Here is a 453,559-nt window from a genome sequence, read left to right on the forward strand (position 1 = left end):
AGTGCCGGGCGAACGAGATGTGCCTGGCCTCCTCCGCGATGTGGATGCGCATGATCGTCTCTTCGAGCGGGTGGTGCGCCCGCCCGTCCTTCAGGACCTTGCGCTGCACGTGGTCGATCGGGTCCTCGCCGCCGAGCACGAACACGAAGAACAGCTCGGTCGAGATCAGCGGGATCCATGGCGCGACCTGGGCGACCGCCGACAGCGGCCCGGGCATGCCGCGGATCGGCAGACCGGTACGGTTCACGAACTCCTGGAACATCATCCCGTGATGTCCCTCTTCGATGGTCTCGTGGTAGACGTACCGGAACTCCGGCGACCCGTTCGGCAGCCGGTAGGCGTAGTTGAGCAGGCCGCGCTTGAGCAGGTTTTCGAACTGCAGCCCGACCTTCATGGCGGTGGCCACCCGCCACAGTCCGATCGTGGCACGCACCTCGGGGGGACGGCTGCGATACCAGGGATGGCCGCCCAGCTTGTCCACCTCGGGCAGCTCCCACCGCGGGTCGGCGGGGTCCACCAGGAACTCCGGGTCGTCCCACGGGATGTCCCGGTACGGCTCCCAGTGTTTGTCGACCGACGCCTTCGAGAGGCGTTCGATGACCGCTTCGTAGGCGCTGCGGCTCGCGACCCGCTCGTCGCGCTCCCGCGCGGTGGTAGAGCTCGGTGCAGGTGTCATCACGCGCACTCCTCTCCTCGCCAAGTAATTGTACGAAGCGTCCAATAACTCGGGAAGAGTGGTGTCACAGCTTTTCCGGCGACACCCCCAGCTCGTTCGCCGCGGCCTCGCGGATGAGCACGTTGACCCGGCGCCGCGACAGCGCCTTGGGGTGCACGTGGGTCTGAATCGCGAACCCGTCGATGAGCGCGCAGATCCGCCACGCCGTCCCGTCGGGGTCCGCGCAGTCGAACTCGCCGCGCTCGACCCCGGCCTCGATGATCGCGCGCAGCAGCAGGCGGCCCCGCGTGTCGATGCGCCGCGAGATCTCCTCCAGTTCCGGGCTGCGCATCGCCTCCGCCCACGCGTCGATCCACAGTCGCCAGCCCTCCGTGGGGATGGCGGGGGAGCAGAGCCTGAGCAGGGAGACCAGCCGTTCGAGCGGGGTGCCCGTGGAGTGTTCGACATCGTCGAGCGCGTTCATGTGAAGGCGGGCCGCGTACGTGAAGGCCTGCGCGAACAGCCGTTCCTTGTTCTCGAAATGGTAGAAAAGCAAGGCCTGGCTGACGCCGGCGGCCCTGGCGATGTCGATGGTCCTGGTATGGCCGAACCCTTGCTCCGCGATCACCTCGCAGGCCGTCTTGAGAAGATCCTCACGCCTTAATCGGCTGAAACCTGATGTCACTGCGAGTAACTCTTGCGTCTGATCATTGCTATTTGTGGGACAAACCGGGCGTCGAGCGCCTCTGTTGCGGCTGGTCCGCTCCTCCTTCTGGCTTTCACGGTGATCATGGTAGTGACACCATCGAAAACCTTTCATTACCCGTTCTGGGGCCCCGTCAGTCCTTTCTGGTCGGCATTCGCAGCACGAATCGGGCGTCGCGGTTGCGTGCGGCGTTCAGCCGGGTGAAGCGGACAGAACACTGCTCTATGCGTGTTGTGGTCGTCTGATTAGAGTAAGTGGACACTGATACCAAGGAGGCGACGTGGACCTTGCTGAGTATCGGCGCGCCGCCAGGGCCTGGCTCCAGGACAACACCCCGACGGACGAATCCGCTGAAGGGGACGGCATCGCGCGGGCCAAGCACTTCATGGCCAAGCTCTACGACGCCGGTTATTCGGGCATCACCTGGCCGAAACGCTGGGGCGGCCAGGGGCTGACGCAGGCGGAGGAGCGGGCGTTCGCCGTCGAGGCACGCGACTTCACCCTCCCCACGTACGTCTTCTCGATCGGCCTCGGCATGACCGGCCCGACGCTGGTGGACCGGGGCACCGACGCGCAACGCGAGCGTTTCCTCAGGCCACTGCTGCGCGGCGAGGAGATCTGGTGCCAGCTGTTCTCCGAACCGGGCGCGGGCAGCGACGTGGCCAGCCTGCAGACCAGGGCGGTCCGCGACGGAGACCAGTGGGTCGTCAACGGACAGAAGGTGTGGACCTCCGTCGCCCACCACGCCGATCGGGGCCTGCTGCTCGCCCGCACCGACGTGGACGTGCCCAAGCACAAGGGGCTCACCATGTTCGTGGTGGACATGCACCACCCGGGCGTGACGGTCCGGCCGCTCAAGGACATGTCGGGCAGAGCCAATTTCAATGAAGTCTTCTTCGACAACGTCACGATCCCGGATGAAAATCGCGTGGGCGAGGTTGATGACGGCTGGAGTGTGGCCGTCACGACCCTGTTGCACGAGCGGCTGTCGATCTCGGCCGGCGTCGGCATGGGCGGGCAGAAGGACAACCCGGCCTCGCTCGAAGCGCTGCGCCAGGCCGTGGACACCAGCGATCCGCTGGTCCGCGACCAGCTCGTCGAGCTGCACATCCGTAGCCGCGCGCTCGCGCTGTTCAACCAGCGCCTGGCCCAGGAGACCGAGGCCGGGCTCTTCCCCGGCGCCCGCGGCAGCGCGGCCAAGCTGCTGCTGGCCGAGCTGACGCTGTTCCAGGCCGACCTCGCCACGCAACTGGTCGGGCCCGAGTCGGTGCTGGCCGATCACCCGCTCGCCCAGGCGATCTCCCTCGCTCCGGGCATGGCCCTGGGCGGCGGCACCAACGAGATCATGCGCAACATCGTGGGCGACCGGGTGCTCGGCCTGCCGCCCGAGCCCCGCGTGGACAAGACCGTGCCGTTCAAGGACCTGAAGGTGGGGACGCAGGCGTGAAGCTCACACTCAGCCAGGAGCAGCAGCAGCTGCGCCAGTCCGTGCGGTCCTTCCTGCGCACGGCCTCGCCGCTGCCCAAGGTCCGCCAGGGCTACGATCCGCAGGTGTACTCCCGGCTCAACGGCGAGCTCGGCCTGTCGGGCCTGATCATTCCCGAGGAATACGGCGGCGCCGGCGCGGGCCTGATCGAGCTGGCCGTCGCGCTGGAGGAGACCGGCGCGGCCCTGCTGCCCGGACCGTTCCTCGCCACGACGTTCGCGGCGATCGCCCTGACCAGGGTGCCCGACAAAGAGCTGCTGACCGGCATCGCCGAGGGCCGGATCGCGGCCACGCTCTCCGGTGACGAGATCGCCTACGACGGCGTTGCCGTGCGCGGAAGGCTGACTCAGATCCTCAGCGGCATGGAGGCCGACGTGCTGGTGGCGCCCGCGCGAAGCGCCGACGGCGCCGTGATGGTCGCCGTGGACCTGGCCGGGCCCGGCGTCACCAGGACCGCTCTGGAGACGCTCGACATCACGCGCGGCCAGGCCGAGGTGGTCATGGACGGCGCGCCGTGCCGGGTGCTCGGGCCGCCGCCGGAGACCGGTATCGGCGACCGGCTGTGCGTGGCGCTGGCGGCCGAGCAGCTCGGTGTGATGCGGGCGGCGCTGGACGCCATCGTCGCGTACGCCAAGATCCGCGTCGCCTTCGGCCGCTATATCGGCTCTTATCAGGGCGTCAAGCACAAGCTCGCCGACATGCACTGCAAGCTCGAACAGGCCGAGTCCATCGTCAGGTACGCGGCCTGGGCAGCCGACGAGTCACCCGCCGAGCTGCCCGGCGCCGCCGCGCTCGCCCAGGCGTACGTCGGCCGCGCCTGCTTCGAGGTGGCCCGCGACCACCTGCTGCTGCACGGCGGCATCGGCTTCACCTGGGAGCACGACGCGCACCTGTTCTACAAACGGGCCAAGGCCGACGAAGTGCTGATGGGCCCGCCCCGTATGCACCGCGCCCGTCTGGCCGAGCTGTTGGAGGTGCTGTGATGGATCCGCAGCGGAGCGAGGACATCCATCACAGCCCTCCGAGCGGAGCTCGGCAATCAGACGCTGACGAGACTCCGGGCTTCTACGCCATCGCCGCCGGCGACCCCGACCGCCTCGCCGTGATCGACGCCGACGGCACGCACACCACGTACGGGCAGCTGCTCGCCCGGGTCAACCAGGTCTCGCACGGCCTCAGGGCACGCGGGCTCGGCACCGGCGACGTGGTGGCGGGGGTGCTGCCCAACGGGATCGACGCGGTGGTCATGCTGATGGCGACCGGACAGATCGGCCTCTACTACGTGCCGATCAACTGGCACCTGACACCGTCCGAGGTGACGTACATCCTTCAGGACTGCGACGCCAAGGTCGTCGTGACCGAGGAGACCGGCACGGCGGAGCTGGCCGAAGGGCAGCCCGAGGACGCCCCGGCGGACCGCACCTCCGGGGCGGTCATGTGGTACACCTCGGGCACCACCGGCTTCCCCAAGGGCGTGCAGCGGCCGCTGCCCGGCGCCCCGCCGGAGGCGATCGTGCCGCTGTACACGTGGTTCCTCGGCGAGGTCGTGGACCTCAAGCCGGGCCACGAGGTGCACCTGGTGACCTCGCCGATGTACCACTCCTCGCCGTGCGCGCACACCCAGTTCGCGCTGCACTTCGGGCACACCGTGGTGATCGCGCCGCGGTTCGACCCGGTGACCATTCTTGAGCTCATCGAGCGGCACCGGGTGTCCAACGCGATGATGGTGCCGACCATGTTCCACCGCATGCTGCAGCTGCCGGAGGACGTCCGGAGCAAGTACGACGTGTCCAGCCTGCGCCAGGTGATCCACACCGCCGCCGCCTGCCCGGTCGCGGTCAAGCAGCGGATCATGGACTGGTGGGGGCCGGTGCTCTACGAGTACTACGGCTCGACCGAGTCGACGATCGCGTTCGCCGTCAAGCCCCAGGAGTGGCTGGCCAAGCCGGGCACCGTGGGCCGTCCTGCGCCCACGTTCGAGGTCAGGATCCTCGACGAGTCGGGCGAGGAGCTCCCACCCGGTGAGCCCGGCATGATCTACGTCAAGTCCAGCCTGGGCACGTTCGAATACCGCAAGGACCCGGCGAAGACGGCCGCCAGCATGCGTGGGGAGTGGTACGCCCCAGGCGACATCGGCTACCTGGACGCGGACGGCTACCTGTTCCTGTGCGACCGGCGCACGGACCTGATCGTCTCCGGTGGGGTGAACATCTACCCCGCCGAGATCGAGGCGGCCCTGCTCGAGCACCCCGCGGTGGCCGACGTGGCCGTCATCGGGGTGCCCGACGAGGAGTGGGGCCACAACGTGGTCGCGCTCGTGCAGCCCGCCGAAGGCGTCGAGCCGGGGCCCGAGCTCACCGCCGAGCTGCTGGAGCACTGCGGGCCCCGCATCGCCAGGTTCAAGCACCCGAAGGTGGTCGAATACCGCCCGCGGCTGCCGCGCACTCCCACCGGCAAGCTGTCCCGCTCGAAGGTGCGTGCCGCCTACCTCGCGGAGAACAGCGGCCGCTGGCCGTCGCCCGGATAGGAGCAGGTCGACAGGCCTTACCGGCCGCTGACCGCCCGCCTGTAGCGCTCCGACAGCCGCAGCACGTGCTCGGCCAGCTCCGGCGGGTCGAGCACCTCGAAGTCCACGCCGATGAACCCGATCCACACGGCCATGCCGTTCAGGTCGTCACCGCCCAGCTTGAGCAGGCAGGACGAGTCGTCGACCGGCTCCACCTCCAGCCCGAGCGGCAGCGCGGTGAGCTGGTCGGCCGGGGCGTGCACCAGCACGGTGCCGCGGTAACGCCACATGGCCGTGTTGACGCCTTTCTCCACGTACGCCGCCACGTCGCCGTTCTCCGGCAGCTCGCGGGGGATGAACCGGGGCCCGCCCGGCGTGCGAAGGAACACCCGATCCACCCGGAACGTCCGCCAGTCCCGCCGCTCGACGTCGTATCCCACGAGATACCAGCGGCCGCGCCGGTGCACCAGGCGGTAGGGGTCGACGTTGCGCATGGCGGTCTCGCCGTCGTGGCCCGTGTAGTCGAAACGCAGCCGCTCGTGGTCGCGGGCCGCGTTCGCGATCGTGGTCAGCACCTCCGGGTTCACCGACGGGCCGCTGCGGGCGATCTGCACGGTGTAGGTGTTGAGCGCGTTCACCCGGCGGCGCAGCCGGTTCGGCAGCACCTGCTCCAGCTTGGCGAGGGCGCGGAGCGAGGTCTCCTCGATGCCCTCGACGCCGCCGCCCGCCGCCCTGCCGAGCCCGACCGCGACCGCCACGGCCTCCTCGTCGTCGAGCAGCAGTGGCGGCAGCGCGGCCCCTGCGCCCAGCCGGTAGCCGCCCGCGACGCCCGGCGTGGCGTGCACCGGGTATCCCAGCGAGCGCAGCCGCTCGATGTCGTTGCGGATCGTCCTGGTCGAGACCCCGAGCTTGGCCGACAACGCGGGGCCGGACCACTCGCGGTGCGCTTGGAGGAGGGAGAGCAGTTTGAGCAGGCGGGCCGAGGTTTCCAGCATGGCACCCAGTCTGCCTGCTCATGCGGAAAGATTCCTTCCGCATTCGTAGAGCTCGTCAGCTCAGGTCGTGGGCCGTCTGGTGGCGTGGCTCGTACAGCCCGAGCCGCCCGCCTCCGGGCAGCGTGATCGCCGTGAGCAGTCCCCACCCCTGGTCGCTGACCGGATCGGCGAACTCCACCCCCTTGGCCCGGAGCTCCTCCATCGTGCGCTCCAGGTCGTCGCACATCAGGTAGAGCTCATGGGTCTCGGCCGTGTCCGTGGGATGCACGGCGACCTCGGCGGGCGGCAGCTTGAAGATCAGCCAGCCGCCGCCCGCGTCGACGTTTGGATAGCCGAGCACGTCGCGGAGGAACGCGCGATCGGCATCCGCGTCCCGGCTGTACATGATCAGATGCGCTCCATTGATCATCTGACCACAATACGCCCGCGGGTCAGCGAACCGTCACGACCCGCCGAACAACCGCTGCGCCTGCTGGATGACGACGATCACGGTCAGCGTGCCGAAGAAGGCCACCGACCAGATCAGCGCCCCCAGCCGGAACGAGCGCACCTTGATGGCGTCGGGCAGCGCCCGCCGGTTGAGGATGATCAGCAGGATCGAGTACACGAACATCATCACGGCCGCGAAGGACGCCGAGAACACCAGCAGGATCAGCGGCTGGTCGAAGCCCAGCAGCAGGATCCCGATGCCGATCAGCACCATCGCCCAGACGGTGTAGAAGTAGATCGTGTTCACGGACGCCGGCTTGTCGCGCAGGTAGACCGTCTTGATCGTGTCGGAGGCCAGCCGCGAGGTGTAGTCGACGATGCCCATGGCCGAGGCGAACAGGGCCAGCGCCCCGATCAGCCAGAACAGCACCCCGAACCAGGGACCGACGAGGCTCTGCAGCGCCTCGCCCTCGACCTTCAGGAAGCCGATGCTGTTGGCCAGCCCTTCCTTGCCGAAGACGGTGGAGTAGGCCAGCATCGACATGAGCGCGATCGTCACGAACGACACCATCGCGAATGTCCAGGCCTGCTCGACGTTCGCGAAGCGCCACCACTGCCGCCACCGCGCCAGGTTCTCCTTGGTGGGCGCGAACTGGAACCCGGTCGACGCGGCCGCTTCCTCCTGCCCGGTCACGGGGCTGACCAGGCGCGGCACGTACGCGCCCATGCCGAAGCCCTTGTCACGGATCCAGTTGCTCTGGCACAGGTTCTGGCCGCCGCCCGCGCCGGCGTAGGCGATGGCGCCCATCAGCAGCGCGAAGTCCAGCGGCGGCACCGGGAACCTGGCCCCGACGGTGAGCCCCTTGCCGAGCTCGACCCAGCTGTCGGCGTTGATCGCGAAAATGATCGCGACCACGATCAGCGTCGCGACCAGTCCGATCTTCACGAAGATCACCCGTTCCAGCGCCGTGTAGATCACCGGCGCCAGTGTCAGCCCGAGCGCGATCACGATGAGCATGCCGATGGCGATCCACCGGACGCTGCTCGCGTTGGAGCCGGTCAGGTAGGTCACCATGGTCGCCGAGCTGGTCACCCATCCCGGCCACAGGTTGGAAGCGAGTGTCATCAGCACGAAGACGAGTCCCCAGTGCCGCCACATCCGGCTGAAACCGGTCAGCGCGGTCTCGCCGGTGGCCAGCGTGTAGCGCTCGATCTCCATGTTGAGGAACCACTGGGTGATGATGCCGATCGCGGCTCCCCAGACGAAGATGAGCCCGACCTGGGAGGCGATGTAAGGCCAGAGGATGAATTCGCCCGACGCCAGCCCCACCCCGGCGCCCACCAGACCGGGGCCGATGATGCGCCACTTCGAGGAGGGCGGGTCGGGCAGGTCGCGAAGGGTGACGGGGGGCAGGACACGCGCAGGAACAGTGGGGGTGAACTCCGCCATGCGGATCTCCTTGTTCGACTTACCTATCCGTCACATTACAGAGACCCGAAACACTGGTGGAATAGCTAGTTAACCACCACTATGTACTCTCCGCGGTCCGTGAATCCCACCACGCGTCCACCCCCGCCCATCAGGCCGCCGAGCACGGTTCGCACCGCCGTCCGCCACTCCCTCGCGGCCGCCGGATTCGCCCGCCGCAATGCCTCGATGTCGTGCGGCGTCCCCACCAGAACCACGTCTCCCTGCACCCCTCTCACGACGGGCCACTCACCCTCGCAGTCCAGCAGGACGGGCAAGGTCTCGGCCTGGAGGTCATCCGGGCCGTGATCGTCCTGGGCCACCTGCCACACCGCGAGCAGCCGGTCGGAGGCGTCACCCTCGTTGATCGCATCCGCCATCGCCCCGTAGAAGTCCTCCAGGTACGTCTTCGGCATGGCGCCCAGCTTGACGAGGTTGAACCGGGCGTTTCTCCGCACGAGCGGGTCGAACGTCCATGTGATCTTCTTCAGCCCGTGCTCCAGGCACCAGTCCCGCTGGTGCAGCTTCAACGCGTAGCCGATGCCCCGGCCCATGAGGGCGCCGGTCACGTGCGAGTGCAACGCCTGCCCGGCGGCCAGGAACCCGACGGACGCACCGACGAGCGTGCTCCCGTCGAAGGCGCCGGCCACGTAGTTGCCTGTGTGCGCGAACCCGATCATCAGGTCCACGGGGGCGGGCGCGTTGTGCGGATCCGGATGCCAGATCTGGTCGAAGAGCCGGTAGGCCTCGCGGAACTCGTCGATCTCCCGCAACTCCCTGACGACCACGCCGGCCTTGGCCGCCGCTTCCTCGCTGCTCTGCCTGCTCATGCCCCCCATTGTGACCGTGTCGCCGCGAGAAGATGGCCATCCACGCTCAGTCGTGGTCCAATTACCCTCTGTAGTATCCTGTTGACCAGGGAGGTCTCATGAACGTTGGGCTCACTGCCGCCCGCAGGGCGGCCGCGTTCGGGATCTGCGTCGCCGCGATCCTGACCACGCCGTTCGGCACGCTGCCCGCCGGCGGCGCCGTCGCGGGCGCGAAGCTGCGCATCACCGTCACTCCCGACGCCGGCGGCGGCGCGTACGCGGTGCGGCTGATGTGCGACCCCGACCGAGGGGCCCACCCGCGTCCGACGGAGGTGTGTGACGCGTTGCGCGCGGTCGACGGGCGCATCGAGGCCCTGGACCTCAATCCCGGCGCCTGCCCGATGGTCCACCTCCCGGTCGAGGTGGAGGTGGCCGGGGACTGGCGCGGCCGGCCGATCGCGTATCGCAAGGTGTTCTCCAACACCTGTGTGATGAACAGGTCGCTCAGCCCGCTCGTCTAGCCGCGTTCGCGTCCCGGCCTGGCCTGGCCTGGCCTGTTCGCAGGCTCCGCCGTCGATCAGGCCAGACGCTCACCGAAGAACCGGTGCACGTTCCCACCGATGATCTTCATGACGTCCTTCTCCGGCAGGCCGCGGGCGAGCAGGCCCTCGGTGACCATGGGCAGGCCGGAGGGCCCCTCCAGGCCGGGCACCGCGGACTTCGGGTTCACCCCTCTGGAGAAGACGCCCTCGCAGCACGGTGGCGTCAGGTCCTCCATGACCTCGCGGATGAAGTCCGGGCCGAGTCCCACGTGGTCGATGCCGGCCACGTCGGCGACGTGTTCGATGTGATCGAGCAGGCGGTCGAGCGTCATGTCCTCCTCCCGGTCGGCCAGAAAGGGGGCGAAGAAGTTGACGCAGACCACGCCTCCGGTGGCGGCCACCCCGCGCAGTTGCTCGTCGGTGAGGTTGCGGTGGTGGTCGCGCAGCGCGCGGGCGGCGGAATGGGTGGCCATCACCGGTTTGGCGGCCAGCTCCAGGACGTGGGCGACACCGGAAGCGCCCAGGTGGGAGACGTCGAAGACGATGCCGAGCCGCTCCATCTCGGCCAGGGCGGCGACGCCGTGCGAGGTCAGCCCGCTGCCCGTGGCGTCCTCGCCGCTGCCGTCGGCCAGCGGTGTGCGGCCGAAGTGCGCGATGGAGGCCACCCGCACGCCGAGGCGGTGCATGGTCGAGATCAGCTCGACGTTGGCGTCCAGGCCGGGCATGCTCTCCAGCGCCAGCAGCAGGGCGATCTTGCCGTCGGCGAGTGCTCTGTCGATGTCGCCGGCGTCGAGGCAGATGCGGACGTGGTCGGCGTTGGCCTCGGCGAGCACGTGCGCGCACTCGATCATCCGCAGCGTCTGCCGCAGCGCGCCCTCCGGCCGATATTGGTCGTCGATGAAGACGGGCAGGACCTGCAGATCGACCCCGCCCGCGAGGAGCTGGGGCAACCATTGCTCGCGGAAGAACGAAGCCCACTGCTGCGGCGGGCGGGCGGAGACGGCCATCAGCAGATCGTTGTGAGTGTCGGCCACGACGGCACGCTGGTGCAGGGCAAGCGTCATGATTGGACGTTACCCCGGGCGCTCGGCCCGGTCATAGCCCGCGGCCTGAGCGCCTGATCATCTAGCCCGCGGCGACCGGCTGATAGGCGGGCAGCGGCGGCTTGGCCGTCAGCCTGCGGTAGAGCGTCGTGGATCCGGGCCAGTTGTTCGTGACGCGGCCCTGCGGCGTCTTGTACCAGCTGTGACAGCCTCCGCCCCACACCATCCGGCTCATCGCCGCGTCGAGCTGCCTGCTCCACGCCGCCATCGCTGCCGGCCGCACCTCGATCGGGCCGTGCGCCGACACGTGCGGCAGGCACGACATGATGTGGCGCACCTGGCATTCGATCATGAAGATGATGGAGCTGTGCCCGAGGTTCGTGTTCGGGCCGTAGAGCAGGAACATGTTGGGGAAGTTCGGCACGGAGATGCCCAGGTACGCCTCCGCCCCGCCGGTCCACTGCTCCCGCAGCGACCGGCCGCCGCGCCCGGTGATCTCCATCGGGGCCAGGAACTCGGTGCTCTGGAAGCCGGTCGCGTACACGATCGTGTCGACTTCGCGCAGGCCCTCCGTGGTCTCGACGCCCTCCGGCGCGATCCGGACGATCTTGTCGGTGACCACGTCGACGTTGTCCCTCGTCAGCGCCGGATAGAAGGTGCTGTCGATGACGACCCGCTTGCAGCCGGGCGGGTAGTCGGGCGTGAGCTTGGCCCGCAGGTCCGGGTCGGGCACCTGGTCGCGCAGGTGCCGCAGCGCCCGCTTCTTCAGCAGTCCGGCGCTCCAGCCCTGGGCGAGCGCGGGGTAGAGGGTGGCCTCGGCGTACCGGTAGATCCACTCGCGGTAGGCCCGCTGGAGGCCGGGGACGAAGCGGAACGCACGTGTGGCCAGAGGTCCGAAGGTGGCGTCCGGCTTGGGGATCACCCAGTTGGGGGTGCGCTGGAAGACGTGCAGCCGCTCGACCTGCTCGGCGATCCGCGGGATGAACTGGGCCGCCGACGAGCCGTTCCCGATCACGGCGACGCGCCTGCCGGTGAGGTCGTGGTCGTGGTTCCAGCGGGCGGAGTGGAAGGAGACGCCCGCGAAGTCCGGCAATCCCGCAATGTCCGGCAGGCGGGGGCGGTTGAGCTGGCCGACGCCCATGACCATCACGTCGAACGCCTCCGTACGCTCCTCGCCGGCGCCATCGGCGGTGGTGAGCCACCACTGGGAGTCATGGAAGGCGGCCCGGCGGACCTCGGTCCCGAAGCGGATTTGTCGCCTGGTGTCGTACTTATCGGCGCAATGCTCTAGATATCCGAGAATTTCAGGCTGCGCCGGGTAGCGGCGGGTCCAGCTCGTGTACTTCTCGAACGAGTAGGAATACAAATGCGAGGGAATGTCGCAGCCTGCCCCCGGATAACTGTTGTCACGCCAGGTGCCGCCGAGGTCCCCTGCCTTCTCGAACACGGTGTAGGAGCGGATCCCGGCCCGTTCGAGCTGGATCGCCATGCACAGTCCGCCGAATCCCGCTCCGACGATCGCGACGTTTGGTGCCATGCCGTCCTCCGCGTGTCAGTATCCACTTACCGTATGCCGAACCCCGTACCGGCGACACCCCCTGCAGAGCCCCACGAACCCCTCCCGCGTGCCGATAGTCTGCGCAGGTGGCTGCTGTGACGTTGACGGATGTGATCGAGGTGCTCGAGGCGGCCTATCCGCCCGCCCGGGCCGAGTCGTGGGACGCGGTGGGGCCGGTCTGCGGGGATCCGGCCCAGCAGGTGCGGCGGGTGTTGTTCGCGGTCGATCCGGTCGCGGTCGTGGCCGAAGAGGCCCTGGAGTGGGGCGCCGACCTGATCGTCACCCACCATCCTCTCTACCTGCGCGGCACCACGAGCGTCGCCGCGACGACCCCCAAGGGCCGGCTCGTCCACACTCTGATCAAGAACGACGTCGCCCTCTACACCGCCCACACCAACGCCGACGTCGCCAACCCCGGCGTGTCGGACGCCTTGGCCAGGGCCGTCGGGCTGACCGGCGACCTGGTGCCGCTCCAGCCCTTTCCCGACGACCCGTGGCGCGGGCTGGGCCGCATAGGGGAGCTGCCGGAGCCGGCGACGCTGGGGGAGTTCGCGGCCCAGGCCGCCAAGGGGCTGCCGCACACCTCGTGGGGGGTTCGCGCGGCCGGCGATCTGTCCAGGACGGTGCGGCGGGTGGCGGTCAGCGGCGGCGCGGGCGACTCGCTCCTCGGCACGGCCGCGGCCGCCGGAGTCGACGTCTTCCTCACGGCCGACCTGCGCCACCACCCGTCGAGCGAGTTCATCGAGGCGGGCGGGCCCGCGCTGATCGACGCCGCGCACTGGGCGACCGAGTGGCCGTGGCTCGACAGCGCGGCGTCCATCCTGCACGCCAGTGGCGTTAACGTTGAAACACGTGTCTCCGCCACGGTCACCGATGCTTGGACAAGAGGATATTGATCATGAAAGCAGCCCCTGAAGCCCAGAAGAGACTGCTCGACCTGGCAGAGCTCGACTCCGTGATCGACCGGCTGGCCCACCGCCGCCGCACCCTTCCGGAGCTGGCCGAGATCGACGAGCGGTCGAAGCAATATGCCAGGCTCGCCACGCAGGTCATCGAGGCCCAGACCGAGGCCGGCGACCTGGCCCGCGAGCAGACCAAGGCGGAGAGTGACGTCGACGCCGTGCGCACGCGCGCCGACCGTGACCAGAAGCGCCTGGACTCCGGCGCCGTGACGTCCCCGCGTGACCTGGCGAGCCTCCAGTCCGAGATCGCCTCGCTGCAGAAGCGTCAGGGCGATCTGGAGGAGATCGTCTTGGAGATCATGGAGCGCCGCGAGGCCGCGGACACCAAGGCGACCGACCTGGTGGCGCAGCGCGACGAGGTGGCCGCCGCCGTGTCCGCCGCTGAGGGCCGGCGCGACGCCGCGCTCAAGGAGATCGACAAGGAGGCGGCCGAGGTCCAGGGCCGCCGCTCCGCCGTCGCCAGTGACATCCCCGCCGACCTGATGGCGCTCTACGTGAAGCTCAGGGACCAATACGGCGTGGGTGCCGCCATGCTGCGCGGCGGCCGGTGCCAGGGCTGCAAGGTGGCCCTGTCCATCGCCGAGATGAACCGCATCAAGGCCGCACCCCACGACGAGGTGCTGCGCTGCGACGAGTGCCGCCGCATTCTCGTACGGACGGCAGAGTCCGGGTTGTGACGCACTACGTCATCGAGGCCGACGGCGGCTCGCGCGGCAATCCCGGCCCCGCCGGCTACGGCGCGGTCGTCACGGACGCCGCGGACGGCCAGGTGCTGACGGAGTCGGCCGAGGCCATCGGCGTCACCACCAACAACGTCGCCGAATACCGCGGGCTGATCGCCGGCCTCGAGGCCGTGCTCCGCCTGGGCGGCGAGGGCGCGCAGGTGGCCGTGCGGATGGACTCGAAGCTGGTCATCGAGCAGATGGCGGGCCGCTGGAAGATCAAGAACGAAGGGCTGCGCCCGCTCGCCATGGAGGCGGCGGCGCTGGCCCGGCGGCTGCGGGTCACGGAGTGGACCTGGATCCCGCGCGAACGCAACAAGCACGCCGACCGCCTGGCCAACGAGGCGATGGACGCCGCCGCCAAGGGCCTGACCTGGAAGGCGGGCGGCACCACCGACCTCCACGCGCAGGAGGGGGTGCGCACCCTGGCCACCCGCCGGACGGACCTCCTCGACGCCGGCGACATTTCCGAAATATCCGCTCCAGCCGCCTCCGTCGCCGCGGCCCAGCAGCGCGTCAAACCCGCCGGCACCGGCACCGGCTGGGCTCCGCCCACCCGCGTGGCCACCTCGCTGCTCCTCCTCAGGCACGGCGAGACCGAGCTGTCCCTGGAACGCCGGTTCTCCGGCCTGGGCGACCCCGAGCTCACGCCCAACGGCCTCGCGCAGGCGTCGGCCGCCGCCGACCGGCTGTCGCGGGAGCCGTACCGGCCGGATGTGATCGTCACCTCCCCGCTCAAGCGCGCCCGCCAGACCGCGGCCGCCGTCGCCGGGCGGACCGGTGTCGACGTCGAGGTGGTCGAGGACCTCAGGGAGGCCGACTTCGGCGCCTGGGAGGGCCACACGTTCACCGAGGTCCAGCGGAAGTGGCCGGCCGAGCTCGCCGCCTGGCTCGCCGACCCGGCCACCGCCCCGCCCGGCGGGGAGAGCTTCGCCACGGCCGCACGCCGCGTCCAGGCGGCGGGGGAGCGGCTGGTGGAGCGATACGAGGGCAAGACCGTTCTGGCGGTCTCGCACGTGACCCCCATCAAGATGCTCCTGAGGCTCGCCCTCATGGCCCCGCTGGAGTCGATTTACCGGATGCACCTCGACCTGGCGTGCCTGTCGCTGATCGAGTACTACGCGGACGGCCCGGCCGTGGTGAAGTCGTTCAACGACACCTCGCACCTGCGCTGAGGTGTCGGGGCCGTGCCGGGTTCCGCCAGGATCACCCGGCACGGCCGCCGGCGCATCGCCCCCCTCAGGCGATGACATGCCCCATTCCAGCGCTGCGATCTTGCGGCTGAGTTGGGAACCGCTTGGGACTTGATAGTGTTCGATAGACGAGTCGGCCGGGCGACCGCGTCGAGCCCGCGAGGGCTCGCCGAGGAAGGTCCGGGCTCCACAGGGCAGGGTGGTCGGTAACGCCGACCCGGGGTGACCCGCGGGACAGTGCCACAGAAAGCAGACCGCCTTCCGGTCCACGGGAGGTAAGGGTGAAAGGGTGGTGTAAGAGACCACCAGCGCCCACGGTGACGTGGGCGGCTAGGTAAACCCCACCCGGAGCAAGGTCAAGAAGGGACGCTCTCCGGAGCGTTCTGCGCGCGACGTTCGAGGGCGGCCCGCCCGAGCCGCGCGGGTAGACCGCTTGAGGCCGCCGGCAACGGCGGTCCTAGATGGATGGTCGCCCCTTCGCACGAAGGACAAAACCCGGCCTACAGGCCGACTCGTCACTCTCCGCCTCTCTGACCTGGGGCGGAGCTGTGTCTTTTGATGGCCCTCCCGCACACTCCCACGCTCGCGGTTCGGCATTCGTTTCCACCATCAGGCCGAGTTCGCGCTATGGCGGGGTGGGACACGCAGCTCGCGGAGCGTTCCATGCCGTCTCGCGGATGCCATGGCAGAAGACTGAACCGCGCTGCTATTGCGGCGAAGGAGGGGCCTTCAGGCTGGCAGGTGCGAGGGGTATGGTGTGGGTTGTGACGACGTTTCGGATCAGCGAGGCCGCCGCGCTCCTGGGGGTGAGCTCCGACACCGTGCGCCGCTGGGTGGATGCCGGACGGCTGACGGCCGAGCGGGACGAGCACGGTCATCGGCAGGTGAACGGCGCGGACCTGGCCGCGTTCGCCCGCACCCAGGTCGAGGCTCCCGACGGCGGTCGTTCCTCGGCGCGCAACCGCTTTCGCGGGATCGTCACCGAGGTGATCCGCGATGCGGTGATGGCGCAGGTAGAGATCGCCGCGGGGCCGTTCCGGGTGGTGTCGCTGATGAGCCGCCAGGCTGCCGACGAGCTCGGCCTGGAGGCGGGGGTGGTGGCGGTCGCCGTGATCAAGTCCACCAACGTCGTCGTCGAGACTCCCGGTCAGGAACGCGTGGCCGGCAGCCCATGAAGGAGCTTTTGGTGTCCAGGCGTCTTTCCCGATGGGTTCTCGCCCTTCCCCTCGCGCTCGTGGTCGCGGGGCTGTCCGGCTGCGGCTCCGGCCGGCAGGCCGGCACGTCGGCGTCCTCTGCCGGGGGCGGGGCCAAGGAGGTGACGGTGTTCGCGGCGGCGTCGCTGACCGGCACCTTCACCGAGCTCGGCAAGGACTTCGAGGCCGCTCACCCGGGCACGACGGTGAGGTTCAACTTCGGCTCCAGCGCGACTCTGGCCCAGCAGATCACCCAGGGCGCGCCGGCCGACGTCTTCGCCGCCGCCAGCCCGGCCACCATGAAGACGGTGACCGACGCCGGGCTGGCGAGCTCGCCGACGACGTTCGTACGTAACAAGCTGCAGATCGCCGTGCCCGCGGACAACCCGGGCAAGGTGGACGAACTGAAGGATCTGGCCGATCCGAGGGTGAAGGTGGCGTTGTGCGCCGAGCAGGTGCCGTGCGGGGCCGCCGCGATCAAGGCGCTGGCCGCGGCCGGGCTCAAGGTCACCCCCGTCACCTTGGAGCAGGACGTCAAGGCCACGCTGACCAAGGTCGAGCTGGGCGAGGTGGACGCGGCGCTGGTCTACAAGACCGACGTGATCGCCTCGGCGGGCAAGGTGAAGGGCATCGACTTCCCCGAAGCCGACCAGGCGATCAACGACTACCCGATCGCCGCGCTGACCAAGGCGCCCGCCGGTGATCTGGCACGGCAGTTCGTGGACCTGGTGCTGTCACAGCGGGGCAAGGACGTGCTGGTCAAGAGCGGCTTCGAGGCACCCTGATCCGCATGGTCACTCCTGAGCACGCCGATCCGGACAGGGCCGCCGGACGTTCGGCGGCCCCCCGTCAGAGGTCCGGCCGCCTGCCCTGGATGCTGGTGCTGCCCGCGCTGCTCGGGCTGGCGTTCCTGGTGCTGCCGCTGGCCGGGCTGCTGATCCGCGCTCCCTGGTCCACGCTGCCGCAGCGGCTGGCCGAGCCGCACGTGCTGGAGGCGCTGCGGCTGTCACTGGTGTGCGCCACCATCGCCACCGCGCTGTGCCTGCTGCTCGGCGTGCCGCTGGCCTGGCTGCTGGCGCGGGTCGACTTCCCCGGCCGGAGGGTGGTGCGGGCTCTGGTGACCGTCCCGCTGGTGCTGCCCCCGGTCGTCGGCGGTGTGGCGCTGCTGCTGGTGCTGGGGCGGCGCGGCCTGCTCGGGCAGTGGCTGGAGTCCACGTTCGGGGTCACGTTGCCCTTCACCACGGCGGGGGTCGTCGTGGCCGAGGCGTTCGTGGCGATGCCGTTCCTCGTGATCAGCGTCGAGGGCGCGTTGCGCGGCGCCGACCAGCGCTTCGAGGAGGCCGCCGCGACGCTCGGAGCCTCGCGCTGGGTCGTCTTCCGCCGCGTCACCCTGCCGCTCATCATGCCCGGGGTGATGGCGGGGGCGGTGCTGTGCTGGGCTCGGGCGCTGGGCGAGTTCGGCGCCACGATCACATTCGCGGGCAACTTCCCCGGCACGACGCGGACGATGCCGCTGGCGGTCTATCTGGCGCTGGAGACCGCCCCTGAGGCGGCGATCGTGCTCAGCCTCGTCCTGCTGGCCGTTTCGGTGATCATCCTGGCCAGCCTGCGCGACCGGTGGGTGAACAGCCCATGACCCTCGACGCTCACCTGGTGGTCACCCGACCCGCCTTCGCCCTCGACCTCGCCCTGCAGGTCGCCGCCGGGGAGGTGGTGGCGCTGCTCGGCCCCAATGGCGCGGGCAAGACCACCGCACTGCGCGCTCTGGCCGGCCTGACCGCCATGACCGGCGGACACGTGGTCCTGGACGGCGACTCCGTGCACAGCCTGGCCGCCGAGCAACGCCCGATCGGCATGGTCTTCCAGGACTACCTGCTCTTCCCGCACCTGTCCGCCCTGGACAACGTCGCCTTCGGGCCGCGCTGCCATGGCGCCTCCAAGAGCGAGTCCCGCCGCACCGCCGCCGCCCTGCTGGAGCACGTTGGCCTGTCGGCCCACGCCGCCGCCAAACCCCGGCACCTGTCCGGCGGCCAGGCCCAGCGCGTCGCCCTGGCCCGCGCGCTGGCCGTACGCCCACGCCTGCTGCTGCTGGACGAGCCGCTGGCCGCGCTGGACGCCCACACCCGGCTGGAGGTGCGCTCCCAGCTACGCCGCCATCTGGCGGACTTCGACGGCGCCACGGTCCTGGTCACCCACGACCCTCTCGATGCCATGGTGCTGGCCGACCGGCTGATCGTCATCGAGAACGGCGCCGTGGTGCAGGAAGGCGCCCCGGGCGAGATCTCCCGCCGGCCGCGTACCGACTATGTCGCCCGCCTGGTGGGACTCAATCTGTACCGAGGGACGGCCGACGGGCCCCGGGTCAAGGTGGGCGACCTGTTGATCACCACGTCGGACCGCCTGAAGGGGCCGGTGTTCGTCGCGTTCCCTCCGGCGGCCGTGGCCCTTTACCGCACCCGGCCGGACGGCAGCCCCCGCAACGTCTGGCAGGCCCGCATCGACGGCATCGAACGCCACGGCGACAACGTCCGCGTGCACCTCGACGGCCCGATCACCGCCTTCGCCGACATCACCCCCGCCGCCCTGGCCGACCTCGACCTGACGCCCGGCCAGCAGGTGTGGGCCTCCGTCAAGGCCACCGAGACCCACACCTATCCCGCATGAGGGCGGCCTCACCGCCTACGAAGCCGTCCGGGACATGGCCTTGGTGACGAGCCGGCTCACCCGCTCCACCGTCTTGACGCCGGCCCCCATCGAACCGTGCCGCTCCGAGATCACCGCGAGCAGGTACGTGTGCCCGCGATCCCGTACCCGCCCGATGCTGTTGACCGTCCACAGCCCTCCGTGCCGTGGGCGCGGCAGCCAGCCGTTCTTGAGCGCGACATCGGTGCCCTCGCGCCCGGACGCGCTGACGCCCCACGCCTGCTCGGCCGCCACATCGGCCATCAGTCCGAGCACGTACCTGCGGTTCTTCGCCGACAGCGGGCTCTTGGGCGAGGTGAGCGCGGTCAGCAGGCGGACCTGGTCGGCGGCGCTGGTGGTGGTCGCTCCCCATGCCCCGCCCGGTCCGGGGCGCGTGTCGCGCAGGCCGAACTTCTTGTTCGCGGCGGCCAGCCCGGACGCGCCGCCGATGGCCGACCACAGCGCGGAGGCGGCGGTGTTGTCGCTGACCTTGATGGCCCGCGCGGCGGCACGCCGTTCCCAGGTGCTGAGGCCGCGGCGCTGGCGCTGGGCCCTGAGCAGCAGCGCCATCACGATGTCCACCTTGACGATGCTGGCCGTCGCCGTCCTGAGCCCGCGGTTGTAGGAGTAGGACCGCCCGGTGGACAGATCGTGAGCCGTCACCGCGAACCGGCCTGGGAGGTCCCTCAAGGACCGGGTCAGGGCCTTCTTGTACGAGGACGACGGCTTCGGCTTCTGCTCCGCAGCGGGCGCCGGAGCCGGGGTCGTGAGCATGGCGACGGGGACGGAGATGAGGGGGACGGGATCGGGTAGCGGGGCGCTCGACGTGAGGAGGATCAGCGGCGCGAGCGCCGCCACGACGGGCAAGGGGTGCATGGCAGGAGCATCCCGATGGAGCTGTTTCCGCCGCGTTAGCCATGCGTAACAGTGCTCAGCGAGCTTCCACCGAAGTGGGCGCCTCTAAGCGGGACAAACCTCCCGGTAAGCCAGATCGGCTCCCACGTGCTCGCGCCATTCCTCGCGAGTGAGCCGGCGGCCCGCCCGCTCGCACACGGCCCGGACGGCCCGCCCGGGGTCGACCGGCAGGTCCTGGAACGCGCCGTCGTGCCCCACCACGTGCAGACTCGAGCCGTCGCGCGTGAAGGCGAGCGCGGGCATGGGGTCGTCGTCCGTCGGGTCGTACGCCCCGGTGGTCACGGTCCAGGCGGCGCCGAGCTGACGCCCCGCGACCGCGTCGAACAGCGTCACCCTGGTGTCGTGGGCCACCGCCAGGAGCCGTCCGTCAGGGGAGAACCTCGCCCCCACCACGTCTCCCGCCACCCTGAACACCTGACCCGTCGTACGCCAGGTGCGGGTGTCCCACAGGACCACCGCCCTGCTCCCGTACGGTGAGACGGCCAGCGGGCCCTTCGGGGCGAGCGTCATCCACTTCTCCGCGAGCGTGCCGGGGCCTTGCGCATGGGGCAGCACCTTGCGGGAGACGAGGTCGATGACGTCGGCACCACCGAGGTCGGCGGTGACGAGGAACCTGCTGTCGGAGCTGAAGGACAGCGGGCCTCCCGCGACCGGGCTGAACCGCATCACCCGCTTGCGCTGCGCGAGATCGATGACGACGACGTCGCCCCCGCCGTAGTAGTCGCCGCCCAAGGCCTGGCTGATGGCGAGCAGCCGGCCATCGGGGCTGATCTGCATGTCCGCCCTGCTGTCCAACGAGCTCAAGGGCACGCTGCCCAGCTTGCGCCCGGACGCCGCGTCCCAGAACGCAGGGCCCGCGGTGAGGTCCTCCGTGGAGATGGTGACGACCGTACGCCCGTCGGGGCTGACCCGCGTGATCGCCCCACCCTCCGTGGGCGCGCGCAGTCGCCCGGTCTGCGTGAAGCGGGGCACCGACCAGCTGCGCACGGTCTGGCCCGTCCGGGCGAACAGCAGGTCGCCCGACGCGGTGAACCGCGGCTGCAGGGCATCGGCAGGCAGGACACGCCGGGGACCGGTCTGCCGGCTGATGTCGTAGGTGGTCACCTGCCCGGCGTCGTCCAGGATGCTCAGGGTGCGATTTCCGGGGCCGAACCGCGGTGATCCGACGATCCTGGAGGTGACGGTGAGCCGCAGGAGCGGGGCCGCGTCGTCCAGCCGCCACAGCGTGAGACGACCGCCCGCCCAGTTCCCGAAGGTGATCAGGTACCGGCCGTCGTCGCTGAAGACGGCGTCGGTGGCGTGCCCGGGGAAGACCCGCCGCTCCCGCCTGCCGGTGGACAGGCTCCACAGGGTCGTTCTCTTCTCGTCTCCCACGGTGGCCAGCGCGCCGTCGGGGCTCAAGGAGAGGACCTGCCCCGGCAGGGTGCTGGGGAGCCGCTTGCCCGTAGGCGTTCCCCAGCCGGGGAAGGTCCGCAGCGCGGACTCGGTGCGGTCCTCGGTGATCTCGACGGCGCCGAAGCGGTCGCCGGGTCCGAGCCGCGCGTTGCTCAGCCACCCCTTCGGCTTGTCCAGCGCCCGCCGTGCCACGTTCCACAGCCCGACGTACGGCCCGCCCAGATTGTCGCGCACGACGATGTAGCCCCCGGCGGGGCTGAACTCCATGCTGTCCGGGCGGCCGTCGTTGCTGGTCGACTCGTCAGGCGTCCACTGGCCCTCGCCCAGCCGCTTGCCGCCGCGCAGGCTCCACAGCTCCATCCTGCTGCCCCGCGCGAGCGCCAGCGTGTCACCGTCGGGGCCCACCGCCGCGGTGACGGGCGCCTCGCCGATACCGCCGAAGGTCCTCACCGGACGTCCCGTCGCCAGGTCGTAGGCGGTCACCCGGCCGGCCCCCGCGCTCACCAGCGTCCGCCCGTCGGGGCTCAGCGCCCGCCCCTCGTTGGCCGGGGCAGGGTCGGTGAAGACCGACTGCTCCTGCTGGGCGAGCGAGCCCAGCACCGCCGATCCCGCCTCGGGAACCGGTGCGATGCGGTAGGCCGCCACGCTGAGCAGCATCGCCTTCACCGGGTCGGTCCTGCGCAGCGCGTCCGCCTGCAGCGCCACCCGCCGGGCCGCGGCCTGTGCCCGCTCCTCGGCCAGGCGCCTGCCGGCCTCGTCACTCTTGAGCGACTGCTGCCAGGCGAGGGCGCCGGCGGTGAGCGAGGCGACGAGCAGCACCACCACGCCGGTGGTGACCAGGCGGCGCAGCCTGCCCTGACGGACCGATCCGGCCCGGCTCGCCTCGATGAACTCCCGCTCCGTGGTGTTCAGGGTCAGGGACGCGCCGTGAGTCCACTCCAGCGCCTGGCGCAGGGCGGCGCCGCGAAGGAGGTCCTCGGGGCGGCGGCCGTTCCGCGCCCACCGGCGGGCGGCCTCGCCCAGCTCACGGTGGCGGCCAAGCGCGTCGCGGTCGCCGGTCACCCACTCGTGCAGCCGAGGCCAGGCGTACAGCAGGGCGGCGCTGCCGATGGCGACCCCGTCTGCCTTGCGGCGGACCAGCGTGGCCTCCTCGAGCGCGGCGAGCACCCGCTCGGTGGCCTCGTGGCGTACGTCGAGGAGCTCGTCCACGCCGGCGGTGCGCGGCACCTCGTCGCCGTCGCGCACGTCCACCAGCCGCAGCAGCAGATCACGCGCTACCTGGCGCTCGGACGCCGGCAGCGCGGCGTAGAACCGCTCGGCCACCGTGCCGAGCGCAGGGTCGGCGGCCGGCTCACCGGGAGGCCGCACGCCGGCGGCGGCCTGGGCGCCCTCGGCCAGCATCGCGCGTCCCCCGCCGCCGAGCAGCGTCAGCAGCAGGCGCTGCGCGGAGGGACGCGCGGCCGGGACCTTCGACAGCGCGGCGCGGACCAGCTCGCGCAGCCCCTCGGGCAGGACGTCGAGGTCGGGGTCGTGATTGAGCAGGCGGTTGATGACCGCGATCGTCGTCGGGGCGGTGAAGGCGTCGCGTCCCGTCGCGGCGAACAAGACCACCGCACCCCAGGCGAACACGTCGGCCGCCGGCTCGGCGCGGCCCCCGGAGAACAACTCCGGCGCCATGTACATCGGGGTGCCGGCCAGCTCGCCCGTCGAGGTCATCGACAGCCCCGCGGCCCGGGCGATGCCGAAGTCGATCACTCGAGGCCCGTCCGGCCCCAGCAGGACGTTCTCCGGCTTCAGATCGCGGTGCACCACGCCCGCCTGGTGGATGGCGGCCAGCGCGGTGGCCACGCCCACGGCCAGCCGGTGCAGCGGGTCACCCGAGAGCGGAGCCCCCTCCGAGATCGCCGCACGCAGGCTCGGCCCGGGGACGAACTCGCTGACGATGTACGGGCGCTCGCCTTCGAGGTCGTGATCCAGGATGCGGGCCGTGCAGAACGAGGCCACCTGCTGCGCGGCGGTCACCTCGCTGGTGAAGCGGCGGCGCAGGGGAGAGTCGCCGGACAGGTAGGCGTGCAGGACCTTGACCGCCACGCGGTTGGCCGCCTCGTCGTAGCCCTCGTAGACGACGCCTTGGCCGCCGGAGCCGAGCCGGCTCGCCAACCGGTAGCGGCCCAGCCTCGACGGATCCCCCGGGCGCAGCCTGTCTGCTGTCATGGTTGCTTAGACAGTCGATCATCGGATCTGGTTCGGGCGGCGGGTCTAGCACTCGATGACGTTGACGGCGAGGCCGCCGCGCGAGGTCTCCTTGTACTTGTCCAGCATGTCCCGGCCGGTGTCGCGCATCGTCTTGATGGCCTTGTCCAGCGAGACGAAGTGGCGGCCGTCGCCGCGCAGGGCGATCCTGGCCGCGGTGATCGCCTTGATCGAGGCGACCGCGTTGCGTTCGATGCACGGGATCTGCACCAGGCCGCCGATCGGGTCGCAGGTCAGGCCCAGGTTGTGCTCGATGCCGATCTCGGCGGCGTTCTCCACCTGCTCGGGCGTGCCGCCGAGGACCTCGGTGAGCCCGGCGGCGGCCATGGCGCAGGCCGAGCCGACCTCGCCCTGGCAGCCGACCTCCGCGCCGGAGATCGAGGCGTTCTCCTTGATCAGCACGCCGATCGCCGCCGCCGTCAGCAGGAAGCGGACCACGCCCTCGTCGTCGGCGCGGGGGATGTATCTCGTGTAGTAGGTCAGGACGGCGGGGATGATGCCAGCCGCGCCGTTCGTCGGCGCGGTCACGATGCGGCCCCCGGCGGCGTTCTCCTCGTTGACCGCCAGCGCGAACAGCGACACCCAGTCCATGGCCTGCAACGGGTCCTTCTCCGGCGACTCGCTGCGCAGGCGCCGGTGCAGGCCGTGCGCGCGGCGCTTGACGCGCAGGCCGCCGGGGAGCACCCCCTCCCGTGAGATCCCGCGTTGGACGCACTCCGACATGACCCAGCACAGGTTGAGGATCCCCGCGCGGATCTCCGCCTCGGTGCGGCCGAAGGCCTTCTCGTTCTCCAGCATCAGCCCGGAGATCGACAAGCCCGTGTTCGAGCAGTGTTTGAGGAGCTCTTCCCCGGTGGTGAAGGGGTAGGGGAGCACGGTGTCGTCGGGCTTGATGCGGTCGGCGCCGGTGGCGTTCTCGTCCACGACGAAGCCGCCGCCGACCGAGAAGTAGACCTTTTCCCGCAGCGTGTCGCCTTCCGCGGTGCAGGCGGTGAAGCGCATGCCGTTCGGGTGCTCGGGGAGGGAGATCTTGCGTTCGAAGATCAGGTCCTCGCCGACGACGAAGGGGATTTCGTGGGTGCCGTAGAGGTTGACGGTGCCGGAGGCGCGCATCGCGGTCAGGCGGTCGTCGATGGTGTCCACGTCCACGAGTTCGGGCTTCTCGCCCGACAGGCCCAGTAGGACGGCCTTGTCGCTGCCGTGGCCCTTGCCGGTGAGGCCGAGTGAGCCGTACAGGATGGCCTGGACGCGCGCCACGCGCGGCAGCAGGCCGTCCTCGTGCAGGCCGCGGGCGAACTTGTGCGCGGCCGCCATCGGCCCGCCGGTGTGGGAGCTCGACGGGCCGATACCGATCTTGAACAGGTCGAAGACGCCGATGCTCATGTCACATATTCCGTCGCCGCGTCCAGCAGCCACTCGGCCAGATAGGCCGCGAACGACGAGCGTACGAGCACCAGGAACCCGTCCTGCTGGGGGAGCAGCACGACCTGGGCGCGCGCCAGCATGGTCTGCGCGCACGCGCCCGGGCCGAACACCGAAGGGTGCAGGTCGAGGGCGCAGCCATGGGCCAGCAGGTCGCGTGCCCGAGGGCCGCCGACCAGGAGGGTGGTGCGTTGCGCCGACACGTCCACCACGGATCCGTGCCGGTCGCCGAGGGCCGCGCGCAGCGGCTCGGCGTCATACCCGTCGGGCCCGATCACCAGCCACTCGTCGGGCCCGAGCCAGGCCACGGTCACCTCGCCGGAACGCACGGCGGTGCCCGGCGAGACCGGCAGCGCGACGCCGAGCGCCCGCCCGAGGCCGGCGGCCGCCGGGCTCTCCGGGTCCACCCGTACGTTGATCTGGCGGAGAAAGGGGATCTCCGCCAGCGTCAGCGCCTCGCTCTTGGACGCGGTCGCGAACCGGTCGGCGAAGGCCGCGGCCGGACTCCTGCGCTCAGCCATCGCGGCGTGCTCCTTCCGGGTCGTACAGGACGTGAGAGGTCACGGTGACGGGCACCAGGGTGTCGCCGACCGGTGCGTAGAGCCGTTCGCCGACCCGTCCCTGCCCGCCGCTGACCAGCGCCAACGCGAACGTACGGCCCAGCGCGGCGCTGCGGTAGCTCGAGGTCACGTGCCCGAGCATCGGCACGGGCGGCTCGGGCAGGCCGGCGAACTCCACCACGTGCGTCCCCTCGGGCAGCAGCAGAGCGGGGTCCTCGGGGAGCAGCCCGACGAGCTGTTTGCGGTCCGCGCGGACCGTGTCGGCCCGGGCGAACGAGCGCTTGCCGATGAAGTCGGCCTTCTTCTTCGACACCACCCACGACATGCCCAGGTCCTGCGGCGTGACCGTGCCGTCGGTGTCCTGCCCGACGATCGGGTAACCCTTCTCGGCCCGCAGCACGTGCATGGTCTCGGTCCCGTACGGCGTGACGACCCCGGTGTCCATGATGGCCTCCCACAGGGCCAGACCCTCCCACGAGGTCACGTTGATCTCGTAGGCCAGCTCGCCCGAGAAGCTGATCCGGCACACCCGCGCGGCCATCCCCGCGACCTCCGCCTCCCGCCAGGTCATGAACGGGAACTCGGCCGCGCCGACGGCCAGAGCGGGGGCGAGCCCGGCCAGCACCTCGCGCGAGCCGGGACCGACCAGCGCCACGGTGGCCCATTGCTCGGTGACCGAGGTGAGGTGCACCCGCAGCCACGGCCACTCGGTCTGCAGCCACTCCTCCATCCAGTCCAGGACGGCCGCGGCGTTGCCCGTGGTGGTGGTGACGAGGAAGTGGTCCTCGGCGAGCCTGATGACGGTGCCGTCGTCGAAGACCATGCCGTCGGCCCGGCACATCACGCCGTACCTGATGGCGCCGACGGCCAGCGTGCTCATCAGGTTCGTGTACAGCCGGTCGAGGAACTCCGCCGCGTCGGGCCCGATCACGTCGATCTTGCCGAGCGTGGAGGCGTCCATCGCCGCCACACCCTCCCGCGCCGCCCGGCACTCGCGCAGGACCGCGGCCTCCATGTCCTCGCCGGGACGGGGGTAGTACCACGGCCGCTTCCACTGGCCGACGTTCTCGAACAGCGCGCCGTGCGTGACGTGCCACTCGTGCAGCGCGGTGACCCGGACCGGATCGTGCAGCGCGCCGCGGTCGCGCCCGGCCAGCGCCGCGAAGCTCACCGGCGTGTACGGTGCCCGGAACGTCGTGCTGCCCAGCTCGCCCACCGGAACGCCCAGCGCGTGCGCCATGACGGCCGTCGTCAGCAGGCCGGAGGTCTTGCCCTGGTCATGAGCCGTGCCCGCGGTGGTGTACCGCTTGACGTGCTCGACCGAGCGCAGCCCCGCGCCGGTCGCCCGCAGCACGTCCGCCACGGTCACGTCCCGCTGCAGGTCGACGAAGTGGGTGCCGTAGTCGGTGGCGGGCACCAGCCAGTACGGCTCGCCCGCGGCGGAGGCCCGGCCGCCACCGCCGCCCGCGCCGTCCTCCAGGCATCCGGCCAGCGTGAACACGCCCCTGGCCGCGCCTGCCACCTCCACCGCCTGCCGGGACGCGCCAGGCACCAGCGTGCCCAGCGCCTCGTCGTAGCAGAGCGTCCCGCCCGACTGGCTGAACAGGTGCACCACCGGGTTCCAGCCCCCGGAGACCAGCAGCAGGTCGGCGTCGAACGACCGCTCGCCCGCGGCAGCCGCGCCGTTGCCCGGACGCCGCCCCACCAGGACCGAGGAGACCTGCCCGTCCCCGGCGGCGGCCGTCACCACGTGCCCGGTCAGCACCTCGATGCCGGCCTCGCGCGCCCGCTCGGCCCAGCCCGCGCCGGGCGCCGGCCGCACGTCCGCGATGGCCAGCACGTCCACGCCCGCGCCGGCGAGGTCCAACGCGGCCGCGTAGGCGCTGTCGCCGGTCGTGAACACCACCGCCCGGCTCCCCGGCAGCACGCCGTACCGGTTGACGTACGTCCGCGCCGCGCCCGCCAGCATCACGCCGGGCAGGTCGTTGCCCGCGAAGGCGATCGGCCGTTCGTGCGCGCCGGTGGCCAGCACGACCCGCCGCGCCCTGATGCGCCACACGCGCTCCCTGGCCACGTGCGCGGGAGCCGCCCCACCGAGGTGGTTGGTGCGCCGTTCGACGGCGATCAGGTAGTTGTCGTCGTAATAGCCGAAGACCGTAGTACGTGGCAGCACCGTGACCTCGGGCAGGCCCGCCAGCTCCGCCGCGACGGCCCCGGCCCATTCGGCGGCCGGCAGGCCCGCCAGCTGCTCGGCCGTGCCGAGCAGGCTGCCGCCGGGCTCGGGCTGCTCGTCGGCGAGGATCACACGGGCGCCGGTGCGCGCGGCCGCCCGGGCCGCGGACAGCCCGGCGGGGCCCGCGCCCACCACCAGCACGTCGCAGTGCGCGTGGATGGCGTCGTAGCGGGCCGGGTCGGGCTCGGCGGCCAGGCGGCCCTGGCCGGGCAGCCCGCTCGCGACCAGGCCGTCATACAGCTCGACGGTGGTCGCCGTCAGCATGGGCTCGGGGAACGGCTCCTCGATCTGCACCAGCGCGCTGGGCTCCTCGCTGCCCGCGGCGACGATCCCGCGCGGGCGGCCGAGCTTGACGCTCGTCCCGACCTGGCGCACACCATTGGCCAGCAGCGCCGAGGCGAGCGTGTCGCCGGGGTGTCCCGTGTAGTCGCGGCCGTCGAAGCGGAAGCGGAGCGTGCGGGTGCGGTCGACGCGCCCGCCGGTCGCGCGCCTCACGGCGTCACCGGTCGGCGCTCGCCCACGCGGTAGACGGCGTGGATCTCGTTCGTGGCGGTGTCGCGTACGGCGTTGAACCAGCGGCGGCAGCCCGCGGAATGGCTCCACCGCTCGGCGAACGACCCCTTGGGGTTGTCACGGAAGAACAGGTAGCGGGCCCACTCCTCGTCGGAGAGCGCACCCGGATTCTCCGGGTAGGCGACGTGGGCCTGGCCGCCGTAGTGGAACTCGGCCTCGTCTCGAGGGCCGCACCAGGGACAGGGGATCAGCAGCATCGTGGCGTTCCTCAGTGCGCGACCGCGGCGGCGCCGTGCTCGTCGACGAGCGCCCCGGTGACGAATCGGTCAAGGGAGAAGGGAGCGTTGAGGGGGTGCGGCTCGTCGTTGGCCACGGTGTGGGCGAAACACCAGCCCACGCCCGGTGTCGCCTTGAAGCCGCCGGTGCCCCAGCCACAGTTGAGGTAGAGGCCCTCGACCGGGGTCAGGCCCATGATCGGCGAGGCGTCCGGTGAGACGTCCACCACGCCGCCCCAGGTACGCAGCACGTGCGCCCGGGCGAAGACGGGGAACAGCTCCAGGGCCGCGGCCATCTGCTGTTCGATGATGTGGAAGGCGCCGCGCTGGCGGTAGGAGTTGGCCGCGTCGATGCCCGCCCCCATGACCAGCTCGCCCTTGTGCGCCTGGCTGACGTACACGTGCACGGCGTTGGACATGACGACGGTGGGGTGCACGGGCTCCAGCAGCTCGGAGACCAGCGCCTGGAGGGGGTGGCTCTGCAGCGGCAGGTCGATCCCCGCCGTGGCGGCCACGACCGAGGTGTGACCGGCGGCGCACAGCGCCACCCGGCCCGCCGCGATCGTGCCGCGGGTGGTCTCCACGCCGGTCACCCGGCCCTCGCGCACCTGCAGCCCGGTGACCTCGCAGTGCTCGATGAACTCGACGCCGAGCGCCGCGGCCGCCCTGGCCAGGCCCCAGGCGACGTGGTCGTGCTTGGCGATCCCGGCCCTGGGCTGGAAGGTGCCGCCGAGCACCGGGTAGCGGACGTCGGGGGAGACGTTGACGATCGGGCAGACCTCCTTGACCTGCTGGGGGTCCAGCCATTCCGCGTCCACGCCGTTGAGCCTGTTGGCCTCGACCCGCCGTACGCTGTCGCGCACATCCTGGAGGCTGTGCGCGAGGTTGAGCACGCCGCGCTGGCTGAACAGCAACGGGTAGTCCAGCTCCTCCTCCAGCCCCTCCCAGAGCTTCAGCGCGTGCTCGTAGATGCCGGCGCTCTCGTCCCACAGGTAGTTGGAGCGGATGATGGTGGTGTTGCGGGCCATGTTGCCGCCGGCGAGCCAGCCGCGCTCCAGCACGGCGACGTTCGTGATGCCGTGGTTCTTGGCCAGGTAGTAGGCGGTGGCCAGGCCGTGCCCGCCGGCTCCGACGATCACCACGTCGTAGGACGCCTTGGGCTCGGCCGCGCTCCACAGCCGGTCGGGGTGCTCGGGCAGATCGGCGCCCGGAGTGCGGGGGCTCATCGGACCTGCCCGTAGAGCGGGTGCTTGCCGGCCAGGGTCTCGACCCTGCCGCGCAGGAAGGCCAGGTCGGCGTCCGGCGTGAGTGCGGTCGCGATGATGTCGCTCACCTCGCTGAAGTCGTCGGGACCGAACCCGCGCGTGGCCAGCGCCGGCGTGCCGATCCGCAGGCCGGAGGTGACCATCGGCGGGCGCGGGTCGAACGGCACCGCGTTCCTGTTCACCGTGATCCCGGCGGTGTGCAGCCGGTCCTCGGCCTGCTTTCCGTCCAGCTCCGAGTCGCGCAGGTCGACCAGGACGAGGTGCACGTCGGTGCCGCCGGTCAGCACCTTCACCCCGGCCGCGGCGGCGTCGGGCCCGAGCAGCCGGTCGGCGAGGATCCCGGCGCCCTCCAGCGTGCGCCACTGGCGGTCCCGGAACCCGTCCCCGGCAGCGATCTTGAACGCGACCGCCTTGGCGGCGATGACGTGCTCCAGCGGTCCGCCCTGCTGGCCGGGGAAGACCGACGAGTTGATCTTCTTGATGAGGTCGTCCGTCGTCAGGATCACGCCGCCGCGCGGGCCGCCGAGGGTCTTGTGCGTGGTGGTGGTGACGATGTGGGCGTGCGGCACGGGGGAGGGGTGCAGGCCCGCGGCCACCAGGCCGGCGAAGTGCGCCATGTCCACCAGCAGGTACGCGCCCACCTCGTCGGCGATCCGCCGGAACGCCGCGAAGTCCAGCTGGCGGGGGTACGCCGACCAGCCGGCGATGATCAGCTTGGGCCGGTGCTCGCGGGCCAGCCGCTCGACCTCCTCCATGTCCACCAGGTGGTCGCTCTGGCGCACGTGGTAGGCGACCACGTTGTACAGGCGGCCGGAGAAGTTGATCCGCATGCCGTGCGTGAGATGGCCGCCGTGGGCCAGGTCGAGCCCGAGGATGGTGTCGCCGGGTTCGAGCAGCGCGGCCATGGCCGCGGCGTTGGCCTGGGCGCCGGAGTGGGGCTGCACGTTGGCCGCCTCGGCGCCGAAGAGCGCCTTCACCCGGTCGATGGCGATCTGCTCGATCACGTCCACGTGCTCGCACCCGCCGTAGTACCGCCGGCCCGGGTAGCCCTCGGCGTACTTGTTGGTGAGCACCGAGCCCTGCGCCGCCATGACGGCGACGGGCGCGAAGTTCTCCGAGGCGATCATCTCCAGCGTCGAGCGCTGGCGGGCCAGCTCGTCGCCGATGGCCGCGTGGACCTCGGGGTCCACGACGTCCAGCGGGGTGTCGATCATGTGCGTCCTTTCCTAACCGCGCAGCCGCTGCATCGTGGGGTCGAAAAGCGGTTCCTCGGCGACGACGGCGCGTACGTACCGGTCGAAGTAGCCGATGGTCACCTCCTGGCCGGGGGCGGCCAGGTCGGCGGGCAGCCAGGCGTAGGCGATGCCGCTGCCGATCGTGTATCCGTAGGCGGCGCTGGTGACGTAGCCGGCCGGGCCGCCGTCGCGGTCGTAGACGGGCTCCTTGCCCATGACGACCTCGTCGGTGAGCAGGCAGGTGAGCCGGCGGCGCACCGACTCCTTGCGCTCCAGCAGCGCCGCCCGGCCGACGAAGTCACCCTTGTCCAGCTTGACGGCGAAGCCGAGCCCGGCCTCGTACGGGTCGTGCTCGAAGGTCATGTCCGTGCCGAAGGAGCGGTAGCCCTTCTCCAGGCGCAGGCTCGTGAACGCGCCGCGGCCGCCGGCGATGACGCCGTGCCGCTGCCCGGCCTCCCAGAGCGTGTCCCAGAGCTTGAGTCCCATGTCGGCGGTGGTGTAGATCTCCCAGCCCAGCTCGCCGACGTACGACAGGCGCAGCATGGTGACCGGGACGTTGCCGATGTAGCCGCGGGCGCCGCGGAAGTAGCGCAGCGCGGTCAGGTCGATGCCGGTCAGCGGCTGGACGAGGTCGCGGGCACGCGGGCCCCACACGCCCACGCAGCAGGTGCCCGCGGTGATGTCCCGGATGTGGACCGCGCGCGGTCGCCGCCGGTCCAGCCAGTCGAGGTCGAGGTTGCCGTTGGCGCCCACCTGGAACAGCTCGGGCCCGAGGCGCGCGACCGTGACGTCGCTGCGGATGCCGCCGTCGGTGTCCAGGAGCAGGCAGTACGTCACGGAGCCGACGGACTTGTCGATGTCGCCGGTCACGAGGGACTGCAGGAAGCCGACCGCGCCGGGGCCGCTGATCTCCAGGCGCTTGAGCGCGGTCATGTCGTACATCGCGACGGACTCCCGGGTGGCCTGCGCCTCCGCGCCCACGATGGGCGACCAGTACTGCGCGGCCCAGTCGCCGGGCGCCGGGATGTCGCGGCCCTGCAGCAGCGGGGCGTTGGCGCCGTACCACTGCGGCCGCTCCCAGCCGGAGGCCTCCAGGAAGATCGCGCCGAGCTCCTGCTGGCGGGCGTGGAACGGACTGGTCCGCATCGGGCGCGGGCTTTCCATGGGCTGCAGCGGATGAATGATGTCGTAGACCTCGACGTAGTTCTGGCAGCCGCGCTCCCGCACGTAATCAGGGGCGATCTGGTGCTGCTCGAACCGGTTGACGTCGCATTCGTGCAGGTCGAAGGAGGAGCAGTGGCCGTCGACCAGCCACTCGGCCATGGCCTTGCCGACGCCGGCGGAGTGGGTGACCCAGACGGCCTCCGCCACCCAGAAGCCCTCCACGTCCCGCGACTGGCCCATCAGCGGCATGTGGTCGGTCGTGAACGAGAACAGGCCGTTGATGCCCTCCTCCACCTTGGCCGACCGCGTCCCGGGGAGCAGGCTCTGGGTCTCGGTCCAGGCGTCGGCGAAGTCGTCGGGCGTGAAGGTCAGCACGGAAGGCATGACCTCGGCCGCGTCCACCGAGAGGATGTCGTCGGGGCTGACCGGCATGGGCCGGTGGCCGTAGTAGCCGATGCCCAGCGTGTCGTACCGCTCCCGGTAGTACAGGTCGGCGTCCTGGTGGCGCAGGATGGGCCGGGTCGCCTCCTCGCTCTGCCCGGCCAGGTCGGGGACCTGTCCCGTCCAGGCCAGCTGGTGGGCCAGCGGCGTGAGCGGCAGCTCCATCCCGGCCATCCTGGCCACGCGCGGCCCCCAGATGCCGGCGCAGCAGACCACCACGTCGGCGGGGATCTCGCCGTGGTCGGTGACCACCGCGCTGACCCGGCCGCCCTCGGCCCTGATGTCCAGCACCTCGTGCCTGGCCAGGACCTGCACGCCGCGCTCCATCGCCCTGGTGAGCTGCGCCTGGACCGCCTTGACCGCCTTGGCCAGGCCGTCGGTGGGGATGAACAGGCCGCCGAGCACCTTGCCGGGGTCCAGGAGCGAGTGCTTGGCCACGCACTCGGCGGGGGAGAGCAGCTGGGCCTCCAGGCCCCACGCGGCCGCCCAGCCGTGGCGGCGGTGCAGCTCGGCGAGGCGCTCGGGGGTGGTGGCCACCTCGAGGCCGCCCACCTGGAGAAAGCTGTCCAGTTCGACGAACTTCTCCACGGTGTAGCGGGCCATCTCGGTCATGGTCTTGGACCCGTTGGTCTGGAACACCAGACCGGGCGCGTGCGAGGAGGAGCCGCCGGTGGCGGGCACGTCTCCCTGGTCGACCACCGTGACGTCGGTCCAGCCGCGGGCCGACAGCTCGTCGGCGAGTGCCGCGCCGACCACGCCGGCCCCGATGACAACGACTCTCGGGCCCGTCATAGCCACCTCCGTTGTTGCGGAATATGCAACCCAAAGCGCTTTCCGCAACAAGCGTCGCTCGCCGGATTGCGGGTGTCAAGGGGCGATCTGTCTAATTTCAGGCGGTGTCGCTGGACATGCGAACCCGGCCCGACCGCGAAGCGCGATCGGGCCGGGTCCGGCCGTGCCGTCAGCTCTTGGGGAGCCAGGCCTTGACCTTGTCCGCGTTGTCGGCCACCCACTTGGCGGCCGCCTCCTCGGCGGTCATCTTGTCCTCGGTGATGTACTTCGCCACGAGGTTCTGGTCGTCGTTGCCCCAGGTGAAGTTCTTGACCAGCTCGTAGGCAGGGCTGCCGGAGTCGGCGAACTTCTTGCTCACGATCTTGTCGAGCTCGTACGGCGGGTAGTCACAGGCCACCCTGGCGGCGTCGGCGTCGCAGCCGGCCGTGTAGGCGGGCAGGTTGACCTTGACCAGCTTGAGCTCCGACAGGAACCACTGCGGCTCATAGAAGTAACCGATGAGCGGCGTCTGCTGCTTCTGCGACTGGCGGAAGGCCGTGATCAACGCGGTCTCGCTGCCCGCGTAGACGACCTTGAAGTCCAGCTTGAGGTTCTTGACCAGGGCCTCGTCGTTGGTGACGAAGGAGGGGTCACCGTCGAGGAGCTGGCCCTTGCCGCCGGACTCGGAGGTCTTGAACAGGGAGGCGTACTTGTTGAGGTTCTTCCAGTCGGTGATGTCCGGGTACTTCTCGGCCATCCACGGCGCCACGTACCAGCCGATGACGCCCTTGTTGCCCGTCGGCCCCGCGGAGACGGCGGTCTTCTGCTCGTCGATGTACTTCTTCTTCAGGTCGTCGTGGCCCCAGTTCTCCACGACCGCGTCGACCTCGCCGGTGCCGAAGCCCTGCCAGGCCACCTCCTCCTTGAGGTCCTTCTTCACGACCTTGCAGCCGAGGTTCTTCTCGGCCACATAGCCGATCACGGCGGCGTTGGCCTCGTACCCCACCCATGGGTTGATCGCGAGGCTCAGGGTCCCGCACGCCTTGGCGCTGCCGCTGCCGGCGGCGGGCGCGGCCGTCTCGCCGACCTTCGCACCCGCGCAGGCGTTCACCAGGAGGCCCATGCCGGCTACGAGCACGAGTGCCCTGATTCTTCTGCTTCTCGAATTCGTCACCTAGGTCCTCCTAGTGGTTCCCGGGCCGAGAGGGCCCGTCATCTGGCTATTGGTGCGGTTGCCCCCCGTGAGCGGCCGCGTCGGCGCGCTGCGTGGCAGCGCGCATGACACGGTCGAGCACGATGCCGAGCACGACGATCGCGAGCCCGGCGGCCAGCCCCTTCCCCCGGAGCTGGTGCTGCGAGAACCCGGCCACGACGTCGTAGCCGAGCGCTCCCGCTCCCACGAGGCCGCCCACGACGACCATCGAGAGCACGTAGATGAGTCCCTGGCTCGCCGCGAGTGTCACGCCGCTGCGGGCCATCGGGAGCTGGACCTTGGAGATGAGCTGCCAGGCGTTCGCCCCCACCGAGGTGGCCGCCTCGACCGTGGTGGGGGAGACCCGCCTGATGCCCTCGGCGACCAGCTTGATCGCGACCGGCGCCGCGAAGACCACGGCGGCGATGATCGCGGTGAACCGCGTCGGGCCGAACAGGCCGAGGATCGGCACCAGATAGACGAAGGCGGGCATGGTCTGCCCGGCGTCGAGCACGGGGCGCAGCACGGTGTCGGCCCGGTCGCTGCGGCCCATCCACACGCCCACCACCACGCCGAGCATCATGACGAGGATCGTGGCGACCAGGGTGGAGGCCAGCGTGACCATGCTGTCCTGCCAGAGCCCGAGCAGGACCAGCAGCGCCAGGCCGACCGCGGTCGCCAGGGCCGCGCGCGCGTTGCCCACCAGCAGCGCCACGGCCACGGCCACGGCGAACACCAGCCACCACGGAGACCCTGTCAGCAGCGACTCGAACGGGTTGAGCAGCCCGTTGGTGAGCAGGTTCTTGATCGCGTTGGTGAAGCCGACCAGGCTGTCCTGCACCCAGACGCTCGCCGCGTCGGCGGCGCGGCGCACGATGGGGCCGAGGTTGGCCTGCGCGGGGAACTCCGCCGCCCACACGTAGGTGTACGACAGATAGCCGAGCACCGCCGTGACGCCGAGCACGCCCGCCACCTGCAGCCGCCGCCGTCCGGGAGTGAGCAGCCGGCCGGCCCTGCGCTCGGCCTCGACCCGGCGGCTGGCCGCCGAGGTCACCCGGTCCAGCACCACCGCCATGATGACGATGGCCAGGCCCGCGTTGAACGCGGTGCCCACGTCCAGGGTCTGCAGCGCCTTCAACACCGTCTTGCCCAGGCCCGGCGCGTCGATGAGGGCCGCGATGGTGGCCATGGACAGGGCGGCCATGATGGTCTGGTTCACCCCGACGATGATCGTCTGCTTGGCCATCGGCAGCCGCACGTGCCGCAGCGACTGAGCGGTGGTGGCGCCCAGCGAGGCGCCGGCTTCGAGGGTGTCCGGCGAGACCTGGCGGATGCCGTGCGCGGTGATGCGGATGGCCGGCGGGATCGCGTAGATCATCGTGGCGACCGTCGCGCTGGCCGGCCCGATGAGGAAGAAGAGCGTGAGCGGCGCCAGGTAGACGAACGTCGGCATCGTCTGCATGAAGTCCAGCACCGGGGTGACCAGCCGGTGGAAGCGGTCGCTCATCCCCGCCAGCACCCCGAGCGGGATGCCCACGGCCAGCGACAGCACCACCGCGGTGAGCGTGAGGGCGAGCGTGTCCATGCTCTCCTGCCACAGCCCGAGCAGCCCGAAGGAGATCAGGCCCGCCGCCGCGAGCAGCGCCGCCTTCCTGTTGGCATACAGGTACGTGACCGCGGTCGCCACGGCCGTCACGCCCAGCCAGCCCAGCACGGGGACCGGGCGGCCGAAGGACGGCTGGCTGATCAGCGCCTGGACGAACGTCACGGCCTCGTCGAGGAAGAGCCGGATGTAGTTGATGAAGTAGAGGAAGAACGGGTTGGTGTTCCTGCTGTCGTCGATGGCGTCCATGCCCTCGCTGAACGAGGTGTGCAGCGGCGTCAGCTCGGCCCCGCCGAGTGCCAGCGTGTCGCGCCCGTTCAGCAGCGCCCACCCCAGCACCCAGACCGCCAGCACCGCCACGATCAGGAGCCTGCGGCCGCGCAGCCGCGTGGCCACCGCCGTGACCGCGGCCGTCACCGGAGCCATCAGGACTGCCCTCCCGCGATGACCTCGAGGATCTCGGCGCTGGTGACCACGCCCAGCAGGGCGCCGTCCCTGGTCACGCGGACCGGCCGGTCGGCCGACATCACGCTGTGCACCGCGTCCCGGATGACCACGTCGGGGCCCAGCTCGGGGCCGTCCAGGGGCTCGCCGGGCAGCGGGTCGCGCATGATCCAGCGCAGCGTCAGCACGTGGGAGCGCGCCACGTCGCTGACGAAGTCCCGTACGTAGTCGTCGGCCGGCGCGCCCACGACCTCGTCGGGCGTGCCCATCTGGACCAGCTCGCCGTCGCGCATGATGAGGATGCGGTCGCCCAGCTTGAGCGCCTCGCTCAAGTCGTGGGTGATGAAGATCATGGTCTTGCCGACCTCGTGGTGCAGGCGGATGACCTCGTTCTGCATCTCGCGCCTGATCAGCGGGTCGAGCGCGGAGAACGGCTCGTCGAACAGCAGGACCTCGGGATCGGCGGCCAGCGCGCGGGCCAGGCCGACGCGCTGCTGCATGCCTCCGGAGAGCTGGTCGGGATAGGAGTTCTCGAAGCCGGTCAGGCCGACCAGCCCGACGACCTCGCGGGCCCTGACGTAGCGGTCCTGCTTGGGCACGCCGCGGATCTCCAGCCCGAAGACGACGTTGTCCAGCACGCACCGGTGCGGCAGCAGCCCGAAGTGCTGGAAGACCATGGCCATGCGGTGCCTGCGCAGCTCCCGCAGCCGTTTCTCGTCGGCCTTGCGGACGTCGTCGCCGTCGAGCAGGATCTCGCCGGCCGTGGGCTCGATCAGCCTGGTGAGGCAGCGGACCAAGGTGGACTTGCCCGAGCCGGACAGGCCCATGACCACGAACACCTCGCCCCGGCGTACCGAGAAGGACACGTCGCGGACGGCGGCGACGCAGCCGGTCTGTTCCTTCAGTTCCGTGCGGCTGAGCGTGCTGCCGACGACGCGGTCGGCCTTGGGCCCGAACACCTTCCAGAGCCCCCTCACCTCGAGGATGGGGGGTGTCTCGGTGCCGAGCGGCGTGCGTTCGGTCAGTGACGGTACGGTCATGACCACCTCTTGGTCGTCAGGCGTCAGTTCGCTGGGAACCACCGCTGGGGGCGTGGGCGGATGTTCTGCCAGACATGCTTGATCTCGCGGTACTCGTCGAGACCGGTGGGCCCGAGCTCACGGCCGATGCCTGACTGCTTGAAGCCACCCCACTCGGCCTGCGGCACGTAGGGGTGGTAGTCGTTGATCCACACCGTGCCGTGCCGCAGCCGGCCCGCGACCCGCTGCGCCTTGCCGGCGTCCTGGGTCCAGACGGCGCCGGCCAGGCCGTACTCGGTGTCGTTGGCGAGGCGCACGGCCTCGTCCTCGGTGGTGAAGCGCTCCACGGTCAGCACGGGGCCGAAGGACTCCTCGCGCACCACGCGCATGCCCTGCTTGCACTCGTCGAGCACGGTGGGGCGGTAGAAGAAGCCGAGGCCCTCCCCGCGGCGGCCGCCGCAGCGCAGGACCGCGCCTTCGGCCAGGCCCGCCGCCACGTACTCCTCGACCTTGGCGAGGTGCGCGGCGGAGATCAGCGGGCCGGTGTGCGCGTCCGGGTCGAAGGGGCCGCCCAGGCGGATCAGCTCCGCGCGCCGGACGACCTCGTCCACGAAGGCGTCGTGCAGGGAGTCCTCCACGAGGAGGCGGGCGCCGGCCGAGCAGACCTGGCCCGAGTGCAGGAACACCGCGGTGAGCGCGAAGTCGATCGCGGTCTCGACGTCGGCGTCGGCGAAGACGATGTTGGGGTTCTTGCCGCCCAGTTCGAGCGCCACGCGTTTGACGGTGGGTGCGGCGGCCGCCATGATCCGGCGTCCCGTGGCCACGCCGCCGGTGAACGACACCAGGTCCACGGCCGGGTGCTCGGCCAGCGGCGCGCCCGCCTCGGGGCCCGCGCCGAGCACCAGGTTGGCGACGCCCGCAGGCAGGCCCGCCTCCTCCAGCGCACGCATCAGCAGGATCGAGGTGCTGGGTGTGAGCTCGCTGGGCTTCAGCACGAAGGTGTTGCCGGCGGCGAGCGCGGGGGCGACCTTCCACGTCGCCTGCAGCAGCGGATAGTTCCACGGCGTGATCAGGGCGCAGACGCCGACGGGTTCGTGGACGATGCGGCTGATGGCGTCGTCCCGGCCGGTGTCGATCACCCGCCCGGCGTCGGTGCCCGCCACCCCGGCGAAGTACCGCAGGGAGGCGATGGAGTCGTCGACGTCGTACTCGCTCTCCACGAGCCGTTTGCCGGTGTCGCCTGACTCGGCCTTCGCGAAGCTGTCGCGGTCGCGTTCCAGCAGGTCAGCTACCCTGTTCAGGAGTGCGCCCCGCTCGCGGGCGGGAGTCTGCGGCCAGGGGCCCGCGTCGAAGGCGTGCCGGGCGGCCTCGATCGCCCGCCCGGTGTCGGCCGCCGTGGCCTCCGCCACCGTGGCCACCAGACCACCGTCGGCGGGCGAGTGGATGTGCCGCAGGCCACCGGCGATCGGCCTCGTCCACGTTCCACCGATGTAGAGGTCGGTCATCGGGCACATCCCTGATCGTTGCGCATGGCGCAAGCTTGTGCTTAATGGGGAACAGGATTGACCGGCTGCTGGGGGTTCGTCAAGGCCTTGAGGGAATCACTGACCGAAACTATGTGTTGTGATGGGTTTTGCCCGGCGTTGGATCACATTTCACCTCTTGACGGACGTGCTGCTCTGCGTTCACGCTGTTGCGTATAACTAACTCATTTGCGTAATACGCAACACAAGGAGGAGCGATGGCTCCTGGGCGCGAGTTCATCCTCACCGTCTCCTGCGCCGACAAGCCGGGCATCGTCTACGCCGTGAGCAGCTTCCTCATCCAGCACGGCGGGAACATGCTGCAGAGCAAGCAGTTCAACGACCGCAAGGGCGGCGGCTTCTTCATGCGCGTGCACTTCACCTCCCAGGACGCCCTGGAGGAGCTGCGCGAGGGGTTCGCCTACGTCGCGGCGTCCTGCCAGATGACCTGGCAGCTCAAGGACGCGGCCACCCCGACCCGTACGCTGATCATGGTGTCGAAGTTCGGTCACTGCATGAACGACCTGCTCTTCCGCCGCCAGGTCGGCGGCCTGAACATCGAGATCCCCGCGGTGGTCTCCAACCACCCGGACCTCGAGCCGCTGGCCGCCTCCTACGGCGTGCCCTTCCACCACGTCCCGGTGACGTCGGAGGGCAGGGCGGAGGCGGAGGCCAGGGTGCTGGAGCTGGTCGCCGAGTACGACGCGGACCTGGTGGTGCTCGCCCGCTACATGCAGATCCTGTCGGACGACCTGTGCAAGCGGCTGGAGGGGCGGGCGATCAACATCCACCACTCCTTCCTGCCGGGGTTCAAGGGCGCCAAGCCGTACCACCAGGCGCACGAGCGCGGCGTGAAGCTCATCGGGGCGACCGCGCACTACGTGACGGCGGACCTGGACGAGGGGCCGATCATCGAGCAGGACGTCGCCAGGGTGGACCACGAGCTGGACCCCGACGACCTGGTCGCCGTCGGCCGGGACGTCGAGGCCCAGGTGCTCGCCAGGGCGGTGAAGTGGCACAGCGAGCAGCGGGTGCTGCTCAACGGCGACCGCACGGTCGTCTTCCGCTGACATCGCCGGAGACGTGAGGCGGTGGGGATCCCCCACCGCCTCTGTCGTCGTCTAGGAGCGGTGCCGGTAGAACTCGGCCGGCTCCGGCGGCAGCGGGGTGTTGCCGAGGATCAGGTCGGCCGCCTTCTCCGCCAGCATCATGACCGGCGCGTAGATGTTGCCGTTCGTGACGTACGGCATGGCCGAGGCGTCCACCACCCGCAGCCCGTCCACGCCGTGCACGCGCATGCTCTCGGGGTCGAGCACGGACATCTCGTCCACGCCCATCCGGGCCGTGCAGGAGGGGTGCAGCGCCGTCTCGCCGTCCTTGGCCACCCAGTCCAGGATCTCCTCGTCGGTCTCGACAGAGGGCCCGGGGGACAGCTCGCCGGTGCTGTACGCGGCCAGCGCGGGCTGACCGAGGATGCTCCTGGCCACCCTGACGGCCTCCACCCACTCGCGCCGGTCCTGGTCGGTGGACAGGTAGTTGAACCGCAGGGCGGGATGCCGCCGCGGGTCGCCGCTCTTGATCTTCACGGAGCCGCGGGCGTCGGAGTACATGGGGCCGACGTGCACCTGGTAGCCGTGTCCGCCCGAGGGCGCGGAGCCGTCGTAGCGCACCGCGATCGGCAGGAAGTGGAACATGAGGTTCGGGTAGTCGACGTCGGCGTTGCTGCGCACGAAGCCGCCGGCCTCGAAGTGGTTGGTCGCGCCCGGCCCCTTGCGCAGGAACAGCCACTGGGCGCCGATCCAGGGGTGGCGCCACTTCTGCAGGTTCGGCTGCATCGAGACGGGCTCGCCGCACCCGTGCTGGATGTAGACCTCCAGATGGTCCTGCAGGTTCTCGCCCACTCCCGGCAGGTGGTGCACAACGTCGACGCCGAGGGCGCGCAGCTCGTCGGCGTTGCCGACCCCGGACAGCTGGAGGAGTTGCGGCGAGTTGATCGCGCCGCCGCACAGGATGACCTCTCCCGCGCGCACCGTCCCGCCGTCGTACTCGACGCCGACGGCCCGCTTGCCCTCGAAGAGGATGCGCGTCACGAACGCCCGCGTCTTCACGGTGAGGTTCGGCCTCTTCATGACCGGGTGCAGGTACGCCCTGGCCGCGCTGAGCCTGCGGCCCCGCCGGATGTTGCGGTCGAAGCGGGCGAAGCCCTCCTGACGGTAGCCGTTGACGTCGTCGGTGAGCGGGTAGCCGGCCTGCTGCACGGCCTCGAAGAAGGCCGGGTAGAGCGGCGTGCTCGCCGGCCCCCGCTCCAGCGCCAGCGGGCCCTCGTGACCGCGCCAGGGGGTGCCGGGGTCGGCCAGGCAGTTCTCCATGCGCTTGAAGTAGGGCAGGCAGTGCGCGTAGTCCCAGGTCTTCATCCCGGGATCGGCGCCCCAGCGCTCGTAGTCGAGCGGGTTGCCGCGCTGGAAGATCATGCCATTGATGCTGCTCGAACCGCCCAGCACCTTCCCGCGCGCGTGGTAGATCCGTCGGCCCCGCATGTGCGGCTCAGGCTCGGACTCGTACCGCCAGTCGTAGAAGCGGTTGCCGATCGGGAAGGGGAGCGCCGCCGGCATGTGAATGAAGACGTCCCAGGGGTAGTCCGGCCGGCCCGCCTCCAGCACCAGCACGCGGGTGGCAGGGTCCGCGGAGAGCCGGTTGGCCAGGGCGCAGCCGGCCGAGCCGCCTCCGACGATGACGAAGTCGTACTGCTGTGACGTCATGGTGCCTCGTCTCTCGCGCATTTCCGCGAATCGTAGCGTCATGTGCATTTCGTTGCACTACTCGCAACAGGAGATCTTTTCCGCACTTCAGCTCGCGTGAGTTCCTCACAGCACTTACAGTTTCGCTATGAGCAACGACTCGGGTAGTGGGGGCGTGCAGTCGGTCGATCGGGCGATCAGCGTGCTCGAGATCCTCTCCCGCCGGGGCGAGGCCGGCGTCAGTGAGGTCGCCGCCGAGATCGACGTGCACAAGTCGACCGCGTTCCGGCTGCTCGGCGCCCTGGAAGCGCGCGGACTGGTCGAGCAGGCCGAGGACCGGGGCAAATACCGTCTCGGTTTCGGCATCATCCGCCTGGCCGGCGGCGTCAACACGCAGATGGACCTCGGCCGGCGCAGCCATCCCGTCTGCCAGCGGCTGGCCGAGGAGATCGGTGAGACCGTGAACATCGCCGTCCTCCGCTCCTCCTACGCGGTCAACCTGGACCAGGTGCGCGGGCCGTCCGCCGTCACCGCCTACAACTGGGTCGGCCAGCTCACCCCCCTCCACGCGACCTCCAGCGGCAAGGTGCTCCTGGCTCACCTGGAGGACAGGCAGCGGGCGAAGCTGCTGTCCGAGGGGCCGCTGGAGGCCCTGACCGGCCGGACCATCACCGACGTGGCCGAGCTGGAGAAGCAGCTCGCCGAGATCAGGAAGACGGGCTACGCCTACTGTCTGGAGGAGCTGGAGGACGGGCTCAACACCATTGCCGCGCCCATCCGCTCCTACCACGGGGACGTCGTGGCCGCGGTCAGCGCCTCCGGCCCCGCTTACCGCTTCCCCGCCGAGCGCATGCACGAGCTCGCCTCCGTCCTCATCACAGGGGCCGATGAGATCAGCGGGCGGCTCGGCTACGCGGGCTAGACCGCGCCAGCCGCACCACCACGCTCTTCGACGTCGGGGTGTTGGACGTCTCGGCCACCGAGTCCAGCGGCACCAGCACGTTGGTCTCGGGGAAGTAGGCCGCGCAGCAGCCGCGCGCCGTCGGATAGGCGATCACCCTGAAGCCCTTCGCCTTGCGCTCGCCGTCCGGCCACTCGCTGATCAGGTCCACCACGTCGCCGTCGGCCAGGTCGCGCTCCGCCAGGTCGTCGGGGTGCACGAAGAGCACGCGGCGGCCCGCCTTGACCCCGCGGTAGCGGTCGTCCAGGCCGTAGATCGTGGTGTTGTACTGGTCGTGGCTGCGGACCGTCTGCAGCAGCAGCCGTCCCGGCGGCACCCGCAGCACCTCCAGCCGGTTGACGGTGAAGTTCGCCCTGCCGGTCGCGGTGGGGAAGCGGCGTTCGTCCCTGGGGGCGTTGGGCAGCGCGAAGCCGGCCTCGGCCCGCGCGTTGAAGTCCGCGAACCCGGGGATCACCCGGGCGATGCGGTCCCTGACCGCGCCGTAGTCGCGCTCGAACTCGGCCCACGGCACGTGCGGGTCGTCGCCGAACAGCTCGCGGGCCAGCCCGCACACGATGGCCGTCTCCGACAGCAGGCCGGGCGCGGCGGGCCCGAGCCTGCCCCTCGAGGCGTGGACCAGGCCCATCGAGTCCTCCACCGTCACGTATCCCGCGGCATCGCGCTCGGTGCGGCCCAGCGCGGGCAGGATGAGCGCCCGCTCGCCGCACACGGCGTGCGAGCGGTTGAGCTTGGTGGACACCTGCACGGTCAGCCGGGTACGGCGCAGCGCCGCCTCGGTGACCTCGCTGTCGGGCGTCGCCCTGACGAAGTTGCCGCCCATCCCGAAGAACACCTTGACCGCGCCGTCGCGCATCGCGCGGATGGCCTCCACGGTGTCCAGCCCGTGCCGGCGCGGCGGGGCGAAGCCGAACTCCGCCTCCAGCGCGTCCAGGAAGTCCGCAGGCGGCTTCTCGTAGATCCCCATGGTGCGGTCGCCCTGCACGTTGGAGTGGCCGCGCACCGGGCAGACGCCCGCCCCCGGCCGGCCGACGTTGCCGCGCAGCAGCAGGAAGTTGACCACCTCCCTGATCGTCGCCACGGAGTTGCGGTGCTGGGTCAGGCCCATGGCCCAGCACACGACGACCGAACGCGCGCCGCGGACCTCCCCGGCGGTCTCCTCCAGCTCGGCCCTGGACAGCCCGGTCGCCTCCAGCACCTCCGCCCAGTCGAGGGCGGCCAGGTGCCGCTCCCACTCCGCGAAGCCGTGCGTGTGCTCCTCGATGAACTCCCTGTCGGCCGAGTCGAGCAGGAGCAGCGACAGCGCCTGGAAGAGCGCCATGTCGCCGTTGAGGCGGATCTGCAGGAAGCGGTCGGCGAGCGCGGTGCCCGAGGCTAGCCCCGAGGGCCGTTGCGGGTTCTTGAACCGCAGCAGCCCGGCCTCCGGCAGCGGGTTGACCGCGATGATCCGCGCCCCGCCGCGCTTGGCCCGCTCCAGGGCGCTCAGCATGCGCGGGTGGTTGGTGCCGGGGTTCTGCCCCACGACGAAGATCAGCTCGGCGCGGTGCAGATCCTCCAGCGTGACGGTGCCCTTGCCGATGCCCAGCGTCTCGGTGAGCGCCGAGCCGCTGGACTCGTGGCACATGTTGGAGCAGTCGGGCAGGTTGTTGGTGCCGAAGCGGCGCACGAGAAGCTGGTAGGCGAAGGCCGCCTCGTTGGAGGTGCGGCCGGAGGTGTAGAACACGGCCTCGTCAGGGCCTTCGAGGGCACGTAGCTCCTCGGCGACGATCCGGAACGCCTCCGCCCAGCCGATGGGCCGGTAGCGGTCCGAGCCCGCGTCCTTGTACAGGGGCTCGGTGAGCCTGCCCTGCTGCCCCAGCCAGTAGTCGCTCATCGTCGCCAGCTCGCCGACCGGGTGGTCGGCGAAGAAGCCGGCGCTCAGCCGCCGCGTCGTGGCCTCCTCGGCGACCGCCTTGGCGCCGTTCTCACAGAACTCCGCCGGGCTGCGGTGCTCGCCTTCCGGCCAGGCGCAGCCCGGGCAGTCGAATCCGCTCTTCTGGTTGACCCGCAGCAGGGTGAGGACGGTGCGGCGGGCGCCCATCTGCTCGTACGCCATCCGCATGGCGTGTCCCACCGCGGGCAGCCCGCCCGCCCAGTCCTTGGGCGGGCCGACCCGGAGTCCCTCGTCCTCGTCCGCCATCGCTCAGCCGATCCGTTCCTGAACCCACTCATGGAAGGCGCCGATGTGGTGCTCACTCGGTACCAGCACGCCGCCCTTGGCGTAGGTGCGCGAGCTCATACGCGGCTGGGTGCGCTCGCACGCCTCGAAGTCCTGCTCGTTGACGCGGTGGAAGAGCTCGACCGACTTGTCCAGGTCCTTGCCGCTCGCCACCACGCCGGGCAGGTAGAGCCAGTCGCACTCGACCACCGTGCGGTCGACGGCCATAGGGAACATCCGGTGCACGATCACGTGGTCGGGCACCAGGTTCACGAAGACCTGCGGTTTGATGGTGATCGCGTAGTAGCGCCTGTCCTGGTCGTCGTTCACCCCGGGGATGCGGTCGAGCCCGGCGGACCCGTCGATGGTGAAGCCCTTGATCTCCTCGCCGAACTCTGCGCCGTGGCCGACGAAGTATTGCGCCGCGTAGCCGTCGGCGAACTCGGGCAGCACCTCGGTCAGCTCAGGGTGGATGGTCGCGCAGTGGTAGCACTCCATGAAGTTCTCGATGATGAGCTTCCAGTTGGCCTGGACGTCGTACACGATGCGCCGCCCGACCTCGAGGTTCGGCACGTCGTAGTTGTCGATCAGCTCCAGCGCTCCGAGTCGCTCGGTGACCGCGCCCAGCACGTCGGCCTCGAAGGAGGGCGGATCGTCGGCCAGGCAGACCCACACGTAGCCGAGCCACTCGCGCACGTGCACCTTGACCAGGCCATACTCGACCCGGTCCAGGTCGGCCATCTTGGTCAGGTTGGGTGCGGCGATGAGCTTGCCGTCCAGGTCGTACGTCCACGCGTGGTAGGGGCACTGGAACGCCCGCTTGACCTCGCCGGACTCCTCGGTGCGGATGGTGGCGCCGCGATGGCGGCAGACGTTGTAGAACGCGCGCACCGACCCGTTCCTCGCCCTGGTGACGAGGATGCTCTCGGTGCCGACCTGCACGGTCTTGAAGGCTCCCGGCTTGCCCAGATCGGACGAGCGCACCACGCAGAACCACATCGACTCGAAGATGTTCTTCTGCTCAAGGGCGAAGATCTCGGGGTCGACGTAGTAGCGGCCGGGGAGGGTGGGGATCACGCTTGACGTGGTCACGTGAGTACTCCTGTGGGGTGGGCCGGGTCAGTGTCCTCGGCGGATCCAGTCCTCGAGCTGCGGAGCCTCGGCTCCGATGGTGGTGTCGTCACCGTGCCCGGTGTGCACCACCGTCTCACCGGGCAGGGTGAGGAGCGTCGTGCTGATCGACTTGATGATCGTCGGAAAGTCGCTGTACGACCTGCCGGTGGCGCCGGGGCCGCCGTGGAAGAGGGTGTCCCCGGAGAACAGCACCCCCAGCTCGGGCACGTAGAGGCAGACCGCGCCGGGGGCGTGCCCCGGAGTGTGCAGCACGTGCACGGCCGAGCCGCCGACGCGCAGGATCTGCCCGCCCGCCAGCGCCCGGTCCGGCGTGGCCGCAGGGTGCGTCAGCTTCCACAGCACCTCGTCGTCGGGGTGCAGCAGGACGGGCGCGCCGGTACGGGCGGCCAGGTCGGGTGCGGCGTTCACGTGGTCGTCGTGCGCGTGCGTGCACACGATCCCCGCGACCCGGCGGTCGCCGATCGCCTCGGCGACGGCGGCGGCGTCGTGGGCGGGGTCGATCACCAGCACCTGGTCGCCGTCGCCCAGCAGCCAGACGTTGTTGTCGACCTCCCAGGTGCCCCCGTCCAGGCTGAACGTGCCCGAGGTGACCAGATGCTCGACGCGCATTAGAGCACCACCACCGAGCGCAGCACGTCGCCGTGGTGCATCTTGGCGAAGGCCTCCTCGACGCCGTCCAGGCCGATGGTCTCGGTGACGAAGGCGTCCAGGTCGAAGCGGCCCTGCAGGTAGAGGGAGATCAGCAGGGGGAAGTCGCGGCTGGGCAGGCAGTCGCCATACCAGCTGGACTTGAGCGCCCCGCCGCGGCCGAACACGTCCAGGAGCGGCAGCTCAAGGGTCATTTCCGGAGTGGGCACGCCCACGAGCACCGCGGTGCCCGCCAGGTCGCGCGCGTAGAACGCCTGCTTGAACGTCTCGGGCCGGCCCACGGCGTCGATCACCACGTCGGCGCCGTTCCCGCCGGTGAGCTCCCTGATCGCCTCGACCGGGTCGGCCTCCTTGGCGTTCACCGTGTGCGTGGCGCCGAAGCCGCGCGCCCACTCCAGCTTCCTGCCGTCCACGTCCACCGCGATGATCGTGGTGGCGCCGACCAGCCGCGCTCCGGCGATCGCCGCGTTGCCGACGCCGCCGCAGCCGATGACCGCGACCGAGTCGCCGCGGCTGACCGCGCCGGTGTTGACCGCCGCGCCGAGCCCCGCCATCACACCGCAGCCGAGCAGGCCGGCCGCCGCGGGGGAGGCGGCCGGATCGACCTTGGTGCACTGGCCCGCGGCCACCAGCGTCTTCTCGGCGAACGCGCCGATGCCGAGCGCCGGGCTCAGCGGGGTGCCGTCGGCCAGCGTCATCTTCTGCGTGGCGTTGTGCGTGTTGAAGCAGTATTGCGGCCGCCCGCGCAGGCACGACCGGCACGACCCGCACACCGCGCGCCAGTTGAGGATGACGAAGTCGCCGGGCGCGACGTCGGTGACGCCGTCGCCGACGGACTCCACCACGCCGGACGCCTCGTGGCCGAGCAGGAACGGGAAGTCGTCGCTGATGCCGCCCTCACGGTAGTGCAGGTCCGTGTGGCAGACGCCGCAGGCGAGCACCTTCACCAGCGCTTCGCCGGGGCCAGGGTCGGGGACGAGGATCGTCTCCAGGCCGACCGGCTTGCCCTTGCCCGTCGCGACCACGCCGCGTACTTCATGAGCCATTGATTCACTCCTGTTTCAGACCGCGGTCTCCAACTGGCGGCGCCAGCGGGAGAAGAGGCGGACCTGGTTGACACCCAGCACGGCCACCGGCCGCTCACCCTGCCGGTAGACGGCGAGGAAGCTGTGATCGGCCGGGTCGCCCTCCTCCACCACGACCGTGTCGGCGTGGCGGGCGTGCCCGACGAACTGGATCTTCACATCGAACTGGTCGGACCAGATGTAGGCCGGCCGTGGCCGCGCGGGCCGGGCGGCGCCGCCCGACAGCAGCGTCTCCGCCGCCACCGCGGCCCGCAGGCGCGCGCCGGTCCAGTGCTCGCACCGCTCGTGCCTGCCGAGCGCCGGATCGAACCAGGCCGCGCAGTCGCCGACCGCGACGATGCCCGGCATCAGGGTGCCGCCACCCGCGTCGCAGATCACTCCGTCGCCCAGTCGCAGGCCGCTGTTCTCGAGCCAGGCGATGTTGGGCACCGCGCCGATCCCGACGACGACCACGTCCGCGGGCAGCAGGGTGCCGTCGGCCAGTCGTACCCCGTCGACCCGGGTCACGCCCGTCAGCGCCGTCACCCTCGCGCCGCGCAGCAGCCGGACGCCGCGCCGCTCGTGGAGAGCGGCGATGGCCTCGGCCATCTGGACTCCGACCACGCCGGCCAGCGGGATCTTCCCCGCCTCCACGAGCGTGACCTCCAGGCCCAGGGCACAGGCCGTCGCGGCGACCTCGGTGCCGATGAAACCGCCGCCGATGACGACGACCCGCTTCGCGCTCGCCAGGTCGTGGCGCAGCGCGCGGGCGTCGTCCAACGTCCGCAGGGTGTGCACCCCCGCCAGGCTCTCCGTGCCGGGAAGCCGGCGGGCCGAGGCTCCGGTGGCGATGACGATGCCGTCCGCCTCGACGTGCGTGCCGTCGCTCAGCGTGACGCGACGGGCGGCGGCGTCCAGGCCGGTGGCGGCCACACCGAGCCGCCACTCGGCCGCCAGCTCCTCGCCGTCGGCTTCCAGGGCCAGGTCCGACTCGTCCAGGACGCCTTTGAGGAAGTCCTTGGACAGAGGGGGACGGTCGTAGGGGCGGTGGAGCTCCTCGCCGACGAGGACCAGGCGGCCGTCGTAGCCCTGGGCGCGCAGCGCGCGGGCGGTCAGCAGCCCGGCGAGCGAGGCGCCGACGACGCAGACGCTTCTCACGCCTGCCCCTTCAAGGCGACGCCGGGAGGCAGGTTGGGCGGCGCGTCGGACGGCACGACGTAGACGACGTCGTCCTCGACCACCACGCGGTGTGTGCGGACGGGGCGCTTGGCAGGCGGCGCGTCGACCTTGCCGGTCCTGAGGTCGAAGCGTGAGGCGTGCAGGGGGCACTCGATCTCGCAGCCCTCCAGCCAGCCGTCGGCCAGCGAGGCGTCCTGGTGGGTGCAGGTGTCGTCGATGGCGTAGATCTCGCCGTCCTCGGTGTGGAACACCGCGATGGGCGGATCGGCCTCGACCCGCAAGGCCTCACCTCGCGGCAGTGACGCCAGAGGGCACGCTGGAATCATCGAGTCACACCCCGGTTTCGCAAAGAGAAACGTCAAGCGCTATACGCAACAGCGTGAGGGTGCGGAATTCAGATGTCAAGCCTGATTTGTAGTGCTTCGTGGTGGTGCCGGTAGGTACGTCACGCCTCCCCATCGTCTACCCGACGAGGAGTGGTCTGCGCCAGAGGGCCGCTCGCGGCCTTTCGCCACCGGGACCGACCGGCAGACGTGGTGAGGGGCGGAAGTGCAACAAAGGCACCTCCGCCCCTCCGGCCCCTGGGAGTCAGGACCGGTGTGGCGAGGTGTGCCATCGGCACCTCGCCGGCACCGCCGACACTAACCCCGGCCACGCCCACCGGTCTGCGGAGAACTACTCAGAACGGGCCGCCCACGCGGTGAGAATCGCGGCCTCCTTCTCCGGCGCGATCCCATGCGTGCTGTTGTTGCCGAAATTGCGGCGCTTCTCGGGGATCTCCCGCAACCATTCCCACGTGTCGCGTACGGTCTCCGCGACGGGACGGATGCGCAGCCCGGCCGCCTGCGCCTTGGTCGTGGGGACGTTCCAGAACGTCTCGAGCTCCGCAGACGGCGGGCCGCCCCACAGCGGCAGCTCCACGAACGTCCCCGCGCCCTGCTCGGCCAGGAAGGCGCTGTCCACCCACACGAGCTCCGCGTCGGACCCGGTCGCCTCCTTGCACGACTCCAGCCACTCCCCGAACGTGGTCTGGCCGACCGGACCCGTCACCAGGAACCGGCCGGCCGTGCCGCGCTCGGCCTGGTCGAGCGTGAAGATCCCCAGGTCGCGCGCGTCGACGAACTGCATCGGCGCGTCCGGCTCGCCCGGCGCCAGCACCTGCCCGCCCTGCGCGATCCTGGTCAGCCACCACGGCAGCCTGGCCACGTCCTCGCGCGGACCCAGGATGATCCCGGGCTGGACGATCAGCACGGTGCCGTCGAACCCCTGCTCGACCGCTCGCTCACAGCCTGCCTTCAGCACGCCGTAGTTGCCGTCGTCGGGCCCCGCGTCGGGCTCGCACGGCCAGATCTCCGCGTCGTCCGCCGCCGGCTTGCCGGGGAAACCGGCGAGCGCGGAGATGGTGGAGACGAACGCGTACGCGCCCGCATGCCCGGACAGCGCCCGCGCCGACGCCCCCACCACCCGCGGCACGTAACCGGACGTGTCCACCACGAAGTCCCATGAACGCCCGTCGACCAGCCGCTCGAGGTCGCCCGGTGTCTCACGGTCGCCGCGCACCACTTCTGCCCCGGGCACGTCCACGCCGCTGCGCCCTCTGTTGAATGTCGTGACCTCGTGCCCCCGGGCCAGCGCCTCCTCCACGATGGCGCGGCCCAGGAACCCAGAACCACCGATGACAAGAACCCTCATAAGGGTTCATTCTTCGCCTGCGAGAACCCTTCGATCATGTGTCTTCACCGAGGGCGTAGCGCGCAGCGGCGGCACGAGGTGCACCCTGGCCGTCGCGATGTCGAAGAACAACCCCACGAGCTGCAGCTTCCCGGCTCTGACCTGCTCGTCCACCTTCCGGTACGTCCGCAGGTTCTCCAGCTGCTGCTGCACGTTGACCCGGCACAACACATCCAGGGCCCCGCTGTGCAGCCGATCGCCTTCGGTCTCGATGAACGTGGCCAGGCTGTGGTGGCCGTGCCGCAGCCACCGTCGCAGCCCCGGCAGGCTGCCCGCCTGCACGCCCGCGCTCAGCAGCCCCGCCATGGCTCCGCACCCGGAATGGCCGCACACCGTGATCGTGTGCACGCCCAGCACCTGCGTCGCGTACTCGATCGCCGCCACCACCGAGTCGTCGTGCGGCTCCGACCCCCTGCGCGGCACCAGATTGCCGATGTTGCGCACCGTGAACAGGTCGCCGGGCCCGCTGGCGGTGATCAGGCTCGGCACGATCCTGGAGTCCGCGCACGTGATGAACAGATGCGACGGCTGCTGCTTGCGGGCCAGCTCGGTGAAGATGGGCTTCACCAGCGGCGCCGTACGCCGGTGGTATTCGCGCGCACCGCGGGTCAGCTGGCACTCCACCTGCGTGACCCCGCCGTGGGACGACGGGGTGCGGCCGCCGAGGCGGCGGTGGCGGTGCGTCCACGGCAGCCACCACCGGTCCGGCGCCACCGGCGGCGACTTCACCGGGAACATGCGCACCCCACTGGCCGCCAGCGTGTACCACTCCTCGTGCAGCTCGTCGATGTCGACCGTGCCGCCCATCCGCTCGTGGTGCAGCCGCCAGGAGTGAATGGCCTCGAAGGCGGCGTTGTCCATGAAGTCGATGTTCAGGTCCAGGTCCACGGGCGTGCCCGCGGGCAGCGCCCGGAGCTCGTGCGTCAGCCGCGGCACGCCCAGAAACGTCAGCGACCCGGAGATCGTCACGCGCATCCGGCCGTCCCTGTCCTCGTGCTTCAGCACGGTGACCCAGGTCAGGCGGCGCAGCGCGAGCAGCGCGGCCAGCGCCAGCCCGGCCAGCACGCCCTCGGCCAGCCCGAGCAGGATCACGGCGACCAGCGTCACCACGTAGACCGGCACCTCGCCGTGGCCGTGCACCTTCTTGACGTGGCCCAGGTTCACCATCTGCACGCCGATGAACACCAGCAGCGCCGCCAGCGCCTCCATCGGGATCAGCGTGATCGTCCAGCCGAACCCGAGCGCGAACACCAGCACCCACACCCCGTGCAAGATCGTCGAGCCGCGTGTGCGCGCTCCGGCGTGCACGTTCGCGGTGCTCCGCACGATCACCCCGGCGACCGGCAGGCCGCCCAGCGCGCCGGTGACCATGTTGGCCACACCCTGGCCGGTCAGCTCCTGGTCGAGGTCCGCACGGCGACCGCCGTGCAGGCCGTCGACCGCCACGCAGCACAGCAGCGACTCGCACCCCGCCAGCAGCGCCACCAGCATCACCGCCGCCACGACCAGGTGCCAGTCGCCCTGCGGAAGCACCGGGAAGGCCCACTCGGTGAGACTGTCGGACAGGTCGACCCGGGTGACGTCCCAGCCGAAGGCCCATGCCGTGACCGCCGCCACCAGCAACGCGGCCAGCGGCGCGGGGATCACCTTGGCCTTCTGGGGCAGTCGCGTCCACGCCGCCAGCACCGTGATCGTGAGCAGGCCGACCGCGACCTTGTGCCCGTGCAGGTCGGCGATCTGCCCGGGCAGCTCCATCAGGTTCGCCACGGCCGAACGTTGCGAGCTGCCGCCCAGCACCACGTGGAGCTGGGACAGCGCGATGATCACACCGACCGCCGCCAGCATGCCGTGGATGACGGCCGGCGACACCGCGAGCGCCGCCCTGGCCGCCTTGAAGACCCCCAGCACGAGCTGCACGGCTCCTGCCAGCAAGGTGATCATGCAGGTGGCCCGCCACCCGTACGTGTGCACCAGATCCACGACCACCAGGGACAACCCGGCGGCGGGCCCGCTGACCTGCACGGCCGAGCCGCCGAGCGCGCCCGCCACGATCCCGCCGACCACGGCGGCGATCAGCCCGGCGGCGAGCGGCGCCCCCGAGGCCATCGCGATGCCCAGCGAAAGGGGCACCGCGACGAGGAAAACCACGAGCGAGGCTGGCACGTCATGCCGGAGGGTGCCCAGCCAGCTACTCTTCGTGTCGCGGAACATGGAGCAAACCCTAACGCTCCACCCTCCGCGCTTTAGCTGCGTCACATGGGTTTTACGTATTCATGGCGCCGATGATCAGCGGTAGTAGTCGTGCGGATAGTCCGGGTCCGAGGGGCGCCGGTGACCGCCGCCGTTGCCGTTGCCGGGGGAGGCCTGCGACTGGTTGCCGAACATGTCGCCGCCGTATCCCGGCCAGGTGGACTGGGCGCCGTTCTGCGCCGGCGGCTCGGGCCACGCGGCGCCGGGGGTGGTGGTGATGTCGCCCGTCTCGTACGCGGGGTACGAGGGCAGGGGCGTCGGCGCCGACAACATGTCGTCGTGGTTGGCCGAGACCGCCCTGCGGGGGGTGGTCGGGGCGCCGGTGTCGGGGGTCGGGCCGGTCAGCGGGTCGGAGTCGTCGGCCACCGCCCAGCCGGGGCGCACCTCGTAGGAGGTGGGGTAGGACGAGCGGCTAGCGGGCTGCTCGAACGCCGGCCAGGAGGTCCCCAAGTCGTAGGAGGGGGCCGCCGCCGGGGCGGGGTCGTCCAGGATGTCCGGCGAGGGGCTGGCGGGCCAGGAACCCGACGGGGTGGGCGTCGGCGGGGTGGTCCAGGTGGTCTCGAGCGGGTCGGCCGCACCGTTGTAGGCGGGGAACGGGTCGCTCGTCGGGGCGCCGTGGATGGGCGCGGGCTGCGCGATCGGGAACGAGCCGCTGGATGTCGGGCCCGCGGCGGGGAACGAGCCGCTGGATGTCCGGCTCGCGGCGGGGAACGAGCCGCTGGATGTCGGGCTCGCGGCAGGGAAGGACCCGCTGCCGTTCGCCGGGGAGGCGGGGCGGGAGGCCGGGACGACCGGCTGGGCGCCCAAGCCGAGGATGCTCATCACGTCGGCCGTCGGGGCCGCGAAGGTCACGGTGCGCTGATCGGCCAGGTCGGCCTGCGAGGGAGTGGCGCGCTTGGCGGGCTCGACCAGGTCGGCGAGGTTCGACGCCGCGGCGGCCGCGGGAACCTGGCGCTGCGGCAGCGGGGCTTGGACGGTGGTCGCGTCGGGGTCCACGGCGGCCACGGGCTGCGGCGCGGCCTTGCGCTCGCTGCGCCGCTCAGGGCGGCTCGGGGGTTCGGCGGCGCGCTGCGGCTCTCGCTGCCGGTCGTCGGGACGGGCCGCGGCCTTTCTGGCCGCCACGGTGCCGCCGGCGCCGAAGTTGCCCTGCTCCGCGTCGCTGCGGATGTTGGCCCAAAACTCCTCGTCCTCGTCGTCCGAGGTCGGGTTGCCCCACTCGTCGACGCCACGCCTGCCACGCTGGCCGGTCCGCACCGGTTTCGGCGCTTTGGGCGCGTCAATGGGGCTGAAGTCAGGACTGAAATTGTTCATCCGCGGCTCGTGCGCGGCGAACTCGTCCGTCGAGCGCGCGTGGGTCTGCTCCTCCTTCTCGGCCATCTCCTTCAGCCGTTCCGGAGGCAAGGAGCTCTCCCGCCTGTTCATCGAACGCATGCCCAGTGCCACGACGACGAGCACGAGGAGCACGACGGCGACCAAACTTACGATAACCGCAGTCATTGCACCACCCTCAAAGCCATGGCCTCCCTCTGGCATCGGTGAGATCGCGCGGCCATCGACGCGACCTGCCCCCTTTGATCACCAATGCCTAACAATTGGATCTGATTGTGTCGGACCACTATGAGCGTTGTCACACCCTACGTGAAGAATTGGTACACCGTATTACCTGCGGTGTTCGGTCTCTCACTCGATGTCAACGGCTGTGAGTCGGCCGCGGGCTATGGTCTGGTCCGCGATCTGCTTCAAGATCGTGGGGAGCGGGTCGCCCTCCTGGACGTCGACCTTGCCGTTCAACGTGTAGACCGTGAAGCGGTAGCTTCCCGGGTCGCATGGAGGGTCATAACCCACTTTTCCGTTGGTCGACCTCGCCTGCTTGATCCCGTCGTCCGGGGGGTCCTCGGAGGCACCGGGGCCCAGCTCGGTCGTGGTCGCCGGGATGTTGTAGACCACCCAGTTCACGGTCGCCTTCGACGACGCTCGCGAGTCGACCACGATGGCGATGGACTTGGCCTCGGACAGCGGCTGGCTCGACCAGCGCAGCGGCGGGCTGACCTGGCCGCCCTGGCAGGAGTATTGACGCGGCAGCGGCTTGCCGTCGCGCAACTCCGGGCTCGAGACGTTGATCTCTGCGATCTCCTGGGCCTGGGATCTGCCGATGAAACTGCCGCAACCTGACAGCGCGAACGCCGCGACCACCGTCGTCACACTGACGGCGATGCGTCGCACGAGTGATGCCGTGTTACACAGCCCCATGCCGGACGATGCTACGCGGATCTCGGCGGTGCACAGACCGTTTCTCGATGGTCCGTGCTCGGTAAAGGATCCGAAATCAGCCAGAATGGAGGCATCTGGAGAGTGAGCTTGACCACACCTGTGTCCTGCGCCCCACCCGTCGCGTCGAATCGGGGCGGGCCGGGGGACCCTCCCTGGCCTGCTGCGTCGCGGGGACGGAACGGCGGGCGAGATGTCGCACAGCGACCCGACAAAACGGACACTCGTTTCGGTCGTGATCCTCGGCAAAAACCAGGTGCGCCAGCTGTGCGGACGGCGGCTGCCACGTTACGTGAGGCGCTCGCGCTGCGGTGCGGTCCCGCGCTTGCCCCGGGCCTGGATGGCACGAACGTGGCGCCGCCGACGCGGCCTTGCTCGACAGCCTGCGGCCGGCCGCCACCGAGCATGGCACCAGGCCCTCGGCCCCGGCGGGCAGACACGCCGCCGCGCTCGCCGGATCTTTACCGCCCCCGCGGGCCGATCACTTCGCTGGAACGGCGGCCTAAGCTGGCCTTGTGACGTCAACAGGCCCGCTACGCGATCCGGCGAACCGCGTCTCGCCCAAGGCCGTGCGCCTGTGGCTGCTCGAGGCGCTGGTCGCCTTCGTGTTCTTCCTGGGCGGCTCGCTGCTGGTGTCGCGGTGGGTCGGCGGCAGCGGGTGGTCGTGGGTGCCGGACTGGTTCGCCGCGAACTCCTGGCTGCTGCCTTTGGCCGTAGTCGTGGTGACCCTGCCGTTCCTGGTGGCCGAGCCGTTCGTCCGCTACGCCGTGCATCGCTGGGAGCTCTCAGGCGACGTCGTCTACGCCAGGTCGGGGTTCCTGACCAGGGAGTGGGTCTTCGTGCCCGTGAGCCGCATCCAGACGGTCGACAAGGGGCAAGGGTGGTTCGAGCGGATGCTCGGGCTGGCCACGCTGGAGATCCGCACCGCGTCCCATGCCGGCTCATCGACGATCAAGGGCCTGGACTACCAGGTGGCGGCGGGCCTGGCCGAGCAGCTGGCGCACCGGGCCGAGGCGCTCAGGGATGACGCCACATGACCGACCCCGGACCGCCCCGCGGCGACTCCGCGCCCGGCGACGGGACGGGCGACACGTCGCGGGCGGCAGGCGACGGGCAGCCGGCGCCTCCTCCTCTCCCCGTCCGGGCGCCGTTGCGGCTGAGCCCGAAGGTGCTGCTCATCGATCCGGTCCGCATGTTGCCCTCGCTGCTCCTGCCCCTCCTCGGCGTGCTGTTCGTGGGCGGCTTCTCGGCCAGGTCGTACGGCTGGGCCATGCTCGGCATCGTCGGCACCGTGGTGTTCGCGATTGTCCGGTGGGTCACCTTCACCTACGAGATCGCCGGGGACCGCCTGGAGACGAAACGGTCGCTGATCAGCCGCTCGGTCCGTACCATCCCGCTGGAGCGCATCCGCGGCGTCGACGTGTCCACGCCTCCCATGCACCGCCTGCTCGGCCTGGCCGTACTCAAGATCGACACGGGTGCGAGCGGAGGTGACGAGGAGGCCGAGCTCGACGGGGTCACGCGGCAGGAGGCCGACCGGCTCAAGGCGCTGCTGCTGCGGCGCGCGGCCCGGCAGGAAGGTCCCGTGCCCGAGACCGCGGCGGCCGGGCCCGCGGAGCGGGCGATCGTCAGGGTGCCGCGCAGGTGGCTGCTGTACGGGCCGCTGTCCGGCGCATACCTGCTCACCCCGTTCGCGCTGGCCGGCGGCGCCGTGGGGCTGGCGTTCCAGTGGGGGGACGAGCTGGGGTTCGGCCGGGACGCCGCCTGGAACGTGGGCCAATGGCTCTGGGACCGCCCCTACCTGCTGCTGATCGCGGCGGTGCTGCTTGTCATGGCGATGCCCATCCTCGGCGGGCTCATGTACGCGGTCTTCAACTGGAACTTCGAGCTCAAACGCCGCGATGGCTACCTGGTGGCGGAACGCGGGCTGATCAACCGGCGCAGCGTGTCGCTGGAGTCGGCGCGGGTGCGCGGCTACGAGATCGTGGACGGCCTCGCCGAGCGGTGGGCCGGGGTCGTGCGTGTGTGGGCCATCGTGACGGGGCTCGGCGACTCGGAGACCCGAGGGCAATTGCTGCCCGACGTGCCGCGCCCGGTCGCGCACCAGGTGACCGGGGACGCGATCGGTCCCTACACGGCCGCGCTACGCCGTCATCCGCCGGTGGCGCGCAACCGCCGCCTGTTCAGGGCCGTCTTCCCGTGGGCGATGATCGCGCTGGTCAGCGGTGTGGCGGCGTGGGCGACCGGCATGATGGTGTGGTGGATCCTGCTGGTCCTGTCGCTGCTGCTGGCCGGGGTGGGGATCCCGCTGGGGCTCGACAGGTACGCGTCGCTGGGGCACGGCTACGACGGGGTGCGGGTGGCGGTGCGGTCGGGCTCGCTGCGGCGGTCCCAGGCCGTGGTCGAACGCCGGGCCGTGGTGGGGTGGCGGCTGCGGCAGACGTGGTTCCAGCGGCGGGCCGGGGTGCTCACGCTGATCGCCGGCGTCGGGGCCGGCAAGGGCGGGTACGAGGCGCTCGACGTCTCGGAGGCACAAGGGGCGGGCTTTCCCGCCGAGGTGACCCCGGAGTGGCTCGCCCCGTTCCTGAACCCGGCACCCCCAGAGCCCCCGTCTTCCGCCAAGCCTCGGACGCCGCCCACAGGGTTGGTCTGACCCGCCGCCGCGCGCATCACGCCCTGAACACGGCACCGCCAGGCCAATGGCCCGGCGGAAGGCCTCGATGGCGGGTCGGTGGAGAGGTCAGTCCTGGCGGCGGGCGCCGAACATGATCTCGTCCCAGGTCGGGACCGAGGCCCGGCGGCCACGGGAACCCTTGCGCGTCTGCCGGGCGGCCGGCGCAGGCGGCGGGGAGGGCACCGGCACGGCCTGCTCCTCCTTGGCCTCGTCCTTGCCTGCCCGGGCGGCCGGCACCTTGGGCGCGGCGGGGCCGGGCTTCGGCTTGGGCGCAGGCGGCTTGGTCTCCTTCGCCACCTGCTTCGACTCGCCCGGCTTACCCTCCGCGACCTTGGAACCGCCGGCCTCCGCGGCTGGGGAACCGCTGGCCTCCGTGGCTTGAGAAGCGCCGGCCTCCGTGGGCTGGGGAGCGCCTGGGTCCTCGGCCGTGACGTCCGCCGCCGGAGCAGTGGCACCCGCGGGCTCGGCAGCGTCCGCGCCGGGTGAGGCGGTGGCCGGTGGGGCGGTGGCGTCGGTTTCAGCGGGCGCGGACGCCTCGGAGACGGGCGCGACGTCGGAGGGCGTCATTGCAGCTGGTTGAGCGGCGGGAACGGCCTCGGCAGCGGGAACCGGTCGATCGTCGTCGGCGACCGGCGCCTCGGTGAGCGGCTGACTTTCGGTGGCCGGCTGACTTTCGGCGGCTGGCTGGCTCTCAGTCGTCGGCCGGCTCTGGGCGGCTGGCTGACTCTGGGTGGTCGGCTGACTTTCGGTGGCCGGCTGGCTTTCCGTGGCGGGCGGAGGGCCGTCGGCGGCTGGCCGAGCGTCGGCGGTCGACTTGCCGTCGCTGGTCGCTTGGCCGTCGCCGGTCGCTTGACGGTCGGCCGTCGGGCGCGGGTCGAGGGTCGGCTGGCTCTCGGTCGTCGGCCGGCCGGTCGTCTCGGGCTCGAGCGCCGTGTCGGCTGCGGGTGCCGTCTGCGAGACCGCCGCAGCCTGTGCGGCGGCTGCCGAGGCGGAGGCCGACTCGACGGCGGCGGTCTGCGCGGCAGGCTGAGACGCCGTGACCGGCTGCTCCTGGACGGTCACTGCTTGCTGTGCGGGAGGCGGCTCCTGTGACAGGCCGGTGGCGTCCGCAGGAGCCTGCGCCTGCGGCGGGGTGTGCTGGCCGGCGGCAGCATGCCCCTCCGCGACGGCGCGCGGCTCCTCGGCGGATGCCTGAGGAGCGGGGCGGACGTCCGCAGGGACGGCAGGAGCGTAGATGGAGTCGGTGTCGTGCTCGCCCGGGTCGCGCTCGGCTGAACGGCCGGAGCCGAAGTCGGGCAGCCACGACGAAGACCCGCCGCGACGCGAGGCCGTCTCGCCGGGGCGGGCATGACCGGTTTCGCGGGCAGGCGTCTCAGGCCGGATGGAGTCGTCGCGCGATGGCGAGTCCGGGCGGAAGGAGCCGTCGCGGGACGGCGGTTCCTCGCGGAGGGTGCTCTCGCGAGACGGCGGTTCGTGGCGGAGTGTGGTCTCGGGGGATGGAGGGGCCACGTCGCGGGGCGGAGCGGCGCGCTCGAAGGGAGCGGCCTCGCGGGATGGACCGTCCGAGGCCCGCGTGTAACCGGTCTCCGAAGACCTGGGCGGCGGGTTGTAGCCGACCGCCGGCTCTTCGGGCTCGCGCCGCGCCGATGGGAACGGCACGGCGTCGGAGGCGAGCGGCGGCACCGGCTGCAGCTTGGCCACGCGCGGCGCGAACGGTGTCACCGTCGTGTCCTCGACGACCGGCGGCTCCGGGTCGAAGTCGGCCGACGACAGCCGCATGGCCTCGTCGCCGTACGGCGTCACATGCCGCTTGCGCGGGTCGAAGAGCCATTCGGCGTGCCGCGTGTGACCGTTCCACACGTAGCCCAGCTTGACCCGCCACAGCCCGTCGTCGCGCTTGGCGGAGTCCCAGTCGATCTCGTCGGTGGGCACGCCGCGTCTGGTCAGCCGCTCGGCGACGAGATCGCCGAGGGTCGGCCCCGGCGCGGTTTCGCCGGGCATGCGCACAGCGACCCGCTGCGCCTGTTGAGCGACGTACTCCCGCTCCTGCAGCACCGGCCCCTCGAACCAGCGCACGCGCTCGACCGGGATGCCGGCGGTCGCCGCGATTTCCTCTGCGGTCTCACCGGCGCGAATGCGGGCCTGGATCTCCTTGGGGCGCAACGGACTCTCCACTTCGATCTCGTACTGGCCGAGACGGGAGAAGTTGCCGCGGACGGCAGCACGGAGCCGGTCGTCCACGGGAAGCGTGAAGCGCGTACCTCGCCCGGCAGTCGCCAGCACGAGGTAGGTGCCGTCCTCACTCACCGCGACGAGTCGGAGCTCCTGCATGCGAGTCCCTTCGTCAGCGTCGTCGCCATTCTTCCCCCGGACCCTTGAGTCTCTCGCGTGTGCCGGTTGCCTGCCAGCACCGTACCCGGCATGTCCGAACATCGCCTTCCTGGGATAGCCCCGGGGCGATGTGACGCCAGTCACATTTGACGAATCCATGCCTCTAGAGCCCGCCGTTGCGCATGAGGAGGTTAAATGCCCTGGCTGGGTTCTGGCGAATCGCGCCCGTGGCGTCGACCGGCCGGTCGGGCTCGGCGGCGACGGGGCGCAGGGCGAGTCCTGAAACAGGCGTCATGGCCAAGGGGACGGCGGTCGTGGCGGCCGTCGCCACGGCCGCGGCGAGGTATACGGAGGGCAGGCCGAGTCGTCGGGGCACGAGTGACGAGGGTGCAGGCCGCGCGTGTCATCCGGGAGGCCGGACACGCGTTCCCGGCCGTTCGCGAGGCAGTTCTTTACCGAAACAACGACGACCCTAGCCGAGCACCAGATTCAGGTAGTCGTTGGTGAACAGGCGGCGCGGGTCGAGCCGGTCGCGCAGCGCGGCGAAGTCGGCGAAGCGCGGATAGACCTTGGCCAGGTAAGCGGCGTCCCTGGTGTGCAGCTTGCCCCAGTGCGGCCGGCCGTCCAGCCGCACCATGATCTCCTCCACGCCCTCGAAGTACGCCGGATTCGGCGTCGGGCGGTAGATATGGCAGGCGATGTACGCCGAGGCCCGCCCGTACGCGGTGGACAGCCAGGCGTCGCTGGGCGGCGTGACCCGCACCTCCACAGGAAAGGTGATCATCCACCCCATGCGGTCGATGAGGTCCCGCGTCTCGCGCAACGCCTGCGCCAGGCGCTCGCGCGGCACGGCGTACTCCATCTCAAGGAAGCGCACGTCCCGCCGCGCCGTGAAGATCTTGTACGAGGTGTCGACCGACTCGGAATCCCCCAGCGCGGCCGCGCTCGCCACGTTGATCCGCGGGATCAGCCCGGGGAAGCGGGCCCCGGTCGCGCAGGCCGCGCCGAACACGGTGTTCTCCAGGAACACGTTCTCCAGCCAGCGCTTGACCGCGCTCGGCGGTGACGCGGGACCGGGATGCCGGTTGTTGGTCTTGACCAGGCAGGCGTCGGTGTGCGGCAACCAGAAGAAGTCCAGGTGCTCGTTCGCGGAGGTCAGCTCGTCGAGGGAGTCCAGGATCTCGCCGAGCGCCATCTTGCGCCGCCTGTTGTGCAGCAGGAACGCGGGCTCCACCCGGAACGTCACGGCCGTCACCACCCCGAGCGCGCCCAGCCCCACCCGGGCCGCGTCGAACAGGTCGTCACCGGGGGAGGCGGTGGCCACCGACCCGTCGGCCAGCACCAGCTCCAGCTCGGCGACCTGGTCGGCGAGCCCGCCGCTGTCGCGTCCGGTGCCGTGGGTGCCGGTCTGGATGGCGCCGGCGACGGTCTGCTCGGTGATGTCGCCCATGTTGGCCAGCGCCAGCCCATGCTCGCCGAGCAGTTCGTTCAGCGCCCGGAGCGGGGTGCCGGCCAGCACGGTGACGCGGTCGTCCGCCTGTGACCTGATGCCGGTCAGCGCGTCGGGGCGCAACATGATGCCGTCGGTGAGGGCCACCCCGGTGAAGGAGTGGCCCGTGCCGACCATGCGGACCCGCCGCCCGGAGGCGGCGGCGTCGTGCACAGCGCGTACGACGTCCGCGACGGACGCCGGAGCACGCACTTCGGCGGGGCTGCCCGACTGGTTCTTCGCCCAGTTCGTGAAGACCATGAGCGCCCCTTAAAGAAGAGTCTCGTTCCAGTGAACGTGAACGATACTCAGTTCTCCCAGCCCGCGGGAACCGGGAAAATGTCGCCGGGCTCGAGGTTCTCCTTCTTGACGATGTCGGACACCGTCACGAGGTGGTAGCCCTTGTTCTGCAGGGTCTTGATGATCGACGGCATGGCCTCGACGGACTGCTTCACCCAGTCGTGCATGAGGATGATGCCGTCCTGCTTGGCCACCTCGAGGGTCTTCTTCTTGATGGACTCGACGTTCTTGGTCTTCCAGTCCTCCGAGCCGCCGGTCCACAGGATGATCGGCATGCCGAACTCGGCGGCGATGTCGGAGACCGTCAGGTCGGCCATCCCGTACGGCGGCCGCAGCAGCTTGGGCTCGACGCCCGCCGCCTTCTTGACCTCGTCCTGAGTCTTCTTGATCTCGGCCCTGACGTCCCAGGGCTCGATCTTGGTGAAGTCAGGATGCTTGTAACTGTGGTTGCCCAGCTCGTGGCCCTCGGCGACCATGCGCTTGACGTAGGTGGGGCGGCTCTTCACGTATTGGCCCTCGAGGAAGAACGTCGCCTTGGCGTTGTGCTTCTTCAGCGTGTCGAGCAGGACGCCCGCGTACTTGCCAGGTCCGTCGTCGAAGGTCAGCGCGATGCACTTGACCTGCGTGCAGTCGACCGGAGCCTTCTTGGGCGCCTGGGCTAACGCGGGCGATGGGGTGAGGGTGACGCATACAGCCGCGATTGCGAGAAGTGAACTGATCTGTCGGGACATGAATAAAGCTTCCATAGTGATGGATGTTGCGAGGGATGTCCCGACGGTAGCGGATCAACTCTTCGCGGGTGAAGGTGCCTCGGGGACTCTCAGGAAACCCGAACCTCCAAGTCCCACGATCACGGCGAGGAACGCGGCGCCCAAACTGAAGATGTAAGCGTTGGACGCGCCGTACATCTCGGTGAGCCGGCCGCCCGCCCACGCACCGATCGCCACCCCGAAGCCCAGCGCGGTGGAGATCCACGCCATGCCCTCGGTGAGCAGCGACGGCGGCACCAGCCGCTCGGTGAGCGAGAACCCGGTGATGAGCGTCGGCGAGATCGCGAACCCGGCCAGGAAGAGCGCCCCCGCCATGACCCGCGCGTCACCGATGAACACGATCGGCACCAGCCCCAGCGCGAACACGCCCAGCGCCCGCACGAACCGGCCCTGCAGCGACATCCGCCAATGTCTGGACCCGAACCAGAGCCCCGACACCATCGACCCGCCGGCGAACGACGCCAGCAGGAACCCCGCGGCCGCCTTCACCCCCTCCTCCTCGGCGAACGCCACGGTGATCAGATCCACGGACCCGAACACCGCCCCCATCGCCAGGTAGACGCACGACAGCAGGGCGATCGCGGGGATCAGGATGGGCGTGCCGCCCCCGGACCTGGCCGGCTGCACGGGCGGCTGCGTACGCCGCTGCGTCGCCAGCGCCAGGCAGCCGACGAACATGAAGACCAGCGCCACGGCGAGGCCCATGTACGGGCTCACCCCGGTGGCCAGCACCGTGACCAGGGCGGGACCGGTGACGAAGATGACCTCGTCCACCACGGACTCGAAGGCGAAGGCGGTGTGCAGCTTGCTGGAGCCGCCGTGGATGACCGACCACCGGGCCCGCACGAGCGAGCCCACCGACAGCGACGTGGCCCCGACCACCAGGCCGGAGGCGTACAGCGTCCAGTCGGGCAGTCGCAGGCCGGCGCTGAACAGGAGCGCGGCCAGCCCGAGCGCGTTGATCACGGCGAACGGCGGGATCACCCGGCTCTGCCCGAACCGGTCCACGAGTCGCCCGGACAGCGGGGCGCCGATGGCGAAGGCCACGTTGGTGGTGGCGGCGACCGCGCCGGCGGTGGCGTAGTTGTCGGTGAGCGCGGAGATCAGTAAGACGATCCCGATCCCGATCATCGACATCGGCATGCGCCCGACAAATCCGGCGAGCACGAACGCCTTGATGCCAGGCCCATTGAACAGCCCCCGGTAAGGCCCGACCACCCTGTTTCCTCCTTACTTACGCCAGCTAACCATTGCGCAACCGATGTCCGGTAAGCAAGTGGATATTTGGCTGGCTGGACTAACGTGTCCCGAGTGTCCGGTCTTCCCACCTTCCGTGCGGTCATGCTCATGGTCATCGCGGTGCTGGCGGTCACCGCCGCAGCCGGTGGAATCGTCGTGTTCCTGGACGGTGACCTGCTCAAAACCGCTCAGGAGCCGGTACGCAGGCCGACCCGTCAGCCCACGGCCGCCCCCCGCCTCGACCAGCTCGTACCCCACGCGGAGCCGGTCAAGGATTTCGGCGCCGGTGGGCCCGGCGTCACCTCGACCCCGCCGCGGGTGCTGGCGATCGCCCCGTCCGCCGTGCCCAAGCAGACCAGGCTCAAGCTGGGCGAGCTGAAGCACGTGCAGAAGGTGACCGTCGTCGACGCGGGCGCGGTCAAGGTCTCGGGCACCGCGCTGAACCTGCTGGCCGTGGACCCGGCCCACTTCCGCTCGTGGACCCCGCAGCCGGTTGCCGACCAGCCGGCCGTGTGGAGCGCGCTGGCCAGGGGAGAGCTGGTGGCGGACACGAGCGCGATCAGCAGGTTCGGGATGATCCTGGGCGCCATGTACCAGGTGGACGGCGGTCCCACGCTCCGCGTCGCCGCCTCCGCCCCGCTGGGCCTGCGCGGCGTGGACGGGCTGGTGGGCGCCGACCTGGGCAGGTCGCTGGGGTTCGCGCCGGGGGTCGCGGTGCTGCTGCACGGCAAGCCAGGCACGATCAGCGAGTCGGGGGTGCGCAAGGTGCTCGGCAAGGACGCCCAGGTCGTCATGCTGGACTCGGCCGCCCGTGCCCCGAAGCGGGACCAGCCGAGCCCGCAGACGGTCAACGTGGGCCGCCCGGGCAGCTACCTCGAGCTCTACAAGGCCTCCGCCACCCGCTGCCCCGGACTGTCGTGGACGGTGCTCGCCGCGATCGGCCAGGTCGAGAGCAGCCACGGCCGCAACAACGGCCCGTCCAGCGCGGGCGCGCTCGGGCCCATGCAGTTCATGCCCGCCACCTGGAAGGCTTACGGCGTGGACGGCGACGGCGACGGCAAGGCCGACATCTGGAGCCCGTACGACGCGGTGCCGGGCGCGGCCAACTACCTGTGCGCCAACGGCGCGGGCAAGGGCGGCGAGAAGCTACGCAAGGCGATCTGGTTCTACAACCACTCCTGGGACTACGTGAACAAGGTCATGGGCATCGCCGAGGCCTACGCGCGCACCTACGCCTGAGGGCGACGGCGGGGCGGCGGGCAGCAGGTGAGGGCGCAGGGGACCGGCTCGGGCTCGTCCATCAGCTCGCGCACCATCCGCACGAACCGCGGGTGCGTGCCCGCCGTCGCCGCCCGCTCCAGCGGCAGGCCGATCTCCGCGGCCACGTCCCTCGCCTCGGTGTCGAGGTCGTAGACGACCTCCATGTGGTCGGAGACGAACCCGATCGGCACCAACACGACCGCGTGGGCCTCCGTCTTGCGCAGATGGTCGCAGACGTCCGGCTCCAGCCACGGCACCTGCGGCGGGCCGCTGCGCGACTGCCACACCAGGTCCCACGGCCCGGTGCGGCCGAGCTCCTGGTTGACCAGCTCGGCGCTCCTGCGCAGCTGCGCCTCGTAGAGGCCGCCGGACGGGCCCGCGGTCTCGGCCATCGACACCGGGATGCTGTGCGCGGTGAACACGAGCCTGGCGTCGTCACGGCCGAGCCGCTCCAGCGCCGCCCGCGTGTGGTCGGCCATGGCGGCCACGAACCCGGGGTGGTCCCCGAAATGCCGCATCTTGATCAGCTCAGGACCGTCCTCGACGGAGATCCTGGCGATGTCCTCGTAGTATTGCCGGCAGCTGGAGTAGCCCGCGAACGCCGAGGTCGGGAAGACGGCCGCCTTGCGGATCCCGTCGGCCTTCATCCGGCGCACGGTGTCCTCGCCGAACGGGTGCCAGTTGCGGTTGCCCCAGTAGACCGGCACGTCCACGACCGGGCGCAGCGCCTCGACCAGGTCGCGGTTCTGCTGGTTGATCGGGCTGACCCCGCCGAAGCTCTGGTAGTGCTCGGCCACCTCGAGCAGCCGCTCGCGCGGCACGCCGCGGCCGCGCACGACGTTTTCCAGGAACGGCATCACATCGTCGGGACCCTCGGGGCCGCCGAACGACAGGACCAGCAGAGCGTCGTAATCTCCCACGTGACCCACCTTATTCGGGAGTGCTCATAGTCCCGGGCGCGCGGTAGGTTCGGGTGAGTGAGCGCATTTACCGACATACGTGAATATGTGGCCATTCCCCGGGTTCTCTCGCTGCGGCTCTCCCCTGACGGCTCCAGGCTGATCTCGACAGTCCAGTCACTCAACCCCGACGGCAAGTCGTACGGCACCGCGCTCTGGGCGATCCCGCTGGACGGCGAGCCCTACCGCCTCACCCGCTCCGCCAAGGGCGAGTCGGCCGCCGTCTTCACGGCCACGGGCGATGTGCTGTTCACCTCCGCCCGCCCCGACCCCACCGTCAAGGACTCCACTGATGAGGTCCCCGCGCTCTGGCTGCTGCCCCGCGCCGGCGGCGAGTCCCGGCAGGTGGCCACCAGGCCCGGCGGGATCAGCGGGATCCGCACCGCGGGTGACGTGGTCGTCTTCGCCGCCGACGTGCTGGACGGCGAGGAGGCGGCCGAGGAGGACAAGCGCAAGGACCGCAAGGAGGCCGGGATCAGCGCGATCCTGCACGAGGGCAACCCGGTCCGCTACTGGGACCACGACCTCGGCCCCGGCCGCACCCGGCTGTTCGCCGCGCGGCTCGGCGGCGACCGGCTGGAGGACGTGCGCGACCTGACGCCCGACGCGGGCGACGCGCTGCGTGACGCCGCGTTCGAGCTGACGCCCGACGGCGCCGGTGTGATCACCACGTGGCGGGCCTACCTGCCGAAGGGCGAGACGCGTACCGACCTCGTCGTCATCGACGTGGCCACCGGTCAGCGGCGCACGCTGCTCAGCGACGACGCGCACGACTTCGAGGGCCCCATGGCGATCTCCCCGGACGGCACTCGCGTGGCCTGCGCCCGCGATCGGCACACCGGGTGGGACGTCTCGGCCAGGAACGAGCTGTGGATCGCCGACCTGGCCACCGGCGAGGGCCAGGCCTACGCGCCCGACCTGTTCCCCGGCGACCTCGAGTGGGCGCCGGACTCCTCGGCCATCTACGTGGCGGCCGACCACCAGGGGCGCCGCCCGATCTTCCGCGTCCCGCAGGACGGGGAAGTGACCAGGCTCACCCGGGACGACGCCGCCTACATCGGGCTCAACGCCTCCGCCGACGGCCGCTTCGTGTACGCGCTGCGCAGCGCGGTCAACCTCGCCCCCGCCCCCGCCAGGATCGACGTGACCACCGGCGAGATCACCGACCTGCCCTCGCCCGCGCCGCGCCCCGACGTACGCGGCACGCTCACCGAGATCTCGGCCACCGCCGACGACGGCGCGACGATCCGCGGCTGGCTCGCGCTGCCCGAAGGCGCCTCCGCCGCCGATCCGGCGCCGTTCCTGCTGTTCATCCACGGCGGCCCCGTCGCCTCCTGGAACGACTGGCAGTGGCGCTGGCAGGCCTGGATCATGGCCCAGCACGGTTACGCCGTGTTGATGCCGGACCCGTGCCTGTCCACCGGTTACGGTCAGGACATGATCGATCGCGGCTGGGGCAACTGGGGCCCGCGCACCCAGGCCGACCTCGACGCGATCGTGGACGTGGCCCTGGCCAGGGACGACATCGACAGCGAGCGCATCGCCGCGCTGGGCGGCTCGTTCGGCGGCTACATGGCCAACTGGCTCGCCGGCCACACCGACCGCTACAAGGCCATCGTCACCCACGCCTCACTGTGGAACCTCGACCAGTTCGCCGGCACCACCGACGCCCCGATGTACTGGCAGCGCGAGTTCGGCGCGCCCGGCTCCGAGCGATACGAGCTGCTGTCCCCGCATGTCGCCCTCGACAAGATCACCACGCCGATGCTCGTGATCCACGGCGACAAGGACTACCGCGTGCCGATCGGCGAGGCCCTGCGCCTGTGGTGGGACCTGCGGCGCACCGAGGTCGACGCGAAGTTCCTGTACTTCCCCGATGAGAACCACTGGATCCTGAAGCCGGGCAACATCGTCGCCTGGTACGAGACCGTGCTCGCCTTCTTGGGCCAGCACGTGCTCGGTCAGGAGTGGAAGCGCCCGGACTCGGTGGCATGATGGCTGATCTCATGGGCTCGGGAGTTCCGCTGCCTTCGTACTTCCTGAGACTGGCCGAGGACATCGCCCGCGAGGCGGGGGACATGCTGCTCGCCAAGCGGCCCACGATGTCGGAGGAGATCGAGACCAAGTCGAGCCCCACCGACGTGGTCACCGCCCTGGACAGGGCCTCTGAGGAGCTCATCCGCGCGCGCATCCAGGCCGCCAGGCCCGGCGACCGCATCCTCGGCGAGGAGGGCGGCGAGGCGCCGGGCGAGTCGGACGTCCGATGGATCGTCGACCCCGTCGACGGCACCGTCAACTTCCTGTACGGCCTGCCGGACTGGGCGGTGTCGATCGCCGTCGAGGTCGGCGGCCAGGTCGTGGCCGGCGTGGTGAACAACCCGATGCGCGGCGAGGTCTACACCGCCGCGCGCGGCGAGGGCGCCTGGCTCGGCGGCGAGCGGCTGCGCTGCAACACCGGGGTTCCGCTGGCGCAGGCGCTGGTCGCGACCGGGTTCGGCTACGGGGCGGCCAGGCGGGTGGTGCAGGGCCAGGTGGTGGCGGCGGTGCTGCCTCGGGTGCGTGACATCAGGCGCGGCGGCTCCTCCGCCATCGACATGTGCTCGGTGGCGGCCGGGCGGGTGGACGCGTACTACGAGCGCGGCATCAACCCGTGGGACTACGCCGCCGCCGGCCTGGTGGCGACCGAGTCCGGAGCCAGGCTCGGCGGGCTGCGCGGCAAGCCGGTGAGCCCCGAGTTCGCCGTCTGCGCCGCACCCGGGCTGTTCGAGGAGCTGCACGACCTGCTGGTGACGCTGGATCCCGAGCGCGACGCGTGAGCTGACAGGGGAAACGGCCGGAGCCAGGGGCTCCGGCCGTTTCGCGTGGCTAGCGGGGCAACGCGATGCCGTGATCGTCCGCCAGTCGGCGCAGGTCCTCGATCTCGGCGGTGAGCGTGTCGGCGAGGTATTCGTCGCCGACGCTCCGGGCCTCCCGAAGGCCTTCATAAGCCTGGTCGAGGCGGTGTTCGATCGTGGTCGTGAACTCGCCCATCTCACCTTCTCTCTAGGGGTTCGGTCCGTGTCCGGGCGATAGGCGCCCATTGCCGGTCGATGTCCTGGCAATGGGTGTCCCGCAGGCATACCCCGGCTCATCGCCCTCCGAAACATGAATTTCTCTGTGCCCCGCCTCCCCTGGCCGTCACCAACCCCTGAACATGCCTTACCGTGCGCTTATCGAGGCTGTGGGCAGAATGAGTGCCCAGAATCGGAGAGAGGTGTATCAGGCGTGCGCGTGCTGGTGGTAGAGGATGAGCGGGTGCTCGCCGACGCGATCGCGACTGGGCTGCGGCGCGAGGCCATGGCGGTGGACGTGGCCTACGACGGCGGTGGCGCGCTCGAGCGGACCTCCTACATCGACTACGACGTGATCGTGCTGGACCGTGACCTTCCGGTCGTGCACGGGGACGAGGTGTGCCGGCAGCTGGTCGAGCAGCGTTCCGCCTCGCGGATCCTCATGCTGACCGCGTCGGGCGACGTGGACGACAAGGTCGAGGGGCTCGGTCTGGGGGCCGACGACTATCTGGCCAAGCCGTTCGTGTTCATCGAGCTGGTGGCCAGGGTGCGGGCGCTCGGCCGCCGCTCGGCGCCCGCCCTGCCGCCCGTGCTGGAACGGGGCGGCATCCGGCTGGACCCGGGCAAGCGGCTGGTGGAGCGCGACGGCAGGGAGGTCGTGCTGACCAAGAAGGAGTTCGCGGTCCTGGAAGAGCTGATGCGCGCCGAGGGCGCCGTGGTCAGCCAGGAGGACCTGCTGGACAAGGCGTGGGACGAGAACATCGACCCGTTCACGAACGTGGTCCGGGTGACCATGATGACGCTGCGGAAGAAGCTGGGCGAGCCTCAGGTGATCGAGACTGTGCCCGGGGTTGGGTACAAGCTGTGACTGAAGGGCCAGAGCGCCAGACCGGGCCGACGCATCCGATGATCAGCCCGCATTCGGCGCGCAAAGCAGCACGTGTGGAGGAGGCGCCGCCGCCCAGCGGGCCGCCCGCCTGGGACGGACCGCCGCCGCCTGAGCACACGCCGGTCCAGCGCACCACGATGGAGCGGGTGAAGGCGCTCCCGGAGCGGGTCAGCATCCGCTGGCGGCTGACCATGGCCTACAGCCTGCTGTTCTTCGTGGCCGCGGCCGCCCTGCTCTACTCGATCTACGCCATCGTCGGCAGGGCGATCGCGGAGGCGTGGCTGCCGCTGGACACCTCCCAGCTCGACGCGATCTCGGCCGCGATCATGCAGAACCGGTGGAGCGCGGCCAGGGAGCGGGCCGTGGAGAACGCCCAGAGCACGTTGTTCAGCAGCTCGCTGATGGCGCTGCTGGGCGTCGGGATCCTGGCGATCATCCTCGGCTACTTCGTGGCCGACCGGGCCATGCGGCCGGTGGCGCAGATGACGACCACGGCGCGCAAGCTCTCGGAGAGCACGCTCGCCCACCAGCGCATCGACCTGCAGGGCCCCAACGACGAGCTGAAGGAGCTGGCCGACACCTTCGACGCCATGCTCACCAGGCTCAACATCGCCTTCGACACCCAGCGCAGATTCGTGGCCAACGCCTCCCACGAATTGCGCACCCCTCTCACCATTAACCGGACGGTCCTGGAGATCGCTCTGTCGGATCCGGAGGCGTCGGAGGATCTCAAAGCGCTCGGCCGTACCCTCTTGGAAGTCAACGCGCGTAACGAGAAGCTCATCGAGGGGCTGTTGCTGCTCGCCAGGAGCGAGCGCGAACTCGCCGTACGCAAACCGGTCGACGTCCGGGAAGTCGCTCAGACGGCCGTGGAACAGCTCACGCCCTTCGCCGAGGAGCACGGCGTCACCCTGACGACCGAACTGGTCAGCGCGCCTACCATAGGCGATCCCGTGCTCTTGGAGCGCTCCGTCAGCAACCTGCTCGAGAACGCGGTCAAGTACAACATTCCTGAAAATGGAAAAGTCTGGATCCGGACGGGAATGGTGGACGGTGTCTTGGTTGTTCAGGTGGCCAACATGGGGCAACATGTCCCGGCATACGAGGTGAACAGCCTGTTCGAGCCGTTCAGGAGGCTCAACGCCGATCGCGTGGATTCGGCCAAGGGAGCGGGTCTCGGGCTGTCCATCGTCCGTGCGGTCGTACAGGCGCACGGCGGAAACGTGGCCGCCGTGCCCAGAGATGGCGGAGGACTTGTGGTGACGATTCGGCTGCCGAGGCGCTGACCGCGGTTGGTCCTGGAACGTTCGTCAGCGTGTTGATGGACGGGGGGAGTCTCGTTCTCGCCGTACATGTGGTTGGATGTGCCGTCGAACACGGTGGTGCATGGCGCCAAGGCTGTGGGTTTCGCCATATTTGGCTAACCATTGCCGACGGCAGCAGGCCCTGACGTGTTGGGAGGTTCGTTGTCCGTTCCGGCGGGGTACCCATGGGAAATCTCCCCGGGCGGAACGGGCACAAGATGGGTCTCCTGGACGTTAGTAGAGCGCGCAACGAGCGCGAAGACTTATAGATGAGGGGGATGGAGTAAGCACAATGGCTACCGACTACGACAGCCCGCGCAAGACAGACGACGACCTGGGGGAGGACAGTCTCCAGGAACTGCAGGCGCGACGCACCGACAAGTCGTCTGGCAGCATCGACATCGACGAGACCGACCTGGCCGAGTCGCTTGAGCTGCCCGGTGCGGACCTGTCGAATGAAGAGCTCTCCCTGCGGGTGATTCCCCGCCAGGCCGACGAGTTCACCTGCTCGCGCTGCTTCCTGGTGCACCACCGCAGTCAGCTGGCTTCTGAGAAGAACGGCCAGCAGGTCTGCCGGGAGTGCGCCGCCTGATCGCCGTGGCTCAGGGTACGACAGCAGCGAGCCGGCGAACCCTGAGCGGTCGACAATGAGGACGGAGGCATCGCGTGGCCGTACCGGAGAACGACCGTCAACAACCGGGCAACGAGATCGCCGACCCCGACAAAGAGGTCGGCGAGCTCGTCGGTAAGCTCGCCGAGCCCGGTGAGCTCGAGCCGGCCGAGCGGCGCAGGCTGCTCGGCCGTCTAGCCCAGGCTCTGTCCGCGGGAGCGAAAAGGGCACGCGTGACCGGCGCGGGCCGGGGCCGCTGGCTGGCAGACGTCTTCCTCAACATCGCCCCGCGCATTCCGATCCGCGACCTGCACACCCTCTCCGAGCATCATCACGGCCTGACCGGCGAGCAACTCGCCGACGACCTGGTGCGCACGGCGCAGAAGGCCACGATGACGGTGGGCGCCATCGGCGGAGCGCTCGCGGCGGCCGAGTTCGCCGCACCACCTCTCCTGCTCTCCGCCCCCGCGCAGCTCGTCGCCGAGACCATCGTCGTCGCCGCCATCGAGGTGAAACTCCTGGCCGAGCTGCACGAGGTCTACGGCGTACGCGTCGAGGGCACCGGCACCCAGCGCGCCTTCGTCTTCACCTCCGCCTGGGCCCGACAACGCGGGATCGACCCCCTCGCTCCCGCGTCCGTCTCCCTCGCCTTCGGCGCGGCCGCCAAGACCGCCCTGCGTAACCGCCTCCTGCGGACCCTCGGCCGCCATCTGACCACGCTCGGCCCGTTCCTCACCGGGGCGGTCGCGGGCGGCGCGCTCAACAGGGCCGCCACCAAGAGGCTGGCCGAGGCCGTGCGCAATGACCTGCGCGGCAGGCTGCCCCCGCCGCCGCGCCGGGACGAGCTATCGCCGTAGGCCGCCGAAGGCCATCTTGACCAGCGCGTCGGCCAGGTCCTCTGCCGAGGCGCCCGGCACCGGCCGATACCACTCCGCGATCGAGTTGACCGTGCCGAACAGCAGCCGCGTCAGCAGCGCCGGGTCCACGTCAGGGCGGACGGTCCCCTCCTCCGCCGCGGCCCTGACCAGCCCGCCGACGAAAACGTCGAACTCCTGCCGCCGCTCCAGCGCCGCCACCTCGGTCGCGCTGTTGCCGCGCACCCTGAGCAGCAGCGTCACGTAGGGCAGCCGGTCGATGAGCAGCCGCACGCTCTGCCGCACCACCCACTCCAGACGGTCGATCGCCGGGCCCGTGGCCGCCCGCTCGTCGGCGGTCAGCTCGAACAGCCCGTCCAGCGCCCGCTCGAGCGCCCGCGCCAGCAACTGCTCCTTGCCCGGCACGTGGTAGTAGATCGCCGACTTGGTGACGCCGAGCGCCCTGGCCAGGTCCTCCATGCTCGTCCCGTCGTAGCCGCGCTCGTTGAAGACGCCCACGGCGATCGACAACACGGACTCGGGATCATGTCCGCGCCGGCGCGAAGGGGTGGAGATGGGGGTAACCATATGCCTAATTATCCTGATGCGAGTCAGTAACCCGTCTCAGCTCCCGGCTCCGGCCGCGGAACTCCGCGACCACCTGTCCGTCCGGCCCGCGTACCGAGATGTCGTAGATGCCGCTGCGGCCGTAGCGGGTCCGCTCGGCGGCCTCGGCCACCAGCACGTCGCCCTCGCGGGCGGGGGAGACGAACGTGATCTCCGCGCCCGCCGCCACCGTCACCGGGCCGCGCGTATTGCACGCGCAGGCGAAGGCCGTGTCGGCCAGCAGGAAGACGTAGCCGCCGTGGCACAGCCCGTGCCCGTTGATCATCTGGCCGGTCACCGTCATGCGGCACACCGCCCGGCCCTCCGCCAGCTCCGTCAGCTCGATGCCCAGGGCCGCGGAGGCGGTGTCGGCGTCCATCATGCGACGCGCGCTTTCCAACGCAGGTCTCCCTTGTCAACTGACCGAATGTTCGGTAAACACTTCACCGTCTGGTCGATCTCTGTCAAGACGGTGAGCAACCATGTTCGAACAGCACCGCGACACCCTGGAGAAAGCCCTTTCCGCGATCGCCGGACGGGGATACTGGAGCGCCTACCCCGAGTCGCCGAGCCCGCGCGTGTACGGCGAAGGGGCGGCCGAGCGGGGCAAGGAGGTGTTCGAGTCCTACCTCGGCAAGCCGTTCCCCCTCGACCAGCCCGGCACCGGGACCTGGATCGGCGCCGAGCGCTCGCCGTACGGGATCGACCTCGGCGTCACCTACCCCGAGCCCGTCGTCGACCAGCTCATCGGCGCCGCCAAGGCGGCGATGCCGGCCTGGCGCGACGCCGGCCCCGACACCCGCGCCCTGACCTGCGTCGAGATCGTCAACCGGATCAATCAGCACAGCTTCGAGCTCGCCAACGCGGTGCAGCACACGACCGGGCAGGCGTTCGTGATGGCGTTCCAGGCCGGCGGGCCGCACGCGCAGGACCGCGCGCTGGAGGCCGTCGCGTACGGCTACGCCGCCATGACCTCCTCCGCCTCGATCGCCCACTGGGAGAAGCCGGGCAAAGGCGAGCCGCTCGTCATGGACAAGCGCTTCACCGTCGTGCCCAGGGGCGTCGCGCTGGTGATCGGGTGCAACACGTTCCCCACGTGGAACGCCTACCCGGGGTTGTTCGCCTCGCTCGTCACCGGCAACCCGGTGATCGTCAAGCCGCATCCCCGGGCCGTCCTGCCGCTCGCGATCACGGTGCGGATCGCCCGCGAGGTGCTCGCCGAGGCGGGCTTCGACCCGGCGCTCGTGTCACTGGCCGCCGAGGAGGGCCGGGGGCTGGCCAAGACCCTGGCCACGCACCCGGACGTACGCATCGTCGATTTCACCGGCTCCACCGAGTTCGGCGAGTGGCTGGAGCAGAACGCCCGCCAGGCCCTCGTGCACACCGAGAAGGCCGGGGTCAACACCGTCGTCATCGACTCCACCGACTCCTGGCGGGGCATGCTGGGCAATCTGGCGTTCTCCCTGTCCCTCTACAGCGGGCAGATGTGCACCGCGCCACAGAACGTCCTCGTCCCCGCCGGCGGGATCGACACGGACGAGGGGCACAAGAGCTTCGACGAGGTCGCCGCGGGGCTGGCCGCGGCGGTCGGCAAGCTGCTCGGCGACGACGCTCGGGCGGTCGAGCTGACTGGCGCCATCGTCAACCCCGACGTGCTGGTGCGCGTGGAAAGCGCGCCCTCGCTGGGAGATGTGGTGCTGCCGTCGCGGGCCGTCCAGCACCCGTCGTTCCCTGACGCGGTGATCAGGACGCCTGTGATCGTCCGGGTGGATCCGTCCGCCTCCGACGTCTACGGACGTGAGCACTTCGGCCCCATCGCGTTCCTCGTGCCGACGGCCTCCACCGAGGAGAGCCTGGAGGTGCTGCGCCGCACGACCAAGGCGCGCGGGGCGCTCACCGCATCCGCCTATTCGACCTCTCCGGAGGTGCTCGACCAGGTCGAGAGCGCGGCACTGGACGCGGGCGTGAACCTGTCGTGCAACCTGACCGCCGGCGTCTTCGTCAACCAGTCGGCCGCCTTCAGCGACTACCACGGCACCGGCGCCAACCCGGCCGCCACGGCCTCTCTCACCGACCCCGGCTACGTGGCGGGCCGCTTCCACCTGGTGCAGTCCCGCCGCCCGGCATGACCCCTGGGAGGGGGACGCGGGAGCGGGAAGGGACTCTACGAGTGGTGACGGGAGGAGAGCCATGGCCAAGCCGTTCGCCTCATCGGCGGATCTCGGTGAGAAGAGGCAGACCCTGGAGGTGCTGGCGGACGGCGTGTACGCGCTCACCGCCGAAGGCGACCCCAACGTGGGCGCCATCGAGGGCGAGGACTTCCTCGTCTGCTTCGAGGCCCTGGCCACGCCGGTGGCCGCCGGCGAGTGGCTGACCAGGCTGCGTGCGCACACCGGCAAGCCGATCAGGTATCTGGTGTTGTCGCACTACCACGCCGTCAGGGTGCTGGGCGCGTCGGCGTTCGGCGCGGACGTGATCGTGACGCACGACAAGACCCGCGAGCTGATCGCCGAGCGCGGCGAGCAGGACTGGGCCAGTGAATACGCCAGGATGCCCCGCCTGTTCAAGGAGCCCGAGTCGATCCCCGGCCTGACGTGGCCGACGGCGACGTTCAGTGACACCTTCACCATCGACCTGGGCGGCGACAGGGGCGATCTGGTGCTGGCCTACTGCGGGCGGGGCCACACCGAAGGAGATCTGGTGGCGTGGCTGCCGCGCCACCGAATCATGTTCGCCGGCGACCTCGTGGAGTCGCAGGCCGCCCTCTACACCGGCGACGCCTTCCACCGCGAGTGGTCTGCGGGGACGCTCGACCGGGTGGCGTCCTTCGGGGCGGAGACGCTGGTCGGCGGCAGGGGAGCGGTGGCCAGGGGCAAGGCCGGGGTGGAGGCGGCCATCGCGCAGACCCGTGACTTCCTGCGCGTCATGATGCGCGAGGTGAGCGCGGCAGGGTCGGTGAAGGAGGCGTTCGACAACACCCACCGCGCTCTGGAGCCCCGCTACGGCGGCTGGCCGATCTTCGAGCACTGCCTGCCGTTCAACGTCTCCCGGCTCTGGGACGAGCTGCACGGCGTCGAGCGGCCGCGCATCTGGACCGCCGAGCGCGACCGCGAGGTCTGGAACGAGCTGCAGTCGTGAACACCGAGCCGCAGGTCATCGTGATCGGCGCGGGGCCGGTGGGGCAGAGCGCCGCGTTGTTGCTGGCCCGCTGGGGCATCCAGGTGCTGGTGCTGGACCGGCGGCCGGGTCGGGACGCGGGCGGGTCGCGCTCCATCTGCCAGCAGCGGGACGTGCTCGACGTCTGGGCCGCGGTGGGGGCGGGCAAGGTGGCCGAGGAGGGGCTGACCTGGACGACCGCCCGCACCTACTACCGCGACCGTGAGTTGTTCTCCTGGTCGTTCGAGCGGGAGGGCCCGATGCCCCCGTTCGTCAACATCTCGCAGGCGCGCACCGAGCAGATTCTCGACGAGGCCATCGCCGGGCAGCCGCTCATCGAGGTGCGCTGGAACCACGAGGCCACCCGGCTCACGCAGGACGCCTCCGGCGTCACGGTGCACTGCGGGCAGCGGTTGCTGCGGGCACCATACGTGCTGGTCTGCGCGGGAGCGCGGGCCCAGCAGGTACGCCAGTCGCTCGGCGTCACCTTCGACGGAGAGACGTTCGACGACCAGTTCCTGATCTGCGACATCAAGGCCGACCTGCCGGGCTGGGAGAGCGAGCGCCGTTTCTACTTCGATCCCATCTGGAATCCGGGACGGCAGGTGCTGATCCACCCGTGCCCAGGGGGCACGTTCAGGATCGACTGGCAGATCGCGCCCGACTTCATCCCAACGAAGACTGATATTTCGCGAAAAATCAGGCAAATCATTGGCGAGCGGCCCTACGAGCTGATCTGGCACAGCACCTACCGCTTTCACTCCCGCATCGCCTCCCGCATGCGCGTCGGCCGGGTCCTGTTGGCCGGCGACTGCGCTCACCTGGTGGCCCCGTTCGGCGCGCGCGGGCTCAACTCCGGAGTGCCCGACGCCGAGAACGCGGCGTGGAAGCTGGCCTTCGTGCTCAATGGCTGGGCCGGGGACGGCCTGCTGGAGTCCTACCACGCCGAGCGGCACGCGGCCGCGCGGGAGAACCTCGAGGTCACCGCCGCCACGATGCGTTTTATCGCGCCCCGCAGCGTGGAGGAGCGGATGCACCGGCGGGCGGTGCTGGAGGGCGGGCTGGTCGCGGAGATCGACTCCGGGCGCTTCGCCGAACCTTACTGGTATGTCGATTCGCCGTTGACCACGCCCGAGCCGACGCGGCCCTTTACGGGCAGGCCGCCCAAAGGCGCATTGTGCCCGCCCGCGCCCGGTGTGATCCTGCCCGACGCGAGCATTCCGGGCGGGCGGCTGCGGGAGTTCTGCCGGGATGGATTTCTAGTACTTCTGGGTGATATGTGCGATTCGAGTTTGTTTGTGCAGGTCCTGGGCAAGGTCACTACGGCGCCGCTCGCCGTACGCGGGCTCGCGGAGATGGATGGGACCGGCTCGCTCACTGAAAGGCTTGGCGCCGGGCCTGAGGAGGCATGGGTCATCAGGCCCGACTCCCACATCGCCGCGATCATCCCCCACGCGGGTCCGGAGTCGGTGGCGGCCGCCCTGAGTCGTGCCATGGGCGGCTCACCTGACATGACCCCATAAGAGGAGGGAACTGCGTGACTGGCCGGAGCTCGTTTCTGATCGTCGCGAACCGTTTGCCGGTGGACAGGTCGATCGAGCCTGACGGAACGGCCTCGTGGCGCAGGAGCCCTGGCGGGCTCGTCACCGCGATCGCGCCGGTGATGCAACGGCGCCACGGAGCGTGGGCCGGCTGGCACGGGGCGCCCGACGAGAAGCTGGAGCCGTTCGAGCAGGGCGGCATGAACTTGATCCCGGTCCCGCTGTCGGCCCGCGAGGTGGAGCTTTATTACGAGGGCTTCTCCAACGCCACGCTGTGGCCGCTCTACCACGACGTCGTGGCGCCGCCGGTGTTCGACAGGGAGATGTGGGAGACCTACCGGGAGGTCAACGAGCGCTTCGCCAACGCCGCCGCCGACGCGGCCGAGGAAGGCGCGGTCGTCTGGGTGCAGGACTATCAGCTCCAGCTGGTGCCTGCCATGCTGCGCAGGCTCAGGCCCGACCTGCGGATCGGGTTCTTCCTGCACATCCCCTTCCCGCCGGTCGAGTTGTTCTGGCGGCTGCCGTGGCGCAAGGAGCTGGTCGAAGGGCTGCTCGGGGCCGACCTGGTGGGCTTCCAGCTGCCCGGCGGGGCCTCCAACTTCCGCAGGCTGTGCCGGCGGCTGCTGGGGCTGCCGTACAAGGGCAACGAGATCTTCCTCGACGACCGTATCGTCCAGACACAGGCGTTCCCGATCTCCGTGGACTTCGGGCAGCTCGACTCGCTGGTACGCGAGTCCAGCGTCGTGGCGCGGGCCAAGGAGATCAGGGTGGAGCTCGGCGACCCCGAGCACGTGCTGCTCGGCGTGGACCGCCTGGACTACACCAAGGGGATCGGCCAGCGGCTCGAGGCGTTCGGTGAGCTGCTGAAGGACGGGCGGCTGCAGTCGGGCGAGGCGGTGTTCGTGCAGATCGCCACGCCGAGCAGGGAGCGGGTGGAGGAATACCGCCGGCTGCGCGACGACATCGAGCTGCAGGTGGGGCGGATCAACGGCGAGCACGCGCAGCTCGGCTACCAGCCGGTCGTCTACTTCCACCAGTCCTACGACCACGAGGAGCTGGCCGCGCTCTATCTCGCCGCCGACGTCATGGTCGTGACCCCGCTGCGCGACGGGATGAACCTGGTGGCCAAGGAGTACATCTCCTGCCATCACGACCTGCACGGCGCGCTGGTGCTCAGCGAGTTCGCCGGGGCCGCCGACGAGCTGCGCCAGGCCTATCTGGTCAATCCGTACGACGTCGAGGACGTCAAACGGCAGATGCTGGCCGCGATGCGGGCCACGCCGCACGAGCTGGCCCGGCGGATGCGTACGATGCGCCGCCGGGTCGCCACCTACGACGTGGACCGCTGGGCGAGCGAGTTTCTCACTGCCCTGGAGTCACCTGCTTCAGCGACTTCCACGCGTCGTAGCGCTTCCTGGCGGTCCGGTTGACCACGATCTGCGCCACGGACATGCCCACGCCCATGAGCACGGCGTAGCCGATGGCTTCGCCCATGCTGACCTCGGGTGACTCGCTGTCGACCGGCGGCTCCTTGCCGGTCGCCTTCACCCAGACGAACCCGAGAAGCTTTTTCATCGCCCACCCGGTCACCAGACCCACGAGGCCGCCGATGATCCGCCAGGCCACGTCGGGCTTGTCGTCCGCCATCCCGATCTCCTTCCCCATATGTAACGAACACTAGTCTCTACCGCTTGTGGCGCCCGCGAAGCCGTACCATAAGGAGGCATGACTCAGCAGCGACTACGCCATGCATCCATGCCCCAAAAGCCGACCCTTGACGGCTTGGAGCAGGTATGGGTAGCTCGCTGGGAGGCCGACGGCACCTATCGCTTCGACCGGTCCAAGCCGCGTGATCAGGTCTACTCGATCGACACGCCGCCGCCGACCGTGTCCGGGTCGCTGCACGTCGGTCATGTCTTCTCCTACACCCAAACCGACATCATGGCCCGCTATCAGCGGATGATCGGTAAGGCGGTCTTCTACCCCATCGGCTGGGACGACAACGGCCTGCCCACGGAGCGGCGGGTGCAGAACGTCTACGGCGTGCGGTGCGACCCGTCGCTCCCGTACGACCCGGACTTCCTTCCACCGGACAAGCCCGGCAAACGTGAGGTCTCGATCTCGCGGCGCAACTTCGTGGAGCTGTGCCACAAGCTGACCGCGATCGACGAGCAGGCGTTCGAGGAGATGTGGCGGCGGGTCGGCCTGTCGGTGGACTGGTCGCTGCTCTACACGACGATCAGCGACGAGGCGCAGGCGGTGTCGCAGCGGGCGTTCCTGCGTAACCTCGCGCGCGGCGAGGCCTACCTGGCCGAGGCGCCGACGTTGTGGGACGTCAGCTTCCGCACCGCCGTCGCACAGGCCGAGCTGGAGGACCGGGAGTGGCCCGGCGCCTTCCACCGGATCTCGTTCTACGGCGAGAAGGGCCCGGTCTGGATCGAGACGACCAGGCCCGAGCTGATCCCGGCGTGCGTGGCGCTGGTCGCGCACCCCGACGACGAGCGTTACCAGGAGTTGTTCGGCACGTCGGTGCTGACGCCGCTGTTCGGGGTCGAGGTGCCGGTGCTGGCGCACCACCTGGCCGAGCCGGACAAGGGCTCCGGCATCGCGATGATCTGTACGTTCGGCGACATCACCGACGTCACCTGGTGGCGGGAGCTGCGGCTGCCGATCCGGCCGGTCATCGGCTGGGACGGGCGGCTGCTGCCCGAGCCGCCCGAGGGCGTGGACGCGGAGCCTTACAAGGAGCTGGCCGGCAAGACGGTGCACAGCGCGCGCGAGCGGATCGTGGAGCTGCTGCGCGAGTCCGGCGACCTCGAGGGCGAGCCGCGGCCGGTCACGCGGACGGTGAAGTTCTACGAGAAGGGCGACAAGCCGCTCGAGATCGTCACCACCCGCCAGTGGTACATCCGCAACGGCGGCAGGGACGAGGAGCTGCGGCAGCAGCTGCTGGCGCGCGGGCGCGAGTTGCGATGGCACCCGCCGCACATGCGGGTGCGCTTCGACAACTGGGTCGAGGGACTCACCGGCGACTGGCTGATCTCCCGCCAGCGCTTCTTCGGCGTGCCGTTCCCGGTGTGGTATCCGGTCGACGAGTCCGGGCAGCCGGTCCACGACGAGCCGATCGTGCCGCCGGAGGACACGCTGCCGATCGACCCGTCCTCCGACGTGCCGCCCGGCTACACCGAGGACCAGCGCGGCGTGCCCGGCGGGTTCATGGCCGACCCTGACGTCATGGACACGTGGGCCACCTCGTCGCTGACGCCGCAGATCGCCGGCCGCTGGGAGAGCGACGACGACCTGTTCAAGCGGGTCTTCCCCGCGGACCTGCGGCCGCAGGCCCACGAGATCATCCGCACCTGGCTGTTCTCGACCGTGGTCAGGTCGCACGACGAGTTCGGCGGGCTGCCGTGGAGCGACGTCGCGATCTCCGGGTGGATCCTCGACCCTGACCGCAAGAAGATGTCCAAGTCCAAGGGCAACGTGGTCACGCCCATGGACCTGCTGGAGCAGCACGGCTCCGACGCCGTGCGCTACTGGGCGGCCAACGGCCGCTACGGCGTGGACACCGCGTTCGACGTCGGGCAGCTCAAGATCGGGCGGCGGCTCGCCATCAAGATCCTCAACGCGTCCAAATTCGTGCTCGGCCTGGCCGAGAGCGACGGTGAGGTCACCGAGCCGCTCGACCTGTCGATGCTGGCGGCGCTGTCGGAGGCCGTGCGCGAGGCCGGCGAGGCGTTCGAGGCCTACGACCACACCAGGGCCCTGGAGGCCGTGGAGCGCTTCTTCTGGGCGTTCTGCGATGACTATCTGGAGCTGGTCAAGGCGCGGGCCTACGACAGGTCCGCCTCCGCCCACGCGGCGCTGCGGCAGGCGCTCGACGTGCTGCTGCGGCTGTTCGCGCCGTTCCTGCCGTTCGTGACCGAAGAGGTGTGGTCCTGGTGGCGGGAGGGCTCGGTGCACCGTGCGCCGTGGCCCGCCGCCGAGCCCGGGACGGGGAACCCGGCGGTGCTCGCCGTGGCCTCGGACGTGCTCCGGCGGGTGCGCAAGGCCAAGTCGGAGGCCAAGCTGTCGATGCGTGCCGAGGTGTCCCGGCTGACGGTCACGGGCCCTGAGGCGGAGCTCGTGCGGCAGGCGCAGGACGATCTGTGCGCGGCGGGCAACGTCGAGGAGTTCGTGCTCGACCACGGTGACGAGCTGACGGTCGAGGTGCACCTGAGCTGACGCCCGGGGGACGCGCGGCGTCCCCCCGCTTCAGCTGTCGCGGCTCACGTCCCGGTGGAGAGCCACGAACAGCGAGTACGCCTCCCCGTCCGGCGGCGGTCGCCGGTCGCGGAAGTCGTCGAAAACCTCTTGCAGTCGCTCCAGCAGCTCGCCGAGGCCTTCGGCGGTGAGCCTGAGTCCCAGCCTGGTGAAATGGCCCTCCTCGACGTCGACGAGTTTGAGCTCCTCCAGGAAGGCGTCCAGCATCGCCCCCTTGGCGCCGGTGACGCCGCTCTCGCGGACGTCCATCTCCCAGGACTTGCCCGTGGCACGGTAGGGGATCTCGGTCGAGCCGCGCGGGCCGGGGCGGCTGGGCTCGGCGGCCAGGAACTCCGTCTCGACCAGCTTGCGCACGTGGTGAAGCGTGGTGGCGGGGTTGGCGCCGAGCCGCTGGGCGATCTCCTTGTTGGTCAACGCCTGGTCGAGGCAGAGCCGCAGGATGCGCAGGCGGATGGCCGAGGCCAGGGCGCGGGCCTCCGCCTCGGTGGCTGGGCGGCGTTTGTTGCCCATGGCACGCCAGCCTACAACTGATTGACTTTTATCAATCGGTCCTGGATCGTCTATCCCGTGAGCTTGTTGCGCGATCACGACTTCCGCGGGTTGTTCCTGGCCGACAGCGCCAGCCAGGCGGGCGCCCAAATCCTCCTGCTGGCCCTGCCGCTGGTCGCGGTGTCGGCGCTGCGGGTCTCGGAGTTCGAGGTGGGGCTGCTGGCGGCGTGCCAGACGCTGGCGTTCGTGCTGATCGGGCTGCCTGCGGGAGCGATCGTGGACCGGTTGCGCAAACGCGTGGTCATGGTCGTCGCCGACTGGGCGCGGGCCGCGGCGCTCGCGTCGGTGCCGCTGGCGTGGTGGCTGGACGCGCTGACGATCCACCAGCTGTACGCGGTGGCGCTCGTGCTCGGGGTGTTCACCGTGTTCTTCGACGTGGCCTACCAGAGCTACCTGCCGCACCTGGTCGGGCGGGAGCGGCTCGTGGCGGGCAACTCCTCGCTGGAGATCGTACGCACGGTGGCCCAGCTCGGCGGACCCAGCGCGGGCGGCTACCTGATCCAGTTCCTCACCGCGCCCTTCGCGCTGAGCGTCACTGTGGCCGGGTTCGCCTGGTCGGCGCTGTGCCTGGGGAGGATCCGCAAGCGCGAGGAGCGCCAGGGGGCGCGCCGTGGCCACCTGGGCCGGGAGATCGCCGAAGGCGTCCGATTCGTGCTCGGGCACCCGCTGCTGCGCCGCATCACGGCCTGCACCGCCACCTCGAACCTGTTCTCGGCGATGGCCTTCCCGATGGTCCTGCTGCTACTGGCCAGGGAGCTTGGGCTGGCCGCGGGCACGATCGGGCTGCTCATGGCCGCGGGCGGGGTCGGCGGGCTGGCCGGCGCGCTGGTCAACGCCAGGATCGCCCGGTGGCTCGGGCAGGGGCCGACGATGTGGGTGGCCATCGCGCTGCCCGCGCCGCTGACGTTCGTGTTGCCGTGGCTGGAGGCCGACTGGCGCCTCCTGCTGTTCGGGCTGTACGAATTCTGCGTCGGGGCCTCAGTGGTGGTCTACAACGTCACCCAGCTCAGCTTCCGCCAGGCCATCACGCCCGAGCCGCTGCTCGGCAGGATGAACGCCACCATCCGCTTCGTCGTCTGGGGGACGATGCCGCTGGGCGGAGTGATCGGTGGCGTGCTGGGCGAGGTGATCGGGGTGCGGAACACGCTCCTGGTGGCAGCGCTCGGGGCCTGCCTGGCGTTCCTGTGGCTGGTCACCTCGCCCCTGCGCTCGATGCGCGAGCTGCCCGTACCGGCGAGCGCCACGCAGTAGTCGCACACCCCGGATCCGCTTACGCCGGGCCCGATCGTACGCCGTCGGCCGGTTCTGAGCCGCACCGGCGATTATCCGCGCGCATCCGCGGCCCGGACGTGCCAGTCTTGAACACGTGCTGCCGGACCGCCCAACCAAACTCGTGCCGCCCGTGCTGGCCAGGATGGCCGCGTGGTGCGTGTGCCTGATCCTCGTCGGCGTGGTCGTCTATTTCTTCGCCCTGGTCATCGCCCGGCTCACGTTCGTGGCGCTGCCGGTGGCGATCGCGCTGCTGCTGACCGCGCTGCTGTTCCCGTTGACCAACCGCCTGCGGAAGGCGGGCATACGGCCGATCTACGCGACCTGGATCACCATGCTGGTGGCCCTGACCGTGCTCGTCGGCACCGGCTGGCTGGTCGGGGCGCGGGCCGGCGAGGAGTTCCCCAACCTGGTCAAGCAGGTGCAGTCGACCGCTCGCGACGTGCAGGACTGGCTGATCACCGGCCCGTTGCACCTCGAACAGACGCAGATCACCGCCTACGTCGACGAGATCGCCAACATCATCAACACGCAACGCCAGGCCATCACCGGCACCGTGCTGAGCGCCGGCGCGGCCGCCCTCGAGGTGCTCGCGTCCATCGTGCTCCTACTGTTCGTGACATTCTTCCTGCTCAAGGACGGCGAGCGGATCTGGGCGTGGTTCCTGCGGGGATTCGGCGGGATGGCGCCGCGCGTGGACCGGGCGGGGCGGGTCGCGTGGACCACGCTCTCCCACTACGTGCAGGGCACCGTGGCGGTGGCGGCGGTGCACGGGCTGGTCATGGGCATCGTGCTGGCCGGCATGGGCGTGCCCCTGTGGGCGCCGCTGGCGGTGCTGATCTTCTTCGCCAGCTTCATCCCCATCGTCGGCATCTTCTTCGCCGGCACGGTGGCCACGCTCGTCACGCTGGGTGCGAAGGGGCTCGTGCTCGCGCTGGTCTTCCTCGGGATCCTCATCGTGGAGCAGCAGCTGGAAAATCATGTGCTGCAGCCGCTCATCGTGGGGCGGGCGCTCAACTTCCATCCGCTGGCGATCATCCTGGTGCTGTCCATCGGGGGCATCCTGGCGGGCATCGCGGGGGCGGCCGTGGCCGTGCCGGTGGCGGCGGTGCTCTACCGGGCGCTGCCGGAGCTCAGGCACGAGCCGCCGGCCCTGCCGCCGCCCGAGGACCATGTCGAGCCACCGCCCGGCGGCGAGCCACCGCGGCCTGCACCCCGGCCTGTTCCCGCAGAGGGCACGCCGCCCGCGGCAGGGCCGCCTTCGGCCGGCGGGACTCCCCCCGCGGGCGGAACTCGGTCGGAGCACGAACGCGGCACGGGCACAGCGCGCACCGAAGACGCGTAAGGCATGGGCGTGGCGCGTGCCGTGGACGGCCGGTGTGAGGCGGAGCGCGGACCCGGGACGGGCAGGGCCGGGACACGGAGTAACCTCGTCACCCGTGACCCGTTCCTCCCTCACCACCCCGCCACACGGCGCCGGTGTGCCCGCGGCGCACCCCGACGCGCCGCCGGGCACCCACCTGGGCTCCCATTACAGCCGCTGCTTCGGGTGCGGCGATGACCACCCGACCGGCCTGCACCTCACGGCCAGGACCCCCGACGGCGCGACCGTCGAGGCCGAGTTCACGGTGGGGGAGGCGCACCAGGGCGCGCCCATGCTGGCGCACGGCGGCGTGCTGGCCGCCGCCATGGATGAGGTCATCGGTATGTCTGTTTACCTGTTCCGCAAGCCCTATGTGACGGGACGGCTGGAGACCGACTACCTTCTCCCCGTTCCCGTGGGCACGACACTCCACCTGCGCGCCTGGTGCAACGGCATCGCGGGCAGGAAGGCGTACCTTGAGGCAGAGGGGCGCATCGGCGCCCCCGACGGACCGGTCGCCGTCCGCGCGGCAGCGCTGTTCATCGAGGTGAATATGGAGCACTTCGCCAAGCACGGCGACCTGGCCGCCATCGCCGCAGAGCACCAGGACTACGAGGTGAACCCTTGAGCAACGTGGAGGTCCTCATCCACCGGCTCGACGCCGAGCTGCCGATGCCGTCCTATGCCCATCCGGGAGACGCGGGCGCCGATCTCTACGCGGCTGAGGACGTCGAGCTGCTGCCCGGCGAGCGGGCCGTGGTCGGGACGGGCGTGGCGATCGCCCTCCCCGACGGCTATGCGGCGTTCGTCCATCCGCGCTCGGGGCTGGCGGCCAGGCACGGGGTCACCATGGTCAACGCGCCCGGCACGGTCGACGCCGGCTACCGGGGCGAGATCAAGGTGACGTTGATCAACACGGACGCCAAGGAGCCGTTCCGGCTCCAGCGCGGTGACCGCGTGGCGCAACTCGTGATCCAGCGGGTCGAGCGTGCGGCGTTCTCCGAGGTCGAGCGCCTGCCGGGCTCAGTACGCGGCGCGAACGGCTTCGGATCGACGGGACGTTGACGGACGGGTCGTTCCGCGGCCCAAGCGAGCAGGGAGAGTGAGTAAAGTGTTCCGACGTCGTCGTCGGCATGAGCAGCCGGAGCAGGCGGTCGCGCACGAGCAGGAGCCTGCCGCCCCCACGCGGGAGTCCGGCCCCTGGGACGCCGACGAGCCTCACCCGGACACCGACAGGATCGACTACGGCGGCCTGCGGCTGCCGGACATCCCCGATTTCGACCTACGGCCGGCCACGGTCGGCGACCAGCACGTCAGCGTCGTCGTCCGCTACGACGACAGCATGCTGTCGCTGCAGGCGCTGGCCGCCCCGCGCAGTTCGGGCCTGTGGGACGATGTGAAGACCAAGATCCGGGCGCAGGCGAAGGACCTGGAGGAGCGGGAAGGCCCGTTCGGCACCGAACTGAGCGGCGAGGTCAAGGCCGCCGACGGCACTGTCATGCCGGTCCGTTACCTCGGCATCGACGGCCCACGATGGCTCCTGCTGGCGCTGATCTCCGGCAAGGGGGCGCGCGACGAGGCGGTCTTCGGGGCGTTCGCCGACTTCATCAAGGATGTCGTGGTGGTCCGCGGCGACGAGCCGATGGCCCGGGAGGAGCCGATCCCGCTGCGCCGGCCCAATGAGCAGACCGGCGAGAAGGCCGAGGAGCGGACCGGCTACGACCCCTTCCGACGAGGACCTGAAATCAGCGAGATTCGCTAAGGGCTGACATTCGCATAGGCTGATTCATCATGAGTACGGCAGAGCCCCCCAAACGCGGGGGATTGCGCGGCTTCTTCAGCCGGCTGGCATCCCCGCAGTCCGAGATCGAGGCCCAGGAGCTGCGGGAAGACGCCGATGAGGTCGGCGCGACGCCGATCGCGTCGTGTGGCGGCCGACGGCGCTTCTGCGTAGCAGGTACGCTACGTACGGTGACGCTACGTCCTAGGGGCGGTGCCCCCGCTCTCGAAGCCGAGCTCTACGACGGGTCGGATGTCATCGACCTGGTCTGGCTCGGCCGCCGCAAGATCGCGGGCATCGAGCCCGGCCGCACGGTCAAGGCCGAGGGCCTGGTCAGCATGCAGGACGGGCGCAAGGTGATGTTCAATCCACGCTACGAGCTGCGCCCAGGGAGTTGACCAGGTGAGTGCTGAGGCGGAAGAGGTCGCCCACGACACCGTGGAAGCGGCGGTGCGAGCGCAGCTCGCCAAGGCGTTGGGCGGGGTGCGCGGCATCCTCGAGGCGGCGATCCCGACGATCGCGTTCACGGTGTCCTGGATCTCCACCGAGGACCTCAAACTGTCGCTCATCATCAGCATCTCGCTGGCGGTCGTGCTGCTGGTGGCCAGGATCGTGCAGCGGTCCAGCCCGCAGTTCGTGATCAACAGCTTGATCGGCATCGCGATCGGCTGGTTCTTCGCCAGCCGATCAGGCGACGCGAAGGACTTCTTCCTGCCCGGCATCCTGTGGAACGCCGCCTACATGGTGGGGATGCTGCTGTCGATCGTCACCCGGTGGCCGGTCGTGGGCTTCCTGATCGGCTCGGTCACCAACGACCCGACCGGCTGGCACAAGGATCCGGGCATCGTGAAGCTCTGCACGCGGCTGACGTGGCTGCTCATGCTGCCGTGCGCGGTCAGGGTGGCGGTGCAGGGGCCGGTCTACCTGTTCGGCGGCGGGGACCAGGCGGTGGCGGCGCTCGGGGTCGCCAAGATCGCGATGGGCTGGCCGCTCCAGGTGGCCGCGCTCGCCGCGATGCTCTGGGTCCTGGGCCGCGGCCGCACCCCGATCAAACCTCCGGTCGCCCCGGCCTGACGATCCCTCAGCGCCGCTCGCTCATCAGCAGCAGGATCGAGGGCGTTCCGGTGCCGGCCTGCGTGCTTGCGGGGCGGTCGCGGGGCGTCAGGGGCACAGCGTGGCGGCGCGCTGCAGGAATAGCTGGCGCTCGCACGTGTTCCGGGTCAGCTCAGCGGCGCGGCGGAACTCGGCGGCCGCCTCTTCGGCTCGTCCGAGCTTGGCCAGCAGGTCGCCGCGGACGGCTGGCAGGTGGGCGTAATCCCGCAGGGCACGGTCGTGCCGGAGGGTGTCGGCGAGCTCCAGCCCGCGTGCGGGTCCGTAGGCCATGCCGAGCGCGACCGCGCGGTTCAGCTCAACGATCGGCGAGGGCGTGAGGTGAGCCAGCAGCCGATACAGCGCGGCGATGCGCTCCCAGTCGGTGGCATCCGGCTTCAGCGCGCGGGCGTGGCAGGCGGCGATGGCGGCCTGGAGCCCGTACGGTCCGAGCGTGCCCAGATCCTCGGCGCGGCGCAGCGCGTCCAGACCACGACGGACGAGCAGCCGGTCCCAGCGGCTGCGGTCCTGGTCGAGCAGGAGGATGGGGGAGCCGTCCCCGGCGGTTCTGGCCGGGATGCGCGAGGCCTGGAGCTCCATGAGCGCCAGCAGGCCGTGCACCTCGGGTTCGGCGGGCATGAGCCCGGCCAGGATGCGGCCGAGACGCATGGCCTCCTGGCACAACGACGGGCGGATCCAGTCCTCGCCGGAGGTCGCCGCGTACCCCTCATTGAAGATCAGATAGATGACCTCCAGGATGGAGGCCAGCCGTTCCGGCAGTTCGGCGGGCGGCGGCAGCTCGATGGGGATCTTCTTGTCGGCGAGGGTGCGTTTGGCGCGGGAGATGCGCTGGCCGACGGTGGGCTCGGGGACGAGGAAAGCACGGGCGATCTCGGCGGTGGACAGGCCGCCGAGCAGGCGCAGGGTGAGCGCGAGCCGGCCCTCGGCCGGCACGGCGGGGTGGCAGGCGGTGAAGATGAGGCGGAGCAGGTCGTCGCCGATGTGATCGTCGAGGGCGTCGTCGAGCTCGGCTTCGGCCGTTTCCTGACGGAGCTCCATGTCGCGGCCCATCTCTTGCAGCTTGCGCTGGTAGGTGTCGCGGCGGCGGAACTGGTCGATGGCGCGGTGCTTGGCAGTGAGCGTCAGCCAGGCGCCCGGATTGTCGGGCACGCCCTTGCGAGGCCACTCTTCGAGCGCCGCCACCAACGCGTCTTGGGCCAGCTCTTCGGCCAGGGCGAGGTCGCCCGTCATGCGGGCCAGGGCGGCGATGACGCGGGCGGACTCGATCCGCCAGACCGCCTCCACCGCCCGATGGGAATCGGCTACCGTCATGCGTCCTGAATACAGCATCCGGCCGCGGACCCGCGCCTTCGCGGTCCGCGGCCGGTGGGGTGTGGGGTGTCAGGCCGGTGGGGCGAAGTCCGCCGGCGAGAACAACCGCAGCACGTCCGCCTGGCCCTCCCATCCCGGCCACAGGTCACGGTGCAGCTTGATGAAGCGGGAGGTCCACTCCACGGCCTCTTCCTTGGTCTTGACCTCGTACAGTGCGTAGCTGATCATTTCCTTGGCCTCGGCGAACGGCCCGTCGCTCACGGCCAGGCGGCCGCCGCTCACCTCGACCCTCGCCCCCTCGGAGCTGGGGGCCAGACCGCTCTGGTCGAGCAGGGCGCCGGCCTCGGTGGCCTCCTGGCCGAGTTTGAAGATGGCCTCCATGAGGTCGGCCGGCGGTGGCCCGTCGGGCTGGGCGGCGATCTTGAGCGTGACCAAGTAGCGCATCGTGCGTTGCCTTTCTTCGTTGCGGTGGGGAACGTCAGGTCTTCGTAGGGGGAGTCAGGCGGTCTGGCGGGACAGGCTCAGAGACAGTAGCGACAGCCAGCCCCAGATCGCCACGATGCCGGCGATGAACGCCAGGTTGGCCCAGGCGACGCCGCCGCCGCTGGCGATGCCCGCGAACGAGCCGAGGAAGAGCGTGCCGGTGACCCGGGAGTACAGGGCCCAGCCCTTGCGGTCCTCGCGGGCCTGCCGGGAGGCGATGACGAAGCAGGCCGCGGCCATGCACAGGAATCCGACGCCGCCGACGGCCATGTGCAGCGTCCCTGACAGGGTGACCGTGCCCGGACCTTCGGGGGTTCCAGCGGGGAAGCCCATCGCGGGGTCGGCGGGGAAGATCGCGGCGCCGATCATGCTAGCCCCGAACGCGCCGACCAGGATCGGGGCCCAGCGCGCGCCGCGCCCGGGGGACAGGCTGCGACTCAGGCCGACGGCGGCGGCGATGGTGGCCAGGGCGGTGAGGACGAAGTTCGCGGTCTGGATCCAGCCGAGCTCGCCGTTGGCCAGGAAGCTCCAGGGGTGACGGGCCAGGTCGAAGCCGTCCCGGGTGAGCGCTTGCGCCAGGGCCACGGTCACGTACGTGGGGCCGGCCACGATGCCGCAGCCGAGCAGCAGACGCCGGGTGGAGAGAGGGCGGGCGGGGGAGTGGGCAAGCTGCTGGGTCATGGTCGTCAACCTCGCGTCGGCGGGGCCGGCTCGTCCAGCCCACTGGATACGCTGCGAACGAGGCGAGGCGGTTTCGACACGCGCCCACAGATTTTTTGCAAGATTTTTTGGTGGTCCGTAGTGCCGCTCGGGTGGGACGGCAAGAAGCGCCGCCAGGCGAGAACCTGGCGCGGGGTCGAGACGGCCACGTCGACGCCACCGGCGGAGAAGGGGCTCGGAGCTATTGCGGTCGGTGGCGTGAGCAGTTGAACAGGAACGTCGCAAGGAAATTGGGCCGGCTAGGAGGCTGACGTGGGCATCCAGGACATCATCGAGGGCAAGAAGCAGTGGCGGGCGCACATGGCGCGGGTCAACGCGCTCCCGCCGGACTATCGGATCGTCTATAAGGAGATTCAGAGGTACTTCTTCAAGGTCGGGCCGGTCGGACTGACTGACTGACGGGTCTCTGCTCTCAGGGATCGTCGATTTCTTCGAGGAGGGCGTCGCGGCCAACAGAGGAGTCCTGGAACTCATCGGCAACGACGTCGCTGCCTTCTGCGACGACCTGATCAAGGACTCGCGCATCAACGCGGACATCTATCAGGAGTCCACCAGCGGGGAACCCGGCATGGCCGGGAAGTAGCACCCGTCGTCGACCCAAGGCACCGGCGGGCGCTGGGCTGTGCAGTAGGCGCCGTTCCGTTGGACGGACCCCGAGGGGGTGCTTGAACACCCTCCCGAGGCCGCGCCTGCCGGAGCAGAGCGGGGCGAACGGACCCCGATCCACGAAGACGTCGGGGAGGATCCTTTGGACGCCGAACGCCCCTTGGGAGGCGCGCCAGGCCGGCGGATGTCGCGGCGGTGAGCAGGCCTGCCGCGGTGTCGTGTCGGCGGTCGTGTCAGCACGGCAACGGGATGACGAACTCGCTCACGGACAGCGATCAGGCCGCCCGCACCCACACGCTCAAGCTTCCGCTTTACACCTCAGCTATTCGGTATTGCTAAGTACTGGTAGTCAGTGTTACTTTGTACCGGTAGTCAGCAACACCAAGTAGCTGAAAGGGGGAGGCGTCCCATGGGCAAGCTCGTGACGGAGATGCTCAAAGGAACGCTGGAGGGCATCGTCCTCGCGATCCTGTCCGGCCGGCCCGCATACGGCTACGAGATCACGGCGTGGCTGCGGGCTCAGGGCTTCTCCGACATCGCCGAAGGCACCATCTACGCGCTGCTGGTCAGGGTCGAGCAGCGCGGCCTGGTCGATGTGCAGAGGGTCCCGTCGGAGAAGGGGCCGCCGCGCAAGGTGTACTCCCTCAACGACCAGGGACGGGAGTACCTCGAAGAGTTCTGGCGGACCTGGAGCTTCCTGGCCGACCGGCTCGAACAGCTCCGCAAGGGAGGCAAGTAGACATGACTACAGGATCAAACGAGCCGAAGAGCCGCTACCTGCAGTACCTGGAGATCGTCACCGGATCGCTGGAGGAGAAGAAGCGCTACCGGCAGTACAAGGCACGCATCAAGCAGCTTCCCGAGAACTACCGCATCGCGGTCGAAGCGCTGGAGCGGTACCTGATGCACTTCGGCCCGGCCGACGGCGCCGGTGCGATGGCGATGTACGACGACCTTGCCGAGCTGTTCGAACAGGGGGCGGCGGACGGCACCCCGATCCGCGACATCTTCGGGGAGGACCCGGTGGAGTTTGTCGAGGCGTTCGTGGCCAACTACCCCCTCGGCCAGTACAGAACCCGGGAGCGCAACCGCTTCACCACCGCCATCGAGCGCGCCGCCGGCGAGAACACCACGACAAAGAACAGGACAGACTGATGACGACACAGCAAGCTGCGGCGATCCATGTGCAGGGCCTGGAGAAGTCGTACAAGGAGCTGCGCGTGCTGCGCGGCGTGGACTTCACCGTGGCGCGGGGCAGCATCTTCGCCCTGCTCGGCTCCAACGGGGCGGGCAAGACCACGGCCGTGAAGATCCTGTCCACGCTGCTCAAGGCCGACGCGGGCACGGCCCGCGTGAACGGCTTCAACGTCGCCACCCAGGCCGCGGACGTACGCGAATCGATCAGCCTGACGGGGCAGTTCGCCGCCGTCGACGAGATCCTCACCGGGCGGGAGAACCTCGTGCTGGTCGCCCGGCTGCGGCACCTCAAGAACCCAGGCAAGATCGCCGATGAGCTGCTCGCGCGCTTCTCGCTCACCGACGCGGGCGGACGGAAGGTCGCGACGTACTCCGGCGGCATGCGCCGGCGCCTGGACATCGCGATGAGCCTCATCGGGAGCCCGCCGATCATCTTCCTCGACGAGCCGACCACCGGCCTGGACCCCCAGGCCCGCATCGAGGTCTGGCAGGCCGTAAAAGAACTCGCCGGCCGCGGCACAACGGTGCTGCTCACCACGCAGTACCTGGACGAGGCCGAACAACTCGCCGACCGGATCGCGATCCTCCACGAGGGCCGGATCATCGTCAACGGCACCCTGGACGAGCTCAAGCAACTGCTCCCACCCGCCAAGGTTGAATACGTCGAAAAGCAGCCGACCCTCGAGGACGTCTTCCTCACCCTCGTCGGCACGAAGGCATAAGGAACAATGATGAGCAAGCATTTCTTCGGCGACACCGCCGTCCTGCTGGGACGCTCCCTGCGCCACATCACGCGCAGCCCGGACACCATCATCACCACTGCGATCATGCCGATCGCCATGATGCTGATGTTCGTCTACGTGTTCGGCGGCGCGATCAGAACAGGGTCGGATTCGTATGTGAACTACATGCTGCCCGGCATCCTGCTCATCACGGTGGCCTCGGGCATCGCCTACACCGCGTTCCGGCTGTTCATGGATATGAAGGGCGGCATCTTCGAGCGCTTCCAATCGATGCCGATCGCGCGGTCGTCGGTGCTGTGGGCGCACGTGCTGACCTCGCTGGTCGCCAATGTGATCTCGCTCGTGGTCGTGACGCTCGTGGCCCTGCTCATGGGCTTCCGCTCCTCGGCGGGAGTGCCGGCGTGGCTGTCGGTGGCGGGCATCCTGATCCTGTTCACCCTGGCGTTGACCTGGATCGCCGTCATCCCCGGCCTGTCCGCCAAGACGATGGAAGGCGCGAGCGCGTTCTCCTACCCGCTCATCTTCCTGCCCTTCCTCAGCTCGGCCTTCGTGCCCACCGACACCATGCCCGGCCCGCTGCGCGTCTTCGCCGAGAACCAGCCGGTGACCTCCATCGTCAACGCCATCCGCGCCCTGTTCACCGATCAGCCGGTCGGCACCGACATCTGGATCGCCCTGGCCTGGTGCGTCGGCATCCTCATCGTCGCCTACGCCTTCGCCATGAACACCTACCGCCGCAAGATCTCCTAGGGCGTATCGATCGGGCATGTCTTGATCGCGATGAGCGTGGCGGACAGGCAGATCGCGGCGCGGTTGCCCTGAACAGAACAGCACTCCCTCGGCTCGTCTCGCGCCGCCGGGCGGAGGCGTCCCCTTCGAGCTCCACACAACACCTCCTGTCGCGAGACAAGGAAAGACCATGACTGAATCCCTCCACACCGTCACGACGATGCCGACCGAGCGTCAGCCCGGCTGCCCCTTCGACCCGCCAAAGGACCTCATCGAGGCCCGCGAGCACGGCCCGATCAGCCGCTTCCCCTTCCCCGACGGACACCAGGGCTGGCTGATCACCGGCTACGACCTGGTCCGGGCGGTCCTGGCCGACCCCCGGTTCAGCTCGCGCAAGGAACTCATGCGCCACCACCCGCTGATCGACTACGGCGACATCGAGGTCCCTCCGGCCCCGCCCGGCGAGTTCCTGCTCATGGACGAGCCTCAGCACAGCCGCTACCGGAAACCGCTGGTGGGCAAGTTCACCGTCCGGCGGATGCGGCTGCTCACCGAGCGCGTCGAGCAGATCACCGCCGAGCACCTGGACGCCATGGAGAAGGCCGGGCCGCCGGTGGACCTGGTGACCGCGTTCGCCAAGCCCATCCCCGCCATCATCATCTGTGAGCTGCTGGGGGTGCCGTACGAGGACCGGGGCCGCTTCCAGGAGAACATCGACAAGTTCCTCGGCGGAGAGGTCAGCGACGAGGAGCTGATGGCGGCCTACACCGCGACGCAGCAGTACCTCGCCGAGCTGGTGGTGGCCAAGCGTGCCAACCCCACCGACGACGTGCTCAGCGACCTGCTCGACAGCGACCTGACCGACGAGGAGCTGCAGGGGATGGCCCTGATCCTGCTGTCGGCCGGGTTCGACACCACCGCGAACATGCTGGCGCTGGGCACCTTCGCGCTGCTGCAGAACCCGGACCAGCTTGCCGCGTTGCGCGCCGAGCCTGCGCTCACCGACCAGGCCGTGGAAGAGCTGCTGCGGTATCTGAGCGTCGCCAAGCAGTTCCACAGGGTGGCGCTGGAGGACATCGAACTGGGCGGCCACACCATCACGGCCGGCACGACGGTCATCCTGTCCCTCAACACCGCCAACCGCGACCCCGAACGCTTCCCCAACCCCCACGTACTCGACCTCAACCGGCAGGACGGCGGCCACCTGGCCTTCAGCCACGGCATCCACCAGTGCCTGGGCCAGCAGCTCGCCCGCGTCGAAATGCGCGTCGCGCTCCCCGCGCTGATCGACCGCTTCCCCACGCTGCGGCTGGCCGTACCAGCAGGCGAGGTCGCCCTGCGCCCGGAGACCGCCGACATCTACGGAGTCAAGAGCCTCCCGGTCACCTGGGACGCGTAACCACGAACCGATGACAGGCGAGGGCGCGTACGGGCCCGCCCGCCACCGCTGTGACTGCTCGCCTGCGGCGATCGCGTCCGCGACTCCTTTGCGCCCATATGCCGGTGACCCCTGACGAGGGCGGCTCGCGTTCCACGACAAGACCACCTAGTGCGAGCCGGAGCGACACGACGGCACGGAACCGACGGCCGGCCATGTCCGCCTTCGACGAAACCTGCTCGTGCTCCTCGCACAACAGTCTTGCCACACCGATCCAGCAGCACGGGCCGTCCCAGTCGATCCGGGCGTACGCCGTCGCCAGAAGTCTCAAATCCCTGCTTTCAGATCCCTAGAAAGGAATACAGCACGGTGGACACGACAAGCGGGACACCCGAACAGGGACACGTCGGACGCCGGACCGTATTAAGGGGCGTGCTGGGCGCCGGCGCGCTCGCCGGCGCCCACGCTGCCCTGACCGGCCGTGCCAACGCCTCCGTGAGCGGTGGTGGTGACGGTGTCGAGCACGGTGTCGAGCACGGCTGGGGAAAGGTCGCCGACGTGTTCCGCGCGAACTTCAGGAACCCTGGCGAGGTCGGCGCGGCGTGCAGCGTCTACGTGGGCGGCCGCCCCGTCGTCAACCTGTGGGGCGGCCTGGCCGATCGCGAAGCGAAGCGACCGTGGCGCAGGAACACCATCGTCCAGGTCGCATCGACGACGAAAGGCGCCACCGCGATCTGTGCCCACATGCTGGTCCAGCGCGGTGAATTGGATCTGGACGCCCCGGTGGCCCAATACTGGCCGGAGTTCGCCGCGGCCGGCAAGGAGCAGATCCCGGTGCGCTGGCTGCTGTCGCACCAGGCCGGTCTGCCGATCGTCGACGGGCCGCTGACGTTCGAGCAGGCGTGCGCATGGCACCCGGTCATCCGCGCGCTCGAGGCGCAAAAGCCGCTGTGGCAGCCGGGCACCGAGCACGTCTACCACAGCGTCACGTTCGGGTTTCTGGTCGGGGAAGTCGTGCGCCGGATCACCGGCAAGTCACTCGGCACCTTCTTCGCCGAAGAGGTGGCCGCCCCTCTCGGGCTGAGCGCCTGGATCGGGCTGCCCGAGAAAGAGGAGACACGGGTGGCCCGGATCCACTATGCCGCTCCGTTCAGCCTGGAGGAGCTGAAGGCCGGGCTGATCGCGATTACCGGGCTCGATGCGGATACGGTCACCGCATGGGTGAACGCCGTGTGGGCTCCGGGCTCGGTTCAAGCCCGCGCCGGCGAGCTCGGCGGCGCCTTGGACAACACCTCCGACTATCCCTCGACGCGTGCCTGGCGCGCGGCTGAGTTCCCGGCCGCAAACATGCTCGCGGACGCGCGATCGGTGGCGCGGATGTATGCCGCCACGGTCAGCGACGTGGACGGGGTGCGGCTGCTCGATGCGCCAACAGTCGAGAAGATGACGGTTGTCCAGACCGACAAGACGCCGATGCACGGGCTGCCGCCGGGGCTGAACATCCCGGCTGACCGCTCCTTCTACATGTCGCTGGGGTTCTGGCGAGCCTGCCCGCCGATGCCGTTGGTGGGGCCGGGGTCGTTCGGCCACCCGGGCTCGGGCGGATCGGGGGGCTTCGCCGACCCCGATGCCGGTGTCGGCTTCGGCTACGTCACGAACCTGTGGAACTTCCGGCCCGACGACCCGCGCGCGGCGAACCTGGTCAAGGCCGTCCGGGCCTGCCTCGGATGATGACAGTCCTCGCGTGAGGAAAACTCCAGAAGGCGTGGGCAGAGCTGGAGAGGTCCTGATGATCCCGCGCCTGGTGACGGTACGCGATCGCCATCGGAACGGCCGCTGGCTGCGGCTGAAGGTCCTTGTCGTGCCGGCGCCGCTACTGCTGCTCGCCATGCCGACCGGATTGGTCGCATGCCCCGCCAGCCGGGTGAGCCCTGGAGGCGCGCTGTGTGGGGCACTGGGCAATTGCTGTGGGCGCTCCCCGGCCCGGGGTCGAGATCGAGTAGGGCCGAACGGCCGTGCCGGAAAGCGTCAGCGCAGCACATCGAGGAGCACATCGAGCAGCTTGGCGCGGCCGTCGTCGACGTGTCCGACAAAAGGTGCGGGTGTTCTGCGAGTGACACCGCCCGGGCTCTACGAAGAGAGACCACGATGACGACACAGGAGGTCCACGTGCAGGGTGTTGAGAAGTCCTGCTCACCCGCGCTGCGCGCGTCCGACGAGGACCGTGACCGGGTCACCGAAGTGCTGCGCACCGCCGTCGCCGACGGCCGGCTCGACCCGGTCGAGTTCGACGAGCGGCTGGACGCCAGCACGGTCAGGCCGTCGGGGATGTGGTCGAGCTCGTCACGGGCCTTGGCCAGATCGTTGGTTCTGATGGCATGCGTGTCGGCGGGGCCGGCTCGTCCGGCCCACTGGATACGCTGCGAACGAGGCGAGGCGGTTTTCGACACGCGCCCACAGATTTTTGGTGTCCGTAGTGCCGCTCGGGTGGGACGGCAGGAAGCGCCGCCAGGCGAGAACCTGGCGGCGCTCGGCAGACCCCGGCGGGCGTCCTGCCTTAGTGCAGGGACAGCAGGTGGGCGAGCTCCTGCTCCACTTCCTGGCTGGCGACGAACAGCAGCTCGTCCCCCGCCTCCAGCGGATCGTCCGCGGTCGGCACCAGGACCCGGCCCTCGCGCAGGATCGCCACCAGCGCCGCGTCCACCGGCCACGGCACCGAGCCGGCTCGCTGGCCGACCACCGGCGCGTCCTCGGCCAGCGTCAGCTCCACCAGGTTGGCCTGGCCCTGGCGGAAGGTCATCAGGCGGACCAGGTCGCCGACGCTCACCGCCTCCTCCACCAGCGCGCTCAGCAGGCGCGGGGTCGAGACGGCCACGTCGACGCCCCACGACTCGTTGAACAGCCACTCGTTGTTGGGGTGGTTGATCCTGGCCACCACGCGGGGCACGCCGTATTCGGTCTTGGCCAGCAGCGACACGACCAGGTTGACCTTGTCGTCGCCGGAGGAGGCGACGACGACGTGGCAGTTGTTGAGACCGGCCTCGTCCAGCGACGCGATCTCGCAGGCGTCGGCGAGCAGCCATTCGGCGCGTGGCACGCTGTCGATCTTGATGGCGGCGGGGTCGACGTCGATGAGCAGGACCTCGTGGCCGTTCTCCAGGAGCTCGGCCGCGATGGAACGGCCGACGGCCCCCGCTCCGGCGATGGCGACGCGCATCAGTGATCCTCTTCCGGTGCCGCGGCGAGCACCTTGTTGATCCGGTCCATGTCGTTCTCGGCGGCGATGACGTGCAGCACGTCGCCATCCTGGACCACGGTGTCCTCCGTGATGGTCACGGCCTCGCCCATGCGGTTGACGAAGGCGGCGCGCGTGCGGACGCGGCTCTCCAGGTCGGCGATGCGGGTGCCGATCCAGGCGGGATGGGCGGCGACCTCCGCCAGCACCACGGTGCCGGTGGGGTCGCGCCAGAGCGGCTCGGCGCCCTCGGGGAGGATGCGGCGCAGGATCTGGTCGGCGGTCCAGCGCACGGTCGCCACCGTGGGGATGCCCAGCCGCTGGTAGACCTCGGCTCGCCGAGGGTCGTAGATGCGGGCCACCACGTTGTCGACGCCGAACGTCTCGCGGGCCACGCGCGCGGAGATGATGTTGGAGTTGTCGCCGCTGGAGACCGCCACGAACGCCGCCGCGGACTCGACGCCGGCCTCGGTGAGCACGTCGCGATCGAAGCCGACGCCCGTCACCCGCCGCCCCCGGAACCCGGCGCGCAGCCGCCGGAACGCCTGGGGGTTGCGGTCGATGATGGCGACGGAATGACCGCTGTCTTCGAGGATGTGCGCGAGGGTCGAACCCACCCGGCCACATCCCATGATCACTATATGCATATCCCCCCGCATCTCGCGGTCGGCCGGTTGCTCGACACCAGTATGGCCCCAGTGGGGACTCGCCTCGTTTAGCGCCTGCGTATGGGGCTAGCATCTCGTTACGTGGCGAAGGTAACGGATCTTGTCAAACGCGTGCTCGTGGGGCGTGCCCTACGCAGCGGGCAGCTCCATGAGCAACTCCTCCCCAAACGGATCGCGCTACCTGTTTTCGCGAGCGACCCGCTCTCCTCGGTGGCGTACGCGCCGCTGGAGATCCTGGTCGCTCTTTCCGTTGCGGGAGTCGCCGCCTATCACTTCGCCCCGTGGATCGCCGTCGCCATCGTGGTGCTGATGTTCACCGTCGTGGCGTCGTATCGGCAGACCGTGCACGCCTATCCGAGCGGCGGCGGCGACTACGAGGTCGCCATGACCAACCTCGGGCAGAACGCCGGCCTGACCGTGGCGAGCGCGCTGATGGTCGACTACGTCCTGACGGTCGCCGTGTCCGTCTCGTCGGGGGTCGACAACATCGGCGCGGCCATCCCGTTCGTGGCCGAGCACAAGGTCGGCGTGGCCGTCTCCATGGTGGTCCTGCTCACCGTCATGAACCTGCGGGGCATCCGCGAGTCGGGCGGGATCTTCGCCATTCCCACCTACGCCTTCGTCGTCGGCGTCCTCGGCATGATCGCGTGGGGGTTCTTCCGGCTGGGCGTGTTCGGCGACGACCTGACGGCGCCGAGCGCGGACTTCGAGCTCCACGCCGAGCAGGACGGCTCCGCGCTGGCCGGCCTGGCCCTGGCCTTCATGCTCCTGCGCGCCTTCTCCAACGGCTGCGCCGCGCTGACCGGCGTCGAGGCGATCAGCAACGGCGTCCCGGCCTTCCGCAAGCCCAAGAGCAAGAACGCCGCCACGACGCTGGCGCTGATGGGCGTGATCGCGGTGTCGATGTTCGTGGGCGTCATCGCGCTCGCGCTCATCTCCGGCGTCAAGGCGGCGGAGAACCCGCAGGAGCAGCTCATCATCGACGGGCAGCCGGCGCCTCCCGGCTACACCAATGAGGCGATCCTGCCGCAGGTGGCCGCGGCGGTGTTCGGGCACGACTCGACCGGCTTCGTCTTCATCAGCGCCATCACCGCGCTCATCCTGTTCCTCGCCGCGAACACCGCCTTCAACGGCTTCCCCGTGCTCGGCTCGATCCTGGCCCAGGACCGCTACCTGCCGCGCCAACTGCACACCAGGGGCGACCGGCTGGCGTTCTCCAACGGCATCGTCCTGCTCTCCGGGTTCGCCTGCCTGCTGATCTTCGTGTTCAACGCCAACCCCAGCGCGCTCGTGCACCTGTACATCGTCGGCGTGTTCGTGTCGTTCACACTGAGCCAGATCGGCATGGTGATCCACTGGACTCGGCTGCTGAAGACCGAGACCGACCGGCAGGCGCGGCGGCACATGATCCGCTCGCGGGCCATCAACGGCTTCGGCGCGGTGTTCACGGGGCTTGTGCTGGTCGTGGTCCTGGTGACCAAGTTCCTGCTGGGCGCGTGGATCGTGGTGCTGGCCATGCCGGTGCTGTTCGTGTTGATGAAGGGCATCCGGGGGCACTATGACCACGTTGCGAGCGAGCTGGAGATCACCGAGGACTACGAGCCGACGATGCTGCCCGCGCGCAACCACGCCATCGTGCTCGTCTCCAAGATCCACAAGCCGACCCTGCGCGCGCTGGCGTACGCGCGTGCCACGAGGCCGTCCATGCTGGAGGCCGTCACCGTGGGCGTCGAGGGTGACGAGGCACGCAAGCTGCAGGACGAGTGGGAGCGGCGGGGCATCCCGGTGCCGCTCAAGATGCTCGACTCGCCGTACCGGGAGATCACGCAGCCCATCCTCGACTACGTCAAGCACCTGCGCAGGCGCTCGCCGCGCGACGTGGTGACCGTGTTCATCCCCGAGTACGTCGTCGGCCATTGGTGGGAGCACCTGCTGCACAACCAGAGCGCGCTCCGGCTGAAGGCGCGGCTGCTGTTCAAGCCGGGGGTCATGGTCACGAGCGTGCCCTGGCAGCTGCACTCCTCGGACCGGCTCAAGGGCCGGCCGGAGCCGTTCGCACCGGGTGCGGTGCGCCGGCCGTGGCATCAGACGGTCAAGGAAGAGGAGCAGCTCAAGGGCTGATCAGCGTGCGCAGCCGGTCGGTGTCGGACGCGTTCCAGCCCGGCGGCGCGGCGACCGCGGCCCAGCCGTCGACGATGTTGGGGCCGTAGCGGTGCCCGTGGCCCGGCGGCACGGACAGCCCGGCCGTCAGATCCACCAGCACCTGCCAGAAGGTCACGAGCGGGAACCAGTTCATCTCCGGATTCATCCCGGGACCTCGCGCGCCCTCCAGCCAGGCCGGCCGGCGGTAGATCAGCTCGGGAGACCACCACACGACCGGGTCGGAGGCGTTCTGCAGGTAGACCACGCGCGGGCGGACCCATGGCCCCGGCGGCCGGTCCAGGTCGTCGGGGTGCTGGGCGAACCTGACCGTCTTGCCCCCTTGGTAGACCGGCCGCCACACGGGGCTGCCGGGTTCGCGGCCGTTCGTGACGCTGCGCCAGATGTGATTGGCGTTCGGCGGGCCGACGAACACCGCGCCGTCCGCCTTGGCCGCCAGGTCCTCCAGGTCGCGGAAGGCCCCCTCCAGCTGGTAAGACCCCAGGCTCTCGCCCGACAGCACCAGCTTCGGCCGCTCGCCGGGCGGCAGCCTGGCCCACCTGGCGCGTACCGCCTCGAACAACGCCCGCCCCGCGGCCGCCGCCTTGTCCCGGTCGAGCAGGAACGACGCCCAGCTCGGCAGATACGAGTACTGCAGGGCGACCATGGCGGAGCGGCCGTTGTACATGTACTCCAGCGCATCGGCGATGTGCGGGTCGACCCAGCCGGTGCCCGTCGTGCCGAGCACGGCGAGCACAGGGCGGCTGAACGCGCCGGCGCGTTCGAGCTCGCGAACCGCCAGCGCCGCCTGGGCCTGAGGCGAGCGCGTGGAGTCGAGTCCGACGTAGACCCTGATCGGGTCGGCGGCAGGGCGGCCGGAGAAGGCGGCGAGCCTGGCGCGGGTGGTGGCGGTGCCGGTGAAGCGGCGGCCTTCCTTGCCGAGCGACTCCCAGGTCACCAGCGAACCCGGGCCGCCGGACACCAGGGTGGAGGTGGGCCTGTGCACCCCCGGGTGGGTGCCGGCGTTGGTGACCGAGGAGACTTCGCTCACCCGGGCGGAGAAGGCGGAGAAGACCACATCGTTGGCCAAGACGACGACCACGAGCCCGATGACGAGCACGCCGAGGACATGACCGACATAGATCGGGACGAACCGCTCGAGCCAGGCGATCAGCTTCCGGCAACCCAAGCGGACAAGCCGCGAAATAGCGAGAAATAGTGCGAAGAGGGCGACGGCTATCGCGACGATCACCGGAGGAAACCACGTGATCCTCGTGTCCATGCCCATGAGCGCCCGCAGGTCGCGTTGCCAGTCCACGCTGTACCAGAGCGCGACCGCCGCCAGTGCCCCGCCCACGCCGATCAGGAGCTGCCAGGCGACCCAGCGGCCCCGCTCCGGCAGCCGGTAGGAGATCACCGCCCGGCCCAGCGCGCCGAGCGTGGCTCCCACGGCATATCCCAGAATGCCGGTGACCGCGCACATCACCCCCTGGTACAACCACGTGCGGGGCAGCATCGACGGCGTCAGCGACGCGCAGGCGAACAGGACGGCCAGCAGCGTCCCCCCGAAGCCGGGCCGCCGCCGCACCACCCTCGCCGTTCCCACGACCACCTACAGTAATGGATCAATCTGGCCAGGTAGGGGGCATAGGGTGGCGGTGTGGAACAGGTATCTCTCGAGTTGACGGTGGGTCCGGTCGCGCATGGTGGCTGGTGTGTGGCACGCCACGAAGGACGCGTGGTGTTCGTCCGGCACGCGCTGCCCGGCGAACGGGTCATCGCCGACGTCACCGAGGAGACCACCCGGTTCCTGCGTGCCGACGCCGTGGAGATCCTCGAGCCGTCGCCAGACCGCGTGGTCCCGCCCTGCCCCTACGCGGGCCCGGGCCGCTGCGGCGGCTGCGACTGGCAGCACGCCACGCCGCAGGCACAGCGGCGACTCAAGGCCCAGGTCGTGGCCGAGCAGCTGCACCGGCTGGCGGGGATCGAGCGTGAGGTCGTGGTCGAAGAGGTGCCGGGGGCCAAGGACGGGCTCGGCTGGCGTACGCGCGTGCAGTTCGCCGCCCTGCCGACCGGCGAGCTGGGCTTCCGGCGGCACCGTTCGCACGAGATCGAGGTAGTGGACGCCTGCCTGATCGCCCACCCCGAGGTGGAGGCGGTCGGGGCGGAGGCGCATGACTGGCCCGGCGCCTCCGGGGTCGAGGTCATCGCCTCCTCCAGCGGCGACCGGGCCGTCGTGGTCTCACCCCGGCCGCGCCGCAGCGTCACCGTCCCCGAGCTCGACGCGCCCGCCTCGATCCTGCTCGACCAGGGCAAGGGCCACACGGTGCCGCGGCGCGGGTCGGGAGTGCTGCACGAGCAGGTGGCCGATCGCGAGTTCCGGGTGGCGGGCAGCGGTTTCTGGCAGGTCCACCCGGGGGCCGCGGAGACGCTGCTGGACGCTGTGCTGGCGTACGCGGCGCCGGAGCCGGGGGAGTGGGCGCTCGACCTCTACTGCGGCGTCGGCCTGTTCGCGGCCGGGCTCGCCGAGGCCGTCGGGCCCGAGGGAGCGGTGTTCGGCCTGGAGTCCGAGGCCTCGGCCGTCCGCGACGCCCGCGCCAACCTGCGCGACCTGCCGCAGGCGCGGGTGGAGCGGGGGCGGGTGGAGGAGGCGCTCGACCGGTTCCAGATCGAGCGCGCCGACCTCGTGGTGGTGGACCCGCCGCGGTCCGGGCTCGGGCGCGAGGTGGTCGAGCGGATCACGGGGCTGGAGGCGTTGCGGATCGTGTACGTGTCGTGCGATCCCGCCACGTTCGCCCGGGATCTGAAATGGCTGGCCGAACGCGGATATATGCTCGAGGACCTGCGTGCTTTCGACGCCTTCCCCATGACTCATCACGTGGAATGTGTGGGGCTGCTCGTCAGGAAATAACCCTGCGAACAGCGCCATTTCCATGCCAACCGTGAGCTGTCATCCGTCGTCCTTACATGCGTCACATTGCCCACATGTAGAGGACCTCGACGGTGAGAATCGTCTTATCGGCCGCGCTCGTCGCGGCGGCGACGCTCGGCACGGCACTCCAACAGCTCGCTGAACGCCGAGTACATCACCGTCCTCAACACGACGACGCGCACGGTCGATCTCGAAGGCTGGACGATCCGCGACAAGACCGGCTACACCTACGAGTTCGGCCCGGACGTCGTGCTCGGCGCCAAGAAGCGGATCACCCTGCGTTCCGGGCAGGGTGAGGAACCTACAGCGCCTCGCGGTACCGGGGGTCCTCGGCCTACGTGACCTGCTGACTCGTGCTCGCGGCCGCCGACGGGGTGGCCGGGGGCACGACGCCGATGTGAATCCTGGGCTCAGAGCCAGCCCATGCGCTGGGCGGTGCGGATCGCCTCCAGGCGGTTTTGAGCGTGGAGCTTGGTCATGGCGCTCGACAGGTAGTTGCGCACGGTGCCCTCGGTCAGATGCAGCTCGCCGGCGATCCGCGAGATCGTCGCCCCGTCGCCGGCCAGCCGCAGCGCGTCGCGTTCGCGCTCGGTCAGCGGGCTGTCCCCCGCCGCCATCGCCGCCGCGGCCAGCTCCGCGTCCAGGTAGCGGCCGCCGCTCTGGACCTTACGGATCGCCATAGCCAGCTCCTCGGCCGAGGCGTCCTTGCCGAGGAACCCGCTCACGCCCGCCGCCATGGCCCTGCGCAGGTAGCCCGGCCGGCCCAGGCTGGTCAGGATGACGATCTTGCACTGGGCACTGATGCGCTCGGCCGCGCTCAGGCCGTCCATGCCCGGCATCTCGATGTCGAGCACCGCCACGTCGGGCCGATGCTCTCTCACCGCGGCGAGGACCTCGTCGCCCCGGCCGACCTGGGCCACGACCTGGATGCCGTCCTCGAGGTCCAGCAGGGCCGCGATGGCGCCGCGGATGAGGTGCTCGTCGTCGGCGAGCAGCACGCGGATGGTCATGAAAGCTCCCGGAGAATCATGCGGGCACCCCTGCCCGCAGCAGGTAGCGGCCCTCGGGCGCCGGCTCCGCCTTCAGGGTGCCGCCAGCCGCGCGCACGCGATCGGCCAGGCCCGCCAGCCCGTTGGGCGCATGCTCGCCCACCGGGCCGTTCACCCCGTCGTTGGTCATTTCCAGCACGCCGTCCTCGATGGTGATCGTGCAGCGTTCGGCCCGGCTGTGCTTGAGCACGTTCGTCGCGCCCTCGCGGACGACCGTGGCCAGCAGTGTGCGGGCCTCGGGCGTCAGTGAGTCCGTCTCGGCGCGTACGGTGCACCGCACGTCCGCCGCCTCCAGCACCGCCCGCACGCTGGCGAGCACCTCGTCCAGGTCGACGGCCCGGTAGTTCTGCACGACGGTGCGCACTTCGCGTAACGACTGCCTGGCCAGGTCGCGTACCTCGAACATCTCCGCCGCCGCCGCGCCAGGATCGCTACGCAGCGTCTGCTCGGCGTGGGCGGCCCGGGCCGCGACGTCGGTGAGGCTCTGCCCGAGCAGGTCGTTGAGATCGCGGGCGAAGCGCAGCCGCTCTTCGGAGACCGCCAGCCTGGACAGTGCCTCCTGCCCCTCGTGCGCTTCCTTGGCCAGCTGCCAGAGCCGCAGGTTGGCCCACACCGCGCCGACGCAGATCACGGTGAACACCGTCTGCATCAGCAGCAGGGGGAGGACGGGGCCTTCGACCAGGGCGATGTAGACGTTGATGACCACGATCGAGGCGACGGAAAGGGCGATGACGGTGCGCTTGCGCACGAACGCCGCCATCAACGCGAGCCAGGCCGGGATGATCCAGATCAGCGGGAAGACCGAAAGGAGCACGACGATGGCCCCGGTGACCGCCAGGATCGCGGTCGGCCGCTTTCCGCCCCGGACGGCGATCGTGAACGGGCGCGTGCTCAGCACGTTGAAGACCAGCAGCAGGAGGACCGCGCCCACGCCCAGCGGCCACGGCAGGATCCCCGCCTGCCAGCGGATGAACAACTCCGCGTAGCCGAACAGCGGCAACAGGAGGATGACGTTGGTGGAGCCGATGCACAACCAGCGGACCTTGTCCAGCTTGGAGGCCCTCCGGACCTTGGCGACCATCCCGCGCATCAGGCCGGCACCGCCGCGCGCAGCAGGAACTCGCCCGCCGGGGTGGGCGCGGCGGAGAAGGACCCACCGGCCGTGGCCAGCCGCTCCGACAGGCCGCGCAGGCCGTTGCCGGGCGGCGCGGGCTCCCCGTGCACGCCGTCGTTGAGCATCTCGAGCACGCCTTCGTGGATGGTGATCGCGCAGCGGGTGGCCCTGCTGTGCTTGAGCACGTTGGTGCCGCCCTCGCGGACCGCCCACGCCAGCAGCGCCCTGGCGGCCGGCGACAGGCCGTCCGCCCTGGCCACGATGTCACAGCGGGCGCCGGCCGCCTCCAGCGCCGCGCGTACGCCGTCGAGCTCCTCGTCCAGGTCGAGCGCCTGGTAACCGTGCACCGCCTGCTGCACCTCGGCCAGCGACTCCGCGGCCAGCGCACGGACCTCGGCCATCTCGGCCGCCGCCCGCCCGGTGTCCTTGCTCGCCAGCTTGGCGGCCAGCTCGCTCTTCAGCGTGATGACAGAGAGGCTGTGCCCGAGCAGGTCATGCAGGTCGCGCGCGAAGCGCAGCCGCTCCTCGGCCACCGCCAGCCGCGCCTTGGCCTCCCTGCTGTTGTAGGCGTCTCTGATCACCCACCAGAGCCAGCGCCATAGCAGCATGGCCACGACCATCGAGACGGAGGAGACCGCGCTGCCGAGCAGCACGCCCTGCCATGCCTGCTCGGTCATCAGGACCGTGTATCCGGTGACGGCGGTCACGACGGCCACTGTGAGACCGGCCGTCGCCCACGGCCGGAGGTAGAGCGCGGCCGCCGCCAGCCACAGCCCTTCGGTCTGCATCCACACGCTCGCGGCGTCCGCGTCCAGCGGCAGGAGCGCCAGAGCGGCCACCGCGAACACCGCCGCGAGCAGCAGCTTCACCGTGGGACGCGGCCGGGTGTCGAAGGCGTCCCTGAGGAGGAAAGGGAAGAGCCCGTAGAAGCCGATGGCGCACACGATGGAGACGGCCGCGGCTAAGGGAGAGAGCGTGCCCTCCGCCGCCGCCGCGAGGGTGAACACGATGGAGAGGATGGCGACGAACACCACCAGCCCGTCCATCCAGTAGATCAGGATCTTCCGCGCCGTGTCCGGCCGGGCCGCCATCGCCCCTCCCCACTGACAGAAGCTTCCTGGTCCCCAAATCCTATAGTCAGGGGCCCCGCAGAATCCGCGTCACGTCCCGCGACGGTGGGACGCCACGCAGCGACAGCCAGGCCAACCCGTGGCGGGCGGCGTAGCCGGCAAGTGTGCGGGCGTCGAGCTCACTCAGGTCGCCCTCGCCCGCCAGCACCGGGGTCAGGGCGATGCGCCGCCATGCCTGGCCGGGATCCGGCAGGTCCTGTGCCCGGACGATCTGGTCCTTGGCCAGCTGGATGGCCGCCGCGAGCCGGCGCAGGCGGCCGTGGGGAGCCGAGCGCGGCTGCATGGCGGCCAGCAGGTTCACGGTGCCGACCTCGGCGCCCGCCTCCTGGGTGGTGCGCAGCATCGCCACGTCGGCGGCGTCCAGCCCATACGGCCTCAGCGGGAGCGTGAAGCTGACCCGCAGCGGCCGCTCACGCTGCATGGCCCGGATTGCGCGGGCCCTGCGCAGCGCCACGCCGCCGTTCTCACTGTCGCGGATCTCGAAGTCGACGGCCGCGGCGTCGAACGCGCCGACCACCCTGCGGTAGGCGGCGGCGAGCCCGCCCGGCCTGGTGCAGGTCACGGCCAGCTCCTCGACGCCGGGCCCGCCGAAGGTGGGAACGGCGTCACCACCCAGCGCCCTGAGCCGGCCGATCTTGTTCGCCACCGGGTTCTTACCGGGATCGAGCGGATCGCTCCGGCTGGTGTACTGATCGGGTGATTCGAGCGGATCGCCCTGGTCCGTGCCTGGCTCAGACGTTTCGGGTGGAACACTCCGGTCGACATCGGGCTGGGGTGTTTCGAGCGGCCCCGCCCACTTCGGGGAGCAGCCGTCGTCGCCGCCGGCGATGAGGTGGCCCAGCATGTAGTGGCGCACGCCGGTGCGGCGGGACTGGGCCGGCAGGTCGAAGCCGGGGTCGCGGGCCGTGTCGACGAAGCCCACGAACGGGGCGGGCCGCTCCGTGGCCGCCGCGGGGGAGGCGCTGGGGGACGGCTCCACCACCGTCGGCGGTGTCCGCGGCGGCGGGGCGGCGGCGCCCGCGGGCAGCAGCTGGATCGCGACGGCCGTGGCGGCGGCGAGCCCGAGGCCGCCGAGGATCGCGAGCGGGCGGGGGAGCGTGCCGGGTTCCCGTTTGTGCCGTGGCATCGAACACCCCGTGTAATCGGTCGGCTACGTACGGCGCTTGACGGGCACGTTAGCAAGCATTCCCGGCGCGGCGCGGGCCTTTTCTGGTTCGCGTCCGATGTGTGCCGATAATGTGGGCATGAAGCTACGGATCTTCACCGAGCCCCAGCAGGGCGCGACATATGACGACCTGCTTAGCGTCGCCCAGGCCGCCGAACGGTTGGGCTTTGACGCTTTCTTCCGCTCTGACCACTACCAGCGCATCGGCCCCGGCGACCCGGGCCCCGGCTCCACCGACGCGTGGATCACGCTGGCCGGCCTGGCCAGGGAGACCTCCCGGATCCGGCTGGGCACGCTCGTGACGCCGGCCACGTTCCGGCTTCCCGGGCCCCTGGCGATCAGCGTCGCGCAGGTCGACCAGATGAGCGGCGGCCGGGTCGAGCTGGGCTTCGGCGCCGGCTGGTTCGATACCGAGCACGCGGCGTACGGCATTCCGTTCCCGCCGCAGAACGAACGGTTCGGGCGGTTCGAGGAGCAGCTCGAGATCATCACCGGCCTGTGGACCGCGGAGAAGACCTTCTCGTTCGAGGGCAGGTACTACCGGGTCGCCGACTCGCCCGCGCTGCCGAAGCCGGTGCAGCAGCCCCGGCCGCCGATCATCATCGGGGGGTTCGGCGCCAAGCGCACGCCTCGGCTGGCGGCGACGTACGCGGATGAGTACAACGTGCCGTTCCGCACGCTGACCGACACGGCCGAGGCGTTCGGCCGGGTGCGCGAGGCCTGCGAGAGCACCGGGCGCAGCCTGGTCTGCTCGCTCGCGCAGACCGCCATCGTGGGCCGCGACCGGGCCGAGGTCGAGCGGCGCGCGGCCGCGGTCGGCGAGAACCCCGGCACGCTGCGGGAGAACGGCCTGGCCGGCACGCCCGCCGAGGTGCTCGAGAAGATCGGGAAGTTCGCCGAGCTGGGCGCCGAGCGGGTCTACCTGCAGATCCTGGATCTGGGCGACCTCGAGCACCTGGAGCTGATCGCGGCCGAGGTGCTCCCGCACGTGTAAGTAATCGTTGGCGGAGGTTCGCGGGGTTGCGGCAAACTGGGGGCGTGCTGCTGACGATCACGACTACCGCGAGCCCTGCCACCGACCTGGGTTTTCTCCTGCACAAGCATCCCGGGCGCGTGCAGGAGTTCAGCCAGTCGTTCGGCACGGCCAGGGTGTTCTACCCGGAGGCGGGCGAGGAGCGGTGCACGGCGGCGCTCCTGCTGGAGGTCGACCCGATCGCGCTGGTCAGGTCGCGCGGCAAGGGTTCGCCCGACTTCAGCCTGTCGCAATACGTCAACGACCGCCCCTACGCCGCGTCCTCGCTGCTGGCCGTGGCGCTGGGAGACGTGTTCCGCACCGCGCGGGCGGGCCGGTGCAAGGCCCGGCCCGAGCTTCCCGGCCAGGCACTGCCGCTGGAGCTGAGGTTGCCCGCGCTGCCCTGCCGGGGTGGGCCCGACCTGGCGCGGCGGTTGTTCGAGCCGCTCGGCTGGGAGGTCGAGGCGCAGCCGCTCCCGCTCGACGAGGGTTTCCCGGAGTGGGGCGAGTCGCGCTATGTCCGGCTCACCCTGCGCGGCGCGGCCCGCCTGTCCGACGCGCTCAACCACCTCTATGTGCTGCTGCCCGTGCTCGACGACGGCAAGCACTACTGGATCGCGCCCGACGAGGTGGACAAGCTGATCAGGGCCGGTGAGGGCTGGCTGCGCGGGCACCCGGAACGCGGGCTGATCACCCGGCGCTACCTGGGCCGGCGCTGGGCCCTGGCCCGCACCGCGCTGACCCGGCTGGCCGAGCTCGGCGACGAGACGGAGGAGCAACTGGAGCCCGCGGTCGCGGAGGACGCGCCGCCGGAGGAGACCGCCGCCGACGAGATGGCCGCCGCCGAGGCCGAGGCCCACGCCACAACCACGGCACCCGCCGCATCCTACGCGGACGCGCCCACCGCGCCCTACGCGCCCGCCGCGACCGGCGTGCTCGCGCAGGACGCGCTCATCGGTGGCGCGCGTGTGGAGGGCGTGAGCGCGCCAGATGCCGCGGCCGAGGTGGCGGGGACCGAGGGGAGCGAGTCCAAGGGCAAGTCGCTCAGCGTCCGGCGACGGGAAGCCGTGCTGGCCAAGCTCGAAGAGCTCGGCGCGGTCAGTGTGATCGACCTGGGCTGCGGCCAGGGCGAGCTGGTCGGTGCGTTGCTGGCCAGCTCCAGGTTCGCCAGGGTCGCCGGCATGGACGTCTCGTCGATGGCGCTCACCATCGCCGCACGCAAGCTCCGCCTGGACCGCATGCCCGACGCCAGGCGCGCCCGCCTCACCCTGTTCCAGGGCGCGCTCACCTACACCGACAAGCGGCTCAAGGGCTACGACGCCGCCGTGCTCATGGAGGTGATCGAGCACGTCGACCCACCCCGCCTGACCGCGCTCGAACGGGTCGTGTTCGGCCACGCCAAGCCCGCCCACGTGCTCGTCACCACGCCCAACATCGAGCACAACGTCCGCTATGAGTTCCTGACCGGCCTGCGCCACCCCGACCACCGCTTCGAGTGGACCCGCGCCGAGTTCGCCGCCTGGGCGACCCGGGTGGCCGCCGAGCACGACTACCAGGTCGCGTTCGAGCCGGTCGGCGACGACGACCCCGAGGTCGGCCCGCCGACCCAGATGGGAGTGTTCACCCGTGATCAGCGTTCCTGAGCTGTCCCTCGTGGTGCTGGTCGGCGTCTCCGGCAGTGGCAAGTCCACGTTCGCACGCAAGCACTTCAAGCCGACGCAGGTCATCTCCTCCGACTTCTGCCGCGGCCTGGTCTCCGACGACGAGAACGACCAGGCGGCCACCCCCGCCGCGTTCGACCTGCTGCACCACATCGTCGGCGTGCGCCTGTCCAGGGGCCTGTTCACCGTGGTCGACGCCACCAACGTCCAGTACACCGCCCGCAAGAGCCTCATCGACCTGGCGAGGAAACACGACGTGCTGGCCGACGCGATCGTCCTCGACGTGCCGGAGGAGGTGGCCATCGAGCGCAACGCCGTCCGGCCCGACCGCGACTTCGGCCCCGGCGTGGTGATCCGCCAGCGCAAGGACCTGCGCCGCTCGCTCGGCAAGATCTCCGGCGACGGCTTCAGGAAGGTCCACGTGCTGCGCGGCCTCGACGAGATCGACGACGCGATGATCACGTACGAGAAGGCGTGGTCGGACCTGACCGAGCTGACCGGCCCGTTCGACGTCATCGGCGACGTGCACGGTTGCCGCGCGGAGCTGGAGACCCTGCTGCGCGAGCTCGGCTGGGAGGGTGTCAGGCACCCGGATGGCCGGACCGCGGTGTTCGTCGGCGACCTGGTGGACCGCGGCCCCGACGCGCCAGGAGTGCTGCGCCTGGTGATGGACATGGTCGAGGCGGGCACCGCGATCTGCGTGGCGGGCAACCACGAGCAGAAGCTGGTGCGCGCGCTGAACGGCCGCAACGTCAAGGTCACCCATGGCCTGCAGGAGTCGCTCGACCAGCTCGGCGCCCAGCCGCCCGAGTTCGTCGAGCGGGCCAAGCGGTTCATGGACGGCCTGCTCAGCCACTACCGCCTGGACGGCGGCCGGCTCGTGGTGGCGCACGCCGGGCTCAAGGAGGCCTACCACGGGCGGGCCTCCAAGCGGGTGCGCTCGTTCGCCCTGTACGGCGACACCACCGGCGAGACCGACGAATACGGCCTGCCGGTCCGCCTGCCGTGGGCCGAGGAATACCGTGGCCGCGCCATGGTCGTCTACGGCCACACGCCCACGCTCCGGCCCGAGTGGATCAACAACACGATCTGCCTCGACACCGGCTGCGTCTTCGGCGGCCACCTGACCGCGCTGCGTTACCCCGAGCGCCAGATCGTCCAGATCCCGGCGGAGAAGGTCTGGTACGAGCCGACGAAGCCGCTCGGCGCGGGCGTCCGCGACCCGGGCATGCTGGACGTCAACGACGTGATCGGCACCCGCCACGTCGAGACCAGGTTCGGCGCCCGGGTGAAGGTCCTGGAGGAAAACGCGGCCGCGGCCCTGGAGGTCATGAGCCGCTTCGCGGTGGACCCGCGCTGGCTGGTCTACCTGCCGCCCACCATGGCCCCGCCGGAGACCTCCCGGCTCGACGGCTACCTGGAGCACCCGCACGAGGCGTTCGAGGAGTTCGCCGCCGCCGGGGTGCGCGAGGTCGTGTGCGAGGAGAAGCACATGGGCTCGCGGGCCGTCGCCGTGCTGGCCAGGACCCCGGAGGCGGCCGCGGCCCGGTTCGGGGTGAGCGACGGTAGCGCCGGCGCCGTCTACACGCGCACCGGGCGGCCGTTCTTCGCCGACACGGGGCCGCTCGTCGAACGGCTGCGGGCGGCCTGCGAGCCGCTGTGGGCCGAACTCGGCTCCGACTGGGTGGTGCTCGACTGCGAGCTGCTGCCCTGGTCCGCCAAGGCCGGCGACCTCATCAGGAGCCAGTACGCCTCCGTCGGCGCGGCCGCCCGCGCCGCGCTGCCCGAGGCGGTGCGGGCCCTGGAGGCGGCGGCCGAGCGCGGGCTGGATGTGGGCGATCTGCTGGACCGCACCCGCCGCCGCTCGCACAACGCTGCCCTGTTCCGCGAGGCCTATGCCCGTTACTGCTGGCCGGTCGACGGGCTGGAGGGTGTCAAGCTGGCGCCGTTCCAGATCCTCGCCTGCGAGGGCCGGGCCACGGCGCTGGAGCCGCACGCCTGGCACCTGAGCACGCTGGCGCTGCTCGACTCGCCGCTGATCGCCCCGACCCGCCACGTGTTCGTCGACCTCGGCTCTCCGGAGTCCAGGGCCGAGGCGACCGCCTGGTGGGAGTCGATGACGGCGGCGGGCGGCGAGGGCATGGTGGTCAAGCCGTCCGCGTACGCGCCCGGCCGGGTGCAGCCCGGGGTCAAGGTCCGCGGACGCGAGTATCTGCGGATCATCTACGGTCCCGACTACACCGAGTCGCTCGACGTGCTGCGCAGGCGTTTCCTCGGCAAGAAGCGCTCGCTGGCGCTGCGCGAGTACGCACTGGGCCTGGAGGCGCTGTCGCGGCTGGCGGACGGCGAGTCGGCCTGGCGGGTGCACGAGCCGGTCTTCGCCGTGCTGGCCCTGGAGTCGGAGCCGGTGGACCCGCGGCTGTAAAGCTTGGGTAAGCCGAGCGATATGTCGCTGACGTGCGGGTATGTCCCGACCCCCAGGGGAGGAACCCGCATGACGTCTCAGCGCACGCACCACGAGCACCTGGGCCACGTGCTCTTCATCACGGCCGCCGCGGCCATGGGCGGGTTCCTGTTCGGGTATGACAGCGCCGTCATCAACGGCGCGGTCGTCGGGATCCGCAGGCACTTCGGCGTCGGGCCGGTCGAGATCGGGTTCGTGGTGGCCATCGCGCTGCTCGGGTCCGCCGCGGGCGCGTGGACGGGTGGCCGGTTGGCCGATCGGCTGGGGCGCACCAGGTCCATGCAGGTGGCGGCGCTGCTGTTCGCGGTGAGCTCGATCGGGCAGATGTTGCCGTTCGCGATCTGGGATCTCGCGGTGTGGCGGGTGATGGCGGGCTTCGCGATCGGCATGGCCTCGGTCCTGGCGCCCGCGTACATCGCAGAGGTGGCCCCGGCGGCCTACCGGGGCCGGCTCGGCTCCCTCCAGCAGCTGGCCATCGTGCTCGGCATCGCGGTCTCGCAGCTGGTCAACTACCTGATCGCCTGGCGGGCCGGCGGCGACGTGAACAACCACCTGGGGCCGCTGCAGGCGTGGCAGTGGATGCTGGGCGCCTGTGCGGTGCCGGCCCTGCTGTATCTGCTGTTCGCCCTGAACATCCCCGAGTCGCCCCGCTACCTCGTCATGAGAGGGCGCACCAGGCGGGCACGCGAGGTGCTGGCCGAGGTCGAGGGCGACGGCGTGGACATCGACGAGCGGATCTCGGAGATCCAGCACGTGTTGCGGACCCAGCGCCTGCCGGGCGTGAAGGACCTGCGCGGGCCTGCGCTCGGGCTGCTGCCGATCGTCTGGATTGGCATCGCCCTGTCGGTCTTCCAACAGTTCGTCGGCATCAACGTGATCTTCTACTACTCGACCGTGTTGTGGCAGTCGGTAGGCATCAACCAGGCCGACTCCCTGCTGATCAGCTTCTCCAGCTCGATCATCAACATCATCGGAACGTTCATCGCGATCTCGCTCGTGGACAAGATCGGCCGCAGGCCGCTGCTCATGATCGGCTCGGCCGGGATGGCGGTCTCGCTGGCCACCGCGGCGTGGGCGTTCAGCGCGGCCAGGGTCGCCGATGGCGCGGTCTCCTTGCCGGACCCGCAGGGGCCGATCGCGCTGATCGCGGCCAACGTGTTCGTGTTGTTCTTCGCGCTGTCGTGGGGCGTGGTGGTGTGGGTGCTGCTCGGTGAGATGTTCCCCAACCGTATCCGCGCCGCAGCCCTGGGTCTCGCCGCCGCGGCCCAGTGGATCGCCAACTGGGCGATCACGGTGTCGTTCCCGGCCCTGTCGGCGTGGAACCTGCCACTCACGTACGCCGGGTACGCGCTGTTCGCGCTGCTGTCGTTCTTGTTCGTGGCCAAATACGTCAGGGAGACCAAGGGCCGCAAACTTGAAGAAATGGGTTGACGACGTGCTCGGCGTCTCGGCGTACCGCACCGCCTTCCCGCGGCCCGAGGCGCGGATCGGGCCGCAGGGAGAGGCGGTGGGTGGCCTAGCGCTTTACCGGGCCGCGAAGTCCTGGGTCCAGTAGATCCGGCCCTGGGAGTTCTTGGCCGCCCCGACGCCGATCAGGTTGAACCGGCAGTTCATGATATTGGCGCGGTGACCCGGGCTGTTCATCCAGCCCTGGACCACGGAGGCGGGCGAGGGCTGGCCGAAGGCGATGTTCTCGGCCCAGGCCGATCCTCCCGTGAACCCGGCCGCCTTGATCCGGTCGGTGAAGCTGCGGCCGTCCCTGGAGGTGTGGTCGAAGTAGTTGTTCTTCGCCATGTCCTCGGAGTGGCCAAAGGCGGCGGCACGCAGCTGCGGGTCGTGCTTGAGCGGTCCGCAGCCGCCCTTGGCCCGCTCGGCGTTGGTCAGCCGGACGACCTCGTTCTCCTCGGCCGTGCCCACCGCCCCCGTCGAAGGTGTCGCGGTGGGGGAGCTCGACGGCGTCGGGGTGGGAGTGCTCCTGCTGTCCGGGGAGCAGGACAACCTGGCCGCCCTGGACTTGGCGATGGTACGGCCGCGGAGGTCGGTGGCGAGGGCGTAGTAGACGCCGGGCTCGCAGGCCACCGCGACCTTGACGCGGCCGTTCCTGGTGGCCCCGCTCTTGACCACGGGGTCGCGGCCGGGGACGGCGCGCTTGATCCGGATGCGCAGCAGCGCGGATGAGAAACAGCCGCGGCGGGCGGCAAAGGATTCGATCTTCAATGCGCTGTTGAGCCGGGGCTTGGCCACGCTGACGCGGCACCTGGCTGCCTCCGACGCCGTTGCGGCCTCGGCCGCTGTGACCGGGACGCAGAGCGCGGCCAGGCTCACGAAGCCGGCGAGTACCCCAAGGGGTCTACGCATAGGGGGTTTCCTCCAGTTGCGGTAGACGCTGGATGGCTCCGCATTCTGTCGGGACCGCAACCCATTTGTCATCAAATTCGCAATATTCCGGTGATGTGGAGGTAAACCAAAGTGATCGTTGAAGCGTCTGTGCCGGACGATCGGCCGGTTCTGCCGGTCGGACCGAAACCCATCGGAGCCTTGTGACGTTCGACACGGCCGGCTGCCCCCGACAACGCGAAAGCCGCCCGGCGGGGGTTTCCCGCCGGGCGGCTCTCATGTGTCGGGTGGTTCCCCCGATACGGGCGCGTGAGGATCGCGCCCCACCCCCGGCTCGACGAAACTGCCAAGGGCTCCCGGCTCCCGCCCGGCTCATGACCGGACGGGCGCGGAAGATCTACTTGGCGAGCAGCGAACGCAGCACGTACTGCATGATGCCGCCGTGCCGGTAGTAGTCGGCCTCGCCGGGCGTGTCGATGCGGACCACCGCGTCGAACTCGACATCGCCCGCCTTGACGTGCACCGTCTGCGGGATGCCGCCCTTGTTGAGCTCCTCGACGCCCGTGATGTCGAACGTCTCCTCGCCGGTCAGCCCCAGGGATGCGGCCGAGGCGCCCTCGGGGAACTGCAGCGGCAGCACGCCCATGCCGATCAGGTTGGAGCGGTGGATGCGCTCGTAGGACTCCGCGATGACCGCCCGCACGCCCAGCAGCGCCGTGCCCTTGGCCGCCCAGTCGCGCGAGGAGCCCGAGCCGTATTCCTTGCCCGCCAGCACCACCAGCGGCGTCCCCGCGGCCGCGTAGTTGACCGAGGCGTCGTAGATGAACGACACCGGGCTCTCGGGCTGGGTGAAGTCGCGGGTGTAGCCGCCCTCGGTGCCGGGGGCGATCTGGTTGCGCAGGCGGATGTTGGCGAACGTGCCCCTGATCATCACCTCGTGGTTGCCGCGCCGCGAGCCGTAGGAGTTGAAGTCCTTGACCTCGACTCCGTTGGCCTGCAGGTATTGCGCGGCCGGGGTGCCGGCCTTGATGGAGCCGGCCGGCGAGATGTGGTCGGTGGTGACCGAGTCGCCGACCTTGACCAGCACGCGGGCGCCGGCGATGTCCGTGACCGGCTCCGGCTTCTCCGGCATGCCGTCGAAGTAGGGCGCCTTGCGGACGTAGGTCGAGTCCGGGTCCCACTCGAAGGTGTTGCCTGTCGGGATCGGCAGCGAGCGCCAGTGGTCGTCGCCCTTGAACACGTCGGCGTAGTCACGCTCGAACATGTCGCGGCCGATGGAGGAGTTGACCACGGCGGAGATCTCCTCCGGCGACGGCCAGATGTCCTTGAGGTAGACCGGCTCGCCGTCGGTGCCGAGGCCGAGCGGCTCGGTGTCGAGGTCGATGTCCATGGTCCCGGCCAGCGCGTACGCCACCACGAGCGGCGGCGAGGCCAGGTAGTTCATCTTGACGTCGGGGTTGATGCGGCCCTCGAAGTTGCGGTTGCCCGAAAGCACGGCCGTGACCGCGAGGTCGTTGGCCTGGATGGCCTCGGAGATCTCCGTCGGCAGCGGCCCCGAGTTGCCGATGCAGGTAGTGCACCCGTAGCCGACCAGGTTGAAGCCGATCTTGTCGAGGTAGGGCTGCAGCCCGGAACGCTCGAAGTAGCCGGTGACCACCTGCGACCCGGGAGCCAGCGAGGTCTTGACCCACGGCTTGCGGGTCAGGCCCTTGTCGACGGCGTTGCGGGCCAGCAGCGCCGCGCCGAGCATGACGAAGGGGTTGGAGGTGTTGGTGCACGAGGTGATCGCGGCGATCGAGACGATGCCGTGGTCGATCTCGAACGACGTGCCGTCGGCCATCGTGACCGGGACCGGCTTGTGCGGCCGGCCGCCGTTGGCCGCGGCGTTGGAGGCGGGCGCGTCGGAGGCGGGGAACGACTCCTCGCCCTCCTCATCCCCGTCGGCCACGTAGTTCTGCACGTCGTGGCGCCAGGTGCTCTTGGCGGCCGACAGCGCGATGCGGTCCTGCGGGCGCTTGGGCCCGGCGATGGACGGCACGACGGTGGCCAGGTCGAGCTCGATGTATTCGGAGAACTCCGGCTCGGGCGCGGAGTGGTCGAGCCAGAGACCCTGCGTCTTGGCGTACGCCTCGACGAGCGCGATCTGCTCCTCGCTGCGCCCGGTCAGCCGCAGGTAGTCGACGGTCTGGCCGTCGATCGGGAAGATGGCGCAGGTGGAGCCGAACTCGGGGCTCATGTTGCCGATCGTGGCCCGGTCGGCCAGCGGCACGGACGCCACGCCCTCGCCGTAGAACTCCACGAACTTGCCGACCACGCCGTGCTTGCGCAGGATCTCGGTGATCGTCAGGACCAGGTCGGTGGCGGTGGCGCCGGCCGGGAGCTGGCCGTTGAGCTTGAAGCCGACCACCCGCGGGATCAGCATGGAGATCGGCTGGCCGAGCATCGCGGCCTCGGCCTCGATGCCGCCGACGCCCCAGCCGAGGACGCCGATGCCGTTTTCCATGGTGGTGTGGGAGTCGGTGCCGACGCAGGTGTCGGGATAGGCCTTGCCGTCGCGGGTCATGACCACGCGGGCCAGGTGCTCGATGTTGACCTGGTGGACGATGCCGGTGCCGGGCGGCACGACCTTGAACTCGTCGAAGGCCGTCTGGCCCCAGCGCAGGAACTGGTAACGCTCGCGGTTGCGCTCGTACTCCCGCTCCACGTTGCGCTGGAAGGCGTCGGGGTGGCCGAAGAAGTCGACGATGACCGAGTGGTCGATGACCATCTCGGCAGGCGCGAGCGGGTTGATCCGGGCCGGGTCGCCGCCGAGGTCGCGGACGGCCTCACGCATGGTGGCCAGGTCGACCACACACGGCACGCCGGTGAAGTCCTGCATGATCACCCGCGCGGGCGTGAACTGGATCTCCACGCTCGGCGTCGCCTTGGGGTCCCACGATCCCAGCGCCCGGATGTGGTCGGCGGTGATGTTGGCGCCGTCCTCGGTGCGAAGGAGGTTTTCCAGCAGGATCTTCAGGCTGTACGGGAGGCGTGCGGCGCCCTCGACGGCATCCAGCCGGAAAATCTCGTAAGACGCGTCGCCGACGCGTAGCGTGTCACGGCTGCCGAAGCTGTTCGCGGACACGGTGATTCGCCTCCTCCATCAGACAGGGTTCCAGACCAAATCCTGCCGCACTCCCGGAGGAGCATGCATGTTAGGTAAACCTAACTCGCAGGCCCGGAGTACTGCGGCGCAGATGTCTCGACGTCAAGATATCTCTAGAGTATCTCGACATCAAGTTAAACGGGCGCCAGGCGCCAGAACAGCAGGCCGATGATCGCGACCGACAGGATCGGCGCCAGGATCTTCTGCTCGAACGTCTTGCCCGTCTTGATGCCGATCTTCCACGGCAGCAGGAACCTCGCGCCCAACGGCCATAACACCGGACAGCCCCGTTCGGTCATGCAGTCGCCCACCACATGCATCAGGCAGCCGATCGCCACGGCCAGCCCCAGCCACGCGTATCCGACGGACAGCGACAGGAAGACGGCGTAGAGCCCGGCGGTCAGCCCGACGTTGATCATGGCGGACCCCATCTTGTTCCCCGGGATGCCGATGCCCACCGCACGCAGCGCGAGACCGATGAGCAGCACGACCATGATGTCGCGGCCGATGGGATAGGTGTTGGCCAGCCAGTGCGCCCCGAACCCCATCGCCACGGCGAAGGCCAGCGAGTGCGTGGCGCCGCGGTGCCCGCCGCTGATCCACGACACGGCCTTGCTGAGCCCCCACGTGACCGGACCGAACGTCTGGGCGATGGTCGCGCTCGGGTGGTCGAGGTCGGGCAGCATCGCGGCGCCCGCACAGACCACGGCGCCCGCGATCAGCTCGGCTGGGCCTAACGCGCCCGCCATGATCCCTGTCTCGATGAACCGCGAGGACTCGGTCAGCAGCGGCAGCGCCGCCAGCGGCGGCGCCAGCCCCAACCAGGCGATGGCCCCGGTCAACGCATGCGTGTGCCCCATCATGATCGGGACTGTACGGCAAAGAAGCCCTTTACGCGCTGAAGCGGGGCCGGACACGGCGAAGCATGCCCCGGAAACGCAGACGAGGTCGTCTCCGCGGCGACAGCACCCCCCAGCCCTGCCGACGCGAAACGACCTCGTCTGCTCTGAACAACGACCCTCTCCCCAATCCTGTTCCCGGATTCCGCAACTTTTTCGTGATCTGGATCACTCTTGGTCTGCGCTTGCGAACGACACACTATCGATATATCTTTGACGCATCGAGAACAGATCACGATATAGGGGGAAACCTATGAGTTCCGCACAAGCAGCAGGAGGGCCCTGGCCCGGCGCACATGAGTACCGTCAGGCGGCCCGCGAGGCCAAGCAGGCAGCCCGTGAGGCGTTCAAGACCTTGTCTGAGGCCTTCGAGCAGATGGGTGGCCGGCACCACCACCACGAGCACCGGGAGCGCGGCCCGCGGCGCGGTCCCGGGCCGTTCCCGTTCGACTTCGGGCGGGGCGGTCCCTGGGGCGGCCCCGGCGGGCCGTGGGGCGGTCACCGCGGCTGGGGCGGCAGGGGCCGCAAGGCCAAGCGGGGCGACGTACGCGCCGCGATCCTGGCCCTGCTCGCCGAGGAGCCGCGCAACGGCTACCAGATCATCCAGGAGATCGCCGAGCGCAGCGAGGGCGGCTGGAAGCCCAGCCCTGGCGCCGTCTACCCGGCGCTGCAGCAGCTCACCGACGAGGGCCTGGTGGTCTCGGCGGAGAGCGAAGGCCGCAAGACCTTCCGCCTCACCGACGAAGGCCGCAATTACATCGAGGCGCACGCCGACGAGGTCCGCGCCCCGTGGGACGAGATGCGCCCGGACATCGACGACAACACCGCCGATCTCTGGCACATCGCCCGCCAGTCGGCCTTCGCGATGATGCAAATTCTCCAAACCGGAAACGACGCACAAATCCGGGAAGCGCGTAAGACTTTGGTAGAGACCCGGCGCAAGCTCTACCAGATCCTGGCAGACGACGAACCGGGCGAGGAGTGACCGGGCTACGGGGACCGAGGAGTCGGGTATGGAGCGTGACGACCTGCGCATCGGCGATGCCGAGCGTGAGCAGACGATGGCCGCCCTGCGTGAGCACTTCGCGCAGGGCCGCCTGACCCACGAGGAGCTCGACGAGCGGCTCGACCGGACGCTGACCGCCAAGACCGGCCGGGACCTGACGCAGATCACGGCCGACCTGCCCGGGCACCAGCCCACCCCGCAGCACGCCATGGACGACTGGCGCGCCTCGATGATGGCGAACCGCTACCAGGTCGAGGCCATGCGGCAGGCCCATGGCGACATGCGCCAGGCGCACAGGGAGATGCGGCGGCAGTGGCACCGCCACGGGCACCCGAGGCGGCAGCATCACCGGGGCCCGCACCCGTTCGTCGGCGTGCTGTTCGGGCTCATGGTGCTGAGCCTGATCTTCGGGCTCGGCATCTTCAAGGTGCTGTTCGCGCTGTTCGTGGGCGCGATGGTCTTCAGCCTGATCCACCGGCGTTTCCACTATCGCCGCTGAGACCCGTCCAGGTCGGTTTTGGGCCTTGACCCTGTCGAGGGCTGAACTGATGATCTGGGCGGGCCTTAAAACGCGAAAGGGACGCCGCATGACCGAGGGCACTCCGGCCAACCCGTTCGCCGCCGTCGCGCACGCCGACGGGCTCGACCTGGACGTGCCGGACTATCAGTCCCGATTCGACCGCGACCACGCCGCACGCACCGAGTCGATGTGGAAGCTGGAGCGCGCCCAGGTGTTCTACGAGCCGGACGTGGCGAGCTGGCGGGCCATGATGGACGGTGACTGGGCGGGCTCGCTGGCCCTGGCCGAGCGCATGGCCGGGCCGCTGGAGGATTACTTCCGCAGCCGCGTGCCGGTCTGGCGGGTGCGGGTGGTGGAGTTCCCGATCACCGCCTACCTGCAGTGGGAGCTGCACGTGCTGGCCGTGCGCGCCCGGGCCGGGTCACCCTGCCGGGTGGTGCCCGCCGAGCGGGTCGCCGCCCTCGACCCGCTGCCCGAGCTGGTGATCTTCTCGCCGTCCCTCATGTACGAGGTGCTCTACGACCGCTACGGCGGCTGCGGGGGAGGCCGGCGCATCACCGATCCCCATGTCGTGGGCCCCTGCCTGCGGGCGGTGCGCGAGTTGTACGCCGGCGGCGAGGACGTGCTGCGCTTCCACGAACGCGACATCGCGCCGCTGCCGCCGCCGGTCGTCACCGACGCGATGCGGGCCGCGGTGCCCGCGTACGCGCACCGCACCGAGGAGTTCAGGGTCTGACCTCGTTCACGCACCGCAGCACGGGAAAGCTCGTCAACGCCCCGGCGTCCAGATCCCTGGCCGTGGTGACCTGGAAGACCGCGCTCTCGCCCGGCAGCAGGGTGACGAGCTGGTCGTCCACGGTCGCGTCCGGGTCGAGCCGGTCGGGGAAGATCGCGAGCTCGCGCAGCAGGCTGATCGCGGTCACGATCACCCGGTAGCCGCCGGACGAGCGCTCGACGTAGGCGTCGTAGGCCGCGTCGGGCAACGCCACGGCGGTGTCCTCGGCGTAGAAGCGCACCGCGCGGACGTGGCCCAGCCGGGCGGCGAGCAGCTCCCGCGCCGGGTCGTCGGGCACGGCGACCGGCTCCGGCAGCGTCACCTTGGTCACCGACCGGGGGGCCACGTGCACGGCCACGACCTCCTTGGCCAGAGGCTCGCCCGACAGGCTCTGCCGGACCAGCTGCAGCTCACCCGACCAGGGCTCGGGCAGGTCGTTGACCAGGGCAAGCTCGCCGTCCTGCACGGTGAGCAGCCGGTGGGCGTAGGCGCGGCGCAGCGCGTACCAGAGCGGCTTGCGTCGGCCGTCGCCGTCGACGGCCGACCACGACGTCACCGGCCAGCAGTCGTTGAGCTGCCAGACGATCGTGCCCATCGTCCAGGGCATGAGCGAGCGGAACCGCTCGACGCCGAACGTCACCGCCCGCGCCTGGTTGAGCTGCGTCAGGTAGTGCCAGTCGTCGAACGTCTCGGGCCGCGGCAGGTGCTCGCCCAGCCCGCGCAGCAGCTTGGCGCGCCCGTCGATCGCCTTCTGGTGCGCGGAGTCCGGCGTCAGCGGCTCGTCGGAGGAGGCCCGGCGCAGGGTCGCGTACGCGGGCGGCCCCTGGAAGCCGAACTCGGCCACGAACCGGGGCCGATAGGCGGCGTACCGGGAGTAGTCCTCGCGGTTCCAGACGTCCCAGATGTGGATCGTGCCACGCGCGGGGTCGTTCGGCGGCAGGCCGGGCGCGCCCGAGTAAGGACTGCCCGGCCAGTACGGGCGCGTGGGGTCGAGCTCGGCGACGATCCCGGGGAGCAGGTCGTAGTAGAACCCCGCCCCCCAGCTGCGCCCCTCGAGCCGCTCCTGCCAGCCCCAGCCGGCGTGGCCCTCCAGGTTCTCGTTGTTGCCGCACCACACCACCAGACTGGGGTGCGGGGCGAGCCGGGACACGTTCTCCCTGGCCTCCGCGGCCACCTCGGAGCGGAACGGCTCTTCCTCCGGGTAGGCGGCGCAGGCGAACGGGAAGTCCTGCCAGACCATCAGGCCCAGCTCGTCGGCCAGGTCGTAGAAGTCGTCGCTCTCGTACAGGCCGCCGCCCCAGACCCGCAGCAGGTTGACCCCCGCGTCCACGGCCTGCCCGAGCCGCTCGGCCAGGCGTTCCCTGGTGACGCGGGAGGAGAAGCAGTCGTCGGGGATCCAGTTGACCCCCTTGACGAAGACCGGGACGCCGTTGACCTCGAGCCTGAACGCCTCACGCTCCAGCTCCACGGACCGGAACCCGACCCTGCCTCGCCATACGTCCTCGCCGAGGCGGACGGCCAGGTCGTAGAGGGGCTGGTCGCCGTACCCGCGTGGCCACCACGGCTGGGGGTCGGAGACCTGGAGCGAGAGCACGGCGGCCCGCCCGTCCACGCGTTGCTCCGCGGTGACCCCGGCGATCTCGGCGGACAGCGTGAGCGGCTCCTCGGTGGTCCGCTCGACGCGGACGTGCACGTGCACCGTGCCGTCCGCGTGCGCCAGCGGGCGCACCTCCGCCAGTCGGGCGCCGCTCCAGCTCTCCAGCCCGATCGGCCGCCAGATCCCGGCCGTGACCAGCGTGGGACCCCAGTCCCAGCCGAAGTTGCAGGCCATCTTGCGGATGAAGGGATAGGGCTCGTCGTAGGCGCCCGGCCGCGTCCCGAGCGCCGCCCGCCGCTCCTCGGCGTAGGCGTAGGCCGAAGCGAAGGTCACCGTCAGCTCGTTGTCACCGTCTCGCAGCAGGTGGCGGACGGGAAAGCGGTAGGAGCGATGCTGGTTGGCCGTGCTGCCGACGCGCACCCCGTTGAGCTTGATCGAGGCGACCGTGTCCAGGCCCTCGCACACCAGGTCCGTGCGCTCGTGCTCGTCCGGCGACCAGGCGAACGTGGTGCGGTAGGTCCATTCCGTCCGGCCGATCCAGGCCAGCCGGTGCTCGTGGTCGTCGAGATAGGGGTCGTCGATGATCCCGGCCGCGAGCAGATCGGTGTGCACGCAGCCGGGCACGGTCGCGGCCACGCCCGTGATGTCCTGCGACGACAGGGTCCAGCCGTCGTGCAGCGGACGGTAGGTCAAGTAGATCTCCTTAGCAGGTTTCGAGCTGGGCGCAGGCCACGAAATGCCCCGGTTCGGCCTCCAACAGGGCCCCGGTCGCGCCGCGCTCGTGGTAGAGGCAGCTGTCCACGGTCGCGGCGTCGGCCCACTCCTCGTGCAGGCGCGGCACCGCCGACAGCAGCTCGCGCGTGTACGGGTGCAGCGGGTCGCCGAAGACCTTGTCCGTCAGCCCCATCTCCACCACGCCGCCCTTGCGCAGCACCACCGTGCGCTCGGCGAGGTAGTTGCCGAGCGACAGGTCGTGCGTGATGTAGAGCACGCCGAGACCCCTCGTCTTCAGCTCGGCCAAGAGGTTGAGCACGTCGATACGGGTGGAGGCGTCCAGCATGCTGGTGATCTCATCGGCCACCAGCAGCTTGATGTCCAGCAGCAGCGCCCGGGCGATGAGCAGGCGCTGCAGCTGACCGCCGCTGAGCTGGTGCGGATACTTGCCGAGCACCTGATCGGGATTGAGCCGCACGTCCCGCAGCGCGGCGCGCACCCGCTCGTCCCACTCCTGCTCGGGCACCGCCGGGTAGTACGACTCCTTGATCATGGCGAACACGCGGTCGGCCTTGAATACCGGGTTGAACGAGCTGAACGGGTCCTGGAAGATCCCCTGGACTTGGCGGTAGTACTCCTTGGCACCGCGCACCGGCCGCCCGTCGAACGTGATCGAGCCGCTGGTCACCGGGTTCAGCCCGAGGATCATGCGGCCGATCGTGCTCTTGCCGCTGCCGCTCTCCCCGATCAGGGAGACGACCTCGCCGGGCACGACGTCGAAGCTGACGCTGCGCACGGCCGCGACGGTCTTGCCGCCGAAGGCGCCGATCCTGAATTCCTTGGTGACGTCGTCGAGTCTCAGCATCATGCCTTCCAGCAGGCGACGTGGTGGGCGGGCGCGATCTCGACCACCGGCGGCTCCTCGGCGCACTCCTCCCCGGCGATCGGGCAGCGATCGCGGAAGCGGCAACCGGCGGGCGGGTTCAGCAGCGACGGCGGGCTGCCGGCGATGCCCTCCAGCCGGCGCTCGGTGTACCGGACGCCGACCTCGGGCAGGGAGTCCAGGAGCAGCCTCGTGTACGGGTGCCGCGGCGCTTTGACGATCACGTCGGCGGGCGCCTTCTCGGCCAGCTTGCCCGCGTACATGACCATGATCGTGTCGGCGATGTGGTGGGTGAGCGCGAGGTCGTGGGTGACGAAGATCATGCTCTTGACGTAGCCGCTGTCGCGGAAGCCGAGCAGGGCGCGGGCGACGGCCTTCTGGGTGGAGACGTCCAGCGCGGAGGTGACCTCGTCGGCGATCAGCAGCGACGGGTCGAGCAGCGTGGAGATGACCATCACCATGCGCTGCTTCATGCCGCCCGACAGCTCGATCGGGTAGCGGTCGAGCACCTCGCGAGGCAGCCCGACCTGGTCCATCCGGCGCTCCAGCTCCGCGGTGTCCAAGGTCGCGCCCCGCGACTTGAGCAGCTCGGTCACCATCCTGCGGATCTTGCGGGTGGGGTTGAGCGCGCTCATGGCGTACTGCGGGATGAGGGAGACCTCCTTGAAGCGGAAGTCGTTCATCCTGCGGTCGTCGGCGATCGGCAGCTCCGTGCCGTCGAGCTCCACGCGGCCGCCCACGTGGTGCATGCGGCCGTCCATGCGGATGAGGCTCTTGCCCAGCGTGCTCTTGCCACAGCCGGACTCGCCGACCAGGCCGAGGATCTCGCCGTCGCCGAGGCCGAAGGACATGCCGTCGAGGGCGCGTACCTCGCCCTTCAGCGTCCTGTAGTGCACGCGCAGCTCGCTGACCCGCAGGCTCATGTCTCCCTCAGCTTCGGGTTGAAGACCTCGTCGAGGCCGACGTTGGCCACGTACAGGGCGCCCACGATGGCCGTGATGGCCGCGCCCGGCGGCACGAACCACCACCACATGCCTAACTGGAGTGCGCTCCACTGGGTGGCGTTCTGCAGCATCAACCCCAGCGAGACCCCCTCGGTGGGGCCGAGGCCGATGAAGTCCAGCGAGGAGGCGATGAGCACCGAGCCGCCGAACAGCAGGATGAACGTCATGAACAGGTAGGAGCTCATGTTCGGCGCGACCTCCCTGGCGATGATCCGCCCGGTGCCCGAGCCGCTCATCCTGGCCAGGTCCACGAACTCCCGCGTCCGCAGCGAGAACGTCTGCGCCCTGATCGCCCGCGCCGCCCACGGCCACTGCGTCAGCCCGATGAACAGCCCCTGCACGGCCACACTGCGGATGCCCAGGTACGCGTTGATGATCAGCAGCACGGCCAGGGTCGGGATGACCAGGATGATGTTGGTCAGCATGTTGAGCACCTCGTCGACGATGCCGCCGAGGTAGCCGGCAACGAAGCCGACGACCATGCCGATGACCGCGGCGATGCCGCCGCCGATCACGCCGACCGCGAAGGTGCTGCGCAGGCCGTGCACGAACTGGGCGAAGATGTCCTGGCCGAACGTGCTGGTGCCGAGCCAATAGTCGCCGGAGGGCGGGCTCATGGGCTTCGGGCCGTACTGGTTGGGCGCGGCGTCCACGAACAGCGGCCCGATCAGGCCCAGCACGAGCAGCGCGAGCACGATGCCGAGGCCGGTCATCAGCTTGCCGTTGCGCACCGCGAAGTACAGCGCCTCGCGCCGCACCCCGGCCCGCTCGCGCGGAGCGACTTCCTGGAGCGTCGTCATGCCTGCGCACCCGCCATTCCCGCCCTGGTCCGCGGATCGACCACGACGTAGACGATGTCGATGATGAAGTTGGCGATCAGCACGCCGAGCACGATGAACAGGAACGAGCCCTGCAGGAGGAAGAAGTCCTTGTTCTTGATGGCGTTGAGAATGAGGCTGCCGAGGCCTGGGTAGGCGAAGACGATCTCGGTGACCAGCGCTCCGGCCACCAATACGCCCAGCTGCAGCGCCAGGCCGGTGATCTGCGGCAGGACGGCGTTGCGGAAGGCGTACCTGCGGATCAGCCTGGACGGGGCGCCGAGGGCCGACAGGTAGTTGGAGTAGTCGGACTCCAGCTCATAGATGATCATGTTGCGCATGCCGATGGCCCAGCCGCCCAGCGCCACCAGGAACAACGACAGGAACGGCAGCGTCCAGTGGTGCACCAGGTCGAGCATGAAGGTCCACGACCAGTTGGGGCGCATCGAGAAGCTGTAGCCGCCGGCGACCGGGAAGAAGCCACCGATCACGCCGAGCGCCCACGCCAGGAGCACCGCCAGCCACATGTACGGCATGGCCGTCAACACGTACCCGACCGGGAGCACGGTGTTGTCGAGGAGCTTGCGGCGGGCGGCGTACGCGCCGAACTGGTTGCCCACCACCCAGCTGAGCAGCACCGACGGGACGATCAGCGCCAGCGTGTACGGCACCGCGTTGATGATCACGTCGCTGACCGGCGTCGGGAACAACCAGATGCTCAGCCCGAAGTCACCCCTGAACAGGGCGCCCCAGAAGTTCAGATACTGCTGCCACAGCGGCTGGTCGAAGCCGAAGAGGTTGTTGTAGTAGGCCCGCATGGCCTCCACGGCCTCGGGCCTGGTCACGTTGGCCCTGGCCACCATGCTGGCGACGGGGTCACCCGGCATGAAGCGCGGGATCATCCAGTTGACCGTGACCGCGACGAAGAAGGTCAATCCGTAGATGAGGAGTTTTCTGCCGAAATAACGACGCACGTGCGGCTCTCCGGGAAGGCCCCCCGCTCGGCGAGCGGGGGGCTAGGGGGTTGGCGGGGTCGAGGGGCCGATCAGGAGCCGGAGGGCTGGAGCTGGGTGAGGCTCTCGAAACCGCCGAGTTCGAGCCAGTTACGCCACATGACGGCGCCGGTCTTGGGAGCGCTGCCCGCGCCGGACGGCCAGTTCTTCCACACGGAGTTGCTGGACTGCGCCCACAGGCCGTTGTACCAGAGCGGGATCACCGGCATGTCGTCCAGGTGGATCTGCTGGAGCTGCGAGATGATCTTCTTCATGCCCTCGACGTCGTCGGTCTTGACCTGGTCGAGCTGCTGCACCAGGTCCCAGGCCTTCTTGTTCTCGTAACGGGCGAAGTTGACCGTGTTCTGCTGCTTCTGGATCGGCAGCTGGAACATGTACTCGTAGTAGGTGTACGGCGAGTTCGACAGCTGCCGCTCGTTGTTGATGAGCAGGTCGTAGTCGCCCTTGGCGCGCTTCTCGACCAGCGCGTTGAAGTCGGGGAAGTCCGGCGTGATCTGGATGCCGGCGCCCTTGGCGCTGGTCGCGATGGACCGGGCCGACTCCATCCAGTCGGTCCAGCCGGACGGCACGATGAGCGTCAGGTTCATCTTGGAGCCGTCCTTGTTCTCCACGAACCCGTCGCCGTCGGTGTCCTTGTAGCCGGCGTCCGACAGCAGCTTCTTGCCCTTGGCGGCGTCGAACGCGAACCCGGACGAGGAGACCACGTTCTGGTCCACGAACTGCTCCCACTGCGGCAGCAGGCCGGTCGGGCTGGAGGCCTTGACCAGATTGCCGTAGACGCCCTCGACGATCTGCTTGACGTCGATGGAGGAGGCCAGCGCCTTGCGGAAGGCCGGGTCGTTCATCGGCTTCTTGGTGTTGTTGGGCACCAGCCAGGCGGTGTTGGCGGACAGGTGGTACGGCGGCTCGGCGTAGTAGGTCGTCAGGCCGAAGTTGCCCTTGACCAGGTTCGCCACGCCGGGCAGGAAGTTGTTGGACAAGTCCAGGCCCTTCTGCATCAGCAGGCCCAGCGCGACCTCGTTGCTCGGGGTGGCGATGTCCACGATGTAGCGGGGCTTGGGCTCCATGTTCAGCGCCGTCTTGCCCCACCAGTCGTCGCGGCGCTGCAGCACCACGCGGTCCTGGTCCTTGCTCATGAACTTGTACGCGCCGGTGCCGACCGGGTTCTCGTTGACCCCGTCCAGGACCTCCTTCTCCGAGCGGCCCTTCCAGATGTGCTCGGGCACGATCGTGCGGCCGTAGAGGTTGAAGTCCCACTGCTGGTAGTTGGCCTTGGAGAAGGTGAACTTCACCGTCTGGTCGTCAACGGCCTCGACGGTCTTCAGCCAGGTCCACAGGTTGTGGTACGGGATCGTCTCCATCTTGCCGAGCTCGAACGAGAACACCACGTCCTTGGCGGTCAGCGGCTGCCCGTCGGACCACTTGATCCCCTGGCGCAGCTTGACCTGATAGGTGGAGTCGTCGGTCCACGAGCCGCTCTCGGCCAGCCACGGGGTGAGCTTGGCCGCGGTGGTGTCGTAGTGGAACAACGTCTCGTACACCAGGCCCTTGGTGCCCACGGCCGAGTCCCATTCCCTGACCGGGTTGAAGTTGGCCGGTGGACCCCATTGCGTGCCCGTGGTGTAGAGCGTCTCGCTACGCGGCAGCTGATCGGGGTTGGCAGGAGCCGCCGCGCCCTGGCTCCCCTGTGTCTGACCGGCCGGCGGGGTCGGCGTGGATCCGCCGCCGGTGCAGGCCGTGGCGAGCAGGCCCGCCGCCACGAGCGGAATCATGATCCGAGCCCGGTTACGCATCGCTTCTCTCCTTCCCTCCGCGCGTCTGGCACGAAGGTTCGCACGTGTGCTTCAACACCCCCGATGGGCCGGGCTCGGACGGGCCCCGCGCCTGCTGGTGCCGGGTTTGCTGGGAGCGCTCCCACACGTAACGCAAGCACGCTCCGCCTATGAGACCGGTGAGCGATCACTCTTCAGTAGTCACAGGTCACGCGACCTGCTGAACCGGATAAGTACCGCGAACGTAAATTCCGCATGTCCATGCCGTCAATAGCCGTGACGCTTTCGAGACGTGCGTTTGGAAGCGCTCCCATGTCGCCGCCGCGGCCCCATCCAGCACGAACACCCGCCCGGCGAGGCGACGACTAACCGGTTCAACGAGGCCACTGAACGGCACCCTCATGCACGGCGGCACGGCGACAGGGCGGCACGGCGGCACGGCGGCACGGCCGTGTGGCGGCGGCGTGGAAGTCGTCGGTCAGGAGACCTTCGCGGTGGGCGCTGACCAGGTGTCGCAGGCGGCCGGGGAGAGGGCCCGATACCCCCGCTTGAGCCAGTAGACGCGGGTGGCGCCCTTGCCATGGCTGCGGTAATCATCGCCGTCGTCCCCGCTGGCCCGGGTGGCATCGATGAGCGTCTCCCAGTCACGCCCCGTACGGTCCAGCGATCCCCACGCGCTGCCCAGGAACACACCGGCCAGGCAGTCGGCCTGCAACTCGTAGCGCCGTTTCAGTTCGTCCTGACGCACCGGCTCGGCCCGCACCCGCACTTCGTAGGCGCCCCGCACCCCGGTGAGGCTCTGCAGATGATGCCCGTACTCATGGGCGGCCACCTTGAACGGAAAGAGATCAGTCCTGTCCTCGATCCACCGCCCGGTGAGCGGGAACACCAACGTGCCGCGCTCAGTGCAGTAGAAGGCCGCCGCGTGCTCAGGCCACGCCACCCCGCACACGGTGCTCTGGGGCTCCTCGAAGTAGAGCACGACCGGCCTGTGGAACGTCCACCGCGTCCGCTTGAAGTACGCCGCCCACGACTTGTCCAGACATTTCACGACGCCCTGGAGATACTCCCGCGTCCGCGGAATCCCTCCCGAACTGATCGCCGTCTCCGGGCATGACGTGATCGCCAGCTTGCCGGCCTTCTTGGGGAAAGCGACTGGGGCCGCCTGGGCGCTCTGGGCGGGTACGCAGGCGATCGCCAGGCTCGCGACGAGCGTCAGGGCACGCTTGAGTGGGAGGGATTGCACGATGGGCAGCTTAACGATCAGTGGCGTGTGGCACGATGGGGGTGCCACCCGGCGAACTACTATTTCGCCGGGCGGCAACATTCCTACATCGTGTCCGTGATCCAGTCGGTGACCTCGCGGACAACCTCGTCGGGGGCGATCCCGATCCTCTTCATGAATCGCTGAGGCGACACGCTCCGCACGTGCTCCACCATGGCCCAGCTGGGCTTCTGCAGGCCCGTGCCCTCGCAGCCGATGGGGATGTGGTTGTCCCATCCCCTTTCGGTCGTAGTCAGCGGGACGATGATCTTGACGGGCGTGGCGGCGTTGAATCCGTCGTTGCTGACGACCAACACAGGACGGCGGAAACCCTGCTCGCGACCGACTGGATCGCCTAGCTCAGCGAGCCAGATCTCGCCCTGAATCACCCTCATCTCTCTCCTCGGGGAACGTGATGAGCCCTTCCCATTCGGGTGCCATGCGGGAAGAGCGTGGCGGCGGGCCTTGGACCAGCTCGCTTTCTGCGAGGTAGTCCGCCCAGGCTTGCGGGTCCTCTTGTCGTGTCTCCTCCATCTGCTCCGCGACCCGCTGCCAGCGGTGCCTCTTCTCCATCTCCCTGATGGCCTGGTCAATGATCGCGGTCATGGGCTCACCTGCCTTCTTCGCCAGTGCTGCGATCCTGTCTCTGGTCTTGACGCTGACGCGTATGGTCGTGGCTTTCGGCTTCGTGGCCATACACCAGAGGCTACGTCTGTATCGGTGGCTGACACTACACTCATCCGGTCACGTTCGCAGTATGAATGGCAACGGAGAGTAAAGATGGTTGACTCTCGTGCATGACTAATGCCGCATTGGTGCTGATTCTCGCCGGTCTGGCGGTTTTCGTCGGTGCGACCGTCCAGGGCGCCGTAGGTTTCGGCCTGGGCCTGGTCGCAGCGCCCGTGCTCACCTTGCTCAATCCCGAGCTGATGCCGGGCGCGATTCAGGTCGTCAATATGACGTTGCCGCTGTTCACACTGGCCGCCGAATGGCGGAAGGTGGACTGGCGCGGGCTGGGTTTCGCGGTGCTCGGCAGGATCCCTGGCAGCGTCCTCGGCGCACTCATAGTTGTCTACGTTTCTGTCTACACGCGCGGCATTTTCGTCGCCGTCATGGTGCTCGTCGCGGTGGCGCTGACGGCAAGGGCGCTGAGCGTGCCGCGTAACGGTGTGACGATCACGTCGGCGGGTTTCGTGTCGGGGATCACCGGCACCGCCACGGGCATCGGCGGGCCGCCTCTCGCGCTGGTCTATCAGAACGCCAAGGGCCCGCAGATCCGCGCGACGCTGGCGATGTTCTTCTTCCTCAGCGCGGCGCAGTCGCTGGCCATCCTGGCCCTGGTGGATGAGTTGCCGTCCCGGGCGCTGACGACGGGGGCGATCCTCATCGTGCCGATGGTGCTGGGCTTCTTGGTGTCGGGGCCGTTGCGGCGCTATCTCGACGGCGGGAAGGTGCGTGCGGGCGTCCTGGTCGTGGCGGCGGCCTCGGCGGCGGCGTTGATCGTGCAGAACGTGGTCAGCCAGGTCATGGCACCCTGAGGACGCCTCACGCGTCGCTGGGACCGGGTCGCCAGCCGATGCTCTGGGCCCACGTGTCGGCCTGCCGCACGACGTCCCAGACGTACGGCTCCTTGGCCGCGACGTATTTCTCCCGTTCGTCGCGAAAGCGCTCCGCGCAGCGCCGTTTCGCCTCGGCGAACTCGGCCGCGGCAGCGGGGTGGACGCGCAGGTAGTCGCGGAACAGTCCCGCCCGATGCACCAGCCCCAGGCGTTCCAGTGGAGCCTTGAACGCCTCCAGCGGCTCGAAGGACCGTACCGAGATCTGGATGTCGATCACCGGCTTGGCGGCCAGGCCGGGCACGGACGTCGACCCGATGTGATCGATGCGCACCGCGACGTCACCGAGCGCGGAACGCATCGCCGCGCCCAGTGCGGCGAACCGCGCCGGCCAGCCCCGGTCGTAGTCCACGACCTCGACGAGATCTGCCATGCCCGGATTGTCCCAGGAAGGTCCTGGTGGTGCACAGGTGGCGAGGAGGAGTCGGGGAGATTGAGGTGGCGTTTCTGGATTGTTACCGGATACAACAAACTCCCGGCCCCAAGCCTCTTCCAAAGCAGGCCGTCCCGGAATACGTTGCCGCAAACAACATTCATCCGGGCCCCTCCGGAAGAAAGGACCCTGCACCATGCGCAAGGGGATCCTCAGCTTGACCGCCGCGGCAGCCGCGCTCGCCCTCGGTCTCACCGCCTGCGGGGGCGATAGCGGTCAGACCACTTCGACGTCGACCGCATCGGCCCCCGCGGCCAAGGCGGGAAAGATCGGCGTCATCCTGCCGGACAGCAAGTCGTCCGCTCGGTGGGAGACGGCTGACCGCAAGTATCTGGAAGAGGCGTTCAAGGCCGCCGGCGTCCAGTACGACATTCAGAACGCCCAGAACGACAAGACGGCGTTCCAGACCATCGCCGACCAGATGATCACGAACGGCGCCACCGTTCTGATGATCGTCAACCTCGACAGCGGCACCGGCAAGACGGTCATCGAGAAGGCCAAGTCTCAAGGTGTGCCGACGATCGACTACGACCGGCTGACGCTCGGCGGCGGCGCCGCCTACTACGTCAGCTTCGACAACACCAAGGTCGGCACGCTTCAGGGCGAAGGCCTCACCAAGTGCCTGACCGACAAGAAGGCCGAAAAGCCGATCGTGGCTTACCTGAACGGCTCGCCGACCGACAACAACGCGACGCTGTTCAAGAGCGGCTACGACGGGGTGCTCAAGCCGAAGTTCGACTCCGGCGACTACGTCAAGGGCCCCGAGCAGTCGGTGCCCGACTGGGACAACACCCAGGCAGGAACGCTGTTCGAGCAGATGCTGACCGAGCAGCCGAAGATCGCCGGCGTGCTGGCCGCCAACGACGGCCTGGGCAACGCCGCCATCACCGTGCTGAAGAAGAACAACCTCAACGGCAAGGTGCCGGTCACCGGCCAGGACGCCACGGTCCAGGGCCTGCAGAACATCCTGGCGGGTGACCAGTGCATGACCGTCTACAAGGCGGTCAAGAAGGAGGCCGACGCTGCGGCCAAGCTCGCGGTGGCGCTGGCCAAGGGTGAGAAGCCCACGGCCGCCTCGAGTGTCAAGGACCCGGAGACCGGTCAGGACGTGCCTTCCGAGCTCATGGATCCCCAGGCCATCTACTTCGACAACGTCAAGGACGTGGTGGCCGACGGTTACGTGACCAAGGAGGAACTGTGCACCGGTGACTTCGCCGCGAAGTGCACCGAGGCCGGAATCCAGTGAGTCCATGGGGGCGCGGCCGCCGGTCGCGCCCCCTTGAGGGAGCCCCATGACCCCCCTGCTTGAAGTGCGCGGGATCGACAAGAGCTTCGGTCCGGTGAAAGTCCTGCACAACGTCGAGCTCTCGGCGTACGCCGGCGAGGTCACAGCGCTCGTCGGCGACAACGGCGCGGGCAAGTCGACGCTGGTCAAGTGCATCGGCGGCATCTATCCGATCGACGCGGGCGAGGTCCTCTTCGACGGCCGCCCGGTCGTGATCCACACTCCCCGCGACGCGGGCGAGCTCGGGATCGAGATCGTCTACCAGGACCTGGCGCTGTGCGACAACCTCGACATCGTCCAGAACATGTTCCTCGGCAGGGAGCGCAAGAGCGGGCTCCTGCTGGACGAGGACAGCATGGAGGAACTGGCCGAGAAGACGCTCAGCAGCCTGTCCGTGCGTACGGTCAAGTCCATCCGGCAGCAGGTCTCCAGCCTGTCCGGCGGGCAGCGGCAGACCGTCGCCATCGCCAAGGCCGTGCTGTGGAACAGCAAGGTCGTCATCCTCGACGAGCCGACCGCGGCGCTGGGCGTCGCCCAGACCGCGCAGGTGCTCGAACTCGTCCGCAGGCTGGCCGACACGGGCCTCGCCGTCGTCCTCATCTCCCACAACATGAACGACGTGTTCGCCGTCTCCGACCGGATCGCGGCGCTCTACCTCGGCAGGATGGCCGCCCAGGTCAAGACCTCCGACGTGACGCACGCCCAGGTCGTCGAACTGATCACCGCGGGCCGCAGCGGGGATCTCGGCCTCAAGAACGGGGTCACGCCATGATCAAGGTCAAAGAACTCCCCGGCGAGGCCATCGTCACCGCGACGCAGGCCCCGTCGATCAAGAACAGCTTCCGCGCGTACATCCAGCGGGTGCGCGGCGGCGACATGGGAGCGCTGCCCGCCGTGCTCGGCCTGGTCGTGCTGTGCGTGGTCTTCGCCGTGGCCCGCCCGTCCTTCGTGACCGCGGGCAACTTCGCCAACCTGTTCACCCAGGGCGCCGCCGTCACGCTCATCGCGATGGGCCTGGTGTTCGTCCTGCTGCTCGGCGAGATCGACCTGTCGGCCGGCTTCGCCAGCGGCGTGTGCGCGGCGGTGCTCGCCGTCACGCTCACCAGCATGGGCCTGCCCTGGTACGTGTGCGCGCTGGCCGCCATCATCACCGGCGTGATCATCGGGACCGTGCTCGGCACGCTGGTGGCCAAGGTTGGCATACCGTCGTTCGTCGTGACGCTGGCCGCGTTCCTCGCCTTCCAGGGCCTGGTCCTGGTGCTGGTCGACGAGGGCACGAACATCTCCATCCGGGACACCGTGATCGTCGCGATCGCGAACAGGAACCTGCCGCCGTGGCTCGGCTGGGCGCTGTACGCACTGTCCGTGGCGGTGTTCGCGGGCGTGCAACTGCTGCGGGCCAGGAAGCGGGCCAAGCGGGGGCTGGTGGCCGACCCGCTGTCGCTGATCGCCTTCCGGGTCGGGGCGCTGGCGGTGCTGGCCGGGGCCGCGGTGTTCGTGCTCAACCTGGAGCGCAGCCGCAACCCCCTGCTGGTCTCGCTGACCGGCGTGCCGATCGTGGTCCCCGTCATCCTGGTGCTGCTGGTCGTGTGGACCGTGATCCTGCGGCGCACCGCGTTCGGCCGCCACCTCTATGCGGTCGGCGGGAACACCGAGGCCGCCCGCAGGGCGGGCATCCCGGTCGACCGGCTCAGGATCAGCGCGTTCGTGATCTGCTCCTCGATGGCCGCCATCGGCGGCATCGTGGCCGCTTCCCGCGCCAGCTCCGTCGACCCGAACACGGGCGGCAGCTCCGTCCTGCTGTACGCGGTCGGCGCCGCGGTCATCGGCGGAACGAGCCTGTTCGGCGGGAAGGGCCGGGTGCTCGACGCCGTGCTCGGCGGCGCCGTGGTGGCCGTGATCGAGAACGGCATGGGTCTGATGGGATACGGGGCGAGCGTGAAGTATCTGGTCACGGGGTCCGTTCTGCTGCTTGCCGCAGGCGTGGACGCCTTGGCGCGCAAGCGGGCGGCTGCCGCTGGGTTAAGGTGATCGGCGACCAGCAGCCCCTGAAGGAACCCCAGCCCATGCGTGCCGGCCCGTCACAAGAGGACATCAGACGCCACAACCTCGGCGCGCTGCTGCGTCACGTCCACCTCGGCGGGCCGATCTCGCGTGCCGAGCTGACCTCGAAGATGGGGCTCAACCGCAGCACGATCATGGCGCTGACCTCCGATCTCACCGCCGCCGGGCTGGTGCGCGAGGAGCTGCCCCGGGAGACGGGCCGCGCGGGCCGGCCCTCGCTCGTGGTGCGGCCCGAGTCGGCGCGCGTCTACGTGTTCGCCTTCGACGTGGGTCCCGACCGGCTCGCCGTCGCCCGGGTCGGTCTCGGCGGGGTCATCCTCGACCAACTCGAGACCGTCCGGCGGCGGGGCGCGTTCGAGCTGGAGGAGCTGATCGGCGAGCTGGCCGGGTTCGCCCGCCAGATGCGGCGCAAGACCAGGGACGACACGGTCTGCGTCGGCGCGGCGGCGGCCGTGTCGGGCGGCGTGCGCAAGGCCGACGGCGTGGTCATGTTCGGGCCCAATCTGAAGGCCGAGAAGGTGCCGTTCGGCGAGGAGCTGGGCCGCAAGCTGGGTCTGGGGCTGCCGGTCAGCGTGGGCAACGACGCCAACCTGGCCGCGCTGGCCGAACACAGCCGCGGCGTCGGCGTCGCCGTCCGTGACCTCATCTACCTGCACGGCGACGTGGGGATCGGCGGCGGGATCATCGCGGGAGGGCATCTGCTCGGCGGCCACGACGGCTACGGCGGTGAGATCGGCCACATGGTGGTCAACCCGGGCGGCCGGGCGTGCGGCTGCGGCTCACACGGCTGCCTGGAGGCGGAGGTGGGGGAGCGGGCCCTGCTGGAGGCGGCCGGTCGGTTCGGGGCCGGGCCGCAGGGGCGGGACGCGGTGCGGGCCGTGGTCGAGGCCGCGGACCGGGGGGACATCGTCGCGCAGGAGGCGCTGAGCCGGATCGGCGAGTGGCTGGGGCTGGGCCTCGCGAACCTGGTGAACATCTTCAACCCGGAACTGCTGATCTTCGGGGGGATGTTGCGTGAGGTCTATCTCGGGTCGGCGGCGCAGGTGCGTACGCAGCTGGCCCTGCACGCCATGGCGCCGCAGCGGGAGCGGCTGCGGTTGCGCACCTCGGCGCTGGGGGACGCGGCCACGCTGGTGGGCGCCGCCGAGCTGGCCTTCGCCCACGTCCTCGCCGACCCCCTGGAAGTCCTGGCCCGCGCCAACACCTGATCCTCTCAGGTGACCTTGGCCTTGGTCGCCGTCCACGTGTTGCAGAAGCCCGTGGCCCCGCCCCGATAGCCGCGGTCCTGCCAGAACGCCAGGTTCTTCGGCTTGCCGTGGATCTCGCTCTCCTCGGCCCGCCGGACGGCGTCGATCCATTCCTCCCACTCGATCCCGGGCTTGATCGACTCGAGCGTCGCACCGTAGAAGACTCCGGCGAAGCACTCGGCCTGCATCTCAAGACGATGGCTGAGCAAGGTGCGCGCGCTGCCGGACGCCGGCCAGTACAGCGCGCTCTGCGCGTCCAGCACGCCGGTGAGCTGCTGCACGTGGTGCCCCCACTCGTGGGCGACGGAGTGCGCCATGTTCATCCTGAAGGGGTCCCGCAGGTCCTGTCTCGTGATGCGGATGACGATCGTGCGCTGGTGCGGGCAGTAGTGGGCGCCGCTGCTGGTGATCTTCCCGCAGACGGAGTCGGCGCCTGTCGTGACCGTCACCTCGGGAGCGCTGTACGCCAGCCCGGCGGCCGCGAAGCGATCGGCCCAGAACCGGTCGGCGCAGCGGGCCATCGCCCGGTGGAAGGACTTCAGCGAGGCGACGACCCCTGCCCGGATCGCGGGGATCGCGCATGTCAGGCGGAGCTGGTCACCGCCCATCACGTCGGACAAGCCGGCCTGGGGAGTGCCCGGCGCCGCCGCCCGGGCCGGCCCCGATAAGAGAAGACCCGCGACCGTGCACGTAGCTGCCGCTACGAGAAGAGTGCGCACGACCGCGGATAATAGATCAATATGTCGGGATTTGTCCTAGAGTACTTGCGACTTCGGCGCCTTGAAGGTGTTGCAGCCGCCCGCGGACTCGGTGTCGAAGCCGCGCTTCAGCCAGCGGCCCACCGTGGTGGGCTTGCCGTGCGTCTTCGAGCCCCAGTCCTCCGCATTCACCCCGATGAGACCCAGGCCGCCGCCGCTACCGCCGGCCTTGACGAGGAGGTCGAACTCGGTCTGCCGGCGGCCCAGCGTGTGCCACACGTCGCCGATGAACGCCCCGGACAGGCATTCGGCCTGCAACTCCAAGCGGCGCAGCTCGTCCAGCGCCCTGGCCAAGTTCTTGCCGTTGTAGCGCGTCAGGCCCTTGAACATGCCCGTGAGCTGCTGGATGTGGTGGCCGTACTCGTGGGCGACGGTCACCAGTAGGAGCATGTCCGACTGCTCCTCGACGAGGGCCGGTTGGACCAGGAGGCTGATCTTCTTGTTCGTCGGGCAGTACAGTGCCAGGGCGCCCGCGGGGTACTTGCCGCATCCGGTCGCCGCGCCGACCTTGGTGACCACCTGGAACGAGGGCTTGCTGAAGGCGAAGCCGGCCTTCTTGATCTTCGGTTCCCAGGCGGCGTTGAGGCAGTCGAGGACCACGTCCATATAGCCCTTGACCTCTTCCGCGCTCCCGGTCAAGACCTTCGGCTCCTCGCAGGTCTCGAGGCCCAGCTCGCCCGTCTTGTAAATCGCGTTCTTGGCCAGGACCGGCTTGTACACCGGAGCGGAGACGGCTGCCGCAGGGGCCGTGCCGGCGAACAGCACGCTCGCCAGGGCGCCCGCCATGAGCGCCAATCGGGGGATACGCATGGGAACGAACCCTAGTAAAGAGGGAGTTCCAGGTAAAGGAAGATTAAAGCGTGGCGTCAGTTGACATTGCGATGGTTCGCGGCCCACGTGTTGCATGAGCCAGGAGTGCCGCGGTTGAAGCCCCGTGACATCCAGGCGGCCTGCGTCGGGCCCTTGCCGTGGTCGTTCTGCGGCCACCCCTTGGCGCCGTTCTTCCTGAACCAGTCCACCGTGTACGCCCAGTCCGCGTCGGTGACCAGCGGCGTGCCCTGCATCGTGCTCATGAAGATCGACGAGAAGCACTCGGCCTGCAGCTCCGACTTGCGCGAGAGCATGAGCCGCTGGGCCTTGGTCGCTCCCATCCTTGCCGTCCAGTAGTAGTTCCAGATGCCGGAGATCTGCTGGACGTGGTGGCCGTACTCGTGGGCGATCAGCCGCGTGATGCCCAGCGGGAACGGGTTGCGCAGCTGGTCCCGGCTGATCATCAGGTACATGGTGCGGTCGGTGGAGCAGTAGACGCCGTCGGCGCCGGTGTTCCAGGACCCACAGGGCGTCTTGATCTTGCTGGTGATGATGCGCAGGCGCGGCTTGGCGAAGGGCAGCCCGGCCTTGCGGAACTGGGCGCCCCACGCCCTGTTCAGGCACCCGGTGACGCGGGTGAGGAAACGCCGGTACGCCGTCATGCTGCCGGCCGGCAGGTGACCGGGCGAGCAGTTCACGTCGGCCAGCCGCCCCGTCTTGTAGAGCGGGTTCGCCGTGGCCAGCGCCTTGCCCGGCGCCGCCTTCTTCCCGTCGGCCGCCTTCACCGGCGGTGAGACGATCTGCTGGGCCTCGTTGGCCGACTCCGTCGAGGTCGTGGCCACGTCGGCGAGCACGAGCACCAGACCGGCCGCCGCCAGAGCGAGCGCCAGAAGCGCGGCGACGAGTGCCACAAGTTTGCTTATGGGGACGGAGTTCATAGGTACCGAAAGACTAGGTCAAGATCGGACATATGTGGGTGCGTTTGACTCGATGGAGTCAGCGAGGCGTCCGCGAACTACACTCGGGGGGTCGGCGCACAAGAGCAGAGGGGAGTCGGATCCGTGAGCGGGTTGCTGGGCTCGATCAAGGGACCGGACGACGTCAAACGGCTGGCGGCAGAGGAGCTGCCGGGGCTCGCGGGGGAGATCCGTGACCTGCTCGTCGACTCGTGCGCGAGATTCGGCGGCCATCTGGGCCCCAACCTCGGTGTCGTGGAGCTCACCCTCGCCGTGCACCGCGTCTTCGACTCCCCGCGCGACCCGATCGTCTGGGACACCGGACACCAGGCCTACGTGCATAAGCTCCTCACCGGCCGGGCCGCCGGGTTCGCGGCGCTCAAGCAGGAGGGCGGCCTGTCCGGCTATCCGAGCCAGGCCGAGTCCGAGCACGACTTCGTGGAAAACTCCCACGCCTCGACCGCGCTGTCCTACGCCGACGGGCTGGCCAAGGCGTTCAAGGTGCGCGGCGAGCACGACCGCACGGTCGTCGCGGTGATCGGCGACGGCGCGCTGACCGGAGGCATGGCCTGGGAGGCGCTCAACAACATCGCCGCCGGCGCGGACCTGCCGGTCGTGATCGTGGTCAACGACAACGGCCGCTCCTACTCGCCCACGATCGGCGGGCTCGCCTCCCACCTGTCCTCACTGCGGGTCAACCGCCGCTATGAGGACTTCCTCGACTACGTCAAGGACAAGATCGGCAACGTTCCGCTGCTCTACGACGCGCTGCACGGCGTGAAGAAGGGCGTCAAGGACGTGCTGGCGCCGCAGGTCATGTTCGAGGACCTCGGGCTGAAATACCTCGGCCCCATCGACGGCCACGACGAGCAGGCCATGGAGGCCGCCCTGCGCAAGGCCCGCGACTTCCGCGGCCCCGTCATCGTGCACGCGGTCACCCAGAAGGGCCGCGGCTACACGCCGGCGGAAAACCACGACGAGGACCAGTTCCACGGCCCCGGACCTTTCGACAAGGTCACGGGCCAGGAGAAGCCCAAGGGCCGCATCTGGACCAACGTGTTCAGCGAGGAGCTCGTCCGGCTCGGCAAAGAGCGGGACGACATCGTCGCCATCACCGCGGCCATGCTCCACCCGACGGGGCTCAACGCGTTCGCCGAGGCCTACCCCGAGCGCATCTACGACGTGGGCATCGCCGAGCAGCACGCGCTGACCAGCGCCGCCGGGCTGGCACTCGGCGGCATGCACCCGGTCGTGGCCGTCTACGCCACGTTCCTCAACCGGGCCTTCGACCAGCTCCTCATGGACGTCGCCCTGCACCGGCTGCCGGTGACCGTCGTGCTCGACCGGGCGGGCGTCACGGGTGACGACGGCGCCAGCCACAACGGCATGTGGGACCTGTCCATCCTCCAAGTGGTGCCCGGGCTCAGGATCGCGGTGCCGCGCGACGGGGACCGGCTCACCGAGTTGCTGCGCGAGGCCGTGGAGGTCACCGACGGCCCGACCGTGCTGCGTTTCCCCAAAGGCCCGGTGGCCGAGGCGGTCGAGCCGGTCGGCAAGCTGGGCGAGATGGATCTGCTGCGCGCCCCCGTGGGAGAGCCTGACGTGCTGCTGGTCGGTGTGGGGCCGATGGCGCAGGTCTGCCTGGACGCGGCCGTCATGCTCGACGCCCAGGGCATCGCGGCCACCGTGGTCGACCCGCGCTGGGTCAAGCCGCTGGACGAGGCGCTCGTGCTGGCCGCGAGCGCGCACAAGCTGGTGGCCGTCGTGGAGGACAACGGCCGGGTCGGCGGAGTGGGCGACGCCGTGGCGCGGCTGCTGCGCGACGCCGACGTCGACGTGCCCGTGCGCACCTACGGCATCCCGCAGGAGTTCCTCGACCACGCCAAGCGGGCCGCGATCCTCGGCCAGATCGGCCTGACCGGCCAGGACCTCGCCCGCCAGATCACCGAGGCCGTCGCGAAGCGGACCTCCCACGTGGAGCCTGCCCGCCAGTGAGCGCCCTGCGGACCGCGGCGGAGATCCCCAGCACGACGATCACCGCCGCGGCCGCGATCGGCACCAGCCACTCCGCGTGTTGCCGCGCCACACCACCCGCCACGGCGCCGAGCGTGACGTACGCGCTCACCCAGGCCGTGCTGCCGGCCATCGCCCACGGCATGAACGTGCGATAGGGCATGCCGACCGTGCCCGCCACGGCCGGGGTCAGCGCGTGCAGCACCGGCAGGAAATACGCCAGCGCCAGCGCCCATCCCTTGCGCTCGAACAGCTGCTCCGCGCGCTGCCACCGGGCCTCGCCGACGCGCCGCCCAAGCCGCCCGTGCCGCAGCCGGGTCCCGTACCGGCGGCCCAGGAAATGGCCGCCCGAGGCGCCTGCGAAGCACGCCAGCATGCCCGCGCCGATCAGCGCCAGCGCCTCCGGCGCACTGTCCGCGCTGGCGCCCGCGACCAGCAGCAGGGTGTCGCCCGGCGTGATCAGGCCGACTCCGACCGAGGCGTCCAGCGTCAGGAAGACCAGCAGGAGCAGCATCACCACGCCGAGGTCTTGCCGGGCCAGAGTGTCGAGCAGACCATGGGACATAGTCCAGGACCGCTACCCCGATCCGGGAGGATCATCGGGAACGTCACGGAACCATCCCCGTCAAGGAATCAAGGAATGATCGCCTAGCGTATGGGAAGGATCACTGGCCGTGGAGATCTTTCGTACGAAGTCCGTCGAGCAGTCGATCCGTGACACCGAGGATCCCGAGCATCAGCTGCGTAAACGCCTGACCGCCACGGACCTCACGGTCTTCGGCATCGGCGTGATCATCGGCACCGGGATCTTCGTGCTCACAGGAACGGTCGCGAAAGGACTGGCGGGGCCTGCGGTGGCGCTGTCGTTCGTCGTGGCGGGCATCGTCTGCGGGCTGGCCGCCCTGTGCTACGCCGAGTTCGCCTCCACGATCCCGGTGGCCGGGTCGGCCTACACGTTCGCCTTCGCCACCCTGGGCGAGTTCCCCGCCTGGGTGATCGGCTGGGACCTGCTCCTGGAGCTGGCGCTGGCGGCGGCCGTGGTGGCGACCGGCTGGTCCGGCTATTTCGCCTCGATGCTGGCCTCCATCGGCATCCCCCTGCCGGAGTCCATCGCCGGGGCGAATCCCGTGGTCAACGTCCCCGCCGTGCTCATCATCGCCATCCTCACCGCGATCCTGGTCGCCGGCATCAAGCTCTCCTCCCGGGTCAACCTCGTCCTGGTGGTCACCAAAGTCGCGGTGGTGCTGCTCGTCATCATCGCCGGGCTGTTCTTCATCCGGGCCGCCAACTACACGCCGTTCATCCCCGAGGCGGTGTCCACACCGCGCGTCGGCGGACTGAACGCGCCGCTGATCCAGGTGCTGTTCGGGATCACGCCGGTGGCCTTCGGCGTGATCGGCATCTTCAGCGCCGCGGCGATCGTGTTCTTCGCCTTCATCGGCTTCGACATCGTCGCCACCGCCGCGGAGGAGACCCTCGAGCCGCAGCGGGACGTGCCCCGCGGCATTCTCGGCTCACTGGCGATCTGCACGTTCCTGTACGTCGCCGTCTCGCTGGTCGTCGTGGGCATGCAGAACTACAGCCAGCTGAGCACGTCCGCGCCGCTGTCGGACGCCTTCCGGGCCGTCGGGCACCCGTGGCTGGCCACGATCATCAGCGTGGGCGCGATCGCCGGCCTGACGACCGTGGTGCTGGTGCTGCTGCTGGGCCAGACCCGGGTGTTGTTCGCGATGTCCCGTGACGGGCTGATGCCGCGCGCGCTGGCGGCGGTCCACCCCCGGTTCGGCACGCCGACCAGGCTCACCGTCGTGATCGGCGTGGTGACGATGGCGCTGGCCGGTTTCGTGGACTTCGAGGAGCTGGCCGAGCTGGTCAACATCGGCACGCTGTTCGCGTTCGTGGTGGTCTCGATCGGCGTGGTCGTGCTCAGGCGCACCCGGCCGGACCTGCCCCGCGCCTTCCGCGCGCCGCTCGTGCCGCTGCTGCCGATCCTGTCCGTGCTGGCCTGCATTTACCTGATGCTGAACCTGCCGGTCGAGACCTGGCTGCGGTTCCTGATCTGGATGGCCGTCGGCGTGGTCATCTACTTCGGCTACAGCTACTGGCACAGCAGGACGGCCGCGCCCGTGAAGGGCGGGCGCTAGCCCGCCCCGCACCGGTCAGGAGAGCAGCTTCCCGCCCGCGGCCTGCATCACGCAGAAGTTGCGGTATCCCTTGCTCCACTCCACCTTCTTGCCGCGCCAGGTGCCCGTGATCGCCACCGCGTACGGCTCGAGCTTCTGATCGCAGGTCTCGTCCGCCGGGACGTGGATCTGGTTGAAGTCGCCCCCGATCTTGCGGATCACGTCGCAGGCTGCGCGTGGGTGGGGATGGGTGCCGCCGTCGGGACCGCAGCGGAGCGTGCCGCCCCGCGTCGGGCTGCCCTTCGTAGCGATCGCGATCTTCAGTTTGCCCTTGGGTGGGCGGGCCGCCTGCGCGGCGGGGGACGAGCACGCCAGGAACGCCGCGCAGAGCGCGATCGTACCGATCGTTCGCATCATGATTACCCTCCGTTCGTCGTGCGGCACCAAACGCTACGGAGGTGAAGGTCATGAAAAGCGGGAGCCCTGGTCGGGCCCCCGCAAAGAATCAGGCGGGGAGTGAGGCCACACCCGGAGGAAGGAACCGGGGCTGGGCGATGCCGGTCCTGTCCAGATAAGGCGTGATGCCCCCCAGGTGGAACGGCCAGCCCGCGCCGAGGATCACGCACAGGTCGATGTCCTGCGGCGCCGCGACCACGCCTTCGTCGAGCATGATGCGGATCTCCGTGGCCAGCGCCGTCAGGACGCGTTCGCGTACCTGCTCGGCGGTGGACGGTGCGGCGCCGCCCGCGAAGAGCGCCACCGCCTCCGGGTCGAGCGTGAAGTCGGGGCGGTAGACGCCCGGCTTGCCCGCGGCGACCAGCTTGGCCATGTTCTCCGAGACGCCGAAGCGGTCAGGGAACGCCTCGTGCAGGGTCTCGGCTACGTGCAGGCCGACCGCCGGGCCGACGAGCTGCAGCAACGCGAACGGCGTCATCGGCAGCCCCAGCCCGTCGAGCGCGTGCTCGGCCACCTCCAGTGGCGTGCCCTCGTCCACGGCCGCGACGACCTCGCCCATGAAGCAGGTCAGCAACCGGTTGACCACGAACGCCGGAGCGTCCTTGACCAGCACCGACGACTTCTTCAGCGACTTGCCGACGGCGAAGGCCGTGGCCAGCGTGGCGTCGTCGGTCGCCGCGCCCTTGATGATTTCCAGCAGCGGCATGACGGCGACCGGGTTGAAGAAATGGAACCCGACCAGCCGCTCCGGGTGCTTCAGCCCGGCGCCCATCTCGGTCAGCGACAACGAGGAGGTGTTCGTGGCCAGCACGCACGTCGGCTCCACGACCGCTTCGACCTCGCCGAACACCTGCTTCTTGACCGCCATGTCCTCGAACACGGCCTCGATCACGAAGTCGGCGTCGGCGAAGGCGTCCTTGGTCAGCGAGCCGGTCACCAGGGACGTGAGCCGGTTGGCTTGGTCCTCGCTGACGCGGCCCTTGGCGAGGAGCTTGCCGACCTCGGCGCGTACGTACTCCACACCCTTGTCGAGCCTGGCCTGGTCGAGGTCCGTCATGACGACGGGCACCTCAAGGCGGCGAGCGAACAGCAGCGCCATCTGCGAGGCCATCAACCCCGCACCGACGATGCCGACCTTGGTGACCTTGCGGGCCAGCGACTTGTCCGGCGCGCCCGCGGGCCGCTTGGCCCGGCGCTGCACCAGGTCGAAGGCGTAGAGCCCGGCCCGCAGTTCGTCGCCCATGAGCAGGTCGGCCAGTGCCTCGTCCTCGGCGGCGAAGCCCTCGTCTCGGGTGGCGGTCTCGGTGAGGGCGATCAGGTCGAGCGCCCGGTAGGGAGCGGGGGAGGCGCCACGCAGCTTCATGTCCACCAGGAAGCGGGCGTCGGCGACCGCCTTCTCCCAGCCGTCGTGGGAGCGGCGCTCGACGCTCACCTCGCCCTGGAGCACGCGGGCGGCCCAGCGCAGCGACTCCTCCAGGAAATCGGCCGGCTCGAACATGGCGTCCGCGACGCCGAGCTCGAACGCGTCCTTGCCCTTGATCATGCGGTTCTGCGCGAGCGGGTTCTCGACGATCAGCTTGATCGCCTTCGCCGGGCCGATCAGCCGCGGCAGCAGCTGCGTGCCGCCCCAGCCCGGCACCAGGCCGAGGAAACACTCCGGCAGTGCCACCGCGGGCACGCCGGAGGAGATCGTCCGGTACGTGCAGTGGAGTGCCACCTCCAGGCCGCCGCCCATGGCCGCGCCGTTGACAAACGCGAACGACGGGATCGGCAGCTCGCCCAGCCTGCGGAAGACGTGGTGGCCGAGCGCGCCGATGGCCAGAGCTTCCTCGCGGGAGGCCACCTGGGCCGCGCCCTTGAGGTCGGCGCCGACGGCGAAGATGAACGGCTTGCCCGTCACGCCGACCGCGGCCAGGTCGGTGCGCCCGGCGATCTGCGACAGCGCCTCGTTCAGCGCGAACAGGCCGTGCGGGCCGAACGTGTTGGGCTTGGTGTGGTCGAAGCCGTTGTCCAGCGTGATCAGCGCCATCGTGCCCGCGCCGTAGGGCAGCTGCACGTCCCGTACCAGCGCCTTGGTGACGACTTCGTCGGAGTTGCGGTCGCTGAGCAGCGCTCGCCAGGTCTCAAGGTTGCTCATGCCAGGTTCTCCCAGATCACAGTGCCGCCCATGCCCATGCCGACGCACATCGTGGTGATGCCGTAACGCACGTCGGGACGCTCGCCGAACTGCCGGGCGAGCTGTGTCATCAGCCGCACGCCCGAAGAGGCGAGCGGGTGGCCGTAGGCGATCGCGCCGCCGTAGGGGTTCACGCGGGGGTCGTCGCCGTCGATGCCGAAGTGGTCGAGGAACGCCAGGACCTGTACGGCGAACGCCTCGTTGATCTCGAACAGCCCAATATCCGAAATATCGAGATTCGCCAGCCGGAGCGCCCGTTCCGTGGACGGGATCGGGCCCACGCCCATGACCTCGGGGTCGACGCCCGCGAACGCGTACGACACCAGCCGCATCTTCGGCGCCAGCCCCAGCTCCTCGGCGACGTCCTTGGCGGCCACGACGCAGCCGGTGGCGCCGTCGTTGATGCCGGAGGAGTTGCCCGCCGTGACGTTGCCGTGCGGCCGGAACGGCGTCTTGAGGCCGCTCAGCCCCTCCATCGTGGTGCCCGGCCGCGGCGCCTCGTCCTCGACGGCCAGGCCCCAGCCCTTCTCGGCCGTCCTGATCGCGGTCGGGACCAGGTCGGGCTGGATCTTGCCGTCGGCGTACGCCTTGGCCGCCTTCTCCTGCGAGAGCACCGCGTACGCGTCCGCGCGCTCCTTGGAGATCGACGGGTAGCGGTCGTGCAGGTTCTCCGCCGTCATGCCCATGACCAGCGCGCTCGGATCGACCAGCTTCTCCGACAGGAAGCGGGGGTTGGGGTCGACGCCCTCGCCCATCGGGTGGCGGCCCATGTGCTCGACGCCGCCCGCGATCGCCACGTCGTACGCGCCGAACGCGATGCCGCCCGCGACCGTGGTGACCGCGGTCATCGCGCCCGCGCACATGCGGTCGATGGCGTAGCCGGGCACGCTCTTGGGCAGCCCGGCCAGCACGGCCGCCGACCGGCCGATGGTCAGGCCCTGGTCGCCGATCTGCGTGGTCGCGGCGATGGCGACCTCGTCCACGCGCTCGGGGGGCAGGTTGGGATTACGCCGGATGAGCTCGCGGATGACACGGACGACCAGGTCGTCGGCGCGGGTCTCGGCGTACAGTCCCTTCGGCCCTGACCTGCCGAAAGGCGTGCGCACGCCGTCGACGAACACGACGTCACGAGAGGAAGGCACGGATTCGCTCCTCGCTGCTGGAAGGGGTTCCACGCTTATGCTACTCGTGAGTAACTAGTCCGCGTCCCATGCCCTCCCCAGGGTCAGGTGATGGAGGAGTGGCGGAAAGGTCATAGTCTGCCGCGCCTCGGAGGGGCGAACTGAGCGTGGGGGCGGTGGAGTGGTGGTGATTCGCCGTCGGGGGCCCCTGTTGGTGACTATGCTTCGCGATCATGACGCAGGGGGTGGAGCGCGTGCGAGGGCGCCCTGGCGAGGTGGCCGGCGATACTCGCGTCGCCCCCGTGCCGCGCCGGTCCAGGAAGCTCGACCCGCGGCCCCGCAGGAATCCGCTGACGCCCCTGGGCTGGGTGAGCGTGGCACTGACGTTCGTGCTGGTGGCCACCACGCTGGGCGCGTACGCGTACTACCGGAGCATCGACGGCAGCATTCCCCGCAACCCCATCGTCGTCGGCCCGAGCCGGCCGCCGGAGACCGGGGCGCTCAACGTGCTGCTCGTCGGGTCCGACTCACGTGAGGGCGACAACAAGACGTACGGCCCCAAGTCGCAGGGGCTGGGGGAGCGCACCGACACGATCATGTTGCTGCACATCTCTCCGAACAGGGACAAGGCCACCATGATCAGCTTCCCCCGCGACTCCATGGTGGCGATCCCCGAGTGTCAGGGCAGGAACGGCGCCGTGCTGCCCGGCGGGATCCGGCAGATCAACTCCGCCTTCAACGACGGCGGCATCAACTGCACCATCAAGACACTCGAATCGCTCACCAACATCAAGATCAACCACTTTGTGAAGGTCGACTTCACCGGCTTCAAGGGCATCATCGACGCCGTCGGCGGCATCGAGATCTGCCTGCCCAAGCCGGTCAACGACCCCAAGGCGAAGCTGGTGCTCCCCGCGGGCAAGCACGTGGTCAACGGCGAGCAGGCGCTCGGCTACGTACGCACCCGCTACGCGCTGGGCGACGGCAGCGACCTGAGCAGGATCCAGCGTCAGCAGGTCTTCCTCACCCAGGTGCTGAAGAAGGTCACCGACGGCGGCCTGCTCACCAACCCCATCAGGCTGGACGGGTTCCTGCGCTCTGCTGCCGCCGCGGTCACCGTGGACAGCGAGCTGACGTTCGAGCGGATGCTGGAGATCGCCAACAGCGTCAGGGGGCTGACCGCCAAGGAGCTCAAGGGCATCACGGTGCCCGTCGAGGCGTATCCGGGGGACAAGAACCGGGTGCAGTTCAGCCAGCCGGCCGCGAAGAACTTCTTCGAGTCCGTACGCAGCGACGTCGAGGTCACCGCCACGCCGACCCCCGGCACGTCCGCCACGCCGAAGATCGAGCACGAGGAGGTGCGCGTCCAGGTGCTCAACGCCACCGGCGAGGCGGGCAAGGCCGTCCAGGTGGCCGACGAGCTGGCCGCCCAGGGCTTCGCCGTCATCGAGGTCGGCAACGCTCCCGCGACCGCGACCACCGCGATCCGCTACGCGAAGAAGGACGCCCAGGACGGATCGGCCTACGCCGACGCGGTTGCCGTCCGGCTGTCCCAGGACAAGCGGACCGCGGTGGCCGGCAAGGTCAAGCCGGTCAACACCCAGCCGTACAAGTCCAAGGTCGCCGAGCCGCCCGACGGCCCGATCGTCCAGCTCGTGATCGGGGCGGACTGGCCGGGCGTGCGCGTGCAATCGGCGATCCCGGACTCGCTCAAGGACAAGGTGGTCGACTCGAGCACCAACCCGTGCTTGTGAGCCTCAGGCCGTGACGCCTGCGTCGACGGGGATCGAAGCGCCCGTGATGTGGCGCCCGCCCTCCCCGGCGAGGTAGGCGACGGCAGCGGCGATGTCGTCGGGAGAGCAGTACGTGCCGAGCGCGGTGTAGCGCCGCTCTTCCTCTGCCTCCGGGGTGTCGGCCGGGTTCATATCAGTGTCCGTGGAGCCCGGGTTGACCAGGTTCGCGGTGATGCCGCGCGGTCCCAGATCTCGAGCCAGACCCTTGACGAGGCCGGCCAGCGCTGACTTGCTCATCGCGTACGCCGTCCATCCGGGATAAGGCACCCGCTCGGCCAGGCTGCTGCCGATGAGGACGATCCTGCCGCCCCGCCCCATGTGCCGGGCGGCCGCCTGTGCCAGCACGAACGCCGCCCTCGGGTGGACGGCGAGCAGCCGGTCCACCTCCTCGAGCGTCACCTCCTCCAGCGCCCCGTACGGCGCGATCCCGGCGTTGCTCACCAGCACGTCGAGCCGCCCCAGCTCGCGCACCGTGCGCTCCACCGCCTCGACCAGCGCGCCGGGGTCGGCGGCCTCAGCGCGCATGCCGAGGGCGCGCCGGCCGGCTGCCTCGACCTCCTTGGCCACGGTGGCCGCCCGGTCGCTCGCGTTCTGGTACGTGATCGCCACGTCGAATCCGTCGTCGGCCAGCCGCCGTGCGACGGCCGCGCCGATTCCCCTGCTCCCGCCCGTGACCAGGGCGACCTTTCGGATCATGCCATCCTCCAAGAACCGGAATGTGTTCCGTTTATGACTCTAACTGGAACGTATTCCGCATACAAGTGGTGCCAGGATGGAGGTCGATCGTGAGAGGGTCCGGGATGGCGTGAGGGCGGCGACCGTGACGCGAGAGGGCGGAGACTGTGACGCGGGAGGGCGGACCGTGACGCGGGAGGGCAGACCGTGAAACGCGAGCGCACCGACGCGGCCCGCAACCGCGCGAAGATCCTCGCCGCGGCCGAGGCCATCGTCGCCGACCGGGGAGTGGGCGGCTTGTCGATGGCGGAGGTGGCCGCGGCCGCCGGGGTCGGCGTCGGCACGCTCTATCGGCGCTTCGGGGATCGCTCCGGGCTGGCGTACGCGCTGATCGACCGGCGGGAGCGGGAGTTCCAGTCCGCCTTCATCGAGGGGCCGCCGCCGCTCGGGCCAGGTGCGGAGCCCGCCGCGCGGGCACGCGCGTTCCTCGACGGACTCGCGGACCGCACGGTCGAGCAGCTCGACCTGCTGGTCATGGCGGAGACGGCGGGGCCGTTCGCCCGGTTCGGCGGCGCGTACGACGCCTATCACGGGCACCTGACGATGCTGATCGCACGGGTGCGGCCGGATGCCGACGCCTCCTGTCTGTCCGACGCGTTGCTGGCGCCTCTGGCCGCGCCGCTGCTGGCGTATCGGATCCGGGAGTGCGGGGTGGGGATCGAGCGGGTGAAGTCGGCGCTCGGCGACCTGCTCAACGGACTCACCCCCTGACGGCCGTCCGGAATACCGCCTGAGGTGGCGTGAGAGCGGGGAGTGACGAATGTTACTCTACGTGATTTTAGGGAAACATGTGAAATATCCGGACAACTCGTGGTCGGGTCTGCTAGGAAAGGGCGCGGTCCGCATTCGTACTAGAGAGGTTCATCGTGGCGCGCGACGAGAACGACAGGCCATACGAGGATGGGCAGGGTAGGTCGTTGAACCCGGAGCTGACGGGTGACGTGCTGTCGCCGCGGTGGAGCACCGATGACACCGACGAACAGCCTGCCATCCAGGTCGTCGGCAACGAGACCTACATCATGCCGCCCAATTCGCTGACCGGTGAGCCGCAGTTGGTGGGCCGCGACGGCGTGCGTGACGTGCTCGACGACGGCCCGGCGGCCTCGCACGATCTGCTGAGCGGCGGGCCTCGCGACCTGGGCGGCGGCCCGCAGGACGTGCTGGGCGACCCCGGTGGCCCGTACGACGTGCTCGGCGGCCACAGCGGTCCCCATGACGTGCTTGGCGGCCACAGCAGTCCTCCCGACGCGCTTGGCGGTCCTTACGACGTGCTCGGTGGCCACAGCGGTCCCCATGACATGCTCGGCGATGCCAGTGGCCCGCAGGACGCCCTGCCGGAGCACAGTGGACCGCATCAGGTCGAGGACGGGGCCCCGTACCTGCCGCTCGACCGGAGCTACGAGGGGGGTTACACCGACGACCGCGAGGAGGAGCAGACCAAACGCGGCTTTCTCGGCTCGGGGTGGACCGACGACTCTCCTCGCGGGCGCTCGGGCGGCGACCGGGAGGTGCGGCGCCGCACCAGGAAGCTGCTGGTGGCGGCGGCCGCGGTGGTGCTGGTCGGGGTGGGAGCCGGCTTCATGCTCACCGGCACCTCGTCGGACGACCCGTGCCAGGGCGGCCAGTGTGCCAGCGCTGGGGAGGTGACCACGCCCTCCGACACCGCGGCTCCCGAGGACACGCCGGCCGAGGAGGCCACTCCCGAGCCCGACGATTCGGCCACCTCGGAGCCGACCGATACCGAGTCCGCAATGCCCACCCCGACGGCCCAGCGGGCGCGGCCGACTCGCGAGCCGGCCGCCCGTCCCACCTCCACCCGCGCCGGTGAGCCGACCAAGAAGGCCACCAGCAAGGCCACCCGGCCGCCGGTGAGCGAGATGCAGGACACGGACACGGACACGGACTCGGGTCCCAAGAGCGGGCAGTCGGACAGCAAGCAGCAGCAGCCCACGCAGCCGAGCAGCAGCCAGCCGGCGCAGCAGCCCACCACCCAGGCGCCCGCGCCGACGCCGACGCAGGAGGAACGGAAGGGACTGCTCGACATCCTCTTCCCCTGGTGACGCTCCCACGGGCCGGGGGCTGACCCGATCCGCACCCCGGCCCGCCGCTGCCGGCCGTCCCGCCCTGCCCGGGGGCGTTCTGTCGTCTGGGGCCCGGGCATGTAAGGATGCGGATCCAGGTGCTGTTCTGGCACACTGGAAACCGCTTTCCGGGAGGTCACGTGGTCACGCTTGAGGACGTCGCCAGGCAGGCGGGCGTCTCGCTGGCGACCGCCTCGCGGGTGCTCAACGGCAGCACCCGCCAGGTCGGCGCGGCCCTGCGAGCGCGCGTCGAGCAGGCCGCCGACGAGCTGGGCTACCGAGCCAACATCGCGGCCCAGACGCTGGCCCGCGGTGCCGGCAACGTCATCGGCATCGTCGTGCACGACCTGACCGACCCCTACTTCGCGGCCCTGGCCGACGGGGCGATGCGGGCCGCGGCCACCGAGGGCCTGCTGGTCATGGTGGGCACCACGCATCGCGACCCGGAGCAGGAGATCGCCTACGTGGCCACGCTCAACGCCCAGCGCGTGCGGGCCGTGCTGCTGGTCGGCTCCCGCGTGGCCGACCCGGCCGTCACCGGGCGGCTCCGCGACGAGCTGGCCCGATACCGCTCAGGCGGCGGCCGGGCGGCCTGTGTCGGTCAGGACCTGCTGGGAGTGGACACCGTCGCGCCCGCCAACCGGGAGGGAGCGGCGGAGCTGGCACGCGCGCTGGCCGGGCTCGGGCACACCCGCTTCGCGGTGCTCGCCGGGCCGCCGCACCTGGTGACCGCCGCCGACCGCTGCGCCGGGTTCGCCGGGGCGCTGGAGGAGTTGGGGCTGCCCGCACCGCACGTGATCCACGGGCCGTTCGACCGCGACGGCGGCTACGCGGCCGCCCAGCAGGTGGGCGAGGACACGACCTGCGTGTTCGCGGTCAACGACGTGATGGCGGTCGGGGCGCTGGCGGCCTACCGCGAACGCGGAATCCGGGTGCCGGAGGACGTGTCGGTGGCCGGTTTCGACGACATCGTGACCCTGCGGGATCACGTGCCGGCGCTGACCACGGTGCGGCTGCCGTTGAAGGCCATGGGTGCGCGGGCGCTGGAGCTGGCACTGGGTGAGGAAGAAGCGGTGGCCGTCGAGCAGGTCGCCGGCGAGGTCGTGTTGCGGGAAAGCGTACGGAGGCTGATGTGAGGCTGGCGGTCAGCACGCTGGGGATGCCCGGCGAGGATCTGGACCGGGCGATCGAGATCGCGAGCGGGTCCGGGTGTCAAGGGCTGGAGCTGCGCCTGCACCCGGACACCGGGGTGCACGCCGGGCTGGACTCGGCGGAGCGGCGTTCGGTGCGGGAGCGGGTGGAGCGCGCGGGTCTGGAGATCTCCGCCCTTGCCGGCTATGTCGGGATCTGCGAGCCGGGGCCGGACGAGCCGGTCCTGGAAGCGCTCCTCGCCGACCTGCGGCTCGCCGTCGACCTGGGCGCGCCCGGAGTCCGGGTGTTCCCTCGCGGCGACGATTCAGCCATCGGCGCCCGCAGGCTGAAGGCCGTCTCCGGCACGGCCGCCGCGCTGGGCCGCCGCGTGCTCGTCGAGACGCACGACAGCATGGCCACCTGCGCGGCCGTGGCGGGGCTGCTCGCCGAGGCGGCCTGCCCCGAGACCACGGGAGCGATCTGGGACCTGCTGCACCCGTGGCGGCACGGCGAGTCCCCGGCCGACTCGCTGGCCGCGCTCGGCCCCTACCTGTCCTACGTCCAGGTCAAGGACGCGGTCTCGGCGCAGGACACCACGCCGGTGCCGATGGGCGCCGGATCCGTGCCGCTGGAGGAGGCGGGCGCGTTGCTGCGCGGGGCCGGGTACGAGGGGTGGGTGTCGCTGGAGTGGGAGCGCACGTGGTATCCACAGGTCGCGCCGGTTGAGGAGATCCTGCCCGGAGCGGCTGACTGGGTGCGGAGGTTCGCCGCTTAGATAGGGGGATGCCCCTACCTAGGAACAAAGTCTTGGTCGTCGGGATGGACGGCCTGCGGTTCGACCTGCTCGCCGCGTCGGGCGCCCCCGTGCTGACCGCGTTGATGTCCACCGGCGCGTACGGCACCAGCCTGCTCCCGTACGGCGAGGCCGGCGCGCCCCGCACGGAGTCGCCCGGCGAGGTCGTGCCCAAGAGCCCGGAGCCGGGGGATGGCGGCCGGGTCATCAAGTCCCGCAGCGACTCGGGGCCGGGCTGGTCGTCCATCGCGACCGGAGCCTGGCCCGACAAACACGGCATCGTTGACAACGGTTTCGCCGACCCCCAGTTCCAGAAATTTCCGGACTTTCTGACTCGTGCGAAGAATGCTCGGCCGGACTTCGTGACCTCGGCGTTCTTCTCCTGGGCGGCGCTCGCCGACCACGGCGCGTTCGGTCCGGTCATCGACCACCGGTTCGTGCTGGACGGGTACACCTGCGGCTGGGCCGAGGCCGACAAGCAGGTCACCGAGGCCGCCGAGCGGCACTTGGCTCACGACCACCCCGACGCCGTGTTCGTGTACCTGGGCGACACCGACGAGGTGGCCCACGACCTCGGCCCGCACGGCCCTGAGTACGCCGCCGCCCTCCAAGCCCAGGACGCGTACCTGGGTCGCCTGCTCGACACGATCCGCGCGCGGCCGTCGTACCCGGGCGAGCGCTGGACCGTGTTCGTCACCACCGACCACGGACACGTGGACGAGGGCGGCCATGGGGGCACGTCGGACGAGGAGCGCACGGTCTTCGTGATCGCCGCCCGGCTCGGCGAGGACCTGGGCGGCCGCTCGCTCGGCACGCCGCGCCTGGTCGACGTGGCGCCGTCGGTGCTGGCGGCGCTGGGGGTGCCGATCGATCCGCAATGGGACCTGGACGGCAGGCCACTGGAGCCGTGAGCTCAGAGTTCATCACCTGTTGAATTTCTGCCGAAAAAGCGGGAAACTGAGTGACAGGACGCTGAACGGCTGGAGTGCACTCGATGAACACGGCACTGGACTTCTCCGAGATCGACGGCGGGATGCTGGCTGAGGTGGGCGGCAAGGCCGCCAACCTCGGCGAGCTGACCAGGGCCGGGCTGCCCGTGCCGCCCGGCTGGGTGCTCACCACGGAGGCCTACCGTCAGGTCGCGGACGGGCTGGAGACCGGCGGAGAAGGGCTGGCCGAGCGCGCCAGGCGGCACCTGCTCCAAGCCCCGGTGCCGGCCGCCGTGCACGAGACGATCGTGAAGCACTACGCCGCGCTCGGCCCCGACGCCCCGGTGGCGGTGCGCTCGTCGGCCACGGCCGAGGACCTGCCGTTCGCCAGCTTCGCCGGGCAGCAGGAGACCTACCTCAACGTTGTGGGTGCCGAGGCGGTGGCCGAGGCCGTACGCCGCTGCTGGGCCTCGCTCTGGACCGACCGCGCCGTGGCGTACCGCGAGTCCAACGGCATCGACCACGCCGCCGTGCGCCTCGCGGTGGTCGTCCAGGTCATGGTGGACTCCCAGGTCGCCGGCGTGATGTTCACGGCCAACCCGGTCACGGGCCGGCGGCGCGAGGCCGTCATCGACGCCAGCCCGGGGCTGGGCGAGGCGGTCGTTTCCGGCGCCGTCAACCCCGACCGCTTCGTCGTGTGCGGCGGAGAGATCCTCGAACGCCACGCCGGCGACAAGCGGCTGGCCATCCGCTCCCTGCCCGGCGGCGGCACCGAGCGCGTCGAGACCACCCACGACGGCCTCTGCCTGACCGACGCCCAGGTCCTCGCGCTGGCCGAGCTGGGCGCCCGAGTCGAGGACCACTACGGCGCGCCGCAGGACACCGAGTGGGCCATCGACGCGGACGGCACGCTCTGGCTCACCCAGGCCAGGCCGATCACCACTCTCTACCCGCTGCCGGAGACCACCAGGGAGGGCCTGCGGGTCTTCTTCTCGGTCAACGTGGCCCAAGGCGTGATGGGGCCGATCACGCCCCTGGGGCTGTCGGCGTTCAAACTGATCAGTGGCGGTGCCGCGAGCCTGCCCGGTTACGGCCCCGCCGACCCGCTCGACGGCCCGTCCTTCGTGTCCGTTGCAGGGCAGCGCCTGTGGCTCGACATCACCACCGCCGTACGCAGCCGCCCCGGCCGCACCATCCTCCCGCGCGCGCTGACGCTCGGCGAGGCCCGCACCGCCACCGTCATGGAGCGGCTGGTGGAGGACCCTCGCCTGTCGCTCGTCCCCGCCTCCCGCCGCCCGTTCCTGCGCGCCCTCGCGCGCTTCGCCCACCGCGTCCATGCCCCGTCGCGTGTCCTGATGGCCCTGACCAGGCCGGAGAGGGCTCTGGCCTATGCCGCCCGGCTCGGCGGAGAGCTCGACAAGAGGCTCCAGGTGCCCGATTCCGCGACCCCCGCACAGCGGCTGGACCACGCCGAGCGCATGCTGGCCGGCACGTTTCCCACCATCATCTCGATCATGCCCATCGTGATCACCGGGTATGGCCTGTTCGCGCTGGCGTCCAAGCTGTCCGGCGTGCCGCTGGCCGAGATGCAGGACGTGCTGCGCAGCGTCCCGCACAACCCGACCACGGAGATGGACCTGGAGTTGTGGGCCCTGGCCACCCGTATCGAGCCGGCGCCCTTCAAGGAACTGCCGGTCGCCGAGCTGGTCCGCCGCTACAAGGAAGGCGGCCTGCCGCCGGTCGCGCAGCGCGAGATCACCGCGTTCCTGGACAAATACGGCCACCGCGGCGTCGCGGAGATCGACCTGGGCGTGCCCCGATGGTCGGAGGAGCCCGCGCACATCCTCGGCGTGCTGGCCAATTACCTACGCATGGACCTGCAGCGGGATGGGGGCGCCGACCTGGCTCCCGCCGCGCTGTTCGGCAAGGGCGCCGAGCAGGCGCAGGCCGCCATCGCGCACGTGGTGACGCAGGCCCGGCGCAGGGCCCGCTGGCGGGGTGCCGTGGCGCGGTTCGGGCTCCGGCGCACCAGGAAGTTCGCCGGCCTGCGTGAGCTGCCCAAGTTCTACCTGGTCAAGACGCTCGCCGCGGTGCGGCACAGCCTCTTCGCGGTCGGCGAGCACCTGGTGGGGCTCGGCGTGCTCGACGCGGCCGAGGACGTGTTCTTCCTGGACCTGCGGGAGGTCAGGGCCGCGCTGGGCGGAGGCGACCTGCGGGCGGTCGTGGCCGAGCGGCGGGCGGCGTACGAGCAGGAGCGGCGCCGCAGGCACGTCCCCCGAGTCCTGCTGTCCGACGGCACCGAGCCGGAGGCGCTGGCGGTTGCCGCCGCGGACGGCGCGCTGATCGGCACGGCCGCCTCGGCGGGCACCGTCACCGGCGTGGCCAGGGTGGTGCTCGACCCGGTCGGCGCGCACCTGGAGCCGGGCGAGATCCTGGTCTGCCCGTCCACCGACCCCGGCTGGACGCCGCTGTTCCTCACGGCCGGCGGCCTCGTCATGGAGATGGGCGGCGCCATGTCGCACGGCGCGGTGGTGGCCCGCGAGTACGGCATCCCCGCCGTCGTCGGCGTCCCCGACGCCACCCACCGCATCACCACGGGCCAGGAGATCGAATTGAACGGTGCGGCGGGCACCGTGACGCTACTGTGATCAAATGCCCGAGGCGTACTGGAACCACAACGTCCACTACCAGCAGCTCGTGCTGAAGCTCCTGCCGGAAGGCTGCGAGCACGTGCTCGACGTCGGCTGCGGGGACGGGCTGCTGGTGAGCAAGCTGGCCGCCCGCGTGCCGGCCGTCACCGGTGTGGATCGTTCCGCCGACGCGATCGCGATGGCGCGTCGGCAGTATGGCGACCTGGACAACGTCACTTTTGTGGAGGCCGACTACCTCGATGACGCGAAAGGCCTGCTCTCCGAGGGCAAGTACGACTTCGTCACCGCCGTCGCCGTCGTCCACCACGCGGACTTCGGCGCGGCCATGAACGGCCTGATTCGGCTGCTGGCGCCGGGCGGCCGGCTCGTGATCATCGGCATCGCGCGGGACCGCACACTCCTGGACCACGTCGTGCGCCTTGCCGGACAGACGGTCTCGCACGTGCTCAAGCTGTTCCACGGCGGCAAGCGCGGGCCCGGCGTGCCGGGCATGGACCCCGTCATCACCAAGGGACAGGTCGCCAAGCAGGCCCGTGTGCTGGTGCCCGGCAGCCGCTTCCGCCGCCTGCTGCTCCGCCGCTACCTGCTGACCTGGGACAAACCCGAGCGCTGACCGGGCGGCGGCCCTCTTCGAGCCGCCGCCCCGAGCCTCACGGACGCGACAGCACCACGTCCTCGTAGCGGGCCTTCATCGTGGCCACCACCTCGTCCGGGTCGGCGGCCCAGATGTCGGCGTTGAAGATCTCCACCTCGACGTCGCCGGTGTAGCCGGCGTCCAGGACCGCACGCGTGATCGGCTTGAAGTCGATCACGCCGTCGCCCATCATGCCCCGGCCCAGCAGCACGTCCTCCGGCAGCGGGTGCAGGTAGTCGCACACCTGGTAAGACGCGATCCGGCGGCCGGCCCGCGCGATGTCGTCGAACACCCTCGGGTCCCACCACACGTGGAACGTGTCGACCACCACGCCGACCTGCTCCTCCGGGTGCGCCAGCGCCAGGTCGAGCGCCTGGCCCAGCGTGGACAGGACCGCACGGTCCGGGCAGTAGATCGGGTGCAGCGGCTCCAGGGCCAGCTTGACGCCCCGCTCACCGGCGTACGGCGCCAGCTCCGCCAGCGCCTCGGCCACCCGCTCCCGAGCGCCCGCCAGATCCCGTGACGCGCCCGCGGTCAGCGGCTCGCCCGGCTGCACACCTGGCAGGCCGCCCACCACCATCACCAGGCAGGCCGCCTCCAGCTCGGCCGCCTCGTCGATGGCGCGGCGGTTGTCGTCGAGCGCCTCGGCGAACGCCTTGCCGCTGGTGGTGAGGAAGCCGCCACGGCACAGCGAGGACACCCGCAGCCCCGCGTCCCGCACCAGCTTGACACTCTCCGCCAGGCCCTGCTCGGCCACGTTCTGCCGCCACAGCCCGATCGCCTCCAGGCCGTGCCGCACGCACCCGTCCACGGCCTCCGCCACGGACCAGCGCCTGGTCGTCCACTGGTTGAGTGAGAGTCTCACAGTCCGTTCACCGCCAGCAGCGCCTTCATGCGGTGCACGGCCAGCTCCTGGTCGGACAGCAGACCGGCCTGGTCGGCCAGGCGGAACACCTCCGACAGGTGCAGCAGCGAGCGGGCCGACTGGGCGCCGTTCACCATGGCGAACGCGTCCTGGTGGCCGTTCAGCCATGCCAGGAAGACGATGCCGGTCTTGTAGTTGTACGTCGGCGTCTCGAAGATCTTCCGCGACAGCGGGACCGTCGGGCCGAAGATCTCGTCGTACGCGGCCAGCAGCCGGTCACGGCCCGCCTCGTCGCAGGCCGCCTCGGCCGCGTCCAGCACCTGCAGTGCCGCCGCGGCCGCCGGGGCGATCGCGTCGAAGATGCCCAGCAGCGCGTGCGAGCCCGTCTTGATCAGCGACGGGTAGTTGAAGTCGTCGCCCGTGTAGAGCTTGACGCCCTCGGGGAGCGCGGCGCGCAGGCGCACCTCGTGCTCCTCGTCCAGCAGCGACACCTTCACGCCGTCCACCATCGAGGCGTGGGCGTGGATCAGCTCCAGGAACGACTCGGTCGCGGCGTCCACGTCCCGCGAGCCCCAGTAGCCGGCCAGCTGCGGGTCGAACATCTCGCCCAGCCAGTGCAGGATCACCGGACGGTCGGCCAGGCCGAAGAGCTTGCCGTACACCTGGTGGTAGTCCTGCGGCCCCGCGGCCACCTTGGCGAGCTGACGGGAGGCCATGATGATCACGCCGGCGCCGGCCGACTGGACGGTCTCCAGCTGCTCGGCGTACGCGGCTGTGATCGTGTGCAGGTCGGCGGCCTCAGGCGCGTGGTCGGTGCCGGCCCCGCAGGCCACCAGCGTCGCCGGGTCGCCGAACGAGCGGGCCTCGGCGGCGCTGCGCCGGATGAGCTCCTTGGTCGCCGCCCAGTCCAGGCCCATGTTGCGCTGCGCGGTGTCCATCGCGTCGGCGATCCGCAGGCCGTGCGACCACAGGTGGCGGCGGAAGCGGAGGGTGGCGTCCCAGTCCACGGCGGCGGGGGAGCCGGGCGTGTTGTCGCCGAGCGGGTCGGCCACCACGTGGGCGGCCGCGTACACGATGCGGCTGGTCGCCGGCGTCTCCGACACCGGCCAGACCGTCGGCTCGGCCAGCGTGTACGCGCCGGCGCCGGGCAGATCGATCATCACAGCCCCGGCACCTCGATCCTGCGGCCCTCTGCGGACGAGCGCAGGCCCAGCTCGGCGAGCTGCACGCCCCGAGCGCCCGACGCGAAGTCGTACGGGAAGGGCGCGTCCTCCAGCACGTGCTTGATGAACGACTCCCACTGGATCTTGAACCCGTTGTCGAACTCGGCGTTGTCCGGCACCTCCTGCCAGCCGTCGCGGAAGCGCGCCGTGACCGGCAGATCGGGGTTCCAGACCGGCTTGGGGGTGGCCGCGCGGTGCTGCACGCGGCAGTTGCGCAGGCCCGCCACGGCGCTGCCGTGCGTGCCGTCCACCTGGAACTCCACCAGTTCGTCCCGGTTCACGCGGACGGTCCAGGAGGAGTTGATCTGCGCGACGATGCCGCCTTCAAGCTCGAAGATGCCGTACGCGGCGTCATCCGCGGTGGCCTGGTACGTCTTGCCCTGCTCGTCCACACGTGACGGGACGTGCGTCACGGCGCGGGCGTAGACCGACTCGACCCGGCCGAACAGGTTCTCCATCACGTAGTGCCAGTGCGGGAACATGTCCAGCACGATGCCGCCGCCGTCCTCGGCCCGGTAGTTCCACGAGGGGCGCTGCGCCTCCTGCCAGTCGCCCTCGAACACCCAGTAGCCGAACTCGCCGCGCACCGACAGGATGCGGCCGAAGAAGCCGCCGTCGATCAGCCGCTTCAGCTTGAGCAGGCCGGGCAGGAACAGCTTGTCCTGGACCACGCCGTTCTTGATGCCCTTCGCGGCGGCGGCCTCGGCCAGCGCGATCGCCTCCTGCGTGGACTCGGCGGTCGGCTTCTCGGCGTAGATGTGCTTGCCGGCCTCGATGGCCTTCAGCACGGCCTTCACCCTGGCGCTGGTGACCTGGGCGTCGAAGTAGATCACGTTGTCGTCGTCGGCGAGGGCCGCGTCGAGGTCAGTGGTGAAATCCGAAATTCCATGCTTCGACGCGATATCTGCCAATTTGTCGGCATTCCGGCCGACCAGCACCGGCTTGAGCTTCACCCGGGCGCCGTCCGAGAGCGTCACACCGCCCTGCTCGTTGATCGCCAGGACGGACCGGACCAAGTGCTGGCGGTAGCCCATCCGCCCGGTGACGCCGTTCATCACGACGCCGATGGTGCGCACGCTCATTGAGGATCCCTTCAGGTCAAACGGGGGAGGAAAGCGCTTTCCCGAACCGTACGGCCGCCCCACCGGGGGCGTCAAGTAGCGCCTCCCTTAACCACCGATCACAGGGTACGGAGTGGCACGTCCCGTGCCAGTCACGGGGGTCGTCACGGCTCTTACGAGATGCCTGCGCTGGAAGGCCGCCTGCGGGCTGGGACTGCACGACACCGACACCGCCGCAGGCGCCCACCCGTCGAACGCGCCGTCGCCTGAATCGTCGCGCGGGGCAACCGGCGCTTGGCTACTAGTCGGCGCGCCTGGCCCGGCTCGGCTGGACCCGCATCGGCTCCCCCGGCATCTTGGGGTAGTTGGGCGGGTATGGCATGTCGCCGCGTTCGTCCTTGGTGTACATCTCCAGCAGGGGCTCGATCGAGTATGACCGGTCGTCGATGTCCGCGTGCACGTCGCCCACGTCGGCGAAGCGGGCCGGGACCGTGCGGATGTCGAAGTCCCGCGGGTCGGCGTCGGCCAGCTCGTCCCAGGTCAGCGGCGTCGAGACGGGCGCGTGCGGCTGGGCCCTGACGGAGTAGGCGCTGACCACCGTGCGGTCGCGGGCGTTCTGGTTGAAGTCGATGAAGACCCGGTCCCCGCGCTCCTCCTTCCACCACGCCGTGGTCACCAGGCTCGGGTCCCGCTCCTCGACGGCTCTGGCCAGGGCGATGCCGGCGTGGCGGACCTGGATGAAGTCCCAGCGCGGTTCGATGCGCACGGCGATGTGCGCGCCCCTGTTGCCCGACGTCTTGACGAACCCGGTCATCCCCAGCTCGCCCAGCACGTCCCTGGTGAGGAGCGCGGCCTTGCGCGCGGCGTCGAAGTCCAGGCCGGGCTGCGGGTCCAGGTCGATGCGCAGCTCGTCGGGGTGCTCGACATCGGAGGCCCGCACCTGCCAAGGGTGGAAGTCGATGGTCCCCAGGTTGGCGCAGTAGGCGATGGCGGCCACCTCGGTGACCCGCACGGACTGCGCCGTCCGGCCGCTCGGGAACGTGACGGTGACCGACTGGAGCCAGTCGGGATGCTTGGGCGGCATGCGCTTCTGGTAGATCGCCTCGGTCTGCACGCCGTCGGGGTGGCGCTTGAGGTTGGTCGGCCGGTCCTTCAGCGCCCGCAGGACGCCGTCGCCGACGCTCACGTAGTAGGCGACCAGTTCGCGCTTCGTGGCGCCGATCTCCGGAAAGTAAACCTTGTCGGGGTTGGTGACCTTGACGGTCCGCTCGCCAACCTCGAGCTCTATGAACGGCGATGCCATGCCCCCGAACCTACTACCGTCCTGTGACATTGAGGCGGATCCGCCCCCGCGGGGTACTGAACAGGGCGGGCCCGCCCCGGAGCCGCCTCGGTGGCGGGACCGAGGGCTCGACGGGGCGGGCCAACAGATCGTCCGTCGCCGTTCCGGGCGCTGGCGCGCCACCCGGTCGGCCATGACGATCCCCAGCGGCTCCAGCACGGGCGTGGGCTGTGCCGCTCGGCGGGATCTGCGGACGATCTCACCCCTTGGCAGGAGGCGATGACACCCCCTTGCCTACAAAGACGCGAATTCTCCCCAGAATGGATGCTTCACCCAGTGGAGATCTCTTTTTGCCGGATCTCGTACCCTGGACGCATGGAAAAGGTCGTCAAGAGCGAGGCCGAGTGGCGGGTCCAGCTTGCCCCCGAGGAGTTCCACGTCCTCAGGGAAGCCGGGACCGAGCGCCCGTTCACGGGGGAGTACGTCGACACCAAGACCGAGGGCGTCTACTCGTGCCGCGCCTGCGGGGCCGAGCTGTTCCGGTCCGACACGAAGTTCGAGTCCCACTGCGGGTGGCCGAGCTTCTTCGCGCCTGCCGACTCCGATGCGGTGACGCTGATCGAGGACCGCAGCCACGGCATGGTCCGGATCGAGGTCCGGTGTGCTCGGTGCGACTCGCATCTGGGGCATGTGTTCCACGGCGAGGGTTATCCGACTCCGACCGACGATCGCTACTGCATCAATTCGGTCTCGCTGCGGCTCGAGCCCAAGGCGTGATCGACTCGCGACTCCGCGTATCAACCTTCTGTCACGGGTAAAGAATCCCGCGTGGGGTTCCGCCATCTCCGCCACCGCTGGGTGACGATCGAGGCCATCGGTCGCATCGTGACCCAGCGGTGCGAGGTGTGCGCGAAAACACGGGTGCGAGTGCGGTGACCGCTCAGTCCGGCGCCGGATGGGTGACGCGGCAGCTCCGGTCGGAGGGGCCGAGGATGTTGGCGAGCACCGGGTTGCCGTTCCCGCCGAACCTGGCCTGCACGAACACGACCGGCCTGGCCACCCCGGCGGCCTTCAGATAGGCGAGGCCACGCTTGCACAACGTTATGGCGTGAGGGGAATTGTGCGCCGTTTCCGGTAAATCAGTATAAATCCGCAAATATCCGCCGATGGTGCGAATGTCTTTGAGGCGTTTCAGTGCCTTGTCGTCCGGGCCCCAGTGCGTACGGAAATACTCCGCCGCCCGCCGATCCGTATGCGCCGAGGGCCCGTCGGCGCGGTAGCCATCGGTGTCGTCCATCCCCGGCACCAGGAGCACGGCCTCCTCCGGCCCCTCCTCTGGAGGCGCCGAACCCTCGACCACGTCAGGCGCGGCGGAGCCCGCCACCGCGTCGGGAGTCTCTTCCCGCACAGGGGTCTTGGTCTCCTTCGGCACGGCCTGCTCGATCTCGCGCGCCTTGGCCTGGCCACTCGGCCTCGGGCTCGCCGCCCCCGCCCGGCCCGGCAGCGCCGCGGACGGGCTCGCCTCCACCGCCCGCGCGTGCGGCCCGGGCTGCGCCGGCGACCTGGAAGCCACCGGCGCCCCGCCGAAGGTCCCGCCCGTGCCCAGCAGCCCCGCCACTCCACCGGCCAGCGCCAATGCCCCCAGCGCCAGCCCCCGCCGCACGGCACGGCGATGCCGCCGCCCGTGCCGCGAGCGGCCCGCCGCGTGCCGACCGGCCGGGCGCCGTCCGCGGCCCGGCCCTCCGGATGTCTCCACCCGCCCCTCCTTGCCCCCGTGGAACGTGCCACCACACGTCACATCCCACGAACAAGGGATTTCCCTGATTCTGACAAAGGGGGTAGATCACTTCAGTTGGATCGCCAACTTGGATCCGCCTCTCCCCCCGATCAAGGACGCCGGGCTCGGGTCGGCGGATTACGGCAAGGCGGCGACCAGCTCGCGGACCGGCTTGCGCGCGCCGGTGTAGAACGGGATCTCGACGCGGGTGTGGCGGCGGGCCTGCGCGCCCCGCAGCGTCCGCATCAGGTCGACGATCCGGTGCAGCTCGTCGGCCTCGAACGCCAGCATCCACTCGTAGTCGTTGAGCGAGAAGCAGGCCACGGTGTTGGCCCGCACGTCGGGATAGTCGCGCGCCATCCTGCCGTGCTCGGCCAGCATGGCCCGCCGCTCGGAGTCCTCCAGCAGATACCACTCGTATGAGCGGACGAACGGATAAACGCTCACATACGCCCGCGGCTCCTCCTCCGCGAGGAACGCCGGAATGTGCGACTTGTTGAACTCGGCCGGCCGGTGCAACGCCATCGCCGACCACACGGGCCTGCTGTGCCGCCCGAGCGTGGTGCGGCGGAACCTGGCGTAGACGTCCTGCAGATCCTCGGGCGTGGCCGCGTGCCACCAGAACATGTAGTCGGCGTCGGCCCGCAACCCGGCCACGTCGTAGACCCCCCTGGTCACGACGTCCTTGCCGGCGGCCTGCTCCAGCAACTCCTCGACCTCGCCCGCCAGGCCGTCACGGTCAACGGGACACGGCTCGGTCACCTGGAAGACCGACCACATCGTGTAACGGATCACCTGGTTGAGATCGCGGGCCTTGAGCCGCGGAGCTGCCTCTGTCATGGTTCCTATTCTCCTCGCAGGGACAGGTGGTCGAGAATCCGGGCGGCGGCCGTGCGGGCGGTGCCGACGCAGGCCGGGATGCCGATGCCGTCGTAGGCGGCGCCGCAGACGGCCAGCCCCGGCTCCATCGCGACCGCCGCCCGCACGCGCGCCACCCGATCCAGGTGTCCCACGTTGTACTGCGGCAGCCCGCCGCCCCAGCGCGTCACCCTGCTGTCGACCGGCAGCCCCCGCGCGCCCATCACGTCGGCCATCTCCGCCGTGGCCAGCGACACCAGCTCGGTGTCTTCGCGGTGCAGCAAGTGCTCCTCGCCGATCCTGCCGATCGAGCAGCGCAGGATCACCAGGTCCCCGGCCAGGTGGGGCCACTTCACCGAGCTGAACGTGACCGCCTTGACCGGCCGCCCCTCGACGGGCGGCACCAGGTAGCCGCTGAAGGCGGGCGGCTCGGGGAAGGCGCCCAGCGGGTAAGCGAGCGTGACGATGGCCATGCTGGCGTATTCGATCCTGGCCAGCTCCCCGGCCGCCTTGGGCGCCTCGGCCTTGAGCAGCCGGGCCGCGGCCGGCCCCGGCACCGCGACGATCACCGCGTCGGCTTCGATCGTCTCGGGTCTGGGCACCGGACCGGTCACCAGCCGCCAGCCCTGCTCGGTCCTGTGCAGCTCGCGTACGGTGACCCCCGTCCTGACGTCGGCCCCCGACGCCTTGGCGACAGCCTCGGGGAGCGCGCCGACGCCGTGCGTCAGCGAGGTGAAGACCGGCCCGGCGTCTTTGGGCGTCTCCTCCACGAGGTGCCGGGCCGCCGTCAGCAGCGAGCGCTCGGAACGGGCGACGGCCGCCACCCGCGGCATCGTGGCCTCCAGCGACAACATGTCGGAACGGCCTGCGTAGACGCCGCCGAGCAGCGGCTCCACCAGCCGGTCCACGACCTCGCCGCCCATCCTCGCGCGGATGTAGGCGGCCACGGACACGTCGGTGCGCACCAGCGTGGGCGGCAGGATCTGGTCGAGCGGCACGCGCAGCAGCCCGCCGGGCGAGATGATGCCCGACTTGGCCAGCTCGGTCAGGTCGGCGGGGACGCCCATGACCTGCCCCTTCGGCATCGGGCGCAGCGCGCCCCTGGTGTAGACGGCCGATTGCATGGTGCCGGGGAACACCAGGGCGTCGCCGAGCCCAACGGCTCTGGCCAGCTCGGCGCCCTCGGGCCGCCTGGCCAGCATGGCCTCGGCGCCCGCGTCGACGCTCACCCCGGCGACCTCCGAGACGTGCAACTTGCCCCCGACGCGCGGGCCTGCCTCGAGCACGGTCACTTTGACCCGCTCGCCGGCGCCCTGCCGGATGTACCAAGCGGCGGCGAGACCGGAGATTCCCGCGCCGACGACGACCACGTGCGCCCGATTCCCTTCCACGCCTCCTGACGCTACCGCCTCATGGGCGTGGCCAGCCGCTCGGGGCCGCGAGGGCCGCGGCATATGGCGACGGAGTGAGGCGAACACGGTGACCGTACCGTGACTCCCGCCTTCAAACCGGGATGATCCGCACGCCGTCTTAGAGGCATGAGGAGAATCCGGTACGGCATCGCGCTCTCGGCCGCCTGCGCGGCCCTGGCTCTGACGAGCTGCGGTGGCAGTGGCAGCACGTTGCGGAGCACCTCGGATACGGCCGGAGCCCCCGCCCCCGAGTCCGCGGTCAGGGAGCAGGCTGCCACCGCCGAGGTCCAGGCCAAGCAGCGCCAGCCTCAGAAGCAGGGCGACCAGGACAGCATCGTCTCCAACGTCAAGGTCACCCAGCAGGCGCGGCAGGTCATCTACACCGGCAGCATGACCGTGCGGGTCAAGCAGGTCGCCGCGGCCGTCGAGCAGGCCAAGCAGATCGTGATCGCGGCCGGAGGGTACCTGTCCAAGGAGGAGAGCCGCTCGGCCAGTGACTCCCGAGACTCGGCGACGCTGGAGTTCAAGATCCCGCCGAACGGGTACGGCGGGGTGCTCGGGCGGCTCGGCAAGGACCTGGGTAAGCAGATCTCCATGAACCAGGCCACCCAGGACGTCACGCTGCAAGTGGCCGACGTCAACAGCCGGCTGAAGTCGGCCGAGCAGGCGCTCGAGTCGCTTCGTTCGCTGCTGAAGCGGGCCGACACGATCGGGCACGTGCTGGAGGTCGAGCGGGAGATCTCCGCTCGGGAGGCCGACCTCGAATCGCTGCAGGCGCAGCAGAAGGAGCTGGCCGCCCAGGTGTCCATGGCCACGCTGACGCTGCGGCTGCTGGGGCCGGTCGCGGTCGCGGAGGAGCCGGAAGAGGAGGAGCCTGCCGGGTTCCTCGGGGGGCTCAAGTCGGGATGGAACGGGCTGGTGTCCTTCACGAAGGTCGTGCTCACGGTGCTGGGCGCGGTGCTGCCGTGGACGATCGTCGCACTGCCTCTGGTGGCGCTGCTGGTCTACCTGGTCCGCCGCGCCCGCGCCCGACGTGCCGGGATGCCGACGCCCCCGCCGGGCCCCCGCGCGGGCGACCCGGACCCGGAAGCCGCCTGACCCGGCGGCCGCGCCGCCGGCATCGACGCGGCGCGCGTTTCACAGTGGAGGCGCGTCGAAGGCGGTGAGGCGCGGCGCGTCACTGCGCGCTACGCGGTGGCACGCTCACGCGAGACCGTCCCCGGCACGGGCGGCAGCACCCGCAGCCGGTCATGTCGGCACCCCGGGGCTCAGGGCCCGAGACGGTCGCCGCAGGCCCGGCGGCGCGGGCGTCAAGGCCCAGAGACGGTCGCCGCAGGCCGGGCGTCAAGGCCCCGAGACGGTCACCCCAGGACCGGCGGCGCGGGCGTCAGGACTCGGGGGTGAAGGCGTGGACCAGATCGGTGAGGCGCTTGAGCTGATCGGGGTTGGTCGAAGGGAGCACGCCGTGCCCCAGGTTGAACACGTGCCCTTCGGCCGCCCGCCCCCGCCGCAGCACCTCGCGGGCCTTGCGCTCGACCACCTCCCACGGCGCCAGCAGGATCGCCGGGTCGAGGTTGCCCTGCAGAGCCTTGCCGGGCCCGACCCGGCGGGCCGCCTCGTCCAGCGGCACCCGCCAGTCGACCCCCACCACGTCGGCGCCCGCCTCCCCGAGCACGCCGAGCAGCTCGCCGGTGCCCACACCGAAGTGGATGCGCGGCACGCCGGCGATGCCCTCGAAGATCCGCCGGGTGTGCGGCAGGATGAACTCCCGGTAGTCGTCCGGCGCCACCGCCCCCACCCAGGAGTCGAAGAGCTGCACGGCCGAGGCGCCTGCCGCGATCTGGATGCGCAGGTGCTCCAGCACGATGCCGGACAGCCGCTCCATCAGCGCATGCCACAGCTCCGGCGCCCCGTACATCATGGCCTTGGTGCGGTCGTGGTTCTTGGACGGGCCGCCCTCGATCAGGTAGGAGCCGAGCGTGAACGGCGCCCCCGCGAACCCGATCAGCGGCGTGCCGCCCAGCTCGCCGGTCAGCGCCCGGATGGACTCGGTGACGAACGGCACGTCGTCGGGCTCCAGGGGACGCAGTACGTCGAGCCCCTTGGCATCGCGGATGGGGTCGGCGACGACCGGCCCGACGCCCGGCTTGATGTCAAGGTCGACGCCGATGGCCTTGAGCGGCACCACGATGTCGCTGAAGAAGATGGCCGCGTCCACGCCGTAGCGGCGGACGGGCTGCATGGTGATCTCGACGATCAGGTCCGGCGTCGCGCAGGCGGTGAGCATCGGCACGCCCTCGCGCACTTTGAGGTATTCCGGCAGCGACCGGCCGGCCTGGCGCATATACCAGACAGGGGTATGCGGGACGGGCCGGCGGCGGCAGGCACGCAGGAACGCTGAGTCGGCGAGGTTCACCCCACAAGGGTGCCATGCTCGGGGGCCGGTCCCCGCATCGGCAGCGAGGTGTCGGAAAAACATCCATTGGACACCCCAAATCATGATCAGATAGCGGGATGAAGGTTTACCGGTCCGCTCGGCGACGGCGTCGCACACGGGTCGAACACGGCCCATGGCGTACCAGAGAGCCGGTCTCGACTGGGTCAAATGTTCGCCAACCCACCGCGCGGCACCGATTCAGCGACCACTTTCGGGACACGCCGAGCGCGTTGCGGGGAATTGTCAGCGGCTCGTGCCAACGTCGGACCCACAACCCGAAGGAAAGGCCCCGTGCGATGACCGCGTTGTGGAGTTCCACAGAGCGCCGCAGTGAGCGCTGCGCCTCCTGCGCTGGTGAGCGGCTGTTCGAGCAGCCGCCGTGCTTCGACGGACACGGGCCGGGAGAGTGCCCGGAATGGGCCTGCGTTGACTGCGGCCACGCGATCATGCTCGGCTCCGCCGAGACCACCACAGCGGCTCGCCGGCTCGTTATGGCTGCGGCTTGATCACCAAGGATGAGCACCCCCGTGGTCCCCTTCCGTCCGATATCGACCTACGCTTCGGCTATGACACTCGGTGACCAGCCACCGCCACCTGCGGCGTTCACGCGCGCGGCGGAGAGCCTGCGGCTGTCCGAGGTCAGGCCGGAGATCGAGCTGGAGGACCTGCCCGCGCCCCAGCGGCTGGCCCCCTACTCGGCCGCGATCGGCGCGTCGGTCTACCGCGACGACGACGAGCTCGCGGTGGGCAGGCTGATCCTGCTCTACGACCCCGACGGCCAGCGCGGCTGGGAAGGCCCGTTTCGGCTGGTGGCGTACGTGCGGGCCGACATGGAGCCGGAGATCACCTCCGATCCGCTGCTCGGGCCCGTCGCGTGGAGCTGGCTGACCGAGGCGCTCGACGCCCATCAAGCCGACTACTCCGCCGCTGGCGGTACCGTGACTAGAGCCGTGTCAGAGGGGTTCGGCAACAAAGCCGAAGACCCGGTCACGACCGAGCTCGAGCTGCGGGCCTCCTGGTCACCCGCCCAGGAGGATCTCTCCGGCCACGTCGCCGCCTGGTGCGACCTGATGTGCCTGGCGGCGGGGATCCCGCCGCTCCCGCCGGATGTGGCCGCGCTGCCCCGCCGACGTGATGAAACCGGAGAGTGACCGAACGAAGTGAGGGCACCAGTCAATACAGCACCCGCGTCATGAGGCCGGTGAACTCGTGACAGAAGAACGCACCGTCGAGCCGCTGCTCGAGCCGCGCGAGGGCATTCCGCCGGTGATCGAGGACGCGGACGGTTTCGCCATGGTCGTGGAGCGGTTCGCCGCGGGCAGTGGCCCGGTGGCGGTCGACGCCGAGCGTGCCTCGGGCTACCGCTACGGCAACCGCGCCTACCTGGTCCAGTTGCGCCGGGCCGGGGCGGGGACCGCGCTGATCGACCCGACCTCCTGCCCCGACCTGTCCGCGCTCGACGCGGCCGTGGCCGAGGCGGAAATCGTGCTGCACGCCGCGTCGCAGGACCTGCCGTGCCTGCTGGAGGTCGGTTTCCGGCCGCGCGAGATGTTCGACACCGAGCTGGCGGGCCGGCTGCTCGGCTACGAGCGCGTGGGACTCGGCACGATGGTCGAGACGGTGCTCGGGCTGCGGCTGGAGAAGGGCCACTCGGCCGCCGACTGGTCGACCAGGCCGCTGCCCGAGGACTGGCTGCGCTACGCGGCGCTGGACGTGGAGGTGCTGGTCGAGCTGCGGGACGAGCTCCACAAGGAGCTGACGGACAGCGGAAAACTGGAGTGGGCGCGCGAGGAGTTCGCCGCCGTGCTCAACACCCCGCCGCCGGCGCCCCGGTCGGATCCGTGGCGGCGCACGTCGGGCATCCACAAGGTACGCAACGTCCGGGCGCTGGCCATCGTGCGGGAGTTGTGGACCATGCGCGACCGGATCGCCCGCGAGGCCGATCTCGCGCCCGGCCGGGTCCTGCCGGATGCGGCGATCATCACGGCCGCGCTCGAAGGGCCCCGCACCAAGAAGGCCTTGACCGAAATTTCGGCTTTCACCGGGCGCAGCGCACGCCGCCACATGAGCGACTGGCTCGCCGCCGTCAACCGGGCCCGCAACCTGTCCGACAGCCAGCTTCCCCAGCCCAGCACGCCCGGGGACGGCCCGCCGCCGCCCAACCGCTGGGCCGACCGCGACCCGGCCGCCGCCAAGCGCTTGGCCGCGGCGCGCGCCGTGGTGGCCGCGCTGGCCGACGAGCACCACATGCCGACGGAAAACCTGCTGCAGCCGGACGCGGTGCGGCGGCTGACGTGGGAGCCGCCGGACGAGATCACGGACGAGACGGTCGCGGCCCGGCTGCGCGAGCTGGGCGCCCGCGAATGGCAGCTCTCCCTCACCGCCCATCCCATCGCCAAGGCGCTTTCCCGCCTCGAGGTGGTGTCCTGATCGTTCTTTACGCGGGTGCCGCAGCCGGCCACCCGCCGCACTCCGGCTGCCAGAGCGGCGAGCCTGGGGCGGAGAGCGGTAGCTTGCGTGACCAGCGGAGCCCCGTGCGAGCGCGACCATAGACACGGAGCGGCGAGCCTGGGGCGGAGAGCGGTAGCTTGCGTGACCAGCGGAGCCCCGTGCGAGCGCGACCATAGACACAGTGCGGCGAGCCTGGGGCGGAGAGCGGTAGCTTGCGTGACCAGCGGAGCCCCGTGCGAGCGCGACCATAGACACAGTGCGGCGAGCCTGGGGCGGCGGCAGCTTGCGTGACCGTCGACCCGCTCGTGCTGGTCCATTTGCGGGTCAGCTGTAGCCCGTGCGTCTTTGCCGGAGTCGCGTCGGCTAAGAAGCGCGGAGAGACCGACGGGCGGATGCACAACATGGTCACCTGGCGCGAAACACCCTTCTTCACCGAGGCGAAGCGAGCCCGCGCTTGCGCTGGCCGAGGACGCCACCCGGATCCAGGACGGCGCACCAGGCGTGACCGACGAGATCTGGGACGCAGCCGCCGCCCACTTCGACGAGAAGCAGGTGTCCGCGATCAACGTGGAGAGCGCGCTGGCCAACTTCGCACTTTTTCCGAACGCCGCTTCGTCAATCACGGTCCTGACCTGGGCAAGCACGTGGCTTACATGTGCGCGACGTTCGAAGTGGCTGACCGATCTGCAGCTCTTGATCGCGGACGCCGTCTCGTATTGATCGTCACGAGCAAAGCGAAAGGCCGCCGCCGCGCCTGACTCGACGCGGACGGTCGGCCTTTCCGCTATTTCATCAGGTTGTGCAGAGCAACGATGACGGCGCCCATGGCTCCACACGTTTCCGTTCGTATGCGTCTCGCGAGCCTGCTCACGCACCTAGCAGGTTCAGGCAGAGAGAAAGCGGCCGTGATACGCGGCAGACGATATGAGCGATGTGACTCTTGAGTCGAGTCGTCTACGGTGCCAGGCCGGACTCGTAGGCGGCGATCACCAGATGGACCCGTGCCGTGCCGCCGAGCTTGGTCAGCAGGCGGCTCACGTAGGTCTTTACCGTGGCGGGGCCGATGTGCAGGCGGGCGGCGATGTCGGCGTTCGACAGGCCCTGCGCCACCAGGGTCAGCACGTCCACTTCGCGGTCGGTCAGGTCCGGCAGGGTTCGGTCCGGCAGCGGAGCCGGTGAGTCGGCGAACACCTCGACCAGGCGCCGGGTGATCGACGGCGACAGCAGGGACTCTCCCGCCATGACGACACGTATCGCGCGCAGCAGGTCCTCTGGTGGTGTGTCCTTGAGCAGGAAGCCGACGGCGCCGGCACGCAACGCGCCGAAGACGTACTCGTCCAGCCCGAACGTGGTCAGGATGACGACCCTGGCGGACGCCAGCCCAGGGTCGGACCTGATCTGGCGGGTGGCCTCGATGCCGTCCAGCACCGGCATGCGCACGTCCATCAGGACGACGTCCGGTCGGGTCGCGCGGACCAGGCGTACCGCCTCTTCGCCCTGGCGGGCCTTCCCCCCAGGCCGGACACCCGAAGATCGAATCATTCCCGGCAGCAATGATCAAACTCACGGACGGTCACGCCAGCTACTCAGTCGTCACCCAGTGCGCACGAGGTGAATGCTTACGCGATCACCTTGATGATCGCCGCCGAACTCCTCGGCCAGGCCGCGCTTCTGGAACGCCCGCGTGTCCACCGCCTCCGTGTGCTCCTCAAGGGTGATTCATCTACCACGCAGGGTTGAGGTGCGTGGTGACGTACACCGTGCGATTGAGGCAGAAATCGACTCCCGCATTGATGCTGCAACCGCCCCGGCTCCTTTACGGTTACGCAGTCGGCCAGGTCCGGCCGCCGCACCATACTTCTCACCGTCCTCCACGTCCGTCTTCAGCCCGTCGGCTTCGGGGAGGCTCTGCGCGGACGGGCACAGCGTCAACGGTCACAGCGGCCGTCGTCATCATGGCGACGAGCCTTCTTTCCGCTAGTGACTCGTTGGCCAGCAATTCCCAGAAACGCATTGTTTGCCTGCCTGATGAGGGCTGCCGAACAATCGTGCCGCCATGATCCTGGTGGCACTGGCCCCCTCTGCGATGGGTGGGTCTGTTGTGGGTGTGTCAAAAGGGAGATCGTGGATGGAACCAGTTAACCTCCGCTCCCGCGGATCGCGACGCGCGCTCATCGCCGTTGCTGTCGTTCTGCTGTTACAGGTGGTGGCTCCCGCCGCCGCTACCGCCGCGTCGCCCCTGCCGACCGGCTTTCCCGACACATGTGCGCCGAAGGCGCGCTCGGGTGCTGCCCGTGGCGCCTGTGTTCGTCTGCTGTCCGCCTCGCAGGCTCAGGCGATCAAGGCGCGCAGCAACGCCGTCCGCCAACGTGCGCTTCGCGTAGACCTGCCAGATGAGTGCGGGTTCGTCGGCGAGGTGTTCGCTCCGAACCCTGATCGGTTCACCTCCTGCAGCGACCTGTTCTGGGAGCTGTATCTGTACGAGCGGCGTAGCGATGGCACGGTCGTGACGACTGGGGCGCTGACGGTGGAAAACCTGCAGTGGACGCGATATGTCTTCAACTCGCTGACGTGGGAACACGGCGTATCCGTGTTCGTCTATTACGGCAGCGGCACACTCGCCAACGGCACGCAGGCGCTGGCGACGTCGCTGTGCGCGGCGAACCCCGACTGCGCCGTCACCGGCGCTGGCGCCCCGGCCAGCGTGGCGGTGAATCTCGCGCCAGGTGCCGACAATTCCTGGATCTGGAGAGAGACCGACACCGGACCGGCTCTGAACCTGGAGAAGGGGATGACCTTTCATGACCTGCTCGGCATGTCCCTGGCCTCCTCCACTACGCCGGGCGGCGACTGGCACATGCAAGACAGCTACCTGATCGGCCGATGCGACGCGATGGTGGGTCGCAACAAGGGGTGCGTCAACCCCGAGTACATTCCCACCCTGTCCCTCTCCCAGACGCAGTTCGGCGCCTCGGCCGCCATGATCAAGTGGGCGCAGATCCACCTGCGCGACCAGTGGGGGTATAGGCCCAGCGGCAGTCCGCTGCACCGCTTCGCCGACGATGAGGGACCCAACCGTAGGGTCATCTGCGACGGAACCTGGGTCGCTGACGAAGTGATGAACGCCGCGCTGGCGGCCTACGGCCCCGACGAAAGGGACTCCTGTGATGAGTTCGCGTTCGCGTCCAGCTACGAGTCGGGCAACCTGAAGGGCGTCACCAGCGGCGCGCAATGCGCCCAAGTCACGGCCATCCGCACCGACACGACCAACACCGATCAGGCCAAGGACTGGAACGACATCTCCCCCGTCGGGGTGTTCACCGGTGCTGAGCGGTGCGTGCGCGGCCATATTCCGCAGAAGTTGAACACGGCGTTAGGCGGGGAACTGGGGCGGTTTTCCCCGGCTGTCCGGCTGCTGGATCGGGACCCCTACTGGCTGGACATCGTCCCATGACACCGGCGAGCCGATGTGCAAGCACCGCCGATGGAGAGCCCGAACTCTTCCGATCATGCCCGCTCCGTGAGTGCCGTCCAATCTGCTGGCGAAAAGGACACCAGGCGTATGAGCACAGCGACCCCTCCACCTGAACCGGCTGCCCAGCGGCTCACGCGGCGCTCCCTGTTACGTGTCTCCGGCACGGCGAGCGCCGCCGCGCTGATCGCCACCCCCGCGCTGGCCTCCCCGGCGGCTGCCCGCCCCATGCTGTCGCAAGAGCAACTGCTCATGGTTTTGCAGGTGGCCAAGGCGGGCGCGGTCTACCCGATCGAGGTACCCGGGTTCGGCGAGTCCGGCAGCGCTGCCACCCGCGCCAGCGCCACCCGGCTGCAGGCGGCGCAAACCCGGCTGCGGCCTGACCGGCTGACCCAGGTGGCCGCGGGAGCCGACCTGCTCATCGCCCGGGGTCTGCTGGGCGTGCCGCGTCTGGCGCTGCTGGCCGGGATCGGGAAGGCGTCCGCGGTCGCGACCGGCGACGAGCAGCGGGCCATCATCGCGGTGGCGGCGCTGGGCGCCGCGACCGTGGCCCGGCACTTCGACCCGAACGCGGCCCACCCGGCCACCGTGTGGGTCGGCCTGTTACGCCGTCTGCATCAACGCGGCCACCAGCCGCGCATGCTTCGTCACGTGGAGGGCTCATGAGGTTTGACGCCGCGACCGAGGCCCGCCTCCATCAGGGCAAGCGGCACATTCTCGATACCTTCGGCGCCGACCCCAACGTCACTGGTGCCGGCATCGGCTTCCGCCAGCGTGGCGGCCGCTGGACCGGCCAGCCGTCGGTCGTGGTCATGGTCGCCAGGAAACGCCATGCGGCGCTGGTGTCACGTCGGCGGCTGCTGCCCAAGACCATCCAGATCGAGGGCCGCACCACTCAGGTCGACGTGATTCAGGCCGGGCCGTTTCACACCGGCTGGTCGGCACCGGTGCGCGAGCACAGCAATGTGGCCGACCTCGATGATCCGATCGTCGAACGGATCCGCCCGGTGCAGCCCGGCTGCAGCATCTCTCGCGGCTCCGAGAAGGCCGCGGGCACGCTCGGCTTGTTCGTTGTCGACAACACCGACGGCGCCGCGTGCCTGCTGTCGAACAACCACGTGCTGGCCGACATGGGCCGCGCCGCGATCGGCGACCCAATCGTGCAGCCCGGCGGCTACGACGGCGGTGTCGCGACCCGCGACACGATCGCCCTGCTGAAGCGCTGGGTCCCCACCCCGGGCGCCAGGACCAACGTGGATGCGGCCATCGCCCAGCTCACCGACCGAACCCTCTACGACATGCGGCCGGCCCGCAACCTGATGCCGCAGCTGGCGACCAACCATCCAGTCGTCGGCATCGTCACCGCCGGAGACATTTTCGGCGGCTGCCTGCTGACCCGGATCGACGCCGCGCTCACCGCCCTCAACGTGGACTTGATCGTTCCGGCTCCGGACGGCAGCCTGGTGCCCGCCGCCAGCCTGGCCGCCTCGGCCGCCGGGCCGATGAGGGGGGTGGTGGCCCCCTATCCGGGAATGGTCATCGAGAAGGTGGGCCGGACCACCGGATACACCTCCAGCAGGATCGGGGCTGTGGGAGTGGAGGCAGAGGTGGAAACCCCCGCCGGTATCTTCACCTACACCGACCTGGCCTTTACCCCGTACTTTAACTTGGCGGGCGACTCCGGATCGGTGGTCTACCGCGGCGGCAACGGCGCCACTCTGGTCCCGCCCGACTACTACCCCTGCCCAATCCTGCCCGTCCTCGAAGAGTACTACTGGGTGGTCCCCTTCACCGCCGAGGAGGAAACGGCCGACAGGGTGCGTGATGAGTTCTTCGCCCAAAGCCTGCTCGGCCGGCTGCTGCTGCGCCTGCCCTACCTTAACGAGACCAGCCTGCGCGAGAGGCTGTACGGCAAATGGGCCAGTCGAGATGAGGAGATAGCAGCCTTCGAATTCTACGACAAGTACCGCGATTTCATGATCAACGTCCTCAACGATCCGAACTCGCCGGAGGTCGTCACCCAAGAGCACTTGGATGATGCGGCAGAGGTGATCCAAGGCTTGCGGCAAACCGTGCTCTACCCCGATGAAGGCCAGCTCGCCCGCACTCTCTACGATCGGGCTCTGGTTCCGATCAAAGGAATGACCCGCAGCCAGGTCAGGACCTACATGGACGACCGGGCTGTGTTCGACCTGGTGCTGGCCGAGCTGAAAAAGGCGCCGAGTATCGAGGTGTTCGGCCCCGCCGAGCTGCCCCGCATGCCGGATCCGGCCGCCTGGTGGAAGCTCGACGGCGACACCGTGGATGCTTCCGGCAACGGCCGGACGGCCACCTTGCACGGCCTCACGTCCTGGATCGGCGACGGCCAGGTGGGCGGCGCGTTACGGACGGGCGCCAACGGTTACGCGATCACGGCCGAGCCGGTGGTGGATCTGAACGCGAGTTTCACCGTCGCCGGCTGGTTCCGCATCACCCAGGACCTGACGGCCGATTCGTTCTTCACAGCCGTCGCCCAGGGCAGCAACCCCGACGCGGGATTTCAGCTCGGCGTGCACGCCGACCGCTGGTGGTTCCACCTCCCCGGCGCCTTGCTGCCGACCGAGTCCGCCATCGCCGCCAGCACGGGTACCTGGACGCACGTGGCCGCGGTCTACACCGCCGCGGCCAAGACCATCCGGCTCCACCTGGACGGCCGCTGGACAAGCCCGGCCTCATCAGTGAGCGATCAGACGCGCACCAGCACGGGCGGTGTGACGATCGGCGCGGTGATCCTGCCCAGCCAGACCACCTACTGGAACGGCGACATCGACGACCTGCGCCTCTACCAGCAGGCACTGACCCCGGCACAGATCTACGACCTAGTCCAGCAGGCCGGTGGCCCGGCACGCCTTGACGGGTCATCCACACCGCCGCGGGCCCAGCACACCGGGCCGGACGCGCAGCGGCGGCTTCTGGAGCGGCTGAAAATCCCCCGGCGGGGCCGGTGAGCGCACCGATGTTCACCCATGCCCCGCTCGAGCTGGTCCGCGAGCGTCTGATCGGGCTGGCCGCGCGCCTGCCCCCGCCGCTGCGGCCCGCCGCGTACGCACTGGTCGCCCGCGGCGGCAAGCTCCTGCGGCCACGCCTGCTGCTGGCGTGCACTCGCCTGGGCGCAGCACCGGCGGACCCGACGGTCAAGGCGGCCGCCATGGTCGAGCTGGTGCATGTGGCGTCGCTGCTGCACGACGATGTGATCGACAAGGCGGCGAGCCGGCGCGGCGGACCGTCGGCACACGTGACGGCCGGCTCGGAACAGGCGGTGCTGGCCGGGCTCGCTGTCTTCGCCCTGGCCGGGATGGACGCGGCCGACCTGGGGCCCGGCGTCGCGCGCGCCACATCGCAGGCGATCGCCCAGATCGCCTCCGGCGAGCTGCTGGATGTCGAACGCGCCTTCAACACCGCGCTGCCGATCGAGGACTACGTAGCCCTGGTACGCGCCAAGACCGGCCTGCTGTTCCAACTGTCCTGCCAGCTCGGCGCCTGCTTGGCCCAGGCCCCCGCCGAACAGGTAGCGGCAGCGGCCCGCTTCGGCCAAGCGCTGGGCATCGCCTTCCAGATCCTGGACGACTGCCTGGAGATGAACCCCGATCACCAAGCGGGCAAGCCGACCCAGACCGACCACACACTCGGCCTTTTCGGCGCGCCCACCCTGTATGCGCTGCACGCCGACACCACCGGCGATCTCGCGCACCTGCTCATGTCACCGGCCTTCGCCCCCGACGACATGATCGCCGTGCGCGCGCTGGTGGCCGAACTCGGCGGCATCGACGCCGCCACACGGCTCGCGCAGCAGTGGCGTGACCAAGCCATGGCGGCGTTGGACGCGTTACCTGTCGGCCCGGCCAAGGACGACCTGACCGATATCGCCGCCGGCCTGATGCCAGGCCCCCGATGAACCACCAGGAGAACCGCCAGGTTGACCTGCTGGTCGTGGGAGCCGGGCCCGCCGGTGCCGCCGCCGCGATCGAGGCGTCCCGCCACGGGCTGCACGTCGTGATCGCCGATCCCGGACAGTCCCGGTCACCCGCTGACGTGATCGTGAGCGAGGCCGCGCTGCGCGCGCTCACCGCCTTGGATGTGGCCCGGCACATCCCGCTACGCCCCCTGGACGCGGTCGAACTGCGGCTCGGCGCCGGCCCAACCCGGCACCTGCCGGAGGCCACCGCCGCCGTATGCGATCGGGCCGACCTGGACACCGCTCTGCGCCACACCCTCGCCGACCTCGGCCTGCCCCTGCTGCGGGGGGTCGTCGAGACAATCACCCTGGAGGCCGACGGCCTCCAGCACGCGACGATCTGCGGTACCCACCCGCCCACCGAGATCGGCACCGTCGCGGCGCGGCACGTCGTCGTGGCCAGCGGTCCGCCGCCAACCGGCACCGGCATGGCATGCACACAGCCCTACACCGGCGCCCCCCTCGCCAACCGGCTCCTGCTGATGCTGCCCGCCCCGCGCACCATCGATCCCGCCGAAACACCGACATGCGTCTGGGCGGCACCCGCCGCCCACGCCGGCACCTTCACCCTCGGCGTCGCCCGGCTCGGACCGGCCGACCCCGGCACCCTGCTCCAACAGGCCCATGCCGCCCTGCTGGCCGCCCACCCGGAACTGACCGGCGCCCGCCCCTGTGGCCCGCCGCGCACCGGCGTGCTCAACAGCGCCTTCTCCCCTGACCACGTCGTGGACGACGGGCGGCTGCTGGCAGGCGACGCAGCCGGCCTGAGCAACCCCTTCACCGGCGAAGGCATCAGCTACGCCACCCAAAGCGGCGTGCTGGCCGCCCAGGCGGTCGCCGCCCACCCCAGCGACCCACAGGCCGCGGCCGCCGCCTACCGCCGCACGCTCAGCCGTACCTTCGTCGGCTACTTCGAGACCGCCCGGCACGCCAGCCAGCGCTACCACCTGGCCTGGCGGATCTTAGCCGCCACGGCGCACACCGACCGCCCCCTCTTCGCCAAGGTCAGACGCGCCGTGCTGCTACCTGAGGGCTTCTCCAACCTGACCGCCGCCGAACGGATGCGGCTAGACGGCGGCGACCACCTCCTGCTGGCCCCCTTCCTGCTCGCCTGCGACGAAGTGGCCATCAGCACCGTGCGGCGGGAATGGCCGTTCATCGCCCGCCTGCTCATCGCCGACGACAGCGACCCGCACCGACGGCTGCGGCCCGCCGCCCCGTTCCTCGGCGCGCTCATGGCGGCCGGAGCCCCGCCCGACATCACCCGCGCCACCCTGGCCGCGGCCATCGAACTCGCCACCCTGGGCGCGCTCGCCTTCCTCGGGCCGATGCCCGACCAGCCACAACCCGGCCGCCTCGTCGACTGGTCAATCACAGGAGCCGTCCTGGCCGGCGACTTCCTCCTCGGGCAGGCCACCCGACTGGTCGCCGCCTCCGCGCCCGAGATCTCCTGGTCCTTCGCCGACTGGCTGGCCGACCTGGCCGCCCACCGCTCGCACCGCCTGCAGCACGACACCAGCACACCGGCCAGCGCGCTCTTCGCCGCCCTTCTGGAGTTTCCTGCGCGCATCGGCGGTCAACTCGGCGGCGCGCCCGCCGAGGTGATCGACGCGCTGCGCATCTACGGCGAGCAGTGCGGCCACGTCTTCTTACACGCTGAGGACGCCCTGACCCTACGCGGCCAGCGGACCCGGCTAGACGTCGACCTGCCCGCCATGATGAACGGACGCATATCGGCGATCACCGACCTGCTCGGCGACCAGCCGATATGCCGCCGCCAAGCCCTCGAGGCCACCATCGCAGCGGGCACCACCGCGGCGCAGGCCGCCCACACCACGCTCGCAAAGATTCCGCACGAACCGGCAGCGCGAATCCTGCACGCCTTCCTCGACGCACTCGCCAACCCGCTCACCCCCACACGCCCAGGCGACGGCGCTGAACGAAACCGTGGGGCCGACGCCGGGGCTGGACCACCCGCTACATGCGCGAGGGGCACGGCGACGAGTTCAGCGCCCGCGACGCGATGTCCGCCGCCCGAGCGGCGATGACCTCGGTCAAGGACATGCACCGCGCCACCACCTTCGAGGCCTCCAACCCGCACTCGATCGCCCGCAAGGAGTTCGCCACGATGGCCCAAGCCGCCGACGAGTGCATCACCAAGGTCTCCGGCATCGACAAGGTCGGCCCGCAGGCGGTCCGGCAGGAGAACACCAGCCTGCTGACCCAGATGATCGCCGATGTGGAAGCCCGGCTCACCGAGCCGGCCGCAGGCTGACCAGGGCCCCACCGCCCCTCAATGACCAGCCAGGAGCCCCACCATGACCACGCTCGAACGCGCCCTCGCCAAAGCCCTCACAGAGATCGTCATCGGGCTTGATCTCAGCGCCGACGACGCCATCGCGCCCGAGGCCGCGATGGAGGTACTCCAGCCGGTGATCGACCTCCTGCATGACCTCCCCAAGCAGAACCGGCAAGCCCTCGCCGAACTGATCAACCAGTGCGCGCAGGAGGAAACCGACCCCGAGCGGCATCTGACGGCCTGGGAAGCGCCTGAAACCCTGGGTCACCTGGCATGAGGGCATCGCTGCTCAAGGCGTCCAGCCAGGGCCTGGGAAGACCCTCAGCGACCTGCGGTGACCCGCTCCAAGACCTGCTCCAGTTCGTGGGCCGGGGCAAGCGGGGAGCTCCACGTCAGACGCAGGTCGTCCCCGCGCCAGCGCGGGACCACATGCACGTGGTAGTGGAAGACGTCTTGGCCGGCGGCCTCGCCTGTGTTGTGCTTCACGTTCACGCCCTCAGGGGCAAGGGTCGTCTTCAGCACAGCCGCGACCCGATGCACCATGTCGGCGACCTCGCCGTGAGAGGTCTTGGAGATCTCCCACACGTCGCGCGCATGCACGCGCGGAATCACCAACGTGTGTCCCGGAGACGCAGGTCTGATGTTCAAGAACGCAAGCGTGTGCTCATCCTCGAGGACCCGATAGGACGGCAAGAGACCTGCCACGATCTTGCAGAAGGTGCAGTCGCTCATCCACGCAATGATCGCATCCGGCGGGCGTACTTGCCTCACATGATTGACAAGATCATCTCTCTTTGACCTGGAGGAAGAGGCTAACTGCCCCAGATTACAATGGCCGCTGTCGACCTTGACGGATGATCGTCACTTGAGCAAGACGATCAGCTCTCGGCCGGAGCCGCTTCGCTGTCGGCCAGGACCCGGTAGACAGACTTCCCACCGAAGCCGACTCCTCTGAATTGATCACCGGTGTGTCCCCGACTTTGCAGCCGATCTCTCGAGGCGTTCTAGTCGGGCGGGCCGGGTAAGTGGCCGGATTGACCAAGTACCTGGGCTTCGAGCTGGGCGATCCGGCGATCGGCGAAGCGGGAGTTGGACCGTGCCGCTTTCAGCCGCTCTTCCAGCCTCTGGTTGCCCTGGGTCAACTGGCGGACACGCTGCTGAAGCGCAGTATTAGCTGCGACGATCCGCTGGGCGGCCTGGGGCGAGATCTCCTGCTGCAGGTCGCGGATCTCCCCCATGAGCACCGCGATACGCTCGCGCTGCGTCTGGATCTCGCTCATCGCCTGCTTGAGAGCGTCCTCGGCGTTCAGCGCGCGTTGCCGCCAGGACGTCTCCTCTTGAGCGTCGGCGATCTCCTGGTTGTGCTGGCGCCGGCTGGTGTCTCGGGCTAGGGCGTCGGCCATCAGCGCGCGGGCGTGGGCGTTTTCGTACAGGAATGTGCGGGAGACCTCGGCCCGCCGGGCCACCAGTGGGTAGGTGATCGGCACTTTCTGGCGTGCGAGCTGGACCAGGGCGTCATGGACCCGCTGGACCCTAGCCTGGCTGCTACGGCGGCGGGCCTCGACGGCAGCCGCGATGCGGCCGAGCTCGGTGCCGCTCACGCGCCCTCCTCCAGCCCTTCGTCGAGCTCATCCAGGTCAATGGCGTCGCCGCCTTCCGGGTCTGCAGCCGCGAGCTGGGAGGCGCGAAAGCCGATACTCCAGACCCGCTGGAAGTAATCCTGAGGGCGACGCAGGTCCAAGGCCAGCGCCTTGTCCAGCAGGCCCAGCGCCGACAACGCGCTCTCCAGACCGTCGATGGCCCGGGCGGTGGGCTCGAACACGCTGTGCAGGTAGTCGGCGACCTCATCGGTCGGGGCGCGCTCGGCGTGCGAGGCCCACTGCTCGCGTTTACGCCGCCAATACAGCAGATCCGCGCCGGACAGGACGAAATTCTTGCAGTTGTGGCAGTCCAGGTTCCACGGACAGGCACCACCGTCGACGACGGGCTGGAAGGTGCAAAAGCCGCCCTCGGTCGGGGTGCTGCGCCGGGTGAGGTTGACCGCAAGGGCCTCGGCCTCCTGGCGGGTCATCGTGGTGCCCCCGTCACAGAGCAACTCCCCTGGGTTGTCCGCGCCCGGGCCGGAGACCCAGACATGGTGCAGCACGTCCTCGATGTCGGACAGGGCGACCTGTGCGTAGTGCTCGGCCATGCGGACCGAGACGTGGCCCAGGTAGCGCCTGATGTGGTGCAGGCCCGCGCCGTGGCGCAGCAGCTTGGTCGCCAGGGTATGGCGGGCCTGGTGGGTGACGTAATGGCCGCCGAGATCAAGCCCCTTGACCCAGGCACGGAAGCAGGTGGAGTACCAGCCATAGGACATGGCCTTGGTGCCGGAGCGGTTGCGACTTCGGCGGGGAAACAACGCCAGGTCCGACTTTTCCTGCTCGGTCGGAGCGCGGCCATGCAGCCGGGTGAAGCGCGCGATCGTCTTGTCTTGGCGCATCGTCAGGACGCGGTAGAGGGATTCCGGGATGCGGATAGCTTGATCAAAATTGCTGACCTTGGTTTGGTCGTGCCACAGCATCGGCAGGTCGTGATAGCGGCCCAGGCAGTCCAGGCGGAGGTTGACCACCTCACCGCCGCGCCGCCCTGTTGCGACGATGGCTTCCCAGATGTCGCGAAGCCCGCTGTCGAACCTGTCCATGCCCGCCAACTGCTGCAGGTTGGCCTCATCAGTCAGCGCCTGGGCGACATCGTCGGGGAAGGGCCGCCGGCGCGGGCGAGGGTTGATCCCTCCTCCGGTCGGGCGGCGAGGATGAAGTGGCGATCCAACCCCAGCCGGTCGGCCGCTCCGGAATCGAGGGCGAATCGGAACAGCCGGTGGACGGTGCTGAACACGTACATGCGGGTGATGGCGGTGACGATCGAGGGACGGCCGTCACGCCGATGGATGCCCCGCGCGAGCAGGCCATGGCGCTCACGATGGCGCATGTCCGCCAGGAAACGATGCATGTGCTCGGCCCGCAGCACTGTCGGGTCGTGACCCGCGCCGGAAACCTCGGCCTCCAAAAAGGCGCTCAAACTCACCGCGCCGCGGCGCAGGCCGTCGAAGGTGCCGCCGCTGCGCGGGCACCGTGGCGAGCGCAGCAGGTCGGCCATGACATCCCAAACAAGGTCGCGCAGCCAGCGCTGGGTGATGTCGGTCAGGTCGTAGTGGCTTTGACGCTGGGTGAAGCGGACCCCGAAATGGTCCGTCTCGATGAATCCGGCCTCCCGGGTTTGTGCGGGGGTGAAATAGATCAGCCTGAGCTCGTTGAGCATCTCGGTGACGATCGCTTGATGGGGTCTGCGCAACGCGGCGACGTCCAGGTCGGCCACCGAGTTCAGATCACGTTCGCGGCAGATGTTGACCAGGCCCTGCAGAAGCGGAAGCCGCCATTGGGTGCGGTCCCCTTCGGTGTGTTTGACCAGGGTCCATTGAATCTCGGCCCGGGCCAGCGGCCGCAGCCCAAGCAGGTTGAGCTGCCCGACCACCAGGCGCGCGGGCGCGCGGGCGCACCAGCGCCGGAACTGATCCTCATCGACGTAGGAGACCGGTGTCGGCTTGCCTCGCCCGTCGTAAAACCGGGCCCATCGTGACGGCAGGCTAGCCCCGCCGGGGCTGTCGTGGCGCTGGTAAGTCAGCCGGTGGAAGCGGCACAGCAGCAAGGGGGACTCGGCCAGATCCTCACAAGCGGTGACAAGACAGGACCCGAAGCCGGGAAAAGCCTCCTCACTCAGCACCCACTGCTCGAAGGCGAGCGAAGGATCGAAACCGACGGCATGATGCCAACGATCACCATGCCGGACACACAGCCGCTGGATGGGGCCACGGGCCGGCCGCTCCGGACAGATGATGCATCGGGGCTGCTCGCCTCCACGCAGCGGTATCAGCGGTTCCTCAGCCGCGATGAAGGCGGCGAAGGCCAGCCAGTCACGATCGGCTCGGCGCCACCGCTGCGCGTGCAGGGAGCACAGCTTCGAGCTGGTGGCGGGGTGGCGTTGACAGCCGTGAACGGCACAGCGCCACCGGAACGTCGGATGGTCCGACGGAATGTGCACGATCTCCTGCCGGAACAGCGGATCGACGTCCGCTCTGTCGAGTAAGGACAGGAGCTGGCCGAGCCGAACACCAACACGATGATCAGGGTGAGCTTGGACGTACTGCGCCGTGCTCATGGTTGTCCCCAGACCGTGCGCAGGGCCCGCTCGAAGACCGGATCGTGAATGTCGACGTGCGCGTAGATCTCATCGACCACCGCGGTGGAAGCCCACCCGCCCGCATCCCGAGCCACCAGCAGGTTGCCGTCGGAGGCATCGAGAACGGCAGTGGCGAAGGAATGCCGGAATTCGTGGGGGCGGATCCTGCCCAGGCCCGCCCGCTCACCCGCCCGGCGGAGCATCCCCCGGGCGGCCGCGGGCGCCCACGGCCGTCGTGACCCGGGCCGTGCAGCTGAACCAAGAGCATGCCGTGCCCGGCCTGGCGTGGGTACTCGGTGGTCATGTACTCGAAGTACGTGTGAATCATTGCCGGGCTGACGCGTTTGATCAGGCCGCCGCGGACGGTGCCGTTCTCCACGCACCAGGGGTATCCGGTCTTGGCCCGTGCTTGGTTGGGATTGGCGTCCCGGTGGCAGACATGCACGTGGGGCGAGCGGCACTCACCGCACGCGGCCTTCTCCAGCAAGTGCAGGTCGGCCAGGTGGAGGCCGCACAGCTCACCGATCCGGAACCCTGCATCGGCCAGCCAGATCACCACCAGCCGGTCGCGGGCGGACAGCACCGCTTCAGCGAGCCGGGCACGGGCCCCCTCGGGCAGCATCTTGGGATGACGCCGCCGGCCCCGTCGCGGCGCCAACGGGTTGCTAGGAAGCTCGCGAGTCAGGTGTCCGAGCAGCGCCCGCTCACGGTCGGCACGCGTCGGCAGCCGGAAAAGGCTGAGCTGTTGCCCGAGTTCACGGTTGACGCCCAATGCTGCTTGGTGCAGGTAGAACCCCTTCAGGCACGCCGCCATCGTGGTCAGCGTGTCAGAGTTGAAGGGGGGTCGGTCGGCTCGCCAGGGCTCCCCGTAGGGGCCGCGCCACTCCGCACCCAGCGCGGCCATGTAGTGGCCAGATCACGCAGCGACACCGCCTCCAGGGCCAGGGCCTCACGCTCTAACCATCGAAGATGATCCACGAGCAGGTAGGCGTAGGTCCGCTGCGTGCCCGACCGCTCGTGTCTCCGGAGAAATCGATCCGCCGGCTCATGGACCGTGCCCTCCGGCCAGACGATGGTGAACGATCGATGGCCATCATGGTGGCTGATCGACTGCACCCGCAGGTCGTTGATGACCAGTCTGCGTCCCATCCGTCCTCCAATCACTGCGTCGCGAACGTATCGACGACAGGTGGTAAAGGAGGTCAGAACGCGTCCGAAGAGCAGCTTGGCGTACGTCACGTACACCTGAAGCAGCGGTGGGAAAACTACCAAAATGTGCTCGGGCGTTTATGCCGGGGGTGAAGGCCCACGTGGGAGTGCCCGCTAGGGCGCGAGTGTGCCCTGACCTTTCAGGTTTGTCGGCAGCTTCACTCACGCAGGTCGTTTCTGCTGCTCGATGTACTGCTTGAGCGCGGCGAGGGGCGCGCCGCCGACCGATCCGGCGAAGTAGGAACCGGACCAGAAATGTCCGCCCCAGAGGTGTTTGCGCACGTGTGCGCTGTATTCCTTGCGAAGCATCCGAGCCGAGACCCCTTTCAGTGAGTTGACGAGTTTGGACAGGGCGACCTTGGGCGGGTAGTGGACCAGCAGGTGGACGTGGTCGTGCTCGCCGTTGAACTCGCGCAGTTCGACCTCGAAGTCGGCGCATACCTCGCGCATGAGTTCCTCGCAGCGGATCAGCATCTCGTCGGTGAACACCCCACGCCGGTACTTTGTGACGAAGACCAAATGGGCATGGAGGTGGTAGACGACATGTCGTCCCGTTCTCACATCGGGGTTCGGATTCCAGCGCGGTGACATAAACCAAAGGATATGATCAGTGTGTGGAGAAGGTGAAGCGGACTCGTGCGCACGTGGCGCGACTCGACCTCAGTCCGGCCCAGGTGGCCGTTTTGGACGGTCAAGCGCACACCGCGCGTGCCTTGTGGAATCTGCTCCATGAGTTCACGACCTTCCGCCAGGGCCGGTTCGCCTCCCTGAAGGAGTGCGATGCGGCGATTCGGCAAGCCCGCCACGAGATCGAGTGGATGGGGCAACTGCCCGCTCAGGCCGCGCAAGCCGTGCTGAAGTCCTACCGGCAGGCGTGGGCGAACTACTTCAACCCCGACCACCCGGCCAAGCGCCCGACGTTCAAGGGCCGGTTCTCCTCCCGGATGGCCGTGGACGTCCCCCAGGCCCGCGACTTGCAGATCACCCGGATCAACCGCAGGTGGGGCGCGGTGAACCTGCCCAAACTCGGGCGGGTGAAGTTCCGCTGGACAAAGGATCTGCCCGGTGTCACCAAGGGCGGACCACCCGGCAGGGTCACCGGGGCTCGCCTGGTGAAACAAGCCCACGGATGGAACATCGTCTTCCGTATCGAGCTGCTCGTATCCGCGCCCGTCCCGCATACCGGGCCGAAGGCCGGCATGGATCGAGGCATCACGGTCCCCCTCGCCCTGTCCAACGGGGAACACTTTCGGCACGGCCCGTGGCTCTCCAGCGGGCAGAGCGAGCGGCTCTTGCGTCTGGAGCGCAAAAGCGCCCGTCAGCGTGCCACCCGCGAGAAAGGCGCCCCGGTCTCCAACCGGGAACGCCGCACCTACGACCAGATCGCCCGGCTCCGCGCGATAGCCAAGCGCCGAGCCGTCGACTGGCAGCATCAGAGCACGATCGACCTCGCGCGGCGGTTCAGCGCGATCGTGGTCGAAGACCTGAAAATCACCGACATGATGGCCTCGGCGTCCGGGACCGCGCAGGAGCCGGGGGCCGGCGTCGCCCAAAAGCGGGGCCTGAATCGCTCGATCGCGGGCGAGGCGTGGGGCCGAACGGTGCAGTTCCTCACTTATAAGAGCGCCGACCGCGGCGGCGTGGTCGCCAAGGTCCGCCCGCACGGCACCAGCCAAGAGTGCCACCGCTGCCACACCACCACTGCAGGATCTCGCGAAACGCAGTCGCGGTTCGCGTGCAAGAACCTGGCGTGCGGATGGATCGGCAACGCCGATACCAACGCCGCCCGAAACCAGCTTCATCGGTACAACTTTGCCGCCGGACGGGCGGTCACAGGACGTGGAGACTCCGGGATACCGGGGCCTGTGAAGCGTCAAGCATCCTGTCCCACAGTCTCGCCCGCACCCGCGCCGCGAGCTGCTGCGTAAGCAGCACAGGAATCCTCCACACTCATTCATGTGGAGGAGCACGTCAAAAGCATCAGATCCACGTTGTTGTTGTTGTCATCGGCCTGAACATCGGCATCCTGATCCAGTCCGCACCGCAAATCTTCGGCGACGTCATGGGTGAGATGTTCGGGCTCCTCGCAGCCGGAGTGCTCGGCCCCGGCCGGCCCACCATCTATGAGCTGGCCGAGGGGCCGAAGGCACTCGCGGCATTGGAAGCGCGGGCCACTGTGGGCAAGCTGGCACTGCTGCCCTGAGCAGACCGTGCACGAGCGCCGGCTCCAGGGCACGCTGCGCCAAGGGGCCAATGCGGTGATCAGTCCCCGGTGCCGGAGAAGGTTCGACGATAATGTTCGGCCGCCTGGGCCATGTCGCGGCTCAGGAGGTCGAAGAACCGGCTTGCGGTCTTGAGCCGGATGCTGGCGGGGGATTGGGCGCCGAGAAGATCGACGCCTTCCCGGATGGTGTCCGCCCACAGCGCCATCGACCGGGTGCCCACCAGCCACGCCCGATACCAGACCTCATCGTCGATGACGTACCGCTCACGCCGGTTGTCACGCTCGCGGGTGACGAACCCCAGTTGCTCGAGCGCGCCGACGGCCTTGGAGATCGACGCGGGGCTGACCCGCAGCCGCTCGGTCAGGTCGGCGACGGTCAGGTTGCCGGAATCGCTGGTGAGCAGGCAGACCATCACCCTGGCCGCCATGGGCGGCCACCCTCCTGACATCAGCCTGGTCAACCTCTGCTCGTACTCCCGTACGGCGAGGGGATCACGCTCGTCGGCGTTCGCGGTGGCGGGCGTGCTCAGTGGCGAGCTCGGCCGGCGGCGGGCGCGCCATCCGGTCGCCTGCTGGGCCCGGGCCGCGTGGTAGCCGTGCGGGCCGCCGTTGCGTGCGATCTCGCGGCCGATGGTCGACCTCGGCCGCTCCAGGCGGCGGGCGATCTCCGCGTACGTGAGCCCTTCCGCCAGCCCCTCGGCGATCGTGCGGCGGTCCTCGTACGTCAGGCGCCCTCCCGGCATCGATCCTCCCCTTGTCGCGCGCCTGCACAAGTATGTCCCCAGCCATGGCTGATTGCGACACGGCATCGAGCCGGTTGCATTCGCTGACAATGTCGTTGCACCAATTGCTGCCCTCTGAGCTGCGACAACGCCGCTAGTCACTTGCCTACAGCTCGAACGCAGCCGTAGCTTTCCCTGTGCGTGAACAATGAGCGCCCCCGGACGGCATCGCATCCCAAGGAGATCCCTGGCATGGCCGCCAAGATATGTCTCGTCACCGGTGCCTCATCCGGCATCGGCCACGCCACCGCACTCGAGCTCCTGCGCGGCGGCCACATCGTCTACGGCGGAGCGCGGCGGGTGGGCAAAATGGCCGCGATCCGCGAAGCAGGCGGTCACACCCTGCCCATGGACGTGACCAAGGAAGAAGATCTCCAGCGGGTCGTCCGTACCATCCTGGATGAGCACCAGCGGATCGACGTCCTGGTGAACAACGCGGGCGCCGTCGTGCACGGCGCGGTCGAGGACACGCCTCTGGCGACTGCCCGAGATCAGTTCGAGGTCAACGTGTTCGCACCGGCCCGGCTGACCCAGCTGGTCCTGCCGCGGATGCGGGAGCGGCGATCAGGCACGATCGTCAACGTGTCCTCGATCGGCGGCGAGATCGCCTTGCCGCTCGGTGCCTGGTACTACGCCTCCAAGCACGCCCTGGAGGCCTTCTCCGACACGCTCCGCATGGAGGTCGAGCCGTTCGGCATCGACGTGGTCGTCATCCAGCCCGGCATCATCAAGACGGACTTCGAGGCCGGGACCGCGCGGCAACTACGGGAGACCTCGGGAAGCGGCGCCTACCGGCAGATGGCCGAAGCCATGGCGCGCGCAGCCGAGACCCAGCTGGGCGAGGACACCCCGGCCTCCGACCCCGGCGTCGTCGCCACGGCGATCCGGCAGGCCGTCGAGTCGGCCCGGCCGGACACTCGCTACGTCGTGGGCTGGCAGGCCGAAGCTCTCCTGAGCCTCAACAGATCCCTCCCGGACCGCGAGTTCGACGCCCGGGTGACCGGCCGGCTCTAAATGATCGAGGCCTGAGGAGATCGCGGGTCGCCTCCTCGCCATGCTCAACGAGGCCCGCTCATCGGAGAAACCATGATCCCTGCCATCGCCACCTCCGGGCTCGTCAAGACCTTCGGGCCGGCACGCGCCCTCGACGGGCTCGACCTCACCGTGGACACCGGAGAGGTGCACGGTTTCCTCGGCCCGAACGGGGCGGGAAAGAGCACCACCATCCGCATTCTGCTGGGCCTGATGCGCGCCACCTCCGGCAGCGCCAGGCTGCTGGGCGGTGACCCCTGGGCCGACGCCGTCGCGTTGCACCGGCGGCTGGCGTACGTGCCGGGCGATGTGGAGCTGTGGCCCAACCTCACCGGAGGCGAGGCCATCGACGTGCTCGGCCGGCTGCGTGGCGGGCTCGACATCAAGCGCAGGAACGAGTTGATCGAGCGGTTCGAGCTCGATCCCCGGAAGAAGGCGCGGACCTACTCCAAGGGCAACCGCCAGAAGACAGCCCTCGTCGCCGCCCTCTCCGCCGACGTGGAGCTGCTGATCCTCGACGAGCCCACGAGCGGGCTGGACCCGCTGATGGAGGCGGTGTTCCAGCAGGTCATCGCGGAGGCCAAAGCCGCCGGCCGCACCATCCTGCTGTCCAGTCACATCCTCGCCCAGGTCGAAACCCTCGCCGACCGCATCACCATCATCCGGGACGGGAAGGTCGTGGAGTCGGGGACGCTGGCACAGCTGCGGCACCTCACCCGGACGACGATCGTGGCCGGCACCGCCACCCCGGTCACCGGCCTCGACCGGTTGCCGGGCATCCACCACGCGAAGATCGAAGACGCAGGCGTGCGGTTCAGCGTGGACGCCGAACACCTCGACGCCGCCGTCCGGCACCTGTCTGGGTTCGGCATCCGCTCCCTGGTCAGCCATCCGCCGACGCTCGAAGAGCTCATGCTCCGGCACTACGCGACTAGGCGGGCGGCATGACCGCGACGGCTTCCCCGGCGCGGGGCCGTACCGGATCGAGAGCGCCGGGCGGCCACCTGACCTGCACCGGCGCGATGGTACGGCTGGCGCTGCGCCGCGACCGGATCAAGCTGCCCATCTGGGTGCTCGCCATCACGGTCCTCGTCCCGCGCTTCTACCACGCGGCCGTGACCGCGGTCGTCCCGACGCCGGAGGCCATGGCCGAAGCCGCGCAGATGATCCAGACGTCGTTCATGAGGGTGCTCGGCGGGCCCCTTTTCGGCGACGTCACCTCGCAGCGTTACTTCCTCGCCGCCTACTGGGTCGAGTTCCTGCTGGCCGCCGCGCTGATGAACGTCCTGCTCATCACCCGGCACACCCGGGGTGAAGAGCAGACAGGCCGGGCCGAACTCATCCGGGCGGCCGCCGTGGGCCGCCACGCCCAGCTCACCGCCGCGTTGATCGTCGCCCTGATCAGCGATGTCGTCCTGGCGGTCTGCACCGCCGCCGCGGCGATCAGCCTAGGCTTTCCCGCAAGCAGCGCGTTGCTGTTCGGCGCCTCGCTCGCCGCGGCCGGGCTGGTGTTCGCCGCGGTCACCGCGGTGACCGCCCAGATCACCGAGCACACGAGAGGCGCCGGCGGGCTCGCCGGCGCGGCGCTCTTCGTGGCGTGGATTCTCCGCGGCGCGGGGGCGATGCAGAGCCAGGAGGGCGGTCCGCTGTTCTGGCTGTCGCCGATCGGCTGGTCGCAGCAGACCCGGGTGCTGGCGGACGAGCGCTGGTGGCCACTCGGCCTCTCGGCTGTGCTCACCGGGCTCCTGGTCGCCGGCGCCTACACGCTGGCGAGCCGCAGGGATCTCGGTGCCTCCTTGGTCGCCCCGCGTCCCGGCCGGCCCTCGGCGCCTTCCTGGCTGCGCTCGCCGTTCACGCTCGCCCTGAGACTTCAGCAGGCGACGATCGGCTGGTGGGGAGCCGCGTTTCTCGGCGTCGGCCTCGTCCTGGGCGGCATGACCGGCGGAATGTCGAACACCGATCTGCCGATCTTCGCCGGGGCGGACTTCGGGCGAGCCTGGATCAGCCTCATGGTGTTCACCGGCTCCCTCTACACCGGCGTCTTCGCGGTCCTGTCGGTCATCCGGCTCCGGGGGGAGGAGGTGCGCGGCCGCATCGGTCCCGTTCTGGCCGGGCCGACCGGCAGATCGACGTGGCTCGGGTCGTCTCTGCTGGTCTCCGCGCTCGCCGGGGTCATCCTGCTGGCGGTGTACGGTGCCGCGCTCGGCATCGGCGCCGCCGTGTCGACCGGCGATCTCGGCCTCGTGGGAGAGACCATCGGGGCGACCCTGCTCCGCGTCCCGGAGGCGCTGGTGCTGCTCGCCGTCCCCGTCGCGCTGCTCGGGCTCGCCCCCCAGGCCATGACCGTGGCCTGGGCCGTGCTCGTGTACAGCGGGTTCGTCCAGATCCTGGGGTCCTACTGGGGGCTGCCGGGATGGGTGACGAACACGTCGGTGCTGTCCCACCTCCCCTGGCACCCGTTGGGGTCGTTCGCCCCGGTGGCCACGGTGGTGCTGGCCGCACTCGCCGCGGCGCTGACAGGCCTCGGTCTGTACGGCCTGCGCCGCCGCGACCTCGCCGAAGGTTGAGCCGCCGCCGCGGATCAGTGGCGGATGAGCCGGTGCGGGGCGAGCTCTCGGGTCTCGCCCCGTTCCAGGTAGACCAGCCGGTCGGCGTGCCCGGCCTGGTCGATCTGCCGCCGGAAGTCGTCCAGCGGCGAGCTGAAGACGGTGTAGTCGTCGTAGTGCACCGGCACCACCGTCTTGGGATTGATCACGTCCACCCATGAGGCGCCCTGCTCGCCGTCCATGGTGACCATCAGGGTGCCGAGCCTGGTGCCGCCCAGGTGGACGAGGGCCAGGTCGATCTCCGGGAAGCGGCGCGGAATCGCGTCCAGGCGGCGGTCGAGCAGCGTGTCGCCGCTGATGTGCAGGCGCAGCTCGATGCGCTCGTCCCGGTTGTAGAACTCCAGCATCGTGCCGATCACCGGCGGCAGCAGCGCCTCGGCCGCGCCGGGCGCGTGCCTCGCGGGCAGGGCGGTGATCACGACGGTCCCGCCGTGGCCGCGGAGCTTGTGCTGCTGCCACTCCTCCAGGCCCACGCTGCTACGGAACCCCCGCCAGCGCAGCTTGCGTGCCGCTGTGGTGGTGGTGATGATCGGCGTGTCCCTGTCGAGGCCCCGCCGGGCGACCCGGTCCCAGTGGTCGCCGTGCAGGTGGGACAGCACCACCGCGTCCAGGGTGGGCAGATCCTCCATCTCCACAGCGGGGTCGGTGAGCCGGCGCGCGCTCAGGCCGAATCCCAGATACGCCCGCTGACCCCGATGCAGGAAGTTCGGATCCGTCAGCAGCGTGAAGCCGTTGTAACGGATCAGCGTGGTGGCGTTGCCGATGAACTGCAGGCTTCCCTTCACCTCTGGCCTCACTCCGGATACGGCGAGCGCTGGCCGGGAGGCACGCCGCCGCCCTTGCCGCCGCCTTTGCCTCCCTTGTCGGTCCCGTGCGGGCGGATGGTCCGCCGCTTGGCGCCGCTCTTCGTCTCAGGTATGGCGTGGGCGGATGTGGAGTCGGTGGCCGCCTTGCCTGATCTGCGAAGTTCGGGCTGTTGTGGTTGACTCATGGCTTTTGTCCCCCTAACGGAGTACTTCTGCCACGTCGGCGGCCGACCAAACACTCCGTATCCGCCTGTTTCACTTCGGTCACATTACTTGACTCGCCGTCCAATAGTTCGCAAGGCTCACTGCTGCATCGGGGGGCGACAGCCGACGAATTCGGGAGCCTTCATGGCAAGAGCGCGACGTCTCGCGGCCGCTGGAGCGGTCACGGCATTCATGGCCGCAGGAGTGAGCCTGGCGGCGGGCATCGGCACCGCCTCCGCACAGTCCGGCCCTGAACTGCCGGACGTGGTCCCCACCTGCCTCCTTCCACTGCCGATCCTCTGCGACGAATCCCCGCAGGACGACACCTCCTCGAGCACCCCCGCACCCGAGGATTCCTGGTCGGGCGAGCCCGCACCGGACGAGGAGCCCTGGGCCCACCAGCCAGGTCCCGAGGCGAATGAGGATCCGTGGCGGCCGGCGAGCGAGCGCGAGCACAAGGTGCCCGATGGGCATCCGGAGACCGGCGGGGGCGGGCTCACGCAGGACGGCGCGGTGTGGCCGTTCGCGCTGGGCGGGGCCGCGCTGCTGACCGGGGCCGGGCTGGCCGGGTTCGCGGTACGGCGCCGCGGGGATGCCGCCTAGGGTGGCCAGCAGCTCGCGCGCTCCCGCTGAAGCGGCCGGTGGGTCGCGCACTCCTGCCGACGCGACGCGCGGGACACGTGCTCGCGGAAATCGGCTGATCCTGGCCGTCGCGGGCGTCATCACTCTGGCCGGGGCGCTGCTGATCTGGTCCGGGCTGAGCGGCATCGTGGGCGGCGAGCCCGAGACGACGCCGGTCGCGACCGCACGCCCGGCGCCGATCATCGGCGTGCCGCTCTCCAAGATGGCCAGGCCCATGGAGGCCGCCCGTCCCACCGCCGTCTACATCCCGTCCATCGGCGTCGCCGCGCCGCTGACGGAGCTGGGCCTGGACACGCGCGGCGCCATCGAGAACCCGCCGCTCGACGCCCCGAACCTGGCCGGCTGGTACCGCTACGGCCCCGTCCCCGGCCAGCGTGGCGCCGCCGTGATCACCGGGCACCTCGACACCAGGAGTGGCCCCGCCGTCTTCGCCCGCCTCAAGGAGGTCAAGCGCGGCGACCAGGTCCAGGTGCTGCGGGCCGACCGCTCGGTGGCCGTCTTCGTCGTCGACAAGGTCGAGCACACGCCGAAGGCGCGCTTCCCCGCCAAGAAGGTCTACGGCAAGCTCGCCTATCCGGGGCTACGGCTGGTGACCTGCGGCGGGGCGTTCGACCGGCAGGCGCACAGCTACCGGGACAACACGATCGTGTACGCGCACCTGGCGGCCCCGTACTATCCCAAAGGCTGATCACGGGTCCCGCGGCAGCCCCAGCACCCGCTCGGCGATGATGTTGAGCTGCACCTCCGTGGTGCCGCCGCCGATCGTGAACGCGCGGGTGGTGAGGATCATGCGGTTCCAGTACGGGTCCGCCGGGGCCAGCGACCAGCAGAACTCCGAGATCGCCTGCGCGTGCCGCATGCCGAGCAGCTTGCGGACACTGGAGGCCGCTCCGGGATCCGTGCCGGACAGCTTCGAGAGCGTCACGCGCAGGCCGAGCGCCGAGATGGCCTGGCCCTCCGCCCACAGACGTCCTGCCTGCTCGCGCTGCGCCTGCCGGAGCTCAGGCAGGCTGGCGATCAGTTTGACCATGTCGGTGTGTTGCGAGCCGGGACCCCAGGAATCGCCGAGCGCGACGCGTTCGTGGGACAGCGTGTCACGGGCGACCCGCCAGCCTGCGTTCACCTCGCCGACGACCAGGTCGTCCGGCACGAAGACGTCGTCGAGAAACACCTCGTTGAAGATCTCCTCGCCGTTGATCTCCTTGAGCGGCCTGACGGTGATCCCGGGGGAGGACATGTCCACCAGGAAGTACGAGATCCCGTCGTGCTTCGGCCTCTCAGGCGCGGTGCGGGCGAGACAGATGCCCCAGTGGGCGTACTGCGCGAGCGACGTCCAGATCTTCTGCCCGCTCAGCGACCAGCCGCCCTCCACCTTCGTGGCCTTCGCCGACAGCCCGGCCAGGTCGGAGCCGGCTCCCGGCTCGCTGAACAGCTGGCACCAGACGATCTCGCCGGTCAGCGTGCCCGGGAGGAAACGTTCCTGCTGCTCGCGGGTGCCGTACCGGACGATGGACGGGACCGCCCAGGCGGCGATGCCCAGGTTCGGGCGCTTGAGGTCGCGGAACTCCTGGTGGATGATCACCTGCTCGAGCGGGGAGGCGTCCCTGCCCCACGGCCTGGGCAGGTACGGCATGATCCAGCCCTCGCGGGCGAACCTCGCCCGCCTGGCCGCCGGCTCCTCCGCCCGCAGTGACTGCGCCTCCGCCCTGATCGTGTCCCTGACGGCGGCGGCCTCGTCGGGCAGGTCCGGCTCCATCGCCCGCCGCGTGCCCTGGACCGCCAGGCCGGTTGCCTCCTCCGCCCAGGGGCCGGGGTCGCCGGCCAGCATGCGGTCGGACAGGGCGCGGCGGTAGTAGCGGTGGGCGTCGTGCTCGAAGGTGTAGCCGATGCCGCCGAGCACCTGGATCGCATCCGCCGCACACCGCACGGCCGCGTCGGGCCCGAGCACCGCAGCCACCCCGACCGCCAACCGCGTCTCATCCGAGAGGCCGGTGTCCCCGACGGCGGTGTCCATGGCCCGGGCGGCGTCCCAGACGGCGGCACGGGCCTGCTCCAACGCCACCAGGGCGGCGGCCACCCGGTGCTTGACGCCCTGGAACTGCCCGATCGGCCGGCCGAACTGCTCGCGGACCTTGGCGTAGCCGGCCGCCGTCGCAACCGCCCACGCCGCAATGCCGCACGCGTCGGCGCCCAGCAGCGCCGTGGCGAGCTCCCGTACCGGCGCGTGGGGGAGCACCCGGTCGGCGGGGATCTGCCCGCGCGGCGTCACGGAGCAGAGGGCGCGGTCGAGATCGACGCTGTCGGCGGGCTCGGCAGCGACATCGTCACGACCCAGCACCGCCCACGCGCCACCGCCTACCGGCAGGAGGAAGAGGTCGGCGTCGCACGCCCCCAGGGCGAGCAGCCCGGCACCGGCGACCGGGGCGTCGGCGGGGAGAGCGACGGTCGCGGTCATCGAGCCGTCGGCGAGCGCCTTGACCAGGTCCCCGTACCGGTCGCCGCCTGAGCGGGCGAGAACCGCCGACGTCAGAACCGTAGGCAGGTAAGGGCCGGGGACGCGCCGCTCGCCCAGCACCTCGAGCGCGACGCACAACTCCAGCAGCCCGTACCCCTGCCCGCCGTGCTCCTCCGGAAGATGCAGCCCCAGTAGCCCTTGCCCGGCGAGGGCCGCGTGCTCGACGGTCCGCTCCGCCAGCCCCCGAACGGAGGCGGCCAATGCCAGGTGTTCCTCGCTCAGCCCGATCCCCATGAGCCGAATCTAGAACCTTATTCGGTCAATCACCAGCCGGACCCGGAAGGAGCCCTTCACTCCTGCCGGGTGGGCTGCACCGCCCGACGGCGCGTCAGCACGCGAGTGGTGCCCCCGTCATCCTCTGCTATGTCCCGGACGTGCTCGAATCCGATCCTGTTCAGCACGGCCAGCGAGGCACTGTTCGACGCCGCCACGGTGGCGTGCACCTCCGTGAGCCCCAAGGAGTCGAAGCCGTAGGCGACGATCGCCTCGGCCAGTTCTCTCCCCAGTCCCGATCCCCACATAGCAGGGGCCAGTGCGTAGATGATCTCGTAGCCTTGGACCACGTCGGTCTGCTTGATCTCAGCGTGTCCGATCAAACGGCCGTCCCGGCGAACGGCCCAGACGTCGAACAGATCCTGGGCATAGACCTTCGTGAAGATCCGTCCGAACAGCGCGCGGTCCTCCGCCTCGGGAGCAGGACCGTCGCCCATCCACTGCGAAACCCTCTGGTCCTGGAACAGGGCGACGAAGTCTTCCTGGTCTTCGGGGACGTACGGCTCCAGCAGCAGGCGCTCAGTGCGCAGAGTCGGGGTCATGGACGGCGAAGCTAGCCGTGCGCCGCTCTCCCGGCAAATCGCCTCGATCGCTCCCTCGCGACTGCTGCGACAGTATTGACGGCATGCTCATCGTCATCGGCGGCCTGCCCGCGACAGGAAAGACCACGCTCGCCCGCCTCCTCGCCGCGCACATGGGCGCCGTGCACCTGCGCATCGACACCATCGAGCAGGCGATCGTCCGTTCCGGCCTGGCCGGTCAACCCCTCGGCCCCGCCGGCTACGCCGTCGGGTACGCCCTGGCCGGAGACCACCTTCGGGGCGGACTCACCGTGATCGCGGAATCCGTCAACCCGCTGGCGATCACCCGTGACGCCTGGCGAGACGTGGGGACCGAGGCGGACGTACCGACCGCGGAGGTGGAGGTGATCTGCTCGGACCCGATCGAGCACCGGCACCGTGCGACCTCGCGCTCGACCGACATCCCTGACCTCCACCTTCCCGACTGGCAGCAGATCATCGACCGCGCCTACGAACCTTGGGATCGGGAGCACATCGTCATCGACACGGCCGGGCAGACTCCAGACGACTCGCTCAATGTCCTTCTGCGCGCCCTGCACGACGGTCGGCACGCCGGCGAAAACCATTGGCGGTAGGCCATCCGGCGCCGTTACCCTCGCACGTGGCCGAGTCGAACGGGCGGGTCATGCCGCCGTGGAAGGGGTGGGTTGATGTCTGGCACCGCGCCAAGTGCGCCTCGACGTGTTGCCGGCGAATCCTGCCTCTGACGCATCACATCTGACATCGTCCACGGGGCCGGGCCGGCCGCGGCTGGCGCACTTCCTTGCTGTCTTCACCCCCATTCGTTTCCGGCAAGGAGTACCCGCGTTGTCTGCCAACGGCAAACCACGTTCCATCGTCAACACCGAGACCTTCCAGTGCGTCCGCTGCGGCCTGACCGTGACGGCGACCGCCCCTGACGGCACCCGCCGCAACCACTGCCCGAGCTGCCTGCACTCGCAACACGTGCTCGACCGTATGGAGGGCGGCCCGTCCGAGTGCCGCTCGCGGATGATCCCGATCGCGATCGCGGTCCTCCGCACCGGCGACTGGATGATCATCCATCGCTGCACCCGTTGCGGTGAGCTGACGTCCAACCCCATCTGCGGGGACGACAACCAGCTCATCCTCATGCGCATGGCGGTACGCCCGCTCGCGCAGCCGCCGTTCCCGCTCGAGGCGTTCGGCGACCTGTGACATGCCCAGGAGGAACCCGGCCCGGGAGAGGCCGCAACGGCGCAAGACCGCGCACCATCATCGGGAGTCCGCCGACGCGTTCCGCTGCGTCGGCTGCCGGCTGGACGTCCCGATGATCGCGCCGGGCACGGCGCACCGCAACCACTGCCCGCACTGCCTGACCAGCCTGCACGTCGACCACCGCATTCCGGGGGACCGGCGGGCGGGCTGCCGGGGCCGGATGGCGGCGCTCAGCGTCACCGTCCGGCCGGACGGTGAGTGGCTGATCATCCATCACTGCCAGTCCTGCGGCGAGCTCAGCGCCAACCGCATCGCGGGCGACGACAACGCGCTGGCGCTGCTCCGCATCGCCATACGCCCGCTGTCCGACCCCCGCCTGCCGGTCAACGCCCTGCTCGCCCTCTGATCCTCACCGGGGCCGTGCGGTACGGCCCCGGTGAGACACCTGGCGCTCGGATTCCCTGGTCGTTAGGCTCGGCCGGGTGGTGAAAGAGCTGACGCTGGATCTTGGCGACGACCGTACGCTGCACGTCTACGACACGGCTGCCGGCGATGCCGATGATCGGCTGACGGTCTTCTGGCATCACGGCACGCCCAACATCGGCACGCCCCCGGAGCCCCTCTTCCCGGTTTCTGACCGGCTCGGCATCCGCTGGGTGTCGTACGACCGCCCTGGTTACGGCGGCACTACCCCTGTTCCCGGCCGGAATGTGTCTTCGGCGGCCGAGTACGCCCAGCGCGTCGCCGACGCTCTGGGCATCGCCAGGTTCGCCGTCATGGGTCACTCGGGCGGCGGCTCGCACGCCCTGGCCTGCGCCGCCTTGCTTCCCGACCGGGTGCTGGCCGCCGTGAGCGTGTCGGGACTGGCTCCGTACGGCGCGGAGGGGCTCGACTGGTTCGCCGGCATGTCCGCCTCGGGCGAGGCCTCCCTGCGTGCCGCCGTCGCGGGACGCGCGGCGAAGGAACGGCACGAGGCGACGGCCGAGTACGACCCGGAGATGTTCGCCCCTGTGGATCATGCGGCGTTCACCGGTGAGTGGTCCTGGTTCGACAGTGTCGTCGGCCCCGCCCTGGAGGGCGGCCCCGGAGGGCTGATCGACGACGACCTCGCGTACGTCGCCCCGTGGGGTTGTGATCCCGGCCAGGTGACCGCTCCGGTGCTGCTCATGCACGGCGGTCAGGACCGGGTCGTGCCCAGTTCACACGGTGAATGGCTGGCCCGCCACTGCCCTCGGGCCGAGCTGCGGCTCTACCCGGAGGACGGGCACATCTCGGTTCTCCATGCGGCGGCTGACGCCTTGGAATGGCTCGGCGTGAACGCCGCTGCATGAGGCCTCAAAAGTCAAACGTTGCACGTGTTTCGATCTGAGCCATAAAGGCGGCTCAGCCCCACATTCACCGGAGTTGTCCGACGCTGCGCGGCGCACGCGGATCCGGGCTCAGCTTTCGCCACCGAGGGCGAATAAAACCGGCAAATCGCCTCATTTTGTTTTATTTCATGAAAGCTTAAATAGGGCCATGGATGCGTTAGAATCAGGCAAACACACGAAAGCCCCCCGTTTACTGCACACTTATCCAGGAAAGAAGATGCACGGATAGCATATTTGGCTGCCATTCATCAACATTTTCCCAATCATCCGGAAAATATTGAGAACAGGGCAACCGAACCTTTGGGGGGAAATTCAATGCCCAAGTTCAAGACTGCGACCGGGGCTCTCGCGGTCAGCATCGCCATGTCCGCTGCCGCCGTCACGCTGGCCACTTCCTCGACCGCCTACGCCGGAGGCGCGCCGCCACAGCCCAAGGGGCAGCCCGTCAAGGAGCAGCCCGTCGTAAGCCACGCCAAGCCAAAGATCCACCACCACTACAGCTACTACAACCGCCAGAAGCAGAAGGCCCACCTCTGGATCCACAACAACAACCATCAGAACCAGCATCAGGTCGGGCGTCAGGACCAGGACCAGGCCCATGCCCAGGTCGAAAAACAGATCTCAGACAACACGTCGTTTGCAACCGCACCGGCGTCCGCTGACGCTGACGCTGGCTCGTAGTCCCGTCGAGCGCTCGCAGGAGCGCGTTGAACGGTCAAGTGGCGATCACGTGACCTTATCCAGGTCGTAGTGAACCGCGGCAAAGTGCCTGTGTCCCGCAGTGGCTTCACCTACTCCGACGAGAGGCAAGGAGGCGGCGCGGGACACAGGCACTCCGTTTCATCGCCGCCTTACCCGGCTCCGATGCCGGCCTGGATGTTCTCGGCGGCCTCCTGCGGGCTGATGTCCGCCGCTTGAGCGGCGCTCTGCAGATCCTGTGCGGTGATGTTGGCCGGATTGCCGTGATCGTCGTTCGGCTCTCCGCAGCCACAGCTCAGACACATGTCAGTCTCCCCCCTGTGAGCCCGCACCACCTACCCGGCAGCCGACGACGAAACAGACGTGCCGTGGCGGCCGGCTGATAACGCCATGGTGATCGACATCTTCGATCGCCATGACAGGCCAACCTGTGGCCTCATCGAGCAGCACACGGGCATACGCTCCTGTTCGACTGCATCGACGGTCGGGCTTGGGGCATCAACGTCTGGGCTTACGTGCAGGTGCTGCCGTGGGTTCGTCATGCCGGGGTGGGCTGGTTGTAGAGCCAGCCGGTGGCCCTTTCGTAGAAGTGGCGGAAGAAGACCGGCATGACGAGGTCGTTGATTCGGCGTTCGATCGGTCCGGCGGTCTTGGCGTCGCGGTTGTCGCTGGCGGCCTTGACCATCTTGGCGATGCGGGTGCGGCGGGTCTGGGCATAGTCGGCGAGGGCTTGGGGGATGTCCCGGACCGCAGCCAGCGAGCGGGCGAGGACCAGGGCGTCCTCGATGGCCATGGAGGCGCCCTGGCCGGCGCCGACCGGGTGCCCGGCGTCACCGAGCAGCACGACGCGGTCGTTGTGCCAGGTCGGCACCGCGGCCAGCTTGTGCATGAGGGTCGGTCGGTGCACCTCGACGGTGGATTCCAGGATGGCGGTCGCGCTCTTCTCGTGGCGGTAGAGCTCGGTGAGCTCGGGGATCCAGTCGGCGACCGCATTCAGGTCCGGCTCGTCGGGGCTGGCGACCTGGGCGGACCACCACAGGGCCCCGTTCGGGGCCGGGACGTGGATGAAGGCGCCGTTGCGCGCGAAGGTCATGTTGAAGGTGCCGGGGGTGACCGTGAGTCCGGCGGGCATGTCGGCGACGCCCGAGACGCTGAACAGGCCCGCGTACTCGGGGGCGGGCGCGTTCGGGTCGAGCACGGTGCGGGTCCGGGACCAGATGCCGTCCGCCCCCACCAGCAGGTCGGCGTCGTCGGTGCGGCCGCTGGCGAACTCCGCCCTCACCCCGGTCGCGGTCGTCACGGCGCCGGTCAAGCGTTCTCCCGTGACCAATTCGGCGCCCGCGCGCACCGCGTGGTCGCGCAGGACCTCGACCAGGTGGCCGCGCGCGAGGGTGACGCTGTGCATCGGATCGCCGGACAGCCGGCCGCGCGGCACGTCGCCCAGGAGCCTGCCCGAACTGGACCACATGTGCTGGCGCGGTACGTCGATGCCGGCCTGCCGCACGTCCTCCAGGCAGCCGAGCGTCTCCAGTCCGCGCAGACCGTTGACGGCGAGGCTGAGGAAGGAACCCACCTGGCCCGCGGGGTCCGGATAGGCCTCGTAGACGGTCACCTCGCAGCCGAGCCGCCGCAGGGCGATCGCGCCGGCGACCCCGGCGACGCCGCCGCCGATGATGATGGCACGCATAGTGAACCTCAATTCAGTGAATCTATATTCGGCGAACGAGGGTTCAGTATGCTTGGCTCGCGAAACGAGGTCAAGGAGAAAAGGCGTGACAACGCGGAAGATCAAGGCGGCCGAGACCGAGCAAGCGCTCAAACAGGCAGCCCGGAAGCTGTTCGTCGAACGCGGCTACCTCAACACCAAGGTGACCGACATCACTCGGGAGGCCGGGCGGGCCACCGGCTCGTTCTACGACCACTTCCCCAGCAAGGAGGCACTGCTCCAGGCACTGCTGGAGGAGATGGCGGCGCAGGCCGACCGGGAGATCGACGCCGCAGTGCACCCGCGCGAGCATGACCTCGGCGACCCCGGCCAACTCCGCGCGCACATCGCCGTCATCTGGCACGTCCTGGGCGACCACCTGCCGGTAGTGGCGGCGCTGATGCAGTCGACCATCGCCGAACCACCCGGCGACGGCCATGCATGGCGGCACATCCTCGCCGAGACCGATACGCTCCGCGACCACCTGGAGTACATGCGAGAGCAGGGAAAGACGTTGCCGGGAGATCCCGCCCTGGTCGCCGCCGCGATCGGCTCGATGATCTCCCTGCTGGGTTACGCCATCCTCGGGGCGGGTCAGAACGGGCCGCGTCTGCCCGACGAGGAGATCATTGACACGCTCACGTCCCTGCTCCTCCACGGACTCGCCGACCGCACGGCCGGCTGACCTGGGGCCACAACGTGAAGGTGTGCATGACTATGCTTCCGTCATGGAGATCATCAAGGGTGCGGGAGTGTGGACGCCGCTCGCTGCCGGAGCGGCCAACGACTGGGTGGAGCACCTGAGGGTGCCGGATCTGTCGGTCGGAACGTACTGCATCCCGGCAGGCGGGCGCGACGATCAGAGCCCGCACACCGAAGACGAGATCTACGTGGTCACCGCGGGCCGGGCCAAGATCGTGACCCCGGACGGCGCTGCCGAAGTGAGCCCCGGTTCGGTGATCTTCGTGCCGGCGGGCGAGGAACACCGCTTCGACGAGGTGACCGAGGACCTGGCACTGCTAGTGGTGTTCGGCCCGGCGTACGGCTCGCGCGCCCAGGGTCGGTGAGTTGTTCTTAGGGCAGGATCGCGCTGTTCGGTGACCACAAGCCCACCGATACGTTGCTCGGAGTGGAGACGCCGGCCGCGCCCGGCTACCTGATCGAGGTGGACGCGATCGCGGTCGTCGATGGTGCGGGCGGGGCATAGGCCGATAGCAGTGTCGCTGTGATCATCGCAATGGCGTCGTGGTCGGGCAGTCGCCCTGCGGTGATCTCGTCGGCGGCGCTATGCAGCATGCTGTAGAAGACCGTGACCAGACAGGATGTCGGCTGGTCGCCGCGGAGCACGCCCTCGCGCTGCCCTCGGGCGATGAGTGCCTGGACACGGTGCAACGGCTGGTCGTGGTGGGCGCGGATGCGTTCGGCGGGCCGCTCCCGTTCGGCGGCGGCGCAGCAGCGCGCGAAACTCGGTGACCAGCCGCCAGCTGGACGCGATGAGGTCGGCGAGGGCGTGGTGTGGGTCGCCGGCCGTGTCGACCGCCGACAGAGCCTGCTCGGCCCGCTCCGCGGCATGGGCGAACACCGCGTCGACGAGCTCGGCCCGGGAGGGGAAGTGCCCGTACAGGGTGGCCCTGCCGACCCCGGCCGCCTTGGCGATCTCGCCCATGCTCACGTCCGGGTCGCGCGCCAGGCAGGCCAGGGCGGCGTCCAGGATCGCGCTGGTGTTGCGCCGGGCGTCGGCCCGCAGGTCTCGCGCGTCGCCGGACATGCCTGTCCAAGTTATCGCCTCGTGGAAGGAGGCCGTCGTGGCTGACCTACCGAATTAGGTGTGGGCGCTGGTGCTGCTGGGCGTGGTCGGGATACCAGCTGTCACGTGCGTGATGCTCTACCGCGGCGCCGTCGCCGCCGGCGTCGGCACGCGGGCGGCAACGGGATCGCCGGTGGCGCGCTCGCACCGATCGGAGGATGGCTGGTCGTCAGCGCCCTGATCGCCAACGCCGGGATCTATCACCAGCAACCCGGCCAGGTCCGACCCTGGCTCGCCATGGCCTTCGCCGGCATCCTTGCCGCGCTGCTGCTGGGCAGCAGGATTCCAGCGGTGGCCCGTGTCCTGGCCCAGCCGGATACCCTGGCGCGATTGGCCCTGCCCCATACCCTGCGGGTTGCCGGGGTGCTGTTTTTAGTCGTGATGGCGCTGGGGAAGCTGCCGGCCGTCTTCGCGCTGCCGGTGGTGTGGTTCAAGCTCCCGCTCGCGCTCGTCGCCACCGGCGCGGTCCCCATGGCGATCGCACTGCACATCGTCTCGCTGCGCCGGCTGCGCGCAATCCGGTCACTGCCCCGCCAAGACGGCCACCTCCTGCCATGGCCGGCTGAACGGCACCGAACACGAGATCAAGGACAGTCTCTGATGCAACAGATCATCAACACCGAGCAGGCCCAGGCCTGGAACGGCTACGAGGGCACCCACTGGGCCGACAACCACAATCGATGGAACGCCGTGCTCAGCGGGATCAACGACGCCCGTACAGCAGCACACGGCCACGCCCTGGGGGTGGACCTGTCAGAACCGATGCTCGCCCGGGCACGAGCCACCGCGACCCCTAGCCGCCGAATTCCAGGTGGAGGGCCTGGGTGAAGTCGGAGACCGCTTCCTCGTGGCGTTCCAGCTCCTGGAAGATCTCGCCCCTCACCCGATACGCCCACACGTACTCGGGGTCCAGCTCGATCGCCCGATCCAGGTCGGTCAGCGCCGCCTCGTTGTCGCCCAGCTCGCTCAGCACCGCTCCTCGGCTGCCCAGCGCCCGATCATTGTCCGGGTCCAGCTCCAAGGCACGGCTCAGGTCGGACAGCGCCTCCTCGTAGCGGTCCACCATACGCAGGGCCTCGCCGCGCCGGCTGAGGGCCCGCACGTGCTCGGGGTCCAGGTCCAGCGCCTTCGTGTAGTCGTCGATCGCCTCGGCGTACAGGTGCAGGCGCTGATACAGGTCGCCGCGGGCCACCCAGGAGTACGGCTGGTCACCGTTCATGGCCAGGATCTTGGCGTGCTCGTCCAGGGCCTCGTCGAGGCGGTCCAGGTCCACCAGGGCGTCCGCCTTCGCCTCCAGGATCCACAGGGAGTCGGGGGAGAGGGTGAGGGCGTGGTCGAAATCGGCCATGGCTTCCTCCAGGCGGCCCATCGCGGCGTGGGTCTGGCCGCGCGAGCCCAGCGCGTACGCGCTGTCCGGCTCCAGCTTCAGCGCCTCGTCGAAGTCCTCCAGCGCGGCCTCGTACCGCTCGATCATGCGGTGGCTCTCCCCGCGCAGGCGCCAGGCGCGGGCGTTGTCGGGCGCCAGGGCGATCGACTCCGTCAGGTCGGCGATCGCGGCGTCATGCCGCGACAGGGCGATGTACGATTCGGCGCGGCTACGCAGCACCGATGCCCGTGACTGGGCGGCTGCCTCCGAAAGCCCGGAGTGGTCCTTGATCCCCTCGCTCACGAGGGGCAAATCTATCTGACTAGATCTGGATAATGGCGGCTTTTTCGCGGGTGAACTCGAGGACCGAATCGTGGCCGTACCCGCTGTCCTTCACGCCTCCGAACGGCAGCCCCGGCGGCATTTGGCGGAAGGTGTTCACCCACACCGTGCCGCTCTGCAGATCCCGGACGAAGCGGTGCGCGCGGCCGAGGTCACGGGTCCAGACGCCGGCCGCCAGCCCGTACGGGGAGTCGTTGGCGATCTCCAGCGCCTCCTCGTCCGTCTCGAACGGCAGCGCCACCGCCACGGGCCCGAAGATCTCCTCCTGGCACAGCCGCAGTGAGTTGTCCTCCGTCGTGAACAACGTCGGCTCGACCCAGTAGCCGCCCGGCAGTCCAGGCACGACGTCCGCGCCGGTCCGGCCGCCGAAGACCAGCCTGGCGCCCTCCTTCTCGGCCAGTTCCAGGTAGGAGGTCACGCGCTCGAACTGCCCCGCCGACACGATCGGCCCCATCGTCGTCGCCAGATCCTGCGGGTCGTCCAGCACCAGGCCCGCGCAGATCGGCTGGATCCGGCCCAGCATGTCGTCCCAGATCGAGCGGTGGATGAGGATGCGCGAGCCGGCCACGCAGACCTGCCCGGCGTTCCCGGTGTAGATCGAGTTCACGGTGACGCCCAGGGCCGCCGCGTCCAGGTCGGCATCCGGAAAGACGATATTGGGGGATTTGCCGCCTAGTTCGAACGTCATCGGCTTCAGCGCGTCCGCCGACGCCTTAGTGATCGCCTGGCCGGTCGCCGTCGAGCCGGTGAGGCTGATCTTGCCGACGTCGCGGTGCCGCACGAGGGCGTCCCCGACCTCCTCGCCCAGGCCGCTGACGATGTTCAGCACCCCAGGGGGGAACACCCCGGCCAGCAGCTCGCCCAGCCGCAGCACCGACGCGCTCGCCTGCTCGGCCGGCTTGACGATCACGGTGTTCCCGGCCGCCAGCGCGTACGCGGCCTTCGCCGAGAAGGTGGAAATGGGGGAGTTCCACGGGATGATGCAGACCACCACCCCGTACGGCTCCCGCCGCGTCAGCCCCAGCGCGTCAGGACCGAGGATGACCGTCTCGCCCTTGACCGCGTCCAGGCACTGCCCGGCGGCCAGCTGCCACAGGTACGCCATCCCCGGCAGGTCCTTCTTCAAGGTGTCGCGCAGGATCCTGCCGTTGTCGCGGGTCTCCAGCCTGGCCAGCTCCTCGGCGTGCCGGCCGAAGACCTCCGACACCTTGCGCAGGAAGTGCGCCCTGGCCAGCGCGGGCAGCGCCGACCAGGCGGGGAACGCGGCGCGGGCCGCCGCCACGGCCGCCTCGGCCTCGGCGGGACCGCTCGCGGGGACCCGCGTCCACGCCTCGCCGGTAGCCGGGTCGATCGAGTCCATCGTCCGGGCCGCGGCGACCAGCTCGCCGCCGATGAGATTACGGTAGTCAGGCACGTACCCAAGCATATGCTTGCTTGATAGGATCAAGCCATAAGTCCTGACATGTCGATGAGGGCCTACGCCTGGACGCCCAAGAGCCTGTAAAGCGCCCGAACATGGGCGCATAGTCACAGAGGTGTGGGGCAAAACGCTTCGCAAGGTGGTGGCTATGTCATATCGACGACTTTTGGGGCGGCTCGCGTACGGCTCCCGTTATGACCGTGTTCCTTGGGGCCAGCGGGTCTATGTGCGGCCCGGCGAGCGGGCGATCCGCGAGGCGCAGTGGAAATGGCTGACCAGGCGCGCGCCGGTCATCTCGCTGGAGGCGTACCGGCAGCTCAGGCCGCTGGGGGAGATCGAGGAGTTTCTCAGCTGCATGATGTGCGGGGAAGCCCGCCAGCAGCCGCTGTTCGAGCCGACCGGCGGCTCCGGCTCGTGGCACTACTACGTCGTGCGCTGCCCGTCGTGCGGCTTCCTCTATCGCAATCCCAACGTCCGCCCGGAACGCCTCGGCGACCTCTACTCCACCGGCTACAGCAAATTCCTGTCCGGCAAGTACGCGGCCAACCGGCAGCGCCGCTACGACCTGACCATGAGGGCGTTCTCGCCGGTCTTCGACGAGGGCAAGGAGCGGCGGCTGCTGGACTTCGGCTCCGGCGTGGGCCTGTTCCTGGAGCTGGCCGAGCAGCGCGGATTCGACGCCTACGGCGTGGACCTGTCGCCGGAGTCCGTCCAGCAGGCCAACGAACGGCTGAGCAAGGCGCGGACCTACTTCGGCGCGCCCGAGGACGTGCCGGAGATCGCGGCGGGCGGGTTCGATGTGATCACGCTCTGGTCGGTGCTCGCCCATCTGCCCCGGCCGCTGGAGGACTTCAGGAAGTTCCGCAGCCTGCTGGCGCCCGGCGGGGTATTGCTCATCCTGACCGTCAACGCCCGGTCGCTGCTGCTCAAGGCGTACGGGTCGGCGTGGAGCGGCTTCACCAAGAACCACCTGATGTTCTACTCCTCGGAGACGGTGCGCACGCTGCTCGGCCGTACGGGATTCGCCGGCGTCGCCTTCGCCCCCCACTACGGTGACACCATCGAGGCCGGCACCACCAACCTGGCGCCCGATTTCGTCACGCGGCTGCGGCGCAACGTGGAGGCCAGCGACGGCGGCAACATGATGCGCGTGCTCGCCTTCGCCGACGAGGAGGCGATCGGCCGCTGGGGCGGCGGCCCGCTCACGGTCCACCGCCTGCACGCCTAGCCCGGCGGCTGCCCGATCCTGGTGTTCTGGAAGGTGGTGAAGAGCCAGGCGCCGTCGCGCTTCACGGCGACCCGGGTCTGCATGGAGCGTGCCTCCTGACGGCACTCGTCCTCGCCCGGGCGGAGCACGCAGTTGCTCGTGACCATGATCGCCCTGTCGGGGGAGAGGAAGCGGATATGCCGCACGTCTCCCAGCTGGAACCGCGTCCCCTTCATGAACGTGCTGAGCCCCTGCCGCATGCTCTCGGCGATCTTCGCCCGCGTGCGGATGTGCTCGCCGTTGACGGCGATGAAGTCGGCGTCCTCGGTGAAAGTGGCGGCGAACGCGTCGCCGTCCCCACGGTCCCAGGCGTCGGCCTGCCGCTGTTCGAGCCGCGTCAGCGCTTGGGCGTCCGTGTCCTGCCGCATGGTGTTCTCCTTTCCGCCGGTCGGTTCCGTGGCCGCCGCCGTGGCGCCTCCACCGGCACCACCGCATGCCGCCGTCATGAGCAGCACGCCGGCCACCGCGCCGATCGCCATCCCGTTGAATCGTTCGCCGAGCAAGGCGACTCCCTTCTCGTGTCTGTCACCGGACAGGCGCGAGCCGCGCCGTAGCGATCGCTACGCCGGCCCGCCGCGAGCGACACGGCGCCCTCAGGCACGGGCTGAGCTGGGAAGGAGGTCGGGCTGGGAGGAGGGCGGGCTGAGGCGTTGGGACAATGAGCACATGCCAGCCCTCATTGGACGCGACCTACCGGCCGCGATCGTGCGTGGCGCGCTCGAGCGGGCGCGAGGCGGTCACGGTGGTCTGGTGCTGATCGCCGGCGAGGCGGGGATCGGGAAGAGCGCGCTGGTCGCCGACGCGGCCGACGCCGCCCGGCGCACGGGCGCCCTGGTCGCGGGCGGCGCCTGCTGGGACCGGGACGGCGCCCCGGGCTACTGGCCGTGGACCCAGGTCGTGCGATCCTTGCGCCGGAAGGCCGCGCCGGAGGAGTGGACCGCCGCGACGCAGGCCGCGGGCCCTGCTTTGCCCGCACTGCTCAGCGAGCCGGGCGGGCGGACGGCTGATCCTGGTGCGCGGTCCTGGGCTCAGGCGGAGTTCCCGCTGCACGACGCGGTGACGACGTTGCTGACGGCTCTCGCGCAGCACCGGCCGGTGGTGATCGTGCTGGAGGACCTGCACCGGGCCGACGACGCCTCGCTCCGCCTCCTGTGGTTCGCGTCCCAGCACGTTTGGCTGGAGCGGCTCCTGGTCATGGGGACGTACCGGGACGCGGAGACCGGACCGGCCGAGCCGCCGCTGTCGTCGCTGGCGGCGAAGGCCGAGGTGATCACCCTGGCCGGGCTCGACCGCGCGGGCGTCACCGAGTTGGTCACCCGGGTCACGGGTCACGCGCCGGAGCCGGAGACCGCCGCCGAGATCCACCGGCGCACCGGCGGGAACCCGTTCTTCGTCCAGCAGCTGGCCCATTTGCGGCAGTACGGCGGCACGATCCCGTCCGGGGTCCGCGCCGCCGTACGGGAACGGCTTTCCGTCTTGCCACCGGGGGTCGAAGAGGCTCTGGCCGCCGCCGCCGTGCTGGGCCACGAGTTCGGCGCGCGACTGCTCGCCGCGACGACCGGGGTACGGGCGGAGCGCGTCGAACGGCTCCTCGCCCGCGCCGCGGCGGCCCGCCTGATCGTCCCGGCGGGGGACGACCGGTTCGCGTTCGCGCACGACCTGGTACGGGAGGTCGTCTACGACTCGCTCCCCGAGGAGGACCGGTGGCGCAGGCACGCCGCCGTGGTGGCCGCCCACGGCCCGGCCGCGTCGATCGTACCGGCGGAGCAAGCCCGTCACGCGCAACCGTCACCGGCGGAGCAGGTCCGTCACGCGCATCTCTCACCGGCTGAGATGGCCCGTCACGCGCAGCTCGCCGGACCCGTGCTGGATGCCGGTGAGACCGTGGGCTGGCTGGTACGGGCCGCCCGCGACGCCTCCGCCCGCATGGCCACGGAGGAGGCCGCCCGGCACGCCCGCCACGCGCTGGAGCTCCTCCCCGCCCATGATCTCCGCACCCGGGCACTCATCCTGCTCGATCTGGGCACGATCCTGCACCACGACGGCGACCCGGCGGCGGGACGGGAGGCGTTCGAGGAGGCCGCCGAGGCCGCCAGACGGCTCGGCGACGACGAACTGCTGGCGCGGACGGCGCTGGTCCTGCACCGGCTCGAACACCCCACCAGGAAGCCCCCGCTGGAGGTCTCCCTCATCGAGGAGGCACACCGCAAGCTCGCGCCGGCCGGGACCGCGACGCGCCTCGACCACGCGGTACGCGAACTGAGCCTCCGGACCGCCTCCCTGGCCAGACGCCGCGAGGATGACGAGACGCTCGGGCTGAGCCTGCTGACGGCCCACGACGCCATGCTCGGGCCGGGGACGGCGCGGGACAGGCTGGCCATCGCCACCGAGCTGGCCGACCTGGCCCGCCGCACGGCCGACCGGGAGCTGGACCTCCACGCCGCGCGCCTGCGCACGTGGGCGCTGCTGGAGCAGGGCGATCCCCGCTACCTGGCCGAGCACCGTGCCTTCGTGGCAGCGGCCGAACGCGCGGGCCTGCCGCGCTTCCGTTTCGACGCGCGATGGGACCAGGCCACCATCGCCACCCTCACGGGCCGTTTCGACCAGGCGGCGGCGCACATCGACCAGGCGCTCACCCTCGACCGGCCGCCGCACGTGGACGCCACCAGCGTGTGCCGCCACCTGCGCTGGGCACTGGAGCTGCGCCGGGGACGGCCGGAGGCGGCCGAGGCGCTGCTGTCCGCGCTCGATGACGGCCTGCACCCATACCCCCATCTGGTCAGAGCCGCCACGGCGCTCCACCGGGGCGACGTCACGTCCGCCCTGCGTCACCTGCACGACGATGCTGCCGGGGCCGAGGGGCACGGCTGGTACGCGCCGCTGCGGCTGCGGCTCCAGGCGGAGGCGGCCGCCGCCCTACGGGACCCTGCGGAGTGCGCGCGGGTCCTGGCCGCGATCGGCCCGTTCGCGGGCGAATGGGCGGTGCCCGGCATGGCGACCGTCGAGGGCCCGATGGCGTACTGGGCCGCCCTGCTGCACGCCGCGATGGAGCGATGGGACGAGGCGATCGACGGGTTCGCCGCCGCCTGGCACGCCGCCGACCGCCTCCAGGCCCGCCCCTGGTCGATCGAGGCCCGGCTGCGGCTGGCCGAGAGCATGCTCGCGCGCGGCCACGACGGCGACGCCGCGCGCGCACACCTGGACGAGGTGGAGCGGGAATCGGCCGCCCTCGGTCTGGCCGGCGCGAGCGAGCAGGCCCGCCGCCTCCGATCACACAGAACGGGTCCGTCGAGGGTGTTCAGGTTCGACGGCACCATGTGGACGCTCGCGTACGCGGGCCGCACCGTCCGCGTGCCCGACGCCAAGGGGCTGCACGACCTGCGGATCCTTCTCCGGCAGCCGGGCGTGGACGTGCCGGCCTCACGGCTGGCCGGAGATCCCTCGCCCGGCGACCGGGCCAGGACCGATTACCGCGACCGGCTCGCCAGGCTGGACGCGGAGATCGACCGGGCGCTGCACCTCGGCCACGACGACCTGGCCGCCCGGCTCGACCGGCAACGCTTGAGGCTCATCGAGGAGGCCGGGACCGCCGCGACACGTGCCGGCGACGCGGCCGAACGCGCCCGCAAGACGGTGTCCAACCGCATCCGCGCCGCGCTCGCCCGGCTCGACCGGAGCCATCCGGAGCTCGCCCGCCACCTCCGCGCCTCCATCACGACCGGCGCGAGCTGCCGCTACCAGCCCGTCTCGGACATCACCTGGCAGGCTTGGGCAGGAGGCTAGACCCGTTTTCCGCAGCTTCGTCGCGGCCCGGCCGCCATGCGACGCACGCCCCAAGGGACCGCGGCCGATGCGGTGGGGCAGGGAGGAAGCGGTGGTCTGGCGCAGTGACGTGCGGAAAACGGGACTAGACCTCGGGCACGCCGAGGTCGGATGGGCGAGAGCGGGCCGGCAGTTTGGCCAATTCGGGGTCGAGCTGCTCGATCAGCCGCTGCACCAGCGCGGCCCGCCGCACCCGCTCACGGCCCAGCTCGCGCGGCACCACGCCGAGATGGGAGCCGGACGGGTAGATGTTGGGCGCGTTACGCAGCCCCATCTTCAGGTAGACGGGCGCGGCGGCCCGGACGATCTCCACCGCCTCGTAGAACCGTACGAACCCGCCCTGGTCGTCCGGCACCTCAAGGTAGAGGTCGATCGGCAGCCGGGTCGCGGCCCGGATCTCGGCCAGGTGCGGCACGGTCAGGTCGGTGCCGACGTTGACCGTCGTCGCGCCCAGTCGTTCGAGGATCGCCGCGGTGGGGCCGTTCGTGAGCGGCAGCAGTACGGAGGTCTTCAGCACCAGGTTGGCCGGGAGCGTGCCGTCCTCCTTGAGCGTCCGCAGCACCTCCAGCGTGCCGAGATCGCCCACCAGCAGGCTGCGGATGCCCAGGGAGCAGGCCCGCAGGGCGTCGGCCACGCACGCCGCGACCATCGCGTTCCCCCGCGCCGCCGCGCCCACGGCCTGTGTGAGCTTGGCTTGCCCGCCGGTGTCCCAGGCGGCCCGCGGCCCGAGGAACAGATTTATCTCGATGCCGCGCTCGGCCCCGATCCTCGCCATGTCGGAAATTTCATCGTCCGTCAGCATCATCACGCCGCTGCCCTGCGACGTCCTGGCGATCGGCACGCCCAGCCGGTCGGCCTCCGTGACCACGGCCTCCAGCACGGCAGGCCCCTCCACGCTGGGTATCTCGTACCGGTACGGGGCGCCGTCCGCGAAGCCGCGCCCGGACGGGGCGGCCAGCTGGACCACCGGGTGTCCGAGGCGGGCCATCAGCACGTGCAGGTCGGCGAGGCTGGTCATCGGGAATCCCTTCCATCAGGTACGTCTCCCAGCACTCTAGGATCTAGGCATGCAGCTGGCTCCCGGAGTGCACGTCGCCATCACCGACCGGCACGGAGGCGTCAGCGCCCCGCCCTATGGCTCCCGCAACCTCGGCGGCATGGTCGGCGACGACCCCGCGGCCGTGCGGGCCAACCGGGCGGGCCTGGCGGCCGAGCTGGGCGTGCGGGCGATCGTCTACATGCGCCAGGTCCACAGCGCCGACGTCGCGTACGTGAGCGAGCCGTTCGGCGACGACCCGCCGCCGCTCGACGGCGTGTTCACCACCGAGCCGGGGCTGGCGCTGGCCTCACTCGGAGCGGACTGCCCCGCGGTGCTGGTGGCCGATCCGGAGGCCCGGATGGTCGGCGCGGCGCACTCTGGCCGCCCCGGCACCGAGGCCGGCATCGCCACCGCCCTGGTGGCGGCCATGGCCGCCAAGGGTGCCGTGCCGGGCAGGATGGTCGCGCTGGTGGGGCCCGGCGCCTGCGGCCGCTGCTACGAGGTGCCGGCCGCGCTGCGCGAGCAGGTGGCGTCGAAGGTGCCCGAGACGTGGTCCACGACGTCGTGTGACACCCCCGCGCTCGACCTGCGGGCCGGCATCGAGGCCCAGCTCAGGGCGGCCGGGCTGGCGGACGTACGCCACGACGCCCGCTGCACGATCGAGTCCGAAGAGCTCTACTCCCACCGTCGCGAGCAGCCGGGCGGCCGCTTCGCGGGACTCATCTGGCTGGTCTAACCGCTCTTGCCCCGGTTGCTGAACAACACGTTGACGATGATGATCGCGACCCAGATTGGGATCACATAGCCCGCACGGCCGTCGCCCATCAGGACGAACAAGATGGTGGTGAGGGTGCCGAGGCTGAGCGACACGATCGCCAGGGCGAGCCGCTGCGCGTCGCTCGGCCCCTGGTGGGCCACCGACTTCGGGGCCGCCTGGGCCAGGCGCTCATCCACCCGCCGGTCGACCTCTTTGCCCATCGTGTCGAGGAACGACTCCACGATGGCGTCCTCGAACTCGGGCCCGAGCTCGCGGCGGGCGGACACGGCGGCCTTTAACTCATCCCCAGTGCTCATACATCGAGATATATCGGGATATCGGGCTAGTGGGCAAGGATGTCGTCAAGGTTGTAACTGACCGGACGCTCCAGTTGCTCGTACGTGCACGACTCAGGCGTGCGGTCGGGCCGCCAGCGGCGGAAGTGCGCGGTGTGCCGGAACCGGTCGCCTTCCATCTGGTCGTAGGCCACCTCCATCACCCGCTCCGGCCGCAGCGGGATGAACGACAGGTCCTTCTTGGCGTTCCAGCGCGACACCGCCCCCGGGACCCGCTGCCCGCCCCTCGCGGGCCCGGCGGCCGGCTGGCCGATGTTGGCCGCCGCCTGCTCGGCCCAGTGGCCCCACGGGTGCTCGCTCAGCTCCGCCACGAGCGGCCTGAGCTCCTCCACCAGCTCGGCCCTGCGTGCCATCGGGAACGAGGCCGCCACCCCCACGTGGTGCAGCCTGCCGTCGTCGCCGTAGAGCCCGAGCAGCAACGACCCGACGATCGGGCCCGACTTGTGCTCCCGATAGCCGCACACCACGACATCGGCCGTGCGCTCGTGCTTGACCTTGAACATCGTGCGCTTGTCCGGCACATACGGCTGGTCGCCCGGCTTGACGATGATCCCGTCGAGCCCCGCGCCCTCGAACGTCTCGAACCACTCGTGCGCCTGCTCGTCGCTGGCCGTGACGGGGGTCAGCCGGACGGATCCGACCTTCTCCGGAAAGATCCCCTCCAGACGGGCGCGCCGCTGCGCGAACGGCGCCTCCATCAGCGACTCCTCGCCCAGCGCCAGCAGGTCGAACGCGATGAACTGGGCCGGCGTGCGCTCCGACAACATCTTCACCCGCGACGCGGCCGGATGGATGCGCTGCTGCAGCGCGTCGAAGTCCAGCTGCGCCCCCATGGGCAGCACGATCTCGCCGTCCACCACGCACTTGTCCGGCAGCTCGGCCCTGACCGCCTCGACCAGTTCGGGGAAGTAGCGCGTGAACGGCCGCTCGTTGCGGCTGCCCAGATAGACCTCGTCCCCGTCGCGGAACACGATGCACCGGAACCCGTCCCACTTCGGCTCGTAGAACAGCGTGCCGTCCTGCTTCGGCATGGTCTTGACCGCCTTGGCCAGCATGGGCGGCACGGGCGGCCGCACCGGCAGATTGGGCACCGGCTCCGGCTCTTGGACCGTCCCGGTCGGCTCCGTCGGCTCGCTCATCAGCTGTGCTCCCTCACATACCTGCAGAAGAGGACCCCCTCTTCTTCCAGCACCTGCCTGAGATCCAGTGTGACGTGCGCGGGCTCGCCGTTTTGAATACGCGCCGCGCCGCCCCCGACCAGCATGGGGCTGATCGACAGGCACAGCTCGTCGACCAGGCCGTCGGCCGACAGCTGGGCGTTGATCCTGGGCCCGCCCTCGCACAGGATCCTGGTCAGCCCGCGCTCGTGCAACTGCGCCACCGCCAGCCGCATGTCGACGCTGTCCTCGCCGACCACGATGACGTCGGCGTGCCTGGCCAGCTCTTTGCGCCGCTCGTGCGGCGAGGACTCGCAGGTGATCACGATGGTCTGGCTGGTGGCGTCGGTGAACAGCTCGTCGTCGAGGTCGAAGCCTAGGCTGCGGCTGATGACGGCGATGTGCGGCACGTCGGGGCGGCCCTCGCGGATCTCCGCCCACGAGTCGCGCGGCTTGACCGGGCCGTATCCCTCCTTGCGCACGGTCGAGGCGCCCGCGACGACGACGTCGGCCAGCCCGCGCAGGACCTGGAAGATCCGCTTGTCACCGCTGCTGGACAGGCCGCCCGAGCGGCCTTTCAGCCAGGCGGCGCCGTCGGCGCTGGCGACCATGTTGAGCCGCAGCCACGGCCGGCCCTGCGGGTAGGCGTATGCCTGCGCGATGTCTGGGTTGTCCTGTATGTCGGGATAGATGCGCCGCACTCCTCTACCTTGGCACACCGCACCGACAACCGCCCCACCCAGCGTCACCACCCCACCGGCCCGCCCCCGCCCTGGTCGGCCCTCGCCCTGCGCGGCACGCCGCCCGGCACGCCGACCGGCCCACCGCCCGGCCCGGCACGCCGCCCGGCCCGTCGCCTTGCTCGGCCCGGCCCGGCCCGTCGCCTTGCTCGGCCCGGCCCGGCCCGTCGCCTTGCTCGGCCCGGCCCGTCGCCTTGCTCGGCCCGGCCCGTCGCCTTGCTCGGCCCGGCCCGTCGCCTTGCTCGGCCCGGCCCGTCGCCTTGCTCGGCCCGGCCCGTCGCCCTGCTCGGCCCGGCCCGTCGCCCTGCTCGGCCCGGCCCGTCGCCTTGCTCGGCCCGGCCCGTCGCCTTGCTCGGCCCGGCCCGTCGCCTTGCTCGGCCCGGCCCGTCGCCTTGCTCGGCCCGGCCCGTCGCCTTGCTCGGCCCGGCCCGTCGCCCTGCTCGATCCGCCGCGCTGCTCGGCCCCGCTGCCAACCCTGCCCCGCTGCCGTGTCCGGGTCTGCGCTTTGTCCGGGTCTGCCGGTCGTCGGGCCCACTGCTCTGTCCGGGCTCGCCGCCGGTCCCGGCTTGCGAGGCGTCCCGTTCACCACCCGGCCGGGCCCAAGTGATGGCGAGGCGGAGAGGTTGCCGGGTCCGGGGCGCACGCGGGCGCCTGCCTCCGCGGATGGCGAGCTTTCCGGCAGGTGCCGCTTTCGTGTATGCGAAGACATACCGGCGACTCTCGGCTTAACGTGACAACAGGGATGGGACGGACAGGGGAGGGCCCCGTGGGTCTGGTCACCGCCGGGACGTGGACGATCGCCGCAGTCGCGGGGCTGCACCTGCTCTGGCACTGGCTCTCAGGAGGCGGCATGCGCCGGGCCAAGGTCACCCGCTTCCCGGCGACGCTGGTCTTCTCCCATCCGGTGCTCGCGGTGTCGGCGCTGGTGTGCTGGGTGGGCGCCCTGGTCACGGGGAGCCGGGTGCTGGCGTGGGTAGCGTTCGGGGGACTGGCGGCGGCCGCGTTGCTGGGGTTCGCGATGTTCACGCGATGGCTCGGGGCGGGCCGGCACGAGAAGGGCGGCCCGGGGTTCCCCGCGCTGGCGGTGATGTTGCACGGGCTGGCCGGAGTGGCGACGTTCGTGCTGGTGTTCCTCACGGCCAGCGCGGCACGCGTCTTCTGAGCTCCCCTACCTGCCTGGGCGCGGGCGCCTGAGCACCTGGAGGGAGCGGGCCGTGACGGCCACCACGTCGCCCCCGTGCCACTCGTCCTCCCCGAACGCGTCCTCCACCGTGTCGTGGCTGGTGTCGAGGACGGGCAGCCACTCGGTGCCGAACTCCTCGCCGGGCAGCGTGAACGACATGTTCTCGTGGTGCGCGTTGATCAGCAGCAGGAACGAGTCGTCCACGATCTTCTCGCCCCGCGGCCCCGGCTCGGTGATCGCCTCGCCGTTGAGGTAGACCATGAGCGACTTGGCGTAGCTGATGTGCCAGTCGCCCGCCGTCATCTCCGCACCGCCCGGCGTGAGCCAGACCAGGTCGCGGGCGCCGTTGTCGGGGTGGCGGCCCTGGAAGAAGCGGCGGCGCTGGAAGACCGGGTGTTCGCGGCGCAGCTTCGACAGCACGCGGACGAACTCCAGCAGGTCGGACTCGGCGTGCACCATCGACCAGTCCACCCACGCCAGCTCGTTGTCCTGGCAGTAGGCGTTGTTGTTGCCGCGCTGGGTGCGGCCGATCTCGTCGCCGTGGGACAACATCGGCACGCCCTGCGACAGGAACAGCGTGGCCAGGAAGTTGCGGCGCTGGCGACGGCGGAGCGTCACGATGCCGGGGTCCTCGACCGGACCCTCCGCGCCGCAGTTCCATGAGCGGTTGTCGTTGGTGCCGTCGCGGTTGTCCTCGCCGTTGGCCTCGTTGTGCTTGTGGTCGTACGACACCAGGTCGGCCAGCGTGAACCCGTCGTGGCAGGTCACGAAGTTGATCGAGGCGACCGGGCGGCGGCCGGACGACTCGTAGAGGTCCGCGGAGCCGGTCAGACGCGAGGCGAACTCCGGGAGGGCGGAATGCGTACCGCGCCAGAAATCCCGGACGATGTCGCGATATTTGCCGTTCCACTCCGTCCACAAGGGCGGGAAGTTTCCGACCTGATAGCCGCCCGGGCCGACGTCCCATGGCTCGGCGATCAGCTTGACCTGGGAGATCACCGGGTCCTGCTGGATCAGGTCGAAGAAGGCGCTCAGCCGGTCCACGTCGTGCAACTCGCGCGCGAGCGCCGACGCCAGGTCGAAGCGGAACCCGTCGACGTGCATCTCCAGCACCCAATAGCGCAGCGAGTCCATGATCAGCTGCAGCGCGTGCGGCGAGCGCACGTTGAGCGAGTTGCCGCACCCGGTGTAGTCGAGGTAGTAGCGCCGGTCGCCGTCGTGCAGCCGGTAGTAGGCCGCGTTGTCGATCCCCCTGAACCCCAGCGTGGGCCCCATGTGGTCGCCCTCGGCGGTGTGGTTGTAGACCACGTCGAGAATGACCTCGATGCCCGCCTCGTGCAGCGCCCGCACCATGGCCTTGAACTCCAGCACCTGCTGCCCCCGCGTGCCCGCGCTGGAGTAGCGGCCATGGGGCGCCAGGTAGGCCATGGTGTTGTAGCCCCAGTAGTTCGTCAGCCCGCGGGCCACCAGGAAGTGCTCCGGCACATAGTGGTGCACCGGCATCAGCTCGACCGCCGTGACCCCCAGCGACAGCAGGTGATCGATGATCGCCGGATGCCCCACGGCGGCGTACGTGCCCCGCAGGTCCGGCGGCACGTCGGGGTGCCGCATGGTGAGCCCGCGCACGTGGGCCTCGTAGATCACCGTCTGGTGGTAGGGGATGCGCGGCGGCCGGTCGTTGCCCCACTCGAAGAACGGGTTGATGACCACGTTCTTCGGCATGTAGGGCGCGCTGTCCTCGGTGTTGCGCCGGGAGGGATCGGTGAAGTAGTAGGGGAACAGCGCCTGGTTCCAGGTCAGCTCGCCGTCGATGGCCTTGGCGTAGGGGTCGAGCAGCAGCTTGGCCGGGTTGCACCGGTGTCCCTGCGACGGGTCGTAGGGACCGTGTGCGCGGTAGCCGTATCGCTGGCCCGGCTGGATCCCCGGCAGGTAGCCATGCCAGACGAAACCGTCGACCTCGGGCAGATCCACCCGCTCTTCGGTGCCGTCATCTTGAAAAAGGCACAGCTCGACCCGCTCGGCGACCTCGGAGAACACCGAAAAACTGGTGCCAACACCATCCCAGGTGGCGCCGAGTGGATAGGGCTCGCCCGGCCAGACCTCGCGCATGTGGCCCAATTGTCGCACGGGAAAACCGCTCTTGGTCCTCAATGAGCCGATGGCCTCACGACCAGGACACCTACGGGCCCCGATCGCCGGCGCCCTGCGTCGCGTGAAACGGCGCAGGAACGGCTCGGCTCGCCCCGCAGCGCCGCGGACGGTCTCGGAGGGGAGACCGGCAACGGCGCCGAGGGCGGGCGGAGGAGCGTCAGAGCAGCTCGGCCTTGAGGGAGATCGTGGTGCCCGTCAGGGCCTTGCTGACCGGGCAGTTGGCCTTGGCGGTCTCGGCCGCCTCCTGGAACTGCTCGGCCGTGATGCCGGGGACGTGACCCTTCACGGTGAGCACGATGCCGGTGATGCCCTCACCCGGCTGGAACGTCACGTCCGCGCTCGTCTGCAGCGACTCCGGCGGCGTGCCGGCGCCGGCCAGGCCGTGCGAGAGCGCCATCGAGAAGCAGGACGAGTGGGCGGCCGCGATGAGCTCCTCCGGCGAGGTCTTGCCGTTGGCCGCCTCGGCCCTGGAGGGCCAGGAGACCTCGAACGTGCCGACGCCCGAGGTGTCCAGCGAGACGGTGCCCGAACCGTCGAGCAGGGCACCCTTCCACTGGGTGGTGGCGGTGCGTGTGGTGGCCATGGCTATGTGCTCCCTCCGTCGTGGACTTCCGACCCTATCGTGGTCCGATCAACGGTTCACAAAGTGTGGCGCGCGGTTCATCCGGCTCTACTTTTCCGACGAATAATGGCATGCTCGGGTCGCGGCGCATCTGCCGCCTTGGTCCGGATAAAACGGGAGTGTGGTGCCAGTGGAGGCACCGTACGACGACCGGCTGCTGCATCAGCGGGTGGTCGGCGGCGATGAGTCCGCGCTGGGAGAGGTCTACGATCGGTTCTCCTCGCTGATCTTCGGTCTGTCCCTGCGGGTCACCAGGGACCGGGTGATCGCCGAGGACATCACGCAGGAAGTGTTCCTGGTCTTCTGGGAAAGGCCGCTGGCCTACGACCCGGATCGCGGCACGTTGCGCGCCTGGCTCGCGACGATCGCGCACCGCCGGGCGGTCGACCATGTGCGCGCCGAGGAGCGGCGGCGGGTGTCGGCCCTGGGTCCCCGGTTGTTCGAGCGGGAGCCGGCCAGGCTGGAGGACACCGTGCTCGCCGCCGACGAGGCCGCGCGGGTGCGGCAGGCCGTCACGTCACTGCCCGACGGCCTCCGGCAGGCGATCGAGTTAGCCTACTTCGGGGGCAGAACATATCGGCAGGTCGGCGAGGAACTGGGCGTGCCCGAGGGCACGGCCAAGTCGCGCATCCGGCTGGCCCTGAGGCGGCTGGCGGACGCGCTGGCGGAGGAAGAGGTGTGATGGACCCCGTCGAGCGTCTTTACCTGGACGCGTTGATGGAGGAGCCGGTGGTGCCGGCGGGCTCGGTGCGGCCCCAGCTCCTGGCCGGGGCCCGTGCGCGGCGCAGGCCCGCGGCTCCCACCGCCGTCTGGGCGGCCCCGTACGCGGGCCGCGTGGCCGCGATGGACGCACTGCTCGCCTCGGCCGTGGAGGACGACTGGTCACGCGTGATCGTCGAGGGCTGGACGCTCCAGGAGCTCGTCGCGCACCTGGCCGCCAAGGACGGCCTCCTCTCCGCTTCCGTGGGCGCCCCCGTGCTCGGCCCGCCCATCGGGGCGGCCGACTCGCTGGGACGTACGCACGACGTGCAGGCGTACGAGCGGGCCCGCAGCCCCGAGCAGACGCGACGGGACTGGCGGGCGCAGGCCGACGCGCTCTGCCGCCATCTGGCGGAGTTGCCGCCGACCACGCCGGCCACCCTGGACGGCATGGAGGTCCCGGTGAGTGACCAGATCCTGGCCAGGGGCCTGGAGACGTGGATCCACACCGACGACGCCGCCAAGACGGCCGGCCTCCGGCTCCCCGACCCGATTCCCGAGCACATCCGGCCGACCGCGGACCTGTGCGCCCGCCTGCTTCCCTGGACGATGCTCTTCTCCGGCATGAACGGCGCCGGACGCACGCTCCACCTGACGCTGACCGGCCCGGGCGGCGGTGAGTGGGTGCTGCCGCTGGGGGTGGAGGAGAGCGCGCCCGGTGAACCGGACGCGCACATCAGCGCGGACGTGATCAAGTTCTGTTTCCTGCTGGGCGGCAGGGGGGATCCGGCGGACTTCCCAGCGGAGGTGGCCGGCGACCTGGCCCTGGCCAGGGACGTCCTGTCCACGGCCCCCGCCCTGTCCGGCCCCTGACCCCGGCCCCTGACCCCGGCCCTGCCCGGCCTCGTCCGGCCCGTGGCTCAGGCCCCTGTCTGGCCCCTGCCCGTGACGCCGGCCTGCGCCCTGCCCGGTCCCCGACCGATCCCCTGGCAATGGCGGCATCGGCCTGCAAGGACGCCGGCTCCATGCTGAGCGGGGCATGCGTGAGGGGGAGCCCGTGTTGAGCGGGGCATGCGTGAGGGCGCCGGCTCCGTGTTGACCGCGGAATCCGTGGGGCGGGTCCGTGCTGAGGGCGGCGTCCGTGGCGGCGGGGCGGGGCGCGTGCTGAGGGCGAAGCATGCGCCGGCGGCCCACTCCGCCGCCCTGCGGTGCCGCCTCCGGCCCGCCGAGGCGTCTGGCCGTGCGGGGCAGTGCGCGGCGAAAAGCGCGGCGACACGCCGCGCGCCGCGCAAACGAAAAGGAAATCGTTGTTTGGCAACTCCCTCGGGTAGCGCCAGGGATTTGACGCGTTGTTAAGGTTCGAAGAGGTTACCTTCGATTTCGTGGATGGGTAATTCTGTTTCCGTCCGGCGCCCACGGCATTCGGGCACCGGATTCGCGGCCGATCTATCCATGAATGGAAGTCGAATGCACGAGAACACCGAAAGTCGGCAACCGCGCACGCGAAGCCTTGGGCGTGTCGCGACACTGGCCCTGGCCGCCGCGGCCGCCGGGGTCATGTTCCTTCCCGTCGGTCAGGGGGTGGCCGGCGCGAGCACCACCGCCACGACCGAGGTCTCGGTCAGCTCGCACGAGACGCCGCCGCAGTATTGCGCGTGGAACTACCGGTGCCGTTACGGCTGGTGGCGCTACCAGAACCCCGTCTGGCGCTACCACCCCGGCTGGCACCACGGTAGCCGGGACTACTACGGCCGCTACTACGGACACCACCACGGATTCTGGCACCACGGAGACCACGACTAGGACGGCCTGGGACGACTCGGGACCGCCCGGCCCTCCGGGGCCGGGCGGGCACCACACAACGACACGCGAACGCCATGAGCCGGACGATTCGTGCGTCCAGCTGGACGAACCGCATGGGCATGACGGCGGACGAGGTCGTGCGGAGAATCGCCTCCACGAATCCGCCGAAATGACAAATGCCGCGGCCAGAAGAATGGTCGCGGCATTTGTCGTAATTTGGAGCATCTGCCGCCGTCCTCTGTCCTCGCCGGCGCACCGCCGACCGGGCGCCGCGACCGTCCCCCGGCGGCAGCCAGAAAAGTCGTTTAAGCTCTAAGGCCCTGTGCATGACGAGAGGGGGTCATCGTGACGGGCGATGAGACGGGGCTGGCAGGGCTGCTGTACGAGTTCGGGCTGCTCAAGCGCTACAAGCGGACCGGGTGGCATGTCGCCGGCGTGCGCGACCCGGAGAGCGTCGCCGAGCACTCCTTCCGCGCGGCGATCATCGCGGGGATGATCGCCAAGCTCGAAGGCGGTGATCCGGAGCGGGCCGCGTTCATGGCCCTGTTCCACGACACGCAGGAGACGCGCATCACCGACATCCCGTACATCGGCAAGCGCTACCTCACCGTGGCGCCCAACGAGGAGGTCACCGCCGACCAGGTGCGGGGCGTGCCGGAGCCGGTGGCGGACATGATGCGCGACGCCGTCGCGGAGTACGAGGAGAAGGCCAGCGTCGAGGCCGTCTGCGCGCGGGACGCCGACAAGCTGGAGTGCCTGCTCCAGGCCGTCGAATACCGCGAGCAGGGGCACCAGAACGTCCAGGGCTGGATCGACAGCTCCCTGGCCGCCCTCACGACCCCGACGGGCAAGCGCCTGGCAGAGGAGGCCCTGCGCACGGGCACCCTGGAATGGGTGACCCGCGTGCTCAACGGCGACTGAGGGACCCTCTACTGCTGCGTGACGAGGTCTCTGGCGTAATCGTCGTCGCTCTCGGCCAGCACCCGCTCGGCGCCCCGGGCGGCCCTGTCGTCCCCGCGGATGGCGAGCCCGCGCGTGGCCTCGGCCACCGTGCGCAGGTCCGAGTCGGCGAGCCGGGCCGCCAGGGCCTCGCGGATGCGCGGCGTGTCGGCCTCCAGCCCGGCGAGCCCGGCGGTGGCCCAGTCGCGCACCTCGGCCTCGTCCTCCTCGGTCATCTCGATCAGCAGCGCCAGGCCCTCCTCGTGGTCCGGCGGCAGCACGTCGGCCAGCGCGATGGCGTCCGTCATCGTGCGCTTGTGCCCCGGGCGGCCGATGATGTCGAGGACGGCCGGCAACGCCCGCGGGTCGCCCTGGTGGCCGAGCGCGGCCAGCACCGAGCGCAGCACCTGCGGGTTGCCCTCCGTGGTGACCATCTTCTGCAGCAGCGGCAGCGTGCGCTCCAGGAACGGCTTCTCGCCTTCGGCGAAGCCGAACTGGGCGATCGCGTCCACGCCGAACTCCCGCTCCCTGGCGTCCTCGCTCACGCACAACCTGGCCAGCGCCTCGTACGTCTCCTCGTCGGCGCGCCTGTCCAGCGTGTCGGCCACGATCCACCAGGTCTCGGCGTCCTCGTCGATGTCGCGATGGGCCAGCGCCCGCGCCACGAGCCGCTCCACCGGCGGGTAGACCCCGGTCGCGTCCTCCAGCAGCGTCGCGATGGCGGCGTGGCCGCGCTGCGCCTGGACCTGCTCGGTCTGCTCGCCGTCGGGCGCCTGCCCGGCCACCGTGACCAGTTCGGTGCCGTCCTTGGCGTACTGGCGGGCCACGACGTAGTCCCAGCCCTCCTGCTCGATCTGGTCGAGCAGCGCGCTCTCCAGGTGCACGCCCACCCAGTCGACGGCGATGTCGAGCGGCGTGTCGCCGTCGCCGTCGTACTTCGCGGGGTCGGCGCCCGCCTCCAGGAGCACCTGCACGACACCCAGCGCGCCGCGCCTGGCGGCCAGCGAGAGCGGGGTGTCGCCGTCGTCGTTGGCCGTGTCCACGCCGGCCCCTGCCTCGATCAGCACCCTGGCGGTGGCGGCATGGCCGTTGGAGGCGGCCCAGAGCAGTGCCGTCCAGCCGCCGGTCTCCCGGCCGTTGACGTCGGCACCGGCCGCCAGCAGCGTGCTGGCCACCTCGTGCCGGTCCCAGGCGGCGGCCGCGCACAGCGGCAGCCCCTCCTCCTCACCCTCGCTGGGCTTGTTGGGATCGGCGCCGCCGGCCAGCAGCTTGCCCACGGTCTCGTTCTCGCCGTTCAACGCCGCGCGGTAGAGCTGTTCCTCATGCATGACACGGACCCTAACCTGGTCCGGCCGCGCCCCGGACCAAGCTAGGGCCATGTCATCGAGTGGTACGCGCCCGAGGCCCGCCAGGGTTCACCCCTCATCCCGAATATTCACAGTTTGGCTGCTTTCTCCTCCACAAGGAGGAGCTGCATTCCGGCCAAGACGCGATATGTTGCGAGTATGACTGATCCCGGTGGGGTCCGCGCGTCGGATGCCGAGCGCGAGGCCGTCGTCGAGCAGCTCCGTGTCGCCTCGGTGGAAGGCAGGCTGACGCTGGCCGAGCTGACCGACCGCACGGAGGCCGCTTATACGGCCACCACGCACGCCGAGCTGGCGATGCTCACCCAGGACCTGCCTGCCGCCGGCGCCGTGTCCGCCGGAGCCCAGCCGCCCGCCGGAGCTCGACCCCTTCGCGAGGGCAGGAAGCGGCGCTGGTTCGTCGGCGTCATGGGCGACTCCAAGCGGCGCGGGAAGTGGCGGATCGACCAGGAGCTCGGCGCCGTGGCCGTCATGGGGGACGTGGTGCTCGACCTGCGCGAGGCCGAGGTCCGCACGAACACGGTCGACATCACGGCCGTCTCCGTGATGGGCGACGTGAAGATCATCGTGCCCGACGGGGTCAACGTGGACCTCGACGGGATGGCCGTCATGGGCGACAAGAAGGTGGACGTGCTGGAGGCCGCGCCCGGCATGAACGTGCCGGTGGTGCGGGTGCACGCGTACGCGATCATGGGCGACGTGAAGGTGCTCGGCGACTCGCGGGCGCAGCCGCTGAAGCGGACCTTCTCGGCCTGGCGCGAGCACTGGCGGCAGCTGCACGGGGAGGACTGGCGCAAGCTCGGCAGGCAGCTGCGGGCCGAAAGCCGCGAGCTGCACAGGCAGCTGCGCGACGTGAACAGGGACATCGGGCGCGGCTACTGATCCGCCGGCTCGCCGAGCCGAGCCGACCCGGGGGCTGCTGACGCGCCCCGCCCGTCGCGGCGGATCGTCGCGAACCGCTGCTCAGATCGCGAGTGACACCGGCTGGCGTTGTGCCTGCTCGTAACGTTCCAGCAGGACGTCGACCAGCTCCGGCGCCGGGCCGAGCACGTCGGCCACGACGGCCGCGCCCGCCTCCAGCGCGCTGAGGCGCACCTTGTCGGCGAAGTAGCCAGGAGCCAGCAGGTAAGGCGCCACGGCCACGCGCGGCGCGCCCGCGCGCACCAGCTCGGCCACCGCCTGCGCGGGGGAGGGCTCCGCGGCCGAGGCGTAGGCGGCCTTGACCGTCCACCAGCCGGCCCGCCGCCACTCCCGCGCCATCTGTGAGATCACCGCGTTCGCTCTGGCGTCGCTGGAACCCGCCGACACCAGCACCACCGCCGTGTCCGGGTCCCCGGGCCGCACGCCCGCCTCGGCCAGCCGCCGCTCCAGCGCGGCGCGCAGCAGCGGGTGCGGCCCCAGCGTGGCGCCGTAGTGCACGCGCAGGCGCGGCCGGCGCGCGCGTACCTCGTTCAGCGCCGACGGCAGGTCCACCCGGCTGTGGTAGGCCTCGGTGAGCAGCAGCGGCAGAACCACGGCCTCTTCCAGGCCGCCGAGCGCCTGGGGGAGCGTGGGAGCACAGTGATCCAGATACGCGACGCGGACGTCCAGCGGCACCTGCTCGAGCAGCGCGGCCACGGTGGCGGCGGCGCGCGGATCGCGAGATCCGTGCGCCACCGCCACCAGTGGCACGCCACCGGGGGCCGTCCCGCCTGCCAACGGGACGAGTCCCCTCCTGGGGATCACAGGTGAATGCCGCATTCGACCTTCCCCAGGCCCGCCCAGCGCCCGCTGCGCGGATCCTCTCCCTCCGCGACCTGCCGCGTGCACGGCGCGCAGCCGATCGAAGGGTAGTTGTCATAGTGCAACGGGTTGATCAGCACCCCGTTGTCAGCGATGTAGTTGTCGACGTCCTCCTGGGTCCAGGCGGCGATCGGGTTGACCTTGACCATCTGCCGCTTGGCGTCCCACTCGACGACCTTGGTGTCCGTCCGGCTGGACGACTCGTCGCGGCGGATGCCGGAGATCCACGCCAGGTACGGCTCCAGCGCCCGGTTCAGCGGCTCCACCTTGCGCAGGTAGCAGCACAGGTCCGGGTTGCGGCCGAACAGGCGCGGGCCGAGGTCGCGGTCCTGCTCCGCGACCGTCCGCGACGGCTTCACGTCGATCACGTTGACGTCATAGACCTGCCGCACCGCGTCCCGCGTGCCGATCGTCTCGGCGAAGTGGTAGCCGGTGTCGATGAACAACACGTCCACGCCGGGCTTGACCCTGCTCACCAGGTCGATGAGGAGGGCGTCGCTCATCGAGGACGTCAGGCACAGCCGGTCACCGAACGTCGCCGCCGCCCAGCGGATGATCTCACGGGCGGGGGCGCCCTCCAGGAACGTCGCGGCGGACTCCACGATGTCCTGCAGGTCGAGCGTGCCGCGCTGCTGTCTCAAACCGACCTCGATGTCCACCAGCGTCATATCTTCACTCCGATTCCGAGAAACTTCAGCTTGAAGGCACGAGCGCAGGCCCTGCAGTACCAGCCGCCGTCGCTCTCGTAGGGCTCGAGGTCCTCGTCGCCGCAGTAAGGGCAGTGGAAGGGGACCGCTCGCGTGCTCATTTCAGGTCCGCCTCGTCCGCGCGCTGCACCCAGTCGGCGAACGACTCGCCTTCCTTGCGCTGCGCGTCGTAGTGCTTCACCACGCGCTCCACGTAGTCGGGCAGCGCCTTGGCGGTGGTCTTCAGCCCGCGCACCTTCCGGCCGAAGCCGGCGTTGACGCCCAGCGAGCCGCCCAGGTGGATCTGGAAGCCCTCCACCTGGTCGCCGTTCTCGTCCACCACCAGCTGGCCCTTGAGGCCGATGTCGGCGACCTGGATGCGGGCGCAGGAGTTGGGGCAGCCGTTGACGTTGATCGTCAGCGGCTCCTGGAAGTCGGGCAGGCGCCGCTCCAGCTCGTCGATCAGCTGGGCCGCGGTGGCCTTGGTCTCGACGATGGCCAGCTTGCAGTATTCGATGCCGGTGCACGCCATCGTCTGGCGCCGGAACGTGGACGGCCTGACCTGCAGGTCGTTGGCCTCCAGCTCCGCCACGATGGAGTCCACTTGGTCGGGCGCGACGTCGAGGACGACCATCTTCTGCTCGACCGTCGTACGCACCCGGCCGGAGCCGTGCCGCTCGGCGATGTCGGCGATCGTGTGGAGCTTGTCACCGTCGAGCCGGCCCACCTTGGGCGCGAAGCCGACGTAGAAGTTGCCGTCCTTCTGCGGGAAGACGCCGACGTGGTCGCGGCGGCTGCCACGCGGCAGCTCGGGCGCGGGCCCGTCGGGCAGCGCCCCCTTCAGGTATTCGGTCTCGAGGATCTCGCGGAACTTCTCCACACCCCAGTCGTTGACCAGGAACTTGATCCGCGCCCGGTGCCGCAGCCGCCGGTAGCCGTAGTCGCGGAAGATCCCGACGACGCCCTCGTAGACGTCGGCCACCTGCTCCGGCTTGACGAACACGCCGAGCCGCTTGCCGAGCATCGGGTTCGTGGACAGGCCGCCGCCCACCCACAGGTCGTAGCCGATCTCGCCCCGCTCGTTGACCACGCCCACGAACGCCACGTCGTTGATCTCGTGCACCGTGCAGTGCGCCGGGCAGCCGCTCACCGCCGACTTGAACTTGCGGGGCAGGTTCGAGTAGGCCGGATTGCCGACGACCCGCTCCTGGACCTCGTAGATCTGCTCGGTCGCGTCGAGCACCTCGTCGGCGTCGATGCCGGCCAGCGGACACCCCAGGATCACGCGGGGAGTGTCGCCGCACGCCTCCGTCGTCGACAGGCCCACGGCCTCCAGACGATCCCAGATGTCCGGCACCGACTCGATCTCGATCCAGTGCAGCTGGATGTTCTGGCGGTCGGTCAGGTCGGCGGTGCCGCGGCCGTAGTCGTTGGAGATGTCCGCGATCGTGCGCAGCTGGGCCAGTGAGAGCTGGCCGCCGTCGATCCGCACGCGCAGCATGAAGTAGCTGTCGTCCAGCTCCTCCGGCTCCAGGATCGCGGTCTTGCCGCCGTCGATGCCGGGCTTGCGCTGCGTGTAGAGGCCGTACCAGCGCATGCGGCCGCGTAGGTCGGCGGGATCGATCGAGTCGAAGCCACGCTTGGAGTAGATGTCGATGATGCGCTGGCGGACGTTGAGGCCGTCGTCGTTCTTCTTGTTCTCTTCGTTCTTGTTGAGCGGCTCACGGTAACCGAGAGCCCACTGGCCTTCGCCGCGCGGGCGTTTGTGGTGCCTGCTGGCAGGGGTGCGGCTGGCAGGGGTGCTCATTGCGCGTCCTTCGGATCATGGGCGCGCGCAGGGTTCCTCAAGCCTCATCGTCGAGGGCAGGATGCGAGGGAGGATTGCGACGCGCTCAGCGGCAGAAACAATCGGGTTAGCGGGCGTCGCAACAGATGGCACTGCGGACACGCTGGAGGTCGACGTGGCGTCGACCGACGAGCATGGGGTCCGCTGGCATGCTTCGAAGATACCCTGGCGGTCCCGGATGTCCAAGACGGGGTCCAGAGTGTGGGACTGTCCGGATGCTTCAACCCTGGCGGCGCCAGCCGAGCTCCGAGTCCTTGGGCTTTTCCTCGGTGCTCTGGTGCTGGCAGTCGCACCACGAACCGCCGCGGCAGTCCTCGTGACGCTTGTCCTTGCAGCTCTGGCAGATCACTCCTGCATTATTCTCCTGGAACGTTGTTCGGGTTAGGCTGGCCCGCGTGGATCTCATGGCCGAATTGCTTGGCGATCTCCGCGCCGAGACCGCCTCCTTCGAGGAGCTGCTCCAGCCCCTCCGCGACGAGGACTGGGAGCTGGCCACACCCGCCGAGGGATGGGCGATCCGCGACCAGGTGAGCCATCTGGCCTGGTTCGACGACGCCGCCGTCCAGGCGGTCACCGACCCCGAAGGCTTCAACGCCTCGCTGGCGGACTTCGCGGCATCGGGCTTCTCCTCGGTGGACGACCTCGTCGTGCGGGCGCGCGGGAGATCGCCGGCCGAGCTGCGCGAGTGGTTCCGCGTCGCCCGAGCGCGCAGCATCGAGGTGTTCGCCGCGCTGGACGCGCGCGACCGGGTGCCGTGGTTCGGGCCCCCGATGTCGGCCGCGTCGTTCGTGACCGCGCGGCTGATGGAGACCTGGGCCCACGGGCAGGACGTGGCCGACGCACTCGGCGTCATCAGGAAGCCGACGGTCAGGTTGCGGCACGTGGCCATGATCGGGTTCAGGGCCCGGCCGTACAGCTTCGCCGTACGTGGCCTGGCGGAGCCGCCCGAGCCGGTGCGGGTGGAGCTGACCATGCCCGACGGCAGCGCGTGGACGGCCGGCCCGCCGGAGGCGGCCGCCGTGGTGCGCGGGCCGATGCTCGACTTCTGCCTCGCCGTCACCCAGCGTGTCCACCTGTCCGACACGGCACTGGAGATCGACGGCGAGGCGGCGCGGGCCTGGATGGAGATCGCCCAGGCGTTCGCCGGGCCCCCTGGTAAAGGCCGGGCACCCAGATCAGGGTGAAATCAGGGACGCGGTCGGCACGCGCGCTGACATGCTGGAAGCATGCGCACGATTCTGAACGTCATCTGGCTGGTGTTCGCCGGCATCTGGCTGGCACTGGGTTACGCCCTGGCCGGCGTCATCTGCTGCATCTTGATCATCACCATCCCGTTCGGCATCGCCTCGTTCAGGATCGCCGCCTACGCGCTGTGGCCGTTCGGCCGGACCGTCGTACGCGATCCGGACGCGGGCGTGTTCTCACTCCTCGGCAACATCATCTGGTGCGTGGTGGCCGGAATCTGGCTCGCCATCGGCCACGTCATCACCTCGATTCCGCTCTTCATCTCCATCATCGGCATCCCCATGGGCATCGCGAACATCAAGCTGATCCCGGTCTCCCTCCTTCCGCTGGGTGCGCGCATCGTGGACAACGACTAGACCTGCTGCCGGGGACGTAAGCTGTCTCGAAGAGTCACTGCGAAAACCGTTGGGTGCCATGACGTCCACAGATGCTCCTCCCCGGCCTAAGCGAGGGCTCGTCTCCAACGCCAGGGCCAGGCTGAGCTGGGTGCTCGACACGAAATCGTGGGCGATCGTCCGCTCGGCCACCAACGCCGGCGTCACCTATCGGGTGACCGGCCTGGCGGGCGAGGCGGCGTTCTTCGCGTTGCTGTCGCTGCCTCCGTTCGTGCTGGGCCTGATCGGCGTGCTGGCCAAGATCGGAGCCTGGGCGGGCGGCGCGGTGGTCAAGCAGGTCAATGCGTGGGTGATCGAGCAGGCGGGGCTGCTGTTCGCCGAGGACGCCGTGGAAAAGGTGGTCAAGCCGCTCATCGCGGACGTGCTCAGCGACGACGCGAGCAAGGTGTCGATCATCTCGCTGGGCTTCCTGCTGTCGCTCTGGTCCGGCTCCCGAGCCCTTTACGTCTACGTGGACCTCATCTCCGTCGCCTACGGCCTGGGCGAGGAGCGCGGCATCATCCGCACCAGGCTCATGTCCTTCGGCCTCTACGTCGTGGGACTGGTCATCGGCATCATCGTCATGCCGATCCTGATCGTCGGCCCGACCCTGCTCAAGGACACGCTGCCCGGCGAGTACGGCATCATGATCGACATACTCTACTGGCCGGTCGTGATTATCGGCTCGGTGCTCTTCCTGACCGTGCTCTACCACGTCAGCGTGCCGGTCAGGACGAAGTGGTATCGGGAGCTGCCCGGCGCGATCCTGGCGCTGTTCCTGTGGATCCTCTGCGCGGCGGTGCTGCGGGCCGTGCTGGCCGCGTGGTTCTCACCCGTCTCCGTGTACGGCTCTCTGGCGGCGCCCGTCGCGGTGCTCCTGTGGCTCTACATCACGGCGCTTGCCGTGCTGATCGGGGCCATACTCAACGCGGAGGTCGACCGGCTCTGGCCGGGCGTGGGTCGTACCAAATAGAGCCATACAGGGTTGCTGGGCGCGGGCCTGACGCTCGCCATCATGCGCCCCCGGGAGGAACGCGGCAGAGAGCCCGGCACCCCCGCCGTGGCCGGCACGATCGACACCCTGGACAGCACCTTCCGCGTGCAGGTCGACTCGCTGACGCGGCAGGGCACGATGGCGCGTCGCCGTCACGTCCGCCTGAACCCCCAGATCGGAGGCGGTAGGCCGCCACCGGATCCGCTATCGTCTACAGCGAGACGCGACTGGCGCATTGGGTGGGAACGACCACCGGGGAGCGAAAGGAGCGGAGGCCGTGCGCCTGGGTCTTCGCACGTTGTCAACGATGACAGGAGAGTCATGAGTTCTCTCGCTAGCGTCGACCCGCAGATCGCCGAGCTCATCAAGGCGGAAGAGCGCCGCCAATCCGACACCGTCAAGCTCATCGCGTCGGAAAACTACGTGTCCAAGGCCGTGCTGGAGGCCACCGGCACCGTCCTGACCAACAAATACTCCGAGGGCTACGCGGGCAAGCGTTATTACGAAGGCCAGCAGGTCATCGACCAGATCGAGATCGTGGCGGTCGAGCGGGCCAAGTCCCTGTTCGGCGTCAACCACGCCAACGTCCAGCCCTACTCGGGCTCGCCCGCCAACCTGGCGATCTACATGGCGTTCCTGCAGCCCGGCGACACCGTGATGGGCATGGGCCTGCCGTTCGGCGGCCACCTCACGCACGGCTGGTCGGTCTCGGCCACCGGCAAGTGGTTCAACCCGGTGCGTTACGGCGTACGCAAGGACACCGGCCGCATCGACCTCGACGAGGTGCGGCAGCTCGCGCTCGAGCACCGGCCGAAGCTGATCTTCTGCGGCGGCACCGCCATCCCGCGCATCATCGACTTCGAGGGCTTCGCCTCGATCGCCCGCGAGGTCGGTGCCGTCCTGGCCGCCGACATCGCCCACATCGCCGGCCTGGTCGCGGGCGGCGCGCACCCGACCCCGGTCGGCCACGCCGACGTGATCTCCACGACCACCCACAAGACGCTGCGCGGCCCGCGCGGCGCCATGCTCATGGCCACGAGCGACGAGCACGCCACGGCACTCAACAAGGCCGTCTTCCCCGGCCTGCAGGGCGGGCCGCACAACCACACCACCGCCGCCATCGCCGTCGCGCTCAAAGAGGCCTCCACCGACGAGTTCAAGGCCTACGCCCACCAGGTCGTCGCCAACGCCAAGGCGCTGGCCGACGAGCTGGGCTCGCGCGGGTTCGACCTCGTGTCCGGGGGCACCGACAACCATCTGATCCTGGTGGACCTCACGCCCAAGGGCATCGGCGGCAAGCCGGCGGCGCAGGCGCTCGACCGGGCCGGTCTGGAGACCAACTACAACACGGTGCCGTTCGACCCGCGCAAGCCGTTCGATCCGTCGGGGATCCGCATCGGCACGCCGTCCGTCACGTCGCGGGGGATGGGCGAGGCGGAGATGCGGCAGATCGGGGCCTGGATGGACGAGGTCGTCACCGCCCTCGCCAAGGGCGACGCCGAGGACGTCATCAGCCGGGTTCATCACGAGGTCAGTGAGCTGACCGCGCAGTTCCCTGCTCCTGGTCTTTAAGATCTTCTTTACGGCGGGGCCGGGTCTTTCCAGCCGTCGACGTTCGCTGTGTCCTGCCGGGAGAAGGGCTTTTGATCTTTTACGGCGGGGCCAGGTTCTTCCAGTCGCCGACGCTGGCTGAGCCCCGTCCAGGGAGACGCTTTCTGACCCGGTCAGTGGCGCGCCGCCGCTACGGCGTTCCGCTGGCTGGGTTCCGTGGTTCCCGGCCTTGCCGCCATACACGGTGCCCGGTCTCCACCGCCCCGCGTCCAGGAGCGCCCCGCCGCACGGGCTCCCGTGTGCGGCGGGGCGCTTGTCGCGAGCGGGGCGGGCCGGAGTGCCCCGTCGCGATGGCCGGGCGGCGGGACCCGGAGGACTGGGCGCCGCGCCGGCCGGGGATGGCCTGCCGGGGGACGGGACCGAGTCGTCCCCCTGGCCGGTCCTCAGCCGAGGAAGATGTAGTCGGCCCCGTACGGGACCTTGGCCTGGCTGCCGGGCTGGCAGGCGCCGGTGGGGGCGACGCCGCCGGTGGTGTTCAGGCGCAGGATCTGCGTGGTGTGGGCGAGCAGGCCCGTGGCGGCGCCTGACTGGGTGGCGTTGAGCACGAGCTCGGGGATGTTGCCGTCGCCATTGGGCGTTCGAGTGACGACCGCGCCGCGAACCGCGCTGCCGTCGGGGGCGATCCACTGCGGCGGGCCCGAGGCGGGCGTCACGAAGGAGTGGTCGATCCCGCGCCCCAGCTTGGCCGTCACGCCGAGCTGGGTGAAGGCGTAGGCGCCCGACGGCTGCTGGGTGCAGGCGTAGATCTGCTCGCCGCGCAACACGTCGGCCGTGAGCGCGCGCGGGTGGGTGAACGGCGCGCCCGACAGCTGACCACGTACGGCGCCGCCGTTGAAGTCGGCGGTGTGCAGGTTCGTGTAGTAGCGGCCGGGGTCCGCGGCGATGCGCTTGACGGTCTTGGAGGAGACCGGCGTCACCCCCGCGACGCCGGTCAGGTTCTCCGGCAGGGCGCCGGCGAACAGGTCCGCGACCACGGGACCGTTCGTGCCGGGCGCGCCCTTGTGCACGTGCCCGTCGGTGACCGCGCCGAGGCCGGACCAGTGGGCGGTGTAGGCGATGGAAGCGCCGTCGGGACGCAGCCACCAGATGGCCTGGCCGTCCTGGTCGCCGCGCTTCTTGCCGTCGTTCTCCTGGACCTCCTGCGCGGCGTCGGCGCGGGCCGACAGCGTGGCCTGCTGGCTCCCGTGCAGCACGCCGTTGAGGTCTATGGGCTTGCTGAGCCGCTGGAGTCGGCCCCGTACCGCGCCCTTGGGGTGTGCGGCGTCGTGCAGGTTGGCGTAGAAGCCGCCGGGATTGTCGAGAAGGGCCTTGACCAGCTCGGGGTCGGCCTTCACGGTGCCGGTGACGCCCAGCACGCCCTTGGGGAGCGGCTTGGCGAAGAACTCCAGCCGCACGTCGCCGTTGGCCCCCTTGGCACCGGCGTGGACGTGACCCGCGGTGGGCGCGCCGATCTTGTTCCACCGGGCCGCGAACGTCACCTCGTTCCCGCTGATCTTGAGGACGACCGTCGAACGCCCGTCGGCGTCTCCCGGCGTCCCCACCTCGTTCGCGCCGCGCAGCCCGGCCGCGAGATAGACCTCGTCGCCCGAGGCGTGCGCCGGCGCTGGGCCGATGATCAGAACACTGGCTAACAGAGCACCAGGAATCATGAACTTTCGGATAGACATGATGAAACCTCTTATAGGGCTATATATTCCGGCTGGTACGGCAAGCAGTACGCAGGGAATCGCCCAGCGGTTCAACTCAGCTATCCGTAAATTTCCACACAACCGCGCTGGGGCATGGGAAAGCCCTCCCACCAGCGGGCGGGAGGGCTCCGAAAGCGAGGATCAGGCCTCGATGGTGAGCAGCTTCTTACCGGTCGAGGTCACCACCTCGAAATGATCGACGTCCTTCAGCTGCGTCGCGCTGCCGCCGTGCATGTAGAGCGGATCGGGCGACCCCGGCACTCCGTACCCGGCTGGAGGCACGGACCACCCGGTCATCACCCGGCGCTCACCCGACGTGGAGACCGAGATCAGCTCGCACTCCAAGGGCCCTTTGACCCCGGCCAGCTTGAGGGCCGCGTGCGTGCCCCACCCCTTGGACTCCACCACGAGCCCGCCGGTGATCCCGTCGACCCCTTTGCCCTCGATGGGCCGGCCGTCGGCGTAGAACTGCTCGGCCGGTCCCATATGGGCCATGTGATCGGAACCCTGCGCGACCGGGGGCGCGTCACCCCCGCTGAGCTGCGTGCCGACGGTCAGCCCGCCGGCCACCAGCGTGACCGCCGCCGCCATCCCGATCACGAACGTCCCCCTGCGCGTCCTCCTGTCCGCCGCCCGCTTGCGGCGCAGCATGTCGATCGCCGGGGCCGGCGATGGCGGGCGGTCGTCCTCCACGGGACCACCGAGCCCGTTCAGCACGCTGGCCACGCCGGCCAGCTCCGACAGTTCGGAGCGGCAGGCGGCGCAGAAGAGCAGATGGGCTTCGAACGCTTCTTTGTCCTCGTCCTCGAGCAGCCCGAGCGCGTACGCGCCCACGTCCGTGTGCTCGACTCTCGATGTCACGCCGTCACCCCCCTCTCCTCCAACGCGATGCGCAGCGCGCGAACGGCGTAGTAGACCCGGGACTTCACGGTGCCCACCGGGATGCCGAGCGCCACGGCGGCGTCATGGACCGACCGGTCCCGCAGGATCGTCTCGTTGAGGATCTCGCGGTGGGCCGGCGACAACGCCTTCAGCGCCTCTGACACGACCACCTGGTGCAGGAGACCCTCCATCTCGTCCGGCACGGGCATGCTCTCCAGCGGCCCGTCGCCCGACTCCTGGGGGCGGGCGTCCCTGCGCCGCCGGTCATCGATCACGATACGTCTGGCGACCGTGGCGAGCCAGGGCATAAGTGAGACTGCCTCAGGATCGAGTTGCTCCGCGCTGCGCCACGCCCGGATCATGGTCTCCTGCACCACGTCTTCCGCCCACTGCCGATCGCCCGCCGTCAGCCGGATCACGAAGGCCAGCAGCGGCCTGTGATACTCCCGGTAGAGCGCGGACACTGCCACCTCGTCGTCTGGCGCCTCATGATCCGATCGCATGCGCCGGATCCGGTGGCGTGAGCGTGGCTGGCCCATCGGGGCGGCTCCGTCGGCCGAGGGCGGGGGATACGTGCTCGCTCGCATCATCTCCCCTTTCTCGCGTCCGTCGGCAGGAGGTACGACGAGCCGCCCGGGCAGGGTTCAACGGAACGCCAGACCAATATGTGATTGCAACCTTGGGGACAGGTGCGTAGAGTCGCCCCGGAACTGATCGAGGAGGTGAGGACTATGCGGGTCGTTCTGCTCAGCGTGCCGTCAGTCCACCTCCGGGCGCTCTCCTGACGCTGCCCGGTTCCTTCTCGAATCAAAGGGTTTCACTCAGTTGTCCTCTTACGATCTTTCCTTGCTCGGCTGGACCGATCTCCGCGCCGCCGAGCTGCCTTCCGGCACCGTTCCCGCCCGTGTGGCCCGCGTCGACCGCGGCGCGGCCGAGGTGATCGCGGCCGACGGACAGCATCACGTCAAATACGCCTCCCACATCCGCCGGGCGTCGGCCGCCGATCCGGTCGCGCTGCCGTGCGTCGGCGACTGGGTCGCGCTGCGGCTGCTGCCCGAGGGCCGCTACGAGCTCGACGACGTGCTCCCGCGGACGACCGCGTTCATCAGGGGCGGCGTGAGCCGCGACTCGGTCGGCGGCCTGTCCGGCGACGGCCAGGGCCAGGTGCTCGCGGCCAACGTCGACCTCGTGTTCGTGGCCGAGCCGTCCATGCACTCCACCGACTTCGCCGACCTCGGCCGCATCGAGCGGCTCGTGGCGCTGGCCTGGGAGTCCGGCGGCACGCCCGTCGTGCTCATCACCAAGTCCGACCTGTTCGAGCAGGGCCTCGAGGACCTGCTCGCCGACGTGCGGGTGGCCGCGCCCGGAGTGGACGTGCACGCCGTCTCCTCACTGCATGGGGAGGGGGTGGAGCTCGTCGCCGGCTACCTCGGCGGCTCCCGCACGGCCGTCATCCTCGGCCCGTCAGGGGCCGGCAAGTCCACCCTGGTCAACGCACTGGCCGGGGGGACGGTCATGGAGACCCAGCAGGTACGCGCCGCGGACGGGCGCGGCCGGCACACCACCGTGCACCGGGAGCTGATCCCGTTGCGGGGCGGCGGGCTGGTCATCGACACGCCTGGCATCCGCCGGATCGGCCTCTATGACATCGGAGAGGGCGTGGACCTCGTCTTCTCCGACATCGAGACGCTGGCCGGGCAGTGCAGGTTCGGCGACTGCGGGCACAACGGCGAGCCGGGCTGCGCCGTGCTGGCCGCGCTCGAAAGCGGCGAGCTGCCGGAACGGCGGCTGGAGAGCTGGCGGAAGCTCCAGCGCGAGGCCGCCTGGATGGCCGGCCGCACCGATGCGCGCCTGCGCAAGGAGCAGCAGAACAAATGGAAGGTCATCACGAAGGAGATGCGCCGCTCAGGGAGAAACCGCCCCTGACCGCCCGCCCGGGTTCGGGCCGGATCGTCCGTGACCCGCCCGCCCTGTCCGGCCGCCCTGTCCGGGTCCGATGGGTCCGGGTCGGATGGGTCCGGGGTCGCGGGGCCGGGGCTGACGGGTCGGGGCGGCCGTGGTGGGAACGGCTGGTGGTCAGGAGGCGAGGAGTGCGTGCCTGTGGGGTAGGGCACAGGTCATGGAGCTCTTCGCAGACCGGGCCGAGGCCGGGGCAAGGCTCGCCGAGCGGTTGCTGGACGCGAACGACCCCGTCTTGCTCGCGCTGCCCCGCGGCGGCGTGGCGGTGGCCGTGCCCATCGCGCGCAGGCTCGATGCAGACCTCGAGGTGCTGGTCACCAGGAAGATCGGCTATCCGCCGACGCCCGAGCTGGGCGTCGGCGCGATAGCCGAGGGCGGCGAGCCCGTCTTCGACCTGCGGCTGCTGCACCGTCTCGGCATGACGCCCGAGTCCGTCGCGGACGTGGTCGAGCAGGAGCGGCGGGAGCTGGCGCGCCGGGTGCGCGCCTACCGGGGAGATCGGCCACTGCCCGCGCTGGAGGGCCGGGAGGTGATCGTGGTCGACGACGGCCTGGCCACCGGCGGCACCGCCCGTGCCGCGCTCAGAGCGGTCGCCACGCACAAGCCGGCCAAGGTGACGCTCGCCGTGCCGGTCGGAGCGCGCGAGACCGTGCGGTCCATGCAAGAGGAGGCCGACGAGGTGGTGGTGCTTCTGACGCCGATCGACTTCAGGGCGGTGGGCCAGTGGTACGAGCGATTCGACCAGCTCAGCGACACCGACGTGCTGGAGCTGCTCGGCCGGGACTGACCGGCTCAGCCCGGGCAGGACTGACCAGCTCAGCTCGGGCAGGACTGACTAGCTCAGCTCGACCGGGATTGACCGGCTCAGCCCGCGAGCACGGCCCAGACCAGCTTGCGCGGGCCGCCGGGGGACAGCCACCCCCAAGCCGTGCAGAGGGCGTCCACCAGCCGCAGCCCCCGTCCGTACTCCGAGAACACGTCGGGTGTGGCGGCCACCGGGACGGTCTGGCTGTGGTCGGTCACCACGCAGGCCAGCTCGGCCTGGTGGGCGAGGAGCCGGAGCTGCGCGGCGCCGCCGCCGTGTCGCATCGCGTTGGTCACCAGCTCGGAGACAACCAGCTGCGCGTCGAAAGCGACCTCGATGGCGCCCCACGTAGTGAGCGTATGATCGACGAACCGCCTGGCCGTCGCCACGCAGGCGGGCTCGAGCGCCGCACGCTGATGAAAGGGGAACACAGCGTCGCAGTCACCGGCACGGCCCTCGACCAGAATGGACAAGAGCCATCCTGGTGGCCGGGAACCGATGGCGGCTTGCGGCCGAGCGTCGAAAGTCGTCATTCTGGCCCCCGAAGCGCGGTCTGGTGATCCAATGCCCATCTTTACGGGGTGTGCTGACCAATGCAAGACTTTTCGTAGTTTACAGATGCCAATAGCATCTGCACGTGCAGACGATCTTGAGGCGGCGCAGTGAGCGCAGAGAGCGCGGAAGGGAAGCTTCTCAGCTATTCGCCGGGAAGCCCGACGGTGCTGCGTATCCTGCTCGGAACCCAACTCCGTAGGCTCCGTACGGAGAAGGGTATCTCGCGCGAGGACGCCGGGTACTCGATTCGCGCATCTCACGCCAAGATCAGCAGACTGGAGCTCGGCCAGGTCAGTTTCAAGCAGCGCGACGTGGCCGATCTGCTCACGCTGTACGGGGTCACGGACCCGGCCGAACGTCAGTCGCTGCTCGACTTGGCCAAGCAGGCCAACGCTCCCGGCTGGTGGCACAAGTACACCGACGTGCTGCCCACCTGGTTCGAGGTCTACATCGGCCTCGAGGGCGCCGCCTCCAGCATCCGTACCTATGAGAACCAGTTCGTCCCCGGCCTGCTGCAGACTCCCGACTACGCCAGGGCCGTCATCGAACTGGCCCACGAGAGGGCCACGCGGGCGGAGATGGACCGCCGGGTGGCCGTGCGCACCATGCGCCAGAAGCGTCTCGAGAGCGGGCTGAAGCTCTGGGCGGTGATCGACGAGGCCGTCGTACGCAGGACGCTCGGCGGTCCGGACACGATGCGGGCGCAGATCGCCCATCTGCTGGAGATCACCGGCTCGCGCAACGTCACCGTGCAGATCATGCCGTTCGACCGCGGTGGCCACGCGGCGGCCGGGGGGCCGTTCAGCATTCTGCGTTTCCCGGAGCCCGAGCTGCCCGACGTGGTCTACATGGAGCAGCTCACCAGCGCCCTCTACCTGGACAAACCCGCCGACTCCGACCACTACATGGAGGTCATGGACCGGCTGAGCATCCAGGCGGAGACGCCGAAGGAGACCAGGCGCTTCCTGGAACGCCTCATTTCCGCATGATCTGCTGATAGCCCCGCTGATATCCCTGTGATCCACCACATACCGGGATTTTTGGTCGTCCGGTATATGGAGATCAACGCGTTGCCGTATTGTCACCTCGCAAACGCGGATGCACGTGCATCCGTAAGATCGCGAGGAGCTGCCCCCATGCACGAGTTCCGGAACGGAACACCCGCCGGCCGCCTTCCCGTCGTCTGGCGCAAGAGCAAGCGGAGCAACCCCAACGGCAACTGCGTCGAGGTCGCGAGCCTGCCCACGGGGGAGATCGCCATGCGCAACTCACGCTTCCCCGAAGGACCGGCGCTGGTCTACACGCAGGCGGAGATCACCGCGTTCGTCCTCGGCGCGAAGGACGGCGAATTCGACGACCTCATCGTCTGAGACGCCGGATTACGGGCGACTCCTGGAGCAGATTTCGGTCACGCGCGGGGCGCGCCGTGCACATGTCCCGGCGCAGAGCCCACGGCAGGCACGCGGATGCCCGGCGGCGTGGTGCGCACCATAGCGACCAGCAGCGCGCCGAAGCCTCGCCCGGAGCCTCACTCGGACAGCGAGGGCAATCCGCACGGCCTCATCGAGGTCGTCGGCGGTCACGGGCGAGCGCTCGGGACGTGCCATGGCAGGCGCACTCTGCCCGACTCGGCCGGTGGCCGGGCCACCGGCCGAGCCGGGCGGCGCCTACCGGTAGACGCGGGGGTCGGCCTTGAGACCGCGGGTCAGTCGAATGGTGATGAACTCGTTGTCATCCGGCTTGCCCGGAGTGCGGCCGTTGGAGAAGGGGAAGTTGTTGTCGTCGAGCACGCCGAGCGTGCCGTCGTCAAGGATGACGACGTCCTCGATCGTCTGGAACGGGAACCTGAACGTCCCCGGCGCGCCGCCGAGGCCGCGCGGGTCGGCGATGTTCAGCAGGTCGGCCACCAGGGTCTTGTCGAGCGCGCCGTCGCCGTCCTTGTCCCGCATGTCCGCCAGGTAGATGCGCTTGACCTGCGCGGCGTCGCCCTGCAGGTTGTCCCGCTCGATGATCAGGAACCGGTCGGCGTCGACCGCGATCGCGTCGCCGATCGCGTGGGAGGGCGAGTCCAGCCGGTACGTCCACCGCCGCCCGGTGTAGGCCCGCTCGCGCAGGTCGAACTCGTTCATCCGCAGCGTCCCCACGGGGTCGCCGGCGACCGTGCCCTCGAGCAGCGGGTAGAGGTGGCGGCCGTCCACGGACCTGGCCATGCCCTCGAAGCCCTTGCTGCCGCCGAGGTTGGGCTGGGCGCCGTTCAGGTTCGGGTTCTCGGGCGCACGGACGCCCGGCAGCTCGATCGGGGCCTCCATCAGCCGGCCCTTGCGGTCGAAGTGCAGCAGGAACGGGCCGAACTCGTCGCCGATCCAGTACGTGCCGTCCACGGTGCGCACGATCGACTCGACGTCGAAGTCGGCGCCGGTCAGCTTGCGGTCCTGCCGGGTGAGCGGGAATTTCACCAGCTCGCGCGGGTCGGTCAGGTCGAACCCGCCGAGCACCTCGACGGACTTGGCCGTGAAGTCGGGCTTGACCCGGTGCACGCGCAGCAGGAAGTCCGCACTGTTGGCTTTTCCGCCGAAGCCGTTGTCGGACAACACCTCGAAGGTGCCGTCGTGGCGGCGGACGATGCCGCTGAAGCCCTGGACGGGCTGGCCGGGGAACGGCGGGGTGACCCCATTGACGGGCGTGGTGCCCAGGGACGATCCCGACGGCTCGCTCCCGGGGACGAAGGTCAGCGCGGGCAGCGAGGCGAACCCGGTCAGCGTGGCCTGCCCGAAACCGGGCTGCCCGCCGTGGCGTCCGGGGTCGGCGGCGGCGGGAGCGGCCAGGGACAAGGCCGTCACGCCCGCGCACATCAGGATGGAAATGCGTTTCATGGCGGGCACCCTAGGGCGGCCATATGACGGGATTCCGAACACACGGCAACGGGCGGTGACCGCCGGATGTCGGCGCGGCTGTCGTCGCGCCATGGGCTCAGTGGAGACGACGCCGCGCCGGGGGAGCGCGGCGATCGCCGTGGGATCCGCCTGATCAGGCAGTTGTCCCGACCGGGTTCGCCGGAGCCTGGGCATGGAGGGCCAGGCTCCGGTTCATCGGCACAACTGCTTGATCACGCGATGGTGACGCTGCCGGGTATGTCAGGCGGCGGAGATGCCGGCGCTGGCCGCGCGGCGCATGCGACGGCGCCGCTCGGAAGCGCGCTCGTCTTCGTTGAGACCGCCCCACGTGCCGTACTTCTCTGGCCGGGACAGCGCGTAGTCAAGGCACTCGGTGCGGACGGGGCACTGGGCGCAGATCGCCTTGGCCTTCCGCTCACGTACGTCACGCTCGGGCTGCCGCTCCCCATCGGGGCCGAAGAAGAGCACGAGGTCCTCACCCCGGCACGCGGCATCATCCTGCCAACCCCAGCTGGGGCGCGGGCGGGCGAGCTGCCGACGTACCTGAGACATGAGAAAACCACCTTCGTGAGAGGTATTTCGGTAATTGAGCCGCATTGGACGCTTTTGGCGTCACTGTTCCAACGCAACGTACGGCCGTGGTGTTCCCTGTTCAGGCAAGAGCCGACGTGGCGTACCGCACAGGCGCGAGCCTGTCCAGCGAAACCAGCCGGTAGGTAGTGATCGTCTCGGCGCAAGCCGTGCCGCACGGCGCTGTGAACGCCGATGGCTCAACCACAACCTGGAGCCGGACGTCGCCGCAACGCACGATGGCTACGGTGACGTCACCGTCCGACCTGGAGGATTCCACGGCCACCGCGCCGACGGAACACTCTCCCGTATGGGCTCGGGCGAAGTGCTCGACGGCTTGCAATGGCTCAGGGATGCCTGCGCGTCCCCGGTAACGGTCGAGAATGACCTCGCCCGACCGGTACGCGTTAGCCGCTGCCAGTGCAGCAGCCTGAGACATGCTGCCGTAGAAAATTCCGTGTGGCAAGCACACGAGGTTGGCGGCGTAGCGATCGCCGCCAACGTGTGACGTTTCCCACACTCTGTCCGGCAGCGAATCGGCCAGGGACCGAGCGAGGGGTAGTCCAATGCGGGCGCAGCACACATTGCGCTTGGCGTGCGTGCAGACCAGAAATACCGGCTCGTCTTCAAGTATGCAGGACTCCGGGACCACTCCGGCCACCAGCGCGTCCAGGTCAAGATCGTCAGGACCTGCGATGACGCCGCCGGCCAGCCAGGGGTGGTCGCCCACCGCGTACGCCAATAGCACACGGATGCCCTGCTCCTGCGGGCGGGTCCGTTTGCCGGGGCGGCGGATCAGCTGGGGCCTGATACCACGTTCGAGCGCGCGGCGGACGAGTTTGTTGATTCCGGAGAATTTTTCCGTATGTTCGAAGCTCTCCAGGTGGGAGGGCCAGGCGCCGTTGTGCTCGATGAGCAGCCACAGCCGGGCTCCCACGGTGGCGCTGGCCAGTGTGGGCACCGCCCCGGTGTGACACCCGACAGGATGCTCGCAGCCCCTCGCCAACGCCTTCTCTCCCTCGCTCCGTCGAATTAGGTAAGACTAACCTAACGGATTGGTGGGGTCAGGCGTGGCTGGTTCGATCCAGTACGTCCCGTGTCGCGGGCAGGGCGCGGTCCCTGTCCGTTCTGACCAGGCCGATCCTGGTCCGCCGGTCCAGCAGGTCGTCCTCGTCGAGCGCGCCCTCGTGCATGACCGACCACATCAGCTCGCCCTCGGTGATGCCGAGACCGACCTCCTCCGGGTATGCCTTGACGAGCTCGTGCACGGCCTCGGCCTCGCTGCCGTACCGCTCGGCCAGCCGGATCGGCACGCCGGACGGCTGCGGCCCGGCGCCTGCGAGCGGGATCTTCCGCGTCCGGCACCGGCCGGCCGGGAGCTTCCTGGATGAGACCGCTCGATCCACTGCGTCCTCGGCCATGCGCCGATATGTCGTCAGCTTGCCCCCGATCACGGTGACCACGCCGCCGTCCGACAGCACCGCGTGCTTCCTGGAGAGGTCCGCCGTGCGTCCGTCGGCCGCCAGAAGGGGCCTGAGGCCCGCGTAGACGCCCGCAACCGCCTCTCTGGTCACCGGAGTCCCGACAACCCCGTTCAGCACCTCCAGAAGCACTCTCACGTCCTCCTCGGGCGCTTCGGGGACGTCGGGCACCGGACCCTCCACGGGTTCGTCCGTGAGACCGACGTACACGCGGCCGTCGCGCTGAGGCAGAACGAGCGCGAACCGGTTGAGCTCGCCCGGCACGGGCAGGTGCATGCCGGCGATCAGTCCCGGCAGCGTGCCCGGGCTCAGCACGAGGTGCGTGCCGCGCGAGGGCCGCAGCTTCACCTGGGGGTCGAGGGCGCCGGCCCACACGCCGGCGGCGTTGATCACCGCACGGGCGCGGATGGTGAAGTGCTCGCCCGTCAGCTCGTCCCGTACGTCGGCGCCGCGCTCCGACAGCCGCAGCGCGCGGCAGCGGGTCAGCACGCGGGCGCCCTGCGCGGCGGCGGTCCTGGCGATCGCCACCACCAGCCGGGCGTCGTCGAGCAGCCGGCCGTCCCATGACAGCAGCCCGCCGCGCAGGCCGTCCTCGTTCACCACGGGGGCCAGCGTGTGCGCCCTGGCCGCGTTGAGGCGCGTGGGGCCGGGCAGCAGACGGCGCGGCGTGCGGGCGGCGGCGCGCAGGGCGTCGCCGGCCCGGTAGCCGGCCATGATCAGCGCGGCCTGCCGCCGGGAGACCGCCGCGGTCAGCGGCAGCACGTACGGATGCGCCTTGACCAGGTGCGGAGCCGTCCTGCGCAGCAGGATCCCGCGCTCCACCGCGCTCTCGTAAGCGACGTCCACCTGCCCCCTGGCCAGATACCGCAGGCCGCCGTGGATCAGCTTCGAGCTCCACCTGGACGTGCCGAACGCCAGGTCGTGCGCGTCGATCGCGGCCACGCTCAGCCCGCGCGCGGCGGCGTCGAGCGCGGCGCCGGCCCCGGTCGCGCCCAGCCCCACCACCAGCACGTCCACGCGTTCCTCGGCGACCTCGCCCAGCTCGCGGGCGCGGCGGCGGGCGTTCAGCGAACTTCTCACAGGTAGGCCTCCAGGAGGGCGGCGAGCTCGGCGTCGAGCTCGTCGAGCGTCACAGGGTCGAGCATGGTGGGCGCCGACAGCAGGAACGACTGCGCCACCAGCAGCACCGCCCTGGCCTTGCGCGCATCCCCGACGGCCGGCTCCAGCACCTGTAGCACGGCCTCATGGGTCGCGCCCCGCCGGTCCAGCAGGTAAGGCATGAGCAGCTCGGGATCCGCTTCCACGATCTTCCGCCACAGCGGGTGCGCGCGCAGCCCCCGCACCCCGGCGACGACCGCGCGCACCGGATCCGACAGGTCCAGGCCGGCGACGACGCTCACCCACTCCCTGGTCATCACATCGGCGACCAGCGAACGCACGTCGGGCCAGCGGCGGTAGATCGTCATCCGGGACACGCCCGCCCGGCGCGCCACGTCCGTGAGCGTCGTCCTGCGCACTCCGTAGGCCAGCACGCAGTCGCGAGCCGCGTCAAGAACGCCGTCATTGTGACGAATCAACGTCATGTGTCACAGTGTAAGCGTGCCGAGAGAACCCATGCGATGGGCGGGCTGGGGCGATCCCGCCAAGAGCCGCGAGCTGCCCGATCAGGTGCTGAAGCTGCTGCACGACCTGCTGGGGGTGCGCCCGCCGCCCGCTCCCGCCGCCACCATGGAGTCGGTGGAGCTGCCGCCGATCGCCCTGCCCGAGCCGCTGCTGCGGGCGCTGGCCGGGGTCGTCGGCGAGGAGCACGTGCTCACCTCGCGGGCCGACCGCGTCCGGCACACCCGCGGCAAGTCCACCCCCGACCTGCTGCGCATGCGTGCCGGGGACGGCTCCGACGCGCCCGACGCGGTGGTGCTGCCCGGCTCCCACGAGGAGGTGGCCGCGCTGCTGCGGTTGTGCACCACGGAGCGGATCGCCGTGGTGCCCTTCGGCGGCGGCACCTCGGTCGTGGGCGGGCTCCAGGCCTCCCGCACCGGCTTCGCGGGCGTGATCGCGCTGGACCTCGGCCGGCTCGACCGGCTGCGGTCGGTGGACACCGAGTCGATGGTGGCCGAGTTCGAGCCGGGCGTGCGGGCTCCCGACGCCGAGCGGCTGCTCGCCGCGCACGGGCTGACGCTCGGGCACGTGCCCCAGTCCTTCGAGTACGCCACGCTCGGCGGTTTCGCCGCGGCCCGCTCCAGCGGCCAGGCCTCCGCCGGATACGGCCGCTTCGACGACATGGTGGTCGGCCTCACTGTGGCCACGCCGTCGGGCGACCTGCACCTCGGCCGTGCCCCCAAGTCGGCGGCCGGTCCCGATCTGCGGCAGCTCCTGCTCGGCTCGGAGGGCGTCTTCGGGATCATCACCTCGCTGCGGCTGCGCGTCCGGCGCGCCCCCGCCGAGCGGCTGTACGAGCGGTGGCGCTTCGCGTCGTTCGCCGCGGGAAGCGCCGCCCTGCGGATGATCGCCCAGGAAGGGCCGCTGCCGGCCGTGCTGCGGCTGTCGGACGAGAACGAGACGACGTTCGGCCTGGCCAAGCCGGAAACGATCGACCCGGGCGGCGAGGCGGGCTGCCTGGCGATCGTCGGCTACGAGGGCAGGCCGGCGACCGGTCGCGACGGCGTGGGCGCCTCGGCGGCGGGCCCGGGGATCTCCCTCGCGGATCGGCGGGACGCGGTCGCGGGCGTGCTGCAGCGCATGGGCGGCGAGCCCGCGGGTGAGGTGTCCGGGGAGGAGTGGGAGCGGGGCCGCTTCTCCGCCCCCTACCTGCGGGACGCGTTGCTCGCGGCCGGCGCCACGGTGGAGACGCTGGAGACGGCCGGGTTCTGGGCCGATCTGCCGCGGCTCTACGACGCGGTGCGGCTGGCCCTGCTCGGCGAGCTCGGCTCTCCTCTGGTCATGTGCCACATCTCGCACGTGTACGAGACCGGCGCGTCGCTGTACTTCACGGTCGTCACCGCGCAGGAGGAGGACCCGGTGGCGCAGTGGGAGCGGGCCAAGGCGGCGGTGAGCGCGGCCATCGTCGAGGTGGGCGGCACGATCACGCACCACCACGGGGTCGGGCGCGATCATATCGACGCCTACGCCGCCGAGCTCGGCCCGGTCGGCGTCGCCATCCTGCAGGCGGTCAAATCCCGGCTCGACCCCGCGGGGATACTCAACCCCGGCGTGCTGATCCCGCGGACCGGCTGAGGCGGCCGGGCCGCGCCGGCGCTCCTTACCGCGGCCGCCCGCGCCGGTCAGGCGTCCGGCGGCGGGGTGACGCCGTCCGCCTCGGCCAGCGTCTCGGCGGCCTCGCTATAGCGGTGGAGCGCCTCCAGCACGGTAGCCAGGCGATGCAGCGAGACCACGAGCGGGGCGCCGCCCACCGCCCGGGTGAGCGACACCGCCTGCTGGGCCGGCGACAGCGCCTCCTTCGCCCGGCGCCGCTTGAGCAGCACGTTCGCCGCCGTGCCCAGGCAGCGCGCCAACAGCTCCGTGTGCTCGCCGGGATGTTCCCTGGCCAGGGCCCGGCTCCTGGCGATAGCCTCGTTCACGCAGGCGATCGCGGAATTGCCCCACCGGGGTCGTTTCTGGGCATATGCCAGCAAACCCTCGATGGCCCTCGCCTCGGACGTGCCTTTTCTGAGCGCGTCGTCCGGGCCGTTCTGCGTCATGGGCGGCGCCTCCCCTGGGCGATCCCAACCGCTTGCTTGGGGGGTGAAGGCTACACCATTGCGAACCTTCTGTGTTCTCTGCGGTACAGAGCGTTCGGGGTGCGCGAATGGGAGATCGCGGTAAAGATGTGGTCATGGTCGATGTCGCGGCGGAGCGCGGAAAAGAGCTTTCCTCACGAGTGTCGGAAGCGGGCGCCGGGTGGGCATGCACGCAGATCGGTACGTTTGACCAGCTCAGACCGAATGGTCATGGGTTCAGTTGGTTGAATCCGGCGACCCTGTGGCGTTCGCGCAATGAGATCCTGGCCGGGCTGTTCGGCGATCCCTCGGGGGATGTCCGGGTGCGGTGGGTGGCGGCCCAGGAGGCACGCGGGATTGATCCGGAATTTCGTATCAAGCCACCCGTTGGGGGAAATTTCAGTTTTCTCCTGCTCGGCGATACCGGCGAGGGCGACGCCTCCCAATACGCCGTCGTTCCCGGAATGCTCAAAGTGGGCGAAGGGACGTCCTTCGCGATCGTCGCCAGCGACGTCATCTATCCGACGGGATCGGGCAACGAGTACGGGGACAAGTTCTTCCGCCCGTACAAGGACTACGACGCCCCCATTTACGCGATCCCCGGCAACCATGACTGGTACGACGGGCTCGGCGGCTTCATGCGGGTCTTCTGCGACGCGCCGCCGCTCAGGCCCAAGCCGGACCCCGGGCTGCGCGGGCTGCTGTGGCGCAAGCCGGAGACGATCGACGAGGCGCGGCTGGCCGAGGCGCGCTCGCTCAGGGGCAAGCCGTCGCAGCAGGCCGAGCAGCCGGGACCGTACTGGGCGATCGAGAGCGACAGCCTGCTTATCGTCGGCGTGGACACCGGCATCAGGAACGTGATCGACAAGGCGCAGGCCGCGTGGTTGCGCCGGGTCTCGCTCGATCCCCGGCCGAAGATCCTCGTGACCGGCAAGCCCATCTACACCGCGAACGCCTACAAGCCCTCACCGCTGGAGGAAGGCGGCACGATTGACGACATCGTGCGCGACCCGGCGCACCGGTATGTCGCGGCCATCGGCGGAGACGTGCACAACTACCAGCGGTATCCGGTCAAGGTGGGCGACCGGGTGATCCAGTACGTCGTGGCGGGTGGCAGCGGCGCGTTCATGCACGCCACGCACACCATCGGCAGGGTTGGCGTGGCAGGGGTGCACGAGGACGACTTCAAGTGCTACCCGCTGCGCGGCGACTCGCTGTCGTTCTACAGCCAGCTGTACGCGCGCAGGCTGCGGATGAAGTGGCTCTACCTCAGGCCCGACGAGGCCCTGTGCATCATGTCCGAGCACATCAAGAACCAGCCCGTCAGGACGCCCGCGGGGCCCGTGAAGATCACCCGCCGGATGCGGTGGGCGGCGCGGTTGCTCGGGGCCTGGCCGTGGCCGTTCCGGTTGCCCGTGGACAAGGTGTTCCACCGCTACCTGTCCGAGCTGTCCGATTGGGACACACCGCCGTTCTTCAAGCAGTTCCTGCACGTGTCGGTCACGCCGGAGGAGCTGACGTTACGGTGCTTCGCCGCCACCGGGTGCCTGGCGCAGGAGCTGGAGCCGCCCGTGGAGGACGAGGTGCGCATCAGTTTGTCGTAGTCGTCTGTCACCCTTGGCTGCGTGTATGTCGTGGTCGCCGGCGAGACGGTGCTCCCGGTCGGGGGCGCGGCTCGCCGTACCGTCGATCTCGCGGAGACCGTGCGCGAGATCGAGGCGGCCGAGCGGCCGCGGTGGGTGTGGGCCGACGCGCGCGAGACCTATCCGGCGCTGCTGCGGGCCGGCGTGCGGGTCTCCCGCTGCCACGACATCGCGCTCACCGAAGGGCTGCTGCTCGCGCACGAGGGCCGCTACGGCGAGCCCCGCTCGGCCAGGGCCGCCCACGCGCGGCTGCACGGGTTGCCGGTGCCCGACGAGCAACCGGACGCGCCCGGCACGCTGTTCGCCCCCGAGCCGCTCGCCGCGGAGGCGGTGGCCGAGGTGCTGGCCGATCAGCTGCGGCGGATCGGGGCGCTGCCGGAGCCGGGAAGGTTCAGGCTGCTGGTCGCGGCCGAGTCGGCGGGGGCGCTGATCGCGGCCGAGATGGCGCACGACGGCATGCCCTGGCGCAGGGACGTGCACGACGCGCTGCTGACCGAGCTGCTCGGGCCGCGGCCGGTGCACGGCATGCGGCCCGCCAAGCTGCAGGCGCTGGCCGACGAGGTGGCGGCGGCGTTCGGGCATCCGGTCAATCCCGACTCGGTGCAGCAGCTGGTCAAGGCGTTCAAGGGAGCCGGGGTCGCGCTGAAGAGCACCCGGTCGTGGGAGCTCAAGCAGATCGACCATCCGGCGGTGGCGCCGCTGCTCGCCTACAAGGAGCTGGCCAGGCTCTACAGCTTTCACGGGTGGGTGTGGGCCGACCAGTGGGTGCGCGACGGGCGGTTCCGGCCGGAATACGTCGTGGGCGGTGTGGTCTCCGGGCGGTGGGCCACCAGCGGGGGAGGGGCGCTGCAGATCCCCAAGGTGATGCGGCGGGTGGTGGTCGCCGACGACGGGTGGGTGCTGATCGTCGCCGACGCGGCGCAGCTGGAGCCTCGTGTGCTGGCCGCGATGGCCGGGGACATGGGGCTGGCCGCGGCCGCCGGCGAGATCGACCTCTACTCGGCGCTGGCGCAGTCCTTCGGCGGGCAGCGGGACAACGCCAAGATCGCGATGCTGTCCGCCATGTACGGCGGCACCAGCGGGGACGCGCCCAAGCTGCTGGCGATGATGCGCCAGCGCTTTCCCCAGGCCTACCAGTTCGTGGAGGACGCGGCCAAGGCGGGGGAGGAGGGGCGGCTCGTGCGCTCCTGGCTCGGCCGCACCTGCCCGCCGCCGTCGCCCCGGTGGAAGGAGCTGGTGTCGGGGCCGGAAGGCGGGCGTGCGGCCAGGGACCGGGGGCGGTTCACCCGCAACTTCGTGGTGCAGGGGACGGCCGCGGAGTGGGCGCTGGTGCTGCTCGCGGTGCTGCGCGGGCTGCTGCCTTCGCCTGCGCGGCTGGTGTTCTTCCAGCATGACGAGGTGATGGTGCACTGCCCGATCGCGCAGGCCGAGGAGGTGATGGCGGCCGTGACGGCGGCGGCGGCGGAGGCCAGCAGGCTGCTGTTCGGGCAGACGCCGGTGCGTTTTCCGATGGAGGCGGTCGCGGTCGCCTGCTACGCCGACGCCAAGTGAGGCCGTCCGGCGGCGGTGGGTCAGGGCCGGGTGCGGTAGTAGGTGGTGGCCAGCCAGAGGCCCGCGGCCGTGACCATGACGCCGACGCCCAGGCCGAGGGCGCTGTAGGACAGGACGCCGACGATGACGCCCGCCACGATCGTGCCCGTGGCGCCGCAGACGTTCATCAGCAGGTCGGACAGCCCTTGGACGGCGGGCCGGCGGTCGATCGGGACCGACTCCGTGACCAGGGCGGAGCCGGCCACCAGCCCGCACGACCAGCCCAGACCGAGCAGCACCAGCGCGGCCGTCACCTGCCACACCCGGTGCCCCGCCGTGGCGGCCAGGACGGCGGAGGCGAGCAGCAGGGCCATGCCGAGCACCAGCACCGGCACCTTGCCCGCCTTGTCGGCCAGCCAGCCCACGAGCGGGGACAGCACGTACATGCCGGCGATGTGCAGGCTGATCACGAGCCCGATGACCTCCAGGTTCGAGCCGTCGTGGTGCAGCTTGACCGGGGTCATCGACATGACGGACACCATCGCCGTGTGGCTGACCGCGATCATGACCAGCGCCCGGCGGGCCATCGGCGTGGTGCGGAGGGTCTGCCAGGCGGTCCTGACCGTGCGGTGGCGTCCTGAGCCGGGGTCCCCGGCGCCGTTCAGCCGCCGGGCCAGGATGAGCGGGTCGGGCCGCAGGAAGCCGATGATCACGACCAGCGCCAGGGCGAACGCCAGCGCCGCGAACGCGAACGGTCCCGCCGTCTCCACCAGCCCCAGCCGCATGCCGATCTGGTCGGCGGGCTTGGCCAGGTTCGGGCCGGCGACGGAGCCGATCGTGGAGGCCCAGACGACCAGCGACAGGTGCCTGGCCGAGCGGCCCTTCGGCGACAGGTCCGTCGCCGCGTATCGCGCCGCCAGACCTCCCGCGGTGCCGCCGCCCACCAGCACCAGCCCCACCAGCAGCAGTGGCCAGGTGCGCAGGTTGATCGCGACCACCGAGATCGCGCAACCCGTCAGCGCCGCCATGTACGCCAGCGCCAAGCCCGCACGCCGCCCGCCCCTGCCGGAGGCCTTGGCCGTCGGCAGGGCCAGCAGCGCCGCGCCGAGCACGGTGGCCGTCCCGGCGAAGCCGCTGATGACCGTGGACCCCGACAGGTCGTCGACCACGACGGAGCTGAGCGCCAGCCCGACGGCGACCCCCACGCCGCCCATGATCTGCGCGACGGACAACACGCCCAAGGTGCGGCGCTGGACGATGTGGATCCGGTCAGATGGGGAGACAGCGGGCTTTGTGGGGGTGCTGGTCACCTGTGAAGTCTCGCATAGCCTCCAACATCACCCCAAAGGGGACAGGCATCCGATTTATCCAGAAAAATCCCTTTTATTGTGTTATTTCAGAGAATGGTGACGGAATCTCCGGTCATGATCCGTCCGGGTCCGTCCGGGATCAGGTTGATCCCGAACCAGACCTTGCCGTCCCACCTGCGGTGTCTGGACAGCGTGCGGATGGGTTCCTTGCCCTTGGTGTACGTGGCCGTGTCGATCGTGGTGAGCACGCACCGGTCGCAGCCCTTGCTCACCCGGAAGTCGACCGCCCCGATGCGCACCCGCTTCCACTCGTCCTCCGCGAAGGGCGTGCCGACGCCGTCGATCACCACGTTCGGGCGGAACCGGTGCATCGGCAGCGGCTCGGGCGCCTGCTCGCCGCGCTCCAGCGCACCCTCGACGATCCAGTCGTTGAGCCGGGCGAGCGAGGCGGTGGAGGTCAGCAGCAGCGGGTATCCGTCGGCCAGGCTGACGCGGTCCTCCGGGCGGCCGTAGTCGGGGTTGACCGGGCGGCGGGTCGGGTCGTCGAGCCACTTCAACCTGACCGGCCGGCCCGCCAGCTCCGACAACCAGCGTGCCGCGTCGTCACCGCAGTCGGTGAGCTCCACCGGTGTGCGCCCCATGAGCACCGTGGACATCGTGTCGTCCGGGGTGACCCGCAGCGGAGCGGCGTGGGGGCCGGTCAGCGTGAGCGTGCCGTCATCGACCCTGGCCACACAGGCCAGCAGGCGCGGCTGCTCGCGCGCGGTCAGGACCTCGCCGCGCTCGTCGGTGATCAGGTAGCGCCGGTCGTCCGCCAGCCCCCAGGGCTGCACCTCGGCCTCGTGGATCTCGTGTCCGGCAGTGGACTTGACGGGGTAAAAGTGGATGCTCGCCAGCCTCATACGGCCGACCGTACCTCACCGGCGCAGCCGGCTCCGAGGCGGCCGCGCGATGCGGGCGGGGGGCTTGCCCCCCGCAGGGCTATGTCGTCTTCCTGAAGGTGTCCAGGAACGCCTGCCGCGTGCCGGCCTGGTCGTCCCACTTGAGCTCGGGCAGGTCGAACGTGATCTTGAACGCGGTGGTGTCGTCGATCGTGACGTACCTGGTCAGCGCGTGCATCGGGACGCCGTTGGCGGTGGTGTAGGTGTACTCCCAGTCGGCCGCCTTCCAGCCGCGGTAGTCCACCGCCTGCAACTGCACCTGGATGTAGCTCTCCAGGCCGCCGTCGGCCTCCAGCCTGCCGAGCTCGGACAGCCCGCCGTCGGCCTGCGGGGTCGCCTCCTCCACGAGGAAGCGGATGCCCGAGTCCTTCGGCCCGGTGAACGTCGCCTCGCCGCCCGACGTGGTCAGCTTCCAGGCCTCGGGCACGGCGACGGAGAAGCCGGCCGGCGTGTGCTCCTTGTAGCCCTCGGGCACGGCCGACGGGTCGGCCTGCAGCGTCGTGGCGGAGGCGGCGGGCGTGTTCGTGGTGGTGGCCGCGGGCGTGCTTCCGCCTGACAGGATGACCATCACGGCGCCGATGACGACGGCCACCGCCACCAGCGAGCCGATGATCGTGAGCGGCGTGGGCCGCCCGTCGCGCATCCAGGGCCCGTCGTCCTCGTCCGTCCTGCGTCTGCTCTTGCCCGTGCGCGGCGAGGCGCCCGGCAGCGCGGCCAGGCGGCTGTTGCCGATGTCGTGCGACAGGTCACGCGACTGCTCGCGCAGGTCGTCGGGGGAGGCCAGCGGCCACGGGGTGGCGCCGGAGTTCGTGGACGAGCGGCTGTCGGTGGTCAGCGGCAGGATCGGCTGCGGGTGCGGTCCCGACGGGCCGTCCAGGTCGTCGTCGCGATTTCGTCCCGCCATCCGGTGCGGGCCGGTGGAGAACGCCGGTGGCACCTGCTGTCCCGGGCCGGTGGAGAACGCCGGTGGCGCCTGCTGTCCCGGGCCGGTGGAGAACGCCGGCGGCGCCTGCTGTCCCGGGCCGGTCGAGAACGCCTGGGGTCCCGTGCCGAAGGCCCCCGGCAGCTGGTCGGTCCGGTGGCTGCCCGACGGCGTGGAGAGCCCGTCGTACGGCATCGAGTGGCCGCCCGACGGGCTGCTCGCCGGGTCGTACGGCACGCGCACCGGCCCTGAGGGCGTCTCCACGATCCGCGACGGCATCGGTCCCGACGGCGTGTCGAACGGCGGAAGCAGCGCGGCGGGCGTCGGGTCGACCGGGCTGGGCAGCGTCTCCGGCTTGCGCGGACGGGCGGAGCCGTGGGCCCGCAGCACCGCTTCCAGCATCTCCATGACCTGTGCGGCCGTCAGCCGCTCCGCGGGGTTCTTGCGGAGCAGGCCCTCGATCACCGGCATCAGCGAGCCCGCCCGCTGCGGCATGATCGGGTCCTGGGTGAGCACCTGGCCGAGCACCGCCACCGGGTCGGGCCCCTCGTACGGCGGCCGCCCCTCGACGGCCGCGTACAACGTCGCCCCGAACGACCACAGGTCGGCCGCCTGGGTGATCGGCTGCGCGGACAACCGCTCCGGCGGGATGTACGCCGGGGACCCCATGAGCAGCCCGGTCTGCGTGATGTTCACATCGCCCTCGATGGCGGCGATGCCGAAGTCGGTCAGCACGACCCGGTCCTGGGTCAGCAGCACGTTGCCCGGCTTGATGTCGCGGTGCAGGATCCCGGCGGCGTGCGCGTGCGTGAGCGCATCCAGCACGCGGATGCCGATCTCGGCGGCCTGGATCACGGGGAGCGGGCCGCTCTGGCGTACCGCCTGCTCCAGCGACCACGCCCGGACCAGCTCCATGACGATCCAGGGGCGGCCGTCCTCCTCGACGACGTCGTGCACGGTCACAATGCCCGGGTGCGTCAGACGCCCGGCCGACCTGGCCTCGCGCAGCATGCGCCGGTGCGCCACCTGCTTGCCCGCGTGGTCGAGCCCGTACGGGAGGATCAGCTCCTTGACCGCCACGTCCCTGTCGAGCAGCACGTCATGGGCGTGCCACACCATGCCCATGCCGCCCCTGCCGACCGGCGACATGAGACGGTAACGTCTGCCGATCAGGCGGCCCTGGCTCTGTGGGGCGCCGCTCGGGGCACTTCCCTCTCCTCCGGGACCGCTCAGCAAGCGGTCGGCTGCCATCTTCCCGCCCCCATCTCGCCTCATCCGTCACGTGCGTCTTCACGCTACTTGCAGATTATTGAGGTTGGACACGATATCGGCGGGGAATCCGTAATGGAAGCTGATGCCCCTTTACTGCGCTGATGACGTGCAGATATATCACTCATCAAATGGATCACTTACTGCGCCGGCCAGGGCCTGCAATGCGCTCGTGAAAGCCTCGGGGGGCGGCTTGACCAGGCCCGCTCCCACTTGGCCCGTTCCCGCGACCCGGCCCGCGATGCCGGTGTTGACCACCGGCAGCAGGCCCGTCCTGGCCACGAGCGTGACGTCGATGCCGACCGGCGTGCCGCGGAAGCCGAGGCCCGGGATCTGGTAGGCGGGGTGCTCGGCGAGCGTGATCTCGTACATGGAGCGGGTGGCCCGCACCGCGTCGGCCACCTCGCCGCCCACGAACCGCACGATGGCCGGGGAGGCCGCCATCGCGAACCCGCCCAGCCCCGACGTCTCGGTGATCGTGGAGTCGCCGATGTCGGGGTTGGCGTCGCCGGGGCCGTACGAGCCCAGGTAGAGCCCGTCGGGCACCCCGGCGGGACCGGTGAACCAGCGCCCGCCGAGCCCCGACACCTGGACGCCGAAGTCGGTGCCGTTCCTGGCCATGGCGACGACCATGGTCGAGCCGGGGATGTCGCGAGCCGCGTCCGTGCTGACCTTGGCCGCGGCCATGCCGGCGTTCAGGAAGAAGTGGTCGTTGCCGTTGATGAAGCGCAGCACCTCCGCGGCGTGCGCGGGGGCCGCCTCGACCACGGCCGGGGCCAGCTCGCGCAGCAGCAGCGAAGTGGCGGCCCGGTTGCGGTTGTGCAGCTCGTCGCCCATCTGCAGGGCCTGCGCGATCAGCGAGCGCAGGTCGATCGGGCCGGTCCGCTCCAGCGTCGCGGCCAGCGCGGGGCCGAGCACGGTGTCCATCCAGCGCAGCCGGTCGAGGACCTCGGGTCCGTACGCGCCGTACCTGAGGACCTTGCCCAGGCCCTCGTTCAGCGAGCAGTAGGCGGTGCCGCCGTGCTCCTCGTCGCGTACCTCGAACACCCACATCGACGGGCTCACCACACCCGCCATGGGCCCCACGGCGCCGTGCTCGTGGCACGGCCGCAGCGTGATCTCGCCGGCCGCCAGCTTGGCGGCCGCGTCGTGCTCGTCGCCCGCCAGGCCCTCCAGCAACATCGCGCCGATCAGCGCGCCGCGCATCGGCCCCGAGGCCCGCTCCCACGTGATCGGCGGCCCGGCGTGCAGGAAGGTGCCCTCGGCCAGCACCTCCGACGCCCGCCGCACCCCCGCCAGGTACGGCCGCGCGGAGGTGAGCCGGCTCGCGGCCAGCTCGTTGGCGGCCTGCCTGCGCGGGTCGGCCAGCACCGTGACCAGCGCCCCCGCGGTGCCGGGCAGGGGCGGGCGCCAGTCCACCGGGGTCGTCGGCACGGCCTGCGCGGCCAGCGCCTCGTCGAGCAGCCCCGCGCCGACCGTGATCACGTTGGACGGGGCGGACAGTGGGCTCATATGAGACTCCTGGAGTGCCGGGCCGCCTGGGCGTTGGACAGGAACACGGCCGCGCCCGCCGCCCGCAGCGCGGCGGCCTGGCGGTGCAGGTCCTGCGGGTCGCCCAGGGTGCCGACGAGGGCCACCACGACGGTGGCGGGAGTATGGGCGATGGCGGGCACGAGAGACGCCGCCGGGTCGGGGTCGGCGCCGTGACCCAGCACGACGTCCATGAGCACCACGTCGGTCTCCCTGGCCCGGGACAGCGCCTCCACGCGCAGGGTCGGATCGATCATCGGGTGCGCCCGTCCCCTGGTGTAGGCGTCGTCGCCGTAGTCGACGAAGTCGCCCTGCCCGGCGAGCGCCGCGGCCTCCATGCTCAGCGTGCCGCCGGCGTAGACGCCCTTGAGCGTCTTGCCCGAGGTCTCTCGCAGGGCGCCCGGCCAGGACGGCCACTCGGGCACGGGTCTCCCGAGGGTGCGCAGCGTCTGCTCCGCCGCCTCCGTGAGATCCGCGGGCAGCAACGCGGACACCACCGGCGTACGCAGCCCTGCCACGGCCTCCTCCACGCGGCGCGCCACCTCGTGGGCGGGCGGCTTGGAGATCAGCACGATCAGCTCGGTCGCCGGGTCCTCATCGAGCATGCGCAGCGCACGCAGCGTCGACAGGCCGCCGACCGCGGCCGACAGGTCCCTGCCGCCCACCCCCAGGATGTGGCTGATGCCCGCGCCAGCCCAGTCCAGGAGCGAGGTGACCTGCTGGGCGCCGGTGCCCGAGGCGGCCACCACGCCGACGGGGCCAGGGGCGAGGACGTTCGCGAAGCCGAGGCCGACGCCGCCGATCGAGGCGGTGCCGCAGTCCGGGCCCATCACCAGGACGTCCCGCTGCTCCGCCAGCTCCTTCAGCCGCCGCTCCTGCGCGACGGGCACGCCGTCGCTGAAGATCATGACGGGCAGGCCGGCCAGGACGGCGTCGTACGCCTCGCAGAACGCGTGCTCGCCCGGCACCGAGACCAGGACCAGATCGGCCGGGCCCCTGGCGGCAGCCGAGCCGGTGGTCAGCGGCGGCTGCTCGGTCGCGGTCCCAGGACGCTGGAGCGTGGTCAGCTGCCGGTCGGCCTCGGCGACGGCCGCCCGGGTGTCGTGCGCCCTGACGGCGATCAGCAGGTCGCCGGGACCGGCCTCGGGGACGGTGAAGCCGAGGTCCCTGATGACGGCGACGTTGAGGTCCGTCGCCATGGCGACCATGGCCGCCTCGACGCCCGGCGTGTCCGCCAGCGCCCGGCTGACCCGCATGAGCTGGACCGAGTCGTAGTACGCCCCCTTACGGACCAGCACCACCTCTGCGCTCACCCCTTCTGGGCTCACCGCTGCCCGCCAAGGGCCAGGACGGCGTGCACGCCGATGGCGACGCCCTGGGCGAGGTCGGCGCCGGAGGTATGGCCTAGACGGCGCAGGCGGTTCAGCGCCGGTTCGAGCGCCTGGCCGCCGGTGACGCCGCGCAGCACCGCGAGCACCTCAGGGCTGGCCTCGCCCCTGGCCGCGCAGTGCAGGAGCGTGGCCGACAGGGGAGTGGTGCGGGTGCGCGCGTCGAACGTGACGGTCGCCCCCAGCCAGTCCGCCAGCCACACCGCGCGCTCCGCCCCCGTGGCCCTGCCCACGTGCCGCAACGTCACCAGCAGTCCCGCCAGCACGTCGTCACCGCTCGGCGTGAGCCCCGGCCCGAGCCCGATGAGCTGCTCGGCCGCCGTGACGACCCCCAGCAGCCACCCTTGCGCGCAGGCGGCGGCCAGCGAGGCGACCGCGCCGTTGCCGTGCAGGCCGGGCCGCGGCTCGGCGGGTCGCGCCAGGATCGCGGCGGCGCCGGCCAGGCAATCGCGATCAGCCGGCCCCAGCGACGGGGCCGGATCCCACCAGCGGCGCACGCGCAAACTCAGGTGCCCCACGTCGATCGTGCGGTCGCCCACCGACGCCTCGTCACCCACCGTGACATGAGGCAGTGGCCCCGCGAGCAGCGCCGAGTTCGGCAGCCTGGTGGCCTCGCCGGTGATGACGGCGATCACCGAAGGCTCCAGATCGGTCCTGACCTCCAGATACACCCCCGCGGGGAAGGCGGCGAGCACGCGGGCGGGGCGGCGCGGCGACTCCAGGAGCGGGCGTACCGCCGTGCTGGCCGCGCCCGTGACCTGGATGCGGGTACGCCGCGCGTGAGTGCTGACCGTCACCGGACCTCCCAACCGACCTTGGACCTGACCGTAGAACGGGCAGGGAACCCTCCGTACGGAGAAATTTGCCAACAGTCAGCGGGAAGGTTGGCTCTTCCTGACAGACCGCTTCCCGGGTCACAATCTCCCCATGGAGCCCCCCGTCCGTCTCGCCAGCACCGGAACGATCATTCATGGCGTGTCCGTGGAGGAGGTGCTGGGGGTGTCGACCCTCGCGGAGGCCAGGCTCATCGCCGGGGAGAGCGGGCTCGGGCGCATCGTCCAGCGGCTCAACGTCATGGAGGTCCCCGACATCCTGGCCTGGGTCAAACCCCACGAACTGCTGCTCACCACCGGATATCCGCTACGTAACACGCCGCAGTCGCTCGGCCGGCTCGTGGCCGACCTGGACGAGCGCGGCCTGGCCGCACTGGCGATCAAGCTCGGCCGCTATGTCGACGAGCTGCCCGACGAGATGGTCGAGCAGGCCGACCGGCTCGGTTTCCCGCTCATCCTGCTGCCGAACGGCGTCGGCTTCGACGACATCCTCAACCAGGTGCTGACCGACATACTCAACCGCCAGGCCGCCATGCTGGCCCGCGTCGAGGAGGCGCACCGGGCCATGGTGCAGGTGGTGCTGGCGGGCGGCGGGCTGGGCGAGGTCACCGCCGAGGTGGCGCAGCTGCTCGACGTGTCGGTCGCGGCCGTGGACGGCGCCGGCCAGGTGCTGGCCACCGCCGGTCCGGCCGACCACGTCGCGGTGCTGCGCGAGTCGATCTCCCGCGAGGGCCCGCCGACGTCCCCGGCGCGGACGTCGGGGCGCGGGCGGGCGTTCGCCTCGGTGCCGGTGCTGGCCGGCGGGCACCATCACGGCAGGATCGTCGCCTACAGCCCGTCGGCGGCGATCAGGGACGGCGACGTCGGCATCCTGGAGCGCGCGGCCACCGTCGCCGCGCTCGTCGTCACCCGGCAGGAGGCGGTCAACGCCGTCGAGAGCAAATACCGCGCCGACTTCCTGCGCGACGTGCTCACCGGCCGGGCCGGCGGCATCGAGCGGATCACGGCGCGGGCCAGGGCGTTCGGATGGGATCTGGCGCGGCCGGTGACCGTGCTCGTGGCCGAGCTCGACCCCGACGGCGACGAGCGAAGCGCGCAGGACCGGCTGGTGTCGTGCTGGACGGCGGCCATGAGGCGGCACGACCCGCGGGGGGCGGTGGCCGGGTTCTCGCACGAAGTGGTGGCCGTGGTCGACGCCTCGATCGACGCCACCCGGGTGGCCAAGGACGCGGCCTCGGCGTTCGCCGACGTGCCGCCCGCGACGTTCTCGACCGGCACCTCCCGGCCCAGCCCTGGCGCGGAGACGTTGCCGGAGGCGTACTCGCAGGCGCTGAAGGCGGCCAGGGTGGGCCGTCAGCTGCACGGTCCCGGCGCGGTCGCGCACTTCGACCAGCTGGGCGTCTACCGGCTGCTGTCGCTGGTCAACGACACCGACGAGCTGCACGCGTTCGTCCGCGAGACGCTCGGGCCCCTGGCCTCCGACGACGACGCCGAGAACGCCGACCTGCGGCGCACCCTGCAGGTGCTGCTGGAGACGAACCTCAACGTGGCCGAGACGGCCAGGCGCCTGCACTTCCACTACAACACGCTGCGCTACCGGATCGGCAAGCTGGAGCGGCTGCTCGGCAACTTCACCGACGACCCGCACCTGCGGCTCAACCTGACCCTGGCCCTGCACGTGCTGCGGATGCGGGGCATCTAGGCTTGAGTCTCGTGGACCTGGACTTCGAACTGCAATCCGACTACATCCCGCTGTGCGACCTGCTGAAGTACTGCGGGATCACCGAGACCGGCGGCCTGGCCAAGCAGCTGATCGCCGAGGGCATGGTGCTCGTGGACGGAGAGGTTGAACTCCGCAAAACCGCCAAAATCAGGGCAGGTCAGGTCGTGAGTGGGGACGGATTCTCGATTCACGTCGCGTAGTTCTGGCATGTGCGCGAGGGTTTCACTGGTAGTCGGCGCAGATTTGGCAGATCATGCCCGTGTAGGAGCGTCCGGGCGGGCCTAATGTGCCCGCAACGGAACGTGGCGCCGGCTCAGCGGAAACCAGCACAAAGGGGCCCTCTCATGGTGTGGGGTTGGACCAGACACGGTGACGGCAAACACCTGACGCCTGGAGAGGTGGTCAGACCCGACGAGCGCTTGAGCTGGCCCAGAATGGTGGGCTTCGGCGCGCAGCACGTGATCGCGATGTTCGGCGCGACGTTCGTCTTCCCGATCGTCATGGGGCTGGACCCCAACGTCGCCGTGATGATGTCGGGCGTCGCGACGATCCTGTTCCTGCTGATCGTGAAGGGGAAGGTGCCCAGCTACCTGGGCACCAGCGCGTCCTTCGTCGGCGGCGTGTTCGCCATCAGGGCGGCCGCGGGCGGCGACACCGCGGGCGCGGACGCGATCGTGACCGGCGCGATCCTGATCGCCGGGCTCGTGCTGGCGCTGGCAGGGCTCGCCATCCACTTCCTCGGCGTGGAGATCATCCACAAGGTCTTCCCGCCTGTGGTCACCGGCGCGGTGGTGATGCTGATCGGGTTCGGGCTGGCGTTCGTGGTGGCGGACGTCTACTGGCCGCAGGACCACTGGATCGCGCTCATCACCATGGTGATCACGTTCCTGGTGATCGTGTTGTTCAAGGGGTTCATCGGGCGGATCGGCGTGCTGATCGGGCTGGTCACCGGGTTCCTGCTGTCGTGGCTGCTCGACCGGGCGGCCGGGCCGATCACCTCCGTGCTGCCCGGCCAGAACCTGCGGGACGCGGCCGGCAACCCCTGCCCGGTCGAGGGCACGTACTGTGTGGCCACGGCTTTCCCGCACGACCGGGTGAACTTCGACCAGGTGGCCCAGGCCGAGTGGTTCGGGCTGCCGAGCTTCCACGGCCCCGACTTCCGGTTCTCGGCCGTGCTGCTGGTTCTGCCCGCCGTCATTGCGCTCATCGCGGAGAACATCGGGCACGTCAAGGCCGTGGGCGAGATGACGGGCGCGGACGTGGACCCCTACGTCGGGCGCGCGGTGGTGGCCGACGGCATGGCCACGGTGGTGACCAGCGCGGTCGGCGGCTCGCCGACGACGACGTACGCCGAGAACATCGGCGTCATGGCCGCCACCAGGGTCTACTCGACGGCCGCCTACTACATCGCCGGCGTCATCGCGATCTTCTTCGGGCTGGTCCCCAAGTTCGGCGCGCTGGTCGCGGCCACGCCGGGCGGCGTGCTCGGCGGCGTCACCGTCATCCTGTACGGGATGATCGGGCTGCTCGGCGCGAAGATCTGGATCGAGAACCGGGTGGACTTCGCCGACCCGGTCAACATGGTCCCCACCGGCGCGGGCATCATCCTGGCCATCGGGCCTGTCAGCCACTTCATCGCCGGGGAGTTCATCCTGGAGGGCATCGCCCTCGGCACCATCGTGGTGCTGGGCGGCTACCACCTGCTGCGGGCCATCGCCGGGCCGTCGCTCAAGCCGGCCAGGAACGAGGCCGGGTGAAGCCGCCGCCGTTCGAGTACCACGCCCCGCGCGACCTCGGTGCGGCGTTGCGGACCCTCGCCGAGGTCCGGGGCAAGGTGCTGGCCGGAGGGCAGAGCCTGATCCCGATGCTCAACATGCGGCTGACCGCGCCCGAGCATCTCGTCGACATCAACCAGGTGGCGTCGCTGGGCGGCATCGAGCGCACGGAGGCGGGTGTGCGGATCGGCGCGCTGGCCCGGCACTCCGAGGTGGAGCGGGCCGGGGCGCATCCGCTGCTCACGCGGGCGCTGAAACTGGTCGCCCATCCGGTGATCCGGAACCGGGGGACCGTGGTCGGGAGCCTGGTGCACGCCGACCCGGCCGCGGAGTTGCCCGCCGTACTGGCGGTGCTGGGCGGCTCCGTACGGGTGGCCCGCTGGGAGGGAGACACGCGGGCCGAGCGGGACGTGCCCGCCGAGGACTTCTTCGTCGGTCCCATGGAGTCGGCCGTCCAGCCCGGCGAGCTGGCCGTATCGGCATATTTCCCGGCATTGGGCCCGCGGACCGGGGCCGCTTTCGAGGAGGTGACCCGCAGGCACGGCGACTACGCCCTCGCCGGGGTCTGCGCCGTCGTCACGCTGGACGAGGACGCGTTCGTCACGGCGGCCAAGGTCGCGTGCATCGGAGTCGGGCCGGTGCCGACGGTCGTGGACGTGACAGAGCTGAGCGGGCCGTCTCCCGTCCAGGGGATCGACTGGGTCGTGGCCCAGCTCGTGCATGACGCGATCGAGCCCGAGAGCGACATCCACGCATCGGCCGCCTACCGCAGGCATCTGGTGAGGGTGCTCGCCCAGCGGGCGCTGCGCAACGCGGCAAGGGAGGCGGAGACCCGTGGAGCATGAGATCACGCTCGTCGTGAACGGCGCCGCCAGGCGGGTGAGCGTCCCCGCCCGCCGCCTGCTGTCCGACTGCCTGCGCCACGACCTCGGCCTGACCGGCACCCACGTGGGCTGCGAGCACGGCGTCTGCGGCTGCTGCACCGTGCTGCTCGACGGGCAGCCGGTGCGCTCGTGCCTGACGTTCGCCGTCACCGTGGACAGCCGCGAGATCACCACCGTCGAGGGGCTCGCCGGACCGGACGGCCTCTCACCCGTGCAGCGGGCCTTCGCCGAGTGCCACGGCCTGCAGTGCGGCTTCTGCACGCCGGGGTTCCTCTGCACGGTGACCGCCCTGCTGGCGGAGAACCCGGCGCCGACGGAGGAGGAGGTGCTGGAGGGCGTCTCCGGCAACCTGTGCCGCTGCACCGGCTACCAGAACATCGTCAAGGCCGTTCACCGGGCCGCCGAGCTGCTGGCGGAGGAAGCATGACGACGAGGTTGTTCGGGGAGTCCGTAGCGCGCAGGGAGGACCCCAGGCTGCTCACCGGACAGGGCCGCTACCTCGACGACCTGGGGCGTGACGCGCTCGCCGCGGCGTTCGTGCGCTCGCCGCACGCGCACGCCCGCATCCGCGACATCGACGTCGGGCCCGCGCTGGACGTGCCGGGGCTCGTCGCCATCTACACCTGGGAGGACCTGCCCGAGCGGGTGGGCCGGGCGCTGCCCCTCCTCATCCCGCACCCGGCGCTCACCCACGGGCGCACCGCGTACCCGCTGGCCAGGGACGTCGTCCGGCACGTCGGCGAGCCGGTGGTGATGGTCGTGGCCGCCGACAGGTACGCCGCCGAGGACGCCTGCGCGCTCATCGAGGTCGACTACGAGCTCCTCAAGCCGGTCGTCGGCCTGGAGGAGGCCGTCCAGGGCGCCCAACTCGTGCACGAGGACGTGCCCGGCAACATCGGCGCCCACCTCGTCCAGGAGGTCGCCGCCGCCGACGGGCGCGGCGCACGGGAGGCCATTGAGACCGCGCCGCACACCCTGGCCTTCCGGCTCGACATCGAGCGCAGCGCCAGCATGCCGCTGGAAGGACGCGGCGTGTACGCCCGATGGGACGACGAGGACCTGCGCGTCTACTCCAGCACCCAGACTTCCACCAGCGTCCGCATGGCCGTCGCCGCCACGCTCGGCCTGCCGCTGCCGAAGGTCGAGGTGATCGCGCCCGACGTCGGCGGCGGGTTCGGCGTGAAGATCGTGCACCCGTGGCCGGAGGAGATCCTCGTGCCGTGGGCGGCCATGACGCTCGGCCGCGAGCTCAAATGGACCGAGGATCGCAGAGAGCACTTCATCTCCTCCGCGCACGAGCGCGGGCAGGTGCAGTACGTGCGCGCCGGGTTCGACGACGACGGCCGGGTGCTCGGACTGGACGTGACGATCCTGCACGACCACGGCGCCTACACCCCTTATGGGATCATCGTGCCGATCGTCACGTCGACCCAGCTGCTCGGCCCCTACAAGCTCGGGGCGTACCGGGTCGAGTTCAGCGCCGTCTACACCAACACCGTGCAGGTCACCCCCTACCGGGGCGCGGGCCGCCCGCAGGGCGTGTTCTGCATGGAGCGCACCATGGACAAGATCGCCCGGTATCTGGGCAAGGACCGGACCGAGGTGCGGGCGGTCAACTTCATCCAGCCCGAGGAGTTCCCGTACGACCAGCGGATGACGTTCCAGGACGGGCGGCCGCTGATCTACGACAGCGGGAACTATCCCGAGATGCTCCGCATGGTCAAGGAGCTGATCGGCTGGGACGACTTCGAGCCGGCGCCCGGCCGGGGCATCGGGATCGGCTGCTACGTCGAGGGGACCGGGGTCGGGCCGTACGAGGGCGGACACGTGCAGGTGACCTCCGATGGCCGCGTGCACGTGTCCACGGGACTCACCTCCCAAGGCCAGGGGCACGAGACGGTGTTCGCCCAGATCGCCGCCAGCGAGCTGGGCGTGCCCATCGAGCGGATCAGCGTGGTCACCGGCGACACGCGCCGGTTCGGTTACGCGGTCGGCACGTTCGCCTCGCGCGCGGCGGTCGTCAGCGGCAACGCCATCGCCCTGGCCTGCAGGAAAGTACGGGAGAAGGCGCTGCGCATCGCGGCCGACGCCCTCGAGGCCGACCCGTCGGACCTGCAGATCACCGACGGCGTGGTGCACGTGGCGGGCGCGCCCACCGCGTCCATCCCGCTGTCCACGGTCGCCGTGCTGGCCAACCCCCTGCGCTACGCCTTCGACGAGGAGGCCGCCAAGGCCACCCAGTTCTCCGGCACCGCCTCCCCGGACCGGCCGCCGGTGGCCGAGGGCGAGGAGCCGGGGCTGGAGGGGCGCGACTACTACTCGCCGATCAGGTCCACGTTCGCGGCCGGCATGCACGCGGCGGTCGTCGAGACCGACCCGGACACGGCCGAGATCAAGATCGTCCGGTATGCGGTCGTGCACGACTGCGGCCGGCTCATCAACCCGATGATCGTGGAAGGGCAGATCCACGGGGGAGTGGCGCAGGGCGTCGGCGGCGCCCTCTACGAGCGCATGGTGTACGACGCGCACGGGCAGCTCGTCAACGCCTCCTTCATGGACTTCCTCATGCCGTACGCCACCGAGGTCCCCCGCGTCGAGACCGCCCATCTGGAGACACCGTCGCCGCTCAACCCGCTCGGCATCAAGGGCGCCGGCGAGGCCGGGGTCATCCCGGTGTCCGCCGTCATCGCCTCGGCCCTCGAGGACGCCGAGGGCATCGAGATCGACCGCATGCCCATCTCCCCCTCTGAGCTCTTCGACCTGCGTACCGCCCACACCCGATAACCCCGTGCGATGATCGGCGGCATGCGTGCCCCCGCCGCCGGACTGACCGCCTTCCCCGCCGTCTCGGACGATGTACGGCTTATCGACCTCGCCTGGAACCAGATCACCGAGGTGCCCGCGTGGGTCGCAGGGCTGGCCGCGCTAGAGGAGCTGCGGCTCGACGGCAACCGCCTGCGCCGCCTGCCGGACCTCTCCCGGCTCACCGCCCTGCGCGCCCTGCACCTCGACGGCAACGAGCTGACGTCCTTCCCGGCCTGCCCGCCGCACCTGGAGACACTCTTCCTGTACGCCAACCGCATCGGCGCCCTGCCTGACCGGCTGCCCCCGGCGCTGCGCCACCTGGCGGCCGGCGGGAACGGCCTGACCGAGGTGCCCAGCTCCCTCTGGAAACTGGGCGCCCTGGAATCGCTCAACCTGGCCGAGAACGCGCTCACCGAGATCCCCGCAGCCATCGGCGGCCTGACCCGCCTCCGCATGCTCGACCTGGGCCACAACCGGCTCACCACGATCCCGCCCGAGCTCGGCGACCTGCCCCTCACCGACTACCTCTATCTCAGCGACAACCTGTTCACGCACGTGCCCGAGTCGATCGGACGGCTGGACCGGCTCGCCTACCTCAATCTGACCGACAACCGCATCACGCGCCTGCCGGACCCGATCGGGTCCATGGCCTCGCTGGTGGAGCTGCGGCTCTACAACAACCGCCTGGAGGAACTCCCCGGCACCATCGGCAGCCTGGCCCGGCTTCGAGAGCTGCACCTGCAGGGCAACGCCCTGACCCGGCTGCCCACCTCGATCCACCGGCTCGGCGAGCTGCGCGTGCTGGATCTCCGCAACAATCGCCTGCGCGAGCTGCCGGACGCGATGCCGCCCCAGCTCACCCACCTGGACCTGCGGAACAACCGGCTGCGCGAGCTGCCCGATTGCCTGGCCGACCTGCCCGCGCTGGAGAAGCTCGACCTGCGGTGGAACAAGCTCGACGGAGAGCCCGAGGTCGTGCGGAGGCTGACCGCGCGTGGCTGCGTGATCCTGCGCTGAACCGAGGCGGCCCTTCTATCGGATCACCCGATACGTCAGGTGGCTGACGAGGCGGGTGCCCGAGGGGGCGCCGAGGGGTTCGAGGGTGATGTCCCCGACGTTGTGGAGCAGCCGCTCGCCTTTGCCGAGGATCACGGGCGCGACGTGCAGGCGCAGCTCGTCGATGAGCCCTGCCGCCAGGTACTGGTTCACCGTCTCGGCGCCGCCGGCGATGGCCACGTCGCGCTCGCCCGCAACCTCACGTGCCTGGGCCATCGCCGCCTCGATCCCGTCGGTGACGAAGATGAACGTCGTGCCGCCCTTCATCGTCACCTGCTCGCGCGGGTGGTGAGTGAGGACGAAGACCGGCGCGTGGTACGGCGGCTCGTCGCCCCACCAGCCGTTCCAGTCCAGGTCCCAGGTGCCGCGGCCGGGGCTGAACATGTTGCGGCCCATGATGAAGGCACCGGCCGCGGTGATTCTTCTGCCCCCGACAGGCATGGCAGAACGTCGAGCACGACCACGTCGGCTGCGCCGCAGTCAACGGGATCCAGCAGATGAAGGACTCCTGCTCTGCGCTACGGGGACTCCAGGAGACGCTGACCTCGTCGGGAGCTTCTTCGACGATCCCAGCCTTGGCCACAATCCCACTGGCAATCCAATCAGGACCGCGCGGCGTCCCGAGGCCAGGACAGAGGCTGGGCCAGGTGGCTACGTGAGCTCAGCGCTCTAGCGGCGTGGCCGGTGAGCTCGCGCGATGAGGGAGACGCCCGGCAGCGATTTCACGGGCATATACCTCTCCGCCACGATCACGGCGGTGAGACCCAGGTTGACCAGGAATGGCATTTCCATGACGTCGGAACCCGACGTGTGTTTCCTCCTGCGAGCCACGACCGGCCTGAGCAGCACGTTCCAGCTCCAGACTCGATCGAGCGCCAAGTCCTGCTCCGTCAGCAGGGCGCACAGGCTCTCGCGGGAGTAGCGGCGGACGTGGCCCGACGCCACGTCGTGAGCCGACCAGAGCGCCATGTCGCAGGGAACCGTGATCAGCGCCGTTCCCCCCGGCTTGAGCACACGGGTGAGCTCTCTGGCGGCCGTTCCGTCGTCCTCGATGTGTTCCAGCACATCGAAGGCGAGTACGAGATCGAACGACTCGTCTGGCAGCGGCAGGTCACACGCGTCCGCATGGATCGCTGACAGGCCGCGCTCGCGGGCGAGGCCCACGGCGGTCTCGGAGTAGTCCGCGATCAGCGCGTCCCATCCGTGCCGCACGAGGACCCTGGTGTTGCCGCCTCCCGCCGCGCCGACGTCGAGGGCCCTGCCAGGCATGCCGAGGCGGCGCAGCTCGCGAGCCAGGATGGCGCGCCGCTCGCGATACCACCAGTGCCGGTCCTCCACCTCGACCGTGCGATAAATCTCCCTGGCTTCCATGGTTCCTCCTAGATCAGGCGACACCACCATTCCTGGTTGTCGCGATACCAACGCACGACCTCAGCGAGACCTTCGTCGAAGGGCACCTGGGGCGCGAAGCCGATTCCACGGATCTTGCCGCTATCGACGGAGTACCGCCGGTCATGCCCGGGCCGGTCCGCGACGTGCTCCACCATGTCCCAGCCCATGCCGCAGGCGGCCAGCACTCGTTCCGCGAGCTGCCGGTTGGTGAGCTCGATCCCCCCGCCCACGTTGTAGACCTCGCCGGCAGCACCCTTGTCGAGCACGAGTTGGATCGCCCGGCAATGGTCGTCGACGTGGAGCCATTCGCGGGTGTGCTGACCGTCCCCGTACAAAGGGACGCGACGTGCGTCGATCAGGCGGGTGAGGAATTGGGGGATGACCTTCTCGGGATGCTGGTTGGGACCGTAGTTGTTGGAGCAGCGCGTTACCCGGACGTCCAGCCCGTAGGTGCGATGATAGGAGCGGCACAGGAGATCGGCCCCGGCCTTGGACGCGGCGTACGGGGAGTTGGGCGCCAGCGGCTCGGATTCGGTCCAGGATCCCTCGGTGATGGACCCGTACACCTCATCTGTGGAGACCTGGACCACCGTACGGACGCCGGCCTTCAGGGCGGCCTGCAGGAGGAGTTGCGTGCCGTGCACATTGGTGACGACGAAATCTCCCGGACCGGCGATGGACCTGTCGACATGCGTCTCGGCGGCGAAGTTGACGATGACGTCGTGGCCGGGCACGACGTCGGCAAGGAGCCGCGCGTCGGCGATGTCTCCGCGGACGAAGCGGAAGTGCCGATGCTCCGCGACAGGCTTCAGATTCGCCAAGCTGCCCGCATAGGTCAGCTTGTCCAGCACCGTCACGTGGGCGTCCTCGTAGCCGGGATAGCGCCTGCCGACCAATGACCGCACGTAGTGCGAGCCGATGAAGCCGGCGCCGCCGGCCACCAGAACCTTCATGCCCTCACCTGAACCCTGCTGTGGTCGCCGACCATGAGCTGATGCGTGTTGGGGATTCCCTCGGCCCTGGTGACCTCGACATTGCGTCCGATCAAGGAATAGGTGAGCCGGGAGACGCCTTTGATGGTGGAGTCCTTCAGCACGATGGCGTACTCCACCTCGGAGTCCTGCACTAGGCAGCTGTCTCCGATCGAGGTGTAGGGACCGATGTAGGAGTTGCGGACTCTCGCGTCGGCCCCGGTGACCGCGGGTCCTCGGATCACCGAGCCCTCCACCGAGGCGCCGGGTTCGATGACGACGTTGCCGGCGATCTCGGACCGCCCGTCGACGGCACCGCAGACGGCTCCGTTGATCATCTCCAGGACGATGCGGTTGCACTCGAGTATGTCCTGCAGCCGCCCGGTGTCCTTCCAGTAGCCGCTGACGAAGTGAGAGTGGACACGGTGCCCGCGGGCGATGAGCCACTCGATCGCGTCGGTGATCTCCAGCTCGCCGCGGGCGGACGGCGTGATGGCGCGGACCGCCTCATGGATCGCAGGGGAGAAGGTGTAGACGCCGACGATCGCCAGATCGCTACGCGGGTGCTCTGGCTTCTCCTCCAGCCGGAGGATCTCGCCGTTGGGGCCGAGCTCGGCCACGCCGTAGAACTGGGGCTCGGCGACCTTGGTGAGCAGGATCTGGGCGTCGTAATCCGCTTTGCGGAACGAGTCGACCAGGTCGGCGATGCCGTCCACCAGGAAGTTGTCGCCGAGATACATCACGAAGGGCGCGTCGGTGAGGAACTCCCTGGCGATCAGCACGCAGTGCGCGAGCCCGAGTGGCGCGTGCTGGGCGATGTACGTCACGTCCAAACCGAAGCTCGAGCCGTCACCGACGGCGTCCCGTACCTCTGCTCCCGTATCACCGACGACGATGCCCACGCTGGTGATGCCCGCCGCCCGTATGGCCTCCAGACCGTAGAACAGGACCGGCTTGTTGGCGACGGGGACCAGCTGTTTCGCCGACGTGTGGGTCAGCGGGCGAAGCCTCGTCCCCTTTCCGCCTGCCAAAACGAGCGCTTTCATCGCTTCAAGAGTCCTTCCCCCGAAGAGCGCGTGGTCGTGGTGACCATCGATTACTTGAACCTATTGCAGCCTCAGTTCAACGTTTTTCCGGCAACCCGCGACTTTGTTCAAGATTGTGCCGCTTGTTGCCTGGAACAGACTTTTCGTCGCCGCGGCATGCGGCCGTAAAGGATCAGTAGGTCGGTGACAATGAAACATTAATAAATCACGGCCCACCAGGGTGCCACTCACCGGATATGTGATGCAGTGCCTGAAGTGTGGATTCACATTACGAGTGATTCGGCGCGTCTCGCGAGGGATTGTAGCGGGAGCCGAACGAACTCAACACTGATCACCGGGGGGATCAATGTCGGTGTCGGTAGTCATACCGTGTTACCGCTCTGGCCGTACTCTTCCTGTGCTCGTGCCCAGGCTCATTTCCATGCTCCACGGCGTTTCCGTCTCCCACGAGGTCATCCTCGTCGTCGACGGCAGCCCTGACGACACCTGGGAGACGGCCAGGGAATTGGCGTGCCAGTTCGACGCCGTCCGCGCGATTCAGCTGTCGCGCAACTATGGCCAGCACAACGCGCTGATGGCCGGGATAAGGGAGGCAGCGTTCGACTTGGTCGTCACGATGGACGACGATCTGCAGCACCCGCCTGAGCAGGTGCCCCTTCTGCTTGCAGCCATCGAGACCGACCGCCTCGACCTGGTGTACGGCGTGCCGCACGAAGAGGAGCACGGCTTTCTCCGCAGCCTTGCGTCCCGGTCGGTGAAGGCTGGCATGGCGGGAGTGTTCGGGGTCAGCGGTGCGCAGGCGATCAGCGCCTTCAGGGCGTTCCGCACGCGCCTACGCGATGCGTTCGAGGGCCTCAACGGCCCGCATGTATCGGTCGACGTGGCCCTTTTCTGGGCCACCACGCGGATCGGCTCGGTGAATGTGCAAATGAGCCATCGAGTCGATGGGCGGTCCAACTACACGCCTCGCCTGTTGGCGCGGCACGCGGTCAACATGTTCCTCGGCTATAGCACGGCTCCGCTCCGGGCGGCGAGCTACCTGGGATTCCTCGTCGGCATCTTCGGGTTGTTGTTGGGCGGCGCCGTGCTCTGGCGATTCGTCATGGGCGACACGACGGTCGCCGGATTCACGACCATCGCGACGATGGTCGCGTTGTTCTCGTCCGCCCAGCTGATCGCCATTGGGGTGCTCGGCGAGTACATCGGCCGTATTCATAGCGGTGGCATGGGCCGACCCGCCTACGTGATCTCTGATTGCGTCGACGGCTCCGGCTCCGTGGAACTGCGCCGGCGAACGAGCGGCGATAGCGCTAGCCCTCGTACGCGGGCAGGAGCCGCCTCCTGATGAGATGAACGGTGAGGAAAGCCTCAACGGGCACGAACCCGTACCTGGTCCATGCCTTCTGCACCCTGGTGTTGTGGCCCTGGGTGGAGATCACGACTTCCTCCGTACCACAGGCGAGGGCGTGGTCTTCCACCGCCTTGAGTAGATAAGCGTACAGGCCACGTCCTTGTGCGTTGGTGACCACACCAGCGAGCAGGATCTCTGTCCTCGGACCATCGAAGTCCAGCGTCGCGATCCCGAGCACCCGCCGATCGTCCCTGAGAGCCAAGCAATGACCCTCGGCGGCGGACCGCAGCGCCCACTCCTGATAACCCTCCGACACCGCGGTGGCGTCGAAGAGGGGGTTGGCCAGGTAGTGATTTCCGTAGGCGCCGAAGATGTCGCTGATCAAGTCCTTGACCAGCGGCGGACTGCTCATTGCAGTGGTAATGAGATGTGGCGCCGGTTCCGGCGCGCGACCTTGCCCGGCGACCAGGCGCCAGTACACCAGGGAGTCAGCGAACACCGCGGTCCGTCCCAACCTGGTCAGTTCCGCGAACCATCCGACGTGCCGAGCCGGATATCGGAGCACGACGACCTCAGCGGTAGAGGCAAGGATGGCCTCGCGAACCGCAGAAAAGGGCCTCTCCGCTCGAGCCCCGACAGTCAGGCGCTCCATCGAGCACCCGAACCGGGCGGATTCAAGCGGTGAGCCCTGGGCCCGCACGCTGCTCGCCTCGATCACATCGCGCCAGGCCATCAGGTCGGCTCATAACTCAGGACGGCGTCGATGACCTGCGCCACGGAATCTTCATCGAGATCAGGGTAAAGCGGCAGCCGGACCAGCCTGTCGGCGATCTGCTCCGTGACCGGGCAGCCTCCGGGTGCCTGCCGCCCGTGCCGCAGTCCGGCAGGGGAGGCATGCAGCGGTTGGTAGTGGAAGGCTGCCCGGACGCCATGCGCTGCGAGGTGAGCGATGAACTCCTGCCTGCTTCGGAGATCGGGAAGCAACAGGTAGTACAGATGAGCGGGATGGGCGCAGTCGTCCGGGACCGTCGGCTGGGAGATCCCACACTTCGCGGCCCAGTCCGCCAGTCCCTCGTCATAAGCCCGCCAGACTCCGTGACGCCGGCACTGGATCTCGTCGAAAGACTCCAGCTGTGATGCCAACTGGGCTGCCAGCACGTCGGACGGCAGATAGCTCGAGCCGATGTCGATCCACCGGTACTTGTCCACCTGCCCGCGGAAGAAGCGGCTCCGGTCCGTGCCCTTCTCTCGGACGATCTCTGCTCGGGTGACAAGTGCGGGATCGTTGAGCAGAAGTGCGCCGCCTTCGCCGCACTGAACGTTCTTGGTCTCATGGAAACTCAGTGCCGACATGACGCCAAAAGACCCGAGGGCCCGACCTCGATAAGAGCCGCCCAGACCATGCGCGTTGTCCTCAATCAGTGCAAGGCCGTACCGCTGCGCGATCTCTGCGATGGCGTCCATTGCGCAGCCGACGCCCGCGTAGTGGACGACCGCTATGGCACGCGTGCGGTCGGTGACGGCCGCCTCGACAAGGCGCTCATCGAGATTGAGCGTGTCCGGCCGAACGTCGACGAACACCGGGACGGCCGAGCGCAGGGCGAAGGCGTTGGCCGTGGACATGAAGGTGAAGGATGGCACGATTACCTCGTCGTCCGGCCGCAGGTTGAGCAGGATCGCCGCCATTTCCAGCGCATGCGTGCAAGACGTGGTGAGCAGTGCGTCACTCGCCCCGGTCAGTTCGCTCAGTAGCGTGGCGGCCTGGCGGGTGAAGGGTCCGTCGCCGGAGGTTCGCCCGCATGTTATGGCCTCGGAGATGTAGTGGAGCTCGTTCTCCGCAACGTACCGCCGGTGGAAGGGAACGGTACTCAGCTCGGTTTTGCTCACGGGCCGCAGTGAACAACAGCCGTGCCATCGCCGCCTGTTGCCCTCACTCCACGTGGAGAAGTCGTCGCGGAAGCCTTACTCAGAGCCGACGACTCCTTGATTCCGAGAACGAGATGACCGCGTGAGCTGGATCGCGCGAAGGCGTCCGCGTTCAACGGCTGGAGGGCAAATACCCGAATGTTGCCTTCGGCTCGGGCCCGCGAGACAGCGGATCGGCGATTCGCACGGCCAACGCTGAGAGCTCGGCATGTCAGGACACGACGAGATCGTAGGTGCGGCATAAGGTCATGCGCAGACCATCGCTCATCGATCCTCCTCAGCCACGCGGGCGAACTCGAAGATCTACCGAGGTCGTGCCAGGGACATTTCAGGCAAACCGCGGAGCCGCTCACACAATATAAGCCGCTGACGAATCGAGGATGACTCCGGCCATTGGTCGCGGGTAGGCAGCGACCATCTTGACCCGAATTGATCCTAGATTCCGGATATGTGAGGGCTCTCCCAATTGCGGACATAGTCAGCCTCACGCTACGCGCCGATTACTCTTTGGAAGATATTGGTTGCGGTGTAGAACGAGTGGATACGCCCGTGAAGGCAAAAGGCATATACCAAGTGATGTGTAGCCGTCTACTGCGCCGGAAAGAAGATTTCGGTGGCGTGGGGCCAAATGGCTCTGCTGCCACTCTCATTAAATCCCTTCTATTCACTGCTGTGCGTGCACCCATCGTGCTCGCCGTTACTGTCGCTGTGCTGCTGCGTGCGGCCGCCATGCTTGGCTATCAGCGAGCATTCTGGTATGGGGATTCCCTCGACTATGTAACCAATGCACTGCAGGTCTTTCCCGGCACCGTGAAGCCTCTTGGCTATTCAATATTCCTCCGCGTTCTTCTGCCTTTCCATAGCAGTGTGCTCGTAGCGGCGATCCAACACGTCATGGGGCTTGGTATCGGCATCTTGATCTATGGCTTGCTCCGCCGATGGCAAGTGCGCCCAATGTTGGCAGTGGCTGCCGCACTTCCAATTTTCCTTGATCCTCGTCAACTTGCCATGGAGCACTCCCTACTTAGCGAGACGCTGTTCACATTCTGTTTGACAGGAGCCGTGGTCGTTACCCTATGGCGGCGTCGACTTACAGGACCAGCAGCAGTAGTGGCAGGACTGCTTCTCGCCGCTGCCACGCTCACCAGATCGATAGGTATGCCGCTTGTGGTCCTGTACTTGGCACTCCTGCCAGTGCAGCGAGTCAGGTTTCGCGCGCTGCTCGCGGCAATAGCGAGTTGCCTCATACCACTTTTTGCCTATGGTCTGTGGTTCCAGGCACACCATGGCGTGCTTGCCCTTGGCGCTAGCGACGGGATGATCCTTTGGGGGCGGACTATGTCATTCGCCGACTGCGCAAAGATACGTCCCCCGACCGTTCTCGTCCCGCTATGCCCCCGGAAGCATCCTGTACACTCCATATGGAGCGACCCTAACGCCTGGTTTTACGCTACGGGCAATTCTCCGATGAGCCCGGATAATAATTCCCTTGCACGACAGTTTGCACTGCGCGCCTTCGTTTCCCAGCCTGTGGATTACGCCCTGATAGTGGTGCGCGACTTTGCCCTGACTTTTCTCACGAACGACCCGCCGGTGACCGAGTCCATCTGGCTATTCTCGGTTGCCAAATACATAGGAGTCGAACCGCGGGCGGTGGACGTAGCGGAAGCGTATGGATATGAGGGCACGTTCAACGGAATCACGCCCTTCTGGACGTTCCTCGAACGGTACCAGTATTGGATCTTTCTGCCTGGGCTGGGCCTGCTCGCTGTGATGGTGGCACCCGTGGTGTTTGCAGTTCGCTACAAACGTCTATCAATCCCGGCTCTGATACCGTGGACGATGGCGATCACACTGGTGATGCTCGCGGTGGCCCTGGGGCCCGAATACCGCTATCTCCTACCCGCAGTCCCCCTAGCATGCATAGCGCTGGCCCTCACTATGGCGCACACCAACGCCGTGCGTACCACCACCACCGGCGCGACCGCCATCAACGGCACCCACGCGGAGGCTGCCTCGTCAGGCTAATCTCTGCGAACAAGACCCCACGGGTTCATCCGGTGATCGGTCTAACGCCGTTAAGATGGTGATCGTACTTACTGGCGGACTGATGGGCCACTCACGGAATGTGTGCCTGAGCCAGTTTTGAGGCGTCGTCGAGAAGAGGCGCCTTCTCCACGCGGATCAGACCGGTGGCAACATCCACACGGCGCCCAGGCCGCCAGCGATTGAGCCACGCGCCGGGTGTCGACTCGATCGCCGCAGGTCGCGCCACCTGTGCCAAGAAGACCCTGAACGAGCTTGCCCGACCAAGGCCGGCCTCGACACCAAGCCGCCGTAACCTCGGTCCTTTAAAGCTCACTAAACGGCATCGGCATACACAAGAACATCAGCAATCCAGGCTACTCTGTTGTATAGCTGTAAGTCCTGACATGTCTACTAAACCAGGGCGAACTCCCGCGGAATCAAGCTGTGTTCAGATCTGACCAATTGTTTGACATTGGTTTAGCAGCACGCTGACATAGTTGCCCCGGAAATGCCTGCTTCCTGGCTATCATGCCGTTATGGCTGGACAGAAGGGGACTACAGTGCAGGTCGGTGCTGCCGTGCAAGATATCGGAATGGTGCGACATTCCACGTTGGTTGACTCCTCGGGAAGACGATACGTCGATTTTCGACGCTGTCTGACACCTCGCTGGGGAATAGTCTGGACGACGCTGCTTGGGGGCCATCTTGGCCTCATTATTTCGGCGGCACTAATCGTCTTTCTGGGCCAGACGATCGCTGTAGGATGGCCGGGTGCAAGCGTCCTCGCCATCGCCGGGGGAGCAGAGCTCGGTTTCTTTCTGCACTATCTGACGACGTATCTACACGAAGGCGCTCATTACAACCTTGCGCCCAGCCGGCGAACCAGCGATGCGCTGACGAACGCGTTCATCGGAGCTTTTATCGGCATGAATGTGAAAGCCTACCGAAAGGTGCATTTCGACCACCATCGGTATCTTGGAACTACGCGTGACCCGGAGCGTAGCTACTTCAATCCACTCAACCTACGCTTCCTGCTCGAGGGAATCACAGGTGTTCGGCAGGTTCGTGCTCTGAAAGCCTATCACCAGGGCCTTAAGAGCAACTCAGGCGCAAAGACTAGGGATGCGAGCCTAAGATCCGAGGGCATAGTGTTTCTCCCCGCCGTCGCGGTAAACGGATTGATTATAATCTGCTCGCTCTGGCTCAATGCCGTTGCGTTCGCGATCGCCTGGATGCTGGCGCGATTGGTATTCATGCCACTATTCAACACCGTCCGACAGTTGCTCGAACACCGCAGCGAGTTGGCGGATGATGAGACAGACTACAGTCGCGTTCCGCATGGGCCAGTGAATCGCCTTTTTGGCGGCAGCCTTTTCGCGGCCCTCTTCGGATCGGCGGGATTCAATCGCCATCTGCTGCATCACTGGGATCCTAGCGTATCCTTCACCCGACTGAAAGAGGTGGAGCAGTTTCTCATGAAAACTGAGATCGCGCCGATACTCCAGCGACGGCACACCACCTATTACCGCACGTGGCAGCAATTGGGTAGGATATGAAGGAGTATATATACCGAGCGAAAGTGTGCACCAGCACCAATACTCGGTGCCCGGCGTGCGCGGTATCAGGAGCGATCCACTGGGCGCGAGCTCGCGATGTTGAGTACCACACTTCTGACCGTGAGTACGACTACTATCGTTGCGTGGAGTGCGGCGTCATCTTCCTTGATCCTATGCCGGTCGATCAACTCGCTCATATCTATCCGGGGAACTACTACGCCTACGCATCGGATGAGCAGTCGTTCGTTCACAGGATCAAGGACCGTCTCGATGCCGTACGACTTAGACGGATTCTTTCCAGGCTGTCCGGCGACAAACTGCAAGTGCTCGATGTGGGCGGGGGCGACGGCTGGCAGCTCGATGTGATCCGAGGCATCGATCGGCGGGTCACATTCACTCAGGTAGTTGATTTGGATTCGGGCGCTCAAGCGCGTGCACTGGCGAGGGGGCATCACTACTTCTGCGGCCGTGTCGAGGAATTCACCACGGAACGTCGCTTCGACCTCATCCTGCTTATCAATCTGATCGAACACGTCAGCGATCCAGGAGCGGTCCTCAAGGCGCTCCGCTGTCATCTCACATCGCAGGGTGTGATCCTGATCAAGACCCCTAATACGAAAAGCCTGGACGCCAATCTGTTCCGACACCGCAACTGGGGTGGATACCACTGTCCGCGGCATTGGGTCCTGTTCGATCGGCAGAACTTTGCGAGACTTGCGTCCAAGTGCGGATTCTCCGTCTACCGGTTTGCATATACCCAGGGTGGCCCATTCTGGAGCACGAGCATCCTGGCGGAGTTGGTTCGCCGCGGATGGGCGAACGTCACTGCCAAGCGTCCGATGACTCAGCACCCGCTCTTCCCGTTCTTCGCTGCCGCTTCCGCCGGCTTCGACCTTATCCGGGCGCGATTCGGAGCGCGGCCGTCGCAGATGTTCGTCGAACTCGTCTCGGCTCCCACGCTCGACCGTCACCCAATGCCGTTTGATAAAGAATGAGCACGATCTTTGGTGTGGCCGACGACCCTAGTGGCCAATTGCGATGACACGCCTTCGATGTCGGTGATCTTGCGCTGATCTGCCACGATGATGCCCGCTGCGGCCGGTTCCCCTACCCCGGCCATGGAATGAGGTGTGTGGTGTCGGTGCAGCCGCGACCGTGGCCGCAGATCCCGGAGATTCCCGCGAGGGTGGCCCGAGCCGCCTCGGCCAAGGGTGCCTACCCGCTGGCCATGCGGGTCCGCGATGGGCGAATTCCCTCGATCACTGCGGCGTGCTGCTCGGACTCACCGAACATCCATTGGTGGATCCATTGGTGCAGGCGGTCGCCCACGCCGTCGCCGAACGGCTTGTCCAGGCTCTGGTTCGGTCCAGCCACGAAGCCGTCGAGGGACATCGCCATGTCACAAGTGACCTTGCTCATCTCACTGCCTCCTGTGTGGTTCCGGCGCTCGTCTGGCGCCGCCTTCACGGGGAGGTCGGAGCCGTCCTCCTGTTCTCTACATGCCGGCCGGAATCTTTTTCAGAATGCGGGCTGCGGCAGGTTGCTGAACCGCGGTGCCAGGCCCTGCGTACCTCCGCACATGACGACATTTCCACGTCTGGCCGCTTTCGCGCTGCTGGCCGGGCTGGTCACTGGCTGTTCCCAGTACGTCGGGAAGAACAGTGACTACGGAGCAGCGGGAAATGCGCAGGCCAACGCCGCCCCCCTCACGGTCGAGCAACTCTCCGCCAAGGTGGGCTGCAAGCCGAAGATGCAGGTCGACGCCGACGAAATCCGAACCGCGTACTGCAAGACCAAGGAAGGCGAGTTCTTCGTCAACACCTTCAAGACCGAGAAGCTCAAGGACGAGTGGATGGACCGGGCGCCCGAGTACAACCCCCATCTGGTGGGCCCCCGCTGGACCGTCCTGGGCCCGCTCGAGGTGCTGGAGGTCATCAAGCCCACACTCAACGGCGACCTGCACCTGACCGACCACCGGGTCTCGCAGACACCCGCACCCAAGTGAGCGGCGCCGGACGGGCCGGCGCCGCCCACGACGTCAGCGCATCAGCTCGTACTGGGCTCTGACCTCCCCTGGGGAGGCCACGCGGTCCAGGAACATCAGCCCGTCCATGCGGCAGTCGCACGGGTTCTGCTCTCGCGTGTTCTGCGGGTAGCTGCCGCCGATCTTGATGCCTCGCGGGTCGGTCGCCGAGGTGACGTCCGGCTCGGGGTCTCCTTCGACGCCCCACGGGTCGCCTGCGACGGTGGAGAAGCCGTCGAGCGGGCGGCCGTTCCGGTAGAGCTTCATCGTCGCGGTGTCGAAGTCGAACGTCGCGGTGAGGAACACCCACTGGTCCCGTGGCAGGATCTCCTGCCACGGCCGGCCGGCGGCGAAGGTCTGTGAGCTGCCGCCGTCCACGCGGCGGGCCAGCGCCACCACGCGCAGTTCGCCGTTCACGGTGATCAGCTCCAGGAGCGCCCTGACGTCATGGCCCTGCGAGTTGCCGCTCAGCACCCCGGCCAGGCCGATCGCGTTGAAGAAGTCGGCCGGGTCGGCGGTGTTGGAGTTGGGCGCGGGACCCGTGCCCTGCATCTTGAACCAGCCCATGATGGTCACGCCCTGGACGGCGTTGAACGCCCGCAGAGTCGGCACCCCGGTCTCGCCGTAGATGCCGGCCTTCCAGTCGTCGTTGCCTGCCGTGGCGGGCTCGACCTGGCGGGTCTGCAGCGCGTACGTGCTGCCCCGGTAGGCGCGGTCGGCCACGCGCATGGCGGCGCCGCCGTTGACGAGCGTGATGTCGGTGCCGGACAGGCCCTGGTCCCGCTCCTTGGCCGGGTCACCGGCCACCGGGTGCTCGAAGTCGTAGGCCGCCACCAGGTCGTCACGCAGGCTCGGCAGCACGTCGGGCGGCGTCCACCCGGCCTTGGTGACCTTCCAGATCTTGCCGTTGGCCTTCGACAACACATACAGCTCGCCGACGGCGTCGCGGCCGAAACGCAGATCCACCCGGGAGTGGCCGGCCAGGTCCTGCAGGGTGACCTGCTTGCCGGCGGCGTCGACCAGCCGCGGCTTGTAGATGGTGGCCCGGTGGCCGGTCTCCTCCCTCATCTGCGCGGCGACCGTGAAGAACACCTGGCCGTCCACGATGTCGCCGAACAGGTATTTCCCGTGCAGCAGCGGCAGCTTGAGCCCTCGGTAGACGAAACCGCCGACGACCGCGTGGCCGCTGTCGGACGTGCAGGAGTGGCCGGGCGGCGGGTCGTGGTCGTAGGCCGCCACCGGGTAGGTGTAGCCGAACTCGGCGTCGTTGTCCGGCAGCGTGTAGAGGTGGCAGCGGTCGGCCTTGTTGAACAGGAACGACCCTTCGCGCTCGCTCCAGCCCAGGTTGTCCCCGGCGCCGACATCGTAGATCGCCTCGATGGCGTGCTCACCGATGTGTCCCAGGAACAGGCGGTTGCCGGCGTTCGGGTCCCAGCTGAAGCGGTGCGGGTCACGCATGCCGTAGGCGTAGATCTCGCCGAGCGCGCCCGGCCGGCTCACGAACGGGTTGCCGGCGGGGATGCCGTAGCGGCCGTTGGCGCCGTTCGTGCCGGACGGGTCGATGCGCAGGATCTTGCCGTGCGGCACGGCCAGGTTCTGCGGGTCGTCGCTGCTGACGCCGCGTCCGCCGTCGCCTGCGGCGATGTAGAGCAGGCCGTAGTCCTTGTCGCCGGGGCGGGCGGCCGGGTTGAAGTCGATCTGCTGGATGCCGTGGATCTGGCCGGAGAAGCCGAGCCTCAGCACCTCCCGGCGGGTACCGGAGAACGTGCTCGCCTTCGGGTCTGTCGCCGTCCACTCGGTGATCACGCCGTGGAACCTGACGCCCGGCTGGGGCGGCAGGTCGGGGGTCTTGGTGGTGAGCGCCTCACCCCACTCGGTGTGGACGGTGTAGAACGTGCCGTTCCTGCCGAACTCCGGGTGGAAGGCAGCGAAGCCGAAGCCGCTGCCGAGGCCGCGTCCCGAGATGAAGTCGGGTGCGAACGTGGCGCCGACGTCGAGGTACTCACGCGGCCGGCCGCCGCTCTTGTCCAGGAAGTAGAGCTTGCCGTTGAGGTCGTTGACGTACAGGCGGCGCGAGCCGTCGGGGAGCTCGCCCAGGTAGTTGATCCTGGCCCAGCGGACCAGGCGCGGGTCGGTCGGCGCCGGGGTCGTGTCGGTCTTGGGGAAGGAGGCGAACTCCTCGAGCGTCAGCGTGAGGCCCGACGAGGTGGGCTTCTCGGGGATGGGGTCGTCGAGGGGAGTCGGCTCCGCCTGCGCGGTGGCCGGCGAGGCGCATAACACGGTCGCCAGCAGCACGGCCATCAGGCCTCGGAGGGTTCTGGGCATGCCTCACCACCAAGGGTGTCGATTCACGGGTTCACTGCTCAACGGGCGCGGTGCCGTCACGGGCCGGGGTGCCCTTGACGGTCAGGTCGTGCATCCTGCCGATGTTGTCGAACGAGCCGAAGCCGACCCGGCCGGAGGCGAACGTGCGGTCGGTGGCCGTCATCAGCGGGGTCTCGGCGCCGTCCACGTAGACCGAGATGCGGCCGGTGTCCGTGCAGTGCGTGACGCGGACGCGGTGCCATGCGGTGTCCGTCACCGCGGGCGACGCGCCGACCTGGCCGTTCCACTGGTCGTCGATGCGCAGGCGGTCGGCGTTGTTGACGACGAAGATCCCGTTGTGCGGGTAGATGGTGTTGTCCTGAGAAAGGTGCACGTAGTAGAACTCGGTGTCCGACCGGTAGCCGAACACGATGATCACGTCGCGGTTGCTGACGCTGGTCGGCGTGTCCAGACGGACCTTCGCGTCGATGCGTGCCGAGGCGAACTCGGGGCCGGTCTTGAGCACCGCGTACTCGAAGGGCCGGCGCGGTCCTGGGCGGGCGACCCCGGCCTCGGCGAGAATCACCTGGTCGCCGGGGAACTGCCACTTGGCGGGGGTCACGGGCGCCCAGTTGTGCCCCGCGTCCACGCCCTTCACGCGGGCGTGTCCGAGTGCGCAGTCCTGAGCGGCGACGGCGTGGGCGGGCAATGGGAGTGCCGGGGCGGCCAGGGCGAGTGCGGCCGCGAGGGTGAGAGTGCGAAGGGCTGACATCCGGGCATCCTCTCGCCGGGCGTAAGCGCTTCCGAAAGCGCTTACGTGACCTTCGAGCGGATCGTATCCCGGGGGAAAGGTCTGTCAAGGGGGGTGACGTCAGGGCGGGGGTGGGGCGGTGGAGGCGCGGATGACCAGCTCGTGACGGGTACGGCGGCGGCGCGGGCGCGAGGCGGGCGGCTTGAGCACCAGCTCGAAGGCCTCCTTGCCCATCCCCACCATGGGCAGCCTGATCGTCGTCAGCGCCGGGTAGACGTCGCGCGCCACCGGCGCATCGTCGAACCCGGCCACCGAGATCTCCTCCGGCACCCGGCGCCCGTGGTTCAGCAACCACGACAGGGCGCCCACCGCCATCGGATCGTTCAACGCCACCACCGCCGTCAGGTCGGGACGCGCCCGCATCAGCTGCGCGGTCGCCGCCGCGCCGCCCTCCCTGGTGAAGTCCCCGTGCACGACGGGGACCGAGCGCCAGTCGAGCCCGGCCACGTCGAACGCGGTGCGCAGCCCCGCCAGCCGGTCCGCCACGGTGGTCAGGTTGGCCGGGCCGCCCAGCACGCCCAACCGGCGATGGCCCAGGTCGAGCAGGTGCCGCATGAGCGTCACCCCGCCGCCCGCGTTGTCCGGCAACACCGCGTCCACGGGCAGGTGATGCCGGCCGATCACGGCCACCCGGCCGCCCGCCGCCGTGTACGAGCGCACCTCGGCGGCGATGTCGACCTCCGTGGCGGCCTCGATGTAGCCGGAGCCCGCCAGCACGATCTTCGTGACCCGGTGGGCCCGCAGCGCCCGGATCCTGCCCAGCTCCGCGCCGGGATCGCGCTGGGTCTGGCTGATCAGCGCCAGGTAGCCGAGGCTCTCGGTCTCACGCAGCACGCCCCTGGCGATCTCGCCGAAGTAGGGGTCCCCGACGTCGTGCACGATCAGCCCGATGATGGCCGCCTGCCCGCCCGCCAGCGCCCGCGCGTGGCTGTTGGGCACGTATCCCACCTGGGAGGCGACCGCCTGCACGTGGGCCGCGACCTGAGGGCTGACCCCCGTGCTGCCGGTCATGGCACGCGAGGCGGTGGCGAGCGAGACTCCTGCGGCTTTGGCGACGTCCACGAGGCGCGGCGGCCGATGTGCCATACGAACCCCCTTGTCCGGGGCTGAATCCCGTGTAATCGTAACCGAAAGCGCTTCCGAAAGCGCTTACGCGGCGCCTCTCCAGACGGGGGTTCCCTCGATGGCAAGAGTTCTCAAGAGCCTGGCGATCATCTCGATATGCGCGTTAGGGATGACCGCCTGCGCCAAGACCGACGAGCCCGGTGGCGCCCAGACGCCGGGCCAGCAGACGGGGCCGGTGAAGATCGGCATCTCGCTCCCGTTGACCGGTGACTTCTCCGAGCCCGGCAAGGGCATCCAGGAGGGCTACCAGGTCTGGGCCGACCAGGTGAACGCCAAAGGCGGCCTGCTGGGCAGGAAGGTCGAGCTGATCTTCCGTGACGACGCCTCCGACCCGAACCGGGTCAGCTCCGACTACGAGTCCCTGATCACCCAGGACAAGGTCAACCTGGTGTTCGGGCCGTTCTCGTCGCGGCTGGTCATCCCGGCGGCGAAGGTGGCGGAGTCGTACAACATGGTGTTCGTGGAGCCGGCCGGGGCCGCCAAGGAGGTCTTCGAGCAGGGCTTCAAGCGGCTGTTCTACGCGGCTCCGGCGATCGCCAGCGATCACTACAACTACCTGGCCGACTACATACTCAAGCTGCCGGCCGACCAGAAGCCGAAGACGGCGGCGTACGCGAGCCTGGACGACCCGTTCGCCCAGGGCACCGCGTACGGGCTGCGTGACAAGCTGGCCGCGGCCGGGATCAAGACGGTGGTGGACGAGGTCTACCCGCCGGAGACCACCGACTTCGCGCCCATCGCCGCCAAGATCGCGGCCGCCAAGCCGGACATCGTGGTGGGCGGCACGCAGTTCGAGGACTCGGTGGGCCTGGTGCGGGCGCTGCAGGAGCTGAAGGTGCAGCCCAAGCTGGCGGCGTTCTCGACCGGGCCGACGTTGGCCGAGTTCCCCACCGCGGTGAAGGGGGCGGCCGAGCACATCATCTCGCCCGTCGGCTGGTCGGCGACCGCCACGTTCACCGGCAACCAGGACATGGTCAAGCGGTACAAGGAGATGTTCGGCGGCGAGGCCAACGAGGACGCCGCGAACGGCTACACCGTCGGCCAGATCGTCGAGGCGGCCGTGAGCGCGGTCAAGTGCGTGGACCCGACCCCGGAGTGCCAGAACAAGCTGGCCGACCACATCAGGCAGGGCACGTTCGACACGGTCGTGGGCCCGCTGTCCTTCGACGATCAGGGAAGGCCCGAGCAGGCGCACATGATCCAGCAGTACGTCGACGGCAAGGTCCAGATCGTCCTGCCGGAGAGCGCCAAGACCGCCGACATCGTCTACCCGAAGAAGGAATGGTGAGCCTGCTCCTGCAGGGACTGGCCCTGGGCGTGCTGACGGGCGGGCTCTACGCCCTGCTCGCCTCGGGCCTGTCGCTGTACTTCGGCGTGATGCGGGTGGTCATGGTGGCGCACCCGGCGTTCCTGTTCCTGGGCGCGTACCTGACCTACACCGTGCACACCGTGTTCGGCCTCGACCCGTTCCTGGCGCTGCCGGTGACGGTGCCGCTGTTCTTCGTGCTGGGTGTGGCGGTGCAGCGGCTGCTGATCGCGCGGCTGGCGCCGGAGAACCTGGCGATGATGTCGGTGCTGCTGACGTTCGGCATCGCGCTGACGATCGAGGGGCTGCTCGGCACGTTCTACACCGGCTCGTACAAGTCGGTCAGCATGGACTACGCCACCCGGTCCCTGACGATCGCCGGCGTGCACCTGCCGTACGACAAGATCATCGCGTTCTGGGTCGCCGCGATCACGCTCATCGTGCTGTTCGCGGTGCTGGTCAAGAGCAGGTTCGGGCAGTCGCTGCGGGCCACGATCCAGCATCGGGAGGCGGCCAGGCTGGTCGGCATCCACACCGAGCGCGTGGCCGGCTACGGCTTCGGCGTGGGCCTTGCCACCGCGGCCGTGGGCGGCACGGTGCTGGCGCTGATCACGCCGTTCTTCCCCGCCTCGCACTGGGTGTGGATCGGCAAGCTCATGGCCATCATCGTCGTCGGCGGCCTGGGCAGCGTGATCGGCGCCGCGCTGGCGGCCGTCCTGCTCGGCGTGGTCGAGGGCCTCGTCCTGGTCACCGTGGACGCGACCTGGGCCACGATGATGTTCTACGTCTTCCTCTTCCTGACCCTGCTCGCGCGCCCCCAGGGGTTCTTCGGAGGCCGGCTTGCGCATCGCTTCTAGAGGGCTCCCGCTGCTGGTCGCCGCGCTGGCGATCGCCTATCCGTTCCTGGTGCCCAACTACTACCTCGTGTACGCGGGCGCGCTGACCGTCATGTACGCAGCCATGGCCACCTCCTGGAACCTCCTGGGCGGATTCACCGGCTACGTCTCGCTCGGCCACTCGGCGTTCTTCGGCCTCGGCGCGTACGGCACCGGCCTGCTCGTCGTCCGGGCAGGTGTCCCGTGGGTCGTGGCGCTGCTGGCGTCGGCGCTGCTGGTCACCGTGTTCGCCGTGGTCGTCGGCATCGCGGCGGTCCGGGTCCGCGGCGCGTCCTTCGTGATCGTGTCCATCGCGCTGGTGTCGATGATGAACCTCGTCGTCCAGGGCTGGCGCTCCCTCACCGGCGGCTCCACCGGCCTGCAGGTCCCCTCGCCCTTCCCCGGCCTGCACCGCGGCCAGACGCACATGGTGTTCTTCTACCTGTTCCTGGCGCTGCTCGCGATCGCGCTGGCTTCCTGGTGGTACGTCTCCCGCTCCCGCTTCGGCGCGGGCCTGCGGGCCATCAGGGAGGACGAGGACAAGGCCGAGTCGCTGGGCGTGCCGACCGGGGCCTACAAGGTGACGGCGTTCGCCCTGTCCGCCCTGTTCGTGGCGCTGGCCGGCGGGCTCTACGCGGTCTGGTTCGGCAGCCTCGACCCGATCTTCGTCTTCTCCATCCTCATCGGCTCGTACATGGTGCTGATGAGCCTGCTCGGCGGCGTGCGCCACCTGTTCGGCCCGCTGCTGGGGGCGCTCATCGTGGCTCCGGCCGGGGAGTACTTCCTGATCGCGCTGGGCGAAACGCAGATCCACCTGACCGCGACGGGCCTGGTGCTCGTGCTGGTCGTGCTGTTCATGCCGGACGGCATCCTCGCCCGCTTCACCAGAAGGCGCGCCGGGCCGTCCATTCCCGACGAGACGGCCGAGCAGCGACTTCAAGGGGTGGCGCCATGAGCTCGCTGCGGACCGAGGGGCTGAGCAAGTCGTTCGGCGGCGTGCTGGCCGTGGACGGCGCGAGCGTGGAGCTGCTCGAGGGCAAGATCAACGGCCTGATCGGGCCGAACGGCTCGGGCAAGACCACGTTCTTCAACCTCATCACCGGCATGATCAAGCCGGACGCGGGCCGGGTGCTCTACCGCGACCGCGACATCACCCGCCACTCACCGCACCGCATCGCGCACGCCGGCATCGGCCGCACCTTCCAGCTCTGCCGGGTCTTCCCGCGCCTGACGGTGCTGGAGAACATGCTGGTCGCCGTCCGCCGTACCCGCCTGCGCGAGCTGCTGGCCGGCCTGCGCGACAAGGGCGAGGTCGAGCGGGCCCGGCACTGGCTGCGCAGGATGGGCATCGAGCACCTGGAGGACGCCGAGGCCCGCGACCTGTCCTACGGCCAGCAGAAGCTCCTGGAGCTGGCCGCCGCCCTCATGGCCGAGCCGGAGCTGGTGCTGCTCGACGAGCCGGCGGGCGGCGTCAACCCGGCGCTGATCGACCGGATCGTCTCGCTCGTGCGCGACCTCAACGCCGAGGGCCGCACGTTCCTGGTCGTCGAGCACAACATGGACATGGTGATGGGCATGTGCGACCACGTCATCGTCTTCGACCGGGGCGCGCCCATCGCCGCGGGCCCGCCGTCGGTGATCAGGGACGACCCACGCGTGCTGGAGGCGTATCTCGGTGTCTGAAGTCGTGCTGTCCCTGGAAGACGTCGAAGCCGGGTACGGCAGGGCCGCGCTCGTGTTGCGCGGCCTGAGCGTCACCGTCCGCGCCGGCGAGGTCGTCTGCCTCGTCGGCCCGAACGGCGCCGGCAAGTCCACCGCGCTCAAAGTCGCCAGCGGCCTGCTCGCGCCCCGGTCCGGCCGCGTGCTGCTGGCCGGCCAGGACGTGACGGGGCTCTCGCCGCAGCGCCTGCTCGGCCTCGGCCTCGCCCACGTGCTGCAGGGCCACAGTGTGTTCCGTGAGATGACCGTGGCCGAGAACGTGCGGCTCGGCGGGTTCACCGTCCGCGACCAGGCCCGGCTGAACACCCGCATCGAGACCGTCAAGGAGCTGTTCCCCGTCGTGGCCGAGCGGTGGGGGAGCATGGCCGGGCTGCTGTCCGGCGGGCAGCAGAAGCAGGTCGAGTTCGCCCGCGCCCTCATGCTGGAGCCGAAGGTGGTGCTGCTGGACGAGCCGTCGATGGGGCTCGACCCGCGCAACACGCAGGTGGTCTTCGACCAGATCGACCTCATGCGCCGGACCGGCGTCGCGGTGCTGCTGGTGGAGCAGAACGCGCGCCGGGCCCTGGAGATGGCCGACGTCGGCTGCGTGCTCGACCTCGGCCGTGTGCACATCTCCGGCCCGGCGCGTGAACTGGCCGCCGATCCCCGCCTCGGCAAGCTCTACCTCGGCGGCGCGCCTGCCACTTAGATGGGGGCCACCTGAACGCGCTTCCTGAACACCCAGTACGTCCACCCCTGGTAGACCAGCACGAACGGGAGTGCGATCAGGCCGATCCAGCTCAGCATCGTCAGCGTGTACGGCCCGGAGGCGGCCTCGGCCAGCGTCAGCCCGGGCAGCGGCGACACGCGCAGCTCCATGAAGACCGCCAGCGTGGTCAGCACGATCGCCGCGGCGGTGGCCGCGAACGCCCAGCCCTCCCTGCGCCGCCAGATCAGGGCCGTCGCCGCGGCCAGCGCCGCCATGGCGGCCAGGGCGGGGAACGTGCCGAGGTTGGACAGCGCGAACACGGCCACCGGGATCACCACGGCGCTCGCCACCAGGGCCGCCGTACGGGCGCGGCGGCGTACCGGGCCGGTGGTCTTGAGCGTCAGGAACACGGCGCCGTGCAGCGCGCACACCGCCAGCGTGAACGCGCCGCCGAGCACGGCCGCGGGCGCGCTGTCGAACAGCAGGTCGGCGAAGACCGCGCCCCACAGGAACGCCGCCAGCCCGCTGCCGACCATGATGCCCAGGTCGCACCAGCGGGGATCGTTCACCTTGCCCCGCCACTCCAGGCCGACGCCGCGCACGATCAGACCCACCAGGATGAGCGTGACCTGCAGGTAGAAGGCGCTGAACACGCCCGCGTACCAGGCGGGGAACGCCGCGAACATCGCGCCGACCGCGGTGATCAGCCACACCTCGTTGCCGTCCCACACCGGGCCGATGGTCTGCAGGCTCTGCCGCTGCTCGGCGGCGTTTCTGCTGAGGAGCGGCGCGAGCAGGCCGACGCCGAAGTCGAAGCCCTCCAGCACGAAGTAGCCCGTCCAGAGGAAGGCGATGATGACGAACCAGAGATCGATCATGATGGGTGTCCCTCCTCAGTACATCAGCGACGGCTCGCGCCGCTCGGCCTTGACGGTGATGGGTTCTGGCTCCTCGACGCCCTTGCGTACGTGCCGGGTCAGCAGCACGGCCTCGGCCACGGCGAGCACCCCGTACAGCACCGTGAAGATCGTCAGCGACGTGGCGACCTCGGCGAGCGTCACCCCCGGCGACACGCTGGAGGCGGTCAGCAACTCGCCCGCGACCGTCCACGGCTGGCGGCCGATCTCGCTCAGCAGCCACCCGGCGATCACGGCGGCCGTCGGCAGCGGCAGCGCGAGCAGGAAAGCCCGCGACAACCACCGCGGGAAGGCTCGCTTGCGGCGGGTCAGCCACAATCCGAGCACCGACAGGCCCACCGTGGCCAGCCCGAAGACGATCATCACCCGGAACGACCAGAACACGATCGCCTGGTTCGGCCGGTAGTCGCCGGGGCCGAACTGCTGCTCGAAGCGGCGCTGCAGGTCCTCCGTGCCCTGGATGGTGGCGTCGAAGTCGTTGGTGGCCAGGAAGCTCAGGACCTTCGGGATCTCGAGGCCGGGGGCGACGGAGAACGCCGCGCCCGCCGTGTCGCGCTCCAGGCCCTCGGCGGAGGCCAGCTTCATGGGCTGCTGCTCGTACATCAGCTTGGCCGACATGTCGCCGGTGCCCGCGACCACCGCCCCCGCGATGGCGGTCATCACCAGCGCCGCCCGCGCCGCGCTGCGCCACATCTCGGCCCGCGTCCTGAGCAGCCAGTAGCCGCTCACGGCCAGCACGAACCCGCCGGCCACGATGAACGCCGCCCCGATCACGTGCGGCACCTGGGCCAGCGCCGTGGAGTTCGTCAGCACCGCCCACAGGTCCGTCATCCTGGCCTTGCCGTCCACGACCTCGTAGCCGACCGGGTGCTTCATCCAGGCGTTGGCCGCAAGGATGAAGTAGGCCGACAGGTTGGACCCGATGGCCGCCGCCCAGATGCACGCCAGGTGCACCTTCTTCGGCAGCTTGTCCCACCCGAAGATCCACAGCCCCAGGAACGTGGACTCCATGAAGAAGGCCAGCAGCGCCTCCATCGCCAGCGGCGCCCCGAAGACGTCACCGACGAACGTGGAGTATTCACTCCAGTTCATCCCGAACTGGAACTCCTGCACGATGCCGGTCACCACGCCCATGGCGAAGTTGATCAGGAACAGCTTCCCGAAGAACTTCGTGAGCTTCAGGTAGTGCTCTTTCCCCGTACGGTGCCAGGCCGTCTGCAGGCCGGCCACGAAGATCCCCAGACCGATGGTCAGGGGCACGAACAGAAAGTGGTAAACGGTGGTCACCCCGAACTGCCACCGCGCCAGGTCAAGTGCGTCCATCATCCCCGTCGACTCCTGAGCTCTACAAGCTGTAGTTCATCTACTTAAAGTAGTACTACAAGCTGTAGAGCAACGCGATGCGACCTTGGTCACATCGTTGTGCGTGCTGGTTGCCGGGTATCGAGAATGCCCGGTGGAGAGGGGCTGGGGCGTCCCCCGCCGGGTTGATTCATCCGTACGTCCCTCGGCGGACCGTCTGGCAGGTGTTGCCCTTATCCGGGCTGGTCGTGGCTGCTTAGATGGGCGGCATGAAAGTGGCGGGCAGCGCCGTGATCGGCGTTCAGCGGGATCAATTGTGGGCGGCGCTCCAGGACCCGGCGGTGCTGGTGCGCACCATTCCGGGGTGCGAGCGTCTGGAGGAGTGCGGGCCGGACGCCTACCGGATGACGGTCAACGCGGGGGTCGCGTCCGTCAAGGGCGTTTACCAGGGGGAGGTCGTGCTGGCGGATCCGCTGGCGCCCGAGAGCTTCACGCTCAAGGCGCGCGGGCAGGGGGCGCCGGGGACGGTGGACGCCACCGTCCAGGTACGGCTGAGTGAGATCGACGGCGGGACCCGGGTCGACTACGACGCGGACGCCGTGATCGGCGGGATGATCGGCGGGGTCGGGCAGCGCATGCTCGGCTCGGTGGCCAAGCGGACGGCGGGGGAGTTCTTCGCCGCCGTGGAGGAGCATCTGTGCGCACCTGCGGCTCCCGGCCTGGCCCCCGCCGCGGACAGGGCCGCGGTCCCGGCGAGCACCGTCCCGGCGGGCTCTGCGCCGGGTGTGCTGGCGGGCGAGCGCACTGGTGCGGCGGGTGAGGCCGGTGCCGCCGGGGCCGTTTACGAGCGGCCGCCCAAGCGGCACACCGAGACGCGGCCGTGGGTGATGCTGGCGTCGTTCGGCATGGGGGCGGGCATCGCGCTCACGAGTGTCGCGATCGGCTGGGTTCTCGGCCGCGCCTCCCGCCGCTCCCGCCCCTGACGTCCAACGGGGCTCTAGAGGAAAAGGATCTCCAGGCGTAGCGTGGCGGGTATGCGGCAGGCACACGCGGAGGACGCACGGACAGAAGCCAGGCGAATCGTACGCAATCTACTCGGCGAGGAGCGCCCCACCGCCGAGACCCTGATCGGTGACGTGCGCCCCGTGCTCGGGGACGAGCGGACCGATCGCACGCTCGAACTCGCCCTCGGCGCCTCGCTCACCAGGCGTTCCGCCGAGCTGGCCGCCCTCGCCGCGCTGCTGGTGGGCACCCGCGAGCTGGGCACGGACTGGTGGGCGCGGTCCAGGGGTGGCAAGCTGCCGCCACCGGACGAGGTGGTGCGCACGGCCGTCGCGATCGAGCCGTGGACCGACCTGACCGCGCTGGAGATGCTGGCCGCCTGGATCTCCGACGACGCCGCCGACCAGCTGTGGGGCCAGCCCGTCGCCCGGGTCGACCTCAACTCCTGGCAGGCCGAGGACCGGTTCGACCTGCCGCCGGGCGTCAAGCCAGGGCAGCGGCTGGTGGTGCACTTCGACGCCGGCGGGCGGCTCGACGCGGTCGTCACCCGGCGTGCCGACGAGGATCTCGGATCCAACCTCGACTTCCACTCCCTGCGCTACTCGCGGCCCGCCGAGGCGCAGTGGAGCTGGGGGGTGGCGGCCGGCCTCGGTCCGCACCGGCTGCCAGGGGAGAGCCCCGACCCTTACGCCCGCGAGGTGCCTGCCGCCGCCGTGGGCATCCTGCGTGCCTGGGCGTTGCGTCACGGCGCCTCGCGCGAGCAGCTCGGTGAGCGCTGGGAGACGGTCGGCGACGTGGTGGCCGCCATCGAGCGGGTGGACTGGATGTGGCGCAGCGGCGAGTGGTTCGGGTGGTGGCGCGGCGCGTCGGCGCTCGTGGACGACTCGGCCTACCTGCCGTACCGGCTGGAGGAGCTGGCCGCCGGCTGAGCGGCGCAGGAGCATCGTGGAGCTGACCGAGCACGGGCGCCTGGTCGGGTGAGCCCTCGCCGGGCTAGTTGGGTGAGCCCTCGCCCAGCAGCCCGGAGCGGTGGTGGCGGCGGCAGAGCACCTGGTAGCGGACGGCGGAGGCATCGGTGTCACCGATCATCACCTGTTCGCCGGTCCGCACCATCGCCCCGCCCACGACCCTGGCGTTCAGCAGCCCCGGCCGCCCGCACCAGCACAGCACCTCCACCTGCAGGCGGCACACCTCGTCGGCCAGCTCGAACAGCCGCTGCGCCGCCGGGAACATCACGGAGCGGAAGTCGGAGGCCAGCCCGAACGCGTACACGTCCACGCCGTGCTCGTCCACCAGGTCCGCCAGCTGCTCGATCTGCTCGACCGTGTAGAAGCACGCCTCATCGCAGATCAGATAGTCGACCCGGGTGCGCACCCCCGTCACCAGCCGTACGAGGTCGAGCGAGTCGTCCACCTCGATGGCCTCCAGTCCGAGCCCGATCCTGCTGGTGACCTTCGGCCCGCCCGACCGGTCGTGCTTGGTCAGCACAAGGCCGCGCCGGCCTTGCCGTCCATGGTTGTAGTTCATCTGGAGCGCGAGCGTCGACTTCCCGCAGTCCATGGGCCCGAAGTAGAACTTCAGTACAGCGTCCCTGGCAGCAGACGGTACAGCAGACAAGGCAGACGATTCGGTCACGGCGGGCCAGCTTAGCGGCTTGGCTTGTTCCATGACCTCGTGGGACATTTTCCCCCTGAGGTTTCAGGAGGAACTATGGTCACCGATAAACCACCGGCGCTCGACGCGATGATGAAGCAGGACGACCTCACGGCCGCCCAGGCGGATGCCACCCGATGGCGTTACGGCTTCCTCGTCGTCGTGGTGGGCATTGTCGCGGTCCTGGTGGCCTTCGGCGCCGCCGTGTTCGCCACGCGGGAGTTCGCTCCGTTGTTCGCTGGTGTGGCGGGAGTGATCGGTACCATAATCGGTGCATATTTCGGGGTGCAGGCGGGGCAGTCGGGAAGGGCGAGGGTCGAAGCTGAACTCGCCAGATCTCAGGAGATGGTGATCCGGCTGGCGGCGTACGTCGGCACGGAAAACGCGCCCCGAGTCATCGACGAAGTGCTCGGCCGACGCCGAAGCTGAGGAGCCATGCGTAGCGTCCGTATCGGAGTGGACACCGGAGGCACATTCACCGACGTAGTCGCGGTGGACGAGCAGACCGGTGAGATCCTCACCACGAAGACCCCCTCGACTCCCGCCAACCCTGCGGACGGATTCCTCGCGGGCATCGCCAAGCTGGGCGAGCTCGACGTCGGCTCGATCGTGCACGGCACCACGGTGGCCACGAACCAGCTGCTCGAGGACCGGATCGCGAACCTCGGGTTCATCACGACCGAGGGCTTCGAGTTCATCCTGGAGATCGCCAGGCAGAGCGTGCCCGACGGTTACGGCAACTCCTACTTCTGGGTCAAGCCGCCCAGGATCGTTCCCGTGCACCTGGTGAAGACCGTCGGCGGGCGGCTCGACCACCTCGGCAACGAGGTGTGGCCGTTCTCGGAGGAGCAGGCCGTGGAGGTGGCCCGCTGGTTCCGCGCCAAGAACATCACCGCGATCGGCGTGTGCTTCCTGCACTCCTACGCCAACCCCGAGCACGAGCGCCGCATGCGCGAAGTGCTCTGGCGCGAGCACCCGGAGGCGGTGATCTCGTTGTCGAGCGACGTGCTGCGCGAATACCGCGAGTACGAGCGCTCGGTGACCACCCTCGTCGACGCGGCCGTCAAGCCCGCCATGCGCGGCTACATCGCCAGCCTCTCCACCCGCCTGGGCCGGCCGTTCTCCGTCATGAAGTCCAACGGCGGTATCCTGTCGGCGCGCGAGGTCGTCAACCAGCCGATCACCACTGTCCTGTCCGGGCCGGCGGCGGGTGCGCTGGGCGCGGCGCTCATCGCCGCCACGGCCGGGCACAAGTCGGTGATCACGCTGGACGGCGGCGGCACCTCGACCGACGTGGCCGTGGTGATCGACGGCGAGCCGTCCATCACCACCGAAGGCGCCATCGGCCGCTACCCGTGCAAGATCCCGATGATCGACATCGTCACGGTGGGCGCGGGCGGCGGCTCGATCGCCTGGATCTCGCCCGAGGGCACGCTCAAAGTCGGCCCCAGGTCCGCCGGCGCCGACCCGGGACCGCTCTGCTACGGCAAGGGCGGGACGGAGGTGACGGTCACCGACGCGCACGTGTTCCTCGGCCGCATCCCGCCGCACCTGCTCGGCGGTGAGATCCCGCTGAACGCCGACGCCGCTCGCACCGGCATCGAGGGCCTGGCCGACAAGCTCGGACTCAGCCCGGAGCGCACCGCGACCGGGATTCTGGAGATCAGCGCATTCAACCAGAGCAACGCGATCCGGCAGCTCACCGTCAAGCGGGGGCTCGACGTGCGGGACTTCCCGCTGGTGACGTTCGGCGGGTCCGGGCCGCTGCTGGCGTGCCGGCTGATCGACATCCTGGGCCTGCCCTCGGTCGTCATTCCGCGCGACCCTGGGAACGTTTCAGCGTTCGGGCTCCTCACGGTGGACGTCAAGAACGACTACGTCCGCACGTACGTCACCCGCGACCTCTCCCTCGGCAAGGCCGCCGAGATCTTCCACGACCTGGAGCATCAGGCGGGCGAGGCGCTGGACCGCGAGGGCTTCGACGACCCGGTCTACGTCCGCAGTGCCGACCTGCGCTATTACGGCCAAGGCTACGAGGTGCGCGTCCCCGCCCCGACCGGCGAGATCGACGGCGACTGGCACGCCCAAGTGATCGACCGCTTCCACGAGGCCCACGAGAAGCTCTACGGGTACGCCTACCGCGACGACCCCCGCCACGGCGTCGAATGGGTGAACCTGCGCGTCTCCGGCGTCGGCCCCATCACCCGCCCGACCCTGCGCCCGCTGGACAAGCCCGGCCCGGGCGCCACCGCCGTCCGTCCCGTGCACTTCGACGAGACCCGCGACACCCCGATCCACCAGCGGGCCGCGCTCGGCGCCGGCGCCAAGGTGTCGGGCCCCGCCGTGATCGAGGAGTACGGCTCGACGATCCCCGTCCACCCCGGCTTCACCGCCACGGTGGACACGTACGGAAACGTGGAGATAAAGCGTGACTGACCCCATCCTCATCGAGATCGTCGAGGGCACGCTGGCCTCCGTCGAGAAGGAGGTCGAGACCGCCATCGCGCGGACGGCGCGCTCGCCGATGATCCGCGACGCGCACGACTTCCGCGCCGGCATCCACGACGTGCGCCTGCGCAAGCTGACCGGCCGCTCCTACAGCGCGCTCGTCCAGCCGATCGTGCGTGACTTCCCGATCGAGACGATGAAGCCCGGCGACGTCTACTTCCACAACGACGTCTACCTCTCCGAAGGCGGCATCGGCCACCTGCCCGACCTGTGCGTGACCGTGCCGGTGTTCCACGAGGGCGAGGTCGTGGCGTTCGTGCAGGCGTTCGGCCACCACGACGACATCGGCGGCGCCGTGCCGGGCTCGATGCCCTCGCACGCCCGCTCGGTGTTCGAGGAGGGGCTGATGGTCCCGCCGATCAAGCTGTGGGACGAGGGCGTGCCGAACGAGGCCGCGCTGCGCATCATGACCCGCAACTCGCGCATGCCCGACTCGCTCGCCGGTGACCTGGACGCCGAGTGCTCGGCCTGCCTGATGGGCGCCCGCCGCCTGGCCGAGCTGTTCGAGCGGTACGGCAGGCAGGCCATCGAGGAGTGCTTCGACGCGATCATCTCCAAGACCACGGAGACGTTCCGCAGGGAGCTGCTGTCGAAGATCCCCGAGGGGACGTACGTGTGGGAGGACTACGCCGAGCACGACGGCGTGGACGAGCCCCGCCTGCACGCCCAGCGCATCACGCTGACCGTCGACCACGCGGTGGACTCGCCGCTGACGATCGACTTCACCGGCACGTCCCCGCAGGCCAAGGGCCCGATCAACCACGCCGGGGACTACGCCGACGGCGTGTTCCTGAAGAAGTGGCTGGCGCCGATCCTGCGCAACCTGGCCGACACGCCGGAGCGGATGGCGGAGCTGGACGTCAACGAGGGCGTCGTGCCGCTCATCAAGATGATCTTCCCGGAGAAGGGCACCCTCCTCACCCCGATCTTCCCCGCCCCCACGAACGCCCGCACGTTCGTCATCCTGCGCCTGCTCGGCGTGCTCGCCGGCGTCCTGGCGAAGGCCACGGGCGGGCGGATGCCGGCCGACCAGGAGACGATCCGGTACACAGGCGTGTACGGGACGGGCGTGGACGGGCAGCCGTACCTGATGCGGGAGGTGCTCGGCGGCGGCTCCGGCGGGCGCTGGTACGCCGACGGCGAGGACACTATCCACGTGGTGCCCGACTCGCGCAACATCCCGGTCGAGTTCGCCGAGGCGCGCTGGCCGTTCCGGGTGGAGCGGTTGGCGCTGGCCTGCGACTCCGGCGGTCCCGGCATGTTCAGGGGCGGGCTCGGCTACGACAAGCACATCAGGATGCTGCGGGACGCGTCGTACATGTCCATCGCGGATCGGTCCATCCTGTCCTGCTGGGGCGTCAACGGCGGCCTCGCCGGGCGGCCGTTCCGGGTGGAGATCGGCGGCAAGGAGATGGAGGGCCTGGTCGACGACCACCCGGTCCAGGCCGGCGAGGTCATCCGCATCCGGACCACTGGGGGTGGGGGCTGGGGGTCGCCGTACGACCGGGATCCGCGCGCGGTGGCGGCCGACGTCCGGGACGGCAAGGTCTCCATCGCCGGCGCTCTCGGCGACTACGGGGTCGTGCTGGACGGGGACCGCATCGACGAACAGGGCACGGCCGAACTCCGCGCCACCCTCCGGCCGCCGGCGGACCGGTTCTTCGACCGGGGGCCTGGCTACGCCAAGCTCTCGGGTGGGCGGAGTCTCGCAGAGGTAGACGAATTGTGATGAGGCGGCGACGCACCGCGCGGCGCTCCGGGCGCTCCTATTGCGTCGGCAGCGGACGCTGCACTGGCGCGATGAGAACGACAAGCGTCGCACCTGCATCATCGAGACGATCGCGCTGTTGCGTCCATCGGCGCTGGTCATCGTGGGCGCTGGGCTCGACGTCAAGCGACAGGAACGGGCGCGCCGGAAATGCATGGAGCACCTGCTCTGGGAGCTTGGGCGCAGGCCGGTGGTGGACGTGTTCTTCGAGTCGCGTGATCCTGCCATGGACACGGCCGACAAGAAGCTGATCGACGTGCTCCGCGTCCGCAACGCGATCGCTCCTCGGCTTCGGGCGTTGTGGGTACCCGCCGTCGAAGAGCCCCTCGCTTGGCTGCCAGACATCGTGGCGGGCGCGGCTTCGCTGGCCGCGTGTGGCGAGACGGAGTTTTGGGAGATGCTGGGTGGCGGCGTCGCATTGATGCCGATCGCGCTGGACTGAGCCCAGACAGCGCAAAGCCCGGGCTCCTGTCGTCCGGCAGTCCACCCGGGCTCACTTCCACTCCCATCAGCGATGGGCGGCAACCTCAATGTACCCGAGCGCCCACGGAAAGTCACCTGGAATGCGCAGGCCGGGGCTCCTGTCGTCCGGCAGTCCACCCGGGCTCACTTCCAATCCCCCCGCAGGAAGGCGGCGTGCTGCGACTTTATCGACTACCCCTTGTCGAAGCTCGCGAAATACGTAGCCGCCATGTCCTCGTCCCCATGCCCCTGGGCCTCCGCCCGCCGGAAGCGTTCCCCGGCCGCCTCCACCACGTCCAGCCGGACCCTGGCCGCCTCCCCGGCCCGCGTGATCAGCCGCGTGTCCTTCTCCGCGTTGGACACCGTGAAGCTGGGCGTGAAGTCCCCCTCCATGATCGCCTTCGACTTGGCCTGGAAGTAGGCGTTGTCCAGCGGTCCGCCGCTGATCACCTGCCGGACCAGGTCGGGATCCAGCCCCAGGCCCTTGGCGAGGGCGAGGGACTCGGCGATGACGGCGGTCAGGGAGATGGCGTAACTCACCGCGGCGAGCTTCAGCTTGGAGGCCGTGCCGTCGGCACCGGACTCGCCGAGCCAGAGCGTGCGCTGGCCGACCGCGGCGAAGACCGGCTCCAGCACCTGCTGGGCGGACTGCGGCCCCGCGGCCAGGATGATCAGCTTGCCCTGCTCGGCCGGCTGCTTCGTGCCCTGCACCGGCGCGTCCACGAACGTCAGCCCGTGCTCGCCCGCCAGCGCCGCCAGCCCGGCGACCGCGTCGATCCCGACCGTGCTCATTTGCGCCCAAACCTGCCCGGACCGCAGCCCGGGCGCGGCGGCGGTCATCGCGGCGCGTACCGCGTCGCCGTCGCTCAGCATCGTGACGATCACGTCCGCGCCCTCGACCGCCTCGGCCGGAGACCCGGCCACCACCGCGCCGTCGGCTTCCAAGGGCTCGGCCTTGTCTCGAGTGCGGTTCCACGCCGTGACCAGCAGGCCGGATTTGACGAGGTTGCGGGCCATGGGAGCGCCCATGAGGCCGGTTCCGAGAAATGCGACAGAGGTCATGGGATCACCCTACGAAGAGCCGGGAAGCGGCCCACGCCCGGGGGACCGGTAAGCCGACTGGAACAAGGTCTTAACGGCGGGGAAACACCGCAGGAGTCCACTGAGGGGGACTCACCGAGAGCGTGAGGCGCACCTAGGGTTCCGCCGGTTCCACGGGTCTGGTCCGAGAGGTGCAGGCGGCCTGTGCCGGTCGCTCCACGGCGGGACAAAAGCCCGGGAGGTCAGCCAACGCCTGGCTGCCTTCCGGCCGGGCGACGATCATTCGGAGCTCGAATGCACTGGCACCCCCGCAAACTCCACGACGACTACGGACCCGAGGCGCGCTTCGCCGTCGAACGCGAGGCCGAGCTGCCCACGACCGCCTGGGACCGCGAGGTGGCCCGCGCCCTGGAGCTGGGCCTGCAGGGCGCCGACTCCATCGTGGACCGGCGCATCCCCACCTTCTCGCGCGGCGAGCTGCCGCACTTCGCGGGCATCAACACCTTCCTCAAGGCCCCGTACGTCGAGGACGTGCGCACCTGCGGCGACTACGACGTGGCCGTGCTCGGAGCGCCGTTCGACGGCGGGACCACCTATCGCCCCGGCACCCGGTTCGGGCCGCAGGGCATCCGCCGTATCTCGGCGCTGTACGGGCCGTACAGCTTCGAGCTCGGCGTGGACCTGCGCGAGTCGATCACGATGGCCGACCTCGGCGACATCTTCACGATCCCGGGCAACATCGAGAAGACCTTCGACCAGATCTCCAAGGCCGTCTCCCACGTGTACGCCAGCGGCGCGTTCCCCGTCGTCCTCGGCGGCGACCACTCGATCGGCTACCCGACGGTGCGCGGCGTCGCCGAGCACCTGTCCGGAAATCTCGGGATCATTCACTTCGACCGGCACGTCGACACCCAGGAGACCGACCTCGACGAGCGCATGCACACGACGCCGTGGTTCCACGCCACCGACCTCCCCAACGTGCCCCCGCAGAACCTCGTCCAGATCGGCATCGGCGGCTGGCAGGCCCCCAGGCCCGGCGTGAAGGTCGGCCGCGAGCGCGGCACCACCATCATGACGGTCACCGACTGCGTCGAGATGGGCATCGAGGCCGCCGCCGAGAAGGCGCTGGAGGTGGCCTGGCGCGGGGCCGAGGCCGTGTGGTTGTCGTTCGACGTGGACTGCCTGGACGCGGCGTTCGTGCCGGGCACCGGGTGGCCGGAGCCTGGCGGGTTCCTGCCGCGGGAGGTGCTCAAGTTCATCCAGATCATCGCCGACGCGGCGCCGCTGGCCGGGATCGAGGTGGTCGAGTGCAGCCCGCCGTACGACAACGCCGACATCACCTCGCTGATCGCCACCCGCGTCATCTGCGACACGCTCGGCTGCCTGGTCCGCTCCGGTCACCTGCCGTCCAAGAAGAAGGAGGCCGCGTCATGATCCGCATGATCCGCCGGCTCCTGACCGCCGCACTGCTCGTCGTCTGCGCCGCCTGCGGCGGCGGCCAGCCGGCCGCGCCCACGGGCTCTGCCGGCAAGGCCGTCACCCTGGGTTTCTCCGCCTGGCCCGGCTGGTTTCCGTGGCAGGTCGCCCAGGAGAAGGGGCTGTTCGCCAAGAACGGCGTCACCGTCGAGCTGAAGTACTTCGACAGCTACACCGACAGTCTCACCGCCCTCGCCACCGGGAACATCGACGCCAACAGCCAGACGCTCAACGACACGCTCGCCTCCGTCTCCGGCGGCGCCAAGCAGACGGTCGTGCTGGTGAACGACAACTCCACCGGCAACGATCAGATCATCGCCAAGCCGGGCATCACGTCGGTGGCGCAGCTCAAGGGCAGGACGGTCGCCGCCGAGCAAGGGACCGTGGACCATTACCTGCTGCTGCTCGCCCTGCGCAAGGCCGGGCTCAAGCAGAGTGACATCACGTTCAAGCCGCTGCCCACGGATGCGGCGGCGGCCGCGTTCAAGGCGGGGCAGGTGGACGCGGTCGGGGTGTTCGCGCCCTTCACGACGACCGCGCTGGAGCTGCCCGGCGCCACCGCCATCGCCACGTCCAAGGACTTTCCCGGGGCCATTCCGGACCATCTGGTGGTGTCGCGTTCTCTTGCCGCCGACCGGCCCGAGGTCGTGCAGGGGCTGGTGAAGACCTGGTTCGACACGCTGACCTGGATCGAGTCGAACAAGGCGGAGGCTCGTACGATCATGGCCAAGCGGGCGGGGGTGAGCGAGCAGGCCTACGCCGAGTACGACGCCGGGACCACGATCTTCTCGCTGGCCGACAATCTGGAGGCGTTCAGCTCAGGGAGCCTGGATAAACAGGCCAAGGAGATCGGCGCCTTCCTGACCGAGTCGGGCCTCGCTGACACGGCGCCGCCGCTGGACGGCCTGCTGGATGCGCGCTTCGTCCAGGGGGTGTCGTCATGAGCGGTCCGCCGGTCCGTGCGGCATCCGCCCAGGGTGCCGGATCGACCCCCGCGCCGTTGGGCGCACGGCCTTCGAGGGAGCCGGCCGCGGCGCCGGGTGCCGGGCATGCGAGCGAGCGGCGGTCAGGAGACCGCGCCGATTGGCCGCCGCTCCCGAAACGCTCCACCCGTGGCCTGCGCCGCACGGGCGCCTCACCGCTCGCCCGCCTGCTGCACCGGCGATCGGCGGATGGCGGCATGCGGGTGTTGCCTGGGCGGGCGCGGTGGGGGCTGAGGGCCGTGGCGGTGCTCGTGCCGCTGGCTCTCTGGTGGGCTGTCAGCTCCATGGGCGTCGTCGACCCGACCTTTCTGCCCTCGCCCGCCGCCGTGGCCCAGGCGTTCGCCGAGATGGCGGCCAGCGGACAGCTGTGGTCGGACACCGCCGCCAGCCTGGGCAGGGTGAGTGCCGGCTTCGGGCTCGCGGTGGCGATCTCGGTGCCGCTGGGCATGGCCATGGGCACCTCCCAGGTCGCGCTGGCGCTGCTGGAGCCGGTGATCGGGTTGCTGAGATACCTGCCGGCTTCCGCGTTCATCCCGCTCCTGATCATCTGGCTCGGCCTGGGTGAGCCGTCCAAGATCGCGATCCTGGTCATCGGGGTGGTGTTCTTCAACACGCTCATGACGGCCGACGCGGTCCGGGCCGTGCCGGCCGAGCTGCGCAGGGCCGCCGCCACGCTCGGCGCGACCGGCGGCGAGGTGCTGCGCAAGGTCGTCTGGCCGTACGCGCTGCCCGGCATGATCGACGCGATGCGCGTCAACGCGGCGGCCGCGTGGAACTTCGTGGTCGTCGCCGAGCTGATCGCCGCCGAGTCCGGGCTCGGCTACCGGATCGTCCGCGCCCAGCGCTTCCTCCAGACCGACCGCATCTTCGCGGTGCTTGTCGTGATCGGCGTCATCGGCCTGGCCATCGACGTCGGGTTGAGGCTGGCCAGAGCCAGGATCGGGAGGTGGGTGGGGTGACGCTCGTGCTGTGCGACGTCGTCAAGGAGTACGCCGGCTGCCGCGTCCTCGACGGCATCGGCCTGGAGGTGCGGCGCGGCGACTTCCTGTGCATCGTGGGCGCCAGCGGTTCGGGCAAGTCCACGCTGCTCAGCATGATCGCCGGCCTGGAGCCGGTCACCGGCGGCACGATGGAGCTCGACGGCGTCCCCGTGAGCGGTCCGGGCCCCGAGCGCGGGCTGGTGTTCCAGTCGGGGGCGCTGTTCCCGTTCCTCACAGTGGCCGAGAACGTCGCCTTCGGCCTGCGGTTGCTGCCCCTGCCCGCCGCCGAGCGCGAGCGGCGCGTCCAGTGGTACCTGTCGGAGGTCGGGCTGACGGCCCTCGCGCACGCGTTGCCCAGGCAACTGTCGGGCGGCCAGCGGCAGCGCGTGGCGATCGCCCGTGCGCTGGCCTGCGAGCCGTCCATCCTGCTGCTCGACGAGCCGTTCGGCGCCCTCGACGTGCAGACGAAGGAGGACATGCAGGTTTTCCTGCACCAGGTGTGGCGGGACACCGGCGCGACCGTCCTCATGGTCACCCACGACGTCGAGGAGGCCGTGCTGCTGGGGAGGCGCGTGATCGTGCTCACCTCCGACCCGGGGCGGGTGGCGGCCGAGTTGCCCGTACCGCTGCCGGACCGCCGGGAGATCGGCCTCAAGCGGACGCCGGACTTCCTCGACCTCCGCGCGACGGTCGAGGACCTCATCAGAGGACGAGTGCCAGTGCGAGATTAGTTCCTTTGCCGTAATTCGGTATTGACGCGAAACACGGCGGCTTTCTAGGTTTCGGTCATGACCCTAATAAAACGCTTACTGGCGTACGGCATGGTGACCGCCCTCGCCGTGCTCGGCGCCGCCGACCCGGCGGCCGCGTCGGCGCCCCGCGTGGAGGATCTCGGCGTCCCCCTGGAGGACGTGCTGCTGATCGGCGGCGTGGTGGCTCCGGGACCCGGCGGCCGGACCGTGCTGTGGGGCGCCTCCTCGGGCGCCCCCGCCCACCTCAACGCCGTCGATCCCGCCACCGGCGCCGAGGTGGCCAGGCACGACCTGCCGGGCGCCGCCGGCTCCTGGGCCGTGGACGCCGCTCCGGACGGCGGCGTCTACATCGGCACGTACGGCGACGGCCGCCTCTACCGCTGGACGGACCAGGGCGGCGTCCAGGACCTCGGCAGGCCCCTGCCCTCGGAGAACTTCATCTGGTCTGTCGCCGCGGGCGAGGGCGCCACCGTCTACGGCGGCACCTCGCCGGGCGGCCGCCTGTTCGGCTACGACCCCGCGACCGGCGTACGCGACTACGGCCGGCTCTCACCCACCCACGCCTACGTCCGCAGCGTCTCCTACGCCGGCGGGAAGATCTACGCGGGCACCGAGGCCCCCGCAGCCGTCTTCGAGATCGACGCCGCCTCGGGCGCGACCCGGCAGCTCCCTATGCCCGACGGCCTGGACCCGGCGGGCAAGTGGGCCTACGACGTCAACGTCGCGGCGGGCTTCCTCTATGTCCGCTTCGGCGGCGCGAGCCCCGGACCGCTGCACGTCTGGGACATCGCCGCCGGCCGGTGGAGCGACACGCTCGACGCCGCGCACGGCCTGGACGTCTCGCCCCCGGACGACCAGGGTGCGGTCTACCTGGTCAAGGGTGGTGAGCTGGTCCGTTACGACCCCCGGACCAAGGCCACGACGGGGACCGGGGTGCCCATCACCGGCCGGGTGGCCAACACGCGCGGCATCGGCTGGGCCGAGCTGGGCCTGCCGGACTATCCGGGCAAGAGCGTCGTCGGCCTGCTCTGGCGCGGGCTGATGTTCCGCTACAACCCGCAGACCGGCGCGAAGTCGTTCGTGCAGACGGGTGTCAAGGGCGAGCCCATCGACGTGACCGCGCTGGCGGAGGGCCCCGACGGCCGCATGTACACCGGCGGCTTCCTCAACGGCGGCTTCGCCGCCCTGGACCCGGTGACGGGCAAGAGGGAGGAGTTCCACACGTTCTCGCAGAGCGAGGACATGACGGCCCACGACGGCAAGCTCTACATCGGCGCCTATCCCGAGGCCAGGGTGTACGCCTACGACCCGGCGCTGCCGTGGAACAGCACCGAGTACTCGCCGAGCCCCGAGCCCGGCCCGGCGGCGAACCCGGCCCGGCTGTTCGACCTCGCCGCGGACCAGCAGATCAGGCCTCGGGCACTGGCGTCGGCGGGCCGCTACCTCGCCGCGGGCACCATGCCCGACCTCGGCCACCTCGGCGGTGTGCTGGCCATCTGGGATCCGCGGACCGGGACGCTCAAGCACGCCCAGCGCAACGTGGTCAAGGACCAGAGCATCGTCTCGCTCGCCTACCGCGACGGCGTGCTCTACGGCGGCACCTCCATTTACAGCGGCCAGTCGGCCACACCGCCGACCCAGCCGGAGGCCAAGCTGTTCGCGTGGTCGGTGAAGGAGAACCGGCTGCTGTGGGAGATCGTCCCCGCCCCGGGCAAGCCCGCCGTCCCGGCGCTGACGTTCGACGACCGGGGGCGGTTGTGGGGGATCGCCGGCGGTGAGGTGTTCGCGGTCAGCACGGCCGCCCGCAAGGTGGTCGAACGCGTCACGCTGTCGACTAGCAAGAGCTCGAGCGGGCAGATCGCCTTCAACCGGCGCGATCGCGTCCTGTACGGCGCGCACGCCGGCCAGAGCGTCTTCTCGCTCGACCCGCGGACCGGGCGGCACGCCGTGCTGCGGCAGGGACCTGTGCACCAGCTCGCGGTGCACAGGTCCGGGGACGTCTACTTCGCCGAGGGGTCGCGCCTGTTCCGGCTGACCCGTTAGCAAATGCGGTAGGTGTAGAAGTTCTCGTTGCGTGACAGGTAGAGGTGGCCGTCAGGACCGAGGGTGAGGTTGGTGATCGGGCGGGCGATGCGCGCGAACGCCATCGTCCCTGGATCGAACCGGTACACCTTGCCCTGCACCTTGCCCCACAGGAACCCCTTGTGGAAGAAGAGGTGGGTGTCCAGCCAGACCTGTGTGGCGCCGGCCCAGTTGTAGGTCTGGTGCTGGACGGACCTGACGGTCCGCCCGGTGGCCGGGTCCAGCTCGAACAGAGTGTCCGGGGTCAGCCCCCACAGCCGCCCCGCGTCGTCGAAGACGATCGAGCCGAGCGCCAGGTCGCCGGCGACGGGGGTGGACTGCCACTTGAGCGAGTCCGTGGCGATGTCGTACGCGAACGCCACGGCCTCGCCCGCCGGCGTGCTGGTGCCGCCGAAGGCCGACGTAGCGCCGTAGATGATCCCGTCGCGGTACGCCAGCCCGATGATGCTGTGGCCGGGGATGATGTTCCGCCTGATGACCGAGCGGCCGGTGGCGGGGTCGAGCAGGCCGAGCGCGCCGCCGTGGGTGCCGGCCTTGGGCACCGTGCCGAACGCCAGCCAGTCGCCCGCGGAGATCATCGCGAAGGGCCGGTCCTGCTCCTGGCCGCCGAGGTCGAGCAGGAGCCGGGGCGCGGTTCCGTCGAACTCGTAGATCCGCGCTCCGGGGTAGACGCCGAGGTAGAGCTTGCCCTTGTGGGTGACGATGCCCTCGCTCTGACCGACTTTTGTCCAGTTCGTTGCCTCGCCGGTGGCGGGGTCGTAGGCGGCCAGGCCGCCGCTGAAGAAGCCGCCCGCGTAGACGCGGCCGTCGGGGCCCGCGCCGAGTGAGCGCATGCTGACGGGCTGGGCGGTCAGCGTGCCGTCGAGCAGCCGGCCCTGCCCCGTCTTGCGGTCGAAGTGCCAGATGCGGCCGGTGGAGCTGGTGCCGACGAGCACGTTCCCGAGCCAGCCGAGCGTGCGTGCGGCGCCGTCGCCGTACTCGGTGAAGCCCAGCTTGATGATCTTCTCGGTCTCGAGGTCGTATTTCACCAGCTCGTCGTTCTGGAACAGGTAGAGGTCGTGGCCGCGCCTGGCGCCGCCGACCGTGAGGCTGTCGACGTCCTCCACGACGTCCTTCCACTTGCGCGAGCCCAGGTCGTACACGCCCATGGGGTTGGCGCCCGTCGAGGTGGAGAAACGGACGAGCAGGTAGCGTCCGGCCACGTCCACGTCGTACGCGTAGCCGCTGCCCTCGATGGGCGGGTCGATCATCCGCTCGACCGTGCCGCCGGGGGCGAGCACCGCGACCTTCATGCTGCCCGCGCCGACGCCCGCGTATACGGTGCCGTCCTTGCCCACGGCCAGGTCCCTGACGAGCTGGTCACCCGGGACGGGGCTGCCCAGGTCGGTGTAGCCGCCGGTCGCGGTGTCGTAGCGGAAGAGCTTGCCCGTGGGTGACGTGCCGCCGTAGACGGCCGAGCCGTCGGGGCTGGCCGCGACGGTCCAGATGAAACTCTCGGTCGCGATGGGGATGCCGAGCTCGCTGACCTGGTCGGTGGACGGGGTGTAGCGGAAGAGGCGGCCGCCCATGGCGCCAGTCGTGCCGTTGTAGCTGCCCACGTACACCGAGTGGTCCGGGGTGACGGTGACGGCCCAGGAGCCGAGGGCGACCGGGAGCGGCCGCTCGCCGATCAGGCGGCCGTCGCGGGCGTCCCTGATCCCGAGCTGCGCCGGCCCGGAGGCGCTGGAGGTGACGGAGTAGACGCGTGGTCCCTCCGGGTGGTGGGCGTCCAACGCGGTGCCGGCGGTGGTGGTCTCCGTCAGAAGCGTGCCGAGGTTCTGGAAACCGCATCCGGAGGGAGGAGTCGGCGTAGATTCGGCCTGGGCCGGAGATGAGAGGGATAAGGCTGTGAGTAGTACTACAGCGAGGATGCGCACGGATGGCCTCCACTAGTCGATAACGGACTAGACCGTAATTTGCCGAGCGGGTTCGTGGCAAGATGGCGGGATGGGGCCGGGACTGATCATGGCGGTGCGACACGGGCAGAGCCAGGCCAACCTCGCCTATCAGGAGGCCGGCGATCGGCCGCTGTTCTACGAGCCGGGCGACCATGAGGTCACGCTGACCGAGCTGGGCAGGGCGCAGGCCGCCGCGCTGGGGCGGTTACTGGCGGCCATGCCCGCCGCCGAGGCCCCCGAGCTGGTGTGGTGCTCCCCCTACTTGCGGGCGCTCGACACGTGGAAGATCGCGCAGCACGCGTGGGGCGTGGACCTGCTGCCTGTCACCGTGGACGAGCGGCTCAGGGACCAGGAGGCGGGGGCGTTCGCGCACTACAACCTGGCCGCGATCAGGGAGCGGTTCCCCGAGGAGCTGGCGCGGTGGGAGGCGGAGGGCGCCTACGCCTTCCGCCCGCCCGGCGGCGAGTCCCTGGCGGACGTCGTCGTCCGGCTGAGGGACTTCCTGAAGGACCTGGACGGGCGGCGGGTCCTGATCGTCGCCCACGACTCCGTGGTGCTGGGGTTGCGCCACGTCATCGCGGACCGCCCGGACGCCGACCTGGCGGAGGTCCTGGAGTTCGCGCCGGTGCTGAACGCGTCCGTGTCCGTCTGGCGGAGCGGCGCCGGCCGGTTCGAGCTCGTCCGGTTCAACGACGTCGCCCACCTCACGTCCGGATGACGAGATCGGCACGCTCGCGGGTGCGGTCCGCCGCGAACCACGCCTTCTCCGCCGCGAACCACTCCTGCCACTGCGGCTCCAGCTCGAGCCCGTCCCGCTCCAGCACGCGGGCGAAGCGCACCGGCTCGGCGGCCTCCACCCAGATGGTGAACGCCAGCAGATGAGCCGCCGAGGCGCGGGCCGTGCCGACGCCCTCGATGACGAGGACCGGTGCCAAGGGGACGGTCACCTGCTCGGCGTATTCTCCGCGTACCCAGTCGTACCTGCGGAAACCGCCAGGCCGCCCGCTCTGGAGCGGGCGCAGCACCTGCTCCTCCAAAGCGTGGAACCAGCGGCCCGGCCCCTCCTCCCACGGCACCGGAAAGTCGTCGCTGTGGATCACCTGGCACCCGAGTGCCGTCCCGAGCCGTTTCGCGAACGTGGTCTTTCCCGCCCCGGCGGGCCCGTCCACGGCCACCAGGCGGACCGGACCGCAGGAGGGCCGCAGGCTCCTGATGCGGTCGGCCAGCGAATTCACCGACCCAGGTTAGATGACGGGGGACATGCAACTGAGAGAATGTTCTTTCGCCCCGACCGCAGGCGGCACGTACGCAAGCAGCCCGGACGCAAGCAGGAGGTTGACCGTGCTCGGACCCCTCGGCGACATCGTCGTGCTCGACCTGTCCAGGGCCCTGGCCGGACCGCACGCGGCGCAGATGCTCGGTGACCTGGGCGCACGGGTGATCAAGGTGGAGCATCCGGACGGGGGTGACGAGTCGCGCGGCTGGGGGCCGCCGTTCGTCGGACCGGATCACGATATTTCGACGTATTTTCTGGCGGCCAACCGCAACAAGCAGTCCATCGCCGTTGACATGAAGTCTCCCGAGGGCAAACGGCTCATCGAGCGCCTCGTCCGCCAGAGCGACGTCCTCGTGGAGAACTTCCGCACCGGCGTGCTCGACCGCCTCGGCTTCTCCGTCGAGCGGCTGCACGAGCTCAACCCGCGCCTGGTCATCCTGTCGATCACCGGCTTCGGCCACGACGGCCCGGAGGGCGGCCGCCCCGGCTACGACCAGATCGCCCAGGGCGAGGCCGGGCTGATGTCGCTGACCGGCCCCTCGCCCGACGAGCCCTACCGCGTCGGCGCCTCCATTTCCGACCTGCTCGCCGGCATCCACGGCGCCTACGGCGTGGCCGGCGCGCTCTACGAGCGCGAGCGCACCGGCAAGGGCCGCGTCGTGCGCACCTCGCTGCTGGCCGCCGTCACCGGCGTGCACGCCTACCACGGCACCGCCTGGACGGTGGGCGGCCAGGTGCCCGCCGCCAGCGGCAACCACCACGTCTCCATCACCCCGTACGGCTCCTTCCGCTGCGCCGACGGCATGCTGCAGATCGCCGCCGCCAACGAGGGCCAGTGGCGCAAGGTCGCCACCCTGCTCGGCATCGACCCCGAAACGCCGCGCTATGCCACGAACAAGGACCGGCGCGCCCACCGCGAGGAGCTGATCGCCGACATGGAGAAGGCCCTGGCCGCCCACGACCGCGGCCACTGGCTGGCCAAGCTCGGCGCGGCCGGAGTGCCGGCCGGTGCGATCAGATCGCTCGACGAGGTCTACACCTGGGAGCAGACCCGCTCGCAGGGCCTGGTCGTCGAGGTCGAGCACCCCGTGCTCGGCCGCATCGAGCTGCCGGGGCCGCCGCTGCGCTTCGACGGGCTGACCGGGGCGGAGCACACCGCGCCGCCCATGCTCGGCCAGGACGGCGACGCGGTGCTGGCCTGGCTGGAGGAACGTGAAGGATGATTCGCGATCGGTGGCACCGTCTGATGCGCTCGCGCGTCAACATTGCAACGTCGGCAGACATTAGGGAGCGATAGTGAGCCGTCCGGACGCGCGCACTCTGATCGAAACGGTCCTCGACCGGGGATCGTGGAAGTCGTGGGACGCGCCGCCCGCCGATCCGGCCGAGCCCGGCTCCTCCTACGCCGACGAGCTGGCCGCCGCCCGCGCCAAGTCCGGCTACGACGAGGCGGTGGTCACCGGTGAAGGGCTGCTCGAGGGCCGCAGGGTGGCGGTCGTGGCGTGCGAGTTCTCGTTCATGGCCGGCTCGATCGGGGTGGCGGCCGCCGAGCGGTTCGTGTCGGCGGTCGAGCGGGCCACCCGCGAGCGGCTGCCGCTGCTGGCCGCGCCGGCCTCCGGGGGCACCCGCATGCAGGAGGGCGCGCTCGCGTTCGTCCAGATGGTGAAGATCACAGTGGCCCTGCAGGCGCACCGGCTCGCCGGGCTGCCCTACCTGGTGTATTTGCGGCATCCGACGACCGGCGGAGTGTTCGCGTCGTGGGGGTCGCTCGGGCACGTCGCCGCCGCCGAGCCGGAGGCGTTGATCGGGTTCCTGGGGCCGCGGGTCTTCGAGGCGCTGCACGGCTATCCCTTCCCCGAGGGCGTGCAGGTCGCTGAAAACCTGCGCCGCAAGGGCCTGCTCGACGCCGTGGTCTCGGCCAGTGACCTGCGGGCGATCGCGATCAGGGCGCTGGCCGTGCTGGCCGCCGACCGCTCCGCCATCGAGGCGGGACCGGCCCCGGAGGAGGACCTGCGGCCGGTGGAGGCGTGGGAGGCGATCACCCGCTCACGCCGCGACGACCGGCCGGGCGTGCGTGCGCTGCTCAAGCTCGCCGCCACCGACGTGACCCCGCTCAGCGGCACGGGGGAGGGGGAGAACGAGCCGGGGCTGCTGCTGGCGCTGGCCAAGTTCGGCAGCGCGCCGGCCGTGGTGCTCGGCCAGGACCGGCGGGTCCAGCGGGCCAACTCGCCGCTAGGCCCGGCGGGGCTCCGGGTGGCCAGACGCGGCATGCGGCTGGCCGCCGAGCTGGGCCTGCCGCTGATCACCGTGATCGACACGGCCGGAGCCGACCTGTCGAAGGCGGCCGAGGAGGGCGGGCTGGCCGCCGAGATCGCCCGCTGCCTGGCCGAGCTCGTCATGCTCGACGCGCCGACCGTCTGCCTGCTGCTCGGCGAGGGCGCCGGCGGCGCGGCGCTGGCGCTGCTGCCCGCCGACCGGGTGCTCTGCGCGCAACACGCCTGGTTGTCGCCGCTGCCGCCCGAGGGCGCCTCGGCGATCCTCTACCGTTCGGTCGACTTCGCTCCCGAGATCGCCCAGGCGCAGCGCATCCGCGCCACCGACCTGCGGCACGACGGCATCGTGGACCGGGTCATCCCGGAGCTGCCGGACGCCGCGTACGAGCCGAGGCAGTTCTGCGAGCGGGTGGGGCGGGCGCTGGAGCACGAGATCGCGGGATTGCTGGCGATGAGCCCGGCGGACCGTCTCGCGGCCCGCCAGGCTCGCTACCGCACCCTGGGTCAGCGGTAGGTCCACACCTCCTTGCCGTCGGCGGCGTAGCCCGTGAGGGTCGCTCCCTCGCCGAAGTCGGTTCCCTTGGGCGTCACGCCCGCGAACAACGTCACGCCCTGCCTCCAGGGATCGGGCACGGCCGCGGCTGTGGCGGTCCCGCCGACCTTCAGGGTGATCACGACCTTGGCCGTGCCGGCGGGCGCGTAGCCGTACCAGGCGTTATCGCCGTGGCTCCAGTACGCCGGCCGCCGGGCGTCGAACTGCTCGCTCAGCTTCGCGCCGGGGACCGGCCCGGGAAGGGCCGGCACCAGCTCGCCGTCCTCCCAGAAGGACATGCAGCTGCCGCTCAAGTACGCCGTGATGCCCGCGGACAGGGCCAGGCGGTCGGCCTCGGACGTGGGAGCCTGCCTGCCACACGCCTTGTCGAAGGTGGCGACCGGCCGGGCTGCCTGGCCCTGGACCTTCAGGAGGTAACCCCCGACCTCGGCGTCGAGCGGCACCGAGACGTGCCAGAACGGCAGTGGAGTACCTTCGCCGCGCAGGAACTCGGCCCGCACCCGCCGCCCGTCGGACAACACGGCCTCGACCCACTCCCAGTCGTCGCGGGCCGGGCCGAAGTGGATGACGGCTCCTGGTTCCGGCAGGTAGGCGGTCGTCGACTGGACCGGGAAGGAGTGCTCCTGGCCAGTGGCGGCGCACCACGTCACACCCCGGTCGGCCGGTGAGGCGCCTCCGGACGCGCAGAACATCTGCGGGTCGCCGTCGTGTTGGGAGAACCAGACGCGCATCGGCCGACCGGAGCTCTCGGTGCCGGGGACGACCATCACGGGGCCGATCGTCCGGGTGTCCGGGCCGGGTTTCTCCCTAGACGGTTCCTCGTGCCGCCAGATCTCCTTGCCGGTGGTGTCGTAGGCGACCGCGCGGTAGCCCTGGTGCCCGTCGCCGTCCACGCCGGCGTCGGCGAACAACACGATGCCCAGGCCCCACGGATCGGGCCGGGTCTCCAGGCCGGTGGTGCCCCCGCCGTTGACGGACACCTCCACCCTGGCCACGCCGGCCCGGGCGTAGCCGGTGATGACGTCGTCGCGCACGTTCACGATCACCGGCGCGTCCCGTGTGGTCGCCAGGCCCCCGCCGAGGTGCGCGCCGTTCCGCGACCAGTTCAGCTCGGCGCCGTCCTTCACACGGTGCGGCCGCACGGTGATGCCGTCGGACAGCTCCATGGCCAGGCCCATCGCCGGCCCGAGCGGCGGCGAGAGCATGTCGCGGGACGATCGCGCGATGCTCCTGCCCTGCTCGTCGGCATACTCGACGCCGGTCATCGCGTCCTGGGCCGGATAGGCGACCGTCCAGATCCGGTACGGCGCCCCCTCCGGGGTCACCAGCGTGCCCGTGATCTTCCGCCCGGACGTCGTGATCCCGGTGACGGCGCCGACGTTCGGCGTCGCCACGCCCCAGTCCAGCGCTGTCGCCGCCCCATCGCGCAGGGTGCTGCCCGAGAACCAGACGTCCCACTGCTCCGGCACGTCCGAGCAGCCGCCGTACGGGTCCCCCGCGGCCCGCTCCGCGATGTAGCAGACCTCGGGATAGCCCGCCCGCGCCTTGGCGAACCAGAGCCGCAGCGGCTTGCCCTCGGTCGGATTGTCCACGGTCACCTGCTCGCCGGCGGGCGTACGGTCCCGCATGAGCTGCCGGTAGATCGCGTCAGGGTCGGCCGCGGTGTTCCTGCCCAGGCCCCCGTTGAGCAGGACGGGAACGAACACGGCCAGCAGCGCTGCGGGCAGCGCGGCCACGAGGAGCCGGCCGGGGCGGCGGCGCGGCCGGCGGGCCAGCACTCGCGCCCAGGCGTCCGGGCTCGCCTCGTAGGTCTGGGCGTGCGCGTCGAACGCGGCGCGAAGGCGCCCTTCCAGCTGGTCCATCACGCGTCCTCCTCCTTCAGCGCCTTGCCGAGGGCGGCCAGGGCCCTGCTGGCGTGCGTCTTCACCGAGCCGGGCGACACGCCCATGGCGTCGGCGATCTCGCGTTCGGACAGGTCCAGCCAGTAGCGCAGGACCAGGGCCTCGCGCTGGCGGCGAGGCAGGCGGTCGACGGCGGCGAGCAGCTCGCGATGCTCCTCGGCGACGAGCACGGCGTGCTCGCTGCTGCGCGCCGGCTCAGGGGGGTCGGGGCGGCGTAACCGGATCAGCCTGAGGTGCCGCAGCCGGTTGCGGGTCAGGTTGCAGACGGTCGCGCGCAGGTAGGCCAGGGCGGCCCCGTCGTCGCGCAACCGCCTGGTGTGCAGCCGGGCGAACGCCTCCTGGGCGATGTCCTCAGGGTCGTCGGCGCCGAGCAGTCCCGCCAGGCGTACCAGACTCTGGTACTGGGCGGCGAACAACTCGGCGAACGACGGCTGCGCCATGGTTGCTGTGTCGATCACACTTCAGAGACACACCAGGCGTGTGTTCGTTGACTAAGGAACCGGGATACGTTCGACCCGGATGGAGAAGACCTCTTCGCGGGGCACCACGACCTCGTAGGCGCCGTGGTCCACCATCCAGTAGCCCAGCGCCTCAGCCTTCATCCCGCTGTGCCCGGTGTAGGCGATGTGCAGCCCGTCCTCGTCCTCGTCCAGCACGATGCACGGCTCCCCGCCGAACGCCCCCACCGTGCGGATCAGCACCAGCCACTCCACCTCGGACCTGGCCACGGTGCGCCGCCAGTAGCCGGCCGCCGGCTCGAAGCCCTCCAGCTCGGCCTCGCTGAACAACACCACCTGGTCGTTGTCGGGGCCGAGCGCGGCAGGCAGGGTCCGCTCGCCGTAGCGGGCCACGAAGCCGGAGGCGACCGGCGCGATCTCCTCGCTCATGCACCCTCCTTCGTCGGGTGCATGAGCGAGACTCGGCTGTGTCTACTGGTTCGCTCGCTCATGCGGCGGGCCGCCAGGTCAGCCCGTCGTAGTCGGCGAAGCGCCGCTCACTGTCCGGGGTGAGGTGGACGATCTCCGCACCGGCCGGGATCGGCATCGGCACGGTGTGGAACTGCGGCACCACGTGGTCGGGGGAGGTCGTGAACCCGTTGCCGGCGAACGGCGGCGCGTCACTCCAGTCGCCACCCATGTGGGGCCCGTACGGCACCGCGTAGGTGTCGACATCGCGGGCATACCACCGCATCACATATAGCTCGGGCACCTCGGCGAACAACTCCGATCCGTCGAACGACAGGTCGAGCCCCCAGTAGAGCGCCTCGGGTGTGGTCAGCCTGACGCAGTCCTGCACCCGATAGACGTAGCCGGAGATCACCGTGCGCTTGCCCGACAGGTAGGGCACGAGCAGACGCGGCGGGATGACCTTCTGCATCTGCGTTCCGCTCACGGTACTACTTTACGATCGGTTGACCCCTACAAAACCCGATGTTCCAAGCAGGGGAGCGTGGCCCGGGCCGTGGCGGTCCATTCCTGGTCCACCCGCACCACCTGCACGCCGGGTGCGGTGCCGAGGTCGGCGCGGACCACGCCCAGCGGGTCCACCAGCATGCTGCGGCCCACGCCGTAGCCGTCGGACGACTCGGCCGGGTTGGGCGCCTGGCCGACGGCCGCGGTCCACGTCGTGTTCTCCAAGGCCCGGGCCCTGACGAGGGTCACCCAGTGGTCCTCCTTCAGCGGCCCGGAACCCCAGGCCGCGATCACCGCGAACAGCTCCGCGCCCTTGTCGACCAGCGCCCTGGCCAGCTCGGGGAAACGGATGTCGTAGCAGGTGATCAGCCCCACCCTGAGCCCGGCCAGCTCCACGACGACCGGCTCGGCGCCGGGCGCGACCAGGTCCGACTCCTTCGCGCCGAACGAGTCGAACAGGTGGATCTTCCGGTACGCCGCCGCGATGACGCCCTGGGCGTCGATGGCCACGGCCGTGTTGTGCACCCGATCCTCGCCCGGCTCGAACACGCCGGCGATCACCGCCGTGCCGTGCTCGCGTGCCGCCTCGGCCAGGCCCGACACGAACGGCCCGTCCAGCGGCTCGGCCAGGCTCGTGATGCGCCGTCCGTAGCGGGTGAGCGTGGCCTCGGGGAAGATGGCCAGGTCGGCCCCTTCGGCTCGGGAGAGCGCCTCCCTGACCCTCTTGAGGTTCGTCGACGGGTCAGGTGACACCGGGATCTGGCAGAGGGCGATTGTGGTCACGGCCCGACTCTAGCTTGTTGGGCACCAGCCGGAATCGGGTCAGGCACCGCCAGACCCACTCGAGCGGACCGTACCTGAACCGCGCCAGCCACCACCGGCTGAGCACCACCTGCACGGCCACGGTCACCAGCGCCACGGCCACCACCGCCCAGCGGGTCGGGTCGGCCTCCCGCACCGGCCCGGTCAGGACGATCACCGCGGTGCCCGTGACGTAGTTCGTCAGCGCCATCTTCCCCAAGGGCTCCAGCACCGCCGACAACCACGGCCGCAATGCCAGCAGCAGCCCCAGCGAGTACGCAGCCGCCCCGGCCAGCGCGGCCATGCTGTAGGCGAGCCACTCGTTGGTGAGGGCCCACGAGGCCGTCAGCAGCGCGGTGGCCACCCCCGCCGCCGCGAACCCCGGTAGCAGCAGCCACCTGGGCGGCCGCAGCTCCCACAGGGCCATGCCGACCAGGAACAGCCCGGGGATCAGCAGCGGCCCCCCGCCCACCAGCAACGCCCACGTGATCGTCGCCAGCCCCAGCAGCAGCACCGGCGCCCCCGGCGCCAGGAACGTGGCGGGCAGCAGCACCACAGCCCCGTAGAAGGCGTAGTCGGTGAGCACCTCGCCCTCGTAGAACGTGTGCTGGATCAGCCCGATGCAGAACAACCAGAACAGCCGGCTCAGCAGCGCCCACCGGCTGTTGCCGCGCAGGAAGAGCATGAAGCTGATGCCGAACAGCAACGAGAAGATCGGGTAGAACCGGCTCTGGAGGAACGCCTCGATGGTCCAGTCGAGGGTGTTCGGCGGCTCATGCGGGGTGTGCTGCCAGGTGTTGACCAGCATGATGCCGCTCACCGCGAAGCCGCGGAGGGCGTCGAGCTCTCGGATGCGCGTCATAGGACCCAGGTGAACCACCATACGAGGAATCCGCCGCTGATGACGGTCGCGGCGATCTGCGGCCATCGGCGGTGGCGGAGCAGCACCGCGGCGGTCAGCACGGCCGAGGCGACCGCGATCCACGTGTACATGCCGACCACGCCGGGGACGCCGACGGCCAGAGCCGTCTCGTTCCTGACCGCCTGGTCGTACACGGACTGCGCCACCAGCCCGGCGAACGCCACGCCCGCCAGCCCGCCGAACGCCGCCATCGACCGGCCCTTCAGCGCGCCCGTCACCAGCTGGACCAGTGCCGCGAGCGCGAACAACCCGAACGGCGCGGCCAGCCACGGCGACCGGGAGATCTGGTAAGGGGCGCCGGTCACGTGCAGGTCGCCAGGCCGGTCGGCGTCGTCCAGGCACGGCGCGGCGGTGTTGGAGACCGGATCGGCCATGAACTCGACGATCTTCCTTCGGGCGCATGCACTGGTGAGGAAGACGGCGTGCGCGGCGCCGGGGATCTCGGCGAAGCGGCCGGCGGGGAGCGCCTCGGCGGCGGGTCTGCTGGTCCTGGGCGGGGTGGTGGGGTCGTACCGGCCGCCGAGCACGAGCACCGGGCCCTTGGGGGCGCTGTTGACCGGTGTGGACTTGGGGAGCCGCCACGCGTCGCACACCGCTCTGTCGGCGTTCACGGTGAAGAGCCGGGACTTGGCGGTGAAGGCGTTGAACGGGACCTCGTCCTGGCACTGCACCGCGTGATACAGCCCGAACGCGTGCGAGGTCAGCCCTTCGCCCACGGCGTCCGCCAGCGGCCGCAGCAGCTCGTCGTGCCCGTCGGCCAGCGCCGGGACCAGCGTCGGCGCCACCGCGGCGACGTCAGCCTCGTGCAGCGCCTCCGCCATGATCGTGGCCACGTCGTCGCCGGTCATCCGCGCCGTGAACCCCCTGCCGAGCACCGGGTCGGCGACCGGCACCCGCGCCGGTGCGGCGTTCAGCCTGGCGGTCATGGCCGCGGACTCGTCCCGGACGCCGAGTAGGGTCATCGTGTCCGCGAGGTTGCGTTCGGCGTCGTCGTACCAGGCGACGCGCTCCGGCAGGAACGAGTCCAGCACCACGGTGCGGGTGCCCTCCGGGTCGGCCGCGGCCACGTCCAGCATGACCCTCGTCGAATAGCTGACGCCGAACAGGTTCCACGACGCGTAGCCGAGCTCCCGACGTAACGCGACGACGTCGGCCACGATCTCCTTCGTGTTGTATCCCCGCAGGTCGATGCCCTGTTCGCGGAGCCGGTCCCGGCACTTGACGGCGGCCGCGCCCACGTCGGCGGGCGGCGTGCGCAGCTGCCCGAGCAGCGCCGCGGCCGTCTCGGGGCAGCCCAGCACCGGCTCGGAGTGCGGGCCGCCGCGCTGCTCGATCGTCACCACGTCACGGTCCGGGAACATCGCGCTCAGGAAACCGGTGAGTTGGATCGACGCCGATCCAGGGCCGCCGCTCATGTACACGACCGGGTCCGGTTTGCGCCCTTTCGCGGTCGAAGAGCGCACGGCGTAGCCGACCTTGATCTTCCTGTCCGGGGCGTCCCTGCGCTCAGGGACGACGAGGAACCCGCAGGTGGTGCGGGGCGGCATGGCGACCGGGCAGCCGCCTGGCCGAGGCGCGGCGGACGGTGGGGTGAAGGTCATGACGGCAGGCACGGCCAGGGCGAGGGCGAGCACGACCCGAGTGATCACGGAAGGAAGACTAATAGTCTGGCGTTGTGACGGAACCTCTTGTGGCCAGGATGCGCGCCTTCGGGACGACGATTTTCGCCGAGATGAGCGCGCTCGCCGTTCAGACCGGGTCGATCAACCTCGGTCAGGGCTTCCCCGACACCGACGGGCCGGCGGCGATGCTCGATCGCGCGGTCCAGGCGATCACGTCGGGCGCCAACCAATATCCTCCGGGGCCCGGGATGCCCGAGCTGCGCCGTGCCGTCTCCGAGCACCGGGCCGAGCATTACGGGCTGTCCTACGATCCGGCCGGCGAGATCCTCGTCACCGTGGGCGCCACCGAGGCCATCGCGGCGAGCGTGCTGGCACTGTGCGAGCCGGGCGACGAGGTGATCGCGTTCGAGCCCTACTACGACTCCTACGCCGCCTCGATCGCGCTGGCCCAGGCCCGGCTGGTGGGCGTCACGCTGCGCCCGGTCGCGGGCCGCTTCACGTTCGACCCCGACGAGCTGCGTGCCGCCGTCACGCCGCGCACCCGCGCCATCCTGGTCAACTCGCCGCACAACCCCACGGGGACCGTGTTCACCCGCGCCGAGCTGACCGCCATCGCCGAGCTCTGCCAGGAGCGGGATCTCGTGGCGATCACCGACGAGGTCTACGAGCACCTGACGTTCGACGGAGTCGAGCACATTCCGCTGGCCACCCTGCCCGGCATGCGGGAGCGCACCGTGATGATCTCCTCGGCGGGCAAGACGTTCTCGGTGACCGGCTGGAAGACCGGGTGGGTCTGCGCGCCGGCGCCGCTGGTCACGGCGGTGCAGACGGTCAAGCAGTTCCTCACGTTCACCGCGAGCGCGCCGTGGCAGCTGGCGGTCGCGTACGGGCTGCGGCAGGAGCTGGAGTGGGTGGCCGCGTTGCGCGCCGGGCTCCAGGACAAGCGCGACCGGCTCATGGAGGGGCTGGCGGCTGCCGGGTTCGAGGTGCTCAAGCCGGCGGGCACCTATTTCGTGCAGACCGACATCAGGCCGCTCGGGTTCGCCGACGGGCTGGACCTGACGAGGAGGTTGCCGGAGCTGGCCGGGGTGGTGGCGATCCCCACCCAGGTCTTCTACGAGCATCCCGAGCGCGGCCGGCACTTCGTCAGGTTCGCCTTCTGCAAGAAGGAGGAGGTCATCGACGAGGCCGTGACCCGGCTCAAGCGTCTGTCGGAGGCCTGAGTCCGCTGGTATTGCGGTTGGTCATCACATCGTCACGTAGGGTAAACTGCGGTATGCGGTATCGCGGTGATACCGCCTCGCGCCTACGCTGGGGATATGGCTATGACCCTTCGCTTGAGTGACGAGCAGACCGAGGCCCTTCGCAAGCGTGCGGAGGTGGAGGGGCGAAGCATGCAGCAAGTGGTGCTCGCGGCCGTCGACGACTATCTGGCCAGGCACAGCGCCGACGAGGAGGTCCGCCGCCTTGGCGCGAAGTCCAGGGAGCGCTGGCGGAATGTGCTCGATCGGCTGGGCGAATGACCAGATATCTCACGCTGGAGCAGGTCCTCGAGCTGGCCGAGGCGGAGCTGGGCGACGCTCTCGCGGTGCGGGACCTCGGCCTGCTCGACTCGGCGGTCCATCGGCCGACCACCGCCATGTTCGGCCACGAGGCCTACCCCGACCTCATGACGAAGGCCGCCGCGCTGCTCCATTCGTTGGCGGTCAATCACCCGCTCATCGACGGCAACAAACGGCTGTCCTGGCTGGCGACGGACGTCTTCCTCCGCTTCAACGGCGTCGTGCTCGACACCGACGACGACTCGGCATATGACCTCGTCATCGCCGTCGCCTCGGGCAAACTCAGCGAGGTCGACGAGATCGCCGACGTCCTGCGCACTTTCATCCCGTCATCCTGAGAACCCCGTCAGACCCCTCACCCCGCGACTCCGCCCTCTCGAGAGCCCGCCCTCCTGAACGGCCTCACGCCTCGTTGGGCTTGTCGAGCGGCGTCAGCGCCGCCGTGGCCTCCTCGTGCTCCATCCCGGTCGCCTGCAGCAGATCCACGACCACGGACCGCAGCTGCGCGATGATCACATGGGCCGAGAAGCCCAGCTGTTCGGGCCGCTCCCGTGCCGCCACCGCCAGCAGCGCCTGCTGCGCCAGTGTCGGCTCCCGCCCCGCCCCCAGCTCCAGCTGCAGCAGCAGGGCCGCCTCCGACACCTCACGCATCGCCTCGGCCAGCGCGGCCGGTGGCGGGCTCGCCTCTCCGAGCGAGGACAGCGTGCGCCTGCTGAGCACCCGGGCGTTGCGCAGGGCCAGATCGACGGGCACGGCGGCGGTCTCGTACCGGGCCAGGCGGGCCCGCCGGTGCCAGTGCAACGGTGAGATCATGGTGATCTCCTTGCTGGTCTCCAGCGCCTGCTCGAACTCCTCCACCGCCGCCTGCGTGCCGCGCGCCTCCTCCAGCGCCTCCGCCGCCAGGTCCACATCCCGCTTCTCGATGGCCTCCGCTGCCCGCTCCAGCACCGTGGACAGCGCGTCGAGCACCCCGGACAGATGCTTGGCCGCGATCGCGAAGGGGCTCGCGGGCAGCAGCGCGACGGCCGCGATGCCGATGAGGCCGCCGGTCAGCGCGTCGAGCATGCGGTCCAGCCCGCCCACGCCCGCGCCGGGCACCAGGGTGACCACCAGCACCGCCGACGACCCGGCCTGGGCCACGAACAGCGCCCCGCTGTCCAGCAGCCCCGCGATGGTCATCGCCAGCGCCACCACCAGCGCGATCTGCCACGCCCCCGAGCCGATCCAGGACACGAGCAGGTCGCCCACGCCGACGCCGAGGCTGACGCCCACGACCAGCTCGACGACCCGCCGCAGCCGCTGCCCCAGCCCGATGCCCACGCAGATCAGCACGGAGATGGGCGCGAAGAACGGCGCCGGGTGACCGAGCAGATCCCTGGCGATGACCCAGGCCAGCGCGGCGCCGACCGCGCACTGCGCGATGGACGGCACGATGAGGCCGAACGTGCCCAGTCGGTCCTTCACATGATCGCTGAGCCGGGTTCGCACCCTTCTACCTTGGCGGATCTTTGTGACATTAAGGTCACATTCCCCCGGAAACGTCCTTTTCGGGGAAGGTGTCCAGCGGCGGCAGCGCGGCCACGGCCTCCTCGCGATCGGTGCCGGTGGCCTGCAACAGGTCCACCGTGATCGACCGGACCTGCGCGATCATCACGTCCGCCGAGAACCCCCAGCGCTCGGCGCCCTGCCCCGACGCCACCGCGAGGATCGCCTCACGGGCCTCTTCCGGCGTGCGCCCGTCGGCCAGCTCCTCCCTGAGCAGCAGCGTGGCGTCGGCCAGCGCGCGCAGCGTCCCGGGCAGCCAGGGCGGCAGCGCGCTGGAGCCGTCGAGCGCCACGATGGCCCGCCTGGCCAGCACCCTGGCGTTGCGCAGCGCGTGGTCGAGCGGCACGGCGGCCTTCTCGTACCCCTCGAGCCTGCCGCGGCGGTGCCGGTGCAGCGGCGAGATGGTGGCGATCTCCTTGCTGGTCTCCAGCGCCTGCTTGAACTCCTCCACGTTCGTCTGGCTGCCCCGCGCGGCCTCGAGCGCCTCGGTGGCCAGGCTCGAGCGGGACTTCTCGATGGCCTCCGCGATCCCTCGCAGGGCGTCGCCGAGCGCGTCGAACATCCCGGCCGCGTGCCGGTGCGCCAGCGCCGACGGGCTGGACGGCAGCAGCGCCACCGCGGCCAGCCCCATGAGGCCGCCCACCAGAGCGTCGACCATCCGGTCGATTCCGCCTGTGCCGCTCGGCGGCAGCAAGGTCGCCACGAGCACCGCCGAGGAGCCTGCTTGGAGCACGATCAGCGAGCCGCTGTCGAGCAGCACCGCGGCCGCCATCGCCAGCGCCACCACCAGCGCGATCTGCCACGCCCCTGAGCCGATCCAGGACACGAGCAGGTCGCCCACGCCGACGCCGAGGCTGACCCCGACGACCAGCTCCCCCACCCGCCGCAGCCGCTGACCGAGCCCCACGCCGATGCACACGACGACCGCGATGGGCGCGAAGAACGGGCGGCTGTGCCCGAGCAGGTCCTTGGCCACCAGCCAGGCGAGGGCGGCCGCTACGGCGCACTGCAGGATCGGCGGCGCCATCAGCCGCAGCCGGCTCAGGCGCTCGTGTACGTGCATCTCGACCACGCCCCTACCCTTGCTCCCCCGCGTCACACGCGCGTTACGGCGTGGTGAGCCGGTCGTTCACGAAGTCGTCGACCGCCCGCAGGAACGCCCGGCGCGCCGTCGCGTGCACGAGATGCCCGGCCTCGATCGTCACCAGCCTGGCCCCCGGGATCCGGGCCGCCGTCCCCGCGGCGTCGAACGGGCTCGCCGCCCCACCCGAGATCACCAACGTCGGCGCGGTGATCCTGGCCAGCCCCTCCAGCCAGCCCGGATCGGGATCGAGGAACTGACGCTCGGTGTCGTGCATCATCCGCCAATCGAACCCGGTGGAGCCGTCCTCCACGATGGGCGGCCGGTTCTTGAACGGCAGCGGCGGCGCCACGTCCTCCAGCACGAGCCGCTCGACGCGGCCGGGATGGCGCATGGCCAGCTGATAGGCCACCATGCCGCCCAGTGAGTGCCCGATCATCGTGGCCCGTTCCATCCTCAGGTGATCGAGCAGGGCCGCGATGTCCTGGGCCATGTCCGGCAGCGCGTACGCGCCCGGGTAGTCGCTGGCCCCGTGCCCCCGCAGGTCGGGGACGAGCACGTGGTAGCGGGCCGCGAAGTGCTGGGTGATGCCGTTCCAGTCGTTGTGGTTCGCCGTGCGGCCGTGGATCAGCAGCAGCGGGGGAGTGGCCGGGTCGCCTTCCTCCCGGTAGACGAGCTTGATCCCGTTGACGTGTGCTTCGCGAATCACGCGTTTAGATTACGTTGAACTTTCCGCTTTAGCCTGGCGGCCATGGACACGTTGCTCGTCGTGGAGGACGAACCGAGCCTGCGCGAGCTGCTCGTCGGCTGCCTGCGCGAGGGGTTCGAGGTGGTGGCCGCCGCGGACGGGCGGGAGGCGGTGCGTCTGGTCCAGCGGCACGCGCCCGACCTCATCGTGCTCGACGTCATGCTGCCCGACCTGGATGGATTCGACGTGGTACGTCGGCTGCGCGGGGGCGGCGACCGCACCCCCGTGCTCTTCCTGACCGCCAGGGACGCCACAGCGGACAAGGTGCGCGGACTGACGGCGGGCGGCGACGACTATGTCACCAAGCCCTTCAGCCTGGAGGAGCTGATCGCCCGCATCCACGCGCTGCTGCGCCGCAGCCGGCGCACCGCGGCGGCGCCGGTCCGGCTGGCGGTCGCCGACCTGGAGCTCGACCAGGACGCGCACACCGTGTGGCGGTCGGGCAGACAGGTCCATTTGTCGGCGACGGAGTTCCAGCTGCTGCGGTACTTCATGGTCAACCACAACCGGGTGTTGTCCCGTGCCCAGATCCTCGAGCACGTCTGGGATCCCGACTTCAGCGGCAATCCCGGCATTGTCGAGCAGTACGTGTCGCTCTTACGCAGGAAGGTCGACTCTGCGCAGCCGCGGCTGATCCACACGGTGCGCTCGGTGGGCTATGTTCTCCGCGTTCCGTAGCCTGCGGGTGCGGCTGATCGCCGGGACGGTCGCCCTCGTGCTGCTCGCCCTGGTCACGATCGGTGTGGCCAGCCTGGTCCTGCTGCGTGCCGAGCTCGTGGACAAGGTCGACCTGCAGCTCCGGACGCTCGCCCAGGCCGGCCCGGCCGACGACCGCCCGGCGCGGCGGCCCGCCGGTTACGTCTTCCAGGTCCGCGACGCCACGGGGGCGGTGGTCAGCGGGGACCCGGGCGGGCCGCCGGTCGTGCCGCAGGCCGAGCGGGAGCCGTACACGTCGGGCGACTGGCGCGTGCTCGTCGACACCCGGCCGGGCGGCCAGTCGATCGTCGCCGCCATGGACCTGCGCGAGATCGACGCCACCATCGGGCTGCTCGGCATGATCGAGCTGCTCGCCGGGGGCGTGGTCGTGGTGGTGCTGGCCGCCGCGGGGCTCGTGTTCGTACGGCGGAGCCTGCGGCCGCTCGCCGAGATCGAGAGCGCGGCCCGGCAGATCGCCGACGGCCGGCTGTCGCGGCGGGTGCCCGACGTGGACCCCCGTACCGAGGTGGGCCGCCTCGGGGCCGCGCTCAACGACATGCTGGCCAGGATCGAGGCCGCCTTCGCCGCCCGGCAGGAGTCGGAGGAGCGGATGCGGCGATTCGTGGCCGACGCCAGCCACGAGCTGCGCACACCGGTGACCGTCGTGCGCGGCTACGCCGAGCACTTCCTGCGGCACGCCGACAGCGAGAACGTGCGGCGGATCGAGGAGGAAGCCAGGCGGATGGGAGCGCTCGTGGACGACCTGCTGGTCCTCGCCCGGCTCGACGCCGAGCGGCCGCGCGAGCATGGGCCCGTGGACCTGCTGCCGCTGGCCGCCGAGGTCGTCCGCGACGCGCGGGTGCTGGCGCCCGAGCGCGACATCACGTTCGCGTTCGGCGAGGACGCGGCGTTCGTGGTCCTGGGCGACGCGGCCGAGTTGGGGCAGGTGCTGGGCAATCTCGTACGCAACGCGCTCACGCACACCCCGCCGGGGACCGCCGTCGACGTACGGGTCCGGCACGAGGACGGGCACGCCGTGCTGGAGGTCGCCGACCACGGCCCCGGGCTCGCCGAGGGCGAGGCGGCCAGGGTGTTCGAGCGCTTCTACCGGGCGCCGGGCGCCCGCTCACGCGAGGGATCGGGGCTGGGACTGGCGATCGTCCAGGCGGTTGTGGCGGCGCACGGAGGCTCGGCAGGCGTCGAGTCGACCCTGGGCCGCGGCACGACCTTCTCCGTCCGGCTCCCGCTCGATTAGCAAACCCTCAGGCGGGGTTTGAGGTCTGATGAGACCCGCCGCCTACACCTGGATCCGCACGGGGACGACCGTTCCCCGTGCGGGAGGTGATCGACCATGGTCAGGTGCCTGGTGGCACTGATCGTCCTTGCGGTGACGACAGGCTGCGCCGCCGCCCCGTCCGGGGACGGTGTCGCGTCCGCGGGCGGGCCCGCGTCCGCCACGTCCTCGCCGTCCGCGAGCGCGGACGTGCTGAAGTTCGCGCAATGCCTGCGCGACCAGGGGCTCAAGGTCGAGGATCCGGCCCCGGGGGAGCGGGTCGACGTCGGCGACGCCGACCAGGCCGGGCGGGAGCTGATGGAGAAGGCCATGACGGCCTGCCGGTCGCTGGCGCCCCCGCAGACCGTGAACCGCGACAACGATCAGCATTCGCTCGACGGCATGCTCGACTACGCGCGCTGCATGCGCGAGCAGGGCCTGAACTGGCCGGACCCCGTCGTCGTGAACGGCGACGCCCGCTGGCCCGACACCGACGACCTGCCCCGCAGGAACACCAGCCCGTTCAAGACCGCCGACGAGAAGTGCCGGCCGCTGCTGGGCGAGAAGAAGTCCGGGGGGACCAAGTGAGACGCGCGATCCTGGCCGGAGCAGTCCTGAGCGCCGCGGCGGTGGCGGCGCTCGCCCTCACGCTCGGCGCCGGCGAACCCGCCGCCGCGCCCGCCCCGTCCGCCGCTTCCTCCTATGCCGAGGTGACGAGGGGAGACCTGGCCGACTCCGAGACCGTGGAGGGCATGCTCGCCTACGCCGACGAACGCGTGCTGCGGGCGGGGCCCTCTGGCACGCTGACCGCGATCAAGGCCAAGGGCACCTCGGTCAAGCGGGGTCAGACGCTCTACACAGTCGATCGCCGCCCGGTCACCCTCTTCTATGGAAAAATCCCGATCTACCGGGAGCTGTCCGTGGGCGTGAACGGCGCGGACGTCGCCCAGCTCGAACGCAACCTTAAAGCTCTCGGCTACGGCACCGGCATGACAGTGGACGACCACTTCACCACGGCCACCGCCGCCGCCGTCGCCGACTGGCAGGCCGACAGGAACCTGCCGGTCACCGGCGCCGTGGACGCCGCCCAGGCGGCCGTGCTGCCCGGCCAGGCCTGGGTGAAGCAGACCAAGGCCCAGGTGGGTGATCCGGTCTCGGCCGGAACCGAGCTGCTCGTGGTACGCAGCACCCGGCGGGTCGTCGCCATCGACCTCGACATCGCCGACCAGCACCTGGCCAGGAAGGGCGCGGAGGTCGAGATGGAGCTGCCCGGCGGCGCCCGGCTCAAGGGCACGATCAGCAAGGTCGGGGTGGTGGCGGAGGTGTCCGAGGACAGCGTCACCGTCGACGTCGAGGTCGCCCCGCGCGGCTCGACAGGGGCGCTGCGCGAGGTGCCCGTCACAGTGGACCTGCGCAGTGACACCCGAGAGGACGTGTTGTCGGTGCCGGTGGAGGCCCTGCTGGCCCTGCGCGAGGGCGGGTACGGCGTACGCACCCAGCAGGGCGTCGTGATCACCGTCAAGCCCGGACTGTTCGCCGGAGGCCGCGTGGAGGTCACAAGCGCCGGACTGAGCGAGGGCATGAAGGTCGAGGTGCCGGCGTCATGACCGACATCGCAAAGCGGCGGCTTCCGGCGTGCGGCGTGGGCGACGGTCCGGCAAGGGGCATGGCAGGCGGTCGGGGCGAGGGGCCCGTGGCGGAGCTGGCCGGAGTCACGAAGGCATACCCGGGCGGGGTCGAGGCGTTGCGGGGCGTGGATCTCAGGGTCGACGCGGGCGAGGCCGTGGCGATCGTCGGGCCGTCCGGCTCCGGCAAGTCGACCCTGCTCCACCTGCTCGGCACCCTCGACCGACCCTCCTCGGGAACTGTGCGCGTCGCCGGCCACGACATCGCTCATCTTCCCGACCGGCGGCTCGCCGCGCTGCGGGCCTCGACGATCGGCTTCGTCTTCCAGCACTTCCACCTCATCCCCGGCCTGAGCGCCCTGGAGAACGTCGCCGACGGCCTCCTCTACGCGCGGATCCCGATGAGCGAGCGCAGAGGCCGGGCGGCGCTCGCCCTGGAGCGGGTCGGACTGGCGCACCGCCTCCACCACCGCCCGCACGAGCTTTCGGGCGGCGAGCAACAACGGGTGGCCGTGGCCCGGGCGATCATCGGCGAGCCCGTGCTCCTCCTCGCCGACGAGCCCACGGGCAACCTGGACTCGGCCTCCGGGGCGGAGGTGCTGCGGGTGTTGTTCGCCGTGACGGCCACACTCGTGATCATCACCCACGACGCCGACCTGGCCGCCGCCCTGCCACGCCGCGTCCGCATGCGCGACGGCCTGATCGTGGAGGAGACCGCTCATGAGCCCGCGTGACCTGCTCCGGCTCGGCGTCGTCGGGCTGCGGGCCAGGCCCAGCCGGGCCGTGCTGTCCGCCCTGGGCATCGCGATCGGCATCGCCACCATGGTGGCGGTCATCGGCATCTCCGCCTCCAGCCGCGCCGACCTCCTGCGCAAGCTCGACAGCCTCGGCACCAACCTCCTCACCGTCACCCCCGGCCAGACGGTCAGGGGCGAGCAGTCCAGCCTGCCCAAGACGGCCGTCGCCATGACCGGTCAGATCGGCCCGGTACGGTCTGTCGCCGCGACGGCCCAGCTGGAGGCCAGGGTCTACCGCAGCGACCTGATCCCGCCCGAACGCACCGGCGGCGTCGCCGTGCAGGCCGCCACCGAGCACCTCCTGGACACCCTCCAGGGCACGGGCGCCTGGTTCAGCCAGGCCACGAGCCGCTACCCGACGGTCGTGCTCGGCGCCGTCGCCGCCCAGCGGCTGGGAGTACGCGGTGGCGACCAGGTATGGCTGGGCCGCCGCTGGTTCACCGTGCTCGGCGTGCTCGACGCGCTCCCGCTGGCGCCGGAGATCGACCGGTCGGCACTGGTCGGGTGGCCGGCCGCCGCCGAGCTTCTGGGCTTCGACGGGCATCCGACCACGGTCTACGTACGCGCCGATCCCGAGTCGGTCGAAGACGTGGCAGCGGTGCTCGCCCGTACCGTCAATCCCGAGCATCCGGAGGAGACCACGATCGCCCGCCCGTCCGACGCGCTCGCGGCGCGGGCGGCGGCCGCGGGGGCGTTCACGAACCTCCTGCTCGGACTGGGCGCGGTCGCCCTGCTGGTCGGCGGGGTGGGCATCGCGAACACGATGGTGATCTCCGTGCTCGAACGCCGCAGGGAGATCGGGCTGCGCCGCGCGCTCGGCGCCACCAGGACCGACGTACGCCTGCAGTTCCTCACCGAGTCCCTGCTGCTGTCCGCGCTCGGCGGGTTGGCCGGCATCGTGCTGGGCGCCCTGGTCACCTCCGGGTACGCGCTCGGCCACGCCTTCCCGCCCACCCTGGACGCCTGGGCCCTGGCCGGGGCGGCCGCCGCCACGCTGCTCGTCGGCGGGGTGGCCGGGATCTATCCCGCGGCCCGAGCCGCCCGGCTGTCCCCGACCGTGGCGCTCAGCGCACCTTGACATGGCCGGCGGGGTTCATGGGCAGACATTGCCCATGAACCCCGCTGACCGGCTCGGTTAGCGTCACCAAGGGGCAACAGGGAAGGGGCGTCGCATGCCGGAACCGATCGAAGTGCGCAAGGTGCCGATCGAGAGTGTCACCGACGCGGCCGGGTTGTCGCGGCTCATCGCCGACGGTGTCATCGAGGCCGATCGGGTCCTGGCCGTCATCGGCAAGACCGAGGGCAACGGCGGCGTCAACGACTACACGCGCATCCTGGCCGACCGCGCCTTCCGGGAGGTGCTGGCCGCGCACGGGCATCCGGCGCCGGAGAGCGTGCCCCTGGTGTGGTCGGGCGGCACCGACGGCGTGCTCAGCCCGCACGCCACGATCTTCGCCACCACCGCGAACGCCCCCGCGTCCGAGGAGCCGCGCCTGTCGGTCGGGGTGGCGATGAGCGAGGTCATCCTGCCCGAGGACATCGGCCGTCCGGCCATGGTGGAGAAGGTCGCCGCCGGGGTCCGCGAGGCCATGAAGATCGCTGGTATCGACGACCCGCGTGACGTCCACTACGTGCAGACCAAGACGCCGCTGCTCACCCTGGCCACCATCACCGACGCCAAGAGCCGCGGCCAGGACACCGCCATCGAGGAGACCGGCCCCTCCATGGACCTGTCCAACTCGACCACCGCCCTCGGCATCGCCGTGGCGCTTGGCGAGATCGACATGCCCGGCGCCGACCAGATCCACAAGGATCTGTCGCTCTACTCGTCCGTGGCGTCCTGCTCGTCCGGGGTGGAGCTGGACCGGGCGCAGATCGTGCTGGTGGGCAACGTACGGGGGATCGGCGGGCGCTACCGCATCGGTCACAGCGTCATGAAGGACGCCCTGGACGCCGACGGCATCTGGGCGGCCATCCGGGACTCCGGGCTCCTGCTGCCCGAGCGCCCGCACCCGTCGGACCTCGACGGGCGGCTGGTGAACGTGTTCATGAAGTGCGAGGCCGACCCGTCGGGCCGCGTGCGAGGGCGGCGCAACATCATGCTGGACGACTCCGACGTGCACTGGCACCGCCAGATCAAGGCCGCCGTCGGCGGGGTGGCGGCGTCGGTCACGGGAGATCCGGCGGTGTTCGTGTCGGTCGCCGCCGTCCACCAGGGCCCGTCGGGTGGCGGCCCGGTGGCGGCCATCTCCGACCTCGGGTAGCGGGACTGTGGCTCGACGGCCACAGCTCTAGCTATGTAGAGTACGAGATATGAAGAGCAACGGCCCGCGCATGACCATGCCGACCCAGGCCGTGCTTCGCGCCCTCCTGAACGATCCGGCGCGCGAACGCTACGGGCTGGAGCTGTGCGAGCAGGCGGAGATGCCGAGCGGCACCCTTTACCCGATCCTGGCCAGGCTGGAGCAGATCGGCTGGGTGGAGAGCCGGTGGGAGGACCCCGAGACGCATGTGGCGGAGGGCCGCCCGCGCCGCCGTTACTACCGGATCACCGCCCACGGCGCGGAGCAGGCCCGCGACGCGATCGCCCGCGCCTACCGCTCGCGCCGCCAGGCCGTCCCCGCCTGGCTGCTCCCCTCGCAGGCCGCGTCATGACGGGGGCCGCCGGACACGACGCGAACGACCGGGGACCGAACCTGCACGGCCGGCTCCAGCCGGTCCTGGACGCCGCCGGTGGCAGGCTGTCCGGCGACCGGCTGGAGCTGGTTCAGCGAGCTCATCTGGTGGCCGCCTACTGGCATCGCGACCAGTGGCGGCGCAGCGGAGACCCGTACATCACCCACTCGATCGCCGTCGCTGCGATCCTGGCCGAGCTCGGCATGGACCACGAGCTGATCTGCGCAGGGCTGCTGCACGACGTGCTGGACGACACCGGCTGCACAGAGCAGGAGCTGGTCGCCGAGTTCGGGGAGCCGGTCGTGGAGCTGGTGCGCGGCCTGCGGACTCTCGACGACCCCGAGCGAAGGCCCCCGGACTGGGAGACCTCGACCGACGAGCGCGTGCTGACGCTGAAGCTGGCCGACCGCCTGCACAACCAGCGGACGATGCGCTTCCTGCCCGAGGAGAAGCAGCGGCGCAAGGCCCGGGAGACGCTGGACGTCGTCGTGCCCATCGCCGGCCGGCTGGGCCTGGTGCGGGTCGAGGAGGAGTTGCGGCGATTGTCCACCGCCACGCTGTCCGGGCGGGGCGGCATACGAGCATCTTTCGGCGTCATCACCGCCGGTGCGATCATGCTTCCGGCCGGGGCCCGGGGCCGATGGCTGGAGGAGTGGCTGGGGGAGTTGCACGCGTTGCCGGGCCGGCGGGCCAGGTGGGGGTTCGCGGTCCGGCTGATCGCCGGCATGCCGCGCCTGGCCCGCACCCTCCGGGCCGAGGCTCGGCGCAGGTAGGCTCATGTGCCGTGCCCAGCATCCCGCAGCCACTCGACCCCGACGACGACGGCCGCGCCGCACCCGCGGTGGCCGCCGCCCTCGCCGCCTACCAGGCGGGCACCGGCGACGCCACCGACGTGCTCAACGCCCTCAGCGGGGCCAGGCTCCTGGTGCCCGTCGTCGCCCTGCTGACCGAGTCCGAGGTCGGCGCGCACGGGCTGCGGCAGGAGAAGGAGAGCGAGATGGCCCTGCCCAAGCTCGTCGGGCAGGACGGCAGGCAGGCGGTGCCGGCGTTCACCGGGGCGGAGGCGCTGGCGAGGTGGCGGCCGGACGCGCGGCCGATCCAGGCCACCACGCTCCAGGTGTGCCGGGCGGCCGTGCAGGAGCAGGCGGCGGCGGTCGTGGTGGACGTCGCCGGGCCGGTGCCGTTCGTGATCGAGGGTGCGGTGCTGGAGGCCCTGGCGGCGATCGAGTCCGGCACCGCCGACCGGCTCGAGAACGCGACCGTGGCCAAGGTCGAGCCGGCGCGGCGCCGCCGCCGCTGGTTTTCGCGCCGCTGAAGGGCGATGATTCTGGCGCCGTTGAACCTGTACGTCCCGGTGTTCTCGCGCCGCTGAATGGGGCGATGCCGGCGATCGGCCACGAAGGCCGCGGCGGACCGGCGGAACCGCGGCGGGCGCGGCCGGGTCCGCATTAGGGTCGGCTCGTGGTCGCACTCATGGCGCTGGCCGGATTACTTTGCGGACACCGCATCAGGGCGCTGGCCGACTCCTACGACGGCCTCCCGGAGCCCGCCTGGCCGCCGAAGGCCGAGCTGGTGACCGCCGCCGTCGTCGCGCTCGTCACCTGGCGCCTCGGCCTCCCTTACGTGCCGTTCGCCGTGATCGGTGTCGCTCTGGCCGTCATCGACTGGCGCACCACGCTTCTGCCCGACGCGATCACGCTGCCCGCGTACCCGATCACGGCCCTGGCCCTCCTGCCCACCGGCGAGCTGCCGCGAGCGCTGGCCGGAGGAGCGGCGCTGGCAGCGATCTACGGGCTGCTGTGGGTCATCAGGCCGGACGCGCTGGGACTGGGCGACGTCAAGCTGGCCGGGCTCATCGGCATGGTGGGCGCGGCGCTGGGCTGGCAGGCGTGGGTGGTGGCGGCGTTCGGCGGGCAGCTGCTCGGCGCGCTCTACGCTCTGGCGCTGCTCGCGACCGGTCGCGGCACCAGGCACACGCAGTTCCCGTTCGGGCCGTTCATGCTGTTGGGGGCGTTCACGGTGCTGTGTCTCGACACGTGAACGTGGGACATCTCACTAGGCCGCACATGGAAGACTTGTACGCATGTTGCGCTGGTTGACCGCCGGAGAGTCTCACGGGCCCGAACTCGTCGCCGTCATGGAAGGCCTCCCGGCCGGGGTGGAGGTGACCACGGCCGCGATCGACGAGGCCCTGCGCCGCCGCCGGCTCGGCTATGGCCGCGGCGCCCGGATGAAGTTCGAGCAGGATCAGGTCACGATCGTCGGCGGCGTCCGCCACGGGCGGACCATGGGCAGCCCGGTCGCGATCCGCATCGGCAACACCGAATGGCCCAAGTGGGAGAAGGTCATGGCGGCCGACCCGGTCGACGCTGCCGAGCTGGAGGGCCTGGCACGCAACGCGCCCAGGTCGCGCCCCCGTCCGGGGCACGCCGACCTGGCGGGCATGCAGAAATACGGGTTCGACGACGCCAGGCAGGTGCTCGACCGGGCCAGCGCCCGCGAGACCGCGGCCCGCGTCGCGCTCGGCGAGGTCGCCAGGCGGTTCCTCAAGCAGGCGCTCGGGGTCGACATCGTCAGCCACGTGACCTCCATCGGCGGCGCCCAGACCCCGTCCGAGATCTTGCCGGGGCCGAACGACCTGGCCAGGATCGATGAGGACCCGGTCAGGTGCTCGGACCCCGAGGGCAGCGCCGCCATGGTCGAGGTGATCGACAAGGCCCACAAGGACGGCGACACGCTCGGCGGCGTCGTCGAGGTGCTCGCCTACGGCCTGCCGCCGGGCCTGGGCAGCTACACCCACTGGGACCGCAGGCTCGACTCCCGGCTCGCCGCGGCGCTCATGGGCATCCAGGCGATCAAGGGCGTCGCGGTCGGCGACGGTTTCGAGACCGCGCGCAGGCCCGGATCCCAAGCCCACGACGAGATCGAATACACCGCCGAGGACGGCGTCAAGCGCATCACCAACCGCGCGGGTGGCGTCGAAGGCGGCATGACCAACGGCGAGATCCTGCGGGTCAGCGCTGCCATGAAGCCGATCTCCACCGTGCCGAGGGCGCTGGCCACGATCGACGTCAAGACCGGCGAGGCGGCCAAGGCGCACCACGAGCGCTCCGATGTGTGCGCCGTGCCGGCGGCCGGCGTCGTGGCCGAGGCCATGGTCGCACTGGTGCTGGCCGACGCGGCGCTGGAGAAGTTCGGCGGCGACTCGGTCGAGGAAGTCGCCCGCAACCTGTCGGGCTACCTCTCCTCCATGGTGATCAAATGACACGGTGGAGCGTACGAGGAGGGGTGAAATGACGACAGTGGTCCTGATCGGGCCTCCTGGGTCCGGCAAGACGACCATCGGGCGGCTGCTCGCCGAGCGGCTCGGCGTCGCGTTCCGTGACACCGACGTCGACGTGGAGGCCGTGGCGGGCAAGCCCGTCGCCGACATCTTCGTCGAGGACGGGGAGGCCCGCTTCCGCGAGCTGGAGCACGAGGCCGTGCGCCGGGCGCTGGCCGAGCACGACGGCATCCTGTCGCTGGGCGGCGGAGCCGTGCTCAACGAGGAGACCCAGGCGCTGCTCGCCGGCCACCACGTGGTCTACCTGCAGGTCGGGCTGTCGGACGCGGTCCAGCGGGTCGGGCTCGCCTCCGCCCGGCCGCTGCTCGTGCTCAACCCGCGCAGCCAGCTGAAGAAGCTCATGGAGGAGCGGCGGCCGATCTACGAGCGGCTCGCCGTGGCGACCGTGGTGACGGACAAGCGCGAGCCGGCAGAGCTCGCCGACGAGATCGTGAAGGGGCTGCCCGCATGACCGCCGCCACCAGGATCACCGTACGCGGCGACAGCCCCTACGACGTGGTGGTCGGCACCGGCGTGCTGGCCGAGCTGACCACGCTGCTCAAGCCGGGCGTGCGCACGGTCGCCGTGATCTGCCCGGAGACCCTGCCCGACATCTCCCGGCCGGTCTGCGCGGCGCTGTCCGAGGCCGGCTATGACGTGGTCGAGCTGCCCGTGCCGGACGGCGAGCAGGCCAAGACCGTCGAGGTGGCCGCGGGGCTGTGGTCGGCGCTCGGCCGTCATGGCGTGACCCGGTCGGACGCCGTCGTCGGTGTGGGCGGGGGCGCGACGACCGACCTGGCCGGGTTCGTCGCCGGCACATGGCTGCGCGGCGTCCAGGTGGTGCTCGTGCCCACGACCCTGCTGGCCATGGTCGACGCGGCGGTCGGCGGCAAGAACGGCATCGACACACCCGAGGGCAAAAACCTCGTCGGCACGTTCCTTCCGCCCGCGGGCGTGTTGTGCGAGCTGTCCACGCTGGACGGCATGCCGAAACGGGACTACGTGGCGGGCCTGGCCGAGATCATCAAGGGCGGCTTCATCGCCGACCCGGAGATCCTCCGGCTCATCGAAGAAGACCCCGAGGCCGCCACCCGCCCCGACGGCCCCCACACGCGCGAGCTGATCGAGCGCAAGATCCAGGTCAAGGCCGACGTCGTGGGCACCGACCTGCGCGAGGCGGGGGTGCGCGAGATCCTCAACTACGGCCACACGCTCGCCCACGCCATCGAGCGCAACGAGCACTACGGCATCCGCCACGGCGAGGCCGTCGCCATCGGCATGGTCTACGCCGCCGAGCTGTCCCGGCTCTCCGGCCGCGCCGATCTGGTGGATCGGACCCGCGCGATCCTCACCAGTGTGGGCCTGCCCATCTCCTACCGCGCCGACGCGTGGCCGCAGCTGCGCGACCACATGCGGCTGGACAAGAAGAACCGCGGCGCCAAGCAGCGGTTCGTCGTCCTCGACGAGCTGGCCAAGCCGGGCCGCCTCGAAGACCCCTCGGAAGAGCTGCTCGCCGCCGCCTACAAGGAGATCTCGGCATGATCCTCGTGCTCAACGGCCCCAACCTGCGCAGGCTCGGCACCCGCGAGCCCGACGTCTACGGCGCCGAGACGTTCGAGGACCTGGCCCAGCTCTGCCGCGACACCGGGCGCAAGCTCGGCGAGCACGTCGAGGTGCGCCAGACCGACGACGAGGCCGAGATGATCGGCTGGATCCACGAGGCCTGCGACGGCCGCATCCCCGTCGTGCTCAACCCCGCCGCGTTCACCCACTACTCCTACGCCCTGCGCGACGCCATCGCCCAGCGCACCGCCCCGCTCGTCGAGGTGCACCTCAGCAATCCCGCCGCTAGGGAAGAGTTTCGTCATACCTCCGTCGTCGCCGGGGTGGCGACGGGCACCATCGCGGGGTTCGGGCTACAGTCGTACGTCCTTGCGCTGCAGGCTATCGCGGAGATGAACACCACCTCATGAGGCACTACAAGTCCTTCGTCGCCCTCGGCGACAGCTTCACGGAAGGACTGAACGACCCCGGCGTCAACGGGCACTACCGCGGCTGGGCCGACCGGGTGGCCGAGCGGCTCGCCGCCGACGACCCGTCCTTCCGGTACGCCAACCTGGCCGTCCGCGGCAAGCTCATCGACCAGATCGTCGCCGAGCAGGTGCCGCCGGCCATCGAGATGGCCCCGGACCTGGTCAGCTTCTGCGCCGGGGGCAACGATCTGCTCCGGCCGGGCAGCGACCCGGACGAGATGGCCAAGAAGGTCGCGCGGGCCGTGCGGGACCTGCGGGCCGGCGGTGCCGACGTGCTGCTGTTCACCGGCGTGGACCCGCGGGACACGCCGCTGATGCGGCGGCTGCGCGGGCGGTTCGCGATCTTCTACCTGCACGTGCGGTCCATCGCCGACCTCTACGGGTGCCGGCTCGTCGACCAGTGGTCGATGCAGGGGCTGCGGGACTGGCGGGCGTGGAGCGCCGACCGGCTGCACATGAACGAGGACGGGCATCGGCTGGTGGCGGCGCGGGTGCTGGACGTGCTGGGGGTGCCGTTCGAGGACTGGCGCAAGGACTGGCCGGCACGGGCGGTGGATCCGCGGGTGCGGCGGCGCGAGGACGCCCAATGGATGCGTGAGCATCTCGTCCCGTGGGTGGCTCGCCGCCTGCGCGGCGTCTCCTCGGGCGATGGTCTCTCCCCCAAACGCCCCGACCTCACCCCATTCGGATAATTTTCTTTACGCGGTGCCGTGGTTTGCCACTCGCCGTACGTTGGCTGAGGGCCCTCCAGGGAACGGCCTCTGACCCTTCACCGGCGGGTCGCCGTTACGCGAGCATCTTCTGGACCGGCTACCTGGTTCGAAGACTGGACCGGTCGCGTGGCTTGTGCGTGTCGCCATGAGTGTTGCGCCAAGCTCCGCCTCTCGCCGCGCCGGCGCTCGGAAGGCGCGACGGCTGCAGGACCCGCCTCGGCACGCCTGGCACGCCTGGCACGCCGGGCAGGCCGGTACGCGAGGCACGCCTGGCACGCCAGGCACGCCGCAGCCTGTGGCAGCTCACGCGAGGACCACGGGGCTGCCAAGGGGCGTTACGTGGTTGGTTCGGCTGATAGGCGTTTCAGGGCGGCGCGGGGGATGGAGGGGTCCGTGGTGCGCCAGAACGGGGGGAGGGAGCCCAGGAGGAAGCTGCTGTAGCGGGCCGTGGCGAGGCGGGGGTCGAGGACGGCGATCACGCCCTTGTCGTTCTGGGCACGCAGGAGGCGGCCGGCGCCCTGGGCCAGCAGCAGGGCCGCGTGGTTGGCGGCCACCGCCATGAAGCCGTTGCCGCCTCGCGCCGCCACGTGGCGCTGCCTGGCCGACGTCAGCGGGTCGTCGGGGCGAGGGAACGGCACCCGGTCGATGATGACCAGCCGCAGCGACGGCCCGGGCACGTCCACGCCCTGCCACAGCGACAGCGTGCCGAACAGGCAGGTCGGCTCGTCCTCGGCGAACTGCTTGACCAGCAGCATCGTCGAGTCGTCACCCTGGCACAGCAGCGGCACCTCCAGCCGCTCCCGCAGCGCTTCCGTGGCCGCCTTGGCCGCGCGCATCGACGAGAACAGCCCCAGCGTGCGCCCCCCGGCCGCCTCGATCAGCTCGGCGATCTCATCCAAATATTGCTGCGGCAGCCCGTCTCGGCCTGGCTGGGGCAGGTGCTTGGCGACGTAGAGGATCCCGGCGCGCGGGTGGTCGAACGGCGAGCCGACGTCGATGCCCTGCCAGCCCTTGGCATCGCCGAGCCCCCACTGCGCGGCCAGCCCGTCGAACGTGCCGCCCAGCGCCAGGGTGGCGGAGGTGAGGATCACCGTGCGCTCGCCGAACAGCTTGTCACGCAGCATGCCGCTGACGGTCAGCGGTGCCACCCGCAGCGCGGGTGGCCGCCGGTCGGTGCCCGCGTCGAGCCACACGACCTCCGCCCGGTCGGCCTCGGAGTCGTGTCCGTAGGCCTCCAGCATGCGTACGGCCGTGTCGTGCACCTCGTCCAGGGCCGTGAACGCGGCCTTGCGCTGCCCGGCCTTGTCCGGGTCGTCCTTGTCGGCGCCGCGCGGACCCATGGCCGTGATGCAGCGCCAGGCGGTGTCGCGGATCAGCTGCAGCGTCAGGCCGAGCACCTGCGGCATGTCGTCGATGCGGCCGGGCGGGGCGGCGGCCAGCAGCGCCTTGAGGTCCTCGCCCGCCTCCTGGAGCTGGTCGGCGACCGTCTGCTCGATCAGCCTGCCCACCCGGCGGACCGCCAGCGACACCGTCAGCTCCGACAGCTCGCCCGTCACCACCGACGTCACGCGGTCGACCAGCTCGTGCGCCTCGTCCACGACCACGACCTCGTGCTCGGGCAGCACCGGCAGGTCGCCCATGGCGTCGATGGCCAGCAGCGCGTGGTTGGTCACCACCACGTCGACCTCGCCCGCGCGGGCCCTGGCCAGCTCGGCGAAGCACTCGGCGCCACTCGGGCAGCGGTTGGCGCCCAGGCACTCCTGCGCGCTCACCGAGAACTGCCGCCACGCCTGCTCGCTCACCCCCGGCACCAGCTCGTCGCGGTCGCCGGTCTCGGTCTCCTCGGCCCACTCCTGGATGCGCTGCACCATGCGGCCCGTGGCGCTCACCTCGCGGGGGTCGAACAGCTGGTCCTGCTCGTCCTCTTCGGGCCAGCCCGCCGTGGCCTTGTAGCGGCACAGGTAGTTGCGGCGGCCCTTCAAGATCGCGAACGTGGGCTCGTGCGGCAGCTCCTTGCTCAGCGTCTCGGCCAGCCTGGGCAGGTCGCGGTCCACGAGCTGGCGCTGCAGCGCGATCGTGGCCGTGGACACCACGACCGGCTTGTCGCTGTCCATCGCGTGGCGGATCGACGGCACGAGGTAGGCCAGCGACTTCCCGGTGCCCGTGCCGGCCTGGACCGCCAGATGCTCCTCGTCGTCGATGGCCTGCTGCACGGCGCGGACCATCGTGATCTGGCCCTGCCGTTCGCTCCCTCCGAGAGCGCCGACCGCGATGCTGAGGAGTTGGTCCACTGGCGGGAGATGGGAGTCCGGCACGGCACTAAACGCTACCCGCATTTTCCGGGTCGCCGTGCCGAACGCGGTGTGATCGGCCATGCGCATCCCGACATTCCTGAATCCTTTCGCCGGCGCGCATGGCACACTGGGCGATCGGGACTCCAACTGGTCAAACACGATCTTCCCGTGTGTGATCGGAGGGATTCGCGGTGTATATGGGAAGGCCGGTTCCGTAGGGTTTTCCGGGGTTGAGTGGACGAATAAAGGCTGGTTAAAGCAGTATGTCTGCCATGTCGGAAGTTGTCCCGTTGCCGTCGTTCGGCGAAGTCTTCTTCGATGCACGAGGTCAGGAGCGGTGTCTCCGGGTCACGTGGCACGAGGGCACCTTGGTGCTCAGCCTGTGGCGGGGGGAGATGTGCACAGCGAGCTTCCGCATGCCGATGGAGGACGTCGGCCGGCTGCTCGACACCCTTGACGAGGGCTTTGCCGAGGCCACGGGCGAGCAGCCCGCCGTGCCCGCGCACGATCCGGGCACCGAAGTCATGCCGGGCACCGGCCAATACCAGCGGCCGTCGCAGCCCGCTCCCCAGCAGCCGGCCCATCCTCAGTTCGACGAGCGTCCCACGGCCGCGTTGTCGCCCAACGACGTCCTCGTGGCCAGGGGGCCGGCGCCTCAGGACAAGCTGGTCGCCTCCTACAGCGAGACCACGGCGCCCAGGGACACGACCCCCGCCTACGGCGAGCAGGCGGCGGCGCCCTTCACCGGCCCCCAGTACGTCGACTCCACCGCATCCCAGCCCCAGTACGCCGGCGACCCCTTCAGCGGCCCCCAGTACACCGGCGATCCCTTCAGCGGCCCTCAGCACACCGGCGACCCTTTCAGTGGCCCTCAGTACACCGCCGAGGCGCCGCAGTACCAGCAGCAACCTGATCGCTTCAGCGGGTCTCAGTACGTGGACAACCAGCCCGTCTACCAGATGCCCGAGGAACAGCGCCGCCCGTCGCCGCTGAGCACCGACCCCCTGGGCTTCCCCTCCCAGGCCGCCGACCCCTACGCGGCGGCCCCCCAGCACCGGTCCGAGCCGTACCACTCCGACCCGTACCCGTCGGATCCGTACGCGTCCGACTCCTTTGGGCGGCGTCAGGAGGCCTACCAGCAGCCCCAGCCCCAGCCCCAGCCCCAGCCCCAGCCGCAGAGCCAGAGCGCCGCCGGCCTGGGCACGCCCATGCACGGCATTCCGGGCGCAGGCCGGCGCCGGGCGGCGCCCCAGCCCGCCCGCGACGACTACGCCGCCTACCAGCAGGCCCCGCAGGCCAACCCGGTGGACCCGCTGCTGGCCCTCGGCAGGCAGGAGCCCCAGCAGCCGGATGCGGGCTTGGCCCGTCCGTACGCCGGGGATCCCATGTTCTCTACCGGCGAGCGCCTGCGTCCGGAGCAGCAGCACCCGGACTACCACCAGCGGAGCGACCGCAGGGAGTGGTGATTCACCCGGCCCCGTCCAGGTACGCTCTGCGCGAGGTGATCGGGCCGAGGTAGAAGGAGCGTCGGTGAGTCCCATCCTGGGCTTGCAACTGCTGCTGGTGGCCGCCGGTGCTATCGCGGTCTCCGCCTTGGCGCGGCGTAAGGGCTGGCCGGCTCCGCTGCTGCTGGTGGCCGCTGGGCTGCTGGCCTCGCCGCTGGTGCCCGCGGTGCCGCTGGATCCCGAGCTGGTGCTGTTCGTGTTCCTGCCGCCGCTGCTCTACTCGGCCGCGCTCGACAGCTCCTACCTGCGCCTGCGTGACCTCAAGCGGGCCGTGCTGCTGCTGTCGATCGGGCTGGTGCTGTTCACGACGGCCGTGGTCGGGCTGCTCGTCCACCTGCTGCTGCCGGATCTGCCGCTGGCGCTGGCGTTCGCGCTCGGCGCCATCATCGCGCCGCCCGACGCGGTGGCCGCGGTCGCGGTCGGACGGCGGCTCGGCCTGCCGCGCAGGACGCTGACGATCCTGATCGGTGAGAGCCTGTTCAACGACGCCACGGCGCTGACGGCCTACCGGGTGGCGATCGGGGCGGCCGTGGGCGGCACCGTGGACCTGGTGGAGAGCATCGGAGCGTTCTTCATCGCGGCGGCGGGCGGGGTGGCGATCGGGCTGGCGCTGGCGTTCCTGTTCGCCTGGGTCTTCCAGCACACGCGAGACTCGCTGGTCGAGAACACGCTCATGCTGCTGATCCCGTTCGCCGCCTTCTTCGCGGCCGAGACCGTGCACGCCTCAGGCGTGATCGCGGTCGTGATCGTCGGCCTCTACCTGGGCTACCGCATGCACCTGCGCGGGTTCGGCACCCGGCTGGTGTCCGACGCGGTGTGGAAGGTCACCGACTTCTTCCTCGAGACGATCGTGTTCGCCCTGATCGGGCTGCAGCTCGTGACCGTGATCCAGGGCATCGGCGGCTACAGCGCGTGGGCGGTCGCGGGTTACGCGGCGGCGGTGCTCGCGGTGACGATCCTCAGCAGGTTCGTCTGGGTGTTCACCGCCACCTTCCTGACCAGGGCGCTGGTCAGGAACGCCAGGCAGCCGGCGCCCACGCCGAAGCAGGCGGTGATCCTGAGCTGGGCGGGGATGCGGGGCGTGGTGTCGCTGGCGGCGGCGTTCGCGATCCCGCCGGAGGTCCCGCCGCGCGACCGGGCGATGCTGCTGTTCCTGACGTTCACGACCGTGATCGGCACGCTGCTCATCCAGGGCATGACGTTCCCCGCGCTGATCAGGCGGCTGGGCGTGACGAGCACGCAGGAGCAATATGAGGACCGCCTGGCCGAGGCGGCCGCCCAGCAGGCGGCGCTGGAGGCCGGATTGGCCGAGCTGGAGCGGCTGGTCGCCGAGCAGGACGGCGAGCCCGACGAGATCCAGAAGCAGGTCATCGACCAGCTCAGGGAGAAGTCATGGCGGCGTTCGCTGACCGCGTGGGAGCGTCTGGGCGGCGGCACCGGGCACGGCGGCGCGGAGACCCCGAGCGCGCTCTACCGGCGGTTGCGCCGCGACATGCTGCAGGCCGAGCGCCAGGTCTTCGTGCGCCTGCGCGATGAGCGCCGCCTCGACGACGAGGTGCTGCGCGAGGTGATGGCCCAGCTCGACTTCGAGGAGGCCATCCTGGAGCGTTAGCGGAGCCGTCCCCGGCCGCGCTAACCCATCTGGCTGTCCACGAAGCACCACCGCCACTCCTCGCCGCGCTCGAACGACTGGATCACCGGATGCCCCGTCGCGTGGAAGTGGGCGGTGGCGTGCTTGGCGGGCGAGGAGTCGCAGCACCCGATGTGGCCGCACTCCAAACAGCGCCGCAGGTGCACCCAGCGGCCACCGTCGGCCAGGCACTCCTCGCAGCCCTCAGGCGTCTTCGCCGCCGGGTCGTCGGCCTGAGAAAGATGCTCGCACATTGCCATAACAGAAATCTTAGGGCCAGTGCGCGGTCTAATTTCGGCCAGGCCCCTTGTCGGCTGGCGGCCAAGCGTAGAGATTGTGCTCAACGGGGGAGTGACATAGGCCACACTGTCCCGAGGAGCCGCCCTTGCTGGAGGTACGCAACCTCGAGGTCGTCTACGACGACGTGATGCTCGTGCTGCGCGGCGTGAGCCTCAATGTCCCCCCTGGCTCGATCGTGGCCCTGCTCGGCGCGAACGGCGCGGGCAAGACCACGCTGCTGCGGGCCCTGTCCGGGCTGCTCGACGTCCACGACGGCGAGATCACCAAGGGCGCCGTCACGCTGGAGGGCGAGCCCATCCACCACCTCAAACCCGCTCAGATCGTCCGGCGCGGGGTGAGTCAGGTGATGGAGGGCCGCCGCATCCTGTCCGAACTGACCGTCGAGGAGAATCTCAAGGTCGGCGGCCACACCGCCACCACCTCCCACCTGGACCGCGTGTACGGTCTGTTCCCGCTGCTGGCCGAGCGCCGCAAGAGCGTGGCCGGCTACCTGTCGGGCGGCGAGCAGCAGATGCTGGCCGTCGGCCGCGCCCTCATGGCCGGCCCGAAGTACCTACTGCTCGACGAGCCCAGCCTGGGCCTGGCCCCGTCCCTGGTCGGCCAGGTGCGCGACCTCATCGTCGAGATCAACCGGCAGGGAACCACGGTCCTGCTGGTCGAGCAGAACGCCACCATGGCCCTGTCCATCGCCTCCCACGGCTACGTCATGGAGACCGGGAAGATCGTCATGGACAAGCCGGCGCAGGAGCTGCTCGCCGACGAGGACATCAAGGAGTTCTACCTCGGGGCCGTCCGGTCCTTCCGCGAGGTCAAGCACTACAAGCGGAGGAAACGATGGCTCTCCTGACGTTCGAGGACGTGCACCTGAGCTTCGCCGGCGTCAAGGCCGTCGACGGCGTCAGCTTCGAGGTGGGACAGGCGGAGCTCCTGGCGGTCATCGGGCCGAACGGCGCGGGCAAGACCTCGATCTTCAACGTGCTGTCCGGCGTCTACCGGCCCCAGCGCGGCCGGGTCACCTTCCTCGGCGAGGACCTGCTGCTCAGGCGGCCGCACGAGATCGCCGCGATGGGCCTGGCCAGGACGTTCCAGAACGTGGAGCTGTTCCACAACCTCACCGTCCTGGACAACCTCATGCTCGGCCGCCACCACCACTTCCGCTACGGCGCGTTCTCCGCCCTCCTGTGGTACGGCCGCGCCCGGCGCGCCGAGCTGGCCGCCCGCGCCAAGATCGAGGACATCATCGACTTCCTCGAGCTGGAGGCCTGGCGCCGCCACCCCGTGCGGCTGCTGCCGTACGGGATCCAGAAGCGGGTCGAGCTGGGCCGGGCCCTCGCCATGGAGCCACGGCTGCTGCTGCTCGACGAGCCGGTGGCCGGCATGAACCTGGAGGAGACCGAGGACATGGCCAGGTTCGTCCTGGACATCCGTGACGAGCTGGGCATCCCGCTCGTGCTCGTGGAGCACGACATGGGACTCGTCATGGACCTGGCCGACCGGGTGCTCGTGCTGGACTTCGGCCGCCCCGTCGCGCTCGGCAGCCCGGCCGAGGTGCAGCAGGACCCCAAGGTGATCGAGGCGTACCTGGGAGGAACCGCATGACAACGATCGTGGACCGAGTGCGGGAGCGGGCCAGGGGGACGCCCGACGCGGTCGCGATGCGGCACAAGGACTTCGGCATCTGGCAGGAGGTCACCTGGGCGGCGTACTGGACGCACGTCGAGCTGGTCGCGCACGCCCTGCTCGCGCTCGGCGTCGAGCCCGGCGACCGGGTGGCCGTCCACGCGGACAACCGCCCGGAATGGCTCTACGGCGACCTCGGCACGGTCGCCGTGCGCGGCATCACGGTCGGCCTCTACCCCACCAACCCGCCCGCCGAGGTCGCCTACCTGCTGGCCGACTCCGGTGCGAAGATCCTCATCGCCGAGGACCAGGAGCAGGTGGACAAGGCCCTGGCCGTCCTCGACGAATGCCCCGGCCTGCGGCGCATCGTCTACCTCGAGCCGCGCGGCATCCGCGGCCGCTACGACGACGAGGTCCTGATGTCCTGGCCGGAGCTGCTCGCGCTGGGCGCCGAGCACCGGGCCGCGCACCCGGACGCGGTGGAGCGCCGCATGGCGGAAGCGGCGCGCGACGACGTGGCGACGCTCATCTACACCTCCGGCACCACCGGACCGCCCAAGGGCGTCATGCTCACCATCGGCAACATCGAGTTCGCCGTCGACACCCTCGTCACGGGCGGCGGCTTCACCTCGCCACCGCCGTCGGAACGCGACCTCGCGCTGTCGTACCTGCCGCTGTGCCACGTAGCCGAGCGGGCGTTCACCGTGTGGTTCAACTCGGCGGCCGGCGTGCAGGTGAACTTCGCCGAATCCATCGACACCGTCCAGGCCAACCTGCGCGAGGTGCAGCCCACGATCCTGTTCGGGGTGCCGCGCATCTGGGAGAAGGTGCTCGCCCAGGTCACCATCAAGCTGGAGTCGGCCTCGCCGGTCAAGCGGGCGATGGCCCGGTTCTGGCTGCGGACGGCCGACCGGATCGGCGACACGCTGGTACGCACCGGCGGTCGGCACACCTTGCGGACGCGGGTGGCGTACGGGATCGGCTGGGTGTTCTGCTACCGCGCGCTGCGCGAGCGGCTCGGCATGCGGCGGGTGCGCTACGCCGCCTCCGGCGCCGCGCCCATCGCGCCCGACGTGCTCAAGTTCTACATGGGGATCGGCATCCCCATGCACGAGGTGTACGGGATGAGCGAGAACACCGCCATCGCCACCGCCAACCGCCCCGGCCGGGTGCGCCTCGGCACGGTCGGCGAGCCGCACCCCGGCATCGAGCTGAAGATCGACGAGGCCACCGGCGAGATCATGACCCGGCATCCCGGCAACTTCGCCGGCTACTGGCGCAACCCGCGCGCCACCGCCGACGTGCTCGACCCCGACGGCTGGCTGCACACCGGCGACGTGGGCGAATGGGTGGACGGCACGCACGTGCGGATCACCGACCGGATGAAGGACATCATCATCACGGCCGGCGGCAAGAACGTCGCGCCCAGCGAGATCGAGAACGCGCTGAAGGCGTCGCCGTACCTGAAGGAGGCCGTCGTCATCGGGGACCAGCGGCCGTACCTGGTGGCGCTGATCGGGATCGAGCCGGACACGGTGGGGGAGTGGGCGCGGCGGCGCGGCCTGCCGTACACCACCTACCGGGACCTGTCGGAGAAGCCGGAGACGCGGGAGCTCGTCCGGGGGATCGTCAACGAGGTGAACGAACGGTTCGCGTCGGTCGAGCAGGTCAAGCGGTTCGCGTTCCTGCCGAAGGAGCTCGACCACGAGGACGGCGAGCTGACCGCCACGCAGAAGGTCAAGCGCAGTGCCATCGCCAAGCTGTTCGAGGACCTGGTGGAAGGGATGTACGCCCGGTGAAGGGGCTGCTGGAGACGGTCATCAGGGGCCTGGGCAACGGGTCGGTGTACGCGTTGCTCGCGCTGGGGTTCGTGATCATCTACAAGGCGACGCGGGTGATCAGCTTCGCGCAGCCCGCGCTGATGCTGGCCGGGGCCGTCGCGGTGAGCTATCTGGCCGAGGTGACCGGGTTCTACGCGGCTGTGCTGCTGTCGGCGCTGCTCATCGCCGGCGTGGCGCTGGGCATCGAGCGGGTGGCGATCCGGCCCATGGTGGGGCGGCCCGTCTTCGTCGTGGCGATCATCACGCTCGGCATCGACGTGGTCGTGCGGGTGGTGGTCAACGCCTTCATCGGCAGGGACGTGCGGCAGATGGGCGATCCGTGGGGGTTCACCCAGGTCTCGCTCGGGCCGCTGGTCGTGCAGTCACGCTGGCTGGCCATGCTGGTGGTCACCGCGGTGCTGGTCGGGCTGCTGTTCGCGTTCTTCCGCTTCACCAGGTACGGCCTGGCCATGCGGGCGGCGGCCTTCGACCAGGAGACCGCGCTGGCGCAGGGCGTGTCGGTCGGCATGGTGTTCGCGCTGTCGTGGGGCCTCGCCGGGTTCCTGGCGGCGATCGCCGGAATGTTCGTCGGCACCGGGCAGGGCATCGAGCAGCTGACGTGGGTGATCGCGTTGAAGGCGCTGCCGGCGATCATCGTGGGCGGGCTCGACTCCCTCGGCGGCGCGGTCGTGGGCGGGCTGGTGGTCGGCGTCGTGGAGTCGCTGTTCCAGTCGTACCAAGGGGATTTCGCGCCCTGGCTGGGACAGAACTTCGCGGTCGTCTCGCCGTACGTGGTGATGCTGATCGTGCTGCTGGTCAGGCCGTACGGCCTGTTCGGGACCCGGGAGGTCGAGCGGGTATGACCGACACGCGCTCCGCGGCGGCGCAGACCGCCCCAGACATACCGACCGGCCGGTCTCGCCGGGTACGCGGCCGGCCGCTGCTCTACACCTCCTACGCCCAGGACATGGCGCTGCTCGACACCCGGGCCAAACGGGTGTGGACCGGGGTGCTGGTGCTGCTCGCGTTCGCGCTGGCGGTGCTGCTGCAGGACCGGTCGCTGGAGGTGCTGGCGGGGGCCTATGTGCTGGCCATCGGCGCGATCGGGCTCAACATCGTCACCGGGTACGCCGGCCAGGTCTCCCTCGGCCACGCCTTCTTCGTCGCCATCGGCGCCTACACGGCGGCCGCCCTGTCCGGACCTGTCGACGGCGAGCGGCTCGGCTACGGGATCGCGGAGATCTGGATCTGGCTGCCGGCCGCCGGGCTGGTCGCCGCCGCGGCCGGAGTGCTCGTCGCGCCGCTGGCCACCCGCCTGCGCGGCCTCTACCTGGCCGTCGTCACGCTTGGCCTGGTCTTCCTCGGCGAGCACGTCTTCAAGGAGTGGCAGGAGCTCACCGGCGGCCCCGGGGTGGGGCGCGAGGCGGCGATCCCGCAGCTCTTCGGCGCTCGCCTGGACCAGGACGGCCCGCTCGGCACCAAGGAGCAGACCCTGTACGTCCTCATGCTGGTGCTGCTCATCGTCTTCGCCGTCGCCGCCCGCAACCTGGCCCGCTCGCGCATCGGCCGCGCCTTCGCCGCCATCCGCGACCGGGACATCGCGGCCGCGGTCATCGGGGTGCCGCTGACGCGGAACAAGGTGCTGGCGTTCGGGATCTCCTCCTTCTATGCCGGGTGCGCGGGCGGCCTGCTCTACACGATCTCCGGGTACGTCGAGCCGGGCTCGTTCAGCCTGCTCATGTCGGTGCAGTTCATCGCGATGGTCCTCATCGGCGGCGTGGCCACCGTGTCCGGGGCGATCGCGGGCGCGTTGTTCATCTCGCTGTTGCAGCCCCTCACCAGGGCGCTGCCCTCGCTGGTGCCGTTCGTCAGCGGCGACACCACGCAGACCCCCAACGTGTTCCAGGTCGAGACCGTCCTGTACGGGCTGCTGATCGTGCTGTTCCTCATCTTCGAGCCGCGCGGCCTGTTCGGTCTGTGGATCCGGATCCGCAACTACTGGAAATCCTGGCCTTTTTCATACTGAGAAGGGATTTTTCATGAAGAGTCGCTGTGTGGTGGCGTTCACCGCGGTGGTGGCACTTCTGTCCGCATGCGGCGTCATCCGGGGGGACGACGAGGGCAGCAAGGCCGGCGCCCAGGCGCCAGGTGTCACCGCGGAGCCCTGCCCGAATGCGGTCGACCGCAACAAGGGCTGCATCTACCTCGGCACGATCTCCGACCTCACCTCCGGCCCGTTCGCCGCGCTCGCGGTGCCCATCACCGACGCGCAGAAGGCCTTCTGGGCCCGCGTCAACAAGGCCGGCGGCGTCGGCGGCAAGTACGAGGTGGACGTGACCCGCTACGTCCGGGACAACAAGTACAACCCCGAAGTGCACCGGCAGGTCTACAACGAGATCAAGGACCAGGTGCTCGGCCTGGCCCAGACGCTCGGCTCGCCCACGACCGCCGCCATCATCGGCGACCTCAAGGCCAACAGCATCGTCGCCGCCCCCGCCTCGTGGACCTCGGCATGGGAGTTCGAGGACGTGATCATCGAGACCGGGTCCAACTACTGTGTCGAGGCCATGAACTCCGTGGACTACGCGATGGAGACGTACAAGCCGAAGTCGGTCATGGCCGTGCACCTGGCCGGCGACTACGGCGCGGACGCCGCCGCCGGCGCCAAGATCGCCGCCGAGCGCAACGGCCTGACGTTCACCAGCGTCGAGACCCCGAGCGGCGCGAACGAGCAGGGCCGCGCCATCACCGAGATCACCAAGAACAAGCCGGACCTGGTGATCCTCACCACCGGCCCGGCAGACGCCGCGACCATCATCGGCCAGGCCGCCGCGGCCGGCTTCAAGGGCCGATTCATCGGGACCGGCCCCACCTGGAACCCCGCGTTGCTGAAGTCGCCCGCCGCACCGGCCCTGAAGGCGTTGTACGAGCAGTCGGCGCCCGGCAAGCCCTGGAACGCCGACACGCCCGGCCACCAGGCCATGCGCGAGGCGTTCCCGAACGTGTCCGCCAATGACGGCTACACCTCGGGGTGGGCGTGGGCGTACCCGCTGAAGGCGGCGCTGGACAAGATGGTGGCCGGCGGCGACGTGAGCAGGAAAGGCCTGCTGGCGGCCGTGAAGACGCTGAAGACGGTGGATTACGAGGGCATGCTGCCCCCGGAGGCCGGAAACTTCGCCGACGACGCCAACACGGCGACCTTCCGCCAGACCTTGATCAACAAGGTGGACGACCAGGCGCCGACCGGCGTCTCGATCGTCAAGGACTTCTTCACGGGCCCAACGGCTCAGTCCTACACCTTCGACGGCCCCTGCTTCACCAAGCTCTAGATGCTGGGAGGCCCAGGTAGCCAAGGGCAACTACTTGGGCCTCCGCCATGAGACGCACTACGCGCGCAAGAGCTCGAACTGCGCCCTGGTGGGGCAAGCCCCCACACCCCCGGCTGGGGATCTTCCGATCCCCAGACCCCAGGTCGTTGGGCGGTTTCCACCCGTTGGACATATAGGCCTTCTCACTCAGCAGGCGGCGAGGCCGTCCACAGCGCGAACGGTGTCGGCCTTACGCGTGATCGCCGTCGATGCAGCCTTGACCGGCGCCCGGTCGTGCTGGTCGACTGTCGCGGCCATCTCCAGTCCATGATCGATGGCCACGGCAGCAGTGAACGACCGGGACTTGAGGATGGAGGTGAACAGCCGCGAGAGCTCACTCTGGCCCTTCGCCTTAAGGAGCTGGCGTCGTTCCTGTCGGCTGATCTCGGCATAGGCCCACAGGTTCGACGTGTTCCCGTGGCCATCCAGGCACTCGAAGATGTAATACCTGCGGTGCTGCTGGATGATCCCAGCGAGTGGAATGTCGTAGTGGTTGAGGATCTTGTCGAGCTTCGCGGTATCTGCCGGACACCACGGCTCGGCGCCGATCCGTAGATGGATCTGATCACTCATCTCCGCCCTCCTTCCACTCTGGCTCGCCGAAGCAGTTGCGAGCACTCGTTGTCCGGTTCGGGAAGTTCGCCACGGCCTCATCGACCGTGATCTTGCCGCGCAGCGTGAGGTGTGGTCATTCGTCAGAGGCCTCGACGTCCGTGTCCTGCCGGCTGCCGTTGGTCGCCAAACCGGTGTCTTCCTGATCGTTGTCACGCCCGGAGCCGGTGTCCCGCGGCTCAGGCCGGCAGTGCCGCCCGCAGCCGCCGAACCGCGCCGAACCGCGCCGAATCGATAGGCGGGAACGATGACGGTTCGACGCTCTTCAGCGCCGCCACCATCGTGTCCTTCCAGATCGGCCCGGGAAGGCTGGACCCCGCCACCACCCCGTAGTACCGCCCGCCGATCGTCACCCCAACCAGCTTGTGCCGCTGCGACCCGCGCGGATCTCCGATGCTCACCGCCCCCGCCAGATCCGGGGTGAACCCGGCGAACCAGGCGGTCGCGTAGTCGTCGGTGGTGCCGGTCTTGCCCGCCGCGTCGCGCCCGATCCCGCCGATGCCGCGCATCGTGCCCTTGGTGAACACACCTGACAGCACGTCGGCGGTGGCGTCCGCGACGGCCGGGTCGAGAGCCTGGCGGCATTTCGGCCGGTAACGGGTGGTGTTCCCGTCGCGGTTGGTGATGCGGGTGATCGCCATCGGCGCGCAGAACTTCCCGCGCGCCCCGATCGCCGCGTACGCCGCGGACACCGTCACCGGGTCCATCTCGTTGATGCCGAGCGTGAACGTCTCATACTCCTGGAGCCGTTGCCCGTCCGCGCGATGGATGCCCAGCGCCTTGGCCGTCGTGACGGTCTCGCAGAGCCCGACCCGCTGCCAACTCCATGAAGAACGTGTTCACCGAACCCCAGGTGCCGGTCCGCAGCGTCTTCCACCGCGGCGAACCCTCGTCGTTGGTGACCGTGTGGGTGGGGTCGCCGATGTTCTCGCCCTTGCAGTTCTTGAACGTCGCGTAGCCGGGCGCCCGGTAGCCGGCGCCCGCGGTGAGGCCGTCGTCAAGCTTCATGCCCTGCTCCAGCGCACTGATCAGGGTGAAAGTCTTGAACGTGGAGCCGGCCTGGAAGCCGGCCCCGCCGCCGTGGGCGGCGTCCGCGACGACGTTGTACGAGATCTCGTTCCGCGCCTTGCGAGGACCGTACGGCCTACTGGCGGCCATCGCCTTGATCGCCCCGGTGCCCGGATGGACCAGGGCCTCGGCGGCGACCGGGGCATCGGAGGCGCGCACGTACGTCCGGACGATCCGGTCGGCGGCCGCCTGCATGGCCGGGTCCACCGTGGTCCTGATCGTCAGTCCGCCGCGGTTGAGGGTCGCCAGGCGGGCCTCGGCCGTCTTGCCGAAGTCGGGATTGCTGAGGATCTCGTGCTGGGGTGATCTTGCCCAGCTCCGCCATCCGGTTCAGCACGACGTTGCGGCGGTTCAGGAGCCGTTCCCGGTGCTTCCTGCCGAGGTTGGGGTCGGTGGCGTTGGGGTCCTGTACGCCGCCCGCCAGCGTCGCCGCCTGCGGCAGGGTCAGGTCGGCGGCCTTGACGCCGGCGCGCGTAGGTGGCCTCCAGCGCCGCGTTTCGCTCCCGCTCGGTGCCGGCGGAGTTGAGCAGCACCTGCTTGACGTACTGCTGCGTGATGCTCGAACCGCCCTGGCTCACCCGGCCCGCCTGCAGGTTCGTGGCCAGCGCGCGGAGCGTGCCCTCGATGTCGATGGCGCCGTGCTCGTAGAAGCGGTAGTCCTCGATCGCGACGATCGCGGTCTTCATGACCTCGGCGATGTCGTCGAGACCGACGATCTCGCGGTACTCCTCGTAGAACCGCGCGATCACGTTCCCCTTGGCGTCCCGCACGATCGTGACCTCGGCTTGCGGCGGCTCCACCAGGTCGGCCGGCTCGAGATCGACCTCCCCGGCCGCCGCCACCAGCCCGAAGCCCGCGCCCCCGACGGCCGGCACCGCGATCCCGGCCATGAGCACGCCCGCCGCCGCGCCCGCGGCGGCGAGACGTACGATCTTCCTCCCCCGACCGGACATCAGAGCTTGCCGAGCCCGCGGGCCAGGACCGTCGCGGTCTTCGCGATCGTCTTGTCGTCGGTGGCGAGACCGGGGGAGCGGTTGGTGTAGATCGCCATGATGATGGGAGCGGCGCCCTTCTCGGGCCAGATGACGGCGATGTCGTTCCCACCGCCGAATCCCGTGGAGTTGGTGCCGGTCTTGTCGCCGATCGTCCAGGTCTTGGGCAGGCCCGCCCGGATACGCGCGTCGCCGGTCTTGGTGGCGATCAGCCAGGCGTTGAGCTGCTCCCGATCCTTGGCGTGCAGCGCGCTGCCGCTGGTCAGCACGCGCAGATCACGGCCGATCGCCGCGGGGGTGGTGGTGTCGCGCTTGTCCTTCGGCGTCCAGTCGTTCAACCCGGGCTCGTAGCGGTCCAGGCGGGAGATCGGGTCCTTGAGCGAACGGAAGTACGCGGTCAGACCGGCGGGGCCGCCGATCTGCTTGAGGATCAAGTTGCCCGCGGTGTTGTCGCTCACCGTGATGGTCGCCTCACACAGCTGGGTCACGGTCAGCCCGTCCTTGACGTGCTTCGCGGTGACCGGTGAGTAGTCCAGCACCTCGTCGGCCGTCCAGTGGATGACCTTGCTCATCAGCCCAGGCTCGGAGGTGCGCGCCTTGTGCAGCACGGCCGCGCAGGCCATGGCCTTGAACGTCGACAACAGCGGGAAGCGTTCACCCGCCCGGTACGTCACGGTCTTGCCCGTGGCGGTGTCGAGGGCGTACGCGCCGATGCGGCCGTTGAAGGCCTTCTCCAGCGCGCTCAGCTCCTTCCTGACGCTGACCTGGGCCTCGCTGGACACCGCCGGCGCGGTCGCCAGGCTCGCGGCCGAGGCCGGACCTGCGCCGAGGCCTGCCACGAGGGAGACCGCCAGGGCGGTGGCCGCCGCCAGCCGATGGGTGCGGAGGTTTCGCATGTCACGTGTCCTTGCTCTCGCCTGTCAGAGGGCAGGAGCAAAGCAGATGAGATCTCCGTATGTCTAATAGCGATATCAGACACCGAACCATAGTCATTCCGATATGCAAGCTGGTGGAGGCCCGTGCAGTCGGAGTCAGCCGCTGATCCGGGGTGCTTGGGTAGGGTCGAAGTATGCGACTCCACAAGAGCCGGTTCGTGCCCCTCGCCGCCTTCGCCCTCTGCATCGCCGCCGCCGCCGGGTGCGGCGAGGTTAATCAGACCATCGACAAGGCCCAGGCGTGCCTGGAGGCACCGAAGATCGTCAGCGAGCTGGGCGCCCAGATCGCCAACCTCACCAACGACCCCCAAGCCATGGACAAGGCCCTGGACGACGCCGCGGCCAAGCTCAACGACGTGGCGGACAAGGCCACCAACACCACGATCAAGCAAGCCTCCGACGACCTCGCCAAGACCCTGGGCGGCATCACTGTCAATGACGTCAACGACGCCGTCGACGCGACGCAGAAGGTCGCCACCGAGGGAGCCGCGTACGTGGAGAAGGTGACCAAGGCCTGCACCGGCTGAGAGCTGAATCCCGGCTTCTCTAGGGGAAATGGGGACGAAATATCGTTTTTCCTATGGAACCCGACCCGCGTTTTACCTTGGCCAATGAACGAACCTTCCTCACCTGGCTGAGCACGGCGCTGGCGCTCAGTGCGGGTGGGGTGGCCATGGCGGCGGTGCCTGCCGACGTGTTCGTGCCATGGATCCGTACCGCACTCGCCGTCGTGCTCGTCACGCTCTCCGCGCTGGCCGCGGGCATGGCCTACCCGCGCTGGCGCAACATCCAGCGAGCGCTGCGCAACCAGACGCCGCTGCCGCCGCCCGCGCTCGCCGCCGTCTTCGGCTACGGCGTGGCCGCCGTGGCCGTGATCGCCCTGATTCTCATCATCCTCTCAGCATGAGGCGGCGAGGATGACTCGCGAAGAGGAGGTCTGGGATCGCGGGCTACAGAGCGAGCGCACCAGGCTCGCGTGGGTGCGCACGGCCGTGGCTCTGGCCACCGGCGGGCTCGGCGCGACCGGGCTGGCGGCCAGGAGCGGCCTGCCGGCCCTCGCGGTCGTGGTCTTCGCGCTGGCCGCGCTGTGCGGCGGCGTGCTGCTCATCAGGACCAGGACCCGGTTCCGGCGGGTGCAGGCGGCACTGCACGGCGGCAGGCCGCTGGACCCCGGACTGGACGTGGTCTTCGCCTGGCTGGGCACGCTCAGCGTGGTCGCGGGTGCCCTGACCTTTGTGTTCACCATTCGGTGAGTCCGCTTGCGAGATTCCGGCGAGCAGGCGGAAACTCGAAGCAAGGGGGTGACCTCGTTGGAAGAAGAACGCAGGATCGTGCCGTTCGAGTGCCGCAGTTGCTGGCACGTCTGGGAAGAGGAATACCTGGTCAGGCACGTCGACGATCAGCACGGCAACGAAGCGGAGATCTGGTTGCGCAATGGGCTGCCCGTGCCGCCGCCGTCGCCGGGCGCCATCTGCCCGCGGTGCCGTCGCCAGGACAGCACCACCTTCCCTGAGGGCTACCTGTCGCGTCATCCGGAGTTGATCCCGCCGGAGAAACCGGCGGCGCCCGATCCGACCCCGCTGCTCAGCCCGGTGCCGCGTCCACTCTACTGGCAACCTGACACACGGTGAGGATTGCCTGACGGCGAGTGTCGCAGGCATGTGCGGGAGGTGGCCGAGCCGGACAGGGCGTCCGCTGAGTGGACACCGCTGTCCGGTCGGCCACTGGTCGCCTAGCTGCTGAGACTGTCCAGCCAGGCCTGGTGCAGACCGGCGAAGCGGCCCGAGGCGGCGATGAGCCGGGCCGGTGGCCCGTCCTCGACGATCTCGCCTCGCTCCATGACCAGCACCCGGTCGGCGATCTCCACGGTGGACAGCCGGTGCGCGATGATCAGCGCCGTGCGGTCGGCCAGGATCGTCCGCAGCGCGCGCTGCACCAGGCGCTCGCTCGGCACGTCGAGGCTGGAGGTCGCCTCGTCCAGGATCAGCACGGCCGGATCGGCCAGGAACGCCCGGGCGAATGCGACGAGCTGCCGCTGGCCGGCGGACATGCGGCCGCCGCGCTTGCCGACCTCGGTGTCGTATCCGTCGGGCAGGCCGGAAATGAACTCGTGGGCGCCGATCGCCTTGGCCGCCTCGCGCACCTGACGATCGGTCGCCTCCGGTCGGCCGAACCTGATGTTGTCCGCGACCGTGCCGCTGAACAGGAAGTTCTCCTGCGTCACCATGACCACGGCCTGGCGCAGCGTCGGCTCGTCCAGTGTCCGCAGATCAACGCCGTCCAGCAGCACCCGGCCCTCGGTCGGGTCGTAGAAGCGGGAGATCAGCTTGGCCAGCGTCGTCTTGCCCGCGCCCGTCGCCCCGACCAGCGCCACGCTCTGCCCGGCCGGGACCGTCAGGTCGAGCCCCGGCAGGATCGGCATCTCCTCGACGTAGGCGAACCTGACGCCCTCGAAGCGCACCTTGCCGCGCGCCCTGCCCTGCGGCAGCGGCTGCGGCTTGCGCGGCTCGGGCACCGACGGCTCCTCCTCCAGCACGCCGGACAACTTCTCCAGCGCCGCGCCCGCCGACTGCAGCGTGTTGTAGAACTGGCTGACCTCCTGCATCGGCTCGTAGAACTGGCGCAGATACAGCAGGAATGCGGCCAGCACGCCGACCTTGACCTCACCCTGGAGCGCCAGCCAGCCGCCGTAGAGCAGCACCCCGCCGATCGTCAGGTTGCCGATCAGCTTGATGCCGGTCATGAACGTCGCGCCGAGCCGCATGCTGCTGGCGTTGGCGCCCCGGTAGTCGTCGTTCAGCTGCTGGAAGATCTCCTGGTTGCGGGGCTCGCGGCGAAAGGCCTGCACGGCGCGGATGCCGGTCATCGACTCCACGAAGTGCACGATCACCAGCGCCACCGTCTCCCGCGTACGCCGGTAGACGAGCGCCGACTGCCGCCGGAACCACCGCGTGAAAAACACCAGCAGCGGCAGCGGGATCAGCGCGACCAGGCCCAGGTGCACGTCCAGGATCAGCAGCAGCACGGCCGTGCCCACCATGGTCAGCACAGCCTTGACCAGCGCGTCGAACCCGGACTGCAGCAACTCGGCGATGGCCTCGATGTCCGAGGTCAGCCGCGAGATGACCCGCCCGGACGTGTATCGCTCGTGGAAGCTCAACGACAGCCGCTGGAAGTGGTCGAACACCCTCCTGCGCAGCTCCAGCAGGGTGCTCTGGCCGATCTTGCCCGACAGCCGCAGGAACGCCTGCCGGGTCAGGGCCTGCGTCACGGCCGCGGCCAGGATCACCCCGACCACGGTCAGCAGGATCGCCGCGCCCGACCCGCGGGTGATCGGCGGAATGCCCTCGTCGATGCCGACCGAGACCAGGAAGGGGATGGCGAGCCCGGCCGCGTTGGACACCACGATGATCGCCACGAGCAGCGCGATCTGCTTCCGGTACGGCTTGAGCAGGTCGCCGAGGAGCCGGCGGGAGCGCGCCCGCAGCAGGATGGAGACCTTCTCCGAGAGCTCGTCCTGCTCCTCGGAGGCGACGCCGCGCCAGGACGCCGAGGTCGGCGTGGTCGTCGTCGTCATCGCAGCGCTCCTTCCGACGCGTCGTCCAGGTCGGCGTCCTGGGCCAGCAACTGCCGGTATTCGGGCACGTCGGCCAGCAGCTCGTGGTGCTGCCCGACGTGCGTGATCGTGCCGTCGCGCAGCAGCGCCACCTTGTCGGCCAGCAGCACGGTGGAGGCCCGGTGGGCGACCACGATGCCGGTGGCGTCGCGCAACACATGCCGCAGCGCCTCTTCCACCAGCGCCTCGGTCTCCACGTCGAGCGCGGACAACGTGTCGTCGAGCACGAGAATCCGCGGCTTGCTGAGCACCGCCCTGGCCAGGGCCAGGCGCTGCCGCTGGCCGCCGGACAGGGACAGGCCCTGCTCGCCGATGCGGGTGTCGAGGCCCCATGGCAGGTCGTACACGAACATGGCCTGCGCCGTCTGGATGGCGTCGGCCAGCTCCTCCTCGGTGGCGTCCAGCCGGCCGAGCGTGAGATTCTCGCGCACGCTCATCGAGAACAGCGTCGGCTCTTCGAACGCGGTGGCCACCACCGATCGCAGCGTGGTGAGCTCCAGGTCGCGCACGTCGTGCCCGTCGATCGTGACCCGGCCGTCGGTGGGGTCGATCAGCCGGGGCACCAGCGCGGTCAGCGTCGTCTTGCCCGCGCCGGTCGCGCCCACGATCGCCACCGTCTCGCCGGGGCGCACGTCCAGCCAGACGTCGTGCAGCACTGGCCGGTCCGCGCCGGGGAAGCGGAACCCGACGCCTTCGAAGCGCAGGTGGCCGCGCGGCCTGGCGATCGTGTCCGTCCCGCCTTCGATGGCCGGGACGGTGTCCATGACCTCCATGAGCCGGTCGGCCGAGGTCATGGCCTCCTGGCCCATGGCCAGGATGTAGCCGAGGCTGGCGATCGGCCACACCAGCTGCAGCATCAGCGTGGTGAACGCGACCAGCGCGCCCAGCGTCAGCGCGCCGGAACCGACGGCCAGCGCGCCGAGCAGCAGCACCATGGCCAGCGTGATGTTGGGGATCACCTCGAGGAAGGCGAAGAACTTCGCCGACAGGCGCGCCTTGTCCATCGACGTGCCGTAGACCTTGAGCGCGGCGTCGTCATAGCGGTCGTAGACGTGGTGGCGGCGGCCGAACGCCTTGATGGTGCGGATGCCGAGCGCGGACTCCTCGACGAGCGTGGCGAGGTCGCCCTGCTCGTCCTGCACCTGGCGGGAGATCCTGATGTAGCGCTTCTCGAAACGCAGCGACGTCCAGACGATCGGCACGGATGAGGCCAGCACCAGCAGCCCGAGCGGCCAGTACTTGTTCAGCAGCAGCACGGTCACCGTGATCAGCTGCAGGATGTTCATGACCAGGAACAACATCCCGAAGCCGAGGAAGCGGCGGATCGTCGACAGGTCGGTCGTCGCCCGGGATAAAAGCTGGCCGGACTGCCACTCCCCGTGGAAGCCCATGGGCAGGCGCTGCAGGTGCTCGTAGAGGTCGTCACGGATGGCGGTCTCCAGGCCGAGCACCGGTTTGACCTGAGCCCACCGTCTGAGCAAGATCAGCAGGGCCTCGACGACGCCGACGCCGATCGCGAGCAACCCGAGCGGGAGCAGCCCGTCGGAGTCGCCGTGGGCGATGGGACCGTCGATGACCCTCTCGCTGATGAGGGGGAGGGCGATGCCGGCTCCGATGCCGACGATCGCGGCCAGCCAGATGAAGACCAATCTGGTGACGTAGGGGCGGAGGTAGGACTTCATCCGCCACAGGGAGTTGGAGGACAGCAGGGGACGGCGAGGTGTGTGCGTATCGGGAGGCATCACTTCTAGGTTAGTACGCGAGATCAAGCCATTTTTGGTGGCGCGGAGGTGCGTTTCCTGTGCCTGACGTGGGAAAACGTGAGGAATCATGCCCTTTCGGGCGGGCCGTTACGCTCATGGTGATGAGGCGTAGGATGAGGGACTCGTGATCAACGAATCAGACCTGCCGCACCTGCGCCGCTGCGTCGAGCTGGCCACGCGGGCCCTGGAGGTGGGCGACGAGCCGTTCGGCTCCGTGCTCGTCTCCGGCGACGGCGCCGTCCTGGCCGAGGACCACAACCGCGTGGCGTCCGGAGATCGCACCCAGCATCCGGAGTTCGCGCTGGCCCGCTGGTCGGCGGCGCACCTGACGCCGCAGGAGCGGGCCGCGGCCACCGTCTACACCTCCGGCGAGCACTGCCCGATGTGCGCGGCCGCCCACGCCTGGGTGGGGCTGGGACGGATCGTGTACGTGGCGTCCTCGGAGCAGCTCGCCGCCTGGCTGTCCGAGCTCGGCGTGCCCGCGCCACCGGTCCGCACGCTGCCGATCAACGACGTCGCGCCCGGCGTGGAGGTGGAGGGACCTGTGCCCGAGCTGGCGGATGAGGTACGCGACCTGCACCGCCGCTTCCACAGCGGCGGCTGACCGGCTTCCAGCCGCGGGCCACGTGGCTAGGACTCCTGGCCGAGCGCGATCGTCTCGGCGACCTCGGTGTGCCGCTCGGTCTCCTCCTGCGCGAAGCGCTCCGCGTCGAGCTTGTCGGCGATCTCCTCGTCCTGGTTTATCAGCGCCTCGAGCGACTGGCCGGCCATCTCCAGCACGCCCATCTCCGCGTACGCCTGCTGCAGCCGCGGGCTCCACAGCCCGATGTCCTTGACGCACGGCACGATCCTGCTGAACAGCAGCGACCGGAACAACCTCAGGTACTCCGAGTGCTCGGTCGCCTCCATGGCCTCGTCGACCTCGGATGTCGACAGGCCTAGGTACTCCCAGGTCTCCTTGCCGCGCAGCCGGTCGCGCATCAGGTAACAACCCTCGATGACGAAGTCCTCGCGCTCGCGCAGCTCGCTCTCCGACAGGCTCCTGTAGTAGTCGCGCAGCGCCATCCGGCCGAAGGCGACGTGCCTGGCCTCGTCCTGCATCACGTACGCGAGGATCTGCTTGGGCAGCGGCTTGGTCGTGATGTCGCGCATCACCCCGAACGCGGCCAAGGCCAGCCCCTCGATGAGGACCTGCATGCCCAGGTACGGCATGTCCCAGCGCGAGTCGGTCAGCGTGCTGTCCAGCAGCGCCTTGAGATGCTCGTTGATCGGGTACGCCAGCCCCACCTTCTCCTGCAGGAACCGGGCGTACGTCTCGGCGTGGCGGGCCTCGTCCATGGTCTGCGTGGCCGCGTAGAACTTGGAGTCCAGGTCGGGGACCGACTCCACGATCTTGGCCGAGCAGATCATCGCGCCCTGCTCGCCGTGCAGGAACTGGGAGAACTGCCAGGCCGCGCCGTGCAGGCGCACCTCCCGGCGGGTCTGCTCGCCCATCCGCTCCCACAGCGGGGTGCCGTAGATGGCGATCGTCTGGTCGGGGATCCCGAGCACGTTGTACGGGTCGACCTCGAGGTCCCAGTCGATGCGCTTGGTCGAGTCCCACTGCTTGTCCTTGCCCTTCTGATACAGGGCCAGCATGCGATCTCGGCCGTCGTCGTACTCCCAGGTGAACCGGCTGCTGCCGGCCATCCGCACGTCCCAGGTGGAGAGCTCGGCGGGGATGGTGTAGAGATCGTGCGTCGACATGGGACCTCCGGGGGAGTTACGTACACCGTACGTCCATGGTTCGAGCTTGCACGTACGGCGTACGTCCGTCAATAGAATGAGCTATGCCCACGGAGCCCCTGTCGCGCAGCCGCATCGTCGCCGCGGCCATCGGCCTCATCGAGCGCGAGGGCGCCGACGCGATCTCCATGCGACGCATCGCGGCCGACCTGGGCGTCGGCGTGATGTCCCTCTACAACCACGTGCCCAGCAAGGACGTGCTGCTCGACGGCGTGGCCGAGGCGGTGCTCAGCAAGATCGAGTTCACCGACGACCCCGACGCGCACTGGACCGACCGCGTGCGGATGCAGGCACGGGCGTTCCGGCAGATCGCCCACCATTACCCGCGCTCGACCATGGTCGTGGTCAGCCGCCAGCTCCACTCCGCGGCCGGCCTGCTACCCGTCGAGCGGGCGCTGGCCACGTTGCGCAGCGCCGGGTTCGACGGGGCGGACGCGGTCAGGACCTTGCGGATGTTCATCGCCTACATCGTGGGCTCGCTGCTGCGCGAGGTCGGGGTGACGCCGACGTTCGCGCCCGTCCACACCAGGACGATCAAAGCCGACAGCGTCGATGCCGCTCTGTTCCCCGAGGTCAGTTCGCTGGCGCCGCTGCTGGACGAGTGCGACCACGAGGCCGAGTTCGAATTCGGGCTCGAGCTGCTGATCCAGGCCATTGTGGCGCACTCGGCGCGCAGCCGGTGAGACTCAATACCAGTTGTGCGACCTGAAGTGGCCCCATGCGCCGCACGGCCTGCCGTATCTTCCCTTGATGTAGGTCAGGCCCCACCGGATCTGCGTCTCCGGGTTGGACCTCCAGTCGCGGCCCGCGCCGCTCATCTTGCCCGCAGGCAGGGCCTGTGGGATGCCGTACGCGCCCGATGAGCTGTTGCGCGCGCGGTGGTTCCAGTTGCTCTCTCTGGTCCACAGGTTGTCCAGGCAGCGGAACTCCTGAAGGTTCCACGATCGCTGGACGACGTGGTCCAGGGCGATCTTCTTGTTCCTGCTTTCCGGCCGGATGGCCGGGATGTCCGGCTCCGCCGATGTGGTCCAGGTCCTGGTCCGGACCTGCGGCACCGACTCCGACCAAGCGGTCGTGGTGGCGCCGAACGCGGTGAACGCGGTGACGGAGATGAGAGTGCCGCTGAGTACACGTTTGCTGTCCAAGACGATCCTTGCTGTCGGGTCGCGTGCGGACAGGCGCACAAGCTTTCGCGCCCTGCTCGTCCGCGTCCGTGGCTCGGACGTGGAGGGTCCGCCCGGCCCTCCGGGATCTTGCTCCGCCCGATCCTGCTGGGCGGCCCGGAGGGCACCGCGACGTGTCCTTTAGCACGATTCCTATTACGCGCCGTCACCGCGGGTCATACATCTCGACACGCGAAGGACAGGTGTTTGTGTGATCGTTACGGATAAACGGCCGGCTCGCTGGGACGGGATTGCCCGGCCCGCCGCGCCTATGGTCTGCCCTTGCCACAAGAATCGGGCAAGCCTGGGGTTTGGCTCAGTACCAATGGTGGGATTGGAAGTGCGCCCACGCGCGACACGGCGTGCCGTACCGCTTCTTGATGTAGGTCAGGCCCCACTTGATCTGGGTGCGGGGGTTGGTCCGCCAGTCGCGGCCCGATGAGGCCATCTTGTGGGCGGGGAGCGCCTGCGGGATGCCGTAGGCGCCGGACGAGCGGTTGCCCGCCCGGTGATTCCAGCCGCTCTCACGGGCCCAGAGCTTCTCCAAGCACCTGAACTGGGCCTTGTTCCAGCCGCGCGCCGCCACCAGGGGCTTGGCGATCGACTTGTTCCTGCTGCTCGCGCTCGTCTGGGAGCTCTGTGCCTGTGCGGCCGAGGCGCCCCCTGCCGCCACGAGGGTGGCGGTCAGGACCAGGACGCCGGTACGGCGGAGCATGGGCATGCGGGTTCCCTTTCGAAGGGGGACATGGACCGCGCCACCGTGCCCGACAGAATCGCTTGACAGGGAATTGACGGATCAAACGAAGATCGCCAGTAAAGATTCCGATATATAGCAATTTCAGGGGTTTTGCCCGATAAATGTGGTCTGCGTCTCATTTTCGGCGCAACTCGTTCAGTAAGGTCTTCTCATGACCCTTAGCGAGATCCCTCTCCGTACCCTCACGGACGCCCCGACCACCCTGGCCGAGCTGTCGGCCGGCAAGGCCGCCCTCGTCGTGAACGTCGCCTCCCGCTGCGGCCTCACCCCGCAGTACGCAGGCCTCGTCAAGCTGCAGGAACAGTACGGTCCGCGCGGCTTCACGGTGATCGGCGTCCCGTGCAACCAGTTCGCCGGCCAGGAGCCCGGTTCGCCGGAGGAGATTCAGGACTTCTGCTCGGCGACGTACGGCGTGGACTTCCCGCTCCTGGAGAAGACCGACGTCAACGGCCCGGACCGGCATCCGCTGTACGCCGAGTTGACGAGCGTCCCGGACGCGGACGGCGAGGCCGGCGACATCCAGTGGAACTTCGAGAAGTTCCTGGTGGACGGAGAGGGCAACGTGGTGGGCCGCTTCCGTCCCCGCACCACCCCCGAGGACCCCTCCATCACCTCGGCCATCGAAAAGATCCTCTGATCCGGCCGGGCGTCAGGTCGAGGCAGCCGGTCCCTCGGTCTCTTGGGTGTACACACCCGGGGCCTGCCCCGGCGCCTCTGCCGGCACCGAGAAGATCGCTCCGGCGTGCGGCTGCTCGCGCAGTTCCGTCTCGGACAGGCCCACGCGGGCGGTGGTCACGTACAGCGTGCCGAGGCCGGGGCCGCCGAAGGCGCAGCTCGTCACCTTGCGCGCGGGGATCTCGACGGTCCGCGTCAGCCGGCCGTCCGGCGAGTACCGTTGGACGGCCCCTCCCTCCCACAGCGCCACCCACACGAACCCCTCGGCGTCGACCGTCAGACCGTCGGGACGGCCACGCTCGATGTCGATGAGGCGGCGACGATGCGCGAGCGCGCCTGTCTCCGGGTCGTGGTCGAAGGCGTCGACGCCGCCCGTGGGGGAGTCCGCGTAGTAGAACGTCCGCCCGTCGGGGCTCCAGCCGAGGCCGTTGGAGACCGAGACGCCGGTCACCAGGGCGCGCAGCGCGCCGTCGGGATCGAGGCGGTAGAGGGTGCCCGCGCCCCGGGTGCCGGAGACCAGGGTTCCGGCCCAGAAGCGTCCCCATGGGTCGGCCTTGCCGTCGTTGAACCGTCCGCCCGGCGGGCTCACCGCGTGGAGGACCGTACGTCCCGAGCCGTCCGCGGCGCAGGCGACGATGCCCGTCGCCGTCGCCAGCAGCAGACCGCCGCCGTGGCGGACGGCCACGGCCCCGACGGCCTCACCCGCCGTGAAGCTCACGTCCTCGCCGGTGGCGGGGGAGAAGCGGTGCACGCGGCCGGCCGGGATGTCCACCCACCACAGTGCCTGCCTTCCGGGGTCCCAGGTCGGGCACTCCGCCACCGTCGCCCGCGCGTCCAGCACCAGATCGGCCGCCGTCATGGGCGGGGCGCCGCGATGCTCTGATGGGCCAGGAACGGCAGCAGCCCGGGCAGCCCGCCCTCGTAGCCGATACCGCTGTCGCCGCGGCCGCCGAAGGGGATCTCCGGCGTCGCGGGGGTGGCGACGTTGACGCCCGCGATCCCCACGTCGAGCCGGGCCAGCAGGTCCGCACCCGCGGCGGCGTCGCCGGTGCAGACGTAGCCGGCCAGGCCATGCGCGGTGGCCGAGGCGTCGGCGATCGGCTCCTTCAGGTCGGTGAACGAGCGGACCAGTGCGATGGGGCCGAAGACCTCCTCCCGCCACTCGGGCCGGTCCTGCGCCGGATCGACGACCAGCGTCGGCGCGACGTACCAGCCGTCCCGCCTAGGGCCGTCACCCTGGTGCACGGACGCGCCCGCCGCAGCGAGCGCGGCGACGGCGCCTTCCAGGCGGTCGGCCATCTCCCGGGTACGTACGGGCCCGAGGGTCGTACGCTCGTCCAGCGGGTCGCCGGGGACCAACCGGGAGACCCGTTCGGCCAGGCGGGTCAGGAACTCCTCGCGTACGTCCTCGTGCACCCAGACGTTGTTCGCGGCGATGCAGGAGGCCCCGTTGTTGCGGAACTTCGCCACCATGAGCGTGTCCGCCGCGTCGTCCAGGTCGGCGTCGGGCAGCACGATGAACGGCGCGCGCCCGCCGAGCTCCATGACCACCGGCGTGAGGGCCGGACCGGCCGCCTTCGCGATGCTCCGGCCGACGGCGGTGGAACCGGTGAAATGCAGCAGGCGCACGCGGCGATCGTCCAGCCAGACGCCGGTGATCTCCGGTCCGTCCCCGGCCACCGTGTTGACCAGGCCGTCGGGGAGCTCGGCCTCGCAGATCTCGGCGAAGGCGAGGCTGGACAGCAGCGACAGCTCGGAAGGCTTGAAGACCACGGCGCAGCCGGCGGCCAGCGCGGGTGCGATCTTGCGGGCGGGAATGGAGACGGGGAAGTTCCACGGTGTCAGGACGGCGGCCACGCCCACCGGTCCGGTGCGTACGAGGTGCCGAAGGCCCGGGCGTACTGAGAGCACCTGGTCGGTGAGGGTGTGCGCCAGCCCGGCGTACCAGTCGAAGTAGTCCGCGGCCAAGGCGAGCTCGGCGCTCGCCTCGCGGAGGCATTTGCCCGTTTCGCGCGCGACCGTCTCGGCCAGGCCGTCGGCGGTGCGCAGCCGCCCGGCGATCGCGCGCAGCACCGCGCCCCGCCGCGGGGCCGGCGTGCTGCGCCATCCCTCCAGCGCGGCGGCGGCGACGTCCACGGCGCGTGCGGCGTCGCGGCCGGTGCCCGCGGCGACGTGCCCGATCGTCCGCCCGGTCGCGGGCTCCACCACCTCGTAACGGGGCCCGCCACCGGCATGGTGCCGGCCGCTCAGCCGCACCCCGGAGATGTCGTCCTGCATGATCTGTCCCTCCTGCGTCATTGGTCCTCGCCGCGCAGCACGGCCAGGTAGCGGAGCGCGCCGTGCGCCAGCCGGTCCCAGTCCCCGTCCCTGACGGCGTCCGCGTCGATCAGCCCGGCGCCGACCCCGACCGTCGCGCAGCCGGCCAGCAGGCACTGCCTGGCGAGCTCGGCGGTGAGCCCGCCGGTGGCGAGCAGCGGCACGTCGGGCAGCGGCTGGCGCAGTTGCCGGACGTACTCGGCGCCGGCGGGGGCGATGGGGAAGATCTTGACGAGGTCCGCGCCGGCGGCGTGCGCCCGGACGACCTCGGTCGGCGTGAACGCCCCCGGTATCGACACCAGCCCGGCCGCCTTCGTCGCCGCGACCATCTCCTCGTCCAGATGAGGGGAGAGCAGGAACGCGGCGCCCGCGTCCGCGGCGGCCTTGACGTGGGCCGGCGTGCGTACGCTGCCCGCGCCGATCAAGGCGTCACCGAACCGTCGCGACAGCCCGGCGATCGAGGTGAGCGCGCCGGGGCTGTCCATGGTCGTCTCAAAGGCCGTGACCCCGGTGGCGTAGAGGGCGTCGGAGGCCGCGAGCACGTCGTCAGGGCCCAGGCCACGGTAAATGATCAAAAGTTCGGGAAGATCCATGTCTCTCACCAGTTCGTGAAGGAGCCGTCAGAGCGCGACAGCCGCGGCGGCTCGTTCCAGGTCTCGGTACGGAAGGCCGCCAGCGCGTCGAGGTCGATCGGCAGGCCGAGCCCCGGCCCCTCCAGCGGCAGCAGGCTCCCGCCGCGCCACTCCGGCGCCGCGGGAAACACCTCGGGCAGCAGGTCGCCGGGACGGTAGGGCTGTTCCTGGACGCCGAACGCGGTGCACGCGAGGTTGAAGTGGAGCGCCGCGGCGGTGGCCACGGGGCCGAGGGGGTTGTGCACGGCCACGCGGATGTAGTGGGTCTCGCACCAGCCGGCGATCTTCGCGGCCTCGGTGAGCCCGCCCGCGATGCACAGGTCGATCCGGGCGTAGTCGATCAGTTCGTCCTCGATCAGCGGCCGGAACTCCCACTTCGACGCCAGCTGCTCGCCGGCCGCCAGCGGCACGGCGGTGCGTTCGCGCAGCCTGCGGTAGGCGTCGAGGTTCTCGCACCGCAGCGGGTCCTCGACGAACAGCGGGCGCAGAGGCTCCAGCTCGCGGCACAGCAGGGCGGCCTCGGGCGGATCGAGGCGGGTGTGGGCGTCGAGGATCAGGTCGACGTCATCGCCCACCGCCTCCCTGGCCGCCGCGAAGGACTCGACGCCCGCACGTACCGCCGCGCGGGGCTCGAACGTCTCTCCGGACGCGGGGAGTGCCAGCCGCAACGCCCGCCATCCCGCCTCGCGCAGCTCCGCGCAGGCCCGCGCGACGTCGGCGGGACCGCTTCCCGCCGGCCGTACGTGCGTGTAGCACGCAACGCGGTCGCGTACCCGTCCGCCGAGCAGGAGGTGCACGGGTACGCCGAGTGCTTTGCCCTTGATGTCCCACAGCGCGAGGTCGACCGCGGCGATCGCCGAGGCCACCACCCGGTCGGCGGGGAAGAAACCGCCGCGGGACATCAGCTGCCACAATCGCTCCGTGCGGAGCGGGTCCTGGCCGACCAGCAACGGCGTGAGGTGCTCGAGCGCCCCGCACACCGCCGCTCCACGGCTCGCGAGCCCCGACTCGCCTATGCCGAGCACGCCCTCGTCGGTGTCGACGAGCACGAAGAGGTACGTACGCCGCCCGCCCCGTACGGGCACCGCGCGAACGTCGGTGATCTTCACGCCGTCTCCTCGCTGAAGTGGCACGCCGACCAGCGGCCCGGTGCGACCTCGCGCGCGACCGGCCGCTCGGTGCGGCAGATCTCCCGTCCCGCCCGCACCGCGCACCGCGTGTGGAAGGGACAGCCGGAGGGAGGCGACAGCGGGCTGGGCACCTCGCCTGACAGCGCCACCCGGCTCCGCCGCCGCTCGACCGCGGGATCGGGCTCGGGCACCGCCGACAGCAGCGCGGCCGTGTACGGGTGCAGCGGCCGGGCGCACACCTCGCCGGCCGGCCCCTCCTCCATGATCTGCCCCAGGTACATCACGGCGATGCGGTCACTCATGTGCCTGACCACGGCGATGTCGTGCGCGACCAGCAGGTACGCGATGCCGAGCCGGTCCTTCAGGTCGAGCAGCAGGTTGACGATCTGCGCCTGGAGCGAGACGTCCAGCGCGGAGACCGGTTCGTCGAGCACCAGCACCGACGGGCTCACGGCCAGGGCCCTCGCCAGGGCGATGCGCTGGCGCTGGCCGCCGGAGAAGTCGCGGGGCAGCCGGGCCGTCATGGCGGGGTCGAGGCCGACCAGCTCCAGCAGCTCAGCCACCCTGCCTTCGGTCCGGCCAGGGCCCGCCATGCCGTGGACGCGCAGCGGCTCGGCCACCAGGCGGCCTACGGTGTGCCGCGGGTTGAGCGATGAGTACGGGTCCTGCAGGACGAGCTGCACCTGCCGGCGCAGTCCCGCCAGCCCGCGGCGGTCCGTGGACGTCAGGTCATGGTCCCTTACCAGCACGGACCCCGCATCGGGTTTCTCCAGGCCGAGCAGGATGCGCGTGAGCGTGGACTTGCCGCAGCCCGACTCGCCGACCAGCCCGAGCGTCTCGCCGGCGCCCAGCCGCAGGCTCACCCCGCGCACGGCCCTGACCTCGCCCTTGGCGCGCCGCACGATCCCGCGCCCGCGCACGGCGTAGCTCTTGTGCACCTCGCGCAGGACGAGGACGTCGGCGCCGGGCTCGTCAGGCTGCGACGAGGGGTCGGAGCCGGCCGGTTCGCCGCCCCGTTGCGCGGGCGCGCCCCCCGCCTGCGGGCGATCGGTCACGGTGAGGCGTAATCCGTCGGCGGTGACCCAGCAGGCGGCCCGGTGGCCGTGGTCCCGCTCGGTCAGCGGCGGAGCCGTGGCGTGGCAGCGGTCCTCGGCGAACGCGCAGCGCGGTGCGAAGGCGCAGCCGCCGGGAGGGCGACGCAGGTCCGGTGGCCGGCCGGGGATCGCCTCCAGCCGGTTCGCGCCGCCGGTGAGCCGGGGCACCGATTTGAGCAGGCTCCACGCGTACGGATGCCGCGGCGCGTCGTGGAGCACGGTCACGGGGGCCTCCTCGACGATCTTGCCCGCGTACATGACCAGGGCCCGGTCACACAGCCGGGCCACCAGGCCGAGATTGTGGGTGATGACGGCGATCGCGGTGCCCAGCTCCGTGTTCAGCCGCGCGAACACCTCCAGGATCTGCGCCTGTACCGTGACGTCCAGCGCTGTCGTGGGCTCGTCGGCGATGATGAGCGACGGGTCACCCGCCAGCGCGATGGCGATCATGACCCGCTGCCGCATGCCGCCGGAGAACTGGTGCGGATAGTCGGTCAGCCGTCGCGCGGGGTCGGGCACACCTACGAGCTCCAGCAACTCGGCAGCCCTGGCCCGGGCGCGGCGGTGGTCGTGGCCGTGGGCCCACACGGCCTCGGCGACCTGTTCGCCGATGGTCATGACCGGGTTGAGCGAGGACATGGGGTCCTGGAAGACCATGCCGATCTCGCCGCCGCGCAGCTGGGCGAGCTCGGCCCCGGACATGTCGAGGACCTCGCGTCCCCGGTACCGGATGGAGCCGGAGGTGATCCGTCCTGGGTCGCGTACGAGGCGCAGCACGCTGCGGGCGGTCACGGACTTGCCGGAGCCCGACTCGCCGACGATGGCGAGCGACTCGCCGGGATGGACGTCGAAGCCCACCCCGCGCACGGCCTGCACGCGGCCCTGCCGTCCTGGGAACTCGACTCTCAGGTCGCGCACCTGGAGGAGGGTGTCTCGGTGGTCGTTCACGAATTCTCCAGGGGGTCAGTAGCCGCGGCGCAGGGTCGCGTTGAGTGCGTCGCCGAGCATGTTGAGTCCGATGACCAGGCCCGTGAGCACGGCGATGGGCGCCAGCACGGCCCAGTGCTGCTCCGCCAGGTAGGGGAGCCCTTTCTCGATCATTCCGCCGAGCGACGGGGCGGGCGGCTGGATGCCGAAGCCCAGCAGGCTGAGCGCGCCCTCCAGGAACACGGCGCCGGCCGCCGACATCACGAAGTTCACCACGAGCGCGTCGACCGCGTTCGGCAGGATGTGCGTCACCAGGATCGCGGCGCGCGAGGCGCCCACGACGCGGGCTCCGGTGACGTACTCCCGCTCGCGTTCGGTGAGCACCGCCGTCCTGGTCAGTCGGGCGGTGATGGGGATGCCGCCGATGACGATGACGATCAGCACGGTGGAGAACCCGGGTCCGAGGAACGCGGCCAGCGCCGCGCCCATGATCACCGTCGGGAAGGCCAGTTTGACGTCGAGCACCCGCTGGATGAGGACGTCCACGATCCGGTGCGTGGTCGCCAGCAGCCCGACGGCGATGCCGATGGCCTTGCTGAGCGGCACTGCCAGGACAATGATGATCACGTCCTGCCTGATGCCGTACAACAGCCGGGACAGCACGTCCCTGCCCAGGTCGTCGGTGCCGAACCAGTGCCCGGCCGAGGGCCCTTCCAGCACCGCGCCTGCCTGCTGGAAGTCCGGCGCGTACGGGCTGAGCCACGGTGCGAGCAGGCCGGCCACGACCAGCACCAGCACGATCGCCGTGCCTGCCGCGCCTCCTGGGGAGCGCAGCGCGTGGGGCATTCTCATGACGCCTCGCCCTCCAGCCTCACGCGCGGGTCGAGCGCCGCGTGGATCAGGTCGCCGCCCACCTGTACGGCGATGAAGACGACGACGAAGTAGACCACCATGTCCTGGATGATCAGGTAGTCGTGGCTGACGACCGCGTTCGCCAGGACCTGGCCGAGCCCGGGCCAGGCGAACACCGCCTCGATGACGACGGCGCCGCCGAGCACGTGGCCGACGCGCATGCCCAGCACGGTGACGACCGGCGGCAGGGCGTTGGGCAGAGCGTGCCGCCAGAGCACCCGCCGGGCGGAGACGCCCTTGGCACGCGCGGTGTCGAGGTACTCCTCCTCCAACTGCCTGCGCAGCTCCGTCTCCAGGAACCTGCCCACGACCACCCCGGAATGCAGCCCCAGCGCGATGGCGGGCATGGCCAGGTACTGGATGCCGATCTCCGGGTCGGCCAGCAGCGGCTCACGGCCGCCGGCGGGCAGCAGGCGCACGGTGATCGCGAACAGCAGGATCAGCAGGATGCCCAGCACGTACTCGGGAACCCCGAAGATCAGCGCGCTGGCACCGCGGATCACCGCCTGGGTCGCCCGCCGCCGCGCCGTGGCGGCGGCGATGCCGAACGCCGCGCCGGTGAGGGCGGTGACGATCAGGCTGGCCAGCGCCAGCTCCGCGGTCGCGCCCGCCGCCGCGCCGAGGGTCCCGGCGATCGGGGCACCGGAGATGTAGGAGGTGCCGAGGTCGCCGGTGACCAGGCGGCGGGCCCAGTCCGCATACTGCTGCACCATCGGCCGGTCCAGGCCCATGCGTTGTTCCAGGGCGGCCACGGCGGCCGGATCGGCCTGGTCGCCGAGGATGACCGAGGCGGGGCTGCCGGGCAGCAGGCCGATGAGCAGGAAGACGACGACCGAGGTCAGGACGACGGTGAGTGCCGCGGTCGGCAGGCGGCGGGCGATGTAGGACAGCACGCGTCAGGCCACCGTGGACTTCCCCAGCAGCACGTCGTCCCAGACGGTGTAGTCCCAGGCGGAGACGCCGTTGGTGACCGCGGTGCTGGTGGCGTGCACGAGGTCGCAGCAGAACGCCTCGTCCAGGATGAACTCGGTGACGGCGTCGTAGGCCGCGCGCTGCTCGGACTCGCCCGTGGCGCGCAGGGCGGCCTGGGCGAGCTTCTCGTACCGGTCTGAGGCGAAGTTGAACAGGTTCTGTGTGGTCCGGTAGGGCATGGCGCTGTAGAGGAGGTTGGTGGGGGAGAGGTTGTTGTACCCGTGCTGGCCCATCCACATCCCCTCGAATGAGCGGCTCTCGATGCGCTCCTGCTGCTGGGTGGCGTTGAGCACGCGCAACCGCGGTTTGAGGCCGGCTTCGCGCAGGTTGAACTCGACGATCTCCGCGGACTTGCCGACCGGCTGTGCCGATTCCAGGATCAGCTCGGCGCCGTCGGCTCCGGCCTCCTTCAGCAGGCTCACGGCCCGGGTCAGGTCGCGGGCGTAGTGATCGGCGAGCCGCTGGTTGTGGGCCGGGCTGGTGGCCGACCAGGGGGTGGCGTTCGGGGTGGCCTTGCCGCGGTAGATCTCCTCCGCGATCCTGCGGCGGTCCAGCGCGTAGTGGACGGCCTGGCGCACCCGCTTGTCCTTCAGGGGGCCGGCGTTGACGTTGCAGCCGAGGTAGACGCCGGAGCTGTAGGTGTCGTACGGCGTCACGGTGAACGTCCGGTCGGACTCCACCTGCTTGAGCTCCATGGGGCCGACCCCGGTGGCCAGGTGCACCTGGCCCGAGCGCAGCGCCGACATGCGGGCCTCCGGCTTGGTGATCACCCTCACCAGGACGCTGTCGAGGGCGGGCCGGCCGGACTCCCAGTAGTTGGCGTAGCGGTCGAGCCTCAGGCTCGTGCCCTGCCGGTATTCGGCGAAGGTGAACGGCCCGGTGCCGATCACCCTGGCGCCGGTCATGAGCTCCTGGGCCGACTCCCTGTCCAGCATGATCATCAGGGAGAGCGCGTCGAAAAGGTTGTTCACCGGTTCGTCGAAGGCCAGCCGTACGGTGCCGGAGTCCACCGCCTCGACCTCGGAGAGCTGTTTGAGCAGCCACGCGAAGGCGAACGGCGGCTGCATGTCGCGCTGGAACTCCACGGAGAACCGCACGTCGTCCGCTGTGAACGGGCGACCGGAGTGCCAGGTGACGCCCTCGCGGAGTGTCAGGGTGGTGACGCGGCCGCCGTCGCTCGTCTTCCAGCTGGTCGCCAGCTCCGGGATCACCTCGTGCGTCTTCCTGTCGAGGCGGATGAGGCTGTTGAAGACCTGCCTGCGCCAGGTGGCGTTCTGCGCGGACTGGTTGACCACGGTCTTGGGGATGATGTCCGTGCCCTGTGCGATGACGAGCCGGCCGCCGCGCGTCCCGGTCGTGGCCGTCCTGTTCCTGGCCTCCCGTTCGACGGCGGAGGTGCAGGCGCTCGCCCCCAGCAGGGCGAGGCTCGCGGCGCCCCAGCGCAGGATGTCTCTTCGCGGCACCAAGCCGTCGGGAGGGGGCTGGTTGCTCATGGTGGAATACCTCCGTCGCGCGTCGGCCCGCGGGTCCGGGGCTCGTCCGGCCCGGCCTTCTGGCTGCTCGGCCGATTTAATTCCTGTCAGAAGTTAATCTCTCGGCAACGGTGCCGTCAAGACGTTCCGGGGGAGCGGGCCGATGTCCTGCCGCGCGTTGACGGCCACGGGCTCGACTATTATCTTCCGTAGACAACTTATAGATGACCAGATGGAAGGGCCCGTATGAGCATGCGCATCACCGACCTCCGCCTGCGCCGCTTCCGCGCCACTCAGCGATCGACATGGATGTTCCTCGAGGTCGAGACGGAGGACGGTCTGGTGGGCACCGGCGAGTGCTCCGACAGCGGGTGGCCGGAGCAGGTTCCGGAGACGGTCGGGCTGCTGGCGCCCCGCGTGCGCGGGACCGACGCGCTGGCCGGTGGGCAGGACCTCTGCGACCGGTTGCGCCGCGAGTGCGCGGCCCACGGCGACCCCCGGACGCGTTTCCTGCGTCGCACCGTCATCGGCGGCCTCGACATGGCGCTGGCCGACCTCGCCGCGCAGGCGCAGGGGGTGCCGCTGTGGCAGTGGATGGGAGGCGAGCGGCGGGAGGACGTCCCGGTCTACGCCAACATCAACCGCAGCGGCGGTCGGCGCCGGCCGCAGGACTTCGCCGTCAAGGCGGCCGCCGCGGTCGCCGACGGCCACGGCAAGATCAAGGTCGCCCCGTTCGACGGGCCGCCGCTGCCGGGTGAATCCATCGTGGACACCGGGCTCGCCATCGCCCGAGCCGTACGCGAGGCCATCGGTGAGGACGCCGAGCTGATGATCGACGTGCATCACAAGCTCTCCGAGGACGAGCTCGCCGTGGCCGTGCCGCGGCTGGACGACCTCGGTGTCGCCTGGCTGGAGGACGCTGTGGACGTCACCGACCCGGAGGCCATGCGCTGGCTGGCCGCCCGAGCCAAGGCGCCCATCGCCGGCGGCGAGACACTCCACACCGCGGAACAACTGGCCGCCGCCCTGTCCACGGGGCACCTGAAGGTGCTGCTGCTCGACCCCAAGTACACCGCCGGCGTGACGCCGCTGCTGCGCCTGGCCGAGCGGGTCACGGGCGTGGACGTGACGTACCACAATCCCTGCGGGCCGATCAGCACTGCCGTATGCGCCCATCTGTCGACCGTCCACCCCGGCTTCACGCTCGTGGAGTACATGTACGGCGAGGACGTGGACCGCGCCGCCGTGGTCAGCCCGCGCGAGAGCGTGACCGCCGCGAGCCTGCCCCTGTCCATGGCGCCCGGACTCGGTGTGGCCCTCGCCCCCGGCCTCACGTTCCTCCCGGACCTTCCGGAATCGGCGTGAGCGGCGGCGGCGCGGCGGAGGGAGGGCCGATGATCCGAGGCGTCAGCCCCGTGCTGCCGACTCCCTTCCGCGCCGATGGGTCCCTCGACCGCCGCTCCTTCGAGCGGCTGATCGCACACACCTGGGAACTGGGCATCGGCTCGGTCATGTTCCCGGGCTTCGCCTCGGAGTATTTCGCGCTGAGCGACCTGGAGCGGCTCTGGCTCCTTGCCGACCTGGCCGGGACCGTGCCACCGGGAGGCCTGCTGATCGCCTCCGTCGCCGAGCACGCCACGCACCTCGCCGTCCGGCAGGTCAGGCGGTACGCCGACCTCGGCGCGGGCGCGATCAACGTCCTGCCGCCCCACTTCTGCGACCCTCCCCACGCCATGGTCCTCGACCATCTGGCCGCGGTGCTTCAGGCGGCTGGGCCGCTCCCGGTGGTCGTGCAGTTCGCCCCGCGCGGCACCGGCACCCGGCTCGATCCCGGCGACCTCGCGATGCTGCGCGCCGACCACCCCAACCTCGCCGCGGTGAAGGTCGAATGCCGCTCGCCCGGCTCCTACATCCGTGCGCTCACCCGGCACGGCGTGCCGTGCCTGGCCGGGAACGCGGGCATCGACCTTCCCGAAGCGCTGGAGGCGGGGGCGGTGGGCGTGCAGCCCGGGGCCGGCTTCATCGAGCTCTGCCTCCGGATCCTGCGGCTGTGGGACACGGGGGAGCGCGCGGCCGCCCTGGACCTGCACGCGCGGCTCGCCGCCTGGCTGGAGTCGTGGTGGCCGGTGCCGGGCGTGCCGCTCGCGATGGGCAAGGCGATCGCCTGGCGGCGCGGCCTCATCGACGAGCCGCACTGCCGGGCGCCCGGCCCGGCGATCCCCTCCGGCCCGGGAGATCCGGCTCTGGCCGACGTGGACCGGTTCATCCGCGAATTCTCCCTCGACCGCCACACCCTGTAATGACGGTGGCCGGTCCTTTGCCGGGCGCCCGCCGTCGGGGTGCGGGCGCCCGGGCCCCGGTCACGCCGAGACGCGTTCCGCCTCGCGCCAGGTGAACTCCGGGCGCCAGCCGAGCACCCGGGCCGCTTTGCGGGTGTCCCACAGGGACGCGTGCCCAGGCAGCGGCCGGCGGATGACGGTGTCCGGGTGGTGGCGGCGCAGGAGCTCTTCGGTGGGTACGTCGCTCAAGGTGTCGGCCGCGGCCACCCCGAACACCTCCCACCCGATGCCGTCGGCGGCCACCGCTGCGGCGAAGGCCCGGGCCAGGTCCCGCACCTCGACATACGCCCACAGGCCGCGACGCAGGAAGCCCGGCTCCACCCGTTCCCTGAGCACCCGCTCCCGCAGCAGGCCGGGGGTGCCGATGGCGGGGAAGCGCAGCGCCGCGACCGACAGCCCGGTGGCTCGGTGGAACATCGCGCACGCGGCCTCGTCGGCCTGCTTGGACAGGGCGTAGCCGTCCTGCGGACGTGCCGGGTGCTCCTCGTCGAGGGGCGCGTACAGCGGGGACAGCTCGTGCGGCCCACCGGAGATGCCGAGCACCGACCCGCTCGACGCCGTCACCACGCGCGGCACGCCCTCGTCGGCGGCGGCGTCGAGCACGGCGTAGGTGGCCGCGGTGTTGGTGGTGTAGATCGTGTGTCCGGGGCCGGTGCGCGGGTTCGGCATGGCGGCGAGGTGGATGACGGCCTGGGCGCCCCGGAACACGGGCCGCAGTGCCCCGGGGTCCCTGACCGGCATGGTGTGCACCCGCACGCCCGGGGGCGTCGGCGCGGCCTCGCGGTCCACGCCGACCACCGGGACGCCCGCCGCCACCAGGTGCTCGACGACGGCTCTGCCGAGCCGCCCCGCCGAGCCGGTGACGACGACGGCGTCCTGCCGATCGATCATGGTGCTCATATCACGTGGACGGATTCGGGGCGGTGGATGAGCTGCTTGAAGGTGTCGAGCCGTTCGCCGTCGAGCACCCAGGTGCCGTTCGGGGACTCCACCCCGGAGTTGAAGTACGACAGCGCGACCAGCCCCTGTTCCAGCGCGTACTCGTAGGCGTGGGTCAGCCAGGCGGCGGACTTGCCCGGCTCCTGGTAGGCGTAGCGGACGCCGTACTCGGCCACGAACAGCGGCTTGCCCCACTGGCGGCAGGTGGCGATGGGCTCGCCCCAGATCCTTTCCGGGGTCTTCCACGGACGGTAGTTGGGCTCCGTGGTGTCGTACGTCCACCAGGGGTTGTAGTCGTCGACGCCGATGAGGTCGGCCTCCGGGATGTGCCACGCTTCGACGTCGTCGCCGCCCTGCCAGATCCAGCCGTTGAGAATCGGGGTCACCGCGATGTTCGGGAAGCGGTGCAGGATCGGGGCGGCGTGCGTGTACATCGCCCGGTAGGCCGCAGGTGTCTGCTCGCCGCGCGGCTCGTGGTGCAGGCAGAACCACACCGGGCCCGGCACGCTGCCGAGACCTGCGGCCACGTTGCGCAGCCAGCCGTCGTGCTTGCCGTCGGCCACCTCCTGCCACGGGCCGGGCAGCTTGGTGGAGATGACGGGTACGCGATGGTTGTTGATGTCGTCGAGGGCGACCCGCCGCATGTCGCGCCACTGCTCGTCGTGGACGTACTTGAAGTAGCTGCGGTGGCAGCCGAGCGTCGTGCCGATGCCCTTCTCGAAGTCCGGCACCGTCTGCTGCGGGCCCATCGAGGACCCGTACACGATCTTGCCCGTGCCCGGGTCACCCGGGAAGCGGCCACTGCGCCACCAGGGCGTGGCCGCCGCGGCGGGGGCGGGGGGCAGCAGGCCGAGGCCCGCGGCGCCGAGCGCGGCCGCGCCGCCGAGCAGGATCGAACGCCGCGAGGGCATGGTGTCGTCGGTCATAGCGCTCCTCCTTCAAACAAAGCCAGGATATAAACTTCTAACAGAAGTTAATCGGCGTGACCAGCCCCTGGTACGATCTTCTACAGGACGGCGCGCCCGTTTACGGGATCGGGCCTGCGGCTCTTTAATTTCAAGACACAGAAAATCTGCCGACGGCGGGCAAGGGGAGTGATGGCCATGCGTAGCCCGAGCGCGGCCCCCCGGGCCGCCGTGACGCTTGACGTGCGCAGGCACAACGTGGCCGCGCTGCTGCGGGCCCTGCTCAGGGAAGGGCCCGCGCCGCGCATCGATCTCGCCGAGCGGCTCTCGCTGAGCTCCGGGGCGACGACCCGCATCACGGCCGAGCTGACCCGGGCCGGCCTGCTGGAAGAGCTGCCCGCACTCCCGTCGCGCGACGCCGGCCGCCCCCGCGTGCCGCTCGACCTCGCCTCCGCGCGTTTCCACGCCGTGGGCATCCACGTCGGCCTGCGGCGCACCACCATCGGCCTGGTGGACCTGCGCGGCCGTCTCGTCGGGGAGCCGGTGCGGATCGCGCACGACGGCGAGCTCGACCCCGCGGTCGTGGTCGCCGAGGCCGCCGAGCGCGTGGCCGAGCTGGCCGCCGACACCTCCGCGCGGATCCTCGGCACCGGCTTCACCACCGTCGGCCGGGTCGACGTGGCCTCCGGCCGGATAAGAGAGCAGGACGTGCTCGGCTGGACCGACGTCGACATCCCGGACCTGGCGGCCGGTCGCTTTCCCGGCCTGCTCGTCGTCGAGTCGACCCAGCGCGCTCTGTGCAGGGCCGAGATGTGGTTCGGGGCCGATCAGGGCGTGCAGGATTTCGTGCACCTGTTCATCGGCAACGTGATCGGCGCGGGTCTCGTCATCGGTCGCGAGCTCTACCACGGGCAGGGTGAGGGCGCCGGGCAGATCGCCCATCTCCCGCTGTCCCGGCCCGCCCAGATGCCCTGCGAGTGCGGCCGCGGCGGTTGTCTCATGTCGGTGGCGGGGGATCGCGCCGTCGTCGGCAGGGCCGTGCGGGAGGGGTTGCTCAGGGAGGGGCAGTCGGTCCACGACCTGGCCGAGCTCGCCCGCGGTGGCGATGCCCTGGCCGACTACCTGCTGCGCGACCGCGCCCGCGCGATCGGGGAAGCCGTCGTGATCGTGATGGATCTGCTCGCCCCCGATCAGGTCATCATCTTCGGCACGCCGTTGCTCGTTCCCGACCACATCACCGAGATCCGCGGGGAGGCGCGGCGATGGGTGCGCCGGGAGTTCGACGCCGACAAGGTGATCAAGCCGAGCGCCCTCGACGACAACGCACCGGTGATCTCCGCCGCCACCTGTGTGCTCGAGCGTTTCTACGCCGACCCGTTCGCGCTCATCGGCTGAGCACCGCCCGGTCAATTTTCTGCTGGCTGGAATTAAGTGCGGACGGCCGGTGGCGCCGGTCAGGCGGACCGGACGTGAGCCGCGCAGGTGAAGCGCGTCCATGCTGCCGCCGGATTGATTTGTGTCGGAAGTTTATGGCTGGTCCCTGCCACCAGGCAGGGACCAGCCATCCCCCGGCCGTGTCAGGTCTTCACGAAGACGGCCGCGTAGCGCCCGCTTTCGCTGTTCACCTGCACGGGGTACAGGCCTCGGGCGCGCTGCTGGTCGAAGCGCTTCTGGTAGCCGGAGCTCGACATCTCGATGTAGTGGGCCCAGGAACGCAGGCCGTCCTTGCGCCAGACGGCCGCGTACGTGCCGTCCGGGCCTACGGCCACCTGCGTCGGCCGGAAGCCCTGCCTGAGGCGCTTGGCGACCTCGGCCTCGTGCTGCTTGGCCGTCTTCCCGTAGGTGTAGTACCAGCCTCCGCCGGTGTTGGCCGTCCAGACGCCCACGTAACGCGGGCTGGCGGCGCTGCCGTACACGTCGACGGAGGACAGCGTGTAGCCGGTCGAGGCCGCCTTCTGGTTGACCGACGCGAACTGGCGGGCCGTCAACCCGTGCCTCGCGAAGTGCTTCCCGCTCTTCTTCTCGAAGACGGCGGCGAAGACCGCGCCACTGCCGGAGCCGGTCGCGGAGACCGAGATGGGCTGGTAGCCCTTCTTCGCGAACTCGTTGAACCGGCTCTGGTAGCCGGGGCCGGACATGCCCTGATAGATCGCCCAGGCGGGGCTGCTGCCCTTGACCCAGACCGCCGCGTACCGGCCACCGGCCGAGACGTTGACCGTGATGGGGTGGTAGCCCTGCTTCTTGAGCGTTCTGGCGTAGGTGGTCTGACGGCCCGCGCTTGCCGCGTGATAGGCGACGAAGGCCGGCGTCGCCGTCGCCTCCGCGTGCGCGGGCGAGACGGCCGCCGTGGAGATCACGACACCGGCCGTCACCGTCGTGACGGCGGCGATTCTGCTGATTGTCGGCATTTCCCCTCCGAGGGTGCTGAATCGTATTTTCTGCCATCGGAAGTTAACTGAAGTCTGACTGGGACTGTCAACCCGAGTTAGCTGATTCCTGGAGATAATTCCGGACCGGCTCAGGGGCGCCAGGGCCGTGCCCCGCAGCGCCGGGCCCACTCCTCGTACATCCCGGCCATACGTGTCACCTGCGGCCTGTTCACGCTCGCAAGGTCGTGCAGCTCGGTGCGGTCCTCCGCCATGTCGTAGAGCTCCCAGTCGCTCCCGTACGCGTTGACCAGCTTCCAGCGGCCGTGCCGCACGGCCCGGTTGCCTTCGTGCTCGAAGAACAGCGGTCTCGCGCGCGACCACGGCCGGCCGTCGATGAGCGGCAGGAAGCTCTCGCCTTCCAGCGGGGTGATCTCGTGGCCGCCGAACTCGGTGGGATAGGCGGCTCCTGCGGCGTCCAGGCAGGTGGCGAAGATGTCGATGAAGTGTGCCGGCTCGTGCACGACGCCGGGTCTGACGATCCTGGCCGGCCAGCTGACGATGAACGGCGTGGAGATGCCGCCCTCGTGCACCCACCGTTTGAACCGCCGGAACGGGCTGTTGCTGGCGTTGGCCCAGGAGCGGCCATAGCTCATGAAGGTGTCGGCCGGTCCGGAGCGCAGGTCCGGGATGTTGCCCACCCGGATCGAGCGTCCGTCGAGCGGGTCCGTGCCGTACCTGAACGGTTCGTCCGGGTTGTTGTCCTCGCGGAGGAACTCGGCGCATCCGCCGTTGTCGGAGGCGAACATGACGAGCGTGTCGTCGCGCAGGCCCAGCTCGCCCAGGCGATCCAGGATGCGCCCGATCCCGGCGTCCATGCCGGTGATCTGCGCGGCGTACGTGGCCATCCGCCGGTCTTCCCACTCCCGGTGCGGAGCCTCCTCCCACGGCGGGGAGTCCTTGTCCCGTGGCGTGATCCGCCAGCCGGGATCGACCAGCCCGAGGCCCTTCAGCTCCTCGTGCCTGCCGGTTCGGATGGCGTCCCACCCGTCGCGGTAGGCGCCTTCGTAGCGGGCGATGTCCTCTTCCGGCGCGTGCAGCGGCCAGTGCGGGGCCGTGTAGGTGACATGGAGAAAGAACGGCCGGCCGGCCGCCGCGGCCTGCTCCACCATGCGCACGGCGTTGTCGGTGATCGCGTCGGTCAGGTAGTAGCCGGAGGCCTGGAGCGGGACGAACGTGTCGTCGCGCATCAGGGTGCGGGGATAGAAATAGCTGCCGGCTCCCGAGACGATGCCGTAGAACCGGTCGAATCCCCGCTGCGTGGGCAGCGGATGCGTGGCGTCGCCAGGACGCCAGCTGCCGGGGTCGAGGATGTTGTAGGCGCCGCCCACGTGCCATTTCCCCGACATCAGCGTGGTGTAGCCGTGCGTCCGCAGGGCCTCGGCGACGGTGACGCAACTCCGGTTGAGGAAGCCCTGGTAGGAGGGCACGCCCAGGTTCTCCATCATGTGCCCGACGCCGGTCTGGTGCGCGTAGAGGCCGGTCAGCAGGGAGGCGCGGGACGGGCAGCAACGGGCGGCGTTGTACATCTGCGTGAAGCGGATCCCGGAGAAGCCGAGCCGGTCGAGGTTCGGGGTCCGGATCTCGGAGCCGTAGCAGCCGAGGTCGGAGAACCCCAAGTCGTCGGCCAGGATCAGGACGATGTTGGGCGGGCTCGTGTTCATGGCCTCACTCCGTACTGTTCATCGGATCTTGCCCAGGGGAAGGTGGAGCCGCATGCCCGTGGTGGCCGGGGCGTTCCTGTCGATGAGGGCCTTGATCTGGGTCGCGGTCAGCGCCCTGGCGAAGAGGTACATCTCGTCGACGCCGCCGTTGACGGGATTGTTGATGCCGTCGACGCGCGCGCCGATGCGGATGCCGCAGATCGCGCCCGCGGACACCGACCCGGGAATCGCCGCGCCGGTCGTGGGCGTGCCGTCCACGTAAACGATCGTCTCCGTCTCGTTCCTGACGAGCGCGAGGTGGTGCCATCTCCCGTCGGCGAAGGACCCCTCCTTCTGCACCCTCCCGGAGGCGGTGCCGGTTCTGATCTGGCCGCGGACGACGGCGCTGTCCGGCGCGTCACCCTGGCCAGGCCCGAGCTCGAGGTACCACTGAGGGAACTCCTCGTAGTTGTACGCCTGGACGATGCGCTGCAACCGGCGCTCGCTCGTGCGAAACCAGATCGCGACGGTGAACGGACCGCTGCCGACGGCCAGCGACGCGGTCAGCGGCGCCTCCACGTAGTCGCCGGCGAGCCGCATCGCCCCGCCGTACTTGCCCTCGATCAGCCGCGGGGCGCCGTCCACGATCGCGTGATTGCCGCGTCCCGACGTGTCGGGCGTCGTCTTGGGAGCCGGGATGGGCTGGTCGAACGCCGGCCTCGGCACCCGGGCGAAGGTGAGCCGCTTGTGGTAGGTCAGGCTGGGCTCGGTGGAGAAACGCGGGCCGTTCTCGTAGATGACCCCCAGCACGTCGTCGGGGAGCTCGACGAGGTCGGAATAGCCCGACGGGCCGTCGTACAACCGCACGCTCTTCCGCCACGACGTCGCGCCGTCCGTGCTCGACCAGATCGAGAGGTCCTCCCGCGCCGAGACGTGCCCCGGGCACGAGAAGACCACCCGGTCGGCCAGCCGGAACAGGGAGCCGTGCACGATCGGCGTCTCCAGATCGGGCACGACCTGGAACGGCGCGTCGAAGGACGCGCCCCCGTCGCTGCTCGTGGTGGCCGCGCGGTGGCCGGGGTCGGTCCCGCGCTGGTCCCGCGTGTTGAAGTAAACGGTGCCGTCGGGGAGCTCGACCAGCGTGGTCTCGTTCGGGTGCACCCTGCCGTCGTCGTGCCGGTCGATCGCGCCCATCCGCCACGTCTTGCCGTGATCGTCGCTGTAGATGACGTGCGCGCCGACGACCGGCGGCTTCCCGTCCTCCCCCGGCCGTACGGAATGATTGCCCTGCACCAGCAGCCGTCCCGCGTGCGGGCCCTTGGTCAGCTGGATCCCGTGCCCCGGCCCGCCCACGAAATGCCGCATGTCGGGGCGTTTCACGTCGGCCGTGATCTCCACCGGGGTGGACCAGGTGGCGCCGTGGTCGTCGCTGTAGAGCACGTGCGGGCGGGGCGCGTCCTGCGGGCTCACGGTGCCGTTGATGATGTCCTCGCCCACCACGTGCCCGGCGGTGCGGATCAGGTACAGGTGGATCCGCCCGGTCTCCCGGTCGACGACGGGCACGTGGTTGGCCACCTTGTGCGGCGGATCCGCCCAGACGACCTGCAGCGGACCCCAGGTCCGCCCCCCGTCGGACGACCTCTTGAGCACCATCTCGACGTGACCCCAGTCCTGGGCGTCGTTGACATGGGCCCCGGAGAAGGCGAGCAGCGTGCCGTCCGTCGCGCGGACGACCGCAGGCGTACGGAAGGTGTGGTACGCCTGCGTCTCGCCCCGCTCGAACACGGTCACGTACTCGATGTCCTGGAGTAATGCCGCCGACGCCGTGCCCCGCCACCAGGCTGGGCCGGCGATCGATGCGCCCCCGATGATCCCGGCCGTCTTCAACAGATCACGTCGCCCCAGTACGGACACAGCCCACTCCTTCGTGAGATTAGCGGGATATCCTACAAGTCACGGCAACGTATGATCTCAGTCAAGCGGCTGTCAAGGAGCTATGGTCCTGATGGCTCGTCTCTCAGGCGCGCCTCGATCCCGCTGTAGTGGTCATAGATGGCGGCCCTGGCCACCTCGGGATCCCCCGTGAGGATGGCGTCGAAGATCTTCGCATGCCACTCGTAGGCCCGTATCGGCGTCCCGCGCCCCGGGGGAGCGGCATGGTGGAACGCCTGCCAGAACAGATCGAACAGGCTCAGCAACATCTCGTTGCCGAGATCGGCGAACAGCAGCCGATGGAACTCCCGGTCCTCCTCGGGAAATCCCTCTCCCTTCTCGGCGCGGGCGCGCATGGCCGCGAGGGTCTCGCGCATCGCCGCCACGCTCTCCTGCGACATCGCCCGCATGGCGTCGGCGATCATGCCGGCCTCGAGGGTCTTGCGCAGCTCGGCCAGCTCGCTCAGCGCCCTCCGGCCCTGCATCAGCGCATAGGGCAGGTGGTCGAGCAACGGGCGGAACGAGAAGTCCCGCACGTAGACGCCGCTGCCCCGGCGGGTCTCCAGGACGCCGGTGGACTCCAGCGCCTTGACCGCCTCCCGCACCGAGTTGCGGCTCACCCCGAAGTGCCTGGCCAGCTCGGCTTCCGGCTTCAACGGGTCGCCGGGGCGGAGGCCCAGCCTGATGATGTAGTTCCTGATCTCCGCCTGCACCGCTTGGTGCACGGGAGGGGACGGACTCAGGCGCCGAAAAGCAGGTTCAGCCGGTTCAGCCGTTTCCACTGTGCCTCCTGACTGGTTCACCGATGGGCTGCGCTCTTGACAGCCCGACCGCGTCATTCTATGGTCCCCAACTTGTAGGATATCTTGCAGATTCCGGTCTCCTGAACCCCCAAGTGATCGCGAGGGAACATGTCGGTGCCGGACCAGCTCAGCACCGCCTCACCGGTGTTGAGCATCCATGATCTGATCGTCGAGTTCGATACGCCGGCCGGAGTCGTCCGCGCCGCGGACGCGGTGAGCTACGACGTCCATCCCGGCGAGACGCTCGGCGTCGTCGGCGAGACCGGGTCGGGAAAGAGCGTTACGGCGCTGGCCGCCCTGGGCCTGCTCGACGCGTCGAATCTGCGCAGGGTGTCGGGGTCGGCCCGCCTCGGCGGAGCCGATCTCCTGTCCCTGCCGGAGCATGAGCGCCGGCGGCGGCTGGGCAGGGACGTGGCGATGGTCTTCCAGGACCCGATCTCAGCGCTCAACCCGGTCCAGCGGGTCGGCGACCAGATCGCCGAGGCGCTGCGCGTCCACGACCCTGGCCTGTCCGCCAGGGCGGCCAGGGCGAGAGTGGTGGAGCTGCTCCAGATGGTCGGCGTCCCTCAGCCGGACGTCCGGTACGAGCAATACCCCCATCAGTTCTCCGGCGGCATGTGCCAGCGGGCGATGATCGCGATGGCGATCGCCAACCGGCCGAAGGTGCTGATCGCGGACGAGCCGACGACCGCGCTGGACGTGAGCGTGCAGGCCCAGATCCTCGACGTGCTGCGGATCGCCCGCGAGGAGACCGGCGCGGGCGTCGTGCTGATCACCCATGACCTGGGCGTGATCGCGGAGACCGCGGACCGCGTCTGCGTCATGTACGGCGGGCGGGTCGTCGAAACCGGAGGTGTCGTGGCGACGTTCACCGAGCCGCGCCATCCGTACACGGCGGCGCTGCTCGGCTCGCTGCCCAGGATCGACACGTCCGCCGCCCTGCCGCGGCCGATCCCCGGACGGCCGCCGGATCTCATCGACCTCCCCGCCGGCTGCGCGTTCGAGCCTCGCTGCCCGATCGGCGGCGGGAACGCCGAATGCGCGCAGCACCGGCCCGCGCTGCGCGATCTCGGCGGGACGGCCAGCGCCTGCCATTTTCCCGACAAGGTGGCGGGTCTGCTGGAAGGCGGGCGCACCGAGCCACGCGCCGTCCGCGTCCACGACTCCAGCGAACCCGTGCTCGAGGTGCGGGACCTGGCGAAGAGGTTTCCGGTGCGCTCGGGCGTGTTCGGGCGGCCGAAGGCATGGGTGCACGCGGTGGACGGTGTGTCGTTCCGGATCGAGCCCGGCCGGACGCTCGGCCTGGTGGGCGAGTCCGGGTGCGGCAAGTCCACACTGGCCCGGATGCTGCTACGGCTGATCAACGCCTCCGGCGGGCAGGTGCGGATCGGCGATCGCGACGTCGGCCGGGCGCACCGGCGCGAACTGCGGGAGATCCGCCAGCATGCGCAGATGGTTTACCAGGACCCCTACGCCTCGCTCAACCCGAGACTGACCGTCGGCGACAACGTCGCCGAGCCACTGCGGCTGCACGGAGGTCTCAGCAGGGCGCAGCGCAGGGCACGCGTGGTGGACCTGTTCGAACGGGTCGGGCTGCGACGGGAGCACGCCGACCGCTATCCGTCGGAGTTCTCGGGAGGGCAGCGGCAGCGGGTCGCGATCGCCCGTGCGCTCGCGCTGCGTCCCCGGCTGCTGATCCTGGACGAGCCGGTGTCCGCCCTGGACGTCTCGGTGCAGGCGCAGGTGCTGAACCTGCTCGATGACCTGCAGCGGGAGTCGGGGATGGCATACCTGTTCGTCAGCCACGACCTGTCCGTGGTCCGCCAGGTGGCCGACCAGGTGGCGGTGATGTACCTCGGCGCGATCGTGGAGCACGGCCCGGTGTCCCGCGTGTACGGCGACCCGCGGCATCCGTACACACGCTCGCTGCTCGCGTCCGTGCCGGTCCCCGATCCGGTGGGACGGGAACGGCGACGGCGCGTCCCGCTGGGCGGTGACGTGCCGAGCCCGATGAATCCGCCATCGGGCTGCCGCTTCCGTACCCGGTGCCCGATCGCCGAGCCGACGTGCGCCGAGGAGGCGCCGGCGCTCCGCGAGGTGGCCGGCGGCCATACGGCCTGCCACTTCGCCGAGACGCGGGTGCGGTCATGAGCGGCGGGCGCACCCGGTTCGCGGCCCTGCGCCGCTTCGCGCGCTCCAGGTCGGCGGTCGTCGGCGCGGGTGGGCTGGTCCTGCTCGCCGCGGTGGCGCTGCTCGCGCCGGTCGTGGCGCCGTACCAGCCGAACGAGCAGGACGCGCAGAGCCTGCTCGGCCCGTCCGCCGCGCACCTGCTCGGCACCGACGAGCTCGGCAGGGACATCGCCTCGCGGATCGTTCACGGCACCCGGGCCTCCCTGGTCGTCGCCTTCGGCGCGGCCGCGCTCGGCGCCCTGATCGGCGTGCCGCTCGGGCTGGTCGCCGGCTATCTGGGCCGATGGGTCGACGCGGCCGCGATGCGCCTCATCGACCTGCTGCTGGCGATGCCGGGAATCCTCCTGGCGCTCGTGATCATTGCCGCGCTCGGGCCGGGCCGGGTCAACCTGATCATGGCGATCGGGATCGGCGCGGTCCCGGAGTTCGCCAGGCTGACGCGTGCCGCGACGCTGTCGGTCAGGGACCGCGACTTCGTCGTGGCGGCCAAGGGCATGGGGGCGAGCACGCCGGACACGATGTTCCGCACCGTGCTGCCCAACGTCCTCGGCCCGGTCGTGGTCCAGCTGGTCATCACCGCCTCGCTGGCGGTGGTGATCGAGGCGGGCCTCAGCTTCCTGGGGCTGGGCACGCCGCCGCCGGCGCCCTCGTGGGGCGGCATGCTGCAGGACGCGCGCTCGTACCTGTATCAGAGCCCGTCGTACGGCTTCTTCCCCGGGCTCTGCCTGGCCTTCACGGTCTTCTGCCTCGACCGGATCGGTCGCGGGCTGCAGCTCGCGGTCGGCACGCAGGTGTCCAGCGGCACGCGAACCGGGGTGGTCTGATGTACGCCTACCTCGTCCGCCGCCTGCTGCAGTTCGCCGTCGTGCTGCTGCTGGGCTCGATCGCGGTGTGGGCCTTCGTGTTCGCGCTGCCCGGCGACCCCGCGACCGTGCTCCTGGGTCCCGACGCGAGCGATGCCGAGCTGGCCGCCACGCGCGCCAGGCTCGGGCTGGACGAATCCGTGGCCGGACAGTACCTCACGTGGCTCGGGCACGCCCTGTCCGGGGATCTCGGCACGTCGTTCCACTCCGATCAGAGCGTCGTCGACGTCCTGCGGGAGCGGGTCCCGGCGACCGCCCAGCTCGCGGTCATGGGCATGGTGCTCACCCTGGCGATCGCCGTCCCGGCGGGCGTGGTCGTCGCGCTGCGGCCTCGGTCCGTGCTCGGGCGGGCGTTCCAGGCGTACCTCACCGGAGGGCTGGCCATCCCGGCGTTCTGGCTGGGCCTGCTGCTCATCATCGTGCTCGCCGTGCAGTCCCGGCTGCTGCCCGCCACCAGCGATTACGTGCCGTTCTGGGAGGACGCCGGGCAGGCGCTGCGCCACACGATCCTGCCCGCCATCGCGCTCGCCGTGCCCTCCTCGGCGGTGCTCGCCCGGTTCGTGGCCACGTCGCTCGGCGAGATCATGACCAGGGACTACATCCGCACGGCCCGCGCCAAGGGCCTGCCGGAGCGCTCGGTGATCCGCGGGCACGCGCTGCGCAACGCCGCGCTGCCCACGGTCACGGTCGTCGGGATGCAGCTCGGCGGGTTCGTCGGCGGCGCCGTCGCCATCGAGGCCGTCTTCAACTATCCCGGGCTCGGCCGGCTGCTCTACACCGCGATCGGCGAGCGCGACTACGTCGTCGTCCAGGGCGGCGTGCTGTTCGTCGTCGCCGCGTTCCTCTGCCTCAACCTCATCGTCGACGTCCTCTATGCCTACCTCGACCCCCGCATCCGACTCCTCTGATCAGGAGGCCGTCATGCCACCGACACCTCTCACCCGACGTTCCCTTCTCACGGCCGCCGGTCTCGTGCCGTTGCTCAGCGCGTGCGGGGGCGGCTCCTCCGGCTCCACGGGCCGGAGCGGCAACGGGATCAAGCTCGCGACCACGCAGATCATGCAGTTCGATCCGTACCTGACCAACAGCGCGCTGCACGTGCACGCCTTCTACACCTATCTCATCGACTACGCCGCCGACGACGACTACACGCCCGTCCCTGCGGGTGCGGAGAAGTGGGAATTCGCCTCGGACCACCGCTCGGTCACCATCACGTTGCGCCAGGCGGCCTTCCACTCGGGCACGCCGGTGACCGCCAAGGACGTGGTCGCCGGGGTGGAGCGCGCTCTGGACAAGGAGGCCGCGTTCACGCTGGCCCAGCCGTCGGCGTTCATCAAGTCGGCGACGCCGGTCGACGAGCGGACCGTGCGCCTCGACTTCACCGAGCCGACGCCCGAAGGGCTCGTCCACTACTGGATGTTCGCCTTCCCGCTCGTCCCGGCCGCGAGCAACGACCCGAAGCAGCTGGAGACCAAGCCGGCCGGGTCCGGTCCGTACCGGATGGCATCTTTCAGCAAGGACCGCAGCCTCGTCCTGGAGCGGAACCCCGGCTACTGGGAAAGGGGCAAGCCTCACCTCGATCGGATCGAGGTCCGGTTCTTCAACGACGAGGACTCGGTGGTGGCCGCGCTGGAGTCCGGCGACGTGGACGGCGTGGCCTACACCGAGCTGCGGAACGCCGACCGGCTGCGGGACCGGTTCTCGCTGGTCGAGGGCGGCGGCCGGATGGACCTGTTCTTCATGAACGGGGCGCGCCCGCCCTTCGACAACAAGAAGCTGCGCCAGGCCGTCGCCCGGGCCATCGACCGGGAGCGGATCATCAAGCAGGTCAGGTTCGGCATGGGTGAGCCGGTCTACACCGCGTTCATGCCGTCCTCACCGGCCTTCGACCGGAGCTATCTCGACTCGCACGGCTTCGACCTGGACGCCGCGGCGGCCCTGCTCAGGGCCTCGGGCGCTCCTCTCACCGCCACAGCGGGCATCGGCACAGAGCCCGCCGCGAGGGACATCATCCAGATCATCCAGGCCGACCTGAAGAAGATCGGCTTCGATCTGCGGATCCAGCCGCGCGAGCAGACCGCGTTCCTCGACGCGCTCTTCGCCGGTGAGCTCGACTGCGCCGTCGCCGCACAGCCGAACAACCTGCAGAGCCCTTCGCTCATCTCGCGCGGCAGGCAGATGTTGCCGAACGACGACAACGTCATGATGCGCGGCGTGGTGCCCGACGCCTACGTCGCGGCGGTGAAGGCGGCCCGCACCGCGATCGAGCCCGAGGAGCAGAAGGCCGCCTACGCCGCGCTGAACAAGGTCCTCGTCGACGAGGCCTGGGCCATCGGCATCGCCACCCGGCCCTCGCTGTTCGCGCTGGACAAACGGGTCACGGGGCTGCGGACCGACCCCCGCGACTCCGTGGTCCTCACCGACATCCGGCTATCCGGCTGAGCTGACACATCAAGAAAGAGGCTGCATGAACGGCTTGAATTACCCCTCGGGCGGCCGGGGGATGTCCCTCCTCACCGCCGTGTTCACCCCGTTCGACGAGGCCGGGCGCCTCGCTTTGGAGACCGTCGAGAAGCAGGTGGACGCACTCGCCGCCGTGGGTTCGCCGGCCGCGTTCGTGGCCGGCACGGCCGGCGAGGGCGCCTCGCTGACCGTGGCCGAGCGCCAGGCCCTGACCGAGCGCTGGTGTGAGGCCGCCGACGGCCGGCTCGACGTGATCGTCCACGTCGGGCACACCAGCCTCGCCGAGGCGCGGGCGCTCGCCGCGCACGCGCAGTCGGTCGGCGCCCGCGCGATCGCCGCGGTGGCGCCGTATTTCCACAGGCCCGCCGACGCCGGCGCGCTCGCCGAATTCTGCGCGCAGATCGCCGAGGCCGCGCCGAAGCTCCCGTTCACCTACTACCACATCCCCGGCGTGACGGGGGTGAACGTCCGCGCGAGCGACCTGATGATCGCCGCCAAGGACCGGATTCCCACGTTCGCCGGGGTCAAGTACGCCCACACCGATCTCGTCGATCTCCAGCACTGCCTGGAGATCGCCGACGGCAGGTATGAGGTGTTCGTCGGGGTGGGCAAGCTCGTGCTCGCCGCGCACGGCATCGGCGCGAAGACCGCCATCGGCTCGGTGTACAACTTCGCGGCCCCGCTCTACCAGCGCATGCTCGACCTCGCCGCGAACGGCGAGGTCGCGGCGGCCAGGCGATGCCAGGCCCTCGCCCAATCCGTCATCGACACCGCGGCCGGGTACGGCGGTGAGCTCCCCGGATTCAAGGCGCTGACAGCTCTCACCGGCGTCGACTGCGGCCCCTGCCGGCCGCCGCTGACCTCGCCCGACGACGCCGGTCGCGCGAGACTGCGGGCCGAGCTGACCGAGCTCGGCTTCCTCGAACCGGACGAGGCCGGCGCGGCCCGCGAGGCCGTACACCCATGACGGCGGCGGAGGGCGCCGCCCGGCGCCCCAACGTCCTGGTCATCCAGGCCGACCAGTTCCGCGCGGACTGCCTCGGCGCCGCGGGCAACACCGACGTCCACACCCCGAACCTGGACGGCCTGGCGGCCGACGGCGTGCGCTACTCCAACGCCTTCTGCCCGTTCCCCGTGTGCACGCCGTCGCGCTACTCCCTGCTGTCCGGCCTCCATGTACGCCGGCACGGCGGCTGGACGAACCGCAGCACCCTGGCCCCCGGCATCGACACATTCCCCAAGGCCCTGCGCCGCGCCGGATACCGCACCGCCGCCGTCGGGAAGATGCACCTGACGCCGACCTATCTCGATGTCGGCTACGACACCATGGAACTGGCCGAGCAGGACGGCCCCGGCCGCTACGAGGACGACTACCATCGCGAGCTGGCCCAGGCCGGGCTGACGCCGGTGACCGATCTCGTCGACCAGGAGCAGGAGTTCCGAGCCGGCGCGCCGGTGAGCTACTGGCAGACCTACGGCGCCGGCCGGACGAATCTGCCGGAAGAGTGGCACTCGACGACCTGGATCGCCGAACGCGCCCTGGGAGTGCTCGACAGCTGGTCGGACGGCGGAGGCCAGCTCCTCCACGTGTCGTTCGTCAAGCCCCACCACCCGTTCGACCCGCCCGCGCCCTGGGATGAGCTCTACGATCCCGACCGGCTCACCCCACTGCCCGGCTGGACCGACGCCATCCCCGACGCCGACCTGCCCTACCGGCGCCGCTACTTCGACTACGAGCCGCTCACCCTGCCCGTGCTGCGCCGGGTCATGTCCCATTACTACGCCACCATCACCCAGCTCGACCACCACGTCGGACGGCTGCTGGACCACCTGCGGGAGCGCGGTCTCTACGACGACACCCTGATCGTCTTCACCTCCGACCACGGCGAGTACCTGGGCTTCCACCACCTGCTGCTCAAAGACGGACCGATGTACGACCCGCTGGTCAAGGTGCCCCTGCTGGTCAAGTTCCCGGGGACGGGCGGGCGGCGGAACCGGGCCGACGGCTCGCTGGTGTCGCTGGTCGACTTGGCCCCCACGATCCTGTCCGCGTGCGGGGCCACCTCACGAACGCCGCTGTCCGGTGTGGACCTCGCCGCGTCCGCCTCCGGCCGCGACGTCGTGTTCGCCGAGGACAACAGGGACGGCCTGGCCTGCATGGTCAGGACCGCACAGCACAAGCTCATCCGGTGGGCGGACCGGGAGGCGATGTTCGACCTGACGCGGGATCCGTACGAACTCGACGACCGCATCGCGGATCCCGGCTACGGCGACGTGGTCACGGTCCTCCGGGACGCGTTGTGCCGATGGGCACTGCTCGACGCCCTCCCGCACACCTATGCCGACCCGGCGGCGCCTCAGATCCGTGGTGCCAGGTCAGGCCCATCCTCGGAGCCACGCGCGTTCTTCACCGCAGAGCTGGACAGGCGGGTGGAGTCGCCGATCGAAGAGTAATCATTCAATTACGGTACGCGATTTTCCGGCGGGGTATCAGCTCCGATATGACGATCAATCCATACGCAGGATCGCCTTTCAGCTACGTCGCCGAGCCGGCCGCGGCGCCATACTCGATCGTCGAGTTGATGCCCGGGGTGCGCAACCTGCTGGACTACGTCGGGTTGCGGGCCGGCGAGCGGGTGCTGCTGCTCATGGAGCACACCGTCGACCCGGTCGTCGTCCAGGCGATCGCCGCGGCGGCCGCCTACCGGGACGCCGACGTGCGGATCCTGTCGGTGGCGCCGTTCAGCCCCGGGGGGTGGGACCGGGAGGCGCCGCTGGAGATCGAGGCGGCCGCGTTCCGGGAGTCCGACGTCGTGATCAGCGGGACGTGGTGGGGCGAGGTGCACACGGCGCCGCTCTTCTTCGACCAGATCGCGTCCCGCTCCGCCCGGTTCCTGTCCCTGCACATGACCGCCACGGCCGGAGCACTGCTCACCGGAGCGCGGCTGCCCACCGAGGTCTTCTATGCGCTGCTGGGCCGCGCGCTGCGGCAGTTGTCGGCAGCCCGGTCGATCCGGGTGACCTCCGAGCGGGGAACCGACGTGACGTTCTCCGGGCTGACGTTCGAGTCCAATCCGGGTGGCGCGTTGCGGCCCGGCGACTGGCGGCCCTTCCCGTACGGGGGCGCCAACTTCTGGCCGACCGACACCGAGGGCGTCCTCGTCGTCGAGGACTGCACGGTCACCGGCGTGCCCGAGGAGCCGGTCCGGATCATCCTGGAAGGCAACCTGGTCCGCAAGATCGAGGGCGGGGCCGCCGCCGAGCAACTGCGGCGGTACGCGCCCGGCGGCTACTACATGCGGCACGCCCTGTTCGGGCTCAACCCGAAAGTGCGGGTGTCCGGCGGGACACAGTTCGAGCGGGAGAAGCACGCAGGGGCCTTCTACTGCGGCCTCGACGGGCTGACGGACGGGGTGCCGGTCACGACGGGACCCGGTTTCGCGCATTGCGACTGCCAGGTCGACCGGCCCACCGTGCTGGTGGACGGCGAGGTGTTCGTCGAGCGCGGGCGGCTGCTGATGCTCGATGAGCCGGAGATCCGCGAGGTCGCCGCCGCGTTCGGGCCACCGGAGGTGATCCTCGACGACAACCCCGTCATGATCCTTCCCCGCCGTTACAGCGGCGCGCCCAAGAGCGTCAGCGGTGCGGGCCGCAGCTCCCCCTGATGATCAGCTCGGTCGGCAGGACCACGCTGCGCGGTTTCCTGCTTGCGGCGCGCAGCACCAGCTCCGCCGCCCGATAGCCCATGTCCCGCCCCGGCTGGGCGATCACCGTCAGCGGCGGGGCGCACAGCTCGGCCCAGGGCACGTCGTCGTACATCACCAGGGACACGTCCCGCGGCACCCGCAGATCCAGCTCTCGGGCCGCCAGCACCGCCGCCTCCCCGAGGACGTTCCCCCCGGCCACCACCGCCGACAGGTCGGGGCGGCTCTGGAACAGGCCGGAGGCGGCCGCGTAGGCGGAGTCGCGGCTGCCGGTGCCGAACACCACGAGCTCCTCGTCCACCGGCGCCCCCACCGCCTCCCTGAAGGCCGCCGCCCGGCGATCGTGGCCGGGCCCGCCGAGGAAGGCGATGCGCTTGTGGCCCAGGCCCCGCAGGTAGCGGACGGCCGTGCGGATGCCGGCCCGGTCGTCGGCCACCACGGCCGGCACGTCCAGCGGGCGGGCCTGCGCGGCGGCGGACAGGCCGTCCAGGGCCATGAGGTCCGCCAGGGCCGCCGGCCCGAGGTCCTCGTCGGCGGCATGGGCGGGCAGGCGGTCGGCGAAGACCACGGTCATGCCCGCGCGAATCGCCGGGGTCCAGGTCTCGGCGTCGCCTGACGGCACCGCGATCAGGCGGTCCACGCTCTGCTCCAGCAGCATGCCGATCAGCTCGGACTCCTGCTCGGGGTCGCCGCCGGTCGAGCCGAGCACGACCGGCTCGCCGGCCGAGCGGGCGCAGGCGAGCACGCCCTCCGCCAGCTGGCCGTAGAAGGTGTCGGTCAGGTCGGGGACGAGCAGCCCCATGCCGCCGGTACGGCGCTGGCGCAGGTTGCGCCCGAGCGCACTGGGGCGGTAGTCGAGCTGCGCGGCGACGGCCAGGACACGTTCCCTGGTCTGCGGGCTGGCCGAGCCGCCCGACAGCACCCTGGACACGGTCGCGACGCCCACGCCGGCCGCCTCGGCAACATCTTTGATCGTCGCCCGCCTCTCCATGGAAACGATTCCATCATGGTTTTCACCCAAGGGGAAGACTCACGCAGCGACAAAGGCTGGTCACACGGGAACCCTTGACACCGATGTCCTCTTTCGGGTGAGATGCTTGAAAACGTATCCACGGAAGTGGGCACACGGTATCAACATCCGGGCTACCGCCCTGGAGCGCGAAGGAATGTCATGGCATCCATCGTTCTGACGAACGTCGACAAGATCTACGCCGGTGGCGTAAAGGCCGTGAACGGGCTCAACCTTGAGATCAAGGACGGCGAGTTCATGGTGCTGGTCGGCCCCTCCGGTTGCGGTAAGTCGACCGCGCTCCGGATGATCGCGGGTCTGGAGGACATCAGCGGGGGCGAGATCTCCATCGGCGACAAGGTGGTCAACCACCTGCCGCCCAAGGACCGCGACATCGCGATGGTCTTCCAGAACTACGCGCTCTACCCGCACATGACGGTCGAGGAAAACCTCGCCTTCGGCCTCAAGCTCCGCAAGATGCCCAAGCCGGAGATCCAGAAGCGGGTCAACGACGCCGCCAAGATGCTCGGCCTGGAGCAGTACCTCAAGCGCAAGCCGGCCGCCCTGTCCGGTGGTCAGCGCCAGCGTGTCGCCATGGGCCGCGCCATCGTGCGTGAGCCGCAGGCCTTCCTCATGGACGAGCCGCTGTCCAACCTCGACGCCAAGCTGCGCGTCTCCATGCGCGCCTCGCTCAACACGTTGCACGAGCGCCTCGGCGTCACCACCGTCTACGTCACCCACGACCAGGTCGAGGCCATGACCCTGGGAGACCGCGTCTGCGTGCTGCGCGACGGTCTGCTCCAGCAGGTCGACACCCCTCAGAACCTGTTCGACAAGCCGGTCAACCTGTTCGTGGCGGGCTTCATGGGCTCGCCGTCGATGAACTTCGTCACCGCCGAGCTGGTCCGCGACAACGGCGCCGCCGTCACCTTCGCCGACATCAAGCTGTCGATTCCCGAGTCGACCTTCTCCGACAAGCCCGGCCTCGACCAGTACATCGGCAAGAAGATCATCCTCGGCATCCGCCCGTCCGACTTCGAGGACGCCACCTCCGCGGGCAACCACGCCAATGGCTGGGCCACGCTGCCGGTCAAGGCGGAGGTCACCGAGGAGCTGGGCTCCGAGATCAACGTCCTGTTCCTGATCGACGCCCCGCCGGTCGAGCACAAGGACACCGTCGCCGCCGCCGACACGGGTGACGACGACGAGGCGGCGCTGCCGCTCGTGGGCGACAAGTCCCTGTGGACGGCCCGCGTCAACGCCCGCAGCCACGTGCGCCCCGGCCAGAACATCGAGCTGGTCGTCGACACGCACAACATGCACTTCTTCGACCCGGCCTCCGGTCTGGCGATCGGCCACGAGGCCAACCGCTGACCGCGAGCCGCAGTTCTCGATCGTGAGCCAAGCTCACGATCGCTGGGCCCCCACCGCGACCCCCTCCCGCGGCGGGGGCCCTTCCATGTCCGCCGGCGGAATCCCGCCGGCGTCCGATCCTCAGCGTCCGAGCTTGCCCGACACGAGGCTCTGCAGGCTGCGCGGCACCAGCCTGCCGACCGCCACGATGGCCTTGTAACGGATGTCCGGCACCGACACCCGCTTGCCGAGCGCCAGATCGCGCAGCGCTTCCCGTACCACGTTGTCGGCCTTCAACCAGAGGAAGCCGGGAATGCCGGAGGTGTCCATGGAGGCCCGCTGGTGGAACTCGGTCCGCACGAACCCGGGGCACAGCGCCATGATCTTGATGCGCGGATTGCCGACCTCGGCTGCGGCGGACTCGCTGAAGTTCACCACCCATGCCTTGGAGGCGCTGTAGGTGCCGCGCGTGAAGAACGCCGCCACGGACGCCACGTTGATCACCGCCCCGCGGTCGCGCTCGCGCATCCCGGGCAGCGCGGCCAGCGTGAGCCGCAGCACGGCCTCGCAGTGCACCTTGAGCATGCGTACCTCATCCGCGACCGGCACGTCGGGGAAGCTGCCCGGGTGACCGAACCCGGCGTTGTTGATCAGCAGGTCGACGCCGTCGCGCAGGCGGGATTCGACCGTGGCGATCCCGTCGTCGGTGGCGAGGTCGGCGGGCAGCACCTCGACGCTCACGCCGTACCTGAGCTTGAGCTGGCCGGCGGCCTCGGCCAGCCGGCTCTCGTCCCGCGACACCAGGACGAGCGAGTAGGCCTCGGCGGCCAGGCGCCGGGCGAAGGCGGCGCCGAGGCCGGCGGTGGCGCCGGTGATCAATGCGGTGGGCATGCCTGAACCCTAGCGTCCGTGACAGGATGAACGGCGTGCGCCTCGTCCTGGCTGTGCTCCTTTTCGCCGTAGCCGTCACCGCCTGCTCGCCTGAGGCTTCGCCGCCTGCCGGGACGCTCACTCCCCGTGCCGGGACGACGACCGCCGCCCCGCAGACCCCGCAGAGCCAGGAGACGACCCCGGCCGAGCGGGGCGAGTTGCGGTTCAGGAAGATCGGAGAGTTCGACAAGCCGGTGGCGTTCGCCGTGCGCGAGGGCGATGACCGCCTCTACGTCGCCGAGCAGACAGGCCGGCTGCGGACCTCCGACGGCAAGACGGTGATCGACCTGTCGGGCGAGGTGAGCGGCGGCAACGAGCAGGGCCTGCTGGGCGTCGCGTTCCACCCGTCCGGGCGGTGGGTCTACCTCGACTGGACCGACACCCAGGGCCGCACCCACGTCACCGAGTGGGCCTACGACGGCTCCGAGGCGACGGGCCGGCGCGACGTGCTCACCCAGGACCAGCCCTTCCCCAACCACAACGGCGGCCAGCTCGCCTTCGGCCCCGACGGCCACCTCTACATCGCGCTCGGCGACGGCGGCGGCGCGGGCGACCCCGAGGGCAACGGACAGGATCTCGGCACGCTGCTCGGCAAGATCCTGCGCATCGATCCGCGGGCGGGCCGGCCCTACAAGGTGCCCGAGGATAACCCGTTCGTCGGCAAGGACGGCGCGAAGACCGAGATCTGGGCGTACGGGCTGCGCAACCCGTGGCGGTTCTCCTTCGACCGCGAGACCGGCGACCTGTGGATCGGCGACGTCGGGCAGAACGCGTGGGAGGAGGTCGACTATCAGCCAGCGGGTTCGGAAGGCGGCGAGAACTACGGCTGGAGCCTGCGCGAAGGCGGCAAGTCCTTCAAGGGCGGGAAGGAGCGCGAGCTGGTCGAACCGGTGCTCGTCTACCCGCTCAACCAGGACGGCAACTGCTCGGTGATCGCCGGATACGTCTACCGGGGCGAGAAGATCCCGTGGCTGGAGGGCCAATTCCTCTACGGCGACTTCTGCGCCGGATGGATCAAAGCCGCCCCCGTCGACGAGTTGGAGAGGGCGGCCGAGGTCGGAGAAGTGGAGCAACTGTCATCGTTCGGCCAAGGGCACGACGGCGAACTCTACGCGCTCAGCCTCCGGGGCCCGGTCTATCGGATCGAGCCTGCCTGACGCGCTCGATCAAGCTCTCCACCTGGTCATTCAGCATCGCCCCGCGGGCCCAGCCCGCGTAGTGGGCGAGGAAGACCACCACCTCCCGCAACTCCGTCTCGCTGAGGTCGCCGGCCCGCAGGGCGAGGTCGAGCTGAACGTCCGTCAACTGGTCGAGGCCCTGGCCGACGAGCAGCCCGAGCAGGAGCAGGCGGCGCTCCCTGACCGACAGGACCGTCCTCGACCAGACGTCGGCGAACTGGCGTTCGGCCGACATGCCGAAGGAGTCCACGGTCTCCATGGCGGGTTCTGTCATCCCATGCTCCGATGTCGATACGGATCCTCATATCTTTAGCTACTTCCTGAGTTGAACCAATGGGGGTTGCATGAACGTTGTACGGGTCCGCGAGCCATGGAGCGAGGACCGCACGACGTGCGGCTTTTGATCTGTAACAAGTAAAGCCAACCCTCGGCCAAGATTTGGTCAAGATTTCTCAGCCTGCAAGGGGCTCATTCCGCCTGAAAGCGGGCACAACAACTCCGTTGGTCCGTAAATGCGGAGGTAAGCCCTGGTGAAAAAGACACGGGCTTTGATCGCGCTCCTAGCCGCGATCTTCATGCTGTCGGCGTGCGGGCAGCCGGAATTCACCTATGTCCGGGACCGGACGGGCACCACGTACTTCAAGGTGCCGGCCTCGTTCACGCAGCTCAACGCCAGCGCCATCGAGATGTATCTGTCCGGCGACCATCCCCACTCACAGGCGGCGCAGCTGCGGGCGCAGCGGGTCTGGTCGACGGCCTTCGACCAGTCCACGGAACCGTCGGTCGACCACATCCTGGGCTCGGCGGATCCTTTCGTCTACGCCACCGTGCACCAGCTGACCGAGGAGCAGCGGGACGCGATCTCGCTCAACAGGCTGCGCGACTTCGTCCTGCCGGTCACCGAGCAGGTGCGCGAGGCCTATCTCCAGCAGTCGATCGCGACCGGCCAGCCGCCGACCCTCAACAACTTCGAGCTTCTCAACGACGAGGTCCTGACCCTGGACGCCGGCGCCCGGGGCGTCCGGGTCCGCTTCAACTACCAGATCGGCAACGACGTCCAGACGTTCGACCACACCGCCATTCTCGACGAGAAGGGTTCCACGGTCTCCGTCATGCTCATCGGCTGCCAGTCGCTCTGCTTCAGGAAGCGCGCCGGCGAGTTCGACAAGATCGCGAGTTCTTTCAAGCTGCTCCGGCTGCCTGGATGAGGGAGCACCATTGACCACGACCATTCACCATGAAGGGCTGCGTGCCCCCGGCAGCGGGCCTTCCGATCCCGAATCCGTGACCAGGAAGAAAATGCAGTTCTGGGATCGGAGCAAGTTCCTCATCGTTCTGGTGGCGGCCTATCTCATCCTCACCTGGAAGGTGATGGCCGACTACGAGGGCGTCGTCACCTTCCCTGAGGCGGCGCGGGCCATCGCGCAGGAATACCAGTGGATCTTCTGGTTGCTCGGCGCGGAGGTCATCCGCCAGCTGCACTTCTTCATCAGCGAGCGCTGGTCGGCCTACCACCGCTTCTGGAGCCAGAAGGTCTTCGGCGGCTTCGACCGCTGGACGCACCGCCGCTTCGACGATTGGACGCGTTACCGGCTCTCGCGGGCACTGAAGATCACTTTCTTTGTCGTGCTGATCGCCCTGGTGCTGGGGGCGGTGCTGGACATCAGCCCGTTCCAGGCGCTGTTCCAGGTGCCCGCGCTGATCTGGCAGGCGCTGCCGTTCTTCCTGCAGATCGTTTTCCTGTTCTTCTTCGTCATCATCCAGTTCGTGGGCCTGTTCTGGTTCCTGTCCAGGGGCGGCGTCGAGACCTACTTCCCCGACGACATCAAGACCCGCTTCCACGACGTGTGGGGGCAGGACCACGTGGTCGAGCGCGTCAGGGAGAACATCGTCTTCCTGGAGCGGCCCGACGAGATCGAGAAGCGCGGCGGGTACGTCCCCAGCGGCCTGCTGCTCTGGGGGCCGCCGGGCACCGGCAAGACCCTCATGGCCGAGGCCGTGGCCGGTGAGACCGGCAAGCCGTACGTGTTCGTGGATCCGGGTGCGTTCACGAACATGTTCATGGGCATCGGCATCCTCAAGGTGAAGAGCCTGTTCAGGAAGCTGCGCAAGCTGGCCCTCCGGTACGGCGGCGTGATCGTCTTCTTCGACGAGGCCGACTCGCTCGGCAAGCGCGGCCGGCTCGCCCAGCAGGGCCCGAACGTGCCGGGCGGCGGCTTCTCCGGGCTGTCCGGGTACGCCGGCTGCCACGGGCTCAACTACCTGTCCGAGGAGACCCGCCAGGTGCTGGCCTTCCGCGCCCGGCGCGAGGAAGAGGAGCCGGGCCGGCGTAACCGCTTCATGATGGGCGGCGGCATGATGGGCAGCGGCGACCCCGGCACGCTGCAGGCGCTGCTCACCGAGCTGTCCGGGCTCAAGAAACCGCGCGGGTTCTTCAACCGGCTCGTCAGGCGGCTACTCGGGATGCGCCCCAAGCCGCCGCCCAAATACCGCATCCTCGTCATGATGGCCACGAACCGGCCCGACGCGCTGGACGAGGCGCTGCTGCGGCCGGGCCGCATCGACCGCATCTACAAGGTCGGCTACCCGTCCAAGGCCGGGCGGGTGCGCACCTACCAGGGCTACTTCGACAAGGTCGACCACGAGCTCACCCCCGAGCAGGTCGACAAGCTGGCCACGATCACTCCGTACGCCACCGGCGCCACGATCAAGGACCTGGTCAACGAGTCGCTGATCACCGCCATCAGGGACGGGCGCGAGATCATCACCTGGTCGGACGTGCTGCGCGCCAAGCGGCTCAAGCAGCTCGGCCCGCCCGAGGACGTCGAGTACATCGAGCGCGAGCGGCACGCCGTGGCCGTGCACGAGGCCTGCCACGCCGTTGTGGCGTACGTGACCCGCTTCCACCTCGAGATCGACATCGCCACCATCGAGAAGGGCGCCGACTACCTGGGCATGGTCGCCTCGATCAAGCCCGAGGACCAGTTCACCCGGTGGAAGTCGGAGCACGAGGCCGACATCATGGTCTCGCTGGCGTCGCTGGCCGGGGAGCGGATGTTCTTCGGCGAGGACAACTCCTCCGGCGTGTCCGGCGACCTGTTCTCCGCGACCTACCTCACCGCGATGATGGAGTCGTACTGGGGCATGGGCTCGGGCGTCACCTCGCTGCCCGCGCTCCAGGAGCTGGAGATCATGGGTGGCAAGGCCGTGCGCAAGCCCCTCCCCGGCGGCGGCTCGATCGGCATCACCGAAAGGGAGCCGAGCAAAAAGGAGCCCGACCTCACCCCCGACGTGCTGGGGGAGCGGATCGAGTTCAACCTGGTGCGGCTGCTGGAGAAGACCGGGGAGCTGCTGCAGGAGCACCGCAGGGACGTGCTCTGCGTGGCACACGCACTGGAGACGCACAAGACGCTCAACGGCGACGACGTGGTGGCGATCATCCGGCGGGAGCCGGGGCCGCTCATCGACGGCACGATCTACGCTTCCGACGAGCTCTACCAGGAGCTGGAGGAATACCACCGCGACGCGGCCAGGGCGCACAAGGAGCACAGCCGCATCGATCGCGACCTGCCCGGGGCCGTCGAGCGGGAGGCCGAGCCCATGCCGGTCGCCCTCGGCGGGCACGGCGTCACGGTCATCCCGCCGGCGCCTCCGTCCTCGCCGCCGGTCACGACCATCCAGCCGCCGGTGATCGCGCCGCCGGCCGCGACCGCGCCCGGCTACCGGATCGCCGGCGACGCCGCCCAGGCCTCCGCCGCCGATCAGGTCGATCGGCCGGAGTTCGTGCCGTGGGCGCCCGAGTCGGCCTCGGCGCCCCCACCGGTGCCCGTCATGGTCCAGCCGGCCGCCGCGCCACCGCCACCGCGGCGGCGGAGCCCTGGCCGGGTCTGGCTGGTCATCGCCAGCCTGCTCGGGCTCGTCGCGCTGTCCGCCATCGCCGCGCTGGCGGTGACGGGCGCCAACGGGGCGGGCTCCTCCCTGGTGGCCTCGCCGGGCCTGCTGTTCCTGCTGTTCGTCGTGATCGTCGCGGTGATCGTGGGTGCCGGCCTCGCACTGGTGGCGATCAAGGGGGTACGCGCGGCGCAGGCCAAGGCCGAACGCGAGCGCGACGAGGCCCACGCCCGGGCCCAGCTCCTGGCCGCGGCCATGGACCCGGACACCGCCATGCGGCTGCTCGGCTACGACGGCAACGGGCGCGACGGCCGTACCTGAGGGGTGGCGCACGACCGGCGCGGGCTCAGCGCCGGTCGTGCTCCTCGTGGACCCTGCGCAGCAGCGCCATCAGCTTCTCCTCTTCGCGGATGCGCCTGCGATATTTCTCCGGCAGCTTCTTGAGCTGCTCCTCCTCGTGGCACAGCTTCCCGAACAGCTCCTCGCGCAGCTGCGGGTCGTGCTCGACCTCCAGGTACGCCTGGGCGTGCCGCCGTGCCGCCGAGACGGCGTTCTGCGCCCGGCCCTTCGCGCTGGTCAGCGAGGCGATCACGGTGATCACCAGCACACCCACGATCACCGACAGGGACAGGCCGGTGCTGATCTCGGTGACCGGCACGGGCTGGCCGTCGTTGATGAACGGCACGTTGTTCTCGTGCAGCGCGTGCAGGACGAGCTTGACCCCGATGAAGCCCAGGATGGCGGCCAGGCCGATGGCGAGGTAGATCAGCCGGTCGAGCAGGTCGTCGAGGAGGAAGTAGAGCTGCCGCAGCCCCAGCAGGGAGAACGCGGTGGCGGTGAAGACGATGTAGATGTTCTGGGTGAGGCCGAAGATGGCCGGGATGGAGTCGAGGGCGAACATGATGTCCGTCCCACCGATGGCGATCATGACGAGCACCATCGGGGTCATGACCCGCTTGCCGTCCTGGACGGTGAACAGGCGGTCCCCGTCGTAGACCTCGGTGGCCGCGAAGAGCCTGCGGGCCAGGCGGACCATGACGTTGTCGGTGTCGTGGCTCTCCTCGCTTTCCGGCTTGAGCAGGTTTCCGGCCGTGACCAGCAGGATCAGGCCGAAAACGTAGAACGCCCAGGCGAAGGTGTTGATCAGCGCCGCGCCGATCAGGATGAACCCGGTCCTGGCCAGCAGCGAGAACACGATGCCGAACAGCAGCGCCTTCTGCTGGTTGGCCCGCGGCACCTTGAAGCTGGACATGATGACGAGGAACACGAAGAGGTTGTCGACCGACAGCGCCTTCTCCGTGATGTAGCCGGCGAAATACTCCGTTCCCGGATCGGGGCCACCGAAGATCCACACGCCGACGCCGAACGCCAGGGCGATGCCGATGTACAGCGCCGACCAGATCGTGGCCTCGCGCAGCGAGGGGACGTGCGCACGGCGGACGTGGAAGACGAAGTCGAACAGCAGCAGCCCGACGATCCCCGCGATCGTCAGCCACCACACCAGCGGCGAGACGCCCATCAGACGCGCACCCCGCAAGACAGAACGTGCATGAGCAAACCCCTCGATGATCGTACGGTGAGGCGAACCCGATACGTATGACCCGCGCCTTACGGGTTATGCGTCGGCTCGTCCGGCCCGCCCTCGTGTGCGCCCTGCTCACCGGCCGGCGCTACAGGATGCGAAGGGGACCAATCGTGACGGCTTCATGACGGGCGCAGGCGTTTGGCTTGGTAAAACTTGTGCTGATTAACACGGCGTTCACATGCGGGCAAAAATGGGGAAACGGCTGTCCATAAGACTCGGCGTGGCTGGAAGGAACCCTGAAAGGACCGCCGTGAGCTACAAGGCTGAGTACATCTGGATCGACGGCACCGAGCCCACGGCTCTGCTGCGCTCGAAGACCAAGATCCTTGCCGATGGGGCCGAGCCTCCGGTCTGGGGCTTCGACGGCTCCAGCACCAACCAGGCTGAAGGGCACTCGTCGGACCGCGTGCTCCGCCCGGTGTTCGTCTGTCCCGACCCGATCCGCGGCGGGGACAACGTCCTCGTCCTGTCCGAGGTCGAGGAGATCAACGGGGACCCGCACGTCAGCAACACCCGCGCCCTGCTGCGCCCGATCGCCGAGCAGTTCGCCGACCAGGAGTCCTGGTTCGGCATCGAGCAGGAATACACCTTCTTCAAGGGCAGCCGTCCGCTCGGCTTCCCCGAGGGTGGTTTCCCTGCCCCGCAGGGCCCCTACTACTGCGGTGTCGGCGCCGACGCCATCTTCGGCCGCGAGATCGTCGAGCTCCACCTCGACCGCTGCCTCGCCGCCGGCCTGGCGATCTCCGGCATCAACGCCGAGGTCATGCCCGGCCAGTGGGAGTTCCAGGTCGGCCCGGCGGGCCCCGTCGAGGTCTCCGACCACATGTGGATCGCCCGCTACCTGCTCTACAGGACGGCCGAGGAGTTCGGCGTCGAGGCCACCCTCGACCCCAAGCCCGCCCGCGGCGACTGGAACGGCGCCGGCGCGCACACCAACTTCTCCACCAAGGCCATGCGCGAGGGCTACGACGCCATCGTCGCCGCCTGCGAGTCGCTCGGCGAGGGTGACAAGCCGATGGAGCACATCTCGCAGTACGGCTCCGGCGTCGAGTCCCGCCTCACCGGTGCCCACGAGACCGCCCCGTGGAACAAGTACAGCTACGGCGTCTCCAACCGTGGTGCGTCGGTGCGTATCCCGTGGCAGGTCGAGGTCGAGAAGAAGGGCTACATCGAGGACCGTCGCCCGAACGCCAACATGGACCCGTACGTCGTCACCCGCCTGCTGGTGAACACCGTCTGCGCGGCCCTGGAGAAGAAGGGCCTGGTCTGACCTTCCTCGTGAAACGGGGCCCCCGGATGGGGGCCCCGTTTTCCGTTCACGGGAGGCGGAACTCGAGGTCGGGAACGATCTCCGCGACATCCATCTGTGCCTTCTGCAGCCGGCCCGAGTGGTCCCAGTTCATGGCCTGCCAGCGGGTGAACTGGTCGAGCACCCACACGCCGGACTGGCGGCTGCCGTTGCCGGACTTGCCGTTGCCGCCGAAGGGCAGGTGCGCCTCCGCTCCCGAGGTGGAGTTGTTGACGCTGACCATGCCGGCCGAGATGCCCTCGCGGAAGCGGAAGGCGCTCTTCGGGTTCGTGGTGTAGATCGAGCTCGACAGGCCGTAGCCGGGCAGGTTGGCCAGCTCGACGGCCTCGTCGAGAGTCGCGAACGTGGTCACGCCCACGATCGGGCCGAACGTCTCCTCCATGAAGAGGCGGTCGCCGGGCTTGACGCCGTCCACGACGACCGGGTGGTAGTAGAGGCCGCCCTCACCGTCGAAGTCGCCGCGCGGGTTGTCCTTGGTGATTTTTCCGGTATTTCCGGACACGACCCTGTGGTGGGGCCGGATCCAGGTCAGATACTCCTCGTACCGGTCGGCGAACTTCTGGTCCAGCAGCGGACCGGCCAGCACGTCCTGCGCGGGGTCGCCGATCCTGGCCTCGCCCACCGCCCGCGCGAACCGTTCGACGAACGCGTCGTGCACGCTCTCGTGCACGATGACCGTGCCGAGGCTGGTGCAGCGCTGGCCGGCGGTGCCGAAGCCCGAGAACAACGCGCCCTCGACAGCCAGGTCCAGGTCGGCGTCCGGCATGATCACCATCGGGTTCTTGCCGCCCAGCTCCAGGCAGGCCGACTGCAGGTGCCGCCCGGTCAGCTCGCCGATCTTCCTGCCCACCTCGCTGGAGCCGGTGAACCCGACCTTGTTGACGCTGCTCTCCTCCAGGGCCAGCTCCAGACCGCGGAAGGTCTCCGCGCCGTCGGCGAAGACGACGTTCAGCACGCCGTCGGGCAGCCCGGCCGCCACGAAGAGCTGGAACATCGCGTGCGCGGAGGCGGCGGCGTATTCGGCGGGCTTCCAGACGACGGCGTTGCCGCACAGCAGGGCCGGGACCAGATACCACGACGGCACCGCCACGGGGAAGTTGCCCGCGGTGACGACCGCCGCCACACCCACCGGGTTGCGGAAGGTGAAGAGGTTTTTGTCCGGCATCTCCGACGGCACCGTCTGCCCATAGAGCCTGCGGCCCTCGCCGAGGAAGAAGTCGCACGTGTCCACGATCTCCCGCACCTCGCCGAGCGCCTCGGCGTACGGCTTGCCGATCTCCTCGGTGACCAGCCGGGCCAGCCGCTCGGTGTTGGCCTCGACCAGCCGCCCGATGGAGGCGATCACCCGGCCGCGCACCGGGGCGGGCACCCTGGCCCACTCGCGCTGGGCCTCCTTGGCGGTGCGGCAGGCGGCGGCGAACGTGCCGGCGTCGGCCATGCCGACCCGGGCCACGACCTCGCGCGGCCGGGCGGGGTTGGTGGATTCGTACGTGCTCGTGGCGGCGGCTTCCTTGCCACCCACGAGGGAAACGATTTGTCGGCTCACCGGGGCCCTCCTCATAGGTTCTGCGGACAGACAATCATCCCGCCGCAAGAATCCCAACTTTCAGCCGCTCTCCTGAGCCAGCCTACGCAGCTCCGGGCCGTAGGCCGGATCGGCGAGGGCCGCGGCGAACTGGGCCTTGAGGTAGTTGAGCGGCGAGCCCGTGTCCCACCAGGTGCCGTCGATGACCTGCCCGTACACCGGGTGGGCGGCGGCGTGGCGGTCCAGCGCGTCGGTGAGGTAGATCTCGCCCTCGGGGTTCTCGTGCCACTTACGCGTGGCGGCCTCCAGCTCCTCCACGACGCCGGGGGTGACGACATAGCCGCCGATGGCGGCGTACCGGGACGGGGCCCGCTCCGGCGACGGCTTCTCCACCAGGCCGGAGATCCGCAACCGGCCACCGCCCAGGTCCTCCTCGACGACGGGCACGCCGTAGCGGGAGGCGTCCTCGACCGCCATCGGCATCAGGGCCAGGACGGGGGCCTTCGTGGCCTCGTACGCGCTCTTGAGCTGCTTGGCCCGCGGCACCTCGGCCACGAAAACGTCGTCGGCCCAGAGCACCATGAACGGCTCGTCGCCGATGACGCGGGCGGCGTTGAGCACGGGTGTGCCGTTGCCGTAGGGGCCGTTCTGGTACAGGTAGGTGATGTGCGCCAATGACGACAGCTCCGCCACCGCGTCGGCCAGGTCGTCCTTGCCGTCGGCGCGCAGCTGCAGCTCCAGGTCGGCGTCCGGGGCGAAGTGCCGCTGCACCAGGTCCTTGCGGGCCGAGGTGACGATGGTGATCTCGTCGATGCCGGAGTCCACGAGCTCCCGGATGGTGTGCTCGATGACGGGTTTGTCGCCGATCGGCAGCATCTCCTTCGGCAGGGCCTTCGTCAGCGGCAGCAGCCGGGTGCCCAGGCCGGCCACCGGGATCACGGCTTTGCGGACCATGCGACTCTCCTTGATCGAGCGACGGGGAGAGTGCCGACGTTACCTCAGGCACATTCCATGATCACCGCCTGGATCGTGTGCCGTGCGTTGGACGCCATCGCGTGGTTCGTGTGCTGGTAGTAGTCCAGCTGGCCGACCGCCATGGACAGCGCCCAGCCACGGCCCCGCGCCCAGGTGCCGTCGTCCACGTCCAGCCCGGCGCGGAAGACGTCTCTGGCGTCCGGGGTGAGCAGGTTCCACGCGGGGATCAGGTCGCAGGCCGGGTCGCCCACGCCGGCCGTGGCGAAGTCGATCACGCCGGTGAGCCGGCCGTTCTCGACGAGCAGGTTGCCGGGCATCAGGTCGGAGTGCGTCCACACGGGCGGGCCCGGCCACTCCGGCGAGCGTGCCGCCGCGTCCCAGATCGCCGTCGCCGCCGCCGTGTCGATCAGCCCGTCCAGCTCGCCGATCGCGTGCCGGGTCGCCTTGTCCAGCCGGCTGAGCGGCCCCGCCCGGTACGCTCTCGGCCCGTCCGGCAGATCCACCTGCCGGAAGGCGGCCACGAACGCCCCCAGATCCTTGGCGAGAGGCTCGTCCCCGGTCTCGGGGTTGGCGCCGGGCAGCCATCGGCACACCGACCACGGCCAGGGGAAGCCCTCACCGGGCACACCCGCGCCGAGCACCTCCGGAATGGCGAGCGGCAGCAGCGGGGCCAGCCGCGGCAGCCACAGATGCTCCTTCTCCACGTCGCCGACGCCCCACTCGACGATCGGCAGGCGTACGGACAGGTCGTCGCCGAGGCGGTAGACGGCGTTGACCGTGCCCGGCGAGGGGAAGCGCTCGATCGGCAGGTCCGACCACTGGGGGAACTGCGCGGCCAGCAACCGGCGCACGAGGGTCTCGTCGGTCTCCACCTCGTCGTCATGCATTTTGCCCATGGACCGCCATACCAGCGTTTCGGCAGGCGGCCCGTCAACTCGATATTCGCCGACCCGGCGGGGCGGACCGGCGACAGGAACGTGCTCACCAAGAGCGGCTCGAGGTGGGGGAGTCGGCAGAGCTCGCGATGTCCCGCTGGGTGATGACCGCGAGCCGCTCGGCCAGGTCGGCCAGGGCGCGCGCGGCCGCCAGCTCGTCCCCGATCTCGGGCACCGCCGGGTCGGACGGGTTGCGCCTGGCACGGCCGTTGCCCGTGACGACGGTGTCGTCGATGGTGAGCGCCGCCCGCGCCGCCGTGTCGTCGCCGTCCTCGGTCAGCAGGATGCGCACGTTCCATTCCTTTGCTTTCATGGCCACACGCGCTTCCCTTCGACCCCCCGGTTATGCGGTGAAGTCGGCAAAATCGAAGCCCGGCGACACGATGCAGCTCACCAGCACGGGCTCGTCGCCGGCCGGCCGGGCCGACTGCCACACCCCGCCGGGCACGATCGCCTGCGGCGCCTGGCCGACCTCCACGTCCGGCCCCAGTGTGACCGTGGCGTCGCCGATCGTCAGGTTGAGCGGGCCGCCGCGGTGCCACAACCACACCTCGTCCGACCTGACCATGTGCGGGACGGACTCCTCGCCCGGGTTGAGCAGGAAGTAGATGCCGGTGGCGCTCGCTCGCGGCCCGGAGTAGCCGTCCGGGTGGAACGTCACGGGCGACCTCCACGTCTCGCGGAACCAGCCGCCCTCCGGGTGGGGGAGGAGGTCGAGGGCGGCGGCGACGGGCGGTCGCTCGAGGAACGCGACCGGGGCGCCGGTGACGTCCCTGCGCAGGAACCGGGTGCCGTCGAGGACGAGCTGCCCCTCCAGCGGACTGGCCAAGGCCGCGGCCTCGTCGGGCACCTGGACGGACGGGCCGTCGGGATAGATCTTCAACTCCACCTGACGCATTTTAGGTCGGATATTTCTGGGGTCGGGCGGCCGGTTCTGCCCTTGCGCATTTACCCCCGGGCCATCCGATCAACAACGAGGCGATGACAGATGAAAGCGGATCAACGGCGCAACCTGCTGGACAGTCGCGCCTCCCGGCGTCAGGTGCTCACCTACGCCACGGGCGTGGCCGGGGTCATCGCGCTGGGCCAGGTGCCGAGCGGGGCGACCGACCCCGTGCCCGCTTTATCCGCCAACCCTTTCACGCTGGGCGTCTCCTCCGGCGACCCGCGCCCGGACGGCGTGGTGTTATGGACCAGGCTCGCCACCCAGCCGCTGGCCGACGACGGGATGGGCGGCATGCCGCGGACGCCGGTGCCGGTCCGGTGGGAGGTCGCCGAGGACGACGGCATGCGGCGCGTGGTGCGCAAGGGCGTCGCCACCGCCCGCCCCGAGCTCGCCCACGCCGTCCACGTCGAGGTGAACGGTGTACGTCAGCGCCGACGGCCAGAGCTTCACCGAGGTCGCGGCCGGCACGTGGGCGGGCGACGCCCGGCTCAAGACGGCCACCTTCACGCCGGTGGACGCCCGCTACGTGCGCCTCGAAGGGCACCGGGCGCTCGGCGGCTCCTACCTGTCCGCCGCGGAGGTCAGCTCGGCTGACGTCGGCCGGGGATCTCCCCGACTCGCGGCGAAATGTCGGTCGGGCTGGCTAGTCTGCGGCAGGTGATCGAACGGTGGAGCCGGGATCAGGTGCTCGCCCTCGCCCCTGACGCCTCCTCCCAAAAGGCTGCCCAGGGGATCGCGGCGCCGGGGAAGTGGTCGTCGCGCGGCACGACAGGCACGGTCCTCTATGGCGAGTGCAAGGGCAGCGGGGCCAAGCCCTACCTGGCGTGCGTCGACCTGACCGAGCCTGCCTACCGGTGCAGCTGCCCGAGCAGGAAGTTCCCCTGCAAGCATGCGCTCGGGCTGCTGCTCATGTGGTCCGCGGACGGGGTGCCGGAGGCGCAGGCGGCGCCGCAGTGGGTGATGGAGTGGCAGGAGGCGCGGGCGGAGCGCGCCGCCAAAGCCGCGGCCCGCCTCGACGCCGCCCGCGCCAAGGCCGCCGCCTCCGCTCCAGCCGGGACCTCGGCGGGATCCGAGGCCGCCGCCGACAGCCAGGCGGACGCGGCACAACCAGGCCCCGGCACGCCGGCCGGCCCCAGCACCGGCGCCTCCGGCCACGGGCAGGGGGCGGCAGGGCCGGGCGTCTCGGGCGGGGCGGAGTCGCCGCGTCACGCACGCGTCGCCTCCGGGCTGGCCGAGGTGGAGCGCTGGCTGGCCGACCAGGTGCGGCAGGGCTTGGCGGGGGCCGCCGAGCACGACTGGGACGGCCTGGCCAAGCGCCTCATCGACGCCCAGGCCCCAGGCCTCGCGGGCATCGTCTCCCGCCTGGCCCAGGTGCGGGCGGAGGACGACTGGCCGGGCCGGCTGCTGGAGGAATACGCCCTCATCAACCTGCTCGCCGTCGCCTACCGGCGCCGGGCCGAGCTGCCCGGTCCGCTCGCCCAGACCGTCCTGATCCGCACCGGGTTCCCGGTCACCAGGGAAGAGGTGCTCGCCGGGCCGGCGGTGCGCGACCACTGGGACGTGCTGGGCAGGAGAGAGGAGGTGCAGGACGGGCTGACGGCCCGCCGCGTCTGGCTCCGCGGTCGCCGCAGCGGCCGACCGGCGCTGATCCTGTCCTTCGCTCCGCAGGGCCGGCCTTTGGACGCCTCCCCGGTCACCGGCACCGTCATCGACGCCGACGTGGCCTTCTACCCGGGCGCGGCCCCCTTGCGCGCCCTGATCGCCACCCACCATGGCACCCTGGCAGCTCAGGGCGCGGCTGCCGAGGCCGGCCCTGCGGCCCCGCGCGCTGCCGAGGCCGACCCGACGGCCACGCGCGCCGCTGTGCCGCAGGTCGTTCCTCCTGGCCTGTCGCCGGAGCAGGCGCTCGATGAGGTCGCAGGGGCGCTGGCCGAGGATCCGTGGACCGAGTCCTGGCCGCTCGTGCTGGCCGGGGTCGTCCCCGAGCGGACCTCGCTCGGAGGGCTCCCGCTGCACCCCAGATCCCGTGACCCGTGGCGGCTGATCGCCGTCTCGGGCGGACACCCGCTCACGGTCGCCGCCGAATGGACTCCGCAGGGCCTGCGCCCTCTGACCACCTGGGACGACGAAGGAACGGCGGTGATCGTGTGAGCACCTGGGAGGAGCTGGCGTCGGCGGCGCTGGTCGGCACCGACCGCAGGCCCTACCACGGGGTCCTGCTCGAGGACGCGGCCGTCGCGGTGGCCAGGCGGCGGGCCGGGCGCGGGCTCCGGCGACCGGGCGAGGCGGCGCCGCCGGAGCCCGCGCCCGGCGAGGAGCGCCCCGCGATCGCCAGGCGCGCTGCCGAGCGCCTGGTCAGGATCATGGGCGGCGAGCACGAGAGGCTGCTGCCCGAATGGCTCGCCGCGGCGGCGGGGACCGGTCGCCGGGTGCCTCCTTATGCGCTGCCCGAGCTGCTCGAACGCGGCCGCCGCGACCGCTCGATCCGGGTCCACCTCGGCGTGCTGGCCGGGCAGCGCGGCAGGTGGCTGGCCGGTCACAACCCGGCGTGGGCCTACCTGCTGGAGGAGCCGACGGGGGAGACATGGGAGCTGGGCGGTTCGGCCGACCGGCTGGCGCACCTGCGCGCGCTCAGGGCGGCGGACCCCGCCCAGGCCAGGCGGCTGCTGGAGGGCACGTGGGAGCGTGAGACGCCCGACGACCGCGCCGAGTTCGCAGACGTGCTGGCCGACGGGCTGAGCATGGACGACGAGCCGTTCCTGGAGTCGGTGCTGGACGACCGGCGCAGGGAGGTGCGCCAGGCCGCCGCCAACCTGCTCGCCGGCCTTCCCGGCTCGCGCCTGTCCCAGCGGATGGCCGAGCGGGTGCGCGCGTGTGTCGCCGTCGCCGGCAACGTCATCACCATCGAGGCCCCCCTCGAGTGCGACAAGGCCATGGAGCGCGACGGCGTCAGGCCCAAACCCCCGAGGGGCATCGGCGAGCGGGCCTGGTGGCTCCAGCAGATCATCGCTCGCGCGCCGCTCGCGGTGTGGGGCCACCCGCCCGCCCGGTTGCTCCGGATGCGGATCCCCGACTGGGACGCCGACGTGAAGGCCGCCTGGGTGCGTGCCGCCGTGCTGCAGAAGGACCCCGAGTGGGCGCGGGCGATGTTCGGGTGGGACCCGATCGCCGACCTCCTGGAGTCCCTCCCGGCCGGCGAGCAGCAGGAGCTCGCCGCTGATTTCGTCCGCACGCACGACCTGGACAGCCAGCTCATCATGGTCCTGGGCGGCGTGTCGTCCCACTGGCGCGAAGGGCTGGCCACCGCCGTTCTCCGCAAGATCGTGAAGGTGGCCGCCACGCAGCCGTGGAACCTCGGCGAGCTGGTCAAGCTGGCCGGCGAGCGCATCGACCCGGCGTTGTTCCCGCTGGCGGAGAGCTACTCGCCGGTCGAATCCATCCAGCAGGTCGCCGCGCTGCTGCGCTTCCGTGCCGACATGTACAAGGAATTGAAGGAGACCCCGTGACCGTTCTGCGCCCGCACGCGGAGGACCAATACGCCGAAGAGCTGGCCCTCCTGGCCAAGGACGACGACCGGCCCCGACCGCCGGGCTGGAAGTTGTCGCCGTGGGCCGTCACCACCTACATCCTGGGCGACGGCGACCGCGTCACCCCCAAATACGTGGGCGCGCGCCGCATCGTCGAGGTCGCCGTCGCCACGCTGGCGACCGACCGCGCGCTGTTGCTGCTCGGCGTGCCCGGCACCGCCAAGACGTGGCTGTCGGAGCACCTGGCCGCCGCCATCAGCGGCGACTCGACACTGCTCGTGCAGGGCACCGCCGGCACCGCGGAGGAGGCCATCCGGTACGGCTGGAACTACGCCAGACTGCTGGCCGAGGGCCCCTCGATCCAGGCGCTGACTCCTTCGCCGGTGATGCGGGCGATGGCCGAGGGCCGCATCGCGCGCGTCGAGGAGCTGACCCGCATGCCGTCGGACGTCCAGGACGCGCTGATCACCGTCCTGTCGGAGAAGACGCTGCCGATCCCCGAGCTCAACCGGGAGGTGCAGGCCGAGCGGGGCTTCAACGTCATCGCCACCGCCAACGACCGCGACCGGGGGGTCAACGAGCTGTCCAGCGCGCTGCGCCGCCGCTTCAACACCGTGGTGCTGCCGGTGCCGGCCACCGCCGAGGAGGAGGTGGACATCGTGACGCGCCGCGTCACCCAGCTCGGCCGGGCGCTGGAGCTGCCCGAGACCACGACCGGCCTGGAGGAGATCCGGCGCGTGGTGACGGTGTTCCGCGAGCTGCGCACGGGTGTCACCGAGGACGGCAGGACCAAGGTGAAGTCGCCCAGCGGGACCCTGTCCACGGCCGAGGCGATCTCGGTCCTCACCAGCGGCATCGCGCTGGCCGCCCACTTCGGCGACGGCGTCCTGCGCCCGTCCGACGTGGCCGCCGGCATCGTGGGCGCGGTGGTGCAGGAGCCGGTGTCGGATCGGGTGGTGTGGCGCGAATACCTGGAGACCGTGGTCAGGGAGCGTTCCGACTGGCGCGACTTCTACCGCGCGTGCCGCGAGGTCTCATGAGTGTGCATGTTCTGGGCGTGCGGCACCACGGGCCGGGGTCGGCGCGGGCCGTCCGGGCCGAGCTGGAGCGCCTGCGCCCCGACGCGATCCTCATCGAGGGCCCGCCCGAGGCCGACCCGCTCATCCCGCTCGCCCCGCAGCTGGAGCCGCCCGTCGCACTGCTCGCGCACGTGCCGGGCGACGCCGCCAACGCCGCTTTCTGGCCGTTCGCCGGGTTCTCGCCGGAGTGGCAGGCCATCCTGTACGGCGCCTCCGCTGGCGTCCCCGTGCGCTTCTGCGACCTGCCCGCGGCCCATTCGCTGGCCGGCCGGACCGATGAGGAGGTCTCGGAGCTGCGGGCCGACCCGATCGGCTCGCTCGCTGCGGCCGCCGGATATGACGACCCCGAACGCTGGTGGGAGGACGTCGTCGAGCACCGCGGCGACACCCCCTTCGAAGTGATCGCCGAGGCCATGGCCGCCGTACGCGAAGGCTACGAGCCGGACGAGCGGGAGGCCAGGCGCGAGGCTCACATGCGCAAGACCCTCCGCGCGGCGCTCAAGCAGGGCTACGGCAGGATCGCGGTGGTCTGCGGGGCCTGGCACGTTCCGGCGCTGGCCGGGCCGCTGCCGCCCGCGACAGCGGACACCGCGCTCCTGCGTGGGCTGCCGAAGGTGAAGGCCGAGCTGACCTGGGTGCCGTGGACGTACGGGCGGCTGGCCTCGTGGAGCGGCTACGGCGCGGGCATCACCTCGCCCGGCTGGTACCACCACCTGTTCACCGCGCCCGACCGGCCCGTCGAGCGATGGCTGGCCGAGGCCGCCGCCGTGCTGCGCGATGAAGGTCTGCCGGTGTCGTCCGCGCACGTCATCGAGTCCGTACGCCTGGCCGGCAGCCTGGCTGCGCTGCGCGGCCGCCCGCTGGCGGGGTTGAGCGAGGTCACCGAGGCGGCCAGGGCCGTGCTGTGCGAAGGCGACGACCTGGCCGTGGAGCTGATCCAGCGCCGCATGGTCGTGGGCGACCGGCTGGGCCACGTCTCCGACGGCACGCCGATGGTGCCGCTCCAGCGTGACCTGCGCGAGCAGCAGCGGCGGCTGAAGCTCAAGCCGGAGGCGCTCGACCGCGAGATCGACCTCGACCTGCGCAAGCCCCTCGACCTCGAGCGCAGCCACCTGCTGCACCGGCTGCGGCTGCTCGGCGTCGGCTGGGGGACGCCGGGGCAGGCGCGCGGCAAGGGCACGTTCAGGGAGACATGGACGCTGCAGTGGCGTCCGGAGCACGATCTCGCCCTCATCGAGCATGCCGCCCTGGGCACCACCGTGAGGTCCGCCACCGCACAGCGGGCCAGGGACCTGGCAGGCGCGCCGGGCGCGGCGCTGGCGGACCTGACGTCGCTGGTCGAACAGTGCCTGCTCGCCGACCTGTCAGAGGCGCTGCCCGAGGTGCTGGCCGCGCTGTCGGCCAAGGCGGCGCTCGACACCGACGTCACACACCTGATGGCGGCCCTGCCCGCGATGGTGCGTGCCCACCGCTACGGCGACGTACGCGGCACGTCGGCCGAGGGGCTGGCGGTGATCGTACGCTCGATGCTGGAGCGGATCTGCGTCGGGCTGCCGGTGGCGGTGACCGGGCTGGACGACGACGCGGCGGCCGATCTGCTCAAACACGTGGACGCGGTGCACGCCGCCGTCGCCCTCCTCACCGACCCGCCCTCCGACGGTGGGGCGCCGGCCAGGGACGGCGTGTCATCCGACGGCGTGTCAGCCGAGGGCGGAGAAGCCGGGGCGGCGCCGCGGAGCCGGTGGCTGGTCACGCTGCGCGGGATCAGCGACCGGCAGGATCTGCACGGGCTCATCGAAGGGCGGCTGACCAGGATCCTGCTGGACTCGGGCGAGCTCCAGGATGCCGGTGACCGCATGTCCAGGGCCATGTCCAGGGGGCAGACGCCGGCCAGGGCGGCGGCGTGGGTCGAGGGATTCCTGGCCGGAGGCGGGCTGCTGCTGGTGCACGACGCGAGGCTGCTGGCCCTGGTCGACGACTGGATCGGCGGGCTTGCTGGTGACCAGTTCACCGACGTGCTGCCGCTGTTGCGCCGTACGTTCGGCAGCTTCGCCGTGCCGGAGCGCCGGGCCATCGGGGAGCGCGTCCGCTCGGCCGGGCGCGTGGAAGCGGAAGGGGAGCAGGACGTGGACGAGCGGCGCGCGGCGGCGGCCGTCACCACCGTGCTGGCGATCCTCGGGAAGGCGGGCGGATCCGGGCAGGCGGACGGGCTCCGGAAGGCGGAAGGACTCGGGAGGGCGGGCGGATGAGCGCGGCAGACGATGAGCGGATGCGCCGGTGGCGGCTGGTGCTGGGCGGCGGGGACGCCGACGGCACCGGGTGCGGGCTGCAGGGCGCGGACGTGCAGATGGACGCGGCCCTGGCCGCCGTCTACGACCAGGATGGCCGGCAGGGCGGGCTGGGCGCGTCGGCGCCGCGGGTGGCCCGCTGGCTGGGCGACATCAGGACCTACTTCCCCTCCACGGTCGTCCAGGTCATGCAGAAGGACGCGATCGAGAAGCTCAACCTCACCAGGCTTCTGCTGGAACCGGAGATGCTCGAGGCGGTGGAGCCCGACGTGCACCTGGTCGGCACCTTGCTGGCGCTCAACAAGGTCATGCCCGACCAGGCCCGCGAGTCGGCCAGGGCCGTGGTGCGCACGGTGGTGGCGGAGCTTGAGCGCAGGCTCGCGCAGAAGACCAGGGCGGCCGTGACGGGCGCGCTCGACCGCGCGGCCAGGACACATCGCCCCAAGCGGGTGGCCGACATCGACTGGAACCGGACGATCAGGGCGAACCTCAAGAACTACCTGCCGGAACGCAACACCGTCGTCCCGTCACGGCTCGTCGGCTACGCCCGGCGCCAGCGGTCGGTGCAGCGCGAGGTGGTGTTGTGCATCGACCAGAGCGGGTCGATGGCGGCCTCGGTGGTGTATTCGAGTGTGTTCGGGGCGGTGCTGGCGTCGATGCGCTCGCTCAAGACGTCGCTGGTGGTGTTCGACACGGCGGTGGTGGATCTCACCGAGCGGCTGCACGATCCGGTCGAGCTGCTGTTCGGCACCCAGCTCGGCGGCGGCACCGACATCAACCGGGCCATCGCCTACTGCCAGGGGCTCATCACGAGGCCGGCCAACTCGATCTTCATTCTGATCAGCGACCTGTACGAGGGCGGCGTGCGGCAGGAGATGTTGCGCAGGGTCGCCGCGATGACGCAGGCCGGCGTGCAGGTGATCGTGCTGCTCGCGCTGTCCGACGAGGGCGCGCCGTTCTACGACCACGACAACGCCGCCGCGCTGGCGGCGCTGGGGGTGCCCGCGTTCGCCTGCACGCCCGACGCGTTCCCCGGCCTGATGGCGGCGGCGATCGAACGGCGCGACATCGCCCAGTGGGCCGAGCGGCAGGTGAGCGCGTGAGACCGCGACCCCGCATCGGGGCCGCGGTCTCATGACGCTTAGTGGGCGGCCTGTTCCGGCCGGGCCCGGCGGGGCATCAGGAACGACAGCGCGAGCGTCAGCACCAGCAGCCCGACCTCGACCCACACCGTGACCTGCATGGACGCCCCGAAGCTCCACTCGGCGGCGAGCAGGTTGAAGAACAGCGTCCCCAGCACGGCGGTGCCGAGCGCAGCGCCCAGCTGCTGGATCGCGGTCAGTGTGCCGGACGCGGAGCCGGACTCGTGCGGCTCGACGCCGGCGAGCACGATGTCGAAGAACGGCGCCATGGTCAGGCCCATCCCGATGCCGACGAGGCCGAGACCGGGGGCCAGCTGCCAGCTGGTGACCTCGACGCCGGCCAGGTGGATGGTCAGGGCGAGCACGGCCGCGCCGGCCGCCATGACGACGGTGCCGATCTGCAGCAGGCCCCGGCCGAGCTTCTCCTGCAGGCCGGACATCGCCAGGCCGAAGCCGAGCACGCCGCCCACCGCCTGCGGCAGTCCGGCCAGACCGGCCTGCAGCGGCGTGAAGCCGAGCCCCATCTGGGTGTAGAGGCTGAAGACCAGGCCGAAGCCCATCATCCCGGCGAAGAACGCCAGTCCGGCCACCAGGCCACCGGTGAAGGCACGCTTGCGGAACAGTCCGGGCGTGACCAGCGGGTCCTTGCCCGCCTTGGCGCGGCGCGACTCGTAGCGGCCGAAGACCGCGAACAACACGATCGAGGCGGCCATCGACGCGAACGTCCACGCGGGCCAGCCCAGCTCACGGCCTTGGATGAGCGGGTAGATCAGCAGGAACGCGGCCGCCGACACCAGGGCCACGCCGCCGAGGTCGAGCCTGGTGGCGTTCGAGAGGCGGAACTCGGGCAGGAATCGGATCGCGGCCAGCGCGGTGGCCAGGCCGATCGGCAGGTTGATCAGGAAGATCATGCGCCAGCCGGTGCCGAAGAAGTCGGCGTCGACCAGCCAGCCGGCCAGGATGGGGCCCCCGACCGACGAGATGGCCATGACCGGGCCGAACATGCCGAACGCCTTGCCCAGCTCGCGCGGCGGGAACATCTCCTTGATCAGGCCCAGGCCCTGCGGGATCATCACGGCCCCGAACAGGCCCTGCAACACCCGGCTGCCGACCAGCATCGCCGGGCTGACCGCGACCCCGCACAGCATCGAGGCGGCGGTGAAGCCGAAGGCGCCGATCAGGAACATGCGCTTCCTGCCGTACAGGTCGCCGAGCCGGCCACCGGTGATCAGGCCGACGGCCATGGCCAGCGTGTAGCCAGCGCCCAGCCACTGCACGAGGCTGGCAGAGCCACCGAGCTCCTTCTGGATGGTGGGGGCGGCGATCGTGGTCACGAGCGCGTCGAGTAAGTCCATGACCTCGGCGGCCAGGACCACGAAGAGCGCGACCCAGCGCCAGCGATAGGGCTGGACCTCGGTCGTCGCCATGGAGGCGGTGGTCGTCATGGGGACTCCTTCGTCATAACGGTGTTCTATGGACGAACGCTGTTCGTTGCGAACACTGTTTAGTGACGAACAGCGTTCGTGTCAAGTACGATGTTCGTATGGATCGCGAGAGGACAGAAAGCGTGCCGGCGCCGCCCTGGCGTAAGTCGCGCACGCCGGCGCCGGCCAAGCGGCAGCTGAGCCAGGACCTGATCGTCGAGACCGGACTCCGGATCCTGGACGCCGAAGGGCTCGACGCGCTCAGCATGAGACGCGTCGCCCAGGAGCTCGACACGGGCCCCGCCTCGCTCTACGCGCACGTCGCCAACAAAGACGAGCTGCTGGAGCTCGTCTACGACCGGGTGCTCGGCGAGATCCGGCTGCCCGAACGCGATCCGGCGCGGTGGAAGGAGCAACTCCGCGCCTACGCCATGGAGGTGCACGGCGTGCTCGCCTCCCACGCCGACGTGGCCAGGGTCGCGCTGGCCAACATCCCCACGGGCGAAAACTCGGTCCGCATCGGCGAGTTCGTCTTCGGGCTGCTGATCGAGGCCGGCATGGCGCCGCGCCAGGCGTCCCTGGCGATGGACCGGCTCTCCCTCTACGTCGTCGGCGACGCCTACGAGGGCACCGTTCACTACGCGCGGATGCGATCGGCCGGGCTGACGGACCCCGGGGAATACTTCGAGCAATTCGCGGGGCAGATCGCCGCCTACTACCGGGAGCTGCCGGTGGAGCGGTTCCCGACCGTGAGCAAGTTCGTCGACGAGCTGATCGCCGGCGACGGCGAGGACCGCTTCCGTTACGGGCTGGAGCTGCTGCTGGACGGCATCGAGGCACGCATGCCGTAGACCGCGCCCGCATGCCGTAGGGCTAATGGCCCAGGACCGTCTAGGTCCCGCGCCCGATGTGCCGGCCCGTGGCCGGGCCATAGCGTTGCCCGCCATGACGACGACTGTTGAGAGATCGGAAACGGCGGGCGTGGTGTCCGCCCCGTACCGGGCCCTGAGCTTCGGGCTGGTCGCGATCGTGACGTTGCTGGCGTTCGAGGCGATGGCGGTGGCCACGGCCATGCCTGTGGTGGCCCGCGAGCTGCGCGGCATGCACCTGTACAACCTGGCCTTCAGCGCCACTCTGGCGGCCAGCGTGATCGCGACGGTGCTGGGCGGGCGGTGGAGCGACCGGAGGGGCCCGGTGGAGCCGATCACGGCCGGCGTGGCGACCTTCGTGGCCGGGCTGCTGCTGGCCGGGTTCGCGCCGACCATGGAGATGTTCGTCGCCGGCCGGTTCGTGCAGGGGCTCGGGGCCGGGGCGACCCAGGTCGCGCTGTACGTGCTGGTCGCCCGGGTCTATCCCAGCGCGCTGCATCCCAAGGTGTTCGCCCTGTTCTCTGCCGCTTGGGTGGTGCCGTCCATGGTCGGGCCCGCGATCGCCGGCTTCGTGGTCGAGAACGCCGACTGGCGGTGGATCTTCCTCGGCGTCTCACTGATCGTCGTGCCTTCGGCGCTCCTGCTCTGGCGCGGCACCGCCGGCCGCGAGCTGAGCGGCGGCACCGCCGGCCGTGAGTTGGGTGGCAGCCCCGCCGGTCGCGAGCTGAGTGGCGGCACCGCCCAGCCCGCCCCCGGCCTCGGTCGCAAGCTCGTCTGGGCCTCGCTGACCGCCGTCGCCGCCGCGCTCATCCAGTACGGCAGCGCCCTGAAGCTCGTCGGCCTGCCGCTCCTCGCCGCCGGCGTCATCCTGCTGGCCGTGGCCCTGCCCAAGCTTCTCCTCCCCGGCTCCCTCAGGGCCGCCCCCGGCCTGCCCACCGCGCCCGTGCTGCGCGGCCTCGCGTTCGGCTCACTCACGGCCGCCCAGGTCCTCATCCCGCTCATGCTGATGAACGAGCGCGGGCTCAGCGCCACGGCGGCGGGCGTCGTACTCACCGTCGGCGCGCTCGGCTGGTCCACCGGCTCCTGGATCAAGGGCCGCGGCCGCATGAGCCACCTGACCGCCATCCGCGGCGGCGCCGCCCTGCTCACGATCGGGCTCGCACTGGTGACGCTCGTGCTGATCGACGCGGTCCCGATCGCGCTCGCGTACGTCGCCATGCCGCTGGCCGGACTGGGCATCGGCACGCTGCACCCCACCGTCTCCGTCCTGGTGCTGGAGATGTCGGCGCAGGGCGAGGAAGGCCAGAACAGCGCGGCCGTGGGCGTGGGGGAGTCGGTGTTCACCGTGGTGGCCGTGGCGGGCAGCGGCGCCCTGTTCACCGCCACCTCCGAGAACTACGCCATCGGCCTGGCCTCCACCGTCGCGCTCGCGTTCCTGGCCTTCCTCCTGGCCCCGCGTTTGGTGCGTTCCGCGCGAGCAGGCAGTATGGAGGAAACCGCGTCATAAAAGGGGGGTACATGCCGCGAGTGCGGGAGCTTGAGGTCTTCCGGGTGGTTCTGCCATTCGGCAGGAGGTCGGAGACCCTGCTGGTGAAGCTCACCGACCACGGCGGCATGACCGGCTGGGGCGAGGCGACCTCCCCCCAGCCCAAGACCTGGTCGAGGCTCGAGGAGACGCTGGCCGCCCTGCTGATCGGCGTCGACTGGGAGCACCCCGACGCCGTGCCGAGCGGCGACTCCGCGGTGGACATGGCCTGCTGGGACCTGTGGACCAGGATGCGCGGGGTGCCGCTCGCGGAGGCGATCGGCGGCACCCGCACCTCGCTCATCGCCACCGTGCGCCTGACGCCCGATCCGTCGCCCGAGAGCCTCGTCTCCCGGGTCAACCAGCAGGTCTGCGCCGGATACGGGCACGTCACGCTGGACATCAGGCCCGGCTGGGACGTGGAGCCGGTGCGCGCGGTGCGGCAGGCGTACCCCGCGCTGACCCTCGCCGTCGACTGCGGCAACGCCTACACCGACCTCGGCCAGCTCGTCGCGCTCGACTCCTATGGCCTGGAGGTGATCGAGCGGCCCTTCGCCGCCGGCGACGCCTACGCGCACGCCGCGCTTCAGGACCAGGTGGCCGCGTCGGTCGCGGTCGAGGTCGGCTCGACCGCCGAGCTGGACGACTACCTGACGCTGCGCGCCGCCCGCGTCCTGCTGCTGCGGCCGGCGGCGTTCCCCTCGCTGACCGAGGCCCGCCGGGCGCACGACCGCGCCGCGGCGGCGGGCTGGGACATCCAGTGCACGGGCGGCCAGGGCGCGGGGCTGGCCAGGGCGGCGACGGTGGCCGTCGCCAGCCTGCCGGGCTGCACTCTGCCGTGCGACGTGACGCAGCCGCCCCGCCAGAACCAGATCGTCACCCCGATCGTGGGCGCCAACGCCGGCGTCGTCGCGGTCCCGCTGACCCAGTCCGGCCTCGGCCACGACATCGACGAGATGCGGCTGCGGCGGATGGTCAAGGACTCCTTCCACGCATAGGGTTCCTGCCCGGTCGATTGGCGGGTGAGTGGACCGCCCGCGTCGGCTGCGGTTATCGGTTCTCTGTGGCGGACGCGCTCGAAAGCTGGAATACTTAGCGTGTCCGTTCGAATACGAAGGGAAAGATTCCATGGTCGCCATGGTCGAAGAAGAGCACCACACGGAATCAATCCAAGCGAGCTTCCCGCACCTACCGCAGACCGCTCGTGAGCTGTTCGATGCCCTACCCCCCCTCCCCGGTCTCCGGGTTGAGGTCGTCGAAGGGAACCTGCTTGTGAGTCCTATGGGCAGTCCAGAACACACCTGGATGGCAGTAGACCTGCATGATGCCCTTTCCCCCGTCCGCCGAGAGCGAGGATGGCGCGGGGCCCCCGGCGGCCTGAACATCTGCATCGAAGGCCCTCGAGATTCCCTCGTGCCCGACTACGTCCTCGCGCCCCCTGATTGCCCGCGGTGGGGCGCGGGGGAGCTGCTGTCGTCCGGGGTGGTGATGGTTGCCGAGGTGGTCTCGCCCGGCAGCGTTCACACCGATCGTGAGGAGAAGGTTCGCCTCTATGCGGTGGGTCAAGTGCCGATCTACCTCTCGATCGATCCCATCAGCAAGCCTCCAGCCGTCACCGTGTTCAGTGACATCAAGGACGACACCTATAGGACGATCTTCAAGGTGGACATGGGAACACCGATCAAGCTGCCCGCCCCGGTCGATTTCGAGCTGGACACCTCCATCTTCAAGGTGTGACGGCAACGGTCCCATGACTGGTTCAGGGTGGCCGGGGGATGGTCATTTCCTGATGTCTCCGCGAGCTCGTCTCTCGCCTGCGCGCTGGGCTGGCCAGGGCGGCGACGGTGGCCGTCGCCAGCCTGCGGGGCCGCACTCTGCTGGTGCGACGTGACGCAGCCGCCCCGCCAGAACCAGATCGTCACCCCGATCGTGGGCGCCTACCCCGGCGTCGTCGCCGTCCCGCTGACCCAGTCCGGCCTCGGCCACGACATCGACGAGATGCGGCTGCGGCGGATGGTCAAGGAGTCGTTTCGCGCGTAAGGTTCCTACCTGATCATTTCGCGCGTGGGAGGCTCGGCCGTGCGGTTGACTCGGTGGCGCGTGTTACGGCTCCAGCTGGCTCTCGAACCGTCCGGCCTGCTGCCCCAGCCCGTGAAGCTGGTCGCCGGCGTGGTGGCGATCATGGGCGCCGGTGCCGGCCTGGTGCTGGTCAGCGGGGCCGTCGAGGTGGGGCCGATCGTGGCAGCCGCGTTCGCCGCCGGCACGGTCGCGTTCGTGGTGGACCGGGTGCCGCGGCTCTATCGCTGGCGCCACCCCGTGCTCCGGGTGGATGACCATCCCCGGCTGGCGGAGATGGCGGCCGACGCCGCGCGGGTGGCGGGCTACGACAGCCCGCCCCGCGTGCGACTGACCGCCCTGGCCTCCGTACGGGCCCACCGCACGTGGCGCGGTATGCCGGAGCTCCTGCTGGGGCCGCCCCTGCTCATGGGGCTGAGCGCGCCGGACCTGCACGCGCTCATGATCAGGGAACTGCTGGCGGTGAAGCTGTGGCGGCCGCATGAACGCCGGGCCGTCCATCTGTTCCTCTCTCGCGCCACCGAGTCGGACGAGCTGCGGGATGCGTGCCGGCCATTGCGGCGCACCGTCTGGGCCGCGACCCGCTCTGTGGTCGGCGGAGAACGCCTGTCCGCCGCCTCGCGGGCCGAGCTGTTCGTGACAAGCGCCTTCGACTGGCATCTGACCCGCTACGTGGCGCCGTTCGCGCACCGGGGTGGCGCCTTGGACGTCTACGAAAGCTTCCAGTGGAAGATCCAGCAGGATGGACTGATGGCCCGCATCACGCCGCACGTCGACGCGTTCGCGGATGAGCATCCGGATGAGAGGGAGCTGTTCGGCGAACGGCCCTGGACCATCCCTGAGCGCGTGCCCTCAGGGGTGGTGTCGCGGGTGGAGGGCAGGCTCGAGCGCCGGCTGGGGAAGGTGATCAGCCATCAGCTGCTGGGACGTGGCGGCTTCGTGCTCGGCCTGAAGCCGTTTCGGCTGGACGAGCTCCCGGTCGAGAGCTGGAAGGGCGTCCTGGCGGCAGAGCGCGAGTCCGTCCTCGAGGCCGCGACCAAGCTACTCGCCCGGCCCGCCACCCCACTGGACGTCGTCGAGCTGGTGGTCGCCGGCCGGGCGGGCGAGCTGGAGTGGCGGCATGCGAAGCAGCCCTGTCCGCACCCCACGCCCGGCGTCTGCGTGCTGCTGCCGCTGTTCGACGTGGTGCTGCGGCGCAAGGGGTACGTGCACGACCACCCCTTCGTGCAGCGCGAGCTGGTCGGCCCGCTGGGCGATCGGATCAATCTGGTAGAACTGGCAGCGAAAGCGGAGCGTGGCGAACCATACGGGATCCTGCTGGGGGCATGGATGACGGGGAGAGATCCTGACGAGGACGCCATCAGGTTGGCCGCCGAGTCGCTGGCTTCCGGAGATCCGGTGGGCTGGTTCGAGCGGCTTTACGCCGAATCGGCGAACGGGGACGCGATCGTGCCGTGGGACTCGCGGTCGCCGCACTTCCTGCTGTCCGAGTGGGGCGTCCCCGGGACGGGGCGGGCGCTGGTCGTGGGGGCCGGGCTGGGGGACGACGCCGAATACGTGGCGGGGCTCGGCTACGAGACGGTGGCGTTCGACGTGAGCGAGTCGGCCGTACGGCTCGCGCGGGAACGCTTTCCGGAGAGCGCGGTGCGCTATGAGGCCGCGGACCTGCTGGACCCGCCCGCGGAGTGGCGGCAGGCCTTCGACCTGGTCGTCGAGATCATGACCGTGCAGGCGCTGCCCGAGCAGCTGCACGCCGCGGCCATCGCGCGGATCGCCGAGTTCGTCCGGCCCGGAGGCACGTTGCTGGTGATCGCCTCCGGCCGGGAGGAAGACGGGCCGGTGTTCGCGCCGCCGTGGCCGCTGACCCCGTCCGAGATCGCGGCGTTCGCGACGGACGGGCTGGAGAAGGGGACGATCGAGGACCTGCGCGACGGGGAACGGCACCGCTGGCGCGCCACCTTCCACCGCCCCGCATAACGACATATGTCAGAGTGGAACGCCCTGCCGATGAGGATGTCCGTGCCGTCGCTACGTAACCTTTTCCAGGCCAACCGCTATCCGGGCCGGAGTGTGGTGTGGGCGAGAACGCTCGACGGCGCGATGTGCGGCGGCTACCTGCTGACCGGCCGCAGCCAGGCATCGCGGGAACGGGCCCTGCGTGTGAGCGATCAGGAGCTCATCGTCGGCCCGACCGGTCCAGCCGCGAATGATCCGCTGCGCCACTACGTCGCCGCCATGCAACGTGACGGCTGGCTCGTGTTCGGCAACGGCGAGCAGGTGGCCACCGTTGCAGACCGCCTGCTGGAGGGGCAGCCGGCAGCCGTCGCCCTGGACGGCCTGGACTACGAGCCCGACCCACCGATCTTCACGCCGCGGATCACCGTGATCGTGGATGTGAGCTCTCCGGCGGACGCGTGGTTCGGGGCGGCCCGCCGCAGTCTCGGCGACAGAACATCGACCAACGTGCTCACCCTCTCCGTCCGGGAACTGACCCCCGGTGATGCCGTGCTGATGACCACGTACGTCTCCGACGGCCGCCGCATCGTCACAGGGGAGCCTTTTCTCGAAGGCCGGACCACGGCCGCTGACCAGGGCGAACTGCTGGACGAGCTCTGGGAGGCACTTGATCCGCACTATCGGGTGGCGGCGGCGACCTTCACGCCCCACCGCCTCGCCGAGACCACCCTGCGCCACCAACGATGAGGCGGGGACGTTCCATGGGGTTGGCCTGGAGCGGACACCTCAGCCGGTGAGGACGGGGGCCTCCTCCTGGCCGAAGGTGATCACGATGTACCTGCCGTTGGCGTAGCTGACCACAGGCCGCCCCAGTATGTCACCCACCCTGCGAGCGACCCCCTGGAAGAGCTCCACCATCTCCGGGGTGTCGGCGGACACCCTGAACCGTCCGTTGGCGAGGAGTTGTTCGGCGACCAAGGTGGAGAAGTTCGCCTCGGCTCGGACCTTCTCCTCGGCGCTGAGAGGGGTGCGCCGCGGCGCGGGCTGCGTGCCGAAAGAGTGGGACATTGATGATCTCCTTCTGATCGCCGTCATTCTAGGATGCCATCCGTGTCTCCTGTCTGGACCGCCGCCGAGCTCCCGCCAGCCAATCCGGTAATTCGGGATTGGGGTGGGTGCTTTGGGGGTCGAAGGGGGCGCGAGCCCCTGGGAGGCGCTGCCCCGGACTCCGTCGCGCGGAGCGCGCCTCTGTGGAGGACCGTGTAGTTAGGGCTGGGTGAGGGCGGCTTCGAGGAGGAGGGCGCCGGCGCCCAGCAATGCGGCGTCGCGGCCTGCTCTCGCTGGGGCGATTTCCAGGTCTCTAGTGGCCAGGGGGAGACAGCGTTCCCAGACGGCGGCGCGGATCGAGGTGATCAGGGGTTCTGCTGCCGACAGGCTGCCGCCCACAGCCACCACGTCCGGGTTGAAGAAGTTCACCAGGACCGTCAGCACCTCGCCGATGCGGCGGCCGGCGTTGCGGACCAGGCTTGTCGCCTCAGGGACGGCGTCGTGCACCAATCCCACAATGTCGGCCGGGCGGGTCACCTCGATGCCGGCCTCCGACAGTGCCGTCATCAGGGCGGCGCCGCTCGCGTACGCCTCCAGGCAGTCCGGGTGGCCGCAGGCGCAGATGACGGAGGAGTCGGAGCGGACCCGGACGTGGCTGATGTCGCCGGCCGCGCCGCGGCCGCGGTGCAGGCGGCCGTTGACGATCACGCCGCAGCCTATGCCGGTCCCTGCCTTGACGACCATGAGGTTCTCGTGGTCCGGCCACCAGCGCGCCTCGCCGGCCGCCATCAGGTTCGCGTCGTTCTCGACGAGGATGGGCAGGTCGTAGCGGGTGGCGAGGTGGTCGGCGACGGGGAAGTCGTTCCAGCCGGGCATGCGGGAAGGGGTGACGACGCGGCGGGTGGCCGGGTCCACCGGGCCGGGGATGCCGGTGCCCACCCCGCGCAGCGGCACCCCGGCCGGTACGTGCGCCGCCACCAGCTCGTCGAAGGCGTCGGCGATGCGGTCGAGCGTGCTCCGCGGGCCGTCGGCGATCTCGCATGCACGCTCCTCCACCAGGAGCGGGGTGCCGCTCAGGTCGAGCAGGCTGAGGCGTACGTGGTGAGCGCCCAGGTCGGCGACGGCCAGCACGCCGGCCGTGGGGGAGAGGCGGAGCAGGCGCGGGCGGCGGCCGCCGCGGGAGGCGCCGGAGCCCTCCTCGGCCAGCAGGCCCGCGTCGATGAGCTCCTCCACGCGCAGCGACACGCTCGACGCGGCCAGGCCGGATAAGCGGGCCAGGTCGGCGCGGGACTCCGCCTTGCCGGTGGCGACGAGTCGCAGCAGGTCGCCCTGTGCCCCCTGCACGGGCAGCCGCTGGTCCATGTGAGATACCTACCATGCAGAACTTCCGCCAGCAACGTATTGACTTGCTCCGAAATATCCCACTACGGTCCGGACTATCTTCGAAATCGAAGGAAGTGACCGTTCATGAAGAGGTTTGTCGCTGTCGCCGCCGTCTCCCTGTTAGCCCTGACGGCCTGCGGTGAGTCGAGCAGCCCCGCCGTCCCCGGGGCCACGTCCCCCCAGAGCGATGTCCTGGCCAAAGCGCCGGTCGCGACGGTGGCCGAGATCCTGCCCGGCTCCACCATGGAGAAGATCAAGCAGCGCGGCGAGCTCCTCGTGGGCGGCTCGCTGGACGCGCCCCTGTTGTCCCAGCAGAACCCAGCCACCGGCGAGGTCGAGGGCTTCGACGCCCAGATGGGCAAGGCCCTGGCGAAGTACATCCTGGGCGAGCCCAAGGTGAAGATCGTCAACTCGGCGTCGGAGACCAGGGAGGCGCTGCTCGCCAACGGCACCGTCGACGTGGTGTTCCAGACGTACACAATCACGGAGGAACGGGCGAAGCAGGTGGCGTTCGCGGGCCCGTACTACACCTCCGGTCTGACGATCGCGGTGAAGAAGGGCACGACGGGCATCGCCAAGCCGGAGGACCTGAACGGCAAGAAGGTCCTGGCGGGCGCGAACACCCCGGCCATCCCCGCGATCAAGAAGCTGGCGCCGCAGGCCGAGATCATCACGTTCGGCAGCGACCCCGAGTGCATCCAGGCGCTCAAGCAGGACCGGGGCGTGGCGTACGTGCAGGACGAGACGATCCTCATCGCCGACGCCAAGAAGGACCCGTCGATCGAGATCGTGACGAAGCCGTTCACCGTCGACCCGTACGGGATCGGGCTCAAGCACGGCGACGACCAGATGAAGACGTTCGTCAACGACTGGCTGAAGAAGATGCAGGACGGCGGGGTCTGGCAGGAGATCTGGAAGACCTCCATCGGCACCGTCGTGACCGGTGACGCGCCGGCGCCGCCGCAGATCGGCTCCGTGCCGGGGTCCTGATGGGAGTCCTTCTCGAGCACCTGCCCGAGCTGTGGCAGGGGCTGATCGTGACGTTCCAGCTCACCGCCGCGTCCTTTGCGGGCGCGGCGGTGCTGGGCGTGCTGGTCTGCGCTCTGCGCGTCAGCCCGGTAGGGGTGTTGCGCGCCCTCGGCACGGCGTACGTCGAGACGCTGCAGAACCTGCCGCTGCTGGTGCTGCTCGTCCTGGCGTTCTTCGGCCTGCCGGAAATCGGGATCAAGGCCGAGCCGCTGGTGACGGCCATCGTGGTGATCGCCGTGTACGAGGCCGCCTACATCGGCGAGGCGCTGCGCTCGGGCGTGAACTCGGTGTCGAAGGGGCAGGGCGAGGCGGCCCGGGCGATCGGGCTGACGTTCGGCCAGTCACTGCGGCATGTCGTCCTGCCGCAGGCACTGCGCACGGTGGTGCAGCCGATCGGCAACATCTTCATCGCCACCACCATGAACACGGCGCTGGCCGGCGCCATCAGCGTCGTCGACCTGACGGCGAGCGCCCAGCGGGTGAACCTGGTCGAGGCGCAGCCCATCCCGATCTTCGTGGGCGCAGGGGTCGCGTACGGGCTGATCGCCGCCGCGGCCGGGTTCGTCACCGGCAGGCTGGAGCGCCGGCTGGTGATCCTGCGATGAGCACCGTCCTGTTCGACGAGCCGGGGCCCAAGGCACGCCGGCGCATCCGGGCCGCCACCGCGCTCGGCACGCTGGCCGCCGTGGCGCTGGTCGCGCTGGCCGTGCGGCAGTTCGCGGCGAACGGGCAGCTCGACGCCGCCCGCTGGCAGCCGTACGCGACGTGGCCCATGTGGCGGTACCTGCTGGACGGGCTGTGGTCGACGTTCCTGGCGGCCGTCGTGTCGGCGGCGCTGTCGATGGCGTTCGGGCTGGCCCTGGCGCTGGGGCGGGTGTCGCCGCGGGCGTGGGTGCGCGGCCCGGCCGCCGCCTACGTCGAGGTGGTCCGGACGATCCCGGCGTTGCTGCTGGTGTACGTGGTGCTGTTCGCGCTGCCGCGGTACGGGCTCGACCTGCCGCTGTTCTGGAAGCTGGTCGTGCCGCTGACGGTGTCCAACGCGGCCGCGTACGCGGAGATCTTCCGCGCCGGGATCAACTCGATCGAGCGCGGCCAGACCGAGGCCGGCCTGGCCGTCGGCCTCACGCGCCTGCAGACGATGCGGCTGATCGTGTTGCCGCAGGCTGCCCGCCGGGTGCTGCCGTCGCTCGTCAGCCAGTCCGTCGGGCTGCTCAAGGACACCTCGCTCGGCTTCATCGTCAGCTACGGCGAGCTGCTCTACAGCGGCAAGGTCCTGGCCGCCTACAACGGCCTGCTCATCCAGACGTACCTGGTCGTCGCGCTGATCTACTTGGTGGTCAACGCGTCGCTGTCCAAGCTGGCCCGCACGCTCGAGGCCCGCCAGCCCACGAGCTCCGTCACGCTGAGAAGGAGAATCGCCCGTGCCTGAGCTCGCCGTCCTGGCCGAGGTGATCCGCTCGGGATTCGTGGAGAGCGTCCACTACGGCAGCGCCGTAGGCCTCGACCCGTCGGGGCTGGGCGCGGTGACGCTGGGCCTGGTGGACGCGCCGGTGTTGCCGCGCTCGTCGGCCAAGCCGTTCCAGGCGCTGGCGTGCCTCACAGCGGGTGCCGCGCTGGCGGGGCCGCGGCTGGCGATCGCCGCCGGCAGCCACACGGGTGAGGATGTCCACGTACGGCTGGTACGGGAGCTGCTCGCGGACTACGGCCTGGACACCGGAGCCCTGCGCTGCCCGGAGTCCTGGCCGGAGGACCAGCCCACGATGCACGCGTTGATCAGGCAGGGCGCCGGCGTCTCGCGCGAGCGGATGAACTGCTCGGGCAAGCACGCCGCCATGCTGGCCGCCTGCGTCGCGAACGATTGGGATGTGCCCGGCTACCTGTCTCCCGGCCACCCCCTGCACCTGCGCGTGCGATCGGTCACCGAGGAGCTGGCGGGGGAGAAGGCCGCGCACGTGGCAGTGGACGGGTGCGGGGCCCCGCTGTTCGGGCTGTCGCTGACCGGGCTGGCACGCGCGGCGCAGGCGCTGGTGCTGGCCGCGCCGGGCAGCGGTCCGCGGCAGGTCGCGGACGCGATGCGCGCCCACCCCGAGTATGTCGGCGGCACCGGCCATCAGAACACCGAGCTGATGCGCGCCCTGCCCGGCGCCGTGGCCAAGGGCGGCGCGGAAGGCGTGCTGGTGGTGGCGCTGGCGTCGGGGCACGCGGCGGCGGTGAAGGTCATCGACGGCAGCCCGCGCGCCACCACGGCCATCGCGCTGGGCGTGCTGCGGCTGATGGGCTGCGACGTCACGTCCGCCGCCGCCTTCGAGCATGTGGACGTGCTGGGCGGCGGCGTCCCCGTGGGCCGGATCGCCGTCATGCCGGCTTAGCGCACCGGTCGCACGACTTCGCAGCGCTCGTTCACCCGCCTGCCTCTCCGCTGTGACGCGCCGTGAACGCGAGGATACGGTGCCAGGCGTCGGTGCACGCCTCCTGCCACTGGTCATCGGAGTCGTCGAAGAACGAATGCGGTGCGCCGTCGTACACGTGCGCCTCGTATGTCTTGCCGGCCTGGTCGAAGGCGGCGGTCAGCGTGGCGTACTGCTCCGGGGTGGTGGCCACGTCATCCCCGGCGAGCAGCATGAGAAGCGGCGCGGACGGTTGGGCCGTACGATCGCCGAGGAATCGGGGCGGCCCGTAGAAGCCGACGGCGCCGGCCAGGTCCAGCCCGGAGGCGGCGAGCCGCCAGGAGTAGCCGCCGCCGAGGCAGAAGCCGACGCTGAACAGCGGGCCGGGATGCCAGGCGCGGATCGCGTCGGCCGCAGCGGCGGCGTCGGTCTCGACGTGGTGCGGTTCGAGCAGGGCCAGGTGAGCGAACCCGTCGAACGCGTCGTCCCGGGAGCCGGTGCCGGCGCTGCGCCCGTAATAGTCCATCACCAGCGTGTGGAAACCTGCTTCGGCGAACCGGTGGGCCAGGCTCGCGTAGAACGGGTGGAAACCGCGCACGTCGGGCAGCAGCAGCACATTGCTGCCGTTGGGCACGGCCGGGGCCGCCCGGTAGGCCCGGAAACGGTTGCCGTCGGCGGCGCCGATCTCCCATGCCCCGTGTGCGGCCACCCCTCCGGTGACGACGGGGGCGGCGGGCGGCCTGCTGTCGATGTCGTGGCACATGGTGGTCTTCTCCTTCAGGGTCTGGTGTGGGGAAGCCTGCCGGGCCCGATGCGGGCGGTCCCAGGCCCTGGAGATACGGGTACTGGCAGGGCCACCATCCGCAACCGGCGAAGCCGACATACTGGACCTCATGGGAGATCGACCCGAGCTGGCACGCTTCCTTCGGTCCCGCAGAGGCCGGATCAGCCCCGAGAGCGCAGGGATCGTCGGCGGAGGCCGCCGCCGGGTGGCGGGACTACGCCGAGAGGAGGTCGCCCAACTCGCTGGAATCAGCGTGGAGTACTACCAGCGACTGGAGCAGGGACGTGCCGCCCATCCGTCTCCCGAGGTGCTCGACGCCATCGCCGCCGCACTCCGCCTCGACGACGTGGAACGCGAGCACCTGCGCACGCTGGCCCTCGCCGTACGGGAACACCGGCGCAGGGCGGCCCGGACCGGCCCGCCGGCCGAGGTCGCCCGGCCGGAACTGGTGCGGATGCTGGACCTGGTCCATACGCCAGCCATGATCATCAATGACCGGTTCGACGTCCTCGTGGCCAACGGCGTGGCCGCCCGCCTGTTCACGCTCGAAGCCACCTTGTCGGCGCAGCGGCCGAATCTGGCCAGGCGGCTGTTCCTCGCCCCCGGGAGCAGGGATTTCTACGTCGAGTGGGACGAGATCGCCGCCGTGACCGCCGGGCAGCTGCGGGTGGCCTCAGGGCTGTACCCAACGGACGCCGAGCTGGCCGAACTGATCCGCGAGCTCCGCCACGGCAGTGAAACCTTCCGCACGCTGTGGAGCGCCCGCGACGTCAGCGTGCGGACGAACGGGGTGAAAAGCTTCCGGCACCCCGCTCTAGGAACGGTGACGTTCAGCTACGAGCACTTCATCCCAGCCGGCGACTCCCGGCAGCGCCTGGTCGTGCTCGTCCCCGTCGCCGGCAGCGCCACCGAGGCCGCGGTCCAGCTGCTCGCGACCTGGGCGCACACAGCACGACCCAGAACCACAGCGTTGGTGACATAAGAACGGCCGCGCCTGCCAGGGGCATCGGCGCGGCCGTGGGCGCCACGGTAGATGTTCACCGTGCAATGGTCACCACGATAGCGCTGCGAGGCCGGCGGGGTGGCCGGTTATCACCTTTCTCCAGGCGTCCCGATAGGTTGCGCAGAGGATCACTCATGGAAAGGAACGACGGTTGACTGTCGATTTGGTGATCTTCGACTGCGACGGAGTGCTCGTGGACAGCGAGCCCATCTCCGTACGCGTGGGCACGGCCGCACTGCGCCGCCTCGGCTGGACGATCGACGAGGCTGAGTACGCCGAGCGGTTCGTGGGCTGCAGCAACGAGTACTGGGCCGAGCAGATCGGCGAGACGCCGGCGGGCTGGTGGGAGGAGTTGATCGCCGAGTACGCCGCCGCGATCAAGGCCGAGCTGTGCGCCGTCGAGGGCATCGAGGAGGCGCTCGACCAGCTGACCGTGCCCAGCTGCGTGGCCTCCAACGGCCGGCACGCCACGATCCGCCGCAGCCTGGAGGTCACCGGGCTGACGGAGCGGTTCGCGGGGCGGGTGTTCAGCGCCGAGGACGTGGCCGAGGGCAAACCGGCGCCGGACCTGTTCCTGCACGCGGCCACCACGATGGGGGTGACGCCGGAGCGGTGCGTGGTGGTGGAGGACAGCCCGTTCGGGGTGATGGCGGCGGTGAGCGCGGGCATGCGCTGCCTGGCCTATGCCGGCGGCCTGACCCCGGTCACCCGCCTGGCGGGCCTGGGCGCGACCGCGCTCTTCCACGACGCCGCCAAGCTGCCTGACCTGATCGGCGCCCTGGACTGACCTGCCCCGATCGCGGCCCGGCGACGTACGGTGAGGTCATGGCGCAACCTCCGTATGTGGTGGTGCACGTGGGCGTGTCCGTCGACGGAGCGACCACCGGGTTCCAGCCCGACGTGGCGAGGTTCTACCAGCTGGCCCAGACGTGGAGGGAAGACCTCACCCTGGCCGGCGCCGACACCATCCTCGCCCAGGAGGAAGCCCTGGCGCAGGGCGAGCGTCCCGGACCGGCCGAGGGCGGCCCGCTGCTGGCCGTCGTGGACGGCCGCGGCCGGGTCAGCCAGTGGGAGGCGCTCCGTGAGGCCGGCCACTGGTCCGACGTCGTCGCCCTGCACTGCGCGATTACTCCTCCGCGCCCGCCGGGGCGGCAGGTGCGCGAGCTCGTCACCGGCGCCGACCGCGTCGACCTCGCCGATGCCCTGCGGACGCTGGGCCGGGACGACGGCGTCAGAGTGGTGCGCGTCGACAGCGGCGGCGGGCTCACCGGCGCGCTGATGACCGCCGGATTGGTGGACGAGATCAGCCTGCTCGTTCACCCATGCCTGGCCGGCGAGCGGGCCACCCGCTTCTGGTACGGCTCCGCGCCCGCCGCCGCGCCGCTCACTCTCGCCGCCGCCCAGAGCCTGCCCGACGGCCTGGTGTGGCTGCGCTATCACCGCTGACGAGCGCGCCCGTCACCGTCCAGATAGTCGCGCCACGACCGCTTCGGGTTCCAGCCCAGCATGCGGTGGGCCTTCGCGCACGAGATGCCCGAAGCGTCGGGGCGGGCGAGCGGCCGCAGCTCGATCTGGTCACCGAAGTACTGCCGCAGCGCCGCGGCGAAGTCGTGACCGCCCGCACTGTCCGGCGAGGCGATGTAGAAGACCTCGTGGCCGGGCAGCCGCGACTCGACGGCCAGGACGATGGCGTCGGCGAGGTCGTACACGTCGATGTAGCTCCACAGCCCGGCGCCGGCGAGGGAGGGGTCGCGGACCACCGGGCCGAGGTTGCGCTCATAGTTGCCCTCGTGCTGGACCCAGCTCGGCCGCAGCGAGATGCACCTGATGTCGGAGCGGCGGACGGCGGCGTCCATGAGCTGCTCGCCGAAATGCTTGGCCAGCGCGTACGGGTCCTGCGGCCGGGCCGGATGCTCCTCATCGACCGGCGCGTAGTCGGGCAGGAATTTCCGTTCGGGGAAGAAGTATCCCGGGACGGTCTCGCTGGAGATGTTCACGAACCGCGGCACACCGAACCGCACGGCCGCCTCGATCATGTTGAACGTCGACATCAGGTTGTTCTGGAACACCACATGCGGCGGGTTGTGCGTCGGGTCCGGGAGAGCGGCGGCGTGCACCACCGCCTCGGCCCCGCGGACCACGGCGAACGCCTGCCCGGCATCGGTCAGGTCGGCCTGCAGGTAGCGGGGCTCACCCGGCTCGTCCCGCTCCCAGACCGGGCGGGTGAGGTCGACGGCGGTCACCTCGTGACCGGCCTCCATCAACGCCTTGACAGCCGCACGCCCGACCTTGCCGTGGGCTCCTGTGACGACGACGCGCATGGGTGACTCCTTCAGTGAGCGACCCGACAAGCCTAGATCTCCGCGCGGCCGGCCGGAGACGCCGCTACCCCACTCCGATGGCCGCGAGCGTGGAGCCCGTGCGGGTCTTGGTGACCTTGAGCTGAGCGGTGATCCGGGAACGCAGCTCGGCCACGTGGCTGACGATGCCCACCGCCCGGCCCCCGTCGCGCAGCCCGTCCAGGATGTCGAGCACGCCGTCCAGCGTGTCCTCGTCCAGGGTGCCGAAGCCTTCGTCCACGAACAGCGTGCCGATCTCCGCGCCGCCCGCCTCCGCCGTGACCACGTCGGCCAGGCCCAGCGCCAGGGCCAGTGAGGTGATGAAGCTCTCGCCGCCCGACAGGGTCGCCGGGTCCCGGTCGACGCCGGTCCACCCGTCCGCCACGCGCAACCCGAGCCCGCCGCCCGATCTCCCCCGCGAGCCGGCCGTCTTGCGCAGGTCGTGCCGCAGCAGGTAGCGGCCGGCGGACATGTGGTCCAGGCGCTCGTTCGCGGCGTCCACCACCTGCCGCAGCCGCTCGCCGAGCACGTAGGAGGTCAGGCTCATGCTCCACTGGTTATCGCTGGACGTGCCGCCGGCCAGCGCGGCCATGCGCTCGGCCAGCCGGTGCCGGTCGGCCGCCGGGCGCCACCGCTCGACGCACGCCGTCAACTCGCCGTGCAGCTCTTCCAGGCGGCGCGCCCGGGCCGCCGCGCGGTCGCGGGCGCTGGCCAGCCTCGTGTACGCCGCCTCCGCCCCATCCCGCTCGGCGCCGATCGCCGCCAGATCGGGCACGGGCTCGGCCGCGGCGGCGGCCAGCTCGGGATCGGCCAGCGTCTTGGTGACGGCGGCGTGCTCGTCGTCCAGCCGCCGCAGCCGCTCCGCTTTGTCCTCGCGCTCGGCCTGGCTCCTGTATGCGGCCTGCGCGTCCGGCACGTCCGCGAACCCTGCTGCGAGCGCCGCTTCCTGAGCCTGCCGGCGGGCCCTGTCCAGCTCGTCGGCGGCCGCCACCGCCGCCTGCGTGGCCTCCAGCGCCTCGCGCAGCAACTCGGCCTCGTCGCCGAGCCTGGACAGGCGGGCGGTGATCGTCGTGTCGTCGCCACGCGCGGCATCCAGCCTGGCGCCGAGCCGCGCGGCGTCACCGCTCAGCTCCTCATGCCTGGTGCGGCACGCCGCCAGCCGCGCGGCCACCCTCCGGCCCTGCTCCTCCAGCTCCGAACGCTCCCGCCCGAGCCCGGCCGCCTCCTGCGCCAGCCGCGGCTCCCCGCGGGCCGACGCCTGAAGCCTGCCCAGCTCCCGCTCGGTCGCATCGAGGACCGCCACGCCATCCAGCTCGCCCCCGGCACCGGCCCGCACGTCACGTGCACCGGAATGCCGGCCCCCGGCCGCAGGGCCGGCGTCCGTCACGCCGGAAACGTCGGCGACGCCACCGCACCCCTGGACCGCGTCCGCCGCCGATGGCGTGCCGTCGGCGACCGAGCGGGTCACCGCCCCGATGTTGTCGGTGGCCGAGCGGACCTCCGCCGCGATGTTGTCGGTGGCCGAGTGGGCCTCCGCGTCGAGGCTGTCGGTGGCCGAGCGGACCTCCGTCCCGATGCTGGCGGTGAGGCGAGAGCGGAGGCGGGCCCGTTCGGTTGCCAGGCGGGTGCGGTGGGCGTGCTGGGCGGCGAGTGCCTCGGCGATCTCCCTGGTCTGCTCCCTGACGCGTTCGCGTTCGGCTTCGGCCCGGTCGAGCGCGGCGGCCAGGGCGGGTTCGCGGTCGGCCACCGCCTGGAGGCGGGCCAGCTCCTCCTCGGCCTGCTGGACGGCGGCCTCGGCGGAGTCGGGGTCCAGGCCGCCCGCGGCCTCGACCGCGGCGGCGTGCCGGGACTCGAGCGAGGCGAGGACGCGTTCGGCCGCCTCCCGCTCGGCCAGGGCGACCTCGTGCGCGTCCTCCGCCTCCCGCTCGTCGTCGGCCGACGGTGCGCTGGGAGCAGGCGACGCCGGCTGGGGGTGGTGGTCCGAGCCGCAGACCGCGCACGGGCGGCCGTCCGCGAGGTCGCGGGCCAGCTCCGCCGCCATGCCGTCCATGCGGGCCTGGCGCAGGTCGAGCCAGCGTTCGCGGAGCGTCTGGGCGTGGTCCACGAGCACCTGGTGCGCGGCGGCCGCCGCGTCCAACTCGGCGGCCAGGGCGTCGCGGCGGTGGGTCGCCTCCAGCGCGGCCCGCGCCGCGTCGAGGTCCGCGGCGGCCGCCGGGATGGCCGCCGCCTGCGCGCGCGCCTGCGCCAGAGCCGCGCCGGCATCGGCGACGCGCTCGGGTAGCTCGGCGTCGGCGGCGGATGCCTCGGCCTCGCGCTGCGCCAGCGCGTCGAGCTCCACGGCCAGCCCGGCCAGCTCCCGCTCGACCTCGATCAGGTCCGCCGCTGCGTCGCGAACGGCCTGCACGGCGGGGATCCTGGCGGCGTCCGCCCGCGCCTGGGCCAGCCTGCCCTCGGCCTGCTCGATGAGCCCGGGCAGGAGGGCCAGCCGGGCCGCGACAGTGTCGTCGTCGGCGACCAGCTCGGCGAGCTCCGCCTCCACGCGCAGGAGGTCTCGCCGGACGACGGAGAGCCTGGCCTCCTCGGTGAGCAGCTCGGACAGCCGCGCGATCTCCGCCTGCCGCTGCCGCTCCAACAACGCCAGCTCGCTCACCGAGGGCGCCCCAAGAGCGGCCGGTGTCCCCACCACAGCGCCGTCGGCACGGCTAGCGCCGTCGGCACAGAACGCGCCGTCGGCACGGCCAGCGCCTTCCGCACGGCCAGCGCCATCGGCACGGAACGTGCCACCTGCCCGGGCAGTGCGGCCGTTTGCGAGGCCGAGGTCGGGGCCTGGGTCGGGGTTCGGGAGAGCGCCGGATAAGAAGGGCCGGGCCTGGGACGAGACGTCGGAGTCCGGAGGGGCGTCCGGCGGGAGGGGGTGGGCACGGGCCTGAGGGTCGGCGGCCATGGTGGCGGATAGGAGAGGACGGGCACGGGCCTGAGGGTCGGCGGCCATGGCGGCGGACAGGAGGGGACGGGCTCGGGACAGGGCGTCGGCGGCCATGGTGCGGGTCTTGGCGGCGGCCTCTTCGCGTTGCCTGGTCGCGGTGATGAGGGGGATCACGCGGTCGGCTCGGGCGGCGTCGTCGAGGATGGCCTGCAGGTCGGCTCGTTCGTCGGCGCGCTCGTCGAGCGTGCGGCGGGCGGTGAGGGCCTCGCCGTAGCGGCGTTGCCGGTCGGCGAGGGCGGCGGCCTGGTCGAAGCGCAGGCGCGCCGCACGCAACACCTGCCCCGCCGTCTCGTGGTCCTCATCAGTCCGCACCACGGCGGCCCGCGCGGCGTCGAGCAACGCCCCGGCCCATCGCAACGGGTCCGCGTCGGGTGTCGGCGGCACATCTCCACCGTCGCCGGACCGACCGGCCGGGCCGGTGCCAGAAGCCGAAGGCACGTCGAAGGGAGCCAGCGGGGGCCCGGTCGGAGCGCGGGTCGCGGGCGCGAGTGCGGTGCGGAGGTCGCCGCCCGCCGCCTCTTCTACGCGCTGGATGCGGAGGTCGTCGCCCGCGGCCTCCTCTACGCGCTGGATGGCGAAGTCCACCTGTTGCCGCAGGTCCTGGGCCGCTCGCCAGGCCAGCTTGCGCTGCTCGGCCAGCCACGACTCCGCCGCCGTGAACACCTTGACCGTGAACAGCCGCTCCAGCAGCTTCGCCCTTTCTTCCCCGTCCGCCCGTAGGAACTTGGCGAAATCCCCCTGGGGCAGCATGGCCACCTGCCAGAACTGGTCGGCGTTCATGCCGAGCAGCCCGCCCACCAGATCTCCTGCCTCGTCCAGCCGGGTCGTCAGGCCATGCCAGGAGGTCCCGTGCCGCTCCGAGACGACGACCTTGGCCTTCTCCTCCGTGAACCCCGTGCCCCGCAGTTTGGGCCGCTGCCAGGAGGGCGAGCGCTGGATGCGGAGTAAGCGGCCGCGGATCGACACCTCCAGGGTGACCGACGGTCCGGCCGAGGACGGGGCGTGGTCGCAGCGCAGGCTGCGGGCGCTGTTGCGTTGCCCGGGGACCTGTCCGTAGAGGGCGAAGCACAACGCGTCGAGGATCGTGGTCTTGCCCGCCCCGGTGGGTCCGTGGACGAGGAAGAGGCCGGCCTCGGCCAGGGCGTCGAAATCGACCGTCTCGGTGCCGGGGAAGGACCCGAACGCCGTCAGCGTGAGCCGGTGCGGCCGCATCTATGCCATCGTCTCCTTCGCCCTCGACGCCTCGATGGCCTGTCTTAGCAGGTCTTCCTCCTCAGGTGCGGCAGGCTCGCCGCGAACCTCCTTGACGAAATCGAGCGCCACCTCCGCCTCGGGCCGCCCGCTCACGCGCAGGGGCTGGGCCGATGGCACTGCGCCGACGGGGTCGAAGGAGAGCGCGAGGGTGTGGGGGAAGCGGGCGCGCAACCGGTCCATGGCGGACTTGGGGCGGACGGCGTCGGTGAGGGTGATCTGCAGCCAATGACCTTCGAGATCGGCATATTTCGGGTTTGTCAGCAGCTCTTCCAACTCCCCGCGCAGCCGCCCGACGGGCCGGGGCACCGGCGCCGGCACGAACGCGATCGAAGAGCCCAGCTCCACCAGCCACGACCCCTTGACCTGCCCCACCTCGGAGAAGGAGTAGGCCAGCGGCGACCCGGAGTAACGCACGGTCTCCGCCATGCGCTGCCGCCCGTGCAGGTGCCCCAGCGCCACGTAGTCCACCCCGTCGAAGGCCGCCAGCGGCACGTGGGCCACCCCGCCGACGCTGATGTCCCGCTCGCTGTCGCTGGCCTGCCCTCCGGTCACGAAGCAGTGGGCCAGCACCACCGACGCGCGACGGCCTGCGGAATCGGCCCTGACCCGGTCCATCGCGTACGTGATCGCGGCGGTGTGACTGCGGTCGGCCAGCTCCCACGGCGCGCGGACCAGCTCCGGCTCCAGGTAGGGGATGCCGTAGAAGGCCACCCCGTCCACCAGCACCGGCTCCCAGGCGAGATCCTGCACCGTGCGCACGTGCACCCCGGCCGCCTCGAACAACGCCGAGCCGAACCGCAACCGCAGCGCCGAGTCGTGGTTGCCGCTGATCAGCACCACCCGCGCCCCCGCCGACACCAGCCGGCCGAGCGCCTCGTCCAGCAGGGCGACCGCGTCGACCGGCGGCAACGCCCGGTCGTAGACGTCGCCGGCGACCGCGACCACGTCGACCCGCTCGGCCCGCACCGTCTCCACCAGGTGATCGACGAATGCCGCCTGCGCGGCGAGCAGGCTCTCGCGGTGGAAGGTGCGCCCCAGATGCCAGTCGGAGGTGTGCAGGATCCGCATGTCGCAGGAAGCTAACAGTTCTCACCGACAAAAGCGGTCCCTGTAGCCCCACCCGCCAGGAGTAGGCTGGAAGATCGGAGCGGGCAAAACAACGCACATGGGGAGGCCGATGCGCACAGGCCGTGGCACCTTGAGCGTAGCCGCCGGTCTGGTGCTGGTGGCTCTTGCGACGGTCGGCTATGTGTTGCCGCCCGCGTTCGATCCGCCGCCGCTCAAGGTGGATCCAGCTTTCCAGGCGATCGCGCCGCAGCCGGCGGGCGAAGTGCGGCCGGTGGTGGCGCTCGCGCCTGTCCGCAGGCAGGAGATCTCGCTTCCCGCCGAAAGTCAGCGGCTGGAAGGCACGCTGCGGATGCCCATGACGCCCGGGCGGCATCCGGCGATGGTGTTCGTGTCGGGGTCGGGCAACGGCTCGCGCACGGAGTTCACGCCGCAGGCGGAGTTCCTGGCCAAGGCGGGCGTGGTGACGATCGCGTTCGACAAGCGCACGATCGGCTACAACTTCCGCGAGCGCGACTTCGGGCTGCTCGCCGACGACGCGCTGCGCATGGTGGAGTATCTGCGCACGCTGCCCGAGGTGGATCCCACGCGGGTCGGGATCTGGGGCGTCAGCGAGGGCGGCTGGGTGGTCCCGATCGCGGCCGCCAAGAGCGCGGCGGTGGGCTTCGTGGTGCTGGTGTCCTCGCCGAACGTCTCGCCGCTGCGTCAGGTCGCCTGGGCGCTGAACGAGCAGCTGCTCAGGCTGCGTGCCCCGGTCGGCGCGCGCGACCTGCTGACCAGGGCGATGGGCGGCGTCGGCTTCAACTTCCTGCGTTACGACGCGATGCCCGCTTTAAGCCAGATCAAGCAGCCGGTCCTGGCGTTCTACGGCACCACCGACCCCTCGATCCCCTTCGTCGAGTCCACCAAGGCGCTCATCACGGCCATGGACAAGGCGGGCAACGACCACTACACGATCCGGTTCATGGCCAAGGGCGACCACGCCATGCGGGTCCAGGGCGGCCCGTTCACCCAGGGCTACCTGGAGACCCTCACCAACTGGATCACCGGCCTGCCCACCACCGCCAAGCCCGCGATCCACATGGCGGGCGCCACCCCGGTGCAGCGGTTCGAGGCCAGCGACGTGCCCGAGGCACCCTGGTACGCGGGCGGCACGATGCTGGGCCTGACGATCTGCCTGGCCGCGGTCGGCTACGTGGCCGGACCCGTCGCCGCCGTCCTCGTACGGCTGCGCGGCCGCAGCCACCTGACCGTCGAGAGCAACGCCCGTCTGTGGCGGCCGATCAGGCGGCGGCTGGTCAGGATCGCGTGGACCAGCCTGGGCCTGCTGGTGTCGGTGGTGGCGTTCATCGCGCTGCTGGTGATGTTCTCGATCAACCAGGCCGGGGCCTGGCCGGCCGTGCTGGCCGGGTGGCTGGTCGTGCGAGTGCTGGCCGTGCTCATGCTGATCCAGGAGGTCACGGCGGTGGCGGCGTTCGTGTCGGCGCTGCGCGAGGGCATGCAGCCGAGCCGCTGGCAGCATGTCGCGGTCGCGGGCGTGCTGGGCGGCACCGGGCTGCTGATGGTGGCGGCGGCCTACTACGGGCTGTTCTCGTTCCCCTGGTAGAGGAAGGCGTTCATCCAGCGGTCGAGCTCGGCGAACACCTGCTTGCGCACGGGCTCGGCCGACAACACCAGGTCGTGCACGCCGTCCTGGATGCGGACGCACGTGACGTGCGGCCCGACGGAGGTGGCCCAGCGGGCGATCTGCCGCGGGTCGAGCACGACGTCGGCCGAGCGCGCCTCCGGGACGAAGTCGCGCACCTTCAGGCCCGTCGTCGAGCAGAGCACCAGGACGGGCACGTCAACCGCGAGACCCGCGTGCAGGCGGCGCTGGGCGCGGCGGATGGCGGCCAGCCACGTGGCGTGCACCGCGAACCCGCCCAGCGGCTTGAGCTCCAGGTCGTAGTCCCATTCGCCGTGGTGATCGCGGTGCAGGGTCTGCCCGTACGCGGTGCTGATGCCCAGCGGGAGCGCCCTGCGCGTGTACGACATCGGCGTCTTGAGCAGGTCGGCCGCCAGGCGGAGCGGCGCGGGCACATTGAGGTCGAAGAACGGGCTGTTGAGCACGAGACCCTGCACCAGGCCGCGGCCGCGCACCCGGTCGGCCCACAGCGGGGCGATCAGGCCGCCGGTCGAGTGCGCGTTGATCGTCAGCTCGTCGTGGTCCCGCCTGATGATCCGTACGGCCTCGTCGATCTCGGGGAAGTAGTCGGTGACGCTCCTGATCAGGCCCCTGGTCTGGTGCGGCAGCAACGAGCGGCCGTATTTACGCAGGTCGAGCGCATAGAAGTCGACGCCGCGCTGAAGGTAGTAGTCGGCCAGGTGGTCCTGGAAGAAGTAGTCGGTGAACCCGTGCAGGTAGAGCACTGCCTTGCGGGATCCGGCCGTCCTGGAGACCAGCGTCGCGACGACCTCGCCCTCGAAGTCGTCCGGGAGTCGCAGCGTGGTGACCTCGTACATGTTAGCTACGATAAGGATTTTCCGGCCAGAACGGCACAGCTGACGGCAGATCCCGGCTCACCTTCATCGGGAAGTTCGCCTCCTCGTCGTCGGTGCCAGCGAGGTCGAACGCCTCGGCCAACTCGCCGCGCATCGCGAAGGTCAGCGCGTTGAGGCGATCGGGGCGGTTCAATGTGATGGTAGCGATGCGATCGGCCACGCCGTACTCGATCTCAGAGAAGGGCATGTCCGAACTTTATTCGGTTACTGATGTTCACTCTCCGATAAAGACATATTTCGTATTCCATGCGTAGGCTGCCGACTCAATTCATGCCTAGGGTCGGCACACGGGGAAACGGGGATGGCGTGCAGCAGGCGAAGGGACCGGTGAGTGCCGGTGAGGTCCTCGGCTGGCTGGTGCTCTCGGCACTGGCGCCGGGGGCGGCTCACCTGCGCGCCGGCTGGCGCAAGACCGGCCTCGTCCTGATCTCCTGCTACGCCGCGGGGTTGCTGGCGCTGCTCGCGGTGTGGCTGATGAACGACCTCGACAACCTCGCGGGCTCGCTGATCGACAACTCCCGGCTGACCGCGATCATCGTCGGCGCCGGGATCCTCGGGATGGCATGGTTCGGGCTGATCGTGCACTCGTTCGTGGTGCTGCGGCCGGGGCGGCTGACGCAGAACGGGCAGATCGTCAGCGGCACGGTGGCTGGGCTGCTCGCGGTCGTGGTGATGGTGCCGTTCGGGTGGGTCGGGCAGTTCGTGTGGACCTCGCAGCAGACGCTCAACGACATCTTCCAGGAAAACCCGTCCGACGGCGAGTCGCCGGCCCTGGCTCAGCCGAAGCCCGAGGATCCGTGGGCGGGGCGGCAGCGGGTCAACATCCTGCTCCTCGGCGGCGACGCCGACGATCACCGGGTCGGCGTGCGTACCGACAGCATGAACCTGGCCAGTGTGGACGTGAAGACCGGCAACACCGTGCTGTTCAGCCTGCCGCGCAACCTGGAGAACGTGCGGTTCCGGCCGGGCACGCCCATGGCCGTGCGGTTCCCCAACGGGTTCCGGCTGCCGCCCGACGCCGCCGGCGGGCGCAGCGACCTGCTCAACAGCGTCTGGGAGTACGCCGACGCGCACCCGGAGATCTTCGGCGGCAGGCAGCACCAGGGGCCCAAGGTCCTGATGGACACGATCGGCTACACCCTCGGCGTCAAGGTCGACTGGTACGCCCTGGTCAACATGTGGGGCTTCGCCCGCCTCATCGACGCCATCGGCGGCATCACGATCAACGTCGAGACGGACGTCGTCTTCGGCAAGTACAACGAGGGCCTCGTCAAGGCCGGCACGCGCAAGCTGAAGGGCGCCGACGCCATGTGGTACGCCCGCTCGCGCACCAACAGCGACGACTACACCCGGATGCGCCGCCAGCGCTGCGTGCTGGGCGCCCTGCTCGACCAGGCGGATCCGGGGACGGTGCTGACCAGGTTCAACAAGATCGCGCTGGCTACCAAAGAGCTGATCAGGACCGACATCCCGCGGCGCTGGCTCACCCACCTCGTGCCGCTGGCGCTGAAGGTCAAGAACGCGAAGGTGACGAGTGTGCAGTTCGTGCCGCCGCTGATCAACACCGGTTACCCCGACTGGGAGAAGATCCGCACCATCTCGACCAAGGCCATCCGCGATTCGTCCGCGCCCAAGCCGGCCCTCGCCGCCACCGCCTCGCCCGGCGTGCCGTCCAGCCCGGCCCCGAAGAAGACCCCGAAGAAGAGCACCAGCACCGGCACCAGCACCAACCCGGCCAAGGGCCTCACGGAAGGGTGCGGCGGGGCGCTCTAGTCCGGCCCAGAAGGGCTGCGGGCGGGTGCCCCTCCACCTGTGCGGGCCCCCGTTCCGCACAGGTGGCCTGGGTCATGCGCTGCCGAGGGCGGTGCGCAGTGTGCTGATGGCCTGGTTGATGGCGGCGTCGGCGGCATGGGTTTCGCGCAGGGCGTTGAGCATGACGAAGTCGTGGATGATGCCCTGGTAGCGGACGGCCGTGACGGGGACACCGGCCTGGCGCAGCTTGTTGGCGTACGCCTCGCCCTCGTCGCGGAGGACGTCGGCCTCAGCGGTGATGACGAGGGCCGGTGGCAGGCCGGCCAGGTCGTCCAGAGAGGCCCGCAGCGGGGAGGCGGTGATCTCGGCGCGCTGGGCGTCGTCGGTGGTGTACTGGTCCCAGAACCACTGCATGGCGTCGCGGCGCAGGAAGTAGCCGGTGGCGAACTGGTGGTAGGAGCCGGTGTCGAAGCTCGCGTCGGTGACCGGGTAGAAGAGCACCTGCTGCACCAGCGGCACGTCACCGCGTTCCTTGGCCATGAGGGTGAGCGCGGCGGACATGTTGCCGCCCACGGAGTCGCCGGCCACGGCGATGCGGGTCGCGTCCAGGCCATGGGTGGCGCCGTCGGTGACGATCCAGCGGGCGACCGTGTAGTTCTGCTCGATGGCGATCGGGTAGCGGGCCTCGGGGGACAGATCGTACTCGGGGAAGACGACGGCGGCCCGGGTGCCGACCGCCAGCTCGCGCACCAGCCGGTCGTGCGTATGGGCGTTGCCGAACACCCAGCCGGCGCCGTGGATGTAGACGATCACCGGTAGCCGGCCGTCGGCGTCGGCCGGCCGGACGATGCGGGCCTGGACGGATCCCGTGGGCCCGCCCTGGACGGTCACCCACTCCTCGGTGACCTCGGGTTTGGCGATGTCGCCGGACTGCACCTCGTCCACGACCTTGCGGCCGTCGGCCGGTCCGAGGTCGGACAGGTATGGCGGGTTGGCGGTGGCTTCGGCGAACGTGGCGGCGGCCGGCTCCAGCACGGGACTGATGGCGTGTTCGGACATGGCGTGCTCCTTGTCATGGGCGCCGAAGTGGCGACAGCCGGAACAGTAGCGCGCAATTAAGTCGTGCACAACTTATTTGGGTACAACTTTGTCGTGTGCGCCTCAGGTTGGGCTAGGATGGCATCGTCATCGATCGCGCGCGCCAGGGAGGAACGGGTGGACCCGGCTCCGAACGTCAACGTCCAGGAGGGCTCTCTCCTGCTGGACGACCAGCTCTGCTTCGCCCTCTACGCCGCCTCGCGGTCGGTCACCGCGCGATACCGCCCCCTGCTGGAGGAGCTCGGGCTGACCTATCCCCAATATCTGGTCATGCTCGTGCTGTGGGAGCAGGGCTCGGTCTCGGTGCGGGAGCTGGGCGCCGCACTCCAGCTGGAGTCCAGCACGCTGTCCCCCCTTCTCAAGCGCCTCGAAGCCGGCAACCTGATCCGCCGCGAACGACGCGCCGACGATGAGCGCTCGGTGGCCATCACGCTCACGGAGGCGGGCACGAGGCTTCGCGAACGAGCGCGTACGGTGCCCCTCGCCATCGGCGACGCCATGGGCCTGACCCCCGAACAGCACACCACCGTCAAACACCTGCTCCGCTTGCTCATCGCCAACGTCAGCCGCGGTTAAGGGTCTGCTCGCCCGCCCCGGCGGCGTGACTTCGCAGGGCACGCTGCCGGCCCGTCGTGTGGTCAGTCGCCTTCGTAGCCGGGGAAGAGCAGGGACAGCTCGCGGGGATAGGTCGCGATCAGGCGCAGCTCGTCGTCGGTGAGCGGCCGGCCGGTCATCGCGTTGCAGAGCTGGACCAGCCGGAACGCCAGATCCTCGTCCTCTGCCACTTCGACCCCGAGTCCGTCCATGACGTGCCGGAACCCGGCCTTCCCGCCGTACTCGCCGGTCAGCACGACCCGCCCGCTCCTCGCGTGCCAGTCCTCGGGGAACGGGCCCAGCGTCGCCTCGTCGTACAGCTCGTAGTTACCATGATCCTTCAGCGCGCCGTCGGCGTGAATGCCCGACTCGTGAGCGAACGCATTGCGCCCCACCCCCACCTGGTTGTACGGCAGCGGCTGCCCGAACGCGTAACTCGCCCACAACCCGAACCGGCGTGCCCAGGACAGGTCGAGCGCGTCACCGATCTCGGCGTTCAGCCCGAAGCCGTGCTCGAAGGCCAGGATGGTGGACAGCAGGTCGGCGTTGCCGGAACGTTCGCCGATGCCGTTCACGCACGTGTTGATCCACGCGTCCTGCCCGGCGTCGAGGTCGCCGAGCGCGCCCGACACCGAGTTGGCCACGGCCAGGCCCAGGTCGTTGTGGCAGTGCGTCTCTACCGGCATCGCGGTGGCCGAGGCCAGCTTGGCGAAGCGCTCACGGATCCGGTCGGGCGTGTCGCCGCCGATCGTGTCGCAGTAGCGCACCCGGTCGGCGCCCGCCTGCTTGGCCGCCAGCGCGAACTCCAGCAGGAACCCGTCGTCGGTACGCGAGCCGTCCTCCGCGTTCACGCCCACGGTCAGCGCGCCGGCGTCCTTGGCCACGCGGACCGCCGCCGTCATCTCCCTGATGATCGCGCCCCTGTCCAGCCGGCCACGGAACTTGTTCTGGATCATGTAGTCGGACGTCGAGATGGACAGGTTGTAGTGCTTGAGTCCGAGCGGCGCCGCCCGCTCCACGTCCTGCGGCACGCCCCGGCACCAGCCCGACAGCCGCAGCTCACCGAACGCCCCCGCCTCGGCCAGCGCCAGCTGCGCCTTCACGTACGGGACCTCGTGGAAGAGGAACGGGAAACCGATCTCGGACTGCGCCACCCCGAGCCTGGCCAGATAGAAGTTGACCATGGTCTTGCCGAACTTCGACAGGCCGGTGCGCGCGGTCTGCACGCCGTCCCGGTTGGTCACATCGAGGAAATGAACCTTTGGCATGCCCCCACGTTGACATGCCTGCTCAACATGGATCAATATTGATTTTCATCAATATGGAGGCTGGGGTGGAGTGGATCGACGCGGCCACGGCGGCCGAACGGCTCGGGGTCAAGCCCGCCACGCTGTACGCGTACGTGAGCAGGGGAGTGCTGCAGCGACGGCGCAGCGACGACGGGCGGCGCAGCCTCTTTTCCGCCGAGGAGATCGAACGGCTCGCCCGGCGGGGACGGCCGCGCAGCCAGCCGCCGGAGCTCGTCATCGAGTCGGCCGTCACCGCCCTCGGCGTCGACCGTCCCTACTACCGGGGGGTCGACGCGCTGGAGCTGGCCGGGACGACCGCCTTTGAATCGGTCGCAGAATGGCTTTGGACCGCCGACCCCAGCGTGCTGCCGGGCTCACGCCGACGGCGGCCGGCTGCCCCCGCGGAGCCACAGGGCGACGGGCAGCAGCCGCGACATCGCGCGTCCGCCGATTCGCCCGCGATGGCGCAGCAGCGCGACCCCGGCCCAGCGCCCGATACCGGGGTGGTGTCGTGGCGGTGCGAGCCGGGCGCGTTGCAGGCTGCGGTCGTGGCCCAGCGCGGGCTCCCGGAGGACCTCCTGCCTCTCGACCGCCTGCAAGTGATCACCACGGTCCTCGGCGCGTCAGACTCCCTGCGTTACCAGCTCGACCCCGCCTCCGTCGCCGCCACCGGCCGCCGCCTGATCGCCGGGCTGGTCGATGCGCTGCCCCAGCTCAGCGAGCCGCAGGGGGAGTCGATCGCCGAGCGCCTGTGGTCCCGCCTGTGCCCGCACCCCGCTTCGCCGGCCCTGCTCGACGCGGTGCGGGCCGCGCTGGTGCTGCTCGCCGACCACGAGCTGGCCGCCTCGACGCTGGCCGCCAGGGTCGCCGCCTCCGCGAAGGCCGACCCGTACGCCGTGGTCCTGACAGGGTTCGGCGTGCTCGGCGGCCCCTTGCACGGCGGCGCGTCGTACGGAACCGAGCGGCTGCTCGCCGAGATCGCCGAGCCGGGCCAGGCCGCGCGGGCGGTCGCCGAGCGAGTGCGGCGCGGCGAGCGCGTCCCCGGCTTCGGCCACAGCATCTACAAGAACGGCGACGGTCGCGGCGGCCTCCTGCTCGACCTGGTCAAGGAGGCCGCGCCGGGACACGAGCGAATCGCCGCGGGCATGGCCGTGCTGGCGGAGATGCGCCGGCGGCGGCTCCCCGAGCGCAACATCGACTTCGCCCTCGCCATCCTCGCCGCCGTCAGCGGAATGGTCAGGGGCGCGGGGGAGGCCGTCTTCGCGGTTGCCAGGGTGGCGGGGTGGCTGGCGCACGCGATGGAGGAGTATGAGCGAGGCACCCTCCTGCGCCTGCGCGCCTCCTACACCGGCCCGCCGGTCCGCGGCGCGTGACCTCTATCGGCGGGCCACGGGAACCGTCTGACCACGCCGCGCCGCCTCACCGGCACGCCGGGGCGCGAGCGCCCGTCCGCTGGGTGGCCATCATGCGCAGCTGCCGCAGCCGGCCGTGGGAGGCCGCGTCAGCTGCGGTCGACGTACGCCGCCAGCGCCCGCACCCGCTCCGCGTGCTGGTCGTGCCCGACGATCACCGGAGGCTCGTTGTACGGCATCGCGTCCGACGAGCGCCGCAGCTTGACGTATTGGCCGCAGGCGTCGATCGCGTACGGCTCCATGTCGTCCTGCAGCGCCCCGATCACCGTGATCCCGTACGTCTCGCCGATCCGCCTGAACAGCGCCACCGCCTCCCTGCGGTGCTCCTTGCCCAGGTTGCGGCCCAGCTCGTCGAGCACCAGGCACAGGTGCCCGCCCCCGGACGACGCGATGGCCGCCGCGCACACCAGCTTGACGGCCTTCTCGTCCATGAGCGCGGTGTTGGCCCGCCGGTTGTACGGCACGAACCCCTGCCCCTCGCCACGCCGCCACTTCGGCGTCACGCGCCATTGCCAGCGCTGCTCGGGATCGGCAGGCGCGGGCGGCACGGGGAACTCCAGCGTCGCGCCGTAGCCGCCGTAGGACGTGTCGAGCTTCTCGAACTCCTCCGCCACCCGCGTCAGCCGCGCCTTGATCGCCGCCGTGAGCGCCGCCCGGTGCACGGCCGTCGACTGCGCCGCCTCCTCAGCGCCCCTGGCCGCCGCCGCCAGGTCGCGCTGCCTGGAGACGATCTGCGCCTCGATCTGCCGCCGCTGGTGCCGCTCGTACTCCTCCTGACCTCGCAGGTACGACGCCAGCGCGCCGCACACCGCCGCGAACGTCGCCTGCTCCCGCGCCGTGCTCCCGCCCCGCTCGCTCAGCAGGAACCGCAGCTCCTCAGGGATCTCCGCGTCCTCCTCCGGGAACGTGTCGCGCAACGCCTGATCGAAGTGCCGCTCGGCGATCCGCCACCACTCCTCGGCCGTGCGCGGCCGCTCCTCCTCCGCCAGCGTGTCCAGCCACTCGCGGGCGGTCTCCACCGTGCCGCCCCAGTCGGCGGTCAACGCCTCGAGCTTGAGCGCCTGCCGCTCGGCGGTGACCTTCGTCTCCTGGTCGCGGGCCTGCGCCCGCTCGCTCTCGTGCCGCTGCCGCCGGCCCTCCAGCCGTTCGATCTCCATGTCCCGCGTACGGGCGCGGAAGTCCAGCGTCCCGGCCAGCCGCTCGGCCTCGGCGACCTTGGGCGCCAGCTCCTCGATCGCGGTGTTGAGCTCGCCGAGCCGGATCCGCCGCTCGCTCAGCTTCGCCTCGACCTCGGCCAGCCGCACCCCGGCCCTGGCCCCCTCCAGCCGCCGCTGCGCCTCCGCGACGGCCTCCTCCCCATCGCGTACGGCCTGCGCCGCCGTCTCCTGAACGTCCTTGGCCCGGTGCAGCCGCTGCTCGGCCGCCTTGATCCGGGCCTCCCGCCCGGTCGCCACCCCGTCGAACGCCCCCACGACGCTCACCCCGGCCGCGCTGACCAGCACCGACCCGGGCAACGCCGCGAGGGCGTCGGCCGCCGAGGAGAGCTGAGCGGCATCCACGATCACGGCGTGCTCGTGCGGCCACCCGCGCCGCCCGGCCGACTGCGCGACCTCACGCGCCTGCTCGGCCACGTCCAGCGCGTCCAGCAGGCCGGTCGCGCCGACGCCCGCCGCCGCCAGCGCGTTGAGCTGGGCCGCCGCCGGGCCGCCCTCCGCGTCGTCCAGCGCGGTCTGCGCCGAGTGCGCCTCCTGGTCGGCCACGCCCAGCGCCTTCAGCGCCTCGTTGAGACGGAGCCGGACCTCCCGCAACTCCCGCTCCGCCGTGGGCACGTCACGCCCGTCGGCGAACCTGCGGGTCTCCTCCAGACCCTGGCTCTGGCCGCGCAGCTCGTCGGCGGAGTTCTCGGCCACGGCGCGGTCCGCGTCCAGCTTGGCGGCTCTGGCCTGCAGCGCCACCAGCTCCTTGCGGGCCTGCGACACCTGCCGGTCCAGCGTGTCCTCCCTCAGCGTGGTGATCTCGGCCTTCACCATGGCGATCGCCTCGGCCGCCTTCTCGCCGGCCGCGCGGTGCCTTTCGAGGTCGGTGGCCAGCGACTCGTCCTTGGCCGCCGCGTCGGCCAGCCTGCGCGCCTGCCTGCCGCGCCAGCACCGCAACGCGTCCGCCAGGCGGATCCTCGCCTGATCCCGCCGGTCGAACGTCGTCAGCAACGCCTTCGACTCCGCCTCGAACTCGGCCAGCCGGTCGCCCGCCTGCGCCGCGCGCACCCGCCTGGCGTGCTCGTCCCTGCGGGCCTCGCGTTCCTGCTCCAGCTCGGCGTCCAGGCCGGTGAGCGCGGCAATGGCCTCGAAGACCCGCTCGGGGGAGATCTCGTTGAGCGGCTGGGAGAGCAGGTTGGTGGCCACCTTGCTGCGCACGGACGTGGACAGGAACGACACACACCTGATCCGGTCGCCGTAGAGGACCTTGGTGAGGTCGCGGGCCACCACGTCGCGCCGCCCGGCCGACCTGGGCAGCGACGCCCAGATCTCGTCGGCCCGCGCCACCCGCCCCGCCTCCGACGGTGCGGCCGCCAGGTGCACGCCTTCCCGCCAGCGGATCTCCAGGTGCGGGGCCTCCTGGTTGACCTTCAGCCAGACGGTGAGCGCGCCGCCGGAGGTGTCCGGCACCTCGAACAGCTCCCCACTCGCCCCCTCGCCATCGGGCCCGCCCAGAACAAGCTCCCCGGGGTCCTCCGCCCCGCGATCCGCCCCCGCACCGGCGCCGCCCGCCCCGCGCGATCCGCCCCCGCCGCCCGCACCGCGCCCGCCGCCCGCGCCGGTCGCGCCGGTCGCGGAGCCGGGAGGCGTGGCGACGGCGCCAGCCGTGGAACCGGGAGGCGCGAGGGCGGGCAAGCTTGACGCGCCCGCGACGGTCGCGCCCTCCGCGCCGCTTGCGCCTGCGCCGTCCGCGCCGCTTGCGTCTGCGCCGCTTGCGTCTGCGCCGCTTGCGCCTGCGCCG

At 70.2% G+C, this 453,559-nt stretch carries 419 protein-coding genes, 1 other RNA gene, 2 pseudogenes and 2 riboswitches (2 of these 424 cut by a window edge); of the genes and pseudogenes, 221 read left to right on the top strand and 201 right to left on the bottom strand.

All coding sequences use genetic code 11. The features are described from left to right. Together OHA25_RS27765 and OHA25_RS27770 are read right to left on the bottom strand one after the other, a co-directional pair. On the bottom strand, positions 1 to 676 hold the 5' portion of the coding sequence (locus OHA25_RS27765) for an AurF N-oxygenase family protein (RefSeq protein ID WP_327590392.1). 299 nt of this gene lie to the left of the window's left edge; only the first 676 of its 975 coding nucleotides appear in the window; it begins with the start codon at positions 674 to 676; its stop codon lies beyond the left edge, outside the window. A 64-nt stretch (positions 677 to 740) separates the two neighbouring features. Beyond that, a complete protein-coding gene (locus OHA25_RS27770; RefSeq protein ID WP_327590393.1) occupies positions 741 to 1,340 on the bottom strand; it encodes a TetR/AcrR family transcriptional regulator in 600 nt (199 codons plus the stop codon). Positions 1,341 to 1,641: 301 nt separating this feature from the next. Between OHA25_RS27770 and OHA25_RS27775 the strand changes: the two genes are divergently transcribed. Genes OHA25_RS27775 through OHA25_RS27785 form a run of 3 tightly spaced genes read left to right on the top strand, consistent with a single transcriptional unit; the run spans position 1,642 to position 5,374 of the window. Then, positions 1,642 to 2,808 (top strand): acyl-CoA dehydrogenase family protein, encoded by a 1,167-nt coding sequence (locus tag OHA25_RS27775; RefSeq protein ID WP_327590394.1) that lies wholly within the window; start codon positions 1,642 to 1,644, stop codon positions 2,806 to 2,808. Then, on the top strand, positions 2,805 to 3,830 hold the full coding sequence (locus tag OHA25_RS27780; RefSeq protein ID WP_327590395.1) for an acyl-CoA dehydrogenase family protein: 1,026 nt from the start codon (positions 2,805 to 2,807) through the stop codon (positions 3,828 to 3,830). Before OHA25_RS27775 ends, OHA25_RS27780 begins: the two co-directional genes overlap by 4 nt. Next, positions 3,830 to 5,374 carry an AMP-binding protein gene (locus tag OHA25_RS27785; RefSeq protein ID WP_327590396.1) on the top strand — a complete coding sequence of 515 codons (1,545 nt, stop codon included), beginning with the start codon at positions 3,830 to 3,832 and terminating at the stop codon, positions 5,372 to 5,374. The genes OHA25_RS27780 and OHA25_RS27785 overlap by 1 nt, the downstream gene beginning before the upstream one ends. Positions 5,375 to 5,391: 17 nt before the next feature. Here OHA25_RS27785 and OHA25_RS27790 read toward each other — a convergent pair whose 3' ends face one another. From OHA25_RS27790 to OHA25_RS27805, 4 genes are all read right to left on the bottom strand, one after another. Beyond that, a complete protein-coding gene (locus OHA25_RS27790) occupies positions 5,392 to 6,348 on the bottom strand; it encodes a helix-turn-helix transcriptional regulator (protein ID WP_327590397.1) in 957 nt (318 codons plus the stop codon). A 55-nt stretch (positions 6,349 to 6,403) separates the two neighbouring features. Continuing rightward, positions 6,404 to 6,757 (bottom strand): VOC family protein, encoded by a 354-nt coding sequence (locus OHA25_RS27795; protein ID WP_327590398.1) that lies wholly within the window; start codon positions 6,755 to 6,757, stop codon positions 6,404 to 6,406. 33 nt (positions 6,758 to 6,790) lie between these two features. Further along, complete coding sequence (locus OHA25_RS27800) at positions 6,791 to 8,227, bottom strand: Nramp family divalent metal transporter (RefSeq protein WP_327590399.1); 1,437 nt, start codon at positions 8,225 to 8,227, stop codon at positions 6,791 to 6,793. A gap of 65 nt (positions 8,228 to 8,292) precedes the next feature. After that, a complete protein-coding gene (locus tag OHA25_RS27805; protein WP_327590400.1) occupies positions 8,293 to 9,075 on the bottom strand; it encodes a GNAT family N-acetyltransferase in 783 nt (260 codons plus the stop codon). Between the two features lie 98 nt (positions 9,076 to 9,173). Here OHA25_RS27805 and OHA25_RS27810 point away from each other — a divergent pair, with 98 nt between their 5' ends. Then, positions 9,174 to 9,575 carry an SSI family serine proteinase inhibitor gene (locus OHA25_RS27810; RefSeq protein WP_327590401.1) on the top strand — a complete coding sequence of 134 codons (402 nt, stop codon included), beginning with the start codon at positions 9,174 to 9,176 and terminating at the stop codon, positions 9,573 to 9,575. Positions 9,576 to 9,631: 56 nt separating this feature from the next. Here the strand turns inward: OHA25_RS27810 and OHA25_RS27815 are convergent, their stop codons facing one another. Together OHA25_RS27815 and OHA25_RS27820 are read right to left on the bottom strand one after the other, a co-directional pair. Continuing rightward, positions 9,632 to 10,660 (bottom strand): dipeptidase, encoded by a 1,029-nt coding sequence (locus OHA25_RS27815; protein WP_327590402.1) that lies wholly within the window; start codon positions 10,658 to 10,660, stop codon positions 9,632 to 9,634. A 61-nt stretch (positions 10,661 to 10,721) separates the two neighbouring features. After that, entirely contained in the window at positions 10,722 to 12,176 is a 1,455-nt protein-coding gene (locus OHA25_RS27820) for a flavin-containing monooxygenase (RefSeq protein ID WP_327590403.1), read from the bottom strand. Between the two features lie 116 nt (positions 12,177 to 12,292). On the opposite strand from OHA25_RS27820, the gene OHA25_RS27825 reads away from it, so the two are divergent. The 8 genes from OHA25_RS27825 to OHA25_RS27860 all read left to right on the top strand — a co-directional run bounded on the left by OHA25_RS27825 (position 12,293) and on the right by OHA25_RS27860 (position 18,931). Next, positions 12,293 to 13,093 carry a Nif3-like dinuclear metal center hexameric protein gene (locus OHA25_RS27825; protein WP_327590404.1) on the top strand — a complete coding sequence of 267 codons (801 nt, stop codon included), beginning with the start codon at positions 12,293 to 12,295 and terminating at the stop codon, positions 13,091 to 13,093. Between the two features lie 2 nt (positions 13,094 to 13,095). Beyond that, positions 13,096 to 13,836 (top strand): zinc ribbon domain-containing protein, encoded by a 741-nt coding sequence (locus OHA25_RS27830; protein WP_327590405.1) that lies wholly within the window; start codon positions 13,096 to 13,098, stop codon positions 13,834 to 13,836. Continuing rightward, positions 13,833 to 15,056, top strand: a complete 1,224-nt coding sequence (locus tag OHA25_RS27835) for a bifunctional RNase H/acid phosphatase (protein ID WP_327590406.1) — start codon at positions 13,833 to 13,835, stop codon at positions 15,054 to 15,056. Before OHA25_RS27830 ends, OHA25_RS27835 begins: the two co-directional genes overlap by 4 nt. A gap of 147 nt (positions 15,057 to 15,203) precedes the next feature. Continuing rightward, positions 15,204 to 15,593, top strand: an RNA gene (rnpB, locus tag OHA25_RS27840) — RNase P RNA component class A. 245 nt (positions 15,594 to 15,838) lie between these two features. Further along, positions 15,839 to 16,249: a TOBE domain-containing protein gene (locus OHA25_RS27845; RefSeq protein ID WP_305922331.1), complete on the top strand. Its 411-nt coding sequence runs from the start codon at positions 15,839 to 15,841 to the stop codon at positions 16,247 to 16,249. A gap of 11 nt (positions 16,250 to 16,260) precedes the next feature. Then, complete coding sequence (gene modA, locus OHA25_RS27850) at positions 16,261 to 17,052, top strand: molybdate ABC transporter substrate-binding protein (RefSeq protein ID WP_442942144.1); 792 nt, start codon at positions 16,261 to 16,263, stop codon at positions 17,050 to 17,052. A 5-nt stretch (positions 17,053 to 17,057) separates the two neighbouring features. After that, positions 17,058 to 17,903, top strand: a complete 846-nt coding sequence (locus OHA25_RS27855) for an ABC transporter permease (RefSeq protein WP_327590407.1) — start codon at positions 17,058 to 17,060, stop codon at positions 17,901 to 17,903. Beyond that, entirely contained in the window at positions 17,900 to 18,931 is a 1,032-nt protein-coding gene (locus OHA25_RS27860; protein WP_327590408.1) for an ABC transporter ATP-binding protein, read from the top strand. The genes OHA25_RS27855 and OHA25_RS27860 overlap by 4 nt, the downstream gene beginning before the upstream one ends. A 15-nt stretch (positions 18,932 to 18,946) precedes the next feature. Here OHA25_RS27860 and OHA25_RS27865 read toward each other — a convergent pair whose 3' ends face one another. From OHA25_RS27865 to OHA25_RS27925, 13 genes are all read right to left on the bottom strand, one after another. Continuing rightward, entirely contained in the window at positions 18,947 to 19,825 is an 879-nt protein-coding gene (locus tag OHA25_RS27865) for a serine hydrolase (protein ID WP_327590409.1), read from the bottom strand. 84 nt (positions 19,826 to 19,909) lie between these two features. Then, positions 19,910 to 23,473: a WD40 repeat domain-containing serine/threonine protein kinase gene (locus OHA25_RS27870; protein WP_327590410.1), complete on the bottom strand. Its 3,564-nt coding sequence runs from the start codon at positions 23,471 to 23,473 to the stop codon at positions 19,910 to 19,912. A gap of 45 nt (positions 23,474 to 23,518) precedes the next feature. Next, positions 23,519 to 24,895 (bottom strand): L-serine ammonia-lyase, encoded by a 1,377-nt coding sequence (locus tag OHA25_RS27875; RefSeq protein ID WP_327590411.1) that lies wholly within the window; start codon positions 24,893 to 24,895, stop codon positions 23,519 to 23,521. Further along, positions 24,892 to 25,455 carry a sarcosine oxidase subunit gamma gene (locus OHA25_RS27880; RefSeq protein ID WP_327590412.1) on the bottom strand — a complete coding sequence of 188 codons (564 nt, stop codon included), beginning with the start codon at positions 25,453 to 25,455 and terminating at the stop codon, positions 24,892 to 24,894. Before OHA25_RS27880 ends, OHA25_RS27875 begins: the two co-directional genes overlap by 4 nt. Next, positions 25,448 to 28,222: an FAD-dependent oxidoreductase gene (locus OHA25_RS27885; RefSeq protein WP_327590413.1), complete on the bottom strand. Its 2,775-nt coding sequence runs from the start codon at positions 28,220 to 28,222 to the stop codon at positions 25,448 to 25,450. Before OHA25_RS27885 ends, OHA25_RS27880 begins: the two co-directional genes overlap by 8 nt. Continuing rightward, a complete protein-coding gene (locus OHA25_RS27890; protein ID WP_327590414.1) occupies positions 28,219 to 28,497 on the bottom strand; it encodes a sarcosine oxidase subunit delta in 279 nt (92 codons plus the stop codon). The genes OHA25_RS27885 and OHA25_RS27890 overlap by 4 nt, the downstream gene beginning before the upstream one ends. A gap of 11 nt (positions 28,498 to 28,508) precedes the next feature. Further along, positions 28,509 to 29,741 carry a sarcosine oxidase subunit beta family protein gene (locus OHA25_RS27895; protein ID WP_327590415.1) on the bottom strand — a complete coding sequence of 411 codons (1,233 nt, stop codon included), beginning with the start codon at positions 29,739 to 29,741 and terminating at the stop codon, positions 28,509 to 28,511. Beyond that, entirely contained in the window at positions 29,738 to 30,994 is a 1,257-nt protein-coding gene (glyA, locus tag OHA25_RS27900; protein WP_327590416.1) for a serine hydroxymethyltransferase, read from the bottom strand. Before glyA (OHA25_RS27900) ends, OHA25_RS27895 begins: the two co-directional genes overlap by 4 nt. A gap of 12 nt (positions 30,995 to 31,006) precedes the next feature. Next, positions 31,007 to 33,412, bottom strand: a complete 2,406-nt coding sequence (locus tag OHA25_RS27905; RefSeq protein ID WP_327590417.1) for a GcvT family protein — start codon at positions 33,410 to 33,412, stop codon at positions 31,007 to 31,009. Between the two features lie 169 nt (positions 33,413 to 33,581). Continuing rightward, a complete protein-coding gene (locus OHA25_RS27910; protein ID WP_327590418.1) occupies positions 33,582 to 34,565 on the bottom strand; it encodes an ABC transporter substrate-binding protein in 984 nt (327 codons plus the stop codon). 46 nt (positions 34,566 to 34,611) lie between these two features. Next, positions 34,612 to 36,612 (bottom strand): ABC transporter permease subunit, encoded by a 2,001-nt coding sequence (locus tag OHA25_RS27915; RefSeq protein WP_327590419.1) that lies wholly within the window; start codon positions 36,610 to 36,612, stop codon positions 34,612 to 34,614. Next, on the bottom strand, positions 36,612 to 37,670 hold the full coding sequence (locus tag OHA25_RS27920) for a quaternary amine ABC transporter ATP-binding protein (RefSeq protein WP_327590420.1): 1,059 nt from the start codon (positions 37,668 to 37,670) through the stop codon (positions 36,612 to 36,614). Before OHA25_RS27920 ends, OHA25_RS27915 begins: the two co-directional genes overlap by 1 nt. 23 nt (positions 37,671 to 37,693) lie before the next feature. After that, on the bottom strand, positions 37,694 to 39,154 hold the full coding sequence (locus OHA25_RS27925; protein ID WP_327590421.1) for an aldehyde dehydrogenase family protein: 1,461 nt from the start codon (positions 39,152 to 39,154) through the stop codon (positions 37,694 to 37,696). 236 nt (positions 39,155 to 39,390) lie between these two features. On the opposite strand from OHA25_RS27925, the gene purU reads away from it, so the two are divergent. Next, entirely contained in the window at positions 39,391 to 40,242 is an 852-nt protein-coding gene (gene purU / locus OHA25_RS27930) for a formyltetrahydrofolate deformylase (RefSeq protein WP_327590422.1), read from the top strand. A gap of 51 nt (positions 40,243 to 40,293) precedes the next feature. Here the strand turns inward: purU and betA are convergent, their stop codons facing one another. Next, on the bottom strand, positions 40,294 to 41,952 hold the full coding sequence (betA, locus tag OHA25_RS27935; protein ID WP_327590423.1) for a choline dehydrogenase: 1,659 nt from the start codon (positions 41,950 to 41,952) through the stop codon (positions 40,294 to 40,296). 106 nt (positions 41,953 to 42,058) lie between these two features. Here betA and OHA25_RS27940 point away from each other — a divergent pair, with 106 nt between their 5' ends. Continuing rightward, entirely contained in the window at positions 42,059 to 42,832 is a 774-nt protein-coding gene (locus OHA25_RS27940) for an IclR family transcriptional regulator (protein ID WP_327590424.1), read from the top strand. Here OHA25_RS27940 and OHA25_RS27945 read toward each other — a convergent pair. The 10 genes from OHA25_RS27945 to OHA25_RS27990 all read right to left on the bottom strand — a co-directional run bounded on the left by OHA25_RS27945 (position 42,804) and on the right by OHA25_RS27990 (position 55,294). Continuing rightward, a complete protein-coding gene (locus OHA25_RS27945; RefSeq protein WP_327590425.1) occupies positions 42,804 to 45,047 on the bottom strand; it encodes an FdhF/YdeP family oxidoreductase in 2,244 nt (747 codons plus the stop codon). The genes OHA25_RS27940 and OHA25_RS27945 overlap by 29 nt on opposite strands. 3 nt (positions 45,048 to 45,050) lie before the next feature. After that, entirely contained in the window at positions 45,051 to 46,157 is a 1,107-nt protein-coding gene (locus OHA25_RS27950) for an aromatic ring-hydroxylating oxygenase subunit alpha (protein WP_327590426.1), read from the bottom strand. A 27-nt stretch (positions 46,158 to 46,184) separates the two neighbouring features. Then, on the bottom strand, positions 46,185 to 46,808 hold the full coding sequence (locus tag OHA25_RS27955) for an MBL fold metallo-hydrolase (protein ID WP_327590427.1): 624 nt from the start codon (positions 46,806 to 46,808) through the stop codon (positions 46,185 to 46,187). Beyond that, positions 46,808 to 47,893: an S-(hydroxymethyl)mycothiol dehydrogenase gene (locus OHA25_RS27960; RefSeq protein WP_327590428.1), complete on the bottom strand. Its 1,086-nt coding sequence runs from the start codon at positions 47,891 to 47,893 to the stop codon at positions 46,808 to 46,810. The genes OHA25_RS27955 and OHA25_RS27960 overlap by 1 nt, the downstream gene beginning before the upstream one ends. 15 nt (positions 47,894 to 47,908) lie before the next feature. After that, complete coding sequence (locus tag OHA25_RS27965; protein WP_327590429.1) at positions 47,909 to 49,069, bottom strand: NAD(P)/FAD-dependent oxidoreductase; 1,161 nt, start codon at positions 49,067 to 49,069, stop codon at positions 47,909 to 47,911. Further along, positions 49,066 to 49,416, bottom strand: a complete 351-nt coding sequence (locus OHA25_RS27970) for a bifunctional 3-phenylpropionate/cinnamic acid dioxygenase ferredoxin subunit (protein WP_305922355.1) — start codon at positions 49,414 to 49,416, stop codon at positions 49,066 to 49,068. Before OHA25_RS27970 ends, OHA25_RS27965 begins: the two co-directional genes overlap by 4 nt. A gap of 349 nt (positions 49,417 to 49,765) precedes the next feature. Next, positions 49,766 to 50,782, bottom strand: a complete 1,017-nt coding sequence (locus OHA25_RS27975; RefSeq protein ID WP_327590430.1) for an NAD-dependent epimerase/dehydratase family protein — start codon at positions 50,780 to 50,782, stop codon at positions 49,766 to 49,768. A gap of 6 nt (positions 50,783 to 50,788) precedes the next feature. After that, on the bottom strand, positions 50,789 to 53,032 hold the full coding sequence (locus OHA25_RS27980) for a bifunctional SulP family inorganic anion transporter/carbonic anhydrase (protein WP_327590431.1): 2,244 nt from the start codon (positions 53,030 to 53,032) through the stop codon (positions 50,789 to 50,791). A 75-nt stretch (positions 53,033 to 53,107) separates the two neighbouring features. Further along, the gene (locus tag OHA25_RS27985; RefSeq protein ID WP_327590432.1) at positions 53,108 to 54,535 is read right to left on the bottom strand and encodes a hypothetical protein; all 1,428 of its coding nucleotides are present in this window, start codon (positions 54,533 to 54,535) and stop codon (positions 53,108 to 53,110) included. Between the two features lie 216 nt (positions 54,536 to 54,751). After that, the gene (locus OHA25_RS27990) at positions 54,752 to 55,294 is read right to left on the bottom strand and encodes a YbhB/YbcL family Raf kinase inhibitor-like protein (RefSeq protein WP_327590433.1); all 543 of its coding nucleotides are present in this window, start codon (positions 55,292 to 55,294) and stop codon (positions 54,752 to 54,754) included. Positions 55,295 to 55,854: 560 nt separating this feature from the next. On the opposite strand from OHA25_RS27990, the gene OHA25_RS27995 reads away from it, so the two are divergent. Together OHA25_RS27995 and OHA25_RS28000 are read left to right on the top strand one after the other, a co-directional pair. Then, positions 55,855 to 56,376 (top strand): PH domain-containing protein, encoded by a 522-nt coding sequence (locus tag OHA25_RS27995; RefSeq protein ID WP_327590434.1) that lies wholly within the window; start codon positions 55,855 to 55,857, stop codon positions 56,374 to 56,376. Further along, positions 56,373 to 57,992 (top strand): PH domain-containing protein, encoded by a 1,620-nt coding sequence (locus tag OHA25_RS28000; RefSeq protein WP_327590435.1) that lies wholly within the window; start codon positions 56,373 to 56,375, stop codon positions 57,990 to 57,992. The genes OHA25_RS27995 and OHA25_RS28000 overlap by 4 nt, the downstream gene beginning before the upstream one ends. Positions 57,993 to 58,079: 87 nt before the next feature. Here the strand turns inward: OHA25_RS28000 and sepH are convergent, their stop codons facing one another. The 5 genes from sepH to OHA25_RS28025 all read right to left on the bottom strand — a co-directional run bounded on the left by sepH (position 58,080) and on the right by OHA25_RS28025 (position 64,121). Then, positions 58,080 to 60,344, bottom strand: a complete 2,265-nt coding sequence (gene sepH, locus OHA25_RS28005; RefSeq protein WP_327590436.1) for a septation protein SepH — start codon at positions 60,342 to 60,344, stop codon at positions 58,080 to 58,082. A gap of 163 nt (positions 60,345 to 60,507) precedes the next feature. Next, positions 60,508 to 60,720: a hypothetical protein gene (locus tag OHA25_RS28010; RefSeq protein WP_327590437.1), complete on the bottom strand. Its 213-nt coding sequence runs from the start codon at positions 60,718 to 60,720 to the stop codon at positions 60,508 to 60,510. Positions 60,721 to 60,816: 96 nt separating this feature from the next. Further along, complete coding sequence (locus tag OHA25_RS28015) at positions 60,817 to 62,094, bottom strand: D-arabinono-1,4-lactone oxidase (RefSeq protein ID WP_327590438.1); 1,278 nt, start codon at positions 62,092 to 62,094, stop codon at positions 60,817 to 60,819. 47 nt (positions 62,095 to 62,141) lie between these two features. Further along, positions 62,142 to 62,864: a polysaccharide deacetylase family protein gene (locus OHA25_RS28020; RefSeq protein ID WP_327590439.1), complete on the bottom strand. Its 723-nt coding sequence runs from the start codon at positions 62,862 to 62,864 to the stop codon at positions 62,142 to 62,144. Positions 62,865 to 62,918: 54 nt separating this feature from the next. Further along, positions 62,919 to 64,121 carry an MFS transporter gene (locus OHA25_RS28025; RefSeq protein WP_305922366.1) on the bottom strand — a complete coding sequence of 401 codons (1,203 nt, stop codon included), beginning with the start codon at positions 64,119 to 64,121 and terminating at the stop codon, positions 62,919 to 62,921. 93 nt (positions 64,122 to 64,214) lie between these two features. On the opposite strand from OHA25_RS28025, the gene OHA25_RS28030 reads away from it, so the two are divergent. Continuing rightward, positions 64,215 to 65,381, top strand: a complete 1,167-nt coding sequence (locus tag OHA25_RS28030; RefSeq protein ID WP_305922367.1) for a lytic transglycosylase domain-containing protein — start codon at positions 64,215 to 64,217, stop codon at positions 65,379 to 65,381. On the opposite strand, the gene OHA25_RS28035 is transcribed toward OHA25_RS28030, so the two are convergent. Further along, on the bottom strand, positions 65,372 to 66,322 hold the full coding sequence (locus tag OHA25_RS28035) for a ferrochelatase (protein ID WP_327590440.1): 951 nt from the start codon (positions 66,320 to 66,322) through the stop codon (positions 65,372 to 65,374). The two genes, OHA25_RS28030 and OHA25_RS28035, sit on opposite strands and share 10 nt — an antisense overlap. Before the next feature lie 57 nt (positions 66,323 to 66,379). On the opposite strand from OHA25_RS28035, the gene OHA25_RS28040 reads away from it, so the two are divergent. Next, on the top strand, positions 66,380 to 68,356 hold the full coding sequence (locus OHA25_RS28040; RefSeq protein ID WP_327590441.1) for a S9 family peptidase: 1,977 nt from the start codon (positions 66,380 to 66,382) through the stop codon (positions 68,354 to 68,356). Beyond that, positions 68,353 to 69,177 (top strand): inositol monophosphatase family protein, encoded by an 825-nt coding sequence (locus tag OHA25_RS28045; protein ID WP_327590442.1) that lies wholly within the window; start codon positions 68,353 to 68,355, stop codon positions 69,175 to 69,177. The genes OHA25_RS28040 and OHA25_RS28045 overlap by 4 nt, the downstream gene beginning before the upstream one ends. A gap of 49 nt (positions 69,178 to 69,226) precedes the next feature. Here the strand turns inward: OHA25_RS28045 and OHA25_RS28050 are convergent, their stop codons facing one another. Continuing rightward, entirely contained in the window at positions 69,227 to 69,391 is a 165-nt protein-coding gene (locus OHA25_RS28050; RefSeq protein WP_305922371.1) for a hypothetical protein, read from the bottom strand. Between the two features lie 234 nt (positions 69,392 to 69,625). On the opposite strand from OHA25_RS28050, the gene OHA25_RS28055 reads away from it, so the two are divergent. The 4 genes from OHA25_RS28055 (at position 69,626) to OHA25_RS28070 (ending at position 73,071) form a co-directional block, all read left to right on the top strand. Next, the gene (locus tag OHA25_RS28055; RefSeq protein ID WP_305922372.1) at positions 69,626 to 70,279 is read left to right on the top strand and encodes a response regulator transcription factor; all 654 of its coding nucleotides are present in this window, start codon (positions 69,626 to 69,628) and stop codon (positions 70,277 to 70,279) included. 38 nt (positions 70,280 to 70,317) lie between these two features. Continuing rightward, a complete protein-coding gene (locus OHA25_RS28060) occupies positions 70,318 to 71,586 on the top strand; it encodes a sensor histidine kinase (protein ID WP_442942206.1) in 1,269 nt (422 codons plus the stop codon). Positions 71,587 to 71,896: 310 nt separating this feature from the next. Then, complete coding sequence (locus OHA25_RS28065; RefSeq protein ID WP_020542847.1) at positions 71,897 to 72,196, top strand: DUF4193 domain-containing protein; 300 nt, start codon at positions 71,897 to 71,899, stop codon at positions 72,194 to 72,196. Positions 72,197 to 72,270: 74 nt separating this feature from the next. Then, positions 72,271 to 73,071: a hypothetical protein gene (locus tag OHA25_RS28070; RefSeq protein WP_327590444.1), complete on the top strand. Its 801-nt coding sequence runs from the start codon at positions 72,271 to 72,273 to the stop codon at positions 73,069 to 73,071. On the opposite strand, the gene OHA25_RS28075 is transcribed toward OHA25_RS28070, so the two are convergent. Next, the gene (locus OHA25_RS28075; protein ID WP_327590445.1) at positions 73,060 to 73,656 is read right to left on the bottom strand and encodes a TetR/AcrR family transcriptional regulator; all 597 of its coding nucleotides are present in this window, start codon (positions 73,654 to 73,656) and stop codon (positions 73,060 to 73,062) included. The genes OHA25_RS28070 and OHA25_RS28075 overlap by 12 nt on opposite strands. Positions 73,657 to 73,660: 4 nt before the next feature. After that, entirely contained in the window at positions 73,661 to 74,056 is a 396-nt protein-coding gene (paaI, locus tag OHA25_RS28080; RefSeq protein WP_327591053.1) for a hydroxyphenylacetyl-CoA thioesterase PaaI, read from the bottom strand. Positions 74,057 to 74,156: 100 nt separating this feature from the next. Between paaI and paaN the strand changes: the two genes are divergently transcribed. From paaN to OHA25_RS28100, 4 genes are all read left to right on the top strand, one after another. Beyond that, positions 74,157 to 75,803 (top strand): phenylacetic acid degradation protein PaaN, encoded by a 1,647-nt coding sequence (gene paaN, locus OHA25_RS28085; protein WP_327590446.1) that lies wholly within the window; start codon positions 74,157 to 74,159, stop codon positions 75,801 to 75,803. 61 nt (positions 75,804 to 75,864) lie between these two features. Further along, the gene (locus OHA25_RS28090) at positions 75,865 to 76,812 is read left to right on the top strand and encodes an MBL fold metallo-hydrolase (RefSeq protein WP_327590447.1); all 948 of its coding nucleotides are present in this window, start codon (positions 75,865 to 75,867) and stop codon (positions 76,810 to 76,812) included. Continuing rightward, complete coding sequence (locus OHA25_RS28095; RefSeq protein ID WP_327590448.1) at positions 76,809 to 78,353, top strand: FAD-dependent monooxygenase; 1,545 nt, start codon at positions 76,809 to 76,811, stop codon at positions 78,351 to 78,353. The genes OHA25_RS28090 and OHA25_RS28095 overlap by 4 nt, the downstream gene beginning before the upstream one ends. 14 nt (positions 78,354 to 78,367) lie before the next feature. Next, positions 78,368 to 79,801: an alpha,alpha-trehalose-phosphate synthase (UDP-forming) gene (locus tag OHA25_RS28100; protein WP_327590449.1), complete on the top strand. Its 1,434-nt coding sequence runs from the start codon at positions 78,368 to 78,370 to the stop codon at positions 79,799 to 79,801. On the opposite strand, the gene OHA25_RS28105 is transcribed toward OHA25_RS28100, so the two are convergent. Then, a complete protein-coding gene (locus OHA25_RS28105) occupies positions 79,734 to 80,018 on the bottom strand; it encodes a DUF4235 domain-containing protein (RefSeq protein ID WP_327590450.1) in 285 nt (94 codons plus the stop codon). The two genes, OHA25_RS28100 and OHA25_RS28105, sit on opposite strands and share 68 nt — an antisense overlap. Before the next feature lie 108 nt (positions 80,019 to 80,126). On the opposite strand from OHA25_RS28105, the gene valS reads away from it, so the two are divergent. Then, complete coding sequence (gene valS / locus OHA25_RS28110) at positions 80,127 to 82,595, top strand: valine--tRNA ligase (protein WP_327590451.1); 2,469 nt, start codon at positions 80,127 to 80,129, stop codon at positions 82,593 to 82,595. A gap of 30 nt (positions 82,596 to 82,625) precedes the next feature. On the opposite strand, the gene OHA25_RS28115 is transcribed toward valS, so the two are convergent. Continuing rightward, positions 82,626 to 83,144, bottom strand: a complete 519-nt coding sequence (locus OHA25_RS28115; RefSeq protein ID WP_327590452.1) for an ArsR/SmtB family transcription factor — start codon at positions 83,142 to 83,144, stop codon at positions 82,626 to 82,628. A gap of 57 nt (positions 83,145 to 83,201) precedes the next feature. On the opposite strand from OHA25_RS28115, the gene OHA25_RS28120 reads away from it, so the two are divergent. The 7 genes from OHA25_RS28120 to OHA25_RS28150 all read left to right on the top strand — a co-directional run bounded on the left by OHA25_RS28120 (position 83,202) and on the right by OHA25_RS28150 (position 88,669). Beyond that, positions 83,202 to 84,434, top strand: coding sequence for an MFS transporter (locus OHA25_RS28120; protein ID WP_327590453.1), 1,233 nt, complete (start codon positions 83,202 to 83,204; stop codon positions 84,432 to 84,434). Positions 84,435 to 84,549: 115 nt separating this feature from the next. Further along, entirely contained in the window at positions 84,550 to 85,797 is a 1,248-nt protein-coding gene (locus tag OHA25_RS28125) for an AI-2E family transporter (protein ID WP_327590454.1), read from the top strand. 94 nt (positions 85,798 to 85,891) lie between these two features. Beyond that, complete coding sequence (locus OHA25_RS28130) at positions 85,892 to 86,443, top strand: PaaI family thioesterase (protein ID WP_305922385.1); 552 nt, start codon at positions 85,892 to 85,894, stop codon at positions 86,441 to 86,443. Continuing rightward, on the top strand, positions 86,440 to 86,880 hold the full coding sequence (gene dut, locus OHA25_RS28135; RefSeq protein WP_305922386.1) for a dUTP diphosphatase: 441 nt from the start codon (positions 86,440 to 86,442) through the stop codon (positions 86,878 to 86,880). Before OHA25_RS28130 ends, dut begins: the two co-directional genes overlap by 4 nt. A gap of 46 nt (positions 86,881 to 86,926) precedes the next feature. Beyond that, a complete protein-coding gene (locus OHA25_RS28140; RefSeq protein ID WP_327590455.1) occupies positions 86,927 to 87,577 on the top strand; it encodes a DUF3710 domain-containing protein in 651 nt (216 codons plus the stop codon). A gap of 29 nt (positions 87,578 to 87,606) precedes the next feature. After that, positions 87,607 to 87,993 carry an OB-fold nucleic acid binding domain-containing protein gene (locus tag OHA25_RS28145; RefSeq protein ID WP_127935160.1) on the top strand — a complete coding sequence of 129 codons (387 nt, stop codon included), beginning with the start codon at positions 87,607 to 87,609 and terminating at the stop codon, positions 87,991 to 87,993. A 4-nt stretch (positions 87,994 to 87,997) separates the two neighbouring features. After that, positions 87,998 to 88,669 carry a DUF3159 domain-containing protein gene (locus OHA25_RS28150; protein ID WP_327590456.1) on the top strand — a complete coding sequence of 224 codons (672 nt, stop codon included), beginning with the start codon at positions 87,998 to 88,000 and terminating at the stop codon, positions 88,667 to 88,669. Positions 88,670 to 88,756: 87 nt separating this feature from the next. On the opposite strand, the gene OHA25_RS28155 is transcribed toward OHA25_RS28150, so the two are convergent. The 3 genes from OHA25_RS28155 to OHA25_RS28165 form a co-directional block, all read right to left on the bottom strand. Further along, positions 88,757 to 90,016: an RNA polymerase sigma factor gene (locus OHA25_RS28155; RefSeq protein WP_327590457.1), complete on the bottom strand. Its 1,260-nt coding sequence runs from the start codon at positions 90,014 to 90,016 to the stop codon at positions 88,757 to 88,759. Between the two features lie 69 nt (positions 90,017 to 90,085). Further along, a complete protein-coding gene (locus OHA25_RS28160; RefSeq protein ID WP_327590458.1) occupies positions 90,086 to 90,460 on the bottom strand; it encodes a YciI family protein in 375 nt (124 codons plus the stop codon). Positions 90,461 to 90,514: 54 nt separating this feature from the next. After that, positions 90,515 to 91,180, bottom strand: coding sequence for a DUF998 domain-containing protein (locus OHA25_RS28165; protein WP_327590459.1), 666 nt, complete (start codon positions 91,178 to 91,180; stop codon positions 90,515 to 90,517). 291 nt (positions 91,181 to 91,471) lie between these two features. On the opposite strand from OHA25_RS28165, the gene OHA25_RS28170 reads away from it, so the two are divergent. The 9 genes and pseudogenes from OHA25_RS28170 to OHA25_RS28210 form a co-directional block, all read left to right on the top strand. Further along, positions 91,472 to 91,618, top strand: a complete 147-nt coding sequence (locus OHA25_RS28170) for a DUF1048 domain-containing protein (RefSeq protein WP_327590460.1) — start codon at positions 91,472 to 91,474, stop codon at positions 91,616 to 91,618. Between the two features lie 64 nt (positions 91,619 to 91,682). After that, positions 91,683 to 91,802 carry a hypothetical protein gene (locus OHA25_RS28175; protein WP_327591054.1) on the top strand — a complete coding sequence of 40 codons (120 nt, stop codon included), beginning with the start codon at positions 91,683 to 91,685 and terminating at the stop codon, positions 91,800 to 91,802. Positions 91,803 to 92,234: 432 nt separating this feature from the next. Then, complete coding sequence (locus tag OHA25_RS28180) at positions 92,235 to 92,564, top strand: PadR family transcriptional regulator (protein ID WP_327590461.1); 330 nt, start codon at positions 92,235 to 92,237, stop codon at positions 92,562 to 92,564. Positions 92,565 to 92,566: 2 nt separating this feature from the next. Beyond that, positions 92,567 to 92,980, top strand: coding sequence for a DUF1048 domain-containing protein (locus OHA25_RS28185; RefSeq protein ID WP_327590462.1), 414 nt, complete (start codon positions 92,567 to 92,569; stop codon positions 92,978 to 92,980). Beyond that, a complete protein-coding gene (locus OHA25_RS28190) occupies positions 92,980 to 93,744 on the top strand; it encodes an ABC transporter ATP-binding protein (RefSeq protein WP_327590463.1) in 765 nt (254 codons plus the stop codon). The genes OHA25_RS28185 and OHA25_RS28190 overlap by 1 nt, the downstream gene beginning before the upstream one ends. A 9-nt stretch (positions 93,745 to 93,753) precedes the next feature. Then, positions 93,754 to 94,515, top strand: coding sequence for an ABC transporter permease (locus OHA25_RS28195; protein WP_327590464.1), 762 nt, complete (start codon positions 93,754 to 93,756; stop codon positions 94,513 to 94,515). A 169-nt stretch (positions 94,516 to 94,684) separates the two neighbouring features. Beyond that, positions 94,685 to 95,893: a cytochrome P450 gene (locus OHA25_RS28200; RefSeq protein ID WP_327590465.1), complete on the top strand. Its 1,209-nt coding sequence runs from the start codon at positions 94,685 to 94,687 to the stop codon at positions 95,891 to 95,893. A gap of 348 nt (positions 95,894 to 96,241) precedes the next feature. Further along, complete coding sequence (locus tag OHA25_RS28205; protein WP_327590466.1) at positions 96,242 to 97,603, top strand: serine hydrolase domain-containing protein; 1,362 nt, start codon at positions 96,242 to 96,244, stop codon at positions 97,601 to 97,603. A gap of 417 nt (positions 97,604 to 98,020) precedes the next feature. Continuing rightward, positions 98,021 to 98,167 (top strand): annotated as a pseudogene (locus tag OHA25_RS28210) (DUF1707 SHOCT-like domain-containing protein); the annotation flags it as partial. 262 nt (positions 98,168 to 98,429) lie between these two features. On the opposite strand, the gene OHA25_RS28215 reads toward OHA25_RS28210, so the two are convergent. Next, positions 98,430 to 99,089 (bottom strand): potassium channel family protein, encoded by a 660-nt coding sequence (locus tag OHA25_RS28215; RefSeq protein ID WP_327590467.1) that lies wholly within the window; start codon positions 99,087 to 99,089, stop codon positions 98,430 to 98,432. Further along, entirely contained in the window at positions 99,089 to 99,754 is a 666-nt protein-coding gene (locus OHA25_RS28220; protein WP_327590468.1) for a potassium channel family protein, read from the bottom strand. Before OHA25_RS28220 ends, OHA25_RS28215 begins: the two co-directional genes overlap by 1 nt. 102 nt (positions 99,755 to 99,856) lie before the next feature. Here OHA25_RS28220 and OHA25_RS28225 point away from each other — a divergent pair, with 102 nt between their 5' ends. Then, on the top strand, positions 99,857 to 101,896 hold the full coding sequence (locus OHA25_RS28225) for an APC family permease (protein WP_327590469.1): 2,040 nt from the start codon (positions 99,857 to 99,859) through the stop codon (positions 101,894 to 101,896). On the opposite strand, the gene OHA25_RS28230 is transcribed toward OHA25_RS28225, so the two are convergent. Beyond that, positions 101,886 to 103,520: an alpha/beta hydrolase gene (locus OHA25_RS28230; protein ID WP_327590470.1), complete on the bottom strand. Its 1,635-nt coding sequence runs from the start codon at positions 103,518 to 103,520 to the stop codon at positions 101,886 to 101,888. The genes OHA25_RS28225 and OHA25_RS28230 overlap by 11 nt on opposite strands. 75 nt (positions 103,521 to 103,595) lie before the next feature. On the opposite strand from OHA25_RS28230, the gene OHA25_RS28235 reads away from it, so the two are divergent. Both OHA25_RS28235 and OHA25_RS61500 read left to right on the top strand, forming a co-directional pair. After that, a complete protein-coding gene (locus OHA25_RS28235) occupies positions 103,596 to 104,825 on the top strand; it encodes a class I SAM-dependent RNA methyltransferase (protein WP_442942207.1) in 1,230 nt (409 codons plus the stop codon). A 159-nt stretch (positions 104,826 to 104,984) separates the two neighbouring features. Next, on the top strand, positions 104,985 to 105,188 hold the full coding sequence (locus OHA25_RS61500) for a lamin tail domain-containing protein (protein ID WP_442942208.1): 204 nt from the start codon (positions 104,985 to 104,987) through the stop codon (positions 105,186 to 105,188). Between the two features lie 68 nt (positions 105,189 to 105,256). Here the strand turns inward: OHA25_RS61500 and OHA25_RS28240 are convergent, their stop codons facing one another. Genes OHA25_RS28240 through OHA25_RS28255 form a run of 4 tightly spaced genes read right to left on the bottom strand, consistent with a single transcriptional unit; the run spans position 105,257 to position 109,265 of the window. Beyond that, a complete protein-coding gene (locus OHA25_RS28240) occupies positions 105,257 to 105,856 on the bottom strand; it encodes a response regulator transcription factor (RefSeq protein ID WP_327590472.1) in 600 nt (199 codons plus the stop codon). Between the two features lie 16 nt (positions 105,857 to 105,872). Beyond that, a complete protein-coding gene (locus OHA25_RS28245; protein ID WP_327590473.1) occupies positions 105,873 to 106,985 on the bottom strand; it encodes a sensor histidine kinase in 1,113 nt (370 codons plus the stop codon). Beyond that, the gene (locus tag OHA25_RS28250) at positions 106,985 to 108,100 is read right to left on the bottom strand and encodes a sensor histidine kinase (RefSeq protein WP_327590474.1); all 1,116 of its coding nucleotides are present in this window, start codon (positions 108,098 to 108,100) and stop codon (positions 106,985 to 106,987) included. Before OHA25_RS28250 ends, OHA25_RS28245 begins: the two co-directional genes overlap by 1 nt. Before the next feature lie 46 nt (positions 108,101 to 108,146). Continuing rightward, positions 108,147 to 109,265 (bottom strand): hypothetical protein, encoded by a 1,119-nt coding sequence (locus tag OHA25_RS28255; protein WP_327590475.1) that lies wholly within the window; start codon positions 109,263 to 109,265, stop codon positions 108,147 to 108,149. Between the two features lie 118 nt (positions 109,266 to 109,383). On the opposite strand from OHA25_RS28255, the gene OHA25_RS28260 reads away from it, so the two are divergent. From OHA25_RS28260 to OHA25_RS28275, 4 genes are all read left to right on the top strand, one after another. After that, positions 109,384 to 110,298 (top strand): LLM class F420-dependent oxidoreductase, encoded by a 915-nt coding sequence (locus tag OHA25_RS28260; RefSeq protein ID WP_327590476.1) that lies wholly within the window; start codon positions 109,384 to 109,386, stop codon positions 110,296 to 110,298. A 44-nt stretch (positions 110,299 to 110,342) separates the two neighbouring features. Continuing rightward, complete coding sequence (locus tag OHA25_RS28265; protein WP_327590477.1) at positions 110,343 to 111,959, top strand: 3' terminal RNA ribose 2'-O-methyltransferase Hen1; 1,617 nt, start codon at positions 110,343 to 110,345, stop codon at positions 111,957 to 111,959. Further along, positions 111,943 to 114,402 (top strand): polynucleotide kinase-phosphatase, encoded by a 2,460-nt coding sequence (locus tag OHA25_RS28270; protein ID WP_327590478.1) that lies wholly within the window; start codon positions 111,943 to 111,945, stop codon positions 114,400 to 114,402. The genes OHA25_RS28265 and OHA25_RS28270 overlap by 17 nt, the downstream gene beginning before the upstream one ends. Positions 114,403 to 114,471: 69 nt before the next feature. Further along, on the top strand, positions 114,472 to 115,872 hold the full coding sequence (locus OHA25_RS28275; RefSeq protein ID WP_327590479.1) for a sugar porter family MFS transporter: 1,401 nt from the start codon (positions 114,472 to 114,474) through the stop codon (positions 115,870 to 115,872). Between the two features lie 93 nt (positions 115,873 to 115,965). On the opposite strand, the gene OHA25_RS28280 is transcribed toward OHA25_RS28275, so the two are convergent. The 3 genes from OHA25_RS28280 to OHA25_RS28290 all read right to left on the bottom strand — a co-directional run bounded on the left by OHA25_RS28280 (position 115,966) and on the right by OHA25_RS28290 (position 120,786). After that, a complete protein-coding gene (locus OHA25_RS28280; protein WP_327590480.1) occupies positions 115,966 to 116,799 on the bottom strand; it encodes a CAP domain-containing protein in 834 nt (277 codons plus the stop codon). Between the two features lie 376 nt (positions 116,800 to 117,175). Beyond that, positions 117,176 to 119,902, bottom strand: coding sequence for an aconitate hydratase AcnA (gene acnA, locus OHA25_RS28285; protein WP_327590481.1), 2,727 nt, complete (start codon positions 119,900 to 119,902; stop codon positions 117,176 to 117,178). Between the two features lie 155 nt (positions 119,903 to 120,057). After that, on the bottom strand, positions 120,058 to 120,786 hold the full coding sequence (locus OHA25_RS28290; protein ID WP_327590482.1) for a metal-dependent hydrolase: 729 nt from the start codon (positions 120,784 to 120,786) through the stop codon (positions 120,058 to 120,060). Positions 120,787 to 121,075: 289 nt separating this feature from the next. Between OHA25_RS28290 and OHA25_RS28295 the strand changes: the two genes are divergently transcribed. The 3 genes from OHA25_RS28295 to OHA25_RS28305 all read left to right on the top strand — a co-directional run bounded on the left by OHA25_RS28295 (position 121,076) and on the right by OHA25_RS28305 (position 123,084). Beyond that, complete coding sequence (locus OHA25_RS28295; RefSeq protein WP_327590483.1) at positions 121,076 to 121,807, top strand: PadR family transcriptional regulator; 732 nt, start codon at positions 121,076 to 121,078, stop codon at positions 121,805 to 121,807. A gap of 28 nt (positions 121,808 to 121,835) precedes the next feature. Then, positions 121,836 to 122,327: a DUF1707 SHOCT-like domain-containing protein gene (locus OHA25_RS28300; RefSeq protein WP_327590484.1), complete on the top strand. Its 492-nt coding sequence runs from the start codon at positions 121,836 to 121,838 to the stop codon at positions 122,325 to 122,327. A gap of 88 nt (positions 122,328 to 122,415) precedes the next feature. Beyond that, positions 122,416 to 123,084, top strand: a complete 669-nt coding sequence (locus OHA25_RS28305) for a DUF6879 family protein (protein WP_327590485.1) — start codon at positions 122,416 to 122,418, stop codon at positions 123,082 to 123,084. Here OHA25_RS28305 and OHA25_RS28310 read toward each other — a convergent pair. The 9 genes from OHA25_RS28310 to OHA25_RS28350 form a co-directional block, all read right to left on the bottom strand. Beyond that, the gene (locus tag OHA25_RS28310) at positions 123,074 to 125,413 is read right to left on the bottom strand and encodes a glycoside hydrolase family 2 protein (protein WP_327590486.1); all 2,340 of its coding nucleotides are present in this window, start codon (positions 125,411 to 125,413) and stop codon (positions 123,074 to 123,076) included. The genes OHA25_RS28305 and OHA25_RS28310 overlap by 11 nt on opposite strands. Positions 125,414 to 125,423: 10 nt before the next feature. Beyond that, a complete protein-coding gene (locus OHA25_RS28315) occupies positions 125,424 to 126,299 on the bottom strand; it encodes an ABC transporter ATP-binding protein (RefSeq protein WP_327591055.1) in 876 nt (291 codons plus the stop codon). Beyond that, entirely contained in the window at positions 126,299 to 127,240 is a 942-nt protein-coding gene (locus OHA25_RS28320; RefSeq protein WP_327590487.1) for an ABC transporter ATP-binding protein, read from the bottom strand. The genes OHA25_RS28315 and OHA25_RS28320 overlap by 1 nt, the downstream gene beginning before the upstream one ends. Next, positions 127,237 to 128,121, bottom strand: coding sequence for an ABC transporter permease (locus OHA25_RS28325; RefSeq protein WP_327590488.1), 885 nt, complete (start codon positions 128,119 to 128,121; stop codon positions 127,237 to 127,239). Before OHA25_RS28325 ends, OHA25_RS28320 begins: the two co-directional genes overlap by 4 nt. Beyond that, a complete protein-coding gene (locus tag OHA25_RS28330) occupies positions 128,118 to 129,113 on the bottom strand; it encodes an ABC transporter permease (RefSeq protein ID WP_305922415.1) in 996 nt (331 codons plus the stop codon). The genes OHA25_RS28325 and OHA25_RS28330 overlap by 4 nt, the downstream gene beginning before the upstream one ends. A 71-nt stretch (positions 129,114 to 129,184) precedes the next feature. Beyond that, entirely contained in the window at positions 129,185 to 130,945 is a 1,761-nt protein-coding gene (locus OHA25_RS28335; RefSeq protein ID WP_327590489.1) for an ABC transporter substrate-binding protein, read from the bottom strand. 457 nt (positions 130,946 to 131,402) lie between these two features. Next, positions 131,403 to 132,170, bottom strand: coding sequence for a neutral zinc metallopeptidase (locus OHA25_RS28340; protein ID WP_327590490.1), 768 nt, complete (start codon positions 132,168 to 132,170; stop codon positions 131,403 to 131,405). A gap of 83 nt (positions 132,171 to 132,253) precedes the next feature. Further along, complete coding sequence (locus tag OHA25_RS28345; protein WP_327590491.1) at positions 132,254 to 132,583, bottom strand: type II toxin-antitoxin system PemK/MazF family toxin; 330 nt, start codon at positions 132,581 to 132,583, stop codon at positions 132,254 to 132,256. Next, positions 132,549 to 132,884: a hypothetical protein gene (locus tag OHA25_RS28350; RefSeq protein ID WP_327590492.1), complete on the bottom strand. Its 336-nt coding sequence runs from the start codon at positions 132,882 to 132,884 to the stop codon at positions 132,549 to 132,551. Before OHA25_RS28350 ends, OHA25_RS28345 begins: the two co-directional genes overlap by 35 nt. A 101-nt stretch (positions 132,885 to 132,985) precedes the next feature. Between OHA25_RS28350 and OHA25_RS28355 the strand changes: the two genes are divergently transcribed. Continuing rightward, positions 132,986 to 133,726 carry a sulfite exporter TauE/SafE family protein gene (locus OHA25_RS28355; protein ID WP_327590493.1) on the top strand — a complete coding sequence of 247 codons (741 nt, stop codon included), beginning with the start codon at positions 132,986 to 132,988 and terminating at the stop codon, positions 133,724 to 133,726. A gap of 7 nt (positions 133,727 to 133,733) precedes the next feature. Here the strand turns inward: OHA25_RS28355 and OHA25_RS28360 are convergent, their stop codons facing one another. Beyond that, complete coding sequence (locus OHA25_RS28360) at positions 133,734 to 134,177, bottom strand: GrpB family protein (RefSeq protein ID WP_327590494.1); 444 nt, start codon at positions 134,175 to 134,177, stop codon at positions 133,734 to 133,736. A gap of 196 nt (positions 134,178 to 134,373) precedes the next feature. Between OHA25_RS28360 and OHA25_RS28365 the strand changes: the two genes are divergently transcribed. From OHA25_RS28365 to OHA25_RS28380, 4 genes are read left to right on the top strand one after another with little or no spacing between them, the layout of a single operon-like run. Continuing rightward, positions 134,374 to 135,483 (top strand): sugar ABC transporter substrate-binding protein, encoded by a 1,110-nt coding sequence (locus OHA25_RS28365; RefSeq protein WP_305922624.1) that lies wholly within the window; start codon positions 134,374 to 134,376, stop codon positions 135,481 to 135,483. A gap of 46 nt (positions 135,484 to 135,529) precedes the next feature. Continuing rightward, positions 135,530 to 136,294 (top strand): ATP-binding cassette domain-containing protein, encoded by a 765-nt coding sequence (locus tag OHA25_RS28370; RefSeq protein ID WP_305922625.1) that lies wholly within the window; start codon positions 135,530 to 135,532, stop codon positions 136,292 to 136,294. Continuing rightward, complete coding sequence (locus OHA25_RS28375; protein WP_327590495.1) at positions 136,291 to 137,553, top strand: sugar ABC transporter permease; 1,263 nt, start codon at positions 136,291 to 136,293, stop codon at positions 137,551 to 137,553. Before OHA25_RS28370 ends, OHA25_RS28375 begins: the two co-directional genes overlap by 4 nt. A gap of 35 nt (positions 137,554 to 137,588) precedes the next feature. After that, positions 137,589 to 138,794 (top strand): ROK family transcriptional regulator, encoded by a 1,206-nt coding sequence (locus OHA25_RS28380; protein ID WP_327590496.1) that lies wholly within the window; start codon positions 137,589 to 137,591, stop codon positions 138,792 to 138,794. Between the two features lie 5 nt (positions 138,795 to 138,799). On the opposite strand, the gene OHA25_RS28385 is transcribed toward OHA25_RS28380, so the two are convergent. From OHA25_RS28385 to OHA25_RS28395, 3 genes are read right to left on the bottom strand one after another with little or no spacing between them, the layout of a single operon-like run. Then, positions 138,800 to 139,552 (bottom strand): neutral zinc metallopeptidase, encoded by a 753-nt coding sequence (locus OHA25_RS28385; protein WP_327590497.1) that lies wholly within the window; start codon positions 139,550 to 139,552, stop codon positions 138,800 to 138,802. A gap of 36 nt (positions 139,553 to 139,588) precedes the next feature. Next, positions 139,589 to 140,401, bottom strand: coding sequence for a neutral zinc metallopeptidase (locus OHA25_RS28390; RefSeq protein ID WP_327590498.1), 813 nt, complete (start codon positions 140,399 to 140,401; stop codon positions 139,589 to 139,591). Between the two features lie 56 nt (positions 140,402 to 140,457). Next, positions 140,458 to 141,312, bottom strand: coding sequence for a neutral zinc metallopeptidase (locus OHA25_RS28395; RefSeq protein ID WP_327590499.1), 855 nt, complete (start codon positions 141,310 to 141,312; stop codon positions 140,458 to 140,460). Between the two features lie 159 nt (positions 141,313 to 141,471). On the opposite strand from OHA25_RS28395, the gene dxs reads away from it, so the two are divergent. After that, positions 141,472 to 143,352, top strand: coding sequence for a 1-deoxy-D-xylulose-5-phosphate synthase (gene dxs / locus OHA25_RS28400; protein WP_442942209.1), 1,881 nt, complete (start codon positions 141,472 to 141,474; stop codon positions 143,350 to 143,352). Here dxs and OHA25_RS28405 read toward each other — a convergent pair. Continuing rightward, positions 143,300 to 143,935 (bottom strand): DedA family protein, encoded by a 636-nt coding sequence (locus OHA25_RS28405; protein WP_327590501.1) that lies wholly within the window; start codon positions 143,933 to 143,935, stop codon positions 143,300 to 143,302. The two genes, dxs and OHA25_RS28405, sit on opposite strands and share 53 nt — an antisense overlap. 109 nt (positions 143,936 to 144,044) lie before the next feature. On the opposite strand from OHA25_RS28405, the gene OHA25_RS28410 reads away from it, so the two are divergent. Then, complete coding sequence (locus tag OHA25_RS28410) at positions 144,045 to 145,514, top strand: amino acid permease (protein WP_327590502.1); 1,470 nt, start codon at positions 144,045 to 144,047, stop codon at positions 145,512 to 145,514. 15 nt (positions 145,515 to 145,529) lie between these two features. On the opposite strand, the gene OHA25_RS28415 is transcribed toward OHA25_RS28410, so the two are convergent. The 3 genes from OHA25_RS28415 to OHA25_RS28425 form a co-directional block, all read right to left on the bottom strand. Beyond that, positions 145,530 to 145,910 (bottom strand): SSI family serine proteinase inhibitor, encoded by a 381-nt coding sequence (locus OHA25_RS28415; RefSeq protein WP_327590503.1) that lies wholly within the window; start codon positions 145,908 to 145,910, stop codon positions 145,530 to 145,532. An 88-nt stretch (positions 145,911 to 145,998) separates the two neighbouring features. Beyond that, entirely contained in the window at positions 145,999 to 148,086 is a 2,088-nt protein-coding gene (locus OHA25_RS28420; RefSeq protein ID WP_327590504.1) for a 3-hydroxyacyl-CoA dehydrogenase NAD-binding domain-containing protein, read from the bottom strand. Then, on the bottom strand, positions 148,083 to 149,246 hold the full coding sequence (locus tag OHA25_RS28425; RefSeq protein ID WP_327591056.1) for a thiolase family protein: 1,164 nt from the start codon (positions 149,244 to 149,246) through the stop codon (positions 148,083 to 148,085). Before OHA25_RS28425 ends, OHA25_RS28420 begins: the two co-directional genes overlap by 4 nt. Before the next feature lie 233 nt (positions 149,247 to 149,479). On the opposite strand from OHA25_RS28425, the gene OHA25_RS28430 reads away from it, so the two are divergent. Continuing rightward, positions 149,480 to 151,000, top strand: a complete 1,521-nt coding sequence (locus OHA25_RS28430; RefSeq protein WP_327590505.1) for an LCP family protein — start codon at positions 149,480 to 149,482, stop codon at positions 150,998 to 151,000. A gap of 3 nt (positions 151,001 to 151,003) precedes the next feature. Here the strand turns inward: OHA25_RS28430 and OHA25_RS28435 are convergent, their stop codons facing one another. Further along, positions 151,004 to 151,735 carry an SDR family NAD(P)-dependent oxidoreductase gene (locus OHA25_RS28435; RefSeq protein ID WP_327590506.1) on the bottom strand — a complete coding sequence of 244 codons (732 nt, stop codon included), beginning with the start codon at positions 151,733 to 151,735 and terminating at the stop codon, positions 151,004 to 151,006. Positions 151,736 to 151,921: 186 nt separating this feature from the next. On the opposite strand from OHA25_RS28435, the gene OHA25_RS28440 reads away from it, so the two are divergent. From OHA25_RS28440 to OHA25_RS28470, 7 genes are all read left to right on the top strand, one after another. Further along, positions 151,922 to 152,485, top strand: a complete 564-nt coding sequence (locus OHA25_RS28440; protein ID WP_327590507.1) for a TetR/AcrR family transcriptional regulator — start codon at positions 151,922 to 151,924, stop codon at positions 152,483 to 152,485. 206 nt (positions 152,486 to 152,691) lie between these two features. After that, positions 152,692 to 153,834: a hypothetical protein gene (locus OHA25_RS28445; RefSeq protein WP_327590508.1), complete on the top strand. Its 1,143-nt coding sequence runs from the start codon at positions 152,692 to 152,694 to the stop codon at positions 153,832 to 153,834. Positions 153,835 to 153,995: 161 nt separating this feature from the next. Further along, positions 153,996 to 154,991, top strand: a complete 996-nt coding sequence (locus OHA25_RS28450; protein WP_327590509.1) for a LacI family DNA-binding transcriptional regulator — start codon at positions 153,996 to 153,998, stop codon at positions 154,989 to 154,991. After that, entirely contained in the window at positions 154,988 to 155,761 is a 774-nt protein-coding gene (locus OHA25_RS28455) for a sugar phosphate isomerase/epimerase family protein (protein WP_327590510.1), read from the top strand. Before OHA25_RS28450 ends, OHA25_RS28455 begins: the two co-directional genes overlap by 4 nt. A gap of 32 nt (positions 155,762 to 155,793) precedes the next feature. Further along, the gene (locus OHA25_RS28460) at positions 155,794 to 156,690 is read left to right on the top strand and encodes an alkaline phosphatase family protein (protein WP_327590511.1); all 897 of its coding nucleotides are present in this window, start codon (positions 155,794 to 155,796) and stop codon (positions 156,688 to 156,690) included. Between the two features lie 83 nt (positions 156,691 to 156,773). Further along, on the top strand, positions 156,774 to 159,356 hold the full coding sequence (locus OHA25_RS28465) for a PEP/pyruvate-binding domain-containing protein (protein ID WP_327590512.1): 2,583 nt from the start codon (positions 156,774 to 156,776) through the stop codon (positions 159,354 to 159,356). 4 nt (positions 159,357 to 159,360) lie between these two features. Next, positions 159,361 to 159,972 (top strand): class I SAM-dependent methyltransferase, encoded by a 612-nt coding sequence (locus tag OHA25_RS28470; protein WP_327590513.1) that lies wholly within the window; start codon positions 159,361 to 159,363, stop codon positions 159,970 to 159,972. Between the two features lie 37 nt (positions 159,973 to 160,009). Here OHA25_RS28470 and OHA25_RS28475 read toward each other — a convergent pair whose 3' ends face one another. From OHA25_RS28475 to ligD, 4 genes are all read right to left on the bottom strand, one after another. Next, positions 160,010 to 160,858 carry a sugar phosphate isomerase/epimerase family protein gene (locus OHA25_RS28475; RefSeq protein ID WP_327590514.1) on the bottom strand — a complete coding sequence of 283 codons (849 nt, stop codon included), beginning with the start codon at positions 160,856 to 160,858 and terminating at the stop codon, positions 160,010 to 160,012. Next, positions 160,855 to 162,018, bottom strand: coding sequence for a dihydrodipicolinate synthase family protein (locus tag OHA25_RS28480; protein WP_442942210.1), 1,164 nt, complete (start codon positions 162,016 to 162,018; stop codon positions 160,855 to 160,857). Before OHA25_RS28480 ends, OHA25_RS28475 begins: the two co-directional genes overlap by 4 nt. Further along, positions 162,018 to 163,163, bottom strand: a complete 1,146-nt coding sequence (locus OHA25_RS28485) for a Gfo/Idh/MocA family protein (protein ID WP_327590516.1) — start codon at positions 163,161 to 163,163, stop codon at positions 162,018 to 162,020. The genes OHA25_RS28480 and OHA25_RS28485 overlap by 1 nt, the downstream gene beginning before the upstream one ends. Positions 163,164 to 163,443: 280 nt before the next feature. Beyond that, entirely contained in the window at positions 163,444 to 164,445 is a 1,002-nt protein-coding gene (gene ligD, locus OHA25_RS28490; protein ID WP_327590517.1) for a non-homologous end-joining DNA ligase, read from the bottom strand. Between the two features lie 354 nt (positions 164,446 to 164,799). Here ligD and msrB point away from each other — a divergent pair, with 354 nt between their 5' ends. Further along, positions 164,800 to 165,201 (top strand): peptide-methionine (R)-S-oxide reductase MsrB, encoded by a 402-nt coding sequence (msrB, locus tag OHA25_RS28495; protein ID WP_327590518.1) that lies wholly within the window; start codon positions 164,800 to 164,802, stop codon positions 165,199 to 165,201. A 163-nt stretch (positions 165,202 to 165,364) separates the two neighbouring features. Here msrB and OHA25_RS28500 read toward each other — a convergent pair whose 3' ends face one another. The 3 genes from OHA25_RS28500 to hemG form a co-directional block, all read right to left on the bottom strand. Beyond that, the gene (locus tag OHA25_RS28500) at positions 165,365 to 166,180 is read right to left on the bottom strand and encodes a hypothetical protein (protein WP_327590519.1); all 816 of its coding nucleotides are present in this window, start codon (positions 166,178 to 166,180) and stop codon (positions 165,365 to 165,367) included. 159 nt (positions 166,181 to 166,339) lie between these two features. Further along, entirely contained in the window at positions 166,340 to 167,041 is a 702-nt protein-coding gene (hemQ, locus tag OHA25_RS28505) for a hydrogen peroxide-dependent heme synthase (protein ID WP_305922650.1), read from the bottom strand. Between the two features lie 5 nt (positions 167,042 to 167,046). Beyond that, entirely contained in the window at positions 167,047 to 168,450 is a 1,404-nt protein-coding gene (gene hemG, locus OHA25_RS28510; protein WP_327590520.1) for a protoporphyrinogen oxidase, read from the bottom strand. 147 nt (positions 168,451 to 168,597) lie between these two features. Here hemG and OHA25_RS28515 point away from each other — a divergent pair, with 147 nt between their 5' ends. Then, positions 168,598 to 169,569 (top strand): DUF4349 domain-containing protein, encoded by a 972-nt coding sequence (locus OHA25_RS28515; protein WP_327590521.1) that lies wholly within the window; start codon positions 168,598 to 168,600, stop codon positions 169,567 to 169,569. Between the two features lie 289 nt (positions 169,570 to 169,858). Here OHA25_RS28515 and hemE read toward each other — a convergent pair whose 3' ends face one another. Next, a complete protein-coding gene (gene hemE, locus OHA25_RS28520; protein WP_442942211.1) occupies positions 169,859 to 170,815 on the bottom strand; it encodes a uroporphyrinogen decarboxylase in 957 nt (318 codons plus the stop codon). 659 nt (positions 170,816 to 171,474) lie between these two features. On the opposite strand from hemE, the gene OHA25_RS28525 reads away from it, so the two are divergent. The 3 genes from OHA25_RS28525 (at position 171,475) to OHA25_RS28535 (ending at position 174,079) form a co-directional block, all read left to right on the top strand. Continuing rightward, on the top strand, positions 171,475 to 172,059 hold the full coding sequence (locus OHA25_RS28525; RefSeq protein WP_305922654.1) for a DUF3000 domain-containing protein: 585 nt from the start codon (positions 171,475 to 171,477) through the stop codon (positions 172,057 to 172,059). A 58-nt stretch (positions 172,060 to 172,117) separates the two neighbouring features. Continuing rightward, the gene (locus tag OHA25_RS28530; protein ID WP_327590523.1) at positions 172,118 to 173,338 is read left to right on the top strand and encodes a ribonuclease D; all 1,221 of its coding nucleotides are present in this window, start codon (positions 172,118 to 172,120) and stop codon (positions 173,336 to 173,338) included. Between the two features lie 522 nt (positions 173,339 to 173,860). Continuing rightward, positions 173,861 to 174,079, top strand: a complete 219-nt coding sequence (locus OHA25_RS28535) for a hypothetical protein (RefSeq protein ID WP_327590524.1) — start codon at positions 173,861 to 173,863, stop codon at positions 174,077 to 174,079. Positions 174,080 to 174,313: 234 nt separating this feature from the next. On the opposite strand, the gene OHA25_RS28540 is transcribed toward OHA25_RS28535, so the two are convergent. Continuing rightward, the gene (locus tag OHA25_RS28540) at positions 174,314 to 174,901 is read right to left on the bottom strand and encodes a response regulator transcription factor (RefSeq protein ID WP_327590525.1); all 588 of its coding nucleotides are present in this window, start codon (positions 174,899 to 174,901) and stop codon (positions 174,314 to 174,316) included. 586 nt (positions 174,902 to 175,487) lie between these two features. On the opposite strand from OHA25_RS28540, the gene OHA25_RS28545 reads away from it, so the two are divergent. From OHA25_RS28545 to OHA25_RS28575, 7 genes are all read left to right on the top strand, one after another. Further along, positions 175,488 to 176,813: a hypothetical protein gene (locus OHA25_RS28545; RefSeq protein ID WP_327590526.1), complete on the top strand. Its 1,326-nt coding sequence runs from the start codon at positions 175,488 to 175,490 to the stop codon at positions 176,811 to 176,813. Between the two features lie 108 nt (positions 176,814 to 176,921). After that, a complete protein-coding gene (locus OHA25_RS28550; protein ID WP_327590527.1) occupies positions 176,922 to 177,497 on the top strand; it encodes a hypothetical protein in 576 nt (191 codons plus the stop codon). Further along, positions 177,494 to 179,818: a LamG-like jellyroll fold domain-containing protein gene (locus tag OHA25_RS28555; protein ID WP_327590528.1), complete on the top strand. Its 2,325-nt coding sequence runs from the start codon at positions 177,494 to 177,496 to the stop codon at positions 179,816 to 179,818. Before OHA25_RS28550 ends, OHA25_RS28555 begins: the two co-directional genes overlap by 4 nt. 8 nt (positions 179,819 to 179,826) lie before the next feature. Next, positions 179,827 to 180,765 carry a polyprenyl synthetase family protein gene (locus OHA25_RS28560; protein WP_327590529.1) on the top strand — a complete coding sequence of 313 codons (939 nt, stop codon included), beginning with the start codon at positions 179,827 to 179,829 and terminating at the stop codon, positions 180,763 to 180,765. Further along, entirely contained in the window at positions 180,762 to 182,873 is a 2,112-nt protein-coding gene (locus OHA25_RS28565) for a lycopene cyclase family protein (RefSeq protein ID WP_327590530.1), read from the top strand. The genes OHA25_RS28560 and OHA25_RS28565 overlap by 4 nt, the downstream gene beginning before the upstream one ends. Beyond that, entirely contained in the window at positions 182,807 to 183,100 is a 294-nt protein-coding gene (locus OHA25_RS28570) for a hypothetical protein (RefSeq protein ID WP_327590531.1), read from the top strand. Before OHA25_RS28565 ends, OHA25_RS28570 begins: the two co-directional genes overlap by 67 nt. Positions 183,101 to 183,143: 43 nt before the next feature. Continuing rightward, positions 183,144 to 183,401 carry a hypothetical protein gene (locus tag OHA25_RS28575; protein ID WP_327590532.1) on the top strand — a complete coding sequence of 86 codons (258 nt, stop codon included), beginning with the start codon at positions 183,144 to 183,146 and terminating at the stop codon, positions 183,399 to 183,401. A gap of 44 nt (positions 183,402 to 183,445) precedes the next feature. Here the strand turns inward: OHA25_RS28575 and OHA25_RS28580 are convergent, their stop codons facing one another. The 7 genes from OHA25_RS28580 to tnpA form a co-directional block, all read right to left on the bottom strand. Beyond that, positions 183,446 to 183,856 (bottom strand): HIT family protein, encoded by a 411-nt coding sequence (locus OHA25_RS28580; protein WP_132622911.1) that lies wholly within the window; start codon positions 183,854 to 183,856, stop codon positions 183,446 to 183,448. A 272-nt stretch (positions 183,857 to 184,128) separates the two neighbouring features. Further along, positions 184,129 to 184,725, bottom strand: a complete 597-nt coding sequence (locus OHA25_RS28585; RefSeq protein ID WP_327590533.1) for a DUF6262 family protein — start codon at positions 184,723 to 184,725, stop codon at positions 184,129 to 184,131. After that, positions 184,722 to 185,807, bottom strand: a complete 1,086-nt coding sequence (locus tag OHA25_RS28590) for a tyrosine-type recombinase/integrase (protein ID WP_327590534.1) — start codon at positions 185,805 to 185,807, stop codon at positions 184,722 to 184,724. The genes OHA25_RS28585 and OHA25_RS28590 overlap by 4 nt, the downstream gene beginning before the upstream one ends. A gap of 32 nt (positions 185,808 to 185,839) precedes the next feature. Continuing rightward, positions 185,840 to 187,321, bottom strand: coding sequence for a hypothetical protein (locus OHA25_RS28595; protein WP_327590535.1), 1,482 nt, complete (start codon positions 187,319 to 187,321; stop codon positions 185,840 to 185,842). Next, positions 187,318 to 187,803, bottom strand: coding sequence for a tyrosine-type recombinase/integrase (locus tag OHA25_RS28600; protein WP_327590536.1), 486 nt, complete (start codon positions 187,801 to 187,803; stop codon positions 187,318 to 187,320). Before OHA25_RS28600 ends, OHA25_RS28595 begins: the two co-directional genes overlap by 4 nt. Before the next feature lie 358 nt (positions 187,804 to 188,161). Next, entirely contained in the window at positions 188,162 to 188,491 is a 330-nt protein-coding gene (locus OHA25_RS28605) for a hypothetical protein (RefSeq protein ID WP_327590537.1), read from the bottom strand. Between the two features lie 222 nt (positions 188,492 to 188,713). Next, on the bottom strand, positions 188,714 to 189,142 hold the full coding sequence (gene tnpA, locus OHA25_RS28610) for an IS200/IS605 family transposase (RefSeq protein ID WP_327590538.1): 429 nt from the start codon (positions 189,140 to 189,142) through the stop codon (positions 188,714 to 188,716). Positions 189,143 to 189,165: 23 nt separating this feature from the next. On the opposite strand from tnpA, the gene OHA25_RS28615 reads away from it, so the two are divergent. Both OHA25_RS28615 and OHA25_RS28620 read left to right on the top strand, forming a co-directional pair. Next, positions 189,166 to 190,479, top strand: coding sequence for an RNA-guided endonuclease InsQ/TnpB family protein (locus OHA25_RS28615; protein ID WP_327582889.1), 1,314 nt, complete (start codon positions 189,166 to 189,168; stop codon positions 190,477 to 190,479). A gap of 134 nt (positions 190,480 to 190,613) precedes the next feature. Then, a complete protein-coding gene (locus OHA25_RS28620; RefSeq protein WP_327590539.1) occupies positions 190,614 to 190,754 on the top strand; it encodes a hypothetical protein in 141 nt (46 codons plus the stop codon). Positions 190,755 to 190,813: 59 nt separating this feature from the next. Here the strand turns inward: OHA25_RS28620 and OHA25_RS61505 are convergent, their stop codons facing one another. Continuing rightward, positions 190,814 to 191,518 carry a helix-turn-helix domain-containing protein gene (locus OHA25_RS61505; protein WP_442942147.1) on the bottom strand — a complete coding sequence of 235 codons (705 nt, stop codon included), beginning with the start codon at positions 191,516 to 191,518 and terminating at the stop codon, positions 190,814 to 190,816. Positions 191,519 to 191,749: 231 nt separating this feature from the next. On the opposite strand from OHA25_RS61505, the gene OHA25_RS28635 reads away from it, so the two are divergent. From OHA25_RS28635 to OHA25_RS28645, 3 genes are all read left to right on the top strand, one after another. Next, on the top strand, positions 191,750 to 192,571 hold the full coding sequence (locus tag OHA25_RS28635; RefSeq protein WP_327590540.1) for an oxidoreductase: 822 nt from the start codon (positions 191,750 to 191,752) through the stop codon (positions 192,569 to 192,571). A 72-nt stretch (positions 192,572 to 192,643) separates the two neighbouring features. Next, positions 192,644 to 193,537 carry an ABC transporter ATP-binding protein gene (locus tag OHA25_RS28640; protein ID WP_327590541.1) on the top strand — a complete coding sequence of 298 codons (894 nt, stop codon included), beginning with the start codon at positions 192,644 to 192,646 and terminating at the stop codon, positions 193,535 to 193,537. Next, on the top strand, positions 193,534 to 195,156 hold the full coding sequence (locus OHA25_RS28645) for an ABC transporter permease (RefSeq protein ID WP_327590542.1): 1,623 nt from the start codon (positions 193,534 to 193,536) through the stop codon (positions 195,154 to 195,156). The genes OHA25_RS28640 and OHA25_RS28645 overlap by 4 nt, the downstream gene beginning before the upstream one ends. A gap of 14 nt (positions 195,157 to 195,170) precedes the next feature. Here the strand turns inward: OHA25_RS28645 and OHA25_RS28650 are convergent, their stop codons facing one another. Further along, positions 195,171 to 195,980: an MBL fold metallo-hydrolase gene (locus OHA25_RS28650; RefSeq protein ID WP_327590543.1), complete on the bottom strand. Its 810-nt coding sequence runs from the start codon at positions 195,978 to 195,980 to the stop codon at positions 195,171 to 195,173. Positions 195,981 to 195,988: 8 nt separating this feature from the next. Then, positions 195,989 to 196,186 (bottom strand): hypothetical protein, encoded by a 198-nt coding sequence (locus tag OHA25_RS28655; RefSeq protein WP_305922660.1) that lies wholly within the window; start codon positions 196,184 to 196,186, stop codon positions 195,989 to 195,991. Between the two features lie 163 nt (positions 196,187 to 196,349). Between OHA25_RS28655 and OHA25_RS28660 the strand changes: the two genes are divergently transcribed. Both OHA25_RS28660 and OHA25_RS28665 read left to right on the top strand, forming a co-directional pair. Continuing rightward, a complete protein-coding gene (locus OHA25_RS28660) occupies positions 196,350 to 196,808 on the top strand; it encodes a hypothetical protein (protein WP_327590544.1) in 459 nt (152 codons plus the stop codon). Between the two features lies 1 nt (position 196,809). After that, on the top strand, positions 196,810 to 197,535 hold the full coding sequence (locus OHA25_RS28665) for a class F sortase (protein ID WP_327590545.1): 726 nt from the start codon (positions 196,810 to 196,812) through the stop codon (positions 197,533 to 197,535). Here the strand turns inward: OHA25_RS28665 and OHA25_RS28670 are convergent, their stop codons facing one another. Continuing rightward, positions 197,536 to 199,596, bottom strand: a complete 2,061-nt coding sequence (locus OHA25_RS28670) for an acyl-CoA dehydrogenase (protein WP_327590546.1) — start codon at positions 199,594 to 199,596, stop codon at positions 197,536 to 197,538. A 56-nt stretch (positions 199,597 to 199,652) separates the two neighbouring features. After that, positions 199,653 to 200,177 carry a GNAT family N-acetyltransferase gene (locus OHA25_RS28675; protein ID WP_327590547.1) on the bottom strand — a complete coding sequence of 175 codons (525 nt, stop codon included), beginning with the start codon at positions 200,175 to 200,177 and terminating at the stop codon, positions 199,653 to 199,655. Between the two features lie 83 nt (positions 200,178 to 200,260). Between OHA25_RS28675 and OHA25_RS28680 the strand changes: the two genes are divergently transcribed. From OHA25_RS28680 to OHA25_RS28700, 5 genes are all read left to right on the top strand, one after another. Further along, a complete protein-coding gene (locus OHA25_RS28680) occupies positions 200,261 to 200,791 on the top strand; it encodes an AAA family ATPase (RefSeq protein WP_327590548.1) in 531 nt (176 codons plus the stop codon). Positions 200,792 to 201,023: 232 nt separating this feature from the next. Then, the gene (locus OHA25_RS28685) at positions 201,024 to 201,392 is read left to right on the top strand and encodes an RNHCP domain-containing protein (protein ID WP_305922666.1); all 369 of its coding nucleotides are present in this window, start codon (positions 201,024 to 201,026) and stop codon (positions 201,390 to 201,392) included. Position 201,393: 1 nt separating this feature from the next. Next, positions 201,394 to 201,798, top strand: a complete 405-nt coding sequence (locus OHA25_RS28690) for an RNHCP domain-containing protein (protein ID WP_327590549.1) — start codon at positions 201,394 to 201,396, stop codon at positions 201,796 to 201,798. A gap of 76 nt (positions 201,799 to 201,874) precedes the next feature. Continuing rightward, positions 201,875 to 202,723, top strand: coding sequence for an alpha/beta fold hydrolase (locus OHA25_RS28695; protein ID WP_327590550.1), 849 nt, complete (start codon positions 201,875 to 201,877; stop codon positions 202,721 to 202,723). A 354-nt stretch (positions 202,724 to 203,077) separates the two neighbouring features. Next, positions 203,078 to 203,443 carry a hypothetical protein gene (locus OHA25_RS28700; RefSeq protein WP_327590551.1) on the top strand — a complete coding sequence of 122 codons (366 nt, stop codon included), beginning with the start codon at positions 203,078 to 203,080 and terminating at the stop codon, positions 203,441 to 203,443. A 170-nt stretch (positions 203,444 to 203,613) separates the two neighbouring features. On the opposite strand, the gene OHA25_RS28705 is transcribed toward OHA25_RS28700, so the two are convergent. Together OHA25_RS28705 and OHA25_RS28710 are read right to left on the bottom strand one after the other, a co-directional pair. Then, a complete protein-coding gene (locus tag OHA25_RS28705) occupies positions 203,614 to 203,766 on the bottom strand; it encodes a hypothetical protein (protein ID WP_327590552.1) in 153 nt (50 codons plus the stop codon). A 233-nt stretch (positions 203,767 to 203,999) separates the two neighbouring features. Then, positions 204,000 to 205,148 carry an FAD-dependent oxidoreductase gene (locus OHA25_RS28710; RefSeq protein WP_327590553.1) on the bottom strand — a complete coding sequence of 383 codons (1,149 nt, stop codon included), beginning with the start codon at positions 205,146 to 205,148 and terminating at the stop codon, positions 204,000 to 204,002. An 85-nt stretch (positions 205,149 to 205,233) separates the two neighbouring features. Here OHA25_RS28710 and OHA25_RS28715 point away from each other — a divergent pair, with 85 nt between their 5' ends. Together OHA25_RS28715 and OHA25_RS28720 are read left to right on the top strand one after the other, a co-directional pair. Next, positions 205,234 to 205,851, top strand: a complete 618-nt coding sequence (locus OHA25_RS28715; protein WP_327590554.1) for a TetR/AcrR family transcriptional regulator — start codon at positions 205,234 to 205,236, stop codon at positions 205,849 to 205,851. Between the two features lie 43 nt (positions 205,852 to 205,894). Beyond that, the gene (locus OHA25_RS28720; RefSeq protein WP_327590555.1) at positions 205,895 to 206,233 is read left to right on the top strand and encodes a cupin domain-containing protein; all 339 of its coding nucleotides are present in this window, start codon (positions 205,895 to 205,897) and stop codon (positions 206,231 to 206,233) included. A 218-nt stretch (positions 206,234 to 206,451) separates the two neighbouring features. Here OHA25_RS28720 and OHA25_RS28725 read toward each other — a convergent pair whose 3' ends face one another. Then, positions 206,452 to 206,934, bottom strand: a complete 483-nt coding sequence (locus tag OHA25_RS28725) for a TetR/AcrR family transcriptional regulator (RefSeq protein ID WP_327590556.1) — start codon at positions 206,932 to 206,934, stop codon at positions 206,452 to 206,454. Between the two features lie 105 nt (positions 206,935 to 207,039). Here OHA25_RS28725 and OHA25_RS28730 point away from each other — a divergent pair, with 105 nt between their 5' ends. Next, on the top strand, positions 207,040 to 207,801 hold the full coding sequence (locus OHA25_RS28730) for a hypothetical protein (RefSeq protein ID WP_327590557.1): 762 nt from the start codon (positions 207,040 to 207,042) through the stop codon (positions 207,799 to 207,801). On the opposite strand, the gene OHA25_RS28735 is transcribed toward OHA25_RS28730, so the two are convergent. Both OHA25_RS28735 and OHA25_RS28740 read right to left on the bottom strand, forming a co-directional pair. Beyond that, positions 207,767 to 208,642, bottom strand: a complete 876-nt coding sequence (locus tag OHA25_RS28735; RefSeq protein ID WP_327590558.1) for a tetratricopeptide repeat protein — start codon at positions 208,640 to 208,642, stop codon at positions 207,767 to 207,769. The genes OHA25_RS28730 and OHA25_RS28735 overlap by 35 nt on opposite strands. Before the next feature lie 19 nt (positions 208,643 to 208,661). Beyond that, positions 208,662 to 210,095 (bottom strand): aldehyde dehydrogenase family protein, encoded by a 1,434-nt coding sequence (locus OHA25_RS28740; protein ID WP_327590559.1) that lies wholly within the window; start codon positions 210,093 to 210,095, stop codon positions 208,662 to 208,664. 154 nt (positions 210,096 to 210,249) lie between these two features. Between OHA25_RS28740 and OHA25_RS28745 the strand changes: the two genes are divergently transcribed. Next, positions 210,250 to 211,329, top strand: coding sequence for a class I SAM-dependent methyltransferase (locus OHA25_RS28745; protein ID WP_327590560.1), 1,080 nt, complete (start codon positions 210,250 to 210,252; stop codon positions 211,327 to 211,329). Here the strand turns inward: OHA25_RS28745 and OHA25_RS28750 are convergent. Then, the gene (locus tag OHA25_RS28750) at positions 211,326 to 211,871 is read right to left on the bottom strand and encodes an SgcJ/EcaC family oxidoreductase (protein ID WP_327590561.1); all 546 of its coding nucleotides are present in this window, start codon (positions 211,869 to 211,871) and stop codon (positions 211,326 to 211,328) included. The two genes, OHA25_RS28745 and OHA25_RS28750, sit on opposite strands and share 4 nt — an antisense overlap. A 163-nt stretch (positions 211,872 to 212,034) precedes the next feature. Between OHA25_RS28750 and OHA25_RS28755 the strand changes: the two genes are divergently transcribed. Beyond that, entirely contained in the window at positions 212,035 to 215,151 is a 3,117-nt protein-coding gene (locus OHA25_RS28755) for an ATP-binding protein (protein ID WP_327590562.1), read from the top strand. A gap of 124 nt (positions 215,152 to 215,275) precedes the next feature. Here OHA25_RS28755 and OHA25_RS28760 read toward each other — a convergent pair whose 3' ends face one another. Continuing rightward, a complete protein-coding gene (locus tag OHA25_RS28760) occupies positions 215,276 to 216,208 on the bottom strand; it encodes a hypothetical protein (protein WP_327590563.1) in 933 nt (310 codons plus the stop codon). A 49-nt stretch (positions 216,209 to 216,257) separates the two neighbouring features. On the opposite strand from OHA25_RS28760, the gene pgeF reads away from it, so the two are divergent. Beyond that, positions 216,258 to 216,965 carry a peptidoglycan editing factor PgeF gene (gene pgeF, locus OHA25_RS28765; RefSeq protein WP_327590564.1) on the top strand — a complete coding sequence of 236 codons (708 nt, stop codon included), beginning with the start codon at positions 216,258 to 216,260 and terminating at the stop codon, positions 216,963 to 216,965. On the opposite strand, the gene OHA25_RS28770 is transcribed toward pgeF, so the two are convergent. The 3 genes from OHA25_RS28770 to OHA25_RS28780 are packed head-to-tail and all read right to left on the bottom strand — an operon-like array spanning position 216,962 to position 219,200. Next, positions 216,962 to 217,303, bottom strand: a complete 342-nt coding sequence (locus OHA25_RS28770; protein WP_327590565.1) for a hypothetical protein — start codon at positions 217,301 to 217,303, stop codon at positions 216,962 to 216,964. The two genes, pgeF and OHA25_RS28770, sit on opposite strands and share 4 nt — an antisense overlap. A 26-nt stretch (positions 217,304 to 217,329) precedes the next feature. Next, positions 217,330 to 218,481, bottom strand: a complete 1,152-nt coding sequence (locus OHA25_RS28775; RefSeq protein ID WP_327590566.1) for an ATP-dependent DNA ligase — start codon at positions 218,479 to 218,481, stop codon at positions 217,330 to 217,332. After that, positions 218,481 to 219,200, bottom strand: a complete 720-nt coding sequence (locus OHA25_RS28780) for a pyrimidine reductase family protein (protein WP_327590567.1) — start codon at positions 219,198 to 219,200, stop codon at positions 218,481 to 218,483. Before OHA25_RS28780 ends, OHA25_RS28775 begins: the two co-directional genes overlap by 1 nt. Positions 219,201 to 220,005: 805 nt before the next feature. Between OHA25_RS28780 and OHA25_RS28785 the strand changes: the two genes are divergently transcribed. Then, complete coding sequence (locus tag OHA25_RS28785; RefSeq protein ID WP_305922684.1) at positions 220,006 to 220,401, top strand: hypothetical protein; 396 nt, start codon at positions 220,006 to 220,008, stop codon at positions 220,399 to 220,401. Positions 220,402 to 220,407: 6 nt separating this feature from the next. Here the strand turns inward: OHA25_RS28785 and glgX are convergent, their stop codons facing one another. Together glgX and OHA25_RS28795 are read right to left on the bottom strand one after the other, a co-directional pair. Continuing rightward, complete coding sequence (gene glgX / locus OHA25_RS28790) at positions 220,408 to 222,531, bottom strand: glycogen debranching protein GlgX (RefSeq protein ID WP_305922685.1); 2,124 nt, start codon at positions 222,529 to 222,531, stop codon at positions 220,408 to 220,410. Between the two features lie 199 nt (positions 222,532 to 222,730). Continuing rightward, on the bottom strand, positions 222,731 to 223,156 hold the full coding sequence (locus OHA25_RS28795) for an OsmC family protein (RefSeq protein WP_327590568.1): 426 nt from the start codon (positions 223,154 to 223,156) through the stop codon (positions 222,731 to 222,733). 163 nt (positions 223,157 to 223,319) lie between these two features. Here OHA25_RS28795 and OHA25_RS28800 point away from each other — a divergent pair, with 163 nt between their 5' ends. From OHA25_RS28800 to OHA25_RS28815, 4 genes are all read left to right on the top strand, one after another. Beyond that, positions 223,320 to 223,877, top strand: a complete 558-nt coding sequence (locus OHA25_RS28800) for a sigma-70 family RNA polymerase sigma factor (protein ID WP_305922687.1) — start codon at positions 223,320 to 223,322, stop codon at positions 223,875 to 223,877. After that, on the top strand, positions 223,877 to 224,767 hold the full coding sequence (locus OHA25_RS28805; RefSeq protein WP_327590569.1) for a maleylpyruvate isomerase family mycothiol-dependent enzyme: 891 nt from the start codon (positions 223,877 to 223,879) through the stop codon (positions 224,765 to 224,767). The genes OHA25_RS28800 and OHA25_RS28805 overlap by 1 nt, the downstream gene beginning before the upstream one ends. A gap of 594 nt (positions 224,768 to 225,361) precedes the next feature. Further along, positions 225,362 to 225,697, top strand: a complete 336-nt coding sequence (locus tag OHA25_RS28810) for a hypothetical protein (RefSeq protein ID WP_327590570.1) — start codon at positions 225,362 to 225,364, stop codon at positions 225,695 to 225,697. Positions 225,698 to 226,042: 345 nt separating this feature from the next. Further along, a complete protein-coding gene (locus OHA25_RS28815) occupies positions 226,043 to 226,618 on the top strand; it encodes an HD domain-containing protein (RefSeq protein ID WP_305922690.1) in 576 nt (191 codons plus the stop codon). An 8-nt stretch (positions 226,619 to 226,626) separates the two neighbouring features. On the opposite strand, the gene OHA25_RS28820 is transcribed toward OHA25_RS28815, so the two are convergent. After that, a complete protein-coding gene (locus OHA25_RS28820) occupies positions 226,627 to 227,964 on the bottom strand; it encodes an ankyrin repeat domain-containing protein (protein ID WP_327590571.1) in 1,338 nt (445 codons plus the stop codon). Positions 227,965 to 228,141: 177 nt separating this feature from the next. On the opposite strand from OHA25_RS28820, the gene OHA25_RS28825 reads away from it, so the two are divergent. Continuing rightward, positions 228,142 to 228,882, top strand: coding sequence for a DUF1707 SHOCT-like domain-containing protein (locus OHA25_RS28825; RefSeq protein ID WP_327590572.1), 741 nt, complete (start codon positions 228,142 to 228,144; stop codon positions 228,880 to 228,882). 81 nt (positions 228,883 to 228,963) lie between these two features. On the opposite strand, the gene OHA25_RS28830 is transcribed toward OHA25_RS28825, so the two are convergent. The 4 genes from OHA25_RS28830 to OHA25_RS61510 all read right to left on the bottom strand — a co-directional run bounded on the left by OHA25_RS28830 (position 228,964) and on the right by OHA25_RS61510 (position 232,465). Continuing rightward, positions 228,964 to 229,740, bottom strand: coding sequence for a sirohydrochlorin chelatase (locus OHA25_RS28830; protein WP_327590573.1), 777 nt, complete (start codon positions 229,738 to 229,740; stop codon positions 228,964 to 228,966). Then, positions 229,722 to 230,450: a phosphoadenylyl-sulfate reductase gene (locus tag OHA25_RS28835; RefSeq protein WP_327590574.1), complete on the bottom strand. Its 729-nt coding sequence runs from the start codon at positions 230,448 to 230,450 to the stop codon at positions 229,722 to 229,724. The genes OHA25_RS28830 and OHA25_RS28835 overlap by 19 nt, the downstream gene beginning before the upstream one ends. A 136-nt stretch (positions 230,451 to 230,586) precedes the next feature. Beyond that, positions 230,587 to 232,275, bottom strand: coding sequence for a nitrite/sulfite reductase (locus OHA25_RS28840; RefSeq protein ID WP_327590575.1), 1,689 nt, complete (start codon positions 232,273 to 232,275; stop codon positions 230,587 to 230,589). A gap of 106 nt (positions 232,276 to 232,381) precedes the next feature. Then, positions 232,382 to 232,465 (bottom strand): putative leader peptide, encoded by an 84-nt coding sequence (locus OHA25_RS61510; RefSeq protein ID WP_311132608.1) that lies wholly within the window; start codon positions 232,463 to 232,465, stop codon positions 232,382 to 232,384. Positions 232,466 to 232,718: 253 nt separating this feature from the next. Here OHA25_RS61510 and OHA25_RS28845 point away from each other — a divergent pair, with 253 nt between their 5' ends. The 4 genes from OHA25_RS28845 to glyA (OHA25_RS28860) all read left to right on the top strand — a co-directional run bounded on the left by OHA25_RS28845 (position 232,719) and on the right by glyA (OHA25_RS28860) (position 236,499). Beyond that, positions 232,719 to 233,498 carry a TIGR03084 family metal-binding protein gene (locus OHA25_RS28845; RefSeq protein ID WP_327590576.1) on the top strand — a complete coding sequence of 260 codons (780 nt, stop codon included), beginning with the start codon at positions 232,719 to 232,721 and terminating at the stop codon, positions 233,496 to 233,498. Between the two features lie 42 nt (positions 233,499 to 233,540). Then, positions 233,541 to 233,915: a YccF domain-containing protein gene (locus OHA25_RS28850; protein ID WP_305922698.1), complete on the top strand. Its 375-nt coding sequence runs from the start codon at positions 233,541 to 233,543 to the stop codon at positions 233,913 to 233,915. A 58-nt stretch (positions 233,916 to 233,973) separates the two neighbouring features. Further along, positions 233,974 to 234,906, top strand: a complete 933-nt coding sequence (locus OHA25_RS28855) for a YihY/virulence factor BrkB family protein (RefSeq protein ID WP_327590577.1) — start codon at positions 233,974 to 233,976, stop codon at positions 234,904 to 234,906. A gap of 234 nt (positions 234,907 to 235,140) precedes the next feature. After that, a riboswitch (ZMP/ZTP riboswitch) is annotated at positions 235,141 to 235,223 on the top strand. A 25-nt stretch (positions 235,224 to 235,248) separates the two neighbouring features. Continuing rightward, on the top strand, positions 235,249 to 236,499 hold the full coding sequence (glyA, locus tag OHA25_RS28860) for a serine hydroxymethyltransferase (protein ID WP_327590578.1): 1,251 nt from the start codon (positions 235,249 to 235,251) through the stop codon (positions 236,497 to 236,499). A 422-nt stretch (positions 236,500 to 236,921) separates the two neighbouring features. On the opposite strand, the gene OHA25_RS28865 is transcribed toward glyA (OHA25_RS28860), so the two are convergent. The 3 genes from OHA25_RS28865 to OHA25_RS28875 all read right to left on the bottom strand — a co-directional run bounded on the left by OHA25_RS28865 (position 236,922) and on the right by OHA25_RS28875 (position 239,611). Beyond that, positions 236,922 to 238,205 carry a CHRD domain-containing protein gene (locus OHA25_RS28865; RefSeq protein ID WP_327590579.1) on the bottom strand — a complete coding sequence of 428 codons (1,284 nt, stop codon included), beginning with the start codon at positions 238,203 to 238,205 and terminating at the stop codon, positions 236,922 to 236,924. A gap of 162 nt (positions 238,206 to 238,367) precedes the next feature. Further along, entirely contained in the window at positions 238,368 to 239,087 is a 720-nt protein-coding gene (locus tag OHA25_RS28870) for an anti-sigma factor family protein (protein WP_327590580.1), read from the bottom strand. Continuing rightward, on the bottom strand, positions 239,084 to 239,611 hold the full coding sequence (locus OHA25_RS28875) for a sigma-70 family RNA polymerase sigma factor (protein WP_327590581.1): 528 nt from the start codon (positions 239,609 to 239,611) through the stop codon (positions 239,084 to 239,086). The genes OHA25_RS28870 and OHA25_RS28875 overlap by 4 nt, the downstream gene beginning before the upstream one ends. Positions 239,612 to 239,954: 343 nt before the next feature. Between OHA25_RS28875 and rsgA the strand changes: the two genes are divergently transcribed. After that, complete coding sequence (gene rsgA / locus OHA25_RS28880; protein WP_327590582.1) at positions 239,955 to 241,034, top strand: ribosome small subunit-dependent GTPase A; 1,080 nt, start codon at positions 239,955 to 239,957, stop codon at positions 241,032 to 241,034. A gap of 193 nt (positions 241,035 to 241,227) precedes the next feature. Then, on the top strand, positions 241,228 to 241,854 hold the full coding sequence (locus tag OHA25_RS28885) for a phosphoribosyltransferase (RefSeq protein ID WP_327590583.1): 627 nt from the start codon (positions 241,228 to 241,230) through the stop codon (positions 241,852 to 241,854). Between the two features lie 77 nt (positions 241,855 to 241,931). Here OHA25_RS28885 and OHA25_RS28890 read toward each other — a convergent pair whose 3' ends face one another. After that, a complete protein-coding gene (locus OHA25_RS28890) occupies positions 241,932 to 242,345 on the bottom strand; it encodes an ATP-binding protein (protein WP_327590584.1) in 414 nt (137 codons plus the stop codon). Between the two features lie 189 nt (positions 242,346 to 242,534). Here OHA25_RS28890 and OHA25_RS28895 point away from each other — a divergent pair, with 189 nt between their 5' ends. Together OHA25_RS28895 and OHA25_RS28900 are read left to right on the top strand one after the other, a co-directional pair. Continuing rightward, on the top strand, positions 242,535 to 243,416 hold the full coding sequence (locus tag OHA25_RS28895; protein ID WP_327590585.1) for a helix-turn-helix domain-containing protein: 882 nt from the start codon (positions 242,535 to 242,537) through the stop codon (positions 243,414 to 243,416). A gap of 147 nt (positions 243,417 to 243,563) precedes the next feature. Then, a complete protein-coding gene (locus OHA25_RS28900; protein WP_188187307.1) occupies positions 243,564 to 243,797 on the top strand; it encodes a DUF397 domain-containing protein in 234 nt (77 codons plus the stop codon). A 297-nt stretch (positions 243,798 to 244,094) separates the two neighbouring features. Here the strand turns inward: OHA25_RS28900 and OHA25_RS28905 are convergent, their stop codons facing one another. The 5 genes from OHA25_RS28905 to OHA25_RS28925 all read right to left on the bottom strand — a co-directional run bounded on the left by OHA25_RS28905 (position 244,095) and on the right by OHA25_RS28925 (position 248,955). Further along, entirely contained in the window at positions 244,095 to 245,300 is a 1,206-nt protein-coding gene (locus OHA25_RS28905; RefSeq protein ID WP_327590586.1) for an esterase-like activity of phytase family protein, read from the bottom strand. A 261-nt stretch (positions 245,301 to 245,561) separates the two neighbouring features. Continuing rightward, positions 245,562 to 245,873: a WhiB family transcriptional regulator gene (locus tag OHA25_RS28910; protein ID WP_101784355.1), complete on the bottom strand. Its 312-nt coding sequence runs from the start codon at positions 245,871 to 245,873 to the stop codon at positions 245,562 to 245,564. 100 nt (positions 245,874 to 245,973) lie between these two features. Further along, on the bottom strand, positions 245,974 to 246,852 hold the full coding sequence (locus tag OHA25_RS28915) for a sucrase ferredoxin (protein ID WP_327590587.1): 879 nt from the start codon (positions 246,850 to 246,852) through the stop codon (positions 245,974 to 245,976). 103 nt (positions 246,853 to 246,955) lie between these two features. Continuing rightward, entirely contained in the window at positions 246,956 to 248,452 is a 1,497-nt protein-coding gene (locus tag OHA25_RS28920) for a glycerol-3-phosphate dehydrogenase/oxidase (RefSeq protein ID WP_327590588.1), read from the bottom strand. After that, entirely contained in the window at positions 248,449 to 248,955 is a 507-nt protein-coding gene (locus tag OHA25_RS28925) for a TetR/AcrR family transcriptional regulator (RefSeq protein ID WP_327590589.1), read from the bottom strand. The genes OHA25_RS28920 and OHA25_RS28925 overlap by 4 nt, the downstream gene beginning before the upstream one ends. 31 nt (positions 248,956 to 248,986) lie before the next feature. Between OHA25_RS28925 and OHA25_RS28930 the strand changes: the two genes are divergently transcribed. After that, entirely contained in the window at positions 248,987 to 250,606 is a 1,620-nt protein-coding gene (locus tag OHA25_RS28930; RefSeq protein WP_327591058.1) for an FAD-binding oxidoreductase, read from the top strand. 47 nt (positions 250,607 to 250,653) lie between these two features. Here OHA25_RS28930 and OHA25_RS28935 read toward each other — a convergent pair whose 3' ends face one another. Beyond that, the gene (locus OHA25_RS28935) at positions 250,654 to 251,070 is read right to left on the bottom strand and encodes a hypothetical protein (RefSeq protein WP_327590590.1); all 417 of its coding nucleotides are present in this window, start codon (positions 251,068 to 251,070) and stop codon (positions 250,654 to 250,656) included. A 263-nt stretch (positions 251,071 to 251,333) separates the two neighbouring features. Between OHA25_RS28935 and OHA25_RS28940 the strand changes: the two genes are divergently transcribed. Both OHA25_RS28940 and OHA25_RS28945 read left to right on the top strand, forming a co-directional pair. Continuing rightward, positions 251,334 to 252,692: a metallophosphoesterase family protein gene (locus OHA25_RS28940; RefSeq protein WP_327590591.1), complete on the top strand. Its 1,359-nt coding sequence runs from the start codon at positions 251,334 to 251,336 to the stop codon at positions 252,690 to 252,692. A gap of 21 nt (positions 252,693 to 252,713) precedes the next feature. Further along, positions 252,714 to 254,282: a bifunctional 3'-5' exonuclease/DNA polymerase gene (locus OHA25_RS28945; protein WP_327590592.1), complete on the top strand. Its 1,569-nt coding sequence runs from the start codon at positions 252,714 to 252,716 to the stop codon at positions 254,280 to 254,282. Between the two features lie 20 nt (positions 254,283 to 254,302). Here the strand turns inward: OHA25_RS28945 and OHA25_RS28950 are convergent, their stop codons facing one another. The 6 genes from OHA25_RS28950 to OHA25_RS28975 form a co-directional block, all read right to left on the bottom strand. Next, positions 254,303 to 255,571 carry an MFS transporter gene (locus OHA25_RS28950; protein WP_327590593.1) on the bottom strand — a complete coding sequence of 423 codons (1,269 nt, stop codon included), beginning with the start codon at positions 255,569 to 255,571 and terminating at the stop codon, positions 254,303 to 254,305. Between the two features lie 86 nt (positions 255,572 to 255,657). Beyond that, on the bottom strand, positions 255,658 to 256,473 hold the full coding sequence (locus OHA25_RS28955; protein WP_327590594.1) for an MOSC domain-containing protein: 816 nt from the start codon (positions 256,471 to 256,473) through the stop codon (positions 255,658 to 255,660). A 79-nt stretch (positions 256,474 to 256,552) separates the two neighbouring features. Beyond that, entirely contained in the window at positions 256,553 to 258,583 is a 2,031-nt protein-coding gene (locus tag OHA25_RS28960) for a serine/threonine protein kinase (protein ID WP_327590595.1), read from the bottom strand. A gap of 240 nt (positions 258,584 to 258,823) precedes the next feature. Further along, positions 258,824 to 260,215, bottom strand: a complete 1,392-nt coding sequence (locus tag OHA25_RS28965) for a DUF1116 domain-containing protein (protein WP_327590596.1) — start codon at positions 260,213 to 260,215, stop codon at positions 258,824 to 258,826. Further along, positions 260,212 to 261,546 (bottom strand): FdrA family protein, encoded by a 1,335-nt coding sequence (locus OHA25_RS28970; protein WP_327590597.1) that lies wholly within the window; start codon positions 261,544 to 261,546, stop codon positions 260,212 to 260,214. The genes OHA25_RS28965 and OHA25_RS28970 overlap by 4 nt, the downstream gene beginning before the upstream one ends. Before the next feature lie 11 nt (positions 261,547 to 261,557). Then, positions 261,558 to 262,418, bottom strand: a complete 861-nt coding sequence (locus OHA25_RS28975; protein ID WP_327590598.1) for a DUF2877 domain-containing protein — start codon at positions 262,416 to 262,418, stop codon at positions 261,558 to 261,560. Between the two features lie 130 nt (positions 262,419 to 262,548). Here OHA25_RS28975 and OHA25_RS28980 point away from each other — a divergent pair, with 130 nt between their 5' ends. The 7 genes from OHA25_RS28980 (at position 262,549) to OHA25_RS29010 (ending at position 270,658) form a co-directional block, all read left to right on the top strand. Next, on the top strand, positions 262,549 to 264,156 hold the full coding sequence (locus OHA25_RS28980; protein ID WP_327590599.1) for a PucR family transcriptional regulator: 1,608 nt from the start codon (positions 262,549 to 262,551) through the stop codon (positions 264,154 to 264,156). A gap of 11 nt (positions 264,157 to 264,167) precedes the next feature. Beyond that, positions 264,168 to 264,377: an RNA-binding S4 domain-containing protein gene (locus OHA25_RS28985; RefSeq protein ID WP_305922724.1), complete on the top strand. Its 210-nt coding sequence runs from the start codon at positions 264,168 to 264,170 to the stop codon at positions 264,375 to 264,377. Positions 264,378 to 264,521: 144 nt separating this feature from the next. Beyond that, complete coding sequence (locus OHA25_RS28990; RefSeq protein ID WP_327590600.1) at positions 264,522 to 265,934, top strand: uracil-xanthine permease family protein; 1,413 nt, start codon at positions 264,522 to 264,524, stop codon at positions 265,932 to 265,934. Then, complete coding sequence (locus OHA25_RS28995) at positions 265,931 to 266,797, top strand: FAD binding domain-containing protein (RefSeq protein WP_327590601.1); 867 nt, start codon at positions 265,931 to 265,933, stop codon at positions 266,795 to 266,797. Before OHA25_RS28990 ends, OHA25_RS28995 begins: the two co-directional genes overlap by 4 nt. Further along, positions 266,787 to 267,263: a (2Fe-2S)-binding protein gene (locus tag OHA25_RS29000; protein WP_327590602.1), complete on the top strand. Its 477-nt coding sequence runs from the start codon at positions 266,787 to 266,789 to the stop codon at positions 267,261 to 267,263. The genes OHA25_RS28995 and OHA25_RS29000 overlap by 11 nt, the downstream gene beginning before the upstream one ends. After that, on the top strand, positions 267,260 to 269,620 hold the full coding sequence (cutA, locus tag OHA25_RS29005) for an aerobic carbon-monoxide dehydrogenase large subunit (protein ID WP_327590603.1): 2,361 nt from the start codon (positions 267,260 to 267,262) through the stop codon (positions 269,618 to 269,620). The genes OHA25_RS29000 and cutA overlap by 4 nt, the downstream gene beginning before the upstream one ends. A 21-nt stretch (positions 269,621 to 269,641) precedes the next feature. Next, positions 269,642 to 270,658 carry a leucine-rich repeat domain-containing protein gene (locus OHA25_RS29010; protein WP_327590604.1) on the top strand — a complete coding sequence of 339 codons (1,017 nt, stop codon included), beginning with the start codon at positions 269,642 to 269,644 and terminating at the stop codon, positions 270,656 to 270,658. Between the two features lie 15 nt (positions 270,659 to 270,673). On the opposite strand, the gene OHA25_RS29015 is transcribed toward OHA25_RS29010, so the two are convergent. From OHA25_RS29015 to OHA25_RS29030, 4 genes are all read right to left on the bottom strand, one after another. Then, positions 270,674 to 271,138 (bottom strand): dihydrofolate reductase family protein, encoded by a 465-nt coding sequence (locus tag OHA25_RS29015; RefSeq protein WP_327590605.1) that lies wholly within the window; start codon positions 271,136 to 271,138, stop codon positions 270,674 to 270,676. A gap of 228 nt (positions 271,139 to 271,366) precedes the next feature. After that, positions 271,367 to 272,068 (bottom strand): class I SAM-dependent methyltransferase, encoded by a 702-nt coding sequence (locus OHA25_RS29020; protein WP_327590606.1) that lies wholly within the window; start codon positions 272,066 to 272,068, stop codon positions 271,367 to 271,369. An 8-nt stretch (positions 272,069 to 272,076) separates the two neighbouring features. Beyond that, a complete protein-coding gene (rfbB, locus tag OHA25_RS29025) occupies positions 272,077 to 273,042 on the bottom strand; it encodes a dTDP-glucose 4,6-dehydratase (RefSeq protein ID WP_327590607.1) in 966 nt (321 codons plus the stop codon). Then, a complete protein-coding gene (locus OHA25_RS29030; protein WP_327590608.1) occupies positions 273,039 to 274,106 on the bottom strand; it encodes a glucose-1-phosphate thymidylyltransferase in 1,068 nt (355 codons plus the stop codon). The genes rfbB and OHA25_RS29030 overlap by 4 nt, the downstream gene beginning before the upstream one ends. Positions 274,107 to 274,452: 346 nt before the next feature. Between OHA25_RS29030 and OHA25_RS29035 the strand changes: the two genes are divergently transcribed. Beyond that, complete coding sequence (locus OHA25_RS29035; protein ID WP_327590609.1) at positions 274,453 to 275,451, top strand: glycosyltransferase family 2 protein; 999 nt, start codon at positions 274,453 to 274,455, stop codon at positions 275,449 to 275,451. Here OHA25_RS29035 and OHA25_RS29040 read toward each other — a convergent pair. After that, entirely contained in the window at positions 275,417 to 275,869 is a 453-nt protein-coding gene (locus tag OHA25_RS29040; protein ID WP_327590610.1) for a GNAT family N-acetyltransferase, read from the bottom strand. The genes OHA25_RS29035 and OHA25_RS29040 overlap by 35 nt on opposite strands. Before the next feature lie 320 nt (positions 275,870 to 276,189). Continuing rightward, a complete protein-coding gene (gene rffA / locus OHA25_RS29045) occupies positions 276,190 to 277,344 on the bottom strand; it encodes a dTDP-4-amino-4,6-dideoxygalactose transaminase (protein ID WP_327590611.1) in 1,155 nt (384 codons plus the stop codon). Between the two features lie 468 nt (positions 277,345 to 277,812). Here rffA and OHA25_RS29050 point away from each other — a divergent pair, with 468 nt between their 5' ends. The 3 genes from OHA25_RS29050 (at position 277,813) to OHA25_RS29060 (ending at position 281,962) form a co-directional block, all read left to right on the top strand. Beyond that, positions 277,813 to 279,411 carry a hypothetical protein gene (locus OHA25_RS29050; protein WP_327590612.1) on the top strand — a complete coding sequence of 533 codons (1,599 nt, stop codon included), beginning with the start codon at positions 277,813 to 277,815 and terminating at the stop codon, positions 279,409 to 279,411. Between the two features lie 536 nt (positions 279,412 to 279,947). Beyond that, the gene (locus OHA25_RS29055) at positions 279,948 to 280,967 is read left to right on the top strand and encodes a fatty acid desaturase family protein (protein ID WP_327590613.1); all 1,020 of its coding nucleotides are present in this window, start codon (positions 279,948 to 279,950) and stop codon (positions 280,965 to 280,967) included. 143 nt (positions 280,968 to 281,110) lie between these two features. Next, positions 281,111 to 281,962: a class I SAM-dependent methyltransferase gene (locus OHA25_RS29060; RefSeq protein WP_327590614.1), complete on the top strand. Its 852-nt coding sequence runs from the start codon at positions 281,111 to 281,113 to the stop codon at positions 281,960 to 281,962. Positions 281,963 to 282,182: 220 nt separating this feature from the next. Here the strand turns inward: OHA25_RS29060 and OHA25_RS29065 are convergent, their stop codons facing one another. After that, positions 282,183 to 282,386 carry a hypothetical protein gene (locus OHA25_RS29065; protein WP_327590615.1) on the bottom strand — a complete coding sequence of 68 codons (204 nt, stop codon included), beginning with the start codon at positions 282,384 to 282,386 and terminating at the stop codon, positions 282,183 to 282,185. A gap of 160 nt (positions 282,387 to 282,546) precedes the next feature. Here OHA25_RS29065 and OHA25_RS29070 point away from each other — a divergent pair, with 160 nt between their 5' ends. Then, positions 282,547 to 282,972 carry a hypothetical protein gene (locus OHA25_RS29070; protein ID WP_305922738.1) on the top strand — a complete coding sequence of 142 codons (426 nt, stop codon included), beginning with the start codon at positions 282,547 to 282,549 and terminating at the stop codon, positions 282,970 to 282,972. 33 nt (positions 282,973 to 283,005) lie between these two features. On the opposite strand, the gene OHA25_RS29075 is transcribed toward OHA25_RS29070, so the two are convergent. The 3 genes from OHA25_RS29075 to OHA25_RS29085 all read right to left on the bottom strand — a co-directional run bounded on the left by OHA25_RS29075 (position 283,006) and on the right by OHA25_RS29085 (position 287,191). Then, positions 283,006 to 285,315: a PQQ-dependent sugar dehydrogenase gene (locus OHA25_RS29075; RefSeq protein ID WP_327590616.1), complete on the bottom strand. Its 2,310-nt coding sequence runs from the start codon at positions 285,313 to 285,315 to the stop codon at positions 283,006 to 283,008. Positions 285,316 to 285,346: 31 nt separating this feature from the next. After that, a complete protein-coding gene (locus OHA25_RS29080; RefSeq protein WP_327590617.1) occupies positions 285,347 to 286,066 on the bottom strand; it encodes a hypothetical protein in 720 nt (239 codons plus the stop codon). A 99-nt stretch (positions 286,067 to 286,165) separates the two neighbouring features. After that, the gene (locus OHA25_RS29085; RefSeq protein ID WP_305922735.1) at positions 286,166 to 287,191 is read right to left on the bottom strand and encodes a LacI family DNA-binding transcriptional regulator; all 1,026 of its coding nucleotides are present in this window, start codon (positions 287,189 to 287,191) and stop codon (positions 286,166 to 286,168) included. A 97-nt stretch (positions 287,192 to 287,288) separates the two neighbouring features. Here OHA25_RS29085 and OHA25_RS29090 point away from each other — a divergent pair, with 97 nt between their 5' ends. Genes OHA25_RS29090 through OHA25_RS29110 form a run of 5 tightly spaced genes read left to right on the top strand, consistent with a single transcriptional unit; the run spans position 287,289 to position 291,818 of the window. Then, positions 287,289 to 288,518 carry an amino acid ABC transporter substrate-binding protein gene (locus tag OHA25_RS29090; protein WP_327590618.1) on the top strand — a complete coding sequence of 410 codons (1,230 nt, stop codon included), beginning with the start codon at positions 287,289 to 287,291 and terminating at the stop codon, positions 288,516 to 288,518. Then, positions 288,515 to 289,393, top strand: a complete 879-nt coding sequence (locus OHA25_RS29095; RefSeq protein WP_327590619.1) for a branched-chain amino acid ABC transporter permease — start codon at positions 288,515 to 288,517, stop codon at positions 289,391 to 289,393. Before OHA25_RS29090 ends, OHA25_RS29095 begins: the two co-directional genes overlap by 4 nt. Then, positions 289,377 to 290,366 (top strand): branched-chain amino acid ABC transporter permease, encoded by a 990-nt coding sequence (locus OHA25_RS29100; protein ID WP_327590620.1) that lies wholly within the window; start codon positions 289,377 to 289,379, stop codon positions 290,364 to 290,366. Before OHA25_RS29095 ends, OHA25_RS29100 begins: the two co-directional genes overlap by 17 nt. Further along, positions 290,363 to 291,094, top strand: coding sequence for an ABC transporter ATP-binding protein (locus OHA25_RS29105; protein ID WP_327590621.1), 732 nt, complete (start codon positions 290,363 to 290,365; stop codon positions 291,092 to 291,094). Before OHA25_RS29100 ends, OHA25_RS29105 begins: the two co-directional genes overlap by 4 nt. Next, positions 291,087 to 291,818: an ABC transporter ATP-binding protein gene (locus OHA25_RS29110; RefSeq protein ID WP_327590622.1), complete on the top strand. Its 732-nt coding sequence runs from the start codon at positions 291,087 to 291,089 to the stop codon at positions 291,816 to 291,818. The genes OHA25_RS29105 and OHA25_RS29110 overlap by 8 nt, the downstream gene beginning before the upstream one ends. Here the strand turns inward: OHA25_RS29110 and cydB are convergent. Next, complete coding sequence (gene cydB / locus OHA25_RS29115) at positions 291,815 to 292,696, bottom strand: cytochrome d ubiquinol oxidase subunit II (RefSeq protein ID WP_327590623.1); 882 nt, start codon at positions 292,694 to 292,696, stop codon at positions 291,815 to 291,817. The genes OHA25_RS29110 and cydB overlap by 4 nt on opposite strands. A gap of 15 nt (positions 292,697 to 292,711) precedes the next feature. Continuing rightward, the gene (locus OHA25_RS29120) at positions 292,712 to 294,058 is read right to left on the bottom strand and encodes a cytochrome ubiquinol oxidase subunit I (RefSeq protein ID WP_327591059.1); all 1,347 of its coding nucleotides are present in this window, start codon (positions 294,056 to 294,058) and stop codon (positions 292,712 to 292,714) included. A gap of 248 nt (positions 294,059 to 294,306) precedes the next feature. On the opposite strand from OHA25_RS29120, the gene OHA25_RS29125 reads away from it, so the two are divergent. Both OHA25_RS29125 and OHA25_RS29130 read left to right on the top strand, forming a co-directional pair. Beyond that, a complete protein-coding gene (locus OHA25_RS29125; protein WP_327590624.1) occupies positions 294,307 to 295,020 on the top strand; it encodes an SRPBCC family protein in 714 nt (237 codons plus the stop codon). Between the two features lie 51 nt (positions 295,021 to 295,071). After that, the gene (locus OHA25_RS29130; RefSeq protein WP_327590625.1) at positions 295,072 to 295,968 is read left to right on the top strand and encodes a hypothetical protein; all 897 of its coding nucleotides are present in this window, start codon (positions 295,072 to 295,074) and stop codon (positions 295,966 to 295,968) included. 64 nt (positions 295,969 to 296,032) lie between these two features. Here OHA25_RS29130 and OHA25_RS29135 read toward each other — a convergent pair whose 3' ends face one another. Continuing rightward, positions 296,033 to 296,722, bottom strand: coding sequence for a thymidine kinase (locus OHA25_RS29135; protein ID WP_327590626.1), 690 nt, complete (start codon positions 296,720 to 296,722; stop codon positions 296,033 to 296,035). Positions 296,723 to 296,749: 27 nt separating this feature from the next. On the opposite strand from OHA25_RS29135, the gene OHA25_RS29140 reads away from it, so the two are divergent. The 4 genes from OHA25_RS29140 to OHA25_RS29155 are packed head-to-tail and all read left to right on the top strand — an operon-like array spanning position 296,750 to position 301,410. Then, positions 296,750 to 297,121, top strand: coding sequence for a hypothetical protein (locus OHA25_RS29140; protein WP_327590627.1), 372 nt, complete (start codon positions 296,750 to 296,752; stop codon positions 297,119 to 297,121). A gap of 6 nt (positions 297,122 to 297,127) precedes the next feature. After that, a complete protein-coding gene (locus OHA25_RS29145) occupies positions 297,128 to 299,128 on the top strand; it encodes a hydantoinase/oxoprolinase family protein (RefSeq protein ID WP_327590628.1) in 2,001 nt (666 codons plus the stop codon). Beyond that, positions 299,121 to 300,929, top strand: coding sequence for a hydantoinase B/oxoprolinase family protein (locus tag OHA25_RS29150; RefSeq protein ID WP_327590629.1), 1,809 nt, complete (start codon positions 299,121 to 299,123; stop codon positions 300,927 to 300,929). The genes OHA25_RS29145 and OHA25_RS29150 overlap by 8 nt, the downstream gene beginning before the upstream one ends. A gap of 40 nt (positions 300,930 to 300,969) precedes the next feature. Next, positions 300,970 to 301,410: a hypothetical protein gene (locus OHA25_RS29155; protein ID WP_327590630.1), complete on the top strand. Its 441-nt coding sequence runs from the start codon at positions 300,970 to 300,972 to the stop codon at positions 301,408 to 301,410. Positions 301,411 to 301,622: 212 nt separating this feature from the next. Here OHA25_RS29155 and OHA25_RS29160 read toward each other — a convergent pair whose 3' ends face one another. Beyond that, positions 301,623 to 302,492: an NAD(P)-dependent oxidoreductase gene (locus OHA25_RS29160; protein WP_327590631.1), complete on the bottom strand. Its 870-nt coding sequence runs from the start codon at positions 302,490 to 302,492 to the stop codon at positions 301,623 to 301,625. A 122-nt stretch (positions 302,493 to 302,614) separates the two neighbouring features. After that, a riboswitch (guanidine-I (ykkC/yxkD leader) is annotated at positions 302,615 to 302,714 on the top strand. A gap of 51 nt (positions 302,715 to 302,765) precedes the next feature. Here OHA25_RS29160 and OHA25_RS29165 point away from each other — a divergent pair. From OHA25_RS29165 to OHA25_RS29185, 5 genes are all read left to right on the top strand, one after another. Next, a complete protein-coding gene (locus tag OHA25_RS29165) occupies positions 302,766 to 303,905 on the top strand; it encodes an agmatinase family protein (RefSeq protein WP_327590632.1) in 1,140 nt (379 codons plus the stop codon). Next, positions 303,902 to 304,891, top strand: a complete 990-nt coding sequence (locus OHA25_RS29170; RefSeq protein WP_327590633.1) for an ABC transporter substrate-binding protein — start codon at positions 303,902 to 303,904, stop codon at positions 304,889 to 304,891. The genes OHA25_RS29165 and OHA25_RS29170 overlap by 4 nt, the downstream gene beginning before the upstream one ends. Before the next feature lie 236 nt (positions 304,892 to 305,127). Continuing rightward, the gene (locus OHA25_RS29175; protein WP_327590634.1) at positions 305,128 to 305,889 is read left to right on the top strand and encodes an ABC transporter permease; all 762 of its coding nucleotides are present in this window, start codon (positions 305,128 to 305,130) and stop codon (positions 305,887 to 305,889) included. Beyond that, the gene (locus tag OHA25_RS29180) at positions 305,886 to 306,641 is read left to right on the top strand and encodes an ABC transporter ATP-binding protein (RefSeq protein ID WP_327590635.1); all 756 of its coding nucleotides are present in this window, start codon (positions 305,886 to 305,888) and stop codon (positions 306,639 to 306,641) included. Before OHA25_RS29175 ends, OHA25_RS29180 begins: the two co-directional genes overlap by 4 nt. A 57-nt stretch (positions 306,642 to 306,698) precedes the next feature. Continuing rightward, the gene (locus OHA25_RS29185) at positions 306,699 to 308,705 is read left to right on the top strand and encodes a hypothetical protein (protein WP_327590636.1); all 2,007 of its coding nucleotides are present in this window, start codon (positions 306,699 to 306,701) and stop codon (positions 308,703 to 308,705) included. On the opposite strand, the gene OHA25_RS29190 is transcribed toward OHA25_RS29185, so the two are convergent. Beyond that, on the bottom strand, positions 308,702 to 310,660 hold the full coding sequence (locus tag OHA25_RS29190) for a hypothetical protein (protein WP_327590637.1): 1,959 nt from the start codon (positions 310,658 to 310,660) through the stop codon (positions 308,702 to 308,704). The genes OHA25_RS29185 and OHA25_RS29190 overlap by 4 nt on opposite strands. Positions 310,661 to 310,730: 70 nt before the next feature. On the opposite strand from OHA25_RS29190, the gene OHA25_RS29195 reads away from it, so the two are divergent. Further along, a complete protein-coding gene (locus OHA25_RS29195) occupies positions 310,731 to 311,399 on the top strand; it encodes a histidine phosphatase family protein (protein WP_327590638.1) in 669 nt (222 codons plus the stop codon). Here the strand turns inward: OHA25_RS29195 and OHA25_RS29200 are convergent. Further along, complete coding sequence (locus tag OHA25_RS29200; protein ID WP_327590639.1) at positions 311,386 to 311,916, bottom strand: uridine kinase family protein; 531 nt, start codon at positions 311,914 to 311,916, stop codon at positions 311,386 to 311,388. The two genes, OHA25_RS29195 and OHA25_RS29200, sit on opposite strands and share 14 nt — an antisense overlap. A 106-nt stretch (positions 311,917 to 312,022) precedes the next feature. Between OHA25_RS29200 and OHA25_RS29205 the strand changes: the two genes are divergently transcribed. Then, positions 312,023 to 313,180: a CaiB/BaiF CoA transferase family protein gene (locus OHA25_RS29205; RefSeq protein WP_327590640.1), complete on the top strand. Its 1,158-nt coding sequence runs from the start codon at positions 312,023 to 312,025 to the stop codon at positions 313,178 to 313,180. A 73-nt stretch (positions 313,181 to 313,253) separates the two neighbouring features. After that, positions 313,254 to 314,744: a carboxyl transferase domain-containing protein gene (locus OHA25_RS29210; protein WP_327590641.1), complete on the top strand. Its 1,491-nt coding sequence runs from the start codon at positions 313,254 to 313,256 to the stop codon at positions 314,742 to 314,744. Here OHA25_RS29210 and OHA25_RS29215 read toward each other — a convergent pair. The 7 genes from OHA25_RS29215 to OHA25_RS29245 are packed head-to-tail and all read right to left on the bottom strand — an operon-like array spanning position 314,735 to position 321,468. Then, the gene (locus OHA25_RS29215) at positions 314,735 to 316,648 is read right to left on the bottom strand and encodes a hypothetical protein (protein WP_327590642.1); all 1,914 of its coding nucleotides are present in this window, start codon (positions 316,646 to 316,648) and stop codon (positions 314,735 to 314,737) included. The two genes, OHA25_RS29210 and OHA25_RS29215, sit on opposite strands and share 10 nt — an antisense overlap. Next, positions 316,645 to 317,142 carry a sigma-70 family RNA polymerase sigma factor gene (locus OHA25_RS29220; RefSeq protein WP_327590643.1) on the bottom strand — a complete coding sequence of 166 codons (498 nt, stop codon included), beginning with the start codon at positions 317,140 to 317,142 and terminating at the stop codon, positions 316,645 to 316,647. The genes OHA25_RS29215 and OHA25_RS29220 overlap by 4 nt, the downstream gene beginning before the upstream one ends. A gap of 33 nt (positions 317,143 to 317,175) precedes the next feature. Beyond that, positions 317,176 to 317,571: a hypothetical protein gene (locus OHA25_RS29225; protein ID WP_327590644.1), complete on the bottom strand. Its 396-nt coding sequence runs from the start codon at positions 317,569 to 317,571 to the stop codon at positions 317,176 to 317,178. 58 nt (positions 317,572 to 317,629) lie between these two features. Then, a complete protein-coding gene (locus OHA25_RS29230) occupies positions 317,630 to 318,076 on the bottom strand; it encodes a hypothetical protein (protein WP_305922763.1) in 447 nt (148 codons plus the stop codon). A gap of 26 nt (positions 318,077 to 318,102) precedes the next feature. Then, complete coding sequence (locus OHA25_RS29235; RefSeq protein WP_327590645.1) at positions 318,103 to 318,879, bottom strand: carbon-nitrogen hydrolase family protein; 777 nt, start codon at positions 318,877 to 318,879, stop codon at positions 318,103 to 318,105. Beyond that, positions 318,839 to 319,759 (bottom strand): DUF418 domain-containing protein, encoded by a 921-nt coding sequence (locus OHA25_RS29240; protein ID WP_327590646.1) that lies wholly within the window; start codon positions 319,757 to 319,759, stop codon positions 318,839 to 318,841. Before OHA25_RS29240 ends, OHA25_RS29235 begins: the two co-directional genes overlap by 41 nt. Next, positions 319,756 to 321,468 (bottom strand): alpha/beta hydrolase, encoded by a 1,713-nt coding sequence (locus OHA25_RS29245; protein ID WP_327590647.1) that lies wholly within the window; start codon positions 321,466 to 321,468, stop codon positions 319,756 to 319,758. Before OHA25_RS29245 ends, OHA25_RS29240 begins: the two co-directional genes overlap by 4 nt. Before the next feature lie 26 nt (positions 321,469 to 321,494). Between OHA25_RS29245 and OHA25_RS29250 the strand changes: the two genes are divergently transcribed. The 3 genes from OHA25_RS29250 (at position 321,495) to OHA25_RS29260 (ending at position 323,341) form a co-directional block, all read left to right on the top strand. Further along, a complete protein-coding gene (locus OHA25_RS29250; RefSeq protein WP_327590648.1) occupies positions 321,495 to 322,664 on the top strand; it encodes a pyridoxal phosphate-dependent aminotransferase in 1,170 nt (389 codons plus the stop codon). 96 nt (positions 322,665 to 322,760) lie between these two features. Continuing rightward, a complete protein-coding gene (locus OHA25_RS29255) occupies positions 322,761 to 322,964 on the top strand; it encodes an Arc family DNA-binding protein (RefSeq protein ID WP_327590649.1) in 204 nt (67 codons plus the stop codon). Next, entirely contained in the window at positions 322,961 to 323,341 is a 381-nt protein-coding gene (locus OHA25_RS29260) for a type II toxin-antitoxin system death-on-curing family toxin (protein WP_327590650.1), read from the top strand. The genes OHA25_RS29255 and OHA25_RS29260 overlap by 4 nt, the downstream gene beginning before the upstream one ends. Positions 323,342 to 323,405: 64 nt before the next feature. Here OHA25_RS29260 and OHA25_RS29265 read toward each other — a convergent pair whose 3' ends face one another. Genes OHA25_RS29265 through OHA25_RS29275 form a run of 3 tightly spaced genes read right to left on the bottom strand, consistent with a single transcriptional unit; the run spans position 323,406 to position 326,338 of the window. Continuing rightward, complete coding sequence (locus OHA25_RS29265; protein WP_327590651.1) at positions 323,406 to 324,491, bottom strand: FUSC family protein; 1,086 nt, start codon at positions 324,489 to 324,491, stop codon at positions 323,406 to 323,408. 34 nt (positions 324,492 to 324,525) lie between these two features. Next, positions 324,526 to 325,611, bottom strand: a complete 1,086-nt coding sequence (locus OHA25_RS29270) for an FUSC family protein (RefSeq protein WP_327591060.1) — start codon at positions 325,609 to 325,611, stop codon at positions 324,526 to 324,528. Between the two features lie 43 nt (positions 325,612 to 325,654). Next, on the bottom strand, positions 325,655 to 326,338 hold the full coding sequence (locus OHA25_RS29275) for an alpha/beta fold hydrolase (protein WP_327590652.1): 684 nt from the start codon (positions 326,336 to 326,338) through the stop codon (positions 325,655 to 325,657). 42 nt (positions 326,339 to 326,380) lie between these two features. Between OHA25_RS29275 and OHA25_RS29280 the strand changes: the two genes are divergently transcribed. From OHA25_RS29280 to OHA25_RS29355, 16 genes are all read left to right on the top strand, one after another. Then, positions 326,381 to 327,055 carry a response regulator transcription factor gene (locus OHA25_RS29280; protein WP_327590653.1) on the top strand — a complete coding sequence of 225 codons (675 nt, stop codon included), beginning with the start codon at positions 326,381 to 326,383 and terminating at the stop codon, positions 327,053 to 327,055. Continuing rightward, positions 327,036 to 328,328: a sensor histidine kinase gene (locus tag OHA25_RS29285; RefSeq protein WP_327590654.1), complete on the top strand. Its 1,293-nt coding sequence runs from the start codon at positions 327,036 to 327,038 to the stop codon at positions 328,326 to 328,328. Before OHA25_RS29280 ends, OHA25_RS29285 begins: the two co-directional genes overlap by 20 nt. Positions 328,329 to 328,424: 96 nt before the next feature. Continuing rightward, positions 328,425 to 328,934: a hypothetical protein gene (locus tag OHA25_RS29290; RefSeq protein WP_327590655.1), complete on the top strand. Its 510-nt coding sequence runs from the start codon at positions 328,425 to 328,427 to the stop codon at positions 328,932 to 328,934. After that, on the top strand, positions 328,931 to 329,953 hold the full coding sequence (locus OHA25_RS29295) for an efflux RND transporter periplasmic adaptor subunit (protein ID WP_327590656.1): 1,023 nt from the start codon (positions 328,931 to 328,933) through the stop codon (positions 329,951 to 329,953). Before OHA25_RS29290 ends, OHA25_RS29295 begins: the two co-directional genes overlap by 4 nt. 59 nt (positions 329,954 to 330,012) lie before the next feature. Continuing rightward, complete coding sequence (locus OHA25_RS29300) at positions 330,013 to 330,705, top strand: ABC transporter ATP-binding protein (RefSeq protein ID WP_327591061.1); 693 nt, start codon at positions 330,013 to 330,015, stop codon at positions 330,703 to 330,705. Next, positions 330,692 to 331,846, top strand: coding sequence for an ABC transporter permease (locus tag OHA25_RS29305; RefSeq protein ID WP_327590657.1), 1,155 nt, complete (start codon positions 330,692 to 330,694; stop codon positions 331,844 to 331,846). The genes OHA25_RS29300 and OHA25_RS29305 overlap by 14 nt, the downstream gene beginning before the upstream one ends. A 94-nt stretch (positions 331,847 to 331,940) precedes the next feature. After that, positions 331,941 to 333,032 (top strand): ring-opening amidohydrolase, encoded by a 1,092-nt coding sequence (locus OHA25_RS29310; RefSeq protein ID WP_327590658.1) that lies wholly within the window; start codon positions 331,941 to 331,943, stop codon positions 333,030 to 333,032. Between the two features lie 49 nt (positions 333,033 to 333,081). Next, on the top strand, positions 333,082 to 333,423 hold the full coding sequence (locus OHA25_RS29315; protein ID WP_327590659.1) for a PadR family transcriptional regulator: 342 nt from the start codon (positions 333,082 to 333,084) through the stop codon (positions 333,421 to 333,423). Continuing rightward, positions 333,420 to 334,217 carry an HD domain-containing protein gene (locus OHA25_RS29320; protein WP_327590660.1) on the top strand — a complete coding sequence of 266 codons (798 nt, stop codon included), beginning with the start codon at positions 333,420 to 333,422 and terminating at the stop codon, positions 334,215 to 334,217. Before OHA25_RS29315 ends, OHA25_RS29320 begins: the two co-directional genes overlap by 4 nt. A gap of 11 nt (positions 334,218 to 334,228) precedes the next feature. After that, a complete protein-coding gene (locus OHA25_RS29325) occupies positions 334,229 to 334,759 on the top strand; it encodes an SseB family protein (RefSeq protein WP_327590661.1) in 531 nt (176 codons plus the stop codon). A 146-nt stretch (positions 334,760 to 334,905) separates the two neighbouring features. Continuing rightward, a complete protein-coding gene (locus OHA25_RS29330) occupies positions 334,906 to 335,484 on the top strand; it encodes an A24 family peptidase (protein ID WP_327590662.1) in 579 nt (192 codons plus the stop codon). A 43-nt stretch (positions 335,485 to 335,527) separates the two neighbouring features. After that, positions 335,528 to 336,709 (top strand): chorismate synthase, encoded by a 1,182-nt coding sequence (gene aroC, locus OHA25_RS29335; protein WP_327590663.1) that lies wholly within the window; start codon positions 335,528 to 335,530, stop codon positions 336,707 to 336,709. Between the two features lie 28 nt (positions 336,710 to 336,737). Beyond that, positions 336,738 to 337,238, top strand: coding sequence for a shikimate kinase (locus OHA25_RS29340; protein ID WP_327590664.1), 501 nt, complete (start codon positions 336,738 to 336,740; stop codon positions 337,236 to 337,238). Further along, positions 337,235 to 338,308, top strand: coding sequence for a 3-dehydroquinate synthase (gene aroB, locus OHA25_RS29345; protein ID WP_327590665.1), 1,074 nt, complete (start codon positions 337,235 to 337,237; stop codon positions 338,306 to 338,308). The genes OHA25_RS29340 and aroB overlap by 4 nt, the downstream gene beginning before the upstream one ends. Next, on the top strand, positions 338,305 to 338,739 hold the full coding sequence (aroQ, locus tag OHA25_RS29350; RefSeq protein WP_327590666.1) for a type II 3-dehydroquinate dehydratase: 435 nt from the start codon (positions 338,305 to 338,307) through the stop codon (positions 338,737 to 338,739). The genes aroB and aroQ overlap by 4 nt, the downstream gene beginning before the upstream one ends. Further along, on the top strand, positions 338,736 to 339,491 hold the full coding sequence (locus OHA25_RS29355; RefSeq protein ID WP_327590667.1) for an SGNH/GDSL hydrolase family protein: 756 nt from the start codon (positions 338,736 to 338,738) through the stop codon (positions 339,489 to 339,491). The genes aroQ and OHA25_RS29355 overlap by 4 nt, the downstream gene beginning before the upstream one ends. 356 nt (positions 339,492 to 339,847) lie before the next feature. Here the strand turns inward: OHA25_RS29355 and OHA25_RS29360 are convergent, their stop codons facing one another. After that, positions 339,848 to 341,848, bottom strand: coding sequence for an ATP-dependent DNA helicase (locus OHA25_RS29360; protein ID WP_327590668.1), 2,001 nt, complete (start codon positions 341,846 to 341,848; stop codon positions 339,848 to 339,850). Between the two features lie 230 nt (positions 341,849 to 342,078). On the opposite strand from OHA25_RS29360, the gene OHA25_RS29365 reads away from it, so the two are divergent. Further along, positions 342,079 to 343,272 carry a hypothetical protein gene (locus OHA25_RS29365; RefSeq protein ID WP_327590669.1) on the top strand — a complete coding sequence of 398 codons (1,194 nt, stop codon included), beginning with the start codon at positions 342,079 to 342,081 and terminating at the stop codon, positions 343,270 to 343,272. A gap of 64 nt (positions 343,273 to 343,336) precedes the next feature. Continuing rightward, positions 343,337 to 344,923 carry a Na+/H+ antiporter gene (locus tag OHA25_RS29370; RefSeq protein ID WP_327590670.1) on the top strand — a complete coding sequence of 529 codons (1,587 nt, stop codon included), beginning with the start codon at positions 343,337 to 343,339 and terminating at the stop codon, positions 344,921 to 344,923. Positions 344,924 to 344,943: 20 nt separating this feature from the next. Here OHA25_RS29370 and OHA25_RS29375 read toward each other — a convergent pair whose 3' ends face one another. Next, a complete protein-coding gene (locus tag OHA25_RS29375) occupies positions 344,944 to 345,201 on the bottom strand; it encodes a UBP-type zinc finger domain-containing protein (RefSeq protein WP_327590671.1) in 258 nt (85 codons plus the stop codon). A 125-nt stretch (positions 345,202 to 345,326) separates the two neighbouring features. Here OHA25_RS29375 and OHA25_RS29380 point away from each other — a divergent pair, with 125 nt between their 5' ends. Genes OHA25_RS29380 through OHA25_RS29405 form a run of 6 tightly spaced genes read left to right on the top strand, consistent with a single transcriptional unit; the run spans position 345,327 to position 352,010 of the window. Further along, positions 345,327 to 346,088, top strand: coding sequence for an ABC transporter ATP-binding protein (locus OHA25_RS29380; protein WP_327590672.1), 762 nt, complete (start codon positions 345,327 to 345,329; stop codon positions 346,086 to 346,088). Continuing rightward, complete coding sequence (locus OHA25_RS29385; protein ID WP_305922794.1) at positions 346,076 to 346,840, top strand: ABC transporter ATP-binding protein; 765 nt, start codon at positions 346,076 to 346,078, stop codon at positions 346,838 to 346,840. Before OHA25_RS29380 ends, OHA25_RS29385 begins: the two co-directional genes overlap by 13 nt. Further along, entirely contained in the window at positions 346,837 to 348,660 is a 1,824-nt protein-coding gene (locus OHA25_RS29390) for an AMP-dependent synthetase/ligase (protein ID WP_327590673.1), read from the top strand. Before OHA25_RS29385 ends, OHA25_RS29390 begins: the two co-directional genes overlap by 4 nt. Then, positions 348,657 to 349,544: a branched-chain amino acid ABC transporter permease gene (locus OHA25_RS29395; RefSeq protein ID WP_305922796.1), complete on the top strand. Its 888-nt coding sequence runs from the start codon at positions 348,657 to 348,659 to the stop codon at positions 349,542 to 349,544. The genes OHA25_RS29390 and OHA25_RS29395 overlap by 4 nt, the downstream gene beginning before the upstream one ends. Continuing rightward, entirely contained in the window at positions 349,541 to 350,707 is a 1,167-nt protein-coding gene (locus tag OHA25_RS29400; RefSeq protein WP_327590674.1) for a branched-chain amino acid ABC transporter permease, read from the top strand. The genes OHA25_RS29395 and OHA25_RS29400 overlap by 4 nt, the downstream gene beginning before the upstream one ends. Before the next feature lie 13 nt (positions 350,708 to 350,720). Continuing rightward, entirely contained in the window at positions 350,721 to 352,010 is a 1,290-nt protein-coding gene (locus tag OHA25_RS29405; RefSeq protein WP_327590675.1) for an ABC transporter substrate-binding protein, read from the top strand. A gap of 186 nt (positions 352,011 to 352,196) precedes the next feature. Here OHA25_RS29405 and OHA25_RS29410 read toward each other — a convergent pair whose 3' ends face one another. From OHA25_RS29410 to bla, 5 genes are all read right to left on the bottom strand, one after another. Further along, positions 352,197 to 352,622 carry a hypothetical protein gene (locus OHA25_RS29410; RefSeq protein WP_327590676.1) on the bottom strand — a complete coding sequence of 142 codons (426 nt, stop codon included), beginning with the start codon at positions 352,620 to 352,622 and terminating at the stop codon, positions 352,197 to 352,199. 218 nt (positions 352,623 to 352,840) lie between these two features. Continuing rightward, positions 352,841 to 353,368, bottom strand: coding sequence for a penicillin-binding transpeptidase domain-containing protein (locus OHA25_RS29415; RefSeq protein ID WP_327590677.1), 528 nt, complete (start codon positions 353,366 to 353,368; stop codon positions 352,841 to 352,843). 25 nt (positions 353,369 to 353,393) lie between these two features. Further along, complete coding sequence (locus OHA25_RS29420) at positions 353,394 to 353,936, bottom strand: penicillin-binding transpeptidase domain-containing protein (protein WP_327590678.1); 543 nt, start codon at positions 353,934 to 353,936, stop codon at positions 353,394 to 353,396. Positions 353,937 to 353,950: 14 nt separating this feature from the next. Further along, on the bottom strand, positions 353,951 to 354,682 hold the full coding sequence (locus OHA25_RS29425; RefSeq protein WP_327590679.1) for a biosynthetic peptidoglycan transglycosylase: 732 nt from the start codon (positions 354,680 to 354,682) through the stop codon (positions 353,951 to 353,953). Further along, complete coding sequence (gene bla, locus OHA25_RS29430) at positions 354,682 to 355,617, bottom strand: class A beta-lactamase (RefSeq protein ID WP_327590680.1); 936 nt, start codon at positions 355,615 to 355,617, stop codon at positions 354,682 to 354,684. Before bla ends, OHA25_RS29425 begins: the two co-directional genes overlap by 1 nt. Before the next feature lie 173 nt (positions 355,618 to 355,790). On the opposite strand from bla, the gene OHA25_RS29435 reads away from it, so the two are divergent. From OHA25_RS29435 to OHA25_RS29450, 4 genes are all read left to right on the top strand, one after another. Further along, positions 355,791 to 356,183: a hypothetical protein gene (locus tag OHA25_RS29435; protein WP_327590681.1), complete on the top strand. Its 393-nt coding sequence runs from the start codon at positions 355,791 to 355,793 to the stop codon at positions 356,181 to 356,183. A 77-nt stretch (positions 356,184 to 356,260) separates the two neighbouring features. Continuing rightward, positions 356,261 to 356,563, top strand: coding sequence for a YidH family protein (locus OHA25_RS29440; protein ID WP_327590682.1), 303 nt, complete (start codon positions 356,261 to 356,263; stop codon positions 356,561 to 356,563). A gap of 10 nt (positions 356,564 to 356,573) precedes the next feature. Beyond that, entirely contained in the window at positions 356,574 to 356,909 is a 336-nt protein-coding gene (locus OHA25_RS29445; protein ID WP_327590683.1) for a DUF202 domain-containing protein, read from the top strand. 48 nt (positions 356,910 to 356,957) lie between these two features. Beyond that, positions 356,958 to 357,287: a hypothetical protein gene (locus OHA25_RS29450; protein WP_327590684.1), complete on the top strand. Its 330-nt coding sequence runs from the start codon at positions 356,958 to 356,960 to the stop codon at positions 357,285 to 357,287. A gap of 101 nt (positions 357,288 to 357,388) precedes the next feature. Here OHA25_RS29450 and OHA25_RS29455 read toward each other — a convergent pair whose 3' ends face one another. Both OHA25_RS29455 and OHA25_RS29460 read right to left on the bottom strand, forming a co-directional pair. Beyond that, complete coding sequence (locus OHA25_RS29455) at positions 357,389 to 359,233, bottom strand: ABC transporter ATP-binding protein (RefSeq protein WP_327590685.1); 1,845 nt, start codon at positions 359,231 to 359,233, stop codon at positions 357,389 to 357,391. After that, a complete protein-coding gene (locus tag OHA25_RS29460) occupies positions 359,230 to 361,014 on the bottom strand; it encodes an ABC transporter ATP-binding protein (protein WP_327590686.1) in 1,785 nt (594 codons plus the stop codon). Before OHA25_RS29460 ends, OHA25_RS29455 begins: the two co-directional genes overlap by 4 nt. 145 nt (positions 361,015 to 361,159) lie before the next feature. On the opposite strand from OHA25_RS29460, the gene OHA25_RS29465 reads away from it, so the two are divergent. After that, positions 361,160 to 361,639: a nucleoside deaminase gene (locus tag OHA25_RS29465; protein ID WP_327590687.1), complete on the top strand. Its 480-nt coding sequence runs from the start codon at positions 361,160 to 361,162 to the stop codon at positions 361,637 to 361,639. A 26-nt stretch (positions 361,640 to 361,665) separates the two neighbouring features. Here the strand turns inward: OHA25_RS29465 and OHA25_RS29470 are convergent, their stop codons facing one another. Further along, positions 361,666 to 362,781: a ferritin-like domain-containing protein gene (locus OHA25_RS29470; protein WP_327590688.1), complete on the bottom strand. Its 1,116-nt coding sequence runs from the start codon at positions 362,779 to 362,781 to the stop codon at positions 361,666 to 361,668. 83 nt (positions 362,782 to 362,864) lie between these two features. Between OHA25_RS29470 and OHA25_RS29475 the strand changes: the two genes are divergently transcribed. Continuing rightward, positions 362,865 to 363,503 (top strand): TetR/AcrR family transcriptional regulator, encoded by a 639-nt coding sequence (locus OHA25_RS29475; RefSeq protein WP_327590689.1) that lies wholly within the window; start codon positions 362,865 to 362,867, stop codon positions 363,501 to 363,503. A gap of 3 nt (positions 363,504 to 363,506) precedes the next feature. Here the strand turns inward: OHA25_RS29475 and OHA25_RS29480 are convergent, their stop codons facing one another. Both OHA25_RS29480 and OHA25_RS29485 read right to left on the bottom strand, forming a co-directional pair. Then, positions 363,507 to 363,965, bottom strand: coding sequence for a transglycosylase SLT domain-containing protein (locus OHA25_RS29480; RefSeq protein WP_327590690.1), 459 nt, complete (start codon positions 363,963 to 363,965; stop codon positions 363,507 to 363,509). Between the two features lie 334 nt (positions 363,966 to 364,299). After that, the gene (locus OHA25_RS29485; protein ID WP_327590691.1) at positions 364,300 to 364,704 is read right to left on the bottom strand and encodes a transglycosylase SLT domain-containing protein; all 405 of its coding nucleotides are present in this window, start codon (positions 364,702 to 364,704) and stop codon (positions 364,300 to 364,302) included. A 187-nt stretch (positions 364,705 to 364,891) separates the two neighbouring features. On the opposite strand from OHA25_RS29485, the gene OHA25_RS29490 reads away from it, so the two are divergent. Continuing rightward, positions 364,892 to 365,377, top strand: a complete 486-nt coding sequence (locus OHA25_RS29490) for a glutathione peroxidase (protein ID WP_327590692.1) — start codon at positions 364,892 to 364,894, stop codon at positions 365,375 to 365,377. Between the two features lie 12 nt (positions 365,378 to 365,389). Here the strand turns inward: OHA25_RS29490 and OHA25_RS29495 are convergent, their stop codons facing one another. The 8 genes from OHA25_RS29495 to OHA25_RS29530 are packed head-to-tail and all read right to left on the bottom strand — an operon-like array spanning position 365,390 to position 374,891. After that, a complete protein-coding gene (locus tag OHA25_RS29495) occupies positions 365,390 to 366,274 on the bottom strand; it encodes an SMP-30/gluconolactonase/LRE family protein (RefSeq protein WP_327590693.1) in 885 nt (294 codons plus the stop codon). After that, complete coding sequence (locus OHA25_RS29500) at positions 366,271 to 367,692, bottom strand: aldehyde dehydrogenase family protein (RefSeq protein WP_327590694.1); 1,422 nt, start codon at positions 367,690 to 367,692, stop codon at positions 366,271 to 366,273. Before OHA25_RS29500 ends, OHA25_RS29495 begins: the two co-directional genes overlap by 4 nt. 17 nt (positions 367,693 to 367,709) lie before the next feature. Next, the gene (locus OHA25_RS29505) at positions 367,710 to 368,324 is read right to left on the bottom strand and encodes a bifunctional 4-hydroxy-2-oxoglutarate aldolase/2-dehydro-3-deoxy-phosphogluconate aldolase (protein ID WP_327590695.1); all 615 of its coding nucleotides are present in this window, start codon (positions 368,322 to 368,324) and stop codon (positions 367,710 to 367,712) included. Between the two features lie 5 nt (positions 368,325 to 368,329). After that, entirely contained in the window at positions 368,330 to 369,472 is a 1,143-nt protein-coding gene (gene dgoD, locus OHA25_RS29510) for a galactonate dehydratase (protein WP_327590696.1), read from the bottom strand. Further along, a complete protein-coding gene (locus tag OHA25_RS29515) occupies positions 369,469 to 371,535 on the bottom strand; it encodes an ABC transporter ATP-binding protein (RefSeq protein WP_327590697.1) in 2,067 nt (688 codons plus the stop codon). The genes dgoD and OHA25_RS29515 overlap by 4 nt, the downstream gene beginning before the upstream one ends. Before the next feature lie 15 nt (positions 371,536 to 371,550). Then, positions 371,551 to 372,366, bottom strand: coding sequence for an ABC transporter permease (locus OHA25_RS29520; RefSeq protein ID WP_327590698.1), 816 nt, complete (start codon positions 372,364 to 372,366; stop codon positions 371,551 to 371,553). Beyond that, on the bottom strand, positions 372,363 to 373,319 hold the full coding sequence (locus OHA25_RS29525; protein ID WP_327590699.1) for an ABC transporter permease: 957 nt from the start codon (positions 373,317 to 373,319) through the stop codon (positions 372,363 to 372,365). The genes OHA25_RS29520 and OHA25_RS29525 overlap by 4 nt, the downstream gene beginning before the upstream one ends. A gap of 3 nt (positions 373,320 to 373,322) precedes the next feature. Next, positions 373,323 to 374,891 carry an ABC transporter substrate-binding protein gene (locus OHA25_RS29530; protein ID WP_327590700.1) on the bottom strand — a complete coding sequence of 523 codons (1,569 nt, stop codon included), beginning with the start codon at positions 374,889 to 374,891 and terminating at the stop codon, positions 373,323 to 373,325. 225 nt (positions 374,892 to 375,116) lie between these two features. Between OHA25_RS29530 and OHA25_RS29535 the strand changes: the two genes are divergently transcribed. Together OHA25_RS29535 and OHA25_RS29540 are read left to right on the top strand one after the other, a co-directional pair. After that, on the top strand, positions 375,117 to 376,235 hold the full coding sequence (locus OHA25_RS29535) for a mandelate racemase/muconate lactonizing enzyme family protein (protein ID WP_327590701.1): 1,119 nt from the start codon (positions 375,117 to 375,119) through the stop codon (positions 376,233 to 376,235). Between the two features lie 29 nt (positions 376,236 to 376,264). Then, positions 376,265 to 377,170, top strand: coding sequence for a dihydrodipicolinate synthase family protein (locus tag OHA25_RS29540; RefSeq protein ID WP_327590702.1), 906 nt, complete (start codon positions 376,265 to 376,267; stop codon positions 377,168 to 377,170). A gap of 60 nt (positions 377,171 to 377,230) precedes the next feature. Here OHA25_RS29540 and OHA25_RS29545 read toward each other — a convergent pair whose 3' ends face one another. Both OHA25_RS29545 and OHA25_RS29550 read right to left on the bottom strand, forming a co-directional pair. Beyond that, entirely contained in the window at positions 377,231 to 378,100 is an 870-nt protein-coding gene (locus tag OHA25_RS29545; RefSeq protein ID WP_327590703.1) for an NAD-dependent epimerase/dehydratase family protein, read from the bottom strand. A gap of 5 nt (positions 378,101 to 378,105) precedes the next feature. After that, entirely contained in the window at positions 378,106 to 379,074 is a 969-nt protein-coding gene (locus tag OHA25_RS29550) for a hypothetical protein (protein WP_327590704.1), read from the bottom strand. Between the two features lie 177 nt (positions 379,075 to 379,251). Here OHA25_RS29550 and OHA25_RS29555 point away from each other — a divergent pair, with 177 nt between their 5' ends. After that, positions 379,252 to 380,448: an ROK family transcriptional regulator gene (locus OHA25_RS29555; protein ID WP_327590705.1), complete on the top strand. Its 1,197-nt coding sequence runs from the start codon at positions 379,252 to 379,254 to the stop codon at positions 380,446 to 380,448. A gap of 182 nt (positions 380,449 to 380,630) precedes the next feature. On the opposite strand, the gene OHA25_RS29560 is transcribed toward OHA25_RS29555, so the two are convergent. The 4 genes from OHA25_RS29560 to OHA25_RS29575 all read right to left on the bottom strand — a co-directional run bounded on the left by OHA25_RS29560 (position 380,631) and on the right by OHA25_RS29575 (position 385,779). Then, on the bottom strand, positions 380,631 to 381,461 hold the full coding sequence (locus tag OHA25_RS29560) for a hypothetical protein (protein ID WP_327590706.1): 831 nt from the start codon (positions 381,459 to 381,461) through the stop codon (positions 380,631 to 380,633). Positions 381,462 to 381,571: 110 nt separating this feature from the next. After that, complete coding sequence (locus OHA25_RS29565; RefSeq protein WP_327590707.1) at positions 381,572 to 383,143, bottom strand: arylsulfatase; 1,572 nt, start codon at positions 383,141 to 383,143, stop codon at positions 381,572 to 381,574. An 18-nt stretch (positions 383,144 to 383,161) separates the two neighbouring features. Continuing rightward, positions 383,162 to 385,036, bottom strand: a complete 1,875-nt coding sequence (locus OHA25_RS29570; protein WP_327590708.1) for a sialidase family protein — start codon at positions 385,034 to 385,036, stop codon at positions 383,162 to 383,164. An 80-nt stretch (positions 385,037 to 385,116) separates the two neighbouring features. Continuing rightward, on the bottom strand, positions 385,117 to 385,779 hold the full coding sequence (locus OHA25_RS29575; protein ID WP_327590709.1) for a FadR/GntR family transcriptional regulator: 663 nt from the start codon (positions 385,777 to 385,779) through the stop codon (positions 385,117 to 385,119). A gap of 186 nt (positions 385,780 to 385,965) precedes the next feature. Between OHA25_RS29575 and OHA25_RS29580 the strand changes: the two genes are divergently transcribed. From OHA25_RS29580 to OHA25_RS29610, 7 genes are read left to right on the top strand one after another with little or no spacing between them, the layout of a single operon-like run. After that, positions 385,966 to 388,008, top strand: a complete 2,043-nt coding sequence (locus OHA25_RS29580; RefSeq protein WP_442942151.1) for an ABC transporter ATP-binding protein — start codon at positions 385,966 to 385,968, stop codon at positions 388,006 to 388,008. Next, positions 388,005 to 388,871, top strand: a complete 867-nt coding sequence (locus OHA25_RS29585; protein ID WP_327590711.1) for an ABC transporter permease — start codon at positions 388,005 to 388,007, stop codon at positions 388,869 to 388,871. Before OHA25_RS29580 ends, OHA25_RS29585 begins: the two co-directional genes overlap by 4 nt. After that, positions 388,871 to 389,818, top strand: coding sequence for an ABC transporter permease (locus OHA25_RS29590; protein ID WP_327590712.1), 948 nt, complete (start codon positions 388,871 to 388,873; stop codon positions 389,816 to 389,818). Before OHA25_RS29585 ends, OHA25_RS29590 begins: the two co-directional genes overlap by 1 nt. 13 nt (positions 389,819 to 389,831) lie before the next feature. Next, entirely contained in the window at positions 389,832 to 391,352 is a 1,521-nt protein-coding gene (locus OHA25_RS29595) for an ABC transporter substrate-binding protein (RefSeq protein WP_327590713.1), read from the top strand. A 25-nt stretch (positions 391,353 to 391,377) separates the two neighbouring features. Continuing rightward, positions 391,378 to 392,340 (top strand): dihydrodipicolinate synthase family protein, encoded by a 963-nt coding sequence (locus OHA25_RS29600; protein WP_327590714.1) that lies wholly within the window; start codon positions 391,378 to 391,380, stop codon positions 392,338 to 392,340. After that, positions 392,337 to 393,827 carry a sulfatase family protein gene (locus OHA25_RS29605; protein WP_327590715.1) on the top strand — a complete coding sequence of 497 codons (1,491 nt, stop codon included), beginning with the start codon at positions 392,337 to 392,339 and terminating at the stop codon, positions 393,825 to 393,827. The genes OHA25_RS29600 and OHA25_RS29605 overlap by 4 nt, the downstream gene beginning before the upstream one ends. Positions 393,828 to 393,874: 47 nt before the next feature. After that, positions 393,875 to 395,038 carry a hypothetical protein gene (locus OHA25_RS29610; protein WP_327590716.1) on the top strand — a complete coding sequence of 388 codons (1,164 nt, stop codon included), beginning with the start codon at positions 393,875 to 393,877 and terminating at the stop codon, positions 395,036 to 395,038. On the opposite strand, the gene OHA25_RS29615 is transcribed toward OHA25_RS29610, so the two are convergent. Continuing rightward, positions 395,010 to 396,068: a LacI family DNA-binding transcriptional regulator gene (locus OHA25_RS29615; protein ID WP_327590717.1), complete on the bottom strand. Its 1,059-nt coding sequence runs from the start codon at positions 396,066 to 396,068 to the stop codon at positions 395,010 to 395,012. The genes OHA25_RS29610 and OHA25_RS29615 overlap by 29 nt on opposite strands. A gap of 180 nt (positions 396,069 to 396,248) precedes the next feature. On the opposite strand from OHA25_RS29615, the gene OHA25_RS29620 reads away from it, so the two are divergent. Next, positions 396,249 to 397,460 (top strand): ABC transporter ATP-binding protein, encoded by a 1,212-nt coding sequence (locus tag OHA25_RS29620; protein ID WP_327590718.1) that lies wholly within the window; start codon positions 396,249 to 396,251, stop codon positions 397,458 to 397,460. Positions 397,461 to 397,580: 120 nt separating this feature from the next. Here OHA25_RS29620 and OHA25_RS29625 read toward each other — a convergent pair whose 3' ends face one another. Beyond that, entirely contained in the window at positions 397,581 to 398,330 is a 750-nt protein-coding gene (locus tag OHA25_RS29625; RefSeq protein WP_327590719.1) for an SDR family NAD(P)-dependent oxidoreductase, read from the bottom strand. Positions 398,331 to 398,365: 35 nt separating this feature from the next. Between OHA25_RS29625 and OHA25_RS29630 the strand changes: the two genes are divergently transcribed. Beyond that, positions 398,366 to 399,526, top strand: a complete 1,161-nt coding sequence (locus OHA25_RS29630; protein WP_327590720.1) for a PQQ-dependent sugar dehydrogenase — start codon at positions 398,366 to 398,368, stop codon at positions 399,524 to 399,526. Here the strand turns inward: OHA25_RS29630 and OHA25_RS29635 are convergent. Continuing rightward, on the bottom strand, positions 399,486 to 399,821 hold the full coding sequence (locus OHA25_RS29635) for a carboxymuconolactone decarboxylase family protein (RefSeq protein WP_327590721.1): 336 nt from the start codon (positions 399,819 to 399,821) through the stop codon (positions 399,486 to 399,488). The two genes, OHA25_RS29630 and OHA25_RS29635, sit on opposite strands and share 41 nt — an antisense overlap. A 256-nt stretch (positions 399,822 to 400,077) precedes the next feature. Here OHA25_RS29635 and OHA25_RS29640 point away from each other — a divergent pair, with 256 nt between their 5' ends. Continuing rightward, the gene (locus tag OHA25_RS29640) at positions 400,078 to 400,755 is read left to right on the top strand and encodes an LptM family lipoprotein (protein ID WP_327590722.1); all 678 of its coding nucleotides are present in this window, start codon (positions 400,078 to 400,080) and stop codon (positions 400,753 to 400,755) included. A gap of 10 nt (positions 400,756 to 400,765) precedes the next feature. After that, positions 400,766 to 403,759, top strand: coding sequence for an AAA family ATPase (locus OHA25_RS29645; protein ID WP_327590723.1), 2,994 nt, complete (start codon positions 400,766 to 400,768; stop codon positions 403,757 to 403,759). Positions 403,760 to 403,784: 25 nt separating this feature from the next. Here the strand turns inward: OHA25_RS29645 and OHA25_RS29650 are convergent, their stop codons facing one another. Then, positions 403,785 to 404,957: a TerC/Alx family metal homeostasis membrane protein gene (locus OHA25_RS29650; protein WP_327590724.1), complete on the bottom strand. Its 1,173-nt coding sequence runs from the start codon at positions 404,955 to 404,957 to the stop codon at positions 403,785 to 403,787. Between the two features lie 316 nt (positions 404,958 to 405,273). Here OHA25_RS29650 and glnII point away from each other — a divergent pair, with 316 nt between their 5' ends. Further along, positions 405,274 to 406,293, top strand: a complete 1,020-nt coding sequence (gene glnII, locus OHA25_RS29655) for a glutamine synthetase (protein WP_327590725.1) — start codon at positions 405,274 to 405,276, stop codon at positions 406,291 to 406,293. A 46-nt stretch (positions 406,294 to 406,339) separates the two neighbouring features. Here the strand turns inward: glnII and OHA25_RS29660 are convergent, their stop codons facing one another. The 5 genes from OHA25_RS29660 to OHA25_RS29680 all read right to left on the bottom strand — a co-directional run bounded on the left by OHA25_RS29660 (position 406,340) and on the right by OHA25_RS29680 (position 410,656). After that, positions 406,340 to 407,878, bottom strand: a complete 1,539-nt coding sequence (locus OHA25_RS29660) for an aldehyde dehydrogenase family protein (RefSeq protein WP_327590726.1) — start codon at positions 407,876 to 407,878, stop codon at positions 406,340 to 406,342. A gap of 60 nt (positions 407,879 to 407,938) precedes the next feature. Next, positions 407,939 to 408,811 carry a UTP--glucose-1-phosphate uridylyltransferase gene (locus OHA25_RS29665; protein WP_327590727.1) on the bottom strand — a complete coding sequence of 291 codons (873 nt, stop codon included), beginning with the start codon at positions 408,809 to 408,811 and terminating at the stop codon, positions 407,939 to 407,941. A gap of 44 nt (positions 408,812 to 408,855) precedes the next feature. Next, complete coding sequence (locus OHA25_RS29670; protein WP_327590728.1) at positions 408,856 to 409,719, bottom strand: aminoglycoside phosphotransferase family protein; 864 nt, start codon at positions 409,717 to 409,719, stop codon at positions 408,856 to 408,858. Between the two features lie 94 nt (positions 409,720 to 409,813). Beyond that, entirely contained in the window at positions 409,814 to 410,080 is a 267-nt protein-coding gene (locus tag OHA25_RS29675; protein WP_327591062.1) for a dsRBD fold-containing protein, read from the bottom strand. A 30-nt stretch (positions 410,081 to 410,110) separates the two neighbouring features. Beyond that, complete coding sequence (locus OHA25_RS29680; RefSeq protein ID WP_327590729.1) at positions 410,111 to 410,656, bottom strand: cupin domain-containing protein; 546 nt, start codon at positions 410,654 to 410,656, stop codon at positions 410,111 to 410,113. A gap of 99 nt (positions 410,657 to 410,755) precedes the next feature. On the opposite strand from OHA25_RS29680, the pseudogene OHA25_RS61515 reads away from it, so the two are divergent. From OHA25_RS61515 to OHA25_RS29710, 7 genes and pseudogenes are all read left to right on the top strand, one after another. Continuing rightward, positions 410,756 to 411,088, top strand: a pseudogene (locus OHA25_RS61515) (PhoD-like phosphatase N-terminal domain-containing protein); the annotation flags it as partial. Between the two features lie 43 nt (positions 411,089 to 411,131). Then, a complete protein-coding gene (locus OHA25_RS61520) occupies positions 411,132 to 411,374 on the top strand; it encodes a discoidin domain-containing protein (protein WP_442942152.1) in 243 nt (80 codons plus the stop codon). After that, positions 411,371 to 412,864, top strand: a complete 1,494-nt coding sequence (locus tag OHA25_RS29690; protein ID WP_327590731.1) for an SWIM zinc finger family protein — start codon at positions 411,371 to 411,373, stop codon at positions 412,862 to 412,864. Before OHA25_RS61520 ends, OHA25_RS29690 begins: the two co-directional genes overlap by 4 nt. Then, entirely contained in the window at positions 412,861 to 414,219 is a 1,359-nt protein-coding gene (locus OHA25_RS29695) for a DUF5691 domain-containing protein (protein ID WP_327590732.1), read from the top strand. Before OHA25_RS29690 ends, OHA25_RS29695 begins: the two co-directional genes overlap by 4 nt. Next, positions 414,216 to 415,280: an ATP-binding protein gene (locus tag OHA25_RS29700; RefSeq protein ID WP_327590733.1), complete on the top strand. Its 1,065-nt coding sequence runs from the start codon at positions 414,216 to 414,218 to the stop codon at positions 415,278 to 415,280. The genes OHA25_RS29695 and OHA25_RS29700 overlap by 4 nt, the downstream gene beginning before the upstream one ends. Then, positions 415,277 to 417,568, top strand: coding sequence for a DUF5682 family protein (locus OHA25_RS29705; protein ID WP_327590734.1), 2,292 nt, complete (start codon positions 415,277 to 415,279; stop codon positions 417,566 to 417,568). Before OHA25_RS29700 ends, OHA25_RS29705 begins: the two co-directional genes overlap by 4 nt. Further along, positions 417,565 to 418,710 carry a VWA domain-containing protein gene (locus tag OHA25_RS29710; RefSeq protein ID WP_327590735.1) on the top strand — a complete coding sequence of 382 codons (1,146 nt, stop codon included), beginning with the start codon at positions 417,565 to 417,567 and terminating at the stop codon, positions 418,708 to 418,710. The genes OHA25_RS29705 and OHA25_RS29710 overlap by 4 nt, the downstream gene beginning before the upstream one ends. 38 nt (positions 418,711 to 418,748) lie before the next feature. Here the strand turns inward: OHA25_RS29710 and OHA25_RS29715 are convergent, their stop codons facing one another. Beyond that, a complete protein-coding gene (locus OHA25_RS29715; protein ID WP_327590736.1) occupies positions 418,749 to 420,194 on the bottom strand; it encodes an MFS transporter in 1,446 nt (481 codons plus the stop codon). A 98-nt stretch (positions 420,195 to 420,292) separates the two neighbouring features. Between OHA25_RS29715 and OHA25_RS29720 the strand changes: the two genes are divergently transcribed. From OHA25_RS29720 to OHA25_RS29750, 7 genes are all read left to right on the top strand, one after another. Then, complete coding sequence (locus OHA25_RS29720; RefSeq protein WP_327590737.1) at positions 420,293 to 421,024, top strand: TetR/AcrR family transcriptional regulator; 732 nt, start codon at positions 420,293 to 420,295, stop codon at positions 421,022 to 421,024. 94 nt (positions 421,025 to 421,118) lie between these two features. Continuing rightward, positions 421,119 to 422,549 carry an MFS transporter gene (locus tag OHA25_RS29725; protein ID WP_327590738.1) on the top strand — a complete coding sequence of 477 codons (1,431 nt, stop codon included), beginning with the start codon at positions 421,119 to 421,121 and terminating at the stop codon, positions 422,547 to 422,549. 11 nt (positions 422,550 to 422,560) lie between these two features. Then, the gene (locus OHA25_RS29730; protein WP_327590739.1) at positions 422,561 to 423,565 is read left to right on the top strand and encodes an enolase C-terminal domain-like protein; all 1,005 of its coding nucleotides are present in this window, start codon (positions 422,561 to 422,563) and stop codon (positions 423,563 to 423,565) included. Between the two features lie 130 nt (positions 423,566 to 423,695). After that, positions 423,696 to 424,304 (top strand): Uma2 family endonuclease, encoded by a 609-nt coding sequence (locus tag OHA25_RS29735; protein ID WP_327590740.1) that lies wholly within the window; start codon positions 423,696 to 423,698, stop codon positions 424,302 to 424,304. 150 nt (positions 424,305 to 424,454) lie between these two features. Continuing rightward, a complete protein-coding gene (locus OHA25_RS29740) occupies positions 424,455 to 424,607 on the top strand; it encodes a hypothetical protein (RefSeq protein ID WP_327590741.1) in 153 nt (50 codons plus the stop codon). 39 nt (positions 424,608 to 424,646) lie between these two features. Then, positions 424,647 to 426,620: a class I SAM-dependent methyltransferase gene (locus tag OHA25_RS29745; protein ID WP_327590742.1), complete on the top strand. Its 1,974-nt coding sequence runs from the start codon at positions 424,647 to 424,649 to the stop codon at positions 426,618 to 426,620. A gap of 42 nt (positions 426,621 to 426,662) precedes the next feature. Then, the gene (locus tag OHA25_RS29750) at positions 426,663 to 427,346 is read left to right on the top strand and encodes an IMP cyclohydrolase (RefSeq protein WP_327590743.1); all 684 of its coding nucleotides are present in this window, start codon (positions 426,663 to 426,665) and stop codon (positions 427,344 to 427,346) included. A gap of 39 nt (positions 427,347 to 427,385) precedes the next feature. Here the strand turns inward: OHA25_RS29750 and OHA25_RS29755 are convergent, their stop codons facing one another. Beyond that, positions 427,386 to 427,667 (bottom strand): hypothetical protein, encoded by a 282-nt coding sequence (locus tag OHA25_RS29755; RefSeq protein WP_327590744.1) that lies wholly within the window; start codon positions 427,665 to 427,667, stop codon positions 427,386 to 427,388. A gap of 198 nt (positions 427,668 to 427,865) precedes the next feature. Next, complete coding sequence (locus OHA25_RS29760) at positions 427,866 to 429,008, bottom strand: ROK family transcriptional regulator (RefSeq protein WP_327590745.1); 1,143 nt, start codon at positions 429,006 to 429,008, stop codon at positions 427,866 to 427,868. 105 nt (positions 429,009 to 429,113) lie between these two features. On the opposite strand from OHA25_RS29760, the gene OHA25_RS29765 reads away from it, so the two are divergent. The 4 genes from OHA25_RS29765 to OHA25_RS29780 are packed head-to-tail and all read left to right on the top strand — an operon-like array spanning position 429,114 to position 432,427. Next, positions 429,114 to 430,019: a glutamate ABC transporter substrate-binding protein gene (locus OHA25_RS29765; RefSeq protein ID WP_327590746.1), complete on the top strand. Its 906-nt coding sequence runs from the start codon at positions 429,114 to 429,116 to the stop codon at positions 430,017 to 430,019. Further along, on the top strand, positions 430,019 to 430,663 hold the full coding sequence (locus OHA25_RS29770) for an amino acid ABC transporter permease (RefSeq protein ID WP_327590747.1): 645 nt from the start codon (positions 430,019 to 430,021) through the stop codon (positions 430,661 to 430,663). The genes OHA25_RS29765 and OHA25_RS29770 overlap by 1 nt, the downstream gene beginning before the upstream one ends. Then, positions 430,660 to 431,487, top strand: coding sequence for an amino acid ABC transporter permease (locus OHA25_RS29775; RefSeq protein ID WP_327590748.1), 828 nt, complete (start codon positions 430,660 to 430,662; stop codon positions 431,485 to 431,487). The genes OHA25_RS29770 and OHA25_RS29775 overlap by 4 nt, the downstream gene beginning before the upstream one ends. Further along, complete coding sequence (locus OHA25_RS29780) at positions 431,480 to 432,427, top strand: asparaginase (protein WP_327590749.1); 948 nt, start codon at positions 431,480 to 431,482, stop codon at positions 432,425 to 432,427. The genes OHA25_RS29775 and OHA25_RS29780 overlap by 8 nt, the downstream gene beginning before the upstream one ends. A 31-nt stretch (positions 432,428 to 432,458) precedes the next feature. Here the strand turns inward: OHA25_RS29780 and OHA25_RS29785 are convergent, their stop codons facing one another. Beyond that, the gene (locus OHA25_RS29785; RefSeq protein ID WP_327590750.1) at positions 432,459 to 433,208 is read right to left on the bottom strand and encodes a dienelactone hydrolase family protein; all 750 of its coding nucleotides are present in this window, start codon (positions 433,206 to 433,208) and stop codon (positions 432,459 to 432,461) included. 130 nt (positions 433,209 to 433,338) lie between these two features. On the opposite strand from OHA25_RS29785, the gene OHA25_RS29790 reads away from it, so the two are divergent. The 3 genes from OHA25_RS29790 (at position 433,339) to OHA25_RS29800 (ending at position 435,678) form a co-directional block, all read left to right on the top strand. Beyond that, positions 433,339 to 434,211, top strand: coding sequence for a helix-turn-helix transcriptional regulator (locus tag OHA25_RS29790; protein ID WP_327590751.1), 873 nt, complete (start codon positions 433,339 to 433,341; stop codon positions 434,209 to 434,211). 172 nt (positions 434,212 to 434,383) lie between these two features. After that, on the top strand, positions 434,384 to 435,019 hold the full coding sequence (locus OHA25_RS29795; protein ID WP_327590752.1) for an HAD family hydrolase: 636 nt from the start codon (positions 434,384 to 434,386) through the stop codon (positions 435,017 to 435,019). Between the two features lie 38 nt (positions 435,020 to 435,057). Next, positions 435,058 to 435,678 (top strand): dihydrofolate reductase family protein, encoded by a 621-nt coding sequence (locus OHA25_RS29800; protein WP_327590753.1) that lies wholly within the window; start codon positions 435,058 to 435,060, stop codon positions 435,676 to 435,678. Here the strand turns inward: OHA25_RS29800 and OHA25_RS29805 are convergent. From OHA25_RS29805 to OHA25_RS29815, 3 genes are all read right to left on the bottom strand, one after another. Next, the gene (locus OHA25_RS29805) at positions 435,669 to 436,553 is read right to left on the bottom strand and encodes an NAD-dependent epimerase/dehydratase family protein (protein ID WP_327590754.1); all 885 of its coding nucleotides are present in this window, start codon (positions 436,551 to 436,553) and stop codon (positions 435,669 to 435,671) included. The genes OHA25_RS29800 and OHA25_RS29805 overlap by 10 nt on opposite strands. A gap of 64 nt (positions 436,554 to 436,617) precedes the next feature. Continuing rightward, on the bottom strand, positions 436,618 to 440,769 hold the full coding sequence (locus OHA25_RS29810; protein ID WP_327590755.1) for an AAA family ATPase: 4,152 nt from the start codon (positions 440,767 to 440,769) through the stop codon (positions 436,618 to 436,620). Further along, positions 440,770 to 441,879, bottom strand: a complete 1,110-nt coding sequence (locus OHA25_RS29815) for an exonuclease SbcCD subunit D (protein WP_327590756.1) — start codon at positions 441,877 to 441,879, stop codon at positions 440,770 to 440,772. It lies immediately after the preceding gene. Positions 441,880 to 441,988: 109 nt separating this feature from the next. On the opposite strand from OHA25_RS29815, the gene OHA25_RS29820 reads away from it, so the two are divergent. Beyond that, the gene (locus OHA25_RS29820; RefSeq protein ID WP_327590757.1) at positions 441,989 to 443,482 is read left to right on the top strand and encodes an alpha/beta hydrolase family protein; all 1,494 of its coding nucleotides are present in this window, start codon (positions 441,989 to 441,991) and stop codon (positions 443,480 to 443,482) included. On the opposite strand, the gene OHA25_RS29825 is transcribed toward OHA25_RS29820, so the two are convergent. Together OHA25_RS29825 and OHA25_RS29830 are read right to left on the bottom strand one after the other, a co-directional pair. Next, positions 443,455 to 444,378 carry an alpha/beta hydrolase gene (locus tag OHA25_RS29825; protein WP_327590758.1) on the bottom strand — a complete coding sequence of 308 codons (924 nt, stop codon included), beginning with the start codon at positions 444,376 to 444,378 and terminating at the stop codon, positions 443,455 to 443,457. The two genes, OHA25_RS29820 and OHA25_RS29825, sit on opposite strands and share 28 nt — an antisense overlap. 1 nt (position 444,379) lies before the next feature. Continuing rightward, positions 444,380 to 444,604 (bottom strand): hypothetical protein, encoded by a 225-nt coding sequence (locus OHA25_RS29830; RefSeq protein ID WP_327590759.1) that lies wholly within the window; start codon positions 444,602 to 444,604, stop codon positions 444,380 to 444,382. Positions 444,605 to 444,723: 119 nt separating this feature from the next. On the opposite strand from OHA25_RS29830, the gene OHA25_RS29835 reads away from it, so the two are divergent. Next, positions 444,724 to 446,190 (top strand): LCP family protein, encoded by a 1,467-nt coding sequence (locus tag OHA25_RS29835; protein WP_327590760.1) that lies wholly within the window; start codon positions 444,724 to 444,726, stop codon positions 446,188 to 446,190. Positions 446,191 to 446,262: 72 nt separating this feature from the next. Here OHA25_RS29835 and OHA25_RS29840 read toward each other — a convergent pair whose 3' ends face one another. Continuing rightward, the gene (locus OHA25_RS29840) at positions 446,263 to 447,228 is read right to left on the bottom strand and encodes an alpha/beta hydrolase (RefSeq protein WP_327590761.1); all 966 of its coding nucleotides are present in this window, start codon (positions 447,226 to 447,228) and stop codon (positions 446,263 to 446,265) included. 117 nt (positions 447,229 to 447,345) lie between these two features. On the opposite strand from OHA25_RS29840, the gene OHA25_RS29845 reads away from it, so the two are divergent. After that, the gene (locus tag OHA25_RS29845) at positions 447,346 to 447,843 is read left to right on the top strand and encodes a MarR family winged helix-turn-helix transcriptional regulator (protein WP_327590762.1); all 498 of its coding nucleotides are present in this window, start codon (positions 447,346 to 447,348) and stop codon (positions 447,841 to 447,843) included. Positions 447,844 to 447,905: 62 nt separating this feature from the next. Here OHA25_RS29845 and OHA25_RS29850 read toward each other — a convergent pair whose 3' ends face one another. Further along, positions 447,906 to 449,129 carry a LeuA family protein gene (locus OHA25_RS29850; RefSeq protein ID WP_327590763.1) on the bottom strand — a complete coding sequence of 408 codons (1,224 nt, stop codon included), beginning with the start codon at positions 449,127 to 449,129 and terminating at the stop codon, positions 447,906 to 447,908. 65 nt (positions 449,130 to 449,194) lie between these two features. Here OHA25_RS29850 and OHA25_RS29855 point away from each other — a divergent pair, with 65 nt between their 5' ends. Beyond that, positions 449,195 to 450,523 carry a citrate synthase gene (locus OHA25_RS29855; RefSeq protein WP_327590764.1) on the top strand — a complete coding sequence of 443 codons (1,329 nt, stop codon included), beginning with the start codon at positions 449,195 to 449,197 and terminating at the stop codon, positions 450,521 to 450,523. 128 nt (positions 450,524 to 450,651) lie between these two features. Here the strand turns inward: OHA25_RS29855 and OHA25_RS29860 are convergent, their stop codons facing one another. Further along, positions 450,652 to 453,559, bottom strand: partial view of a chromosome partitioning protein ParA gene (locus OHA25_RS29860; RefSeq protein WP_327590765.1) — the 3' portion only. The gene runs 653 nt beyond the window's last position; the window shows 2,908 of its 3,561 coding nt (coding positions 654-3,561); the start codon falls outside the window, past its right edge; its stop codon occupies positions 450,652 to 450,654.

The sequence above is a fragment of the Nonomuraea sp. NBC_00507 genome, assembly GCF_036013525.1.
In the GTDB taxonomy this organism is placed as follows: domain Bacteria; phylum Actinomycetota; class Actinomycetes; order Streptosporangiales; family Streptosporangiaceae; genus Nonomuraea.

Coding starts and splice junctions, on each gene's coding strand:
- OHA25_RS27785 (WP_327590396.1), top strand. CDS start 3,830: ATGGATCCGCAGCGGAGCGAGGACATCCATCACAGCCCTCCGAGCGGA.
- OHA25_RS27790 (WP_327590397.1), bottom strand. CDS start 6,348: ATGCTGGAAACCTCGGCCCGCCTGCTCAAACTGCTCTCCCTCCTCCAA.
- OHA25_RS27795 (WP_327590398.1), bottom strand. CDS start 6,757: ATGATCAATGGAGCGCATCTGATCATGTACAGCCGGGACGCGGATGCC.
- OHA25_RS27800 (WP_327590399.1), bottom strand. CDS start 8,227: ATGGCGGAGTTCACCCCCACTGTTCCTGCGCGTGTCCTGCCCCCCGTC.
- OHA25_RS27805 (WP_327590400.1), bottom strand. CDS start 9,075: ATGAGCAGGCAGAGCAGCGAGGAAGCGGCGGCCAAGGCCGGCGTGGTC.
- OHA25_RS27810 (WP_327590401.1), top strand. CDS start 9,174: ATGAACGTTGGGCTCACTGCCGCCCGCAGGGCGGCCGCGTTCGGGATC.
- OHA25_RS27815 (WP_327590402.1), bottom strand. CDS start 10,660: ATGACGCTTGCCCTGCACCAGCGTGCCGTCGTGGCCGACACTCACAAC.
- OHA25_RS27820 (WP_327590403.1), bottom strand. CDS start 12,176: ATGGCACCAAACGTCGCGATCGTCGGAGCGGGATTCGGCGGACTGTGC.
- OHA25_RS27830 (WP_327590405.1), top strand. CDS start 13,096: ATGAAAGCAGCCCCTGAAGCCCAGAAGAGACTGCTCGACCTGGCAGAG.
- OHA25_RS27855 (WP_327590407.1), top strand. CDS start 17,058: ATGGTCACTCCTGAGCACGCCGATCCGGACAGGGCCGCCGGACGTTCG.
- OHA25_RS27860 (WP_327590408.1), top strand. CDS start 17,900: ATGACCCTCGACGCTCACCTGGTGGTCACCCGACCCGCCTTCGCCCTC.
- OHA25_RS27865 (WP_327590409.1), bottom strand. CDS start 19,825: ATGCACCCCTTGCCCGTCGTGGCGGCGCTCGCGCCGCTGATCCTCCTC.
- OHA25_RS27870 (WP_327590410.1), bottom strand. CDS start 23,473: ATGACAGCAGACAGGCTGCGCCCGGGGGATCCGTCGAGGCTGGGCCGC.
- OHA25_RS27875 (WP_327590411.1), bottom strand. CDS start 24,895: ATGAGCATCGGCGTCTTCGACCTGTTCAAGATCGGTATCGGCCCGTCG.
- OHA25_RS27880 (WP_327590412.1), bottom strand. CDS start 25,455: ATGGCTGAGCGCAGGAGTCCGGCCGCGGCCTTCGCCGACCGGTTCGCG.
- OHA25_RS27890 (WP_327590414.1), bottom strand. CDS start 28,497: ATGCTGCTGATCCCCTGTCCCTGGTGCGGCCCTCGAGACGAGGCCGAG.
- OHA25_RS27895 (WP_327590415.1), bottom strand. CDS start 29,741: ATGAGCCCCCGCACTCCGGGCGCCGATCTGCCCGAGCACCCCGACCGG.
- glyA (WP_327590416.1), bottom strand. CDS start 30,994: ATGATCGACACCCCGCTGGACGTCGTGGACCCCGAGGTCCACGCGGCC.
- OHA25_RS27905 (WP_327590417.1), bottom strand. CDS start 33,412: ATGACGGGCCCGAGAGTCGTTGTCATCGGGGCCGGCGTGGTCGGCGCG.
- OHA25_RS27915 (WP_327590419.1), bottom strand. CDS start 36,612: ATGGCTCCGGTGACGGCCGCGGTCACGGCGGTGGCCACGCGGCTGCGC.
- OHA25_RS27920 (WP_327590420.1), bottom strand. CDS start 37,670: ATGACCGTACCGTCACTGACCGAACGCACGCCGCTCGGCACCGAGACA.
- OHA25_RS27925 (WP_327590421.1), bottom strand. CDS start 39,154: ATGACCGACCTCTACATCGGTGGAACGTGGACGAGGCCGATCGCCGGT.
- purU (WP_327590422.1), top strand. CDS start 39,391: ATGGCTCCTGGGCGCGAGTTCATCCTCACCGTCTCCTGCGCCGACAAG.
- betA (WP_327590423.1), bottom strand. CDS start 41,952: ATGCGCGAGAGACGAGGCACCATGACGTCACAGCAGTACGACTTCGTC.
- OHA25_RS27940 (WP_327590424.1), top strand. CDS start 42,059: ATGAGCAACGACTCGGGTAGTGGGGGCGTGCAGTCGGTCGATCGGGCG.
- OHA25_RS27945 (WP_327590425.1), bottom strand. CDS start 45,047: ATGGCGGACGAGGACGAGGGACTCCGGGTCGGCCCGCCCAAGGACTGG.
- OHA25_RS27955 (WP_327590427.1), bottom strand. CDS start 46,808: ATGCGCGTCGAGCATCTGGTCACCTCGGGCACGTTCAGCCTGGACGGG.
- OHA25_RS27960 (WP_327590428.1), bottom strand. CDS start 47,893: ATGGCTCATGAAGTACGCGGCGTGGTCGCGACGGGCAAGGGCAAGCCG.
- OHA25_RS27970 (WP_305922355.1), bottom strand. CDS start 49,416: ATGATTCCAGCGTGCCCTCTGGCGTCACTGCCGCGAGGTGAGGCCTTG.
- OHA25_RS27975 (WP_327590430.1), bottom strand. CDS start 50,782: ATGAGGGTTCTTGTCATCGGTGGTTCTGGGTTCCTGGGCCGCGCCATC.
- OHA25_RS27980 (WP_327590431.1), bottom strand. CDS start 53,032: ATGTTCCGCGACACGAAGAGTAGCTGGCTGGGCACCCTCCGGCATGAC.
- OHA25_RS28000 (WP_327590435.1), top strand. CDS start 56,373: ATGACCGACCCCGGACCGCCCCGCGGCGACTCCGCGCCCGGCGACGGG.
- sepH (WP_327590436.1), bottom strand. CDS start 60,344: ATGCAGGAGCTCCGACTCGTCGCGGTGAGTGAGGACGGCACCTACCTC.
- OHA25_RS28015 (WP_327590438.1), bottom strand. CDS start 62,094: ATGGTCTTCACGAACTGGGCGAAGAACCAGTCGGGCAGCCCCGCCGAA.
- OHA25_RS28020 (WP_327590439.1), bottom strand. CDS start 62,864: ATGTCCCGACAGATCAGTTCACTTCTCGCAATCGCGGCTGTATGCGTC.
- OHA25_RS28045 (WP_327590442.1), top strand. CDS start 68,353: ATGATGGCTGATCTCATGGGCTCGGGAGTTCCGCTGCCTTCGTACTTC.
- OHA25_RS28050 (WP_305922371.1), bottom strand. CDS start 69,391: ATGGGCGAGTTCACGACCACGATCGAACACCGCCTCGACCAGGCTTAT.
- OHA25_RS28060 (WP_442942206.1), top strand. CDS start 70,318: ATGATCAGCCCGCATTCGGCGCGCAAAGCAGCACGTGTGGAGGAGGCG.
- OHA25_RS28065 (WP_020542847.1), top strand. CDS start 71,897: ATGGCTACCGACTACGACAGCCCGCGCAAGACAGACGACGACCTGGGG.
- OHA25_RS28075 (WP_327590445.1), bottom strand. CDS start 73,656: ATGGTTACCCCCATCTCCACCCCTTCGCGCCGGCGCGGACATGATCCC.
- paaI (WP_327591053.1), bottom strand. CDS start 74,056: ATGATGGACGCCGACACCGCCTCCGCGGCCCTGGGCATCGAGCTGACG.
- paaN (WP_327590446.1), top strand. CDS start 74,157: ATGTTCGAACAGCACCGCGACACCCTGGAGAAAGCCCTTTCCGCGATC.
- OHA25_RS28090 (WP_327590447.1), top strand. CDS start 75,865: ATGGCCAAGCCGTTCGCCTCATCGGCGGATCTCGGTGAGAAGAGGCAG.
- OHA25_RS28105 (WP_327590450.1), bottom strand. CDS start 80,018: ATGGCGGACGACAAGCCCGACGTGGCCTGGCGGATCATCGGCGGCCTC.
- valS (WP_327590451.1), top strand. CDS start 80,127: ATGCCCCAAAAGCCGACCCTTGACGGCTTGGAGCAGGTATGGGTAGCT.
- OHA25_RS28115 (WP_327590452.1), bottom strand. CDS start 83,144: ATGGGCAACAAACGCCGCCCAGCCACCGAGGCGGAGGCCCGCGCCCTG.
- OHA25_RS28145 (WP_127935160.1), top strand. CDS start 87,607: ATGAGTACGGCAGAGCCCCCCAAACGCGGGGGATTGCGCGGCTTCTTC.
- OHA25_RS28155 (WP_327590457.1), bottom strand. CDS start 90,016: ATGACGGTAGCCGATTCCCATCGGGCGGTGGAGGCGGTCTGGCGGATC.
- OHA25_RS28160 (WP_327590458.1), bottom strand. CDS start 90,460: ATGCGCTACTTGGTCACGCTCAAGATCGCCGCCCAGCCCGACGGGCCA.
- OHA25_RS28165 (WP_327590459.1), bottom strand. CDS start 91,180: ATGACCCAGCAGCTTGCCCACTCCCCCGCCCGCCCTCTCTCCACCCGG.
- OHA25_RS28180 (WP_327590461.1), top strand. CDS start 92,235: ATGGGCAAGCTCGTGACGGAGATGCTCAAAGGAACGCTGGAGGGCATC.
- OHA25_RS28185 (WP_327590462.1), top strand. CDS start 92,567: ATGACTACAGGATCAAACGAGCCGAAGAGCCGCTACCTGCAGTACCTG.
- OHA25_RS28190 (WP_327590463.1), top strand. CDS start 92,980: ATGACGACACAGCAAGCTGCGGCGATCCATGTGCAGGGCCTGGAGAAG.
- OHA25_RS28195 (WP_327590464.1), top strand. CDS start 93,754: ATGAGCAAGCATTTCTTCGGCGACACCGCCGTCCTGCTGGGACGCTCC.
- OHA25_RS28200 (WP_327590465.1), top strand. CDS start 94,685: ATGACTGAATCCCTCCACACCGTCACGACGATGCCGACCGAGCGTCAG.
- OHA25_RS28215 (WP_327590467.1), bottom strand. CDS start 99,089: ATGCGCGTCGCCATCGCCGGAGCGGGGGCCGTCGGCCGTTCCATCGCG.
- OHA25_RS28220 (WP_327590468.1), bottom strand. CDS start 99,754: ATGCATATAGTGATCATGGGATGTGGCCGGGTGGGTTCGACCCTCGCG.
- OHA25_RS28240 (WP_327590472.1), bottom strand. CDS start 105,856: ATGACCATCCGCGTGCTGCTCGCCGACGACGAGCACCTCATCCGCGGC.
- OHA25_RS28245 (WP_327590473.1), bottom strand. CDS start 106,985: ATGCGCGGGATGGTCGCCAAGGTCCGGAGGGCCTCCAAGCTGGACAAG.
- OHA25_RS28250 (WP_327590474.1), bottom strand. CDS start 108,100: ATGGCGGCCCGGCCGGACACGGCGCGGAAGATCCTGATCTACTGGATG.
- OHA25_RS28255 (WP_327590475.1), bottom strand. CDS start 109,265: ATGCCACGGCACAAACGGGAACCCGGCACGCTCCCCCGCCCGCTCGCG.
- OHA25_RS28260 (WP_327590476.1), top strand. CDS start 109,384: ATGAAGCTACGGATCTTCACCGAGCCCCAGCAGGGCGCGACATATGAC.
- OHA25_RS28275 (WP_327590479.1), top strand. CDS start 114,472: ATGACGTCTCAGCGCACGCACCACGAGCACCTGGGCCACGTGCTCTTC.
- OHA25_RS28280 (WP_327590480.1), bottom strand. CDS start 116,799: ATGCGTAGACCCCTTGGGGTACTCGCCGGCTTCGTGAGCCTGGCCGCG.
- OHA25_RS28290 (WP_327590482.1), bottom strand. CDS start 120,786: ATGATGGGGCACACGCATGCGTTGACCGGGGCCATCGCCTGGTTGGGG.
- OHA25_RS28295 (WP_327590483.1), top strand. CDS start 121,076: ATGAGTTCCGCACAAGCAGCAGGAGGGCCCTGGCCCGGCGCACATGAG.
- OHA25_RS28300 (WP_327590484.1), top strand. CDS start 121,836: ATGGAGCGTGACGACCTGCGCATCGGCGATGCCGAGCGTGAGCAGACG.
- OHA25_RS28305 (WP_327590485.1), top strand. CDS start 122,416: ATGACCGAGGGCACTCCGGCCAACCCGTTCGCCGCCGTCGCGCACGCC.
- OHA25_RS28315 (WP_327591055.1), bottom strand. CDS start 126,299: ATGCTGAGACTCGACGACGTCACCAAGGAATTCAGGATCGGCGCCTTC.
- OHA25_RS28320 (WP_327590487.1), bottom strand. CDS start 127,240: ATGAGCCTGCGGGTCAGCGAGCTGCGCGTGCACTACAGGACGCTGAAG.
- OHA25_RS28325 (WP_327590488.1), bottom strand. CDS start 128,121: ATGACGACGCTCCAGGAAGTCGCTCCGCGCGAGCGGGCCGGGGTGCGG.
- OHA25_RS28335 (WP_327590489.1), bottom strand. CDS start 130,945: ATGCGTAACCGGGCTCGGATCATGATTCCGCTCGTGGCGGCGGGCCTG.
- OHA25_RS28345 (WP_327590491.1), bottom strand. CDS start 132,583: ATGAGGGTGATTCAGGGCGAGATCTGGCTCGCTGAGCTAGGCGATCCA.
- OHA25_RS28350 (WP_327590492.1), bottom strand. CDS start 132,884: ATGGCCACGAAGCCGAAAGCCACGACCATACGCGTCAGCGTCAAGACC.
- OHA25_RS28355 (WP_327590493.1), top strand. CDS start 132,986: ATGACTAATGCCGCATTGGTGCTGATTCTCGCCGGTCTGGCGGTTTTC.
- OHA25_RS28360 (WP_327590494.1), bottom strand. CDS start 134,177: ATGGCAGATCTCGTCGAGGTCGTGGACTACGACCGGGGCTGGCCGGCG.
- OHA25_RS28365 (WP_305922624.1), top strand. CDS start 134,374: ATGCGCAAGGGGATCCTCAGCTTGACCGCCGCGGCAGCCGCGCTCGCC.
- OHA25_RS28370 (WP_305922625.1), top strand. CDS start 135,530: ATGACCCCCCTGCTTGAAGTGCGCGGGATCGACAAGAGCTTCGGTCCG.
- OHA25_RS28375 (WP_327590495.1), top strand. CDS start 136,291: ATGATCAAGGTCAAAGAACTCCCCGGCGAGGCCATCGTCACCGCGACG.
- OHA25_RS28380 (WP_327590496.1), top strand. CDS start 137,589: ATGCGTGCCGGCCCGTCACAAGAGGACATCAGACGCCACAACCTCGGC.
- OHA25_RS28390 (WP_327590498.1), bottom strand. CDS start 140,401: ATGCGTATCCCCCGATTGGCGCTCATGGCGGGCGCCCTGGCGAGCGTG.
- OHA25_RS28405 (WP_327590501.1), bottom strand. CDS start 143,935: ATGTCCCATGGTCTGCTCGACACTCTGGCCCGGCAAGACCTCGGCGTG.
- OHA25_RS28415 (WP_327590503.1), bottom strand. CDS start 145,910: ATGATGCGAACGATCGGTACGATCGCGCTCTGCGCGGCGTTCCTGGCG.
- OHA25_RS28420 (WP_327590504.1), bottom strand. CDS start 148,086: ATGAGCAACCTTGAGACCTGGCGAGCGCTGCTCAGCGACCGCAACTCC.
- OHA25_RS28430 (WP_327590505.1), top strand. CDS start 149,480: ATGACGCAGGGGGTGGAGCGCGTGCGAGGGCGCCCTGGCGAGGTGGCC.
- OHA25_RS28435 (WP_327590506.1), bottom strand. CDS start 151,735: ATGATCCGAAAGGTCGCCCTGGTCACGGGCGGGAGCAGGGGAATCGGC.
- OHA25_RS28465 (WP_327590512.1), top strand. CDS start 156,774: ATGAACACGGCACTGGACTTCTCCGAGATCGACGGCGGGATGCTGGCT.
- OHA25_RS28470 (WP_327590513.1), top strand. CDS start 159,361: ATGCCCGAGGCGTACTGGAACCACAACGTCCACTACCAGCAGCTCGTG.
- OHA25_RS28480 (WP_442942210.1), bottom strand. CDS start 162,018: ATGATCGATCTGCCCGGCGCCGGCGCGTACACGCTGGCCGAGCCGACG.
- OHA25_RS28485 (WP_327590516.1), bottom strand. CDS start 163,163: ATGAGCGTGCGCACCATCGGCGTCGTGATGAACGGCGTCACCGGGCGG.
- ligD (WP_327590517.1), bottom strand. CDS start 164,445: ATGGCATCGCCGTTCATAGAGCTCGAGGTTGGCGAGCGGACCGTCAAG.
- msrB (WP_327590518.1), top strand. CDS start 164,800: ATGGAAAAGGTCGTCAAGAGCGAGGCCGAGTGGCGGGTCCAGCTTGCC.
- hemQ (WP_305922650.1), bottom strand. CDS start 167,041: ATGACAGAGGCAGCTCCGCGGCTCAAGGCCCGCGATCTCAACCAGGTG.
- OHA25_RS28515 (WP_327590521.1), top strand. CDS start 168,598: ATGAGGAGAATCCGGTACGGCATCGCGCTCTCGGCCGCCTGCGCGGCC.
- hemE (WP_442942211.1), bottom strand. CDS start 170,815: ATGCGCCAGGCCGGCCGGTCGCTGCCGGAATACCTCAAAGTGCGCGAG.
- OHA25_RS28525 (WP_305922654.1), top strand. CDS start 171,475: ATGACACTCGGTGACCAGCCACCGCCACCTGCGGCGTTCACGCGCGCG.
- OHA25_RS28540 (WP_327590525.1), bottom strand. CDS start 174,901: ATGATTCGATCTTCGGGTGTCCGGCCTGGGGGGAAGGCCCGCCAGGGC.
- OHA25_RS28545 (WP_327590526.1), top strand. CDS start 175,488: ATGGAACCAGTTAACCTCCGCTCCCGCGGATCGCGACGCGCGCTCATC.
- OHA25_RS28550 (WP_327590527.1), top strand. CDS start 176,922: ATGAGCACAGCGACCCCTCCACCTGAACCGGCTGCCCAGCGGCTCACG.
- OHA25_RS28555 (WP_327590528.1), top strand. CDS start 177,494: ATGAGGTTTGACGCCGCGACCGAGGCCCGCCTCCATCAGGGCAAGCGG.
- OHA25_RS28560 (WP_327590529.1), top strand. CDS start 179,827: ATGTTCACCCATGCCCCGCTCGAGCTGGTCCGCGAGCGTCTGATCGGG.
- OHA25_RS28565 (WP_327590530.1), top strand. CDS start 180,762: ATGAACCACCAGGAGAACCGCCAGGTTGACCTGCTGGTCGTGGGAGCC.
- OHA25_RS28570 (WP_327590531.1), top strand. CDS start 182,807: ATGCGCGAGGGGCACGGCGACGAGTTCAGCGCCCGCGACGCGATGTCC.
- OHA25_RS28575 (WP_327590532.1), top strand. CDS start 183,144: ATGACCACGCTCGAACGCGCCCTCGCCAAAGCCCTCACAGAGATCGTC.
- OHA25_RS28580 (WP_132622911.1), bottom strand. CDS start 183,856: ATGAGCGACTGCACCTTCTGCAAGATCGTGGCAGGTCTCTTGCCGTCC.
- OHA25_RS28590 (WP_327590534.1), bottom strand. CDS start 185,807: ATGGACAGGTTCGACAGCGGGCTTCGCGACATCTGGGAAGCCATCGTC.
- OHA25_RS28595 (WP_327590535.1), bottom strand. CDS start 187,321: ATGAGCACGGCGCAGTACGTCCAAGCTCACCCTGATCATCGTGTTGGT.
- OHA25_RS28605 (WP_327590537.1), bottom strand. CDS start 188,491: ATGGGACGCAGACTGGTCATCAACGACCTGCGGGTGCAGTCGATCAGC.
- tnpA (WP_327590538.1), bottom strand. CDS start 189,142: ATGTCACCGCGCTGGAATCCGAACCCCGATGTGAGAACGGGACGACAT.
- OHA25_RS28620 (WP_327590539.1), top strand. CDS start 190,614: ATGGGTGAGATGTTCGGGCTCCTCGCAGCCGGAGTGCTCGGCCCCGGC.
- OHA25_RS61505 (WP_442942147.1), bottom strand. CDS start 191,518: ATGCCGGGAGGGCGCCTGACGTACGAGGACCGCCGCACGATCGCCGAG.
- OHA25_RS28635 (WP_327590540.1), top strand. CDS start 191,750: ATGGCCGCCAAGATATGTCTCGTCACCGGTGCCTCATCCGGCATCGGC.
- OHA25_RS28640 (WP_327590541.1), top strand. CDS start 192,644: ATGATCCCTGCCATCGCCACCTCCGGGCTCGTCAAGACCTTCGGGCCG.
- OHA25_RS28645 (WP_327590542.1), top strand. CDS start 193,534: ATGACCGCGACGGCTTCCCCGGCGCGGGGCCGTACCGGATCGAGAGCG.
- OHA25_RS28655 (WP_305922660.1), bottom strand. CDS start 196,186: ATGAGTCAACCACAACAGCCCGAACTTCGCAGATCAGGCAAGGCGGCC.
- OHA25_RS28660 (WP_327590544.1), top strand. CDS start 196,350: ATGGCAAGAGCGCGACGTCTCGCGGCCGCTGGAGCGGTCACGGCATTC.
- OHA25_RS28670 (WP_327590546.1), bottom strand. CDS start 199,596: ATGGGGATCGGGCTGAGCGAGGAACACCTGGCATTGGCCGCCTCCGTT.
- OHA25_RS28675 (WP_327590547.1), bottom strand. CDS start 200,177: ATGACCCCGACTCTGCGCACTGAGCGCCTGCTGCTGGAGCCGTACGTC.
- OHA25_RS28680 (WP_327590548.1), top strand. CDS start 200,261: ATGCTCATCGTCATCGGCGGCCTGCCCGCGACAGGAAAGACCACGCTC.
- OHA25_RS28690 (WP_327590549.1), top strand. CDS start 201,394: ATGCCCAGGAGGAACCCGGCCCGGGAGAGGCCGCAACGGCGCAAGACC.
- OHA25_RS28700 (WP_327590551.1), top strand. CDS start 203,078: ATGCCCAAGTTCAAGACTGCGACCGGGGCTCTCGCGGTCAGCATCGCC.
- OHA25_RS28705 (WP_327590552.1), bottom strand. CDS start 203,766: ATGTGTCTGAGCTGTGGCTGCGGAGAGCCGAACGACGATCACGGCAAT.
- OHA25_RS28710 (WP_327590553.1), bottom strand. CDS start 205,148: ATGCGTGCCATCATCATCGGCGGCGGCGTCGCCGGGGTCGCCGGCGCG.
- OHA25_RS28720 (WP_327590555.1), top strand. CDS start 205,895: ATGGAGATCATCAAGGGTGCGGGAGTGTGGACGCCGCTCGCTGCCGGA.
- OHA25_RS28725 (WP_327590556.1), bottom strand. CDS start 206,934: ATGTCCGGCGACGCGCGAGACCTGCGGGCCGACGCCCGGCGCAACACC.
- OHA25_RS28745 (WP_327590560.1), top strand. CDS start 210,250: ATGTCATATCGACGACTTTTGGGGCGGCTCGCGTACGGCTCCCGTTAT.
- OHA25_RS28755 (WP_327590562.1), top strand. CDS start 212,035: ATGCCAGCCCTCATTGGACGCGACCTACCGGCCGCGATCGTGCGTGGC.
- OHA25_RS28760 (WP_327590563.1), bottom strand. CDS start 216,208: ATGACCAGCCTCGCCGACCTGCACGTGCTGATGGCCCGCCTCGGACAC.
- pgeF (WP_327590564.1), top strand. CDS start 216,258: ATGCAGCTGGCTCCCGGAGTGCACGTCGCCATCACCGACCGGCACGGA.
- OHA25_RS28770 (WP_327590565.1), bottom strand. CDS start 217,303: ATGAGCACTGGGGATGAGTTAAAGGCCGCCGTGTCCGCCCGCCGCGAG.
- OHA25_RS28775 (WP_327590566.1), bottom strand. CDS start 218,481: ATGAGCGAGCCGACGGAGCCGACCGGGACGGTCCAAGAGCCGGAGCCG.
- glgX (WP_305922685.1), bottom strand. CDS start 222,531: ATGCGCGAGGTCTGGCCGGGCGAGCCCTATCCACTCGGCGCCACCTGG.
- OHA25_RS28795 (WP_327590568.1), bottom strand. CDS start 223,156: ATGGCCACCACACGCACCGCCACCACCCAGTGGAAGGGTGCCCTGCTC.
- OHA25_RS28805 (WP_327590569.1), top strand. CDS start 223,877: ATGGACCCCGTCGAGCGTCTTTACCTGGACGCGTTGATGGAGGAGCCG.
- OHA25_RS28810 (WP_327590570.1), top strand. CDS start 225,362: ATGCACGAGAACACCGAAAGTCGGCAACCGCGCACGCGAAGCCTTGGG.
- OHA25_RS28820 (WP_327590571.1), bottom strand. CDS start 227,964: ATGCATGAGGAACAGCTCTACCGCGCGGCGTTGAACGGCGAGAACGAG.
- OHA25_RS28825 (WP_327590572.1), top strand. CDS start 228,142: ATGACTGATCCCGGTGGGGTCCGCGCGTCGGATGCCGAGCGCGAGGCC.
- OHA25_RS28830 (WP_327590573.1), bottom strand. CDS start 229,740: ATGCGGCATTCACCTGTGATCCCCAGGAGGGGACTCGTCCCGTTGGCA.
- OHA25_RS28835 (WP_327590574.1), bottom strand. CDS start 230,450: ATGACGCTGGTGGACATCGAGGTCGGTTTGAGACAGCAGCGCGGCACG.
- OHA25_RS28840 (WP_327590575.1), bottom strand. CDS start 232,275: ATGAGCACCCCTGCCAGCCGCACCCCTGCCAGCAGGCACCACAAACGC.
- OHA25_RS61510 (WP_311132608.1), bottom strand. CDS start 232,465: ATGCCAGCGGACCCCATGCTCGTCGGTCGACGCCACGTCGACCTCCAG.
- OHA25_RS28845 (WP_327590576.1), top strand. CDS start 232,719: ATGGCCGAATTGCTTGGCGATCTCCGCGCCGAGACCGCCTCCTTCGAG.
- OHA25_RS28850 (WP_305922698.1), top strand. CDS start 233,541: ATGCGCACGATTCTGAACGTCATCTGGCTGGTGTTCGCCGGCATCTGG.
- OHA25_RS28855 (WP_327590577.1), top strand. CDS start 233,974: ATGACGTCCACAGATGCTCCTCCCCGGCCTAAGCGAGGGCTCGTCTCC.
- glyA (WP_327590578.1), top strand. CDS start 235,249: ATGAGTTCTCTCGCTAGCGTCGACCCGCAGATCGCCGAGCTCATCAAG.
- OHA25_RS28865 (WP_327590579.1), bottom strand. CDS start 238,205: ATGTCTATCCGAAAGTTCATGATTCCTGGTGCTCTGTTAGCCAGTGTT.
- OHA25_RS28875 (WP_327590581.1), bottom strand. CDS start 239,611: ATGCGATCGGATCATGAGGCGCCAGACGACGAGGTGGCAGTGTCCGCG.
- OHA25_RS28885 (WP_327590583.1), top strand. CDS start 241,228: ATGGAGCTCTTCGCAGACCGGGCCGAGGCCGGGGCAAGGCTCGCCGAG.
- OHA25_RS28900 (WP_188187307.1), top strand. CDS start 243,564: ATGCACGAGTTCCGGAACGGAACACCCGCCGGCCGCCTTCCCGTCGTC.
- OHA25_RS28905 (WP_327590586.1), bottom strand. CDS start 245,300: ATGAAACGCATTTCCATCCTGATGTGCGCGGGCGTGACGGCCTTGTCC.
- OHA25_RS28910 (WP_101784355.1), bottom strand. CDS start 245,873: ATGTCTCAGGTACGTCGGCAGCTCGCCCGCCCGCGCCCCAGCTGGGGT.
- OHA25_RS28925 (WP_327590589.1), bottom strand. CDS start 248,955: ATGACGTTGATTCGTCACAATGACGGCGTTCTTGACGCGGCTCGCGAC.
- OHA25_RS28930 (WP_327591058.1), top strand. CDS start 248,987: ATGCGATGGGCGGGCTGGGGCGATCCCGCCAAGAGCCGCGAGCTGCCC.
- OHA25_RS28935 (WP_327590590.1), bottom strand. CDS start 251,070: ATGACGCAGAACGGCCCGGACGACGCGCTCAGAAAAGGCACGTCCGAG.
- OHA25_RS28955 (WP_327590594.1), bottom strand. CDS start 256,473: ATGAGGCTGGCGAGCATCCACTTTTACCCCGTCAAGTCCACTGCCGGA.
- OHA25_RS28960 (WP_327590595.1), bottom strand. CDS start 258,583: ATGTCGCCGGTCGGCAGGGGCGGCATGGGCATGGTGTGGCACGCCCAT.
- OHA25_RS28965 (WP_327590596.1), bottom strand. CDS start 260,215: ATGAGCCCACTGTCCGCCCCGTCCAACGTGATCACGGTCGGCGCGGGG.
- OHA25_RS28980 (WP_327590599.1), top strand. CDS start 262,549: ATGGAGCCCCCCGTCCGTCTCGCCAGCACCGGAACGATCATTCATGGC.
- OHA25_RS28990 (WP_327590600.1), top strand. CDS start 264,522: ATGGTGTGGGGTTGGACCAGACACGGTGACGGCAAACACCTGACGCCT.
- cutA (WP_327590603.1), top strand. CDS start 267,260: ATGACGACGAGGTTGTTCGGGGAGTCCGTAGCGCGCAGGGAGGACCCC.
- OHA25_RS29010 (WP_327590604.1), top strand. CDS start 269,642: ATGCGTGCCCCCGCCGCCGGACTGACCGCCTTCCCCGCCGTCTCGGAC.
- OHA25_RS29015 (WP_327590605.1), bottom strand. CDS start 271,138: ATGCCTGTCGGGGGCAGAAGAATCACCGCGGCCGGTGCCTTCATCATG.
- OHA25_RS29020 (WP_327590606.1), bottom strand. CDS start 272,068: ATGGAAGCCAGGGAGATTTATCGCACGGTCGAGGTGGAGGACCGGCAC.
- rfbB (WP_327590607.1), bottom strand. CDS start 273,042: ATGAAGGTTCTGGTGGCCGGCGGCGCCGGCTTCATCGGCTCGCACTAC.
- OHA25_RS29030 (WP_327590608.1), bottom strand. CDS start 274,106: ATGAAAGCGCTCGTTTTGGCAGGCGGAAAGGGGACGAGGCTTCGCCCG.
- OHA25_RS29035 (WP_327590609.1), top strand. CDS start 274,453: ATGTCGGTGTCGGTAGTCATACCGTGTTACCGCTCTGGCCGTACTCTT.
- OHA25_RS29040 (WP_327590610.1), bottom strand. CDS start 275,869: ATGAGCAGTCCGCCGCTGGTCAAGGACTTGATCAGCGACATCTTCGGC.
- OHA25_RS29055 (WP_327590613.1), top strand. CDS start 279,948: ATGGCTGGACAGAAGGGGACTACAGTGCAGGTCGGTGCTGCCGTGCAA.
- OHA25_RS29065 (WP_327590615.1), bottom strand. CDS start 282,386: ATGAGCAAGGTCACTTGTGACATGGCGATGTCCCTCGACGGCTTCGTG.
- OHA25_RS29070 (WP_305922738.1), top strand. CDS start 282,547: ATGACGACATTTCCACGTCTGGCCGCTTTCGCGCTGCTGGCCGGGCTG.
- OHA25_RS29075 (WP_327590616.1), bottom strand. CDS start 285,315: ATGCCCAGAACCCTCCGAGGCCTGATGGCCGTGCTGCTGGCGACCGTG.
- OHA25_RS29080 (WP_327590617.1), bottom strand. CDS start 286,066: ATGTCAGCCCTTCGCACTCTCACCCTCGCGGCCGCACTCGCCCTGGCC.
- OHA25_RS29085 (WP_305922735.1), bottom strand. CDS start 287,191: ATGGCACATCGGCCGCCGCGCCTCGTGGACGTCGCCAAAGCCGCAGGA.
- OHA25_RS29090 (WP_327590618.1), top strand. CDS start 287,289: ATGGCAAGAGTTCTCAAGAGCCTGGCGATCATCTCGATATGCGCGTTA.
- OHA25_RS29105 (WP_327590621.1), top strand. CDS start 290,363: ATGAGCTCGCTGCGGACCGAGGGGCTGAGCAAGTCGTTCGGCGGCGTG.
- cydB (WP_327590623.1), bottom strand. CDS start 292,696: ATGATCGATCTCTGGTTCGTCATCATCGCCTTCCTCTGGACGGGCTAC.
- OHA25_RS29120 (WP_327591059.1), bottom strand. CDS start 294,058: ATGGACGCACTTGACCTGGCGCGGTGGCAGTTCGGGGTGACCACCGTT.
- OHA25_RS29125 (WP_327590624.1), top strand. CDS start 294,307: ATGAAAGTGGCGGGCAGCGCCGTGATCGGCGTTCAGCGGGATCAATTG.
- OHA25_RS29130 (WP_327590625.1), top strand. CDS start 295,072: ATGCGGCAGGCACACGCGGAGGACGCACGGACAGAAGCCAGGCGAATC.
- OHA25_RS29135 (WP_327590626.1), bottom strand. CDS start 296,722: ATGTCCCACGAGGTCATGGAACAAGCCAAGCCGCTAAGCTGGCCCGCC.
- OHA25_RS29140 (WP_327590627.1), top strand. CDS start 296,750: ATGGTCACCGATAAACCACCGGCGCTCGACGCGATGATGAAGCAGGAC.
- OHA25_RS29145 (WP_327590628.1), top strand. CDS start 297,128: ATGCGTAGCGTCCGTATCGGAGTGGACACCGGAGGCACATTCACCGAC.
- OHA25_RS29160 (WP_327590631.1), bottom strand. CDS start 302,492: ATGACCTCTGTCGCATTTCTCGGAACCGGCCTCATGGGCGCTCCCATG.
- OHA25_RS29165 (WP_327590632.1), top strand. CDS start 302,766: ATGCACTGGCACCCCCGCAAACTCCACGACGACTACGGACCCGAGGCG.
- OHA25_RS29170 (WP_327590633.1), top strand. CDS start 303,902: ATGATCCGCATGATCCGCCGGCTCCTGACCGCCGCACTGCTCGTCGTC.
- OHA25_RS29175 (WP_327590634.1), top strand. CDS start 305,128: ATGCGGGTGTTGCCTGGGCGGGCGCGGTGGGGGCTGAGGGCCGTGGCG.
- OHA25_RS29185 (WP_327590636.1), top strand. CDS start 306,699: ATGACCCTAATAAAACGCTTACTGGCGTACGGCATGGTGACCGCCCTC.
- OHA25_RS29195 (WP_327590638.1), top strand. CDS start 310,731: ATGGGGCCGGGACTGATCATGGCGGTGCGACACGGGCAGAGCCAGGCC.
- OHA25_RS29225 (WP_327590644.1), bottom strand. CDS start 317,571: ATGAGCGAGGAGATCGCGCCGGTCGCCTCCGGCTTCGTGGCCCGCTAC.
- OHA25_RS29240 (WP_327590646.1), bottom strand. CDS start 319,759: ATGACGCGCATCCGAGAGCTCGACGCCCTCCGCGGCTTCGCGGTGAGC.
- OHA25_RS29255 (WP_327590649.1), top strand. CDS start 322,761: ATGGCTATGACCCTTCGCTTGAGTGACGAGCAGACCGAGGCCCTTCGC.
- OHA25_RS29260 (WP_327590650.1), top strand. CDS start 322,961: ATGACCAGATATCTCACGCTGGAGCAGGTCCTCGAGCTGGCCGAGGCG.
- OHA25_RS29270 (WP_327591060.1), bottom strand. CDS start 325,611: ATGCACGTACACGAGCGCCTGAGCCGGCTGCGGCTGATGGCGCCGCCG.
- OHA25_RS29280 (WP_327590653.1), top strand. CDS start 326,381: ATGGACACGTTGCTCGTCGTGGAGGACGAACCGAGCCTGCGCGAGCTG.
- OHA25_RS29285 (WP_327590654.1), top strand. CDS start 327,036: ATGTTCTCCGCGTTCCGTAGCCTGCGGGTGCGGCTGATCGCCGGGACG.
- OHA25_RS29290 (WP_327590655.1), top strand. CDS start 328,425: ATGGTCAGGTGCCTGGTGGCACTGATCGTCCTTGCGGTGACGACAGGC.
- OHA25_RS29300 (WP_327591061.1), top strand. CDS start 330,013: ATGGCAGGCGGTCGGGGCGAGGGGCCCGTGGCGGAGCTGGCCGGAGTC.
- OHA25_RS29305 (WP_327590657.1), top strand. CDS start 330,692: ATGAGCCCGCGTGACCTGCTCCGGCTCGGCGTCGTCGGGCTGCGGGCC.
- OHA25_RS29310 (WP_327590658.1), top strand. CDS start 331,941: ATGCCGGAACCGATCGAAGTGCGCAAGGTGCCGATCGAGAGTGTCACC.
- OHA25_RS29315 (WP_327590659.1), top strand. CDS start 333,082: ATGAAGAGCAACGGCCCGCGCATGACCATGCCGACCCAGGCCGTGCTT.
- OHA25_RS29320 (WP_327590660.1), top strand. CDS start 333,420: ATGACGGGGGCCGCCGGACACGACGCGAACGACCGGGGACCGAACCTG.
- aroC (WP_327590663.1), top strand. CDS start 335,528: ATGTTGCGCTGGTTGACCGCCGGAGAGTCTCACGGGCCCGAACTCGTC.
- OHA25_RS29340 (WP_327590664.1), top strand. CDS start 336,738: ATGACGACAGTGGTCCTGATCGGGCCTCCTGGGTCCGGCAAGACGACC.
- aroB (WP_327590665.1), top strand. CDS start 337,235: ATGACCGCCGCCACCAGGATCACCGTACGCGGCGACAGCCCCTACGAC.
- aroQ (WP_327590666.1), top strand. CDS start 338,305: ATGATCCTCGTGCTCAACGGCCCCAACCTGCGCAGGCTCGGCACCCGC.
- OHA25_RS29355 (WP_327590667.1), top strand. CDS start 338,736: ATGAGGCACTACAAGTCCTTCGTCGCCCTCGGCGACAGCTTCACGGAA.
- OHA25_RS29360 (WP_327590668.1), bottom strand. CDS start 341,848: ATGCGGGTAGCGTTTAGTGCCGTGCCGGACTCCCATCTCCCGCCAGTG.
- OHA25_RS29365 (WP_327590669.1), top strand. CDS start 342,079: ATGTCGGAAGTTGTCCCGTTGCCGTCGTTCGGCGAAGTCTTCTTCGAT.
- OHA25_RS29375 (WP_327590671.1), bottom strand. CDS start 345,201: ATGGCAATGTGCGAGCATCTTTCTCAGGCCGACGACCCGGCGGCGAAG.
- OHA25_RS29385 (WP_305922794.1), top strand. CDS start 346,076: ATGGCTCTCCTGACGTTCGAGGACGTGCACCTGAGCTTCGCCGGCGTC.
- OHA25_RS29390 (WP_327590673.1), top strand. CDS start 346,837: ATGACAACGATCGTGGACCGAGTGCGGGAGCGGGCCAGGGGGACGCCC.
- OHA25_RS29400 (WP_327590674.1), top strand. CDS start 349,541: ATGACCGACACGCGCTCCGCGGCGGCGCAGACCGCCCCAGACATACCG.
- OHA25_RS29405 (WP_327590675.1), top strand. CDS start 350,721: ATGAAGAGTCGCTGTGTGGTGGCGTTCACCGCGGTGGTGGCACTTCTG.
- OHA25_RS29410 (WP_327590676.1), bottom strand. CDS start 352,622: ATGAGTGATCAGATCCATCTACGGATCGGCGCCGAGCCGTGGTGTCCG.
- OHA25_RS29415 (WP_327590677.1), bottom strand. CDS start 353,368: ATGGACCCGGTGACGGTGTCCGCGGCGTACGCGGCGATCGGGGCGCGC.
- OHA25_RS29425 (WP_327590679.1), bottom strand. CDS start 354,682: ATGTCCGGTCGGGGGAGGAAGATCGTACGTCTCGCCGCCGCGGGCGCG.
- bla (WP_327590680.1), bottom strand. CDS start 355,617: ATGCGAAACCTCCGCACCCATCGGCTGGCGGCGGCCACCGCCCTGGCG.
- OHA25_RS29435 (WP_327590681.1), top strand. CDS start 355,791: ATGCGACTCCACAAGAGCCGGTTCGTGCCCCTCGCCGCCTTCGCCCTC.
- OHA25_RS29445 (WP_327590683.1), top strand. CDS start 356,574: ATGACTCGCGAAGAGGAGGTCTGGGATCGCGGGCTACAGAGCGAGCGC.
- OHA25_RS29455 (WP_327590685.1), bottom strand. CDS start 359,233: ATGACGACGACGACCACGCCGACCTCGGCGTCCTGGCGCGGCGTCGCC.
- OHA25_RS29460 (WP_327590686.1), bottom strand. CDS start 361,014: ATGCCTCCCGATACGCACACACCTCGCCGTCCCCTGCTGTCCTCCAAC.
- OHA25_RS29470 (WP_327590688.1), bottom strand. CDS start 362,781: ATGTCGACGCACGATCTCTACACCATCCCCGCCGAGCTCTCCACCTGG.
- OHA25_RS29475 (WP_327590689.1), top strand. CDS start 362,865: ATGCCCACGGAGCCCCTGTCGCGCAGCCGCATCGTCGCCGCGGCCATC.
- OHA25_RS29485 (WP_327590691.1), bottom strand. CDS start 364,704: ATGCCCATGCTCCGCCGTACCGGCGTCCTGGTCCTGACCGCCACCCTC.
- OHA25_RS29490 (WP_327590692.1), top strand. CDS start 364,892: ATGACCCTTAGCGAGATCCCTCTCCGTACCCTCACGGACGCCCCGACC.
- OHA25_RS29495 (WP_327590693.1), bottom strand. CDS start 366,274: ATGACGGCGGCCGATCTGGTGCTGGACGCGCGGGCGACGGTGGCGGAG.
- OHA25_RS29500 (WP_327590694.1), bottom strand. CDS start 367,692: ATGCAGGACGACATCTCCGGGGTGCGGCTGAGCGGCCGGCACCATGCC.
- OHA25_RS29505 (WP_327590695.1), bottom strand. CDS start 368,324: ATGGATCTTCCCGAACTTTTGATCATTTACCGTGGCCTGGGCCCTGAC.
- OHA25_RS29520 (WP_327590698.1), bottom strand. CDS start 372,366: ATGAGAATGCCCCACGCGCTGCGCTCCCCAGGAGGCGCGGCAGGCACG.
- OHA25_RS29530 (WP_327590700.1), bottom strand. CDS start 374,891: ATGAGCAACCAGCCCCCTCCCGACGGCTTGGTGCCGCGAAGAGACATC.
- OHA25_RS29535 (WP_327590701.1), top strand. CDS start 375,117: ATGAGCATGCGCATCACCGACCTCCGCCTGCGCCGCTTCCGCGCCACT.
- OHA25_RS29540 (WP_327590702.1), top strand. CDS start 376,265: ATGATCCGAGGCGTCAGCCCCGTGCTGCCGACTCCCTTCCGCGCCGAT.
- OHA25_RS29545 (WP_327590703.1), bottom strand. CDS start 378,100: ATGATCGATCGGCAGGACGCCGTCGTCGTCACCGGCTCGGCGGGGCGG.
- OHA25_RS29550 (WP_327590704.1), bottom strand. CDS start 379,074: ATGACCGACGACACCATGCCCTCGCGGCGTTCGATCCTGCTCGGCGGC.
- OHA25_RS29555 (WP_327590705.1), top strand. CDS start 379,252: ATGCGTAGCCCGAGCGCGGCCCCCCGGGCCGCCGTGACGCTTGACGTG.
- OHA25_RS29560 (WP_327590706.1), bottom strand. CDS start 381,461: ATGCCGACAATCAGCAGAATCGCCGCCGTCACGACGGTGACGGCCGGT.
- OHA25_RS29565 (WP_327590707.1), bottom strand. CDS start 383,143: ATGAACACGAGCCCGCCCAACATCGTCCTGATCCTGGCCGACGACTTG.
- OHA25_RS29580 (WP_442942151.1), top strand. CDS start 385,966: ATGTCGGTGCCGGACCAGCTCAGCACCGCCTCACCGGTGTTGAGCATC.
- OHA25_RS29585 (WP_327590711.1), top strand. CDS start 388,005: ATGAGCGGCGGGCGCACCCGGTTCGCGGCCCTGCGCCGCTTCGCGCGC.
- OHA25_RS29590 (WP_327590712.1), top strand. CDS start 388,871: ATGTACGCCTACCTCGTCCGCCGCCTGCTGCAGTTCGCCGTCGTGCTG.
- OHA25_RS29595 (WP_327590713.1), top strand. CDS start 389,832: ATGCCACCGACACCTCTCACCCGACGTTCCCTTCTCACGGCCGCCGGT.
- OHA25_RS29600 (WP_327590714.1), top strand. CDS start 391,378: ATGAACGGCTTGAATTACCCCTCGGGCGGCCGGGGGATGTCCCTCCTC.
- OHA25_RS29605 (WP_327590715.1), top strand. CDS start 392,337: ATGACGGCGGCGGAGGGCGCCGCCCGGCGCCCCAACGTCCTGGTCATC.
- OHA25_RS29610 (WP_327590716.1), top strand. CDS start 393,875: ATGACGATCAATCCATACGCAGGATCGCCTTTCAGCTACGTCGCCGAG.
- OHA25_RS29615 (WP_327590717.1), bottom strand. CDS start 396,068: ATGGAGAGGCGGGCGACGATCAAAGATGTTGCCGAGGCGGCCGGCGTG.
- OHA25_RS29620 (WP_327590718.1), top strand. CDS start 396,249: ATGGCATCCATCGTTCTGACGAACGTCGACAAGATCTACGCCGGTGGC.
- OHA25_RS29625 (WP_327590719.1), bottom strand. CDS start 398,330: ATGCCCACCGCATTGATCACCGGCGCCACCGCCGGCCTCGGCGCCGCC.
- OHA25_RS29635 (WP_327590721.1), bottom strand. CDS start 399,821: ATGACAGAACCCGCCATGGAGACCGTGGACTCCTTCGGCATGTCGGCC.
- OHA25_RS29650 (WP_327590724.1), bottom strand. CDS start 404,957: ATGGGCGTCTCGCCGCTGGTGTGGTGGCTGACGATCGCGGGGATCGTC.
- OHA25_RS29665 (WP_327590727.1), bottom strand. CDS start 408,811: ATGGTCCGCAAAGCCGTGATCCCGGTGGCCGGCCTGGGCACCCGGCTG.
- OHA25_RS29670 (WP_327590728.1), bottom strand. CDS start 409,719: ATGCATGACGACGAGGTGGAGACCGACGAGACCCTCGTGCGCCGGTTG.
- OHA25_RS29675 (WP_327591062.1), bottom strand. CDS start 410,080: ATGAAAGCAAAGGAATGGAACGTGCGCATCCTGCTGACCGAGGACGGC.
- OHA25_RS29705 (WP_327590734.1), top strand. CDS start 415,277: ATGAGTGTGCATGTTCTGGGCGTGCGGCACCACGGGCCGGGGTCGGCG.
- OHA25_RS29710 (WP_327590735.1), top strand. CDS start 417,565: ATGAGCGCGGCAGACGATGAGCGGATGCGCCGGTGGCGGCTGGTGCTG.
- OHA25_RS29715 (WP_327590736.1), bottom strand. CDS start 420,194: ATGACGACCACCGCCTCCATGGCGACGACCGAGGTCCAGCCCTATCGC.
- OHA25_RS29720 (WP_327590737.1), top strand. CDS start 420,293: ATGGATCGCGAGAGGACAGAAAGCGTGCCGGCGCCGCCCTGGCGTAAG.
- OHA25_RS29725 (WP_327590738.1), top strand. CDS start 421,119: ATGACGACGACTGTTGAGAGATCGGAAACGGCGGGCGTGGTGTCCGCC.
- OHA25_RS29730 (WP_327590739.1), top strand. CDS start 422,561: ATGCCGCGAGTGCGGGAGCTTGAGGTCTTCCGGGTGGTTCTGCCATTC.
- OHA25_RS29735 (WP_327590740.1), top strand. CDS start 423,696: ATGGTCGCCATGGTCGAAGAAGAGCACCACACGGAATCAATCCAAGCG.
- OHA25_RS29755 (WP_327590744.1), bottom strand. CDS start 427,667: ATGTCCCACTCTTTCGGCACGCAGCCCGCGCCGCGGCGCACCCCTCTC.
- OHA25_RS29760 (WP_327590745.1), bottom strand. CDS start 429,008: ATGGACCAGCGGCTGCCCGTGCAGGGGGCACAGGGCGACCTGCTGCGA.
- OHA25_RS29765 (WP_327590746.1), top strand. CDS start 429,114: ATGAAGAGGTTTGTCGCTGTCGCCGCCGTCTCCCTGTTAGCCCTGACG.
- OHA25_RS29770 (WP_327590747.1), top strand. CDS start 430,019: ATGGGAGTCCTTCTCGAGCACCTGCCCGAGCTGTGGCAGGGGCTGATC.
- OHA25_RS29775 (WP_327590748.1), top strand. CDS start 430,660: ATGAGCACCGTCCTGTTCGACGAGCCGGGGCCCAAGGCACGCCGGCGC.
- OHA25_RS29785 (WP_327590750.1), bottom strand. CDS start 433,208: ATGTGCCACGACATCGACAGCAGGCCGCCCGCCGCCCCCGTCGTCACC.
- OHA25_RS29790 (WP_327590751.1), top strand. CDS start 433,339: ATGGGAGATCGACCCGAGCTGGCACGCTTCCTTCGGTCCCGCAGAGGC.
- OHA25_RS29800 (WP_327590753.1), top strand. CDS start 435,058: ATGGCGCAACCTCCGTATGTGGTGGTGCACGTGGGCGTGTCCGTCGAC.
- OHA25_RS29805 (WP_327590754.1), bottom strand. CDS start 436,553: ATGCGCGTCGTCGTCACAGGAGCCCACGGCAAGGTCGGGCGTGCGGCT.
- OHA25_RS29810 (WP_327590755.1), bottom strand. CDS start 440,769: ATGCGGCCGCACCGGCTCACGCTGACGGCGTTCGGGTCCTTCCCCGGC.
- OHA25_RS29815 (WP_327590756.1), bottom strand. CDS start 441,879: ATGCGGATCCTGCACACCTCCGACTGGCATCTGGGGCGCACCTTCCAC.
- OHA25_RS29820 (WP_327590757.1), top strand. CDS start 441,989: ATGCGCACAGGCCGTGGCACCTTGAGCGTAGCCGCCGGTCTGGTGCTG.
- OHA25_RS29825 (WP_327590758.1), bottom strand. CDS start 444,378: ATGTACGAGGTCACCACGCTGCGACTCCCGGACGACTTCGAGGGCGAG.
- OHA25_RS29830 (WP_327590759.1), bottom strand. CDS start 444,604: ATGCCCTTCTCTGAGATCGAGTACGGCGTGGCCGATCGCATCGCTACC.
- OHA25_RS29840 (WP_327590761.1), bottom strand. CDS start 447,228: ATGTCCGAACACGCCATCAGTCCCGTGCTGGAGCCGGCCGCCGCCACG.
- OHA25_RS29845 (WP_327590762.1), top strand. CDS start 447,346: ATGGCATCGTCATCGATCGCGCGCGCCAGGGAGGAACGGGTGGACCCG.
- OHA25_RS29850 (WP_327590763.1), bottom strand. CDS start 449,129: ATGCCAAAGGTTCATTTCCTCGATGTGACCAACCGGGACGGCGTGCAG.